421 protein-coding genes, 7 tRNA genes, 3 rRNA genes, 10 pseudogenes and 1 riboswitch (2 of these 442 running past the window's edge) are annotated in these 458,548 nt (G+C 58.8%); of the genes and pseudogenes, 187 read left to right on the top strand and 254 right to left on the bottom strand.

Annotation, left to right across the window (positions count from 1 at the left end; translation table 11 throughout):
* The 7 genes and pseudogenes from PSH65_RS24660 to aceK all read right to left on the bottom strand — a co-directional run.
* Positions 1-835 carry the 5' portion of a GNAT family N-acetyltransferase gene (locus tag PSH65_RS24660; protein WP_305422905.1) on the bottom strand. 290 nt of this gene lie to the left of the window's left edge, so the window shows 835 of its 1,125 coding nt (coding positions 1-835); it begins with the start codon at positions 833-835; the stop codon falls past the left edge of the window.
* Positions 836-984: 149 nt separating this feature from the next.
* On the bottom strand, positions 985-2,328 hold the full coding sequence (locus tag PSH65_RS24665; RefSeq protein WP_305422907.1) for an OprO/OprP family phosphate-selective porin: 1,344 nt from the start codon (positions 2,326-2,328) through the stop codon (positions 985-987).
* A gap of 232 nt (positions 2,329-2,560) precedes the next feature.
* Positions 2,561-2,798: pseudogene (locus tag PSH65_RS24670) on the bottom strand (anti-sigma factor).
* Positions 2,792-3,406, bottom strand: a complete 615-nt coding sequence (locus PSH65_RS24675; protein WP_305422908.1) for an RNA polymerase sigma factor — start codon at positions 3,404-3,406, stop codon at positions 2,792-2,794. Before PSH65_RS24675 ends, PSH65_RS24670 begins: the two are co-directional and overlap by 7 nt.
* A 205-nt stretch (positions 3,407-3,611) precedes the next feature.
* Positions 3,612-4,733 carry a beta-ketoacyl-ACP synthase III gene (locus PSH65_RS24680; protein ID WP_008009866.1) on the bottom strand — a complete coding sequence of 374 codons (1,122 nt, stop codon included), beginning with the start codon at positions 4,731-4,733 and terminating at the stop codon, positions 3,612-3,614.
* A 306-nt stretch (positions 4,734-5,039) separates the two neighbouring features.
* Positions 5,040-8,951, bottom strand: coding sequence for an ATP-dependent RNA helicase HrpA (gene hrpA / locus PSH65_RS24685; RefSeq protein ID WP_305422911.1), 3,912 nt, complete (start codon positions 8,949-8,951; stop codon positions 5,040-5,042).
* A 178-nt stretch (positions 8,952-9,129) separates the two neighbouring features.
* Positions 9,130-10,851: a bifunctional isocitrate dehydrogenase kinase/phosphatase gene (gene aceK / locus PSH65_RS24690; protein WP_305422913.1), complete on the bottom strand. Its 1,722-nt coding sequence runs from the start codon at positions 10,849-10,851 to the stop codon at positions 9,130-9,132.
* A gap of 129 nt (positions 10,852-10,980) precedes the next feature.
* On the opposite strand from aceK, the gene PSH65_RS24695 reads away from it, so the two are divergent.
* On the top strand, positions 10,981-11,889 hold the full coding sequence (locus tag PSH65_RS24695; RefSeq protein WP_305422915.1) for a DMT family transporter: 909 nt from the start codon (positions 10,981-10,983) through the stop codon (positions 11,887-11,889).
* A gap of 111 nt (positions 11,890-12,000) precedes the next feature.
* Here PSH65_RS24695 and PSH65_RS24700 read toward each other — a convergent pair whose 3' ends face one another.
* The 3 genes from PSH65_RS24700 to cysK all read right to left on the bottom strand — a co-directional run bounded on the left by PSH65_RS24700 (position 12,001) and on the right by cysK (position 15,721).
* Positions 12,001-12,864, bottom strand: coding sequence for a DMT family transporter (locus tag PSH65_RS24700; protein ID WP_305422916.1), 864 nt, complete (start codon positions 12,862-12,864; stop codon positions 12,001-12,003).
* Between the two features lie 567 nt (positions 12,865-13,431).
* Positions 13,432-14,370, bottom strand: a complete 939-nt coding sequence (locus tag PSH65_RS24705) for an aspartyl/asparaginyl beta-hydroxylase domain-containing protein (RefSeq protein ID WP_305422917.1) — start codon at positions 14,368-14,370, stop codon at positions 13,432-13,434.
* Between the two features lie 376 nt (positions 14,371-14,746).
* Positions 14,747-15,721: a cysteine synthase A gene (cysK, locus tag PSH65_RS24710; RefSeq protein WP_305422918.1), complete on the bottom strand. Its 975-nt coding sequence runs from the start codon at positions 15,719-15,721 to the stop codon at positions 14,747-14,749.
* 127 nt (positions 15,722-15,848) lie between these two features.
* Between cysK and PSH65_RS24715 the strand changes: the two genes are divergently transcribed.
* From PSH65_RS24715 to PSH65_RS24725, 3 genes are all read left to right on the top strand, one after another.
* Positions 15,849-16,925, top strand: coding sequence for a DUF748 domain-containing protein (locus PSH65_RS24715; protein ID WP_305422919.1), 1,077 nt, complete (start codon positions 15,849-15,851; stop codon positions 16,923-16,925).
* Between the two features lie 143 nt (positions 16,926-17,068).
* Positions 17,069-17,914 carry a MoxR family ATPase gene (locus PSH65_RS24720; RefSeq protein ID WP_007898718.1) on the top strand — a complete coding sequence of 282 codons (846 nt, stop codon included), beginning with the start codon at positions 17,069-17,071 and terminating at the stop codon, positions 17,912-17,914.
* A gap of 15 nt (positions 17,915-17,929) precedes the next feature.
* Positions 17,930-19,108, top strand: a complete 1,179-nt coding sequence (locus tag PSH65_RS24725; protein WP_030132618.1) for a VWA domain-containing protein — start codon at positions 17,930-17,932, stop codon at positions 19,106-19,108.
* Positions 19,109-19,223: 115 nt separating this feature from the next.
* Here PSH65_RS24725 and PSH65_RS24730 read toward each other — a convergent pair whose 3' ends face one another.
* The 4 genes from PSH65_RS24730 to PSH65_RS24745 form a co-directional block, all read right to left on the bottom strand.
* Positions 19,224-20,150 carry a biotin-dependent carboxyltransferase family protein gene (locus PSH65_RS24730; protein ID WP_305422921.1) on the bottom strand — a complete coding sequence of 309 codons (927 nt, stop codon included), beginning with the start codon at positions 20,148-20,150 and terminating at the stop codon, positions 19,224-19,226.
* The gene (gene pxpB, locus PSH65_RS24735) at positions 20,147-20,851 is read right to left on the bottom strand and encodes a 5-oxoprolinase subunit PxpB (RefSeq protein WP_305422922.1); all 705 of its coding nucleotides are present in this window, start codon (positions 20,849-20,851) and stop codon (positions 20,147-20,149) included. Before pxpB ends, PSH65_RS24730 begins: the two co-directional genes overlap by 4 nt.
* Positions 20,848-21,600: a 5-oxoprolinase subunit PxpA gene (locus tag PSH65_RS24740; protein ID WP_305422924.1), complete on the bottom strand. Its 753-nt coding sequence runs from the start codon at positions 21,598-21,600 to the stop codon at positions 20,848-20,850. The genes pxpB and PSH65_RS24740 overlap by 4 nt, the downstream gene beginning before the upstream one ends.
* A gap of 77 nt (positions 21,601-21,677) precedes the next feature.
* Positions 21,678-22,964 (bottom strand): MFS transporter, encoded by a 1,287-nt coding sequence (locus PSH65_RS24745; protein ID WP_305422925.1) that lies wholly within the window; start codon positions 22,962-22,964, stop codon positions 21,678-21,680.
* Between the two features lie 158 nt (positions 22,965-23,122).
* Here PSH65_RS24745 and PSH65_RS24750 point away from each other — a divergent pair, with 158 nt between their 5' ends.
* Positions 23,123-24,046, top strand: coding sequence for a LysR family transcriptional regulator (locus PSH65_RS24750; protein ID WP_305422926.1), 924 nt, complete (start codon positions 23,123-23,125; stop codon positions 24,044-24,046).
* Positions 24,047-24,161: 115 nt separating this feature from the next.
* On the opposite strand, the gene PSH65_RS24755 is transcribed toward PSH65_RS24750, so the two are convergent.
* The 3 genes from PSH65_RS24755 to PSH65_RS24765 are packed head-to-tail and all read right to left on the bottom strand — an operon-like array spanning position 24,162 to position 26,024.
* Positions 24,162-24,704 carry a DUF2937 family protein gene (locus PSH65_RS24755; protein WP_201059746.1) on the bottom strand — a complete coding sequence of 181 codons (543 nt, stop codon included), beginning with the start codon at positions 24,702-24,704 and terminating at the stop codon, positions 24,162-24,164.
* A 13-nt stretch (positions 24,705-24,717) separates the two neighbouring features.
* Positions 24,718-25,494, bottom strand: a complete 777-nt coding sequence (locus PSH65_RS24760; protein ID WP_123501094.1) for a class II glutamine amidotransferase — start codon at positions 25,492-25,494, stop codon at positions 24,718-24,720.
* 32 nt (positions 25,495-25,526) lie between these two features.
* The gene (locus PSH65_RS24765; protein ID WP_305422928.1) at positions 25,527-26,024 is read right to left on the bottom strand and encodes an MFS transporter; all 498 of its coding nucleotides are present in this window, start codon (positions 26,022-26,024) and stop codon (positions 25,527-25,529) included.
* 247 nt (positions 26,025-26,271) lie between these two features.
* Between PSH65_RS24765 and PSH65_RS31950 the strand changes: the two genes are divergently transcribed.
* The 3 genes from PSH65_RS31950 to PSH65_RS24775 all read left to right on the top strand — a co-directional run bounded on the left by PSH65_RS31950 (position 26,272) and on the right by PSH65_RS24775 (position 29,018).
* Positions 26,272-27,072, top strand: coding sequence for a hypothetical protein (locus tag PSH65_RS31950; RefSeq protein ID WP_370694667.1), 801 nt, complete (start codon positions 26,272-26,274; stop codon positions 27,070-27,072).
* A 14-nt stretch (positions 27,073-27,086) separates the two neighbouring features.
* Positions 27,087-28,328 carry a prolyl oligopeptidase family serine peptidase gene (locus PSH65_RS31955; protein WP_370694717.1) on the top strand — a complete coding sequence of 414 codons (1,242 nt, stop codon included), beginning with the start codon at positions 27,087-27,089 and terminating at the stop codon, positions 28,326-28,328.
* A 216-nt stretch (positions 28,329-28,544) separates the two neighbouring features.
* A complete protein-coding gene (locus PSH65_RS24775; RefSeq protein ID WP_305422930.1) occupies positions 28,545-29,018 on the top strand; it encodes a cyclic nucleotide-binding domain-containing protein in 474 nt (157 codons plus the stop codon).
* On the opposite strand, the gene PSH65_RS24780 is transcribed toward PSH65_RS24775, so the two are convergent.
* Positions 29,015-29,299, bottom strand: a complete 285-nt coding sequence (locus PSH65_RS24780; protein ID WP_305422932.1) for a hypothetical protein — start codon at positions 29,297-29,299, stop codon at positions 29,015-29,017. The two genes, PSH65_RS24775 and PSH65_RS24780, sit on opposite strands and share 4 nt — an antisense overlap.
* Positions 29,300-29,395: 96 nt before the next feature.
* Between PSH65_RS24780 and PSH65_RS24785 the strand changes: the two genes are divergently transcribed.
* From PSH65_RS24785 to PSH65_RS24800, 4 genes are all read left to right on the top strand, one after another.
* Complete coding sequence (locus PSH65_RS24785) at positions 29,396-30,082, top strand: spermidine synthase (protein ID WP_007898703.1); 687 nt, start codon at positions 29,396-29,398, stop codon at positions 30,080-30,082.
* A 48-nt stretch (positions 30,083-30,130) separates the two neighbouring features.
* Positions 30,131-30,502, top strand: a complete 372-nt coding sequence (locus PSH65_RS24790; RefSeq protein WP_007898702.1) for a YajD family HNH nuclease — start codon at positions 30,131-30,133, stop codon at positions 30,500-30,502.
* A 208-nt stretch (positions 30,503-30,710) separates the two neighbouring features.
* Entirely contained in the window at positions 30,711-31,181 is a 471-nt protein-coding gene (locus tag PSH65_RS24795) for an RNA methyltransferase (RefSeq protein WP_007942196.1), read from the top strand.
* A 92-nt stretch (positions 31,182-31,273) separates the two neighbouring features.
* Entirely contained in the window at positions 31,274-31,651 is a 378-nt protein-coding gene (locus PSH65_RS24800) for a DUF2892 domain-containing protein (protein WP_305422935.1), read from the top strand.
* A 126-nt stretch (positions 31,652-31,777) separates the two neighbouring features.
* Here the strand turns inward: PSH65_RS24800 and PSH65_RS24805 are convergent, their stop codons facing one another.
* A complete protein-coding gene (locus PSH65_RS24805; RefSeq protein WP_305422936.1) occupies positions 31,778-33,007 on the bottom strand; it encodes a hypothetical protein in 1,230 nt (409 codons plus the stop codon).
* Between the two features lie 122 nt (positions 33,008-33,129).
* Positions 33,130-33,579, bottom strand: coding sequence for a YcgN family cysteine cluster protein (locus PSH65_RS24810; RefSeq protein WP_052966452.1), 450 nt, complete (start codon positions 33,577-33,579; stop codon positions 33,130-33,132).
* 278 nt (positions 33,580-33,857) lie between these two features.
* On the opposite strand from PSH65_RS24810, the gene PSH65_RS24815 reads away from it, so the two are divergent.
* On the top strand, positions 33,858-34,451 hold the full coding sequence (locus PSH65_RS24815; RefSeq protein ID WP_123721925.1) for a nitroreductase family protein: 594 nt from the start codon (positions 33,858-33,860) through the stop codon (positions 34,449-34,451).
* A gap of 63 nt (positions 34,452-34,514) precedes the next feature.
* Here PSH65_RS24815 and PSH65_RS24820 read toward each other — a convergent pair whose 3' ends face one another.
* From PSH65_RS24820 to PSH65_RS24845, 6 genes are all read right to left on the bottom strand, one after another.
* Positions 34,515-35,447, bottom strand: a complete 933-nt coding sequence (locus PSH65_RS24820) for a D-2-hydroxyacid dehydrogenase (RefSeq protein ID WP_305422938.1) — start codon at positions 35,445-35,447, stop codon at positions 34,515-34,517.
* Between the two features lie 120 nt (positions 35,448-35,567).
* Entirely contained in the window at positions 35,568-35,861 is a 294-nt protein-coding gene (locus PSH65_RS24825) for a YcgL domain-containing protein (RefSeq protein WP_007898694.1), read from the bottom strand.
* Positions 35,858-36,991, bottom strand: a complete 1,134-nt coding sequence (gene rnd / locus PSH65_RS24830) for a ribonuclease D (RefSeq protein ID WP_305422943.1) — start codon at positions 36,989-36,991, stop codon at positions 35,858-35,860. Before rnd ends, PSH65_RS24825 begins: the two co-directional genes overlap by 4 nt.
* 123 nt (positions 36,992-37,114) lie before the next feature.
* Positions 37,115-37,777, bottom strand: coding sequence for a class I SAM-dependent methyltransferase (locus tag PSH65_RS24835; protein ID WP_305422944.1), 663 nt, complete (start codon positions 37,775-37,777; stop codon positions 37,115-37,117).
* A gap of 73 nt (positions 37,778-37,850) precedes the next feature.
* Positions 37,851-39,500, bottom strand: coding sequence for a phosphoethanolamine transferase (locus tag PSH65_RS24840; RefSeq protein WP_305422945.1), 1,650 nt, complete (start codon positions 39,498-39,500; stop codon positions 37,851-37,853).
* 168 nt (positions 39,501-39,668) lie between these two features.
* Positions 39,669-41,051: a glutamine synthetase family protein gene (locus tag PSH65_RS24845; RefSeq protein WP_305422946.1), complete on the bottom strand. Its 1,383-nt coding sequence runs from the start codon at positions 41,049-41,051 to the stop codon at positions 39,669-39,671.
* Positions 41,052-41,528: 477 nt separating this feature from the next.
* On the opposite strand from PSH65_RS24845, the gene PSH65_RS24850 reads away from it, so the two are divergent.
* Entirely contained in the window at positions 41,529-42,716 is a 1,188-nt protein-coding gene (locus PSH65_RS24850) for a cyanate transporter (protein WP_305422947.1), read from the top strand.
* Positions 42,717-42,906: 190 nt separating this feature from the next.
* Positions 42,907-43,818, top strand: coding sequence for a DMT family transporter (locus PSH65_RS24855; RefSeq protein WP_305422949.1), 912 nt, complete (start codon positions 42,907-42,909; stop codon positions 43,816-43,818).
* A 24-nt stretch (positions 43,819-43,842) separates the two neighbouring features.
* On the opposite strand, the gene PSH65_RS24860 is transcribed toward PSH65_RS24855, so the two are convergent.
* From PSH65_RS24860 to PSH65_RS24885, 6 genes are read right to left on the bottom strand one after another with little or no spacing between them, the layout of a single operon-like run.
* Positions 43,843-45,240, bottom strand: coding sequence for an amidase (locus PSH65_RS24860; RefSeq protein ID WP_305422950.1), 1,398 nt, complete (start codon positions 45,238-45,240; stop codon positions 43,843-43,845).
* A gap of 2 nt (positions 45,241-45,242) precedes the next feature.
* Positions 45,243-46,583, bottom strand: a complete 1,341-nt coding sequence (locus PSH65_RS24865; RefSeq protein WP_305422951.1) for an aspartate aminotransferase family protein — start codon at positions 46,581-46,583, stop codon at positions 45,243-45,245.
* Positions 46,561-47,688, bottom strand: coding sequence for an aminotransferase class III-fold pyridoxal phosphate-dependent enzyme (locus PSH65_RS24870; protein ID WP_305422952.1), 1,128 nt, complete (start codon positions 47,686-47,688; stop codon positions 46,561-46,563). Before PSH65_RS24870 ends, PSH65_RS24865 begins: the two co-directional genes overlap by 23 nt.
* Positions 47,689-47,697: 9 nt before the next feature.
* Positions 47,698-48,579: a TauD/TfdA family dioxygenase gene (locus PSH65_RS24875; protein ID WP_305422953.1), complete on the bottom strand. Its 882-nt coding sequence runs from the start codon at positions 48,577-48,579 to the stop codon at positions 47,698-47,700.
* Positions 48,554-50,122, bottom strand: a complete 1,569-nt coding sequence (locus PSH65_RS24880) for an AMP-binding protein (protein WP_305422954.1) — start codon at positions 50,120-50,122, stop codon at positions 48,554-48,556. The genes PSH65_RS24875 and PSH65_RS24880 overlap by 26 nt, the downstream gene beginning before the upstream one ends.
* Positions 50,119-50,736, bottom strand: coding sequence for a thermostable hemolysin (locus tag PSH65_RS24885; protein WP_305422955.1), 618 nt, complete (start codon positions 50,734-50,736; stop codon positions 50,119-50,121). Before PSH65_RS24885 ends, PSH65_RS24880 begins: the two co-directional genes overlap by 4 nt.
* A 174-nt stretch (positions 50,737-50,910) precedes the next feature.
* Here PSH65_RS24885 and PSH65_RS24890 point away from each other — a divergent pair, with 174 nt between their 5' ends.
* Together PSH65_RS24890 and PSH65_RS24895 are read left to right on the top strand one after the other, a co-directional pair.
* Positions 50,911-51,846 (top strand): LysR family transcriptional regulator, encoded by a 936-nt coding sequence (locus tag PSH65_RS24890; protein WP_305422957.1) that lies wholly within the window; start codon positions 50,911-50,913, stop codon positions 51,844-51,846.
* Between the two features lie 299 nt (positions 51,847-52,145).
* Positions 52,146-53,060, top strand: a complete 915-nt coding sequence (locus PSH65_RS24895; RefSeq protein ID WP_305427047.1) for a LysR family transcriptional regulator — start codon at positions 52,146-52,148, stop codon at positions 53,058-53,060.
* 3 nt (positions 53,061-53,063) lie between these two features.
* Here PSH65_RS24895 and PSH65_RS24900 read toward each other — a convergent pair whose 3' ends face one another.
* The 8 genes from PSH65_RS24900 to dapA form a co-directional block, all read right to left on the bottom strand.
* A complete protein-coding gene (locus PSH65_RS24900; protein WP_305422958.1) occupies positions 53,064-53,429 on the bottom strand; it encodes a 5-carboxymethyl-2-hydroxymuconate Delta-isomerase in 366 nt (121 codons plus the stop codon).
* A 57-nt stretch (positions 53,430-53,486) separates the two neighbouring features.
* Positions 53,487-54,413, bottom strand: a complete 927-nt coding sequence (locus PSH65_RS24905) for a LysR family transcriptional regulator (protein ID WP_305422959.1) — start codon at positions 54,411-54,413, stop codon at positions 53,487-53,489.
* A 150-nt stretch (positions 54,414-54,563) separates the two neighbouring features.
* Positions 54,564-54,755 carry a DUF1508 domain-containing protein gene (locus tag PSH65_RS24910; RefSeq protein ID WP_008074435.1) on the bottom strand — a complete coding sequence of 64 codons (192 nt, stop codon included), beginning with the start codon at positions 54,753-54,755 and terminating at the stop codon, positions 54,564-54,566.
* Between the two features lie 323 nt (positions 54,756-55,078).
* Positions 55,079-55,168: transfer RNA gene (locus PSH65_RS24915), tRNA-Ser, on the bottom strand.
* A gap of 83 nt (positions 55,169-55,251) precedes the next feature.
* Entirely contained in the window at positions 55,252-55,965 is a 714-nt protein-coding gene (purC, locus tag PSH65_RS24920; protein WP_095630959.1) for a phosphoribosylaminoimidazolesuccinocarboxamide synthase, read from the bottom strand.
* A 28-nt stretch (positions 55,966-55,993) separates the two neighbouring features.
* Positions 55,994-56,752, bottom strand: a complete 759-nt coding sequence (locus PSH65_RS24925) for an MBL fold metallo-hydrolase (RefSeq protein WP_305422960.1) — start codon at positions 56,750-56,752, stop codon at positions 55,994-55,996.
* Between the two features lie 4 nt (positions 56,753-56,756).
* Positions 56,757-57,872 carry an outer membrane protein assembly factor BamC gene (bamC, locus tag PSH65_RS24930; protein ID WP_305422962.1) on the bottom strand — a complete coding sequence of 372 codons (1,116 nt, stop codon included), beginning with the start codon at positions 57,870-57,872 and terminating at the stop codon, positions 56,757-56,759.
* Between the two features lie 17 nt (positions 57,873-57,889).
* Positions 57,890-58,768, bottom strand: a complete 879-nt coding sequence (dapA, locus tag PSH65_RS24935; RefSeq protein ID WP_048394063.1) for a 4-hydroxy-tetrahydrodipicolinate synthase — start codon at positions 58,766-58,768, stop codon at positions 57,890-57,892.
* Between the two features lie 326 nt (positions 58,769-59,094).
* On the opposite strand from dapA, the gene PSH65_RS24940 reads away from it, so the two are divergent.
* Both PSH65_RS24940 and PSH65_RS24945 read left to right on the top strand, forming a co-directional pair.
* A complete protein-coding gene (locus tag PSH65_RS24940) occupies positions 59,095-59,655 on the top strand; it encodes a glycine cleavage system protein R (RefSeq protein WP_030132651.1) in 561 nt (186 codons plus the stop codon).
* 10 nt (positions 59,656-59,665) lie between these two features.
* Positions 59,666-60,139 (top strand): peroxiredoxin, encoded by a 474-nt coding sequence (locus PSH65_RS24945; RefSeq protein WP_305422965.1) that lies wholly within the window; start codon positions 59,666-59,668, stop codon positions 60,137-60,139.
* A 118-nt stretch (positions 60,140-60,257) separates the two neighbouring features.
* Here PSH65_RS24945 and PSH65_RS24950 read toward each other — a convergent pair whose 3' ends face one another.
* Both PSH65_RS24950 and PSH65_RS24955 read right to left on the bottom strand, forming a co-directional pair.
* The gene (locus PSH65_RS24950) at positions 60,258-61,328 is read right to left on the bottom strand and encodes an AI-2E family transporter (protein WP_192344364.1); all 1,071 of its coding nucleotides are present in this window, start codon (positions 61,326-61,328) and stop codon (positions 60,258-60,260) included.
* A gap of 31 nt (positions 61,329-61,359) precedes the next feature.
* Complete coding sequence (locus tag PSH65_RS24955; RefSeq protein WP_007898654.1) at positions 61,360-61,599, bottom strand: sulfurtransferase TusA family protein; 240 nt, start codon at positions 61,597-61,599, stop codon at positions 61,360-61,362.
* 98 nt (positions 61,600-61,697) lie between these two features.
* Between PSH65_RS24955 and PSH65_RS24960 the strand changes: the two genes are divergently transcribed.
* Positions 61,698-63,131 (top strand): M48 family metalloprotease, encoded by a 1,434-nt coding sequence (locus tag PSH65_RS24960; protein WP_305422967.1) that lies wholly within the window; start codon positions 61,698-61,700, stop codon positions 63,129-63,131.
* A 103-nt stretch (positions 63,132-63,234) separates the two neighbouring features.
* Here the strand turns inward: PSH65_RS24960 and PSH65_RS24965 are convergent, their stop codons facing one another.
* The 4 genes from PSH65_RS24965 to rpoE all read right to left on the bottom strand — a co-directional run bounded on the left by PSH65_RS24965 (position 63,235) and on the right by rpoE (position 67,084).
* A complete protein-coding gene (locus tag PSH65_RS24965; RefSeq protein WP_305422968.1) occupies positions 63,235-64,665 on the bottom strand; it encodes a DegQ family serine endoprotease in 1,431 nt (476 codons plus the stop codon).
* A 248-nt stretch (positions 64,666-64,913) separates the two neighbouring features.
* On the bottom strand, positions 64,914-65,876 hold the full coding sequence (locus PSH65_RS24970) for a MucB/RseB C-terminal domain-containing protein (RefSeq protein WP_305422970.1): 963 nt from the start codon (positions 65,874-65,876) through the stop codon (positions 64,914-64,916).
* Positions 65,877-65,884: 8 nt separating this feature from the next.
* Positions 65,885-66,472 carry a sigma-E factor negative regulatory protein gene (locus PSH65_RS24975; protein ID WP_253551525.1) on the bottom strand — a complete coding sequence of 196 codons (588 nt, stop codon included), beginning with the start codon at positions 66,470-66,472 and terminating at the stop codon, positions 65,885-65,887.
* A gap of 30 nt (positions 66,473-66,502) precedes the next feature.
* Positions 66,503-67,084: an RNA polymerase sigma factor RpoE gene (rpoE, locus tag PSH65_RS24980; protein WP_003172477.1), complete on the bottom strand. Its 582-nt coding sequence runs from the start codon at positions 67,082-67,084 to the stop codon at positions 66,503-66,505.
* A gap of 556 nt (positions 67,085-67,640) precedes the next feature.
* On the opposite strand from rpoE, the gene nadB reads away from it, so the two are divergent.
* Positions 67,641-69,257, top strand: coding sequence for an L-aspartate oxidase (nadB, locus tag PSH65_RS24985; RefSeq protein ID WP_305422974.1), 1,617 nt, complete (start codon positions 67,641-67,643; stop codon positions 69,255-69,257).
* Here nadB and PSH65_RS24990 read toward each other — a convergent pair.
* Together PSH65_RS24990 and PSH65_RS24995 are read right to left on the bottom strand one after the other, a co-directional pair.
* Complete coding sequence (locus PSH65_RS24990) at positions 69,226-69,678, bottom strand: protein YgfX (RefSeq protein WP_305422976.1); 453 nt, start codon at positions 69,676-69,678, stop codon at positions 69,226-69,228. The two genes, nadB and PSH65_RS24990, sit on opposite strands and share 32 nt — an antisense overlap.
* Entirely contained in the window at positions 69,662-69,916 is a 255-nt protein-coding gene (locus tag PSH65_RS24995) for a succinate dehydrogenase assembly factor 2 (RefSeq protein ID WP_217856610.1), read from the bottom strand. The genes PSH65_RS24990 and PSH65_RS24995 overlap by 17 nt, the downstream gene beginning before the upstream one ends.
* A 148-nt stretch (positions 69,917-70,064) precedes the next feature.
* Here PSH65_RS24995 and PSH65_RS25000 point away from each other — a divergent pair, with 148 nt between their 5' ends.
* Together PSH65_RS25000 and PSH65_RS25005 are read left to right on the top strand one after the other, a co-directional pair.
* Positions 70,065-71,006 carry a folate-binding protein YgfZ gene (locus PSH65_RS25000; protein WP_305422978.1) on the top strand — a complete coding sequence of 314 codons (942 nt, stop codon included), beginning with the start codon at positions 70,065-70,067 and terminating at the stop codon, positions 71,004-71,006.
* A gap of 34 nt (positions 71,007-71,040) precedes the next feature.
* Entirely contained in the window at positions 71,041-71,862 is an 822-nt protein-coding gene (locus PSH65_RS25005) for an HDOD domain-containing protein (protein ID WP_305422980.1), read from the top strand.
* A gap of 119 nt (positions 71,863-71,981) precedes the next feature.
* On the opposite strand, the gene PSH65_RS25010 is transcribed toward PSH65_RS25005, so the two are convergent.
* Positions 71,982-73,370: a sensor histidine kinase gene (locus PSH65_RS25010; RefSeq protein WP_305422982.1), complete on the bottom strand. Its 1,389-nt coding sequence runs from the start codon at positions 73,368-73,370 to the stop codon at positions 71,982-71,984.
* Positions 73,363-74,034 (bottom strand): response regulator, encoded by a 672-nt coding sequence (locus tag PSH65_RS25015; RefSeq protein ID WP_007898613.1) that lies wholly within the window; start codon positions 74,032-74,034, stop codon positions 73,363-73,365. Before PSH65_RS25015 ends, PSH65_RS25010 begins: the two co-directional genes overlap by 8 nt.
* 234 nt (positions 74,035-74,268) lie before the next feature.
* Between PSH65_RS25015 and PSH65_RS25020 the strand changes: the two genes are divergently transcribed.
* The 5 genes from PSH65_RS25020 to PSH65_RS25040 are packed head-to-tail and all read left to right on the top strand — an operon-like array spanning position 74,269 to position 79,644.
* Positions 74,269-75,561, top strand: a complete 1,293-nt coding sequence (locus PSH65_RS25020; protein ID WP_305422983.1) for an OprD family porin — start codon at positions 74,269-74,271, stop codon at positions 75,559-75,561.
* Between the two features lie 39 nt (positions 75,562-75,600).
* A complete protein-coding gene (locus tag PSH65_RS25025; RefSeq protein WP_305422984.1) occupies positions 75,601-76,578 on the top strand; it encodes a tripartite tricarboxylate transporter substrate binding protein in 978 nt (325 codons plus the stop codon).
* Positions 76,579-76,636: 58 nt separating this feature from the next.
* Positions 76,637-77,095, top strand: a complete 459-nt coding sequence (locus tag PSH65_RS25030) for a tripartite tricarboxylate transporter TctB family protein (protein WP_305422985.1) — start codon at positions 76,637-76,639, stop codon at positions 77,093-77,095.
* A gap of 1 nt (position 77,096) precedes the next feature.
* Positions 77,097-78,611, top strand: coding sequence for a tripartite tricarboxylate transporter permease (locus PSH65_RS25035; RefSeq protein ID WP_019580849.1), 1,515 nt, complete (start codon positions 77,097-77,099; stop codon positions 78,609-78,611).
* Positions 78,604-79,644: an AbrB family transcriptional regulator gene (locus PSH65_RS25040; RefSeq protein ID WP_305422987.1), complete on the top strand. Its 1,041-nt coding sequence runs from the start codon at positions 78,604-78,606 to the stop codon at positions 79,642-79,644. The genes PSH65_RS25035 and PSH65_RS25040 overlap by 8 nt, the downstream gene beginning before the upstream one ends.
* Positions 79,645-79,825: 181 nt before the next feature.
* Here the strand turns inward: PSH65_RS25040 and PSH65_RS25045 are convergent, their stop codons facing one another.
* Together PSH65_RS25045 and ung are read right to left on the bottom strand one after the other, a co-directional pair.
* Positions 79,826-80,755: a transposase gene (locus PSH65_RS25045; protein ID WP_305421584.1), complete on the bottom strand. Its 930-nt coding sequence runs from the start codon at positions 80,753-80,755 to the stop codon at positions 79,826-79,828.
* Positions 80,756-81,005: 250 nt separating this feature from the next.
* On the bottom strand, positions 81,006-81,698 hold the full coding sequence (ung, locus tag PSH65_RS25050) for a uracil-DNA glycosylase (RefSeq protein ID WP_258620509.1): 693 nt from the start codon (positions 81,696-81,698) through the stop codon (positions 81,006-81,008).
* A gap of 132 nt (positions 81,699-81,830) precedes the next feature.
* On the opposite strand from ung, the gene PSH65_RS25055 reads away from it, so the two are divergent.
* A complete protein-coding gene (locus tag PSH65_RS25055) occupies positions 81,831-82,943 on the top strand; it encodes an enoyl-CoA hydratase/isomerase family protein (protein ID WP_305422988.1) in 1,113 nt (370 codons plus the stop codon).
* Positions 82,944-82,997: 54 nt separating this feature from the next.
* On the opposite strand, the gene PSH65_RS25060 is transcribed toward PSH65_RS25055, so the two are convergent.
* Together PSH65_RS25060 and PSH65_RS25065 are read right to left on the bottom strand one after the other, a co-directional pair.
* Positions 82,998-83,498: a hypothetical protein gene (locus PSH65_RS25060; RefSeq protein WP_305422989.1), complete on the bottom strand. Its 501-nt coding sequence runs from the start codon at positions 83,496-83,498 to the stop codon at positions 82,998-83,000.
* A 212-nt stretch (positions 83,499-83,710) separates the two neighbouring features.
* Positions 83,711-83,947 carry a hypothetical protein gene (locus tag PSH65_RS25065; protein ID WP_305422991.1) on the bottom strand — a complete coding sequence of 79 codons (237 nt, stop codon included), beginning with the start codon at positions 83,945-83,947 and terminating at the stop codon, positions 83,711-83,713.
* Positions 83,948-84,231: 284 nt separating this feature from the next.
* Positions 84,232-84,332: riboswitch (guanidine-I (ykkC/yxkD leader) on the top strand.
* 62 nt (positions 84,333-84,394) lie between these two features.
* Here PSH65_RS25065 and PSH65_RS25070 point away from each other — a divergent pair.
* The 12 genes from PSH65_RS25070 to PSH65_RS25125 all read left to right on the top strand — a co-directional run bounded on the left by PSH65_RS25070 (position 84,395) and on the right by PSH65_RS25125 (position 97,577).
* Positions 84,395-85,462, top strand: coding sequence for a putative urea ABC transporter substrate-binding protein (locus PSH65_RS25070; RefSeq protein ID WP_305422992.1), 1,068 nt, complete (start codon positions 84,395-84,397; stop codon positions 85,460-85,462).
* Between the two features lie 17 nt (positions 85,463-85,479).
* Positions 85,480-86,295: an ABC transporter permease gene (locus tag PSH65_RS25075; protein ID WP_305422993.1), complete on the top strand. Its 816-nt coding sequence runs from the start codon at positions 85,480-85,482 to the stop codon at positions 86,293-86,295.
* Positions 86,292-87,080 (top strand): ABC transporter ATP-binding protein, encoded by a 789-nt coding sequence (locus tag PSH65_RS25080; RefSeq protein ID WP_305422995.1) that lies wholly within the window; start codon positions 86,292-86,294, stop codon positions 87,078-87,080. Before PSH65_RS25075 ends, PSH65_RS25080 begins: the two co-directional genes overlap by 4 nt.
* 12 nt (positions 87,081-87,092) lie before the next feature.
* Positions 87,093-87,818, top strand: coding sequence for an urea amidolyase associated protein UAAP1 (locus PSH65_RS25085; protein WP_305422996.1), 726 nt, complete (start codon positions 87,093-87,095; stop codon positions 87,816-87,818).
* Between the two features lie 11 nt (positions 87,819-87,829).
* Entirely contained in the window at positions 87,830-88,471 is a 642-nt protein-coding gene (locus PSH65_RS25090; protein WP_305422998.1) for an urea amidolyase associated protein UAAP2, read from the top strand.
* A 306-nt stretch (positions 88,472-88,777) separates the two neighbouring features.
* The gene (gene uca, locus PSH65_RS25095) at positions 88,778-92,419 is read left to right on the top strand and encodes an urea carboxylase (protein WP_305422999.1); all 3,642 of its coding nucleotides are present in this window, start codon (positions 88,778-88,780) and stop codon (positions 92,417-92,419) included.
* Between the two features lie 15 nt (positions 92,420-92,434).
* The gene (gene atzF / locus PSH65_RS25100; protein WP_305423000.1) at positions 92,435-94,213 is read left to right on the top strand and encodes an allophanate hydrolase; all 1,779 of its coding nucleotides are present in this window, start codon (positions 92,435-92,437) and stop codon (positions 94,211-94,213) included.
* A 92-nt stretch (positions 94,214-94,305) separates the two neighbouring features.
* A complete protein-coding gene (locus tag PSH65_RS25105; RefSeq protein WP_305423002.1) occupies positions 94,306-94,524 on the top strand; it encodes a cysteine-rich CWC family protein in 219 nt (72 codons plus the stop codon).
* A gap of 45 nt (positions 94,525-94,569) precedes the next feature.
* On the top strand, positions 94,570-95,262 hold the full coding sequence (locus PSH65_RS25110; protein ID WP_305423004.1) for a pseudouridine synthase: 693 nt from the start codon (positions 94,570-94,572) through the stop codon (positions 95,260-95,262).
* Between the two features lie 316 nt (positions 95,263-95,578).
* Positions 95,579-96,463: an alpha/beta fold hydrolase gene (locus PSH65_RS25115; RefSeq protein ID WP_305423005.1), complete on the top strand. Its 885-nt coding sequence runs from the start codon at positions 95,579-95,581 to the stop codon at positions 96,461-96,463.
* Positions 96,464-96,644: 181 nt separating this feature from the next.
* Positions 96,645-96,718: transfer RNA gene (locus tag PSH65_RS25120), tRNA-Gly, on the top strand.
* Positions 96,719-97,016: 298 nt separating this feature from the next.
* Positions 97,017-97,577, top strand: coding sequence for a magnesium transporter (locus PSH65_RS25125; protein WP_305423006.1), 561 nt, complete (start codon positions 97,017-97,019; stop codon positions 97,575-97,577).
* 31 nt (positions 97,578-97,608) lie between these two features.
* Here PSH65_RS25125 and PSH65_RS25130 read toward each other — a convergent pair whose 3' ends face one another.
* The 5 genes and pseudogenes from PSH65_RS25130 to PSH65_RS25150 all read right to left on the bottom strand — a co-directional run bounded on the left by PSH65_RS25130 (position 97,609) and on the right by PSH65_RS25150 (position 102,641).
* Positions 97,609-97,926, bottom strand: a complete 318-nt coding sequence (locus PSH65_RS25130) for a cytochrome C oxidase subunit IV family protein (RefSeq protein WP_305423007.1) — start codon at positions 97,924-97,926, stop codon at positions 97,609-97,611.
* Positions 97,927-97,939: 13 nt separating this feature from the next.
* Positions 97,940-98,653: a heme-copper oxidase subunit III family protein gene (locus PSH65_RS25135; protein WP_305423009.1), complete on the bottom strand. Its 714-nt coding sequence runs from the start codon at positions 98,651-98,653 to the stop codon at positions 97,940-97,942.
* A 6-nt stretch (positions 98,654-98,659) separates the two neighbouring features.
* The gene (locus PSH65_RS25140; protein WP_305423010.1) at positions 98,660-99,352 is read right to left on the bottom strand and encodes a cytochrome c oxidase subunit 3; all 693 of its coding nucleotides are present in this window, start codon (positions 99,350-99,352) and stop codon (positions 98,660-98,662) included.
* Positions 99,349-101,125: pseudogene (gene ctaD / locus PSH65_RS25145) on the bottom strand (cytochrome c oxidase subunit I). Before ctaD ends, PSH65_RS25140 begins: the two are co-directional and overlap by 4 nt.
* Positions 101,126-101,174: 49 nt before the next feature.
* On the bottom strand, positions 101,175-102,641 hold the full coding sequence (locus PSH65_RS25150; protein WP_305427048.1) for a cytochrome c oxidase subunit II: 1,467 nt from the start codon (positions 102,639-102,641) through the stop codon (positions 101,175-101,177).
* Between the two features lie 311 nt (positions 102,642-102,952).
* Here PSH65_RS25150 and PSH65_RS25155 point away from each other — a divergent pair, with 311 nt between their 5' ends.
* The 3 genes from PSH65_RS25155 to PSH65_RS25165 all read left to right on the top strand — a co-directional run bounded on the left by PSH65_RS25155 (position 102,953) and on the right by PSH65_RS25165 (position 104,181).
* Complete coding sequence (locus tag PSH65_RS25155; RefSeq protein WP_305423011.1) at positions 102,953-103,288, top strand: hypothetical protein; 336 nt, start codon at positions 102,953-102,955, stop codon at positions 103,286-103,288.
* A 269-nt stretch (positions 103,289-103,557) separates the two neighbouring features.
* Positions 103,558-103,737 carry a type II toxin-antitoxin system HicA family toxin gene (locus tag PSH65_RS25160; protein ID WP_007984690.1) on the top strand — a complete coding sequence of 60 codons (180 nt, stop codon included), beginning with the start codon at positions 103,558-103,560 and terminating at the stop codon, positions 103,735-103,737.
* A gap of 36 nt (positions 103,738-103,773) precedes the next feature.
* A complete protein-coding gene (locus tag PSH65_RS25165) occupies positions 103,774-104,181 on the top strand; it encodes a type II toxin-antitoxin system HicB family antitoxin (protein WP_305423012.1) in 408 nt (135 codons plus the stop codon).
* Positions 104,182-104,236: 55 nt separating this feature from the next.
* Here the strand turns inward: PSH65_RS25165 and tam are convergent, their stop codons facing one another.
* Positions 104,237-105,007, bottom strand: a complete 771-nt coding sequence (gene tam, locus PSH65_RS25170; protein WP_305423013.1) for a trans-aconitate 2-methyltransferase — start codon at positions 105,005-105,007, stop codon at positions 104,237-104,239.
* Positions 105,008-105,405: 398 nt separating this feature from the next.
* Here tam and PSH65_RS25175 point away from each other — a divergent pair, with 398 nt between their 5' ends.
* On the top strand, positions 105,406-105,909 hold the full coding sequence (locus tag PSH65_RS25175) for an inclusion body family protein (protein WP_280163187.1): 504 nt from the start codon (positions 105,406-105,408) through the stop codon (positions 105,907-105,909).
* Between the two features lie 124 nt (positions 105,910-106,033).
* Entirely contained in the window at positions 106,034-106,570 is a 537-nt protein-coding gene (locus PSH65_RS25180) for an AidA/PixA family protein (RefSeq protein ID WP_305427049.1), read from the top strand.
* A gap of 70 nt (positions 106,571-106,640) precedes the next feature.
* Here the strand turns inward: PSH65_RS25180 and PSH65_RS25185 are convergent, their stop codons facing one another.
* Together PSH65_RS25185 and PSH65_RS25190 are read right to left on the bottom strand one after the other, a co-directional pair.
* Positions 106,641-107,726, bottom strand: a complete 1,086-nt coding sequence (locus tag PSH65_RS25185; RefSeq protein ID WP_123360466.1) for a type I restriction endonuclease — start codon at positions 107,724-107,726, stop codon at positions 106,641-106,643.
* Between the two features lie 175 nt (positions 107,727-107,901).
* Entirely contained in the window at positions 107,902-108,048 is a 147-nt protein-coding gene (locus PSH65_RS25190) for a hypothetical protein (RefSeq protein ID WP_174160262.1), read from the bottom strand.
* Positions 108,049-108,244: 196 nt separating this feature from the next.
* Here PSH65_RS25190 and PSH65_RS25195 point away from each other — a divergent pair, with 196 nt between their 5' ends.
* Positions 108,245-108,646, top strand: a complete 402-nt coding sequence (locus PSH65_RS25195) for a low affinity iron permease family protein (RefSeq protein WP_305423018.1) — start codon at positions 108,245-108,247, stop codon at positions 108,644-108,646.
* 50 nt (positions 108,647-108,696) lie between these two features.
* Here the strand turns inward: PSH65_RS25195 and PSH65_RS25200 are convergent, their stop codons facing one another.
* The 5 genes from PSH65_RS25200 to fos form a co-directional block, all read right to left on the bottom strand.
* The gene (locus PSH65_RS25200; RefSeq protein WP_305423020.1) at positions 108,697-109,200 is read right to left on the bottom strand and encodes a DUF4142 domain-containing protein; all 504 of its coding nucleotides are present in this window, start codon (positions 109,198-109,200) and stop codon (positions 108,697-108,699) included.
* A 73-nt stretch (positions 109,201-109,273) separates the two neighbouring features.
* Entirely contained in the window at positions 109,274-109,429 is a 156-nt protein-coding gene (locus PSH65_RS25205) for a KGG domain-containing protein (RefSeq protein ID WP_305423021.1), read from the bottom strand.
* Between the two features lie 116 nt (positions 109,430-109,545).
* Complete coding sequence (locus PSH65_RS25210; RefSeq protein ID WP_305423023.1) at positions 109,546-110,895, bottom strand: diguanylate cyclase domain-containing protein; 1,350 nt, start codon at positions 110,893-110,895, stop codon at positions 109,546-109,548.
* Between the two features lie 103 nt (positions 110,896-110,998).
* Entirely contained in the window at positions 110,999-111,637 is a 639-nt protein-coding gene (locus tag PSH65_RS25215) for a LysE family translocator (protein ID WP_305423024.1), read from the bottom strand.
* Between the two features lie 64 nt (positions 111,638-111,701).
* Positions 111,702-112,118 (bottom strand): fosfomycin resistance glutathione transferase, encoded by a 417-nt coding sequence (gene fos, locus PSH65_RS25220; protein ID WP_305423025.1) that lies wholly within the window; start codon positions 112,116-112,118, stop codon positions 111,702-111,704.
* Positions 112,119-112,507: 389 nt separating this feature from the next.
* Between fos and PSH65_RS25225 the strand changes: the two genes are divergently transcribed.
* On the top strand, positions 112,508-113,743 hold the full coding sequence (locus PSH65_RS25225) for an aminotransferase class I/II-fold pyridoxal phosphate-dependent enzyme (protein ID WP_305423026.1): 1,236 nt from the start codon (positions 112,508-112,510) through the stop codon (positions 113,741-113,743).
* A gap of 17 nt (positions 113,744-113,760) precedes the next feature.
* On the top strand, positions 113,761-114,927 hold the full coding sequence (locus PSH65_RS25230; RefSeq protein WP_305423027.1) for an MFS transporter: 1,167 nt from the start codon (positions 113,761-113,763) through the stop codon (positions 114,925-114,927).
* On the opposite strand, the gene yiaY is transcribed toward PSH65_RS25230, so the two are convergent.
* Positions 114,924-116,072, bottom strand: a complete 1,149-nt coding sequence (gene yiaY, locus PSH65_RS25235; RefSeq protein WP_019580882.1) for an L-threonine dehydrogenase — start codon at positions 116,070-116,072, stop codon at positions 114,924-114,926. The two genes, PSH65_RS25230 and yiaY, sit on opposite strands and share 4 nt — an antisense overlap.
* 156 nt (positions 116,073-116,228) lie before the next feature.
* Here yiaY and PSH65_RS25240 point away from each other — a divergent pair, with 156 nt between their 5' ends.
* Complete coding sequence (locus PSH65_RS25240; RefSeq protein WP_305423028.1) at positions 116,229-117,248, top strand: DUF4917 family protein; 1,020 nt, start codon at positions 116,229-116,231, stop codon at positions 117,246-117,248.
* Positions 117,249-117,349: 101 nt separating this feature from the next.
* On the opposite strand, the gene PSH65_RS25245 is transcribed toward PSH65_RS25240, so the two are convergent.
* Positions 117,350-117,892 (bottom strand): helix-turn-helix domain-containing protein, encoded by a 543-nt coding sequence (locus tag PSH65_RS25245; protein ID WP_305423029.1) that lies wholly within the window; start codon positions 117,890-117,892, stop codon positions 117,350-117,352.
* A 158-nt stretch (positions 117,893-118,050) separates the two neighbouring features.
* On the opposite strand from PSH65_RS25245, the gene PSH65_RS25250 reads away from it, so the two are divergent.
* Together PSH65_RS25250 and PSH65_RS25255 are read left to right on the top strand one after the other, a co-directional pair.
* Positions 118,051-118,833 carry an aldolase gene (locus tag PSH65_RS25250; RefSeq protein ID WP_305423030.1) on the top strand — a complete coding sequence of 261 codons (783 nt, stop codon included), beginning with the start codon at positions 118,051-118,053 and terminating at the stop codon, positions 118,831-118,833.
* Between the two features lie 29 nt (positions 118,834-118,862).
* On the top strand, positions 118,863-119,750 hold the full coding sequence (locus PSH65_RS25255) for a dihydrodipicolinate synthase family protein (protein ID WP_305423031.1): 888 nt from the start codon (positions 118,863-118,865) through the stop codon (positions 119,748-119,750).
* Between the two features lie 141 nt (positions 119,751-119,891).
* Here PSH65_RS25255 and PSH65_RS25260 read toward each other — a convergent pair whose 3' ends face one another.
* The 3 genes from PSH65_RS25260 to PSH65_RS25270 form a co-directional block, all read right to left on the bottom strand.
* Positions 119,892-120,236, bottom strand: coding sequence for a YegP family protein (locus PSH65_RS25260; RefSeq protein WP_305423032.1), 345 nt, complete (start codon positions 120,234-120,236; stop codon positions 119,892-119,894).
* A gap of 199 nt (positions 120,237-120,435) precedes the next feature.
* On the bottom strand, positions 120,436-120,741 hold the full coding sequence (locus PSH65_RS25265) for a ribbon-helix-helix domain-containing protein (RefSeq protein ID WP_007903755.1): 306 nt from the start codon (positions 120,739-120,741) through the stop codon (positions 120,436-120,438).
* A gap of 14 nt (positions 120,742-120,755) precedes the next feature.
* Positions 120,756-121,337 (bottom strand): DJ-1/PfpI family protein, encoded by a 582-nt coding sequence (locus PSH65_RS25270; RefSeq protein ID WP_305423034.1) that lies wholly within the window; start codon positions 121,335-121,337, stop codon positions 120,756-120,758.
* A 304-nt stretch (positions 121,338-121,641) separates the two neighbouring features.
* Between PSH65_RS25270 and PSH65_RS25275 the strand changes: the two genes are divergently transcribed.
* Positions 121,642-122,562, top strand: a complete 921-nt coding sequence (locus PSH65_RS25275) for a DMT family transporter (RefSeq protein WP_305423035.1) — start codon at positions 121,642-121,644, stop codon at positions 122,560-122,562.
* Positions 122,563-122,606: 44 nt separating this feature from the next.
* On the opposite strand, the gene PSH65_RS25280 is transcribed toward PSH65_RS25275, so the two are convergent.
* The 4 genes from PSH65_RS25280 to PSH65_RS25295 all read right to left on the bottom strand — a co-directional run bounded on the left by PSH65_RS25280 (position 122,607) and on the right by PSH65_RS25295 (position 126,054).
* The gene (locus PSH65_RS25280) at positions 122,607-123,821 is read right to left on the bottom strand and encodes an SAM-dependent methyltransferase (RefSeq protein WP_305423036.1); all 1,215 of its coding nucleotides are present in this window, start codon (positions 123,819-123,821) and stop codon (positions 122,607-122,609) included.
* A 171-nt stretch (positions 123,822-123,992) separates the two neighbouring features.
* The gene (locus PSH65_RS25285) at positions 123,993-124,610 is read right to left on the bottom strand and encodes a TPM domain-containing protein (RefSeq protein WP_305423037.1); all 618 of its coding nucleotides are present in this window, start codon (positions 124,608-124,610) and stop codon (positions 123,993-123,995) included.
* Positions 124,611-124,658: 48 nt separating this feature from the next.
* Positions 124,659-125,399 carry a YgcG family protein gene (locus PSH65_RS25290; protein WP_305423038.1) on the bottom strand — a complete coding sequence of 247 codons (741 nt, stop codon included), beginning with the start codon at positions 125,397-125,399 and terminating at the stop codon, positions 124,659-124,661.
* Positions 125,400-125,442: 43 nt separating this feature from the next.
* On the bottom strand, positions 125,443-126,054 hold the full coding sequence (locus tag PSH65_RS25295; RefSeq protein ID WP_305423039.1) for a LemA family protein: 612 nt from the start codon (positions 126,052-126,054) through the stop codon (positions 125,443-125,445).
* Positions 126,055-126,301: 247 nt separating this feature from the next.
* Here PSH65_RS25295 and bglX point away from each other — a divergent pair, with 247 nt between their 5' ends.
* Positions 126,302-128,593, top strand: a complete 2,292-nt coding sequence (gene bglX / locus PSH65_RS25300; RefSeq protein WP_305423040.1) for a beta-glucosidase BglX — start codon at positions 126,302-126,304, stop codon at positions 128,591-128,593.
* A gap of 131 nt (positions 128,594-128,724) precedes the next feature.
* On the opposite strand, the gene PSH65_RS25305 is transcribed toward bglX, so the two are convergent.
* From PSH65_RS25305 to PSH65_RS25325, 5 genes are all read right to left on the bottom strand, one after another.
* Positions 128,725-129,882, bottom strand: coding sequence for a phosphatidylserine/phosphatidylglycerophosphate/cardiolipin synthase family protein (locus PSH65_RS25305; protein ID WP_305423041.1), 1,158 nt, complete (start codon positions 129,880-129,882; stop codon positions 128,725-128,727).
* A 1-nt stretch (position 129,883) separates the two neighbouring features.
* A complete protein-coding gene (locus tag PSH65_RS25310; protein WP_201059816.1) occupies positions 129,884-130,474 on the bottom strand; it encodes a YceI family protein in 591 nt (196 codons plus the stop codon).
* Between the two features lie 232 nt (positions 130,475-130,706).
* Positions 130,707-131,036, bottom strand: a complete 330-nt coding sequence (locus PSH65_RS25315) for an amidase (RefSeq protein ID WP_305423042.1) — start codon at positions 131,034-131,036, stop codon at positions 130,707-130,709.
* Positions 131,033-132,127 (bottom strand): serine hydrolase, encoded by a 1,095-nt coding sequence (locus PSH65_RS25320; RefSeq protein ID WP_305423043.1) that lies wholly within the window; start codon positions 132,125-132,127, stop codon positions 131,033-131,035. The genes PSH65_RS25315 and PSH65_RS25320 overlap by 4 nt, the downstream gene beginning before the upstream one ends.
* Before the next feature lie 187 nt (positions 132,128-132,314).
* Positions 132,315-133,196, bottom strand: coding sequence for an acyl-CoA dehydrogenase (locus PSH65_RS25325; RefSeq protein WP_305423044.1), 882 nt, complete (start codon positions 133,194-133,196; stop codon positions 132,315-132,317).
* Between the two features lie 154 nt (positions 133,197-133,350).
* Here PSH65_RS25325 and olsB point away from each other — a divergent pair, with 154 nt between their 5' ends.
* Both olsB and PSH65_RS25335 read left to right on the top strand, forming a co-directional pair.
* The gene (olsB, locus tag PSH65_RS25330) at positions 133,351-134,106 is read left to right on the top strand and encodes an L-ornithine N(alpha)-acyltransferase (RefSeq protein ID WP_305423045.1); all 756 of its coding nucleotides are present in this window, start codon (positions 133,351-133,353) and stop codon (positions 134,104-134,106) included.
* Positions 134,106-134,897 (top strand): 1-acyl-sn-glycerol-3-phosphate acyltransferase, encoded by a 792-nt coding sequence (locus tag PSH65_RS25335; protein ID WP_305423047.1) that lies wholly within the window; start codon positions 134,106-134,108, stop codon positions 134,895-134,897. Before olsB ends, PSH65_RS25335 begins: the two co-directional genes overlap by 1 nt.
* A 106-nt stretch (positions 134,898-135,003) precedes the next feature.
* On the opposite strand, the gene PSH65_RS25340 is transcribed toward PSH65_RS25335, so the two are convergent.
* On the bottom strand, positions 135,004-135,582 hold the full coding sequence (locus tag PSH65_RS25340) for an ACP phosphodiesterase (protein ID WP_305423048.1): 579 nt from the start codon (positions 135,580-135,582) through the stop codon (positions 135,004-135,006).
* Positions 135,583-135,736: 154 nt separating this feature from the next.
* On the opposite strand from PSH65_RS25340, the gene PSH65_RS25345 reads away from it, so the two are divergent.
* Genes PSH65_RS25345 through PSH65_RS25355 form a run of 3 tightly spaced genes read left to right on the top strand, consistent with a single transcriptional unit; the run spans position 135,737 to position 138,297 of the window.
* Positions 135,737-136,057 carry a helix-turn-helix transcriptional regulator gene (locus PSH65_RS25345; protein WP_030132713.1) on the top strand — a complete coding sequence of 107 codons (321 nt, stop codon included), beginning with the start codon at positions 135,737-135,739 and terminating at the stop codon, positions 136,055-136,057.
* A gap of 2 nt (positions 136,058-136,059) precedes the next feature.
* Positions 136,060-137,226 (top strand): MFS transporter, encoded by a 1,167-nt coding sequence (locus PSH65_RS25350; RefSeq protein WP_007903798.1) that lies wholly within the window; start codon positions 136,060-136,062, stop codon positions 137,224-137,226.
* A gap of 21 nt (positions 137,227-137,247) precedes the next feature.
* Positions 137,248-138,297, top strand: coding sequence for an alkene reductase (locus PSH65_RS25355; protein ID WP_192344313.1), 1,050 nt, complete (start codon positions 137,248-137,250; stop codon positions 138,295-138,297).
* 97 nt (positions 138,298-138,394) lie between these two features.
* Here PSH65_RS25355 and PSH65_RS25360 read toward each other — a convergent pair whose 3' ends face one another.
* Positions 138,395-139,279, bottom strand: coding sequence for a DMT family transporter (locus PSH65_RS25360; RefSeq protein WP_305423050.1), 885 nt, complete (start codon positions 139,277-139,279; stop codon positions 138,395-138,397).
* Between the two features lie 162 nt (positions 139,280-139,441).
* Positions 139,442-140,074, bottom strand: a complete 633-nt coding sequence (gene emhR, locus PSH65_RS25365; RefSeq protein WP_038979269.1) for an efflux system transcriptional repressor EmhR — start codon at positions 140,072-140,074, stop codon at positions 139,442-139,444.
* 265 nt (positions 140,075-140,339) lie between these two features.
* Here emhR and emhA point away from each other — a divergent pair, with 265 nt between their 5' ends.
* From emhA to PSH65_RS25385, 4 genes are all read left to right on the top strand, one after another.
* Entirely contained in the window at positions 140,340-141,497 is a 1,158-nt protein-coding gene (gene emhA, locus PSH65_RS25370; protein ID WP_305423051.1) for an efflux RND transporter periplasmic adaptor subunit EmhA, read from the top strand.
* A gap of 3 nt (positions 141,498-141,500) precedes the next feature.
* Positions 141,501-144,665 carry an efflux RND transporter permease subunit EmhB gene (gene emhB, locus PSH65_RS25375; protein ID WP_305423053.1) on the top strand — a complete coding sequence of 1,055 codons (3,165 nt, stop codon included), beginning with the start codon at positions 141,501-141,503 and terminating at the stop codon, positions 144,663-144,665.
* Positions 144,665-146,125 (top strand): efflux RND transporter outer membrane subunit EmhC, encoded by a 1,461-nt coding sequence (gene emhC / locus PSH65_RS25380; protein ID WP_305423054.1) that lies wholly within the window; start codon positions 144,665-144,667, stop codon positions 146,123-146,125. The genes emhB and emhC overlap by 1 nt, the downstream gene beginning before the upstream one ends.
* A 304-nt stretch (positions 146,126-146,429) precedes the next feature.
* Entirely contained in the window at positions 146,430-147,686 is a 1,257-nt protein-coding gene (locus tag PSH65_RS25385; RefSeq protein WP_305423056.1) for an OprD family porin, read from the top strand.
* 119 nt (positions 147,687-147,805) lie between these two features.
* Here PSH65_RS25385 and pcaC read toward each other — a convergent pair whose 3' ends face one another.
* The 10 genes and pseudogenes from pcaC to pcaR form a co-directional block, all read right to left on the bottom strand.
* Positions 147,806-148,198 (bottom strand): 4-carboxymuconolactone decarboxylase, encoded by a 393-nt coding sequence (gene pcaC, locus PSH65_RS25390; RefSeq protein ID WP_205887454.1) that lies wholly within the window; start codon positions 148,196-148,198, stop codon positions 147,806-147,808.
* A gap of 10 nt (positions 148,199-148,208) precedes the next feature.
* Positions 148,209-149,015: a 3-oxoadipate enol-lactonase gene (gene pcaD, locus PSH65_RS25395; RefSeq protein WP_305423059.1), complete on the bottom strand. Its 807-nt coding sequence runs from the start codon at positions 149,013-149,015 to the stop codon at positions 148,209-148,211.
* A gap of 11 nt (positions 149,016-149,026) precedes the next feature.
* Positions 149,027-150,391, bottom strand: a complete 1,365-nt coding sequence (locus PSH65_RS25400) for a 3-carboxy-cis,cis-muconate cycloisomerase (RefSeq protein ID WP_305423060.1) — start codon at positions 150,389-150,391, stop codon at positions 149,027-149,029.
* Positions 150,392-150,711: 320 nt separating this feature from the next.
* Positions 150,712-151,278 (bottom strand): protocatechuate 3,4-dioxygenase subunit alpha, encoded by a 567-nt coding sequence (pcaG, locus tag PSH65_RS25405; protein ID WP_192344303.1) that lies wholly within the window; start codon positions 151,276-151,278, stop codon positions 150,712-150,714.
* Between the two features lies 1 nt (position 151,279).
* Positions 151,280-151,984 carry a protocatechuate 3,4-dioxygenase subunit beta gene (pcaH, locus tag PSH65_RS25410; RefSeq protein ID WP_305423062.1) on the bottom strand — a complete coding sequence of 235 codons (705 nt, stop codon included), beginning with the start codon at positions 151,982-151,984 and terminating at the stop codon, positions 151,280-151,282.
* A gap of 52 nt (positions 151,985-152,036) precedes the next feature.
* Positions 152,037-153,242: a 3-oxoadipyl-CoA thiolase gene (pcaF, locus tag PSH65_RS25415; protein WP_305427050.1), complete on the bottom strand. Its 1,206-nt coding sequence runs from the start codon at positions 153,240-153,242 to the stop codon at positions 152,037-152,039.
* On the bottom strand, positions 153,239-154,018 hold the full coding sequence (locus tag PSH65_RS25420; protein WP_305423063.1) for a CoA-transferase subunit beta: 780 nt from the start codon (positions 154,016-154,018) through the stop codon (positions 153,239-153,241). The genes pcaF and PSH65_RS25420 overlap by 4 nt, the downstream gene beginning before the upstream one ends.
* A pseudogene (locus PSH65_RS25425) lies at positions 154,018-154,876 on the bottom strand (CoA transferase subunit A). Before PSH65_RS25425 ends, PSH65_RS25420 begins: the two are co-directional and overlap by 1 nt.
* 217 nt (positions 154,877-155,093) lie before the next feature.
* Complete coding sequence (locus PSH65_RS25430; RefSeq protein ID WP_305423064.1) at positions 155,094-156,440, bottom strand: MFS transporter; 1,347 nt, start codon at positions 156,438-156,440, stop codon at positions 155,094-155,096.
* A 285-nt stretch (positions 156,441-156,725) separates the two neighbouring features.
* Positions 156,726-157,568: a pca regulon transcriptional regulator PcaR gene (gene pcaR / locus PSH65_RS25435; protein ID WP_007903845.1), complete on the bottom strand. Its 843-nt coding sequence runs from the start codon at positions 157,566-157,568 to the stop codon at positions 156,726-156,728.
* Between the two features lie 669 nt (positions 157,569-158,237).
* On the opposite strand from pcaR, the gene PSH65_RS25440 reads away from it, so the two are divergent.
* Entirely contained in the window at positions 158,238-158,438 is a 201-nt protein-coding gene (locus tag PSH65_RS25440) for a hypothetical protein (protein WP_007903846.1), read from the top strand.
* 378 nt (positions 158,439-158,816) lie between these two features.
* Positions 158,817-160,292 carry an inorganic phosphate transporter gene (locus tag PSH65_RS25445; protein WP_063342708.1) on the top strand — a complete coding sequence of 492 codons (1,476 nt, stop codon included), beginning with the start codon at positions 158,817-158,819 and terminating at the stop codon, positions 160,290-160,292.
* Positions 160,293-160,557: 265 nt separating this feature from the next.
* On the opposite strand, the gene ccoM is transcribed toward PSH65_RS25445, so the two are convergent.
* The 3 genes from ccoM to PSH65_RS25460 all read right to left on the bottom strand — a co-directional run bounded on the left by ccoM (position 160,558) and on the right by PSH65_RS25460 (position 161,427).
* Positions 160,558-160,674 (bottom strand): cytochrome c oxidase subunit CcoM, encoded by a 117-nt coding sequence (ccoM, locus tag PSH65_RS25450; protein WP_007906619.1) that lies wholly within the window; start codon positions 160,672-160,674, stop codon positions 160,558-160,560.
* A gap of 144 nt (positions 160,675-160,818) precedes the next feature.
* The gene (locus PSH65_RS25455; protein ID WP_007906621.1) at positions 160,819-160,980 is read right to left on the bottom strand and encodes a hypothetical protein; all 162 of its coding nucleotides are present in this window, start codon (positions 160,978-160,980) and stop codon (positions 160,819-160,821) included.
* 105 nt (positions 160,981-161,085) lie between these two features.
* Positions 161,086-161,427, bottom strand: a complete 342-nt coding sequence (locus PSH65_RS25460) for an aspartate-semialdehyde dehydrogenase (protein WP_305423068.1) — start codon at positions 161,425-161,427, stop codon at positions 161,086-161,088.
* A gap of 228 nt (positions 161,428-161,655) precedes the next feature.
* On the opposite strand from PSH65_RS25460, the gene rapA reads away from it, so the two are divergent.
* From rapA to PSH65_RS25475, 3 genes are all read left to right on the top strand, one after another.
* Positions 161,656-164,502: an RNA polymerase-associated protein RapA gene (gene rapA, locus PSH65_RS25465; protein ID WP_305423070.1), complete on the top strand. Its 2,847-nt coding sequence runs from the start codon at positions 161,656-161,658 to the stop codon at positions 164,500-164,502.
* Between the two features lie 336 nt (positions 164,503-164,838).
* Positions 164,839-169,356 carry an Ig-like domain repeat protein gene (locus tag PSH65_RS25470; RefSeq protein WP_305423071.1) on the top strand — a complete coding sequence of 1,506 codons (4,518 nt, stop codon included), beginning with the start codon at positions 164,839-164,841 and terminating at the stop codon, positions 169,354-169,356.
* 255 nt (positions 169,357-169,611) lie between these two features.
* Positions 169,612-173,643, top strand: coding sequence for a hypothetical protein (locus tag PSH65_RS25475; protein ID WP_305423072.1), 4,032 nt, complete (start codon positions 169,612-169,614; stop codon positions 173,641-173,643).
* Between the two features lie 197 nt (positions 173,644-173,840).
* Here the strand turns inward: PSH65_RS25475 and PSH65_RS25480 are convergent, their stop codons facing one another.
* Positions 173,841-175,190 (bottom strand): MFS transporter, encoded by a 1,350-nt coding sequence (locus PSH65_RS25480; protein WP_305423073.1) that lies wholly within the window; start codon positions 175,188-175,190, stop codon positions 173,841-173,843.
* 292 nt (positions 175,191-175,482) lie between these two features.
* Here PSH65_RS25480 and PSH65_RS25485 point away from each other — a divergent pair, with 292 nt between their 5' ends.
* Entirely contained in the window at positions 175,483-177,765 is a 2,283-nt protein-coding gene (locus PSH65_RS25485) for a bifunctional diguanylate cyclase/phosphodiesterase (protein WP_305427051.1), read from the top strand.
* Here PSH65_RS25485 and PSH65_RS25490 read toward each other — a convergent pair.
* Positions 177,656-178,552, bottom strand: coding sequence for an NAD(P)-dependent oxidoreductase (locus PSH65_RS25490; protein ID WP_305423075.1), 897 nt, complete (start codon positions 178,550-178,552; stop codon positions 177,656-177,658). The two genes, PSH65_RS25485 and PSH65_RS25490, sit on opposite strands and share 110 nt — an antisense overlap.
* Before the next feature lie 198 nt (positions 178,553-178,750).
* Here PSH65_RS25490 and PSH65_RS25495 point away from each other — a divergent pair, with 198 nt between their 5' ends.
* Positions 178,751-180,946, top strand: coding sequence for a hypothetical protein (locus tag PSH65_RS25495; protein ID WP_305423076.1), 2,196 nt, complete (start codon positions 178,751-178,753; stop codon positions 180,944-180,946).
* 296 nt (positions 180,947-181,242) lie between these two features.
* On the opposite strand, the gene PSH65_RS25500 is transcribed toward PSH65_RS25495, so the two are convergent.
* Positions 181,243-181,548 carry a DUF2288 domain-containing protein gene (locus tag PSH65_RS25500; RefSeq protein WP_305423077.1) on the bottom strand — a complete coding sequence of 102 codons (306 nt, stop codon included), beginning with the start codon at positions 181,546-181,548 and terminating at the stop codon, positions 181,243-181,245.
* A 351-nt stretch (positions 181,549-181,899) separates the two neighbouring features.
* Between PSH65_RS25500 and PSH65_RS25505 the strand changes: the two genes are divergently transcribed.
* From PSH65_RS25505 to PSH65_RS25545, 9 genes are all read left to right on the top strand, one after another.
* On the top strand, positions 181,900-183,027 hold the full coding sequence (locus PSH65_RS25505; protein ID WP_305423079.1) for a branched-chain amino acid ABC transporter substrate-binding protein: 1,128 nt from the start codon (positions 181,900-181,902) through the stop codon (positions 183,025-183,027).
* 233 nt (positions 183,028-183,260) lie between these two features.
* The gene (livH, locus tag PSH65_RS25510) at positions 183,261-184,184 is read left to right on the top strand and encodes a high-affinity branched-chain amino acid ABC transporter permease LivH (protein WP_305423080.1); all 924 of its coding nucleotides are present in this window, start codon (positions 183,261-183,263) and stop codon (positions 184,182-184,184) included.
* On the top strand, positions 184,181-185,437 hold the full coding sequence (locus PSH65_RS25515; protein WP_305423081.1) for a high-affinity branched-chain amino acid ABC transporter permease LivM: 1,257 nt from the start codon (positions 184,181-184,183) through the stop codon (positions 185,435-185,437). Before livH ends, PSH65_RS25515 begins: the two co-directional genes overlap by 4 nt.
* Complete coding sequence (gene livG, locus PSH65_RS25520) at positions 185,434-186,201, top strand: high-affinity branched-chain amino acid ABC transporter ATP-binding protein LivG (RefSeq protein ID WP_305423082.1); 768 nt, start codon at positions 185,434-185,436, stop codon at positions 186,199-186,201. Before PSH65_RS25515 ends, livG begins: the two co-directional genes overlap by 4 nt.
* Positions 186,202-186,903, top strand: a complete 702-nt coding sequence (locus tag PSH65_RS25525) for an ABC transporter ATP-binding protein (protein ID WP_007906649.1) — start codon at positions 186,202-186,204, stop codon at positions 186,901-186,903. It abuts the gene before it with no gap.
* 302 nt (positions 186,904-187,205) lie between these two features.
* On the top strand, positions 187,206-187,511 hold the full coding sequence (locus PSH65_RS25530; RefSeq protein ID WP_305423084.1) for a DUF2282 domain-containing protein: 306 nt from the start codon (positions 187,206-187,208) through the stop codon (positions 187,509-187,511).
* A 25-nt stretch (positions 187,512-187,536) separates the two neighbouring features.
* Entirely contained in the window at positions 187,537-188,391 is an 855-nt protein-coding gene (locus tag PSH65_RS25535; protein WP_305423086.1) for a DUF692 domain-containing protein, read from the top strand.
* The gene (locus PSH65_RS25540) at positions 188,388-189,146 is read left to right on the top strand and encodes a DUF2063 domain-containing protein (protein ID WP_305423087.1); all 759 of its coding nucleotides are present in this window, start codon (positions 188,388-188,390) and stop codon (positions 189,144-189,146) included. The genes PSH65_RS25535 and PSH65_RS25540 overlap by 4 nt, the downstream gene beginning before the upstream one ends.
* Positions 189,143-189,628 carry a DoxX family protein gene (locus PSH65_RS25545; protein WP_305423089.1) on the top strand — a complete coding sequence of 162 codons (486 nt, stop codon included), beginning with the start codon at positions 189,143-189,145 and terminating at the stop codon, positions 189,626-189,628. Before PSH65_RS25540 ends, PSH65_RS25545 begins: the two co-directional genes overlap by 4 nt.
* A 143-nt stretch (positions 189,629-189,771) precedes the next feature.
* On the opposite strand, the gene PSH65_RS25550 is transcribed toward PSH65_RS25545, so the two are convergent.
* Complete coding sequence (locus PSH65_RS25550; protein WP_305423090.1) at positions 189,772-190,680, bottom strand: LysR family transcriptional regulator; 909 nt, start codon at positions 190,678-190,680, stop codon at positions 189,772-189,774.
* Between the two features lie 106 nt (positions 190,681-190,786).
* Between PSH65_RS25550 and PSH65_RS25555 the strand changes: the two genes are divergently transcribed.
* The 3 genes from PSH65_RS25555 (at position 190,787) to PSH65_RS25565 (ending at position 193,854) form a co-directional block, all read left to right on the top strand.
* Positions 190,787-191,386, top strand: a complete 600-nt coding sequence (locus PSH65_RS25555) for a short chain dehydrogenase (RefSeq protein ID WP_305423091.1) — start codon at positions 190,787-190,789, stop codon at positions 191,384-191,386.
* A gap of 93 nt (positions 191,387-191,479) precedes the next feature.
* Positions 191,480-192,145 carry a COG3650 family protein gene (locus PSH65_RS25560; protein WP_305423092.1) on the top strand — a complete coding sequence of 222 codons (666 nt, stop codon included), beginning with the start codon at positions 191,480-191,482 and terminating at the stop codon, positions 192,143-192,145.
* A gap of 95 nt (positions 192,146-192,240) precedes the next feature.
* On the top strand, positions 192,241-193,854 hold the full coding sequence (locus tag PSH65_RS25565) for an NAD(P)/FAD-dependent oxidoreductase (protein ID WP_305423094.1): 1,614 nt from the start codon (positions 192,241-192,243) through the stop codon (positions 193,852-193,854).
* 144 nt (positions 193,855-193,998) lie between these two features.
* Here the strand turns inward: PSH65_RS25565 and PSH65_RS25570 are convergent, their stop codons facing one another.
* Complete coding sequence (locus PSH65_RS25570; RefSeq protein ID WP_305427052.1) at positions 193,999-195,096, bottom strand: PLP-dependent cysteine synthase family protein; 1,098 nt, start codon at positions 195,094-195,096, stop codon at positions 193,999-194,001.
* Positions 195,097-195,344: 248 nt separating this feature from the next.
* On the opposite strand from PSH65_RS25570, the gene nhaA reads away from it, so the two are divergent.
* The 3 genes from nhaA (at position 195,345) to PSH65_RS25585 (ending at position 198,143) form a co-directional block, all read left to right on the top strand.
* Positions 195,345-196,556, top strand: coding sequence for a Na+/H+ antiporter NhaA (gene nhaA, locus PSH65_RS25575; RefSeq protein WP_305423095.1), 1,212 nt, complete (start codon positions 195,345-195,347; stop codon positions 196,554-196,556).
* A 98-nt stretch (positions 196,557-196,654) separates the two neighbouring features.
* Positions 196,655-197,881 carry an S-type pyocin domain-containing protein gene (locus tag PSH65_RS25580; protein WP_305423096.1) on the top strand — a complete coding sequence of 409 codons (1,227 nt, stop codon included), beginning with the start codon at positions 196,655-196,657 and terminating at the stop codon, positions 197,879-197,881.
* The gene (locus tag PSH65_RS25585) at positions 197,850-198,143 is read left to right on the top strand and encodes a colicin E3-like toxin immunity protein (RefSeq protein ID WP_370694668.1); all 294 of its coding nucleotides are present in this window, start codon (positions 197,850-197,852) and stop codon (positions 198,141-198,143) included. The genes PSH65_RS25580 and PSH65_RS25585 overlap by 32 nt, the downstream gene beginning before the upstream one ends.
* Positions 198,144-198,407: 264 nt before the next feature.
* On the opposite strand, the gene PSH65_RS25590 is transcribed toward PSH65_RS25585, so the two are convergent.
* Positions 198,408-198,872, bottom strand: coding sequence for a glycine zipper 2TM domain-containing protein (locus PSH65_RS25590; protein WP_305423097.1), 465 nt, complete (start codon positions 198,870-198,872; stop codon positions 198,408-198,410).
* Between the two features lie 169 nt (positions 198,873-199,041).
* On the opposite strand from PSH65_RS25590, the gene PSH65_RS25595 reads away from it, so the two are divergent.
* The gene (locus tag PSH65_RS25595; RefSeq protein WP_305423099.1) at positions 199,042-199,278 is read left to right on the top strand and encodes a hypothetical protein; all 237 of its coding nucleotides are present in this window, start codon (positions 199,042-199,044) and stop codon (positions 199,276-199,278) included.
* A gap of 5 nt (positions 199,279-199,283) precedes the next feature.
* Here PSH65_RS25595 and pdxH read toward each other — a convergent pair whose 3' ends face one another.
* From pdxH to dinG, 5 genes are all read right to left on the bottom strand, one after another.
* Positions 199,284-199,931, bottom strand: coding sequence for a pyridoxamine 5'-phosphate oxidase (gene pdxH / locus PSH65_RS25600; protein ID WP_052966961.1), 648 nt, complete (start codon positions 199,929-199,931; stop codon positions 199,284-199,286).
* Positions 199,932-199,955: 24 nt separating this feature from the next.
* The gene (locus PSH65_RS25605; protein WP_305423102.1) at positions 199,956-201,053 is read right to left on the bottom strand and encodes an OmpA family protein; all 1,098 of its coding nucleotides are present in this window, start codon (positions 201,051-201,053) and stop codon (positions 199,956-199,958) included.
* Between the two features lie 112 nt (positions 201,054-201,165).
* Positions 201,166-202,311 carry an EstA family serine hydrolase gene (locus tag PSH65_RS25610; protein ID WP_030131288.1) on the bottom strand — a complete coding sequence of 382 codons (1,146 nt, stop codon included), beginning with the start codon at positions 202,309-202,311 and terminating at the stop codon, positions 201,166-201,168.
* Positions 202,312-202,582: 271 nt separating this feature from the next.
* Positions 202,583-205,066, bottom strand: coding sequence for a beta-galactosidase (locus PSH65_RS25615; RefSeq protein WP_305423104.1), 2,484 nt, complete (start codon positions 205,064-205,066; stop codon positions 202,583-202,585).
* Between the two features lie 96 nt (positions 205,067-205,162).
* The gene (gene dinG, locus PSH65_RS25620; protein ID WP_007906715.1) at positions 205,163-207,307 is read right to left on the bottom strand and encodes an ATP-dependent DNA helicase DinG; all 2,145 of its coding nucleotides are present in this window, start codon (positions 207,305-207,307) and stop codon (positions 205,163-205,165) included.
* Positions 207,308-207,393: 86 nt separating this feature from the next.
* Here dinG and PSH65_RS25625 point away from each other — a divergent pair, with 86 nt between their 5' ends.
* Complete coding sequence (locus PSH65_RS25625) at positions 207,394-207,852, top strand: CopD family protein (protein ID WP_305423105.1); 459 nt, start codon at positions 207,394-207,396, stop codon at positions 207,850-207,852.
* 110 nt (positions 207,853-207,962) lie between these two features.
* Here PSH65_RS25625 and PSH65_RS25630 read toward each other — a convergent pair whose 3' ends face one another.
* From PSH65_RS25630 to PSH65_RS25645, 4 genes are all read right to left on the bottom strand, one after another.
* Complete coding sequence (locus tag PSH65_RS25630; protein ID WP_305423106.1) at positions 207,963-208,721, bottom strand: collagen-like protein; 759 nt, start codon at positions 208,719-208,721, stop codon at positions 207,963-207,965.
* A complete protein-coding gene (locus tag PSH65_RS25635; RefSeq protein WP_305423108.1) occupies positions 208,714-208,992 on the bottom strand; it encodes a DUF1145 domain-containing protein in 279 nt (92 codons plus the stop codon). The genes PSH65_RS25630 and PSH65_RS25635 overlap by 8 nt, the downstream gene beginning before the upstream one ends.
* A 148-nt stretch (positions 208,993-209,140) precedes the next feature.
* The gene (locus PSH65_RS25640) at positions 209,141-209,854 is read right to left on the bottom strand and encodes an OmpA family protein (protein ID WP_305423109.1); all 714 of its coding nucleotides are present in this window, start codon (positions 209,852-209,854) and stop codon (positions 209,141-209,143) included.
* Between the two features lie 90 nt (positions 209,855-209,944).
* Positions 209,945-210,640 (bottom strand): OmpA family protein, encoded by a 696-nt coding sequence (locus PSH65_RS25645; protein ID WP_305423110.1) that lies wholly within the window; start codon positions 210,638-210,640, stop codon positions 209,945-209,947.
* Positions 210,641-210,841: 201 nt separating this feature from the next.
* Here PSH65_RS25645 and PSH65_RS25650 point away from each other — a divergent pair, with 201 nt between their 5' ends.
* The 4 genes from PSH65_RS25650 (at position 210,842) to PSH65_RS25665 (ending at position 212,608) form a co-directional block, all read left to right on the top strand.
* Complete coding sequence (locus PSH65_RS25650; RefSeq protein ID WP_305423111.1) at positions 210,842-211,339, top strand: DUF6231 family protein; 498 nt, start codon at positions 210,842-210,844, stop codon at positions 211,337-211,339.
* 4 nt (positions 211,340-211,343) lie between these two features.
* A complete protein-coding gene (locus PSH65_RS25655) occupies positions 211,344-211,820 on the top strand; it encodes a YchJ family protein (RefSeq protein WP_123719790.1) in 477 nt (158 codons plus the stop codon).
* 87 nt (positions 211,821-211,907) lie between these two features.
* Entirely contained in the window at positions 211,908-212,393 is a 486-nt protein-coding gene (locus tag PSH65_RS25660; protein WP_305423114.1) for an LEA type 2 family protein, read from the top strand.
* Positions 212,394-212,398: 5 nt separating this feature from the next.
* Positions 212,399-212,608 (top strand): SEC-C metal-binding domain-containing protein, encoded by a 210-nt coding sequence (locus PSH65_RS25665; protein ID WP_007906737.1) that lies wholly within the window; start codon positions 212,399-212,401, stop codon positions 212,606-212,608.
* Positions 212,609-212,809: 201 nt separating this feature from the next.
* Here PSH65_RS25665 and PSH65_RS25670 read toward each other — a convergent pair whose 3' ends face one another.
* Entirely contained in the window at positions 212,810-213,367 is a 558-nt protein-coding gene (locus tag PSH65_RS25670) for a cysteine hydrolase family protein (protein ID WP_305423116.1), read from the bottom strand.
* A 147-nt stretch (positions 213,368-213,514) separates the two neighbouring features.
* Here PSH65_RS25670 and PSH65_RS25675 point away from each other — a divergent pair, with 147 nt between their 5' ends.
* The 9 genes from PSH65_RS25675 to PSH65_RS25715 all read left to right on the top strand — a co-directional run bounded on the left by PSH65_RS25675 (position 213,515) and on the right by PSH65_RS25715 (position 224,439).
* Positions 213,515-214,159, top strand: a complete 645-nt coding sequence (locus PSH65_RS25675; protein WP_305423118.1) for a glutathione S-transferase N-terminal domain-containing protein — start codon at positions 213,515-213,517, stop codon at positions 214,157-214,159.
* Positions 214,160-214,378: 219 nt separating this feature from the next.
* Entirely contained in the window at positions 214,379-216,829 is a 2,451-nt protein-coding gene (locus tag PSH65_RS25680) for a penicillin acylase family protein (protein WP_305423120.1), read from the top strand.
* A 342-nt stretch (positions 216,830-217,171) separates the two neighbouring features.
* The gene (locus PSH65_RS25685) at positions 217,172-218,203 is read left to right on the top strand and encodes a ligase-associated DNA damage response exonuclease (RefSeq protein WP_305423122.1); all 1,032 of its coding nucleotides are present in this window, start codon (positions 217,172-217,174) and stop codon (positions 218,201-218,203) included.
* Entirely contained in the window at positions 218,200-219,888 is a 1,689-nt protein-coding gene (locus tag PSH65_RS25690; RefSeq protein WP_305423124.1) for an ATP-dependent DNA ligase, read from the top strand. The genes PSH65_RS25685 and PSH65_RS25690 overlap by 4 nt, the downstream gene beginning before the upstream one ends.
* Positions 219,889-220,255: 367 nt before the next feature.
* Positions 220,256-221,038: a transporter substrate-binding domain-containing protein gene (locus tag PSH65_RS25695; protein ID WP_007904668.1), complete on the top strand. Its 783-nt coding sequence runs from the start codon at positions 220,256-220,258 to the stop codon at positions 221,036-221,038.
* 56 nt (positions 221,039-221,094) lie between these two features.
* Entirely contained in the window at positions 221,095-221,823 is a 729-nt protein-coding gene (locus tag PSH65_RS25700; protein WP_305423126.1) for an ABC transporter permease, read from the top strand.
* On the top strand, positions 221,820-222,530 hold the full coding sequence (locus PSH65_RS25705) for an ABC transporter permease (RefSeq protein ID WP_305423128.1): 711 nt from the start codon (positions 221,820-221,822) through the stop codon (positions 222,528-222,530). Before PSH65_RS25700 ends, PSH65_RS25705 begins: the two co-directional genes overlap by 4 nt.
* 12 nt (positions 222,531-222,542) lie before the next feature.
* The gene (locus tag PSH65_RS25710; RefSeq protein ID WP_305423129.1) at positions 222,543-223,661 is read left to right on the top strand and encodes a succinylglutamate desuccinylase/aspartoacylase family protein; all 1,119 of its coding nucleotides are present in this window, start codon (positions 222,543-222,545) and stop codon (positions 223,659-223,661) included.
* A gap of 13 nt (positions 223,662-223,674) precedes the next feature.
* Positions 223,675-224,439, top strand: coding sequence for an ABC transporter ATP-binding protein (locus PSH65_RS25715; RefSeq protein ID WP_305423130.1), 765 nt, complete (start codon positions 223,675-223,677; stop codon positions 224,437-224,439).
* 137 nt (positions 224,440-224,576) lie between these two features.
* Here the strand turns inward: PSH65_RS25715 and PSH65_RS25720 are convergent, their stop codons facing one another.
* Positions 224,577-224,786 (bottom strand): hypothetical protein, encoded by a 210-nt coding sequence (locus PSH65_RS25720; RefSeq protein WP_019580966.1) that lies wholly within the window; start codon positions 224,784-224,786, stop codon positions 224,577-224,579.
* A 107-nt stretch (positions 224,787-224,893) separates the two neighbouring features.
* On the bottom strand, positions 224,894-225,460 hold the full coding sequence (gene dcd / locus PSH65_RS25725) for a dCTP deaminase (protein ID WP_305423132.1): 567 nt from the start codon (positions 225,458-225,460) through the stop codon (positions 224,894-224,896).
* Between the two features lie 354 nt (positions 225,461-225,814).
* Between dcd and PSH65_RS25730 the strand changes: the two genes are divergently transcribed.
* The gene (locus PSH65_RS25730) at positions 225,815-226,024 is read left to right on the top strand and encodes a cold-shock protein (RefSeq protein WP_002554837.1); all 210 of its coding nucleotides are present in this window, start codon (positions 225,815-225,817) and stop codon (positions 226,022-226,024) included.
* A gap of 109 nt (positions 226,025-226,133) precedes the next feature.
* Here PSH65_RS25730 and PSH65_RS25735 read toward each other — a convergent pair.
* Positions 226,134-227,143: pseudogene (locus tag PSH65_RS25735) on the bottom strand (DUF481 domain-containing protein).
* Between the two features lie 166 nt (positions 227,144-227,309).
* Here PSH65_RS25735 and PSH65_RS25740 point away from each other — a divergent pair.
* The 4 genes from PSH65_RS25740 to PSH65_RS25755 all read left to right on the top strand — a co-directional run bounded on the left by PSH65_RS25740 (position 227,310) and on the right by PSH65_RS25755 (position 232,092).
* Positions 227,310-227,663: an MGMT family protein gene (locus PSH65_RS25740; RefSeq protein ID WP_038979210.1), complete on the top strand. Its 354-nt coding sequence runs from the start codon at positions 227,310-227,312 to the stop codon at positions 227,661-227,663.
* Positions 227,664-227,707: 44 nt separating this feature from the next.
* Positions 227,708-229,261, top strand: coding sequence for an AmpG family muropeptide MFS transporter (locus tag PSH65_RS25745; protein WP_305423135.1), 1,554 nt, complete (start codon positions 227,708-227,710; stop codon positions 229,259-229,261).
* Between the two features lie 144 nt (positions 229,262-229,405).
* Positions 229,406-231,121 carry a proline--tRNA ligase gene (locus PSH65_RS25750; RefSeq protein WP_305423137.1) on the top strand — a complete coding sequence of 572 codons (1,716 nt, stop codon included), beginning with the start codon at positions 229,406-229,408 and terminating at the stop codon, positions 231,119-231,121.
* A gap of 17 nt (positions 231,122-231,138) precedes the next feature.
* Positions 231,139-232,092, top strand: coding sequence for a hypothetical protein (locus PSH65_RS25755; protein WP_305423138.1), 954 nt, complete (start codon positions 231,139-231,141; stop codon positions 232,090-232,092).
* Between the two features lie 131 nt (positions 232,093-232,223).
* Here the strand turns inward: PSH65_RS25755 and PSH65_RS25760 are convergent, their stop codons facing one another.
* Positions 232,224-233,483 carry an IS256 family transposase gene (locus PSH65_RS25760; RefSeq protein ID WP_305422598.1) on the bottom strand — a complete coding sequence of 420 codons (1,260 nt, stop codon included), beginning with the start codon at positions 233,481-233,483 and terminating at the stop codon, positions 232,224-232,226.
* Between the two features lie 90 nt (positions 233,484-233,573).
* Positions 233,574-234,635, bottom strand: a complete 1,062-nt coding sequence (gene dinB, locus PSH65_RS25765; RefSeq protein ID WP_305423140.1) for a DNA polymerase IV — start codon at positions 234,633-234,635, stop codon at positions 233,574-233,576.
* Between the two features lie 300 nt (positions 234,636-234,935).
* Here dinB and PSH65_RS25770 point away from each other — a divergent pair.
* The 4 genes from PSH65_RS25770 (at position 234,936) to PSH65_RS25785 (ending at position 239,524) form a co-directional block, all read left to right on the top strand.
* Positions 234,936-235,012, top strand: a tRNA-Met gene (locus PSH65_RS25770).
* A gap of 221 nt (positions 235,013-235,233) precedes the next feature.
* Positions 235,234-235,310: transfer RNA gene (locus PSH65_RS25775), tRNA-Met, on the top strand.
* A 276-nt stretch (positions 235,311-235,586) separates the two neighbouring features.
* A complete protein-coding gene (mprF, locus tag PSH65_RS25780; protein WP_305423142.1) occupies positions 235,587-238,229 on the top strand; it encodes a bifunctional lysylphosphatidylglycerol flippase/synthetase MprF in 2,643 nt (880 codons plus the stop codon).
* Positions 238,229-239,524, top strand: coding sequence for a virulence factor family protein (locus tag PSH65_RS25785; protein WP_305423143.1), 1,296 nt, complete (start codon positions 238,229-238,231; stop codon positions 239,522-239,524). Before mprF ends, PSH65_RS25785 begins: the two co-directional genes overlap by 1 nt.
* A 229-nt stretch (positions 239,525-239,753) precedes the next feature.
* Here the strand turns inward: PSH65_RS25785 and PSH65_RS25790 are convergent, their stop codons facing one another.
* The gene (locus PSH65_RS25790; protein ID WP_305423145.1) at positions 239,754-240,044 is read right to left on the bottom strand and encodes a type II toxin-antitoxin system Phd/YefM family antitoxin; all 291 of its coding nucleotides are present in this window, start codon (positions 240,042-240,044) and stop codon (positions 239,754-239,756) included.
* Positions 240,045-240,551: 507 nt separating this feature from the next.
* Here PSH65_RS25790 and PSH65_RS25795 point away from each other — a divergent pair.
* Complete coding sequence (locus PSH65_RS25795; protein ID WP_305423147.1) at positions 240,552-240,863, top strand: DUF3077 domain-containing protein; 312 nt, start codon at positions 240,552-240,554, stop codon at positions 240,861-240,863.
* 227 nt (positions 240,864-241,090) lie between these two features.
* Here PSH65_RS25795 and PSH65_RS25800 read toward each other — a convergent pair whose 3' ends face one another.
* Complete coding sequence (locus tag PSH65_RS25800) at positions 241,091-242,992, bottom strand: potassium transporter Kup (RefSeq protein ID WP_305423148.1); 1,902 nt, start codon at positions 242,990-242,992, stop codon at positions 241,091-241,093.
* Positions 242,993-243,280: 288 nt separating this feature from the next.
* Here PSH65_RS25800 and rimO point away from each other — a divergent pair, with 288 nt between their 5' ends.
* From rimO to tsaA, 6 genes are all read left to right on the top strand, one after another.
* A complete protein-coding gene (gene rimO / locus PSH65_RS25805; protein ID WP_123499342.1) occupies positions 243,281-244,618 on the top strand; it encodes a 30S ribosomal protein S12 methylthiotransferase RimO in 1,338 nt (445 codons plus the stop codon).
* 112 nt (positions 244,619-244,730) lie between these two features.
* Complete coding sequence (locus PSH65_RS25810; RefSeq protein WP_305423149.1) at positions 244,731-245,204, top strand: acetyltransferase; 474 nt, start codon at positions 244,731-244,733, stop codon at positions 245,202-245,204.
* A gap of 193 nt (positions 245,205-245,397) precedes the next feature.
* The gene (locus tag PSH65_RS25815) at positions 245,398-246,108 is read left to right on the top strand and encodes an rRNA pseudouridine synthase (protein ID WP_008072721.1); all 711 of its coding nucleotides are present in this window, start codon (positions 245,398-245,400) and stop codon (positions 246,106-246,108) included.
* Positions 246,109-246,183: 75 nt separating this feature from the next.
* Positions 246,184-246,654 (top strand): DUF1456 family protein, encoded by a 471-nt coding sequence (locus PSH65_RS25820; RefSeq protein ID WP_123719811.1) that lies wholly within the window; start codon positions 246,184-246,186, stop codon positions 246,652-246,654.
* 204 nt (positions 246,655-246,858) lie between these two features.
* On the top strand, positions 246,859-247,629 hold the full coding sequence (locus PSH65_RS25825) for an SDR family oxidoreductase (RefSeq protein WP_305423151.1): 771 nt from the start codon (positions 246,859-246,861) through the stop codon (positions 247,627-247,629).
* Between the two features lie 187 nt (positions 247,630-247,816).
* Complete coding sequence (gene tsaA, locus PSH65_RS25830) at positions 247,817-248,518, top strand: tRNA (N6-threonylcarbamoyladenosine(37)-N6)-methyltransferase TrmO (RefSeq protein ID WP_305423153.1); 702 nt, start codon at positions 247,817-247,819, stop codon at positions 248,516-248,518.
* Between the two features lie 114 nt (positions 248,519-248,632).
* On the opposite strand, the gene fpr is transcribed toward tsaA, so the two are convergent.
* Positions 248,633-249,412 carry a ferredoxin-NADP reductase gene (gene fpr, locus PSH65_RS25835; RefSeq protein WP_003443014.1) on the bottom strand — a complete coding sequence of 260 codons (780 nt, stop codon included), beginning with the start codon at positions 249,410-249,412 and terminating at the stop codon, positions 248,633-248,635.
* A gap of 121 nt (positions 249,413-249,533) precedes the next feature.
* On the opposite strand from fpr, the pseudogene PSH65_RS25840 reads away from it, so the two are divergent.
* Positions 249,534-250,465: pseudogene (locus PSH65_RS25840) on the top strand (LysR family transcriptional regulator).
* Here the strand turns inward: PSH65_RS25840 and PSH65_RS25845 are convergent.
* The 3 genes from PSH65_RS25845 to PSH65_RS25855 all read right to left on the bottom strand — a co-directional run bounded on the left by PSH65_RS25845 (position 250,462) and on the right by PSH65_RS25855 (position 252,533).
* Positions 250,462-250,824, bottom strand: coding sequence for a diacylglycerol kinase (locus PSH65_RS25845; RefSeq protein WP_019580981.1), 363 nt, complete (start codon positions 250,822-250,824; stop codon positions 250,462-250,464). The pseudogene PSH65_RS25840 and the gene PSH65_RS25845 sit on opposite strands and share 4 nt — an antisense overlap.
* Before the next feature lie 75 nt (positions 250,825-250,899).
* Entirely contained in the window at positions 250,900-251,550 is a 651-nt protein-coding gene (gene erdR / locus PSH65_RS25850; RefSeq protein WP_305423156.1) for a response regulator transcription factor ErdR, read from the bottom strand.
* Positions 251,551-251,789: 239 nt separating this feature from the next.
* Entirely contained in the window at positions 251,790-252,533 is a 744-nt protein-coding gene (locus PSH65_RS25855; RefSeq protein WP_305423158.1) for a tRNA-uridine aminocarboxypropyltransferase, read from the bottom strand.
* Between the two features lie 189 nt (positions 252,534-252,722).
* On the opposite strand from PSH65_RS25855, the gene PSH65_RS25860 reads away from it, so the two are divergent.
* Positions 252,723-253,148, top strand: coding sequence for a PA3611 family quorum-sensing-regulated virulence factor (locus PSH65_RS25860; RefSeq protein WP_305423159.1), 426 nt, complete (start codon positions 252,723-252,725; stop codon positions 253,146-253,148).
* Here PSH65_RS25860 and PSH65_RS25865 read toward each other — a convergent pair whose 3' ends face one another.
* On the bottom strand, positions 253,149-253,343 hold the full coding sequence (locus PSH65_RS25865; RefSeq protein WP_305423161.1) for a hypothetical protein: 195 nt from the start codon (positions 253,341-253,343) through the stop codon (positions 253,149-253,151). It abuts the gene before it with no gap.
* Positions 253,344-253,831: 488 nt separating this feature from the next.
* Between PSH65_RS25865 and PSH65_RS25870 the strand changes: the two genes are divergently transcribed.
* Positions 253,832-254,950, top strand: coding sequence for a TIGR00730 family Rossman fold protein (locus PSH65_RS25870; RefSeq protein ID WP_305423162.1), 1,119 nt, complete (start codon positions 253,832-253,834; stop codon positions 254,948-254,950).
* Between the two features lie 40 nt (positions 254,951-254,990).
* Here PSH65_RS25870 and recX read toward each other — a convergent pair whose 3' ends face one another.
* From recX to PSH65_RS25995, 25 genes and pseudogenes are all read right to left on the bottom strand, one after another.
* Entirely contained in the window at positions 254,991-255,458 is a 468-nt protein-coding gene (recX, locus tag PSH65_RS25875) for a recombination regulator RecX (RefSeq protein ID WP_305423164.1), read from the bottom strand.
* An 8-nt stretch (positions 255,459-255,466) separates the two neighbouring features.
* The gene (recA, locus tag PSH65_RS25880) at positions 255,467-256,519 is read right to left on the bottom strand and encodes a recombinase RecA (RefSeq protein WP_007907270.1); all 1,053 of its coding nucleotides are present in this window, start codon (positions 256,517-256,519) and stop codon (positions 255,467-255,469) included.
* 83 nt (positions 256,520-256,602) lie between these two features.
* Positions 256,603-257,103 (bottom strand): CinA family protein, encoded by a 501-nt coding sequence (locus PSH65_RS25885; RefSeq protein WP_305423166.1) that lies wholly within the window; start codon positions 257,101-257,103, stop codon positions 256,603-256,605.
* Between the two features lie 80 nt (positions 257,104-257,183).
* Positions 257,184-257,702: a lysis system i-spanin subunit Rz gene (locus PSH65_RS25890; protein ID WP_305423168.1), complete on the bottom strand. Its 519-nt coding sequence runs from the start codon at positions 257,700-257,702 to the stop codon at positions 257,184-257,186.
* Complete coding sequence (locus PSH65_RS25895; protein ID WP_305423169.1) at positions 257,684-258,244, bottom strand: glycoside hydrolase family 19 protein; 561 nt, start codon at positions 258,242-258,244, stop codon at positions 257,684-257,686. Before PSH65_RS25895 ends, PSH65_RS25890 begins: the two co-directional genes overlap by 19 nt.
* 18 nt (positions 258,245-258,262) lie before the next feature.
* Positions 258,263-258,709 (bottom strand): phage tail assembly chaperone, encoded by a 447-nt coding sequence (locus PSH65_RS25900; RefSeq protein WP_305423171.1) that lies wholly within the window; start codon positions 258,707-258,709, stop codon positions 258,263-258,265.
* Positions 258,710-259,609 carry a phage tail protein gene (locus tag PSH65_RS25905; protein ID WP_305423172.1) on the bottom strand — a complete coding sequence of 300 codons (900 nt, stop codon included), beginning with the start codon at positions 259,607-259,609 and terminating at the stop codon, positions 258,710-258,712.
* A 40-nt stretch (positions 259,610-259,649) separates the two neighbouring features.
* The gene (locus tag PSH65_RS25910; protein ID WP_305423173.1) at positions 259,650-260,213 is read right to left on the bottom strand and encodes a tail fiber assembly protein; all 564 of its coding nucleotides are present in this window, start codon (positions 260,211-260,213) and stop codon (positions 259,650-259,652) included.
* A 7-nt stretch (positions 260,214-260,220) separates the two neighbouring features.
* Positions 260,221-261,315 (bottom strand): phage tail protein, encoded by a 1,095-nt coding sequence (locus PSH65_RS25915; protein WP_305423174.1) that lies wholly within the window; start codon positions 261,313-261,315, stop codon positions 260,221-260,223.
* A gap of 35 nt (positions 261,316-261,350) precedes the next feature.
* Positions 261,351-261,773: a tail fiber assembly protein gene (locus tag PSH65_RS25920; protein ID WP_305423175.1), complete on the bottom strand. Its 423-nt coding sequence runs from the start codon at positions 261,771-261,773 to the stop codon at positions 261,351-261,353.
* 534 nt (positions 261,774-262,307) lie between these two features.
* Positions 262,308-262,506, bottom strand: a pseudogene (locus tag PSH65_RS25925) (hypothetical protein); the annotation flags it as partial.
* Positions 262,507-262,517: 11 nt separating this feature from the next.
* Complete coding sequence (locus PSH65_RS25930; protein WP_305423177.1) at positions 262,518-263,117, bottom strand: YmfQ family protein; 600 nt, start codon at positions 263,115-263,117, stop codon at positions 262,518-262,520.
* Positions 263,105-264,148 carry a baseplate J/gp47 family protein gene (locus PSH65_RS25935; RefSeq protein ID WP_305423178.1) on the bottom strand — a complete coding sequence of 348 codons (1,044 nt, stop codon included), beginning with the start codon at positions 264,146-264,148 and terminating at the stop codon, positions 263,105-263,107. The genes PSH65_RS25930 and PSH65_RS25935 overlap by 13 nt, the downstream gene beginning before the upstream one ends.
* The gene (locus PSH65_RS25940; protein WP_018926967.1) at positions 264,138-264,536 is read right to left on the bottom strand and encodes a phage GP46 family protein; all 399 of its coding nucleotides are present in this window, start codon (positions 264,534-264,536) and stop codon (positions 264,138-264,140) included. Before PSH65_RS25940 ends, PSH65_RS25935 begins: the two co-directional genes overlap by 11 nt.
* Positions 264,536-265,045, bottom strand: a complete 510-nt coding sequence (locus PSH65_RS25945; protein WP_305423179.1) for a phage baseplate assembly protein V — start codon at positions 265,043-265,045, stop codon at positions 264,536-264,538. Before PSH65_RS25945 ends, PSH65_RS25940 begins: the two co-directional genes overlap by 1 nt.
* Positions 265,046-265,179: 134 nt before the next feature.
* A complete protein-coding gene (locus PSH65_RS25950) occupies positions 265,180-266,223 on the bottom strand; it encodes a phage baseplate assembly protein (protein WP_305423180.1) in 1,044 nt (347 codons plus the stop codon).
* A gap of 3 nt (positions 266,224-266,226) precedes the next feature.
* The gene (locus PSH65_RS25955; RefSeq protein WP_305423181.1) at positions 266,227-267,462 is read right to left on the bottom strand and encodes a DNA circularization protein; all 1,236 of its coding nucleotides are present in this window, start codon (positions 267,460-267,462) and stop codon (positions 266,227-266,229) included.
* Positions 267,449-268,948 carry a phage tail protein gene (locus PSH65_RS25960; protein WP_305423182.1) on the bottom strand — a complete coding sequence of 500 codons (1,500 nt, stop codon included), beginning with the start codon at positions 268,946-268,948 and terminating at the stop codon, positions 267,449-267,451. The genes PSH65_RS25955 and PSH65_RS25960 overlap by 14 nt, the downstream gene beginning before the upstream one ends.
* 130 nt (positions 268,949-269,078) lie before the next feature.
* On the bottom strand, positions 269,079-269,375 hold the full coding sequence (locus PSH65_RS25965) for a phage tail assembly protein (protein WP_018926972.1): 297 nt from the start codon (positions 269,373-269,375) through the stop codon (positions 269,079-269,081).
* Positions 269,372-269,719, bottom strand: a complete 348-nt coding sequence (locus tag PSH65_RS25970; protein ID WP_007907215.1) for a phage tail tube protein — start codon at positions 269,717-269,719, stop codon at positions 269,372-269,374. The genes PSH65_RS25965 and PSH65_RS25970 overlap by 4 nt, the downstream gene beginning before the upstream one ends.
* 66 nt (positions 269,720-269,785) lie before the next feature.
* Complete coding sequence (locus PSH65_RS25975; RefSeq protein ID WP_305423183.1) at positions 269,786-271,282, bottom strand: phage tail sheath subtilisin-like domain-containing protein; 1,497 nt, start codon at positions 271,280-271,282, stop codon at positions 269,786-269,788.
* The gene (locus PSH65_RS25980) at positions 271,282-271,464 is read right to left on the bottom strand and encodes a DUF2635 domain-containing protein (RefSeq protein ID WP_007907211.1); all 183 of its coding nucleotides are present in this window, start codon (positions 271,462-271,464) and stop codon (positions 271,282-271,284) included. The genes PSH65_RS25975 and PSH65_RS25980 overlap by 1 nt, the downstream gene beginning before the upstream one ends.
* A complete protein-coding gene (locus PSH65_RS25985) occupies positions 271,461-272,045 on the bottom strand; it encodes a hypothetical protein (RefSeq protein WP_305423184.1) in 585 nt (194 codons plus the stop codon). The genes PSH65_RS25980 and PSH65_RS25985 overlap by 4 nt, the downstream gene beginning before the upstream one ends.
* 128 nt (positions 272,046-272,173) lie before the next feature.
* The gene (locus PSH65_RS25990) at positions 272,174-272,521 is read right to left on the bottom strand and encodes a phage holin family protein (RefSeq protein ID WP_038979169.1); all 348 of its coding nucleotides are present in this window, start codon (positions 272,519-272,521) and stop codon (positions 272,174-272,176) included.
* 519 nt (positions 272,522-273,040) lie between these two features.
* On the bottom strand, positions 273,041-273,775 hold the full coding sequence (locus PSH65_RS25995; RefSeq protein WP_305427054.1) for an XRE family transcriptional regulator: 735 nt from the start codon (positions 273,773-273,775) through the stop codon (positions 273,041-273,043).
* A gap of 200 nt (positions 273,776-273,975) precedes the next feature.
* Between PSH65_RS25995 and mutS the strand changes: the two genes are divergently transcribed.
* Both mutS and fdxA read left to right on the top strand, forming a co-directional pair.
* Entirely contained in the window at positions 273,976-276,555 is a 2,580-nt protein-coding gene (gene mutS / locus PSH65_RS26000; RefSeq protein ID WP_305423186.1) for a DNA mismatch repair protein MutS, read from the top strand.
* A gap of 147 nt (positions 276,556-276,702) precedes the next feature.
* Entirely contained in the window at positions 276,703-277,026 is a 324-nt protein-coding gene (fdxA, locus tag PSH65_RS26005; protein ID WP_305423187.1) for a ferredoxin FdxA, read from the top strand.
* Positions 277,027-277,513: 487 nt separating this feature from the next.
* On the opposite strand, the gene rpoS is transcribed toward fdxA, so the two are convergent.
* From rpoS to PSH65_RS26045, 8 genes are all read right to left on the bottom strand, one after another.
* Entirely contained in the window at positions 277,514-278,521 is a 1,008-nt protein-coding gene (rpoS, locus tag PSH65_RS26010; protein WP_007907200.1) for an RNA polymerase sigma factor RpoS, read from the bottom strand.
* A gap of 106 nt (positions 278,522-278,627) precedes the next feature.
* Entirely contained in the window at positions 278,628-279,485 is an 858-nt protein-coding gene (locus PSH65_RS26015; protein WP_305423188.1) for a peptidoglycan DD-metalloendopeptidase family protein, read from the bottom strand.
* Positions 279,486-279,696: 211 nt separating this feature from the next.
* Positions 279,697-280,332: a protein-L-isoaspartate(D-aspartate) O-methyltransferase gene (locus tag PSH65_RS26020; RefSeq protein ID WP_177318845.1), complete on the bottom strand. Its 636-nt coding sequence runs from the start codon at positions 280,330-280,332 to the stop codon at positions 279,697-279,699.
* Between the two features lie 41 nt (positions 280,333-280,373).
* Positions 280,374-281,123 (bottom strand): 5'/3'-nucleotidase SurE, encoded by a 750-nt coding sequence (gene surE / locus PSH65_RS26025; RefSeq protein WP_305423189.1) that lies wholly within the window; start codon positions 281,121-281,123, stop codon positions 280,374-280,376.
* Positions 281,111-282,169 carry a tRNA pseudouridine(13) synthase TruD gene (gene truD, locus PSH65_RS26030; RefSeq protein WP_305423190.1) on the bottom strand — a complete coding sequence of 353 codons (1,059 nt, stop codon included), beginning with the start codon at positions 282,167-282,169 and terminating at the stop codon, positions 281,111-281,113. Before truD ends, surE begins: the two co-directional genes overlap by 13 nt.
* Positions 282,166-282,639 (bottom strand): 2-C-methyl-D-erythritol 2,4-cyclodiphosphate synthase, encoded by a 474-nt coding sequence (gene ispF / locus PSH65_RS26035; protein WP_305423191.1) that lies wholly within the window; start codon positions 282,637-282,639, stop codon positions 282,166-282,168. The genes truD and ispF overlap by 4 nt, the downstream gene beginning before the upstream one ends.
* A 43-nt stretch (positions 282,640-282,682) precedes the next feature.
* On the bottom strand, positions 282,683-283,528 hold the full coding sequence (gene fghA, locus PSH65_RS26040) for an S-formylglutathione hydrolase (RefSeq protein ID WP_305423192.1): 846 nt from the start codon (positions 283,526-283,528) through the stop codon (positions 282,683-282,685).
* 8 nt (positions 283,529-283,536) lie between these two features.
* Positions 283,537-284,649: an S-(hydroxymethyl)glutathione dehydrogenase/class III alcohol dehydrogenase gene (locus tag PSH65_RS26045; RefSeq protein WP_305423193.1), complete on the bottom strand. Its 1,113-nt coding sequence runs from the start codon at positions 284,647-284,649 to the stop codon at positions 283,537-283,539.
* Between the two features lie 106 nt (positions 284,650-284,755).
* On the opposite strand from PSH65_RS26045, the gene PSH65_RS26050 reads away from it, so the two are divergent.
* Positions 284,756-285,652, top strand: a complete 897-nt coding sequence (locus PSH65_RS26050) for a LysR substrate-binding domain-containing protein (RefSeq protein ID WP_305423195.1) — start codon at positions 284,756-284,758, stop codon at positions 285,650-285,652.
* Positions 285,653-285,735: 83 nt separating this feature from the next.
* Here the strand turns inward: PSH65_RS26050 and ispD are convergent, their stop codons facing one another.
* The 23 genes from ispD to rpsB form a co-directional block, all read right to left on the bottom strand.
* The gene (gene ispD / locus PSH65_RS26055; RefSeq protein ID WP_305423196.1) at positions 285,736-286,443 is read right to left on the bottom strand and encodes a 2-C-methyl-D-erythritol 4-phosphate cytidylyltransferase; all 708 of its coding nucleotides are present in this window, start codon (positions 286,441-286,443) and stop codon (positions 285,736-285,738) included.
* The gene (gene ftsB, locus PSH65_RS26060; protein WP_007907178.1) at positions 286,440-286,718 is read right to left on the bottom strand and encodes a cell division protein FtsB; all 279 of its coding nucleotides are present in this window, start codon (positions 286,716-286,718) and stop codon (positions 286,440-286,442) included. Before ftsB ends, ispD begins: the two co-directional genes overlap by 4 nt.
* A gap of 172 nt (positions 286,719-286,890) precedes the next feature.
* Positions 286,891-288,180, bottom strand: coding sequence for a phosphopyruvate hydratase (gene eno, locus PSH65_RS26065; RefSeq protein ID WP_007907175.1), 1,290 nt, complete (start codon positions 288,178-288,180; stop codon positions 286,891-286,893).
* 157 nt (positions 288,181-288,337) lie between these two features.
* The gene (gene kdsA, locus PSH65_RS26070; protein WP_008072675.1) at positions 288,338-289,183 is read right to left on the bottom strand and encodes a 3-deoxy-8-phosphooctulonate synthase; all 846 of its coding nucleotides are present in this window, start codon (positions 289,181-289,183) and stop codon (positions 288,338-288,340) included.
* Between the two features lie 5 nt (positions 289,184-289,188).
* Positions 289,189-290,820 carry a CTP synthase gene (locus tag PSH65_RS26075; protein ID WP_305423197.1) on the bottom strand — a complete coding sequence of 544 codons (1,632 nt, stop codon included), beginning with the start codon at positions 290,818-290,820 and terminating at the stop codon, positions 289,189-289,191.
* Between the two features lie 274 nt (positions 290,821-291,094).
* Positions 291,095-292,423, bottom strand: a complete 1,329-nt coding sequence (gene tilS, locus PSH65_RS26080) for a tRNA lysidine(34) synthetase TilS (protein ID WP_305423198.1) — start codon at positions 292,421-292,423, stop codon at positions 291,095-291,097.
* Positions 292,424-292,571: 148 nt separating this feature from the next.
* A complete protein-coding gene (locus PSH65_RS26085) occupies positions 292,572-293,519 on the bottom strand; it encodes an acetyl-CoA carboxylase carboxyltransferase subunit alpha (protein WP_052966371.1) in 948 nt (315 codons plus the stop codon).
* Positions 293,520-293,670: 151 nt separating this feature from the next.
* Positions 293,671-297,192 carry a DNA polymerase III subunit alpha gene (gene dnaE / locus PSH65_RS26090; RefSeq protein WP_305423201.1) on the bottom strand — a complete coding sequence of 1,174 codons (3,522 nt, stop codon included), beginning with the start codon at positions 297,190-297,192 and terminating at the stop codon, positions 293,671-293,673.
* A gap of 82 nt (positions 297,193-297,274) precedes the next feature.
* Complete coding sequence (gene rnhB / locus PSH65_RS26095) at positions 297,275-297,916, bottom strand: ribonuclease HII (protein WP_305423202.1); 642 nt, start codon at positions 297,914-297,916, stop codon at positions 297,275-297,277.
* Positions 297,916-299,043, bottom strand: coding sequence for a lipid-A-disaccharide synthase (lpxB, locus tag PSH65_RS26100; protein ID WP_007907162.1), 1,128 nt, complete (start codon positions 299,041-299,043; stop codon positions 297,916-297,918). The genes rnhB and lpxB overlap by 1 nt, the downstream gene beginning before the upstream one ends.
* Positions 299,044-299,045: 2 nt before the next feature.
* On the bottom strand, positions 299,046-299,822 hold the full coding sequence (lpxA, locus tag PSH65_RS26105) for an acyl-ACP--UDP-N-acetylglucosamine O-acyltransferase (protein WP_095054155.1): 777 nt from the start codon (positions 299,820-299,822) through the stop codon (positions 299,046-299,048).
* Positions 299,819-300,259, bottom strand: coding sequence for a 3-hydroxyacyl-ACP dehydratase FabZ (gene fabZ, locus PSH65_RS26110; protein WP_007907157.1), 441 nt, complete (start codon positions 300,257-300,259; stop codon positions 299,819-299,821). The genes lpxA and fabZ overlap by 4 nt, the downstream gene beginning before the upstream one ends.
* 109 nt (positions 300,260-300,368) lie before the next feature.
* Complete coding sequence (gene lpxD / locus PSH65_RS26115; protein WP_305423204.1) at positions 300,369-301,424, bottom strand: UDP-3-O-(3-hydroxymyristoyl)glucosamine N-acyltransferase; 1,056 nt, start codon at positions 301,422-301,424, stop codon at positions 300,369-300,371.
* A gap of 3 nt (positions 301,425-301,427) precedes the next feature.
* Positions 301,428-301,931 (bottom strand): OmpH family outer membrane protein, encoded by a 504-nt coding sequence (locus PSH65_RS26120; RefSeq protein WP_007907155.1) that lies wholly within the window; start codon positions 301,929-301,931, stop codon positions 301,428-301,430.
* Between the two features lie 45 nt (positions 301,932-301,976).
* The gene (gene bamA / locus PSH65_RS26125; RefSeq protein WP_305423205.1) at positions 301,977-304,352 is read right to left on the bottom strand and encodes an outer membrane protein assembly factor BamA; all 2,376 of its coding nucleotides are present in this window, start codon (positions 304,350-304,352) and stop codon (positions 301,977-301,979) included.
* A 72-nt stretch (positions 304,353-304,424) separates the two neighbouring features.
* Complete coding sequence (gene rseP, locus PSH65_RS26130; protein ID WP_305423206.1) at positions 304,425-305,777, bottom strand: RIP metalloprotease RseP; 1,353 nt, start codon at positions 305,775-305,777, stop codon at positions 304,425-304,427.
* 52 nt (positions 305,778-305,829) lie between these two features.
* Complete coding sequence (ispC, locus tag PSH65_RS26135) at positions 305,830-307,020, bottom strand: 1-deoxy-D-xylulose-5-phosphate reductoisomerase (protein WP_305423207.1); 1,191 nt, start codon at positions 307,018-307,020, stop codon at positions 305,830-305,832.
* A complete protein-coding gene (locus PSH65_RS26140) occupies positions 307,017-307,820 on the bottom strand; it encodes a phosphatidate cytidylyltransferase (RefSeq protein WP_305423208.1) in 804 nt (267 codons plus the stop codon). The genes ispC and PSH65_RS26140 overlap by 4 nt, the downstream gene beginning before the upstream one ends.
* Positions 307,820-308,575: a polyprenyl diphosphate synthase gene (gene uppS, locus PSH65_RS26145; protein WP_008015050.1), complete on the bottom strand. Its 756-nt coding sequence runs from the start codon at positions 308,573-308,575 to the stop codon at positions 307,820-307,822. Before uppS ends, PSH65_RS26140 begins: the two co-directional genes overlap by 1 nt.
* 13 nt (positions 308,576-308,588) lie before the next feature.
* Entirely contained in the window at positions 308,589-309,146 is a 558-nt protein-coding gene (frr, locus tag PSH65_RS26150) for a ribosome recycling factor (protein WP_007907979.1), read from the bottom strand.
* On the bottom strand, positions 309,143-309,886 hold the full coding sequence (pyrH, locus tag PSH65_RS26155; RefSeq protein WP_003172271.1) for a UMP kinase: 744 nt from the start codon (positions 309,884-309,886) through the stop codon (positions 309,143-309,145). Before pyrH ends, frr begins: the two co-directional genes overlap by 4 nt.
* Positions 309,887-310,096: 210 nt before the next feature.
* Complete coding sequence (gene tsf / locus PSH65_RS26160) at positions 310,097-310,960, bottom strand: translation elongation factor Ts (protein WP_305423210.1); 864 nt, start codon at positions 310,958-310,960, stop codon at positions 310,097-310,099.
* A gap of 192 nt (positions 310,961-311,152) precedes the next feature.
* Positions 311,153-311,890 carry a 30S ribosomal protein S2 gene (gene rpsB, locus PSH65_RS26165; RefSeq protein ID WP_007907989.1) on the bottom strand — a complete coding sequence of 246 codons (738 nt, stop codon included), beginning with the start codon at positions 311,888-311,890 and terminating at the stop codon, positions 311,153-311,155.
* A gap of 373 nt (positions 311,891-312,263) precedes the next feature.
* On the opposite strand from rpsB, the gene map reads away from it, so the two are divergent.
* The 7 genes from map to PSH65_RS26200 all read left to right on the top strand — a co-directional run bounded on the left by map (position 312,264) and on the right by PSH65_RS26200 (position 320,564).
* Entirely contained in the window at positions 312,264-313,046 is a 783-nt protein-coding gene (gene map / locus PSH65_RS26170) for a type I methionyl aminopeptidase (protein ID WP_052966361.1), read from the top strand.
* Positions 313,047-313,091: 45 nt separating this feature from the next.
* The gene (locus PSH65_RS26175) at positions 313,092-315,794 is read left to right on the top strand and encodes a [protein-PII] uridylyltransferase (protein ID WP_305423212.1); all 2,703 of its coding nucleotides are present in this window, start codon (positions 313,092-313,094) and stop codon (positions 315,792-315,794) included.
* Between the two features lie 153 nt (positions 315,795-315,947).
* On the top strand, positions 315,948-317,147 hold the full coding sequence (gene dapC, locus PSH65_RS26180) for a succinyldiaminopimelate transaminase (RefSeq protein ID WP_305423213.1): 1,200 nt from the start codon (positions 315,948-315,950) through the stop codon (positions 317,145-317,147).
* Positions 317,148-317,418: 271 nt separating this feature from the next.
* On the top strand, positions 317,419-317,781 hold the full coding sequence (locus PSH65_RS26185) for an ArsC family reductase (protein WP_305423214.1): 363 nt from the start codon (positions 317,419-317,421) through the stop codon (positions 317,779-317,781).
* A 33-nt stretch (positions 317,782-317,814) separates the two neighbouring features.
* Positions 317,815-318,849 carry a 2,3,4,5-tetrahydropyridine-2,6-dicarboxylate N-succinyltransferase gene (dapD, locus tag PSH65_RS26190; RefSeq protein WP_305423216.1) on the top strand — a complete coding sequence of 345 codons (1,035 nt, stop codon included), beginning with the start codon at positions 317,815-317,817 and terminating at the stop codon, positions 318,847-318,849.
* A 108-nt stretch (positions 318,850-318,957) separates the two neighbouring features.
* Positions 318,958-320,163, top strand: a complete 1,206-nt coding sequence (locus PSH65_RS26195) for an aminotransferase class V-fold PLP-dependent enzyme (protein ID WP_305423217.1) — start codon at positions 318,958-318,960, stop codon at positions 320,161-320,163.
* Positions 320,160-320,564, top strand: coding sequence for a SufE family protein (locus PSH65_RS26200; protein ID WP_305423218.1), 405 nt, complete (start codon positions 320,160-320,162; stop codon positions 320,562-320,564). Before PSH65_RS26195 ends, PSH65_RS26200 begins: the two co-directional genes overlap by 4 nt.
* 130 nt (positions 320,565-320,694) lie before the next feature.
* Here PSH65_RS26200 and tcdA read toward each other — a convergent pair whose 3' ends face one another.
* A complete protein-coding gene (gene tcdA / locus PSH65_RS26205) occupies positions 320,695-321,507 on the bottom strand; it encodes a tRNA cyclic N6-threonylcarbamoyladenosine(37) synthase TcdA (protein WP_370694669.1) in 813 nt (270 codons plus the stop codon).
* Positions 321,508-321,794: 287 nt separating this feature from the next.
* Here tcdA and PSH65_RS26210 point away from each other — a divergent pair, with 287 nt between their 5' ends.
* The 4 genes from PSH65_RS26210 to PSH65_RS26225 all read left to right on the top strand — a co-directional run bounded on the left by PSH65_RS26210 (position 321,795) and on the right by PSH65_RS26225 (position 327,047).
* Positions 321,795-324,386: a glycosyltransferase gene (locus tag PSH65_RS26210; protein WP_305423222.1), complete on the top strand. Its 2,592-nt coding sequence runs from the start codon at positions 321,795-321,797 to the stop codon at positions 324,384-324,386.
* 240 nt (positions 324,387-324,626) lie between these two features.
* Complete coding sequence (dapE, locus tag PSH65_RS26215) at positions 324,627-325,778, top strand: succinyl-diaminopimelate desuccinylase (RefSeq protein WP_305423224.1); 1,152 nt, start codon at positions 324,627-324,629, stop codon at positions 325,776-325,778.
* Positions 325,778-326,587, top strand: coding sequence for a putative RNA methyltransferase (locus PSH65_RS26220; protein WP_305423225.1), 810 nt, complete (start codon positions 325,778-325,780; stop codon positions 326,585-326,587). Before dapE ends, PSH65_RS26220 begins: the two co-directional genes overlap by 1 nt.
* Before the next feature lie 82 nt (positions 326,588-326,669).
* Complete coding sequence (locus PSH65_RS26225; protein WP_038979139.1) at positions 326,670-327,047, top strand: hypothetical protein; 378 nt, start codon at positions 326,670-326,672, stop codon at positions 327,045-327,047.
* A 136-nt stretch (positions 327,048-327,183) separates the two neighbouring features.
* Here the strand turns inward: PSH65_RS26225 and PSH65_RS26230 are convergent, their stop codons facing one another.
* Positions 327,184-327,393: a cold-shock protein gene (locus PSH65_RS26230; protein WP_007964248.1), complete on the bottom strand. Its 210-nt coding sequence runs from the start codon at positions 327,391-327,393 to the stop codon at positions 327,184-327,186.
* 166 nt (positions 327,394-327,559) lie between these two features.
* Between PSH65_RS26230 and plsB the strand changes: the two genes are divergently transcribed.
* Genes plsB through PSH65_RS26245 form a run of 3 tightly spaced genes read left to right on the top strand, consistent with a single transcriptional unit; the run spans position 327,560 to position 331,231 of the window.
* A complete protein-coding gene (gene plsB / locus PSH65_RS26235) occupies positions 327,560-330,064 on the top strand; it encodes a glycerol-3-phosphate 1-O-acyltransferase PlsB (protein ID WP_305423227.1) in 2,505 nt (834 codons plus the stop codon).
* A 51-nt stretch (positions 330,065-330,115) separates the two neighbouring features.
* Entirely contained in the window at positions 330,116-330,514 is a 399-nt protein-coding gene (locus PSH65_RS26240) for a YbaY family lipoprotein (RefSeq protein WP_305423229.1), read from the top strand.
* Between the two features lie 27 nt (positions 330,515-330,541).
* Positions 330,542-331,231, top strand: a complete 690-nt coding sequence (locus PSH65_RS26245) for a DUF4197 domain-containing protein (protein ID WP_050682631.1) — start codon at positions 330,542-330,544, stop codon at positions 331,229-331,231.
* A 110-nt stretch (positions 331,232-331,341) separates the two neighbouring features.
* On the opposite strand, the gene PSH65_RS26250 is transcribed toward PSH65_RS26245, so the two are convergent.
* The 3 genes from PSH65_RS26250 to PSH65_RS26260 all read right to left on the bottom strand — a co-directional run bounded on the left by PSH65_RS26250 (position 331,342) and on the right by PSH65_RS26260 (position 337,145).
* Positions 331,342-332,688: a Fic family protein gene (locus PSH65_RS26250; RefSeq protein WP_305423232.1), complete on the bottom strand. Its 1,347-nt coding sequence runs from the start codon at positions 332,686-332,688 to the stop codon at positions 331,342-331,344.
* Between the two features lie 278 nt (positions 332,689-332,966).
* Complete coding sequence (locus tag PSH65_RS26255) at positions 332,967-336,038, bottom strand: efflux RND transporter permease subunit (RefSeq protein ID WP_305423233.1); 3,072 nt, start codon at positions 336,036-336,038, stop codon at positions 332,967-332,969.
* Positions 336,039-336,044: 6 nt separating this feature from the next.
* Positions 336,045-337,145, bottom strand: a complete 1,101-nt coding sequence (locus PSH65_RS26260) for an efflux RND transporter periplasmic adaptor subunit (protein ID WP_305423234.1) — start codon at positions 337,143-337,145, stop codon at positions 336,045-336,047.
* Between the two features lie 93 nt (positions 337,146-337,238).
* Here PSH65_RS26260 and PSH65_RS26265 point away from each other — a divergent pair.
* Positions 337,239-337,886, top strand: a pseudogene (locus PSH65_RS26265) (TetR/AcrR family transcriptional regulator).
* A gap of 132 nt (positions 337,887-338,018) precedes the next feature.
* Here the strand turns inward: PSH65_RS26265 and PSH65_RS26270 are convergent.
* Positions 338,019-338,801, bottom strand: a complete 783-nt coding sequence (locus tag PSH65_RS26270) for a class I SAM-dependent methyltransferase (RefSeq protein WP_370694670.1) — start codon at positions 338,799-338,801, stop codon at positions 338,019-338,021.
* 93 nt (positions 338,802-338,894) lie between these two features.
* Between PSH65_RS26270 and PSH65_RS26275 the strand changes: the two genes are divergently transcribed.
* On the top strand, positions 338,895-339,515 hold the full coding sequence (locus tag PSH65_RS26275) for an energy transducer TonB (RefSeq protein ID WP_305423236.1): 621 nt from the start codon (positions 338,895-338,897) through the stop codon (positions 339,513-339,515).
* Positions 339,516-339,518: 3 nt separating this feature from the next.
* Here the strand turns inward: PSH65_RS26275 and PSH65_RS26280 are convergent, their stop codons facing one another.
* The 7 genes from PSH65_RS26280 to ppc all read right to left on the bottom strand — a co-directional run bounded on the left by PSH65_RS26280 (position 339,519) and on the right by ppc (position 346,894).
* On the bottom strand, positions 339,519-340,214 hold the full coding sequence (locus PSH65_RS26280) for an extensin family protein (RefSeq protein WP_305423237.1): 696 nt from the start codon (positions 340,212-340,214) through the stop codon (positions 339,519-339,521).
* A gap of 2 nt (positions 340,215-340,216) precedes the next feature.
* The gene (locus tag PSH65_RS26285; RefSeq protein ID WP_305423238.1) at positions 340,217-341,038 is read right to left on the bottom strand and encodes an oxaloacetate decarboxylase; all 822 of its coding nucleotides are present in this window, start codon (positions 341,036-341,038) and stop codon (positions 340,217-340,219) included.
* Positions 341,039-341,071: 33 nt separating this feature from the next.
* The gene (locus PSH65_RS26290) at positions 341,072-341,932 is read right to left on the bottom strand and encodes a DUF72 domain-containing protein (protein ID WP_305423239.1); all 861 of its coding nucleotides are present in this window, start codon (positions 341,930-341,932) and stop codon (positions 341,072-341,074) included.
* Positions 341,932-342,237 (bottom strand): hypothetical protein, encoded by a 306-nt coding sequence (locus PSH65_RS26295; protein WP_123719873.1) that lies wholly within the window; start codon positions 342,235-342,237, stop codon positions 341,932-341,934. The genes PSH65_RS26290 and PSH65_RS26295 overlap by 1 nt, the downstream gene beginning before the upstream one ends.
* 308 nt (positions 342,238-342,545) lie before the next feature.
* The gene (gene tsaB / locus PSH65_RS26300; RefSeq protein ID WP_305423241.1) at positions 342,546-343,220 is read right to left on the bottom strand and encodes a tRNA (adenosine(37)-N6)-threonylcarbamoyltransferase complex dimerization subunit type 1 TsaB; all 675 of its coding nucleotides are present in this window, start codon (positions 343,218-343,220) and stop codon (positions 342,546-342,548) included.
* Positions 343,221-343,313: 93 nt separating this feature from the next.
* The gene (adk, locus tag PSH65_RS26305; protein ID WP_305423243.1) at positions 343,314-343,961 is read right to left on the bottom strand and encodes an adenylate kinase; all 648 of its coding nucleotides are present in this window, start codon (positions 343,959-343,961) and stop codon (positions 343,314-343,316) included.
* A gap of 302 nt (positions 343,962-344,263) precedes the next feature.
* Positions 344,264-346,894: a phosphoenolpyruvate carboxylase gene (ppc, locus tag PSH65_RS26310; protein WP_305423245.1), complete on the bottom strand. Its 2,631-nt coding sequence runs from the start codon at positions 346,892-346,894 to the stop codon at positions 344,264-344,266.
* 218 nt (positions 346,895-347,112) lie between these two features.
* On the opposite strand from ppc, the gene PSH65_RS26315 reads away from it, so the two are divergent.
* The 3 genes from PSH65_RS26315 to PSH65_RS26325 all read left to right on the top strand — a co-directional run bounded on the left by PSH65_RS26315 (position 347,113) and on the right by PSH65_RS26325 (position 349,089).
* On the top strand, positions 347,113-347,439 hold the full coding sequence (locus PSH65_RS26315) for a pilin assembly protein (RefSeq protein ID WP_305423247.1): 327 nt from the start codon (positions 347,113-347,115) through the stop codon (positions 347,437-347,439).
* Between the two features lie 391 nt (positions 347,440-347,830).
* Positions 347,831-348,244 (top strand): DUF4398 domain-containing protein, encoded by a 414-nt coding sequence (locus PSH65_RS26320; RefSeq protein ID WP_305423248.1) that lies wholly within the window; start codon positions 347,831-347,833, stop codon positions 348,242-348,244.
* 56 nt (positions 348,245-348,300) lie between these two features.
* On the top strand, positions 348,301-349,089 hold the full coding sequence (locus PSH65_RS26325; RefSeq protein WP_305423249.1) for an OmpA family protein: 789 nt from the start codon (positions 348,301-348,303) through the stop codon (positions 349,087-349,089).
* 113 nt (positions 349,090-349,202) lie between these two features.
* Here the strand turns inward: PSH65_RS26325 and PSH65_RS26330 are convergent, their stop codons facing one another.
* The 15 genes from PSH65_RS26330 to PSH65_RS26400 all read right to left on the bottom strand — a co-directional run bounded on the left by PSH65_RS26330 (position 349,203) and on the right by PSH65_RS26400 (position 365,807).
* Positions 349,203-349,532, bottom strand: a complete 330-nt coding sequence (locus PSH65_RS26330) for a hypothetical protein (RefSeq protein WP_008014068.1) — start codon at positions 349,530-349,532, stop codon at positions 349,203-349,205.
* Entirely contained in the window at positions 349,529-350,443 is a 915-nt protein-coding gene (locus PSH65_RS26335) for an alpha/beta hydrolase (RefSeq protein ID WP_305423251.1), read from the bottom strand. The genes PSH65_RS26330 and PSH65_RS26335 overlap by 4 nt, the downstream gene beginning before the upstream one ends.
* 160 nt (positions 350,444-350,603) lie before the next feature.
* Positions 350,604-351,854, bottom strand: a complete 1,251-nt coding sequence (locus PSH65_RS26340) for a flavohemoglobin expression-modulating QEGLA motif protein (RefSeq protein ID WP_305427056.1) — start codon at positions 351,852-351,854, stop codon at positions 350,604-350,606.
* 63 nt (positions 351,855-351,917) lie between these two features.
* On the bottom strand, positions 351,918-352,472 hold the full coding sequence (locus tag PSH65_RS26345; RefSeq protein WP_305423253.1) for a hypothetical protein: 555 nt from the start codon (positions 352,470-352,472) through the stop codon (positions 351,918-351,920).
* Positions 352,473-352,616: 144 nt separating this feature from the next.
* The gene (locus PSH65_RS26350; RefSeq protein ID WP_305423255.1) at positions 352,617-353,333 is read right to left on the bottom strand and encodes a TetR/AcrR family transcriptional regulator; all 717 of its coding nucleotides are present in this window, start codon (positions 353,331-353,333) and stop codon (positions 352,617-352,619) included.
* A gap of 103 nt (positions 353,334-353,436) precedes the next feature.
* The gene (lysS, locus tag PSH65_RS26355) at positions 353,437-354,939 is read right to left on the bottom strand and encodes a lysine--tRNA ligase (RefSeq protein WP_305423257.1); all 1,503 of its coding nucleotides are present in this window, start codon (positions 354,937-354,939) and stop codon (positions 353,437-353,439) included.
* A gap of 110 nt (positions 354,940-355,049) precedes the next feature.
* Positions 355,050-356,145 (bottom strand): peptide chain release factor 2 gene (gene prfB / locus PSH65_RS26360; protein ID WP_095920368.1). Its coding sequence is split into 2 segments (ribosomal slippage): positions 355,050-356,072 and positions 356,074-356,145, totalling 1,095 coding nucleotides; the frame shifts between segments, so codons are not numbered across the junction.
* Positions 356,146-356,429: 284 nt separating this feature from the next.
* Positions 356,430-357,431, bottom strand: a complete 1,002-nt coding sequence (locus PSH65_RS26365; protein WP_201059908.1) for a PleD family two-component system response regulator — start codon at positions 357,429-357,431, stop codon at positions 356,430-356,432.
* 48 nt (positions 357,432-357,479) lie between these two features.
* Positions 357,480-358,490, bottom strand: a complete 1,011-nt coding sequence (locus PSH65_RS26370) for a chemotaxis response regulator protein-glutamate methylesterase (protein ID WP_305423261.1) — start codon at positions 358,488-358,490, stop codon at positions 357,480-357,482.
* Positions 358,487-360,766, bottom strand: a complete 2,280-nt coding sequence (locus tag PSH65_RS26375; protein ID WP_305423263.1) for a hybrid sensor histidine kinase/response regulator — start codon at positions 360,764-360,766, stop codon at positions 358,487-358,489. Before PSH65_RS26375 ends, PSH65_RS26370 begins: the two co-directional genes overlap by 4 nt.
* Positions 360,763-361,446, bottom strand: a complete 684-nt coding sequence (locus PSH65_RS26380; RefSeq protein WP_305423264.1) for a chemotaxis protein CheW — start codon at positions 361,444-361,446, stop codon at positions 360,763-360,765. Before PSH65_RS26380 ends, PSH65_RS26375 begins: the two co-directional genes overlap by 4 nt.
* Positions 361,443-362,714 (bottom strand): protein-glutamate O-methyltransferase CheR, encoded by a 1,272-nt coding sequence (locus PSH65_RS26385; RefSeq protein WP_305423266.1) that lies wholly within the window; start codon positions 362,712-362,714, stop codon positions 361,443-361,445. Before PSH65_RS26385 ends, PSH65_RS26380 begins: the two co-directional genes overlap by 4 nt.
* A complete protein-coding gene (locus PSH65_RS26390) occupies positions 362,711-363,247 on the bottom strand; it encodes a chemotaxis protein CheW (protein ID WP_305423267.1) in 537 nt (178 codons plus the stop codon). The genes PSH65_RS26385 and PSH65_RS26390 overlap by 4 nt, the downstream gene beginning before the upstream one ends.
* Complete coding sequence (locus tag PSH65_RS26395) at positions 363,247-364,869, bottom strand: methyl-accepting chemotaxis protein (protein ID WP_305423269.1); 1,623 nt, start codon at positions 364,867-364,869, stop codon at positions 363,247-363,249. The genes PSH65_RS26390 and PSH65_RS26395 overlap by 1 nt, the downstream gene beginning before the upstream one ends.
* 215 nt (positions 364,870-365,084) lie before the next feature.
* Complete coding sequence (locus tag PSH65_RS26400; protein ID WP_305423271.1) at positions 365,085-365,807, bottom strand: tellurite resistance TerB family protein; 723 nt, start codon at positions 365,805-365,807, stop codon at positions 365,085-365,087.
* Between the two features lie 327 nt (positions 365,808-366,134).
* Here PSH65_RS26400 and ydcS point away from each other — a divergent pair, with 327 nt between their 5' ends.
* From ydcS to PSH65_RS26425, 5 genes are all read left to right on the top strand, one after another.
* Positions 366,135-367,286 (top strand): putative ABC transporter substrate-binding protein YdcS, encoded by a 1,152-nt coding sequence (ydcS, locus tag PSH65_RS26405; protein WP_305423272.1) that lies wholly within the window; start codon positions 366,135-366,137, stop codon positions 367,284-367,286.
* Between the two features lie 225 nt (positions 367,287-367,511).
* On the top strand, positions 367,512-368,549 hold the full coding sequence (locus tag PSH65_RS26410; protein WP_305423273.1) for an ABC transporter ATP-binding protein: 1,038 nt from the start codon (positions 367,512-367,514) through the stop codon (positions 368,547-368,549).
* Position 368,550: 1 nt separating this feature from the next.
* Positions 368,551-369,498, top strand: a complete 948-nt coding sequence (locus tag PSH65_RS26415) for an ABC transporter permease (RefSeq protein ID WP_305423274.1) — start codon at positions 368,551-368,553, stop codon at positions 369,496-369,498.
* Complete coding sequence (locus PSH65_RS26420) at positions 369,488-370,312, top strand: ABC transporter permease (protein WP_305423276.1); 825 nt, start codon at positions 369,488-369,490, stop codon at positions 370,310-370,312. Before PSH65_RS26415 ends, PSH65_RS26420 begins: the two co-directional genes overlap by 11 nt.
* A gap of 155 nt (positions 370,313-370,467) precedes the next feature.
* Positions 370,468-371,892, top strand: a complete 1,425-nt coding sequence (locus PSH65_RS26425) for a gamma-aminobutyraldehyde dehydrogenase (RefSeq protein WP_305423277.1) — start codon at positions 370,468-370,470, stop codon at positions 371,890-371,892.
* A 183-nt stretch (positions 371,893-372,075) separates the two neighbouring features.
* Here the strand turns inward: PSH65_RS26425 and PSH65_RS26430 are convergent, their stop codons facing one another.
* Both PSH65_RS26430 and PSH65_RS26435 read right to left on the bottom strand, forming a co-directional pair.
* Positions 372,076-372,702, bottom strand: coding sequence for an RloB family protein (locus PSH65_RS26430; protein WP_305423278.1), 627 nt, complete (start codon positions 372,700-372,702; stop codon positions 372,076-372,078).
* A 3-nt stretch (positions 372,703-372,705) separates the two neighbouring features.
* Positions 372,706-373,957, bottom strand: a pseudogene (locus PSH65_RS26435) (ATP/GTP-binding protein).
* 499 nt (positions 373,958-374,456) lie between these two features.
* On the opposite strand from PSH65_RS26435, the gene PSH65_RS26440 reads away from it, so the two are divergent.
* Positions 374,457-374,936 (top strand): Bro-N domain-containing protein, encoded by a 480-nt coding sequence (locus PSH65_RS26440; protein ID WP_305423279.1) that lies wholly within the window; start codon positions 374,457-374,459, stop codon positions 374,934-374,936.
* Positions 374,937-375,001: 65 nt separating this feature from the next.
* On the opposite strand, the gene PSH65_RS26445 is transcribed toward PSH65_RS26440, so the two are convergent.
* Positions 375,002-375,187, bottom strand: coding sequence for a hypothetical protein (locus PSH65_RS26445; RefSeq protein ID WP_038979098.1), 186 nt, complete (start codon positions 375,185-375,187; stop codon positions 375,002-375,004).
* 410 nt (positions 375,188-375,597) lie between these two features.
* Between PSH65_RS26445 and PSH65_RS26450 the strand changes: the two genes are divergently transcribed.
* On the top strand, positions 375,598-377,223 hold the full coding sequence (locus tag PSH65_RS26450) for a glucan biosynthesis protein D (RefSeq protein WP_305423280.1): 1,626 nt from the start codon (positions 375,598-375,600) through the stop codon (positions 377,221-377,223).
* Positions 377,224-377,429: 206 nt separating this feature from the next.
* Here PSH65_RS26450 and PSH65_RS26455 read toward each other — a convergent pair whose 3' ends face one another.
* The 3 genes from PSH65_RS26455 to PSH65_RS26465 form a co-directional block, all read right to left on the bottom strand.
* A complete protein-coding gene (locus PSH65_RS26455) occupies positions 377,430-378,536 on the bottom strand; it encodes an NADH:flavin oxidoreductase/NADH oxidase (protein WP_305423282.1) in 1,107 nt (368 codons plus the stop codon).
* A 269-nt stretch (positions 378,537-378,805) separates the two neighbouring features.
* Entirely contained in the window at positions 378,806-380,515 is a 1,710-nt protein-coding gene (gene recJ / locus PSH65_RS26460; RefSeq protein ID WP_305423283.1) for a single-stranded-DNA-specific exonuclease RecJ, read from the bottom strand.
* Between the two features lie 66 nt (positions 380,516-380,581).
* On the bottom strand, positions 380,582-381,124 hold the full coding sequence (locus tag PSH65_RS26465; RefSeq protein WP_007940622.1) for a YaeQ family protein: 543 nt from the start codon (positions 381,122-381,124) through the stop codon (positions 380,582-380,584).
* A gap of 147 nt (positions 381,125-381,271) precedes the next feature.
* On the opposite strand from PSH65_RS26465, the gene PSH65_RS26470 reads away from it, so the two are divergent.
* Both PSH65_RS26470 and PSH65_RS26475 read left to right on the top strand, forming a co-directional pair.
* Complete coding sequence (locus tag PSH65_RS26470; RefSeq protein WP_305423284.1) at positions 381,272-382,471, top strand: CaiB/BaiF CoA-transferase family protein; 1,200 nt, start codon at positions 381,272-381,274, stop codon at positions 382,469-382,471.
* Positions 382,452-383,378, top strand: a complete 927-nt coding sequence (locus PSH65_RS26475; RefSeq protein ID WP_305423285.1) for a TIGR02285 family protein — start codon at positions 382,452-382,454, stop codon at positions 383,376-383,378. Before PSH65_RS26470 ends, PSH65_RS26475 begins: the two co-directional genes overlap by 20 nt.
* 170 nt (positions 383,379-383,548) lie before the next feature.
* Here PSH65_RS26475 and PSH65_RS26480 read toward each other — a convergent pair whose 3' ends face one another.
* The 12 genes from PSH65_RS26480 to queA form a co-directional block, all read right to left on the bottom strand.
* On the bottom strand, positions 383,549-383,836 hold the full coding sequence (locus PSH65_RS26480) for a DUF3509 domain-containing protein (RefSeq protein WP_305423286.1): 288 nt from the start codon (positions 383,834-383,836) through the stop codon (positions 383,549-383,551).
* Between the two features lie 324 nt (positions 383,837-384,160).
* Positions 384,161-385,516 carry a transporter substrate-binding domain-containing protein gene (locus PSH65_RS26485; protein ID WP_305423288.1) on the bottom strand — a complete coding sequence of 452 codons (1,356 nt, stop codon included), beginning with the start codon at positions 385,514-385,516 and terminating at the stop codon, positions 384,161-384,163.
* Positions 385,517-385,649: 133 nt separating this feature from the next.
* Positions 385,650-387,059 (bottom strand): threonine synthase, encoded by a 1,410-nt coding sequence (thrC, locus tag PSH65_RS26490; RefSeq protein WP_305423290.1) that lies wholly within the window; start codon positions 387,057-387,059, stop codon positions 385,650-385,652.
* Positions 387,060-387,125: 66 nt separating this feature from the next.
* Positions 387,126-388,430, bottom strand: coding sequence for a homoserine dehydrogenase (locus PSH65_RS26495; protein ID WP_305423291.1), 1,305 nt, complete (start codon positions 388,428-388,430; stop codon positions 387,126-387,128).
* 132 nt (positions 388,431-388,562) lie between these two features.
* Positions 388,563-389,294, bottom strand: coding sequence for a bifunctional protein-disulfide isomerase/oxidoreductase DsbC (gene dsbC / locus PSH65_RS26500; protein WP_305423292.1), 732 nt, complete (start codon positions 389,292-389,294; stop codon positions 388,563-388,565).
* A gap of 202 nt (positions 389,295-389,496) precedes the next feature.
* Positions 389,497-390,393 (bottom strand): site-specific tyrosine recombinase XerD, encoded by an 897-nt coding sequence (gene xerD, locus PSH65_RS26505; RefSeq protein WP_019651849.1) that lies wholly within the window; start codon positions 390,391-390,393, stop codon positions 389,497-389,499.
* Between the two features lie 134 nt (positions 390,394-390,527).
* Positions 390,528-391,079, bottom strand: a complete 552-nt coding sequence (locus PSH65_RS26510) for a glycine zipper 2TM domain-containing protein (RefSeq protein WP_008072859.1) — start codon at positions 391,077-391,079, stop codon at positions 390,528-390,530.
* 120 nt (positions 391,080-391,199) lie between these two features.
* The gene (secF, locus tag PSH65_RS26515) at positions 391,200-392,114 is read right to left on the bottom strand and encodes a protein translocase subunit SecF (RefSeq protein WP_305423293.1); all 915 of its coding nucleotides are present in this window, start codon (positions 392,112-392,114) and stop codon (positions 391,200-391,202) included.
* A gap of 9 nt (positions 392,115-392,123) precedes the next feature.
* Entirely contained in the window at positions 392,124-393,992 is a 1,869-nt protein-coding gene (gene secD, locus PSH65_RS26520) for a protein translocase subunit SecD (RefSeq protein ID WP_305423294.1), read from the bottom strand.
* A gap of 63 nt (positions 393,993-394,055) precedes the next feature.
* The gene (yajC, locus tag PSH65_RS26525) at positions 394,056-394,391 is read right to left on the bottom strand and encodes a preprotein translocase subunit YajC (RefSeq protein ID WP_008014002.1); all 336 of its coding nucleotides are present in this window, start codon (positions 394,389-394,391) and stop codon (positions 394,056-394,058) included.
* Positions 394,392-394,434: 43 nt separating this feature from the next.
* Positions 394,435-395,550, bottom strand: coding sequence for a tRNA guanosine(34) transglycosylase Tgt (gene tgt / locus PSH65_RS26530; RefSeq protein WP_019651852.1), 1,116 nt, complete (start codon positions 395,548-395,550; stop codon positions 394,435-394,437).
* Between the two features lie 14 nt (positions 395,551-395,564).
* Entirely contained in the window at positions 395,565-396,614 is a 1,050-nt protein-coding gene (gene queA, locus PSH65_RS26535) for a tRNA preQ1(34) S-adenosylmethionine ribosyltransferase-isomerase QueA (protein WP_105344839.1), read from the bottom strand.
* 107 nt (positions 396,615-396,721) lie between these two features.
* On the opposite strand from queA, the gene PSH65_RS26540 reads away from it, so the two are divergent.
* From PSH65_RS26540 to PSH65_RS26600, 13 genes and pseudogenes are all read left to right on the top strand, one after another.
* Positions 396,722-396,806: transfer RNA gene (locus PSH65_RS26540), tRNA-Leu, on the top strand.
* A gap of 164 nt (positions 396,807-396,970) precedes the next feature.
* On the top strand, positions 396,971-398,212 hold the full coding sequence (locus tag PSH65_RS26545) for a tyrosine-type recombinase/integrase (protein WP_305423297.1): 1,242 nt from the start codon (positions 396,971-396,973) through the stop codon (positions 398,210-398,212).
* Positions 398,213-398,491: 279 nt separating this feature from the next.
* Positions 398,492-399,331: a hypothetical protein gene (locus tag PSH65_RS26550; protein ID WP_305423299.1), complete on the top strand. Its 840-nt coding sequence runs from the start codon at positions 398,492-398,494 to the stop codon at positions 399,329-399,331.
* Between the two features lie 90 nt (positions 399,332-399,421).
* Positions 399,422-399,703, top strand: a complete 282-nt coding sequence (locus PSH65_RS26555) for an AlpA family transcriptional regulator (RefSeq protein ID WP_305423300.1) — start codon at positions 399,422-399,424, stop codon at positions 399,701-399,703.
* Entirely contained in the window at positions 399,700-400,308 is a 609-nt protein-coding gene (locus PSH65_RS26560) for a hypothetical protein (protein ID WP_305423301.1), read from the top strand. The genes PSH65_RS26555 and PSH65_RS26560 overlap by 4 nt, the downstream gene beginning before the upstream one ends.
* Entirely contained in the window at positions 400,305-400,607 is a 303-nt protein-coding gene (locus PSH65_RS26565) for a hypothetical protein (RefSeq protein ID WP_305423302.1), read from the top strand. The genes PSH65_RS26560 and PSH65_RS26565 overlap by 4 nt, the downstream gene beginning before the upstream one ends.
* A gap of 373 nt (positions 400,608-400,980) precedes the next feature.
* A complete protein-coding gene (locus tag PSH65_RS26570; protein WP_305423303.1) occupies positions 400,981-401,139 on the top strand; it encodes a hypothetical protein in 159 nt (52 codons plus the stop codon).
* Positions 401,136-401,420: a hypothetical protein gene (locus PSH65_RS26575; RefSeq protein ID WP_305423304.1), complete on the top strand. Its 285-nt coding sequence runs from the start codon at positions 401,136-401,138 to the stop codon at positions 401,418-401,420. Before PSH65_RS26570 ends, PSH65_RS26575 begins: the two co-directional genes overlap by 4 nt.
* Complete coding sequence (locus tag PSH65_RS26580; RefSeq protein ID WP_305423306.1) at positions 401,417-401,689, top strand: DUF3077 domain-containing protein; 273 nt, start codon at positions 401,417-401,419, stop codon at positions 401,687-401,689. Before PSH65_RS26575 ends, PSH65_RS26580 begins: the two co-directional genes overlap by 4 nt.
* The gene (locus tag PSH65_RS26585) at positions 401,686-404,592 is read left to right on the top strand and encodes a DUF927 domain-containing protein (protein ID WP_305423308.1); all 2,907 of its coding nucleotides are present in this window, start codon (positions 401,686-401,688) and stop codon (positions 404,590-404,592) included. The genes PSH65_RS26580 and PSH65_RS26585 overlap by 4 nt, the downstream gene beginning before the upstream one ends.
* A gap of 92 nt (positions 404,593-404,684) precedes the next feature.
* Positions 404,685-405,665, top strand: coding sequence for a chromosome segregation protein SMC (locus PSH65_RS26590; RefSeq protein WP_348529742.1), 981 nt, complete (start codon positions 404,685-404,687; stop codon positions 405,663-405,665).
* Positions 405,666-405,730: 65 nt separating this feature from the next.
* Positions 405,731-405,919, top strand: coding sequence for a hypothetical protein (locus PSH65_RS26595; RefSeq protein WP_305423310.1), 189 nt, complete (start codon positions 405,731-405,733; stop codon positions 405,917-405,919).
* Positions 405,920-406,067: 148 nt separating this feature from the next.
* Positions 406,068-406,184: pseudogene (locus tag PSH65_RS26600) on the top strand (DNA binding protein); the annotation flags it as partial.
* 56 nt (positions 406,185-406,240) lie between these two features.
* Here the strand turns inward: PSH65_RS26600 and PSH65_RS26605 are convergent.
* Genes PSH65_RS26605 through PSH65_RS26615 form a run of 3 tightly spaced genes read right to left on the bottom strand, consistent with a single transcriptional unit; the run spans position 406,241 to position 407,786 of the window.
* Positions 406,241-406,528 carry a hypothetical protein gene (locus tag PSH65_RS26605; protein ID WP_305423312.1) on the bottom strand — a complete coding sequence of 96 codons (288 nt, stop codon included), beginning with the start codon at positions 406,526-406,528 and terminating at the stop codon, positions 406,241-406,243.
* Positions 406,525-407,247, bottom strand: a complete 723-nt coding sequence (locus PSH65_RS26610) for a peptidoglycan recognition family protein (protein WP_305423314.1) — start codon at positions 407,245-407,247, stop codon at positions 406,525-406,527. Before PSH65_RS26610 ends, PSH65_RS26605 begins: the two co-directional genes overlap by 4 nt.
* Positions 407,247-407,786 carry a PAAR domain-containing protein gene (locus tag PSH65_RS26615; protein WP_305423316.1) on the bottom strand — a complete coding sequence of 180 codons (540 nt, stop codon included), beginning with the start codon at positions 407,784-407,786 and terminating at the stop codon, positions 407,247-407,249. The genes PSH65_RS26610 and PSH65_RS26615 overlap by 1 nt, the downstream gene beginning before the upstream one ends.
* Positions 407,787-408,817: 1,031 nt before the next feature.
* Here PSH65_RS26615 and PSH65_RS26620 point away from each other — a divergent pair.
* The 4 genes from PSH65_RS26620 (at position 408,818) to PSH65_RS26635 (ending at position 412,242) form a co-directional block, all read left to right on the top strand.
* Positions 408,818-409,066, top strand: coding sequence for a hypothetical protein (locus tag PSH65_RS26620; protein ID WP_305423318.1), 249 nt, complete (start codon positions 408,818-408,820; stop codon positions 409,064-409,066).
* A gap of 144 nt (positions 409,067-409,210) precedes the next feature.
* Entirely contained in the window at positions 409,211-409,831 is a 621-nt protein-coding gene (locus PSH65_RS26625) for an SLATT domain-containing protein (protein WP_305423320.1), read from the top strand.
* Positions 409,828-411,111: a nucleotidyltransferase gene (locus tag PSH65_RS26630; RefSeq protein ID WP_305423323.1), complete on the top strand. Its 1,284-nt coding sequence runs from the start codon at positions 409,828-409,830 to the stop codon at positions 411,109-411,111. The genes PSH65_RS26625 and PSH65_RS26630 overlap by 4 nt, the downstream gene beginning before the upstream one ends.
* A gap of 81 nt (positions 411,112-411,192) precedes the next feature.
* Entirely contained in the window at positions 411,193-412,242 is a 1,050-nt protein-coding gene (locus tag PSH65_RS26635; RefSeq protein WP_305423325.1) for a hypothetical protein, read from the top strand.
* Positions 412,243-412,828: 586 nt separating this feature from the next.
* Here PSH65_RS26635 and PSH65_RS26640 read toward each other — a convergent pair.
* Complete coding sequence (locus tag PSH65_RS26640; protein WP_305423326.1) at positions 412,829-413,296, bottom strand: hypothetical protein; 468 nt, start codon at positions 413,294-413,296, stop codon at positions 412,829-412,831.
* A 966-nt stretch (positions 413,297-414,262) separates the two neighbouring features.
* Between PSH65_RS26640 and PSH65_RS26645 the strand changes: the two genes are divergently transcribed.
* Together PSH65_RS26645 and PSH65_RS26650 are read left to right on the top strand one after the other, a co-directional pair.
* On the top strand, positions 414,263-414,592 hold the full coding sequence (locus PSH65_RS26645) for a hypothetical protein (protein ID WP_305423327.1): 330 nt from the start codon (positions 414,263-414,265) through the stop codon (positions 414,590-414,592).
* A 655-nt stretch (positions 414,593-415,247) separates the two neighbouring features.
* Positions 415,248-415,529, top strand: coding sequence for a DUF3077 domain-containing protein (locus tag PSH65_RS26650; protein WP_305423329.1), 282 nt, complete (start codon positions 415,248-415,250; stop codon positions 415,527-415,529).
* A 164-nt stretch (positions 415,530-415,693) separates the two neighbouring features.
* On the opposite strand, the pseudogene PSH65_RS26655 reads toward PSH65_RS26650, so the two are convergent.
* Positions 415,694-415,807 (bottom strand): annotated as a pseudogene (locus PSH65_RS26655) (PH domain-containing protein); the annotation flags it as partial.
* A gap of 124 nt (positions 415,808-415,931) precedes the next feature.
* Between PSH65_RS26655 and PSH65_RS26660 the strand changes: the two are divergent.
* The 5 genes from PSH65_RS26660 (at position 415,932) to PSH65_RS26680 (ending at position 421,789) form a co-directional block, all read left to right on the top strand.
* Complete coding sequence (locus PSH65_RS26660; RefSeq protein WP_305423330.1) at positions 415,932-416,312, top strand: hypothetical protein; 381 nt, start codon at positions 415,932-415,934, stop codon at positions 416,310-416,312.
* A gap of 338 nt (positions 416,313-416,650) precedes the next feature.
* Positions 416,651-417,127 carry a formate dehydrogenase subunit gamma gene (locus PSH65_RS26665; protein WP_305423332.1) on the top strand — a complete coding sequence of 159 codons (477 nt, stop codon included), beginning with the start codon at positions 416,651-416,653 and terminating at the stop codon, positions 417,125-417,127.
* Positions 417,124-418,686, top strand: a complete 1,563-nt coding sequence (locus PSH65_RS26670; protein WP_305423333.1) for an NADH-quinone oxidoreductase subunit NuoF — start codon at positions 417,124-417,126, stop codon at positions 418,684-418,686. The genes PSH65_RS26665 and PSH65_RS26670 overlap by 4 nt, the downstream gene beginning before the upstream one ends.
* Positions 418,683-421,571, top strand: coding sequence for a formate dehydrogenase subunit alpha (gene fdhF, locus PSH65_RS26675; protein ID WP_305423334.1), 2,889 nt, complete (start codon positions 418,683-418,685; stop codon positions 421,569-421,571). The genes PSH65_RS26670 and fdhF overlap by 4 nt, the downstream gene beginning before the upstream one ends.
* Positions 421,568-421,789 carry a formate dehydrogenase subunit delta gene (locus tag PSH65_RS26680; protein WP_095054230.1) on the top strand — a complete coding sequence of 74 codons (222 nt, stop codon included), beginning with the start codon at positions 421,568-421,570 and terminating at the stop codon, positions 421,787-421,789. Before fdhF ends, PSH65_RS26680 begins: the two co-directional genes overlap by 4 nt.
* A 177-nt stretch (positions 421,790-421,966) precedes the next feature.
* Here PSH65_RS26680 and PSH65_RS26685 read toward each other — a convergent pair whose 3' ends face one another.
* Together PSH65_RS26685 and PSH65_RS26690 are read right to left on the bottom strand one after the other, a co-directional pair.
* The gene (locus tag PSH65_RS26685) at positions 421,967-423,319 is read right to left on the bottom strand and encodes an ATP-binding protein (protein WP_305423335.1); all 1,353 of its coding nucleotides are present in this window, start codon (positions 423,317-423,319) and stop codon (positions 421,967-421,969) included.
* Entirely contained in the window at positions 423,316-424,026 is a 711-nt protein-coding gene (locus PSH65_RS26690; protein ID WP_305423336.1) for a response regulator, read from the bottom strand. The genes PSH65_RS26685 and PSH65_RS26690 overlap by 4 nt, the downstream gene beginning before the upstream one ends.
* Before the next feature lie 166 nt (positions 424,027-424,192).
* On the opposite strand from PSH65_RS26690, the gene PSH65_RS26695 reads away from it, so the two are divergent.
* A complete protein-coding gene (locus PSH65_RS26695; protein WP_305423338.1) occupies positions 424,193-424,987 on the top strand; it encodes a VacJ family lipoprotein in 795 nt (264 codons plus the stop codon).
* A complete protein-coding gene (locus tag PSH65_RS26700) occupies positions 424,977-425,240 on the top strand; it encodes a hypothetical protein (protein ID WP_305423339.1) in 264 nt (87 codons plus the stop codon). Before PSH65_RS26695 ends, PSH65_RS26700 begins: the two co-directional genes overlap by 11 nt.
* Before the next feature lie 246 nt (positions 425,241-425,486).
* Here the strand turns inward: PSH65_RS26700 and rrf are convergent.
* The 5 genes from rrf to PSH65_RS26725 all read right to left on the bottom strand — a co-directional run bounded on the left by rrf (position 425,487) and on the right by PSH65_RS26725 (position 430,694).
* Positions 425,487-425,602: ribosomal RNA gene (gene rrf / locus PSH65_RS26705) — 5S ribosomal RNA — on the bottom strand.
* A gap of 156 nt (positions 425,603-425,758) precedes the next feature.
* Positions 425,759-428,652: ribosomal RNA gene (locus PSH65_RS26710) — 23S ribosomal RNA — on the bottom strand.
* Positions 428,653-428,887: 235 nt separating this feature from the next.
* Positions 428,888-428,963: transfer RNA gene (locus tag PSH65_RS26715), tRNA-Ala, on the bottom strand.
* 30 nt (positions 428,964-428,993) lie between these two features.
* Positions 428,994-429,070: transfer RNA gene (locus tag PSH65_RS26720), tRNA-Ile, on the bottom strand.
* A gap of 82 nt (positions 429,071-429,152) precedes the next feature.
* Positions 429,153-430,694: ribosomal RNA gene (locus PSH65_RS26725) — 16S ribosomal RNA — on the bottom strand.
* The 16S, 23S and 5S rRNA genes sit together here with 2 tRNA genes alongside, the layout of an rRNA operon.
* A 493-nt stretch (positions 430,695-431,187) precedes the next feature.
* Here PSH65_RS26725 and PSH65_RS26730 point away from each other — a divergent pair.
* Entirely contained in the window at positions 431,188-433,119 is a 1,932-nt protein-coding gene (locus PSH65_RS26730; protein WP_305423341.1) for an alkaline phosphatase D family protein, read from the top strand.
* Between the two features lie 16 nt (positions 433,120-433,135).
* On the top strand, positions 433,136-433,666 hold the full coding sequence (locus tag PSH65_RS26735) for an adenylate kinase (RefSeq protein ID WP_305423343.1): 531 nt from the start codon (positions 433,136-433,138) through the stop codon (positions 433,664-433,666).
* Positions 433,667-433,692: 26 nt separating this feature from the next.
* Here PSH65_RS26735 and PSH65_RS26740 read toward each other — a convergent pair whose 3' ends face one another.
* Positions 433,693-434,868: an aspartate aminotransferase family protein gene (locus tag PSH65_RS26740; RefSeq protein WP_305423344.1), complete on the bottom strand. Its 1,176-nt coding sequence runs from the start codon at positions 434,866-434,868 to the stop codon at positions 433,693-433,695.
* Between the two features lie 102 nt (positions 434,869-434,970).
* Between PSH65_RS26740 and PSH65_RS26745 the strand changes: the two genes are divergently transcribed.
* The 3 genes from PSH65_RS26745 (at position 434,971) to PSH65_RS26755 (ending at position 437,634) form a co-directional block, all read left to right on the top strand.
* Positions 434,971-435,876: a LysR family transcriptional regulator gene (locus tag PSH65_RS26745; RefSeq protein ID WP_305423345.1), complete on the top strand. Its 906-nt coding sequence runs from the start codon at positions 434,971-434,973 to the stop codon at positions 435,874-435,876.
* A 343-nt stretch (positions 435,877-436,219) separates the two neighbouring features.
* Positions 436,220-437,233 (top strand): sensor domain-containing diguanylate cyclase, encoded by a 1,014-nt coding sequence (locus PSH65_RS26750; protein ID WP_305423346.1) that lies wholly within the window; start codon positions 436,220-436,222, stop codon positions 437,231-437,233.
* Complete coding sequence (locus PSH65_RS26755; RefSeq protein WP_305423347.1) at positions 437,230-437,634, top strand: GNAT family N-acetyltransferase; 405 nt, start codon at positions 437,230-437,232, stop codon at positions 437,632-437,634. Before PSH65_RS26750 ends, PSH65_RS26755 begins: the two co-directional genes overlap by 4 nt.
* A gap of 8 nt (positions 437,635-437,642) precedes the next feature.
* On the opposite strand, the gene msrA is transcribed toward PSH65_RS26755, so the two are convergent.
* Genes msrA through msrB form a run of 3 tightly spaced genes read right to left on the bottom strand, consistent with a single transcriptional unit; the run spans position 437,643 to position 440,727 of the window.
* Complete coding sequence (gene msrA / locus PSH65_RS26760) at positions 437,643-438,350, bottom strand: peptide-methionine (S)-S-oxide reductase MsrA (RefSeq protein WP_305423348.1); 708 nt, start codon at positions 438,348-438,350, stop codon at positions 437,643-437,645.
* 27 nt (positions 438,351-438,377) lie between these two features.
* Positions 438,378-440,168, bottom strand: coding sequence for a cytochrome c biogenesis protein DipZ (locus PSH65_RS26765; RefSeq protein ID WP_305423349.1), 1,791 nt, complete (start codon positions 440,166-440,168; stop codon positions 438,378-438,380).
* Positions 440,169-440,211: 43 nt separating this feature from the next.
* Positions 440,212-440,727 (bottom strand): peptide-methionine (R)-S-oxide reductase MsrB, encoded by a 516-nt coding sequence (gene msrB / locus PSH65_RS26770; protein WP_305423351.1) that lies wholly within the window; start codon positions 440,725-440,727, stop codon positions 440,212-440,214.
* 153 nt (positions 440,728-440,880) lie between these two features.
* On the opposite strand from msrB, the gene PSH65_RS26775 reads away from it, so the two are divergent.
* The 3 genes from PSH65_RS26775 (at position 440,881) to PSH65_RS26785 (ending at position 443,932) form a co-directional block, all read left to right on the top strand.
* Positions 440,881-441,597, top strand: coding sequence for a response regulator transcription factor (locus tag PSH65_RS26775; protein ID WP_305423353.1), 717 nt, complete (start codon positions 440,881-440,883; stop codon positions 441,595-441,597).
* A complete protein-coding gene (locus tag PSH65_RS26780; protein ID WP_305423355.1) occupies positions 441,594-443,114 on the top strand; it encodes a HAMP domain-containing sensor histidine kinase in 1,521 nt (506 codons plus the stop codon). Before PSH65_RS26775 ends, PSH65_RS26780 begins: the two co-directional genes overlap by 4 nt.
* Positions 443,115-443,227: 113 nt before the next feature.
* Positions 443,228-443,932, top strand: coding sequence for a hypothetical protein (locus PSH65_RS26785; protein WP_305423357.1), 705 nt, complete (start codon positions 443,228-443,230; stop codon positions 443,930-443,932).
* A gap of 71 nt (positions 443,933-444,003) precedes the next feature.
* Here the strand turns inward: PSH65_RS26785 and cyoE are convergent, their stop codons facing one another.
* The 11 genes from cyoE to PSH65_RS26840 form a co-directional block, all read right to left on the bottom strand.
* A complete protein-coding gene (cyoE, locus tag PSH65_RS26790) occupies positions 444,004-444,891 on the bottom strand; it encodes a heme o synthase (protein ID WP_305423359.1) in 888 nt (295 codons plus the stop codon).
* A gap of 11 nt (positions 444,892-444,902) precedes the next feature.
* On the bottom strand, positions 444,903-445,238 hold the full coding sequence (gene cyoD, locus PSH65_RS26795) for a cytochrome o ubiquinol oxidase subunit IV (RefSeq protein WP_305423361.1): 336 nt from the start codon (positions 445,236-445,238) through the stop codon (positions 444,903-444,905).
* A complete protein-coding gene (locus tag PSH65_RS26800) occupies positions 445,239-445,865 on the bottom strand; it encodes a cytochrome o ubiquinol oxidase subunit III (RefSeq protein WP_305423363.1) in 627 nt (208 codons plus the stop codon).
* Positions 445,866-445,868: 3 nt separating this feature from the next.
* Positions 445,869-447,899, bottom strand: a complete 2,031-nt coding sequence (gene cyoB, locus PSH65_RS26805) for a cytochrome o ubiquinol oxidase subunit I (RefSeq protein WP_305423365.1) — start codon at positions 447,897-447,899, stop codon at positions 445,869-445,871.
* Positions 447,900-447,902: 3 nt separating this feature from the next.
* Positions 447,903-448,847: a ubiquinol oxidase subunit II gene (gene cyoA / locus PSH65_RS26810; RefSeq protein WP_305423367.1), complete on the bottom strand. Its 945-nt coding sequence runs from the start codon at positions 448,845-448,847 to the stop codon at positions 447,903-447,905.
* A gap of 828 nt (positions 448,848-449,675) precedes the next feature.
* The gene (locus PSH65_RS26815; protein WP_305423368.1) at positions 449,676-450,185 is read right to left on the bottom strand and encodes a disulfide bond formation protein B; all 510 of its coding nucleotides are present in this window, start codon (positions 450,183-450,185) and stop codon (positions 449,676-449,678) included.
* Positions 450,186-450,512: 327 nt separating this feature from the next.
* Positions 450,513-450,965 (bottom strand): molybdopterin synthase catalytic subunit MoaE, encoded by a 453-nt coding sequence (gene moaE, locus PSH65_RS26820; protein WP_305423370.1) that lies wholly within the window; start codon positions 450,963-450,965, stop codon positions 450,513-450,515.
* 3 nt (positions 450,966-450,968) lie between these two features.
* Positions 450,969-451,211 carry a molybdopterin converting factor subunit 1 gene (gene moaD / locus PSH65_RS26825; RefSeq protein WP_123719936.1) on the bottom strand — a complete coding sequence of 81 codons (243 nt, stop codon included), beginning with the start codon at positions 451,209-451,211 and terminating at the stop codon, positions 450,969-450,971.
* Positions 451,208-451,681 (bottom strand): cyclic pyranopterin monophosphate synthase MoaC, encoded by a 474-nt coding sequence (gene moaC / locus PSH65_RS26830; protein ID WP_033035928.1) that lies wholly within the window; start codon positions 451,679-451,681, stop codon positions 451,208-451,210. The genes moaD and moaC overlap by 4 nt, the downstream gene beginning before the upstream one ends.
* A 231-nt stretch (positions 451,682-451,912) precedes the next feature.
* Positions 451,913-453,307: a PhoH family protein gene (locus PSH65_RS26835; RefSeq protein ID WP_305423374.1), complete on the bottom strand. Its 1,395-nt coding sequence runs from the start codon at positions 453,305-453,307 to the stop codon at positions 451,913-451,915.
* Positions 453,308-453,644: 337 nt separating this feature from the next.
* A complete protein-coding gene (locus PSH65_RS26840; RefSeq protein ID WP_305423376.1) occupies positions 453,645-454,769 on the bottom strand; it encodes a polysaccharide deacetylase family protein in 1,125 nt (374 codons plus the stop codon).
* Between the two features lie 324 nt (positions 454,770-455,093).
* Here PSH65_RS26840 and yaaA point away from each other — a divergent pair, with 324 nt between their 5' ends.
* The 3 genes from yaaA to alg8 all read left to right on the top strand — a co-directional run.
* Positions 455,094-455,873: a peroxide stress protein YaaA gene (gene yaaA, locus PSH65_RS26845; protein WP_123501039.1), complete on the top strand. Its 780-nt coding sequence runs from the start codon at positions 455,094-455,096 to the stop codon at positions 455,871-455,873.
* An 819-nt stretch (positions 455,874-456,692) separates the two neighbouring features.
* Positions 456,693-458,009 carry a nucleotide sugar dehydrogenase gene (locus PSH65_RS26850; protein ID WP_305423378.1) on the top strand — a complete coding sequence of 439 codons (1,317 nt, stop codon included), beginning with the start codon at positions 456,693-456,695 and terminating at the stop codon, positions 458,007-458,009.
* Between the two features lie 181 nt (positions 458,010-458,190).
* A protein-coding gene (alg8, locus tag PSH65_RS26855; RefSeq protein WP_370694671.1) for a mannuronan synthase crosses the window boundary here: on the top strand, positions 458,191-458,548 show its 5' portion. The gene runs 1,124 nt beyond the window's last position; only the first 358 of its 1,482 coding nucleotides appear in the window; its start codon is at positions 458,191-458,193; its stop codon lies beyond the right edge, outside the window.

Consider the following 458,548-nt stretch of genomic DNA (forward strand, 5'->3'; position numbering starts at 1 on the left):
AGAAGCTGTCGCCCCCGACCAGACTGAAGGCCATGGCCACCGGTCGTGAGCCTTGTTTGGCCAGCACCACACGAATCGACTCCGGCATACGCTCGGCCAGCAGACTGAAAAATTCCCGCGTCAGATACGGCGCTTGCCGACGCACCGCGTAGGTATTGGCGTAGCAGGCATACACAAAGTCCCACTGCGCCTGGTCCAGTTGTCGTCCTTCCAGCCATTCGAAATCGATACCCTGCCCGGCCACTTGCTCACGCTCTTTGCGCATTTGCTTGCGCTTGCGCGAACTGAGGGCGTCGAGGAAGTCCTGAAAATCCCGATAGCCGCGGTTCTGCCAGTGGTACTGACAGCCAATGCGCTGCAACCAGCCTGGCTGCTGGGCCAGCGCGGCGTCGGTGAACGGATCGGTGAAGTTGATGTGAGCACTGGAAAGCTCTTCGATCTCCAGATAGCCCGGCAGGCTCTGCAGGAGTTCGAAACCATCCTCGATCGTCGCCGCCAGCAATCGTGGCCCGCTGACCGGGCTGAACGGCACCGCCGTCAACAGCTTGGGGTAGTAGTCGATGCCGGCACGCTCACAGGCTTCGGCCCAGGCATGGTCGAACACGTACTCGCCGTAGGAATGCCATTTGCGGTAACTGGGCAGCGCGGCGATCAGGCGATCGCCTTCAACATGCAGCAGATGCTCGGGCTGCCAGCCGGAATGCGGGCCGAGGCTGGCGCTGTCTTCCAGCGCACTCAAAAAGGCATGGCGCAGAAACGGCTGAGTTGCCGGCACCAGCGCGTCCCAGGTGTGCGGCGCGATTTCGGACAGACGTTCCAGACGTTGCAGCGGCATCAGTATCCCCGACCATCATTTTCTACAGATGGGACGAGTATCGCCTATCTGATTGCCTAATCCGAAACAAAAAAAACCCCGCCGAAGCGGGGTTAAACGAGCGGAGCTTTAACGGATGAAGAAAGAGCTCGTACAGGATTTACTGCGGTTTAGAACACGTATTGAGCGCGGACCACGAAACCGTCACCGCTGTCATCACCTGTACGACGTGCCGGGGTAGTACCGCTGGCAGCAGTGGCATTGGTCACGTTGTCAGTCTTGGCCTTGAGGTAGGCGCCAGTGATTTTCACCGCTTCGTTGGCGTACCAGTTGACACCCAGGGTGTGCACTTGGGCTTCGGCATCGCCGACATCGCGGGTCAGGCTGGCGGTGGTGATGTTGTCGTCTTCGACGGTCAGGCTGTCGTACCGATAGAACAGCTCCCAGGCACCGATCGACTTGTTGGCTGGCTTGATCGCATCGAACTTGCCGACTTTATAGCCACGGGCTTCGCCGGTGAGGGTGTAGGCACCCTGGACGTAGAAACCGTGACCCTTGATGTCTTCACGGCTGCTGTCATCGGCCTTGGTCTTGCGGGCGATGTATTCACCCTGGATCGAGGCAGGGCCCATGGCGAATGCAGCTTCCAGGCCGTAAGCGTCGTCACGGTCATAGGAGCCGGCAGGCGAAGTGGAACTGCCGCCCAGCACCGGACGGTTGCCGTTGGTGCCGGCATCGTTGCCGCCGAGGGTTTCGACGCCACGCATGCCCATGCGGGTGCGATAACGCGAATCGAAGGCGGTGTCGGAGACGTCACGGGAAGCCACGTTCACACCGAAGTGCAGCACGTTGCCGGCGTCATGCATCGGGGCGAATACAAAGCGACCGTTGACCTGTTTAACACTGTTGCCATCGGTATCGTCGGTGTCTTTGCTGAACACGCCGGCAGAAGCGTAGAACGAATCAGCGAAGGTGCTGGAGGCTTGCAGGCCCAGACCATTCTGGTGGCTGTTCGCCCAATCGACCATGTCGTACGCCATGTTGCGTTCTGGCGCAGTGACCCACTTGGAGCTGGTAGCTTTTTCCAGGCCGAAGTCCGGGTCGAAACGACCGACTTTGATCGAGACCGGTTTGAAGCCGTTGTAGGCCAACGACGCTTCGTCGAAGTAACCGTTGTCGGAGTCACCGCTGTTGTGGGAGAAATCGTAGTTGATGGTGTAAGCCCAATCCGTGTACAGCACACCCGACAGCTCCAGGAAGCCACGACGGATGTAGGCCGCGTCGGCGGTATCGCCGTTTCTGGTGTAGACGCCATCGAACTGGCTGTAGTCAGCCTGCAAGCGACCGCCGAGTTTGAAGCTGAATTCTTTATCGGTGGTGGCGACTTCAAGGCCGCCCTTGGTTTTGACTACGATATCGGCGCCGTCAGTGGTGACGGTGCCAGCGAAAGCCTGGGCGGTTACTGCCATGGCCAATGCGCTGGCGGCAAAACCGGCGAAGTGCTTACGGATCATCGAAGAGTTCCCCCTAATTGGTGGTCTGTAGCTTGGAAACACGCGGGTCTGGCCCGCTTGTGTTGGGAGGGAATCTTGGGGGCGGGGTATTTCAGCCGGGTTGCTGATAGATAAAGATTTTATGACAGGGGAACTTTTTTACTTCGAATCGAAATAACAGAAGAGCAGCCACAGGAGATGAGCTGCAAGCCGCAAGCTAGAGCGGCTGAAGGGGTGTAATACGGGCGGGAAACTACGATTTTTTCTTCAGATGCTCGTTGGCAAGCCGTTCAGCCAGCGCATCCAGATCAGCTACAGGCGGCTCGGGCATCACCTTCAGGGTGGCCTGCATCAAGCGCATCTGCCGAATGAACCGCCGGCAATTGGGGCAGAACATCAAAATGATGCCGCACCATCAATCGCTCACGAAAACTCAACTGCCCATCCAGATAATCACTGGAGCGCGCCACTTGTTCCTTGCAGGTCAACATTCGCCGGTTTCCTCAAAATGCTCCACGGTCGCAAAGACCTTCAACCGTGCCCGATGCAGCAGCACACGAACATTGGAGAGCGAGATCTCCAGAAGATTACAGATCTCCTCCAGCTCCAACCCCTGTCGCTCGCGTAACAGCAATACACTGCTTTGCAGTTCCGACAGGCTGAGCAACGTGTGCTCCAGGCATTCGCGCAGCTCGCTTTCGGTCAACAGGGCCTCTGGCGTGTCCTGATGCCAGGCGTACGGCGCCACCAGCCAATGACCATCACTCGATGAAAAACGATCGTCATCGAGCGTGCCGTGAGGCGATGGCAGGTCATCGAGCAGCACTTCCCGACGGTTTTGTTTGTAGCGGCTCTTGGCCGAGTTGGCGGTGATGGTCAGCAGCCAGGTCTTGAGGCTCGACCGCCCCTCGAACCCGCCGAGATTGCGCACCACCGACAGCCAGGCATCCTGCACCACTTCGTCGACGTGTCGGTTACCGACGATGGCATAGGCCACCGCGCGCATCGCGCTCTGGTAAGTGCTGACCAGTTCCTTGAAAGCCCTCTGCTCGCCCGCCAGCAGGCGTTCGAGCAATAGGGTGTCGTCAGCTGCGGCCATGCAAACCTCGTTTCAGAACCATCGGTATTGTGGCGTCGGACAACATTGTGGGAGCGGGCTTGCTCGCGAAGAGGGAGTGTCAGTCGACATGAATGTTGCCTGATACATCGCCTTCGCGAGCAAGTCGAATCGTCGCACCGCCGCTCCCACAGGTTCCGCGCCTTAACTGAGAATGGCATTGGGACAATGCCACCTCGCGACAGCTTCAGCGCTTGCGCAGAATCACGCTACCGATCGAATAGCCAGCGCCGAACGAGCTGAGTACGGCCAGCGAACCGCTGACCAGATCGTCCTGATTTTTGTGAAACGAAATCACCGAACCGGCAGAACTGGTGTTGGCATAGGTGTCGAGAATCACCGGGGCTTCTTCTTCGGTGGCTTCGCGGCCCAACAGCTTCTTGACGATCAGGTGGTTCATGCTGAGGTTGGCCTGGTGCAGCCAGAAGCGCTTCACGTCGCTGACGTTGAGCTGGTTTTCTTCCAGGTGCGTGGCGATCAGCTCGGCGACCATCGGGCAGACATCGCGGAACACCTTGCGGCCTTCCTGGACGAACAGTTTGTCGGGGGCACCGATGCCCTCTTCCGCGGCGCGGTTGAGGAAGCCGAAGTTGTTGCGGATGTTGTTGGAGAACTTGGTCAGCAGTTTGGTGCTGACCACGTCGAACTGGTACTTGGACGTCGCGAGATCCGCACGTTCGATGATCACCGCCGTGGCGGCGTCGCCGAAGATGAAGTGACTGTCGCGGTCACGGAAATTCAGGTGGCCGGTGCAGACTTCCGGGTTGACCATCAGGATCGCGCGGGCCTGGCCCAGTTGCACGCTGTTGGCCGCAGCCTGGATGCCGAAGGTCGCCGAGGAGCACGCCACGTTCATGTCGAAACCGAAACCCTGGATGCCCAGCGCTTCCTGAACTTCGATGGCGATGGCCGGGTAGGCGCGTTGCAGGTTGGAGCAGGCGACGATCACACCGTCGATGTCAGCGGCGGTCTTGCCAGCACGCTGCAAGGCTTGTTCGGCCGCGCCGATGGCCATCTGGCAAAGCACCGACCACTCGTCGTTGGAACGTTCTGGCAGGCGTGGCGCCATGCGCTGCGGGTCGAGGATGCCGTCCTTGTCCATGACAAAGCGGCTTTTGATGCCGGACGCTTTTTCGATAAACGCGGCGCTGGATTCGGTCAATGCCTGGATTTCGCCGCGCGCGATGGCTTCGGCGTTGTCGGCGTTGAACAGCGCGACGTAAGCGTTGAAAGACTGCACCAGCTCTTCATTGGAAATGCTGTTGGCCGGGGTGTACAGGCCGGTGCCGCTGATGACGACGTTATGCATGGTCGTTTCTCTAATCCGTTCAGGCAGAAAGCGCTGGCACCGACGTACCAACACACAAAGGGTCTATTCCAGGTCCGGACGCAAACCTGGCATCGCTTTATTCCGATCCGCCCGGCCCGTGAAGGCTCAAAACCGCGGGGCTGGCGTTTATAGGCGCGAAGTTTGCCATAAACGCTGGCTTTTGGCGCCTTTTGCAAGCGCAACAGCGTACCTGTGGGAGCGGGCTTGCCCGCGATGAGGCCATCACATCCAACATTTATATCGAATCGCAGGCCGCCATCGCGGGCAAGCCCGCTCCCACAGGGTTTAGGGCTCGACTTGTGTCCATTGCTTGTTCAGGCGCTTGTCGGAGATCGGCACCTTGGTCCCCAATTGCTGCGCGAACAGCGAGACCCGGTATTCCTCCAGCCACCAGCGATAGAGCTCCAGCTGCGGATCGCGCTTGCCCTCCTGGGCATGTTTGTTGGCGCGGGTCTGGTATTGCGTCCAGAGGCCGGACAATTCGCCGCTCCAGACCCGGTCCCTTTGCACCTGAGCGCCGATTTTCTCGAAACGCTGCTCGACGGCCTTGAGGTAACGCGGCAGTTCCTTGAGCCACGGCATCGGCGTTTCACGCACGAACCCCGGATACACCAGATGGCTGAGCTGCTGCTTGATGTCGTTCAAGGCCACGGCTTGCGCCAGGTCGATCTTGCCCTTGAAGCGTTTCTGCAGGCCGTGCCACAGCTTGAGAATCTCCAGGGTCAGCTTGGCCAACCGTTCAGCGTGCTCGGTCCAGCCGCCGCGTTTGCGTTCGGCCAGCGACGCCAGCCCGGCGCCATCGCGTGGCAATGGGTCTTCGCCGTCGAGAATGCAGCTGTCGAGACTGGCCAGCAGAATGTCTTCCACCAGACTGTCGATGCGCCCCAGTTCGCGGTACATCAGGCCCAACTCGGTCAGCCCCGGCAACTTGCCGCGCAGGAACTTCGCCGGTTCCGCCAACTGCTGCATCAGCAAACGCTGCAAGGCCCGGCGATGCTGGAACTCGGCTTCGGCCGGGGTCGAGAATCGACCTTCCTTGACGGTGCCGCTTTCTTCCACCAGCGCCGGATACACCGTCATCGATAGCCCGGCGATTTTTTGCTGGGTTTTTTCCGCCACGGCGGCAAAGACTTTCGGCTCCACCGGCTGTTGGCTCTTCGCCGTTTGCGGCACTGCCAACGCAGCCTGACTGGCCTCGGCAAAGCGTGCGGTCAGCTCGGCCAAGTCACGGCCTTCGCCGAGGAACTTGCCCTGGCCGTCTACGATTTCCAGGTTCATCCGCAAATGACTTTCGACCTGCTGCGAGGCTTCGGCCCAGGCTTCATCGCTGACCCGTGCCCCGGTCATGCGCAGCAACTCGCGCCCCAGGGCCAGAGGCAATGAGCCCTCGGCAAACGTGATGCGCTGCAAGGCGGCTTTGATGAAGTCCGGCACCGGCACGAAATTCTTGCGCAGGGCCTTGGGCAGGTTGCGCACCAACGCAATGCACTTGGCCTCGATTACGCCTGGCACCAGCCATTCCAGACGTTCCGGCGGCAGCATCGGCAACAGCGGTGCCGGCACACGCAAGGTCACGCCATCGCGTGGATGGTTGGGTTCGAAGTGATAACTCAGCGCCAGTTCCAGATCGCCGATGTGCAGGGTGTCCGGGTAATGCGCGGCGGTGACTTCGCTGGCTTCGCGGGCCAGCACGTCTTCTTCGCGCATGATCAGCAGCTGCGGATCTTTCTGGCTGTTGACCCGGTACCAACTGTCGAAGGTCGCGGTCTGGTGAATCTCTGCCGGCAGTCGCGCATCGTAGAAGGCGAACAGGGTTTCTTCGTCAGCGAGGATGTCGCGGCGGCGCGCCTTGGCTTCCAGTTCGTCGAGCTGTTCCAACAACTGTGAATTAGCAGACAAGCACTTGGCTTTGGATTGAATCTCACCACGCACCAAAGCTTCGCGGATAAACAACTCGCGGGACACCACCGGGTCGACCGGCCCGTAATGCACCGGCCGGCGTCCGACCACGATCAGCCCGAACAGGGTGATCTGTTCGAAAGCCACAACCTGACCGCGCTTCTTCTCCCAATGGGGTTCGAAGTGGTTTTTCTTGATCAGGTGCCCGGCCAGCGGCTCGATCCAGTCAGCGTCGATCTTGGCGACCATCCGCGCGTAAAGCTTGGTGGTTTCCACCAGTTCGGCGGTCATCAGCCATTGCGGACGCTTCTTGCCCAGGCCCGACGACGGGTGAATCCAGAAGCGTCGCTGACGGGCGCCGAGGTAATCGCCGTCTTCGGTTTTCTGGCCGATCTGGCTGAGCAAACCCGAGAGCACGGCTTTGTGCAGCTTAGGGTAATCCGCCGGCTCTTTGTTGAGGCTCAGCTGCATGTCGCGGCAGATCAGGCTCAACTGGCGATGGGAATCGCGCCACTCGCGCAGGCGCAGGTAATTGAGGAAATTCTTGCGGCACCAGTTGCGCAGCGGACTGGCCGTCAGGGCTTGGCGTTGTTCTTCAAAACCTCGCCACAGATTGACCAGCCCGGCGAAGTCCGAGTCCACGTCTTTCCACTGGGCGTGGGCCTGATCGGCGGCTTGCTGACGCTCCGGCGGACGCTCGCGCGGGTCCTGAATCGACATGGCACTGGCGACGATCAGTACTTCCTGCAAGCTGCCCAGTTTCGCCGCTTCCAGCAGCATGCGGCCCATGCGCGGGTCCACCGGCAGCCGCGCCAATTGCCGACCGAGTGGGGTCAGCTGACTGTTGCGGTCCACCGCCGAGAGTTCTTGCAGCAGGTTGAAACCGTCGCTGATGGCTTTGCCATCCGGCGGCTCGATAAACGGGAAATCGGTGATCTCGCCGAGGCGCAGATGAAGCATCTGCAAAATCACCGCCGCGAGGTTGGTCCGCAGGATTTCCGGGTCGGTGAATTCCGGGCGGCCGATGAAATCTTCTTCGCTGTAGAGGCGGATGCAAATGCCCGGTTCGACCCGCCCGCAACGGCCTTTACGCTGGTTGGCACTGGCCTGGGAAATCGCTTCGATGGGCAGGCGCTGAACCTTGGCGCGGTAGCTGTAACGGCTGATGCGCGCGGTGCCGCTGTCGATCACGTAACGAATGCCCGGCACCGTCAGCGAGGTTTCCGCGACGTTGGTTGCCAGTACGACTCGACGGCCTGGGTGCGACTGGAAAATCCGCTGCTGTTCGGCCGGCGACAGCCGCGCGTACAACGGCAGAATCTCGGTGTGTTTGAGCTGGGCCTTGCGCAGCATGTCGGCGGCGTCACGAATCTCGCGCTCGCCGGGCAGGAACACCAGGACGTCGCCGGGGCTCTTGCGCTCGCTGCGTTCGAACGCGGCAATTTCGTCGAGGGTGGCGAGAATCGCCTGATCCACGGTCAGGTCATCCTCGACACGGTTGCCCTCCTCATCCTGCTCCAGGGTCAGCGGGCGATACCAGGTTTCTACCGGGAAGGTGCGGCCGGAGACTTCGACGATTGGCGCATCGTCGAAGTGCTTGGAAAAACGCTCCAGGTCGATGGTCGCCGAGGTGATGATGACTTTCAGGTCCGGACGACGCGGCAGCAGGGTTTTTAGGTAACCGAGCAGGAAGTCGATGTTCAGGCTGCGCTCGTGGGCTTCGTCGACGATGATCGTGTCGTAGCGTTCGAGGTAGCGGTCGTTCTGGGTTTCCGCCAGCAGAATGCCGTCGGTCATCAGTTTGATCAGGGTGTTGGAATCGCTCTGATCCTCGAACCGCACCTGATAGCCGACCAGCGCGCCCAACGGCGTCGCCAATTCTTCAGCGACCCGGCTCGCCACGCTGCGTGCGGCGATTCGACGGGGCTGGGTGTGACCGATCAGGCCGTGTTGGCCGCGGCCGATTTCCAGGCAGATCTTCGGCAACTGGGTGGTTTTGCCCGACCCGGTTTCGCCGGCAATGATCAGCACCTGATGTTTTAGCAGCGCCGCTTTGATTTCGTCGCGCTTGGCGGCGATTGGCAGGCTGTCGTCGTAACGAATCACCGGCAGGCTGGCGCGCCGCGCCAACACCTGATCGCAGGACGCCTGCGTGCGCGTCACCCACTGAGCCAGTTTGGCCTCGTCAGGTTTTTTGCGCAGCTCAAGCAACTGCCGCCGCAGCCGGTGGCGGTCGGCGAGCATGGCGTGATCGAGGTTTTTCAGCAGTTTGTCGATGGAAGGCGATTCGTCAGTCATCAGGTACGCAAAAGTCGTCTAGTGGCGCAGGGGGCGGATTGTCGCAGATTTGCGCCCCCATGTGATCGTTCCCACGCTCTGCGTGGGAATGCAGCCCGGGACGCTCCGCGTCCCAAGAGCGGACGCAGAGCGTCCATTGAGGCATTCTCACGCAGAGCGTGGGAACGATCTCTTGAGGCTATTCGTTATCGAGGCCCTTGCGCCGATACGGAAACACATCAATCACCTTCCCCGCCCGAATCGCCTCCTGCAGCCCCTTCCAGTAATCAGCGTTGTACAACTCACCGTGCAACTGATCGAACAACTTTCGCTGCCCCGAATCGGCAAACAGAAACGGTGGAAATTCCTCGGGAAATACATCCAGTGGCCCGATCGAGTACCACGGTTCGGAGGCCATTTCGTCTTCCGGGGTGCGCGGTTGCGGGATGTGGCGGAAGTTGGCTTCGGTCAGGAAGCAAATCTCATCGTAGTCATAAAACACCACCCGACCGTGACGGGTGACGCCAAAATTCTTCAGCAACATGTCGCCGGGGAAAATGTTCGCTGCCGCCAGTTGCTTGATCGCCAGACCGTAATCCTCCAGCGCCTCGCGAACCTGCGCCTCGTTGGCGTGTTCCAGATAGAGGTTCAACGGCGTCATCCGGCGTTCGGTCCAGCAGTGGCGAATCAACACCGTGTCACCTTCCAGCGATACCGTGGACGCGGCCACCTCAAGCAATTCTTCCAGGCATGCCGGCTCGAACTTGCTCAACGGAAAACGGAAGTCGGCGAACTCCTGGGTATCGGCCATGCGCCCGACCCGGTCGACGCTTTTCACCAGGCGATACTTTTCGATCACCGTGGCGCGGTCGACGTTTTTCGACGGCGAGAAGCGGTCCTTGATGATCTTGAACACGGTGTTGAAGCCCGGCAGGGTAAACACGCTCATGACCATGCCGCGCACGCCGGGGGCCATGATGAACTGGTCGTCGGTGTTGGCCAGGTGATTGATCAGCGCCCGGTAGAACTCGGACTTGCCATGCTTGTAGAAGCCAATCGAGGTGTACAGCTCGGCGATGTGCTTGCCCGGCAGGATGCGTTTGAGAAAGCCGATAAATTCCGCCGGCACCGGCACATCGACCATGAAGTACGAACGGGTGAAGGAGAAAATGATCGACACCTCCGCCTCGTCGGTGATCAGCGCATCGATCTGGATGCCCCGGCCTTCGCGGTGCAGCAGCGGAATCACCAGTGGCCATTGATCGTCCTGGGTGTAAATGCGCCCCACCAGATAGGCGCCCTTATTGCGGTAAAGCACCGAGGAAAACAGCTCGACACTCAGTTCCGGGTCCTTGCAGACCCAATCCGGCAGGTTCTCGCGCAATTGTGCTTCGAGGCGGCGCAGGTCGCCGGACAAATCGGCGTAATCCTCGCTGAAGCGATAGTCGGAAAAAATGCTCGCAAGCATGCCGGACAACTGGCCATGGGGCTTGTAGGTGCGGGTTTGCGCCGCCCGGGCGCGGCGCAGGCTTGGCCGCGTGGTGTGGATGAACATGCAGCCGTCGCTGATCAGGTCGTGGCTGAACAGCCCGCAGAAAATCGAGTTGTACCAGGTCTCGGACAGTTCATCGTCGAAGCGCAGGTCGATCAGGCTGATATAGGCGCTTTTGACCAACGGCCAGCTGCTGACGTCCATCAGCACATCGGCGGCGAACGACTGATGCAGGCGCCCAACCGTTTCGCCGACTTTCTCTTCGTAGAGGTTGATCCGCGCCGCCGACGCGACTTGTGTCGTCTGCCACTGGGCCTGCTCGAAGCGGGCTCGAGCGCCGTCGGTGATCTGACGGAAATGCTCGCGGTAATCGTCAAAGCCATCGAGGATCATTCGGGCGATGTCGGCGGCTGGCCATTGCTGCGGCATAGGTAAAACCTCGGCGGCTGTTCTTGTCGTTGGAGCCTGAGCTTAGTGGCCCTGCGTGACGCAACGCAACCATTGCCTTGTGCCCTGACTGGCGCGACACTTGCGCGCCAATCAAGGAAGGAAAGTGCTGTGAACCCCGTCGATATCCTGCGTATGTTGTCACTTGCCGCCATCTGGGGGGCGAGCTTTCTGTTCATGCGCATTATTGCCCCAGTGATTGGCACAATCCCCACTGCTTTTTTCCGTGTATCGATTGCCGCTGTCGGGCTGCTGGTGATCGTCGGGCTGATGCGCATCAGCTGGGATTTCAAAGGCAAACTCAAGACGGTGATGCTGCTCGGGCTTATCAACTCCGGGATTCCAGCAACCCTCTATTCCGTGGCCGCCCAGGTGTTGCCGGCCGGTTACTCAGCGATTTTCAACGCCACCACGCCTTTGATGGGGGTGTTGATCGGAGGACTGTTCTTCCATGAAAAACTCACCGGCGCGAAGGTCTGCGGGGTGTTTCTCGGACTGTTCGGCGTCGGCATCCTCACCCGCGCAGGTCCGGTGGCGTTCGACATGGAACTGCTGATGGGCGCACTCGCGTGCCTGATGGCCACCACCTGCTATGGCTTTGCCGGGTTCCTCGCCCGACGCTGGCTCGACCATGCCGGCGGTCTCGACAGTCGCCTTTCGGCGTTGGGCAGCATGCTTGGCGCAACGTTGCTTTTGCTGCCGCTGTTCGGCTACAGCGTAATCAGCCAACCACCAGCGAGCTGGGGCGGCTGGAGCGTCTGGTTGTCGTTGCTGGGGTTGGGTTTGGGCTGCACCGCGTTTGCCTACATTATTTACTTCCGCCTGCTCAGCTCGATCGGCCCGGTGAAATCGATGACCGTGACCTTCATGATTCCGCCGTTCGGGGTGTTGTGGGGCGCGCTGTTGCTGAATGAGCCGCTGTCGATGGCGCACCTTTATGGCGGAGTATTGATTGCGGTGGCGTTGTGGCTGGTCTTGAAGCGGGCGGTGGTGAAACCGGTTGAAGTGGTTGCTCGGTAGTGCTGTTGGCAATGCCATCGCGAGCAAGCTCGGTCCCACAATGGATCGGTGTCACGACGAAGATCCAATGTGGGAACGGTGCCCGAAGCAATGCTTCGGGCCTTGTTTGACTCAAGCAGTTTTACGGAAGACGAACACCAGACCAATGATGATCAGCAGCATGCCGAGCATGCTCAATGCCGCCAGGCGGTTGCCAAAAATCAGGTAGTCCATCACCGCCGTCACCGCTGGCACCAGATAGAACAGACTGGTGACATTCACCAGATTGCCCCGGGCGATCAGTCGATACAGCAGCAGCGTCGCCAGCACTGATACCACCAACCCCATCCACAACACCGGCACGATGAACCCTGTGCTGTGTTCAACGTGAAAGGGCTGGAACGGTACGAAGATCCCGCAGAGCAACAGCCCCGCGAGGTACTGCACCGGCAGCGTGCCGAGGGGATTGTCGGTAATACGCTTCTGCATGATCGAGCCGAAGGTCATGCTCGCCAGCGCCAACAGACCGAAGAGCATTCCGGCCAACGACATACCGGCCAAACCGATGCCTTGGTAAACCACCATGATCAAACCGGCCAAACCTAGCGCCAGACCGAACATCCGGCTTATTGATCGGTGCCGCTCCATGATCACTACGGTGAGAATCGGTTGAACGCCCATGATGGTTGCCATCATTCCCGGCGTGACATTCAGGTTGAGGGCCAGCAGATAGAAAATCTGATAAGCCCCCAGCAACACCACGCCCGTGGCCATCGCATACAACATCGGCTTGCCGCCCTTGGGCAGTTTCAGCTTGAGCAACGGCATCAACAGCACCAGCCCGCACAAGGCGATGGCGAAACGAACCAGCAAAAAGGCAAAGGGAGACGCGTGGGCCAGGCCCCATTTAGAGAAGATCGCCCCGCTGCTCCACAGCAAAACGAACAGGCTCGTGGACGCCGCCGCGAGCGCGGATTTTTTCGAAAGGACAAACATGAATACCACCTGTAGTCAGGCAAAAAGCCAACTCAGCCGAAGCTGAAATTCAGTAGTTTTTTCAGGCGCTTTTCAGATGGGCACGGGAACAGCAGAAAAAAGCTGATCAGCCCGAAAAGCCAACGCCTGGCGGTGATACGACTGCGCACACCGGCGTGCTACTGACAGGTGGGGGGTAATGACTGATCTGCGCAGGCTGCTGATTCCCGCACGGCACGACGCCAGCGTTGACCGCTGAATCGACTACCGCATTGATGGGGGAAGCTGGCATGGGCTGATCTTTTTTGATGGGTGAAAGGGTGGTTCAGGAAACCACCGAGGGCCGACTATAACCAGCGTGTGACATGTATTGCAATGACTTGGACAAAGGGCCAGTAGCAGCTGTCGAGCTCCCGCGAGGCTGCGTTCGGCTGCGAAGCAGTCGTCAATCCGATCACCTTGATTTACCTGAAAAACCGCATTGGCTGATTTACGACTGCTTCGCAGCCGAACGCAGGCTTCGCCAGCTGCTACAGATCGCATTACGGCTTAACTGACTGGGGATGGCTTTTTGTGCAGAAACCGGTCTCAACCAAACAGCCAATACCCCAACAACGTCAACACCACCACCGCCAGCACCGGTCGCAATACGCGGTAAGCCTTGGGGTTACGACGCTTCCACTGTTTGACCATACCGCTGAATTTGTCGCTGAAGTTCTTGCTCCAGGCATAGGCCTGATTGATCCCGCCAACGCGTTCATCGTCAAGGTTCTGGGGTGCAGTGGCGCGCCCCAGCAAGCCGCTGATCCAGCGGTTGATACGGGTCATGAGGCGGTTGCTCATCGGTCGCTCGATGTCGCAAAACAGGATGACCCGGGTTTGCTCGGTTTCGTTCTTGACCCAGTGCACGTAGGTTTCATCGAACATCACGTCTTCCCCATCACGCCAGGCATAAACCTGACCATCGACGAAGATGCGGCAATGATCGGAATTCGGTGTCGACAGACCCAAGTGATAACGCAAAGAACCGGCGAACGGGTCGCGATGCGGGTTGAGGTGACTGCCACCGGGTAGCAGCGCAAACATGGCGCCTTTGATGTTGGGAATACTGCTGACCAACGCCACGGTTTTCGGGCACAAGGTTTCGGCCGACGGCAGGGGTTTGTCATACCACTTGAGGTAGAAACGCTTCCAGCCCTTCTTGAAGAATGAACCGAAACCGGCGTCGTTGTTCCTTTCGGCGGCGCGAATATAGCCCTCGTCGAACAAGTGCATGGCTTCATCGCGGATAACTTCCCAGTTGTCCCTGAGCACATCCAGTTCGGGGAACTTGCTGCGGTCCAGGTAGGGCTTGGATGGCACGCTGGAGAACAGGTACATCAGGGCGTTATAGGGTGCAAACAGGGCCGAGTGATTGACGAACTGACGCAGAACCGGCAAACGCGCCTTGCCACGCAAGTGCACATAGAGTGTGCTGCCGAGGAACAGCAACAACACCGACGCCTTCGCGACAAAGGGAAAGTTCATCTACAACTCCTTGATAGTAGGTAACTTTGCACAACGCCATTTACCCGACGTGGCAGTCGGCCATGATAAACACTACCGGCCTCGGGAAAAACCCGCATAACGCAACATTCAGTGTTAAGGATTACGCAATAAACACTTATTAACACAGGGTTCCTGAATGGGGGCTGACCCGAATCAACCCCTATGATAAGGAGGCTTGCCCCAATTCCTGTGGGAGCGTGGCTTGCCCGCGAAGAACGATGACGCGTAATACCTGACAAACCGCGGTGCATTCTTCGCGGGCAAGCCACGCTCCCACAGGATTTTCGTCGTTCACATTTCTTGACTTACCGGCACTGGGACTTGCTCCCGTTCGCCTGCAAAGCAATCGTAAATGTTATTGCTGATTCTCCTGTTCGGTAAACAGATCACTGAACAGCATGCTCGACAGGTAGCGTTCGCCAGAGTCGGGCAGGATCACCACGATGGTCTTGCCCTGCATTTCCGGGGTTTCGGCCAGCCGCACAGCCACTGCCATGGCAGCGCCGCATGAGATACCGCTCAAAATCCCTTCTTCCTGCATCAGCCGCAGGGCCATCGCCTTGGACTCATCGTCGCTGACCAGCTCCACCCGATCGACCATCGACAGATCCAGGTTCTTCGGCACAAAACCAGCGCCGATGCCCTGGATTTTATGAGGGCTCGGCTTGATCTCTTCCCCGGCCATCGCCTGGGTGATCACAGGAGATACCAGCGGCTCCACCGCCACCGAGATAATCGGCTTGCCCTGGGTATTCTTGATATACCGCGAAACCCCGGTAATGGTTCCACCCGTTCCGACGCCCGCTACCAGCACATCAACCGCGCCGTCGGTGTCGTTCCAGATCTCCGGCCCGGTGGTTTTTTCGTGGATGGCCGGGTTGGCCGGGTTTTCGAACTGCGCCGGCATGAAGTAGGTGGATGGATCACTGGCGAGGATTTCGGCGGCCTTCTCGATCGCGCCTTTCATGCCTTTGGCCGGTTCCGTCAACACCAGTTCGGCACCAAGGGCTTTGAGCACCTTGCGTCGTTCGATGCTCATGGACGCCGGCATGGTCAATACCAGTCGATAACCGCGGGCGGCGGCAACGAACGCCAGGCCGATGCCGGTATTGCCCGAAGTCGGTTCGATGATGGTCATGCCGGGCTTGAGTTTACCGCTGCTTTCGGCCTCCCAGATCATGTTCGCGCCGATCCGGCACTTGACCGAATAACCGGGGTTGCGCCCTTCGATCTTGGCCAGGATGGTGACACCGCGCGGGGCGATACGGTTGATCTGCACCAGCGGCGTATTGCCAATGGAATGGGCGTTGTCAGCATAAATACGGCTCATGGCTGGGTCCTTATACAGCGTTGAATTAACTGTCCAAGGTATGCCTGTTACCCGTGGTCGTCCAGTCAGTCGAACGTCCGCTTACCCCCGCAGTCAATCGCTTTATACCGCCCAGAGATTTGCTGCCATGAAGCGTCGATACAGTTGGCCCCTGTGGACCCTCGCCGGCATCGTTCTGCTGCTGGTTGCCCTGCACATTGCCCTGCCCTACGTGGTGCGCGATTACCTCAACGAAAGATTGGCGAACATGGGTGACTACCGCGGGCAGATTACCGACGTAGACCTGGCCCTGTGGCGCGGCGCCTACAAAATCAATGGACTGAAAATCGTCAAGGTCAATGGCAAGGTTCCCGTGCCTTTCGTCAACGCGCCATTAATTGACCTCTCCGTCAGCTGGCACTCGCTCTGGTACGACCATGCCGTGGTGGGCGAGGCCCAGTTCGACAAACCCGAGGTGAACTTCGTCGACGGCGGTGCCAACAAAAAAAACTCCCAGACCGGTCAGGGCACCGACTGGCGGGCACAATTGGAAAAACTGCTGCCGATCACCCTGAATGAAGTTCGGATCAACGATGGCCGGATCACCTTTCGAAACTTCAATTCAAAACCGCCCGTAAACATGAATGCCACCCAGGTCAATGCGAGCATTTACAACCTGACCAATGTGGTCGACACCGAAGGGAAACGCGACGCCCGATTCGATGGCAAGGCACTGCTACTGGGACATGCTCCGCTGGAAACAACGGCAACCTTCGATCCGCTGAGCGACTTTCAGAGTTTCGAATTCCGCCTGCGCGCCAAGAACCTGGAACTCAAACGCCTGAACGACTTCGCCGCGGCCTACGGCAAATTCGACTTCAACGCCGGCCACGGTGATCTGGTCATCGAAGCCGAAGCCAACAAGGGGCAACTCACCGGCTACATCAAACCGCTATTGCGCGACGTCGATGTGTTCAATTGGCAACAGGACGTGGAAAACAAAAACAAAGGGATTTTCCGTTCCATCTGGGAAGCGCTCGTCGGCGGCACCGAGAACGTGCTGAAGAATCAGCCAAAAAACCAGTTCGCCACGCGGGTTCAGCTCAGGGGCAACGTGCATCAGCGGGATATCAGCGCATTCGAGGCGTTTTTGCAGATTTTGCGTAATGGTTTTATCGAGGCCTTCAATGCCCAGTACGAACGGCCCAAGCCGGATACGGACTGAGTCAAGATGTGACGCCCCATTCAGAGACTGAATAAGCCGTCTGCGTTCACAGTCGACCGGGCAGCGCGTTATAGTCGGGTACTACAATTATTGCGCCCCGCCCTGCCTCGTTCAGGTCGGCGTTACCGTTCGAGGATTAGCAGATGAAGTTCGAAGGCACCCAGGCCTACGTCGCCACCGATGACCTGAAGCTGGCGGTCAACGCCGCCATCACTCTGGAACGGCCACTGCTGGTCAAGGGCGAGCCAGGCACCGGCAAGACCATGCTCGCCGAGCAACTGGCCGAGTCCTTCGGCGCCAAGTTGATTACCTGGCACATCAAGTCCACCACCAAGGCGCATCAAGGTTTGTACGAGTACGACGCGGTCAGTCGCCTGCGGGACTCGCAGTTGGGTACGGAGAAGGTCCACGACGTTCGCAACTACCTGAAAAAGGGCAAGCTCTGGGAAGCGTTCGAGTCCGAAGAGCGGGTGATTCTGCTGATCGACGAAATCGACAAGGCCGACATCGAGTTCCCTAACGACCTGCTACAAGAACTCGACAAGATGGAGTTCTACGTTTACGAGATCGACGAGACCATCAAGGCTAAAAAGCGTCCGATCATCATCATTACCTCCAACAACGAGAAAGAGCTGCCGGATGCCTTCCTGCGCCGCTGCTTCTTCCACTACATCGCCTTCCCGGATCGCGTCACGATGCAACGGATCGTCGACGTGCATTATCCGAACATCAAGAAAGACCTGGTCAGCGAAGCGCTGGACGTGTTCTTCGACGTGCGCAAGGTGCCGGGCCTGAAGAAGAAGCCCTCGACCTCCGAACTGGTGGACTGGCTGAAACTGTTGATGGCCGACAACATCGGCGAAGCAGTACTGCGCGAGCGCGATCCGACCAAGGCCATTCCGCCACTGGCAGGTGCGTTGGTGAAGAATGAACAAGACGTGCAATTGCTCGAGCGTCTGGCGTTCATGAGCCGTCGCGGTACTCGCTAACAAAGGGCAATCGCCATGCTGCTCAACCTGTTCAATGAAATGCGCGCCGCCAAGGTGCCGGTCTCGGTGCGGGAACTGCTGGACCTGATCAACGCGCTGAAACAGCGCGTGACCTTCGCCGACATGGACGAGTTCTATTACTTGTCACGGGCGATTCTGGTGAAGGACGAAAAGCATTTCGACAAGTTCGACCGGGCGTTCGGTGCCTACTTCAATGGGCTGGAAAAGCTCGACGATCACCTCCAGGCGTTGATTCCGGAAGACTGGCTGCGCAAGGAATTCGAGCGTTCCCTGACCGATGAAGAGCGGGCCGCGATCCAGTCCCTCGGCGGCCTGGACAAGCTGATCGAAGAGTTCAAGAAGCGCCTGGAAGAACAGAAAGAACGCCATGCCGGTGGCAACAAATGGATCGGCACCGGCGGCACCAGCCCGTTCGGCTCCGGTGGCTTCAACCCGGAAGGCATTCGGGTCGGCGATGCCGGCAAGCGTCAGGGCAAAGCGGTGAAAGTCTGGGATCAGCGCGAATACAAGAACCTCGACGATTCGGTAGAACTGGGCACGCGCAACATCAAGGTCGCCCTGCGTCGCTTGCGTAAATTTGCCCGTCAGGGCGCAGCGGAAGAACTGGACATCGATGGCACCATCGACCATACCGCGCGCGATGCCGGGTTACTGAACATCCAGATGCGTCCGGAGCGCCGCAACACCGTCAAGTTGCTGCTGCTGTTCGACATCGGCGGTTCGATGGACGCCCACGTGAAGATCTGCGAAGAGCTGTTCTCGGCCTGCAAGACCGAGTTCAAACATCTGGAGTACTTCTACTTCCACAACTTCATTTATGAATCGGTGTGGAAGAACAACATGCGCCGTACCTCCGAGCGCACCGCCACCCAGGACCTGCTGCACAAGTACGGCGCTGACTACAAAGTGATCTTCATCGGCGACGCCGCCATGGCGCCCTATGAAATCACCCAGGCCGGTGGCAGCGTCGAACACTGGAACGAAGAAGCCGGTTACGTGTGGATGCAGCGCTTCAAGGAAAAGTACAAGAAGCTCATCTGGATCAACCCGTACCCGAAAGACACCTGGGGCTATACCTCATCGACCAATATCGTGCGGGATTTGATTGATGATCAGATGTATCCGCTGACGTTGCGGGGGTTGGAGGAAGGGATGCGGTTTTTGTCCAAATAATCTCTGTTGTCTGGACTGACGCCATCGCGGGCAAGCCCGCTCCCACAAGGATTAGCATTGTTCACACATTTGTGAGCACCACGTACCCTGTGAGAGCGGGCTTGCCCGCGAGCTTTTAGCGGCCTGAAAACCGCCGCAAATACTCGACATGTTCGCGATGCGCCACATCCTGCACCACCGGCTTCAACCGCACCTTAGCCCCCGGCAAACACTGCGCCAACCGCGCCAATGCCAACGGCGTCAACGCCCCCAGTCGCGGATAACCGCCTATGGTCTGCCGATCATTGAGCAGCACAATCGGCTGCCCGTCCGGTGGCACCTGAACCGCGCCCAGCGGGATGCCTTCGGAAATCATCGGCTTGCCCTGATACTGCAACGCCGTTCCCAACAGGCGAATGCCCATGCGGTCAGCGCGGCTGTCGAGGGTCCAGGTGCTGTTGAACGCGTCGAACAAACTCTGTCCACTGAACTCGCCAATCTGTGCACCTAGCACCAGCTCCAGCGGCGCATTGAGTTTGAAATCCGGCACTTGTTCAGGCGCCAACTCCCGCAGCAGTAGCAACGAGCTCCCCGAGTAGCTCAACTGCGCATCTTTGGCCAACGCCCGACCCATGCCATCCAGCCCACCGAGTTCCTCACGGACCACCGTTGCGCTACTGCCCAACACCTTTGGCGCATCAAATCCGCCCGGGACCGCCAAATAAGCCCGAGCGCCAAGCAGCGGCTGAGTGAATTGCAATTGCTGACCTTTGTTTAGCCTGAAACTGCGCCACGGTGCCAATGCCTCGCCATCCACCTGCGCCCCCAGATCTGCCCCGGCCAACGCCAGCACGCAATCTTCCTGGGCAATGACCGTAAACCCGCCGAGGGTGATTTCGACCACCGATGCATCCAGCCCATTGCCCAGCAGCCAATTGGCCCACGACATCGATCGCCAATCCGCCGCGCCGCCCTGGGTCACGCCCAGATGCCGCACGCCAAACCGCCCGGCGTCCTGCAACAGGCACAGCGGTGTACTTGCTGCAATCGTCAGTCGGCTCATGCCAGGGCCTCCAACGGCGTGTCATCACCGCCCAGATTGATGAACTCGGCATGGCTGATCGCTTCGAAGCGCACGGTGTCGCCTGGTTGCATCAGGCTGTAGCCGTCGCGCTCGCGGTCGAACAATTTGGCCGGGGTACGGCCGATCAGGTTCCAGCCGCCGGGGGACACCACCGGATAGGCCGCGGTCTGGCGTTCGGCGATGCCGACACTGCCGGCCGCCACTTTTTTGCGCGGAGTATTCAGACGCGGTGCAGCCAATATTTCGTCCACCAATCCCATGAAAGCGAACCCCGGTGCGAAGCCCAATGCGAACACCTGATACTCGTGTTCGCTGTGGCAGCGGATCACCTCTTCCACCGTTAATCCGCTGCGCTGAGACAGTAACGTCAGTTCCGGGCCGACACTCAGGTCATACCAGACCGGCAACACATGGCATTTACCGCTGGCCCGAGCGTTGGGCGACAGATCGATCAAGGCTTCAGCGATCAATTCCCGCGCCTGGGCCGGATTCAGTGCCAGCAAATCATAATGCACCATCAACGTCGTGTAAGACGGCACCAGATCGATCAAATGGCGGGCGAACGCTGCTCGCAGACGCTCGCTGGCCGCGAGCATCCAGGGCATGTTGGCCTCGCTGATTTCATCGAACAGACGCACCATCAGGCAATCCAGCGCCACCACTTCTACCCGTGGGTTCATGATGCGCTCTGCTGATTCAAGGCTTCGCGAATGCGCTGCACGGCAGCCACCGAACTGGCGTTGTCGCCGTGTACGCAAAGGGTGTTGGCCTGCAAATGCAAGGCACTGCCATCGCTGGCCGTAAGATTGTCACCGCGGGCAATGATCAATGCCTGTTCGATGATTTTCTCGGGGTCGTGATGCACGGCGCCCGGCAGTTGCCGCGAGACTAGCCTGCCTGCGCTGTCGTAAGCGCGATCGGCGAAGGCTTCGAACCACAACGTCACGCCATATTCATCGCCGAGTTGCTGCGCGGCGCTGTTGTCGCGGGTCGCCATCAGCATCAACGGCAATGTCCGGTCGTAGGCTGCCACGGCCTGAATCACCGCGCGCAGTTGCGCCGGGTTGGCCATCATGTCGTTGTACATCGCGCCGTGGGGTTTGACGTAACTCACCCGCCCACCCTGCGCCCGGCAGATGCCGTCAAGGGCGCCGATCTGGTAATGCAACAGGTCCTGCAGTTCCTGGGCGGTATAAGCCATGGATCGGCGACCGAACCCCACCAGATCCTGATAGGCCGGGTGCGCGCCAATCTGCACGCCGTGGCTCAGGGCCAGGCTGACGGTCTTGCGCATGATGCTCGGGTCGCCGGCATGGAAGCCACAGGCGATGTTGGCGCAGTCGATGAAGGGCATGACCTCGGCGTCCAGACCCATGGTCCAGTTACCGAAACTCTCGCCGATGTCGCAGTTCAATAGCAGGCGGTTCACGGTGAACACTCCTGTAGGCTTTTATCTTCTTAACTGAAGGACATTGCCCCTCAGATTATCAGTTAGCGGATGTTCGGTTATTGAGCGTCGAGTTGCCTGCCACGGGTTTCCGGCAGGCTCAGGGCCGCCAGGATCACTACCCCGTAGGACACCGCCGCGAAGGCCCCGATTCCCACGCTCAGTGGCACCTTCTGGCTGAGCAAGCCGATCAGCAGCGGAAACAATGCCGCCAGCGCCCGACCGATGTTGTAGCAAAAACCCTGGCCCGAGCCGCGAATCCGTGTCGGAAACAGCTCGGTCAAAAACGCGCCCATGCCGCTGAAGATCCCCGAAGCGAAGAAGCCCAAGGGGAAACCCAGCCAGAGCATCACACCATTGCTGACTGGTAACTGGGTGTACAGCAGAACAATGGTGAACGAGCCGACGGCGAACAGAATGAAGTTCTTTTTACGACCAAGGATGTCAGTCAAATACGCACTGATCACGTATCCGACGTAGGACCCGACGATCACCATCGCCAGATAACCGCCCGTGCCGAGTACGCTCAAGCCCCGTTCGTTTTTCAGAAACGTCGGCAGCCAGGAAGTGATCGCGTAGTAACCGCCGAGCGCGCCGGTGGTCAGGATCGACGCGCGGATCGTGGTGAAAAGGATGCCGGGGGCGAAGATTTCGTAGAATTTGGCGGGGTTGCTTGGCTCTTGTTTGGCCTTGGCTTCACGATAGATTTCCGGGTCTTTCACCAAGCGACGGACGAAGATCACGAAAATCGCCGGCACGATGCCGAGGATGAACAATGCCCGCCAGGCGTCTTCCGGTGGCAACACCGAAAACAGCAGCGCATACAGAATCGCCGTCAGTCCCCAACCCAAAGCCCAACCCGATTGCACCATGCCGACGGCTTTGCCACGGTCCTTGGCGCGGATCACTTCGCCGATCAGCACCGCGCCAGCGGTCCATTCACCGCCGAAGCCGAAGCCCATCAAGGTGCGTGCAATCAGCAGTTGTTCGTAGTTCTGGGCGAAGCCACAGAGGAACGTGAAGAAGGCGAACCAGAGCACCGTCAGTTGCAGCGTGCGCACCCGACCGATGCGGTCGGAGAGAATCCCCGCCACCCATCCACCGATGGCCGAGGCGATCAGGGTGCTGGTGTGGATCAGCCCGGCCTGGCCGGTGGTGATGCCCCACATGGCAATCAGGGTCGGCACCACGAAGCTGAGCATCTGGGTGTCCATGCCGTCCAGGCCATAGCCGATCTTGCAGCTCCAGAACGTGCGACGCTCCTGTTTATTGATGTTGCGATACCAGTCGAAAGGTCCCGGGCGAGCCGTGGTCTTGGGGATATCGAGGGTGTCGGGCGCACTCATGGCAAATCTCCGCGCAATTTTATTGGTATTGTTCTGAGCCCCGACGACGCCTATCGTGGGAACCGGATGGCCTGATTTTTGGGCGGTTGGCCCTGCTGCGTCCAACTAATAAAAACCCGCCCTAGACATAAGAAAAACTTTATCCACGAGCCGCCCCCATGAACCTGAAGTTTCTCGAGACCTTTGTCTGGGTCGCCCGTCTCAAGAGTTTTCGCCTGACGGCCGACAAGCTCTTCACCACACAGGCATCGATTTCCAGCCGTATCGCCGTGCTCGAAGGCGAGCTCGGGGTGAAGCTGTTCCTGCGCGATTCTCGCGGCGTGAGCCTGACGCCCGAAGGCCTGAAAGTGCTCGAATATGCCGAGCAGATGATGGACACGATGCAGGCGCTCAAGCATTCGATCGAGACGCGCTCAAGCAAGGCCGGGCGGGTCCGGATCGGCGTCATGGACACCGTGATCCACACCTGGCTCAGCCCGTTGGTGGCGCAAATGATGGATCACTACCCACTGGTGGAAATCGAACTGGTGGCCGATACCGCGCTCAACCTCTGCGATCAGCTGCAAAAAGGCTTTCTCGATCTGATCCTGCAAACCGACCTGCTGCGCCAGGAAAGCGTGCGCAGCCTGGAGCTCGCCAGTCATCCGATGGGCTGGATCGTGGCCAGTAATTCCATCTACAACCGCGAGTATTCAGGTGTCGCCGATCTGGCGCGGGAGCGGATCATCACCTATTCGAAAAACTCCCATCCTCACCAGGACATCTTGAGCCTGATGCAGGCCAACGGGATCATGGCACCACGGCTGAACTGTGTGAATTCAGTGTCGGCGATTACCCGATTGCTGAGGGACGGCTTCGGCATTGGCGCGTTACCGCCGGTGTTGGTCGCCGAGGAGTTGGCGCGGGGGGAATTGACCTTGCTGGCCATAGATCAACGACCGCCGAACTTGCAGGTGGTGGTGTCGTGGCGGGTTGGCGTGGAGTGGGTCGAAGAAATCGTGGCGCTGTGTCAGCAAGTCGTGGAGCGCTATGCGCATAAAGTGGGCGAGCAGTACATCGTCTTGAGCAAGCCTTCGGTTTGATCGTTCCCACGCTCCGCGTGGGAATGCAGCCCGGGACGCTCCGGGTCCCATTTAAAGCCGAACGCAGAGCGTCCGTTGAGGCATTCCCACGCAGAGCGTGGGAACGATCATCGACTCAAAGACCGCGCAAATCGCGCTCTTCGATCGGCCGGCTCTGGCGCAAACGCTTGCCGCCCAGCACCACCCAGTCAATCAGTCGGAACAGGCATTCAATGCCGAACGACAGCAGCAACGCGCCGCTCATGCCCCAGATCATCGCTTCCGGTGTCAGCAGGATCTGATAGCTGTAGCCGTTCCAGGTTTCCTTGCGAATATCCGGGTCGGCGGCCAGGGCCACTTGCAGGACGCGGATGTACCACGGGCCCTGCATGGCCTGGAATTGCTTGTCGAGGGCCAGTTGACGGGTGAGCAAGGTGCTCAGGCTGTCGGCATCGCTGCGAAAGATCGGGTCTTCGCTGGCACGGTAATGGGCCACGAGCGCCTGCATATCACCCTTGAAAAATTGATTGGCGGTGCCCTGAAAACCGCTCAAACCGGTCTGCGCCTCGATCAGATGCGCCTCGACCCGCTTGGCATAATCACTGATGAATCCAGGCACCTGGACACCGATCAACAAGCCCGCCGCGAACAACACCAGCCGAAGATAACTGAGCAACATGGGGGAGAGATCCTTATTCGGTCTTGCCCTGGCTGACGCATTCACCGCGTCGCCAGAGGCTCCATTGGCCCGGTTCGTAGCGGGTCCAGGTTTCGTTTTCGGTCAAGGGTTCGGTAGCAATTACCGTGACCACATCATTGGGTGTGGTTTCGGCCTGGAAGTCGACGATCACATCGACGTCCTTCAAACGCGCCGGGCCGAACGGTGCACGGCGGGTGATCTGCGCCAGTTTGCTCGAGCAGTAGCAGAACAGCCAGTCACCATCGCTGAGCAAGCAGTTGAACACGCCTTTGCTGCGGTACTCGGCGCAGGCGGCCACCAAGTCTGGCAACAGCGCTTCGATGTCTACCGGCTCGGGGAACGCAGCGCGTACCCGATTGAGCAAATCGCAAAACGCCGCTTCGCTGTCGGTATCGCCAACGGGGCGGTAAAAACTGGCGGTCGGATTGAAATCGGCCAATTGGCCGTTGTGGGCGAAACACCAGTTGCGCCCCCACAACTCGCGCACAAACGGGTGAGTGTTGGACAGGCAGACCTTACCGACGTTGGCCTGGCGAATGTGCCCGATCACCACTTCGCTTTTGATCGGATAGCGCTGCACCAGGTTCGCCACTTCCGACTCGCTGCTCGCCGCCGGGTCCTGGAACAGCCGCAGGCCACGGCCTTCATAAAAAGCGATGCCCCAACCGTCACGGTGCGGCCCGGTGCGACCGCCGCGCTGCATCAGCCCGGTGAAGCTGAACACGATATCGGTCGGGACATTGGCGCTCATGCCCAATAACTCACACATGCTCGGACTCTCGATTCAGTACAGGGGCACGATTACAGACGTGGTTCGACCCGCAAACGCTGCGGGTTGCTCGGCACCGGTGGCCGACCGTAACGATCATCGCCGGCACCGCCGAAAGGCTGATCGTCGTCAGGCTCGTCGGCCCGCGCCGCTGCCTTGGCGGCAGCCGCCTGTTCCTTGCGAGCTTTGGAGGCGCGCTCGATGGGAAAACGGATGGCCACGAACACCAGGTATATGCCGAAGACAATCATGCCGTACATGAACAGATCGGAAACCGCGCGCCAGGCGTTGTTGCCGACCTTGAACAGCAAGTCGAGGGCAGTAATAGCGATGGACGGGGCGACCTTTTCTTTCACCGGGTCGATGATGGTCGGGCTGAACAGCAACACCGCCACCAGCAGCCGCAGCGGCTCACGCAGCCAACGCCACATCCAGCGGGTGATGCGCATCCACACCAACAGGCAGCCTAAAGCGGCAAAGGCGTAGAGGCCCCAAGCGATCAGATAGTCGTTCTCGGTCATGGTGTCCATGGCAAGGCAGGCAAAGAGGCGCTTATAGTAACGACTTTTCGCACGTCAGGCTTGTCCCAATACCAGTCGGGCAAGACACAGACCCTGTGGGAGCGAGCTTGCTCGCGATGAGGTCAGTACATTCAACATCAATGTTGTCTGGCAGTCCGCCATCGCGAGCAAGCTCGCTCCCACAGGGTCTGCAGAGGCATCAAGATTTGCATGTCGCCTGCAAAACCCTATTCCGTACATTGTTCGAGAGCCATTCATGCCCCTATCCGCCAACGTCAACAGCGCTCCGATTGCCCACAAGACCGACGGTTGCGACCCGTATGCCTGGCTGCAGGAGCGCGACACCGACGCGGTGCTCGATTACCTGAAAGCTGAAAACCGCTATCAAGAGGCGCAAACCGCCGATCAGGCCGGGCTGCGCGAAACCCTGTTCGACGAGATCAAGGCGCGGATTCTCGAAACCGATCTGTCGCTGCCCTCGCCCTGGGGCCCGTACCTGTATTACACCCGCACCACTGCCGGCGACGAATACGCCCGTCACTACCGCTGCCCGCGTCCGGCCGATGGCAGCCTGCAGATTGACGAAAGCCAGGAACAACTGCTGCTTGATCCGAACGTACTGGCCAAGGGTGGCTTCTTTTCCCTGGGCGCGTTCAGCATCAGCCCGGACCACCAGCGTCTGGCCTACAGCATCGACTCCAGCGGCGAAGAGATTTACACGCTGTTCGTGAAGGAATTATCCAGCGGCCGCGTCAGCGAACTGGAGTTCCAGGACTGCGACGGCAGCATGACCTGGGCCAACGACAGCCTGACGCTGTTCTTCGGCGAACTCGACGACACCCATCGCCCGCACAAACTGTTCCGCTATCGGCTGGACGGCACCGCGGCCGAAGAAGTGTTCCATGAGCCAGACGGCCGATTCTTCCTGCATTGCTACCGCTCAAGCTCAGAACGGCAACTGCTGTTGTCGCTGGGCAGCAAGACCACCAGCGAAGTCTGGGTGCTCGATGCTTCGCTGCCGCATCAGGCCTTTACCTGCCTGGCGCCGAGGGGTTGAAGAGCATGAGTACGATGTCGACCACGGTAAACTCGATTGGCGAGTGGACGTGGCTGATCCGCACCAACCGCGACGGCATCAACTTCGCCCTCTACCAGGCCGCCGATACTGGCATCGTGCCGACCGAAGCCGACTGGCAGAACCTGATTCCCCACAACGACACCGTGATGCTTGAAGGCATGAGCCTGAACGCCGAGGCCATGACCCTGAGCCTGCGTGAAGGTGGCCTGCCGATCATCGAAGTCCGCCCACGGGACTTGGTGCCCTATCGCGTGCAATTGCCGGACGCGGCCTACAGCCTGCATGTGCAGAACAGCCTGGAATTTGTCAGCGACCGGATCCGTCTGCGCTACGAAGCCTTGAACCGTCCAGCGCAGATCCGCCAACTGATTCTGACCACCGGCGAGCAGAAAGTCCTCAAGGAAACCCCGGTGCTCGGCCCGTTCGACGCCGATGCGTACGTCAGCCAGCGGCTTTGGGCGACGGCACCGGACGGTACGCAAGTGCCGATCAGCCTTGTGGTCAAACGCGAGTTCCTCGGCAAGCCGACGCCGCTTTATTTGTACGGCTACGGCGCCTACGGCGAAAGCCTCGACCCGTGGTTCTCCCACGCGCGCCTGAGCCTGCTGGATCGCGGCATGGCGTTTGCCATCGCGCATGTACGCGGTGGCGGTGAGCTGGGCGAAGCCTGGTACCGCGCCGGCAAGCAGGAACACAAGCACAACACTTTCAGTGATTTCATCGCTTGCGCCGAACACCTGATCGCCAACGGCTTCACCACCCCATCACAGCTGGCGATCAGTGGTGGCAGCGCCGGTGGCTTGCTGATCGGCGCGGTACTCAATCAGCGGCCGGAGCTGTTCGGTGCGGCGATTGCCGAAGTGCCGTTCGTCGATGTGCTCAATACCATGCTCGACCCGGAACTGCCGCTGACCGTCACGGAGTACGACGAGTGGGGCAACCCGCAAGAGCCGGACGTCTATGATCGGATCAAGGCCTACGCCCCGTACGAAAACGTCACCGCGCAAGCTTATCCGGCAACGCTGGTAATCGCCGGCTACAACGACAGTCGCGTGCAGTACTGGGAAGCGGCCAAGTGGGTGGCGAAATTGCGCGCGACCAAAACCGACACCAACGCCCTGTTGCTCAAGACTGAATTGGGTGCCGGGCATGGCGGGATGAGCGGTCGTTATCAGGGATTACGTGACGTAGCCCTCGAATACGCATTTGTTTTCAAGGTTTTGGGCATCGCCTGAGGAACTTGGCCCGGCGTCCCGGTCTTAACACCAGACACCGGGGCCCCGAAACCACACACATTTCCTGTGGGAGCGGGCTTGCCCGCGATGACGATGTCACAGCCAATGTTGATATTGAATGTGATGGCCTCATCGCGGGCAAGCCCGCTCCCACAGGGGATGATGGGTGACTGAAGCCCGGAACAGACACAGACACAAGAAAAAGACCGTGACGACATGTCAGAACCGACCTTACTGAACAAAGAAATTCGCGACTGGCTGATGGACTGCGGCCTGTTCGATCAACTGCTGCCGGCAGACTTCGTGGCGGCTTCGGGCTACTTCAGCATCAGCACCATTGCCGAAGGCGAAGAGATTTTCCATGAGGGCGATGCCGGCAGTTTCATGTGCATCATCCACACCGGCCAGGTCGCGGTGCAGAAGACCAACAGCGACGGGCAACGGGTGACCATGGCCACCTTGCGCAGCGGTCGGGCGTTCGGCGAAATGGCCGTGCTCGATGGCGAGCGGCGCTCAGCCAGTTGCGTGGCCGCGAGCAATTGCCAGTTGCTCAACCTGGGCAAGGACTCCCTGGAAAAGATGCTCAACGACGCGCCAAAGATCGCCGCGAAGATCATCCGCGCCCTCGCCGTCTCCCTCTCCAAACGCTTGCGCATGGCCGATGGGCAACTGCTCTCGCAACAAGTTTAGCCACCCGGCGTTTTGATTTTCGTCGTGCTCGGCTCAAGGCCCGGCAAGGTCTGGTCCTTGGGTGGATTGGGCATTTCGATTGGCGGTAACAGCGGTGGCCCGCCGCTACCGGTTTTGGGCACGCTGGTCGGGGTGATCTGCGGATACGGCGTCGGAGTGGCGGTGCCGGGTGAACCGGGCATCGGCGCGGGGCTGGTGGGGATGGTTTGCAGCTCTTGGGCCTGCACTGCAGTTATCGAGAGCGCGGCCAAGGCAATGACCGTTAGAATGGTGCGCTTCATCAATGGCTCCGTTGGCCTTGTTGTCTTTTTGCAGGCTACTCCCAACTGCGCGTGTTTGCCTTCCTCCGTATGTCAATTTCTGCTCAAGAGAGCCCCATGAAACGTTTCGTTCTGCTCGACACCACCCCCATCCCTGAAAACGGCGGTGCCCTGTGCCTGTTCGAATACGGCGAGGACTTCGTCATCAAGATTCAGGGCGGTGATGGCGGGCAGTTGATGAACACCCGCATGCACGGTTCTGAAGATGCGCTGGCCGAAATCCCCTGCCGCAAGGTCGCCGGTCGGCCGAATTCGCGGGTATTGATCGGTGGCCTGGGCATGGGCTTCACCCTCGCCTCGGCGCTCAAGCACTTGGGTAAAACGGCTGAAGTGGTGGTCGCCGAACTGGTACCCGGCGTGGTGGAGTGGAACCGCGGGCCACTGGGCGAGAAAGCCGGCAACCCACTGCTCGACCCGCGCACGGTGATCCGTATGGAAGATGTGGCCAAAGTGCTACAAGCCGAGCCGCAAGGTTTCGATGCGATCATGCTTGACGTCGACAACGGTCCCGAAGGCCTGACCCAGAAGGCCAACAGCTGGCTCTATTCCGCAGGAGGCCTGAGCGCCTGCGCCAAGGCCCTGCGACCAAAAGGCGTACTGGCGGTGTGGTCGGCCAGCGCCGACCGGCAGTTTTCCGACAAGCTGAAAAAAGCCGGTTTCAAGGCCGAGGAAGTGCAAGTCTTCGCCCACGGCAACAAGGGTACCCGCCACACCATCTGGATTGCCGAAAAGCTCAAGGGCTGAGCTAAACTCACGTCATAACCGTCATTAGTCTTTTACAAAGGTGAACCCATGAGTTCGTCCACCCCAACCAATACGTCGAAGCTGGACCGCATCCTTGCCGACAACCAGCGTGACAAGGAAATGGGTTACCGCGATAAGGCCCTGAAGATGTACCCGCACGTGTGCGGCCGCTGCGCCCGTGAGTTCTCCGGCAAGCGCCTGAGCGAACTGACCGTGCACCACCGCGACCACAACCACGACAACAACCCTCAGGACGGCTCGAACTGGGAGCTGTTGTGCCTGTATTGCCACGACAACGAACACTCGCGGTATACCGATCAGCAGTATTTCGACGAAGGCTCGCTGAGTACGCCGAAGATCGCCAAGGCGACGCACAACCCGTTTGCGGCGTTGGCCGGGTTGATGAAGAAAGAAGACTGAAGATCTTCAGTGCCTGAACCGGCCCCATCGCGGGCAAGCCCGCTCCCACAGTGATTGGCGGTGAGCACAGATGTTGTGTACGCCGCAGCCCCCTGTGGGAGCGGGCTTGCCCGCGATTGCATTTGTCCGGGCACCACCAATCTCAAACTGAACACCCCTCCCCCAATCCCCGTATAATCGCCGTTTTTTCCCCGAAGGCACCCCGCTCGTGGCAGACAAACGGTACAGCTGCATTGGTTTGTATAACCCCAAATCACCGGAAAACGTCGGTTCGGTGATGCGCGCCGCCGGCTGCTATGGCGTGGCGTCGGTTTTCTACACCGGCAAACGTTATGAACGCGCCGCCGATTTCGTCACCGACACCAAGAAAGTCCACTACGACATTCCGCTGATCGGCATCGACGACCTGAAGAAAATCCTGCCCCTGGGCTGTGTGCCGGTCGCGGTCGAACTGGTCGACGGCGCCCGCTCGCTGCCGGAATACACGCACCCGGATCGCGCCCTCTACATCTTCGGCCCCGAAGACGGTTCGCTGGATAAAGAAATCCGCGACTGGTGCGAAGACGTGGTCTACATCCCGACCACCGGCTGCATGAACCTGGCGGCTACCGTCAACGTCGTGCTGTACGACCGCATGGCCAAGGGCAACAACACCCGCTCCGGGCCGAAATTCCGCTGAATTGCCGCATATTCGATGGAACAAGCCGCTCGCCCAGACAGTCAGCTAAATATCTATTGCTGAAGCAACCCTTCCCTGCCTGGAGACAGATCATGCGCGAGTTCAATCCTGTAGAACGTATCGAAACCACCCCGTTCCAGAGCCTTTCCGAACAGAACGTTCATGGTTGGGAACGCGCCGGCTCCCTGGCGGGTGGCGTGGTCATGCTGAGCAAGGGCCTGCGACGCGGCGGCGTGTTCGGATTGATTGAAATAGCCATCGGCGGCATGGCCCTGGCCCGGGGCATCACCGGGCATTGTTCGGCGAAACGCCTGTTGGAAAAGAACCGTCAGGACATGAAAAACGCACGCGCAAGGATCGAGCGCGCCGGGGATGAGCTGGCCCGCATGAAAGCCAATGCTGAAGCGGCGACCAGCACGGCGACCGTGACGGGTAATGATTCGTTGAACTCGCCGAAGGCTGGGGTCTGATCCGGAATCGATGCTGAGGCTTAGGGCCTCTTCGCGGGCAAGCCCGCTCCCACAGTAATTGGCGGTGTTCACACTGTTGTGTACGCCACAAATCCTGTGGGAGCGGGCTTGCCCGCGATGGCGGTGCTACTGAAGCAACCCGGTCTCGAGCACCCTGGAAGACTCGCCAATAACGCTTTCCGCGAGCTGAATGAATGCCTTGGTATCCACACTTTCCAAATGCATCGCCCCACGCAACACATCATCCAGCGAGCGCTTGTTGCGGGTTTTCAGGCGAATCTCGCGGTCCAGTTCCTGTAGCAACACCACCGCTTTGGCCACCTGTGCCGGGTTGATCTGCTCACCGCGCAACGTGCTGACCTTCTGGCTGTCCTTGGTCAACTTGCTGTGCAGGCTTTCATACCGCTCATCACTCATGCCGCCTGCGCGGCGCACCAGTTCGATGGCGTAATACTCGGCAAACCCTTCGCTGATCCAGTCGCTGCGCTGGTTGTCGTTGATCCGCCCGAACACTTGAGCCAATTCACGCACCAGCGCACTGGTGCCGCTTTCGCTGACCAGCGGCAGCCGCGTGTTCAGGTAGATCGATTCACGCGCGGCCAGACTGCCGCGCCACATTGGGTCGTTGCCGCCGACAATCAGCAGCTTGTTGGGATGACGCGGAAAAACTGCCTGCACTTGCGGCCAGACAAAGGTCAGCAACGTCAGCACGTCCATGCGGCGCATGCCCTGCCCCTGAGGCGAGGTGACGGTGACTTCGGTTTCTCCCAGTCGCGTGCGACGGCTGCCGAGGTGGCCGGCGAGCATCCAGCCAGTGGGACGGTCGAACAGGCGCGAGACGTTGTCGATCCGGAACGTGTTCTTGCCGATCCGCGGCCAGGCGGTTTCGACGCTTTTCCAACCGGCGGGCAATTCGAATTCAAGGCGTGAAACCAGTTCGATGCCGTCCTGCTGATCGAGCTTGGCCGCGGGCACCAGGTCATCACCGCGCATCAGCGCCCAGCTCGGGGTCATGCGGGAGTCGAAGCTGCCGTTTTTGCGTCCATGACTGATGCGCACTCGGTAGGTCAGGCTGGCCTTGTCGGCGGTCGGGCGCCAGACGCCACGGGCCTGTTTGCCGGGTGTGAGTTGCCATTGGCCATCGGCCTTGAAATCACTGTAGTGACTGCCGTCGCCCAAGTCGAAATCCAGACTGCGCACCGCCGAGCCCTGGGCCAGGGTCAGGCGCACTTCGGCCTGATCGCTTTGCGGCAACAGGCGCACGTGATAATCCAGATCGACTTTCTTTGCCGCCCACACGGGCGAACTCAGGGCCAAAAGTCCAAAGGCCAACGCCCGCCGCACTCCCACAGCCATACCCACTCCTATTGCTCGCGCTGGGCTGCGTAGCGGCCCCAAATTCTTGTAATCACTGCCTATTTTGTGAGTGCTACGCACTTAAGCGCGAGCAAGCGCCCTCGTCACATAAGCAATAGGAATTAACCCGCGCGAAAAATCAGATGATCTTCCCAATCGTCTTCGGCCACGCTGCCCTCGGCAAGCATGCGCCCGGACTGGGAAATACGTTCGTGATGCACCGCCTCGCGATCACCGCACACCAGGTGATGCCAGAGCGGCAAATCCTTGCCTTCGCTGACCAGTCGATAACCGCAGGTCGGCGGCAGCCATTTGAACTCATCGGCCTTGCCCGGCGTGAGCTGGATGCAATCGGGCACAAAGTCGCGGCGGTTGGGGTAATCGGTGCACTGACAGGTTTTGAGGTCGAGCAATTTGCAGGCGATGCGCGTGTAGTAGACGGCGTTGTCGTCTTCGTCCTCGAGTTTTTGCAGGCAGCACAGGCCACAGCCGTCGCACAGCGATTCCCATTCCTCTTGATCGAGTTGATCGAGGGTTTTGCGTATCCAGAACGGTTCGACTTTGGCGGCCATGGCTCAAGCATCAACATCAGGTGGTGAAAAGGCCGCCAGTCTAGTGCCAAGGCACCGGCGGGCCAAGCATTGGCGACTGCCGGTACACGGCACTTGTGAGTTTTTGCGCCGCCCGGTAGCGTTACCAGTCGCAAAGAGCCCTACCCACGTGCCATTAACGCTCAACCGCGTTGTTTTCGGGTGAACGGCCCAGGCTCTCGGAAAACCCCATCGCCCAGCTCAACTGCGCCCGCCGTTTTTTAGACGACCCTCACTTTCAAACGTAAAGGAATCTCTTGATGAGTGCTAACCCACGCGTTGCCGATTACGCCATTCACCCTCAGTTCACCGATCGCTGGTCGCCTCGCGCGTTCACCGGCGAAACCATTGCCGAAGAGACGCTGCTGAGCTTCTTCGAAGCCGCACGTTGGGCACCATCGGCGTACAACTCGCAGCCTTGGCGGTTTCTCTATGCGCGTCGCGACACGCCGAATTGGGAACGCTATCTGGGACTGCTGAACGAGTTCAACCGCAGCTGGGCACAGCATGCCTCGGCGCTGGTGATCGTGGTCTCGAAAACCACTTTTGCGATACCTGGCGCCACCGAAGAAACACCGGCGCTGTCGCACACGTTCGACACCGGTTCGGCCTGGGGGCATCTGGCGCTGCAAGCGAGCATCAGCGGCTGGCACACCCACGGCATGGCCGGTTTCGATCAGGAACTGACCCGCAAAGAGCTGAATATTCCTGAGGGCTATGCGCTGCACGCGGCGGTGGCGATCGGCAAGCTGGGCGACAAGGCGACGCTGGCCGAGTACCTGCAAGCGCGTGAAGAGCCAAGCCCGCGTCGTCCGCTGAGCGAGTTGGCGGCTGAAGGTGATTTCACCCTCTAACCAACGATGAAGTTCAAATGTGGGAGCGGGCTTGCTCGCTCCCACATTTGATGAGTGGTGGGTTTAATACCCGCGCGAGAAATCCACTTCCCCACGCAACGCTTCGCCCGCCTGATACGCCCGCAGGTTTTCGACGAACAACTTCACCATCATCGGTGGCGAAGTCGGTGCCGAACTGTGCCCGGTCAGCAGCAGGCCCCACGCGGTCCAGAATGGATGGCGTTGCGGCAACGGCTCCTGACGGCAGACGTCGATCACGGCCCCGGCCAGATGCCCTTCTTTCAAGGCTTCCACCAGATCCGCATCGACCACCGCGACACCGCGCCCGACGTTGATGAACAACCCCGTCGGCTTGAACTGCTTGAACAGTGCGGCGTCGTACAGGTCGTGAGTATTCGGGGTGTTTGGCAGCAGATTGATCACGTAATCCACTTCGCCGACCAGACGCGGCAGATCAGCCAGGCTTCCAACCTCGACAAACGGCGTCTGCTCGCGGGCTTCGCTGGCGATGCCATACAACTCGACGCCAAACGGCAGCAGAAACTGCGCCACCGTCTGGCCGATGTCACCGGTACCGACGATCAATACCTTGCGTCCAGCCAGGCTTTGACCCTGGCGGTTGTCCCACTTTCGCTCGACCTGGCTGACCAGCCGCGGCAGCACTTCGCGCTCGTGACCGAGCATGTAGGTCAGCACGTATTCGGCCATGACCTGACCGAAAATCCCTACCGCGCGTGTCAGGCGATAGTGCCGTGGCAGGCCGTCGGCCAGCAGCGGCGTGATGCCGGCCCAGGTCGACTGCAGCCATTGTGGTTCGTGGCCCTGACGCAGCAAGGTCGCCAGCAGGTCCGGCTGACCGAGCCAGACCTGGCATTCAGCGGCCTGACGGGCCAGTTCGGCGGAGTCGCCGCTGGTCAGAACTTCCAGATCAGGCGCTGCCTGACGCAACAGTTGGGCGTACACAGGGTGGTCGTGTTCAGCAATCAGAACGCGCATGGTTCAAACCTTTCAAAAACAGTGCAGACAGCCGCCGACGGAGTGTCACTCCATCGCCCTGGCCATCGCCAAAATCATTCCAGTGTTTCATAAAGGCTCTGAACAGAGCCTGTGTGCCGACTACATCGGGTCGTTACGTCGCAGCAATTCTTCCGGCAGATGCTCGATGTATTCGTCTTCGGCCGGCGGCATTTGCAGGTGGTAGCCCTGTTTCTCGAGATTTTCCAGCACCACCGTGATGTCTTCGCGTGACAGCTTGCGCTCGGGCGTGAGCACCAGATCGAAAGCGTGGTGCGGTTTGCCGAAGGCCGCCATCAGGCTTTCCGGAACGCGCTCCAGTGCATCACTTTTGAGCACATAGAGGTACATCTCGTTTTTCTTCAGGCTTCGATAGATGGAGCAAATACGTTTCAAGGCTGTTCTCCGGCGGTGGCCAGGCTGTCGAGCAGCGTCTGGCCCATCAATTCGCGGCGCCAGCCACGCAGCGAATCAGGCAATTGGTAAGGACCATTGGGGAAGCCGCTCTTGAGCAGCGCTTCCAGGGTTTTCTTGCGCAGCATCAGTTCTGGCGCGATGTTCAAGCGCTCGGCTTCGGCCTGGCCGATGGCGCGCAGCTGTTTGACCAGCGCAGCGGCGTCCACCGGCAACGGCTCCGGCACCGCCGGTGGCCATTGATCAGGCGACACACTGCCAGAGCGCTTGATCAGATCAAGCAGAAATTCGCCGTCCTGACGCACGGTACGCGGGTGCATGTCTTCGATTTTCGCCAGCGCGCCAAGGTTGTCCGGTTGCGTGCGCGCCAACGGCCACAGGGAATGTTCTCGAATGATGCGGTTGCGCGGCAGATCACGGGCACGGGCCTGCGTCTCACGCCAGGCGCAAAGTTCACGCAACACGGCGAGTTGGGCACGGGACAGTTTCCAGGCCAGTTTGGCGTCGCGATAGACCTCATACGGGTCGACCTCGCGACGCAGATTGGCCACCAGCTCGGCACCGTCTTCCAGGACCCAGGCGTATTTTTCGTCAGATAGTTTTGGACGCAGCTGTACGAAAACTTCCGCCAGGTGCAAGGCATCTTCGGCGGCGTAGCTGATCTGGGTATCGGACAGCGGACGTTGCAGCCAGTCGGAACGGGTTTCGCCCTTGGGCAGGTCGATGCCGAGCACTTCCTGCACCAGTCGCGAATAGCCCATGGAAAAACCGAGGTTCAGGTAAGCGGCGGCCAGTTGGGTGTCGAACAGTGGCGCCGGCAGGCTGCCGGTCAGGCGCAGCAGGACTTCGAGGTCTTCGCTGCACGCATGCACGACTTTGACCACGGCCGGGTTTTCCAGCAATGCGGCCAGCGGTTGCCAATTGTCGATGGTCAGTGGGTCAATCAGGTAAGCGCGTACGCCATCGCCGATCTGCAGCAGGCCTGCGATCGGGTAAAAGGTGTCGACCCGCATGAATTCGGTGTCGAGGGCAACGAATGGCAGCTGCTGCCACTCGGCACAAAACTGACCGAGGCTATCGTTGTCGCGAATCCAGTGAATATCGATGGCCACACGGCTCTCCCTTGAAGAATGGCGCGCAGTATATATCGCCCCCGGCGATTTCCGCGCATCCACTGAACAAGAGCTTTAGCGAAAATACCTGCTGGACCGCAAGAATAGTCTGACAGGTGGAGACTAGCTGCCCTTACGCAGCACGTAGACCCGCATCCGCGCGCACCCCGGCAAGAAGTCCTGATGGCTGAGCACGTGGAAACCCGCCTGCCTGAACTCGGCCTCAAGCTCGGCCTTGCTCGCCTGTGGCTGGGCCTGTGCGCCTTCCACACCGGATCGGCGCAGTTTGAAATGCGCATCAACCCGCACCGCCACAATCACCGTATCGCGACTGACCCGATGGAACTCAACCAGCATGGCCAACCGATGCTCAGGACTGGTGATGTGTTGAAACAGTTGCATGCAAAAAATGCAGTCAACCGCGTTCGCCGGCAAACCGATGGTGAAGGCTGAACTCTGAAAGGTCTTGACCCGTTCCAGCAGGTGCTGCGGATGGTGGGTGCGGGCATGATCGAGCATGTCCTGAGACGGATCGGTCGCAAGAATCACCCGATTCGCATGCTCGGCCAGTATCGACCAGAAGCGCCCGACACCGCAGGCTACATCAAGAATCAATCCCGGTTCGCCAGCGACCTGAAGCGCGTTACGCACCAGTTGCTCGTCGCGCCAGAACGTCAAACGCCCCGCCAGACCACGCGGTCGCGACTGCAGACAGACGCGGGCGTGTTCCTGATCGTAGCGCCGGGCGAACTCAAGTTCGATGGCGGATGGGGGCAGCGCGGACATGTGCAAGGGCTCTTGTTGGAATATCGACTGATGGCAGGTTAACGACTGGCGCGTGAAAAAAAGGTCGACGGACTCATTCTTTGGCCAACACACCGTCAATCACCGCGCCGCGGCAGCCGGCAAACATGTCCAGCCCCGGGTCGTAGACCTTGCTGTTGACCTCCAGCAGGCCAAGCATGGAATGGAACAGGTTGTCCTGGCTCAAGGGCTTTTCGCGACTCAATTGCAGGCAATGGGTGTCCACCGAGAACGACTTTTGGTAGCTGTCGGAGAACCATGCCAGCATCGCTACATGCTTCTGTTGTTCCGGCGCCAGCATGTAAGGCGTGCCATGCAGGAACAGGTTGTATTCGCCCAGCGATTCGCCGTGGTCCGACAGATAGAGCATGGCGGTATCGACTTTGTCCTGATTACTGCGCAACAGGTCGATCAGGGTCGACAGCACATGGTCGGTGTACACCAACGTGTTGTCGTAGCCATTGACGATACTTTCTCGGCTGCAATTGTTCAGTGCATTGCTTTCACACACCGGGGTGAAGTGTTCGTACTCTTTCGGGTAGCGCTTGAAGTATTCGGGCCCGTGACTGCCCATCTGGTGCAGTACCAGCACGGTGTCTTTATCCAGCGTGTCGATGAAGTGCTGCAAACCTTGCAGGAGAATTTCATCGCGGCACTCGCTATTGGCACACAACACCGGGTCTTTCAGATTACTCACGTCGTCGACAGTGACCCGATCGCAGGTGCCTTTGCAGCCCGACTGGTTATCGCGCCAGATCACCTCGAGACCGGCGTGTTTGAGTACGTCCAGCAGACCTTCCTCGTTCTTTGCCTTGCTGGCGTTGTAATCCTTGCGGCCCATGTTGGAGAACATGCAGGGCACCGACACGGCCGTTTCCGTGCCGCAAGAATGCACATCGGTGAAGGCAATCAGGCCGGCCTCTTTATCCAGTTTGGGTGTGGTGTCACGGTCATAACCCAGGATGCCGAAGTTCTCGGCCCGGGCACTTTCGCCCACCACCAGTACCGTCAGGGATTTACGGCCGTGGGTCTGCCAGACCGGGTTTTTCCGAGCGTCTTCACCGATGTTGATGAAGGGCTGCCGGGCAGACACTACTTGCTCGCGCAGATAGCCGAGCGAGGCACCGATGTAGTTGCTTGGCACCACCATCAGGCGCAACTCATGGTGATTGCGAAACAACGATGACAGGCCTTGATAGTTGACCAGGGCGACACCACCGATCACCGCAACCGATGCGACACTCACCAGCACTTTACTTAATAACTCACGGTGCCAGCGACGATAATTAACCGGCGTTTTCCACAACAACCACGACGGTAAAATTCCGAGCAATACAATATAAACAAACAACTTCACGGACAGTAAGTCGCGCACTTCCGTGGCATTGGTTTCTGCGAAGTTACGAAACATACCCGCGTCGATCAACACACCGTATTGGCTCATGAAATAGGCCACGCCGGCACTGACCAATAAGATCAGCGTCAACACGGGCTTCATCACAGGCCGGAACGCCAGCAAGGTCAGCACAATATTGAAAACCGCCAGGATCATCACCCCGAACGCGACACGCATGGCGATGCCTTGACCGTCGGCAGCGGTGATATCGAACAGGTGTTGCCAGAGAACTGAATTGAACCCTGCCAATAAAAAGGCGCTGGCAATCAACGTCACCCATTCAGGGCGCACGGCTTTTAACTTCAACATGATGATTGGCTGTTCCTGAAAGAAGTGCCCACGGTAGATGTGAAAATTTCATTTACCGCGACAACACAAATCTTAAGGAGCCAACCATCAATTTTTCGTGAAAAAGAAGCCAACGATTAGTTGGCTCATGGCATTAGGCCCAAACTTTCAACGGGTTTGAGATTAGTTTCAGGCCTGATGCAGATACCAGCGCCAGTCCTGCTCACCGACCTCGCCCATGAACTGCCGGTATTCGGCACGTTTCACCGCCAGATACACGCCAAGAAACTCACTGCCGAATGCCTCCCGCGCCCAGCTCGAAGCCTCCAGCGCTCGCAATGTGGTCAACCAGTCGGTCGGCAACAATTGCGTGGCCTGGGCATACCCGTTGCCCTCCACCGGAGCGCCCGGGTCAAGCTGCTCGCGGATGCCACGATGAATACCAGCCAGGATCGCCGCAGCCGCCAGGTACGGGTTGGCGTCGGCACCACAGATGCGGTGCTCGATATGCCGGGAGAATGCCGGCCCGCCGGGCACCCGCAAACTCACGGTGCGGTTGTCCACGCCCCAGGTGGCCGCCAGGGGTGCGTAGCTGTTGGTCTGGAAACGACGGTACGAGTTGGCGTTCGGACAGAACAGCAGCAATGAATCGAGCAACGTACCGAGCATTCCTCCGACCGCTTGTTTGAGCAGTGGCGTGCCGTCCGGGGCTTCGCTGGCGAACAGGTTATTGCCGTCCTTGTCCGCCAGGCTGACGTGCATGTGCATGCCGGTGCCGGCCAGGTCATCGAAAGGCTTGGCCATGAAACAGGCGCTCATCCCATGCTTGTGGGCCACGCCCTTGACCAGCCGTTTGTAGCGCACCGCTTCGTCCATCGCCTGCAAAGCATCGGTGCGGTGTTCGAGGGTGATTTCCACCTGCCCCGGCGCGTATTCGGAGATCGCCGTGCGCGCCGGAATACCCTGAAGTTTGCAGGCGTTGTAGAGGTCGGCCAGAAAGGGCTCGATCTGCTCCAGCTCACGTAAGCCATAGACCTGAGTCCCACGTGGCCGCCCGCCATCGACATCCCGCGCCGGCTGCGGCCGACCGTTGCTGTCGCGCTGCTGATCCAGCAAATAGAACTCCAGCTCCGCCGCCATCACCGGGTAATAACCGTCGGCCTGCAAGCCCTCGATGACCTTGGCCAGTAGATGCCGTGGGTCGGCGATGGTCGCGGGCATGCCCTCTTTTGGATGCATGCTGACCTGCACCGCCGCCGTGGGAATCAATCGCCACGGCATACGCTGCAAACTGCCGCTGATCGGGTAGGCCCGGCAATCGATATCACCGACGTCCCAGACCAGCCCGGAATTTTCCACGTCATCGCCATTGATGGTCAGGCCCAGAATGGTGCTCGGCAGCGGCCGGCCGCTTTCGTACACCGCCAGCAGTTCATCGCGATGCAGCAACTTGCCCCGTGGCACACCGTTGTTGTCGAGGATGAACAGCTCGAACATCTCGATATCCGGATTGTGGTCCAGGAAGGACAGGGCTTCTTCTTTCGTGGCGAAGGATGTCGTGGCACAGCTCATGGGAATTCTCGTCTATCCGCGTCAGGCAAACGCACAGGCGCCGCCGGTTTGATCCCGGCGCACAGCGCGGGACCTGTCAGAACAATCAACGGGACATGCAGGAATCCGGCGGGCGGGCGTGGCGGCAGTGCCACAGTGCCCAGAAGGCCAGTTCAGAAGGGAGTGCAGACAGGCTTGGCGCGCTGGCAGGCCTGTATAGACGACGTGGCTGAAGGCTTGAAGTGGCACCAGACGCCCCCTCGTGTTTGATTCCGATCAGCCAGACGTCCATGGAAAAGACCGCAGTAAACAGATGCAAAGCAGCGTCACACGGGCAGATAAGCCGTTAAATCCAGACTTGATGAACCTTGGTTGCAGATTGGCTAAACATTCCCCCCGGTAACCAACCTAATTTCTCGATAGTGCCAGCGACATTTCAGTTTGCCCCTGCAGGCTTGGAGCGGCCTAATCACGGCCTTGTACATCTGGGGTTCCTTTATGGAAAACGTTCGCACTTCAAGTTCCTATGCCGGATGGCTGATGGTCAGCGTGGTATTGGTGGCACTGAACCTGAGGCCTTCGATGGCCGCTGTCGGGCCGTTGTTGTCGGCCATTCGCGGGGATGTCCCGTTAAGTTTCAGTACCGCCGCGCTGTTGACCATGCTGCCCGTCATGGCGATGGGACTGGCGATGTTCCTGGGAATGCGCATCGCGCAACGGGTCGGCGATCACCGCACCATCATCCTGTCCTTGCTGATCATCGGTGTGGCCACGGTCTCGCGGCTGTACCTGGACAGCAGCCTTGAGCTGATCCTGAGCGCGGTACTGGCCGGGCTCGGGATCGCCCTCATTCAGGCGGTGATGCCGGCGCTGATCAAGTCACGCTTCAGCGACAACGTTTCGCTGTTCATGGGTTTGTATGTCACCTCGATCATGGGCGGAGCGGCGATTGCCGCATCGTTCTCGCCTTTCGTCCTGGCGCAAACCGGCAGTTGGCGGATGGGCCTGGCAATCTGGGCGCTACTGACGCTGGTTGCCCTGGTCTTCTGGCTTGCCCAGCGCTCGGCAATCGCGCCATTGCCGGCGGCGCCAATGGGGCGCCAGGAGTCCTTCGTCGGTAACTCACGGGCCTGGTTGCTGGCGATTTTCTTCGGCTTGGGCACGGCCTCCTACACCTGTGTGCTGGCCTGGCTAGCCCCGTATTACGTGGAAAAAGGCTGGAGCGAACAGAATGCCGGCTTACTGCTGGGGTTTCTCACCGCCATGGAAGTCGTGTCTGGGCTGATAACACCCGCGATTGCCAACCGCAGCCAGGACAAGCGTCTGGTACTGGTCGTTCTGCTGGCCTTGATCATGGCCGGCTTCTGCGGCCTGATCCTCAGCCCGGAACGCTTTAGCCTGCTATGGCCGTGCCTGTTGGGCCTGGGCATTGGCGGCCTGTTCCCGATGAGCCTGATCGTGTCCCTTGATCACTTGGATAACCCGCGTCGTGCCGGTGGCCTGACGGCCTTTGTACAAGGCATCGGTTACCTGATCGCGGGGCTCTCGCCGCTGATTGCCGGGATGATTCGCGACCAATTGGGCAGCTTCGAATGGGCCTGGTGGTCACTCACAGCGGTGATGGCGGTGATGATTGTGATGGTGCTGCGCTTCAACCCAAGGCAATACGCGCAGCATATCCAATAGTCTTCGAAGGTCCTTTCAAGCCCCCATCGATCAACGCACCGATTGTGCCAAATGGCGGTCAGTTTAAACGAGTGAACCGCTTTTCGTAGGAGCCAGCGGTGCGGCAAGTCGGATCGCCGCACCGCTGGCTCCTACAGGCATTACCGACTGCGCCCGCTAAATCTATTTTCAAACGCAGGGAAAGGAACTCATGAAGCAAGTCGGTTTTGCAGAAGCTCATTGGGGCATGCTGATCTGGGCGATGCTGATCGCATCGTCTTTCTTTGCGGCAGCAGAGGTCAGCCAATCGATAGATCCAATTCTGTTGACCGGCCTGCGCTTGTTGCTGTCAGCCTTGATGTTCTTGCCGCTGCTGTTACTGAAAAACACTTCACCAATCTCGGCCAAAGGCCTGCTGGCCCATGCGGTTCTTGGGCTGCTGCTGGCGACGTATTTTGGTTCGCTGTTTGAAGCACTGCGCTACACCACGGCGGTCAATACCGCGACGCTGTACACGCTGGTGCCGCTGATGACGTTGTTCTTTGAGGTATTCCTGCTGCCGAGTACGAGCCTGAAGACTCGATTGTTGCCAATGTCGATTGCGGCAATCGGCGCCCTGCTGCTGACGCTTAAAGGCGCGGCTCCGGGTGAGCTGCCCGCGTTGTACCCGGTAATGGTCTTCGGCGTCGGCTGCCTGGCGATGGCACTCTATTCGCCACTGAGCCAGCGGTTCAAGGCCAAGAGTTTGAAGGGGCGTGACCCGGTGGCGATGACCTTCTGGAACATGCTTTTCGGCTCGCTGTTTCTGTTTGCGTTCTGTCTGTTTAACGGCGGTTGGCGCAGCGGCGCGCAGTTGTCGTCGAGCGATATGTTCTGGTTGGTGTACCTGGCGCTGTTTGGCACCCTGGGGACATTCTGGCTGCTGCATCGGGCAATCGGGGTGATTTCGCCGTCGACAGTGGTTTCCTATGTCTACCTGAACACCCTGTTTGTCACATTGTTTCACTGGTTCTGGCTCAGACAGCAACCGGTGTTGATAGAAGTCACCGGTGCTGTGCTGGTGGGTGTCGGCATGCTGGCTTTGGTGATCAACAGCCGTCACGCCAAAACCGTTACGGCTTGAGATCCTTCAAAGAGTGACTGCGTCCTACGGTGCGACCGGACTCCAGCGCTCCAGTTCGCGCTCAAGGAAACTGGCTACAGCCAGCAACTGCTCTTCCTGCCAATGCGGGCCGACTATCTGGATGCCGATCGGCATCCCGTTGGCCGGATCATGTCCGGCGCGAATGACCACCGCCGGTGAACCGGAGAGGCTGAACGGAAACACAAAGGCATAGCGATCACGGTCCTGCAAAGACTCGCCATGAGCGAACGCCACATCCGGGAATACCGGACAAATGAATAGATCGTGCTGATTGAAGAACTTCGCCAGGTGGTAGCGAAACGTGTCGATGAGGATCCAGTCACGCTTCATTTCATCCACGCTCAACTCGACCTCTTCGCTCAAGCGGATCAACCCTGTGGTGGCGGGTGTATAGGTCTGTTTGTCCATGGACTGGAACAAACGCTTCCAGCCACGCCCGGCATCCGCACCCGTGATAAAAACCCGCCATAGCACATCGCAGGCTTCGTCGAGCATCTGCGGAGCCGTCGGTGTAACTTGCGCCACCACACTGCTCAGGCAACTCTCGACCCGCTGCAAAACCTGCTTCACTGCCGGGCTTACCCGGGTTCTGGTGGACTCCCAGGACAGTGCGACACGCAATTGGTCCAGCGGCTTGCTGTCGGCGAACGGCACATCGACGGTGTCCGGGTCGTAACCGTCAGCGCCGCTGATCAATTGCCCAAGTAATGCCAGATCGTCGACGTAACGCCCCATCACACCAAACGCCGACGTCAGATGGAACAACCCGGAGCGATCATTGGGAAACTGGCCGGTCAACGGCACACGCCCCTGAGTCAGTTTCATGCCGCAGATACCGTTGAAATGCGCCGGAATCCGCACACTGCCACAAGCATCCGAGGCCAGCCCGGCCGGCGAGCAACCGGCCGCGATGGCTGCCGCTTCCCCGCCACTGCTGCCACCGGCGGAGCGCTGCCCGTCATAGGGATTGAGTGTGCGGCCGTACAGCAGGTTCTCGGTTTCAAAGGCCATGCACAACTCGGGAACATTGGTGATCCCAAGGATGATCGCCCCCGCCTGCCGAAGCCGGGCGACGACCGTGGCATCCTGCTGACTGGCGTCGCCCAGCAACTCCCCCAACCCCCGCGACATGCGGAAGCCGCGCACATGACAGACGTCCTTGATGGTCATGGGAATCCCGTGCAAAGGCCCATGAATCTTCCCGACACGGACCATCTCATCAGCCTCCCGGGCCTGCCGACGCAGTTCGTCGACAGATTCCAGTTGAATCAGGGCATTGATCTGCGGATTGCGTTCGCCAATGCGCTGGAGATAGAACTCCAGCAAATTGACGCTGGTCAGCACACCGCGACGCAGCAGGCCGGCCATTTCGCGCAGGGTCAACGTATCGGGATTGAACATACTCAGGGCTTCCCGTTGCTGCGCAGTAGCTTGTTGGGGATGTGGTACATGTTTCTGACCACCACAGAAAACGCCTTGACCGCCAGCTTCGGACGCCGGGCGATCGCCTCCAGGGCTTCCTCGGTCATCGTCAGGACATGCCGAAGCGCGTCGGGGGTGATGTTCAACGGCGGGTAAAACCGCAGAACCGGGTGCTTGGCCTTTTCATTCATGGAATGCCCGGCATGCACGCCACGCTTGCCCAATTCCATGCTCATCAGCGCTTCGTAGACCGAGCCGCGCAAGCGCAAACCGGTCATCAAGCCCACACCGGGCACATCCTCGACAATCTGCGGATAACGCTGGGCCAACCGTTGCAGGCCATGGCGCAGCAAGCCGCCATTGATCCGCGATTGCTCGACCAGGTTGTTCTGCTCGATGTAATCGATCGCGGCCAGCGCCGAGGCGCACGCCACCGGATGCCCGCCATTGGTCCGTTGGTCAGGCTCGGTCTCGCTCAGCGGGTATTGCGTGGCCAGTCGCTGGCTGTACATCGCGCAGGCAAACGAGGTGTAGCCGCCCGTCAGGCCTTTGGAGAGGATCATGATGTCTGGCACGACGTCGTCGTACTGCACGGCGAACCACTTGCCACAGCGGCCGAAACCTGTCTGGATTTCGTCGGCCACCAACAAGGTCTCGGTGGCATCGCACAGCGCGCGGATATTGGCCATGTAACCCACGGGCGGAACCTGCAAGTGAGCGCCCCCCAGAATCGGCTCGACATACACCGCACGCACACCCTCGCCAACCGCTCTCTGCAAGGCGGCGAAGTCACCGTACGGCACATAAGTCACTTCCGAGGCTGCGGTGCCATAGCTGCGATGGTGCTGTTTCTGCCCCAGAATGCTCATCGCCGCCAGCGTTTTGCCATGATAGGAATCGTTCATGACCACGATTCCGCGCCGGTGCTGCTGCACCTTGAGCACATAACGCATGCTCTGCTCGATGGCTTCGGCGCCCGAGACCATGAACTGCACATCCCCCCAATCACCCGGCACCAGATCCCGAAGACGCTCGGACAATGCGCCTTGCAGCGGATGCACCCGACCTTCCGGGACCCAGGCCATCTGGTTCAACTGGGTCTGCACCTGCTCACGCACCATCGGATTGCGATGACCGACGATAAACACCCCATAGCTGCATGCGCAGTCGATAAAGCGCTTGCCGGCATGGTCGGTGACATAGATGCCATCGGTTTCCTTTTCGACGCTGGTTTTACCCAAGCGATAGAGCTTGGCCGCCGAGGCACTCCAATGCCGCTGGCAATCATCCAGCAGTTGTTCATGCGATAGGGATAAGGACATGGATTAAAGTCTCCTTGATGATCCGGGATGCGTGCTGGATGTGTTCGGCTCGTGCGGTGATCGGGCAACGCAGAATCAACTCGCGGCCACGGGGTGCACTGACATAGACGCCACGCTGATAAAGCTCCTCGCACAATTCGGCGGGATTGAGGTCGGCTGGCAGCGGCAGGCTGACCCAGGCACCGCAGGCGACAGCACCGAATGAGGCGAGCTCCTGCGCCAGGATCTTGCCGTTAGTGAGGCACTGTGTGGGCAAGTCGTGTGCCTGCACATAATCAAGTGCCGCCATGGCGGCCACACAGGCCATCGGGTTGCCGGCGGTGGTGCTGCCATGTTTCGCCGGGCTGCTGCGACCATAGACCTGATACGCCATCTGTTCGCTGCAGGTATAGGTGCCGATGGGAATCGCGCTGCCGCCCAGCGGCCCGCCCAACACCACAATGTCCGGGGTATTGCGAAAACGCTGGAAACCGAACAGCGTGCCGAGGCTCCCCAGACAACTTTGCACATCGACCGCGATGACCGGCGCCGACTCCTTGGCCGCTGCGGCATACAAGTGATCGAGTAGCACCTGTTCTATCAGGCGCAGGCGACCGTTTTCATCCATCACGGTGCTGGTGTGGCAAACCGCGAAGCAATCATTCCAGTCCACCTTGTCCAGGTCACGGACATGCCTGATCGCCACAAGCTCGAAGCCCAGAAAGCGCTGCATCTCCAGATAGCTTTGCGGCGCGCTGAGGCAACGTCCGTAACTCAGCGAGCCAAAGTCGCCGCCCTCAACAACCACAATGGTCCTGCCCTTGGGCTTGAGGCCTTTGCACAGTTTCAAGGCGCCTTCGAATGCTTCATCGCCGGAGCTGCACACATAAGAGCTGACCAGCGGCTGCGGTAGCAACTCGGCCAAACGACGACACAAAGCGATCAGTGGGTCGGACATCAGCACCCGATTGGACAGCCCCATGATCTGCGCCTGAAGGTTGACCGCCTCGATCACCGCCGGCACCTGAAAACCAAACCCGCCGGCCAGATCGACTATCTGGCGACCGTCACCGTCGATATACGTCTCGTACTGACCAGAAATGATCTGTTTGTTATTGGTCTTCATAAATAGGTCTCAGCGGTAGCTCAGGGCGTTGAAGATACGGCGGCGCTCGTCAACGATGGCCTCACGGCCATGCATTACCCGACGGTTGTCGATCATCACCATGTCATGGTCACGCCAGCCGACGGGGTAGGTGTATTGCGCGGAAACCTCGGCGATTTCGTGCAGGAATTCGCCGGGAATGGGCAGCCCGGACGATGTATCGATCACTGGCACTTCATAGTTGAAGGACGGCCCGAGAATACTGTTGGCAAACGCCGGACGCTGGCTGAATTCGGAGACCAGAATCGCCGGGGTACTGAAGGCGTAGTGAATCGAATCATCAAGCGGATTGAAGGAGATCTGTGTCTGCGGATCGTCGCCGATGATTTGCATCAGATCTTCGATCCCGACCGCCGCCGGGTCCGAGAGCGCCGGCGAATAATGGCAGACCAGCCGACGCCATTTGTCGCCGACAACGGTGCGGCTGTAACGAATCGGGTTGTCTTCGAAAAATGTGCGGCAGGCGGATGAGAGCTTCGCCAGTACTTTCTCACCGTCGCACAGGGTGGTTTGCGAGCCAGTGTGCGGCGCTTCCTGGCAATAGAACCAGGTGATGTCCGGCCAGAACGGTGAGTTACCATTCTCGCAATGCAGACCAATCGCCTGACGGCCCGCATCCACCAACTGCGCGGCGCCGCCGACCATGACCCGAGCCGGGTCGAGGCTCAGCCGCGAACTGTTCTGCTTCACATAGGCGCTGAAATCCTCGGCATTGTGGATGCAGTTACGCAACAGGACGACGCCGTAATGCCCCAGCAACTCGTACAGCTCGGCCTTGCCCAGGCTGGCGAAATGGCGCGGTTCAATAATGGATACGTCGGGGTTTTCACAGTGATAGGCAGGTGTGTTCATCAGATGCATTCCCTTGCAGATTGGCGAAAACAGTAGCGATGTCGGCGCGTTTTGGACGGCCGGTGACGGTGTAGAGTTGCTCGAGCAATGGATCGTCCTTGGTCAGCAACCACAGGCGACTCGGGCGCTCGATGTCGGAAAAGCGCCGCGCTGACCAGCTGGCCAGCTCATCGCGATCCGGTGCCGATTCAACACACAACAACGCCACCAGACCCTGGGCCTCATCGAAAAACACAGCGGCATCGCGCACACCGGGGAATTCGCGGTATTCCAACTCGACCTGTTCCGGGCTGACGTTGCGGCCATTGGGCAGGCAGATCACATTTTTCTTGCGACCGCGAACATAGAGATAGCCATCAGCATCCAGCTCTCCCAGATCCCCGGTGTCCATCCAGCCATCGTCGGACATCGAACAGGCGCTCGGGTCCTTGCCCGAGTAGCCGCTGAACAACGAGCTGCTCTTGACCTCAATAGTCTGGTCGGCCCCGATGCGCACCTGAACATGCGGCAACGGCCTGCCCACGCTACCCAAGCGTTGGTGCTGCAAGGTATTCATACTGACGACCGAGGCGTTCTCGGAGAGCCCGTAACCCTGGAACACCGGGATACCCTCCTCGGCGAGGGCATGCAGAATATCGATGCTGACGGCCGCGCCGCCGCAGGTGATATGCACCCCCGAATGCAGGTAACGAGACAGGCGCTCGCCCTGCGCGCCGCCTTGGGTCAATAGTTCGTGAAAGCGATTGAGCATCACCGGTGGCACCGTCAAGGCTGTCGGTTCGACCCGTAGGATCCACTCGATCAAACGCTGCGGCGACATCCCCGGTTCCCCCAGCAGTGCTTCGCCTTCAGGCAGGAAATGCACAATCCCGCCCGCCAGCAGCGGCAAATACGCGGCGGTCACTTGCTCCAGCAGCAGGCTCAATGGCACCAGTGACAGGTAGCTGCGATGGGCATCGACCGGCATCCATTGGCGCAGGGAAGCCAATACCGCCCCCACTGCCGCCGTGCTCAGACGCACGCCCTTGGGCCGGCTGGTCGTCCCCGAGGTGTGAATGATTTTGCAGATCCATGCGCTATCGCCGTCCGGCTCTCGCAACAACGGCTGCTCCAGGGCAGGTTCGCCGATACGTCTGAGGCGGTTGTCGGGAAAGTCGAGCATCCACCGCTCGGCCAGCGTCCGCTCGCCTGCGGCATCCACCAGAAACCCGTCACAACGCTCGGCAAGGTGCTCGGCCTGGGACTGACTGAACGCCAGCGGCAAAGGCAGTGCGGTAATTCCGGCAAACAGACAAGCCAGATCGGCAATCAACCAGTCGCTGCTGTTACGCGTCGCAATTCCCAGCACCACGTGGTCGCCATGAGCCGCCGTGTCGAAACGTCGCTGCAGTTCCGCTGCCAGATTCAGCGCGCGGGACTCCAGCTCGCCATAGGTCATGACAGCGGCGTGTTCCAGGCCGGTCGGAGCACAATCGATCGCGCAGACCTTCTGACGATTGACCTGCAACGCAAGCCGTAGGTCCGCAATGAATCGACCGCTCATGACTGCGCCCTCGCCGGCAAATTGTTCGGCAGCTGGGTGAACAAAGTACCGAGGGTCATAGCGGCGAATCGCGAACGTTTCGGGTCCACGCGGATAAAACCGGTGACGGGTAATTTCGAGTAGTAGGTACCCCAGTTCTTGCCACCATCGTCGGCCAGACGCTGAGGGTCCGCCGTAAGTAGTGGTTCGAAATCGATCTGGCAGCTTTCCATCATTTTCCGGACCCGGGGCGTAACGGTGCAGAGTAAATATTGAGCCCCCATGCACCAGGCCAACAACGGAACCATGTTGACCATGATCATTCCGGCCGTCAGATGATGAGAAATCAAACTGCCTATTTCGGCAATAACTGACCGATCAATCATCTTTTCAAAACGCTGGGACAGAATCGTTTCTATCGGTTGCGACAGGTATTGCTCCGAGAACAGTGTGCGGTCATCCGCAAAAGTTATACCGGCGCAAGAAAGAATCCGTTCCTCGCTGTCCTGGGTGACCGCAAAATACTGCGGGCTCGGTTCTACGGATGCCTTATAAGATCTGCGAAACTTTTCTTTCACAACTTCAGTCGCCTGCATCCATAACGGCGTTTGGCTTTCCGTGACTCGTACCAACACTTCGCCCTCCTATCCCTGCTCAGGGTTCTCTCTAAAGTGGAACGAGAATATATTGAGGAAATTTCCGACAGACTATTTAAAAAACCAATTGCGTGCACTAATATATAAATAAACAACCCTGTCACAAAACATGACGTACTGTGACACACATGGATTTTCACCGAGACGGACTTTATGCTTAATAGCAATCTGCTACGAAAACTGGATATGCAGGACCTTATGGTTTTCGTGGCTGTGTATGAACAAAGAAGCGTCACCGAGGTCTCCGAAACCCTTTGCGTCAGCCAGTCCACGGTGAGTTACTGCTTGAAAAAACTGCGCACGAGTTTCGACGACGAACTCTTCATCAATACCCGCAACGGGATGTGGCCAACACACAAAGCTGCCACGATGTACAGTCATGTTCTCAAGATCTTGAAAACCATAAACATATGCCACTCCGGACTGCACTCCTTCGACCCCGCACAAAAAGAGATAACCTTTAACATTTGCGCACCCGAATACTTTGAACTTCTTATCCTCCCTAACTTGCTAAAGCGTTTTATCGGCAGTAGCTTTCCGGTTATTGTAAACATCCAGAAATTCCACAGAGACATCCCGAACGATGAACTTATAGACGGCCGTTTTGATCTGGTCATTTGTTTCGGCCCAAACTTCCATCGCAGCGCTAAAAACTTGAAATCACAAGTACTGCTGGAAGATGACCTGGTCTGCGTCGTCGATAAAGACTTCGCGCCGCCAGAGGGCGAGTTCAGCCTGGACACCTTTGTCGCGCGCCAGCACATCTTTCCGACTCCCTGGACTTCAGACACCAATATGGTGGATGGCTGGCTCAGCAAATGGGACTACACCCGCCAAATTGTTGCACGGGCCAATAGTTACGTTGCAGCACTCAACATGATCCCCGGGACCGACTTTGTTCTCACTCTGCCTCGACGCATTCAGATGCTGATCAGTAATGAAGCCAGGTTCAGCCATTGCAAACCGCCAACGGGTTTACCGAACTTCACACTGGACATGTTGTGGAACGAGAAACCAGGTCAAGACAGCGCCAACAACTGGTTTCGCGAACAGATAGTCAGCGTGTGTGCACAAGACGGCTTACTGTAATCAGACTTATTAACCTATAACCTCACACCGACCACAGCCAAGTGTCTGGGCGTAACTTCAGCGCTTGGCCCGCGGGCAGTCCGCGCTGATCCAGAAATTCCCGGAAAGCCCCTCCAGACCCGAACGCGCCGGGCGATATCGCAGGCGATTGAATGCACAGGTCGTGTTACCTACACGTTGTGTCCCACATCTGACAATGAAGCTTCCTACAAGGCATTCTCCTGGCACTATCGTTCCGTTATCCTTCTATGGATAGGTTGTGCTCAAAACAGGACAGGGAGTTCGTCGAGATGGGTCAGATGCTTAACAGCAATTTACTTAGAAAGCTCGATATGCAGGACCTCATGGTGTTCGTCGCCGTGTATGAACAAAGCAGCGTCACCGCCGTCTCCGAAACCCTCGGGGTCAGCCAGTCCACCGTCAGCTATTCGCTGAAAAAGCTGCGTACCGGCTTCAAAGATGATTTGTTCATCAATACCCGATCAGGAATGCGTCCGACCTACAAAGCCACCACCATGCACGAGCATGTGCTGAAGATTCTGGAAGGCATCAACTTCTGCCATTCCGGAGCTCAAACCTTTGATCCGACTCTAAAAGCCGTCACCTTCAACATTGGCGCGTCGGAATACTTCGAACTGCTGGTACTGCCGCGGCTGCTGAGGAACTTCGACTTTGCCAACCTGCCGGTGATCATCAATGTGCAAAAACTCGATACCGCCCTACCCGTCGATGAATTGCGCGATGGCAGTCTCGATCTGGTGATCTGCTTCGGTCCCGACTTTCAGCACAGCCACGCGAACTTCAAATCCCGGAGGCTGATTGAAGATGAAATGGTTTACGTCTTCGATAAACGCGCAACCCCGCCGCAATCGCGCCCAAGTTTGCGATCGTTCGTTGAACATCGTCACGTGCTCCCCCCACACAGGACCTTCGACCCCCACACGGTCGATCACAAACGACAACTTATCGCCCGATCCAACAGCTACAGGGCAGCCCTCAAGATGATCACCGGCACCGACCTCATCCTGACGCTACCGCGGCGCATTCAAAGGCTGCTGGCCAATGACGCGGTATTCAGTCATTGCGAAGCACCGAATGGCTTGCCAGGATTTACCCTCGACATGCAATGGAGCGAAGCCTGCGATCAGGACAGCGCCAATACCTGGCTTCGCGAGCAAGTGGTCAAAGCCTGCGTCAAGCAGGAAATGGCCTGAAACTCAGTGGCCAATGGCAGTCTTGGTGTAGGACTCTCGATCGATATCGAGGATTTCAACACACAGCTGGACCTCAACCCCCGCCGGCCACTCACACACATCCTGCACCACGGCCAGCAGGCTTTCAGACAACTGCTTTTTGATCTCCGGCGAACGACCGCTCAACAGCGCCAGCTTCACATGCACGAACGCCCGCTCGCCCAGTGCCGTGCCCACCCTGAAAGTCTCGACCTTCACTGCACGAGCCTTGATATCGAACTCAGCACCAAACTGGCCGGACGCCACCAACGCGTTGTTGAGTCGCATCAACGCCACATCGGCATTCAATTCGGGCAAATTGGCGGTGTATTCCATGTGCAGGTGGGGCATGACAGGGCTCCTGATGATTGGCAGAAAGGTCGTACATATAACACAGCGCCGCCCTACTCACTGGGACGGCGGAAGAATCGCACGCTCACTCATGAACGCCTCCAGACGCGAACGCAGCCAGCGTTCGGCCGGATCGCTGTCGACATGACTGAGCCAGACCATGGACAAGTCCAGGGTTGGCGTCTTGAACGGAAACGGCTCCTTGAACAGTTGGCCGGACGCGGCCATCGCTTCGGCCGTGTAATCCGGCAGGCTGGCGATCAGATCGGTGCCGGCGAGCAAGGCCGGCAATGAGCTGTATTGCGGCACCGAGAGCACCACTTGACGAGTGCGGCCGATTTCCGCCAGCCACTCATCGGCGTAGCCACTGACATTGGCGGTGTGAGACACCAGCACGTGCGGCCGCGAGCAATATTCATCGAGGGTCAGCGGTGTGTCCGATGCGTCTGCACGCAAAATACTGGGCTGGATGTGTCGCAGCAATTTGCGCTTGGCGTTGGCTGGCAGGCCGCGGGTCTGGCTGATACCAACGGTGATATCGCCGGATGCCAGCAGGTCGGGAATCCGCCAGTAGTCAACATGCTGGACCACGAACACCACCTTCGGAGCTTCCTGACGCAAGGCGCGCAGCAACGGTGGTAACAGGCCGAACTCGACATCGTCCGACAGCCCGATGCGAAACGTCATGGTGCTGCTGAGCGGATCGAAATCATGGGTCAGGCTCAAAGCCACCGACAGCGAATCCAGCGCCGGTGACAGGTGCTGAATAATCTCCTCGGCCCGCGCCGTCGGCTCCATGCGATGGCCGACCCGAATGAACAGCGGATCATTGAACATCGTCCGCAAGCGGTTCAGCGCCGCACTGATGGTCGGCTGACCGAGGAACAGCTTCTCCGCCACCCGTGTGACGTTGCGTTCGAGCATCAATGTCTCGAACACCACCATCAGATTGATGTCGGCCTTGCGCAGTTCGTTGCGATTCATCCCTTGCACCCCGGTCCCCAAGACTGGGCGACAGTTTAGGGAGGTGTCGTAATCGGCGTCTATGCAGGCTGGCAAATGACCTGATCCATAAAAACAGGGAGCCTGAAAAAACGAAGCTGCTCTGACTGAGCAGCTTCACCGCCCTGGAGCTTATATTTCCTTGACCGGGGTCTGATCATGAGTCCCTTTGATCAAGCTGATGGCGTGCACGCAATCAGACTTGTTGACGTAAGCCTCCCCACTGGCAATCGTTTCATGATTCCCCGCCCGCAAACGCCAGCGCCATTGGCCCTTGCCGGTTTGTGCGATACCACGGGTTTGCCTGTAAATCTCAAAATACATTGATCGCTCCTTGCGACTGCTGATTACGACAGATCAGTGACCTGCGAAACCAGAGTAGATGAGGAATTTTTGAGGCAATGTCTTTCAATGTGAACGGATATTTCGAAGAAAGAACCTTGATTCGCGGCAGGACCAATGGATACGGGAGGCGGTAATTAAAGAGACTCGGCGGAGTCAGTTTTCCCGTAAATATGCATATTTTTCTTACGCTGTTGGCCTGATTTATCTGACACCAAAAACTTGGGGCAAATGGCCCAACGGAAAAAGCTGCGCAAACGAAAAAGCCCCGTAGCTTATTCAGCTACGGGGCTTTTTCTATGTAATGGCGGAGAGATAGGGATTCGAACCCTAGGTACCGGTGAAGGTACAACGGATTTCGAATCCGTCCCATTCGGCCACTCTGGCATCTCTCCAACGGCGCGCATCATAACAACACTTTTGCCGGAAGCGAACCCCCTAAGCGAAATTTTTCCGTGCTATCAGATGCTTGCGTCGATTACAGCGGTACGCCCAGACGATTGGCGACTTCTTCGTAGGCTTCGATGACGTCACCGAGGCCCTGACGGAAGCGGTCCTTGTCCATTTTCTTGCCGGTGGCCTTGTCCCACAGACGGCAGCCGTCCGGGCTGAATTCGTCGCCCAGGACGATGGTGCCGTCGGAGAAAACGCCGAATTCGAGCTTGAAGTCGACCAGCAGCAGGCCGGCGTCGTCGAACAGTTTGCTCAGGACTTCATTGACCTTGAGCGACAGTTCTTTCATGCGAACCAGTTGCTCGGCAGTGCCCCAACCGAATGCCACGACGTGGGATTCGTTGATGAACGGGTCGCCCTTGGCGTCGTCCTTCAGGAACAGTTCGAAGGTGTAAGGGTTGAGCTTCATACCCTCTTCCACGCCCAGGCGCTTGACCAGGCTGCCGGCGGCGTAGTTACGCACGACGCACTCGACCGGGATCATGTCGAGTTTCTTCACCAGGCATTCGTTGTCGCCCAGCAGTTTGTCGAATTGAGTCGGCACGCCGGCTGCTTCGAGCTTCTGCATGATGAAGGCGTTGAACTTGTTGTTCACCATGCCTTTGCGGTCGAGCTGCTCAATGCGCTTGCCGTCGAACGCCGAAGTGTCGTTGCGAAACAGCAGGATCAAGCGGTCAGCGTCGTCGGTCTTGTAAACCGATTTGGCTTTGCCGCGGTAGAGTTCTTCACGTTTTTCCATGATGGGCTCCGCTTGCTAAGTAGGTGGGCTAGGCGATGTGTCGCCAGTCGAGCCCTGAATCTTGATCGGCCAGTTGCAGCCAGTCCGGGTCGCACCCGAGGGTGTCGACAAAACATTGCCGGGCCAGCTGCGGCAGGTTGTTCTTGCTGCTCAGATGGGCCAGGACCAGATGTTGCAGGCCTTGCCAGCCCAACTCGGCCACCAGGAATGCCGCCTGATGGTTGTTCAAATGTCCCAATTCGCCGCCCACCCGTTGCTTGAGAAAGTACGGGTAGTGACCGCGAGCCAGCATGTCACGGCAATGGTTAGCCTCGATCATCAACGCATCGAGGTCCCGATAGCCGTCCAGCACCTTGTTGCAGTATGAGCCCAGGTCGGTCAACAGGCCGAAACGCCGCTGACCGTCGCTGAAGACATACTGCGTCGGCTCCTGCGCATCATGGGCCACGGCAATGACGCCGATGCTCAGAGGGCCGATTTGCAGTTGCTCGCCGCCAGCCAGAAGGCCTGCGGGTTCAATCGGTTTGCGCATCCCGCGCAGGGTCCCGCGACTGAGGTAGACAGGCAGATTGTAACGCCGAGACAGCAAACCCACGCCATGCACGTGATCGGCATGTTCGTGGGTCACGAGTATCGCGCTCAGCTGCGAAGGGCTTACACCCAGTCGCAGCAGGCGTTTTTCGGTTTCCCGCAGGGAGAAACCACAATCCACCAGTACATACGTGTCATCGCTGGCTATCAGCGTGCCGTTCCCTTGGCTACCGCTGCCGAGAACGGCAAAACGCATGTGATCAGCCCAGGTTGTCCTGAATCACGCTCAACACTTTACGTGCCACGTCTGCGGGCGCCACGGTGTTGATGTTTTTCTCGACGGTGACTTGGACGTTCTCGCCAACCTTGCTCAGGCGAACCTGATAACGCTCGGCACGGGCTTCAACTTCTTCCTTGTCCGGCTTGCTGCCGAACAGACCGCTGAAGAAACCTGGCTTCTCGTCCTTTTTCTCGGCTTTTTCGGCGAGGTTGATGTAGTACAGGCCCAGGCTGCGGTTGATGTCTTCAACACGCCATTCGCCCTGTTCCAGCGCACGACCGACACTCGACCAGGCACGATCCAGGTCAGAACCGACGTTGAGCACCGGGTTACCACTACCGTCTTCGGTCAGGCTGACACGACTTGGCGTATCGAAATCACGAGAGGCCAGCATGGAGACCGAACCGCCCTTCTCCGAGGTGCGGCTCATGCTCGCGAGCATGTCGTCGACCAGTGCTGCGTCCAGGCTGGTGTTGACCGAACGATTGGTGAAATCCACATTGGCGGTGCTGCCGGCAGGACGCTCGGCGCTGACCACATAGACTTCACTGGTGTTGCGCTGCACGCCTGGTTCGATACGCACCCGCACACGGCTTTCACTGTCGGCGCCGACACCGGCTGCGCTCAGGCGCTTGGCCATTGCTGCGGACAGTTCGTCGGAATGCTGCCAGGTGGTGGTGAATTCGCCAGTTTGCGGGCGTTGCTCGTCCAGACGGAAACCGTTGTCCTGGAAAAACTGCACGGCCACGGGCCAGACTTCAGCCGGTGGGTGCTGGGCCATGACCCAACGCGAGTCGCCGCTCTTCTGCAGTGTATAGTCGCTGGCATCAGCCGCTGCCGACAGCGGCTGCGGACGAGGCACGATGTATTCGCCCTTGGCAGTGTCATCGGCCACGTTGCGCGGGATCGGCAACAGCGGATCCAGACGCTTGGCGGTGCTGACGTCCGGTGGCAGTTGCATCGGTGCAGTCTGTTGCGCTTCCAGGTAGTCACTACCACGGTCACGGAAATAACCTTCCGGGCCCCAGATCCATCCGCAGCCACTGGTGCTGGAGATAATCAAGGCAAGTGCGGAAAGTCCGGCCAATCGCTTCATGCGTAGTACTTCCTCAATTAAACCAGGACGCCGGACTGGCGCATGGCCTGCCGCAGCGGTTCGTGACAGGCAGCACTGAGCCAGGTGAGCGGCAGACGGATACCGTCCGGCATCAAGCCCATTTCATGCAGTGCCCATTTCACGGGGATAGGGTTGGATTCGATAAACAGGGTTTTATTGAGCGGCATCAGCTTTTCGTGGATCGCCCGGGCTTTGACGGCATCACCGGCCATGGCCGCGGCACACAACTCGCTCATGGCGCGCGGAGCGACGTTGGCGGTCACCGAAATATTACCCTTGCCGCCGAGCAGCATCAGCTCGACCGCGGTCGCATCGTCACCGGAATACACCAGGAAGTCGCTGCTCACGCCGGCCAGGATGTCCTTGGCGCGCTGCAGGTCGCCCGTGGCTTCCTTGATGCCGATGATGTTCTTCACGGTCGACAGACGGATTACGGTCTCGGCCAGCATGTCGCATGCGGTACGGCCCGGCACGTTGTAGAGAATCTGCGGGATGTCGACGGCTTCGGCGATTGCCTTGAAGTGCTGGTACAGGCCTTCTTGCGTCGGCTTGTTGTAATAGGGGGTTACCAGCAGGCACGCGTCGGCGCCGGCGTTCTTTGCATTGGTTGTCAGTTCGATCGCTTCGCGCGTCGAATTGGCGCCCGTACCGGCGATCACCGGAATACGCCCTGCAACCTGGGCAACCACGCGACGAATCACTTCGATGTGCTCGTTCACGTCAAGCGTGGCCGACTCACCTGTAGTGCCGACCGCCACGATGGCGTTGGTGCCCTCTTGCAGGTGGAAGTCCACCAGTTTGCTCAGGCTGTCCCAGTCGAGACGACCCTGTGCATCCATGGGTGTGACCAGTGCCACCATACTGCCCGCAATCATGCAACCGCTCCTGCCGGAAAAAGAGAGCGGTAATGGTACTGGCGCCAAGATGCTTGTACAAGCGAAGTACTGCGCTGCTGCCATTCCCCTTGGCGCTGCTTTTCGCTACCCTTCAGACTTTGATCGGTACTGATAAGCTCGTACGCCGCGTTCCAGCCTCCATTTTCGGCATCACAAGCCCCGATCCAGCGTTGCTACCCCTCGCTCTTGCCATACTGGAGCACGTTGCAACCTTCGGCCGGGTTTTCTGAATTCGCATCCGCAGGCTCGTCCCGGCAAAAAAAGCCCATAAAAGTATCGACCGCTCATCGCTTTAGGAATGCTGCATGTCCACCCCCACAGTTCGCGAACAATTCCTTGTAATCAGTGCCCTCGGCGCCAACCCCATGGAGCTGACTAACGTCCTGTGCCGCGCCAGCCATGAAAACCGCTGCGCCGTGGTCACCTCTCGCCTGACGCGTCACGGCGAATGCAGTGCGCTGATCCTCGAGATCTCCGGCAGCTGGGACGCCCTGGCGCGTCTCGAAGGCAGCCTGCCAGTGCTGGCCAAACGGCACGCCTTCACCGTTAACGTGATCCGCAGCGCTGCCCTGGAGAACCGCCCCCAGGCCCTGCCGTACGTTGCCTATGTCAGCTCGGCCTACCGCCCGGACATCATCAACGAGCTGTGCCAGTTCTTCATGGATCACAACGTCGAGCTGGAGAACCTGACCTGCGACACCTATCAGGCCCCGCAGACCGGCGGCACCATGCTTAACGCCACGTTCACCGTGACCTTGCCGGCCGGCACTCAGATCAGCTGGTTGCGTGACCAGTTCCTGGATTTCGCCGACGCCATGAACCTGGACGCACTGATTGAACCGTGGCGCCCACAAAACCCAATGTAAGGAAGCTTTCATGGCCGTAGCCATCGACCAACCGGTTGCCGACTTCGAAGCACCCGCCACCAGCGGGCAATCCGTCAGCCTCGCGGGCCTCAAAGGCAAGCAAGTGGTGATTTACTTCTATCCGAAGGACAGCACGCCGGGCTGCACCACCCAAGGTCAGGGTTTTCGTGATCAGCTTGACGCCTTTAAGGCCGCCAACACGGAAGTCTTCGGCGTGTCTCGCGACAGCCTGAAATCCCACGAAAACTTCAAGGCCAAGCAGGAGTTCACCTTCGAGTTGATCAGTGACAAAGAAGAAGCGCTGTGCCAGCTATTCGACGTGATCAAACTGAAAAAGCTCTACGGCAAGGAATATATGGGCGTTGATCGCAGCACGTTCCTGATCGACAAGAACGGCGTGTTGCGTCAGGAATGGCGCGGCGTGAAGGTACCGGGGCATGTGGATGCGGTTTTGGCTGCTGCTCAGGCGCTGAACAAGGCCTGATTATTTGGGCGTCTGTTCGGACGCCTTCGCGGGCAAGCCTCGCGCCTACAGGCCAGCGGCGTTCCACAAGACCTGTAGGATCGAGGCTTGCCCGCGAAGAGGCCCTCAAGGCTGACAATTAAAGCAGCGGCGCCACCATTGGCTCTTTGCGCGGCCAGGCATCCAGCACGGCCTTGAACAGCGTCGCCAGTGGAATCGCAAAGAACACGCCCCAAAAGCCCCACAACCCGCCAAACAACAGCACCGCGCAAATGATCGCCACCGGGTGCAGGTTGACCGCTTCCGAGAACAGCAGCGGCACCAGCACGTTGCCGTCCAGTGTCTGGATGATCCCGTAGACCGCCATCAAATAGATGAACTGATCGCTCCAACCCCATTGGAACAGTGCGATCAGCAGCACCGGCACGGTCACCACCACCGCCCCGACGTACGGCACCACCACCGACACACCCACCAGCAACGCCAGCAACGCTGAATAGTTAAGCCCCAGCGCCACAAATGCGATGTAAGTCACGCCACCGCAAATGAAAATTTCGATGACCTTGCCGCGAATATAATTGGCGATCTGCCGGTTCATTTCCTGAGCGACCCGGGTGATCAGCGCCCGCTCGCGCGGCAGATAACCGCGCACCCACTGGCCGATCATCTCCCGATCCTTGAGAAAGAAGAACACCAGGATCGGCACCAACACCAGGTAGATCATGATGTTCACCAGCAACGGCAGACTCGACAGCGAGAATGTCAGCGCCCACTGACCGAACTTGCCGATCTCCCCCCGCGCCACTTCGATCGCCTGCAGCACTTGCTCATCCGACACCAGGTGCGGATAGCGCTCGGGCAGCAGCAACAGCAGCGACTGCCACTTGGCGAGCATGCCGGGCAATTCGTTGAACAACGTGATCAGTTGATGCCAGAGCAGTGGTACCACGATGATGATAAAGACCAGCAACAACCCCATGAATAACGCGAAAACCAGCCCCACCGCCGCGCCACCCGGCACGCGCAGGCGCTCGAGAGTCACCACCAGCCCCTGCATCAGATACGCCAGCACCATACCGGCCAATACTGGCGCGAGCATTCCCCCCAGGGTGAGCACCGCGGTAAATGCCAGAAACAGCAGCACCGCCAGCACCACGGCTTCTTCGTCCGAGAAATAGCGCTGAATCCAGTCGCGTAACACTTTGAACATCAATAATCCTTAGAAATGAACGCAGCAGATTTCAGGCTTTTTTCAACCAATAGCGGTAAACGCCCGCCTCATCTTCTTCACGAAGCAGCGTATGACCGGCCAATCGGGCAAAGGTGCGGAAGTCGCGCTGGGAACCTGCATCGGTAGCGATCACCTTGAGTACCGCTCCGCTGGCCAGTCGGTTGAGTTCCAGTTTGGCTTTGAGCAAGGGCAACGGGCAATTCAGACCGCTGGCGTCCAGTTCGGCGTCGTGGGTTACAGCGTCAGTCATCGAATCACTCCGGGGCAGGGGGTTAAGCCGCTTAGAATATCTGGTCCCAAGCGTAGTGTCCGGCTACAGTAAGGTCTTTGTCGACTAAGGCTTTGTGCATGACTTTTTTGCGCCCTACCCTGCTGACGCTCGCTTGCCTGCTCGCCTCACCGGGCTTCGCCGACGACTTGCCGTCACTCGGTGACGCCAGTTCTGCCATCGTCTCGCCGCAACAGGAACACCAACTGGGCCGTGCATGGCTGGCACTGTTGCGCAGCCAGGTGTCGCAGCTCAACGATCCGCAACTCAAGGATTACGTCGAGTCCAGCGTCTACCGACTGGTGGAAACCAGCCAGGTCAATGACCGGCGCCTGGAGTTCATCCTGATCAACAGTCCGCAGCTCAACGCCTTTGCCGCGCCGGGCGGGATCGTCGGCGTCAACGGTGGCTTGTTCCTCAATGCCCAGACCGAGGGCGAGTATGCCTCGGTACTGGCCCACGAACTGGCTCACTTGTCGCAGCGTCACTTTGCCCGCGGTGTCGAAGCGTCGCAACGCATGCAAGTGCCCATGATGGCAGCCCTGCTGGCCGGGATCGTAATTGCCGCGGCCGGGGCAGGCGATGCCGGGATTGCGGCCATTGCCGGTACTCAGGCAGCGGCGATTCAGGAACAACGACGCTTCTCGCGCCAGAACGAACAGGAAGCCGACCGTATCGGCATCATGAATCTGGAAAAGGCCGGTTACGATCCACGCTCGATGCCGTCCATGTTCGAACGGCTGATGCGCCAGTACCGCTTCGATGCCAAGCCACCGGAGTTCCTGCTGACTCACCCGGTAACCGAATCGCGGATCGCCGACACCCGCAACCGCGCCGAACAGGCCAAACCGGGCGGCATCGAAGACAGCATGCGTTACCAGCTGATTCGGGCACGCGTGCAGTTGATCTATGAAGAAACCCCTGGCCTGGGCGCCAAGCGCTTTCGGGCTCAACTCGATGAAAACCCGAAAAACGACGTGGCGCGCTACGGCCTGGCGATCGCCCAGATCAAAGGCGGCCAGCTGAATGAGGCTCGCGAGAACCTCAAGCTGCTGCTGGCCAAATCGCCGAACGAGATCATCTACAACCTGGCGCAAGTCGATCTGGACATCACCAATAATCGTCTGCCCGATGCTCAATCAAGGGTCGACCGGATGCTCACTCAATATCCCGGCAACTACCCGCTGAATCAGGTGCGTGTCGACCTGCTGCTCAAGCAGAATCGAGCAGCCGATGCGGAAAAAGCGCTGGAGAACCTGCTCAAGAGCCGCCCTGATGATCCGGACGTCTGGTATATGGTGGCCGAGACTCGTGGCCTGTCGGGCAACATCATCGGCCTGCATCAGGCTCGCGCGGAGTACTTTGCGCTGGTCGGCGACTATCGCCAGGCGATCCAGCAACTGGACTTCGCCAAGCGCAAGGCTGGCAGCAACTTCCCGTTGTCATCGCGGATCGATGCGCGGCAACGTGAGCTGATGGAGCAGGAGCGCATGGTCAAGGACATGATGGGCTGACCGTTTCAGAACAAAAGCTCAGAAACAAAGCTCAGAAACAAAAAAACCAGGTACAAAAAAACCGCCTCTTTCGAGGCGGTTTTTTATTCAGCCGACAACCGGTTTATTCAGCCAGTTTGAAGGTGATGAAGCTGGCGCGACCTTGACGTAGAACCCGCATCGACACCGAGCGGTTCTTCGGCAGCGCCTTGGCAATGTCCGTGAACTCCTTGGAAGAGCCGATCGCCTGGTTGTTCAGGTGAGTGATCACATCGCCCGGCTGCAAACCGATCAGGGCAGCAGGACCGTCCTGAACTTCCTTGATCACCACACCACCTTTGAGGTCGTAGGCTTTCTTCTGTTCATCCGTCAATTCCGCCACGGAAACGCCCAGGCGATTGCTGCTGCGCTCGACACTGGATTTAGGCAGGGCTTCCAGCTCTTTGCCTTCTTCAGGGATAGCGCCGACGGTCAGCTCGACGTTCTTGCGTTTGCCTTCGCGGATCACTTCTAGATCGGCTTTCGAGCCAGCCTTCAACGCGCCCACCAGGTGCGGCAGATCGGCGGACATGACGATTGGTTGACCGTTCATGCTCAGGATCACGTCGCCCACTTGCAGGCCACCCTTGGCAGCCGGACCGTCATCCTGGATCTGAGCCACCAGCGCACCGGCCGGCTTCTCGAGACCGAACGACTCGGCCAGATCCTTGCTCACCTCCTGGATCACCACACCCAACCAGCCACGACTGACCTTACCGCCGCTTTTCAGCTGATTGGAAACATCCAACGCGACATCGATAGGGATTGCGAACGACACGCCCATGAAACCGCCGGAGCGAGTGTAGATCTGCGAGTTGATGCCGACCACTTCACCGGCCAGGTTGAACAGCGGACCACCAGAGTTACCCGGGTTGATCGCCACGTCGGTCTGGATGAATGGCACATAATTTTCGTTCGGCAGACTTCGACCGATGGCACTGACGATGCCTTGAGTCACGGTGTGATCAAAGCCGAACGGCGAGCCGATGGCCACAACCCACTGACCGGGTTTCAGATCTCGCGATTTGCCAAGTTTCAGGACCGGCAGATCCTTGCCTTCAATTTTCAGCAAGGCGACGTCGGAACGCTGATCGGTACCGATCAGCTTGGCTTTCAACTCACTGCGATCGGCGAGGCGCACGAGAATCTCGTCGGCGTCGGCAATCACATGGTTGTTGGTCAGGATGTAGCCGTCAGACGAAATGATGAAACCCGAACCCAGGGATTGCGCTTCGCGCTGGCGATCGCCACGAGGCGAGCGTGGCTGTTGCGGCATGCCACGCTCGAAGAACTCGCGCAGCATCGGCGGCAAGCCTTCAAGGTCTGGCATTTGCTCACTGGACACTTTGCGGTCCGGCAACTTTTGGGTGGTACTGATGTTCACCACCGCGGGCGAGGCCTGCTCGACCAGTTGCGTGAAGTCAGGCAACTCGACCGCTTGCGCAGTGACCGCCTGACCGAGCACCAGCACGGTGGCAAAAACAGAGAGGTAAGACTTCAAGCGTGGTATCGACATACGGCTCCCGTTACGACGAGCATGGTTAAGCGATATGGAGCAAGGAACACCGGAAACGATACGCCGGTATTTTTGTTCCGGGAACAACAAACAAGGCCAGAGCCGAGGGAGCTCTGACCTATAAAAAAATTTCCGGATATTTGCAAATGAAAATGCTCGGCAAAACATTTCGAGACCTCAACGACTGGGCAGCCATCGCCGATCTCCCTCACCCTCCAGCCCCCGATTGATGAGCATGGCTAATCAGCTCACTGCTTGCTGGTAGCCGCGGCATCGTTGCGCATGGACAGCGCAATCCGTTCGGCGGTACCAATCGGTATTTCACCGACCACGGTCACCATTATTTCGCCTTGCGGAGTGGTCAAGCGACGGGAGACAGCGACTGTTGGCCCAAGCTGGGTACGCGTGTCGGTGACTGTTGCCCCGTTCAATGGCTCCAGGAACACCGAGAATCGGGCCAGACCGTCGTCGAACATCAGACTGTTGACCTGGACTTTGGTATCCGGATCCTTGTGAGAGCTACTGCTGGTCAGTTCGAAACCTGGCGGCAACCAGTCCGAATGCCAGACCTGCGCGGTCTTGACGGCGGACGCCTTGTCACTGTCGAGGTTAACGGGCTTGCAGTCAGAACCTGCCTGCAAATCGCTGTCGGAAGGCACCTCGGCAGTATCCAGCCGGGTGAACTGGAACCGCTCCAGCAGTTGCCCTTTGTCATTGAGCAACAATGACTTCAACGGCAAACCGGTTTCCTTGTCCAAATGCAGCTCAAAACCGTAGCGATGCTGATCGCGAGGCTTCAACGACACGATCACCGCCGAACGCCCGGCCACACGCGACTTGCCGATGACGGCAAGGTCGTACCAATTCTTTAGCTTTTGTGGATCGAGTGCACGAGCGGTGGAGTTGGGTGAGTCCCCCAGCCCTGCTATCAGGGTGCCGCTAACGCATTGAGTATGCCCATCAATGCGCACGACTTCCTGTGCCGAACCGTCGAGCTGGAGTAAACGCTCGCGGACCTTGCCATCCTGGACGCGATGCCAGATGTTATGGGTAGAGAAACTACCGTTACGCTCGTAGACGAAAGTACCGTGAAAGCTCTGCGTTTGCTCGGCCTGTCCCAGACGCTTCAGCCAGTCCTGGGCTTCATCGGCGTGGGCTGGAACAACAAACCAGCCACTGAGCAGAAGCGTAAGTAGAGGTATGGCGCGCATGATCCTCCTTAGCGGTTTTCCAGGCTTGCTGCACGAGCGTAAGGCAGAGCGCTCTCAGTACCTTTCAATGCAGCCTGTTGAGCATGTTGGCGCAAGTAACCTGGCAGACGCTGATCGTGCCAGCCTGGTTGGCCTTGCAATACGCCGTTGGCCATAGGGCCAGTGGCTTCCGAACTCTCATTGTAGCCTGCCAATACAGCGGGGCCCTTGACCTGAGGAGCGGTCAGACCCGGTTGGCTGGATTGCTGGGCCAACTCGACACCGGCGATCTCGTCTTGGTTGTACAGACGAACACCTGCCAGCACGGCAACGGTCACCGAAGCAGCGACTGCCAGACGACCCAGGCTGCGCCATGGACCGCGAGAGGCTTTTGCCGGTACGGCTTCGTCAGCCAGCGCAGCAGAGACTGCCGCAGCGATGTCCAGACGAGGAAGCAACAGGTCCTTGTGCATAACTGCCCGAGCGATCTGGTAACGAGCCCAGGTTTCGCGAGTTTCAACATCGTCGAAGGCATTCAACACCCGACGCAATTCCAATTCGTCCGCTTCGTTATCCATCACTGCGGACAGCGATTCCTGCAGGGCTTCACGACTCATGGCGTTCCTCTCTTGGCTGTCGCCGCTGTCTCAGTTTTCCTGCAACAACGGCTGCAGGGCTTTATCGATGGCCTCCCGGGCGCGGAAAATCCGGGAGCGCACGGTACCCACCGGACACTGCATGACGCTGGCAATGTCCTCGTAACTCAGACCATCGAATTCACGTAAAGTTAAAGCCGTACGCAAATCTTCTGGCAGTTGCTGAATGGTTCGATGGACGGTGCCTTCGATCTCATCCCGCAGCAATGCACGTTCTGGCGACTCGAGATCCTTGAGGCCATGATCGCCATCGTAGAACTCTGCATCCTCGGAACTGACATCGCTATCCGGCGGCCGACGGCCGCGTGAAACCAGATAGTTTTTCGCCGTGTTGATGGCGATACGGTAAAGCCACGTATAAAACGCGCTGTCTCCGCGAAAATTACCAAGTGCACGGTACGCCTTGATAAAGGCTTCCTGTGCGACATCCTGGGCTTCATGGGTGTCGTGCACGAAACGCACGATCAACCCGAGAATTTTGTGCTGGTATTTCAGCACTAGCAGATCGAAAGCTCGCTTGTCGCCGCGTTGAACGCGCTCGACCAGCTGCTGATCCTCTTCCTGGGTTAGCATGAACACTCCTCGATAAGCTCGAAGGAGGCTTGCATTACTGAACGACCAGACTTGCAAACATAGACTCGGGCTTTTCGCAAAAGTTCTCCCCCTCCAAGCAAGTTTCCTGCGGGCTCTGATTTGGCACGCACGAAAAGCGCAGCGCGGGATAACCCGGCTGCGCGAATAATCTTGTCACCGGATTCGCCAGCAAGGACCCAACCGCAAGTCCCGCACCGAAACCGACACTGTCCCTTGTTTCAGGCAACCGTCTATTGATCTTGAGCCTTTGGCAAAAGTTCCATATTTATAGCTGCCCGAAACCGACATTGTGCAACTGTGAAGAGAAAAAGACTGTTAAATCCACGATACAGTCGCCTTGTCGCCGACGCCCTCAAAAAACTTCCGACGAAGCGTCCAGCCTTTTCCGTCACAGTAGTTTCACAATGCCATGTGAGCCCGGCTATTGTGCCGCTCCCCCCCTCTATATACTAGTGGGCTGTGTGGCTGTCTTGACTCGCCAATCCAGCTGTCTTGCGCCAACCCCGTCCCGGGTCGCTTTGAGCGGAATCCTGAAATGAGCCAACAGTTTCAACACGATGTTCTGGTAATTGGCAGCGGTGCTGCCGGCTTGAGCCTTGCGCTGACCTTGCCCGGTCATTTGCGCATCGCCGTATTGAGCAAAGGCGACCTCGCCAATGGCTCAACCTTCTGGGCCCAGGGCGGTGTCGCCGCCGTTCTGGATGACACCGATACTGTCGAATCCCACGTCGAGGACACCCTCAACGCTGGCGGTGGCCTGTGCCATGAAGACGCCGTGCGCTTTACCGTCGAGCACAGCAGAGAAGCGATTCAATGGCTGATCGATCAAGGCGTACCCTTTACCCGCGATGAACAGTCTGGCACCGAAGACGGTGGTTTCGAGTTTCACCTGACCCGCGAAGGCGGTCACAGCCATCGGCGCATCATCCACGCTGCCGATGCGACGGGCGCGGCGATCTTCAGAACCCTGCTCGATCAGGCCAAGCAGCGTCCCAACATCGAACTGCTGGAGCAGCGAGTCGCGGTCGACCTGATCACCCAAAAGCGCCTGGGCCTTGAAGGCGATCGTTGCCTTGGCGCCTATGTGCTCAACCGCGGCACCGGTGAAGTCGATACCTATGGCGCGCGCTTCGTGATCCTTGCTTCGGGTGGCGCGGCAAAAGTCTACCTCTATACCAGCAACCCCGACGGTGCCTGCGGTGATGGCATCGCCATGGCCTGGCGTTCGGGCTGCCGGGTGGCGAATCTGGAGTTCAACCAGTTCCATCCCACCTGCCTTTATCACCCGCAAGCCAAGAGTTTCCTGATCACCGAAGCCCTGCGTGGCGAAGGCGGACACCTGAAGCTGCCCAACGGTGAACGCTTCATGCAGCGCTTCGACCCACGGGCGGAGTTGGCACCACGGGACATCGTCGCCCGCGCCATCGACCATGAGATGAAGCGTCTGGGTATCGACTGCGTCTATCTGGACATCAGCCACAAGCCCGAAGATTTCATCAAGACGCACTTCCCGACGGTCTATGAGCGCTGCCTGGAATTCTCCATCGACATCACTAAACAACCGATCCCGGTGGTGCCGGCGGCGCACTACACCTGCGGCGGCGTGATGGTCGACCAGCGAGGCCGCACTGACGTGCCGGGCCTGTATGCGATTGGCGAAACGAGCTTCACCGGCCTGCATGGCGCCAACCGCATGGCCAGCAATTCCCTGCTGGAATGTTTCGTTTACGCCCGCTCGGCGGCGACGGACATTCTTGAGCAGCTGCCAGAAGTGTCGATTCCGACCGCCCTGCCCGTTTGGGATGCGAGTCAGGTCACCGATTCTGACGAAGACGTGATCATTGCGCACAACTGGGACGAACTGCGGCGATTCATGTGGGACTACGTCGGCATCGTGCGCACCAACAAGCGCCTGCAACGGGCTCAGCACCGGGTGCGTCTGCTGTTGGACGAAATCGACGAGTTCTACAGCAACTACAAGGTCAGCCGGGATTTGATCGAATTGCGCAACCTGGCGCAGGTCGCCGAGCTGATGATCCAGTCAGCCATGGAACGCAAGGAAAGTCGCGGCCTGCACTACACCCTCGACTACCCGAACATGCTGCCGGTCGCCCTGGACACTATTCTGGTGCCGCCCACCTACGCCGACTGAACTTGAGCCGGACCCGCAGGCGTCGGTGCACATCCGCCGCCTGCGAATCCCGCGGCACACAGATCGCCCTGACCCGTCGCTCATCGCGCAGACGAAAACGCAGTACCACAATCAATGGCAACGCCAGGCTGTCCGGCCGTAGCTGTACGGGTTGCCAACCTTGCGCCTGACTCCACAACTGCCAGCCATCGGCATCGCGACGCAAGCCGCGAAAGGCCTGTGGGTGTGTCAGCAGAATCTGTCGCGGCAATACCCAAATGCTGTGAGCCACGCACAACATAACGCCGAGCAAGCTGGCCCAGAGCGGTATCGAGAGAAGAAACAGCGAGCCCAACGCGAACAGCTGGGCGAGAAGATAGGCCGCCAGCAACTGCCGTGAGGCATGCCAGCGGCATTCGAACGCGTTACTTGGGCTGGACACGATCCAGGATCATGCGAACCATGCGCTGCAGCTCCGGATCTTCCGATTCGGCGCGTTCCATGAACCAGCCGAACATGTCCTGATCCTCACACGTCAGCAGACGGACGTATAAATCGCGATCCACCTGATTGAGGTGCGGATAAACCTCTTTCACAAACGGCACCAGCAACACGTCAAGCTCAAGCATGCCGCGGCGACTGTGCCAGTAGAGGCGATTCAGTTCAACTTGTTCGACCATGGAGCGCTCCTCAAATAGGCGGCAAGTATACAGCCCCGGGCCTGCTCGAACAGTCGGCTTTGGTCGCCCTCCACGAACCTTTGTGAACTACCCATTTCAAGGGCGCCCCCTTATGATGTCCTTCGGACTCTTTACCCTGCGATGACCCATGGCCGATTCTGCTTTTTTTTGCACCCTGTCTCACGAAGGCGTTCTCGCGGTACGCGGCGCGGATGCCAGCAAATTCCTGCAAGGCCAATTGACTTGCAACCTTAATTACCTGAGCGACACCCAGGCCAGCCTTGGCGCGCGCTGCACGCAGAAAGGCCGGATGCAGTCGAGTTTCCGCATTCTGCTGGAAGGCGACGGTGTACTCATGGCGATGGCCAGCGAACTGCTGGAGCCGCAACTGGCGGACCTGAAAAAGTACGCGGTGTTCTCCAAATCGAAACTGACCGATGAAAGTGCCGGCTGGGTTCGTTTTGGCCTTGAGCAGGGCGATGCAGCACTGGTCAGCCTGGGCCTGGCACTGCCGGCCGACACTGATAGCGTCGTGCGCAACGAAGGCCTGATCGCCCTTCGCGTCTCGTCTGACCGCGCTGAACTCTGGGTGGGCGCCGATCAAGCCGACACCGTCAAGGGCAAGCTGTCCGCCCTGTTGGCCGAAGGCGATCTGAATCAATGGCTGCTGGGCCAGATCCGCGCCGGGATCGGTCAGGTCATGCCGAGCACCCGCGAGCTGTTCATCCCGCAGATGCTCAATCTGCAAGCCGTCGGTGGCGTGAGCTTCAAGAAAGGCTGCTACACCGGCCAGGAAATCGTCGCACGCATGCAGTACCTGGGCAAACTCAAGCGCCGGTTGTATCGCCTGCAACTGGAGGCTGGCGAATTACCGGAGCCCGGTACCCAATTGTTCTCCCCGACCCACGGCAGCTCTATCGGTGAAGTGGTGCTAGCCGCCCGCGCCGAGCAAAACATTGAACTCCTTGCCGTGCTGCAAGCCGAAGCTGCAGAAGATGGCAACCTGCACCTTGGCGCACTCGAAGGTCCGGGCCTGCATCTGCTCGACCTGCCTTACCAACTGGATCGCGATCGCGAAATCCAGCGTTAATAGCAGCACTTGTCGCAACACCTAGAGAAAAGAAATGAGCGAGCTGGCGGATAAGGTCCAACAGGATTTGGTTGAGGCCATCGATAACGATGACCTGGTTCTGCCAACGTTACCGGAAGTGGCCCTGCAGATTCGCAAGGCCGCCGAAGACCCGGAAATCAGTGTCAGCACACTGAGTAAAGTGATTGGCCGCGATACCGCGCTGTCGGCGCGCCTGATCAAAGTGGTCAATAGCCCGTTGCTGCGCGCGACCCAGGAAGTGACTGACTTGCACACGGCCATCACCCGGCTGGGTGTCAATTACAGCAGCAACCTGGCCATCGGCCTGGTGATGGAACAGATCTTCAACGCCCGTTCCGAAGTGGTGGAACAGAAAATGCGCGAGGTCTGGCGCAAAAGCCTGGAAATCGCCGGCGTCAGTTACGCGTTGTGCCGCAGCTATACGCAGCTCAAGCCTGATCAGGCGGCGCTCGGCGGGCTCGTGCATCAGATTGGCGTGCTGCCGATCCTGACCTACGCCGAAGATCACTATGAATTGTTATCGGACCCGGTCAGCCTCAACCATGTGATCGACCGGATTCATCCGCTGCTCGGCGATAAATTGCTCAGGGTCTGGGAGTTTCCGGAAATGCTGGTGCAATTGCCGGGGCTGTATCTGGATTTCAAGCGGCAATCGGAGCGGGTCGACTATGTCGATCTGGTGCAAGTGGCCAGCCTGTACTGTCACAAGGACACCGATCATCCACTGGCTCGTATCGACCCCTTCAGTGTGCCGGCCTTCAAGAAGCTGGGGATCGATCCGGAGAACGAGGCGATGTGCAAGGATCTGGAAGGTTCGCGGTCGATGTTTTACTGATTTCTGTGGCGAGGGAGCTTGCTCCCGCTGGGCTGCGAAGCGGCCCCACTCTCTACCTAAAAAGAAAGGGACTGCTGCGCAGTCCAACGGGAGCAAGCCCCCTCGCCACAGGGCGGTGCTCACTCACCTGCAATAAAACTCACCCGCACCTTCAGCCCCGCCCGCTCGCCATCGTGCAGGCTGATCTGCGCCAGATGGGCGCGGCAGATTTCACCGACAATCGCCAGGCCCAACCCTGAGCCAGCCACCTGCTGGTTGCGCCGGTAAAAACGCTCGAACACCCGATCCCGCTCTTCAAGAGGAATTCCCGGGCCATCGTCTTCGACCTCCAGCACCGCCGGTGCCATGACCCGCAGGATCACATTGCCGCCCGGTGGCGTGTGGGCCAGCGCGTTGTCCACCAGGTTGCTCAACAGTTCATTCAACAACGTCGGTTCGCCGCGCAGCCACACCGGTTCGTCGGCTTCCAGCGCCAGCGCCACGCCACGTGCATGGGCCAACGGCGCCATGGCCATGCCCAGTTCACGGGCCAGCTGACTGAGGTCGAGCAACTGCGCACCGCCCTCGGCGATGGCTCGGGCACCATTCTCGACCCGTGCCAGCGAGAGCAATTGATTCGCCAGGTGGGTCAGGCGATCCGTACCCTGGGCGGCCGTTTCCAGGGTGCTGCGCCAGATTTCGGGTTCGCTCGAGCGTAAGCCCAGTTCGAGACGTGCCTTGAGCGCCGCCAGCGGCGTGCGCAGTTCATGGGCGGCATCGGCGATGAATTGCGCCTGGCGCTCGAACTGCCCGCGCAAACGCTCGGTAAAGTGATTGAGCGCGCGCACCAGCGGCCCCAGCTCGTGCTGCACTTCCACCAGCGGCAAGGGCCGCAAGTCATCGGGTTGACGCTCTTCCACCGCGGTGCGCAAGCGCTCCAGTGGACGCAGCGCCGCACTGACCGCAAACCACACCAGCAGCAACGCACCGATTGCCAGCATGCCCAGACGCAACAACGTATCGGCCATCAGGCTGCGAGCCATACGGACCCGTGCCTCATCGGTTTCCGCCACGCGGATTTCCGCCATGCCGTTCATGTTCGGTTCGCTGACCGCTTTGAGCAGGCTGACCACCCGCACGTTTTGCCCTTGATAAGTGGCGTTATAAAAACGCGCCAGCGCTGGATAGTCATCGGTGCGCGGTGTTCCCGGCGGCGGTGCCGGCAGGTTTTCGTAGCCCGAGATCAACTTCTGATTGATGTCATTGACCAGGTAAAAAATTCGCCCGGCGCTGTCGTAGGCGAACGTGTCCAGGGCCACGTAGGGCACGTTGGCGCTGAGGCTGCCGTCGCGCTGGGACAAGCCGGCGGCGATGGTCCGGGCGGAGGCCAGCAAGGTCCTGTCATAAGCGGTGTCGGCGGCTTCGCGACCATTCCAATAGGCGCTCAAACCACTGGCGAGCATCAACACCACCAGCAGCAGCGCGAGGTTCCACAGCAACCGCCACCGCAGGCTGCTGAGCTTATGCATCGCGGCTTTCCAGCAGATAGCCAAGGCCGCGAAAGGTCACGATGGCCACCGGTTGGCCGTCGAGTTTCTTGCGCAAGCGGTGGACGTAGATTTCGATGGCATCGGGACTGGCCTCCTCGTCCAGGCCGAAGACCTGGGCGGCCAGTTGCTCCTTGCTCATCACTCGACCGGGACGGGCGATCAGGGCCTCGAGCACCGCCTGTTCGCGAGAGGTCAGGGTCAGCAATTCTTCGCCGAGGGTGAAGCGCCGTGTGTCCAGGTCGTAGGCCAGCACGCCACAACGCTGCTGGCGTTCACCGCCGAGCACACTGCGGCGCAGCAAGGCTTTTACCCGGGCTTCGAGCTCGGTCAGCTCGAAAGGTTTGGCCAGGTAATCGTCAGCCCCAAGGTTCAGGCCGTGAACCCGATCCTTGACGTCGCTGCGGGCGGTCAGCATCAGCACCGGCAGGTTCTTGCCCCGGGCCCGCAGGCGCGCCAGCACTTCGAAGCCATCCATGCGCGGCAGGCCGACATCGAGGATCGCCACGGCGTATTCCTCGCTGCTCAAGGCCAGGTCGGCCGCCACACCGTCGTGCAACACATCCACGGTCAGCCCGGTGCTCTTGAGCGCCTGAGCGACACTTTCGGCAAGCTGCAGATGGTCTTCAACGAGCAGAACACGCATGGATCTTTACCTCATTCAGGGATGGTCGACGCCATTCTTTGGCGCGGAGTTTACAGCCGCATCCGTCGCTGTGAAGCGCGAAAACAGTGAAAGTCAGCTGAAAGGTTAGCGAAAGGTTGGCCGGTTAGAGTCCAGCCACGGACAGTTTCGACTGCCGTTGCCAGTGCCCATAGCAGTACGAGAAACGCCTCGAAGCGTTTTCGCCAATAAGAACAATAAACGGAGTACGTCACCATGCTGTCCATGCAGCTTCAGGCTCACCCGCCTGCTCGTTTTTCCCGTCTCAGCCAGACCGCCCTTGTCAGCGCCGCCGCCCTCGCCGGCTTTTCGCCGTTGAGCCAGGCTGCCTTCTTCGAAGACAGTACGGCAACCTTCGAAACCCGCAACATGTATTTCAACCGCGACTTTCGCGACGGCACCAGCGCCCAGCAATCCAAGCGGGACGAATGGGCCCAGGGGTTCATGCTCAATCTGCAATCGGGTTACACCGACGGCACTGTGGGGTTCGGTGTCGATGCGCTGGGTATGCTGGGGGTAAAACTCGATTCGAGTCCGGATCGCACCGGCACCGGCCTGCTGCCGACCCATGACGACGGGCGCGCGGCGGACGAGTATTCCAAGCTCGGCCTGACCGGCAAAGTGAAGATCTCCGTCACGGAACTGAAAATCGGCAGCCTGATTCCGGAACTGCCGATCCTCAAGCCCAACGACGGGCGCATTCTGCCGCAGACCTTTGAAGGCGGTTTGCTGACCTCCAAAGAGATCAAGAACCTGACCTTCACCGGCGGGCGTCTGGAGAAAGCCAAGGACCGCGACAGTACCGACTTCGAGGACATCGCCCTCAACAACAAGAACAGCCGCTTCGCCGGCACCGTGGCCGGCAAGCATTTTGACTTTGGCGGCGTGGACTACAAGTTCGCCGACAAGATCACCGGCAGCTACCACTTCGCCCAACTCGATGAAGTCTACAACCAGCACTTCCTCGGCGTTGTCGCGTCGCAACCGTTCGGCCCCGGCACGTTCGGCACCGATCTGCGATTGGCCATCAGTGACGACGAAGGCGCAGCACGGGGCGGCAAGATCGACAACAAATCCCTGAACGGGATGGTGAGCTATGCCTTGAGCGGGCATAAATTCAGCGCCGGTTATCAGCACATGTCGGGGGACAGTGCCTTCCCCTACGTCGATGGCAGCGATCCGTACCTGGTCAACTTCGTGCAGATCAATGACTTTGCCGGTGCCGAAGAACGTTCCTGGCAGGCACGTTACGACTATGACTTCGCCAAACTCGGCATTCCGGGCCTGAGCTTCATGAGCCGTTACCTGAGCGGTGACAACATCAAGCTCAAGAACGGCGACGAAGGCAAAGAGTGGGAACGCAACACCGAGATCAAATACGTCGTACAAAGCGGCACCCTGAAAGACGTCGCCGTACGCCTGCGCAATGCCACCTACCGTTCCAACTACTCCGCTCGCGATGCCGATGAAGTGCGTCTGCTGGTGAGCTATAGCGTTGCCCTTTGGTAAACATCACGTCCAATAACAATAATGCCCGTGGAGACTCAAATGAACTTATCACTGCGTAAAGTTGCTCTAGCCGCCAGCTGTGTGCTGTTTGCCAGCCAATTGATGGCCGAACCCAAGCGCCCGGAATGCATCGCCCCGGCCTCGCCAGGCGGCGGTTTCGACCTGACCTGTAAACTGGCGCAAAGCGCGCTGGTGAACGAAAAACTGTTGACCAAACCGATGCGCGTGACCTACATGCCCGGCGGTGTCGGCGCGGTGGCGTACAACGCAGTGGTCGCCCAGCGTCCGGCCGACGCCGGCACGCTGGTGGCGTGGTCCAGCGGTTCGCTGCTGAACCTGGCGCAAGGCAAATTCGGTCGTTTCGATGAAACCAACGTCCGCTGGCTCGCCGCCGTCGGCACCAGTTATGGCGCCATCGCGGTGAAAAGCGATTCGCCTTACAAGACCCTGGACGATCTGGTTCAGGCCCTGAAGAAAGATCCGAGCAAAGTGGTGATCGGTTCCGGCGGCACCGTCGGCAGCCAGGACTGGATGCAGACCGCATTGATCGCCAAGGCGGCCGGGATCAATCCCCGTGACCTGCGTTACGTCGCTCTCGAAGGCGGTGGTGAAATTGCCACCGCCCTGCTCGGTGGCCACATCCAGGTCGGCAGCACCGACATCTCCGACTCCATGCCACACATTCAGAGTGGCGACATGCGTCTGCTGGCGGTGTTCTCCGAGAAGCGTCTGGACGAGCCGGAAATGAAAGACATTCCGACGGCTAAAGAGCAAGGCTACGACATCGTCTGGCCGGTGGTTCGCGGTTTCTACCTCGGGCCAAAAGTCAGCGACGAAGACTACGCCTGGTGGAAAGACGCCTTCGACAAACTGCTGGCTTCCGAGGATTTCGCCAAACTGCGCGACCAGCGTGAACTGTTCCCGTTCGCCATGACCGGCCAAGAGCTGGACACCTACGTGAAGAAGCAGGTCGCGGACTACAAAGTGCTGGCCAAAGAGTTCGGCCTGATCCAGTGATCGCCTCTGTCTAGCGGCTGCGGCCCCGGTTCTCGGGGTCGTGGCCCAGGAGTTCCTCATGCTCATACAACGCATTTTTGCTTCGGTGCTGTTGCTGGCCTGTGTCGGCCTGGCGCTGATGGCGTGGCCGTATCAAGCGGCTTTTTCCTACGAACCGGTCGGCCCTCGCGCCTTCCCTCTGCTGATGCTCGGCCTGATGGGCCTGGCCTTGCTGTACATGGTATTTCGGCCGGCGCCGATCGTGCACAGCGATGACGACCCGAAACTGGACCGCGAAACCCTGATCAAAATCGGCATCTGCGTGCTGCTGTTGCTGGTGTTCGCCGGGGCCTTCGAACCCCTTGGTTTCATCGTCGCCAGCATTCTGATCGGGGTCCCGATGGCACGCCTGTATGGCGGCCGCTGGCTGCCCAGCGCGGTGATCATCAGCCTGATGGCCATCGGTCTTTATCTGCTGTTCGACAAGTTGATGGACGTGCCACTGCCGTTGGGCGTGCTCGACGTTCTGGAGAACTGATATGGATACTCTTGGCTATTTGGGTCAGGGCTTCGGCGTCGCGCTGAGCCCGTACAACCTGGTGACCGCATTGTGCGGCACCTTGATCGGCACCGTCGTCGGGCTGTTGCCGGGACTGGGGCCGATCAACGGCGTGGCGTTGCTGATTCCCATCGCGTTCGCCCTCGGCCTGCCACCGGAGTCGGCGCTGATCCTGCTGGCGGCGGTGTACCTGGGTTGCGAATACGGCGGCCGGATCAGCTCGATCCTGCTGAACATTCCGGGCGAAGCCTCCACCGTCATGACCACCCTCGACGGTTACCCGATGGCCCGCAAGGGTCTGGCCGGTGTAGCGCTGTCACTGTCGGCGTGGAGTTCGTTCATCGGTGCCTTCATCGCGACTTGCGGCATGGTGCTGTTCGCCCCGCTGCTGGCGAAATGGGCGATTGCCTTCGGTCCGGCGGAGTATTTCGTGCTGATGGTGTTTGCGATCGTCTGTCTCGGCGGCATGGCCGGCGACCGACCGCTCAAGACCTTCATTGCAGCGCTGATCGGTCTGTTTCTGTCGAGCGTCGGGATCGACGCCAACAGCGGCGTATACCGTTTCACCGGGGATAACATTCATCTGACGGACGGCATTCAGTTCGTCGTGCTGGTGTTGGGCCTGTTCTCCATCAGCGAAATCCTCCTGCTGCTGGAAAAAACCCACCGGGGCCAGGAAGCGGTGAAAGCCACCGGGCGCATGATGTTCAACTTCAAGGAAGCCTCGGCGGTGTTCGTGGTGAACGTCCGTTGCGGTTTGCTGGGCTTTATCATGGGTGTGTTGCCGGGTGCCGGCGCGACGCTGGCCAGCGCGGTGGCCTACATGACCGAAAAACGTATCGCCGGTGCCAAGGGCACTTTCGGACAAGGCGATATGCGCGGCCTCGCGGCTCCAGAAACCGCTATCGGCGGCGCAGCCTGCGGTGCCCTGGTGCCGATGCTGACCCTCGGTGTTCCAGGTTCGGGTACCACGGCGGTGATGATCGGCGCATTGTCGCTGTACAACATCACCCCGGGTCCGCTGCTGTTCCAGCAACAACCGGACATCGTCTGGGGCCTGATCGCGTCGTTGTTCGTTGCCAACGTGATGCTGGTGATCCTCAACATCCCGATGATCCGCATCTTTACCCGCATCCTCGCCGTGCCAAACTGGGCGCTGGTGCCGGTGATTGCGATCATCACCGGGATCGGTGTCTACGCGGTTCACGCCACAACCTTCGACCTGTTCCTGATGATCGGCATCGGCATCTTCGGCTACATCCTGCGCAAGCTAGACTTCCCGTTGTCGCCAGTGCTGCTGGGCTTCATTCTCGGTGGGTTGATGGAACAGAATCTGCGTCGCGCCCTGTCGATTTCCAACGGTGCACTGGAAATCCTCTGGTCGAGCCCGATCACGTTCGGTTGCTGGGTGCTGACTGCAATCATGCTGCTGATGCCGCTGCTGCGCATCTGGCGCAAACGTTCGGTCGCCCGACGCGCTATCGCCGATGTCTGATCGGCCCCCCTTCAAAAGCTGGTGGGGAACACCGCTGGTCGGTCTGCTGGGCGGTTACCTCGCCAGCCAGATCGGCTGGCCACTGCCGTGGATGGTTGGCTCGTTGCTGGCGATCATCCTGGTGCGCTGTCTGACTCCCTGGCAATTGGCGGAAATCCCTGGCGGCCGCAAGTGCGGCCAGTGGGTTGTCGGCATCGGCATCGGCCTGCACTTCACCCCGGTGGTGATGGAGCAGGTGCTGAGCCACTTCGGTTTGATCTTCTTCGGTGCACTGGTCACCAGCCTGTCCGCGGTGGTCGGGGTCTGGTTGATGCGGCGCACCGGGGAAGATCGCGCCACGGCGTTCTTTTCCAGCATGCCCGGCGGCTCCGGGGAGATGGTCAACCTCGGCGCGCGCAACGGCGCGGTGCTCAGCCGTGTCGCGGCGGGGCAGAGTTTGCGAGTATTGGTGGTGGTGCTGTGTGTGCCGGCGGCGTTCAAGTACCTGTTGGGCGACGGTGCGCCGGTCTTGCATCCAACGACCGTCAACGGGTGGTGGCTGGCCATTCTGTTCCCGGCCGGCGCCCTTGCCGCCTGGATCTGGCAGCGCCTGCGTCAACCCAACCCCTGGCTGTTCGGGCCGTTGTTGGTGACTGCGACGGTGAGCATTGCCTGGGACCTGCACATCGGTCTGCCCAACGGCGGCAGTCAGATTGGCCAGTGGTTGATTGGCAGTGGGTTGGGGTGTCACTTCAATCGGCAGTTCTTCCGGCGGGCACCGTCGTTCATGGGCCGAACCCTGCTGGGCACGGTGTTGACCATGTTGATCGCCACTTTGGCGGCATTGGGGTTGAGTGCGCTGACCCATCTGGATCTGCGCTCGCTGACCTTGGGCATGATGCCCGGCGGGATTGCTGAGATGAGCCTGACGGCGGAGACCCTGCAACTGTCGGTGCCATTGGTGACGGCGATGCAGGTGATGCGGTTGTTGTTTGTATTGTTTCTGGCGGAACCGTTGTTTCGGTATTGGAACCGGGAGCCGGATTCTCCCTGATAGACCGAGTCGCCCTCTTCGCGAGCAAGCCCGCTCCCACATTAGACCGTGTATGCCTGGACAACTCGGTCTAATGTGGGAGCAACTGTCTTGATGTCTTTTATTTTGAAGTTTGATCAAAGGGCAGCCGAACTTCCACAGTCTCAAACCATGTGATTTCCCAAATGAGCAAGCAGTCTGTTTAGGCTGCCTGCTCTCTCCACTCAGTTTGGTCACGGATCATCGCGTTCAGCCTTATCAACAACACCCGCATGCAGGCGATCAGCGCCACTTTCGCGCATTTACCTCTCAGGCGAAGCGCGTCATATCGGGCTTTGAACTCGGGTTGTCGCAAAATCACAGCCCAACTGGCCATGTACATCGCACGTCGCACGGCAAATCGGCCACCGCTTATATGACGAGGCCCTTCGTGGTTGCCGCTGTCGTCGTTGTAAGGGGCGATCCCTGCCAGTGCTGCGATCTCGTGCCGTCCAACCTCTCCCAGCTCAGGCAGGTAGGCCATGATGCTGGCTGCGGTCACGAGCCCTAGTCCCTTAACCGAGCGCAAGCGGGCAATTTTTTCACTGTCCAGGTCTTTGGCGCTTTGGCAGATCAGCTGTTCTATCGACTTTATTGCCTGATCTAAATAGTCGATATGGCTTTGCAACAAGGGTTTTATCGAGTCGACAGAAGCCGTTTTGATACGCCGCCTGTCGTCACTTTGCTGCTGAACAAAGTTTTCGCGTTGCTGTACCAGCGCACGCAAATTGTCCTGTTCGGCGCTGGTGATACGGCTATCGGCGTCCTTTATAATCGTTGCAAATTCGGCGAGAAGCCGCGCATCTATCGCGTCTGTTTTAGCGCGATAACCCATTGCCTTGGCAAAATCTTTCGCCCGACGAGGATTGATTCGTAAGACGTCAAAGCCGCCCCTTTGAAGCACCTTCATGGGCCCCCGCTCGTAGCCACCGGTGGCTTCCAGTAACACGCGGGTGACTTCGAAGCCTTTTAACCAATCAATCAGCACCGGGAAACCACTGGCGCTGTTCGGAAAACTCGCACCAATGCCTTGCGAATTAATCCAGACTTCCAGACTGTCTTTGGAAACATCAATGCCTGCGCAGGAAAACATGGCTAAACCCTCTTACACTCATAAATGAGAGCGCTCTGGTTGGGCTCCACGCTTGTAATGTTCGAGGTCGGCTCGTTCAACTGTTCGGGCTCAATAACCAGAGTGGAGAGGTGAATGGCAGCATGGGCTCCCACACGTGCTGCTAGCACTCCGGGCGTTCAGCTTGCCACTCACCGCTCTCATCTTCAGTCTAAGTCCTGCGCAAGACACAAGCGGGCTTGCTCGCGAAGGGGCCCTCCCGGCCAACACATCAGACCGCCGGCAACCGCCACTCGATCGGCGTCTCGCCATTCTGCTCCAGAAACTTGTTCGCCCGACTGAAGTGCCCGCATCCGAGGAAGCCGCGATAGGCGGACAGCGGCGACGGATGGACCGAAGTCAGCACCAGGTGTTTGGTGGCGTCGATGAGTTTCTGCTTGCTCTGGGCATGCGCGCCCCATAGCAGGAACACCAGATGTGGCTGATGTTCACTGACCACTTCGATAATGCGGTCGGTAAAATATTGCCAGCCCTTGCCCGCATGGGCGTTGGCATTCGCGCGTTCCACGGTCATGGTGGTGTTGAGCATCAACACGCCCTGCTCTGCCCAACTCTGCAGGTAGCCATGGTTGGGAATGTCGATGTTCAGGTCGCGTTTCAATTCTTTATAGATGTTCACCAGCGACGGCGGTGCCGGCACGCCCGGTTGCACCGAGAAGCACAACCCATGGGCCTGACCCGGGCCGTGGTAAGGGTCTTGACCGAGAATGACCACTTTGACCTTGTCCAGCGGCGTGGAATTGAGCGCGTTGAAAATCATCGGTCCGGGTGGATAGATCTCCTTGCCCGCCGCGCGTTCCTGTTGCAGGAATGTGCGCAACTCTGCCATGTAAGGCTGGTCGAATTCGGCACGCAGTGCCTCCTTCCAGCTCGGTTCGAGTTTGATACGGTCGTCAGCAGTCATGGTTACATCCGGCAAAAACAATGGGGCGAACCCTAGGAAAGCCCATCACGCTTGTCAATTGATCTGACGCAGATCCGGCACTTTCCTATAGAGCGATCATACTGAACGCTCAAATTCCCGATCGAGGTCACGATGAATCTGCACTTCGAAGAACTCACCGGCACCGACGGCGCACGCATCGGCATCGCCAGCCTGGATGCCGAAAAGTCTCTCAACGCCCTCTCCTTGCCGATGATAAACGCCCTGCGCGATCAACTGGACGCCTGGGCCAAGGAGCCACAGATCGTTTGCGTGCTGCTGCGCGGCAATGGCGCCAAGGCTTTTTGTGCCGGCGGCGAAGTACGCAGCCTGGTGGAGGCGTGTCGCGCCCATCCCGGCGAAGTGCCGCCCTTGGCTGCGCACTTCTTTGCAGCAGAATATCGCCTCGACTTCAACCTGCACACCTACCCGAAACCGCTGATCTGCTGGGGTCATGGGTACGTACTGGGCGGTGGCATGGGGCTGCTACAAGGGGCGAGCATTCGGATTGTCACGCCGAGCAGCCGGTTGGCGATGCCGGAGATCGGCATCGGCTTGTACCCGGACGTCGGCGCCAGCTGGTTTCTGTCGCGGTTGCCCGGCAAGCTCGGATTGTTTCTCGGCCTGACCGGCGCCCAGATGAACGGTCGTGATGCGATCGATCTGGACCTCGCCGACCGCTTCCTGCGCGATGATCAACAGCATGAGCTGCTCGAAGGTTTGCTGCAATTGAACTGGCAGGAACAAACAGCCATGCAGCTCAACAGCCTGCTCAAGGCCTTGCAGCAGGAAGCGATTGCGCAGCTGCCCGAAGCCCAGTGGTTGCCTCGACGCGAGCAGATCGACGAACTGCTCGATGTCAGCGACGTTCGATGCGCCTGGAAGGCCATCAGTGCGCTGCGCGATCACCCCGATCTGCTGCTCAGTCGTGCCGCCAAAACCATGACTGAAGGCTCGCCCCTGACCGCTCATCTGGTGTGGGAACAGATCGATCGCGCCCGGCATCTATCGTTGGCTCAAGTTTTTCAGATGGAATACACCATGAGCCTCAACTGCTGCCGTCATCCGGAGTTCAGCGAAGGCGTGCGAGCGCGGTTGATCGACAAGGACCAGAAACCTCACTGGCACTGGCCGGACATCAACAATGTGCCAGAGGCGGCGGTGGAGGCGCATTTCCATAAGGTCTGGGAAGGCCGGCATCCTTTGGCTGACCTGTCGGAGTACTGAGTTTCGGGACACAAAAAAAGCGGCGTTTCATGCGCCGCTTTTTTATTGAGTGGTTTACCGGTGGTTGTCTCGGCCACCCCGATCGCCATCACGGTGATCGCCCCGACCGCCACGATAATCCGACCTGTTGTGGCCTCGATGGTCATCGCCTCGGCCGCCGCGGTGACGGCCATCCCAGCCGCCACGGTCACGACGGTCATGACGGTCCCATCCACGATTCTGATAGACCCGGTAGTCTGCTCGTGGCGCCGACTGGTAATAGCGCGGGGCCGGTTGATAATAACGCGGGGACGGTTGATAAACCCGCGGCTGGTGGTAATAACGCGGCGATGGCTGGTAATACCGTGCAGGCGGTGAGTAATACCTGCGCGGGGCCGAGTAGTAACGACCGTCAGAGTAATAAGACCCGCCACCGGAGTAATACGGCGCTGGGGACGTATAGACCTCGGAACGGTAGTAGCTGGATCCTCCATCGGAATAGGGCACGCACGCACCAAGAGACAATCCCGATAAAACAATCAGCAGAATTTGGCGGAGCTTTTTTTGACAGAGCATGGCGGCCTCCTGGACCGCGAGTGAGCCACACCAGCGACGCTGGCAGGCGACAGTCAATGGTTCGGCGACTGTCGAAATATCAGACAGTGAATTCGGAATCTGGTGCGCTCCCGCAACACGTTGAAACAAGTAGCCGATGAAAGGTTTTTCATCCAGCCTTAAGAAAACGGCGCGTCCGTGAGGCCGGACACGCCGTTGTATCGATGAGCGGATTAACGGTGCCCGCGATGGTGCCCACCATGGTAATGACGGGGCCCACTGAAATAATAATAACGATAACCCCCGTAAAAACGCGGGCCGCCGTAGTAGTAAGGTGAGTAGTAATAACCGGGGTAGTAATAAGGTGTCGGATAGAAATCGCCAGAGCCTGCGTAGTAGTAACAGCCGGACAGACCCAAACCGATAAACACACTGAACAGTAAGCGACGGAGCATTTTTTGACAGAGCATGGAGGCCTCCTGAAAGACCCGCAAACAGCAGTCGACTGACATTTGTTTTGACTTTCAAACCGGCCCCGAGTGCCAGACGGCGTTGACCTTCAGATCAGCGGGCAACCGTCCTTCTACGGTGCATACCCATGCGCCAACGCACCATGAGAAGGCAAGGCGCGCGCCTCCGTTCATCTCCCCCTTCCCCTCCATGCCCCCAGCCAGAGGGCTCAAACCGACTTGGCACGGCTCTCGCTTTATCAAAGACGTGCAGGAGTCATCACAGGTTCGCGGCACCACAATTTGCAATGGCTGACTAGGGTTCCGGCTCGCTTAGGCGAGTGGCTGGTCCGAGAGTTGGCGACCTCCAGTTGAGGTTACACGGCGGGACAAAAGCCCGGGAGACAAGCCACCGTTCGCGGTGCCGCTGCCTTCCTGTCCGCCCTTGATCAACTGGAGAACCACACCATGTCCCGACTTCGTTTACCCGCCCTGCTCGCCGCTGCTTTTGCAGCCCTCGTGAGCGTCTCGTCCCAGGCCGCACAAAAAGACCATTTCAGCGTCTGCTGGACTATTTATGCCGGCTGGATGCCCTGGGAATATGCCGGCAGCCAAGGCATCGTCGACAAATGGGCGAAAAAGTACGGCATCAAAATCGATGTGGTGCAGCTCAACGATTACGTCGAATCCATCAACCAATACACCGCCGGCCAGTTCGACGGCTGCACCATGACCAACATGGATGCGCTGACCATTCCGGCTGCCGGTGGCGTCGATAGCACAGCGCTGATCGTCAGCGACTTCTCCAATGGCAACGACGGCATCGTGCTCAAAGGCGAAGGCAAGAAAGTCGCCGACCTCAAGGGCATGGACGTCAATTTGGTGGAGCTCTCGGTGTCCCACTATCTATTGGCCCGGGCACTCGATTCGGTGGACCTTACCGAGAAAGACCTGAAAGTGGTCAACACCTCCGACGCCGACATCTCGGCCGCCTTCAACACCGACCAGGTCAACGCCGTCACCACCTGGAACCCGATGCTCTCGGACATCAAGGCCAAGCCCGGCGTGACCGAAGTCTTCAACTCCAGCCAGGTTCCCGGCGAAATCATGGACATGATGGTGGTCAACAGCGTCACCCTCAAAGACAACCCGGCCTTGGGCAAAGCCCTGACCGGTGCCTGGTTCGAAGTGGTGGAGTTGATGAACGCCAAAAACGCCGCCAGCAAAGCCGCCCTCGAACACATGGCCAAAGCTTCGGGCACCGACCTGGCCGGTTTCCAGGCGCAACTCGACACCACCAAACTGTTCGCCACACCGAAAGAAGCGCTGGAATTCTCCACCAGCAAGCAACTGCCCGACACCATGCGCAAGGTCGCCGAGTTTTCCTTTCAGCACGGCTTGCTGGGTGAAGGCGCCAAGGACACCAGCGCCATCGGCATGGCCTTCGCCAATGGCGTGACCAGCGGCGACAAGACCAACCTCAAGCTGCGCTTCGACCCCAGCTACGTGCAGATGGCTGCCGACTCCAAGTTGTAATAACGGAGGACTAGGCCATGCGCCTGATCAATCGCCACCCGGATCGCCCAAGTCGCCTGCTATTGGTGATCCTGCCGTTCGCCCTGGTGTTGTTCGCCTACTTCATGGGCTCGGCCGATCGGCTGATGGACAACCCCAACGACAAACTGCTGCCCAGTGCCGTGCAGATGAGCGACGCAGTGAAACGCCTGGCCTTCACGGCCGACACCCGCACCGGTGAATACCTGCTCTGGCAAGACAGCGCCGCCAGCCTGCGACGGCTGGCCATCGGCCTCGGCATCAGTGCGTTGGCCGGGCTGTGCCTGGGCATCGCCGCCGGGACCCTGCCGCTGTTTGGCGCACCGTTGTCGCCGGTACTCACCGTGCTGTCGATGGTGCCGCCGCTGGCGATCCTGCCGATTCTGTTCATCGTGTTCGGGCTGGGGGAGTTGTCGAAAGTGATGCTGATCGTGATTGGTATAACCCCGTGCCTGGCCCGCGATCTGGAGCAGCGCGCCCGGGAAATCCCGGTCGAGTTGCTGATCAAGGCGCAGACGCTTGGCGCGTCGACCTGGACCTTGATGCTGCGCGTGGTGCTGCCGCAATTGTTGCCGCGTCTGTTGATCTCGCTGCGGCTGATGCTGGGTTCGGCGTGGTTGTTCCTGATCGCTGCCGAAGCCATCGCCTCCACCGATGGTCTCGGCTATCGGATTTTCCTGGTGCGCCGCTACCTGGCGATGGACGTGATCCTGCCCTATGTCGTCTGGATCACCCTGCTTGCCTGGCTGATGGATTGGGGCCTGAAACGCCTGACCCAACGGGCGTTCCCTTGGTATGAGGGGGCCCGCGCATGAGCTTCATCACAGTAAAAAACGTCTGGCAGCAATACGCCGATCAGGTCGTGCTCGAGGGTCTGAACCTGAACGTCAACGAAGGTGAGTTCTGCACACTCGTTGGTGCTTCAGGTTGCGGTAAATCGACTTTCCTGCGGCTACTGCTGGGCCAGGAACGGGCCAGTCGCGGTGAGATTCTGTTGGACGGCCAGGCCTTGGCCAGCGAACCGGATGCCAGCCGTGGCGTGGTATTCCAGCGCTACTCGGTGTTCCCGCACCTGAGCGTGCTGGACAACGTCGCCCTCGGCCTCGAACTGCCGCGCTCGCCCCTGCTGGGACGGTTGTTCGGCAGCGCCAAACACGAGGCGCGGGAACAGGCTTCGGTGCTGCTGCACAAAGTCGGTCTCGGTCACTCGCTGGACAAGTACCCGGCCCAGCTCTCCGGCGGTATGCAACAACGGCTGGCAATCGCCCAGGCGCTGATCATGAAGCCGCGCGTGCTGCTGCTCGACGAACCCTTCGGCGCGCTCGATCCGGGCATCCGCAAGGACATGCACGGCTTGCTGCTGGAACTGTGGCGCGAGACACAGCTGACGGTGTTCATGGTCACCCACGACCTCTCCGAAGGTTTCAGCCTCGGCACCCGTTTGCTGGTATTCGACAAGGTCCGCGTCGATCCGCACGCCCCCGGCGCCTATGGCGCACGCATCACCTACGACATCCCTTTGAACAGCGACCGCCGCGCCAATCGCGCCGCCGTCGACGCCCTGCCGGCTCCGTTGGCAGATTCGCTTCGCATCGCTTAGAGGAATCTACACATGACTGATTCGACCCAACTGTTTGCGCCCTTCGCCGAAGAAATGCTCCCCGGCGGCGGCCATCGTTCCTTCGTTCTGAAACGCGGCCAATTGCTGCGCCTGACCGACCTGCGAGGCGGTGCCAACGTCAGCCTGACGCTGCTCAACGCCCATGAAAAAACCGAACGCCTGAACCTGCCCGACAGCCTCAAATGCCAACACACCGCCAAACTCACCACCGGTCATTGCCTGTACTCGGACATGGGCCGCGTATTGGCGGCAATCACTGCCGATACTTGCGGCTGGAGCGACAGCCTCGGCGGCGTGCTGTGCGCTGAAGAGGTCGCGGAAAAATACGGTGCGGGCCGCTATCAGGAACTGCGCAACGGCTTCTTCCGCAACGGCACCGACAACCTGTTGGTGGAGTTGGGCAAGTGGGGGTTGGGCCTGTCCGATCTGTTGATGACCCTCAACCTGTTCAGCCGTGTGAACGTCGATGAGGCCGGGCGTTTCCACTTTGTCGAAGGCCATTCCAAGGCAGGTGACTACATCGAGTTGTACGCACCGATGGACACCCTGGTGGTGCTCACCGCGCTGCAACATCCGATGGACCCGGCGCCTGAGTACGCACCCAAACCGCTGAAGCTCAGCTGGATGAACGCCGATGCGAGTGTTGCCGAACACTGCCGCACCTCGCGCCCGGAAAACGAGCGCGGCTTCATCAACACCGACCGTCTGTTCGCCTGAGGATCGCTGCCATGTCACTCGCTATCGCCACCACTCAACAACTGCCTGAAACCGCGGTGTACCGCGCCACCATCCCCGCCGGCGAACCCTGGCTGATGGAGGTCAAGGCCGGCCAGACCTTGCGCATCCTCGACCTGGAAGGCAATCAGGCCGTGGACACCTTGTTCTACAGCCTGGCCAATCCCAAGGAGCGCTATGACGTACAGCGCACGTTGCGTCGGCAGAACAGCGTCTACCTGAGCACCGGCAGCGTGCTCTATTCCAACCTCGGCAAACCGATGCTGACCATCGTCGCCGACACTTGCGGGCGTCACGACACCCTCGGCGGTGCCTGCGCCCAGGAGAGCAACACCGTGCGTTATGCGCTGGAGAAACGCTACATGCACAGCTGTCGCGACAACTACCTGCGCGCCTGTGTCCACGATGGTCGGCTGGGCAAGGGCGACATCGGGCCGAACATCAACTTCTTCATGAACGTGCCGGTGACGGCCGACGGTGGCTTGACCTTCGAAGACGGGATTTCGGCACCGGGCAAATACGTCGACCTGCGGGCCGAGATGGACGTGATCGTGCTGATCTCCAACTGCCCGCAACTGAACAACCCATGCAACGCCTACAACCCGACTCCTGCGCAGGTGCTGGTATGGAACTGAAATTTCCACGTTTGCGGCGGTGGTTGTTTGCCTTGTGCCAAGCCCGTTCCGGCCAGTGCCTCAAAAAGTAAAAACACCACTAAACCCTGTGGGAGCGGGCTTGCCCGCGATAGCAGTGTGTCAGTCGACATCATTGTTGAGTGTGCTGGCCCCATCGCGAGCAAGCCCGCTCCTGCAGGGGGGCAGCGGTGGTTTCAAGTTTAATAACTCTGCCGCCGAGGACGACCTCGACGCTTATCGAAAAACTGCGGGACGGCCCGCATCCCAGGTCGAGGCTGATGCGTTATCGCCTCCGGGGGTTATGCCATGTTCGAAAAAGTCCTTATTGCCAACCGCGGCGCCATTGCCTGCCGCATCTTGCGTACCTTGGGTGAATTGCAGGTCAAGGGCGTTGCCGTTTACTCCGAAGCCGATGCCGCCAGCCTGCATATCCTGCAAGCCTTTGAGTCCCACAGCCTCGGCGAAGGCGCTGCCGCTGGCACTTATCTGGCCGTGGATAAAATTCTCGCCATCGCAAAAGCCACCGGCGCCACTGCGATTCATCCCGGCTATGGCTTTCTCTCGGAAAACGCTGCATTCGCCCAAGCCTGCGAAGCGGCCGACATCGCTTTCGTCGGCCCCACACCGGAGCAACTGCGGGTGTTCGGCCTCAAGCACACCGCCCGCGCACTGGCCAAGCAACACGGCGTGCCAATGCTCGAAGGTACCGAGCTGCTCGATAGCCTCGATGCAGCGTTGATAGCGGGCGAACAGGTCGGCTACCCGGTGATGCTCAAAAGTACCGCCGGCGGTGGCGGCATCGGCATGCGCGTGTGCCGCAGCGCCTGCGAATTGAGCGAGTCATTCGACGCCGTCAAACGCCTTGGTCAGAATAATTTCAGCGACGCCGGCGTGTTCATCGAAAAGTACATCCAACGCGCCCGGCATCTGGAAGTGCAGGTATTCGGCGACGGCCAGGGCGAGGTGCTTGCCCTCGGCGTACGCGACTGCTCAGTGCAGCGACGCAACCAGAAAGTCCTCGAAGAAACCCCGGCACCGAACCTGCCCGAGGGCATGGCCGAGGAACTCTGTGCAGCAGCAATCAAACTGGCCAAAGCGGTGAATTACCGCAGCGCGGGCACTGTGGAATTCGTCTTCGACAGCGATGCCCAGCGTTTTTATTTTCTGGAAGTGAACACCCGTTTGCAGGTGGAGCACGGTGTCACCGAACAAGTGTGGGGCGTGGACCTGGTGCGCTGGATGGTGGAATTGGCGGCCGGTGATTTGCCGCCGCTGCGCGAGTTGAGTCAGGGATTGAAAGCCAACGGTCATGCGATTCAGGCACGACTCTATGCTGAAGATCCGGGTCGGGATTTCCAGCCGAGTCCAGGTCTGCTCACTGCCGTCAATTTCCCGGTTACCGATGGCAAACACCTGCGCATCGACACTTGGGTCGAGGCCGGTTGCGAGATCCCGCCATACTTCGATCCGATGATCGCCAAGGTCATCAGCTGGGCACCGACTCGCGAAGCCGCGCGCGTCGATCTGCATCAAGCTCTGGGCGACAGCCTGCTGTACGGGGTGGAAACCAACCGCGATTACTTGCGGCAAATTCTGCTCGATACGCCCTTTGCCAGCGGCCAGCCGTGGACCCGTTGCCTGGAAGGTCTAGTCTATCAAGCCAACACCTTCGAAGTGCTCAGCGCCGGCACGCAGACCAGCGTTCAGGACTCTCCGGGACGCCTCGGTTACTGGGCGGTGGGCGTGCCGCCGTCGGGGCCGATGGACAGCCGGGCGCTGCGTCTGGGCAATCGCTTGCTGGGTAACGATCAAGGTGCAGCGGCGCTGGAAGTGACCATGAGCGGGCCGCTGCTGCGTTTCAATTGTGAGGCGGTGGTGGCCGTTACGGGTGCGGTGATTGCGTTGATGTTGAACGGTGAAGCGGTGCCGATGAATACCGCATTATTGATTCCCGCCGGTGCCACTTTGAGCCTCGGCACCATTGGCGGTGCAGGTGCGCGCAGCTATCTGTGCCTGCGCGGCGGCGTGCAAGTGCCGGACTATCTGGGCAGCAAAAGTACCTTTACCCTCGGCCAGTTTGGCGGCCATGCCGGTCGTGCATTGCGCGCAGGGGACGTATTGCATATTCCGGCCTTGAGCGACCGCAGCGCCGGGCAAAACCTGGCGACACAACACGTTACCGAGTTGCCCGCCGTGCGGCAGATTCGGGTGATCTACGGCCCTCATGGCGCCCCGGAATATTTCACCGAAAACTACATTGGCACCTTCTTCTCCACGCAGTGGGAAGTGCACTTCAACTCCAGCCGCACCGGAGTGCGGCTGATCGGGCCGAAGCCTGAATGGGTGCGGGCCGACGGTGGCGAGGCCGGGCTGCATCCGTCGAATATTCACGACAATCCGTACGCCATCGGTGCGGTGGATTTCACCGGTGACATGCCAGTGATTCTGGGGCCGGATGGCCCGAGCTTGGGCGGGTTTGTCTGCCCGGTGACGGTGATCGAGGCGGACCTTTGGCAGCTAGGGCAGCTCAAGGCTGGGGACAAGGTTCAGTTTTTGCCGGTCGATCTCAAGACTGCGCGCAATCTCGCCTTGAAATGGGACTCCTGTGGGAGCTGGCTTGCCTGCGATGAGGCCCGACCAGACACCGCATCAACTTCATCGCAGGCAAGCCAGCTCCCACAGGGGATTGTGTCGCCTGTGGTGCTGGATATTGGTCAGGGGGATACGCGGCTGGTTGCACGTCTGTCAGGCGACACGCATTTGTTATTGGAAATCGGTGCGCCCGAACTGGATTTGGTCCTGCGCTTTCGCGCTCACGCGTTGATGCAGGCATTGGAAAGCAAACACCTGCACGGCGTGATCGATCTGACGCCGGGCATCCGCTCACTGCAAGTGCACTACCAACCCGAACAACTGCCGCTGGCCGATCTGCTGGGTATTGTCGCCGGTGAATGGGACGCCGTGTGCGCCGCCAAGGACCTGCAAGTGCCCTCGCGCATCGTCCATCTGCCCCTGTCCTGGGATGACCCGGCCTGCCAGTTGGCGATCGAGAAATACATGACCACCGTACGCAAGGAAGCGCCCTGGTGCCCGAGCAATCTGGAATTCATCCGCCGCATCAACGACCTGCCGAACCTCGACGAAGTGCAGCGCACAGTGTTCGACGCCAGCTATCTGGTAATGGGCCTGGGCGACGTCTACCTCGGTGCACCGGTCGCCACCCCGCTCGATCCTCGGCATCGCCTGGTGACCACCAAGTACAACCCGGCCCGCACCTGGACCGCGGAAAACTCGGTCGGCATCGGCGGCGCCTACCTGTGCGTGTACGGCATGGAAGGCCCCGGTGGTTATCAGTTCGTCGGTCGCACGCTGCAGATGTGGAATCGCTACCGCGAAGTCGCCGCGTTCGACGGCAAGCCGTGGCTGCTGCGCTTCTTCGACCAGATCCGGTTCTACCCGGTGAGCGCCGATGAACTGCTGCGCATTCGTCGGGACTTCCCGCTTGGGCGCTTTGATCTGAACATCGAACACAGTCAGCTGAATCTGGCGGATTACCAGGCGTTTTTGGCGAAAGAAGCCCCGAGCATCGCGGCATTTCGGGATCAACAAAAAAGCGCGTTCAACGCCGAACGCGAACGCTGGATCGCCAGCGGCCAGGCGCATTTCGACAGCGAAGAGCTGGCCCCGGAAGTTACCGAGGACACACCGTTAGCCGACGGTCAGCGGAGCGTCGACAGCCACATCGCCGGCAACCTCTGGCAGGTTCAAGTGCAGGCTGGCAGCCGGGTCGCGGCGGGGGATGTGCTGGTGATTCTGGAGTCGATGAAGATGGAAATCCCGCTGCTCGCGCCCATGGCGGGCGTGGTGCGCGAGATTCGCGTGCAACCGGGTTCGGCGGTACGCGCCGGGCAGCGTGTGGTGGTGCTGGAACTCGACTCAAGCCATTAAAAAAGGATTAACGCCATGAACATCAATCTGCAACTCGACGCCCTGCGCAACGCTTACCGTGACGGCAGCACTACGCCTCGGCAACTGCTGCTGAGCCTGCGGGAAAAAGCCGCGGCACTGAATCCGGACTATCACCTGTTCATCCATTTGCTCAGTGTCGAGGAACTGGAACCGTACCTCGCCGCACTCGACGCTCGTGACCCAGGCAGCCTGCCGCTGTACGGCGTGCCGTTCGCGATCAAGGACAACATCGACCTGGCGGGCATTCCCACCACGGCAGCGTGCCCGGCGTTTGCCTATGTGCCGGAACGCTCGGCAACCATCGTCGAGCAACTGCTGGCGCTGGGTGCGATTCCGTTGGGCAAGACCAATCTCGACCAGTTCGCCACTGGCCTCAATGGCAGCCGCTCGCCGTATGGCGCTTGCCCGAACAGCGTGTTGCCGGAGTATCCGTCGGGCGGTTCCAGCGCCGGGTCGTCACTGGCGGTGGCGCTCGGCGTGGCGAGCTTTTCCCTGGGCACGGACACGGCAGGTTCCGGTCGCGTGCCCGCGGCATTGAATAATCTGGTCGGTTTGAAAGCCAGCAAAGGGCTGATCTCCACGGCCGGTGTGGTTGCGGCCTGCCGAACGCTCGATTGCGTCACGACCTTCACGGCCACGGCCCGTGAGGCCAGTCAGTTGCTCGCGCTCACCGCTCATCTCGATCCACGGGACGAATACAGCCGCAGTAATCCGCTGTGGAATGACGGTTCGGCATTCGGCACACCGCGTCCATTCCGTTTCGGCGTACCCCGCGCGCAGGATCTGGCGTTCTTCGGCTGTCCTGAAGGGCCGTTGCTGTTCGGCGACGCCATCGACCAGCTCAAAGCCATGGGCGGCGAGGCGGTCGAACTGGATTTGTCGCCGTTTCTCGAAGCGGCGCGGTTGCTCTACGAAGGGCCGTGGGTGGCGGAACGTTACAGCGTGGCCGGCGAGTTGATGGAGCAACACCCTCAAGCCGTGCTGCCGGTGATTCGCGCCGTATTGGCCAAGGCCCCAGCGGTGACCGGCGTGCAAACCTTCCGTGCCCAATACCGTCTGCAGGCCTTGAAAGCACTGTGCGACAAGGCTCTGGAAGGCCTTGATTGCGTGGTCACGCCCACCCTCGGCCGCCCGGTGACACGGACGGAGCTTGCGGCCGAACCGGTGCTGCGCAACTCGGAGCTGGGCTACTACACCAACTTCATGAACCTGCTCGATTACGCCGCCGTCGCCGTGCCCAGCGGATTCATGGGCAATGGTTTGCCATGGGGCGTGACGTTGTTCGGCCGGGCGTTTACCGATCAGTATCTGTTGAGCGTGGCGGATGCCTTGCAACGCCAGCAAGGCTTGGCCGAGCCTGCGCCGACGAACATTGCGCGCAATGATCGGGCACGGCTGGTAGTGTGCGGCGCGCATCTGGATGGGCTCGCGCTGAACTGGCAACTGAAGCAGCGTGGAGCCCGTTTGCTCGAAGCCACTCACAGTTCCCCCGACTATCAACTATATGCCCTGGCCGGCGACCCACCCTATCGCCCTGGCATGGTCCGAGTGAAGGAAGGTGGCGCGGCGATTGCGGTGGAAGTATGGGAGTTGCCAAGCAGTGAGTTGGGTTCGTTCCTGACCGCGATTCCGGCACCGCTGGGGTTGGGCAAGGTACAACTGGCGGATGGGCGGTGGGAGAGCGGGTTTATCTGTGAGCCCTATGGGCTGGAGGGCGCGGTGGATATCAGTCATTTGGGCGGGTGGCGTGCGTATTTGAACGATCGGCGTTGATTTCCAGGATCGCCGGCTTGCGCAGGAGTGCTTGCCGACCGATCATGCGCGGTCTCGGGCCAAGCAAACCGGCCGTAATCGAATGCTCCTTCATGAACAAACCTGACCTCTGCCCGGCTTGCGGCGCCTCCAACGACTGCAGCCTGGCTGACCCGCGAACCGTCGATCGTGCCTGCTGGTGCTACGGCGTCAGCATCGATCCGGCGGTGCTCCAGGCGTTGCCCGCCGAGCTGCGCGACAAGTCCTGCCTGTGCCCGGCCTGCGCTCAGGTCGAGGCACAGTTGCAAGCAGCCGCCTGGCCGATCACGTAAGATACGCGGCGCCCTCTCACCAAATCCTCCCACCGATCCCTAGCCATGCGTGTTGACCGCTTCCTCAGCAACCTGCCCCGCTTCAACCGTAAGCAGGTACGCCTATTGCTGGTGGAAAAACGCGTCAGGGTCGACGGAGAAGTCGTCAGCGACCCTCACGCCGAGGTGCTCGAGTTCAGCCGCGTGGAAGTCGACGACGAGGTGCTGCAAGCTGGCAAGCCGGCCCGCTACTTCATGCTGCACAAACCGCCCGGTTGCGTCAGTGCCACCCGCGACCCGCAACACCCGACGGTACTCGACCTGATCGATGAACCGGGCAAGGATGACTTGCACATCGCCGGCCGCCTGGACTTCAACACCACCGGACTGATGCTGATCACCAACGATGGCAGCTGGTCGCGACGCCTGACCCAACCGCAGACCAAACTACCCAAGGTGTACTACGTCGAGACCGAGCAGGAGATCACTGCCGAATACGCGATCACCTTCGCCAAAGGGCTGTATTTCGCCTTCGAAGACCTCACCACACAACCTGCCGAACTGGTCTTGCTCGGGCCAAAATCGGCGCGCTTGAGCATCGTCGAAGGCCGCTATCATCAGGTAAAACGGATGTTCGGCCACTTCGACAACAAGGTGGTGCGCCTGCACCGCGAATGCATGGGACCGCTGGTACTCGACGCTGTGTTGAAGCCCGGCGAGTACCGGCCGTTGAGTCGTGAAGAGATCCGAATGATCTAAGCAGACGACCGCTCAGCAGATGTTGTCGAACAATTTACGAAAGATACTTGCGCGATGACGTGACCCCTGCTTGAATCAGGACGTCGGCGCGAAACGTGACCGACGAGTCACCAAAACTACTCTAAGAAACTTTTTGCCGGCAGAGAACCCTCAGGTTCCGCCTTCCCCCGGCAAACTGCCCGCTTATAACAATACCCGTCGACCAGCGTGCAATGGATCGACATGGGCCTTCAAAAATTCCAGGCGTATGCCTACCTGTCACAAAGCTCGTGCAATCTGATTTGCGCGCATACCCGCTTGCCAGGAGTCTTATGTCATGAGGCCAGAAATCGCTGTGCTGGATATACAGGGTCAGTACCGGGTTTACACGGAGTTCTATCGCGCAGACGCCGCAGAAAAGACCATCATTCTGGTCAACGGCTCGATGTCCACGACTGCGTCGTTTGCACAGACCGTGAAAAACCTTTACCCAGAGTTCAATGTGGTGTGCTACGACCAGCCCTACGCGGGCAAGTCCAAGGCCCACAATCTGCATGAGAAGATGCTTACAAAGGAAATCGAAGGGCAGATCCTCCTTGAGCTGATCGACCACTTCGCCGCCGAGCATGTGCTGTCGTTTTCCTTTGGTGGCGCCGCCACGCTCGTCGCCCTCGCCCAACAGCCACGGCGCATCGAAAAGGCTGTGATCAGCTCGTTCTCGCCGGTGGTCAACGAGCACATGCTCGACTACCTTGAGCGCGGTGTCGATTATCTCGGCAGCCGTGACGGGAACCGGGTCGGTGACTTGGTGAACAGCACCATCGGCAAACACCTGCCCTCGCTGTTCAAGCGCTTCAACTACCGTCACGTCAGTTCGTTGGCCGAACATGAATACGGGCAGATGCATTTTCACATCAGCGACGTGCTCAACAGCGACCGCCAGTGCTACCTGAACGCGGCAAAGAAAATCAACGTGCCGGTGCTGTTCATGAACGGCGAATGGGACGAGTACACCGCCGCCGCCGATGCCAAGCTGTTCGCCGGCCATGTGCAGCACAGCACCTTCAGCACCCTTCAGGCCACCGGCCACTTTCTCGACATGGAGCACAAAGCTGCCTGCCGAGACAGCCGCAACGCACTGCTGGGCTTCCTGAAACCGGCGCAACACGAAAGCCGACCGCGTTACCAGTACGTCCAGGACCACCATGCATTGGCAATTTGAAACAGAGTCATCGCGAGCAAGCTCAGCCCTGCAGCGTTAAACGCATTCCTGTAGGAGCGAGGCTTGCCCGCGAATGACCGCTACGTGGTCGATGCTTTCGTTTCACCCGCGCTAAAGCCATCGCGCGCAAAGAAAAACTTCATTTTCACGCGCACATCTGGTACAAAGTCAGCCGCTCTGAGCGGGTGTCGTATAATGGCATTACTCCAGCTTCCCAAGCTGATAACGAGGGTTCGATTCCCTTCACCCGCTCCACTCAGATTTTCAGTCTTACGTCGTTTTTTGACGGGAGATGCAGGAACAGAAATAACCGGCCTCGATGGCCGGTTTTTTTGTGTCTGGGGTTTGGTGGAATCGGGCTGGGGGCGCTTGGCCCTAATGCTGCTTTCCAGCCCTTGACGCCTCCCGTCCCGCATGCTAGCGAATGCTATACTTCCTACGAATTGCATGAAGTGTGCAACGTTCCCCCATGGGTACAGATACCGACTGCAAATCTCAGTTAGCGGCTACAGACAGAGGAGGTCTACAGCCAACACGAGATGGGAGGTGTGGCATGAATCGGCACTATTACATCAGTGACAATCTCGACGAACTCGAGGCCGTTGAAAATGAACTGGAAGCCAACGGCATCAATACCGAACAAATTCATGTGCTCAGTGAACAAGTGGCGGATGTTGAAGAACATCACCTCCACGAGGTTAACTCGTTAATGAAACAGGATGTTGTTCACTCTGGCGAGATTGGTGCTGTGGTCGGTGTGCCACTCGCGGCGCTGATCCTTGCCGGCGCCTATTGGCTGGGCTGGACCGAAACCGCCGCAGGCTGGATGCCGTTTATCTTCCTGGCCATTATCATATTTGGCTTCTGCATCTGGGAAGGCGGCTTTTTTGGTATCCAGGTGCCGAACGCTCACTTCCGCAATTTTAAACAGATGGTAGAAGAGGGAAAACACATCTTCTTCGTGGATGTTGAACCGAATCAGGAATCTATATTGGACCGGGTAATCGAACATCATCCAACGCTGACGGTCGCCGGCACGGGAACGGCAGCCCCCCACTGGACAGTGGCCTGGCAGCACAAATGGCATCAGTTCAAGCGAGTGATATCAGGTTAGCCCTGGAGGCTCATGGCCATCCGGAAGCTGCTTATTGGCCGAAGGAAATAACCCGGCTGAGGAAAACATAGTCTGCCTCGGTGGCCATCAGTCCGACGAGCACCAGTAAACACAACGGTGGCAATAATATGGCGTAGACCATGGCCAACCGTTCCCAAGCCATGTGCATGAAGATGGAGACAATCAAACCTGCCTTCAACAACATGAACGTGATAATCAGGGCCCACCGAAGGTAGCCATGGAAGTGGAAATAGTCGACAAGGTACGACAGCGTGCTGAGGACGAATAACAGCCCCCAAATTTTAAGGTACAAGCTGATTGGATGTTGCTGACCCTGAACATGTGCCATCACCCGTGCTCCTCTACCATAAATAGAAGAAAGCAAAAATAAACACCCACACCAAATCCACGAAGTGCCAGTAGAGCCCGGCTATCTCGACGTTCTGATAGTTTCCGGAGCGCTCATAATCTCCCCGCAATACTTTCATCGCCACAATGCCGAGGTAGAGGGCGCCAATAGACACATGCAGTCCGTGGAAACCGGTAATCATGAAAAAGCTGGCACCAAATTGCGCCGCCCCCATGGGGTTTCCCCAGGGGCGCACCCCTTCTGCAATCAGCTTGCTCCATTCAAATGCCTGCATGCCGACGAAGGTCACCCCCAAGGCAGCGGTCGCCAGCATCAGGGCAGCGGTTTTCGCGCGATTACGGCGATAGGCGAAATTAACGGCCATGGCCATAGTGCCGCTGCTGCTGATCAGCACAAAGGTCATGATCGCGATCAGAATAAGCGGGATTTCTCTACCGCCAATCGTCAATGCGAACACTTCACTGGGGTTCGGCCAAGCGGTGGTGATGGTCATGCGTACCGACATGTAGCCGGTTAAAAAACAGGTGAATATAAAAGTATCGCTGAGCAGGAATATCCACATCATCGCCTTGCCCCAGGGGACCTGCTTGAAGACCTCTCTATCCGAGGCCCAGTCGCTGGCGATGCCCTGCCATCCCGGTGCAGGCGGCGAGTCTGGCGGATTGGATGAACTGGATTCGCCTGGGGCAAGTGGATGCGATGCCATGGTTTTTCACCTCAGGCCGCAGAATCTGGCGATGGCTTCATAGGTTTGCGGCGTGCTGGCCAGCAGCGCGAATAGCACGAACCAAAGACCCAGTAAGTAATGCCAATAGGTGGTACAGAGCTCTACGCTGACGCTGAGTTGCGGCAACGGCACGCGATGCAGGAATTTAGCGACGATTATGCTCCAGGCTATCAGCCCGCCCAGCAGGTGGAGCCCATGCAGACCGGTCAACAAGTAGAAGAAACTGTTGGCCGGATTGCTGGCGACAAAGTAGCCCCACGCGACAAACTGCTGCCAGACCCAGAGTTGCCCCACCAGAAAGGCAATGGCAAATACGCCCCCTAATACAAAACCAATGACTGTTGCGTCCAGTCGAGCCTGTCGGGCGGCCATACGCGACCACTGCAGCGCGATGCAACTGACTACCAGAAAAGCCGAATTCAGCCATAGCTGCCATAGATTGGCTAACGGCGCCAAGGGGCCTGTCAGGGGGAGCCAGTCGGCCATTTGTGAACGGGCAATAAAGGCGAACAGGAAGAGAAAGAATAACGAACTCACCACCACCAGAAACAAGCGCAGGCCTACTCTTGCGATTTGGCTTCTATCGGCACCCTCGGGGGCCTGAATACCCTCAGGATCGCGATTCCAACTGCCGCCGGGGTCAGCGCCATCGGCGTTTCTCAATAGCAGCCTGCTCATGTTTTAACGTCCACTATCTTGGTTCCGGCACTCAGTTGCCGCATCTGCTCCAGCTCCTCGGCGGAAACCGTTTGCGCAACGAAATCCTGCTCTATCCCCGGCACACTGTAGTCATAGGCCCAGCGATGCACGACCGGCAGCTTCGCTCCCCAGTTACCGTGAATCGGTGGGGTGTTCGGCGTTTGCCATTCCAGACTGGCCGCCCCCCACGGATTACTGCCTGCGGGTTTGCCCTTGAATGCACTCCAGGCCAGGTTGAACAGGAACAGCAACTGGGAAACGCCGACGATCAATGCGATCACCGTAATGAAGGCATTCAGCTCTTGCGCCGACTGCGGAATGAACGCGTAGTTTTCATAGGCGTAGTAACGGCGTGGCATGCCCTGGAAACCCAGGTAGTGCATGGGGAAGAAGATGGCGTAGGTGCCCAGAAAGGTAATCCAGAAATGCAGCTTGCCCAGGGTGTCGTTCAACATGCGCCCGGTGACTTTCGGGAACCAGTGATAAATGCCACCGAACACCACCAGTACCGGCGCGACCCCCATGACCATATGAAAATGGGCGACGACGAAATAGGTGTCCGAGAGCGGAATATCCACGATCACATTGCCGAGAAACAACCCGGTCAGACCGCCGACCAGGAAGGTGACAATAAAGGCCAGGGCAAACAGCATCGGCACGGTCAGATGGATGTCGCCCCGCCACAGAGTCAGCACCCAGTTATAGACTTTCAGTGCGGTCGGCACTGCAATGATCAAGGTGGTGACGGCGAAGAAAAAGCCAAAGTAGGGGTTCATTCCGCTGACATACATATGGTGCGCCCAGACCACGAAGCTGAGTACGCCAATCGCAATAATGGGCCCACACCATCATTCGGTAGCCGAAGATATTTTTACGCGCATGCGTGCTGATCAAGTCGGAGACCAGACCAAACGCAGGCAGAGCAACGATGTAGACCTCCGGGTGGCCGAAGAACCAGAACAGGTGCTGGAACAAGATCGGGCTACCACCCTGGTGCTCGAGCTGCTGCCCAAGTGAAACCATCGCCGGCATAAAGAAGCTGGTGCCCAACAGCTTGTCAAACAGCATCATGACCGCACTGACGAACAACGCCGGGAAGGCCAGCAAGGCCATGATCGAGGCCATGAAGATTCCCCATACGGAGAGCGGCATGCGAAACAATGTCATGCCGTGCGTGCGCGCCTGCAACACCGTGGTGACGTAGTTCAACCCGCCCATGGTGGCTGCCACAATAAAAATCGCCAGTGAGACGAGCATCAGGACGATGCCCCACTCGACCCCCGGTGTTCCCTGAGAAATGGACTGTGGTGGATAGAGCGTCCAGCCCGAACCGGTGGGGCCGCCGGGGACAAAGAAACTGGAGAGCAACACCACTACCGCCAGCAGGTAGAACCAGTAACTCAGCATGTTGACATAGGGGAAGACCATGTCGCGGGCGCCCACCATCAGCGGGATCAGATAGTTACCGAAGCCACCCAGAAACAAGGCCGTCAGCAAGTAAATGACCATGATCATGCCGTGCATGGTCATCGCCTGATAGTAAGCACTGGCGTCCATGAACTCCAAAGTGCCGGGGAAGCCAAGCTGTATGCGCATCAAGCCGGACAACACCACGGCGATAACGCCCACGAAAATAGCCGTCAAGGAGTATTGAATGGCTATGACCTTGTGATCCTGACTCCAGATATATTTGGTCAGGAAGCTTTTGGGTTCGTGCAGTGCTTCTGTTTCGGCTTGCTCCGCATAGGCCATCACGTCATCCTCCTGTCGAAGTTTCGGTGCATTCCTGGCTGCTTTACGGCTACTTCCCTGGCTCCGCCTTGCTCGCATCAGCGTCGGCATTCGCTTTGGATTTGATAAAAGCGATCAGTGCGTTCAACTCCTGATCACTCGGAGCCAAGGCCGGCATGACGGCTGCATAGCCTTTGACGATTTTGGCGTTGGGATTAAGGATCGAATCCTTTATATAACCCTCATCGACCTCGATACTCGTACCGTCGGCAAGGGGTTCTGTCTTGCCATACAGGCCCTGCCAGCTGGGGCCGACCCCCTTGCTGCCGTCGACACTGTGGCAGGTCAGACAGCCGAGCGACTCTGCCAGTCGCTGCCCCTGCGTCGCCAAGTCGTCACCTCTGTCCAACTTTTCGCTGGCAGAAGGTTCTTGCGGCGCGGCACCCAGTGATTTTATCAGGGCGACGACAGCACCCAGTTCATCTTCAGTGAGAGTATAGGCCACCATGACTGGCGGGTAGCCCTGTACCAGTCGGGCCTTCGGATCGAGGATCGACTCTTTCAGGTAGGCCTCATCGACCAGCACACTGGTGCCATCGGCAAGCTGTTCAGTGCGGCCGTACAGCCCCATCCATCCCGGGCCGAGACGGGTACTGCCATCCTGGCTATGGCAGGCACCGCAGCCGTATTGTTCGACCAACTGGCGACCTTTTTCCAGCACGCTGTCCTGACTGGGTTTGGCAGCTGTCGTTAATGTTTGCGCAAAAGTCGGTTGGCTGTTCAGCCATTGATCGAAGGCGCCCCGCTCTTCCACGATCATCTGGCCGCGCATGTTGTAATGACCTAAACCACAATACTCAGCGCAAAGGATTTCATATTTCCCGGTTTTAGTCGGCGTAAACCAAAAGTACGACACCATCCCCGGCACCATGTCCATCTTGCTGCGAATTTGCGGGATATAGAAATTGTGCAGTACATCTTTAGAACGCAGTAAAACTTTCACTGGCTGATCGAGCGGAAGGCGAACTTCATTGCTTTTTATAAGCACATCGTCCTGCCCAACAGGATCCTTGGGATCAAGGCCGAGGGGATTGGTGAAATCAACAAACTTAATATCCGATTTACCCAGCTTCCCGTCCTGGCCGGGAAAACGAAAGGCCCACTGCCACTGCTGGGCGACCACTTCAAGTTCATAAGCATTTTTCGGCACGCGGATGAAATCACTGTAAACCACCAGGCCTGGCGCCAACATCGCGGCAATACCTACCGAGGTCACGATAATCAACCATGTTTCCAGTTTTTTATTTTCTGGCTGATAGTGCGCCCTGGCACCCTCCTTATGACGATAACGCATCACGGCGACCGCCATAAACACCGTGATGGCGATGAAAAAAATTCCGCTAATGATCAGGGTGATGAACAGGGTGGTGTCTATTGATCCCCAGTTAGAGGCTGCCGGTGTCGCATGCCAAGGCGCTAGTAGATGGAAGAGTACCGATGCAATAACGATTAGTATCAAGATAATTGCTATTGCCATGTTCTCTTCATCCTGTTCCTGTTGCTCATTGGTTATGCCAAAGCATCGCCACTGACGTCCAAGCAGGGCAGACAATGACCGCCCGTCCGGGCGGCAAAGTCAGTAAGAAGTATAGAACCATCGGGCTGTACCGTGAGGTTGGCAAGCGAGGCCCGGCTGCCAGCTATACTCAATTTCAGAGGACGGACGGCAGAGATCGGCTGGAAGCGGCCCAACAGACGAACCCTGCCTATGCGCGCCGCCAGGTAAGTGATGGCATTGAGAAGAGACAAGAGCCACCAAGTCCAGCAGTCCACGACGGAGGTTTCGTCATGAGTGCCCTGACGATCGAAGGCTGGTGCAAGCCCAGCCCCGACCAGAAGTCCATCCCGATCGGTGAGATCCATTTTGACGTCGATGACCCCCTTCATCTGCGTCTGGAGCAAGCTGAAGAACGTCTACAAAAGACCCATGAGCCCGAAGCCATGGTCGATGTCGACATGAGCACAATGGATTTGGTCTTGCCAGAGGGATATGGCCCCTTGTCCGACTGCCAGATGCGCGTCTATTTGCACTACGACCGCGGTCAGTTCCATTTGGTCGGGCATCGAGCGAGCGATGGAAGCTTGGTCTATTCTAACGCGGTTTTGATTGATCAGCTGCCGTAGAAGCTACGGCGTGATTCTCGGGGGAACACAATAACCGGCCCGAAGTGGCCGGTTTTTTGTACCCGAAATTTGAGCGGCCCTTACCGTTCAGCGTCGCGGCAAAACCCTGCAATACAGAAAACAGGCTCTCCCCAAACCAACGCGACATGCCCTCCTAGGCTCGTTTCATGCCGTTCTTCCATCCGTATTCAGGATGCATGGGTGGTTATAGTGTTGATTAGCGATTTTCAGTAGGTATAGTAACCACAAGCACACCACAGGGAGGTGATGTGAATAGCCGGTTTTTGATAAGCCAAATCGTTGCAGACGGCTGGTATCTGGTACGAATCAGGGGGAGCCATCACCATTTCAAGCATCCGACCAAGCCAGGACTGGTAACGGTTCCTCATCCGAAAAAGGATCTGCTCAAAAAAACGGCCATCAGTATTTTGCAACAGGCGCTGCTCTGACGAGCCGATGGACAGCGCCTTCGGAGGATGACGAACATGCTTTACCCAATAGCAATTTCCATGGGCGATGACGAACACGCCTGGGGTGTAGAAGTACCGGATATTCCAGGTTGTTTCTCCGCTGGGGAAGATCTGGATGACGCCATGGCCATGGCTCGCGAAGCCATCGAAGGCCATTTCGAAATATTGGCCGAAGACGGATCACCGATTCCGTCCGCCAACAAAGTGACCCTGCATGCGGCCAATCCGCAGTACGCAGGGTGTACGTGGGCCGTGGTGGACATCGATGTCACCAAGTACCTGGGCAAGGCCCAGAAACTCAACATCACCCTGCCCGGCTACTTGCTCAACCGCATCGACGAATACGTACTGCATCATCCGGAAGAAAAAAGTCGCTCCGGATTTCTGGCCTCGGCGGCGCTCAAGGTTTTGCAGCAGGGCTGATGGTTCGAAGGTGGGAGCCCAAAGGGACAAACGACCAGGCGCGTCCCTTTGCAGGTCAGCGCATTGCCACCATGAACAACCGCGGAAACGGCAACAACACTGAACCATCGCTCAGCGCCGGATAGGCCTGCTCGATCGCCGCCTGATACTGATTGAGATACTGAACCCGCTCCGCTTCATTCAGCAGCTCAAGAAAAGGCCGTAAACCGCTGCCCTTGAACCACTCGACCACGCCCGATGCGCCGTCCGCGAGCGGATGATAGTAAGTGGTGCGCCATACATCGACCCGGGTGCAATGGGCACGCAGCATCGAGTAATAACCGCCCGCATCCTCCATTTCCGTTCGCAGGCCAGCGACCCTTGCCAGTTTGTCAGCCCAAGGGCCATTCGCTGCGACCTCGCGCATCAACCTGTGCGACGGTTCGTTGAGGTTGTCGGGCATCTGAATCGCCAGGCTACCGCCGGGCGCAAGCCTGGTCACCAACGACGGCAACAACCGGGCGTGATCGGGCAGCCACTGCAATACTGCGTTGGCGAAAATCACGTCGAACGGGCCGGTCTCGTTCCAGGTATCAATGTCAGCAGTGTCGAAACGCAGATGGGGCAAGCGCTTGCGAGCGGCCTCGATCATATCGGGTGAACTGTCCACCCCTCGCACTGCGGCATTGGGAAAGCGCTGTACCAGCAACTCGGTGGAATTACCGGGGCCGCATCCGATGTCGATTGCCGATTGGACGTCCACTGCGGGGATGGCAGCCAGCAAATCACGCGCCGGGCGCGTTCGCTCATCTTCAAAAGCTACGTATTGTTTGGCGGACCAACTCATATCGCTCTCCTGTCGGTGCATGGTTGTAGTCAGAGGCCGACAACCGGTTCGCTAACGATACATCGACCAGTGTGCTCTGCCCTATCCGGATTTTTGGAGAACATAGGGATCTGAGTGAGTTTTTTCTTATCGCCAAATCATTGAAAGTCATAACCAAAAGAACCGTTCGTCGACCAAAGATCAAAGCGATTTTGACAGCATAGAATTGGCATCTATAGTCCTAACGCGGCCTGCTGGAAGGAACCCAACCCGTCATTTCAAGGCAAGGAGCAAGGCCAGCTCGTACCCCGTGATCGAGTGGGTTCCCCAGTAGTGTGTTCGCAACGGCCGCAAGGCAAACAAGCGTTGTCGTGCCTGGCAGGTAGCCAGGTAATCACTCTGTTCAAAGGAGCTTTACTATGTCTCGAGTCACGGATGTACTTGTTTCGATCGACACCGAAACCATTCTGAAAAACTACCCGAACATCAGCAAAAACCCTGCTGCGCCGACGCTGATCGACGTCAATCATGTGTACATGGTGACCAATCAGAACAACGTGGTGAGTGGCCAGGCCGGTGGCGAGCTCAACCTGAAAGCCCAGGTAGGCGATCTGATTCGCTGGCGTGAAACCAGCCTGTCGCAGAGCTTCGAGACTGCTGTGATTTTCTACAAGTTCATCGGTAACGTAGGCAATGATCTGATCTCTACACCCACGCCGCGCAAGGCTACCGCCTGCGTTGCCGTCCCTAACACCAGCAACCCATCGGTGCCCAGCTGCCAGAAAGTCGATAACCATTACTGGTCTTCGGAAACCCTTTCGTGCGGTAGCGTGACTTATCACTTCCACTTCCTGATCGTGGATCGCGAGTGCAAAATCGTCGGCTGCTGCTCGTGGGATCCGTTCATTACCATTCGTAACTGATGATGGGCCGGGCCCCTTGGCAACGAGGGGCCTACCGAGCTCGTTGCCGCCTCGGCTGGAATGGATTTCTTGCTTGAACTGAAGCGGCTATCGATATGCGTCAACATCATGAAAGGAATCCATGATGACTTCCGAACCGATTACCTCCCCTTCGGCGAGCGTCGTGACAGCCAATAATGTGCTGCTGATCGTCGACGCCGAATCGCTGTTTTCCCGTTATCCGCAACCCAGCCTTGAACCGCAAAAACCGACGGTGATTGAAGACGGCTTCATCTTCGTCATCAGCGGTACAGAAACAACACAAAATACTAAAAATGACAGCAAAGCGCTAACAGCCAGCAACGGACAAATTTTCCATGTCCGCGGCAGAACCGTCAGCTTGCTGGCCGAACACAGCGTTGTATTTCACAACATTTCGGTGAGCGATACCGGAATCCTTTCGCCGCCCAAACTGGTCGTCCACGGCGAGCAGACAGTCCCCGCGCCCGACCCCGCCAACCCGACTCAACCGGGTAGCCACAAGGCCGATGACCATTATTGGGAGTGCTCGTTACTGACCCCGGGCGTGGCAACCTGCGAACTGAGCTTCATGCTGATCAACCCCCGCTGTGAAGCGTTGGGGTACTTCAGTTGGAAGACTGAGGTGACGCTGTCGGCGTGAATAGATACGCGCAAAAAAAAGAACCGGCCTCAAGAGGCCGGTTCTTTTTTTTGCCGTTTACCCAACACGGCTAGTCGTAGTATCCAACTGTCTTCTTCAAGTGATCCGAATAATCGTAAATCTCATCAACAGAGCCAATCGGATGCCGGGTTTCATTCTTTTCTTCGTCAAAAATCCCAATGTACTTTTGTGAACGATTGAAATGAAGGCGACAAATCGGCTTGCGATTGTTGTCATCGAGCAAGATCCCAAAATAGCTTTGCGTATCGCGCTGTACTATCCGTTTAGCGTCCACAACCGAACGAACCACCGCACGGACAATGTGATAACCCTCCAATTCTTCCAGGGTCGTCAGCACCTTATCCTCTGATTCGTCACGCTGATCTGTCGGATCACTGCCGCCGGCAGGAACCGATCTCGATGCCAGCGCAGGCTGAATGGCACCACTCATAGCTGATTTGAGTCGGTCATTGATCTGATCATTGAGAAACTGCACGACTGCTTTTCTCGTCAGTTCGTGGAACTGCTCGCGGACTTTCTGAGTTATGACCCCGTCGTACACTCGGGAGGCGAAGACTTTTACGAAGTCGTCATCAGGTTTGATGACCTGCGAGGCGATAACCTTTTTGATCTGACTGACGTATTTCAGTTCACCTGCAGCATTGATAATCGAATCCACGTCGAATGCAGACTTGGTGAGCTTGATCAGTTCGGGGACGGAGTACTCATCGATATCCAGAAGATCGAGTTCAAGAAACGGTTTCTCATCCATCTTGTTGGGCGCATCCAGGTCGGTGAAGAATTTATAAACCTGGCCATTGGTGAGGATAGAGATTCGAGCGCTGGTGACATGGAAATAGCGAAACAGCTGGGAGGCATGATTGATGTGCAGCGACTCGCCTATTTTTTTGCATTCGATGAGGATCTGTACCTCTCCTTCCTTCATGATCGCGTAGTCAATTTTTTCTCCTTTTTTCGTTCCGATATCGCAAACGAATTCTGGAGTCACCTCACTCGGATCAAAGACATCGTAGCCCAGCACCGTACTGATGAAGGGCATAACGAAAGCATTCTTGGTCGCCTCCTCCGTCTGAATTGCAGCGCTTTGCAAACGAACCTTGGCGGCTAGGCTTGCTAACTTCTCAAAGAATTCCATGAGTGACCTCTTACTTGGTTTCGATCCGTGTGTTTGCATGCTGGCAAATTGACTGCCATTTGATACTAGACACAAACCGGCACAAAGAAAGATTCCAATCAAAGATTCCAGACGCACCAAGGCATAAGCCACATTCCTATGAAGTGCGCGAGCGATTAACTCACAGGCCAGTCATTCACTGCTTATCCGCCCCCTTCTCCTGCATCTGCACCGAAGACTTGGTCCCATCGGTGTTGTCTTTAGTCTCGTTATCCGAGTTATCGAAGCAGCCCTGCAACGCAAGCAGGCAGCAACAAAGGTAAAACGTGCGGGCGAGGTTCATGCTGTTCTCCAGTTTCAGGGGCTTGAAGTAGTGACCCATGTCGGTGGAAATGGTTGCGACTTTCTCGACCCCGAGCGATGAGCACTGACAGAGGGTTCAGCGCACTGGCGTTTCATCCCGCAGGCAATATTCAGCAGAATTTTCGTTATGCCCGTGCTGTCTGAAAATCAGGCGCATCCCTATAAGGAACACGGCAATGAAATTCGCAGAAATTGCACAGAAACTCTCCCTGTGGGCCGGCCAGCCCCGGACATTTCTGGGGGCGATCGTTCTGATTATCCTGTGGGGTTTGAGCGGGCCGATTTTCCATTTCAACGATACCTGGCAACTGATCATCAACACCTCGACCACCATCATCACCTTCCTGATGGTGTTCCTGATCCAGAACACCCAGAACCGCGACACGGACATTTTGCACTTGAAGATCGATGAGTTATTGCGAGTAACGAAAGAAGCGCAGAACGCGATGCTGGGGCTCGAATCGCTCGATCTCAAACAGTTGGAAGAATTGAGAAAGAAATATCGCCACCTCGGCGAGGGCGAAACGATTCCCCTGGACGGCACTGTCGTCCCGGAAACAAAAAAACAGGATGAATGAATTGATCCATGCCCCGCGGGTGACCGGTGACGTCACCCGCGCCATGGGTGCTAACGACTGGCTTGCAGCTCTCTGGCCATTTGCAGATGGTTTTGCAGTTTGGGCAAGGTTTCTTCGGCGAACGCTTTGATTTGCGGCACGTCCGTGGTCTGCGCTTGTTGTTGAAGCTGCTCGATGGTCTCTTGGGTGGTTTTCACCTGACTGGCGGCGTACGCCTGATCGAACGACGCATCCTCCTTCACTTCCGGAATCAAGGCTTTGGCCTTGTCCATCACCTCTTCGCGGGGTGCGACCGGTAAATCGAGTTGCTTGGCAATTTTCGCCAGATGCTGATTGGCGGTGGTGAGGTCGTTAATCACCACGATGGTGTAATCCTTGACCTCTTTGGACTCGGTTTTCTGGTGCGCCAGGCGACTGGCTTCGATGTCGGCCATGCCTTTGGCCGACGCTTCGTTGATGAATTCGGCGGCTGACTGGGCAAAGGCACTGCTGGCAAACAGCCCCAGTAACGTGACAAAACTGGCATTGCGTAAACGGGTGGCCATCCGGCTCATGGTCGCGCCCTCCTTCTTTGAAAATTCAAACGGGAGCTTGCGCCCCCGTCTTTTAATAAAACCACCTTCACTCTTACCGGGATTTCTGACCACCTTTGCGGCCCATGCCGCCTTTCGCGGAGTCTTTATCAACGGTCGTCGTGGTGGTTTTCCCACCTTTGCGACCGGCTTCAGACGCCTTCGTTCGATCATGGGCACTTCCCGAACTCGGATTTTTTGAAGTAGGCATGGTTTTCATCCTCTTGATGATGAGAGCAGCGAGCAGCCGCCCGCATAGAATAAGAATTTCCATCATCAAAAAGGTTTAAAAAACCTGGCAACGCTGCGACGAACGGTGACGGGCTTTCAGGCCCCAAGACGCAGATGATGCTGGCGCTTGGCGCGGTACATCGCCTCATCGGCATGCCTGAACAGCTGGTTTTCTTCAGTGCCATGCTCGGGGTATCGCGCGACACCGATACTCGGTTGGATGCTCAGGTTATGCCCGTCCAGACGCAGGGGCTGAGCCAGTACCTGTCGGATCTTTCCCGCCACACTCTCGGCATCCTCCGCGGCGTGGATACTGTGCAACAACACGACAAATTCATCACCGCCGATACGCGCTACGGTGTCGGTTTCGCGCACGCAGCCTTTGAGCCGATTGGCGACCGCTTGCAACAGCATGTCGCCAACCGCATGACCGAGGGTGTCGTTGACTTGCTTGAAGCGGTCGAGGTCGACGTAGAGCAACGCCATTCGACCGGAATCTGTTCGGGCCAGCGCCAGCGAGGCTTTGAGGCGTTCGCGCAGCAATTCGCGATTGGGTAACTGAGTCAATTGGTCGTACTGGGCCATGCGCTGGAGCCGGGCATGCAATTGCTTGCGCTCGATAGCGGTCGCGACCTGCGCGCAAACATACTGCAGCAATTCCTTGTCTTGCTCGGTGTAACGCTCGCCGCCGGGTACGCTTTTGACGATCAGCGCACCAATGGTGCCGTTCTGCGAACTCAATGGCACGCCCAGCCAGCAGGGTGAATCCTGGCCCGCGACCAGTGCCGCAAACCCCGCCGGCGGATTGTCCTGATCCGGCGTCAGCAGAATCGGCAAGCCGCTGCGAATGACTTCACTGCAAAGACGCCCAGTCACAGTCCCGGGCTCCTCGGGTTGCAGTTCAAGGTCGTCGACGTGATAGGGAAAGTTCAGCTGCGCGCAGTGCTCGTCATACAGCGCCACGGAGAAATTCAACGCCGGGAGCCATTCGCCGATGATCGAATGGATGCATTTGAACAGCGCCAGCAGATCTTCCGCCGCGTGGGCCGCCTCGGAGATTGCATACAGCGCCGCCTGCCGAGACTCGGCCTGTTTGCGCTCGGTGATGTCGTGGGCCACGGCAATGCGCAATTGGTCGACTTCCGACCAGCGCGCAGACCAGAGAATGTGCGCTACCCGGCCGTCCTTGCGCAGGTAACGATTTTCAAAGTTGAGCTTGGGCTCGCCCCCCATGATTTCCCGCGCGGCGTCGAGGGTGCGCTGTCGGTCGGCGGGGTGTACCAGATCTATCATCGGCAGGCCGATCAGCTCGTCGGGGGTGTAACCGAAAATGCGCTCGCAGGCAGCGCTGACAAATACGAAACGACCTTGTTTGTCCACCGCACAGACGGCGTCCAGCAAGAGGTCGATGTAGCTCGCCAGTGGCGCGGAATTACTACTTTCCATGATGCCGAGAGCGTGTCCGGACAATGCAACATTGAACAACCTTCCCTGACCGGTCATACGCCCGAGCGATGACTGTGCAGCCGACGCTTCCTTGCGATCAGCCTCAAGCCTTGTTCGTCACCAGCCCCGGCAGCGCATGCACCAGGGCGTTGATGGCAAAACCGATGAACATTACGCCGCACAAACGAGTGATCGCCAGTTCATGACGCTGATACAACGTGCGCACCTGACGCGCACCGACGATGCCAATGAGAATAGCGTAGGCCAAAAGGCCACCAATGAAGCTCAAGATGATCAACCAGGGCAACATTGACCATTGCAGCAACTCTGCACGGCTGGACAAGAGTGCAGTAAAGGTCGCCACCGCCACCGGATAAGCCTTGGGGTTGGTCAGGCCGAACAGGATGCCGTGCCAGAACGGCTGCCGCGTCGGGCCTTGAGGTGCTTCGGCACTGCCGCGACGAGCCCGCACCGCGCGCAGGCCCAGCCAGAACAGGTAGAGGCCACTGAATACGCCCAGCACATCGAACGCCGTGCTGCCGATTTCCCGCGCACCGACAATCGCGATCAGCGCCGTACTGCACCAGACCACGTCGCCCAGCAAATGCCCGCACAAAAACCCCGCTCCCGCCCGCCGCCCACGCGATGCGCCGATGCCAAACACCGCCAGCACACCCGGTCCCGGCGTAATGCCATAAATGAAGCCCGAGGCGAGAACGGCCATTAGCAGCGATGGGGTCATGGGAATTCCTGTTGAAACGCCGGATGAATGGACGCAAGTCTATCTCAGGACCCCGAGCATCGACTCACTGATCGTCGAAGAACTTCATCCCCGCATACGGCCGTTGCCGACATGCCGCCAACCGCGACGCCAGATCCCCGACATGCACCTCAAGCTTGTGCCCGTCCGGGTCCAGAAAATAGAACGATGCGCCTTCGCTGCGGTTGTCCCGCCATTCCTGCACGTTGGCGGATCGCAGATGTTCGACGAACACTGGGAAATCCGCAGCATCGAGGCTAAAGGCGTAATGGGTATAGTCGGCGGCGGGTGAAGATTCGCGCAGTGGATCGAGAGAAAGGCATAGCCAAAGGCCGGGTAGCGAGAGATAGGCGCCGGTGTCCCAAGTGGCTTCAAGCTGAAGCTGCAGCAGATCGCGATAGAACGCCACGCTGCGGTTCAGGTCGGTGACGGCGAGGGTCAGGTGGTTGAGGCCGGTTAGCATCGATCCAGTAACCTTGAGTTGCTCTGGGCGGGGTGCGAACGGAGAGTACAGCTTAAACATCCTTGAGCATAAAGCCACTGGGGCGTTGTTGGGCTGCGAGTCAGTCTTCGCGAGCAAGCCCGCTCCCACAGTAACTATTTTTGCACCATGGCTGGGCTCGATGATTTCGGTTCGACTGAGTCGGCAGGGTAGCCCGGATTCGATTCGTGCCCGCCATCCAATGACCCACAACACTCCGGGGCATCGCCCTACAACTCATTCTCTTACAACTCGCAGTACTACCGGAAACAGCCGATTCAAAGCCCATCGGGTCTCTCTGTAAAGTCTGGCAACACACACAAACTGCAACAAACCCACGGATAGATTCACTCAAGGAATGTCACTCGCACATGAACCAGATACCGTACACGGCGCACACCTTCACCAACTACCGCAAACTCGTTTCATTGGCTGATCATGATTGGGAGACCGCCGAAACCGGAAAAATCGCGGGGCTCAACGTTGAGATAAAAAGTGCCAACCGCATGCTCGATCAGTACGGGCGAGCATTTCATCATTTCTGTACGACGTCATACCTGGGTCTGGATCACCATCCCGATATTCTCGACGGCGCCATGACCACGCTGTGGGAAACCGGCACACTTCGCATCGCCAATTCCAAGAATCGCTGCAAGCTGGCGATTCTGGACCAATACGAAACCGAACTGTCCGAGTTGTTCGGCGCCAGTTGCCTGAGCACTCTGTCGTGCAGTGCGGCGAGTGCCGGGATCCTGCCGCTGCTGGCCAGCGGCGTATTTACGGAAAATCGCCCTCCAGTGATGGCTTTCGACCGATTGGCGCACTACTCGATGAATCACCTCAAAGCCGCCTGTGCCGATGAAACGAAGGTCGTGACGTGCCCGCATAACGACATGGATTTTCTCGAGACGCTGTGTCAACGGCACACCAGGGTCGCGTATATCGCCGATGGCGCCTACAGCATGGGCGGGGTTGCGGACATGGACAGCCTTTTGTATCTGAAGGACCGCTATGGGCTGTTTCTCTATCTGGACGACTCCCACGCACTTTCCGCTGTAGGAACATTCGGCGCCGGTCTTGTGCGTCCCAGGCTGCATACCCTGGATGATGACTGCCTCATCGTCGCCTCGCTGGCCAAGTCGTTCGGCGCCAGCGGCGGTCTGGTGATGCTGGGCAGCGAACGGCAGAAGAAGCTCATTGCGCGTTACGGTGGCCCCAGCAACTGGTCGCAAAGCCTGAACAGTGCAGCCATTGGCGCGGGCCGGGCATCCATCCAGTTACACCACACCCTGGAATTCGCCGCGTTGCAGGAAAAGCTTCAGGTTAATATCCGCCTCTTCGACAGCCTCATACGAACCGGACAACACAACAGCAACATGGCGATTCGACTGGTCAATTGCGGTGAGGCATCGCTGGCCAACAACATCGCCATTGAACTGGCCAATCACGGATTCTTCACCTCGGCAGTCTTTTCCCCGGTGGTTGCACAAGGCAAGGCAGCCATCAGAATCACCCTGCGCGCCGACATGGGGACGACGCTGATCCGCCATTTCTGTGGACTCATCACCGAGCTTTTACGTGCTCACGGCCGGGACATCGGCGGCTGAAAAACAGGGAAGATTAAATGAAGAGCAGCACCACCCTCCTGATCACCTGCTGTACGGTTTTTCTCGCCCAATTGGGCATGAGCATTTATCTGTCGGCGCTGCCGGATATTGCCCGGGATCTGTCCGCAGATGCCTCACAGGTTTCATGGGGGTTGGCGGTATATCTGATCGGCATGGCGCTGCCGATGCTGTTCTGGGGCAGCCTGGGCCAGCGCATTGGCCGCAAGCCGGTGTTGCTCGCGGCGCTCGGCCTCTATGGGCTGGGCAACCTGGCCCTGCCCCTGGGTCATACGCTTGAATCGTTCCTGGTTTTTCGCCTGGTTCAGGGGATTGGCGCCAGCGGGATTTCAGTCATGGCCCGGGTGCTGATCCGCGACAGTTTTCGCGGCGATCTGCTGGCCAAGGCGTTGTCCTGGATATCGATTTCCTTTGTGGTGGCGCTGGGTATCGGTCAATACATAGGGTCGATCATCCAGGTGACACTGGGCTGGTCAGCGATTTTCTACTTATTGGGTGGTGTGAGCCTGTTGATGGCGCTGGTGGTGGCGCGGGTCACGTTCCCGATGCTGGCAGAAGAGAACACACCATCATCCGCCTGGACGAGCTACGGGCACATTCTGCGTCATCGGGCCTTCCTGTTACCGGCCCTCGCCGGTGGCTTGGGGTATGGGGTGATTGTCGCGTTCAACACCGCTGCGCCGCTGATTCTGCAAGGCGCCTTCAAGTGGTCGGCAGTGGAATACGGCTTGTTGGGCTGGCCCATCAGCGCGGCGTACTTTCTCGGGGCCGTGGCGGTCAATCGCTTCGTACTGCATACCGGTCAGCAATGGCTGATGACGGCGGGCGTCGGGCTGATACTGGCCGGCAGCACAGTCATGTTGCTGGGTAGCCTCGCAGGCACGTCTATCACGCTGCTGTTCTGGTTGCCCTATTGTTTTGCAGTATTCGGCCAATCGCTTATTTACCCGATCAGCTTGTCCCTGGCCAACCACGGTTCGCCGGTCGGCGGTGCTTATGCGATGGCGTTGAGCGGTTTCATTCATCAACTGATGGCCGCCGTTATCGGCGGTATCGCCAGCCTGATCGCCAGCCAGCAGGCATGGCCTTTGTCGCTGTTATGCACCTTACTGGCCTTGGGCGCGTTGCTTTGCGTAGTGCTCGCGCCCGGCCGTCGAACCGCTTAGAACGCGCTGCGGAAAATCTCCTCGATCTGCCGCTGATCCGCCGCCCGCGGATTGGTCAGTCCGCAGGCGTCTTTCAGCGCATTGCTGGCCAGAACCGGAATGTCATTGAGCCTGGCACCGAGCTCACGCAAACCGGCAGGAATGTCCACATCCCTTGCCAGGCTGCGGATCGCCGCGATCGCCGCCTGCGCGCCCTCTTCCGGACTGAGCCCGCGAATGTCAGCCCCCATCGCGTGGGCAACGTCGGTCAGGCGAGGGGCGCACACCAGCGCGTTGAAGCTCTGCACGTGAGGTAGCAGCACCGCGTTACACACACCATGGGGCAAGTCGTAGAACCCGCCTAACTGATGGGCCATCGCGTGAACGTAGCCCAGGGACGCATTGTTGAACGCCATGCCCGCCATAAATTGCGCGTAGGCCATGTTTTCCCGCGCGATCATGTCACTGCCGTCCTGCACGGCTTGGCGCAGGTTGTCGCTGATCAATGTGATGGCTTTCAGCGCACAGGCATCGGTAATCGGGTTGGCTGCCGTGGAGACGTAGGCTTCGACGGCATGGGTCAATGCGTCCATGCCGGTGGCGGCGGTCAGGCCCTTGGGCATGGCGACCATCAGTTCCGGGTCGTTGACTGACAGCAGCGGCGTAACATTGCGGTCGACGATGGCCATTTTTACGTGGCGCGATTCATCCGTGATGATGCAAAAACGGGTCATCTCGCTGGCAGTGCCGGCGGTGGTGTTGATCGCGATCAACGGTAGCTGGGGTTTGGCTGACCGATCGACACCTTCGTAGTCACGGATCGTCCCACCGTTTGTGGCGCACAAGGCGATACCCTTGGCGCAGTCGTGAGGCGAACCGCCGCCCAGAGACACCACGAAATCACAGCGACTTTCCTTGAGCAGGCCCAGGCCGTGCTCGACGTTGGCGATGCTCGGATTCGGCTTGGCGCCGTCGAAGATCACCGAGTCGATGTCCTGCAACGCCAGTTTCTCGGCAATCCTCGATGCCACGCCAGCCTTGGCCAGCCCGGCGTCAGTGACAATCAGCGCCTTGCGAAAACCATACTTGCCAATGGCGTCCATGGCTTCGTCGAGGCAACCGGTGCCCATGATGTTCACGGCGGGGATGAAAAACGTACTGCTCATGCGCGAGTCTCCTGGCTGAAACCGAATCGGCAATGCCGATTCGGCGGGTGCGCACAGGGTCGACCGATCAGTCACGCGGTATGTTGATCTGGCTCAACGCCCGGGCGTGATAAAGTCGCCGTCCATCAGACCTTTTGCTTCGAGACGACAAACGCAATGACCGATTTCCAGGATGTCGATGCCCAACTTGAAGACTGGAACGCCTTGCGCACCACCGCCTCGTTCGGCGGCCTGCTGGTGGGTAACGGCGCCAGCCGCGCCGTGTGGGACGACTTCGGCTACGACTCGCTGTTCGAAAATGCCCGCACCGTCGAAGAAAAACCGCTGAGCCAGTCCGAGCTGAGCGTGTTCGACGCGATGCAGACGCGCAGTTTCGAGCAGGTTCTCGGCGCGCTGAAAACCACCAGCCGAGTCAACAAAGCCCTGGCTGTCAGCTCCGCAGCACCGCGCAATCGTTACTACGCGATCAAGGAAGCGCTGATCAACACCGTGCACGCGGTGCACATCCCGTGGCGGCTGGTGAAGCCTTCGACGCTGGCGACGATCAATCAGGAACTGGGCAGCTATCGGACGGTGTTCACCACCAACTACGACTTGCTCAGCTACTGGGCGATCCAGCATCGGCCGGACGTCGTTACCGACCTGTTCCAGGGTGCCGAACCCGGCTTCGATCTGAGCGCCAGCGCCACCGACAAACCGCGTTTGCTGTACCTGCACGGCGGCCTGCATCTGGTGCGCAATCAGGACGGCACGGCACGAAAATTGATGTCGACCGAAGGGACGTTGCTCGGCAACTTCGCTATCAACAATACGATCAAGACCCTCGACGACGTGCCGCTGTTCGTCAACGAAGGCCCGGCGCAGGACAAACTCAAGACCATTCGCAGTTCGGATTACCTGTCGTTCTGCTACGACCAGTTACTGGGCCATGGCGACGGGTTGTGCATCTTCGGGCATGCCCTTGGCGAGCAGGACAGTCACATCGCTCATGCGTTGCGCCAGGCAAAGCCAAAAGTCGTAGCGATCTCGATTTACCCGCGCAGCAAGGCGTTCATCCAGCATCAGAAGCGGCATTACGCGAAGGTGTTCGAAGGGACGGGTGTGGCGTTGCGGTTTTTTGATTCGAAGACCCATGCGCTTGGTAGTCCCAAGCTGACCGTACCGGTCGAGGTATAGCAGAGAAGCGACTGACGCCATCGCGGGCAAGCCCGCTCCCACAGGGATTACGCTGAACCTGTGGGAGCGGGCTTGCCCGCGATGGCGTCAGTCCAGCCGACTCATTCCTCGCTGCTATGCACCACCACCAACAACTGCGCCTGCACCTCACCCACTGACCGGAGGCGATGCGGTTTCTGTGCATTGAAGTGCAGCGCATCCCCACGGTTGAGCAGCACGCGCTCGTTCATGAAGTCCACTTCCACCTGCCCCTCGTGGACGAACAAAAACTCTTCCCCCACGTGTTCCTTGAAGGTTTTGTCGGTGAACTCTGCCGGCGGGTAGATGATGAACGGCAACAGGTTGCGTTCACTGACCTGATGGGCCAGCACCGCATAACCCGGGCTCTGGTCGCTGGCAGCCAGGGACTGGCGTTCGTCGCTGCGCACCAGGCTGTAGCTGTCGAGGCTGACGTTGTCTTCGGAAAACAATTCCTCGACCTTCACGTTCAACGCCTTGGCCAGTTTCAGGGCGGCGGCGATCGACGGGGTGTTCAACCCGCGCTCGACTTTCGACAGATAGCTCTTGGTCATGCCGGACTTTTCGGCCAGGGCCTCCAGCGTCACGCCGAGCTTTTTTCTAAGTAATTTCAAACGGATAGACATGTAGAGCGATTAATCCATCAAGGGAGTAACGGTTTTTTCTTGCGAATGACACAAAGTGTCATATAGCATCTTCTGTGTCATTTGCAGTCACCCATGACCTTGCGAGCAACGAGTGAACAGCAAACCCGACGTCCATTGAACAACCAAAGGACACCGACATGGCCAAGACATTAGCACTACCCAAAGAGCAACTGGTCAAGCAAGCGCTGACACAGATGCAAAATACCCTGGCGGATAATACGTGGACCGACCGGCAAAAGCTGGCCCTGACCTGCCGCATTCTCTTCGAAAACGGCCACGATTCAGGCCTGGCCGGGCAAATCACCGCTCGCGGCCCGCAACCGGGAACCTATTACACTCAGCAACTGGGCCTGGGTTTCGACGAGATCACGGCAGGCAATCTGTTGCTGGTCAACGAAGACCTGGAAGTACTGGAAGGCCACGGCATGCCCAACCCGGCCAACCGTTTCCATAGCTGGGTGTACCGCGCCCGGCCGGACGTGAACTGCATCATTCACACGCATCCGACTCACGTCGCGGCGCTGTCGATGCTCGAAGTGCCGCTACAGATTTCCCACATGGACCTCTGCCCGCTCTACGACGACTGTGCGTTTCTCCAAGGCTGGCCGGGTGTTCCGGTGGGCAATGAAGAAGGCGAACTGATTGCCGCAGCCTTGGGCGACAAGCGGGCGATTCTGCTTTCCCACCATGGTCAGTTGTCCACCGGCGCGACCATTGAAGAGGCCTGTGTCATTGCGCAACTGATCGAACGCGCGGCGAAGTTGCAGTTGCTGGCCATGGCCGCGGGGGTGATCAAACCGATTCTCCCCGAGCTGGGTCGCGAAGCCCATGACTGGATTTCAAAACCCAAGCGTCACGCCGCCGCGTTCAACTACTACGCACGGCAGAACCTGCGCCAACACGCCGATTGCCTGAACTGACCCCACTCATTCTTCAAAGGAGAGACGCTATGTCGACCCCAAACATTCACGGCATCATCGGCTACACCATCACCCCCTTCACCGCCAATGGCGAAGGCGTTGATCTCGACGCCCTCGGGCGTTCCATCGATCGCCTGATCGACAGCGGCGTCCACGCCATCGCCCCGTTGGGCAGCACCGGTGAAGGTGCTTACCTGAACGACGCAGAATGGGATCAGGTCAGCGAATTCAGCCTCGCGCGCGTCGCCAAACGCGTCCCGACCATCGTCAGTGTGTCCGACCTGACCACCGCCAAAGCCGTGCGCCGCGCGCGTTTCGCCGAAGCTCACGGCGCCGACGTGGTGATGGTGCTGCCCGCGTCCTACTGGAAACTCAGCGAGGCAGAAATCCTGACCCATTACCGCGCCATTGGCGAGAGCATCGGCGTGCCGATCATGCTCTACAACAACCCGGCCACCAGCGGCACCGACATGTCGGTGGAGCTGATCCTGCGGATTTTCAACGCCGTCGACAACGTCACCATGGTCAAGGAAAGCACCGGTGATATTCAGCGCATGCACAAACTGCAACTGCTGGGCGAAGGTCAGGTGCCCTTCTATAACGGCTGCAATCCGTTGGCGCTGGAAGCGTTTGCGGCAGGCGCGAAAGGCTGGTGCACGGCGGCGCCGAACCTGATCCCGCAGCTCAATCTCCACTTGTACGAAGCCGTATTGGCCAACGACCTGAGCAGGGCTCGCGAACTGTTCTATCGCCAGTTGCCGCTGCTGGACTTCATCCTCAAGGGTGGTCTGCCGGCGACCATCAAGGCCGGTTTGCGCATGACCGGGCTGGAAGTGGGCGATCCGCGGTTACCGGTGTTTCCGTTGGGCGAGACCGGTCGCAGTCAGCTTCAAGGGTTGCTGAAAGCATTGCACTAATCGTCAGGTACACACATACCCTGTGGGAGCGGGCTTGCCCGCGAAGGGGACTTAACATTCAACGAAGATATTGAATGTCAGACCGCTTTCGCGGGCAATCCCGTTCCCACAGGGGATTTACATAGGACTTGGATATTGTGATCAGAGCACCGGCAAGGTCTTGTCCTTGATCACCGTGGTCGGACCATTGGCCTTGACGCTGGCGATGCCTTTATCCCTCGCGGCATCGGATGAGTAGGATTCGCTGCTGCCGATGATCTCGTGGTTACCGGCCTTCAGGTTGAAGTAAGGATGACCATCCTTGGTGGTTTTTTTCTCGTAGCGTTCGTCCAGCAGGCTGTTGGCCTGAACCGAGGCGATACCGCCATCGGCCGCACCGCGCGTGGTGTACAGCTCGCTGGTCAGAATGGTTTCGGCATTGGCCGCTTTCAATACAAACTTGAATTGACCGTTGCCGGTTTTGCTCACTTCGTACCATCCAGACATGCTTTTACTCCTTGGCGATTGAGAGGTTTCGCGCTTCAGAGTAAAGACCAAGTCAGGATTTCTGTCGCCTGTACAGGCCCCTTCGCGGGCAAGCCTCGCTCCTACAGGGATTCGGTTGACCGCAAATTTGCGTCCGACACAAAACCTGTGGGAGCGAGGCTTGCCCGCGAAGGCGTCCTCAAGGTTGGTACAAACCGCTCTATTTCACCGCAGCCCGCACCACCGATAACTCGGGTGTCTGCACCCGGCGCTGACTCAGGTAACGCATGCAGCTGACCCGCAAGAACGAGGCGAAATTCACTACTTCGCCGCGGTAGTCCATCACCTCTTCATACAGCTTGGCGATCAACTGATTGGTGGTCATGCCGTCGACCTCGGCGATTTCGCTGAGGATGTCCCAGAACTGATTCTCCAGCCGCAGGGTGGTGACCACCCCGCAGATGCGCAGCGAGCGGGAGCGCGACTCGTAGAGAATCGGATCGGCCTTGACGTAGAGCTCGCACATGGACAGGTCCCTCGTTACAGCGTGATTTTGGTGCCCAGCAACCCGAGGAAACCGGCCAGCCAACTCGGGTGCGCCGGCCAGGCCGGTGCAGTGGCCAGATTGCCTTGAACGTGACCTTCCGTCACCGGGATATCGATGAACGTGCCGCCAGCCAGGCGCACTTCCGGGGCACACGCCGGGTAGGCGCTGCACTCGCGACCTTCAAGAATGCCCGCCGCGGCCAACAGTTGCGCGCCGTGACACACGGCGGCGATCGGTTTACCGGCCTTGTCGAACGCTCGCACCAGCCCCAGGACTTTTTCGTTCAGGCGCAGGTACTCCGGCGCACGACCGCCCGGCACCAGCAGCGCGTCGTAGTCCGCCGCGTCTACCTTGGCGAAATCGAAGTTCAGGGCAAACAGGTGACCGGGTTTTTCGCTGTAGGTCTGGTCGCCTTCGAAGTCATGGATCGCTGTGCGCACGGTCTGGCCGGCGGTTTTGTCCGGGCAAACGGCATGCACCGTATGGCCGACCATCAGCAACGCCTGGAATGGCACCATCACTTCGTAGTCTTCGACGTAATCGCCAACCAGCATCAGAATTTTTTTAGCCGCCATGGGGAGGACTCCTCTGGAAAATGCGTAGGCCTGCAGGAGTATTCAAGGTAGTCCTTATCCGCTGGGGTGGGTAATAACCTGCTACTACCTGAAGGACCGCGTTATCGTTCATCGCGGGCAAGCCACGCTCCCACAGGTCCTGTATCGATCTTGCGGTCAGTGCAAAACCTGTGGGAGCGCGGCTTGCCCGCGAAGGCGTCCGCAAACTGTACGGATAACTCTGCGCCTAGCTGTAACAGAGCAGCGTCTGCGGTTTATGGCTAGATAAAGAAACTTTCCGCCACCTGAATTCTGGTCACCCATCATGTCCTCGCGCGAAAACACCGGCATGGCCCTCGGCCTGCTCGGCGTCGTTATCTTCAGCCTGACCCTGCCCTTCACACGGATCGTCGTGCAGGAACTTCATCCCCTGCTCAACGGCCTCGGCCGTGCGCTGTTCGCGGCGATTCCGGCAGCGCTGCTGTTGTTGTGGCACCGTGAAAAATGGCCCACGTGGAAGCAGGTCAAAGGCCTGACGCTGGTGATCGCCGGGGTCATCCTTGGTTTCCCGGTGCTGTCGGCCTGGGCCATGCAGACGTTGCCCGCCTCTCACGGCGCACTGGTCAACGGTTTGCAACCGCTGTGTGTGGCGCTGTATGCCGCGTGGCTGTCCCATGAGCGTCCGTCAAAAGCCTTCTGGGCCTGCGCCGCGTTGGGCAGTGCGCTGGTGCTCGGTTATGCGCTGATCAGCGGCGCCGGCAGCATTCAGGCCGGTGATTTGCTGATGCTCGGCGCGATTGCCGTGGGTGGGTTGGGTTATGCCGAAGGCGGCCGGTTGGCCAAAGAGATGGGCGGCTGGCAGGTGATTTGCTGGGCGCTGGTGTTGTCGACGCCGCTGCTGATCGGGCCGGTGGTGTACCTGGCGCTGCAACACCAGGGCGAGATTTCGGCCAAAACCTGGTGGGCGTTTGGTTACGTCTCGCTGTTTTCACAATTCATCGGGTTCTTTGCCTGGTACGCGGGGCTGGCCATGGGTGGCATTGCCCGGGTCAGCCAGATCCAGTTGCTGCAGATCTTCTTCACCATCGCGTTTTCGGCGCTGTTCTTCGGTGAGCACGTCGAGCCGATTACCTGGCTGTTTGCGGTCGGGGTGATTGTGACAGTGATGTTGGGGCGCAAGACGGCGGTGAAGCCCCCTGTGTGTGCGGGCTTGCTCGCGAAGGCGTCATCACATTCAACATCTTAGTTGGCTGCCAGTCCGCCTTTGCGAGCAAGCCCGCTCCCACAGGATCAGAGGTACCCGTCAGCCCGCAGCAATGTTTCCAGACAATGCTCGCTGATGTGGTAGAAATCCTTCAGTTCCTGAATCTTCACCAACAGCTGAGCCGGGTCCACCGGCTCAGCGCGTTTGACCGCCAGGATCATCTTGTTCTTGTTGGTGTGGTCCAGTGAGATGAACTCGAAGACCTTGGTCTCATAACCGCAAGCTTCCAGAAACAGTGCACGTAAACTGTCAGTAACCATTTCCGCCTGTTGGCCCAGGTGCAGGCCGTATTGCAACATCGGCTTGAGCAGCGCCGGGCTCTGGATCTGCAGGCGGATCTGCTTGTGGCAGCACGGCGAGCACATGATGATCGAAGCGCCGGAACGAATGCCGGTGTGAATCGCATAGTCGGTGGCGATGTCACAGGCATGCAACGCGATCATCACGTCCAGCTCGCTCGGCGCGACGCTGCGCACGTCACCGCATTTGAACACCAGCCCCGGATGCTCCAGCTTCGCAGCGGCGGTGTTACACAGATTGACCATGTCTTCGCGCAGCTCGACGCCGGTCACCTCGCCTTCAGCTTTCAAGGTGTTGCGCAGATAGTCATGGATTGCGAACGTCAGGTAGCCCTTGCCCGAACCGAAATCCGCCACCCGCACGGGTTTGTCCAGCGCCAGCGGCGAGGAGGTCAGCGCATGACTGAAGACTTCGATGAACTTGTTGATCTGCTTCCACTTGCGCGACATCGCCGGGATCAGTTCATGCTGGGCGTTGGTCACGCCGAGGTCTTTGAGAAACGGCCGACTCAGGTCGAGAAAACGGTTCTTCTCACGGTTGTGCTCAGCGGACGGCACTTCGCGCAATTGCTGGGGTTTGCTCTTGAACAGCGAGGATTTGCCCTTTTTGCTGTATTCGAGCTGGGCTTCGTCGGTCAATGACAGCAAATGCGCATTTTTGAACGATGTCGGCAACAGCGCGGCAATGGTCGCCACGCCTTCGGCAACCGGCAGGTTTTTGGTGATGTCGCGGGTCTTGTAGCGATAGACGAAGGACAGACACGGCTGATCCTTGACCGTCAGCTGCTTGATGATCAGCCGCTGCAAATCCGCTTCACCACCGACGTACTTGGCCAGCACCAGTTTGATGAAGGCGTTGGCGTCGAGGCTGGTTTGCAGCAGGTCGATGAACTGGGCGTGATGATCCGGCGCGAGGCTGGCGGGAGTGGCGGTGACAGACATGGAAAAAACGGCCTCGGGCGGTGCGAATCGGGGAATGACGGGTATTTTAGGGGGGATGCGGTTCAGGAACACTGTTATTTGCCAAACGGCAAAGATTCTGTGGCGAGGGAGCAAGCTCCCTCGCCACAAAAGCTGCCGAAGGCTCGGGCCGCGTTCGGACGATTTTTTGATTCAGCTCAACACCACCAACCGATTCGGCAACTCATTGCGCACATGGGTCACCGGCACATGCACCTTGAGCAACTCGCCGCACGCCTCGATGCACGTCACAAAGCCTTGCAACGTCTGCCCCTGCTTCACCTGCTGGGTGAACGCCGCCACGATGGCGTCCCAGTTCTTGTTGTCCAGCCGCTTGGAGATCCCTTCATCCACCAGGATTTCCACATAACGCTCGGCCTCAGAGACGAAAATCAGCATGCCGGTGCTGCCCACGGTGTGGTGCAGGTTTTGCTCCAGGAACTGCCGACGCGCCAGGTTCGACGCGCGCCAGTGACGCACCGAGCGCGGGATCAGGCGCGTGGTGACTTTCGGAATCCGGAACACCAGGCACAGCACAATGAAACTGAACCATTGCACCAGCAACAGGCTGTGCATGGTCAGCCAGCCCGTCAGGTAATGCACGATACCCGGCACCACCAGCGCCAGCAGGCTGGCCCACAGCAGCGGGATGTACGCGTAATCGTCGGCGCGGGCCGCGAGCACCGTCACCAGTTCGGCGTCGGTGTCGCACTCGACCCGGGCAATCGCCTCGGCAACTTTGCGTTGTTCGTGTTCAGTCAGTAATGCCATGTTTATGAGTGCCTGCTCGCTATTGTTGTTATGTTTCCTGCCGTGTCATCACCAGCCGCCCGACGAACCGCCGCCGCCGAAACTGCCCCCACCGCCACTGAAGCCCCCGCCACCGCCGCCAAAACCTCCACCACCGAAACCGCCACGGCCTCTACCCCCTCCACTTGGCAGAATACCGAACATCTGGCCGACGAAGATTGTCAGGATAAACAGCAACACCAGAAACACGAATAACCCCGGATGCCGCGCAACGAAATCGCTCTCCTGATTGCCACGCGACTCATACACCGTCGACGGCTCGTCCAGCGGATTGCCCCCCAGCACCACCAACATCGCCGAAACGCCATCGCTGATGCCCTTGCTGAAATTGCCGGCCTTGAACGCAGGCGTGATCACCTGGTTGATAATCACCGAACTCTGCGCATCGGTCAGGCGATCTTCCAGGCCATAACCGACTTCGATCCGCAATTTTCGCTCGGCACGCGCGACAATCAGCAACGCGCCGTTGTTCTTGTCCTTCTGGCCAATACCCCAGTAGCGTCCCAGTTGATAGCCGAAATCCGCGATGTCGGCGCCCTGCAGGTCCGGCAACGTGACCACCACCAACTGCTCGCCGGTGGATTTCTCGTGGGCATTAAGCTGCTGAACAAGCTGCTCGCGCACCGCTGGCTCGATCATTTGGGCGTTGTCCACCACCCGTCCGGTCAGTTCCGGGAACTTCAACTCGGCCTGGGCCGCCAGGGCAAACACCCAAAACAACAGCACCAGGCCCACTTTCAACACGCGCATTGGCAACCTCATCCGTGGTGGCACGTCGAACTCTGTCCGGCGCTTACTGGAACTTCACTTCAGGCGCTTTCTCGGCTCCGGGGCTGGTGGCCTCGAAGGTTTCGCGGATCGGCAAATCGCTGTACATCACGGTGTGCCACAGGCGACCGGGGAAGGTGCGAAGTTCGGTGTTGTATTTTTGCACGGCGAGGATGAAGTCGCGACGCGCCACGGCGATGCGGTTCTCGGTGCCTTCAAGTTGCGATTGCAGCGCCAGGAAGTTCTGGTTGGCCTTGAGGTCCGGATAACGCTCGGACACCACCATCAACCGGCTCAGCGCGCCGGTCAGCTGATCCTGCGCCTGCTGGTACTGTTTGAGTTTTTCCGGATTGTCCAGCGTGCTGGCATCCACCTGGATCGACGTCGCCTTGGCCCGGGCTTCAATCACCGCCGTCAGGGTTTCCTGTTCGTGCTGGGCATAGCCCTTGACGGTTTCCACCAAATTAGGGATCAAGTCGGCGCGGCGCTGGTACTGGTTCTGCACCTGGCCCCAGGCAGCCTTGGCCTGTTCGTCGAGGGTCGGGATCGTGTTGATGCCGCAACCGGCCAGCAGTGTGGTCAACAACATCAAGGCTGCAACCTGCAGGCTCGACCGATAGGGGTGTCGTACATTCATCTGGTTGATGCTCCCTTGCACATTGCGTTGATAAAACAACCGGCGAACTCTGGGCCCGGCTCTTGGGGCATAATCTGCGCCGCTACTGGATTGCAGCGAGCCAATGGGCTAAAAGATGCCCAGCGAAAAAACAGTAAGAAGTGTGCTGCATTTTTCTGCACAACACCTGAACAACAATAGTCGCTCCCAACATTTTGGCTGACCGGCGCGTATTCATTGCCGCTTGGGCCTTTTGAGAAAACCATTCATGAAGAAGCTGTGTTTGCTGGGCCTGTTCGTCAGCCTGGCCAGTCATACCGCATTGGCCGCCACGACGCCCGCACCGATAGAGAACAAGGACGCCTTCATCAGCCACCTGATGAAGCAGATGACCCTCGATGAAAAGATCGGCCAGTTGCGCCTGATCAGCATCGGCCCGGAAATGCCTCGGGAGATGATCCGCAAGGAAATCGCCGCCGGTAATATCGGTGGCACCTTCAACTCGATCACCCGCGCAGAAAACCGTCCGATGCAGGACGCAGCCATGCGCAGCCGGTTGAAGATCCCGATGTTCTTCGCCTATGACGTGATCCACGGCCACCGCACCATTTTCCCGATCCCCCTGGCCCTGGCCTCGAGCTGGGACATGGATGCCATCGGCCTGTCGGGGCGCATCGCCGCCAAGGAAGCCGCAGCTGACAGCCTCGACATCACTTTCGCGCCGATGGTCGACATCTCCCGCGACCCACGCTGGGGGCGCACCTCCGAAGGCTTCGGCGAAGACACCTACCTGGTGTCGCGGATCGCCGGCGTAATGGTCAGGGCCTTGCAGGGCAGCGGTGCGAACGCGGCCGACAGCATCATGGCCAGCGTCAAGCATTTTGCCTTGTACGGCGCGGTCGAGGGCGGTCGCGACTACAACGTCGTCGACATGAGCCCGGTCAAGATGTACCAGGATTACCTGCCGCCGTACCGCGCCGCCATCGACGCCGGTGCCGGCGGGGTGATGGTTGCGCTGAACTCGATCAACGGCGTACCGGCCACTGCCAACACCTGGCTGATGAACGACCTGCTGCGCAAGGAATGGGGCTTCAAGGGCCTGGCGGTCAGCGACCACGGGGCGATTTTCGAGCTGATCAAGCACGGCGTCGCCCGTGACGGTCGAGAAGCGGCGAAGCTGGCAATCAAGGCCGGCATCGACATGAGCATGAACGACACCCTCTACGGCAAAGAGCTGCCGGGGCTGCTCAAATCCGGCGAGATCGAACAGAAAGACATCGACAACGCCGTGCGTGAAGTGCTCGCCGCCAAGTACGACATGGGCCTGTTCAAGGACCCGTACCTGCGCATCGGCAAGGCCGAGGATGACCCGGCCGACACCTACGCCGAAAGCCGCCTGCACCGTGCCGAGGCCCGTGATGTGGCGCGCCGCAGCCTGGTGCTGCTGAAAAACCAGGGCGATACCCTGCCCCTGAAGAAAACCGCGAAAATCGCCCTGGTCGGTCCACTGGCCAAGGCGCCGATCGACATGATGGGCAGCTGGGCCGCCGCCGGCCGTCCCGCGCAATCGGTCACCCTGTTCGACGGCATGACCCATGCACTCGGCGCGCAGTCGACGCTGATCTACGCCCGTGGCGCGAACATCACCAGCGACAAGAAAATCCTCGATTACCTGAACTTCCTCAACTTCGACGCGCCGGAAGTGGTGGATGATCCGCGCCCGGCCAACGTGTTGATCGACGAAGCGGTAAAAGCCGCCAAGGATGCTGATGTGGTGGTGGCCGCGGTGGGCGAATCCCGTGGCATGTCCCACGAATCGTCGAGCCGCACCGACCTGAACATCCCGGCCAACCAGCGCGAGCTGATCAGGGCGTTGAAAGCCACCGGCAAACCGCTGGTGCTGGTATTGATGAATGGCCGTCCGCTGTCGATTCTCGAAGAGAACGAGCAGGCTGACGCGATTCTGGAAACCTGGTTCAGCGGCACCGAAGGCGGCAACGCCATTGCTGACGTGCTGTTCGGCGACTACAACCCGTCGGGCAAACTGCCGATCACCATCCCGCGTTCGGTGGGTCAGATTCCGACCTACTACAACCACCTGAGCATTGGCCGGCCGTTCACTCCGGGCAAACCAGGCAACTACACCTCGCAGTATTTCGAAGACACCACCGGGCCGCTGTTCCCATTCGGCTTCGGCCTGAGCTACACCCAGTTCAGCCTGACCGACATGGCACTGTCGTCGACCACACTGAACAAGACCGGCAAACTTGACGCCAGCGTCGTGGTGAAAAACACCGGCAAGCGTGATGGCGAAACCGTGGTGCAGCTGTACATCCAGGACGTGACCGGTTCGATGATCCGCCCGGTCAAGGAACTGAAGAACTTCCAGAAAGTACTGGTCAAGGCCGGCGAACAGAAAGTCGTGCACTTCACCATCACCGAGGATGACCTGAAGTTCTACAACGCCCAGCTCAAGTACGCCGCGGAACCGGGCAAGTTCAACGTGCAGATCGGCCTGGACTCCCAGGACGTGACGCAGCAGAGCTTTGAGTTGCTGTAACCGTTCAAACACTGCAAAAACCTGTGGGAGCGGGCTTGCCCGCGATGAGGCCATCACATTCAACATCATTGTTGACTGTCAGGCCGCCATCGCGGGCAAGCCCGCTCCCACAGTGTTTTTTAGTGTGACAACTATCCGCGCCGATCCAGCAGATTCACCACCAGCCGATCCACCCAACCCCACACCCTCTGCTTGACCCGCCGCCACAACGGTCGGCGCTTCCACGCCTCGAGACTGACTTCCTGGCTCAAGGCAAAGTCATTCTCGAAACTCGCCGCCACCGCTCGAGTCAGCCCAGGGTCCAGTGCCTCAAGATTGGCCTCCAGATTGAAGCGCAGATTCCAGTGATCGAAATTACATGAGCCGATGCTCACCCAGTCATCGATCAACACCATTTTCAGGTGCAGGAAACACGGCTGGTATTCGAAGATCTTCACCCCGGCCCTGAGCAGACGCGGGTAGTAACGATGCCCGGCGTAGCGCACCGACGGGTGATCGGTGCGCGGCCCGGTCAGCAGCAGACGCACATCGACACCACGAGCCGCCGCCCGGCGCAGTGAGCGGCGGACTTTCCACGTCGGCAGGAAATACGGCGTGGCCAGCCAGATTCGCCGCTGGCCGCTGTTCAGCGCGCGAACCAGTGATTGCAGAATATCGCGGTGCTGGCGGGCGTCGGCATAGGCGACTCGGCCCATGCCCCCGCCCATGGCCGGCACTCGCGGCAAGCGCGGCAAACCGAAGTGCGCAGCGGGTTTCCAGGCGCGGCGATAGCGGTTGGCGATCCATTGGCGGTCGAACAGCAACTGCCAGTCGATCACCAACGGGCCGACGATTTCCACCATCACTTCGTGCCATTCGCTGGTGTCTTCGCCTGGCGTCCAGAACTCATCGGTGACACCGGTGCCGCCGACTACCGCCAGGCATTGATCCACCAGCAGCAGCTTGCGGTGATCGCGATAGAAGTTACCCACCCAACGGCGCCAGCTCAGGCGATTGTAGAAACGCAACTCGACACCGGCGGCCGTCAGGCGCTGACGCAAGGTCAGGGTAAAGGCCAGGCTGCCATAGTCATCGAACAGGCAACGCACCCGCACGCCGCGTTCGGCCGCCTGGACCAGCGCCTGGACCATGGCCTCGGCGCAAGCCCCCGCTTCCACCAGATACAGCTCCAGTTCGACTTGTTCTTCGGCGCGGGCAATCGCCACCAGCATTCGCGGAAAAAACTGCGGACCATCGATCAGCAGTTCAAAGCGGTTGCCTTCGCGCCACGGGAAAATTGCGCCACGCATCTCAGCGCGCCGTGAAAATCAGCACCGCACCCACCGGCACCGACAGACTGATGGCCGACAAACCGGCAACCTTGCGCAAGCTTTCCAGGCCCGGAGCCAGGTCGAAATCTTCAGCGCTGATCACCAAAGGCTCAAGGGTCACCACTTGAAAGCGCCGGTCATCGAGACGGGTCGCCAACAGTTCGGCGTTGTATTGGTGTTGTTTGCCATGCAGGTTGACGGTCAGCGGCAGGCGCAGCTCCAGTTGCGCACCCGGCGCCAGGTCGTTGATCGGCCGCAGATCGATCTGCGTGGTAATCAGCGCTTCAGGGAACGTCTGGATCTCGAACAGTTCCTTGCGCATGCGTTCGTCGCGCAGCGGTATGCCGCTGTTGACCGACTCCAGCTCAACCTCTACCTGCGCCAGGCCTTTGGGATCGACCTTGCCGTGCAGCACCAGAAAGCGCTGCACTTCGGAGATGTTGGCGTTTTTAGTGCTGATGAACGACAGCCGCGAAGACTCGCCATCCAGATACCAATTGGCCTGGGCCGACACGGTGACACCGGCCAGCAGCAGGAAGGCGAGGGTTTTGCAGACAAAGCGGTTGAACATAGAGACTCATGGGCAGATAAACCTGAGCGAACCTTAACCGCCCTGAGACAGGTTGCAAACTTTCTGTTACTCCAACCCGACCTTGGTGGCGAGGGAGCTTGCTCCCGCTGGAGTGCGAAGCGCTCCCAAAATCAGACAATGAGTTCTTCCAGTCAGACCTCGGCCGCTGGCATTACGACTGCTGCGCAGCCGAGCGGGAGCAAGCTCCCTCGCCACAAAAAACTGACCACTGTCAGGGTTGCAGGCGGCAGCCTTGGCGCTCGCCGATCCACTGTGCGCTATTGCTGCGCCCCATCCCGTCGACCGTCACCTGCTTGCTGGCGGCGTCATCGACGAAACCGCTGGTGGGCAAATACTGCTTCACATAACCCTGGCAATACTCGGCCGAATTATTCATCACATAACGGCACGAGCAGTATTCCTTGGCGGTGTAGGCGCTGATGATGTCGGGGAAGGCCCACAGCGCCACACGTTCCTGCCAGACCCAGCCGAGCAAGGCGATCAGCAGCACCAGCAACAGCGTGCTGAACGGCCGACGACGAATAAAACTGCGGCGGCTCATGGCTGCACCTTCACGGCAAATGCCTTGAGCGCGAGGTTGAGCAATTCGTTGTGCCGATAACTTCCATCGCGATCATCGCCGTAGCGCACGATCACCAGCTTTTCGCTGGGAATCACGTACATCGCCTGGCCCCAATGGCCCAGCGCGGCGAAGGTGTCGGCGGGGGCGGCGGGCCAGGGTTGGGTTGCGCCCTCCACCGCACGATTGAGCCACCAATGCCCGCCGGGCACCGCTTCATCCTGGTTGGCTTGATAGCGGGCGAAAGGCTCGCGGCTGAAGTCGACCCAATCTTTGGGCAGCAATTGCCGCTCACGCCAACGACCATCGCGCGCCATCAACAGGCCGACCCGCGCCAGATCCCGGGCAGTGAGATAGACGTAGGACGATGCGACAAACGTGCCCGTGGCATCCGCTTCCCACACCGCACTGCGAATCCCCAAAGGTTCGAACAGCGCGGTCCATGGATAATCCGGATAACGGGCCGGGCCAACGATGGTTTTCAGCGCGGCGGACAGCAGGTTGCTGTCGCCGCTGGAGTAACGGAATGCCTGACCGGGTTTGGCGTACTCGTCGTGCTCGGCAGTGAATGCGGCCATGTCGCGGTGTCCACGGGTGTAGAGCATGGCTACCACCGAGGACTTCAATGGGGCGTATTCGTAGTCTTCCTGCCAGTCCAGGCCGGAGGCCCAGTGCAGCAGGTCGGCCATGGTCATGGCGGGGTGTTTTTCCAGCGGTGGATAGAATTTCTGCACCGGATCCTGGAGTTTGAACAGCCCTTCGCCATAGGCCACGCCGAGCACCGCGGCCATCAGGCTTTTGCTGATCGACCAGGTCAGGTGCGGCGTTTCAGCAGTGGTCGGGCCGGCGTAGCGTTCGTAGACGAGTTGGCCGTCGCGGATTACCAGCAAGGCATCGGTGCGAATGCCTTGGTGAGTGGCATCGTCGCGGGGCGGGAAGGCGTAGTTTTCCAGGGTTTGAAGTGCCGGGCCGGTGACTTTCGGGCCGGGCGACCATTGCTCGGCCGGCCAGTTTTCGGCGTGGGCCGCGAGGCTGAGCAGCAGCATAAAAATCAGGGACAAGCCTTTGAACATGAGGGGCGCTCGGAGGGATGAACCTGCAGAGCCTAGTCGAGGTTGATGACAGTTCCGGGATTTGTGTCGCCAATAAGGCCGCCATCGCGGGCAAGCCTCGCTCCCACAAGGATCTCTGGTGTGCAAAATATTGTGTACGGCGCAGATCATGTGGGAGCGGGCTTGCCCGCGAAGGGTCCCTTCAGCCTTACGACAATCCCGCCAACGCCTTGGCCAACCGTTTCCCCCGCGCCCCGGCCGCTAAATCCATCACGCTCTGATCGCGCTGCCACATCGCCGCCCATTCTGGCGGGCCATCGGCCAGGGCCTGATTCACTTCAGCCTTGAGCCCATCGAACTGCGCAAACAACCCGCCCAGCAACACATGCCCAGCCGGATTGTTCGGCGCCTGGCGGCTGACTTCCGCGCACCCGGCCAGCAGCGCCAGCAAGCGCAGTTGCAAGGTTTGCGGCCAGTCGCTGTCCTGGCCAACGCCGAACAGCCACGCAGTCATGGCGCTCAGCACATAGATGTCTTCCAGGGTTCGGAACGGTTTGACGTAAGCATCCCAACCATCCCCCGCCAGCAATTCACACAGTGCGTTGTCGAGAAACAACCGGCCGTGGCCTATGTCCGGCATCAGTGGCATCGGCGCGAGCTTTTCCAGACGTACACCCGGTTCGCCGGGGTAAACCACCGCAAGGTTCAAGCGCGGCACTTCGCCGGGTTCTTCACTGCGAGCAGCCACCAGCAACCAGTCGGCGGCATCGCCGGCGGTGACGAAATCCTTGCGCCCGCTCAGGCGCAGATCGCGCAACCTGGTCTGCATGTCCGCCACCCGCAAACTGCGCTGTTCGGTCGCACACAACGCGCCGAGGCTCAGCGGCGCGCTCGGCCAGAGCATGCGCAAAGCCGCCTGATAACCCACCAGAAACGCCAGCCCCGGTGTCGCCATCAGCCGTCCACCGACCACCGCCAGTTCGAACGGCGTCACCGCGCCCAACTGTTGCAACAAGGTTGCAAAGCCTTCGCCCAGGTCCGGGTTGGCGGGCAGACGATCGCGGCGGTTCAACAGAGATTGCCAGGGCATAAGAGGCTCCTCGTGGGCTGTCATATAAGCATCACCAAAGCTTCATGGCGATGACACCGGGGCTACATAGCCTGACTTTGCACAACACGGCTGCATAAAGAAAGTCGATCGGCTGCAACCCTAGACGGGTGGCCAGCCCGTACGGAGACTCACAATGACTCAGATCGCCCGCATCAGCGACACCGGCAATGAACGCCGCCTGCAAGCCGAACGCCTGGTGGGCACCGAGGCGTTGCAGGAAGCCCAGGCCTTGCGCTTCAACGTGTTCAGCGGCGAATTCAACGCCAAGCTGAAAGGCGCGGAGCTGGGTCTGGACATGGATGACTATGATGTTCACTGCGCCCACATCGGCGTACGTGACTTGAACACCGGGCGCCTGGTGGCGACCACTCGTTTGCTCGACCACACGGCCGCCAGCAGCCTGGGCAAGTTCTACAGTGAAGAAGAATTCAGCCTGCATGGCCTGGTCCATTTGAAAGGCCCGATCCTGGAAATCGGTCGCACCTGCGTCGACCCGGCCTACCGCAACGGCGGCACTATCGCCGTGCTCTGGGGTGAGCTGGCGGAAGTGCTGAACCAGGGCGGCTACAGCTATTTGATGGGGTGCGCGAGCATACCGATGCAGGACGGCGGCATTCAGGCCCACGCGATCATGCAACGCTTGCGCGAACGTTACCTGTGCACCGAACACCTGCGGGCCGAGCCGAAGAAACCATTGCCGACGCTGGCAATTCCATCGAACGTCATCGCCGAAATGCCGCCACTGCTCAAGGCCTACATGCGCCTGGGGGCGAAAATCTGCGGCGAACCATGCTGGGACGAAGACTTCCAGGTGGCCGACGTGTTCATCCTGCTCAAGCGCGACGAGCTCTGCCCGCGCTACGCCAAGCACTTCAAGGCGGCTGTGTAATGAGCCGCTTGCGGGTGTACGCGCGAGTTGCGCGAGTGCTTTTGGTGGTGACGCTGGGCTTGAGCATGGCCAGTGTGTTCGGTTTGTTCGAGCGACTGGGGATTGCCCATTCGATGGTCCGTCGCCAGCGCTGGTCGCGGTTTTTCATGGCGCGGCTGAGCAATGCCCTGCCCTTTCGCGTGACCGTGCATGGTGAGTTGCCGAAGGCGCCGATGCTCTGGGTCAGTAATCACGTGTCCTGGACCGACATCCCATTGCTGGGCATGCTCACGCCGCTGTCGTTCCTGTCCAAGGCCGAAGTGCGCACCTGGCCGGTGGCGGGCTGGTTGGCGGCCAAGGCGGGCAGCCTGTTCATTCGCCGTGGTTCAGGCGACAGTCAGCTGATCCGCAAACAAATGACCCGTCATCTGGAGCAGGAACATCCGCTGCTGATGTTCCCCGAAGGCACCACCACCGATGGCCGTTCGCTGCGCACGTTTCATGGTCGTTTGCTGTCCGCGGCGATCGATTCCGAAGTGGCGCTGCAACCGGTGGCGATTCGTTATCTGCGCGATGGCGAACTCGATACCCTGGCACCGTTCATTGGCGATGATGATTTGCTCTCGCACCTGATGCGCTTGTTCGCCAATGATCGGGGTGAAGTGGAGATTCACCTGCTCAAACCGATCGAGTGCCAGGACCGGGAGCGTGCGGCGCTGGCGTTCGAAGCGCAGCAGGCGGTGCAAAGGGCGTTGTTTGGGGCGATTCCGGAAACGCAGCAAATCCCGATGCGCCCGGCTATTGCTGCTTAATCACAACTCCCTGTGGGAGCGGGCTTACCCGCGATGGCGGCTAAACATTCAACGATGATGTTGAATGACATACCGCAATCGCGGGCAAGCCCGCTCCCACGGTTATTTATGTAGTTGGATAGTTTTGGGCAAAGTCCTGCAACTGCGGATAGAACAACCGGAAATCCTCGCTCAACGGCTCATACAATACCCGTAATTCCTGCATCGCCCGCGCCAACTCCTCCGGCCGGGTCAACCTGCGCGAAATCCCGCGCAACACCTGCTCAAGCACTTCGAACTCCTGATAAGCCCCCAACCAGTCATTGGCCACCATGTGCGGCGCAATCTTCGCCAGGCGCTCCGGCAACTGCGGCTCGGCCAACAGCACCCGGTAAACATCCGAGGTGAACTGCCCCAGCGGACGGTCGGCATACAACTCCCAGTCCCGCGCCAGGCAGTGGTCGAAAAACACATCGAGCACGATCCCGGCGTAACGCCGGCGCGTGATGGAAAACCGCGACAAGGCGATGTCCACCAGCGGATGGCGATCGGTAAACACGTCGATGCTGCGATGCAACTGAATGGCCGTCTCGATCTCCGGATCGAACTGCCCTTGCAGCCGCCCTTTGACGAAATCGCCATACAGACTGCCGAGCATTTGACCGGGGCGCTGGCCACCGAGGTGCAGATGTGCGAGATAGTTCATGCGCGCAGCTTAACACCGTGCCATCCATATCGTTATAACCCGATATACAGATTCATGCGGTCATCAGACCAAAATCATATTGGTATATCGCGAAGTACCGATTTAAAGTTCGCCTCATCGCGATATAGCGTTTTACTCATCACGAGCCCCAATCATGACCATCGACCTCGACGAAATAATAAAAGCGCTGGCACACCCAGTACGCCGAGACATCCTCATCTGGCTGAAAGACCCCAAGGTCCAGTTCCCGGAACAACTCCACAACCATGAGTACGGCATCTGCGCCGGACAGATCGATCAACGCTGCGGCCTGTCGCAGTCGACCGTGTCCGCCCATTTGGCGACCTTGCAACGGGCGGGATTGATCAGCAGCCAGAAGGCCGGTCAATGGCATTTTTTCAAACGCAACGAGGACGTGATTCAGGCGTTCCTCGATGCCATCGTCAAGGAGCTCAGCGCTCCGACAAGGAACTGACAATGCCCCTCTCGCTACTCATTCTGGCCTTGAGCGCCTTCGCCATCGGCACCACCGAGTTCGTCATCATGGGCCTGTTGCCCGAGGTGGCGGCTGATCTTGGTGTGTCGATCCCAGGCGCCGGCTGGCTGGTGACCGGTTACGCCCTAGGCGTGGCCATCGGCGCACCGTTCATGGCACTGGCCACCGCCAGACTGCCGCGCAAGGCCGCATTGGTAGCGTTGATGGGCATCTTCATCATCGGCAACCTGCTCTGCGCCCTGGCCAGTGACTACAACGTTTTGATGTTTGCCCGTGTGGTCACCGCGCTGTGTCACGGCGCCTTCTTCGGCATCGGTTCGGTGGTGGCGGCCGGTTTGGTGCCGGCCAACAAACGTGCGTCAGCCGTGGCCTTGATGTTCACCGGCCTGACCCTGGCCAACGTCCTTGGCGTGCCGCTGGGCACCGCGCTCGGTCAGGAAGCTGGCTGGCGTTCGACCTTCTGGGCGGTGACGGTGATCGGTGTGATTGCGCTGATCGGCCTGATCCGCTTCCTGCCGGCCAAACGCGACGAAGAGAAACTCGACATGCGCGCCGAACTGCGCGCCCTCAAAGGCGCCGGCATCTGGTTGTCGTTGAGCATGACTGCATTGTTCGCCGCCTCGGTCTTCACCTTGTTCACCTATGTCGCCCCTCTGTTGGGCGAGGTCACCGGTGTCTCGCCACGCGGCGTGACCTGGACCTTGATGCTCATCGGCCTGGGCCTGACGGTCGGCAACATCATTGGCGGCAAGCTGGCTGACAAAAGCCTGGCTGCGACGCTGATCGGTGTGTTCATCACCATGGCGGTCGTGTCCACCGTGCTGACCTGGACCAGCATTGCCGTGATCCCCACCGAAATCACCCTGTTCCTTTGGGCCACCGCTTGCTTTGCCGCCGTACCCGCCCTGCAAGTGAACGTGGTGACCTACGGCAAGGCGGCACCGAACCTGGTGTCGACCCTGAACATCGGCGCTTTCAACGTTGGCAACGCGCTGGGTGCCTGGGTCGGCGGCAGCGTCATCGCCCACGGTTTCGGCCTGACCCGCGTGCCACTTGCGGCCGCCGCACTGGCGGTGCTCGCCCTGCTGGTGACCCTGATTACTTTCCGTCAGAGCGGCGATGCCGAGCTGGCCCCCGCTACTAACTGATCGCTAAAAGAGAGCTACTTCATGACGACTATTTTCGATCCGATCAAACTGGGCGACCTCGAGTTGGCCAACCGCATCATCATGGCACCGCTGACCCGCTGCCGCGCCGACGAAGGCCGTGTGCCGAACGCGCTGATGGCCGAGTACTACGTGCAACGTGCCTCTGCCGGCCTGATCCTCAGCGAGGCCACGTCGGTCACGCCGATAGGCGTGGGCTACCCGGACACTCCCGGTATCTGGTCCAACGACCAGGTGCGCGGCTGGAGCAACGTGACCAAAGCGATCCACGGTGCTGGCGGCAAAATCTTCCTGCAACTGTGGCACGTGGGCCGGATTTCCCACCCCTTGTACCTGAACGGCGAAGCACCGGTCGCACCGAGTGCCATCCAGCCTAAGGGTCATGTCAGCCTGGTTCGTCCATTGGCCGACTTCCCAACCCCGCGCGCACTGGAAACCGCTGAAATCGCCGACATCATCGACGCTTACCGCGTGGGTGCCGAAAACGCCAAGGCCGCTGGTTTCGACGGCGTGGAAATCCATGGCGCCAACGGTTACCTGCTCGACCAGTTCCTGCAAAGCAGCACCAACCAGCGCACCGACAACTACGGCGGCTCCCTGGAAAACCGTGCGCGCCTGTTGCTGGAAGTGACCGATGCCGCCATCGAAATCTGGGGCGCGGGCCGCGTGGGTGTGCACCTGTCACCACGTGCCGACCTCCATGACATGGGCGATGACAACCTGTCCGAGACCTTCACCTACGTCGCTCGCGAACTGGGCAAGCGTGGCATTGCCTTCATTTGCTCGCGCGAGAAAGAAGCCGGCGACAGTCTCGGCCCACAACTGAAAGAAGCCTTCGGCGGCCCGTACATCGCCAACGAACGCTTCACCAAGGACAGCGCCAACGAGTGGCTGGCCAGCGGCAAGGCTGATGCGGTCGCCTTCGGCGTGCCGTTTATCGCCAACCCGGACCTGCCGGCGCGCTTGAAGGCCGATGCGCCGTTGAACGAGGCGCGTCCGGAGCTGTTCTATGCGAAGGGTCCAGTCGGTTACATCGACTACCCGGTGTTGTAACGTGCGCCATTGAAATGCAAAAGCCCCGACTCGAAAGAGCCGGGGCTTTTGCGTATGGAATGGAAGATCAAAGGATTGTCCGAAGGCTGCGCTCTTGTCAGCGCTTGCGCTGCCCCCAGGCGACCGCAAGACCGCTGAGGCAAATCACCGCGATACCGATCACGCCAAAGCTGTCCGGGGTATGGTCGAAGATCAAATACCCGTATATCCCGGCAAACAGAATCTGCCCGTAACTGAACGGTGCCAGCATCGCCGGTGCCGCATGGCGGAAGGCTTGGGTCAGCAGCATGTGACCGAGCATGCCGCAAGTGCCCAACCCGATCATGAACAGGCTATGCAGCAGCGTCGGCGTGCTCCAGAAGAACGGCAACAGCGCAGTCATGATCAGGCTATTGAGAATGCCGGTGAGAAAGTTGCTGGTGGTCGGGCTGTCGATACCGCTGAGCAGGCGGGTGAGCAATTGATAGAAGCCAAAACACAAGGCCGAGCACAGTGGCAACAAGATCGCCGGGGTGAACAGCGCACCGCCGGGCCGCACGACGATCAACACGCCGACAAATCCACCCACCACCGCCAGCCACTGATTGCGGGTTACCCGCTCATGCAGCAACGGTACGGACAACGCGGTCACTAATAAAGGAGCAAGAAAAGTGACGGCGGTGGCTTCAGCCAAGGGGATGTAACGCAGGCCGGTAGTGAAAAACAGGCTCGTGCCGATGAGGCACAGGGCGCGTAACAATTGCAAACCCGGACGCTTGGTGCGCACTACCACCGAGAAACCACTGCGTGGCACGAAAATCACCAGCATCAACAAGGTGTGCACCACGTAGCGTGCCCACACCACCATCACGATCGGATAAAACCCGGACAGGTACTTGGACAACGTGTCGTGACTGGCGAACAACAAAACCGCCAGGCAGATCAGCGCGATACCCTTTATCGGCTGCTCGGCGCCCTTGTAGCCCGGGTTGTTAACATTCATTCACACACTCGACACAAAATCCCTACAAAATACGTAGCTCGCTACCTATCAACCTGGCAACCGTACGTATATAAAAGCACCCCATCACAGAAAGGCGAGTGAAGCAGGGACATTTCCCCGCCCCAAGTCTTGACACAAATGGATCCAATTACGCATTTTGTTTCAATTGCGCAGGCTGGGACTCAAGCGCAGCATATCCAACCCTGTATCGACACAGCGCTCGGCTTCGGTGTGCAGTTGAAAACTGTCGGGAGCCAATAGCCACTGATACAGAATGCCATCGATGTACGCATGCAGGCTGATGGCCGCGCGGGCAGTGTCGAGGTTTTCCGGCAACTGCCCGCGATTCACCGCATTACTCAGGGCCAGAGCGATCCGCACATTGCAATCGAGACTGGCCGTCCGGCGCTGCTGGCGCAGATCGCACATTTCATCGGTGAATTCGCACTTATGAAACAGAATCTCGTTGATGCGTCGGGTTTTCGGGTCCAGGGCAACTTGATGAAACAAATGAATCAGCAGTTTGCGCATGCAACCCAGCGGATCGAGTTCATCTTCGCTTTCACTGGCCTTGGCCATTTCATCCAGGGGCTCATGCAAGGTATCGAGCATCGCCTGCACCAGATCCGCCTTGTTACTGAAATGCCAGTAGATCGCCCCGCGTGTCACGCCGGCCAGAGTAGCGATATCCGCCAGCGTCGTGCGCGCCACGCCCCGCTCGTAAAAGGCCTTTTCTGCCGCTTCGAGTATCTGGCTTCGGGTTTCTTGAGCTTCCTCTTTGGTACGACGGACCATGGCAGTAAAACCTCAATCAGGGGTGCTTCAGCGATGTCTGAATATCAGCTGAATAAAAGTGGGGCGAGCGCTCTTGGGCGTCTCATCAGGCCTACAATTCAAACCTTTGAACGGCTTTTGTAACCATGTAGGTACACCGCCAAGGCCTTTACAAACAACCATGAACGTAAGTATATTCCTTAGCAAGCTACTTATCCACCCGGTAGAAATTTTTTAACCTTCCACCTTTCTTGTGCGCAATTGCGCGCCTGACCCGAGGATCTTCATGCAATTCAAGCCAGCTGTTACCGCTCTGGTTACTGCCGTCGCCCTGGCATCGCTGCTCAGCGGATGTAAAAAGGAAGAGGCGGCACCAGCCGCACCAGCCCCTCAGGTCGGCGTCGTAACCCTGCAACCTCAAGCCTTCACCCTGACGTCCGAACTTCCGGGGCGCACCAGTGCGTTCCGCATTGCCGAAGTTCGCCCACAGGTCAACGGCATCATTCTCAAGCGACTGTTCAAGGAAGGCGGCGACGTCAAGGCCGGTCAGCAGCTCTATCAGATCGACCCGTCGGTCTATGACGCGACCCTGAAAAGCGCCGAAGCCAACCTGCGTTCGACCAAGTCGATCTCCGACCGCTACAAGCAACTGGTCGACGAACAGGCTGTCAGCCGTCAGGAATACGACACCGCGCTGGCCAACCGCCTGCAATCGGAAGCGTCCCTGCAGACCGCGCAGATCAACGTGCGCTACACCAAGGTTTACGCACCGATCTCTGGTCGCATCGGCCGTTCTTCGGTGACTGAAGGCGCACTGGTCAGCAGCGGCCAGACCGACGCCATGGCCGTCATTCAGCAACTGGACCCGATCTACGTCGACGTCACCCAGTCTTCGGTGGAGCTGCTTGAGCTGCGCCGCGAACTGGAAAGCGGTCGCCTGCAAAAGGCTGGCGATAATGCCGCCGCGGTCAAGCTGACTCTCGAAGACGGCAGCCAGTACACGCTGGACGGCAAGCTCGAGTTCTCCGAAGTTTCGGTTGACCAGACCACCGGCTCCGTGACCCTGCGTGCCGTGTTCCCGAATCCTGATCACACCTTGCTGCCGGGTATGTTCGTTCACGCCCAGCTGCAGGCCGGTGTGGACAGCGCGGCGATTCTGGCCCCGCAACAAGGCGTGACCCGCGACCTCAAAGGCTCTCCGACCGCGCTGGTCGTCGGTCCGGACAACAAGGTCGAACTGCGTCAGCTCAAGGCCAGCCGCACCGTCGGTAACCAATGGCTGATTGAAGACGGTCTGAAGGCCGGCGATCGCGTGATCACCGAAGGGCTGCAATTCGTCAGACCTGGCGTTGAAGTCAAGGCCACTGAAGCCACTAACGTTGGCGCAAAGAGCCCGGCCCCCGCACAGGCAGCTAACACAGCTGTCGGCGGCAAAGGGGAGTAAACCATGTCGAAATTTTTTATCGACCGTCCGATTTTCGCCTGGGTGATTGCCTTGGTGATTATGCTGGTCGGGGCTCTATCGATTCTCAAACTGCCGATCAACCAATACCCGAGCATTGCGCCTCCGGCCATTGCCATCTCGGTGACCTACCCGGGCGCATCTGCACAAACCGTGCAGGACACCGTGGTGCAGGTGATCGAGCAACAGCTCAACGGTATCGACAACCTGCGTTATGTCTCGTCGGAAAGTAACTCCGACGGCAACATGACCATTACCGCGACCTTCGAGCAGGGCACCAACTCCGATACCGCGCAGGTTCAGGTCCAGAACAAGCTGAACCTGGCCACCCCGCTGTTGCCGCAAGAAGTGCAGCAACAGGGCATCCGCGTGACCAAGTCGGTGAAAAACTTCCTGATGGTCATCGGCGTGGTGTCGCGTGACGGCAGCATGACCAAGGACGACTTGTCCAACTACATCGTGTCGAACATGCAGGACCCGATTTCGCGCACGGCCGGTGTCGGTGACTTCCAGGTCTTCGGTGCCCAGTACGCGATGCGGATCTGGCTCGACCCGGCCAAGTTGAACAACTTCAACCTGACCCCGGTGGACGTAAAAACCGCCATCGCGGCACAGAACGTCCAGGTCTCGTCCGGTCAACTCGGCGGTTTGCCTGCCCTGCCCGGCCAACAGCTGAACGCGACGATCATCGGCAAGACTCGTCTGCAGACCGCCGAGCAGTTCAAGGCGATCCTGCTGAAGGTCAACAAGGACGGCTCGCAAGTGCGTGTCGGCGACGTTGCGGAAGTCGGTCTGGGTGGCGAAAACTACTCGATCAGCGCCCAGTTCAACGGCGCTCCGGCCTCCGGTCTGGCGGTGAAACTGGCCAACGGCGCCAACGCCCTCGACACCGCAAAAGCCCTGCGCAATACCATTGACACCCTCAAGCCGTTCTTCCCGGAAGGGATGGAAGTGGTGTTCCCGTACGACACCACCCCGGTGGTGACCGAGTCGATCAAGGGTGTGGTTGAAACCCTGGTCGAAGCGATCGTGCTGGTGTTCCTGGTGATGTTCCTGTTCCTGCAAAACTTCCGCGCCACCGTCATCACCACGATGACCGTGCCGGTGGTATTGCTGGGTACATTCGGGATCCTCGCGGCGTTCGGTTTCAGCATCAACACCCTGACCATGTTCGGTATGGTGTTGGCCATCGGCTTGCTGGTGGACGACGCCATCGTCGTGGTGGAAAACGTCGAACGGGTCATGAGCGAAGAAGGATTGTCACCCAAGGAGGCCACCAAGAAATCCATGGGGCAGATCCAGGGTGCCCTGGTCGGTATTGCCCTGGTTCTGTCGGCGGTACTGTTGCCGATGGCGTTCTTCAGTGGCTCCACCGGTGTGATCTACAAGCAGTTCTCGATCACCATTGTTTCGGCCATGGCCCTGTCGGTACTGGTAGCGTTGATCTTCACCCCGGCACTCTGCGCCACCATGCTCAAGGCGATTCCGAAAGGTGAGCACGGCACGCCGAAACGCGGCTTCTTCGGCTGGTTCAACCGCAGCTTCGACCGTGGCGTCAAAAGCTACGAGCGCGGCGTGGGCAACATGCTCGCGCACAAGGCTCCGTATCTGCTGGCGTACCTGATCATCGTAGTTGGCATGATCTGGCTGTTCACTCGTATTCCAACGGCGTTCCTGCCGGAAGAAGACCAGGGCGTACTGTTTGCACAGGTGCAGACACCGGCTGGTTCCAGCTCCCAGCGCACGCAAGTGGTCGTGGACGAAATGCGCGAATTCCTGCTGCGTCCGAGCAAGGATGGCGGCGAAGGCGATGCGGTGGCCTCGGTGTTTACCGTGACCGGCTTCAACTTCGCCGGCCGTGGTCAGAGTTCGGGTATGGCGTTCATCATGCTCAAACCATGGGAAGAACGTAACGCCGACAACAGCGTGTTCAAACTGGCGGCCCGTGCTCAACAGCACTTCTTTACCTTCCGCGACGCCATGGTGTTTGCCTTCGCGCCACCGGCGGTACTGGAACTGGGTAACGCCACCGGTTTCGACGTATTCCTTCAGGACCGCGCCGGTATCGGTCACGAAAAGCTGATGGAGGCACGTAACCAGTTCCTCGGCATGGCGGCGCAAAGCAAGGTCCTGTCGCAAGTCCGTCCTAACGGCCTGAACGACGAGCCGCAATACCAGCTGGAAATCGACGATGAGAAGGCCAGCGCCCTGGGCGTGACCCTCACCGACATCAACAACACCCTGTCGATTGCCCTGGGCAGTAGCTATGTGAACGACTTCATCGACCGCGGTCGTGTGAAGAAAGTTTACATACAAGGCCTGCCTGGCGCTCGCATGAGCCCTGAGGACCTGAAGAAGTGGTACGTGCGCAACAGCGCCGGCACCATGGTTCCGTTCTCGGCGTTCGCCAAGGGTGAGTGGATCTACGGTTCGCCGAAACTGGCCCGTTACAACGGCGTAGAAGCGATGGAAATCCTCGGTGCCCCGGCGCCAGGCTATTCCACCGGTGAAGCGATGGCCGAAGTCGAAGCCCTGGCCAAGAAACTGCCGGCCGGTGTCGGTATTTCCTGGACCGGCCTGTCGTACGAGGAACGTCTGTCCGGCTCGCAAGCGCCAGCGTTGTACGCCTTGTCGCTGCTGATGGTGTTCCTGTGTCTGGCGGCGTTGTATGAAAGCTGGTCGATCCCGATCGCGGTGATGCTGGTGGTACCGCTGGGGATCATCGGGGCACTGATGGCGACCAGCCTGCGCGGCCTGTCCAACGACGTGTACTTCCAGGTGGGGCTGTTGACCACGATCGGTCTGGCGGCGAAAAACGCCATTCTGATCGTCGAGTTCGCCAAGGAACTGCATGAGCAAGGACGTAGCTTGCGCGATGCCGCGATCGAAGCCTGCCGCATGCGTCTGCGACCGATCATCATGACCTCGCTCGCGTTCGTGCTCGGCGTGGTACCACTGGCCATTTCCACGGGCGCCGGTTCGGGTAGCCAGCATGCGATCGGTACCGGGGTGATTGGCGGTATGATCACGGCCACTGTGCTGGCGATCTTCTGGGTCCCATTGTTCTTTGTCACCGTGTCGTCCATGGGTCAGCGCAAAATCGCCGACCAAGATGACGACGCTATTGAACCTTCTAAAGAGGCTGGCTAATGAGCAAGTCGCTACTCTCCATCGCAGTCGCCGCCTTCGTGCTGAGCGGCTGCTCGCTGATACCCGATTATCAGCAACCTGAAGCACCGGTGGCGGGCCAATACCCGCAAGGCCCGGCGTATTCGCCGGCCCAGGCGCCCAACCAGGCTGCCGCCGAACAGGGCTGGAAGCAGTTTTTCCACGACCCGGCGCTGCAACAGCTGATTCAGACCGCACTGGAGAACAACCGTGACCTGCGCGTCGCGGCACTGAACATCGACGCTTATGCGGCTCAATACCGCATCCAGCGCGCCGACCTGTTCCCGGCTGTTTCGGCTACCGGCAGCGGCAGCCGTCAGCGGGTTCCGGCACGGGCCTCGCAAACTGGCGAAGCGAACATCAGCAGCTCCTACTCGGCCACTGTCGGCATCAGCGCCTATGAGCTCGACCTGTTCGGTCGTGTGCGCAGCCTGAGCGAAGAAGCCCTGCAGAAGTACTTCGCCACCGAAGAAGCACGCCGCAGCACGCAGATCAGTCTGGTGGCCAGCGTGGCCAATGCCTACCTGACCTGGCAGGCTGACAAAGAGCTGCTGAAACTCACCCAGGAAACCCTCGGCGCCTATGAGGAGAGCTACAAGCTCACCTCGCGCAGCAACGAAGTGGGTGTAGCCTCGGCGCTGGATCTGGCCCAGTCGCGCACCTCGGTGGAAAACGCCCGTGCACAACTGGCCAAATACACCCGTCAGGTCGCCCAGGATGAAAACAGCCTAGTATTGCTGCTCGGCACCGGTATCCCGGCCAATCTGCAAGCGGCCAAGCCACTGTCGGACGACCTGCTGAGCGAAGTGCCGGCCGGCCTGCCGTCGGACTTGCTGCAACGCCGTCCAGACATCCTTCAGGCCGAGTACAACCTCAAGGCTGCCAACGCCAACATCGGCGCGGCACGGGCTGCGTTCTTCCCGAGCATCAGCCTGACCGCCAATGCCGGCTCCCTGAGCCCGGACCTGTCCGGTCTGTTCAAGGGCGGTTCGGGCACCTGGTTGTTCCAGCCGCAGATCAACCTGCCGATCTTCAACGCCGGCAGCCTGCGCGCCAGCCTGGATTACTCCAAGATCCAGAAAGACATCGGCGTGGCGAACTACGAGAAGTCCATTCAAACGGCCTTCCAGGAAGTCGCCGATGGCCTGGCCGCACGCCAGACCTACACCGAGCAGTTGCAGGCTCAGCGTGACTTCGTCAGCGCCAACCAGGACTACTACCGTCTGGCCGAGCGTCGCTACCGCATTGGTGTCGACAGCAACCTGACCTTCCTCGACGCCCAGCGCCAGCTGTTCAGTGCCCAACAAGCGCTGATCACCGACCGTCTGGCGCAGCTGACCAGCGCAGTCAATCTGTACAAGGCGTTGGGTGGTGGCTGGAATGAACAGACGGCGAAGAACGAGCCGCTGAAAGAAGAAGCGCCGAAGATGAAGTTGTTCTGATAGCGCGGTAAACACGAAGCCCACCGATTGGTGGGCTTTTTGTTGGCTGCGATCTTTAGATCTTTAGATTTTTTGCTGTTCGATAATCGCCCAGAACCCGCCCTCCCCCAATTGAACCATTTAGTCCGTTTCCCTCACCATCTGTCGTACAAAACCAATAACAACAGGTTCGACACCATGTCCCCGCGCCCTGCCCTGTCCGGCTGACTTCGCCCCGCTTTTCTGAATTCGAATCTTTTGTCTGCAACCCCAGCGTTGCGGCACCGCCCTGTTTCACCTCCAAGAATTAGAGAGACCCGAGCCCATGACGACTTCCACGCAGTATTTCTTTCCCAGCCTGATCGCCATCGCACTGGCCGGTGCGGCCCTGCCCGCCATGGCCGAGGAAGCCGGTTTTGCCGAAGGTGCCAAGGTCAATCTGAACCTGCGCAACTTCTACATCAACCGTAACTTCACCAACCCGACCAAGGCTCAAGGCAAGGCCGAAGAGTGGACGCAAAGTTTCATCCTCGATGCCAAGTCCGGGTTCACCCAGGGCACCATCGGGTTCGGCATGGACGTGCTGGGGTTGTATTCGGTCAAGCTCGACGGCGGCAAAGGCACCGGCGGTACGCAGTTGTTGCCGCTGGACCACGACGGTCGCCCGGCGGACAATTTCGGTCGTACCAATGTGGCGTTCAAGGCCAAGCTGTCTCAGACCGAAGTGAAGGTCGGCGAATGGATGCCGGTATTGCCGATCCTGCGTTCAGACGATGGTCGCTCGCTGCCGCAAACTTTCCGTGGCGGCCAGATCACCTCGAAGGAAATCGACGGCTTGACGCTTTACGGCGGCCAGTTCCGCGCCAACAGCCCGCGCGACGACAGCAGCATGAATGACATGTCGATGACCGGCAAAGCAGCATTCACGTCAGATCGCTTCAACTTCCAGGGCGGCGAATATGCCTTCAACGACAAGCGCACTCAGATCGGCCTGTGGAACGCGCAACTCAAGGACATCTACAGCCAGCAATACGTCAACCTGATCCACACCCAACCGCTGGGCGACTGGACATTCGGCGCCAATTTGGGGTTCTTCTACGGCAAGGATGACGGCAGCGCCCGGGCTGGCGAGCTGGACAACAAGACCTGGTCGGGCCTGTTCTCGGCCAAATACGGTGGCAACACCTTCTACGTCGGCCTGCAAAAACTCACCGGGGACAGCGCCTGGATGCGGGTCAACGGCACCAGCGGCGGCACCCTGGCCAACGACAGTTACAATGCCAGCTATGACAACGCCAAGGAAAAATCCTGGCAAGTGCGCCACGACTACAACTTCGCCGCCCTTGGCGTGCCGGGCCTGACGTTGATGAACCGCTACATCAGCGGCGACAACGTACACACCGCAACCACCAGCGACGGCAAGGAATGGGGCCGCGAAAGCGAACTGGGCTATACGGTTCAGAGCGGCACGCTGAAAAACCTCAACGTCAAATGGCGCAACTCGACCATCCGCCGCGACTTCAGCAACAACGAGTTCGACGAGAATCGGTTGATCGTCAGCTATCCGATCAGTCTGCTGTAAACACAGACCCAATGTGGGAGCGGGCTTGCTCGCGAAAGCGGTTTAACATTCAGCATTGATGCAAGCTGATTCACCGCATTCACGAGCAAGCCCGCTCCCACAGGGTTTGTGGTGGACAGTCACTCCCGCGATTCAACCCCCAACTCATCCCAAACCGACTCGGCCAGGTGGAAGGTCGCGTTGGCCGCCGGGATGCCGCAATAGATCGCGCTCTGCATGATCACTTCCTTGATCTCGCCGCGGGTCACGCCGTTGTTGGCGGCGGCGCGCAGGTGCAGTTTGAGTTCTTCGTTGCGGTTCATGCCGATCAGCATGGCGATGGTGATCAGGCTCCGAGTGTGGCGCGGCAAGCCCGGGCGGGTCCAGATGTCGCCCCAGGCGTGGCGGGTGATCATCTCCTGGAACTCCGAGTTGAACTCGGTCAGCGTGCTCAGGCTGCGGTCGACGTGGGCGTCACCGAGCACTGCGCGACGGACTTTCATGCCCTCGTCGTAACGTTGTTTCTCGTCCACAACAATCCCCTCAATGAGCTGACAAAAACGCCAGTACCCGGTCGCTGAACGCAGCGCCGGCCTGGACGTTGGACAGGTGCGCGGCGTAGAACTCCGCGTACTCGGCGCCCCGCACATGTTCCTGAATGAAATGCCCGCCCGACGGCGGCGTGACCGCGTCTTCAGTGCCGGCGATCACCAGCAGCGGCGCCTTGATCGAAGACAACTGATCGCGGAAATCGGCGTCACGTACCGCCGCGCAATTGGCCGCGTAACCTTCAGGCGAGGTGGCCGCGAGCATGTCGGTAATCTGCTTCGCCGCGGCCGGATTGGCCGAGGAAAAGTCCGGGGTGAACCAGCGCGCAATCGACGCATCGCGCAGGGCGACCATCGCCGCCGCGCCATCGCGCAGCACGGTTTCGATCCGTGGATTCCACACTGATGGATCGCCGATTTTCGCCGCGGTGTTGCACACGATCAGTTTGTTCAAACGCTGGCCGGCATTGATCCCCAGCCATTGACCGATCAACCCGCCCATGGACAAGCCACAGAAATGCGCGCGTTCGATGTGCAAGGCATCCAGCAGCGCCAGCACGTCGCGGCCCAACTGATCGATGCTGTACGGCCCCGGCGTCACCAACGATTTGCCGTGACCCCGGGTATCAAAACGCAGCACCCGGAAATGCTCGGTGAACGCCGGGATCTGCGCGTCCCACATGTGCAGGTCGGTGCCCAGTGAGTTGGACAGCACCAGCACCGGCGCATCCGCCGGTCCATCGAGTTGCGGCCCTTGAATTTGGTAGTGCAGTTCGCCCTCGGCGAGTTGTACGAATGCCACAGCAGTCTCCTTCAGGCAGTCAACGCAAAATGTTCAGCCACCGCTCGCTCGACCCAGGTATGGGCCTGACCGAGGTAATGGGCGGGGTCCAGTAGACGATCGAGTTCAGCGTCCGACAGCTCGGCAGTCACCTGCGGCTCGTCGCCGAGTACCGCGCGCAGATGACGTTGCTCGGCCACGGCGCGCTTGCAGCATTGCTCCAGCAGATGATGCGCGGTGTCGCGACCGACCCGTTGCGCCAGCACGATGCTCACGGCTTCGGCCAGCACCAGGCCCTGGGTCAGGTCGAGGTTGCGCTTCATTCGGTCGGCATCCACTTCCAGGCCGTCGGCCACCAACAGCGCTTGCTGCAAGCTGCCTGACACCAAGCAGCAGATCTCCGGCAGGGTTTCCCATTCGGCATGCCACAAGCCCAGGCTGCGCTCGTGTTCCTGCGGCATCGCGCTGAACAAGGTCGAGAGCAAACCCGGCACCCGCGTTGCCGCACTGATCAACACCGCCGCACCCACCGGGTTGCGTTTGTGTGGCATGGTCGAGGAACCGCCCTTGCCTGGTGCCGAAGGTTCGAACACTTCGCCGGCCTCGGTCTGCATCAACAGGCTGATGTCGCGGCCGAGTTTGCCGAGGCTGCCGGCGATCAACCCAAGCACCGCGCCAAACTCCACCAGACGATCACGCTGGGTGTGCCAGGGTTGATCCGGCAAGGTCAGTTGCAGTTCTGCGGCCAAGGCTTCGGCAATCGGCATCGCCTGCTCGCCGAGGGCCGCGAGGGTGCCGGAAGCACCGCCGAATTGCAGCACCAGCAGGCGCGGTTTGAGTTCCAGCAGACGCTGACGGCTGCGCGTCACCGCCCCCAACCAACCGGCGATTTTCATGCCGAGGGTGACGGGCGTCGCGTGTTGCAACCAGGTGCGTCCGGCCAATGGGGTGGCGACGTAACGCCAGGCCTGGGTCGCGAGGGTTTCCCCCAACTGCATCAGATCAGCTTCGATCAATTCCAGCGCACGGCGCAGTTGCAGCACCAGACCGGTGTCCATTACATCCTGGCTGGTCGCGCCCAGATGCATGTAACGCTCGGCTTCGGCATCGTCCTTGGCGATCTGCTTGCCCAATGCCTTGACCAGCGGAATTGCCGAATTGCCCGCCGTGGCAATCGCCTCACCAAGCGCGGCGAAGTCGTAATGCTCGGCCCGACATGCCGCTTCGATAGACGCGACAGCCGTCTGCGGAATCAGGCCAACCCGCGCCTCGGCCCGGGCCAGTGCCGCTTCGAAATCAAGCATGGCCTGAACCCGGCCCTGATCGCAGAACACGTCACGCATGTCGAGTGCCGTGAAGTAGGCATCGAACAATTGATTGCCCGGTCGCTGGTTCATAAACAGTCCTTGCAGGCGTGGGCCGGTCAGGCCCCCGCGTAAAGATCAAAGGTCGTTTTGCAAATACTTCGCCTGTTTCGGCAGACGCAGGCTGAACAGGAACGCCACCGCCATCATCACCGTCACGTACCAGTGAACAATTTCGAGTCTAGGCACACTTTGCAACAAACCCATTCCACAATTGGGCAATGCTATCCCTGTGGGAGCGGGCTTGCCCGCGATGACTGAGTCACATCCAGCATTAATGGTGACTGACCCAACGCTATCGCGGGCAAGTCGGATCGCCGCACCGCCGCTCCCACAGGTTTTGTGGCGTTCAATCAATAATCAAAAAATACCGTCTCGGCATCCGTCCCCTGCAGAATCACATTCCACTGATAAACACCCGCCGCATCCTTTTTCGCCAGCAAGGTGCTGCGACGTTCGGCAGGCACGCATTCCAGCAGCGGATCCGCCACGTTAGCCGGTTCGCCATCAAAGTAAATCCGCGTCAGCAAGTGCTTCACCAACCCACGAGCAAACACCAGCACCACCAAATGCGGCGCCTGGGTCGTGCCCTTCAGGCCTTCCACTGTGCCCGGCTTGATCGTGGTAAAGCGGAAGCGCCCTTCTGCATCCACCGGCACCCGGCCAAACCCTTCGAAGTTCGGGTCCAGGGGTTTGTCCTGATCGTCTTCGGGATGGTCGTACTTGCCGGCGGCGTTGGCCTGCCAGACTTCGAGCATCGCATCGTTGACGAAGTCGCCGTTGCCATCGACGACTTGCCCGGTGATTGCCACGCGCTCGCCGAGGGTCTGTGCGACGGTCAGGTCTTCGCGGTTCAGCCAGGTCAGGCCAATGTGGTAATACGGCCCGACGGTGTGGGACGTGGTCGCGTTCAGCGTCATCTTATTTCTCCATCGGCGTGGCATCGCGGCCGCGCAAGACGATGTCCCAGCGATAACCGAGGGCGTAGGAAGGGATGGTTTTTTCCAGATCGAAACTGGCGATCAGACGCTCTTTGGCGCTGGTATCGGGCACGCAGTTGTAGATCGGGTCGTAGGCCAGCAATGGGTCGCCCGGGAAATACATCTGGGTCACCAGGCGCGTGAGAATACTCGGCCCGAACAGTGAGAAATGGATGTGCGCCGGGCGCCAGGCGTTGTGGTGGTTACCCCACGGATAGGCGCCAGGCTTGATGGTCTGGAACTGATACCAGCCATCGGCGTCGGTCACCGTACGGCCGGTGCCGGTGAAGTTCGGGTCCAGCGGTGCGTCGTGCAGGTCGCGCGCATGGGCGTAGCGACCGGCAGAGTTGGCCTGCCAGATTTCCACCAGAATGCCCGGTACCGGCAGACCGTTTTCATCCAGCACACGGCCGTGAATGATGATCCGCTCACCCAGTGGTTCGCCCGAGTGCTGGGCAGTCAGGTCGTTGTCCTGCTCCTGGATGCGCTCGGCGCCAATGGTCGGGCCGGTGATTTCCGACAGCGAATGAGGCAAAAACACCAACGGCTTGGACGGCGAGCGAAGGTTGGTGGATTGATAAGGAGGGTGCAGGTATTCCGGCTGAGTGCCCGCCTGCGGGCGACGGTAACCAGGTTTGTCAGTCATTGCGCTTTCCTCAGTTCTTATTAGTCGACGCTTTTAATTCACAGTCAGCGTGTCAGACCCGTTCGATCGCCAAGGCCAGACCCTGGCCGACACCGACGCACATGGTCGCCAGGCCTTTCTTGCCACCGGTTTTTTCCAGATGATGCAGCGCGGTCAGTACCAGGCGTGCACCGCTCATGCCCAGCGGATGGCCCAAGGCAATGGCGCCACCGTTCGGGTTGACCTGGGCCGCGTCATCCGCCAATCCCAGTTCACGCAGCACGGCCAAGCCCTGGCTGGCGAAGGCTTCGTTGAGTTCGATTACGTCGAAATCGCTGACCGCCAAACCCAGGCGCTCAGTCAATTTGCGCACCGCTGGCACCGGGCCGATGCCCATCACCCTGGGTGCGACACCGGCACTCGACATGCCCAACACGCGAGCGCGGGCAGTCAGGCCATGTTTCTTCACCGCGTCGCCGGAGGCCAGAATCAACGCCGCCGCACCGTCGTTCACGCCGGAAGCGTTGCCGGCGGTGACGGTTTTGTCCGGGCCGTTGACCGGTTTGAGTTTGGCCAGGGTTTCCAGTGTCGTATCAGCGCGAGGATGCTCGTCCTGCGTGACGACGCTTTCACCCTTCTTGTGGGCAATGCGCACTTCGACGATTTCTTCGGCGAAAAATCCTGCGGCTTGCGCGGCGGCCGTGCGTTGCTGACTGCGCAGGGCGAACGCATCCTGATCGGCGCGGGACACCTGGTAGTCGTCGGCCACGTTATCGGCGGTCTGCGGCATCGCATCCACGCCGTATTGGGCTTTCATCAACGGGTTGATGAAGCGCCAGCCGATGGTGGTGTCTTCCAGCTTCATGTTGCGCGAGAACGCCGCATCAGCCTTGCCCATCACGAACGGTGCGCGAGACATGGACTCGACGCCGCCGGCGATCGCCAGCTCCATCTCGCCACTGGCGATGGCCCGGAATGCTGTGCCGATTGCGTCCATGCCCGAAGCGCACAGGCGATTGAGGGTCACACCTGGAATGGTTTCCGGCAGGCCTGCCAGCAGCAACGCCATGCGTGCCACGTTGCGGTTGTCTTCGCCGGCCTGGTTTGCGCAGCCGAGGAACACCTCGTCCACCGCGTTCCAGTCCACCGACGGGTTGCGTTCCATCAACGCCTTGATCGGCACGGCGGCAAGGTCATCGGCGCGAACCGCCGACAAGCCACCGCCGAAACGGCCGATGGGGGTGCGAATGGCGTCGCAGATATAAACGTCACGCATCAGGCTTCTCCAGGTGCTTGGCCGTGGGCCGCCGCGGTGCGGGCTTCTAGATCGCGCAGCGCGGTTAGTTCGACCTCGGTTGGCTCGGCGGTATTTTCCACCTGATCGGCAAAACGAATTGCCCAACCGGTGGCAGCAATCACTTGCTCGCGGGTCACGCCTGGATGCAGCGCGGTCACCACGAATTCATGGGTGCCGGCTTCAGGCTCCATGATGCACAGGTCGGTAATAATGCCAACAGGACCGGCGCCCGGCAGGCCGAGACGCTTGCGTGAATCCCCACCCTCACCATGGCCGACCGAGGTAATGAAGTCGAGTTTGTCGACAAAGGAACGCGCCGACTGCTTGAGGATGATCAGCACGCTCTTGGCGGAACCGGCGATCTCCGGCGCGCCACCGGCACCCGGCAGGCGAACTTTCGGCTGATGGTAGTCACCCACCACCGTGGTGTTGATGTTGCCGAAGCGGTCGACTTGCGCGGCGCCGAGAAAACCGACGTCAATGCGCCCGCCCTGCAACCAGTAGCGAAAAATCTCACCGGTCGGGACGACGGTGTCGGCGGTTTCCGCCAGCTCACCGTCACCGATCGACAGTGGCAATACGCTCGGCTTGGCACCGATCGGACCCGATTCGTAGATCAGGACAACGTCTGGCGAGGAAGTCAGACGTGCCAGGTTGGCGGCTTTCGACGGCAGGCCGATACCGACGAAGCACACCGAACCGTTTTTCAGACGGCGGGCGGCGGCAACAGTCATCATTTCATTGGTGGTGTAAGTCATTACTTGGCCTCCGAAGCAGCGGCCAGCTTGGCCTGGAACTCACTGAAGTCAGCGCAACCGTGGATGTACTCATTGATCCACGCGGTGAAGGTTTCACGGTCGCGGGCAATCGGGTCCCAGGCCTGGTAGAAGCGGTTGTCGCGCTCGGTGTAACCGTGGGCGTAGGACGGATGCGCGCCGCCTGGTACGTGGCAGACCGCGCTCAAGGCCCAGGTCGGCAGCACGCAAGCGTTCATCGGCGCATTGAGGTCGTCGACGATTTCTTCGACGGTGACGATGCAGCGTTTGGCGGCCAGCGCGGCTTCTTTCTCGCACGCCGAGAATGCCCCACAGCAGCACATTGCCTTGACGGTCAGCTTTCTGCGCGTGAATCACGGTAATGTCGGGGCGCACCGAAGGCACCGCCGCCAGCACTTCGCCGGTGAATGGGCACGTGACGGTTTTGATCAGCGGGTTGACCTTTGGCAGGTCGGAACCAGCGTAGGCACGCAGCACCGCGAACGGTAAGCCCGAAGCGCCCGCGACGTAGGCATTGGCCAGGTCGGCGTGGCTGTGTTCTTCAATTTCCAGCGCATGCGGCCACTGCCTTTCGACCGCGTCACGCAGACGGTGCAGCGAGCCCACGCCCGGGTTACCGCCCCAGGAGAAGATCAGCTTGCGAGCACAACCGGCACCGATCAACTGGTCGTAGATCAAGTCGGGCGTCATCCGCACCAGGGTCAGATCTTTCTTGCCCTGCCGGATGATTTCGTGACCGGCCGCCGTAGGAATCAGGTGAGTAAAGCCTTCGAGCGCGACGGTATCGCCGTCGTTGACGAACTGCTTTACCGCGTCATGCAGCGAAAGGATTTCAGCCATGGGGCAGGCTCCCGTTTTGTTATGAACCGACAGTGGTAGAAAAAGGCGCGAGATTCAGCGCCGGAATGACTGAAGAGTAAGCCCCTGGAAAACGCCAAACAATCCGATAATCGACTGAGTGTTCGTTTATCGAACAGATTGTTATCTCCCTACCGATCTCCTGCGCCGATCGTTTCCCACGCTCCGCGTGGGAACGATCACATCTCGGAAATTGCCCTCAGGTCGCATCCGCATGGCTGACCATGCCTTTGATCACCACCGCTGTGGTCGCCAACGCGGCTGGAATCACCAGCGCCGTCAGCACCTGTTCGAAATTCCAGCCCAGGCCCAGCAACGTTGCTCCCATCCATGCACCGAGAATCGCGCCGAAACGGCCAATCCCGAGCATCCACGACACACCGGTCGCCCGCCCTTGAGTCGGGTAAAACCGCGCCGCGAGCGACGGCATCGCCGATTGCGCACCGTTGACGCACATCCCGGCCACCAGCACCAGGGTTGCCAGCAATGTGATGCTGCCCAGGCTCTGCCCTACCGCGTAGGCAAACACCCCGGCGAATAAGTAGAAAATGCCGATGACCTTGTGTGGATTGAACCGGTCCATCGCCCAGCCCACGCCCACTGCGCTCAACACTCCACCGAACTGGAACAGCGCACCAATGAATGCGGCCTGCTCCATGCTCGCGCCGCTGTCACGCATCAGTGTCGGCAACCAACTGGTCAGCAGGTAAACGATCACCAGGCCCATGAAGTACGTCAGCCACAGCAACAACGTGCCTGTGCTGTAGGTGCCGGAGAAGATCACCGCAAACACATTGCGGGCCTTCACGGTTTTCTGTTCCGGCACCCTGAAGCTCGAAGCTTGGGCCACCAGCGTCGGGTCGATGGGTGCCAGGGCCTTGCGCACTTTGTCCGTGCCACGATTGCGCACCACCAGATAGCGCGCCGATTCCGGCAACCAGAACAGCAAGACGACGGCGAGAATCAGCGGCAGAATCCCACCGATCATCAACAGGCTGTGCCAGCCGAAGGCCGGGATCAGTTTGGCCGAGATGAACCCGCCACCGGCCATGCCAAGGTTGAAGCCACAGAACATGCTGGTCACCAGCAGGGACTTTTTGCGCTCCGGGGTGTATTCGGACAGCAGTGTGGTGGCGTTCGGCATGCCGGCGCCCAGGCCCAGGCCGGTGAGGAAACGCAGCACCAGCAGCTGATCGACGTTGGTGCTGTAGGCCGAGGCCAGGCTGAACGCGCCGAACAACAGTACCGCGCCCACCAGTACGACTTTTCGCCCAAAGCGGTCAGCCAACGGGCCGGAACCCAAGGCGCCGAAGACCATCCCGATCAACGCCGCACTCATCACCGGGCCGAGACTGGCGCGATCGATGCCCCAGTCCAGGGACAGTGCCGGCGCGATAAAACCCATGGCCGCGGTGTCGAGGCCATCGAGGAAGACAATCAGGAAACACAGGATCACCACCCGCCATTGGTAGCGCGAAATGGGTTGAGCGTTGATGAAGGACTGCACGTCGAGGCAGTTTCCTACAGCAGACTGAGGCTGGTTCATTATTTTTATTCCACGCAAAGAACGCAGTCGAACAGGTGTCAGCGGGGGCTGACGCTGTCACAAGAAAAGGAGGTCGGGATCAGGCAATTCGGTTTCGGCAGCTAAACCGGTGGGAACGGCGACAGTCGGGAAACGTGCGCATGACGATGCCTCTTCTCATTATTATTGGGGCGTGATCCGGCGGCTGAAGGCCAACGAGTGCCGGATGACGCTGCCGCGACATTAATGATCCAAGGGAAAGAGCGTCAATTCGATAAACGCGACTCTGTGCGTTTATCGAACAGCTTAGGCAAAGAGTTGCGCGCTCAGATCACGACTGGCGCTTAGCAGGCCGGGCAGGAAACGCTGTTCCAGCTCGCTGCGACTGACCCGGCCGGCATGGGTGCTGACGTTTAACGCCGCCACCACTTGCCCGGAAGCGTCGTACACCGGAACGGCAATCGAGCGCAGGCCCTGCTCCAGTTCCTGATCAACGATGCACCAGCCTTGTTGCCTTACCTCTTGCAGGCATTCGAGCAACGCCTCGGGGGTATGCAAGGTGCGACTGGTCTTGGCTTGCAGCTCGGCATGGTCGAGGTACTCGCGCAGCGACGTATCGTCCAGCGCGGCGAGAAGAATCCTGCCCATGGATGTGCAATAGGCCGGCAGTCGCCCGCCCACCGAGAGGTCGACGGAAATCAGCCGCTGGGTGGTCGCCGAGCGCGCAATGTACAAAATGTCATCACCTTCCAGCGTGGCCATGTTGCAGGCCTCGTGCAGTTGCTCGCTCATGCGGTCCAGATACGGCTGGGCAGACACCGCCAATGGCGTCGACGACAAATAGGCATGGCCCAGGGTCAGTACTTTGGGCAGCAGCGAATAAGTACGCCCATCGGTGGTGGCGTAGCCGAGCTTGATCAGCGTATGCAGGCAACGTCGCACTGCGGCGCGGGGAATTTCCGTGCGATGGCTGATCTGCGCAATCGTCAGGTGCCGCTTGCGCTCCTGGAACGCCTGCACCACCGCCAAACCACGGGCCAGGGAGGTCATGAAATCCGGGTCACCGGTCAGGGCCTGGATTCGCTTGGCGGGCGAGGCAACGATCGGCGGTGCCACTGAAGCGAAGGAATTGCGCATTTGATCGTTCATATCAGGTTGTTTCCCACACGGATCAGCGACTATTACAAGCGGCCCCCGGTCTGACACACAAGCCATCGGCCACCAAGATTGGGCGATTATCGAACCATAGGCCGATAATCGCAATCAATGGCTGCTTATGGTGAGCCATACTGCTTTCAGTCCCTATGCAATACGTTTGTTATTTTCGGTCATGATTTAAAGAAGCACAGGTGTACTAATTTGTTCGGCTTAATGGCGCCAGAAAGTCACCGCTGTAACTGGCATCACGGCACTGTAGTTACCGGTAAAAGTTTGCGAGTAACAAAACAATCACACACGAGGAACTACTTTTAACTCTCAAGAGATAGTGTTCTTCGGATCGACCGCTATAATACATCTCAGTGGCGACCGGTTTTTTACGTGCCGATTCCGCCAACCGGCAGCGCAATATCCATTGTCGCTGTCCGCAGCAAGCGCCTGACGCTCATTTCATATGCTCCGCCAACGCGCTCGCTGAAACAGGAGACTGATGCTACGTCAGCTGTTTTTCTCTGGTGCCGTGGCCGCCTGCAACAAAGGACGAATTGATTGCTCCGAGGGAACGATGCCGTGTCAGGTATTGTCCCTTCAACGAGCGTGGTCAATGAATCAATGCAGCGCGTTTCACCAGAATTAATCTCAACTCAATCAGGTAGCACTGTGACGAAAGACGAACTGCGCGCGGAACTTGAGCGCCAGGAACAACGTTACAAGGAAGTTTACGGCGGGGAAGTCACCACCTACGCCGCTCAGCCCGAACCCGAACGCAAACCCTGGCGTAAACGCGCCACCGTTCAGGACCAGGCCTTCTCCCAGGAATTGCAGAAGATGGAAAAGGAACTCAAAGCCGAAGAGCCATGACCGCCTCGGCTTGAATCCTTTCAAGAGCCTGCGTCTGCACCCGTTAAAAGCGGGTTGTATGGATGTTGCTTTTCGCGCCCGCTACAAGCGGGCAGCGGTCCCCCTCATCCGTTGGATGAGGCAAATGGCTCCTGTCTGGCGCTCTTCCAAGATATTTCACACAAGCGTTCAAGTCTCTCGCTCCGTCGGGAGAAACCCTTGTGGCTACGGCCTTTCCAAGTAAATTCAACGACTTGTAAAACCCTGAAAAAACCCGCCCCCTGGGGGATTGCCACAAATTAATTCGTTGAAGAATGTTACCGATGAGCAGCAAGTGCATCGATTAGCAGTCTTTTCTGGCATAATCGCGCCCCCTTACGACCGGGTCAGAAAACCTTCATGATCGATTTATTCAGCGGACTGGATGCTTGGGTGCTTGTGAGCCTCTTGCTCGCCCTGGCCTTTGTCCTCGCCTTCGAGTTCATCAACGGCTTTCATGACACCGCAAACGCGGTGGCCACTGTTATCTACACCAAAGCCATGCCGCCTCATCTGGCGGTGTTCTTTTCCGGTGTGTTCAACTTCCTCGGCGTGCTGCTGGGCGGTGTGGGCGTGGCGTATGCCATTGTCCATTTGCTGCCGGTAGAACTGCTGATCAATGTGAACACCGGTCACGGACTGGCCATGGTGTTCTCGTTGCTCGCCGCCGCCATCACCTGGAACCTGGGTACCTGGTACTTCGGTATCCCGGCCTCCAGCTCCCACACGCTGATCGGTTCGATCCTCGGTGTCGGTCTGGCCAACGCCCTGATCAACGACATTCCGTTGGCCGATGGCGTGAACTGGCAGAAGGCGATCGATATCGGTGCGTCCCTGGTGTTCTCGCCGATGGCCGGTTTCCTGATCGCAGCCCTGGTGCTGATCAGTCTTAAGTGGTGGCGTCCGCTGTCCAAGATGCACAAGACACCGGAACAGCGCCGCAAGATCGACGATAAGAAACACCCGCCGTTCTGGAACCGTCTGGTGCTGGTGATTTCGGCGATGGCAGTCAGCTTCGTGCATGGCTCGAACGATGGCCAGAAAGGTATCGGCCTGATCATGCTGGTGCTGATCGGTATTGTGCCGGCGCAGTTCGTTCTCGACCTGAACAGCACCACCTACCAGATCGAACGGACTCGCGATGCGACCCTGCACCTGAGTCAGTTCTACGAGCGTAACCGCGAATCCCTGGGTGAGTTCCTGGCACTGGGCAAAAGCGTGAAAGGCGATCTGCCGGAGAAATTCCGTTGCAACCCGCAACAGACCGAACCGACCATTTCAGCGCTGCTTGGCACCCTTAAAGGTGTAGCCGACTACCATTCGTTGCCGTCGGAAAGCCGCATCGAAGTACGTCGCTACCTGCTCTGCCTGGACGACACCGCGAAGAAAGTCGCCAAGCTGCCTGGTCTCGCTGCTCGTGAAAAAGCTGACTTGGACAAACTGCGCAAAGACCTGACCACCACCACCGAATACGCCCCGTTCTGGGTGATTCTGGCGGTCGCACTGGCTCTCGGCCTGGGTACCATGGTTGGCTGGAAACGCGTGGTACTGACCATTGGCGAGAAGATCGGCAAGCAAGGCATGACTTACGCCCAAGGCATGTCGGCGCAGATCACCACCGCGTGCATGATCGGCGCGGCAAACATCTTCAGCCTCCCGGTTTCCACCACCCACGTGCTGTCTTCAGGCGTGGCCGGTACCATGGTCGCCAACAAAAGCGGTCTGCAAGGCGGTACCGTCAGAACCATCCTGCTGGCCTGGGTCCTGACCCTGCCAGCCACCGTGGCCCTGTCGGCCGGCCTGTTCTGGCTGGCGTCGAAGGCACTGGGTAGCTGATACACCGCTACTGAAAAAGGCGCGTTCCGTGAGGTTCGCGCCTTTTTTATTGCTGCAATTTTCGCTACACCAGCGATCCCTGTGGGAGCGGGCTTGCCCGCGATGACGGTGGCAGATCAGACATTGATGTAACAGACATACCGCTATCGCGGGCAAGCCCGCTCCCACAGTGGTTCGGTGTACACCTGATAGATTTTCGCGCACAAAAAAAAAGGGCGACCGAAGTCGCCCAAAATGCCTTGCGTGCTCATTGCTCCAGAAAGACCTACGGTTTTTTCCGCTTGTGCGAATCCTTCCAGATAAAAAATCCAAACCCTGCAAAAAACAGAACCATGAGGCCGACAGTCAGCACCCCGGCGATCACCACGTTGTCGAAAAACATGACTGGCCTCCTGCACTTGCCCTGTTGCGATGGGGCTAAGTTAACCAATCAGGCAGGAGAGAAAATTGACCGGGATCAATGCCGCCCGAGACAGGCGTAAAAGGAAGGGAAATAACTGACCTGCATCAACCGATGCAGGGTGTTTCAACGCTTTTTCGGTTTGTTCTTCGGCTTTTTCTTCGCTTTGCCCAGCGGCATCGCCTGCTCGAATGCCTGGCGTACTTCGTTCAGACGCTTTTCATTTAGGTCATGAACCCGCTTGGCGCGTTCGGTGTTGAGGTCAATCAGCTTGTCATCTTGGCTCATGGCGTTCAGTGCATCGCTTGGAAATGAATTCAACTGCCGGCTAAAGGCGACAGGATTACGCCAATAATGCGGTCTGGCGCGGACGCTGACCAGTGATCCAACACTTCAGATCTCGATATCCACCCACAACCCCTGACGGGGCTGATCTTCCATCAACGGCACCACCGGTACGGTGTTGTCGGCATTGAGCTCATTACCGGGAATCGCCAGGTGCTCTTCAGGATCTTCATCGGCCTCACGACGGCGCCGCTCCCGTTCCTGCTGCCGACGCTGTTCCTCGCGCAGCTGCAGGCCCGCCTCTTCCGGGTCGCGCTTTTGCAGGTCGATGGTGCTTTCGTTGGAGCTTTCCTGCACCGCCACCACGGGCGGAATATCCGGGCGCTGGCGAATCGGATCCTGCTGTGACGTGATCGGCACGGCGCTCAAGGGGAGCATCGGTGGCAGCATATTATTAGTCTCCTGTCAGCAGGCTGTCGGCTGCGGGAATGGCGACTTGAGCCATCGGTCGAAAACTTGTGACCGACCTGGCATCGTAGGAGCTGGCGCAGCCTGCGATCTTTTGATCTTCATCTCCCGAAAAGTTCGCATCCTCCATCAACGGCGCATGTAATCCTTTGGCCCTGAAGGCTCATTCCGTTAAGATAGCCCGCTTTTTCAAGGTGGGAGTCAGGCAGCATGGCGCAGCAGTATCAACCGGGGCAACGCTGGATCAGTGACAGCGAAGCCGAGCTGGGTTTGGGCACCGTTCTGGCACAGGACGGCCGCTTGTTGACCGTGCTCTACCCGGCCACTGGCGAGACTCGCCAGTACGCGCTACGGAATGCGCCCCTTACCCGCGTGCGGTTTTCGCCGGGTGACAGCATCACTCACTTCGAAGGCTGGAAACTGACCGTCCAGGAAGTCGACGACGTCGATGGCCTGCTGGTCTACCACGGCCTCAATGCGCAGAACGAAGTGGTCACGCTGCCGGAAACCCAGCTGTCGAACTTCATTCAGTTCCGTCTGGCCAGCGACCGTTTGTTCGCCGGACAGATCGACCCGCTGGCCTGGTTCTCCCTGCGATACAACACCTTGGAACACACCAGCCGCCAGTTGCAGTCCTCGCTCTGGGGTCTGGGCGGCGTGCGTGCGCAACCGATCGCGCACCAGCTGCACATTGCCCGTGAAGTCGCCGACCGCATCGCGCCGCGCGTTCTGCTGGCAGACGAAGTGGGCCTGGGCAAGACCATCGAAGCCGGTCTGGTGATCCATCGCCAACTGCTCTCGGGCCGCGCTAATCGCGTGTTAATCCTGGTGCCGGAAAACCTCCAGCACCAATGGCTGGTGGAGATGCGCCGCCGCTTCAACCTGCAAGTCGCGCTGTTCGACGAAGAACGCTTCATCGAAAGCGATGCCGCCAACCCGTTCGAAGACACTCAGCTTGCATTGGTTGCTCTTGAATGGCTGGTGGACGATGAGAAGGCCCAGGACGCGCTGTTCGCGGCCGGCTGGGATTTGCTGGTGGTCGACGAAGCGCACCACCTGGTGTGGCACGAAGACCAGGTCAGCCCTCAGTACTCGCTGGTGGAACAACTGGCCGAAGTCATTCCCGGCGTCTTGCTGCTGACCGCGACCCCGGAACAACTCGGTCAGGACAGTCACTTCGCCCGTCTGCGCCTGCTCGACCCGAACCGTTTCCATGACCTGCACGCCTTCCGCGCCGAGAGCGAAAACTATCGCCCGGTGGCCGAAGCCGTTCAGGAGCTGCTGGACAAGGGGCGCCTGTCGCCTGAAGCGCACAAGACCATCCACGGCTTCCTCGGTAACGAAGGCGAAGCGCTGCTGACCGCCGTTAACGATGGCGATACCGAAGCCAGCGCCCGTCTGGTGCGCGAACTGCTGGACCGTCACGGCACTGGCCGCGTGCTGTTCCGTAATACCCGCGCCGCCGTGCAGGGTTTCCCGGAGCGCAAACTGCACCCGTACCCGCTGCCGTGCCCGGCCGAATACCTCGAACTGCCATTGGGCGATCACATCGAGCTGTACCCGGAAGTCAGCTTCCAGGCCCAGCCGGATGCCAACGAAGAAGAGCGCTGGTGGAAATTCGACCCGCGTGTCGAGTGGCTGATCGACACCCTGAAAATGCTCAAGCGCACCAAAGTGCTGGTGATTTGCGCCCACGCCGAAACTGCCATGGACCTGGAAGACGCCCTGCGCGTGCGTTCCGGCATTCCGGCCACGGTGTTCCACGAAGGCATGAACATCCTTGAGCGTGACCGCGCCGCCGCCTACTTCGCCGACGAAGAATTCGGCGCTCAGGTGCTGATCTGCTCGGAAATCGGCAGTGAAGGTCGCAACTTCCAGTTCTCGCACCATCTGGTGCTGTTCGACCTGCCGTCGCACCCGGACCTGCTGGAGCAGCGTATCGGTCGTCTCGACCGGATCGGCCAGAAGCACGTCATCGAACTGCACGTGCCGTACCTGGAAACCAGCCCGCAAGAGCGGCTGTTCCAGTGGTACCACGAAGCGCTGAACGCCTTCCTCAACACCTGCCCGACCGGCAACGCCTTGCAGCATCAGTTCGGCCCGCGCCTGCTGCCGCTGCTGGAAGAGACCGACGATGGCGAGTGGAAAGCGCTGATCGACGAGGCCCGCGCCGAGCGTGAGCGTCTGGAAGACGAACTGCACACCGGTCGCGACCGCTTGCTGGAGCTCAACTCTGGCGGCGCGGGTGAAGGTGATGCGCTGGTCGAAGCGATTCTCGAACAGGACGATCAGTTCGCCCTGCCGATCTACATGGAAACCCTGTTCGACGCCTTCGGCATCGACAGCGAAGACCATTCGGAAAACGCGCTGATCCTCAAGCCAAGCGAGAAGATGCTCGATGCCAGCTTCCCGCTGGGCGACGACGAAGGCGTGACCATCACCTACGACCGCAACCAGGCACTGTCGCGCGAAGACATGCAGTTCATCACCTGGGAACACCCGATGGTTCAGGGCGGCATGGACCTGGTGCTGTCCGGCTCGATGGGTAACACCGCCGTGGCACTGATCAAGAACAAGGCGCTGAAACCGGGCACCGTGTTGCTGGAACTGCTCTATGTCAGCGAAGTGGTTGCCCCGCGCTCGCTGCAACTGGGCCGCTACCTGCCACCGGCCGCCCTGCGCTGCCTGCTCGACGCCAACGGCAATGACCTGTCGGCCCGGGTGTCGTTCGAAACCTTGAACGATCAACTGGAAAGCGTGCCCCGCGCCAGCGCCAACAAGTTCATCCAGGCCCAGCGCGACCAGCTGACGCCACGGATCAACGCCGGCGAAGAGAAAATCACCCCGCGTCACGCCGAGCGCGTGGCCGAGGCGCAGCGTCGTCTGGCGGCCGATACCGACGAAGAACTGGCGCGCCTGACCGCCTTGCAAGCAGTCAACCCGACCGTGCGCGACAGCGAACTGGTTGCCCTGCGCAAGCAACGTGAGCAAGGCCTGGCCATGCTCGACAAAGCAGCGCTGCGACTGGAAGCGATTCGGGTGTTGGTGGCGGGTTAACACCCCTCCTCCACCGCTATAAAAAAGAAGGCCCGCAGTGATGCGGGCCTTTTTTGTTTTCTGAAGATCTGTGGTGAAACAACGGATGCCAGGATCGCAGCATTCGGCAGTTTCTACCCCGCGTGCTGGGTGCCACCCGCCCGGTCATCAGGGCCATCATTGGCGTATCTCTGGTGGCTTTCACCGCCCGACGCAGTCCCGCCACCCATTGCCACTCGTCGAAAAACCATCCACACCTGTTAGTTCTGACAGTAGCCAGATCAGTCCGCTTGGCGCCCAATCCTTTCCATTGTTCTGTACTTGAAACGTTGCGTCGAATTGGACGAGGATCTGCTCATGACCATGTTTCGCCCCTACCTGTTTCCCCTTTTTGAAGAGGTTGTCGGCTTGCTTTCACTGCACCCTCTGATGATCGCAGGCATGGTTGCACCGATCCTGGATGGCGATGGCGGCATCAGCATTGCTGTGGTCGAAGACCACGATCAGGGCGTGCTGTGTGTCATCGATCCGTGGACATCGATGCAGGAAGGCGACGCCATTGACATTTGGCTGGACACGCAGAAGGTACTCCACCTTGTGGTCACAACGGAGGACGTTAACCTGCGTTTTTTCTTTTACTTGCCGGCGGCGCTGTTCGTGCCCGGCTGGATCGAAGAGTGCTATTTCGTATTGCTGCGCAAAGGTGAAGTGACGCCAGACGACCCATCAGTGCCGCGACGTCTGCTGGTCAAGCTTGACCGGCCTGGTGGTCCCGACAAGGAACCACACAAACCCGGGCACTCGGAACTCAAGGCTGTACAGTTGCCCCAAGAGGTCATCGATAACGGTGTCGATGCCGGGTGGGCTGCGAAAGGGGTGCCGATGACGATTTCGCGCTACCCCAATATCGCTGTGCACGATACCCTCCAGGGAAAATGGGGTAGTGTCTTTCTCGAACCCTTCGTGCTGACGCAAGCGCACGTTGACGGGATAGACCCCATCGTGATCATCGCCAAGCAGGCCGATATTCTGGCCGGTGGCGACAGTCCGGCTCTGCTGGTGCAGTACGAGGTGTATGACCAGGTTTGGAACTTTTCGGAAAAGTGGTCACAAACCACCACTGTGAAGGTCGAAGCGGGCGCCTGGCGCCTGGAGCCGCCAATCATCAAGGAAGCGGACAATGGCGTCATTGACCTCAAGGCATTGAACCAACAGAACGTCACTGTGCAGATTCATATCCGGGAGGGAGAATTCGAGGTCGATGATACGATCAGGATGACCTGGATCGGCACGCCGCAAATCGGTAAACCGTTAATTCACATTTTGTCGCAGCTCATCACGAAAGTACCCAGCATCCTTGAATTCAGTGTCCCTTATGCTGAAGTCCGTGCCATCGCTATGGGCTCGGCCGATGCCTCGTACGTGCTAATCAAAAAAAACGGCGATCCTCCTCTCTCCTCCAAGCGGACTTTCGCCAGCGTGATCGGCGATGTCTATGCACACCCCGCGCCCGAGCTTCGCGAAGTGGTCGGCGAGATTCTGGAACCCGACACGAAGTTCGCCACTGTGTACGTCGCGTACCCGGGTATGGCCGAAGGTGACTTCATCGTACTGATCTGGGCGGGTACGCGATCCAACGGTACGCCGTATGTGCATCAGGAGCAGTATACCGTCAGCAGGAATGACGCCGAGAACAAACAGATCACGTTTTACATTTCAGGTGAACATATCAGCGTGTTGGTCAACGGTCTCCTCGATCTCTGGTACCGAGTGTCCAATGATAAGGCTTCGATCTATGGAGTGAGCGAATCCGAACACCTGCTGGTCAAGGTTCAGGCGATTCCTGCGACGTTGCCGGCGCCCAAGGTGCCGGAGGCGAATGACGACGTGCTCGATCCATCGAAGGTGTTCGATAAGGTCACCGTGCTGGTCGACTACCTGGGAGCCAAGAAGGGCGAAATTCTGACCATCCATTGGATCAGCCCCAATCCCTTCGCCAGTACCAGTGACTGGTTACCCATCACCACGGTGACTGAAGGCAAACCGGTTCCGTTCCGAGTGGATGCCGACTTTGTTACAGCCAGCATCGGGCTGTATGTCAAGGTGCGTTACACCCTCAAACACACCACGGGCTTGTACAGCTATTCGGACACATTGAATCTGATGATTGGCTATCTGGTAGGTGAACTGCCCCCACCGGACGTGATTCAAGCGGAGGGTGAACCATCGAACGCCACGCTTGACCCGATGAAAGCGCTCGCCGGTGTCGACATCAAGGTCGGCTATGCCAGCATGGACCCGCTACTGGATATCATCGGTCTTTATTGGCGGGGCGTCCCGGGGTCAGGCACTTCCGAAGATCTGGAACTGCCGGGGCATGACAGTAAAAGTGTGCTGTTCCAGCTGGCCGCCTGGTTCGTTGGCGCCAATATCAACAAGATGGTGAGCGTCAGTTATGGCGTGAAACGTTATGGTTACTCGACTCATTCAGAGACGACGAGCTTGAGGATCCTGGCTTTTCAGGATCCCGAAAATGAGCTGCCGCGCCCGCAAGTGCCACAAGCAACCGCGGGTGTTCTTGACCTGATGACCTTTACCGGGAACCCCGACGTCAAGGTCAAGGCATGGCCGCACATCGCGCTCAAGCAGCGTGTGTGGCTGTGGCTGGAAGGCAAGACCGGCTCAGGGGCGTCATACCCCATCAATTTGCTTGAAGGCGTAGAGATCACTCAAATACACCTCGACAACGGCCTCAATGAAACCGTGCTCAGAACCGAGCTGCTGAAACTGGGTCACGCCTCGCCAGCGACTGTGGTGTGCCAGGTGACATTCGATGGCAGTGTTGAGCAACATACTGCGATCAACTTCCCGGCATTGCCCCTGACCATCAGAACCCGATACGACTACCTCACGCCCATCATCGACAAGGTAATCGATGCCCGCGCCGAAGTGCCTGAAGGCGGAACGACCCGGGATAAGGAGGTTACGCTGGAAGGTACGGCGACACGCGAACAGACCGTCGAGCTTTTCGAAGAGCCGTCCCTGTCCCTGGGAACCGCGCTGGTTGGTACCGACGGGGTCTGGAGGAAAAAGGTCAGCAATCTGACGGAGAAACGCTATCGCATCACCGCCAAAGCACTGTATGACGCGGTCCCTGTTTCCAGCGAGCCCCGAACATTCACCGTCGACTTTGCCGTTACGCCGGACATCACGTCCATCACGGACTCCAAGGGTGAGGTCGAACCGGGAAAAATCACCTATGACAACAGCGTATTGATAGAAGGTGGCGCGACACCTGGCGAACAGGTTCGGCTGCTGGACGGCACGACCCCCGTCATTACTCTGGATGTTGACGATAAAGGCAACTGGAATCACCGGTTCAATAACTTGAGTGTAAAAACCTACAGCCTGAGCATCGAAGCGCTGTACGACGTGGAGCCCACGACAAGCCCGCCACGCACCTTCATTGTGGCTCAAGCCGTTACACCGACCATTTCCTCGGTCACCGACATCAGAGGCGATATCGCCAATAACGGCACGACCTATTACCGGTCCGTTACCCTGAGCGGTAAAGCCAGTGCCAACGAGCAAATCGAACTGCGAGATGGGGACACCCCATTAAAAACCATCCAGGTCGGGGCCGATGGCATCTGGACCGATGTATTCGACAACCTGACACTGAAAGGCTACAGCCTGACTGTCAAAGCGTTGTATGGCAGCGGGCCAGTGTCGAGCCCCGCTCGAGTATTTACCGTGGCCGCGCATATCTCGCCGACCATCACCAGTGTCACCGATGCCGCAGGTGCGTCGGTGGCCGACGGTGCCACCACTTACGCCTCCCGAGTCACCGTGAGCGGCAAGGCCACCCCACGTGAGGAAGTTGATCTTTATGATGGCGCCAACAGAATAAGATCCGTGACAGTCAAGCCCAGTGGTGAGTGGGAACTGCTTCTGGACGTGATAATCAAGTTTTATAGCATTACAGCTCGTGCCCGGTATGAGGTCAGCCCGATATCGAGTCCGGCTCGAACCTTTGTGGTGGCCGCGCACATCGGACCGACACTGACGTCGGTCAAGGCATCCGGTGTAGAACTGCCGGATGGGGATAGCACGATTGCGACTTCGGTCGCATTGACAGGCCAGGTATCGCCCAATCATGAAGTGCAAATCCGCGATAACGGCAGCCCCAGGCATACGGTGCGCGCCAATGGCACCACCTGGAGTACGACGCTTTCCGTGGGGGTTGGCGGGCACAGGATTACGGCCTACGCGATCGCTACCGGGCGGGAATCGAACAGTCGTGGTTTTACTGTTCGTTCACCGATACCGCCGCTGACCATCAATACCAGCCATGTCTCGTTGTCTGCGTGGATATTCCGCATGGAAGTCACACCGCCGAATCCACCTGCAGGCGCCTTTGTCGACAGAGGTGCCAGCGGTGGTGTTCCACCCTATCGATATGCCTCAAGTAATCCTGCGGTCGCCGAGGTAAACAGTTCCACCGGGAGGGTCATTTCCAAAGGTAATGGCAGTGCTCAAATCACTGTATGGGACAGTGTGAATCAAACGGCCTCCTACTCGGTATCGACTTCAAATGTGTACCGTATTTTTGGTACTGGCATATTTGGTTCCTATCCCAGCTGCAGTCAGAGGGCTGCGCAGATGGGCGGTCGGATTCCCTCGTTGGCAGAGTGGCAATCTTACGTAAATATTTACCGAGGTATTGAGACTGAGCGCAGATGGTGTTGGGCTGCCGATCGCGCCGGCCTGAAAACGCAGTGGGCTTTCTACCCGGCAACAGGCGCAGCTCAGCCAATTTGGGATTGGGCTTTCAACAGGCAGAGTGCTGATGGTTTTGGCATCAGAGCCGGTTAGGGAAGTACGTAAAACGAGTAAACCCTGTAAGGGGCTTTACTCGTTTTACGTGAGAGTTAGTTCGAACCTGGCAGTCCAGGAGGGGATTCCTGTTTCAGGCGGTCGACAGTCTCCAGGCCACTGACGTTGACCCACCGAAACTAAAACCGTTCGTCAGAAAACCACCAGAACCTGCCATTTCTGACAGTAGTCAGCCCCCCCCCTCTCAGCTCATAAATGACTCCGTCGCCCATTCCTTCGACAGGAGTCTCTGCCATGCTCATGCAACCCCTGAGAAACCTCGCCCCCTTGGCCCTGCTCGACCCGGAAATCCCTGGGCGGACTGAGCCGCCGCTGGCCTCCGGGGAATGGGGGATCAACCTCGCCGCCGCGAAGGGCAACTTTCCCGAGGGGCTGAAAGTCCATATTCCGGCCTGGACGAACATGAGCAGAGGCGACACGGTCAGATTGCTGCTCAACGGCAGTGTGGTGGATCAGCACACCCTCGCCGAGGACACAGAAGTCGGTGAGCGCGTCACCTTGTGGATCGCCCACGGCCGCCTGCACACGGGTTCTTATACCCTGAGTTATGACGTCAAGCGCCTCAGCCAGGCGCTCGAACCCTACCTGCAGCTGCTCAAGCTCCGCGTCAAACTCGAACGGCCTGGCGGTCAGGACCTGGATCCGGATGCTGGCGAACATTCCGAGCTCTACCTGCACACTGACCCGGCGATCATTGCCGACGGCGTGGACAAGGACACCGCCAAGGACGGCGTGGACATCATCATTCAGGCCAAGCCGGGCAGCCCCACCACACAGCCGTACCCGAACATTGCCGTGGGTGACAAGATCATAGTGAGCTGGGGCGGCGAGCTGGTGCTGTCCGATCCGGTCACCCAGGCGCAGATCGACGACCCGGACAACCATCCCATCGTCGTCCACATCAGCGAATCGGTCATCCTGAGCGCGGGGGATTCGGGCCCCGAGGGCCTGGCCGTGACCTTCATGATCCATGACCTGGTCAACAACGCGTCCGAAGACTGGTGCCTGGAAACGCGCATCGTGGTCGACACCGGCAACTCGCGGCAGGATGCGCCGATCCTCGAGCAGGCCGACGGCAATGTGCTCGATCTGGACATGCTCGGCGATGCCGCGATGAAGCTTCTGGTCTGGGCCGCCTCCGTAGACTTCAAGCTGCACGATGTCATCATCATGCACATCAAAGGCACCACTCTCGACGACAAACCCATCGACATCGAGGTTCGTCAGTCCATCGATAAAACCCCGCCCCTGGTGGTCGAGGTATTACTGCCCAACAGCGCCGCCCGTGCATTGGCCAAGACCCAGGCGGTGTTTTTCTTCGAACTGGAACGCCCCGGCGCGGTCATCCCGCGTTCGAAGGGCCGCTTCATCAACATCATCGGCGAGGCCCGGCGCCTGGCGGCGCCTATTGCCGAGGACGCACAGAACGGTGCCCTTGATCCTGATCTGCCGAGCATCCGTGTGCGCATTCCCTTTGACGAAATCTTCCAGGTCGGCATGGCGATCGAACTCAAGTGGTTCGGCCGCCGCGCCGACCTGAGCACCTACGAGCCGGAACTGGACTGGTACTTTCCGAGCCAAGGCGAAATCGACGACAAGGAAGACTTCTTCATCACGGTGGAGGGCCGGCACCTCAAGACCCTTGAGGGCGGCACGCTGGAACTGTCGTACAACCTGCTCAGTGAAGAAAACGGCGAAATCGTCAAGCGCGGATCATTGTCCGCCGCGCTGCTGAACGTCGGTGAAGCGAAATTTGAACTGGTCAAACCCATCGTCCTCGGGGAAAAGGACGGTGCGCTGGAACCCAAGGATCTGCCCAACGGCACCGGCAAACTGACCGCGCCCAGGCCGACCGTCAACCCGACCCAATCCGGGGACGTGGTGACCTACACCTGGCTCGGCGAGGTCAGTGGCAAGCAGGAAGACTCGATCACCCTCAATGCGCTGTCCAAGGACAAGGACGTGGTTTTTACCCTCAATCTCATGTTCGTCGCCGCACACATCGAGCCGAACCGCGGCAGAAAGGTGACGGTCAAGTACAGCATCTGGCGTTTCGCGACGGGCGAGACCAGTTATTCGAACCCGTTGGAATTCACTGTGGGCGAAGTGTTTGACCTGGAACCGGCACCGCCGCGCATCCAGCAGGCCGAGGCCGATGGCACCACCCTGCTGCCCATCAAGGCTGTGGACGCGCTGACGGCCCTCATTCCTGCGGACGGATGGTTGCCGACTGACAAGTTGAGCGTGACCTGGAGCGGCGCATCGGGCACTGCGGCGGGCGGTTCGCACACCACTGATCCGAAGCCGATCAGTGAAACCGGGCTGAGCATCGCGCTGTTGGTCTCGGTGCTGGCGTTCAACCTGGGCCGGGCGGTGACGGTGACCTACACCATTACCCGGGATGGCAAGTCTATCACTTCGCAGCCGTTGATTTTGAACGTCGGCACCTTGCCGGCTTCGGCACTGAACTCACCGCTGATTCAGGAAGCCGACGCCAATAACGTGCTGGACGTCGGCGCACTGGGTGGAAAAAACGTCACGATTCGTGCGCTGAGTTGGGCGCTGATCGCGGTGGGTCAGCAGGTGTGGATGACCCTGGAGGGCCAGAAAGCCGATGGTTCTGCGCATAACCTGACGGTTTGGGCAGGGGGCAGCGCCCACTACGTCAACGATACCTGGTTCAGCCAGGGCTATTGGCTGCGCAGTGTCGCCAACAGCCACTTCACAGCGCTGGGCGATGACAGCCGCTTGAGGATCAAATTCTGGGTGGCGCTGGATCAGAGTAACAAGGTGGAGAATGCGGTGGCGTTTGTGGATCGGGTTTACACGATCAGGGCCTTTGAAGTCGTGACACCGACCATCACCCGGGCCGAAGACTCCAAGGGGGCTGAGATTCCTCCAGCCGGGTTCACCGTCGACACCACCGTGACACTCACGGGGACCGCCAGTAAGGGTCAGAAGGTCCAGGTCCTGGACGGCGACACGATCAAGGGGGAGGCGACCGCCGATCTCATCAGCGGCATTTGGACCCTTGTCATGACCGCCCTGAGTTTGGCCGCCCACAGTTTCACCGCCAAAGCGCTGTACGGCGCTGGGGCTTCATCGGCCGCCAGGGTAGTACATGTGGTGGCGGCCACGGACCCCACCATTACCTCGGTGAAGGATGCCAGCAATTGGGATATCCCCGATATGGGCTACACCGTCCACAACCGCGTCACCGTCACCGGCAGCGCGCCCCGCGGTCATAAGGTGGAAGTCTTCGTCGGAACCGTCTCCATGGGCAAAGTCGAGGCCGGTAGCAACTCGCTCTGGACAATCACACTGAACGGGTTGGCGCTTAACGTGCAGCACAGCATCCAAGCCATGGGCCAGTACGCAAGCAAGCCACCGTCGAACGTGTGGCGCCTTACATCAGTACAAGGCCAGGTGCCGGACATCACCGCCATGGATGATTCCAAAGGTGGGGCGATTGCCAATGGGGGAACCACTTACGATACCAGCGTGCGTCTGAGGGGGACGGCCAATGCGTTTCTTGCGGTCGAGATTTTTAATGGATCGATCTCCAAGGGCAAAAGCAGAGTCGACGCTAGTGGCAACTGGACTTTGACGGTCACGGCGCTGCCCCTTGCAACACATGAGTTCACGGCCAAAGCATGGTATGGATCAAGCACAGTGTCGACAGCCTGGAAAGTGACCGTGGCACCGTTGATTATTGTCGACCCATCACGACTTACTCTGTCTGGCGCCAACTTGTTTACGCGATCGACTGCATTCGTGCTAAGCGGATTCGACCCCGTGGGAACCGCTGCCGAACGCCGGGGAACCGGCGGGACACCTCCCTACACCTATTCATCGTCGAACTCTGCCATAGCCACAGTCGATAGCACAGGCATGGTCAGAAGCCAAGGAAACGGGAGCGCAGCCATCACGGTTCGGGACAGTCAGGGACGCACCGGGACGTTCGAAGTGGTATGTTCGGGGGTCGAGGAAATGGTACTGGACCCTCGTATTTTGACGGCAGGCGTGACTGCGTACATACAAAGCCAAGGTGGACGCACTTTCCCGCGAGACCCCGAGCCGCGGATGGCAAAATACCGGCGCACGGCACCCGACTCTCGATATATGTACCTCATAGGTTACGAACTGACCGGCAACACGTGGCACCCGTGCGAAGCTTACCAGCAGACGTCCTCAGGCAGATGGCACACGAAAACCACCAATCGCGAATACTCGAGTTTTCACGTAGGGACGATATACCTAAGATAATGCAAATACCGGCCTCTCAGCGCGTATAGGCCGCTATAAAAAGAAGGCCCGCAGCGAATGCGGGCCTTTTTTTGTCTGCTTGATTGTTGTGGTGTTGCTGATGGCCCCTTCGCGAGCAAGCCCACTCCCACATTTGACCGAATCCTTTCAGGAGAAATACGGTCGGAATGTGGGAGCGGGCTTGCTCGCGAAGGCGATCATGCAGGCGCCACAGAAACCCCAGGCTCAACCACCGCCACCAACCCTTCCTTCATCCGCCTGGCATCCCTGACAAAACACCGCGACGCCAAAAACAGAAACACCATGGTAAAGAACAGCGCCACCGGAATCAGGTACATCGCGTCATGCAAACCGACAGCTTTGAACGCTTCTGTCATCTGCTCGGCACCCGCCGAGAGCATCGCGCTATGGGCGAAGTGATCCGACAAACCGCCGACCACCACCGGCCCCAATCCCCCACCCAACAGATACAACCCGGCAAAGAACAACGCCATCGCCGTGGCTCGCAGGCGCGGTTCGACCACGTCCTGGATCGCCGTGTACACGCAGGTATAGAAGTTGTAGGCGAACAACCACCCCAGGCTGAACACCGCGACAAATACCCCGATCTCGATCCGTCCGGCGTGCAGCGCCCAGGCGGTGCACAGGGTCGAAATGATCAGACTGAATCCCGCGAACAGTAGCCGTCCATTGGCCACGCGCTGGTGAATCTTGTCAGCGATCCAGCCGCCAAGCGTCAGGCCGAACAGTCCGGTCACCCCGACGATCACCCCAGTCGCCACCGCGGCGTCCTGCAACGGCATCAGGAAATAACGTTGCAGCATCGGCACCAGAAACGAGTTGCAGGCATAGGTGGCGAAGTTGAAGCACAGCCCCGCCATCACCAGCCACAGAAAGGTCGGCACCGCCAGTACTCGACGGATAGGCCGGTCTACGCGCTCCTGAGACACTTGCACGCTTTCCGCCGCGCCGCGTTTCGGCTCTTTGATGAAGAACATAAACACCGCCAGGATCAGCCCCGGCACTGCCGCAATAAAGAACGGCGCGCGCCAGCTGTCAAATGCCTTGACCATCCAGCCGATGGTGAAAAACGCCAGCAGTAACCCCAACGGCAGGCCAAGCATGAAAATGCCCATGGCCCGCGCCCGACGGTGAGCCGGGAACAAATCGCCGATCAGCGAATTGGCGGCCGGTGCGTAACTGGCTTCACCGATGCCGATGCCCATGCGCACGACCAGGAAACTCCAGAAACTGCCCACCAGCCCGTTGACCGCGGTCAGCCCGCTCCATGCCGCCAGGCCCCAGCCCATCAACTTGCTGCGCGAACCGGTATCGGCCAATCGCCCCAGAGGCAGGCCGGCAATGGCGTAGACGATGGTGAATGCGGTCCCGATGATCCCCAGTTGAAAATCGCTGAGATGCCACTCCATGCGGATCGGCTCGATGATGATGGCCGGAATGGTGCGATCGAAGAAGTTGAACAGGTTGGCCAGGAACAGCAGGAACAGAATGCGCCAGGCATTCGCCGCTTGGGTCGAGTTCTGCATGGGTCCGTCTCTTTATTGTTATTGGGGCTTCACTGTCAACGCATTCGAGCCCGGAACCGTCAATCTAGTCAGGCCCGCCAGCGCTGTCTGTAATTATTCGTAATCCTGATACCCCTCCATGGCCACCCATGAGGGCCAGAAAACAATTTATTTCCAATCGTTCTAAAAGCCATTCCAAAAACATTGGCATTAATATGCCACCACCTCTTGCGCTCCATGCAAGGCCTCTATACTGCAAGCATTCGCCAGCGCGCATTGCGCCGGCCAGGATGGTTCAGAGATGGGGCATGCTATGGAGTGGCTTGGTTTGCATTTCATGACCGGGCTACCGGAGGGCGGGCAGGTCATACTCGATTGCACCCATAACCCTTTTCTGGTGTTACTGGCCTATCTAGTGGCCTGCGTGGCCGGTTTCGCCACACTGGACATGACCGAACGGGTCGGCCATGTGGAAAAATCCGCCTCCCAACGACTCTGGCGCTGGGTCGGTGCCGGGTGTCTGGCAGGCGGTATCTGGGCCATGCACTTCATCAGCATGCTGGCGTTCCAGGTGCCGATCGAAATCCGTTACCACCTGCCCACTACCCTGCTCTCGCTGTTGTTCGCCCTGACCGCCTCATGGCTGGCCATGTACACCCTCAGCCATCCTCAGCCGAGTTTCCCGCGATACCTGCGAGCCGCAGTCTGGATCGGCCTGGGCATCGCGACCATGCACTACGTGGGTATGGCCGCCCTGCGATCGAATGCGCTGATCTATTACCAACCTGTCCTGTTCGCCCTCTCCATCGTGATCGCCATCGGTGCCAGCCTGGCCGCCCTGCTGATGTCCAGTCACCTGCGCGATGGCGCTGGCGTCTTTCATCAATTGCTCAAATACATTGCCAGCCTGGTGCTCGGGGCCGGCATTGTCAGCATGCATTTCACCGGCATGGCGGCACTTAGCCTGGCGCTGCCCGCTGGCGGCCTTCAATCGCTGCCCGACGATAACAATCACCTGCAACTGGGGCTGACGGTGGCGGTTATGACGCTGCTGATCATCGGCAGCGGCATCAGCGCTGCATGGGCGGACAAAAAACTGCAACACAAGGAGCGTGACCTGCAGCGGGTCAACGCCCTGCTCAGTCAACTGGATCAGGCGCGCATGTCGCTGCAACAAGTGGCGCACTACGACCCCTTGACCAACCTGATCAACCGCCGAGGCTTCAACCAGATCTTCGCCGAGAAACTCATCGAGAAAACCAACGAAGGCGGCATGCTGGCGGTGATGTTCCTCGACATCGACCACTTCAAGCGGATCAATGACAGCCTCGGCCATGATGCCGGCGACGAATTGCTTAAAGTCCTGGCCAGCCACATCAAGTCCTCGGTACGCAGTCACGAAGACGTGGTGGCGCGCTTCGGAGGCGACGAGTTCTGCATCCTCATCACCCTGTACGACCGTGAAGAAGCGCGGCAAATGGCCCAGCGCATCATGCTGAAAATGAAGGAGCCCATCGAGTTGTCCGGACGGCGCATGGTCATGACCACCAGCATCGGCATCAGCCTGTTTCCAGAAGACGGCAAGACCTGTGAAGAACTGCTGAAAAACGCCGACCTGGCGCTGTACCAGTCCAAGGATTGCGGTCGTAACGCCCTGCATTTTTTCAGTTCAAACCTGAAAACCCGCGCCACCCTGGAGTTGCAGCTTGAAGAGGAACTGCGTCACGCCCTGCGCGAAAACACCGGGTTGATGCTGTATTACCAACCGATCTATGACCTGAGAATTGGCCAGGTCACCAAACTTGAAGCGCTGATTCGCTGGCAACATCCGGTTCACGGATTACTCACGCCGGATCGGTTCATCACCATTGCCGAAGCCAACGGTCTGATCGCCGAGCTGGACAACTGGGTGCTGCGCAAGGCCTGCGAGGACTTGGGCGAGCTGTCCCGACACGATTGCGAAGAACTCAAAATCGCGGTGAATTGCTCGCCCCTGAACCTTGTGCGAGAGGAACTGGCCAATGAGATCGAACACGCCCTGCACGCCTTTGGAGTCGCGCCACACCGACTGGAACTGGAAGTCACCGAGAATGCGCTGATGGGCAATATCACCAACACCTTGGTGTTGCTGCGGCAGATCCGTGCCCTCGGGGTCTCGTTGTCGATCGATGACTTCGGCACCGGCTATTCATCCCTGGCCTACCTCAGGCGCCTGCCATTAAATACGTTGAAGATCGACCGCTCGTTCATTCAGGACATCCCCAAGGCCACCCAGGACATGGAAATCGTCCAGGCCATTATCGTCATGGCCCATACCCTGCATTTGCAGGTCGTCACCGAAGGTGTCGAAACCTTCGAGCAATACGATTTTCTCGAACGCCATGGCTGCGATTTCGTTCAGGGCTACCTGCTCAGCCGTCCGGTGCCGCTGGCCGAGTTGCGCCCAGTGCTGGCCGAAATCAATCAGCGCAAGCACATGCACACCGTCAATCCTTTGAGTCTGGCTCGCGGTACAACTGCACTAGCGTCGATGGATCCTTTTCCAGGAACCCCTGCCCCCCATGGAGGCGCATCAGTTGTGCGGCCAATCCGCTGATCGGCGTGGCCGAGCCTTGTTCGCGGGAGAATTTCACGGCGCTGTCGAGGTCCTTGAGCAGCGTGCGCACGTGCCATTTCACCGGCTCGAAACGGCTTTCTGCCATTTGCGGCGCGAGAATCTGCAACGGTTTTGAATCGGCGAAACCACCGGCCAGCGCCTCGGCGATCAGGCGCGCGTCGACCCCGGAACGCTCGGCCAGCGCCACCACTTCGGCAATGACCAAGGCATTGCAGGCGACGATCATCTGATTGCAAGCCTTGGTCACCTGCCCCGCACCAACGGCACCCATATGGGTCACGCGCTGGCCAAGGGTCAACAACACCGCACGCGCGCGCGCAAGGTCTGCCGCTTCGCCCCCGACCATAATCGCCAGGCTGCCGGCCTCGGCACCGACCACCCCGCCGGACACGGGCGCATCGAGCCAACTCATACCGGTTATACGGGCCAATTCGGTCGCCATTTCTCGCGTCGCGGTGGGTTCCAGGCTGGAAAAATCCACCAGCAACTGTCCGCTTTTCCCACCCTCGGCAACGCCTGCCGCGCCAAACACCACTTCACGAACAACAGCGGTATCGGCCAGACACAGCATCACCAACTCCGCGTGCTGACACAGCTCGGCCGGTGTCGCCACTTGCCGTGCGCCGGCCTCGACCAGCGCTACGCACTTGTCGGGGTTGCGGTTCCACACCGTCAGCGGATAACCCGCCGCCAACAGGCGCTGGCACATTGGCAAGCCCATCAGGCCGATTCCGGCAAACCCCAGCGCAGGTAACGTTGCCATCATTTAGCCTCCCTTTGATTAAAGATCATCGAATATTGGCCGATTCATCATGATTAAGGAAAGGATTCCCCCGAGCGATGCTCAGGCCCAGGCCCTGACGCTTGGGCCACATTCGCGCTGCAAAAAAGACGCGAGATCCCATTCCGTGATGACTCGATGACACTTGTCGCCGAGCCAACTAGTCCAGGTATATGGCGCACAATGACTTCTAAAAATAATCCGGCCACCGCGGTATCCGACCTGACCCTGAGCCCCGCGGCGAACAGCCCCTCATCGTCGAAGCCATTGAGCCCGTCGCGTCCGCTGGCGACTCAGCAATACCTGTACTTCACCGAAACCAATACCGATCGCATCCTCGACAACCTCGACGGCCTGCGCGACCTGGTGTTCCCGCGCCCACCACACCTGGAAGGCGACAACGAACAGCACAGCGATCAGGAATTCCCGTCGGTGTGCCTGATTGGCCTGGGCCGTTGTGGTTCGAACATCGCGCTGGACGTGGCGGAGCTGGTGTACAACGCCCGTAAGTTCTACCTCAACGAATTCAACAACGAAGACCGTCTGTCGCCGGACAAGCGCTACGCCGAAAAGGGCTACAGCCCGGCGCAGTGGATTCGCAATAATCTGCGCCTGGGGCCGAACAAGGCCAGCAAACCGGTGTTTCTGGTCGAGCCGCTGGTGATGCTCGGCGACCTGGACAAGGACATCGCCGGTCGCATCCGCTTCTCGCGCAAGGGCGAAAAAAGCGGCTTTTTGCGCGACTACAGCAAAATGAAAATCATGGACTTGTCGGAAGTCCACGCCGGAGGCGCCGGTAACGCGCCGATCCTCGGTCAGTACCTGGCCAAGATCATCCTGAACAAGGACACCCAACGGTTCTCCAGCCCTGACTGGAAGATGATTCACTCGTACCTGATCGACAGCTGCGGGATCAAGGCCAACCAGTCGCGCCTGTATTTCTCGATCTTCAGTGCCGGCGGCGGTACCGGTTCGGGCATGGCCTCGGAGTTCGGTCTGGCTCAGCAGCACTCGTACATGAACAAGACGTTCGACACCAAGCCGATGGACGAGCACGACAGCAAGAGCGGCCATTCCTTCGTCTTCGAGCCGATCTTCACCAGCGGCATTTGCGTACTGCCGAACATTTCCGATCACCGCAGCGAAATGTCCGAGGCGCTGCACATCAACGCCGGTCGCCTGCTGTGCAAGTACCTGTCGGAAGAGTGGGACTTCTCCTACAACTTCGCCAACGAAGACAGCAGCGAAGCCAGCGTCATGGGCCGTATCCGCCCATGGAACGCGATGATGCTGATCTCCAACGACATCATGCGTTATGCCGAAGAAAGCGATGACGGCAACATCCAGAACATTGATGTCAATGCGATGGAAAAGCACGCCAACCAATACATCTCGCAGCAGATCTTCAACATTCTGACAGCGCAGGCGGTGACCACCGACTACGACCAGAACTATTTCCGTCGCGCCGGTATCGACATCGGCGAAACCATTCGCCTGGACGCCAACGACCTGTTCATGAGCCTGGCCGGCCCGGTGGCGATTGCCTACGCCGAGTCCGTGGTGCCGGAAACCCCGCCGCCGAGCAGTGACAAATTCAAGGTGTTCGAGAAAGAGCCGCAGCGCCTGAACATTGATGACCTGTTCTTCCGCTCCATCGACCTGCCGCACTTCAACAAGGTTACCCAGGCGATCGAAGGCATCAGCCTGCTGCCGATCGAGTCCAAGCGCTATCGCGCCTCGCTGGAACAGTACAAGAATTCAGGTTATGACGCGGCCGCGTTGCACGACCTGCACTTCTTCAAGAACTGCTCGTCGGTGGTGTCGATTGTGTCCTTGCCCAAAGACTACAAGCTGTCCTACATGGACCTGAACCGGTTGAAGACCCACCTCAACAGCCTGTTCCCCAACACCACGCTCAAGCGTTATGCGTTGGTGATCGGCGCCTCGGCCAACCTGTCGCTGACCACCCTGATCGCCAAGAGCCCGTGCCTGTCGGACGACTTCCTGACCCTGATCGTGGCCTTCATCAAGCGCTGCTTTGCGAAAAACCCGTACCGCTTCGACGAGACGCTGGACAACTCGATCCTGGACTTCATCATCAATGAAGACTTCGACGAAGACCGCATCGATGAACTGCTCAACGAATTCGAAAACCCGGCGAAGATCCTCGATACCAACTGGTACGCGATCAAACCGATGTATGAGAAGAAGTACCGCGAGCTGATCAACGACAAAGACAAGTTTGTCTCGATCAATGACATTCGTTTGTCCCGGGACTGCGTGAAAAAGTCGATCAAGTATCTGCGCGAGATTTACCGTCACCGGATTGGCAAGACCAAGGTTATTTCTTTGAATAACCATACGGGCAAGACCGCTTAAACCCAGCTGACCCCAATCGCGGGCAAGCCCGCTCCCACAAGGACCGCGTTCTCTTTTGAAAAACGCTGTACCTGTGGGAGCGGGCTTGCCCGCGATGGCGGCATAAGCATCACCACAAATCCCAACATCCAGAAACAATTAAGCAGCCCATCGGCTGCTCAACAAACTGTTCCCGTTACGTTTACGTCACCGTTATACCGGCCTTTCTGTGGCCTTTCTCCACGGCCACCTGCCATCACGCTACTCGGCTACACACTTTTGCCCGACAAAACAAAGCACCAAATCAGTGCAAGCCTTCAAGCCTTCGCCCTTTCCTGGATCATAATCCACGGCGAAACCACCACCGCCCACAGCTCCGGATCGCGCTCGAAAAGATCCAGCGCCCGCGTTTCAGACAGCTTGGCGACCTTGTCGGCGGCCAGCCAGGCAGCGACTTTCTCGCCTTCATCGGTTGCCACCGCTTCTGCTGCAGCGATCAAATCCAGGCCTGAATCGACCCACAATAGGGCACCCTTGGCAAAGAACGGCTCCAACTCTTTCCAGGTAATAGATGCGGTTTCACCAAGCAGCTTGGCATAGAGGGTGCTAGGTTCTTGAATCATGGGTTTCTGTCCGCAAAGAAAATCGACGTGAATGATAACGTCGGTAGTGCGCCAGAAAAACCCGGGTGCAATTGCGTGACCGATCGAGAAATGCAGAAAAGCCAGGGAATGCTGCTGAATCCAAGTATTAGCCAGCTAACATCCCGCCTTGATTCTGTCTTTTTCTTTCAATAAAGCGACACCCTCAGGTTTTGCCCCCTGGCGCCAGCTTCCCAGGCTAACAATCGGCGCTCTACACTGTACCGGTACAGTTGCCGGGGGCATTTTCCGGAGGATATCAACGATATCTGACCCGGTTCTGCTGCTACGGCGCCAGGACTATAAAAACTACAACAGTAAGAGTGGAGCACTATGACTAAGGCTACTAAGCAGATTTCAAAACTGTTTGCCGCTATGGTTCTGGCCGGGGTTGCCAGCCATTCGTTCGCCGCTGACACCATCAAGATCGGCATCGCCGGCCCTAAAACCGGCCCTGTAGCCCAATACGGCGACATGCAGTTCAGTGGTTCCAAAATGGCCATCGAACAAATCAACGCCAAGGGCGGCGTCGACGGCAAGAAGCTCGTTGCTGTTGAATACGACGATGCTTGCGATCCAAAACAAGCGGTTGCTGTTGCGAACAAAGTCGTCAACGACGGCGTCAAGTTCGTGGTCGGTCACCTGTGCTCCAGCTCCACTCAGCCGGCGTCCGACATCTACGAAGACGAAGGCGTGATCATGATCACCCCGGCTGCCACCAGCCCGGACATCACCACTCGCGGCTACAAGATGATCTTCCGCACCATCGGCCTGGACAGCGCCCAGGGCCCTGCTGCCGGTAACTACATCGCCGATTTCGTCAAACCGAAAATCGTTGCTGTGCTGCACGACAAACAGCAATACGGTGAAGGCATTGCCAGCGCCGTTAAACAGACCCTCGAGAAGAAAGGCGTCAAGGTTGCCGTGTTCGAAGGCATCAACGCCGGCGACAAAGACTTCTCTTCGATGGTCTCCAAGCTCAAGCAAGCCAACGTCGACTTCGTCTACTACGGCGGCTACCACCCGGAGCTGGGTCTGATCCTGCGTCAATCCCAGGAAAAAGGCCTGAAAGCCAAGTTCATGGGTCCGGAAGGCGTGGGTAACGACTCCATTTCGCAGATCGCCAAGGAAGCTTCCGAAGGCCTGCTGGTGACCCTGCCGAAATCCTTCGACCAGGATCCGGCCAACATCGCCCTGGCTGATGCGTTCAAAGCCAAGAAAGAAGACCCGAGCGGTCCGTTCGTGTTCCCGGCCTACTCGGCTGTGCAAGTCATCGCCGAAGGCATCAAGGCCGCCAAGAGCGAAGACACCACCAAAGTGGCTGAAGCTATCCACAAGGGCACGTTCAAAACCCCGACCGGCGACCTGTCTTTCGACGACAAGGGCGACCTGAAGGACTTCAAATTCGTGGTTTACCAGTGGCACTTCGGCAAACCTAAAACCGAAGTTTCGCCTCAGTAAGGCCTTGGCCTGACTGACTGCCAATAAAGCCCACGGCGTGCCGTGGGCTTTGTTTTACGAACGTATTGGGCCGCGCTGGCGTGATCCGCCAGTCTCCCCACCTGAAAATCTCAAAACCGTCATCAGCGGTTCGCTGGCAAACCTCGAATTCGAAGTGGGTGCAGATCCACGGGGCTCGAGCGGGAAAATGACTCCACCAGTGAAATGCGTATCAGGTTTTTAGGAGCGCTGTAATGCCTGACATCTATCACTTCTTCCAACAGCTGGTTAACGGTCTGACCGTTGGCAGCACGTATGCCCTGATCGCCATCGGCTATACGATGGTTTACGGCATCATTGGAATGATCAACTTCGCCCACGGCGAGGTGTACATGATCGGCTCTTACGTGGCGTTCATCGCCATCGCCGGGCTGGCCATGATGGGACTCGACAGTGTCCCGCTGTTGATGACCGCAGCTTTCATCGCGACCATCGTCGTTACCAGCGCCTACGGTTACAGCATCGAACGGATCGCCTACCGCCCCCTGCGCGGCAGCAACCGTCTGATCCCGCTGATCTCCGCCATCGGCATGTCGATCTTCCTGCAGAACACGGTTCTGCTTTCGCAAGACTCCAAGGACAAATCCATCTCCAACCTGATCCCTGGCAACTTCGCCATCGGGCCGGGTGGCGCACATGAAGTGCTGATTTCCTACATGCAAATCGTGGTGTTCGTGGTGACCCTGGTCGCCATGCTCGGCCTGACGCTGTTCATCTCCCGCTCTCGCCTGGGTCGCGCCTGCCGCGCCTGTGCCGAAGACATCAAGATGGCCAACCTCTTGGGTATCAACACCAACAACATCATCGCCCTGACCTTCGTCATCGGTGCCGCACTGGCGGCCATCGCGGCCGTGCTGCTGAGCATGCAATACGGCGTGATCAACCCGAACGCCGGTTTCCTGGTCGGCCTCAAGGCCTTCACCGCCGCAGTATTGGGTGGTATCGGCAGCATCCCCGGCGCGATGCTCGGCGGGCTGGTGCTTGGGGTGGCGGAAGCCTTCGGTGCCGATATCTTCGGCGACCAGTACAAGGACGTCGTGGCGTTCGGTCTATTGGTTCTGGTGTTGTTGTTCCGGCCAACCGGCCTGTTGGGCCGTCCGGAGGTTGAGAAAGTATGACTAGGAATCTTAAACAGGCGTTGTTCAGCGCCTTGCTGGTGTGGGCTGTTGCCTACCCGGTACTGGGTCTGAAACTGACCATTGTCGGCATCAACCTCGAAGTCCATGGCACCAGCACTGCAACGCTGATCACCATCGCCGTGTGCTCGGTGCTGATGTTCCTGCGGGTGCTGTTCGACCAGCAGATCAGTTCGGCCTGGAAAGCCTCGCCCAACCTGCCGGTGATGCCAGCCAAGGCCAGTCACTTCCTGACCCTGCCGACGACTCAACGCTGGATCATCATTGCGTTGATCATCGGTTCTCTGGTTTGGCCGTTCTTCGGCTCCCGCGGGGCGGTGGACATCGCCACCCTGGTGCTGATCTACGTGATGCTCGGCCTGGGCCTGAACATCGTGGTCGGCCTGGCCGGCCTGCTCGACCTCGGTTACGTCGGCTTCTACGCCGTGGGCGCCTACAGCTATGCGCTGCTGTCGCACTACTATGGCCTGAGCTTCTGGATCTGCCTGCCAATCGCCGGGATGATGGCGGCCACGTTTGGCTTCCTGCTCGGTTTCCCGGTGCTGCGTTTGCGCGGTGACTACCTGGCAATCGTGACCCTGGGTTTCGGTGAAATCATCCGTCTGTTCCTGCGTAACCTGACCGACCTCACCGGCGGCCCGAACGGCATCAGCAACATCGAGAAACCGACGTTCTTCGGCCTGACCTTCGAACGCAAAGCCGCCGAAGGCCTGCAGACGTTCCACGAGTACTTCGGCCTGGAGTACAACTCGATCAACAAGGTGATTTTCCTTTACCTGGTGGCGTTGTTCCTGGCGTTGTTCGCGTTGTTCGTCATCAACCGCTTGTTGCGCATGCCCCTGGGCCGTGCCTGGGAAGCGCTGCGTGAAGACGAAATCGCCTGCCGTGCGCTGGGTCTCAATCCTACGGTCATCAAGCTGTCGGCCTTCACCCTGGGTGCCTGCTTCGCCGGTTTCGCCGGTAGCTTCTTCGCCGCGCGCCAAGGCCTGGTGACACCGGAGTCCTTCACCTTCATCGAGTCGGCGACCATCCTCGCCATCGTGGTGCTGGGCGGCATGGGCTCGCAACTGGGCGTCGTCCTCGCCGCCACGGTGATGATCCTGTTGCCGGAAATGATGCGTGAGTTCAGTGAATACCGCATGTTGATGTTCGGCGCCTTGATGGTGCTGATGATGATCTGGCGTCCTCAAGGTCTGCTGCCGATGCAACGCCCCCACATGGAGCTGCGCAAATGAGCCGTGAGATCCTGAATGTAAGCGGCCTGAGCATGCGCTTCGGCGGCCTGTTGGCGGTCAACAGCGTGGCCCTGACCGTCAAAGAGAAACAAGTAGTATCGATGATCGGCCCCAACGGTGCCGGCAAGACCACCGTGTTCAACTGCCTGACCGGTTTCTACCAGCCAACCGCTGGCAGCATCGTGCTGGACGGCGAGCCGATCCAGGGCCTGCCGGGCCACAAGATCGCCCTAAAAGGCGTGGTGCGCACCTTCCAGAACGTGCGGCTGTTCAAGGACATGACGGCGGTCGAGAACCTCTTGATCGCGCAACACCGTCACCTGAACACCAACTTCCTGGCCGGCCTGTTCAAGACCCCGGCGTTCCGCAGAAGCGAACGCGAGGCCATGGAGTACGCCGAGTACTGGCTGGAAAAGGTCAACCTCAAGGAGTTCGCCAACCGTCCGGCCGGCACCCTGGCCTACGGTCAGCAACGTCGTCTGGAAATCGCTCGCTGCATGATGACCCGTCCGCGGATCCTCATGCTCGACGAACCGGCCGCCGGCCTCAACCCACGGGAAACCGAAGACCTCAAGGCACTGATCGGCACCCTGCGTGAAGAACATGATGTAACCGTGCTGCTGATCGAACACGACATGAAACTGGTCATGAGCATTTCCGACCACATCTTCGTGATCAACCAGGGCACGCCTCTGGCCGATGGCACGCCGGAACAGATCCGCGATAATCCTGAAGTGATCAAAGCCTACCTGGGGGAAGCGTAAATGCTGCAGTTCGAAAACGTTTCCACCTTCTACGGCAAGATCCAGGCGCTGCACAGCGTCAACGTCGAAGTCCGCCAGGGCGAGATCGTGACCCTGATCGGCGCCAACGGTGCCGGCAAGTCGACCCTGCTGATGACCCTCTGCGGTTCGCCGCAAGCCCACAGCGGCAGCATCCGCTACATGGGCGAGGAGCTCGTCGGCCAGGACTCGTCGCACATCATGCGTAAAAGCATCGCCGTGGTCCCGGAAGGTCGTCGGGTGTTTGCCCGTCTGACCGTGGAAGAGAATCTCGCCATGGGCGGATTCTTCACCGACAAGGGCGATTATCAGGAACAGATGGACAAGGTCCTCGGACTTTTCCCACGCCTGAAAGAACGCTTCGCCCAACGCGGCGGCACCATGTCTGGTGGCGAACAGCAAATGCTCGCCATCGGTCGCGCGCTGATGAGCAAGCCCAAGCTGTTGCTGCTCGACGAGCCATCGCTGGGCCTGGCACCGATCATCATCCAGCAGATCTTCGACATCATCGAACAACTGCGCAAGGACGGTGTGACGGTGTTTCTGGTTGAGCAGAACGCCAACCAGGCCCTGAAAATCGCGGACCGTGCGTACGTTCTGGAGAACGGCCGGGTGGTGATGACAGGGACCGGTGAAGCGCTGCTGACCGACCCGAAAGTGCGCGAAGCGTACCTCGGCGGCTAAGCCTTGGCGGTAAACAAAAAAAAACGGCCTTCGCGGCCGTTTTTTTAATGCCTGCCACAACATCAATAACAATGAAGATCCCTGTGGGAGCGGGCTTGCCCGCGAAAGCGGTGGATCAGTCACCGCAATGTTGAATGTCAGATTGCATTCGCGAGCAAGCCCGCTCCCACAGGGAATTCGTGTGCTGTGAGGATTTCTGAAAAAGTTTTGGAGTGAGCTGTAACGCACCGCCCTGTCGTTTCTCTAGAGCAGTAAGCAAGCACAAACGCTTGCCAATCCAAGCTCAATTTCGGAGAAACATCATGACTGCTACCACCCGCACCCTGTCCGCCACCGCCCTGGTTCTGGCCCTCGGTTCTGCCCTGAGCATCGCCGCTGTCTCCACTGCCCACGCCGCTGACGACAACATGGAAAAATGCTTCGGCGTGGCCATGAAAGGCAAAAACGATTGCGCCGCGGGCGCTGGCACCACCTGCGCCGGTACCGCCAAAATGGATCATCAGGCCAATGCCTGGAAACTCGTCCCTAAAGGCACCTGCACCACCACGATGAGCAAAACCTCGCCAACCGGTTTCGGCCAGCTGGAAGCCTACAAAGCCAAGTCGTAATCAGAACCCAGCCTGAGTGTCGACCATGAACCCTTCATCTTCCGGGCTCCCGCCCCGCTCCGGGCTGGGGCTCAAGACCGAGCACTTTCGTGAAGTGCTCGGTGCACAACCGGACATCGGTTTCTTCGAAGTCCACGCCGAAAACTACATGGTGGCCGGCGGCCCGTTTCATCATTTTCTGGGGTTGATCCGCGAGCAGTATCCGCTGTCGCTGCACGGCGTTGGCCTGTCCATTGGCGCCGAAGGTCCGCTGGATAGTCAGCACCTGCAAAGGCTTGCCGAGCTGATCGAGCGCTATCAACCCCAGTCCTTTTCCGAACACCTGGCCTGGTCCAGCCATGGCCCGGTGTTCCTCAATGACCTGCTGCCCCTGGCCTATGATGCGCCGACGCTGAACCGTGTCTGCGAGCACATCGATCAGGTGCAGAACGCCCTCAAACGCCCAATGCTGCTCGAGAACCCGGCGACGTATCTGGCGTTCCAGCGCTCGACAATCGATGAAGCCGACTTCATCAGCGAGGTCATTCATCGCACTGGCTGCGGCCTGCTGCTGGACGTCAACAACGTCTACGTTTCCTGCATCAATCACCAAAGAAATCCGCTGGCCTACATCGACGCGCTGCCGCTGCATGCGGCGGGAGAGATTCATCTGGCCGGGTTTGCCGAAGACACCGACAGCCTCGGCGACCGTTTGCTGATCGACGATCACGGTGCGCCCATCGATAACGCGGTGTGGGCGCTTTACACGCAAGTGCTGGAGCGAGTCGGCCCGATCGCCACGCTGATCGAGCGCGACAACCAGTTGCCGGCCTTCAGCGTGCTGCATGCCGAAGCCCGTCAGGCTGATGAGTTACTGCATTGCGCGGGGGGCCGATCATGAGCACTCAAGCCGCGTTTGCCGCCGCCCTGCTCGATCCGCAACAGTCCTGCCCCGAGGGTTTGTTCAGCGCCAATGGTTCCGATCCCGCCAGCCGTTTCGCGGTGTATCGCAACAATGTGCAGAGTTCGCTGATCAACGCCCTGGCCGACAGTTACCCGGTGGTTTCGCAGTTGGTGGGCGACGAGTTCTTTCGGGCAATGGCGGGGCTGTATGTACAGAGTTACCCGCCTCAAGGCCCACTCATCAACGATTACGGCAAGGACTTCGCCGGGTTCATCGACCGCTTTGAACCGGCAGCCAGCGTGCCGTATCTGGGAGATATGGCGCGGCTGGAGCGCCTGCGCGTTCAGGCCTATCACGCCGCCGATGCGCAGCCCTTGCGCCATGAACAGATTGCCGCCGCGCTGTCGGACCCGCAGGCGCTGAGCGCGCTGACGGTCGGGTTTCATCCCTCTCTGAATCTGCTGACTTCAGCTTTTGCCGTGGTTGCGATCTGGGCCGCGCATCAACAGGACGCGACGCTGGCCGGGATCGACCTTGGCCACGGGCAAAACGCGCTGGTGTTGCGCAATGGTCTGGAGGTTGAGGTTTTCGCCATCGACCACGGCGCCAGCACCTTCATTCAGAACCTGCGAAATGGCCAATCCCTGGCCCAAGCGTTAGAGACAGCGCCCGCCTTCGACCTCAGCCAAACCCTGGCGCTGCTGATCAGCCACAACGCCATTACCCGTTTACACCACAAGGTATCGCCATGAACACCCATCAGAACCCCATCGTCCGCGCCATCAAGCGGCTGGAAAAAATCCCCCATAGCCTGATCGCCTTTATCGCGCGTTTTTCCATTGCCGCGGTGTTCTGGAAGTCCGGGCAAACCAAGGTGGAAGGCCTGGCCATCGACTTGATCGACGGCACGTTTCAACTCGGCGTACCAAGGCTGGCGGACTCGACCATCCCGTTGTTCCAGAGCGAATATCACCTGCCATTGCTCTCTCCGGAACTGGCGGCGCACCTGGCAGCCTTTGCCGAGCATTTCTTTCCGATGCTGATCCTGATTGGCTTCGCTACACGTTTTTCGGCGCTGGCACTGCTGGGTATGACGCTGACTATTCAGTTGTTCGTGTACCCCGATGCCTATCCGACTCACGGCACTTGGGCTGCGGTGTTGCTCTACTTGATGGCGACCGGGCCGGGCAAGCTGTCGATTGATCATCTGATTGCCCGGCGTTACGCCCGCTGATGCCGACCTCAGACCTCCAGACAAATGAAGATCCAAATGTGCGAGCGGGCTTGCTCGCGAAAGCGGTGGGTCAGCCACCATCAATGTTGAATGTCAGATTGCATTCGCGGGCAAGCCCGCTCCCACAGGATTTGTGTGGTTGGCTAAAGCCGATCCAGCGCCTCGCCACTACGCTTGAACCAACCCATCAAATAATCCGCCAGCACTTGGGTACGCTTCGGCAAACCACCCTGATACGGGTGCACCAGGTACATCGGCATGCTGCGGGTCTGATAATTGCGCAGGAGCCAGCGCAAACGCCCGTCAGCCAATTCCTCTTGCAGCAGATAGGACGGCAAACGCGCAATGCCGGCACCGGTCAATGCAGCCTTTTTCAGCAGGTTGTAATGGTTGCTGGCGAACGGCCCCGACACGCGCACCCGCGTTAACTCGTGCTGTTGGTGATAAAGCCATTCTTCGCGGCCGCTGTAGTGACTGTTGAGCAGGCAGCGGTGCTCGGCCAAGGCCTGAGGCGTCAGTGGTTCACCGAATCGCTCAAGGTACGCAGGGCTGGCGCAGGTCATTTCGTGCCAGGCCAGTAGCGGTCGGGCGACCAGGCGTTCGTCGTTGGCCACTTCCGAGCGGATCGCCAGGTCGAAACCGTCCCGGGACAAGTCGCGGTAGTGGTTGTTGAGCTCCAGTTCGATCTGCACCTCGGGGTATTGCCGGGAAAATTCCAGCAGCGCGCCGTCAAAGAACGTTTCCCCCAATGAAACCGGCACTGTCATCCGCACCGGGCCGGCCATGTCGTCTTTCAGTCGTGCCAACGCCTGACGCGCACGCTCCACTTGTACCACCAGCGCCTGGGCTTGCGGCAACAACGCCGCACCCGCCGCCGTCAGGCTCAAGCGGCGCGTGGTGCGTTGCAGCAACACCACGCAAAACCGCGTTTCCAGCAGGCTGATGCGCTTGGAGAGTTGCCCTTTACTGCACCCCAGTTGCTGCGCGGCGAGGGTGAAACTGCCCGCCTCGATCAACACCGCGAACGCCGCCAGATCGTCCATTTCGCTCATGGATTGTTTCCATTTGAAAACCAAAGGTTGCCCATTAGCACGCTTATTAATAAAAAAAACCACACTAGACTTAAATTTAAATCCAACCCATTTAAGGAACAGCACGATGAAAATTCTTTTGATTGGCGCCTCTGGCACCGTCGGTTCAGCCATTGACCATGAACTGTCCCAACGCCACAAAATCATTCGTATCGGCCGCAAGAGCGGTGATTTCCAGGTCGACATCAGTGACAGCGCCTCAATCCGCAAACTGTTCGCACAGACCGGCAATTTCGATGCGCTGATCTGCGCCGCCGGCAGCGTCAACTTCGTGCCGCTGGCCACCATGACCGCCCAAGACTTCGAGCTCGGCTTGCGGGACAAGCTGATGGGTCAGGTCAACCTGTTGCTGATCGGTCGGGAATTCGCCAATGACGGTGCGTCATTCACCTTCACCACCGGCATCCTCAGCCACGATCCGATTCGTACCGGCAGCTCGGCCTCCCTGGTCAACGGCGCCCTGGACAGTTTCGTCCGCGCCGCGGCGATCGAACTGCCGCGCGGTTTGCGCATCAACTCGGTCAGCCCGAACGTGCTGGTCGAAGCCATGGGTAGCTACGCCCCCTACTTCCGTGGTTTCAAACCGGTTCCCGCCGCCGAAGTGGCGTTGGCCTACGCCAAAAGCGTGGAAGGCTTACAGACCGGCCAGACCTACCGCGTCGGCTAAAACGAACACGAGCCGTAGGAAAGCGAGGGCATGCAGGGTTGTGATGAACGGTCAGGCTGAGTAACGTGGCGGCACTTGTCAGGAGACTCAAAGATGCGTGCTGCCCGTTCCTTAATACTCGTTGCCCTGCTTCCGCTGTTCGCCGCCTGCCAGTTTCTTGATGCCCCGCGCGAAAGTGCTTCCCATGTGGGCCAGACCCGCATGCAGGGCCAGTTGACGGCGGCCGACGGCAAGTTGCTGTTCCAGCCGTGCAATGAGCAGCGCAGTTATGTGGTCAACGACACCGGCGGCACCAGCGTCCTGCAAGAGGCCGCGACCCTGGCCGATGATCAGGGCAAGTTGTTTGCTGACGTGCGAGGCCGGATCGTTGCCAGTGGTGCCGAGAGTCGGCTCGATCTGGCGCAGCTGTACCGCGTCGAGCGCTCGGGCACGGCGTGTGACGATCCCAATTTCAAACAGCTGATCCTGCGCGCCGCCGGCCATGGCCCTGAATGGAACGTCAAAGTCAGTGGCAAAGGCATGGTCATCGACCGCGCCGGCCAGCCGCCCTTGGCCCTGCCGTACGTTGAAGAGCAACTGGGCGATGGCCGCTTCAACCTCAGCAGCGAAGCCAATAATCAACGCATCGAACTCTGGGTCGCCCCGCAACGTTGCGTCGATAGCAGCACCGGCAGCGTGCAGCACATGAGCGCCGAGCTGCGCATCGACGGCCAGGTGCAACGCGGCTGTGGGTATTTCGGCGGATCGCGTAACGACTGATCGTTTTAGCCTCACTGGAATCATCCTTTGAGGCTTATAATCGCGGGCTTCAAACGCCCTGGCGCAGTTGTGCGCCCCGCGAACCGGATCCCGCCATGTTACGAATCACCGAACTCAAGTTGCCGATCGACCATCCCGAAGAAGACCTTCGCCCTGCCATCGTGCAGCGCCTGGGCATCGCCAGTGATGACCTGCTCGATTTCACCTTGTTCAAGCGCAGCTACGATGCGCGCAAAAAGTCCTCCGAACTGTGCTTCATCTACACCATCGACCTCAACGTTCGCGATGAGGCGTCGGTGCTGCACACATTCGCCGATGACCGTAACGTCAACGTGGCGCCGGATGTCAGCTATAAAGTGGTCGGCCAGGCGCCGGCCGACCTGAGCCAGCGCCCGATCGTGGTCGGGTTCGGCCCGTGCGGGATCTTCGCCGGGCTGCTGCTGGCGCAAATGGGCTTCAAGCCGATCATCCTCGAACGTGGCACCGAAGTGCGTCAGCGCACCAAGGACACCTGGGGCCTGTGGCGCAAAAGCGTGCTTAACCCCGAGTCCAACGTTCAGTTCGGCGAAGGCGGCGCGGGTACGTTCTCCGACGGCAAGCTCTACAGCCAGATCAAGGACCCGAAATTCATCGGTCGCAAAGTCTTGCACGAGTTCGTCAAGGCCGGCGCGCCGGAAGAAATCCTCTACGTCAGCAAACCGCACATCGGTACGTTCCGTCTGACCGGTGTAGTCGAAAACATGCGCGAGCAGATTCGCGCCATGGGCGGCGAAGTGCGCTTCCAGCAGCGCGTCACCGATGTGTTGATCGACGATGGCCAACTGGTTGGCGTCGAGCTCAATGGCGGCGAGCAGATCCATTCGAAACACGTGATTCTGGCCCTCGGCCACAGCGCCCGGGACACCTTCCGCATGCTCCACGGTCGTGGCGTGTACATGGAAGCCAAGCCGTTCTCGGTGGGTTTCCGCATTGAGCACCCACAATCGCTGATCGACCGCGCGCGCCTGGGCAAATACGCCGGACACCCGAAACTCGGTGCTGCCGACTACAAACTGGTGCACCACGCCAGTAACGGTCGTTCGGTCTACAGCTTCTGCATGTGCCCGGGCGGCACCGTGGTGGCGGCGACCTCCGAGCCGAATCGCGTGGTCACCAACGGCATGAGTCAGTACTCGCGTAACGAGCGCAACGCCAACTCCGGGATCGTCGTCGGCATCACCCCGGAAGTCGATTACCCGGGCGGCCCGCTGGCCGGCATCGAGTTGCAGGAACGCCTGGAATCCCACGCCTTTGTGCTGGGCGGCAGCAATTACGAAGCGCCAGCGCAATTGGTCGGTGACTTCATTGCAGGCAAGCCATCCACTGAATTGGGCAGCGTCGAACCGTCCTACAAGCCGGGCGTTGCCTTGGGTGATTTGGCCCTGGCCTTGCCGGCGTTTGCCATCGAAGCCATTCGCGAAGCCCTGCCGGCGTTCGAGAAGCAGATTCGTGGCTACTCGCTGCACGACGCCGTATTGACTGGGATCGAGACGCGCACGTCATCGCCGCTGCGGATTACCCGTAACGAGTCGATGCAGAGCCTGAACGTGAAGGGCTTGTTCCCGGCCGGTGAAGGCGCGGGTTATGCGGGCGGGATTCTGTCGGCGGGTGTCGATGGTATTCGGATTGCCGAAGCGGTGGCCCGTGACATTCTTGGCCTCGAGGCCTGACACGCAGATCACCGAACAACACAAAACCTGTGGGAGCCGGGCTTGCCCGCGATAGCGGTGGATCAGTCAACATTTCTGTTGAATTTGAATCCGTCATCGCGGGCAAGCCCGGCTCCCACAAGGGTCTTCAGCGTCTGAAAGATCTTAGATATTGGCGCGCAACACGCTGGCCGGCAGCGGCTCGCCGCGCTCGACACTCGCCGCCACGGCATCCATCAAACCGCTCAACTCATACCCCTGGGCCTTGAGCCAGGCCTGATCGTAATAGGTATCGGCATAGCGCTCGCCGCCGTCGCACAGAATCGCCACGATCGACCCCGACTCCCCCGCCGCCAGCATCTGGTGGGCTGCCATCAAGGCACCGATCAGGTTGGTGCCGCTCGATCCGCCGACTCGTCGCCCCAAACGCTGCGCCAGGTAATGCATGGCCGCCAGCGACAACGCGTCCGGCACTTTGACCATCGCATCGATCACCTTGGGCAGGAACGACGCTTCCACCCGCGGCCGGCCAATGCCTTCAATCCGTGAACCGCAATCCAGGCGCAGGCTGGCATCGCCGGTCTGGTAATAATCGAAGAACACCGAACGCTCGGCATCGGCGCACAGCACGCGGGTGCAATGCTGGCGATAGCGCACGTAGCGGCCGAGCGTCGCGGTAGTGCCGCCGGTGCCGGGGCTGGAAATCAGCCAGCTCGGTTCCGGGTGCTGCTCGAAGCGCATCTGCTGGAAGATCGATTCGGCGATGTTGTTGTTCGCCCGCCAGTCGGTGGCACGCTCGGCGTAGGTGAACTGGTCGATGAAGTGCCCGTCGTGTTCGCGAGCCAGGCGTTCGGATTCGGCGTAGATCTGCGTCGGATCGTCCACCAGATGGCTCTTGCCACCATAGAAAGCGATCTGCGCGATCTTTTCCTTGGACGTGGTCGCAGGCATCACCGCAATGAACGGCAACCCCAGCAGGCGGGCGAAGTACGCCTCGGAAATCGCCGTCGAACCGCTGGAGGCTTCGATCACCGGCGCACCGGGTTTGAGCCAGCCGTTACACAGGGCGTAGAGGAACAACGAACGCGCCAACCGGTGTTTCAGGCTGCCGGTGGGATGGCTCGACTCATCCTTGAAATACAACTCGATGCCCGGCAACCCCGGCAGCGGCAAGGGGATCAGGTGGGTGTCGGCGCTGCGCTGGAAGTCGGCTTCGATGATCCGGATGGCTTCGCGGGCCCACTGTCGGTTGTCGCTCATGATGGTTTTCTCGTTGAATCAGGCAAAGAGTCGGCCTTGTCGCAAGGCTCAGCCCACAAGCTTAGGAAAGAACCTACATCATGCACAGATACAGCTGAGGTCCAATACGTCCGGCAACTGCTAGGCTCAGGCCTTTGCTGACCGTCCGCGTTGTCACGACATATAACAAAAAAGAATATAACTTTTGTTTTAACAACTAACGGTACGGGTTAGGGTGTGCCACCTTTTGAATTCATCGATGGAGAGCGACCTTGCCTCTGCGTAGCACGTTCACGCGTTTCTTTCAGTTGGAAGCTGCCAGCGGTCTGTTATTGATCGCCGCGGCGGCCCTCGCCCTGATCATCAACAATTCCTCGCTGTCGTGGCTCTATAGCGGGCTGCTGGACACCCCCGTGGTGGCTCAAATCGGCGCACTGAAAATCGCCAAGCCGCTGCTGCTGTGGATCAACGACGGCCTGATGGCCCTGTTCTTCCTGCTGATCGGCCTGGAAGTGAAACGCGAAGTCCTCGACGGCCAACTGTCTAAACCGTCGCAAATCGTCCTGCCCGGCGCGGCGGCGATTGGCGGCATGGTGGTGCCGGCGCTGATCTACTGGTTCCTCAACCGCGACAACCCGTCCGCCTTGGGGGGCTGGGCGATCCCGACCGCCACCGATATTGCCTTCGCCCTTGGCGTACTGGCCTTGCTGGGTAAACGCGTGCCGGTGTCGCTGAAACTGTTCCTCATGACCCTGGCGATCATCGATGACCTGGGCGCGATCATCATCATCGCGATCTTCTATTCCGGCGCGCTGTCGACCTTGTCCCTGGCATTGGCTGCGACCTGCATCGCGGCCTTGATCGGGATGAACCGACTTGGCGTGGTTAAACTCGGGCCGTACATGATCATCGGGCTGATCCTCTGGGTCTGCGTGCTCAAGAGCGGCGTGCACGCCACGCTGGCCGGCGTGACCCTGGCCTTCTGCATTCCCCTGCGCACGAAAAACGCCGAGCCTTCGCCGCTGCTGACCCTGGAACATGCCCTGCATCCGTGGGTGGCCTACGGCATCCTGCCGCTGTTCGCCTTCGCCAACGCCGGCCTGTCCCTGAGCGGCGTGACCGTCGAAAGCTTCACCCATCACGTACCGATGGGTATCGCCGTCGGCCTGCTGCTGGGCAAGACCATCGGTGTCTACGGCCTGACCTGGCTGGCGGTGAAAATCGGCATCGCCACCCTGCCCCAAGGCGCCAACTGGGGTCAGGTGCTGGGCGTGGCGATCCTCTGCGGCATCGGTTTCACCATGAGCCTGTTCGTCGGTTCCCTGGCCTTCGTGCCCGGCACCAGTGAATACGCCGGGATGGATCGCATGGGGATTCTGACCGGTTCGATTCTGGCGGCATTGATCGGTTATGCGGTGACGGCGGCGGCGAGTCGCAAGAGCGCTGCGCTGCCGGCCCTGAAACCCGGAGAACAATCCCTGTAATCTTCAGGATTCGTCCTACAGCCACGATTCGTCACGTTCGTTAACGTCGTGCAGCCCCTCTTTCGGGGGTTGCCGATGGACGAATGAAAGGACAATCAGTGGCTGGCAACAAGGACATCCCAAGGGTGCAAAACCCGCCGTCGGGCGATGGGCATCACGTCACTCATCGCTATATGACGGCCACCGAATTGGCCCAGCGTGACGCCAGACAAAACGCCTACGACGCCATGCTGGCCAGGCAGCTGGCCTTCGAAGACAGCCTTCACGTCACAGCGAAAAAGGACGATGTTGTCCGCGCGGGATGCGTGTTCGCCAAGTCCTGCAAACTGCCCGATGCAATCATCGACTACACGAATCCTTCCGGCGTTGTTCCGACTGACAGCCTGAAAGACTATGGCGAGCTGGTTCTGCTGGGTGCTCGCGAGGTCGATGAAAGCGGTGGTATCCCGCTCAAGAAAATCAGTGGCACTGCCATTCCGGCAGGTTTCGGCAGCTTCGCCCTGGGTGGCTCAGCGTTTGCCGCACTGCCCGCCGTCGCCGCCAGCACCGCTGCAGCCACCTTGGCAGGTCTGGTGGGCTTGGTCATACCGTCGAGTCTTGGCGACAGCTCGCTCTACACCGAAGATCAACTGCGATCCCTCAAACAGGCACGCACTCGCGTGCGCCTCAGAGTCGAGCAGCAGGCTGACGGCAGTCTCAAGGGATACGGTTTCTACACCGGTAAAAACCGTGACTGGGAGATGGTCGATGTCGTGCAATTCACCTTGCGCGGCAATCAGCAGGTGGCTGATCTTGGGGACGGCATCGAGCTGATCTGGACACCGGTCGAGGACGGTTCAAACGTCCTCGGCATCCCCGCTTTGGAAGCCGCACCGCAAGCACCGCATATCTGGGTTTATCCGCCGACTAAGGCAGCTGACAGCATCATCGTGAATCCGGTGTACCCGCCTGAGTACAAGGATTTCATTCTTGTGTTTCCGGCGGATTCGGGGGTTGGGCCGTTATACATCGTAGTTAACACTTCACGTAAAGGCCTACCATCAGCGGGGCATAGCTATCATAAACCTCCGAAAACAGAACAAATCACCGCGTTTCCCGGCCTGAAAAAAGCAAAAAAAATGAATCCTATACAAGGAGGTGGTGGGCTTCGAGAACGTTGGACAGATGCCAAGGGCAGGAGAATTTACGAGTGGGATTCGATGCACGGAGAATTGGAGGTATACCGCGCAAGTGATGGAGCCCACTTAGGAGCGTTTGACCCCATTACAGGTGAACGGCGCGAAGACCCGAAAGATGAAAGAAGCATCAAGAAAAAATATTTGTGAGGTAATGATGGGATTAAAACTGAGACTGGAGTGGTACGACAAACAAACCCAACTCTGCCAAGGCGAGGAATCGTCCAAAGACTTAGGCGATGATGAGTCAGTATTGAATGCCTTGGGTATCCCGGTGGAAAACAACATCAATAATGGCGGTTTCAATGTAATTGAAAAATGGGTCGCTACAATTCAGCCTTTTTTTCAACACGACATCGTCTTGACCACTTACGACTATCAAATTGCGTTTGATTACAGTGAAGCCTGGTAACAAGCCCCCCTATGATCTACAAAATTGAAGCCTTTGATAAAAAAACTGAGTTTATTGATCGTCCCCACGCTCCGCGTGGGAATGCCGCCGGGGACGCTCTGCGTTCCGCTGGCGACGCTAGACTCGAGTCCTGCGCACTGGTGACGCGGAGCGTCACGAGATGCATTCCCACGCGGAGCGTGGGAATGATCAGAAACCCCACAGCCAAAAAGAAAACCCCGACCAGTCACCTGATCGGGGTTTTCTTTCACCTTACATTCCCACTCAGTGCGAAACGCGGCTAGTCCCATCCACAGTGGCAATCCGCACCCGCTCACCCACACGGAATACTTCGTTCGGCTGAACTTGCTGCACGTAGGCGCGCATGCTGCCATCGTCTTCGCGCACGGTGATTTCGACGCCTTGAGTACGGGTCAGGCCTTCTTCGGCAGCCGAGCCCACCAGGCCGCCGGCGACGGCGCCGATGACCGCTGCGACGATGCTGCCGCGACCGCCGCCGATGGCGCTACCGCCGACACCGCCCACGACTGCACCGGCGGCGCTGCCGATCGGGGTTTTGGTGCCTTCGATTTTCACCGGACGCAGGGCTTCGATGGTACCCATGCGAATCGTCTGCACACGACGCGCTTCGTCACGGGAGTAGGAGTCACCGGTCAGGCTCGATTGGCAACCGGAGAGCAACATCGCCATCGTGGAAAAGGAAGCAACCAGCAGAACAGACTTACGCATAGCATCAAACTCCATAGGACAGGTATCCATTAAACTCCGCAGCTTGACGCCTGTCACGGCATTGCCCGGATAAAATTGGTTTCATTCAGGCCCGATACAGGCGCTTTTTCGAACTCAGCACACAGTAGCGTCAAATTACAAAATCTGCGCCGCTGACCCAAGGATTTTCATGGATTACTTCATCATTGTCGTCACGACCGTCGCCGGCTTGTACTTCCATGGGTGGCTGTACGTGCGGATCAAACGCTGGATGGACCGCGACCTGGCGTTGTCACTGGCGGGTAAAGACGAACAGAAAAGAGCCTTTATGCTCCAGCAACTGGCAAACGCTCAAACGCAGAAGATCAAGCGGCGGGACCTGCCTCAGTGGCTTGAGGCCGCTGCGGCAGGGTATCCCGATCGGTAGGCTGTTTACGGCGCCAGGCGTTCACGAACCCAGTCGGCGCCCTGCAAGCGGTAGTTGAGGCGATCGTGCAGACGGCTCGGACGGCCCTGCCAGAATTCGATGCGCTCGGGTAGCAAGCGATAACCGCCCCAGTGCTCGGGGCAGTGAGGCTGGGTGTCGCTGAAACGTTGCTCGGTGTTCTTGAGCAGCGCTTCCAGTTCGCCGCGATCGGCGATCACCCGGCTCTGGGGCGAGGCCCAGGCACCGAGACGGCTGCCCAGAGGACGAACCTGATAATAAGCGTCGGACTCTTCAGGCGTGACCTTCACCACCCGCCCTTCGATGCGTACCTGGCGCTCCAGGGCCGGCCAGAAGAACGTCATGGCCGCAAATGGATTGGCTGCCAGTTGCTGCCCCTTGTCGCTTTCATAGTTGGTGAAGAAGGTGAAGCCCTGCTCGTCCAGGCCCTTGAGCAGCAGGATGCGGCAATGCGGCCGACCGTCCTGATCGACGGTGGCCAGCGTCATGGCATTCGCCTCCACCGGCACCTGCTCGGTATTCACCGCATCGGCAAACCACTGATGGAACAGCGCGAACGGCTCGGCCGGGGCTTGCGCCTCGGTCAGGCCATCTCGGGTGTAGTCGCGACGCATATCTGCCAAGGGCCGGGTCATGGCGCATTCCTTTTGGTTAACGAATCACTGCTTTGTGGCGTCGGCGGCGACGACTTTCTTGGTGTCGGCGGCAGCTTTAGCTGGCGCAGTCTTTTTCACTATTGCTTTTTTGGCTGGAGCCTTGGCAGCCGCTTTCTTGGCCGGTGCCTTTTTCGTCGCCGGCACAGCCGCTTTCTTCGCAGCAGGTGCCGGGGTCACAGGCTTGGCCACAGGCTTGATGTCTTGCGCAGCGACCATCGTTTTCACTGGTGCCGGAGCCGGCATGTTGTACTTGCTCAGCAACGCGACCATGGTATTTGCCGGCGTCACCAACAGCTCGACGCGACGGTTCAAGGCACGACCTTCAGAACTGTCGTTGGCGGCACGCGGAGCCTCACCACCCATGCCGCGCAGCATCAGGCGATCACGCTGCAGACCGCTGAGACGGAAGATCGCCGCCACTGCCTGGGCACGTTCCTGGCTCAGCTTCACGTTGGCCGGAGCGGCGCCCGAGGTATCACTGTGACCGAGTACCAGCACGGCAGTCTTTGGATCGACTTCGAGGATTTTCGCGACTCGGGTGAACGGGCCGAGGGTCACCGGCAGCAGCATGGCCGGACGATCAGGGTTGAACGAGCCGTCTACCGGTGCCGTGACGACCAGCACGTTTTCGCGGCGCTCAAGTTTCAGGTTGCTGTCCTTGATCGCCTCACGCAGGCGCGGTTCGTAGTCGTCGAGCCAGGCTTGAGTGACTTTCGGATCGGGCATCGGCACGGCTTTGGCGGTGCTCTGCTCCTTGCCGCCGAACGGCCACCACCAATTGCCACCGGCATCGGCTTCAGCCTTGGCTGCAACGACCGGCTTGGCTTCAGGTTTAACTTCCGGTTTCACGTCCAGTTTGGCCACTTTGTCGGCAGCGTCATCAGAACCGAACGGCCAGTACCAAGGGGATGCACTGTCAGCCTTGGCGACGGGGGCTGTTGCAGCAGGTTTCAGCGGGGCCGGGGCCGGCTCTTTGGTCCCCACCTTGTCGGAAGAGCCGAACGGCCACCAGCTGCCGCCGTCTGCGTCATTTTGTGGGGTTTGTGCGCAACCGGTGATAGCGAAGCACAGGGCCAGGGCGAGAGTTTTATTGGACGACATTGGATATCCACAAAATGAAGTAATGAAGAATCAGACCGGGTTAGCCCGGATAAACAGCGCTTTGAAACCACAAAGACTTTCGGGTTCCGGCCCTGGCCCCCTTAAGTGTGATTTACAGACAAGTGGCCAGTACTCGCACAAGCTGTTGGGCTCGTGGATCCATCAAGACGTACGGCCCCAGGGTATTTGTCACAAAGCCGAAGGCCACATCGTATTCCGGGTCAGCAAAACCGATGGAGCCGCCGGCGCCCGGGTGACCGAACGCCCGTGGGCCGAGGCCGTAGGTGGCGTTGGGTACGTCCGGTTGATCGAGCATGCAACCCAGGCCGAAGCGGGTCCGGGTCAATAAAGTCTTGTCTTCGCCGACGCTGTGCTCGCGGGTCAGCTCGTCGAGCATTTCGCTTTCCAGCAGGCTGCCGTCGAGCAGACCGGCGTAGAACCCGGCCAGGCTGCGGGCATTGCCATGGCCATTGGCAGCGGGCTGCTGCATGCGTCGCCATTCCGGTTTGTTGGTGCTGGTCATTATAGACGGCGGGTTGGTGAAGGCCCGGGTGCTCATGGCCGTCGGTTCGCGCATGGTCACTTGCAGCAAGCGCTGGGCCGCGGCATCGCCGAGGTTGCCCTTGCCACGGGCGATGTGCGCCACGCGATGGAACTCTTTGTCGGCGAGGCCGACGTGGAAGTCCAGCCCCAAAGGCTTCGCGACCCGTGCCACGATGGATTCGCCGGGCCCACGACCGTCGGCGCGACGCAGCAACTCACCGACCAGCCAGCCATAGGTGATCGCCGCATAACCGTGACCTTCACCCGGCGTCCACCATGGCGCTTCGGCAGCCAGGGCATCGACCATGGTCTGCCAGTCATAAAGTGCTTCAGGGGCCAGCAACTCGCGCAGCGCAGGCAGCCCGGCCTGATGGCAGAGCAAGTGGCGCAGGGTCACGGATTCTTTGCCGGCGGCAGCGAACTCGGGCCAGTAGCGGGCGACCGGGGCATCCAGTTGCAGTTTGCCTTCGGCCACCAGTTGCAGCGCGGTCACGGCGGTGAAAGTCTTGGTGCAGGAAAACAGGTTGGCAATGGTGTCGCTGTGCCAGGCTTCGGTGCCGTCCTTATCGGCGGTACCGCCCCAGAGGTCGAGAACGGTTTCACCGCCAATCCGGATGCACAACGCCGCGCCACGCTCCTGAGGATCGTCGAACAGCGCGGCAAAAGCTTCGCGCACCGCTTCGAACTTAAGCTCGTAATGACCCTGAATCTGCACCCGCAACTCTCCCGGATAAACGCTCTACAAAGTGGCCCGCATTGTTCCAGCCCTTGAGGGTTTTGGGAACAGGGTCGGGCCGGGCGGTCGCCCGGCCCTGAGAATGCCGCAGACATCGATGGTGCGATCCCTGTGGCGAGGGGGCTTGCCCCCGTTGGGTCGCGAAGCGGCCCCCATGTCTCTACAGATAAACCGCAAATTCAGGCTTTGCGACCGCTTCGCAGTCGAACGGGGCAAGCCCCCTCGCCACAGGGTTTGTGGTGTATCAGACTCAATGACCATTACCTGAATGCCCGCCCGCATGACCAGCGCCTTGCTTGCCACCCCCGCCCTCATGGATCTCGGCGGGTTTTACCGCCTCAGCCCTGGCCTTCTCGGCCTCTTTGCCGAGTTGATCGACAGTCTGCAAGTTGCTTTTGCGCACAGTGTCGACAAAACCCTGGAACGGCAGGTCAGTAATACCCACCAGCCCGAAGTGACCGTTCTCGCCATCCAGCAGGCGACCGGTCACCGGTTGATCGAGGTACTGGAACCAATGCACCCCGACAATCGACGGTTCGCTCATCGCCTGTTTGAGGAAGTTGGCGTAGGCCGGGCCGCGGTCTTCTTCTTTCGCCAGTTGTGTCACGCCGCCCCAGAACGGGCCGCGATCCTTTGATCCGAAATTGAATTCGGTGATCAGCACCGGCTTGTCCAGGTTGCGCAGTCTGATGAAGTCGTAACCATCCTGCGGTTGCAGGGTGTACATATTGAAGCTCAACACATCGCAGTATTGCGCGCAGGACTCGACGGCTTCCGGGGTGCTGACGGCAAAACGGCCACCCAACAACAACTGGTTCGGCGCATGCCATTTGAGCGAGTCGGAGACGGTTTTGAAGTAGGTGTCGGCAAAGACCTTCTGGAAGTATTTGAAGTCGGCTTCGATTTCCGGGTATTCGGCACTCGGCTGCGGTGGCACGAAGCCCGGGTCTTCCATCAATTCCCAGGCCGGCAGATCAATGCCCCATGCCTTGGAAAGGCCCGCCTGGTTGCGGTACTTGTCACGCAGCTGTTTGAGAAAGGCACGTTTGGCCGGCACATCGGTGGTCATTTTCAAAGTGCCGTAGGCCAGCGCGTAACGGGCCTTCGGGTCATCGCCGGGACCGGCCCAGGCCAGTTCGTTGTCGGCGAAGTAACCGATCAGCCAGGGATCGTCGCGATGGTCGCGGGCGGCGATGGCCACGGCGCGTTCGGTGGCCATGGCGAATCGCGGATCGAACGGGTCGGGCATGCCGCCCCACCAATCGGTGCCGGTGCTGATGCTGGCGTAATCGCCGACGATCGACAGCGGCAAGGTATACGGTACCCGGTCAGTGTTGCCAAACACCGGTGCGCTCCAATTGCCAATGGTATTGAAACCCCAGGCTTGCAGGCGATCGAGGGTATGACTGGCCCAGCGTTTTTCGTCGAAAACCACTTTGCAGGGTTCGGCGGCCGTTTTTTCGACCGATGCTTCAACCGCGCCGGTCTTGGCTGCTTCGGCAACACCAGCGGTGGATTCGGTAGCCGCAGGAATGACCGATTGCCCGGCGTTCTTATCAGCCGTCGCCTCAACCGCGTCAGCCTTGGCCGCTTCGGCGACACCGGCCTTGGTGTCGCTGCCCGGTGCGCAAGGCTCGCCATAAAGACGCTGCAGATTGGCCCCATAGAAGTCGTACCAGCGACCGGCGTTGTAGGCTCGGCCCTGATCGGCGCCATTGCCGCCACGGTTGTCGTCTTCGCCATAATAGCTGGCAAGGGGCTCGTCGGGTTTGGGCAGGGATTCGAACATCCACTCACGACCGGCGACGTAGGTCTGGTTGACACTCGGAGTCACGGTGTTGACGCCGAGGGAATAGAACGGATGCCCTTCCGGGGTCACCAGGTACCAGCGGCCGTCACGCTTTTCGGTGCGGAAAAAGCCGCTGGCCTTGAACGCCGGGCCTTTGGTCCAGCCGCCGAACTTGTCCAGCGAGGCCTTCTCGCGCTCGGCCAACCAGGTTTTCAATTGTTGCTGTTCTTTGGCCGCGGCGGATTTCAGTTGTTCGTCGTTGCTGACCTTCTCCGGCCATTTGGCCCGGGTCGATTGACCGTAGGCATCCACCAGACCGCCATAAGCCGCCTTGGTGACAGCCTCGCCGTCCTGCACGCCGAAGCGTTCGAGCAGGATACTTTGAGCGACTTTCGGCTGATCCATCGACAAGGTCACCGACACCACTTGGCTGCGGTCCAGCTCACCGGTGCTGCTGGTCAGCAATACACGCTGGCCTTCGAAATTGATCGGCATCGGCGGGCCGGCTTTCATGCCCTGGCTCAAAGGTGTACTCGGCTGCAGTGGCACCAACAGGGTTTGCGCAGGGCCGGCCGGCAGATCGACACGGCTGACCAAGGTCTTGCCGTCGTTGCTCTGAATTTTCACGTACAAGGTCACGGCCCAGTTCATCGCGCTCTGGATCCGCAAGCTCATGACACCCGACTGCGACCAGTCCCAGGCACCGGTCTGCGGCGTCAGGCGCAAGGTCGGCTGGGCGACCGGGTTGAAGGTCACGCGGCGCAGCACTTCGCCTTCGGCTGTTTGCTCCGCGTTGGATTGCGGGAGGCTGGCGTCCTGGGTCGCCACCTGAACCACGTCGGCGGGACGCACAAAGTTGAACAGCGTCTGCTGGCCGGCAGGGGCCGCCAGCAAAGGAGCTGCGAACATCAAGGCAAAAACAGCGGGCAACGAACGGCGAATCATAGGAACGTGGTTCTCCCTAACGACCATCAATGGGCCAGTGGAAAGGCAGTGGCAGTGAGGTAGACAACGCGGTGGGCAAATTTGCCCACCGGTGCATCAGGAAATTTCACGACGAAATGGCGGCAACGCATTGAGAATAGCTTTGCCGTATCGCTGCGTGACCAAACGACGGTCGAGCAAAGTGATGGTGCCGCGGTCTTCTTCGGTTCGCAGCAAGCGACCGCAGGCCTGGACCAGTTTCAGCGAGGCGTCGGGCACGGAAATCTCCATGAACGGATTACCGCCGCGGGCCTCGATCCATTCCGCCAGAGCCGCTTCGACCGGATCGTCGGGCACCGAGAACGGAATCTTGGCGATCACCACGTGTTCGCAGTAGGCACCAGGCAAATCCACGCCTTCGGCGAAACTCGCCAGGCCGAACAGCACGCTCGAATCCCCGCCATCAACCCGCGCCTTGTGCTTGTTCAGGGTTTCCTGCTTCGACAGGTTGCCTTGAATGAACACTTGCTTGCGCCAGTCGCGATCCAGGCCGTCGAACACGTCCTGCATCTGTTTACGTGAGGAGAACAGCACCAGGGTGCCACGTGAACCTTCTACCAGTTGCGGCAGGTCGCGGATGATCGCCGCGGTGTGGGCCGGCGCGTCACGCGGGTCGGCTTTCAGGTCCGGCACCCGCAGCACGCCGGCGTCGGCGTGATGGAACGGGCTCGGGACCACCGCGGTCACGGCTGTTTTAGGCAGGCCGGCACGCATGCGGAAACGGTCGAAAGTGCCGAGAGCGGTCAGGGTCGCCGATGTCACCAGCGCCCCGTAAGCCACGTTCCACAAGTTGCGCCGGAGCATGTCCGCCGCGAGGATCGGGCTGGCATTGACCTCGATGTCGAACAGCGAACCGCTTTCGGCCAGGGTCAGCCAACGGGCCATGGGCGGGTTGTCTTCCGGGTCTTCGACGGTGAAGGCGGTCCACAGCTCCCAATTGCCCGAAGAACGCGACAACAGGCTGCCGAACAGCGGATACCACTCTTCGGCCTGGTTGCTGGCGATGCCGATATTGACCTCGCCGTCCATGCCTTCCTTGAGCAGATCGGTGAGCCGGGTGAACAGGTCGGTCAGGCGGGCAAAGCCCTTCTTCAGCTCGATGCCCATTTCGCGCATGTGCTCGGGAATCACCCCGCCGACGAAACGGTGACGTGGGCGCTCGCGACCTTCAACGTCTTCGCCGGGCTTGAAGTCGGCGGCTTGCTCGCAGGCGCTGAACATGAACTGCTGCTGGGTCTTGATTTCCCGGGCCAGCTCCGGCACTTGCTCGATCAACTTGCCCAGATCGCCCGGCAGCGGGTGCTGGGCCAGCAGTTTGGTGAGGTTCTTGGCGGTGGTTTCCAGCCAGTCGGCGGTGGACCGCAGACGCGTGTAATGGGCGAAATGGCCGATGGCCTTGTCCGGCAGGTGGTGGCCTTCGTCGAACACATAGATGGTGTCGCGCGGATCTGGTAGTACCGCGCCGCCGCCCAGGGCCAGGTCGGCCAGCACCATGTCGTGGTTGGTGACGATCACGTCGACCTTGCCCATGCCTTCGCGGGCCTTGTAGAAGGCGCACTGGCCGAAGTTCGGGCAATGACGGTTGGTGCACTGGCTGTGATCGGTGGTCAGGCGCGCCCAGTCAGCGTCTTCCAGCGCCGTCGACCAACTGTCGCGGTCGCCGTCCCACTTATTGCCGGCGAGCTTCTCGATCATGCTGGTGAACAGCTTCTGGCTGGCCTCATCGACCTCGATCTTGAAGCCTTCTTCTTCGAACAGCTGTGCCGTGGCAGTCTGCGCGTGACCTTCCTGGAGCAACATATCCAGCTTGGACAGGCACATGTAGCGCCCCCGGCCCTTGGCCAGGGCGAAGCTGAAATTCAGCCCGCTGTTGCGCATCAGGTCGGGCAAATCCTTGTAGACGATCTGCTCTTGCAGGGCGACGGTGGCCGTGGCAATCACCAGACGCTTGCCGGCGGCCTTCGCGGTCGGGATGGCCGCCAGGCTGTAGGCCACGGTTTTGCCGGTACCAGTGCCGGCTTCCACCGCGACAATCGCGGGGTCGCCACTGCGCCGGCCTTCGTCGTCGGTGTCGATGTCACCGAGGACCTTGGCAATTTCGGCGATCATCAGGCGTTGGCCGTAGCGCGGCTTGAGGCTCTTGGCTTCGAGAAAACGCGAATAGGCGCCCTGGATCGTGGTTTTGAGTTCAGTGCTGATCATCAAAAAAGGCTGGATAAATTTTCAGTGGTTCGGATCGGCCGCTATCATACCCCGCTAATCAATCCCGCGCAGAACGGAGTACCTCAATGACACCTTTTGGCATCGTTTATACCCTGCATGTCCTGGCCGCCCTGGTGTGGGTCGGCGGCATGTTTTTCGCCTGGATGGTCTTGCGGCCCGCGGCGATGAAGGCGCTGGAAGGCCCTGCCCGGTTGACGCTGTGGGTGGAAGTGTTTCAGGTTTTTTTCCGCTGGGTCTGGATCGCGGTGGTGCTTTTGCCGATCAGCGGCGTGGGCATGATTCATCTGCAGTTCGCCGGATTTGAAGCGGCGCCGCGGTATGTGCAAGTGATGATGGGATTGTATGTAGTGATGACGGCGCTGTTTATCCGGATTCAGGCGTTGCTGCTGCCGGAACTGCGCACGGCGGTGGCGGCTCAGGACTGGCCGACGGGCGCGGCGGTGCTGGGTAAGATTCGTCGGTTGGTGGGGATTAACCTGATGGTCGGGTTGGTGCTGGTGGCGATTGCTGCGGCTCGGCCGTGATCGTTCCCACGCTCTGCGTGGGAATGCCTCAAGGGACGCTCTGCGTCCAGTGACGCGGAGCGTCACGGGCTGCGTTCCCACGCAGAGCGTGGGAACGATCGCTTGAGGGCTTACAACCGCTGAATCGTCACCGAACCCGCCACTCCCGCAGGCCCTGGCTGGCCGTCGACACCGGGGCGGCCGCTCTTGCCGCCATCGGCTTTATAGACGACGCAGCCCTTGGCCTTGCCGCCCGCTCCAGGTTTACCCCCCGGCCCTGCCGCGCCACCAACCCCGCCCGCAACCTCGACCTTGATCTGCTCCGTCGGGTAATCACGCGGCACTTCCAGCCGCACCAGCGCCCCAGGTGCGCCCGGCTGGCCGTCGCTGCCATTGCTGCCATCGGCGCCGCGACCGGCCTGGCCCCAGGTACAACCCGGTGCTTGACCATTAGCCCCATCAAGGCCGACAAAACCTGGAGCACCTGCGCCACCGCGAGCGTCGACCGACAATTGCGGCGCGTTCAACACTTTGATCTGCAAATCCAGATTGCGCCCGGAGCGAGCGGCCTTGAGGTATGTCCCCGGCGCGCCCCGTGCAGTGATCTGGCTGCCTTCAGCCAACTCGGCCCGGCTGACCTTCAATGCCAGAGCCTGTTCGCCCGGCACAATGGCAATCCGCGCATCGCGTCCCAGGTGCAGCTCACCGACCGTCACTTCGGTCACGTTCGAGGGAATCAGCAAGGTGCCATAATCGGCGACTTCCAGCCGCTCCAGTTGCAAGGTACTGGCGGTGTTGGGCAAGCGCATCAGCGAGTTGGTTTCGACGCTCACCACCTGCGCGCAGGCCAATGGGCTGATAAGTGCAGCGAGCAGACAGAGTTTACGCATGGGAGGCCTTCGAAGCGGCCGGGGCCGGAATGGTTTGCAGGTGGAAAACGCCGAAAAAGACAATCTTCAGACGATCACGCCAAGGGTGGGCTCGACCTTTGAGGCTACGGTTGCAGAACACCAACTCCAAAAGATGGAGCCCTGCCAACACACTGCCTGCAAAATTGATCAGCAGGTGAAAGGGATGAACAAACGGTATGAGCAGATTGACCAGCGCCACCAACCAGAACAGCAGGGTCAACAACTTCCCCAGCCCCCAAAACACCTTCATACGCTGCCTCGTTGAGAATTATTCTTTGCGCGCACAGTAACGGCTTACACGCGGGATAAGCCAGAGTGCAACAAAAAATTCTTCCCGAAGGTCGCGAATTGGCCGTCGGACCAACCTGAATCGATATCCGACGGCTCTATCACAGGGCTCAGCGATTGATGTGCAATTCCACACGACGGTTTTGTGCCCGCCCTTCTTCCGTGTCGTTATCGGCCACCGGCTGGCTTTCGCCCCGGCCTTCGCTGGTGAGTTTGTTCGGCGCCAGCCCCTGACTCAGCAGGTAGGCCGCCACGCTGCTGGCACGACGTTCCGACAGTTTCTGGTTATAGGCGTCCGAACCCTGGCTGTCGGTATGACCGATGACTTTAATGCTCACCACATCGGTGTTCTGCAATTTGACCATCAGCGAATCCAATTCACTGCGCGCTTCGGGCATCAGCTCGGATTGGTTGTAAGCGAACAGCACGTTGCCGTTCAGGGTGATGACTTCGGATACCGGAGGTTCAACAGGCTTCACGCTGGCCGGGTATTGCGGCAGTGGGCAACCGTGATGTTCGACTGGCGTATCGGCTGGCGTATCAGGGCAGCGATCACGTCGATCGAAGACGCCATCATCGTCTTCATCGCCATCCTGGGCATAACAGATCAGGCCACCGGTCAGAATCCCGAGCGCCGCGCCACCCGCTGCCCAGGCACTACTTTCCATTGCCCCCAAACCGCCGCCGACCAGTCCGCCAATGACGCTGCAGATCGGCCAGGTACGTTGATTGAGGGGGGCGGTGCCATCGCTGTGAGTCGCACAACCGGTCAGAAGACTGCCAAGCAGCAGAACCGGCAAAACGGTCCTTGTGAGAACGCTCATTGTGAATGCTCCTGTGTCACCGGCCCATACCGGTCACACAGGAGTAAAGACCCGCATCCGCGACTGTACAAGCCGCGGAATGCGAGAGGGCTAGCGGTTGATTTTGATTTCCGTGCGACGGTTCAACGCACGGCCGTCAGCGGTTTTGTTATCAGCCACCGGCTGGCTTTCACCGGCACCGGTCACGGACACGAAGCTGCTGCGTGGCACGCCTTGGGATATCAGGTATTCCACCACTGAATGGGCGCGTCTATCCGACAGTTTCTGATTGTAGGCATCACTGCCGACACTGTCGGTATGCCCGGTCACGGTCAGTTGGGCGCTGGAGGATTCCTGTTTCAGGCGCGTGGCAATGGTGTTGAGTACGTCTTTATCGGCCGGGGTGAGCTTGGCCGAGTCGAACTGGAAGTGCACATCACGGATAACGATGACTTCTTCCTTGACCACCGCCGTCTCCTCGACCACCGGCGCAGGCGCTGGTGGAGGGCAACCGTCGGCATCGACCCGCACGCCTTTAGGTGTACCCGGGCACTTGTCGCGGCTGTCCGGCACGCCATCGCCGTCTTCATCGCCATCGCCATGCACCCAGCAATAGGCCGCTGCCGTGCCGCCGACCAGCAGCGCGCCATACCCCGCCCATGCCGAGCTTTCGGTCGCGCCGAGCCCTGCACCGATGACACCGCCGACACCCGCACAGGTCGGCCAGTCGGTTTTCTGTAAACCTGCGCAACCAGTCAACACACTGGTTAGCAGAACCAAGGGTAATGCTGTCCGAATTATGCTCATCTAGTTCTTCTCCTGAGGGATCGGCTTAAAACCGATTCTAGGGAGTAAAGACCCGTCTTTTAATCTCCGCCAGCAATAGGCCATTGCTGTTTTGCCCCGTGTTCACGGAAGATCGGCGCTTTTTGGCTAAACCCGCGAGACGGAACGCTAGGCCCGGACGTTGGGGCAAGCTAGTCTTGGCGCTCTGATTGAGGATCTTCGATGATTGCAGGTATTTCTTCGCGCACGCCCCAGCAGGCGTTGGCCGCTTTGCTTGATCGTTACGCCCCGGTGCGTCTGTTGCTGATTGGCGCCAGCGAATTCCCCGCGCTTGAGGCATTCAAGCTCGCGCACCCGGACAGCCTCGTCGCTTTTGCTGCGCCCGGGCCACTGCCCGCCGAACTGGCAGCACAGCGGTTTGATCTGGCGCTGATGCTCGATTGCCTCGAACACTTGCCCAAGCGCGACGGCCTGAATCTGCTTGGCGGGATACGCAACCTCAATGCCAGTCGCATTGCGGTGCTGGCCGACTTGCCGGCGTGCGGTTGGCAGGAGACGGACTTTTTCTCCCTGGCGCTGCAAGCCAGCGAACGCTTCCAGCGCGACGATCAAGTGCTGACCCTGTTTACCTACGATCTGCTTGACTATAAACAGGTGCCCGACTGGCTGAACTCACGCTTCTGGGCCAATCCGGAAAACTTCGGGAAATATTGGTGGTAACGCAATGAGTACATCCATTTGCCCTTGCGGTAGCGGCACACTACTCGATGCCTGCTGTGGCCATTACCACGCCGGCCACCCCGCCCCCAGCGCCGAAGTCTTGATGCGTTCGCGCTACAGCGCCTATGTACTGGGGCTGATCGACTATCTGGTGGCGACCACCCTGCCCGCACAACAGGCCGGCCTGGACCGCCAGTCGATCAGCGACTGGAGCGCCCAAAGCACCTGGCTGGGCCTGGAGGTGGAAAGCGCCGAGGTCTTCGGCGGACAGCCGGAGCACGCTTTCGTCACCTTCACCGCTCGCTGGCACGACAGCAGCGGCGAACACAGCCACCGCGAACGTTCGTCATTCGTACAGAACGCCGGCCATTGGTATTTCATCGACCCCACCGTATTACTCAAGGCCGGGCGTAACGATGCGTGCCCGTGCGCCAGCGGGCAGAAGTTCAAGAAGTGCTGCGCAAGTTACTTTGGCGCTTGAGTTGATCCCTGTAGCAGCTGCCAAAGGCTGCGTTCGGCCGTAGCAGCTGTAGCAGCTGTAGCAGCTGCTACAAGGGAGAACACGACCATGAACACCCGGCGGCGCGCATTACAGCTGCTCACCCTGCTCCTGTTTCTGGGGCTCGGCGGCTGTGCGTCGTGGTTCAGCGACGATCTGCCGGAGCCGCAGGTTCATCTAGTCAAGGTCGAGGTGGTCCGGGCCAAACTACTGGAACAGAAGTTCCTGCTGCACTTTCGCGTCGACAATCCCAATGACCAGGACCTGACGGTGCGTGCCCTGGAATATCGCATTCACCTCGGGGACATACTGCTGACCGAAGGCGAGCACGAACACTGGTTCACGGTCGGTCCCAATCGCAGCGCTTATTTAAAAGTGCCGATCCGCACCAACCTGTGGCCGAAAGTCCGGGACCTGGTGAAACTGCTGAAAAAACCCGACCAACCGATCCCCTATCGTCTGGAAGGTGAGCTGGAAACCGGTTTATTCATCGCGCACTACGTGCACCTGGCGCGCAATGGCGTGATAATCGCCGCCGATTTAATTCCGGAGTGACCCCGATGACTCAGCAACCTCATGTCCATGGCCCTGACTGCAACCACGATCATGACCATCACGACCACCATGATCACGACCATGGCCATGTCCACGGCCCGAACTGCGGCCACGCCCACCAGGAACCGGTGCGCAACGCCCTGAAAGACGTCGGCCGCAACGATCCTTGCCCATGCGGCAATGGCAAGAAATTCAAGAAGTGCCACGGCGCTTGAGGCTTCGGGCGGATATCTTTTTCGCCTGTTGAATCGCTATCGCGGGCAAGCCCGCTCCCACAAGGTTATCGTCGTGCATAGATTGCGCGTACGACACAAATCTACTGTGGGAGCGGGCTTGCCCGCGATGGCGGCGGCACATTCAACATCCCCGATGTCTGACACACCGCTATCGCGGGCAAGCCCGCTCCCACAGGTTTTTTAGTCGGCCTGCAGAATTTTTGCGGTACTGATGACAGTTGCATACTCACCCTGCAAATTACCCAGCGACATCGCATGCACTTCCTCGGCTGAATGGGCGTTACCAAAAAAATCCGCCTTGTCGAAGGTAAAGCACGCATCCTCAGCAACCCACGCTTCAAACCCCAGGTTGCCGGCCGTTCGCGCCGTGGACTCCACCGAGTTGTGGGTCGCCACGCCGACGATGATCAACTGATCGATCCCCGCCTCCCGTAAACGCGCCTCCAGCCCCGTCGAACAAAAGGCATCCGGCACGTGTTTCTGAATCACTTGCTCGCCGGTCATGGGTTGAAAACGCTCCTGAAATTCCACCCCCGATTGCTGCGGCCAGAACACTGAATCCTCTGAGCGGGACAGGTGCTGCACATGAATCACCGGCCGCCCGGTTCGGCGCCAATGCCCCAGCAATTCCAGGATGCGCTCTTCGGCCTGAGGGTTGTTTCGGCGGCCCAACTTGGGATGCAGGATGCCTTTTTGTTGATCGATGATGATCAGCGCCGCGTTTGTCTTGAGCTCCATGCCGACTTTTCTCCTGCCGGGGCATTGAATTCCCCGCACTTCAGCATCACCTCTTGCTACTGGCAAGCCATCAAACGCAAACAGGACGACCTGATGCCGACGGTCGCTGTCCGTACCTGACGATGTCTCTTGATAATGGAGTACTTCATGATCGACCTGTATTACTGGACCACCCCCAACGGCCACAAGATTTCGATATTCCTGGAAGAAGCAGGCCTGCCGTACAACGTTTACCCGATTAACATCAGCCAGAACGACCAGTTCAAACCCGAATTCCTGAAGATCTCGCCAAACAACAAAATCCCGGCCATCGTCGATCATGAGCCGGTCGATGGCGGTGAACCGTTGGCATTGTTCGAGTCGGGGGCGATTCTGCTGTACCTGGCGGAGAAAACCGGCAAGCTTTTGCCCAAGGATCTGCGCGGGCGCCAGCAAGCGCTGCAATGGCTGTTTTGGCAGATGGGCGGCCTGGGGCCGATGGCCGGGCAGAATCATCACTTCAGCCAGTTCGCGCCAGAAAAAATCCCCTACGCGATCAAACGCTACATCGACGAAACCGCCCGCCTTTATGGAGTACTGGATAAGCAACTGGCGAACAATGAATTTGTCGCCGGCAGCGAATACAGCATTGCCGACATGGCGATCTACCCGTGGATCGTTTCTCACAAGTGGCAGAGCCAGAACCTGGAAGACTTCCCCAACGTGCTGCGCTGGTTCAACCACATCCAGAACCGCCCGGCGACGGTGAAGGCGTATGCGCTGGTGGCCAAGGTCAACCCGCCTAAATCCTGAGGCACCGCACTCTGATCGTTCCCATGCTCCGCGTGGGAATGCCTCAACGGACGCTCCGCGTTCGGCTCTAGATGTGACGCAGAGCGTCACGGGCTGCATTCACACGCAGAGCGTGGGAACGATCACCATAAAGAAATAAACCGCCGCCGCTTGCGCGGCCATCTCCTGCTCACTAACGTAGCGCCTTTATTGCGCCTCTACCCCCGCAGGAGCTTTGCCATGGCCTCGCCAGCCCTCACACATTTTCTTCCCCGGTTCGGCGTTGCCGCTGCAGTGGCCGGTGTTTTAAGCCTGACCGGTTGTCAGACCTGGAACGCTCAAGACACCCTCCCGCCGACCTCCGGCGTGCAACCGCTCAAGGGCCTGGCGCAGAACGTTTCAATTCGCCGCAACGCCATGGGCATGCCGCTGATCGAGAGCAATAGCTTCCACGATGCGCTGTTCACCCTCGGCTACGTGCACGCCAGCGACCGCATCAGCCAAATGGTCACCCTGCGTTTGCTGGCCCAGGGCCGTCTGGCGGAGATGTCCGGTGCGGACCTGCTCGATGCCGACCGCTACATGCGTGCAGTCAATCTGAAGAAAAGCGCGGGTGAGCTGTACAAGGCCTCTTCGCCGCGTCTCAAACGTTTCTTTGAAGTCTATGCCCGTGGGGTCAACGCCTACCTGTTCCGCTACCGCGACAAACTGCCTGCCGATCTCGCGGCCACTGGCTACAAGCCCGAATACTGGAAACCGGAAGATTCGGCGCTGATTTTCTGCCTGCTGAATTTCAGTCAATCGGCGAACCTGCCGGAAGAAATTTCCTCATTGATGCTGGCCCAGACGGTCAGTACCGACAAGCTGGCGTGGCTTGCGCCGTCCGCCCCTGACGAAAAACTGCCGGTCGCTGAAGCCGAAAAACTCCAGGGCATCAAACTCAACGGGCAAATCCCGGGGCTGAGCGAAATCAGCAAAGCCACCGGCCAACTGTCCGACCTGAACCTGCTGGGCGCCACGTCTTCGAACAACTGGGCGATCGCCCCGCAACGCAGCCGCAGCGGCAAAAGCCTGCTGGCCAGCGACAGTCATGGGCCGCTGGGCGTGCCGGCGCTGTTCAGTTACGTGCAGATTCGCGCGCCGAAATACCAGGCGTCCGGCGTGACCATTGCCGGGTTACCGATGGTGCTCGGTGGTTTCAACGGCAAAGTGGCGTGGAGCATGACCACGGTCATGGGCGACAACCAGGATCTGTTCCTGGAAAAAATCAAACGTCAGGGCAATGGCCTTTCCTACGAAGTGGGCGGCAAATGGCAGCCGGCGATCGTGCGTAACGAAACCTACTTCGTCAAAGGCCAGAAGCCGATTCGCGAAGCGGTGTACGAAACCCGCCACGGGCCGTTGCTCAACAGTGCCCAAGGCACCGCGTTGGCCAATGGTTTCGGCCTGGCCTTGCAGACGCCGAACTTCACCGACGACAAAACCCTGGATGCCTTTTTCGACCTGTCCCGAGCGCAGAGCGTCGAGAAAGCCTCGGACGCCAGCCGTGAAATACGCGCCATTGCGCTGAATCTGGTGTTTGCCGATGCCAGCAACATCGGTTGGCAAGTCACCGGTCGCTACCCGAACCGTCGCGAAGGCGAAGGCTTGCTGCCATCGCCGGGTTGGGAAGGTCGCTACGACTGGGACGGTTACGCCGACCCGATGCTCCATCCGTATGACCAGGACCCGGCTCAAGGCTGGCTCGGCACCGCCAACCAGCGGGTCATTCCCCATGGCTACGGCATGCAACTGTCCAATTCCTGGTCGGCGCCGGAGCGCGGCGAACGCATGGCCGAACTGGCGGGCGTGGGCAAACACGACACACGCAGCCTGATCGCCATGCAATACGACCAGACCACCACCTTTGCCGCCAAACTGAAGAAGATGTTTGAAGCGCCAGGCATGTCCCAGCCACTCAAGCAAGCCATCGAAGCGCTGCCAGTTGGCGATCGTGGCAAGGCTCGCGAGGCCTACACGCGCTTGATGGCTTTCGACGGCAAACTCAGCGCGACCTCCGCCGACGCGGCGATCTACGAGCTGTTCCTGCAGGAAAGCACCAAGCAGATTTTCCTCGACGAACTGGGCCCGGAAAGCAGCCCGGCGTGGAAAGCCTTTATCGGCAACGGCAAGTTGTCTTACGCGGCGCAGGCCGATCATCTGCTGGGCCGTGAGGACAGTCCGTTCTGGGACGACCTGCGCACCCCGCAGAAAGAAGACAAAACGACGATTCTCGCCCGCAGCCTGGCGGCCGCGATCAGCGCGGGTGACAGCCAGTTGGGTGGCGATCACAAAGCCTGGCAGTGGGGCAAACTGCATCGCTACGAGTGGAAGAACGCCAGTGGCCAGACCGTACGCGGTCCACTGGCGGCCGGCGGCGACCACACCACGCTCAACACCGCCGCGTTCACCTGGGGCCAGGACTTCAACACCACGCTGGCGCCAGCCATGCGCTTTATCGTCGATTTCGGCCAGGCCGAACCGCTGATGGGCCAGAACGGTACCGGTCAATCCGGCAACCCGGCCAGCCCGCACTATCTCGACAGCGTCGATCCATGGCTCAAGGGGCAATACATGAGCCTGCCGATGCAGCCGCAGAACTTTGACAAGGTGTATGGCAAGACGCGGCTGACGCTGACGCCTGGCAAGTAACCTCAAGTGGGACCGGGCTTGCTCGCGAAAGCATGCTGCCGGTCCCATTGATGCTGAAAATCCATTGTGGCGAGGGAGCTTGCTCCCGCTCGGCTGCGAAGCAGTCGCAAAACAGACGCCTGTGTTCTAACTGGATCTGCGCGGTGGCAGATTCGGGGCCGCTACGCGCCCCAGCGGGAGCAAGCTCCCTCGCCACAGGTGCGATGTTTCGTTCTAGAAACCTTAACTGGCTTGCTCGCGAAAGCGGCCTGATTAACGCGTCCATTCTTCCTTGAAAATAAATAGAACTTCTCGTCTCGCGCAAACCTCCTAGCTAGCAGGCCACTCCATTTGGGTAACAATATGGACCTTGTTATCGCGCGTCCTGAAGGTTTGTACTGCCCGCTCGGGGATTTCTATATCGATCCATGGCAGGCGGTAGAACGGTCAGTCATCACCCACGCCCATGGCGACCATGCTCGCCGTGGCAATCAACATTATCTGGCGGCGGCACCGGGTGCGGGCATTCTGCGCGCGCGCCTGGGCCAAGACATCAACCTGCAAACGCTGCCCTATGGCGAGCCATTGCTGCACCGCGGCGTAAAGCTGAGTTTGCACCCTGCAGGCCACGTGCTCGGCTCAGCCCAAGTGCGTCTGGAATACGAGGGGCAAGTCTGGGTCGCCTCGGGGGATTACAAAACCGAGCCCGACGGCACCTGTGCGCCGTTCGAACCGGTGCGCTGCCACACGTTCATCACCGAATCGACGTTCGGTCTGCCGATTTACCGTTGGCAACCCCAGACGCAAATCTTTGCCGAAATCAATCAATGGTGGCGAGCCAATGCTGCAGCCGACAAGGCCAGCGTGCTGTTCTGCTATTCCTTCGGCAAGGCTCAGCGGATTCTCCACGGCATCGATGCCAGCCTCGGCCCCATTCTGGTACACGGCGCGGTTGAACCCATCAATCGGATTTATCGCGAGAGCGGCATTTATTTACCGCCAACGATCTATTCCGGCGAAGTGAAAAAACATGACCCGATGATGCGCAAAGCCTTGGTCCTCGCGCCGCCCTCGGCGGGTGCCAGCCCTTGGGTACGGCGTTTCGGTGACTACAGCGATGGCTTCGCCAGTGGCTGGATGCGCTTGCGCGGCACACGACGCCGGCGCGGCGTGGACCGCGGCTTCGTGCTGTCCGATCACGCCGACTGGCCCGGCCTGCTCTGGGCCATCGAACAAACCGGAGCCGAACGCGTGATCGTCACCCATGGTTCGATCGGGGTACTGGTGCGTCAACTGCGCGAACAAGGCCTTGATGCCATGAGTTTCAGCACCGAATACGGCGATGATGAAGACGCCACCGTTCTCGAACCCGAGAGCGCCGAGGTGCTGGCATGAAAGCCTTCGCCGACTTGTATGCCGAACTCGATGCCACCACCTCGAGCAACGCCAAACTGACGGCGATGCAGAACTATTTCGCCCAAGCCGCGCCTGAAGATGCCGCCTGGGCGGTGTACTTTCTGTCCGGTGGACGACCTCGGCAATTGGTGCCGGTACGAATGCTGCGGGAAATGGCAACCGCGTTTTCCGGGCTCTCGCCCTGGTTGTTCGAAGAAAGTTATCAGGCCGTCGGTGATCTGGCGGAAACCATTTCACTGGTGCTGCCCGAAACGCTCCACACCTCTACCGACGGGCTGGCGGTGTGGATCGAAAACAAACTGCTGCCGCTGCGTAACGCCGCCCCGCAGACCCTCGCCGAATGCTTGCCGGCCCTGTGGGCGCAACTGGATCGCCAGAGTCTGATGCTGTGCATCAAATTGATCACTGGCAGTTTCCGTGTCGGAGTTTCGAAATTGCTGGTCACCCGCGCCTTGGCGGCCATGGCCGGGCTCGACAGCAAACGCGTGGCCCAGCGGCTGGTGGGTTACACCGATCTGTCTAACCGCCCAAGCGCCGCCAGTTACCTGAAGCTGATCGCTCCCGAATCACCCAATGAGCATGCCCAACGGGGTGGCCAACCGTACCCGTTTTTCCTCGCCCATGCGTTGTCGCACCCGGTCGAGCAGTTTGAAGCCCTGCTCGGAGCGGCCAGTCAGTGGCAAGTGGAATGGAAGTGGGACGGCATCCGCGCTCAAGTGGTCAAGCGCGAGGGGCGCTTGTGGATCTGGTCACGAGGTGAAGAGCTGGTAAGCGAACGCTTCCCCGAATTGGACAGCCTGGTTCACGGTTTGCCCGATGGCACGGTGATCGACGGTGAAATCGTCGCCTGGAAAGCTGCACAACCGGGCATCAACGACACCTTCGACCCGCAATCGCCATCGTCACCCGCCGTACAACCCTTCGCCCTGTTGCAACAGCGGATCGGCCGTAGAACGCTGAGCAAGAAAATCCTCGATGAAGTGCCCGTGGTCATCCTGGCCTATGACCTGCTGGAGTGGCAGGGTGAGGATTGGCGTAACCAGACTCAGGCCACGCGCCGCACTCAGCTGGAGCAACTCATCCTCACCTGCGCAAACCCAGTGTTACTGAGCTCGCCCGTGCTGACCGGTGAAGACTGGTTTGACCTCGCCCGCCAACGAGAAGCCTCCCGCAGACTGGGCGTCGAAGGCATGATGCTCAAGGCCCGCGATGCGCTGTATGGCGTCGGGCGGACCAAGGACATGGGCGTGTGGTGGAAATGGAAAGTCGACCCGTTCAGCGTCGATGCGGTGCTGATCTATGCCCAGCAGGGCCATGGGCGCCGGGCCAGTCTCTACACTGATTACACCTTCGCTGTGTGGGACGGCCCACCCTCTGCCCGCGAGCGAACACTGGTGCCTTTCGCCAAGGCTTACTCCGGGTTGACTGACGAAGAAATACGGCAGGTCGACAGCATCGTACGCAAGACCACTGTGGAAAAATTCGGACCGGTGAGTAGTGTGAAGCCGACCCTGGTGTTTGAACTGGGGTTCGAGGGCATTGCCCTGTCGAAGCGGCACAAGAGCGGGATTGCGGTGCGGTTTCCGAGGATGCTGCGTTGGCGGCAGGACAAGTCGGTGGAGGACGCTGACAGCTTGGCGACGTTGCAGGATTTGCTCGCCTGATCCGATTCCTGTGGCTAATGCCAGTAAGTTAAGGCGCAGAACCTGTGGGAGCGTGGCTTGCCCGCGAAGAACGATAACGCGAAATACCTGAAAAACCGCGGGGCATTCTTCGCGGGCAAGCCACGCTCCCACAGGATTTTCGTCGCATTAGGGCAAGCTTCCTCACCACACTGCGCACCATCCAGGCGCGGGAATCTGACGATGCCCATTTTCGTGCACAGATCGCGCTTTGCCACTTCTTGTATTACCTTTTAAACGCTTGTTCGGGACTCTGGTTCGGAAATTGCTACTTTGAATAGGTCTGACGCTTTCCAGTAACAGTACTTCTGCGCCACAAGCGCTCATATTGGTTCTTAGGGATTGAATAATGAAAAAAGCATTGCTGACCCTTTCTGCACTGGCGTTGTGCATGGCTGCCGGCTCCGCGCTGGCCAAGGAATACAAAGAATTGCGTTTTGGCGTTGACCCTTCTTACGCGCCGTTCGAATCCAAAGCAGCCGACGGCAGCCTGGTAGGCTTCGACATCGATCTGGGCAATGCGATCTGCGCCGAGCTGAAGGTCAAGTGCAAATGGGTCGAAAGCGATTTCGACGGCATGATTCCGGGCCTCAAGGCCAATAAATTCGACGGTGTGATCTCTTCGATGACCGTCACCCCGGCCCGCGAAAAAGTCATCGACTTCTCCGACGAGCTGTTCTCCGGCCCAACCGCTTATGTGTTCAAGAAAGGTTCCGGTCTGAGCGAAGATGTTGCGTCGCTGAAGGGCAAAACCGTCGGCTACGAGCAAGGCACCATCCAGGAAGCCTACGCCAAGGCCGTGCTGGACAAGGCGGGCGTGAAAACCCAGGCCTATCAGAACCAGGATCAGGTGTATTCCGACCTGACTTCCGGCCGTCTCGACGCGGCAATCCAGGACATGCTGCAAGCCGAACTGGGCTTCTTGAAGTCGCCAAAAGGCGAAGGCTACGAAGTCAGCAAGCCGGTCGACAGTGAATTGCTGCCGTCGAAAACAGCTATCGGTATCTCTAAAGGTAACAAAGACCTCAAAGAGCTTTTGAATAAAGGTATCAAAGCGTTACACGACGATGGCACCTACGCCACCATTCAGAAGAAACACTTTGGCGATCTGAATCTGTACAGCGGCAAATAATGCCCGGCGCCCATCTCGCGATGGGCGCTTTTTTCACCCGATCAGGTTGCTGATTTATGTTTGAAAACCTATTACAAAATCTGGGGCTCTCAGCCTTCAGCCTCCAGGGCTTCGGTCCGTTGCTGATGGAAGGCACCTGGATGACCATCAAATTATCGGTGTTGTCGCTGCTGGTGGCTGTGTTGCTCGGCCTGCTGGGCGCCAGTGCCAAGCTGTCAAAAGTCAAACTGCTGCGGATATTGGCCCAGTGCTATACCACACTGATTCGCGGGGTGCCCGACCTGGTGCTGATGCTGCTGATCTTCTACAGCCTGCAAACCTGGCTGACCTCGTTTACCGATTTCATGGAATGGGAATACATCGAGATCAACCCGTTCAGCGCCGGGGTCATTACCCTGGGCTTCATTTATGGCGCCTACTTCACCGAAACGTTCCGCGGGGCGATTCTCGCCGTGCCACGGGGTCAGGTCGAAGCCGCTATCGCCTACGGCCTCAAACGTGGCCAGCGGTTCTGGATCGTGGTGTTCCCGCAAATGATGCGCTTCGCCCTGCCGGGCATCGGTAACAACTGGATGGTGATGCTCAAGGCCACTGCGCTGGTCTCGATCATCGGCCTCGCCGACCTGGTCAAGGCCGCGCAGGACGCCGGTAAAAGTACTTATCAACTGTTCTACTTCCTGGTGCTGGCCGCATTGATTTACCTGGTGATCACCAGTGCCTCCAACGTCGTCCTGCGCTGGCTCGAACGCCGCTACGCCGCCGGTTCCCGGGAGGCCGTACGATGATCGAACTCTTGCAGGAATATTGGAGACCCTTCCTTTATACCGACGGCTACAACATCACTGGCCTGGCCATGACCATGTGGCTGCTCAGCGCGTCGATCTTCATCGGTTTTGTGGTGTCGATCCCGCTGTCCATCGCCAGGGTTTCGCCCAAGGTCTACATCCGCTGGCCGGTGCAGTTTTACACCTACCTGTTCCGGGGCACGCCGCTGTATATCCAGCTGCTGATTTGCTACACCGGCATCTACAGCCTGGCGGCCGTGCGTGCCCAGCCAGTCCTCGATGCGTTCTTTCGCGATGCGATGAACTGCACGATCCTGGCCTTCGCCCTGAACACCTGCGCCTACACCACGGAGATCTTCGCCGGGGCGATTCGCAGCATGGCGCACGGTGAAGTCGAAGCCGCCAAGGCTTACGGTCTGTCAGGCTGGAAGCTCTACGCCTACGTGATCATGCCGTCGGCCCTGCGTCGCTCGTTGCCTTATTACAGCAACGAAGTGATTCTGATGCTGCACTCGACCACCGTAGCGTTTACCGCGACCATCCCGGATGTATTGAAAGTCGCTCGCGACGCGAACTCTGCGACCTTCCTGACATTCCAGTCGTTCGGCATCGCCGCGCTGATCTACCTGACCGTTACCTTTGCGCTGGTCGGCCTGTTCCGCCTCGCCGAACGCCGATGGCTGGCCTTCCTCGGGCCGACTCATTAGGACAACTCGTACATGCGCCACCAGATTCATGACCTGCTGGCCCCGCTGCCGGGGACCGTGCGACAGATTCACAGCTTCCACTTCGGCTCGCCGTCGGCCAAAGGCAAGATTTACATCCAGTCCTCCCTGCATGCCGACGAATTGCCCGGCATGTTGGTAGCCTGGCACCTCAAGCAACGTCTGGCGGAGCTGGAAGCCGTCGGCCGGCTGCGCAGTGAAATCGTGCTGGTGCCCGTGGCCAACCCGGTCGGCCTGGAACAAGTGTTGATGGACGTTCCACTGGGCCGCTACGAGCTGGAAAGCGGGCAGAACTTCAATCGCTGGTTCGTCGACTTGAGTGAAGAAGTCGGCTACGAGATCGAAGGCCTGCTCGGCGACGATCCGCAACGCAACCTCGAACTGATCCGCGACAGCCTGCGCAAGGCTTTGGCGCGGCAGACCGCAGGCACTCAACTGCAATCCCAGCGCCTGACCCTGCAACGGCTGGCCTGCGATGCAGACATGGTGCTGGACCTGCATTGCGATTTCGAAGCCGTGGCGCACCTTTACACCACGCCCGAGGCTTGGCCGCAGGTCGAGCCGCTGGCGCGCTACATTGGTTCCGAAGCCAGCCTGCTGGCCACCGACTCTGGCGGCCAGTCGTTCGATGAATGCTTCACCCTGCTGTGGTGGCAGTTGAAAGAGCGCTTCGGCGAGCAGTTCGAGATTCCGCTGGGCAGTTTTTCAGTCACCGTCGAATTGCGCGGCCAGGGTGACGTCAATCACCCATTGGCCAGCCTCGACTGCCAGGCGCTGATCGATTATCTGATTCATTTCGGCGCAATTGTCGGTGAGCCGGCGCCATTACCGGATCTGCCCTACCCGGCCACACCGCTGGCCGGCGTCGAACCGGTGGCGACACCGGTGGGCGGGCTGCTGGTGTTCACGGCCCTGCCCGGGGAATACCTGGAGGCCGGGCAACTGATCGCCGAAATCATCGACCCGATCAATGATCGTGTCACCCCTGTTCATTGCACCGCCGCCGGGCTGATGTACGCCCGTTCGCTGCGGCGCATGGCAACTGCCGGTATGGTGATCGCCCACGTCGCGGGCACCGAAGCCTATCGCAGCGGCTACCTACTTTCGCCTTGAGGACGCATGCCCCATGTACAAACTGACCATTGAAGGCCTGCATAAAAGCTATGGCGATCATCAGGTGCTCAAAGGCGTTTCGCTCAAGGCCAAAACCGGCGACGTCATCAGCCTGATCGGCGCCAGCGGCTCGGGCAAAAGCACCTTTTTGCGCTGCATCAACTTTCTCGAACAACCCAACGACGGCGCCATGAGCCTGGACGGCCAGAACATCCGCATGATCAAGGATCGCCACGGCATGCACGTGGCCGACGCCGATGAGCTGCAACGGATCCGCACCCGCTTGGCCATGGTGTTCCAGCACTTCAACCTGTGGAGCCACATGACGGTGCTGGAAAACATCACCATGGCCCCGCGCCGGGTACTCGGTTGCAGCAAGAAAGAGGCCGAAGACCGTGCCCGACGTTACCTCGACAAGGTTGGCCTGGCGCCACGCGTGGCGGATCAGTACCCGGCCTTCCTTTCGGGCGGCCAGCAACAACGGGTAGCCATTGCCCGCGCACTGGCCATGGAACCGGAAGTCATGCTGTTCGACGAACCGACCTCGGCGCTAGACCCGGAACTGGTCGGCGAAGTGCTCAAAGTCATCCAGGGCCTGGCCGAAGAAGGCCGGACCATGATCATGGTCACCCACGAAATGAGCTTCGCTCGCAAGGTATCGAGCCAGGTGCTGTTCCTGCACCAGGGGCTGGTGGAGGAAGAAGGTGCGCCGGAAGACGTACTGGGCAATCCGAAGAGTGAGCGACTGAAGCAGTTCCTCAGTGGCAACCTCAAGTAACCCACCATCCTGTTGGAGCGAGGCTTGCCCGCGAAGAACGATAACGCGGTCATCCTATAGACCGAGTTGCCTTCATCGCGGGCAAGTCGGATCGCCGCACCGCTCGCTCCTACAAAAACGGATTTCGCTAACAGATATCAGACCACAGGCGCGGGAGGCGGCTCATCCGGCAGGGTGGGCTCACCGGGCTCTGTCGGATCTTCGTTGGGGGTGTCGGGGTCAGGCTGATGGGGGATGCCCCCTGCCATGCTGACTGGCGGATGTGCCAACAAGGACCAGGCCAGCACGCCAACCTGATTGGGCTCAAGCCTTGCCAGTTCGGCACTTATTCGCGGATCGATCTTCATGAAGCACTCCTGAGCGATGGCCCTATCCGCCTTGCGCGAATCAGAGCAGTACATTCCATAGAGTGTACGCCCGCTCAGGAATTCCAACGGTTTGTCAGACGGCTGACTCAGGTACGCGGCAGGGTTACGCCACGCTGGCCCTGGTACTTGCCGCCACGGTCCTTGTAGGAGACTTCGCACGCTTCGTCCGACTCAAGGAACAACATCTGCGCCACGCCTTCGTTCGCGTAGATTTTCGCCGGCAGATTGGTGGTGTTGGAGAACTCCAGGGTCACATGACCTTCCCACTCAGGCTCGAGCGGCGTGACGTTGACGATGATGCCGCAACGCGCGTAGGTGCTTTTACCCAGGCAAATGGTCAATACGTTACGCGGGATGCGGAAGTATTCGACGGTGCTGGCCAGAGCGAAGGAGTTCGGCGGAATGATGCACACGTCGCTGTGGATGTCGACGAAGCTGCCAGCATCGAAGTTTTTCGGGTCGACGATCGCCGAATTGATGTTGGTAAACACCTTGAAGTGATTGGTGCAACGCACATCGTAGCCGTAGCTGGACACGCCGTAGGAGATCACACGGCTATCGTCTCTGCCGCGCACCTGGCGCTCGACGAAAGGCTCGATCATGCCGTGTTCCTGCGCCATGCGGCGAATCCACTTGTCCGATTTGATGCTCATGGCGGGTGTCCTGAATAGCGAGGTGGAAAAATTCTGTCCGGCATCTTACCGGGCAGGCGCGCCGGGTTCAAAGTCCGGGAGACAATTCTCGACGATCCCCCGTGAATTCCGGGTCTTCAGCGCCATTCGATGCACCGTCAGTCATGAAAACAGAGAAACCTTCGCAGGAAGCATTGGCACGTTCCGGAAAAAGGGTTAAGGTGGCGCCACTGTGCTGCTTGTGTCACTGAGAATCTCTACACGATATGTTGAATTTCGATCCAACCATCTACAAGAATTTTTCCTGCTCTTTGCACTCAGTCTCGGCCAGGGTTCTTCCTGCGTCGCAGTTATCTTTGTTCAAGGAGTTACACCATGTCTAATCGCCAAACTGGTACCGTTAAGTGGTTCAACGATGAAAAAGGCTTCGGCTTCATCACTCCACAATCCGGTGACGACCTGTTCGTTCACTTCAAAGCTATCCAATCCGACGGCTTCAAAAGCCTGAAAGAAGGCCAACAGGTTTCTTTCATCGCTACCCGCGGTCAGAAAGGCATGCAAGCTGAAGAAGTTCAAGTTATCTAACTTGTACTTGCTTTAGTAAAAAGCCCCGCCCTCAAAAGCGGGGCTTTTTTGTGCCTGTCTGTTTTGCAGGCAAAAAAAATCGCAGCCCATGGCTGCGATTTTTTGCGTCTTACCAGGCCACGCCAAACCCAGCGGTGTAGCGGGTCTTGTCCAAATCAGCATCGTCGGTGCCGCTAATAATGTCTCTCTCGGCCTTCAGGTTAAGCGATGCCCATTCGGTCACCTTGTAGCGCAAGCCCATCTCGGCATCGAGCGCGTAGTCGGCCACGCCCGACAACGGCTTGCCCACTTCGCCATTGGTGAAGAACTCCACCCTCTTGCCGATCAGGTAGCGGTTGTAATCCCACTTCATCGCCAGGGAGTAGAAGTTTTCCTTGCTGCCATCGCTGAACTCATAGTCCGTGCGGTTGACCAGCGAGCCCAGCGAGAATGCGCCCAGCTCGTCGTCCCAGAATTGGTAACCGGGGCCGGTACCGACTGTGCGCTGGCGGGCGAGCTCTTCGACCTTGTCGCGCTTATAGACTGCGCGCCCCCTGCCAGAACCATTTTTCGGTCAGGAAACGGTCGAGCGAGTATTCGCCCCGCCAGTTGTCGGTAGTGACCACGTCATCCTGAAATTCGCGGTTGTACTCACCTTCTGCGGTGTGTCGCCATCTGCCATGGCGCGCAGTGGTCTTGAAGTCGATATCGTAATCGTCGGTGTCTTTCTCGGCCCGCTGATAATCCAGCGCTGCATCGATATTACCCTTCCACACCAAATCCTCGACGACAGGCTTAGGCTTGAGCATCTGCTGGATACTGGCCAGCTCCACGGTCTTGGGGCCATCGCCGTTGGCCAGGGGTGACCTTGCCGTCTTCTGCCGCGTGTAGCGCCTTGGCCTTCTCCCCGGTGTAGGCATCCTGTTTGACCAACAGTTGCTGATCACTCTCCAGGGTTTTGACCTGCTTCCAGTCGATCGGGACTGAGCCAGCATACTCGGTCTGAATCAGCAGTTTGCCACCATCGAACACGGTGATTTTGCCGCTCAACTTGTCACCGTTCTTCAACCAGACGGTATCGGCGAGCAAGGGAGTGGAAGCACTGACGACAGCGAGGCACAGCAAGGTTCTAGACAACATAAGCGAATCGAAGGCTCAACTTTGCGAAAAAAAGTCGGCATTATCCATAGGAATAAGGCCCTAGCAAGGACTGACCCGACTTTTTCTATTGAGTTCATTTCTCAATGGGCGATCCAGGATTTACTCTACAGACGGTCAATGCGCATTTTTTCAGGAAGCCCGGGACGTGACCGACTCAAACGCTGAAACCGAAAGCGCGGCGCAAATCCGACGCACGGCGCTCTACCTGACCTTGGCACAAGTGCCCGAAGGCAAAGTCGTGAGCTATGGCCAGCTCGCCGAACTCGCGGGACTGGGTCGTGCTGCCCGCTGGGTCGGGCGAACACTCAGCCAATTGCCCGGCGACACTAAATTGCCCTGGCACCGTGTGCTAGGTGCCGGCGGTCGGATCAGTCTGCCCGTGGGCAGCCCTTCGGGGGATGAACAACGGGCCCGATTGCGCATGGAAGGCATCAGTATCCTGAACAATCGTGTTGATATTCAGCGCCATGGGTGGCGCCCGGTAGAGCACAGCGGTTAGAGTGCGCGCTTTGTTTCCGTAATTCTTGAGGCAGACTCCAGCCCATGCCCCGTAAAACCTGGCGCGCCGCGCTCGCCGCCTATGCCAGCCCCTCGACCCTCGTGCTGTTGCTGCTTGGTTTCGCCGCCGGCCTGCCTTACATGCTGGTGTTTTCGACGCTTTCAGTCTGGCTGCGCGAGGCCGGTGTTGCCCGCGAAACCATTGGCTACGCAAGCCTGATCGGTCTGGCCTATGCCTTTAAATGGGTCTGGTCCCCGTTGCTCGACCAATGGCGCCTGCCACTGCTCGGCAAGCTCGGTCGACGACGCTCCTGGCTGGTACTGGCCCAGGCGCTGGTGATCCTCGGCCTGATCGGCATGGGATTCTGCGACCCGCAAAAGCACCTGTCCTGGCTGATCGCCATTGCCGTGGTCGTCGCCTTCGCCTCGGCGACGCAAGACATCGCTGTCGATGCTTATCGCCTGGAAATCGCCGACGAAACCCGCCAAGCCGCGCTGGCGGCCAGCTACATGGCCGGTTATCGGGTCGCAGCCCTGCTGGCGACGGCCGGCGCACTGTTCTTCGCCGAAGGCTTCGGCTCCACCGGTTTCAACTACAAGCATGCGGCGTGGACCGGCACCTACGTGCTGTTCGGCGTCTTGATGGTCCCGGCGTTGCTGACCACCCTGTTCATGCGCGAACCGCCGGTGCCCCTGCGTACTCAATTGCAGGCCGGACGCTATAGCTTTGTGCACCAATTGGCGTCGGTGTTCGTGCTGATCGTGCTGCTGGTGTCCGTACCGGCCATGTTCACCCAGCTCTACAACACTGACTTCGCCAGCGTACTGTTCGAAGGCGCCAGCGTGCTCGACCTGCTGCTCGAAGACCGCGCGTTCCTGCGGGCGATCCTCTATATCACGCTGACCGGCCTGTGCTTGTCGGCCATGGGTCGCCGTGGCTTGGCCCCGGTGCTGACGCCGGTCAACGACTTCATCCTGCGTTACCGCTGGCAAGCCCTGCTGCTGCTCGGGCTGATCGCCACCTATCGGATGTCCGATACGGTGATGGGCGTGATGGCCAACGTGTTCTACATCGACCAAGGGTTCACCAAGGATCAGATTGCCAGCGTCAGCAAGATATTCGGCCTGATCATGACGCTGGTCGGTGCCGGCATGGGCGGCCTGCTGATCGTGCGCTTCGGCATCCTGCCTATCCTGTTCATTGGCGGCGTTGCATCGGCCGGTACCAACCTGCTGTTCCTGATGCTCACGGATATGGGTGCCGATCTGCAGATGCTGATCGCCACCATCTCACTGGATAACTTCAGTTCGGGCCTGGCGACTTCGGCATTTGTCGCTTACCTGTCGAGCCTGACCAATCTCAAATTCTCCGCCACCCAGTACGCCCTGCTCAGCTCGATCATGCTCTTGCTGCCTCGCCTGATCGGAGGCTACTCAGGGGTCATGGTGGAGAAATTCGGTTATCACAACTTCTTCCTGATCACCGCCCTGCTGGGCGTTCCGACCTTGTTGTTGATCGCCTTGCACTGGTTCCAGGAAAACCGCCGAGCCGGTCCGACACCGGAACCGGTTCCGACCCAGGTTGCGGAAGAATCGTAGGCTCTTTACGCAGGAAGCATCGCGGGAGGGCGAGCAGATTTTCGCCCTCCCGCCAGACAGCCGGCCGCACTCCTGTACGCCAGCAGATCTCGCCCGTACAATGTTCCGTCATTTCTCGTCATCAGCAACCGACAACGGCCAACCATGCGCACCAGTCAATTTTTGCTCGCCACACAGAAAGAAACGCCTTCCGACGCGGTCGTCATCAGCCATCAGCTGATGCTGCGCGCCGGCATGATCCGCAAACTCGCCTCGGGCCTGTACACCTGGCTGCCCATGGGCTTGCGAGTGATGCGCAAGGTTGAAGCCATCGTGCGTGAAGAAATGAACGCCGCCGGCTCTCTCGAAGTGTTGATGCCGAGCACCCAACCGGCTGAGCTGTGGCAGGAATCCGGTCGCTGGGAAGAGTACGGCCCTGAATTGCTGCGCTTCAAGGATCGCCACGGTCGCGACTTCTGTGCCGGCCCGACTCACGAAGAAGTCATCACCGACCTGATGCGTAACGAGCTGAGCAGCTACAAACAGCTGCCGATCAACCTGTATCAGATCCAGACCAAATTCCGTGACGAAATCCGCCCACGCTTCGGTTTGATGCGCGGCCGCGAGTTCATCATGAAGGACGCCTATTCGTTCCACGCTGATCAGCCTTCGCTGCAGATCACCTACGACCGCATGCACCAGGCGTACTGCAATGTGTTCACTCGCCTGGGCCTGAAGTTCCGTCCGGTTGAAGCCGACAACGGCTCGATCGGTGGTGCCGGCTCCCACGAGTTCCACGTACTGGCCGAATCCGGCGAAGATGACATCGTCTTCAGCAACGGTTCCGACTACGCTGCGAATATCGAAAAGGCCGAAGCCGTACCGCGCGAAACCTCTCGTGCCGCACCTGCCGAAGAACTGCGCCTGGTCGACACGCCGAACGCCAAGACCATTGCGCAACTGGTCGAAGGCTTCAACCTGCCAATCGAAAAAACCATCAAGACCCTGGTGGTGCACGCTGAAGAGAAAGGCAAGCTGATTGCCCTGATCATCCGTGGCGACCACGAGCTGAACGAAATCAAGGCCGCCAACCAGCCTGGCGTTGCCAGCCCGCTGGTCATGGCTTCCGAAGCCGAACTGCGCGACGCCATTGGCGCCGGCGCCGGCTCCCTTGGCCCGTTGAACCTGCCACTGCCGATCATCATCGACCGTTCCGTCGAGCTGATGAGCGACTTCGGCATTGGTGCCAACATCGACGACAAGCACTACTTCGGTGTGAACTGGGAGCGTGATCTGCCGGTTCCGACGGTTGCCGACCTGCGCAACGTCGTGGCGGGCGATCCAAGCCCTGACGGTAAAGGCACCCTGGAAATCAAGCGCGGCATCGAAGTCGGGCACATCTTCCAGCTGGGCAACAAGTACAGCAAAGCGATGAAGTGCGAAGTGCTGGGCGAGAACGGCAAGCCGGTCACCCTGGAAATGGGCTGCTATGGCATTGGCGTGTCCCGCGTGGTGGCTGCCGCCATCGAACAGAACAACGACGAGAACGGGATTATCTGGAGCGATGCTCTGGCCCCGTTCCAGATTGCCCTGGTACCGCTGCGCTACGAAACCGAACAGGTTCGCGAAGCCACCGACAAGCTCTACGCAGAACTGACTGCCGCCGGCTTCGACGTGCTGCTGGACGACCGCGACAAGAAAACCAGCCCGGGCATCAAGTTCGCGGACATGGAGCTGATTGGCATTCCACACCGGATCGTGGTCAGTGACCGCGGCCTCGCCGACGGCAATCTGGAATACAAGAGCCGCACAGAGGCCGAGGCGCAAGCGCTGCCGGTCGCTGACGTGTTGTCTTTCCTCCAGGCCCGCATCCGCCGCTGACACCAGATAGAGACGTCATGTTCAAGCGAAACACCTTAGGCCTCGGTGGCGCCGCCCTGTGCGGCGCGCTGCTGGTCAGCGGCTGTGCCAATCAGATGTCACAACGCAGCGAGCACGAGGAACGGGTCGAGCGCAAACTGCTCGATCACAGCCTGCAGATCGATGTCGGCGAGCCTAAGGTGCTTGAGCTGCCGCAACGTCGGGTGAAAATCCACGAGCAGAAGACCTTCGAAGTCACCGAGTTCGAAGTCACGCGCCGCTATGATCGCTATACGCCTTACCAACCCTGGAGGGAGGTCTACGAGATCCCGCTGGGCGCGGTGGCCGTGGTGGCCGGTGTCGGTGCGAACGTCGTCAACGTGTTCACCCTCGGCAATCTGCCGGACAGCGTGACGAAGGACTGGCTCGGCTATGGTTTCGCCGGGCTCAACCCGTTCATGAACGTGCAGTCTCACGGTCGCGCACAGCAGAACCTGGCGGGCATCGACGAAGTCCAGCGCGACAAGCGCACGGAATATTCGAGCCTGCCATGGAGCGAACGTCCGGTGCAGGTCAAGGCCGGCAAGAACACGTTTGATCTGAGCACCGATCGTAACGGCGTGTTGCGCCTGAATCTGCTGGATAGCCCGTTCGCCGAGCATGACCTCAATCATCTGGGTAAGCTGCAGATCAGTGTCGAAGACAACAAGGACGATGTGCACACTGACTCGTCCCTGGCGATCAGCAGCAACTTGCGCGGCAAGCTGCTCGAAGCTCACGGGCTGATTTACGACGATCTCGAAGATGACGAAGTGAGCCAGTGGGTACACCGGGTCAAGCGCCTGTCGGAATTGGGTCTGGAAGAAGAAGCCAGCGAGTTGGAACAGAGCTTGATCGAACTGACCCGCAACGATCCTGAGTTGCAGACCGAATTCCTCAAGTCATTGACCAAGGATGCCGGGCGACTGGTGGCGGATCCAGGACCGAATTAAAAGCCTAAAAGTTTCGCGAGCAAGCCCGCTCCCACAAGGACGATGCAGTACCTGTGGGAGCGGGCTTGCCGGGAGTGTCAGATTTTTTGTGTGCGGGCCGGTAACGGCCTGCCATAAGGCAAGCCCTCATTTCACCAGTTTGACCTGGTAAATCGATCGCCATAAAGAATCGCAAACTGATTCATTGCGCTCTTCCAGTCGTGCGCTGCGCTGCCCCAATTGGCCGTGATGTTTTGCAGTGCCAGCCAGATCAGCTTCGTCGCTGCATCATCAGTCGGGAAGTGGCCTCTTGTCTTGATGATCTTGCGCAACTGAGCATTGATGCTCTCGATGGCGTTAGTGGTGTAGATCACTTTTCGGATGGCAGGCGGGAAGACAAAAAACGGGATGACTCGATCCCAGGCACGTCTCCAAGCGGCTACGACTGTTGGGTATTGTTTGCCCCAAGGCCCCGTTTCAAATGCGTCCAGAGCTTGCTCGGCAGCTTCAACGTTAAGCGCCTGATAAACCGGCTTGAGGGCTTTGGCCAACTCGCGGCGCTTGTCCCAGGAGGCGTAATCAAGACTGTTACGGATCAGGTGCACGATGCAGGTCTGCAAGGTCGTCGTCGGAAACACCGCACTCAAGGCTTCTGGCATGCCTTTAAGGCCGTCAGTTACCGCGATCAATACATCCTCAACGCCACGGGTCTTGAGGTCGTTGAAGACCTTCATCCAGAACTTGGCCCCCTCAGTGGTCTCAATCCAGATGCCCAAAATGTCTCGGGTGCCGTCCGGCAGCACGCCCAGAGCCAGGTAGATGGCCTTGTTGCGAACCAGTCCTTCCTCACGGATTTTGACCCGCAGCGCATCGAAGAAAATCACCGGATACATCGGCTCAAGCGGGCGTTGTTGCCAGGCAGTCACTTCCTCCAACACTGCGTCAGTGACCGAGCTGATGAAATCATGGGAAACATCGGTCCCGTACTGCTCCGAAAGGAATGCCCGGATCTCTCGGACGGTCATGCCACGGGCGTACATGGCAATGATTTTGTCGTCGAAGCCCGTGAACCGACGCTCATGCTTGGGGATCAGCATTGGCGCGAAGCTGCCATCGCGATCCCGAGGAATGTCCAGACGCAGCGGGCCATCATCGGTCAGCACGGTCTTGCTGCTTTTGCCGTTGCGCTGGTTACTCGACTCCTCAGGGCGCTCCGCGCCCTGAGGGTAGCCAAGGTGGTGACCCAGCTCCGCGCCAAGGGCTCGCTCGATAAGCGCCTTTTTGAACGCCATGGATGCGTCCTGAATCGCCTCGGCGCTCATTGGGCCTTTAACGAACTGATCGATCAGCTCCTTCGGAATCGAAGGAAGCTGGGTTTTGGCCTCCGAGGCCGGTTTCTTTTTGGTCGGCATACATGCTCCTTTTCAACATGTTATGCCCGAACACAAAATTTCTGACAGTCCCGGCTTGCCCGCGATGACGCCATTACATTCACTGCAAAACTACCGCTCAAACAACTCCATCTGCTCAAACCCGCCCCGCAAATCCTCCAACCTCACCCCGATCCCCAATAACCGCACCGGTTTCCCACCACGGTTAAACGCCTGGGTCAGCAACAACTGATAACTCCCCAGATCCCGCCCTGCCCCGGCCTGCTCCAACGTAGTCTGGGTAAAATCATGGAATTTCACTTTGACGAACGGCTTTCCCGGTCGATAGCTGCTGTCGATCCGCGCCATGCGGCCATTCAGCGACTCCAGCAACTCGGGCAATTTATCCAGACAACTCACCAGATCCGGCAGGTCCGCGTCGTAAGTGTTTTCGACGCTGATCGACTGCCGGCGACTGTCGTTGTGCACCAACCGCTCATCGATCCCACGGGCCAGGCTCCAGAGCCGCTCGCCGAAGCTGCCGAATTCACGCACCAGTGCCAATTTGTCCCATTCACGCAAATGCGAGCAATCGACGATGCCGAGCTTGCCCAGCTTGTCGGCGGTCACTTTGCCAACCCCGTGCAGCTTGCTCACTGGCAAACCACTGACAAAGTCTTCCACCTGATCCGGGGTGATCACGAATAAGCCGTTAGGCTTCTTCCAGTCGCTGGCGATTTTGGCGAGAAACTTGTTCGGCGCCACACCAGCCGACACAGTGATGTGCAACTGATTGGAGACCCGGCGGCGAATGTCCTGGGCGATTCGCGTGGCGCTGCCGCCGAAATGCGCGCTGTCCGACACGTCGAGGTAGGCCTCATCCAGGGAAAGCGGCTCGATCAGGTCGGTGTAATCACGAAAGATCGTATGAATTTCCTTCGATGCTTCTCGATAGGCATCCATGCGCGGTTTGACGATGGTCAGGTCCGGACAGAGTTTCAAGGCATGTCCGGAAGACATGGCCGAGCGTACGCCATAAGCCCGTGCTTCATAGTTACAGGTGGCAATCACCCCACGCCGATCGGCCGAGCCGCCCACCGCCAATGGCTTACCGGCCAGGCGCGGGTCGTCACGCATCTCGATGGCGGCGTAGAAACAGTCACAATCGACGTGGATGATTTTTCGCTGCGTCATATAAAAGCAGTGTTCATGGCGAAGAAACGATGTGTGGGTGAGTCGTACCGGCAGTATCTCACTGACACCTGTATATAGCACCAGTACTCTGAATGTTCTTTTTCCTATGTAGGAAAAGCACGCATGAATTTATTTTCTCAATCGAAAGCCCCCTCTCGATAGAGCCAAAAGCCTTGCCCTGCCTGCGTTTCAGACCGATTTGCCACTCCTTTTTTCACCTAAGCGCTTGAACAGGAACAGGTTTTACCGAGATTGAAGGTTGACAGCCCTGCGATCCTCTGTAGAATGCCGACACACAGACGCGGGATGGAGCAGTCTGGTAGCTCGTCGGGCTCATAACCCGAAGGTCGTCGGTTCAAATCCGGCTCCCGCAACCAAACATCAAAAAAGGCTACTCGAAAGAGTGGCCTTTTTTGTGCGCGCCTGTTTTATAAAAAATCAGCGATTTCTGCCTAACCGCACAGAAACAAGAAATCGTTCTGATTCCGAAACTTAGGTCTCCCCTGCCACCGCTCGCCCTCGTTTTACACTTATTTGAGCCATACTGGGATTAACGGTTGACACTCCGGCGTTCGCCTGTAGAATGCCGCCACACAGACGCGGGATGGAGCAGTCTGGTAGCTCGTCGGGCTCATAACCCGAAGGTCGTCGGTTCAAATCCGGCTCCCGCAACCAAACATCAAAAAAGGCTACTCGAAAGAGTGGCCTTTTTTGTATCTGTTGAAAAAGTCCTTTCGCAACAATGATCTGTCACTGTGCAGCGAGCCGTTCGGGGGTCGTCAGACTGTGAGTTCAGCGCAGGCTGAACCGCAGACGGAACCCTCTGCGACTGATGACGCGCCATCGCCCATCCGGTGAGAGGCGTTAATATTTGTGATTATTTTTTTCTACAGGGATTGGTAACTTGGCTGGATACCCCCATCCTGTCGCGCACAATCCAAGAGGTGATTGATGCGCGCCAACTCGTCTGATCCACAAGACACCGTCACAGCGACACAACCGATCAAAGCCGAGCGTCTGCGCTTGCTGGATCGAATCAGCAAATACCGTCACCCCATCGGTCTGGCGGTCACTTTGCTGTTGTTCGCCATCGCGCTGATTGCTTGCCGTCGCCTGCTGAGCGAACTCGATCTGTACGCACTGCACGACTCGATTCTGGACGTGCCGAAACCGGCCTTGCTGGGTGCGCTCGGCGCGACCGTCATCGGCTTCGTCATTCTGCTGGGTTACGAATGGTCGGCCAGCCGTTATGCCGGCGTGACGCTGGCACCGCGAATGTTGGCATTGGGCGGCTTCACCGCATTTGCCATTGGCAATGCCATCGGCCTTTCGCTGCTGTCAGGCGGCTCGGTTCGCTACCGTTTATATGCACGTCATGGTGTGGGGGCTTCGGAAGTCGCGCACATGACCTTGTTCGCCAGCCTCTCGCTCGGCTGCGCCCTTCCGCCACTGGCCGCCCTCGCCACCCTCAGCAACCTGCCCGCCGCCTCGGTGGCCCTGGGCTTCTCCGAAACATTGCTGGGTGCGATTGCAGTGGCCGTGCTGCTGCTCTCCACGGTGCTGGCCATCGGCATCTACCGTCGTCGCTTGCCGGAACAGCCTTACCCCGACAACCTGCTGGTCAAGGTCGGCCGCCGCACCTTGCGCCTGCCGGGTCGCCGCCTGACGTTCCTGCAACTGGTCATCACCGCCCTGGACGTGGCCGCCGCCGCGACCGTGCTCTATCTGTTGCTGCCGGAAGCGCCGCCCTTCGGTGCGTTCCTGCTGGTCTATCTATTGGCCCTGGCCGCTGGCGTGCTCAGCCATGTGCCGGGCGGTGTCGGGGTGTTCGAGGCGATTTTGCTCGCCGCCTTCGCCGACAAACTCGGTGCCGCGCCACTGGCCGCCGCCCTGCTGCTCTACCGTCTGATCTACGTGGTGTTGCCGCTGCTGGTGGCGTGCGTACTGCTGCTGGTCAACGAAGGCCAGCGCCTGTTTCAATCGCGCCAGTCCTTGCGTGCTGCCTCTGGCATGGCCGCGCCGATTCTGGCGGTGCTGGTGTTCCTGTCCGGCGTGGTGCTGCTGTTTTCCGGCGTGACGCCAGAGATCGATACCCGCCTTGAACACATCGGTTTTCTGATTCCCCATCGATTGGTCGACGCCTCGCACTTCGGCGCCAGCCTGGTGGGCGTGCTCTGCCTGTTGCTGGCTCAGGGGCTGCGTCGCCGCCTGTCAGCTGCGTGGATGCTGACCACCATTCTGTTGTTGGTCGGCGCCCTGCTCTCTCTGCTTAAAGGCTTCGACTGGGAAGAGGCTTGCCTGATGACCCTGACGGCGAGTTTGCTGGGGGTTTTCCGGCGCTCGTTCTATCGCCCCAGTCGCCTGACCGAAGTGCCATTTTCGCCGCTGTATCTGGTGGCCAGCCTTTGCGTACTGGGCGCGTCGATCTGGTTGCTGCTGTTCGCCTATCAGGACGTTCCCTACAGCCATCAACTCTGGTGGCAGTTCACCCTCGACGCCGATGCCCCGCGTGGCCTGCGCTCGCTGCTCGGCGCCGCGGTCCTGCTGGTGGTGGTGTCCCTGACCTGGCTGCTGCGCACCGCGCGCCCGGTGATCCATCTGCCAACGCCCGATGAACTGGACCGCGCGGTAAAGATTCTCATGGCCTCGTCCCAACCGGATGGTGGCTTGGCCCTGACCGGTGACAAGGCGCTGCTGTTTCATCCCAACGACGAGGCGTTTCTGATGTACGCCCGCCGTGGTCGCAGCCTGGTGGCGTTGTATGACCCGATCGGCCCGACCCAGCAACGGGCGGAAATGATTTGGCAGTTCCGCGATCTGTGCGATATCCACCACGCCCGCCCTGTGTTTTATCAAGTGCGTGCCGAAAACCTTCCGTACTACATGGACATCGGCCTGACCGCGATCAAGCTCGGCGAAGAAGCCCGGGTCGATCTGCACCGCTTTGATCTCGAAGCCAAGGGCAAAGAGATGAAGGACCTGCGCTACACCTGGAACCGTGGCACCCGTGACGGGCTGTCGCTGGAGATCCATGAGCCGGGGCAAGCGCCGATGGACGAGCTCAAGGTGATTTCCGATGCCTGGCTGAGCGGCAAGAATGTGCGCGAGAAAGGCTTCTCGCTCGGGCGTTTCAGCGATGACTACCTCAAGCACTTCCGCGTCGCGGTGATTCGTTTCGAAGGGCGCCCGGTGGCGTTCGCCAACCTGCTCGAGACCTACGGCCATGAACTGGCCAGCCTCGACCTGATGCGCGCACACCCCGACGCCCCCAAGCTGACCATGGAGTTCATGATGGTCGGCTTGATTCAACATTATAAAAATCATGGATACGCGCGTTTCAGCCTGGGCATGGTGCCGTTGTCGGGGTTACAACCCCGGCGCGGTGCACCACTGACCCAGCGCCTGGGCTCGATGGTATTCCGCCGTGGTGAGCAGCTGTACAACTTCCAAGGTTTGCGCCGCTTCAAAGACAAGTTCCAGCCCGACTGGGAACCCCGTTATATGGCCGTGCCCGCCGGACTCGATCCGCTAGTTGCGCTGGCCGACACTGCCGCCCTGATTGCGGGCGGCTTGACTGGATTGGTGAAACGCTGATGATTCAACGCTCCCTGCGGTACGTACTGGCCACACTGGTAGTGCTGGCCCTGATGGTCGGTGGCGGTTACTGGTACCTCAAACGCCCGGCACCGGAACCGACCCTCGAACTGCTGACGCCGGCCGACGGCGCCGCGATGACCCGCGTCATCCCCGGCACCACGCCACGCGCCCAGGTGCTGGTGGCGGTCAATGAAGACCAGAAGCTCAGCGACAAGCAATTGATGACCCTGAGCCGCAGCGGCTCGGCGCAGATCGTCCAGGTGATCCTGCCCAAGGACTGCATCCAGCAAGGTCGCGCCCTGCAAGCCGGCCTCAGGCAACTCAATGGCCCAGCCACCCTGGTCAGCGGCATCGGCCCTGGCGCGGTGCTGGCGTGGCGCTGGCTGGCGGAGCAGAAGGACGACAAGGCCCAGGCCATTTCCGTTGACCTTGCCCTGGAAAAACCCGGCTGCACTCACCTGCTGCCGAAAACTTCCGCCCACGGTCACTGGCTAGTGGCCTGGAACGACAACCCGGACGACACCAGCGCCGGCTTCGTGCGCGACCAGCCCAACGCCGAAACCAGCATCAGCGACTACGACATCAACCTGCCGCAAGTGCTGAACAACGAACTGCGCAAAATCCTCGTCGGTGGCGATAAAGCCGCTGGCGGCCTGCAGATCCCGGTGGTCGAAGTCCCGGCCGGTCAAGCCAAGGACACCGTCACCCTGTTCCTCTCCGGCGACGGCGGCTGGCGCGACCTGGACCGAGACGTGGCCGGCGAGATGGCGAAGATCGGCTACCCGGTGGTCGGCATCGACACCCTGCGCTACTACTGGCAGCACAAGAGCCCGGAACAAAGCGCCCTGGACCTGACCGAACTGATGCAGCACTACCGTCAGAAATGGGGCACCAAACGCTTCATCCTGACCGGCTACTCGTTCGGCGCCGACGTATTGCCCGCCATCTACAACCGCCTGCCGGAAGCGGAACAGCAGCGCGTCGACGCAATCATCCTGCTGGCCTTCGCCCGCACCGGCAGCTTCGAAATCGAAGTCGAAGGCTGGCTCGGCAACGCCGGCAAAGAAGCCGCCACCGGCCCGGAAATGGCCAAGCTGCCGCCTGCAAAAGTGGTATGCATCTACGGCGAGGAAGAAGTCGACGAGAGCGGCTGCACCGACAAGACCGCCGTGGGCGAAGCGATGAAACTGCCTGGCGGCCATCACTTTGATGAGAACTACCCGGCGCTGGCAAAGCGATTGGTGGATGTGATCGAGAAGCGTCAAGCGAAAGAGACGGCGGCTCAGGAGTGATCTGAGCCGCGCTCACAAAAAAGCCCCCGCTGCCTTATGGTTGCAGGGGCTTTTTTCATGTGAGTGCAATTTAACCGAACACCGCAGATCCCCTGTGGGAGCGGGCTTGCTCGCGAAAGCGGTATGTCAGTCGACGTCAATGTTGAGTGTTAGTCCGTCTTCGCGAGCAAGCCCGCTCCCACAGGATCCGCGTATCGCCTATGCGGATGCGTCTACCGCCCGCGAGCTCTTAGTCTTTCCTGGCGTACCGTGCCCGCATATCGTCGTGACTAACTGCCCTGGCCTGATCAAAACAAATCAATCGCTCCCCAGCTGCTGCTTCAACACGAAGATCCTTAAGCTCGTCGAGCATTTCCTGATACACATCGACATTGATGATGACCGCTGCTGGCCGATTATCTTTGAAAATGACCAGGCGCTCAGTGGCACGGCTGGAAATCTCCTTGAGTCTCGCGCTGAAGCCCCTGACTATCGCAGGCATCGATATCGCTTGGTCAGCACGCTCTAATGATGCCGTCATACCTATCTCTCTTCACAATCATGCAACTTTGAAGACACAGCTCCACGCAGAGCATTGCGTCGAACTCGACATACAGCAAGCTGCAAACAACGCGAATTTACCAAGCTGCGTTTTTCAAGCTCACCGGGCATGTTTAGTTTCGTTTACTAAAAGATCTCGCAATATCAGATGACGCCCGCAGACCTTGTAGGCAAACTCCTAATCTTGCCAATTGGGTGCGTTTGGGCACTTTGATGCCTTGCTGCGCTTTTCTTCGACGGGATACTCTCCGGACGTCGCTGACCATTCAGCGATCGGGCTTGGTAACCCGGTGGAATAAGGCGCAACAGCGCACCCGACACGATTGCAGGCGTTTTTTGGCCTGTAATCCTGCAATATGGCAGCTGTGCGTGGGACGCTTTCGAGCGTGCCGGTTTCCTTGATTCCCCGGTTTACCAACCTGCGCACAGCTGCCACCCATTCGCTTGGTATCGGATGCGGCAGCTCTCAAAATCAAGGAAGTTGACCATGAACAATCAATCAGAACTAAAAACCATCGGCCTCACCCCACTCATCTACTGCTCGGATCAAGCGTTGTTCAACGTCCGCGCCGGCGTCCCCATCGTTGATGCATTGTCACAAGCCTCCGACCTGCTGTTCCTCGTCAAATCATTTACCGAGGATGCAGCCTACGCAAAAGACACCGACCGCCACGCTTGGGCCGCGCATTACTTGACGGCTATGTCCAAGGCAGTGATTGATGATGTGGTGAAGGTGCTGACGCCGCGACCTGCCCGGACAAAGACCGAATCTGAAGAAGAGCTGCCTGAAAGCCAGTAAAGACACAGGGACGGAAAAACCACGTTCCAGCAGACACTCAAATACCTGTGGGAGCGGGCTTGCCCGCGATAGCGGTATGTCTGCCACATCAATGTTGGATCTGCTGCCGTCATCGCGGGCAAGCCCGCTCCCACAGGGTTCTTCGTTGGATTCGGGGATTGGGATCAAATGGCAGTCAATAAAAAGCCCCCGCTACCTTCACGGCAACGGGGGCTTTTTCATGGGGCTTACATCTCGACTTGCGTACCCAACTCAATCACCCGGTTCAGCGGCAAATTGAAGAACCGCAGGTTGCCGTTGGCATTCTTCAACATGAAGGCGAACAACGCCTCGCGCCAGCGGGCCATGCCTTCGAGTTTGGAGGCGATGACCGTCTCGCGGCTGAGGAAGTAGGTCGTGCGCATCGGGCTGAAATTCAGGTCATCCAGATGGCACAGTTTCAAGGCCTCAGGCACGTCCGGCTCGTCGGTGAAGCCGAAGTGCAGGATCACCCGGAAGAACCCTTCACCGTAGGAATCGACGTCGAAACGCCGTTGTGGCGGGACGCGCGGGATGTCTTCGTACACGACTGTCAGCAACACTACTTGCTCGTGCAGCACCTGGTTATGCAGCAGGTTGTGCAACAGCGCGTGGGGCACGGCGTCCGGGCGGGCGGTCAGGAACACGGCGGTGCCCTGGACCCGATGCGGCGGTTGCACGCGGATACTGCTGATGAAGATCGGCAGCGGCAGCCCACCCTCGTCCAGGCGATCCACCAGCAGTTGCTTGCCGCGTTTCCAGGTGGTCATCAACACGAACAACGCGATACCGGCGATCACCGGGAACGCACCGCCCTGAATGATTTTCGGCACGTTGGCGGCGAAGTAAAGACCATCCACCAACAGGAAGCCGAGCAACACCGGAACAGCAAGAACCGGTGGCCATTTCCACAACAGCAACATCACCGCCGACACCAGGATGGTGGTCATCAGCATGGTCCCGGTCACCGCCACGCCATAGGCCGAGGCCAACGCGCCGGAGGATTCGAAGCCCAGCACCAGCAGGATCACGCCAACCATCAGCGCCCAGTTCACCGCGCCGATATAGATCTGGCCTTGCTCGGCACTGGACGTGTGCTGGATGTGCATGCGCGGAATGTAGCCGAGCTGGATCGCCTGACGAGTCAGGGAGAACGCACCGGAGATGACCGCTTGCGAGGCAATTACCGTGGCCATCGTCGACAATCCCACCAACGGAATCAACGCCCAGCTTGGAGCCAACAAATAGAACGGGTTACGGGCGGCTTCCGGATCACCGAGCAGCAACGCACCTTGCCCGAAGTAGTTCAGCACCAGCGCCGGCAGCACCAGAATGAACCAGGCACGGGCGATCGGCTTGCGACCGAAGTGGCCCATGTCGGCGTACAGCGCCTCGGCACCAGTCAATGCCAGCACCACAGCGCCCAGAATCGCGATCCCCATGCCCGGATGGACCATGAAGAAGCGTACGCCCCACACCGGGTTTATCGCCTGCAACACTTCCGGATGCTGGCTGATGCCATACACACCCAGTGCGCCCAGCACCAGAAACCAGGTGACCATGATCGGCCCGAACAGAATGCCGATCCGCGCCGTACCGTGGCGCTGAATCAGGAACAACGCCACCAGCACGATCGACGACAGCGGCACCACCCAATGGTCGATACCCTCGAATGCCAGCCCCAGGCCTTCAATCGCCGAGAGAACGGAAATCGCCGGCGTGATCATGCTGTCGCCATAGAACAGCGCCGCGCCGATCAGCCCGCAGACCACCAGCAACGTACGCAATTTTGGATGCCCCGCCGCTGCCCGTCGGGCCAGGGCGGTCAAGGCCATGATCCCGCCTTCGCCCTGGTTGTCGGCACGCAGCACGAACATCATGTATTTGATTGAGACGACCCAGATCAGCGACCAGAAGATCAGCGCCAGAATGCCCAGCACGCCGTCATGGTTGACGGGCACGCCATAGCCACCGGAAAACACTTCTTTGAGGGTATACAACGGGCTCGTGCCGATATCGCCATAAACCACCCCGACCGCCGCGACCAGCATGCCGATCGGCTTCGCCGCCGAATGCTCGGCACCCGCCGCCTGACTACTTGCCTGACCCATCCACCACTCCTGTTACCAGACCCGGACTTCTTGGAAGAAGCACTATGCTTTGCCGTGCAGCATGCGCTGTTTTACTTATTGTTACAGACGTTTTATTGACTGTAGAAAATCGGTAAAGCCTAAAGGCGCGAAGCATAGCGCAGCACTTGTCGTATTTCCCTGCATAAAGCTGGTCAAGTGCCGCTGCCATCGCTAGAATTGCGCACTTTTTGATCAGAGGCGTACCAAACGCCCGTCTGTCGCCTTGCCGTTCTCGGCTGGAGGCGTCCCAAAACACCGAGGTTAGACATGTCCACCACTCCTGCGCCGGCCAATCCAAAGGTTGGCTTCGTATCCCTGGGTTGCCCGAAAGCACTGGTCGACTCCGAGCGCATCCTTACCCAGCTGCGCATGGAAGGCTATGACGTTGTGTCCACCTATCAGGACGCCGACGTCGTGGTGGTCAACACTTGCGGCTTCATCGACTCGGCCAAGGCTGAGTCCCTTGAAGTGATCGGCGAAGCCATCAAGGAAAACGGCAAGGTCATCGTGACCGGCTGCATGGGCGTCGAAGAAGGCAACATCCGCAACGTACACCCGAGCGTGCTGGCCGTGACCGGTCCGCAGCAGTACGAGCAAGTGGTCAACGCCGTGCACGACGCCGTGCCGCCGCGTCAGGATCACAACCCGCTGATCGACCTGGTGCCACCGCAAGGGATCAAACTGACCCCGCGCCACTACGCCTACCTGAAGATTTCCGAAGGCTGCAACCACAGCTGCAGCTTCTGCATCATCCCGTCGATGCGCGGCAAGCTGGTCAGCCGCCCGGTCGGTGACGTGCTCGATGAGGCCCAGCGCCTGGTCAAGGCCGGCGTCAAAGAGCTGTTGGTGATTTCCCAGGACACCAGCGCCTACGGCGTCGACGTGAAATACCGCACCGGTTTCTGGAATGGCGCGCCGGTGAAAACCCGCATGACCGAACTCTGCGAAGCCCTGAGCACCCTCGGCGTCTGGGTTCGCCTGCACTACGTTTACCCGTACCCGCACGTCGACGAGCTGATCCCGCTGATGGCCGCCGGAAAGATCCTGCCGTACCTGGACATCCCGTTCCAGCACGCCAGCCCGAAAGTCCTGAAAGCCATGAAACGCCCGGCCTTCGAAGACAAGACCCTGGCGCGGATCAAGAACTGGCGCGAGATCTGCCCGGACCTGATCATCCGTTCGACCTTCATCGTCGGCTTCCCTGGCGAAACCGAAGAAGACTTCCAGTACCTGCTGAACTGGCTGACCGAAGCCCAGCTGGACCGCGTTGGCTGCTTCCAGTACTCGCCGGTCGAAGGCGCACCGGCCAACCTGCTGGACGCGGCCATCGTGCCGGACGACGTCAAGCAAGACCGTTGGGACCGCTTCATGGCGCACCAGCAGGCCATCAGCTCGGCGCGCCTGCAAATGCGCATCGGCCGTGAAATCGAAGTGCTGGTCGATGAAGTCGACGAGCAAGGCGCCGTTGGCCGCTGCTTCTTCGATGCCCCGGAAATCGACGGCAACGTGTTCATCGACAACGGCAGCAACTTGAAGCCGGGCGACAAAGTCTGGTGCAAAGTGACCGACGCCGACGAATACGACCTGTGGGCTGAACAGATCTAAACGCAAAAAATACAAAAAGCCCCGCTCTCTTGACGAGATGCGGGGCTTTTTTACGTCTATCGTTTTGTGAGAGAAAGAACTCGCGTCATCCACGGAAGAGGGGCAAGCGGGCATGCGCCAACACTCGGTCATTCACACACCGAAACAGAGCGACTACGAAGAACTCACCCAAGTGTGGGAAGCCTCGGTGCGCGCCACCCATGACTTTCTGCCCGACAGCTACATCGACCTGCTGAAGAATCTGGTGCTGACCCGCTACCTCGACGCGGTGATGCTGATCTGCACCAAAGACTCGCGCCAGCGCATCACCGGATTCGCCGGCGTGGCGGCGGGCAAGATCGAAATGCTGTTCATCGACCCGGACCATCGCGGCAAAGGCCTGGGCAAGCAATTGCTGCGCTATGCCCTGGAACACCTGAACGCCGATGAGCTGGACGTCAACGAACAGAACCCGCAGGCCTTGGGGTTTTATTTCAAGCAGGGGTTTGAGGTGATCGGTCGCTCCGAGCACGACGGCATGGGCCAGCCCTATCCGTTGTTGCACATGCGTTTGCGTCAGTCTCAACAACTGACGCGTAATGGTTAATGGCTGACCCGACATAGAGCAATGTGGGAGCTGGCTTGCCTGCGATGCAGACGACGCGGTCTGTCTGTCAGGTCGCAGCGATGCCATCGCAGGCAAGCCAGCTCCCACAAAAAGCCACACGGTGCAAATGGAGCCGGGATTAACCGGCGCCCAGCAGGTACAATGCCCACCCCTTTTTTGTTACGGCCCTGTCATGACTGACCCGATTCGTCTCTCCAAACGCCTCATCGAACTCGTCGGCTGTTCCCGTCGGGAGGCTGAGCTGTTCATCGAGGGCGGCTGGGTCACCGTGGACGGCGAAGTCATCGATGAGCCGCAGTTCAAGGTCGACACCCAAAAAGTCGAGCTCGACCCCGAAGCCAAGGCCACAGCGCCGGAGCCAGTGACCATCCTGTTCAATGTGCCTGCGGGCATGGACGCGGAAACGGCCATGGCGACCATCAGCGCCGAGACCCTGAGCGAAGAACACCGCTACGGCAAACGTCCGCTCAAGGGCCACTTCCTGCGCCTGACCGCCAGTACCGATCTGCAGGCCAACGCCAGCGGTCTGCTGGTGTTCACCCAGGACTGGAAGATCCTGCGCAAACTCACCGCAGACTCCGCCAAGATCGAGCAAGAGTATGTGGTCGAAGTTGAAGGCGACATGGTGGCTCACGGCCTCAACCGCTTGAACCACGGCCTCACCTACAAAGGTAAGGAACTGCCGCCGGTCAAGGCCAGCTGGCAGAACGAGAACCGCCTGCGCTTTGCGATGAAGAACCCGCAACCGGGCGTGATCGCCCTGTTTTGCCAGGCCGTTGGCCTGAAGGTCGTCGCCATCCGCCGCATCCGCATCGGCGGCGTGTCCATCGGCAAAGTGCCGTTGGGGCAATGGCGTTACCTGTCCGGCAAAGAGAAGTTCTAAGACTTTTCACGCCGCCACACATTTTGGCGCCGCTGTTTATGCGGCGCCCACTGCTGAATATCAGGACTGCACACCATGATTCATAACGACGTACTGCGCAGCGTGCGCTACATGCTCGACATCAGCGACAAGAAAGTCATCGAAATCATCAAGATCGGTGGCATGGACGTGTCCCTGGAAGACTTGCTGACCTACCTCGACAAGAAAGAGGAAGACGAGGAAGGCTTCGTACGCTGCCCGGACGAGGTCATGGCGCATTTCCTCGATGGCCTGGTGATCTTCAAGCGTGGCAAGGACGAAAGCCGTCCGCCGCAGCCGATCGAAGTGCCCGTGACCAACAACATCATCCTGAAGAAGCTGCGTGTGGCCTTCGAGCTGAAAGAGGACGACATGCACGCCATCCTCAAGGCTGCCGAGTTCCCGGTATCCAAGCCTGAGCTGAGCGCGCTGTTCCGCAAGTTCGGCCACACCAACTACCGCACTTGCGGCGACCAGTTGCTTCGCAACTTCCTCAAAGGCCTGACCCTGCGCGTTCGCCCGCAGTAAATCGCCCACGAACGCCACGGTCCCAAGGAGCGAGGCTTGCCCGCGAAGGCGATCTTCAAAACGCCTTCGCCAGCAAGCTGTGCCCCTACACGGGCCGTGGCCGCTCAAGGCTATATAGACCCTCATTCCTCGCAAAAATAGTGGCTCCGCTTCTGGCGGCTGACGACTAGGGTGTAGTGACCCTCAGCTCTCAGGACTCGCCCCATGCACCCTTACTTTTCTCTCGCAGGTCGCACCGCTCTGGTGACCGGCGGCACCCGCGGTATCGGCAAAATGATCGCCAAGGCTTATGTCGAGGCTGGCGCCACTGTGTATGTGTGTGCCCGCGATGCCGACGCCTGTCAGCAAACCGCCGATGAACTGAGCGCTTTCGGGACTTGTCACGCGGTAGCTGCCAACCTGGCCCAAGAAGAAGGTGTCCAGCAATTGGCTGCGCACCTGAGTGAACAGATCGGTCAGCTGGATATTCTGGTGAACAATGCCGGCACCACCTGGGGCGCGCCGCTGGAGAGTTACCCGGTCAAGGGCTGGGAAAAGGTCATGCAGCTCAACGTGACCTCGGTGTTCAACTGCATTCAGCAATTTCTGCCGTTGCTGCGCAAGGCTGGCTCGCCGGCGAATCCGGCACGGATCATCAACATTGGTTCGGTGGCCGGGATTTCTTCCTTTGGCGAACAGGCGTATGCCTACGGCCCGAGCAAGGCTGCCCTGCATCAACTGTCGCGGATTCTGGCGCGGGAGCTGGTGAGCCAGCACATCAACGTCAATGTGATTGCACCGGGACGTTTTCCGAGCAAGATGACTCAGCATATTGGGAATGATGAGCAGGCGTTGGCGGAGGATACGGCGTTGATTCCGATGAAGCGTTGGGGGCGGGAGGAGGAAATGGCGGCGTTGGCAATCAGTTTGGCGAGTACGGCTGGGGCGTATATGACTGGGAATATTATTCCTTTGGATGGCGGATTTAGTCTCTGAGATTGGCGGTGCGGCTATCGCGGGCAAGCCACGCTCCCACAGGTTTTATGCCGTACACAAAATTTGTGTTCACTCGAGAACCCTGTGGGAGCGTGGCTTGCCCGCGATGAGGCCGGCTCTGCCACCACCAGACTTGAGGCTCATCGGGTTATCATGCCCGCCCACACCCCTCCTCGATCCCCAAACCATGACCTACAGCGTTTCCCCCATCGGCTTCGTGCGCTCCTGCTTCAAGGAGAAGTTCGCCATTCCGCGCCAGCCGCAGCTGGCCCCGGCCGCTCGGGGCGTACTGGAGCTGGTGGCGCCGTTCGATCAGGGTGATGCGGTGCAGGGGCTGGAGCAGGTCAGCCATGTGTGGCTGTTGTTCCTGTTCCATCAAGCGCTGGAAGAAAAGCCACGCCTCAAAGTCCGCCCGCCGCGTCTGGGCGGTAACAAATCCATGGGCGTGTTCGCCACTCGGGCGACGCACCGGCCCAATGGCATCGGTCAATCGGTGGTCAAACTGGACAAAGTCGAAGCCAATCGGCTGTGGATCTCCGGCATCGACCTACTCGACGGGACGCCGGTTCTCGACATCAAACCCTACGTGCCCTACGCCGATATCATCGACACAGCGTCCAACAGCATCGCCAGCGCCCCGCCATCGCTGATTCCCGTGCAGTGGACAGACTCAGCACTGCAACAGGCTCATGGCCACGCTCAGCGGCTTGATGAGCCCTTGGTCGAGCTGATCGAGCAATGCCTGGCACAAGACCCACGCCCGGCGTACCAGATTCCTGCACCGGAAAGGGAATACGGCGCGCAGTTCTGGGATGTGGATGTGCGCTGGCATTACCCTACGCCTGGCCTTATCCGCGTCCTCGAAGTCATTCCCGTATCCAACCGGTAGGAGCTGTCGAGTATAAAAAAGCCCCCATTGCCTGCACAGGCAATGGGGGCTGATCGTTCCCACGCTCCGCGTGGGAATGCATCCAGTGACGCTCTGCGTCACCCAAACAACGTCTTACTTCTCGACGAACGCACGCTCGATCAGGTAATCACCCGGCTCGCGCATCCGCGGCGAAACTTTCAGGCCGAAGCTGTTCAACACTTCGCTGGTCTCGTCGAGCATGCTCGGGCTACCGCACAGCATAGCGCGGTCGTCCTGCGGGTTGATCGGTGGCAGACCGATGTCGCTGAACAGCTTGCCGCTGCGCATCAGGTCGGTCAGGCGGCCTTCGTTTTCGAACGGCTCGCGGGTCACGGTCGGGTAGTAGATCAACTTGTCACGCAGGGCCTCGCCGAAGAACTCGTTCTGCGGCAGGTGCTCGGTGATGAACTCGCGGTAAGCGACTTCATTGACGTAACGCACGCCGTGGCACAGGATCACTTTTTCGAAACGCTCGTAGGTTTCCGGGTCCTGGATGACGCTCATGAACGGCGCCAGACCGGTACCGGTGCTGAGCAGGTACAAATGTTTGCCAGGCTTCAAGTCATCCAGCACCAGGGTGCCGGTAGGCTTTTTGCTGATGATGATCTCGTCGCCTTCCTTCAGATGCTGCAACTGGGAAGTCAGCGGGCCATCAGGCACCTTGATGCTGAAGAACTCGAGATGCTCTTCCCAGTTCGGGCTGGCAATCGAGTAAGCACGCATAAGCGGGCGGCCGTTAGGCTGTTGCAGGCCGATCATCACGAACTGACCGTTCTCGAAGCGCAGGCCCGGATCGCGGGTGCACTTGAAGCTGAACAGAGTGTCGTTCCAGTGGTGAACACTGAGGACACGCTCGTGGTTCATGTTGCTCATGTACGTGGGACTCCTGGAGATTTGCCTGCGCCGATGATGTGCGCAATTGCATCGCATTCTAATGGCAGCGACAATATCTGTTAAATGGATTATTAAGATAAGGGTTATCGGTTATATCGATATGCGATTTACTCTCCGTCAACTTCAAGTATTCGTCGCCGTCGCCCAGCAGGAAAGCGTATCCCGTGCTGCCCTGACGCTCAACCTTTCGCAATCGGCGGCGAGCACCTCGATCACCGAGCTAGAGCGTCAGTGCAGCTGCCAGCTGTTCGATCGCGCCGGCAAACGGCTGAGCCTCAACGCCCTCGGCAAACAACTGTTGCCGCAGGCGGGCGGTGGCCCTGCTCGACCAGGCCAAGGAGATCGAAGACTTGCTCAACGGCAAGTCCGGTTTCGGCTCCCTGGCGGTCGGCGCGACCCTGACCATCGGCAATTACCTGGCAACCCTGCTGATCGGCAGCTTCATGCAGCGCCATCCGGAAAGCCAGGGTGAAGCTGCATGTGCAGAACACTGCCAACATCGTGCAACAGGTCGCGCACTATGAAATTGATCTGGGTCTAATCGAAGGCGACTGCAGTCATCCGGACATCGAAGTACAGAGCTGGGTCGAAGATGAGCTGGTGGTGTTCTGTGCGCCCCAGCATCCGCTGGCCAAACGTGGCATCGCGACCATGGAGGAGCTGAGTCATGAGGCGTGGATTCTCCGCGAGCAAGGCTCGGGCACACGGCTGACGTTCGACCAGGCCATGCGACACCATCGCAGCGCGCTGAACATTCGCCTGGAGCTGGAACACACCGAAGCGATCAAGCGCGCGGTGGAGTCGGGGTTGGGGATTGGCTGCATTTCGCGCCTGGCGCTGCGCGATGCATTCCGCCGCGGCAGTCTGGTGCCCGTGGAAACACCGGATCTGGATCTGGCGCGGCAGTTCTATTTCATCTGGCACAAACAGAAATATCAGACATCGGCCATGCGCGAATTCCTTGACCTGTGCCGCGCATTCACCGCCGGGGTTCAGCGCAGCGACGAGATCGTCCTGCCCACCATCGCTTAAAGCAGAATCACCGCCCACACCAGCGCGATCATGCTCAAGGCCACCAATTGAGCGGCGCTGCCCATGTCCTTGGCATTCTTGGACAGCGGGTGCAATTCAAGGGAAATGCGGTCGATGGCCGCTTCCACCGCCGAGTTGAGCAATTCGACGATCAACGCCAACAGACAGACTGCAATCAACAGCGCCTGCTCGACACGACTGACGTTCAGGAAGAACGACAGTGGAATCAGGATGGCATTAAGCAGCACCAATTGCCGGAAGGCCGCTTCACCGGTGAAGGCCGCGCGCAGGCCGTCCAGAGAGTAACCAGAGGCGTTGAGGATGCGTTTGAGGCCGGTCTGGCCTTTGAAAGGTGACATAAAGTTGGCAACTGACCAAAAAGGAGTGGGAAAGCTAAATTAAGCAAAGTCAAAAAAGCGTGAACATGTAGCCCCTTAGCTGCTCGAAATTGACTCAAGTTGTTGCAAGAGCAGCGCTGCCTGAGTCCGGGTCCGTACATTCAGCTTACGGAAAATGGCCGTGACATGGGCCTTAATCGTGGCTTCGGAAACGCTCAACTCGTAAGCAATCTGCTTGTTCAGCAAACCTTCACAAACCATGGTCAACACACGGAACTGCTGGGGTGTCAGGCTGGCAAGGCCTTCGCTGGCGGCCTTGGCTTCGTCGGAAACACTAACCGCTTCGAAAGCCTGGGGCGGCCAGAAAACGTCGCCATCCAACACCGCGCGTACGGCTTTCTGAATGACGCTCAAATCACTGGACTTGGGAATGAAACCGCTGGCGCCAAATTCACGGGACTTGACCATGATCGACGCTTCTTCCTGAGCCGACACCATTACCACCGGAATCTGCGGATACTGCCCACGCAACAGCACCAACCCGGAAAAACCGTAAGCCCCCGGCATGTTCAGGTCCAGCAATACCAGATCCCAGTCGGCCTTTTCGGTCAGACGGCTTTCCAGCTCGGCAATGCTCGCCACTTCCACCAGACGGACATCCGGGCCCAGGCCCAGGGTCAACGCTTGATGCAGGGCGCTACGAAAAAGAGGGTGGTCATCGGCAATCAGGATTTCGTATGTGGCCATTTTTCAAATGATCCTGTTTTTTTATGGGACGCCTGATGCATTTCAGGCCTCGCCAAAACAACTCGAGGTGCAGCCACGCAGCGGCACCAACAGGGCACGTTCAACGCCAATTACGTAAAAAAAGCAGCGTTTCAAACTTTGGCCGCGCCCTAATCGGCGCCAAGCATGCCCAGCGAAACCGGGGTGGTCAAGTTGCATGGCTCTGCCAGCGACCTGGTTCTTAGCAGTATGGGCGATGCTCAGCAGATGACAGGCGCCGCGTGTTGTACAAAGGGCATCAACTCGGCATGGGCCGGTGTTGCAACATTCATATCCAGCTGATGTTTAGCGTCCAGGTAATGCTGGCTGAATACATCAAAATAAGCGTCCAGCGCCAAAGCAGCGTCTGTATCACCCGCAAGATCAAGGCACAGCGCCGCCACTTCGGCCGTGCACAGGTGCTCGCTGCGAGTGGATCTGCGCAATCGATACCGTGAAAGCTTCTCAGGAAGCAGGCTCAGAATCGGAAACGCATCAAAATAGGGACTTTTGCGGAAAATCTTCCGGGCTTCGGTCCAGGTGGCGTCCAGCAGAATGAACAGCGGCCGTTTGGTGCTATCGACCTCGACGCTGTGGGTAACTCGCTCGGGCTCGACGTACTCGCCTGGAAACACCAGGTACGGTTGCCATTGCGGGTCGGCCAACAGCGCCAGCAGTTGTTCATCGATTTCCGTGCGTGACCAGATGAACGCATGGTTGTCGCGCACCACATCGGCAATCAGCCAACCGGTATTGCTTGGTTTGAACACTTCTTTATTGGTCATGATCAGGCACACGCCGCTACGGGTGTCGACCCGCGGACGCCAGGCGCATAGGCAGTGGCTCTCGATCACACGGCAGGCACGGCAACGGGTTGCTCGCCAACCACGGGCCTGAATCGGCTTGATGCCCTCTTCCTCTCGCTGATCACGCAAGCGGGCTACGGCGTTGGGGGCGTGGTTCATCGTGAGCAACACCGGCAGACAGGAAAACTCGACACAAACGGCACTCGGCAAGGCAATAAAGGCCAGCAGTTTACCAGAGCGACCGGCGCAAGCCTGTACCGACCAGGCCACCTCCCCTATAATTCGCCGCCACTGAACGCACAGTCACGTGGCTGGTCGAACCACCAGTCACTGAACCAGGAGAGTTTCATGCTGCGCCTTATCGTTCCCACCGCTGCCGTTTTGCTGGCGTCGTCCTTCAGTGCTCAGGCTGCGTCCTTGAGTGAGCAGAATCTCAACAGAGAGCTGCGAAACGTCGCCGTACAAAGCAGCGTCGGCACGCCACGGGCGATCAACGAAGACATTCAGGATCAGGGTTATACCGTCGAAGGCAAACAGCTGATCAACCATCTGAGCGTTCAAAGCAGCCACGCCGACAAGATGCGCGCCGATCCGAAAGCCGTGTACTTCCAGCTTGGCGCCTCCGTCTGCAGAAACGACGGGTTCCGCAAGCTGATGGCCAAAGGCGCGATCATGCGTTACGACTTTACCGAAGTGAAGACCAACCGCCCGGTCGGCTCCGCAAGCTTCCAGGAATCGGATTGCCCGAAAGCGACCCCGACGAAGAAGAAGTAACTATCGGGAAGTAGCGCGCCGCTGTTCATCCTCGGCGCGCAGTTCTGCCAACAGCGCCTGCAAGTAGCGCGAACGTCGCTCCCCGCCCTCCAGACGTCGGCAACACTCCTCTTCGAGACTCAAATGATTGGTCTCGGCTGATAACTTCAGCAATCGATACAGTTGCGCATCGATTTCCAGAGTGACTCTGGGCATGGTTTCCCGCCTCCTTGCACGCATTGATCGCTGTTGATCACGCGAAAAATCCCTGAACTGCTTGAACGTTGCGTCATGCCATTGACGCAAAGTTGTCGTGTCACGCCTGTAACTTAGTAAATCAGAGCGCAGGACATACGGCTTGCGTTCAGACGAGCGGTGAAAGCACCTTGCAAATCGTCAATAAGCGGTTGCCAGGAAAGACTTTGCGGCGCAATGATCAAGCAGCGCAAATCGTTGCGAGGGTCTAAATTCATAGTGTTCACGTTGATTTTTTCAGGGCAGAAAAGGGGCTGCCCATTGCGTGTCTTATTGTGCAAACGTTTCTTTCATTCAAGGGATAAGCAGAGCCCGTATGGATGGCTCGATTGCAAACGAGTCAGGTGGAGCGCCCAGGCAAGGGCTTGGGCAGACAGCGACACAAGGGGTGTCGCGGCGCCGACGACTGTTTTGTCGGGCCAAGGGTTCTGTGCAGAAGGAGAAGTTGAATGCCTTACCAACCGAATGACCTCCTGAGCCGTCATTTTCAAGAAAGCGGCCACGACCTCACCAGCAAGGTCGAAGAACAACTCAACCTGGTTTCACCCAACAGCCCCAACATCCCGATTTACCGCGACATGATCCTGACTGTGCTGCGCATGGCCCAGGAAGATCACAACCGCTGGAATGCCAAGATCACCCTGCAAGCCCTGCGCGAACTCGAGCATGCCTTCCGTGTGCTGGAGCAATTCAAGGGGCGACGCAAAGTCACCGTTTTCGGCTCGGCCCGCACGCCGATAGAACACCCACTGTACGGTTTGGCCCGGGAGCTTGGCGCCGCCCTGGCGCGCTCGGACATGATGGTCATCACCGGTGCCGGCGGCGGCATCATGGCGGCGGCCCATGAAGGTGCCGGCCTGGAACACAGCTTGGGATTCAACATCACCCTGCCCTTCGAGCAGCATGCCAATCCCACGGTCAATGGCACCGGGAATCTACTGCCCTTCCACTTTTTCTTTACCCGCAAGCTGTTCTTCGTCAAGGAAGCCGATGCGCTGGTCCTGTGCCCGGGCGGTTTCGGTACGCTGGATGAAGCGCTGGAAGTGCTGACCCTGATTCAGACTGGCAAAAGCCCATTGGTGCCTGTGGTGCTACTGGATGCGCCGGGCGGCAAGTTCTGGCAAGGTGCGCTGGACTTCATTCATCATCAACTGGAGGAAAACCGCTACATCCTGCCAACCGACATGAAGCTGTTGAGTCTGGTCTACAGTGCCGAAGAGGCAGTGGAGCAGATCAATCAGTTCTACAGCAACTTCCACTCCAGCCGCTGGCTCAAGCATCAGTTCGTGATTCGCATGAACCACAAACTCAGCGACCGGGCGCTTGAACACATGCAGGAGGCATTCGCCGACCTGTGCCTGAGCGATCATTTCCATCAGCACGCCTACAGCGGTGAGGAGCACGACGAACCGCAGTTCAGCCATTTGGCGCGACTTTCGTTCACCTTCAACGCCCGTGATCATGGTCGTCTGCGGGAGTTGGTGGATTACATTAACCTGCCGGAAAACTGGGCCCAGTCCAAACCCCAGGCGCAACAACGCACGCGTGAGCCGTTCAAGGTGACGTGAAGCAAAAAAAGCCCGTTATCGAAATAGCGGGCCGTTTTATTTAATCGTCCATCCCTCGGCCGCTGAACAAGCGGCTGATCATTTCCATGGAGTACCCCCGATAACTCAGGAACCTGCCCTGTTTGGCACGTTCCCGGGCGTCTATCGGTAGGTGTCCAGCAAATTTGCGCCGCCAGGTGTCCTCCAGTTGTTCCTGCCAGTTGATACCGCTCTCGCGTAACGCCAATTCGACGTCGGTACGTTGCAGGCCGCGCTGGCTCAACTCTTCGCGAATTCGCAAAGGGCCATAACCGGAACGGGCACGGTAGGAAACAAAGCTTTCGAGGTAACGGGATTCGGACAACAGGCCCTCTTCCGTCAAGCGGTCAAGTGCTGTGTCGATCATTTCAGGGAGGGCGCCGCGCTGACGCAGTTTACGCGTCAGCTCGACTCGACCGTGCTCGCGTCGCGCGAGCAGGTCCATTGCGGTTCGCCGCACCGCGACGAGTGTATCGAGTACGGCGGTCATCGGATCAATCAGATATCAGCGTCAGCCAGGTCATCAGCCGTCTCTTTGACTGGCGATGCTTTGACGTCCGGTGCTGGGGTCAGCAACTTGTCGCGCAGTTGCTTCTCAAGTTTCGCGGCGATCTCCGGATTGTCCGCCAGGAACTTGGCCGAGTTGGCCTTGCCCTGACCGATCTTGGTGCCTTCGTAGGCATACCATGCACCGGATTTCTCGACGAAGCCGTGCAGAACACCCAGGTCGATCATCTCACCGTTGAGGTAGATGCCCTTGCCGTAAAGAATCTGGAACTCGGCCTGACGGAACGGCGAAGCCACCTTGTTCTTCACAACCTTGACGCGGGTTTCGCTACCGACGACTTCATCACCTTCTTTCACCGCGCCAGTACGGCGGATGTCCAGACGAACCGATGCGTAGAACTTCAACGCGTTACCACCGGTGGTGGTTTCCGGGCTGCCGAACATCACGCCGATTTTCATACGGATCTGGTTGATGAAGATCACCAGGCAGTTGGCGTTCTTGATGTTACCGGTGATTTTACGCAGCGCCTGAGACATCAGACGGGCTTGCAGGCCCACGTGCATGTCACCCATTTCGCCTTCGATTTCAGCCTTCGGCACCAGAGCAGCCACGGAGTCGACGATGATCACGTCAACCGCGTTGGAACGCACCAGCATGTCGGTGATTTCCAGGGCCTGCTCGCCGGTGTCCGGCTGGGAAACCAGCAGGTCGTCGACGTTGACGCCCAGTTTGCCGGCGTACTCAGGGTCGAGGGCGTGTTCGGCGTCGACGAATGCGCAGGTCGCGCCGGCTTTTTGAGCCTGGGCGATCACCGACAGTGTCAGGGTGGTTTTACCGGAGGATTCAGGACCGTAGATCTCAACGATACGGCCTTTTGGCAGACCGCCAATGCCGAGCGCGATGTCCAGACCCAGAGAGCCAGTGGAAATAGCCGGGATCGCCTGACGGTCCTGATCGCCCATACGCATTACGGCACCCTTGCCGAATTGACGTTCGATCTGACCCAGGGCCGCAGCCAAGGCTTTCTTCTTGTTGTCGTCCATTAAAGTCCTCACGTAATCAATAAGGCCTGACGGCCAACACCTGTATAAGTAGCCAGTATTATTCCACAGCGTTTCAGGATCGCCTACCCCTGATTTGAGATTTCTCCAGCGGCATGCCGCAGCAGCCCCTCTAGCGCGGCCTTCACCGTTTGTCGGCGGACCTCGTCACGGTTACCGGGAAAGTGCTGTACCTCGCTGAACACCTGCTCACCGACGCCCCAGGCCAGCCACACCGTGCCCACGGGCTTGCTCGGCGAGCCGCCGTCCGGCCCTGCCACACCGCTGACCGCCACGGCAAAACGCGCCCGGCTTTTTTCCTGCGCGCCGCGAACCATGGCCTCGACCACTTCGCGACTGACCGCCCCCACCGTCTCGAACAACTCGGCCGGGACATTCAATTGCTGGGTTTTCTGGCGGTTTGAGTAGGTGACATAACCGGCTTCGAACCACGCCGAACTTCCCGGAATGCGGGTTATCGCCTCGGAAATCCCGCCTCCGGTGCAGGACTCGGCAGCGGTGACGTGGGCATTGAGAACCTGCAGGCGCCTGCCAAGTTCAGCGGCCAGCTGAGTGATATCTTTCACGGCTCTCTCCTGAACGAGCGGAATGAGGCCTACCGTACACGAGCCGATCACGCTTGCAAGGTTCAGGATCGATCAAAATGTTAGCGAGCGAGGGCTCTGACATAGGCCTGACACGCCTGCAGGGCAATCAGTCCGCTATCGCCTGCGTCGGTGATGGCGATAATTCGTTGAGCATGCGCCGGGGCAAGTCGGGCTCGCGGGGCGCCATGATCCACGCCGCCGGTGCTGGAGGCGGCTGGCATTGCACCGGTTGAGGCAGTGTCATGGGCATCGAGGAGGACTGACAAGCGCACATCAGCAGTGGCAAGACGATCGCGCAGGCGACCTTGATCACGTTCGGCATCGCTAAGCGCTCGGTAATGGGTTTGTTCACTGACCGAAAGCCGCTGCTCCAGCGCCAGGTGCTTGTCCTGCTCGGCCTGTTGCTGGGTGGCGGCGGCCAGAGTCAGTTGATTAAGGGTTTCGGCGTGCAGCCTGGCCTGTTCCGACAGTTGCCGGCTGTAGCGCCAATCCTGAAACTGCCAGGCCAGTGCCGCCGAACAACCGACCAGCACCAGCAAACCGCTCAGTCGCCAGCCGATCAGACCGAAGGTTGGCATAACACCGCCCTCGCCCGCGCCCAGAGTTCCAGACGATCCTGCAACCCGTTCAACCCGCCGTTGATACGGCGGGTGATGCTGTTGAACTGGTCGCGGTCGGCCAATTCATTCAGGCCATTCTGCTCCCAGAACCATGCAGCTGACTCGGTCGCCCACTGCGGCTGCTCCAGTAGTTCAGGCAGGGCCAACAAACGCTCATCGCCGAACAGGCCGAGGCTGCATTGACGGTAGTTGTTGCGGCCGGTGATCTGGATCAGGCCTCGGCCACGGTATTTTTGACCATCGCCGTCGGGTTCCGGAGTGTTGCCCAAACGGGCGGCCAGGGTGCCGGTGTCGTATTTGCTCAGGTATTGAGTGCTGCCCAGTTCGCGTACGTACTGCAACTGCCCCGATTCGTGACCGACTTGCGCGAGGAAGGCGGCGATGCGTTTGGGGGTGTTGATGTTGCGGTGAGACATGGCGGTGTTCAGGGCGGAAATGAAAACGCCCGCTTGGGAGCGGGCGTTGGGCATGATGCTTTGTAGTTGTTGCGTGACAATCATAATTTCCCCGAAAAGGCGTTAAAGTTGCTCTGCCAACCAAAGCGGCGCACTGGGTCGATGTTCGGTGAACGGGAAGAAAGATCCTTGTGGCCAATCTCGCAGTGCACGACGATAGGCCTGCAGTTGGGCGTATTGATCAGCGGTCAAAGTAGTGCCCCCGCCATCCTCCAGTTCATCTCTATCGCGAGCAACTATGCTGTCCGTGGCCGATAGCTGTGCATCACGCCAGAAACGCTCGGCATTCGCAGCTTCTTCCGGTGAAAGGGGTGGTGTATCGACAAGAACGGGATACCCGTTATCGGCACGAACGGAAATCATCTTCGCGGTGACGGCCAACTCTTGAAGTAGTGACACCCAGTACGTCTGAGGGATCTCTATGACATCGGAAGGAATATCCGATGTATTGATCCCGGGTACATACACACCACAAGTACTTGCGCTAAACAAAAAATTGAACTCGTTCATTCAATACCCCTTGGCAAAATAGGTAATCCCCCACCCGGGCCTGACAGAACCGCCCATATCCCGAACCTTCAATCGGCAGCCCTGTTTCGTGGCAGTACCGGCCAACATGATGACCATCGCCCCGTCACCGCCAACATGAGTGGCAACGACAGAAACAAAAGCGGTAGGAAACGAAATCGGAAAGGTGACAAAAACCTCTCCATTAGCATCCGTCGTGCCGTAACCCCATTGATCAATGTTGCCGCTGGAGTACTTCTGGTAACCGGGGTTGCCCGTCATGCCGGAGAACAACGAGGTGTATTTCAAGCTGACGGTGCCGCCCACCAACCGCCATTGACTCTCTAGCTTGAGGAACTCAGCGATTTCCCCTACACCTAGAACAACGGAACCGACCATACCGTTTGAAGCCTTGATGGTGTCCGCCCCAGGCGCTGCCGAGACCGTCAACGCGCCTGCCCCGGCATTGACGATGTTCATCGTGGACGCATGGGCGATACCGGTGGTGGCAGGTAGCGTCGCTGTAATCGGTGTATTGCTGGTGAAACTGCTGACACCACCAATGTTGGACGCTGTGAGTACGGCACTGTCGGCATAAGATGTGAAGCCAGAAAATTGCAGACCATTACGAGTAACAAATGCAGTCGTTGCGACGCTATTGTCATTATCGAATTGCGGGGCAGTGACGAATAGGCCATTGCTACGCAACGCTGTCAGAAGCTGATTATTCAAACCCTCTACCGGATTAATTCCGGCGCTGCGAATGACATTCAGTAACTCCTGAGTAACGCCATTGCCCCAACTCGCCGGGATCAAGGATCCAGGTGCACCGGTCAGCGGACTTTCATCGACAAACTTCCCGTCAACCAACCCGGCACTGGGCACGCTATTTGGATAATCCATATTTTTCTTAATTCCTTAACAAGGTGGGTAGCATTACTCGCTAACTTGCAACTGTTCCAGGTACGAGAGGCCAAATGACGTCAGTGGAAAAGTTCGCTCGCTGCTCGATACGATTGAGTTCAACGCTATAGAGTTTCCATTCCAACAGGGCCAATTGCTCATCATGAGTCGCCTCTCCAATATCTTCGGCATATTGAAGAGGGGCAATACGCAGGACAGCCTCCCGAAGCAAGACATCACGCTTGGCCAAGACCTGATCCTTGAGATCAGACAGACGAGCCGCATCGTCAAACTTCCAGGCGTTATCACTCCAGACGTAGTAGTCACCCGGCCACGGCTCGGTGGTAAAGTTTTCTGGCAACTCTCCGAGTTCACTCCAAACCTGCTGAGCCCCGCCATCCTTGCGATAAACCAAACCGCGACGATCAATCACTTCCCGAGGAACATTGTTCACCAATGCCCAGGTACGGCCGCTTTCCGCAGACGGTAGTTCAAATGAAAGTTCAACGGCATTACTGGGTAATTGAATACCGATACCCGGAGTGACGGAAAACTCTACGGGCCCCGACAATGCGCTCGAGTTATCTAATAGATAATAAAACATGGACACCTCAGATAAGTTTTATACGACCGGGATAGGCGATGTTGCGCGGTCGGGACTTGAAGGAGTGGAGCAAGGTACTGGCTGCATCCATCTGGAAACTGGTTCCTGCGGGAAAAATGGGACCGCCATTGCTCAGCCCCGATACATACTGAGATTCCTCACGGGTATCGGCGCCAAATGCAGTAAGGCTATCGGACCATCGCGAGCCCACCGCGCCAGCACCGTTAGCTCCCATCGCGTAGGAATGAATGGTGCCAGGTTGGAAGGCGCCCATTACCCGTCCGGCGTCCACCGAACGCCCTTCGTCCAAAACCCTCAAAAATTCCCCTCGTCCTTCAGGGCCACGAAAAGTCAGCGCACCATCACCGGCGGTCCACTTGCCTTCATTACCTGCCCGAGTAGCCTCAGTGCCGAGCATTCCTGACTGCTGCGCGTGATCCCAAAGCCAGGGCCACTCGGCACGTTTCATTACCGTGCCATTGAGCGCCCCATAGCCACCCGGGCTCAGCAGCGTGGTCGTCTCAAAAAACGGACGCCCCAGCGGGGTGTTATCGAATCGCCCGACCGGCCACCAACTGCCGGCACCATCGCTGCGCAGATGCCACCAATCCCCACTGCCCAACAACACCAGAAACGGATAACCGACTGCCGATAGATGCGTATGAAATCGGATTCGGTCAGTGCCGACAGCCTGAATAACGAGGCGATTGCCGCTGTTATCAACACGTCGAACGATGACGTCACGAACACCCAACGCGACATTGGCTGGCGGCAGACTGATGGTGGCGGCACCTGAACTGGCATCAATCAGTACGAGACCAAGTTCTTCGACGGTCAGAACTTTTGATGCCGCTAGCCGTGTGATCACCGAATACATCGGATTGATCTTGCCAATGATCGCCAGGATAGCCTTGAGAAGTTGATTGTTGTCGGCTTCGGAGGGTGCCAGACCGCCCCCGGTGATCACGCCCAAAACCTCTTGCGTGACGCTGTTTCCCCATACAGCCGGAATCAACGATCCCGGCGTCCCGGCGACGGGATTTTCATCGACAAACTGGCCATTCACCAATCCAACGCTGGGTACACTTTTTGGATAATCCATATTTCAATCCTTTACCTGGAACATTCGATATCCGTTCAGTCAGCCAACCAGGCAGGCCTTTTCGGTCGAGAACGTTTCGAAGGAAACTTCTTCGCCTGAGGCCACTTGCGCAGCGCTTGCAAATAAACAAGAAGCTCTTGATATTCACTGTCAGAAAGCGTGGTGGCCTTCATCAGTTCCACCTCATCACGATGTCGGTCGCGTAGCCAGACCACGCGGTCAAACGTTTGATCACGCCACGCCTTTGCTTCCTGTGAAAGTTCTTCATCCGACAAGGGGGCAAGTTCAACCAGAACCGGCAATCCTTCATCATCATGAGCTCTCGCGGTTCCCGCTTTTGGATTGGCGATTACGGCGTCATAACGCTCGTCATCAATTTCAACGGCATCCTCGGGAAGGCTAATGTGATAACCCGCCAGGTAGGTATTGCCGGTCGTGCGGCTGTAAAATCTCTTCATCTCAGTTACCCACGCTCAAGACACTGACCCAGCCAGTGCCACCGGAATTACTCATGACCTGAACTTGACTGGCGTCGAGGTAAGTCACCAAGGGCGGAGTGGTGATATCGAGGAACGGCGCATTACCTGATGACGAATAACCGGCCCAAGCGCCACGACATTGATTTTTAAAGGCCAGCGGCCACGGTTTGGATACATAACCGTTATTGACGGCGACATAGACCATGACCCACTGAATCATGAAACCACCCAACCAACTCGGAAACGCGATGTAGCCGTTTTCTGCAAAGCTGTAGGAAACCCCGAACGCCAGTTTTTTCGGGGTAACAATCGTAGTGTCATCAACAGCGGCATTGACTTGGGCCTGAGTCGAAATACGTGCCCAGCCGAACATCGACTCGGTGGCCTGAAGCAACTTCTTCTCTATCGCTTGAAAGACACGAATGGGCGTCATCAGTTTGTTGGCGCTTACACCGGATTCGGCCTCTTCCTTGCTCGCCAGAGATTCATTTTTGTTCCTCTCGACAATCGCTGAAATCGCCGCTTTCAGCTGAGTGCTATCGCTTTCGTCCGGGACAATGCCAGCGTCGACAATCGCATTCACAATTTCATCCGTGACGCTGTTGCCCCACCTCGCCGGAATCAACGACCCCGGCGTCCCGGTCAACGGGTTCTCATCCACAAACTTCCCATTCACCAACCCGGCGCTGGGCACACTCTTCGGATAATCCATCCCTCTACTCCCTAGTCATAATTGATGTGCACCTTGGTATGCGCCGGTGCGCTGCGGTGGATCAAACACTCCAGTGCCGAGCCCGGATTCACGCCGAAGCGCTCGCCCCAGTAACTGGCGCCAAAACGTCGTCCCAGCAGCAATCGCCCACCGGTATTCAGCGTCCACATGAATTGCGCTTCCCAAGTGCCCCAGTGCGCCGCGCCGAAACGCGAACGCCCCATACGTGGGGCTTCCAGTTCGGTGATGGTGGCGTTCGGGTAACCCTGGCTTTTGGCGATTTCGAGGTAGTAGCCGACGGCCTGGCTGCCGACCGCGAGCAGGCGGCGGCGTACCGCGAGACGGCGGTCGTCGAACAGTGGCGTGGCGCCCAGGCATGGGTCGGGAAGGTTCATTACCCGCTCCCAATCGGGTACCAGTTCGCTGACCCCAGCCGGGTCCATTTCGTTGAGCAGGTCGGCGGCACGGGCGTCGAGGCGGGCCAGCTCCAGGGCGACGCCTTCGAGCACTTCTTCGAGTTCAGGAACTTGTTCGGGGTCCCAGGCCGGCCCGCTAGGCAGCAGGCTGCGCAGTTGGGCGTGGTATTGCGCGGCGGTTCTTATGTCCCCCATACGCAACCTCCGAATGTCAGCAATTCGCTTTGATTGGCGGGGACATCGGCGACAGGCGAGGTGAGTGAGTGGTCGTATTCACCACTGGCGCTGCTGATGGCTTCACGGATGTGACTGATCAACAACTTCTGGCCGAGGTCGGCTTCACGGTTATGCAGGTCTCGCAGCTGCGCTTCGACGGCGGCGCGTATGGCGGTGGTGTCGGGGGTCAGCGTCAGGTGATAGACCACCGGTACCTGAACCGGCCGCTGCACATGCACCTCGGCGGTGACCGGGCGCAGCGGCTCGATGTAGGCCTGGACTTCGGCCAGTTGTTCGTCATTCGGCACCGGTTGCGGGTCGTCGTCACGCATGATGAACAGGCTGACCGTGCCCGGTCCCAACAAACCGCCACGACACCAGGCGCGGGTCACGCCGGGGCACTCCAGTGCCCAGGTTTCATAGTCCTGGGCCGAACCGCCGTGAGGGATGATGCGGTAGGAGCGGATCACCCGCGAGCGCAGCGACTCCAGGCTTTCCCGCGCAACACCGCCGCTGAGCCCCGGCGTCAGCACGGTGAAGCTATTGCCGACGATACCCGCAATCGGTTGCACCGGAATCAGCGCCAGACCGGCCTCGGCATTGCCCAGGCTACCGGCCTCGAGCGCGGCGATGGTGGTGCTGTTGAGGCCATTGCTGGTGGTGCGTGCGGCGGTCACTTTGTAGGTGCGACCGTCGCTTGATTGCAGCAGGGTGTCGACGTCCAGCACCGCACCGGCGCTGGCGGTAAAACTGACACTGCCGCTGGCCGCTTGTGCGGCTTTGCGCGGCTGGTTCAGGCGCAGTGCGGCGATCCGTTCCAGGGTCGATTCATCGGCCTTGTCCGGGAGGATCTGCTCGGCGATCCAGTCCAGGTAACCATACAGGCCGTAGGCGGCGCCACCGAGGGTGCGGGCCAGCACTTGCGCATCGGACTGGCGCAGCGAATCGCTGGCCAGGTCGCTTTGGGTGCGTTTGATCAGCACCGGCAGCGAAGGGGTTTCAAACGGCATAGATCACCTGCCAACTGTTATCGGGGTTGATGTCCAGGCGTTCGCCGTCGGCCAGGGTCAGGACCGTGCGCAGGTTCAGGCGCTGGGCGTCGAGGCGTTCGCTGATGATGTCGATGGCGCTGCAATGGCCATCGTCGATCAGCCATTGGAGGGCTTCGCGGGCGTAGAACTCGGCGTCCATCTGGGTCTGGCGGGTCAGCTTGACCCGGCGCAGCAGCCACAGCCGCGAACCGATGCGGTCGTCGGCCACTGTAGGAAAGCTATCGCCCCACCAGCCGAAACGCTCTTCATCGTCGAGGGCATCGTCATCGGCGGCGCGGCGCCAGGTGAACAGGCTGATCAGCACCGAGCGGGTCAGTGCGGCGTGGAGGTTTTGGCTGATCAACATCACTGCCCTCCCGCCGGTACGCCGGTCTGGCCGTTGCCCGCTTGCACGCCGACGTGCACGTGTTTGATCTGGCTGATTGCGCCGGCAACTTGATCGCCGGTGGACACGATTTTTCCAGTCTGATTGATCACGGGTGTGTCGAAGTTGACTGCACTGCTGGCGCGGATATTCAGGGTGGCGGTTTCGATGTCGATGATCCGCCCGCGCTTGAAGTGGATCTTGTCGCCTTCGTCGGTGTAGATCGCCACTTCGCCAGGGGTCAGGGACTGGAGGCGATAGCGGCGGTCGGCAACTACCAGCACGATGGCGTGGGAGCGATCACCGCCCAGAAACGTGGCGACACCTTCGGCGCCGGCCAGTGGGTTGCTGGTGAAACCGTAGGGTTCGAAGTGTTCCATGTCATCGTTCACTTCGCCGGCGGTGAGGCGCATTTGCAGCGATTGAAGCTTGGTGGCCGAGTTGGCGAGCACGACAGTGCCGCGCGCCAGGAGGCGTGTCAGTAGGCTCATTGGATTTTCCTTGAAGGCGACCGCCGCTCTTGTGGGAGCTGGCTTGCCTGCGAAAACGGCGGATCAGTCACCTTGATGTTGAATGTGCCGCCGCCATCGCGGGCAAGCCCGCTCCCACAGGGTCGAGTGTGGGGTCAGGTTTTCTTCGGAGGCTCTGGATTGGCGTCGAAGGTATGCGGCGGTGCGACTTGCAGGGTGGTGACCGAACCTTGTGCCGACAGCGAATAGGTCACCTTCGAGATCAGCATGTCGTCATCGAACCCCAGCACCGGATCCTTGACCCGCACCAGTGTGTTATGACGCCACAGATCGCCGTTGGATTGCCGCCAGCCCTGCACCTGATAGGTAGTAGCTTTGGCCTTGCCCACGCGAGTGGCGCTTTCCCAATTGGCCCGTTGCAAGGCGAGATCGGGATTGATCTGCATGCCTTCGTTGATCACCGTGACCCGCCGACGCTTGTAGCTCAGGTCGGCGGACACCGATTCAACCTCGCTGACCGCCGCCCCGCTCTTCTTGTCCGTACCCTTTTGCTGACCGATGACCCGGTATTCGGAGAACACCTGGCTGTAATCCATCGGCGCGTTGGCCGAGAGAATATTCTTGCCCAACTCCAGCGCATCGCTGGCCCGCCCACCACTGCCAGGCCGGGCCAGCACCAATCGGCCCTGGGCATCATCGGTGGAAAACACCCGAAACAATGTCAGCAAGCGGTCGATGGATTGAAACACCGTTTCCCCCGGCACGATGGTGTGACTGCTGAGCCGGGCGGTCTCGGGAATTTCACTGACCACAAAGACCTTGTAGGTGATCGCCAGCGCTTCGACGATGCTCAACAGCGATTGCTCATGCCATTGATTCGGGCGGTTGGTCGCGGCGCAATCCACCAGGTCCTGGGTGCAGGAACTGCCTTCGATGTTCAGGCTGATCTGCCGCCCGTCATAACTGATCGGCGCCTTGAACACATACCCGGTCAGCACCAGATCCTGGCCGATGCGCACTTCACAGGCGTCACCGGGCTGGATTCGCTGGTCCACGGTCTGCCCCGGCCATTGCCAGGTGATGTTGAGTTTAAAAGTGCGGAACTGACGCTCCAGATCCGCCGTGATTTCCACGCTTTTCCAGCCACCGTATTCCAGGCCGCCGACGGTCAATGTGACGCGGTTATCCATGTCGTTCATGGCTCACTCCCCGGAGACTTTCACATCGTTCGGCGCGTACCCCGGATGGGCAATCCCGTTGCGCTGAGTCACTTCGGTGACTCGCGTGGCATCGGCAAATTGCCGGTAGGCCACGACGACGGCTGGCAAGCTCTCCTGAAAGGATTTGCTGACCAGCCGCACACCGGACGACGCCACCGCCTTGAGGTGCGCATTCAACGCCTGCTTCACATCATTGATGGCCTGGTAGTGCGCGGGACTGGCCTTGTTCAATGCCAACTGGATCGCTTCGTTCAGCTCCTTTTGCAACAACTGCAAATCGTCGGTGACCGGCACTTCCTGACGGATGACCGGCTGCACGGTCTGCTGATCCAGCGACGGCGTCGACGACAGTTTCACCGGGGTCGACGCCACCGGCATCGAGGCGACCCATTGCGCCACTTTGACCAGCAACGTGTCCTGCACCAGATCGGCCATGGCTTGAGCCGCGGCCGTGGTGTCCTTGCCGGTGGTGAGCTTCGGCGCATCGGCCTTGCGGATGGCTTCGAGCTGTTGGGACACGTCGGCAATCACGCCACGATAGCCCTCCTTCGCGAAGTCCTTGAGCGATTTGATATCGCCGAGCAAGCCCTTGAATTCCGCCGCCACTTCCTTGGGTAATTCCTTGACCGCTTTGACCAGCTCGGTGATTTGCCGGTACTCCTCGATCAACGGTTTGAGCTGTTCCTGGATCACTTCATAGACCCCGGTCAGGCTGTTGCGCAGATTGGCGATGCCGATCCGCGCAGCCTTGATCAGGGTCATGGCCTGTTCGAAACGGGCCACTGCCGAGCCCAGCAGGGTGTCGGCCTTGGCCAGCAGCACCTTCTGCGTGCTGACCGTGGCCGTCGGAAACGGCAGCGGTTCATCGGGGTAAAACTTCAGCGCAAAGGTCACCAGCCCGCCGTCCTGGCGGGTGTGGGTCATGTCGCACTCGCCGACCTTGACCTGCAAGCGTCCCAGCCACGGATGCACCAGTTCGCCACTGCCCTGCTCCAGCGCCTTGAGCAGTTTGTCGCGCTGCTCCAGGCAATCGGGGCCGACGATGAACGCCGTCAGATCATGGATCTTCGCCTGCTGGCCAAGGCCCTCGAAAAACGGCAGATCCCGCTGCGGATACTCGTGCAACTGGCCCTTTTTACCGACCGGGGTTTTCGCCTGATCGACCCAAAAACCGACACCGCGAAAGGATGCCGGCAACAAACGGTCACGCCAGTTCATTGGAACCTCCCAGCGACAGCGAGCGATAGCCGATGCGCGAATTGAGCGACAGCCCCGGTTGATTGGTTTGCGGTTGATCGGTGCGCAGCCCGGCCGGCGCGTTTTCGAAGCGAACCGTCAGGCCGCCTTCGAGTTGCGTGCGGTTGTTGGCGGCGGTTTGCTGGATCAGGGCGCTGGAGTTTTGTGTCAGGGAATCGGGCTGCATCGGCGACCTGATCGGCAAGCTGCCGGGAGCCGTCAGCGCGCTCGAGGCTGGCTCGGAAGCGTCACCAAAGAACGCCGCTGCTGGCGCAAATTCACCCTTGCCTTCGGCATTGGTTTTCTTTTGCACCTCGGTGAAGCCTTCGACCTTGCCGGTAATTTTGGCGATAAAACCACCAAAACTACCGCCCAGCATCTCCTGGATCGGCGCCAGAATGGCCCGGAGCTTTTCCGCTTTTTCACTGAAAAACTGAACCACAGATGCCCATGTTTCGCTCAGTGCGTCCAAGGGCGACCAAGTGAACAACCCGCCGAGGTAGGAAAAGAACGCCTGCGCTCCAAGTTTGATCGACTCCCAGTAGCCCGAGAACATGGCAGGCACCTGATCCCAAGCCGCGGCAATAGCGTCCAGCGGCACCCAGTCGAACAGGCTGCGCAGTTTCTCCTTCACCGGCACAGTCAGTGCCACGAGCAGATCCCAGATCGCCGCAAACAAACCGACAACGGCCCCCCAGTTGTTCAGGATCATTCCGTAGGGCGTCCAGGCAAACCACGCCTTGAGGAAATCGAATCCCGCACTCACGACTGCTTTCACTCGATCAAAAATATCCGAGAAAACTCCGCTGATCGGCGCCCAATAACTGACAACCTTTTGCCAGAGCCCGGCGAAAAACGTCGAAATCGGCTCCCAGTTGGCAATGATCAAACCGGCCGCCAGGGCGATACCCATGGCAATCAGCATGATCGGATTGGTCTTGAGCACCATGCTCATCAGCTCGAACACTTGCGTCGCGCCGGTCACGGCGGTTTGCATCGCCGAGAACGCAATGGCCCCTGCCGCCAGACCTTCGACCAGTTTCGGGTTGTCATCGAGCAGACTGCCAAACCCAACCAACAACGGTTGAAGACCTGCCGTTACCGTAGCGACGGCAGGCTGCAAGGCCGTGTTGGCCGCGACCGACACCTGCTCCATCGAGCGGCTGAACACATTCATGTTTTGCGTGGCACTCGCTGGCGCTTTGGGCAAATCAACGCCTTCGGCCGATTCGCTGACCTCAGTCAATTTGCCCTTGAAGGCGTCGGATGCTTTGATCCCCTCCACGAACGGCGTGATCACGCTGCCGCCCTTGAACAGACCGCTGATGTCCAGTTTGCCGAGGCCGGTCTGCTCCAGGTTGTTCTTGAAGCGCTCGACTTTTGCCCGAAGGGCGCCGAGCTTGGGTGACAGTTCATCGATGCCGGTGAGCAGCACCGAGGTTTTCTCTTGTGTTTGTGTGTCTGCCATCACTGCACCTGCTGCATCGCATTGATCCGTTGCGCGTGCTCCAGCGATTCGCGGAGCACATCCAGTGGCCTGGCCATCATCTGTTCGGGGTCAACCTTCCAGAACCAGGCCAGGTCATAGGCGACTGCGATCAGGTCGGTGATGGCTCCGACGCCGCACTCATGAAAAAACTCGCGACGGCCCAACTCAGCGTATTGAGGTCAGCCAGATCCAGCTGGTTGACCGACGACGGCGGGATGCCGGCGCACACCGCGATGTATTTGGCCGCGACGTCCATGTCGAGGCTGACCTCTTCGCTCTTGTCGATCTTGTACGGCAGCGCCTTGATCGCCCGCACTTCCTGCACCGTCGGACGGCGCAGGTTGAGTTCGGTCAAGGGCTCGCCGTGGGCTTCGATCGCAACTTGAAGCTTCACGGCGTTGCTCATTGCCAGGTCCCCTTGATGCCTTCGAATTTCAGTTCGATGGTGGCGTCGTCGCCTTTGGATACCGGCTCTTCCACCAGGTAGGCGCCGGCCAGCACGTAGACTTTGCCGTTGCTGAATTCGCAGGTGACGGTCATGTCAGTGCCTGCGATCAGTTGCTTGAGCGGGAAGTCTGCGGTGTGCAGCGCCGTCACTTTGAACGACGGCGCGATGTCGGTTTCCTTGTAGAAGCCCGGCACGACGGTTTCCCGTTTAACGGCCATCAATGGTGCTTCGCAGCCGCCGTTGATGGTCAGTTGAGCGCCGTCCACTTTGACGTAGCAGGTGCCCGCAATCAGTTGACCCATGGTGTTTCTCCCTTCAAATAAAAAGCCCACGCGAGGTGGGCTGAATTCACACAGTCAGCGCAGCGATCAGGCTGCGTCGTCGTACTGCAGACGGAACTGGTTGAGCAGCGCGAACACGCGCAGGCCGTTGATGTAATCCGGCGGGAACAGCACGTTGACCCGGCTCGGGTCTTGAACATCGCGCTCGACGATCAGGTGTTCGGCGAACAGCTCGGCGTTTTCCACGTGGCCTTCCAGTTCGAGCTTGGCGTACTGGGCAATTAGCTCACCGCGAATGGTGCTCGGGGTGACGATGGGCTGGCCGGCGCCGAAACGGGTGCCGTCGGAGGCCAGTTTGTGGCGACCGTATTTGCTGGTGATCACGCTTTGCAGACGACGCACGATGAACGCCGACTGGTGCATGGTTTCGCTGTCCAGATAGGAGTTATCTGCCTGGCCGTAGGCGTTCTTCTGATAGGTGGTGATCGAACGCTGAATGCGCACGTAGCCGCCTTCGTAGTACGCGGTGGCAATGCCGTAGTTGAGCAGCGACTGACGCTCGGTCAGGGTGAAACGCTCGCTCGCCGGTGCCGGGTCGAGACCTGGCAGGCTGCCGCTTTGGGTCGGACGGCTGGCGTCGGCAGAGATAAACACCGAGGTGCGCGCAGCCAGTGCCGCGGCCTGCACCCAGAACGGTTGCGGTACGCCCGGTTCCAGCGCCTGGATGGTCATGTGCTGGTCGTTACGCGCCTGACCGGCCGCCACCAGCGTACCGATGGTGCCGCGCTTGGCGCTGTAGACGTGACCGAACAATTGCTTGGCCCAGGACCAACGACCGGTGCTGTCATCCATGACGGCTTGCCAGGTGTTGAGGGTCGACAGATCCGACCACGGCATGCAGATGAACTCGAACGGTTCATCGCCCAGCGCCGCCACGGCGGCGACTTGATCCGGTACACCGGCGCCGCCAGTCATGGCGGTGATGGCCGAGGTCAGGCCGGCCGGGGTTTCTTCGCCGTTGCTCTTGCCCAGGCGATTGAATTGCAGGCTGATGTCGTTGCCGCTGTCGCCGGTCCATTTGGCGCTCAGGGTGACGATACCGTCGACCGCTGCAGCACTGACCGGCAGATCGGCGGATGCATTGATTTTCAGTGCCAAGGCCGTGGCCGCTTGGGCCGCAGTGGCACCGTTGACGATGGCCGCTTGAACACGAACGCCGCCGACGTACAGGTTAAGCACGCCGCTCTGGGTCGCGGCACCGGTCAGGGTCAGCACACCTTTGGCGATGCTGCCTTCAGTGTTGTGCAGCGGCAGGCACCAGATCTCGCCGATCGGATCGGTCTTGCGCCAGGTTTCGTACATCGAGGCGAGCATCGAGCCTTGGCCGCCAATGCTTTTGGCCAGCGCCACGCTGGACACCAACACCAGTTTGCCGACGTCGGCTGGTACGATGTTGTCGTTGACCTGAGCGACGATCAGGCGGCGCATGGCCGACGACGCGCTATTGGCGGCCGAGTTATCCATTTCGGCATAGAACAGCGGAACACGAATGTCCGCGGGGATGTTGCTGAATCCGATCGCCATTATTTGGCTCCCTGTGGTTTCGCCGCTTTCACGGCTTTGGTAGTGATATCGCCATCGGCCAGACGTCGACGCCACCAGGCGTTGTCCGGCACTTCACGGCCCTCGAGGGGCAACAGATCGCCCGCTTCCGGGTCCGGCACGACACGGCCCGGGGCCGGCAGCACGGTGATGCGTTTGCTCATGGGGTTACGTCTCCAGAGAAAGTCAGTTCCAGGCGCCCGTCGGGGCCTGGGCGTTGCAGATTGGGGTCCGCCGGATCGATAGCATCGACCCGCACGGTGACCCCGGTAAAGGACGACAAACCGTCCAGTTCACGCTCGTGCCAGCTCTCCGCCGGCTGACCCGGCAAATTGCGACCGAGCTGGAATTCGGCAAAAAAGCGCAGTCGATACAGCACGCGGCTGCTGTTGATGGAAACCAGTTCGCCGCCGTCGTACTCGATGGCGTCGTAGTCGCTGCCGGGCTTGAAACCCACCAGAGCGCGCCAGAGTTCGGCGCGCAGGTCATGCAACAGATCCAGCGCTTTTGTAGCGTCCGTGGTGTCGAGTACCAGGGTTACTTCGAAGCGGTCGCGGATGGGTTGCAGCATCAGGTTTTGCGCGACGCTCTTGCTCGCCAGATCGGCAATCGGCACCACATAGGCGCAGGGGGTTTGCAGCGGGGTGTTGGCTTGCAGCGTGGCGAGGTCGATGCCGGCGGCCACGCGATTGGCCAGGGTTGGGCATTGATCGCGCAGTTGTGTGATCAGGGCTGTGATCTTCATAGTTCTTCACCGGGCAATAAAAAACCCGCCGCGGCGGGTTTGAGTGAACGGTACTGGCCGTGGGAAACCCGCGTCCTTGCGGGTCAGTGCGGTATGCACTCTGGACGACGCTCCTTCGGATTGAGAGATCAATGATCCTGAGACGTATCGCGCGGTGGAACCTCACAAACACCAATCCGCTTGGCGGCCCAACGTTCGTAAAGCCCTATGGCCACGTCCGCACCGGCCATCGCCGTCAGGCAGCCAAAGGCACCGGCGGCCCAGATCGACACGCCGGCGGCGTACAGCAGCATGATTGCCGAGACCCCGCAGATCATGCAGGCCCCGGAACGCAGCGCCAGACGCCGCAGCAGCGACCAGCCACGGGCGCCCTCCTTGTCGGCGCGCCACATTTCGCCGGACACCCCGCCCACCAGGGCGAGAACGATGACCAGCCAGATCGGCATGTCCAGCAACGCTTGTTGCTCGTTTGTCATGTCACGCCTCCTGGGGGTGATTGATGAGTGATATGTGTTGAGTTCAAACGATGTCTCTTGAGGTAGGCATTCCAAAAAGCCCGGCATTGGCCGGGCTTTTCAGTAATGCGGTCCTTCGCCTTCCTTGGCCAATGGCCTGAAGGGAGTTGATCTTTCGGCGCTACTGGCGCGGTACGGATCCATTCAAATTGTTTTTCCGACCGCGGTCCCTGCCCGCCGGATAACTGCTTCTGGTGCTTTACGCTGCACACCCGGGTCAGTTGCCAACCCTCTGAACCGTTGAGGCCGGTTCATCGCTGCCTTTGTGGTGGAACTAAAAAGCTTCGTTTCGAGCCGCTTTGTTGAGTGGCTTGAGACAAAGAATATGCATGGATGCATATACAGTCAATGCATAAATGCATTTATTTATGCATCACCAATGCATAGACGCATGAAAGCCCCGCAGGCAAAGGCGTTGGCGGTTTTGGACAGGCGAAAAAAAACCCGTCGGGCGACGGGTTTTATCTGACAGTGGTGAGGTTAGCGGGCGTACATGCCCCACCAGAAGACGTGACCAAGGATGACGATTTGCTCTTCCTGGATTTCCTGGAAGCTGTAGTCCTCGTCCGGATGCTCATCGCGATTGAAGCTGCGCAGGCGAATGCCTGTCGGTAGGCGATAAAGCTGCTTCACCCGCAACTGGCCGTTGTGGTTGATGGCGTACAGGTCGCCGTCGACGATGTCGCCAATCCCGCATTTACCGGCATTCACCCCGACCGTGGCGCCATCGCGCAGCACCGGTAACATGCTGTTGCCGCGCACGGTCACGCATTTAGCCTGGTCGAACTGCACGCCGTTGTGGCGCAAGCTACGCTTGCCGAAGCGCAGGCTAGAGCGCTCGCTCTCTTCGATGACGAATCTTCCTGATCCAGCGGCCAATTCAACCTCGCGAAGAAAGGGGACCGACACCTCGTCATCATCGACGGGCGTATCGTCGTCCCACAGGCTTATGTCCTTGAGTTCCGAGTGCGACTCATCGCGCCCGGCGCTGGCGGCGCGCGCGACATCCGCACGGCCACGCAACTGATCGGTGCTCACGGAGAAGTATTCGGCAATCTTCGAAATATGTTTATCCGAAGGATCGACGATCTTCCCGCTGAGGATCCGCGAGAGAGTGGATTGAGGCACGCCGGTGCGACGGTGAAGCTCCGTGGGGGAGATCCCGTGCTGATCGAGCAGCGCTCTTAAGACGGTAGAAACATTGCGTTTTTGCATAACGCGCATAGTGCTTGATCTTTTTTCGGAAGACAAATGCTGATTTGCATAGATCGTGCATAGTCGGCAGAAATGTACCGGGAGGCTTTCATGCCTGCGTCAGGCAGACCGCCCATGGTAATCTTGCGCCCATCGCGGAAAAGCCGGGCCGATGCCCCTCCTTTGCCCTACACCTTTCAACGAGTTTTCCTGAATTTCCGATGAATAAAGCCCTCTCCGATCTGTCTTCCCACACCCCGATGATGCAGCAGTACTGGCGCCTGAAGAACCAGCACCCTGACCAGCTGATGTTCTACCGCATGGGCGACTTCTACGAGATCTTCTATGAAGACGCGAAGAAGGCCGCCAAATTGCTGGACATCACCCTGACGGCTCGTGGGCAATCGGCGGGGCAGGCCATTCCGATGTGTGGGATTCCTTACCACGCCGCGGAAGGTTACCTGGCGAAACTGGTGAAGCTCGGCGAGTCGGTGGTGATTTGTGAGCAGGTCGGCGACCCGGCCACCAGCAAAGGCCCGGTGGATCGTCAGGTGGTGCGGATTATCACCCCCGGCACGGTCAGCGATGAAGCGCTGCTGGATGAACGTCGGGACAACCTGATCGCGGCGGTACTGGGTGACGAGCGTCTGTTCGGTCTGGCGGTGCTGGACATCACCAGCGGCAACTTCACCGTGCTGGAGATCAAGGGCTGGGAAAACCTGCTGGCGGAACTGGAGCGGGTCAACCCGGTTGAGCTGATGATCCCGGACGACTGGCCGAAAGACTTGCCGGCGGAGAAACGTCGTGGGGTTCGTCGCCGTGCGCCGTGGGATTTCGAACGTGATTCGGCGCTGAAAAGTCTTTGCCAGCAGTTTTCCACCCAGGACCTGAAAGGTTTCGGCTGCGAGAACCTGACCTTGGCTATCGGCGCTGCTGGCTGCCTGCTCAGCTATGCCAAGGAAACCCAGCGCACCGCCCTGCCCCACTTGCGCAGCCTGCGTCATGAACGCCTGGACGACACCGTGGTGCTGGACGGCGCGAGCCGTCGCAACCTGGAGCTGGACACCAACCTGGCCGGCGGTCGTGACAACACTTTGCAATCGGTGGTCGATCGCTGCCAGACCGCCATGGGCAGCCGTCTGCTGACCCGCTGGCTGAACCGTCCGCTTCGGGATCTGACCGTATTGCTGGCGCGACAGAGCTCGATCACTTGCCTGCTCGACGGTTACCGCTTCGAAAAACTACAACCGCAGCTCAAGGAAATCGGTGACATCGAGCGGATACTGGCGCGGATCGGCCTGCGCAATGCCCGTCCTCGTGACTTGGCGCGCCTGCGCGATGCCCTCGGTGCATTGCCAGAGTTGCAGCTAGCGATGGCCGAGCTTGAAGCCCCGCACATCATGCAACTGGCGACGACCACCAGCACCTATCCGGAACTGGCGGCGCTGCTGGAGAAAGCCATCATCGACAACCCGCCGGCGGTGATCCGTGACGGCGGCGTGTTGAAAACCGGTTACGACAGCGAACTCGACGAGTTGCAATCGCTCAGCGAAAATGCCGGGCAGTTCCTGATCGATCTCGAAGCCCGGGAAAAGGCCCGTACCGGCCTGGCTAACCTCAAGGTCGGCTACAACCGCATTCACGGCTACTTTATTGAACTGCCGAGCAAGCAAGCCGAGTCGGCACCGGCGGACTATATCCGTCGCCAGACGCTCAAGGGTGCCGAGCGCTTCATCACCCCAGAACTGAAAGCGTTCGAAGACAAGGCGCTGTCGGCCAAGAGCCGCGCCCTGGCGCGCGAGAAGATGCTCTACGAAGCGCTGCTCGAAGACCTGATCGCCCAATTGCCGCCCTTGCAGGACACCGCCGCCGCACTGGCCGAGCTGGACGTGCTGAGCAACCTCGCCGAGCGTGCACTGAATCTGGACCTGAACTGCCCACGTTTCGTCAGCGAGCCGTGCATGCGCATCACCCAAGGTCGGCACCCGGTGGTCGAACAAGTACTCACTACGCCGTTCGTGGCCAACGACCTGAGCCTTGACGACAACACACGCATGCTAGTGATCACTGGCCCGAACATGGGCGGTAAATCCACGTACATGCGTCAGACCGCATTGATCGTACTGTTGGCGCATATCGGCAGTTTCGTGCCGGCGGCCAGTTGCGAATTGTCCTTGGTCGACCGAATCTTCACCCGGATCGGCTCCAGCGATGACCTGGCAGGTGGACGCTCGACCTTCATGGTCGAAATGAGCGAAACCGCGAACATTCTGCACAACGCCACCGAACGCAGCCTGGTACTGATGGACGAAGTCGGTCGCGGCACCAGCACCTTCGACGGTCTGTCCCTGGCCTGGGCCGCGGCTGAGCGTCTGGCGCATCTACGGGCCTATACCCTGTTCGCCACCCACTATTTCGAGCTGACAGTGCTGCCGGAAGCCCAACCGCTGGTGGCCAACGTGCACCTCAATGCCACCGAACACAACGAACGCATCGTGTTCCTGCACCACGTGTTGCCTGGGCCTGCCAATCAGAGCTATGGCCTGGCGGTTGCGCAGTTGGCCGGTGTGCCGAGTGAAGTGATCGTGCGTGCTCGTGAACATCTGAGCCGACTGGAATCCACAGCGCTGCCTCATGAGGTTCCGAAGCCGGCCAAAGGCAAACCGGTCACGCCGCAGCAGAGCGACATGTTCGCCAGCCTGCCGCACCCGGTGCTGGATGAACTGGCCAAACTTGATCTGGACGACATAACACCGCGTCGTGCACTCGAAATGCTCTATACACTAAAGACACGGATCTAACGCACTTGCCTGCAAGCTGTTAGAATCTCGCGCGGTTTGGGATGCTGCAGGCTAATAGCCTGGCCTGCAGACTATACTATCGCTCTCAAACCTGGCGACCCCAACGTGAAGGGGCTCCGCTGCCGCCGCCTGAGGAGAAAATTAGAAATGACCTTCGTCGTCACCGACAACTGCATCAAGTGCAAGTACACCGACTGCGTAGAAGTCTGTCCGGTGGACTGCTTTTACGAAGGCCCGAACTTCCTGGTGATTCACCCGGATGAGTGCATCGACTGCGCACTGTGCGAACCAGAATGCCCTGCCGTGGCCATCTTCTCCGAAGATGAAGTGCCGGCCGGCATGGAAAACTTCATTCAGCTGAACATGGAATTGGCCGAGGTATGGCCGAACATCACTGAACGCAAAGATCCATTGCCCGATTCCGCTGAATGGGATGGCAAGCCAAACAAAATCGAACACCTCGAACGCTGATTTCCCTCGCGTTCTCGAAAAGGCCCCCTTGTGGGCCTTTTTGCTTTTCTGCAGGCAAAAAAAAGGGGCGGTTTGACCCGCCCACATTTTTTCCCTATTCCTTGTGTTCCTTTTCATCGTCCTGATGAACCGCTTCCTGCGATGTCCGTTCCCCTCTTCCTTGAAGGGCGTGTCTATCCGTCGACACAGTTCAAATACTAGAGAATTCCCCACTAAGAGCAATCGGCCTCCGTCGCTGAAATCGACTGTCACATGCCGTTAATCTAAAAAAATAATCATATAAATCAATAAGATAAACAAACACAACAGATTAAATAGACAACTACCAGGGTGTAAAAATAACGAACACTTACGAAAGAGTAAGCAAAGTCTTACAACACGAGACTACAAACCTGAGGCGGTGCAAAAAACAACGCACTTCTCATATTCCCGGAAACAAAAAGCCCCAAACCAAGTCGGGGCTTTTTGTACCGGCAGAACGAGTTGCTTATTGGAACAGCGACTCACTCGACAGGCCGTTTTTCTCGAGAATCTCCCGAAGACGCTTGAGGCCTTCAACCTGGATTTGCCTGACCCGCTCCCGGGTCAAGCCGATTTCCAGGCCTACGTCTTCAAGTGTGCTGCTCTCGTGACCTCGCAAGCCGAAGCGGCGTACGACCACCTCGCGTTGCTTGTCGGTCAGCTCCGAGAGCCACTGATCAATGCTCTGTGACAGGTCGTCGTCCTGCAACAGTTCACATGGATCGGTCGGGCGGTCGTCGGTCAGGGTGTCCAGCAGGGTTTTATCCGAATCCGGACCCAGCGAGACGTCGACCGAAGAAACCCGCTCGTTCAGGCCGAGCATGCGCTTGACCTCGCCTACCGGTTTCTCCAGCAGGTTGGCGATTTCTTCGGGTGAGGGTTCGTGATCGAGCTTTTGAGTCAGCTCCCGTGCAGCTCGTAAGTACACGTTGAGCTCTTTGACCACATGGATCGGCAACCGGATGGTCCGGGTCTGATTCATGATCGCGCGCTCGATGGTCTGACGAATCCACCAGGTGGCGTAGGTCGAAAAGCGGAATCCGCGTTCGGGATCGAACTTTTCTACTGCCCGGATCAGGCCGAGGTTGCCCTCTTCGATCAGGTCCAGCAGCGACAGCCCACGATTGACGTAACGCCGGGCGATTTTCACCACCAGCCGCAGGTTGCTTTCAATCATGCGCTTGCGTCCGGCCGGATCGCCACTTTGCGACAAGCGCGCAAAATGAACTTCTTCTTCCGGGGAGAGCAATGGGGAAAAGCCGATTTCGTTGAGGTACAGCTGCGTGGCATCGAGTGCCCGTGTGTAGTCGATGTACTTGTGTTGCTTAAGCGAAGCGGAGTGTTTGGATTTGGCACGAACGGAAGGTGGTGCATCCCCTTCATCATTCGACATCGAATCCGTGGCGATGCCGGTCTCCATCAGGAGAACCTCATCGTCGATGTCAAACTCCGGCACTTCTTTACTGAGAGCCATTGTTATAGTCCTTTGGTGAGTTCGACCTCAAGCTCAAGCGGCGCCTTGATCCCTGGCAACGCTGGAGCCTGTTCCCTCTACGTGACGGAACAGGCTGGCTAACAAATCAACGACGTGGCAGGAATTGCAGCGGATCTACAGGTTTACCTTGTCGGCGAATCTCAAAATGCAGTTTCACCCGGTCTGTACCCGTTGACCCCATTTCGGCAATTGTCTGTCCGACTTTGACCTGCTGCCCCTCCCGAACCAACAGCCTGCGGTTATGTCCGTAGGCACTGACGTAGGTGTCGCTGTGTTTGATGATGACTAATTCGCCGTAGCCCCTTAAGCCACTCCCGGCGTATACCACCGTCCCATCAGACGCAGCTAAAACAGGCTGTCCCAAATCTCCGGCGATATCAATTCCTTTATTCAAACTACCGTTTGAAGAGAATTTACCAATCAGAATGCCATTAGAAGGCCACCCCCAGCCCGTCGGGGCCGGACCGGCAGGAGGTAGTGGAGCAGGTGCCGGCTTGTTGGCGACGGACGGTGCAAGCACTGTTGTGCTGGTCGTCGCGCCATTTGCCTGACGCCGAATTACAGTGGTTTTACTCGACGACGAAGGCGAGGAACTGGACGAACTCACTACCGCCGTCGGTGTTGAACCACTGCGACCGTCGAAGCGAATTGTCTGACCCGGATGGATCGTATAAGGCGTAGGAATATTGTTCCGTGCCGCGAGGGCTTTGTAGTCCCAACCGTAGCGAAAAGCGATGGAGAACAAAGTGTCCTTGGGTCGGACAATGTACTGGCCGGTGGTCACGGCCGGACGCTGGGCGACCGCGTTGTTGCGATCGACGACGCTCGCACTCCCTGATTTGGTGCTGGAACATCCGACCAGCAAGGTACTCAAGACAAGGCCAGTCACCAGACGCTGAAAGCTCGTTATACCCATTCGCTGCGCAATGACTGTGAGACTCACCCGCCGCTCCCTTTTTGGTGGCTGATAATGTGGATTGCCGTGCTCCGGCACGAAATGTCGAAAGTATAACGGGCCGAACAGGCTTTACCTTTAATGAAGCGAACTCGCTTCACGCACACGTTTGCTGCCTGACGATGAATTCCGTTTAACCAATCGATGCCGCTGTAAGACCCAGGCAATCGAAGAGAATTCAGCGTGCTTAAACAAATGCTCAGGCCAACGGCCCATTGAGCAATGGCACAAAGCGCACCGCCCCCAGAACACGTCTTGAAAAGCCCTGTTCTTCACGGATGATCAACATCAATTGTTGAACTTCACCGGAGCCGACCGGAATGACCAGTCGCCCACCCGGTGCCAACTGATCGAGCAGTGCCTGAGGCACGTCGGTGGCCACGGCGGTGACAATGATGCCGTTGTAAGGCGCCAGCGCCGGCCAGCCTTCCCAGCCATCGCCCCAGCGAAACACCACGTTGCGCAGGTTCAGCTCCACCAGGCGCTCCTTGGCCCGGTCTTGCAGAACCTTGATGCGCTCCACGGAAAAAACCCGCTCGACCAATTGCGACAGCACCGCCGTCTGGTAACCCGAACCGGTGCCGATTTCCATCACCTTGTCCAACGGACCGGCTTCCAGCAGCAGCTCGCTCATGCGAGCCACCATATAAGGCTGGGAAATGGTCTGGTTATGCCCGATCGGCAGCGCCGTATCTTCATAGGCGCGATGAGCCAACGCCTCATCGACGAACAGATGACGCGGGGTGCGGCGGATGACTTCCAGCACCTTGGCGTTGGATATTCCCTCTTCATAGAGGCGCTGAATCAGACGCTCACGGGTTCGTTGAGAGGTCATCCCGATACCGCGATGCAGAATATGGTCTTGTTCACGAGCCATTAACGCAGACCCTCCAGCCAGCCATCGAGACTTCTGAAGGCATCATTAAAGGTGCGATCCAGTTGCAGTGGCGTGATTGAAACATAGCCTTGCATCACCGCATGGAAATCGGTACCCGGGCCGCCATCTTCAGCATCCCCCGCCGCGGCGATCCAGTAACCGGATTTACCGCGCGGGTCGACCACTTTCATCGGTGCCGCGGCGCGGGCGCGATGGCCGAGGCGGGTCAGCTGAATTCCGCGGATGTGCTCCAGAGGCAAGTTGGGAATGTTCACGTTCAGTACCGTGCGCGGTGGCAGTTCAAGGTCCGCGTGAGCCTCTACCAGTTTGCGCGCAAAATAAGCGGCTGTGGGGAGGTTCTCTACTTGCCGTGAGACGAACGAAAAGGCAAACGAAGGACGCCCAAGGAAACGTCCCTCGAGGGCCGCCGCCACGGTGCCGGAATACAGCACGTCATCTCCCAGGTTGGCCCCCAGGTTGATGCCGGAAACCACCATGTCCGGCTCGAGTTCCAGCAAGCCGTTAAGGCCCAGGTGCACGCAGTCGGTGGGTGTGCCGTTGAGGCTGATAAAGCCATTGGCCAAGGTATGCGGGTGCAACGGACGGTCGAGCGTCAGCGAGCTGCTGGCGCCGCTTTTGTCCTGGTCCGGGGCGATAACCACGCATTCGGTGTAATCCGCCAGCGCAGCATAAAGCGCGGCGAGACCGGGTGCGGTTACCCCATCGTCGTTAGAAATCAGAATACGCATGGGCTGTCCGTCTGCCCCACCGGCACCAGATCGACGAGTTCACGCACCAATACGGTGGCGAAGCATCCGGCCGGCAGGACGAATTCCAGTTGCAGAATGTCAGGCTCGGGATAATGCCACGTCAACCCGCCAATGGGCAGCCGCAGGATGCGACGTTCGTGGCTCATTCCGGCGTTAATCAACCAATCGCGCAGATCCGCTTCGCGCGCGGCGATTACCTGCTCCAGTTCATGGACAGCGCCTGACGTCGGCGAGTCACCTTCGCCCCACTGCGGGCCGGTCGGGTGCAGGTCGAGAATCGCCAGGCGAGGGTCACTGCATTCGGCCTCTCCGGCCGGGAAAAAACTGCGGCTGTCGGTGAACGCCAGCAGATCACCCACCTGAGCGCGCTGCCAGGTGCCATCGACGACACGCGCCGCCAACACTTGATTGAACAGAAAACTGCGCGCAGTGGAGAGCAGCCGCGAACGTACGTTGCGTTGTTCCGGCAGGGCCTTGCGCGCTGCCCAGGCACGGGCGTCGACGACGTTGCCGCCGTCATGCCCGAACCGCTGGGCGCCAAAATAATTGGGAATACCTTGCTTGGCGATCAGCTGCAGACGCTCTTCAATCGCTGCCTTGTCACCGGCGAACTGGGTCAAGCGCAAGGTGAAGCCATTGGCCGAGTGGGCACCGCGTTGCAGTTTGCGTTTATGCCGACCGGTCTTGAGGATTTTCAGCGTGTCGTTTTCCGCCGCCGACAGATCAGGATCAGCCTTGCCCGGCAGTTGCACGCTGAACCACTGGCGAGTCAGCGCCTGTCGGTCCTTGAGGCCGGCATAGCTGACAGTACGCAACGGCACACCCGCCGCCTTGGCGATGCGCCGTGCCGCTTCTTCGGTATTCAGACCGCGCTTTTCCACCCAGATCCACAGGTGTTCACCTTCGCCGCTGAAGGGAATATCGAGGACTTCGTCAACCTGGAAATCTTCCGCCGTGGCTTTCAATACCGCACTGCCGAGGGCTTGACCATAGGCCCGAGGGCCGAGCAATTGCAGTTCGTTCATGCGCGCAGCAACAGAGCAACGGAGTGCACGGCAATGCCTTCTTCGCGCCCCACAAAGCCAAGCTTTTCGGTGGTGGTAGCTTTTACGTTCACTTGATCCAACTCAACTTGAAGATCCGCGGCAATCAGCGCGCGCATCGATTCGATATGCGGGGCCATTTTCGGGGCCTGGGCGACGATGGTGTTATCGACGTTGCCGACTTTCCAACCCTTGGCATGGATCAGCGCGACAACGTGACGCAACAGCACACGGCTGTCGGCGCCCTTGAATTGCGGGTCGGTGTCAGGGAAGTGCTTGCCGATATCACCCAGCGCAGCTGCGCCGAGCAAGGCATCGCTCAAGGCGTGCAGCAGGACATCACCGTCGGAATGGGCGAGCAGCCCGAAGCTGTGTGCAATCCGCACGCCGCCCAGTGTGATGAAATCGCCTTCACCGAAACGGTGCACATCGTAGCCGTGGCCAATACGCATAAAAAAACGCCCCGATTTTTGTCAGGGCGTGATTCTACCTGCATTAGACGCCTAGGGCGCGTGCATGATGTTGCAAGTGGTCGTCAATGAAGCTGGCGATGAAGAAATAACTGTGGTCGTAGCCCGGCTGAAGACGCAACGTCAGCGGATGACCCGCCAGTTTAGCGGCCTGTTGCAGGGCTTCAGGCTTGAGCTGGGTGGCCAGGAAATCATCGCGATCACCCTGATCGACCAGCAGCGGCAGCTTCTCGTAAGCCTCGGCAATCAATGCACAGGCATCCCATTCACGCCACTTCGAACGGTCTTCTCCCAAGTAACGGGAAAAGGCTTTCTGGCCCCAAGGGCAATCAATCGGATTGTTGATCGGCGAGAACGCCGACACCGACAGATAACGCCCCGGATTGCGCAAGGCGCAGACCAACGCGCCGTGCCCCCCCATGGAGTGACCGCTGATGCCACGCTTGTCCGATGTCGGGAAATGCGCTTCGACCAATGCCGGCAATTCCTGCACGACATAGTCATGCATCCGATAGTGCCGCGACCACGGTTCCTGCGTGGCATTCAGATAAAACCCGGCACCGAGACCGAAGTCCCAGGCACCGTCCGGATCACCCGGCACATCAGGGCCGCGCGGGCTGGTATCCGGTGCGACGATGATCAGCCCCAGCTCGGCGGCCATGCGCATGGCACCGGCCTTTTGCATGAAGTTCTCATCAGTGCAGGTCAGGCCGGACAACCAGTACAGCACCGGCAGTTTACCGCCCTGCTCCGCTTGCGGTGGCAGGTATACGGCGAACACCATGTCGCAACCGAGCACTTCCGAACGATGCCGATAGCGTTTGTGCCAGCCGCCGAAGCTTTTCTGGCAGGAGATATTTTCCAGGCTCATTACCGACCTCAGAAATGGATGACGCTACGGATGCTTTTGCCTTCATGCATCAGGTCAAACGCCTTGTTGATATCTTCCAGGCCCATCGTGTGGGTGATGAAGGTATCCAGCGGAATCTCGCCGGTCTGGGCCATTTCGACATAGCTTGGCAACTCGGTACGCCCGCGCACACCGCCGAACGCAGAACCGCGCCAGACGCGACCGGTCACCAGTTGGAACGGACGGGTTGAGATTTCCTGACCGGCACCGGCCACGCCGATGATCACCGACTCACCCCAGCCTTTGTGGCAGCACTCAAGTGCAGCACGCATCAACTGGACGTTGCCGATGCATTCGAAGGAAAAGTCGACGCCGCCATCGGTCATGTCGACGATCACTTCCTGAATCGGACGATCGAAGTCTTTCGGGTTTACACAATCGGTCGCGCCCAATTGCCTGGCGATCTCGAACTTGGCCGGGTTGATGTCGATGGCGATGATCCGCCCTGCCTTGGCTTTGACCGCGCCAATCACAGCCGACAGACCAATGCCACCCAGACCGAAGATGGCGACGGTGTCACCTGGTTTGACCTTGGCAGTGTTGATTACCGCGCCGATGCCAGTGGTGACGCCACAACCCAGCAGGCAGACTTTTTCCAGGGGTGCTTCTTTTTGAATCTTGGCGACGGAGATTTCCGGCAGCACGGTGTACTCGGAAAACGTCGAGGTGCCCATGTAGTGGAAAATCGTTTCGCCCTTGTAGGAAAAACGCGAAGTGCCATCCGGCATCAAGCCTTTACCCTGGGTCGCACGAATCGCCTGGCAGAGGTTGGTTTTGCCCGACAGGCAGAACTTACACTTGCCACATTCCGGGGTGTACAGCGGGATCACATGGTCGCCGACCGCGACCGAAGTCACGCCCTCGCCGATCGCTTCGACCACCGCGCCACCCTCATGACCCAGGATCGACGGGAAGATACCTTCCGGGTCCGCCCCCGAGAGGGTGTAGGCATCAGTATGACAGACACCGGAGGCGACGACGCGCAGCAGGACTTCACCCGCCTTGGGCATGGCGACATCGACTTCAACGATCTCGAGGGGTTTCTTGGCCTCGAAGGCAACGGCGGCGCGCGACTTGATCATGTTGACTCTCCAGTGAATAAAAACGAGACAAGAAGTGTAATACAGCGACATCCGATGAATAATCAGGGTAAAAGCAAAACATTATTGCCATACAGGGATAATCCTGATGTCCGAAAACCGCTGGGAAGGCATCGATGAGTTCGTCGCCGTGGCCGAGTGCAGCCAATTCACCGCTGCGGCTGAACGCCTTGGGGTTTCTTCCTCTCACATCAGTCGCCAAATCGTACGACTGGAAGAGCGCCTGCAAACCCGTTTGCTCTATCGCAGCACCCGCAGAGTCACGCTGACCGAGGCCGGGCAAACCTTTTTGCAGCATTGCCAGCGTTTGCAGGACGGTCGCGAAGAAGCACTGCGCGCTGTCGGCGATCTGACCAGCGAACCCAAGGGCATGCTGCGCATGACCTGTGCCGTGGCCTACGGCGAACGATTCATTGTGCCTCTGGTGACTCGCTTCATGGGGTTGTATCCGCAACTGCGCGTCGACATCGAGCTGAGCAATCGACCGCTCGATCTGGTGCATGAAGGGCTGGACCTGGCCATCCGCCTCGGCCGCCTGCAGGATTCAAGATTGGTCGCCACACGCCTGGCACCACGGCGCATGTACCTGTGCGCCTCGCCGTCCTACCTGGAACGGTATGGTCGCCCACACAGCTTGTCGGAGCTGAGTCGCCATAATTGCCTCATCGGCAGCTCGGATATCTGGCAACTGGAACAGAACGGGCGGGAATTTTCCCAGCGCGTACAGGGAAACTGGCGCTGCAACAGTGGGCAGGCGGTGTTGGATGCCGCGCTACAAGGGGTTGGGTTGTGTCAGTTACCGGATTACTACGTCCTGGAATACCTGAAAAACGGAGAATTGATTTCGCTGCTGGAAGCCCATCAGCCGCCAAACACAGCGGTTTGGGCGCTTTATCCGCAGCAACGGCATCTGTCGCCGAAGGTGCGCAAGTTGGTGGATTACTTGAAGGAAGGGTTGGCCGAACGGCCGGAGTACCGGAGTTAGCTCTATCCGTGAGTGTCAATGACAGGTTCATTGCCTCAGCTACCGCTTTCGCGAGGCGGAGGCCCGCCTGAACACGAAAAGACTTAGCGGCGGTTAGTCCAACGCTGCCGCAACCATTCAAGGTCTTCGGGGCGAGTGACCTTGATGTTATCGGATCGCCCTTCAATCAGACGCGGCGCCTGACCCGACCACTCCATGGCCGAGGCTTCATCGGTGACAACAACGTCCGCCACCAGACTGTCCGCCAACGCCCGATGCAACGCGCCAAGGCGAAACATTTGAGGCGTATAGGCCTGCCAGATCACACTGCGATCCACCGTTTCCAGAACGCGCCCATGCTTGTCGACCCGCTTGAGGGTATCGCGCGCAGGCACCGCCAATAAACCGCCTACCGGATCGTCGGCCAGCTCACTGAGCAATTTATCGAGATCATCACGCGCCAGATTCGGTCGTGCGGCATCGTGAACCAACACCCAATCCTCATCATCAGCGCCTTGTGCATGCAGATGCAGCAAGGCATTGAGCACCGACCCGGAACGCTCGGCGCCACCTTCGACCCGCTGAATACGCGGATCAGTAGCACACGCCAGGTTCGGCCAGTAAGGATCATCAATTGCAAGACTGACCACCAACCCTTTCAGGGCAGGGTGATCGAGGAAACAGCCGAGGCTGTGTTCGAGAATAGTGCGCCCGCCCAGTTGCAAGTATTGCTTGGGGCGGTCCGCGGCCATACGGGCACCGACGCCCGCGGCAGGAATCACGGCCCAGAAGGCCGGTAACGAATTAATCATTGGGCCAACTGGTAAAGGGTTTCACCGTCCTTGACCATGCCCAACTCATGACGAGCCCGTTCTTCAACGGTCTCCATGCCCTTCTTCAATTCGCTGACTTCGGCGTCCATCACCCGATTACGCTCCAGCAACGCCTCGTTCTCGGCGTGTTGATCCGCAATCTGCTGCTTCAGCTCGGCCACTTGCGCCAGACTGCCATTACCCACCCACAGGCGGTACTGCAGGCCAGCCAGCAGCAAGAGCAGGACGAGGAACAACCAATTGGGACTGCGCATCGAATATCAGGTATCCAGTGAAAAAAGACAGCCATGCCAAAACTTTGAAGCTTCTGATAGCACGAAGCCTGGAAGAACCAGGCTTGTGCTCTTAAGGCATCAGATTAGTGGCAAATCCGTCGCTGTCGCGATTTTTCCGACACAATCCGGTGTCTTTTTTACCGTTTAGCAATCAGCCGCGGAACTCGCTGCGACCGTTGTACTTGGCTTTGCCATTCAACTGCTCTTCGATACGCAGCAGTTGGTTGTACTTGGAAACACGGTCGGAACGGCACAGGGAGCCGGTCTTGATCTGGCCAGCCGCAGTGCCCACAGCCAGGTCGGCAATGGTCGAATCTTCGGTTTCGCCGGAACGGTGCGAGATTACGGCGGTGTAACCAGCGGCCTTGGCCATCTGGATGGCTTCCAGGGTTTCGGTCAGGGTGCCGATCTGGTTGAACTTGATCAGGATCGAGTTGGCGATCTTTTTATCGATGCCTTCTTTCAGGATCTTGGTGTTGGTCACGAACAGGTCGTCACCCACCAGCTGAGTCTTCTCGCCGATCTTGTCGGTGAGGATTTTCCAGCCAGCCCAGTCGGACTCGTCCAGACCGTCTTCGATGGAGATGATCGGGTAACGCTCGGTCAGACCTTTCAGGTAATCGGCGAAACCTTCAGCGGTGAACACCTGGCCTTCGCCGGACAGGTTGTACTTGCCGTCTTCGTAGAATTCGCTAGCTGCGCAGTCCAGAGCCAGGGTCACGTCGGTGCCCAGCTTGTAACCGGCGTTGGCCACGGCTTCGGAGATCACTTTCAAAGCGTCTTCGTTGGAGGCAAGGTTCGGCGCGAAACCACCTTCGTCACCGACGGCAGTGCTCAGACCACGGGCCTTCAGTACAGCTTTGAGGTGATGGAAAATCTCGGTGCCCATGCGCAGACCTTCCGAGAAAGACTTGGCGCCTACCGGCTGAACCATGAATTCCTGAATGTCGACGTTGTTATCAGCGTGCTCGCCACCGTTGATGATGTTCATCATCGGAACCGGCATCGAGTAAACACCCGGGGTGCCGTTCAGGTTAGCAATGTGCGCGTACAGCGGCAGGTCCTGGTCCTGTGCTGCTGCCTTGGCCGCGGCCAGGGAAACGGCGAGGATCGCGTTGGCGCCCAGGGTCGCTTTGTTTTCGGTGCCGTCCAGCTTGATCATCGCGTGATCCAGCGCTTTCTGGTCGCTTGGGTCTGCACCCAGCAACAGATCGCGGATCGGACCGTTGATGTTGGCGACGGCTTTCAGAACGCCTTTGCCCAGGTAACGGCTCTTGTCGCCATCACGCAGCTCGAGTGCTTCACGCGAGCCAGTGGAAGCACCGGATGGCGCGCAAGCGCTGCCGATGATGCCGTTATCGAGAAGCACGTCTGCTTCCACAGTGGGATTGCCACGGGAGTCGAGAACTTCACGACCTTTGATGTCGACGATTTTTGCCATTGTTGTAAACACTCCAAAGTTGACGAAAACGACGCAGCTGAAGGAAATCTTTTATCGTCGGCAAGTGACAGACAGCGGGCAGGCTTGCCGGACGATAAGGCTCAAGCCCGAGGGCTTGAGCATTAAATCGTGCGGTACTTTACCGGAGAATTGAGGTTTACGCGGTTTCTACCGTCGGAAAACTCTTCACCAGTTCGTCCAGTGCTTTGAGTTGGGCCAGGAAGGGTTCCAGTTTGTCCAGACGCAAGGCGCAAGGGCCGTCGCATTTGGCGTTGTCCGGATCCGGGTGTGCTTCGAGGAACAGACCGGCCAGCGACTGGCTCATGCCGGCCTTGGCCAGGTCGGTGACCTGGGCACGACGACCACCAGCGGAATCGGAGCGACCGCCGGGCATTTGCAGCGCGTGGGTCACGTCGAAGAACACCGGGTATTCGAACTGCTTCATGATGCCGAAGCCAAGCATATCGACGACCAGGTTGTTGTAGCCGAAGCTCGAACCACGCTCGCAGAGGATCAACTGATCGTTACCCGCTTCTACGCACTTGTTCAGGATGTGTTTCATTTCCTGAGGCGCAAGGAACTGGGCTTTCTTGATGTTGATCACCGCGCCGGTCTTGGCCATCGCGACCACGAGGTCGGTCTGGCGCGACAGGAAGGCCGGCAACTGGATGATGTCGCAGACTTCCGCGACGACCGCGGCCTGATCAGGCTCGTGGACGTCGGTGATGACCGGCACGCCAAAGGCTTGCTTGATGTCCTGGAAAATCCGCATGCCCTCTTCCAGGCCGGGGCCACGGTAAGAGGTCACAGAAGAACGGTTCGCCTTGTCGAAACTGGCCTTGAACACGTAAGGGATACCGAGTTTCTCGGTGACCTTTACGTACTCTTCGCAGACCTGCATCGCCATGTCGCGGCTTTCCAGCACGTTCATGCCGCCGAACAGCACCATTGGCTTGTCGTTGGCAATCTCGATGTTGCCTACGCGGATGATTTTCTGCGCCATCAGGTTTACGCCTTCTTCTGGTGTTGGGCCAAAGCGGCTTTGACGAAGCCGCTGAACAATGGGTGACCATCGCGTGGTGTCGAGGTGAACTCAGGGTGGAACTGGCAAGCGACGAACCATGGATGATCCGGCGCTTCGACCACTTCAACCAGCGCGCCATCACCGGAGCGACCGGAGATTTTCAGACCGGCCTCGATGATTTGTGGCAGCAGGTTGTTGTTCACTTCGTAGCGATGACGGTGACGCTCGACGATCACATCCTTGGCGTAGCAATCGTGCACCAGGGAACCTGGCTCAAGCAGGCAATCCTGAGCGCCAAGGCGCATGGTGCCGCCCAGATCGGAGGTTTCGGTGCGGGTTTCGACTGCGCCGGTGGCATCTTCCCACTCGGTGATCAGACCCACGACCGGGTGACCGCTGGCGCGATCGAACTCGGTGGAGTTGGCGTCTTTCCAGCCCATGACGTTACGAGCGAACTCGATAACGGCCACTTGCATGCCCAGGCAGATGCCCAGGTACGGAACCTTGTTTTCGCGAGCGTATTGAACGGCAGTGATCTTGCCTTCAACACCACGCAGACCAAAGCCGCCCGGTACCAGAATCGCGTCGACGCCTTCCAGCAGCGCGGTGCCCTGGTTTTCGATGTCTTCGGAATCGATGTAGCGCAGGTTGACCTTGGTGCGGTTGCTGATGCCGGCGTGACTCATCGCTTCGATCAGCGACTTGTAGGCGTCCAGCAGCTCCATGTACTTGCCGACCATGGCGATGGTGACTTCGTGTTCCGGGTTCAGCTTGGCATCCACCACCGCTTCCCACTCGGACAGATCGGCGCTGTCGCATTGCAGGCCGAAACGCTCGACAACGAAATCATCCAGGCCCTGGGAGTGCAGAATGCCCGGGATCTTGTAGATGGTGTCGGCGTCTTCCAGCGCGATCACCGCACGTTCTTCAACGTTGGTGAACTGCGCGATCTTGCGACGCGAAGAGATGTCGATCGGGTGATCGGAGCGGCACACCAGCACGTCTGGCTGCAAGCCGATGGAACGCAGTTCCTTGACCGAGTGCTGAGTTGGTTTGGTTTTGGTTTCGCCGGCCGTGGCGATGTACGGCACCAGCGTCAGGTGCATCAGCATCGCGCGCTTGGCGCCGACTTCGAAACGCAATTGACGGATCGCTTCGAGGAACGGTTGCGACTCGATGTCACCCACGGTGCCACCGATCTCGACCATGGCCACGTCGGCATCGCCGGCGCCCTTGATGATCCGGCGCTTGATTTCGTCGGTGATGTGCGGGATCACCTGAATGGTTGCGCCCAGGTAATCACCACGACGCTCTTTGCGCAGGACGTGTTCATAGACACGGCCGGTGGTGAAGTTGTTGTTCTGGGTCATGGTCGTGCGGATGAACCGCTCGTAGTGGCCCAGGTCCAGGTCGGTCTCGGCGCCGTCGTGGGTGACGAACACTTCACCGTGCTGGAACGGGCTCATGGTGCCCGGGTCAACGTTGATGTACGGGTCCAGCTTCAGCATGGTGACCTTAAGTCCCCGCGCCTCCAGGATGGCCGCCAATGAAGCCGAGGCAATGCCTTTCCCCAATGAAGAAACAACACCGCCCGTGACGAATATGTAGCGCGTCATGAAAAACCCTAGAAGTCTGCGTTAAAGCGGTCCGAGCCGCCGGGGAAAGCGAAGGAAGGCCGAAGCCCCCGATCACCTGCATTAATCACAGTGCATCTTTCAAAAAAACCGCCGCGTTGGGACAGACCGGTAGATGAAACACCGGTAGGTTGCTCGCTACACATTTTTTGGAATCGCCCAGCAAAGACTGCTTGGTAATCGGCAACTCCTGCGATTCAGGCGAATCCACAGAAGTTGTATCAAGAAGGGAGCGTAGTCTACCGGAAAGCCCCTTTCAGCTCAAACCTTGATCTTCGATCGCAGGCTGCCAATGCAAATACCAGCCAACTTGCTCACCACCATTTAGCCCCCGCAGGTTCGCCACCGCCAGCAATTGCTCGCCTCTGTAGACCAGCGGCAATCTGCCACGGGCGAAGCTCGGGATGCCGCTTTCATTGAGTAAACGCTTCAAGTCACGATGGCCGCGATCGGGCAGGTTCATGACCTCGCCCCCCTCACGATAGCGGATCTGCAGCGGGCCAACGGGGATCTGACCGGTGAACATGAGTACGCCGTTATCCGGCAACGCCAGTGATACCGAGGGATCAGCCCAAGACACCGGCGATGGCTGAGTGCGCAGCCAGCCGCCAGACAACCACCAGAGACGCCCGCCCGCGCGATGCAATTCACCCGCCGCCAGCCGCCAGACCGGACGCGCATCGCCGGTCGCATCGCGCAAATTTTCCCAACCCGACCAATGGTCACTGTCCGGCAAAGTCGTCAGCGATTTGAGCCAATGACTTAACGCATTGCGCTGGCGCGCATCAGACAGTTTTTCCAGGGGTGCCAGCTCCAGCGACGGCAAACCCAACCAATCGAAATCACTGACCGTGGTAGCGTGGGCCAGATCGATTTGCGCCAATTCATCGAGCAACCCCTGCGCTTCACTCAGATGCGCAGCGCTACGAGCCATGGTCGCCACCGCTTGCGGCCAGCGCGCGGTCAACACGGGGAACACCTGATGACGCAGATAATTGCGCGAGAACTGACGGTCCTGGTTCGACGGATCCTCGATCCAGCTCAACTGATATTCAGTCGCGTAGGCCTCAAGCTCGGCGCGAGTGACGTCGAGCAAGGGGCGCAGCAGATGCCCCCGGCCCAAAGGACGCTCGCTCGGCATCCCCGACAACCCTCTCACCCCAGCCCCACGCATCAGCCGAAACAACAGGGTTTCCGCCTGATCGTCACGGTGTTGCCCAGTGAGCAGCACTTCACCGGTATGAGTCGCCGCAATGAAGGCGCCATAACGCGCATCCCGCGCCGCACGCTCAAGGCTGGCGCCAGGTTCAACCTGAACACGCACGACCTCTAGCGGCACTCCCAACGCATCACAGACTGACTGACAATGTTCCGGCCATGCATCAGCCGCAGCCTGAAGGCCATGGTGGACATGAATGGCGGTCAACGCCGGTAAGGATTGGTTTTTTGCGAGGTGTGCGAGAAGGTGCAGCAGGACAGTGGAATCGAGACCACCGGAGAAGGCAATGCGCCAGGCTGTAGCGGTGCGCCAAGGTGCAAGATTCAGCAGGAGCCTGGTTGGCAAATCAATCGTAGGCTGGCTCATATCGGTCACTTCGCACAAATCAAATGTGGGAGCGGGCTTGCTCGCGAAAGCGGCTTAACATTCAACACATCGGTTGTCAGTTATACCGCTTTCGCGAGCAAGCCCGCTCCCACATTGGTTATCCAGCACTTGCCGAAGCAGCGTCAGATCAGAGACCGTAGCTCATCAGACGCTCGTAACGACGGGCCAACAGCGCCTCGTTATCGAACTTCTTCAACATCGCCAGTTGCGAGCTCAGTTCGGCGCGGATCGAGGCAGCCGCAGCGGCCGGGTCACGATGAGCGCCGCCCAATGGCTCGCCGATCACTTTATCGACAATGCCCAGGCCCTTCAGACGCTCGGCAGTGATGCCCATCGCCTCAGCGGCATCTGGAGCTTTCTCGGAAGTTTTCCACAGAATCGAGGCGCAACCTTCCGGAGAAATCACCGCGTAGGTCGAATATTGCAGCATGTTCAGCTGATCGCAGACGCCGATTGCCAGCGCACCACCGGAACCACCCTCACCGATCACGGTGGCGATGATTGGGGTTTTCAGGCGAGCCATGACGCGCAGGTTCCAGGCAATTGCTTCGCTCTGGTTACGCTCTTCAGCGTCGATGCCTGGGTAAGCACCCGGGGTGTCGATGAAGGTCAGGATCGGCATTTTGAAACGCTCGGCCATTTCCATCAGGCGGCACGCTTTGCGGTAGCCTTCCGGACGCGGCATGCCGAAGTTACGGCGAACCTTCTCGCGCACTTCGCGGCCTTTCTGGTGACCGATGATCATCACCGGTTGATCGTCCAGACGGGCAACACCGCCGACAATGGCAGCGTCGTCGGAGAAGTGACGGTCGCCGTGCAGTTCGTCGAACTCGGTGAAGATGTGTTCGATGTAGTCCAGGGTATAAGGACGTTTCGGGTGACGCGCCAGACGTGCGATCTGCCAGCTGGTCAGCTTGCCGAAGATGTCTTCGGTCAGCGTGCTGCTCTTGTCCTGCAGGCGGGAGATCTCATCGCCGATATTCAGCGAATTGTCATTACCGACCAAGCGCAACTCTTCGATCTTGGCTTGCAGGTCGGCGATCGGCTGTTCGAAATCTAGAAAATTCGGGTTCATAGGCGTCCGTCTTGGGTCGACCTCCAAGAGAGCTTGGGCCGGCCGGTTGTCTATTCGCGCCCTACCTTAAGGGACAGGCGCGTTCAGGTCGAGATTAAAAATTCGGGTCGGGATCAGGCGCGTTCCAATGGTAAGGAATGGCACCTGACCGTCAACGGTATTGGAGGAAGACGTTGTCTCGCCCGAACTGGTCACGCAGGGCTTGAATCAAGGCATCCGCCGGATCGATCCGCCAAGTCTCGCCGAACTGCAACAAGGCCTTCGCATCGGGACTGGTGTACTCCATGGTGATCGGGCACGCGCCGCGGTGGCGCTTGAACAACTCACCCAGCCAGCGTAGCTGATCGCCCTTCAAATCCTTGGTGTGCAATTTCAGGCGCAGGCTTTCGGCCAGGTTGGTGCGCGCATCTTCCATGCTCATCACCCGCTTGACCCGCAGCCGCAGGCCGCCAGAGAAGTCGTCATTGCTGACTTCGCCTTCGACCACCACCATCGCGTCGGTCTGCAACAGCGACTGCGCGGAATGGAAGGCGTCGGCGAACAGCGAGGCTTCGATCCGCCCGGAGCGGTCGTCGAGGGTGATGAAACCCATCTTGTCGCCCTTTTTGTTCTTCATCACTCGCAGGGCGATGATCATGCCCGCGACCGTCTGGGTATCGCGAGCCGGCTTCAGGTCGATGATGCGCTGACGGGCGAAGCGACGAATCTCGCCTTCGTATTCGTCGATCGGGTGACCGGTCAGGTACAGGCCCAGGGTGTCTTTCTCCCCTTTCAGGCGTTCCTTGAGGGTCAGTTCCTTGGCCTTGCGGTGGTTGACATAAACATCGGCGTCTTCCTCGACGAACAGGCCGCCAAACAGATCGGCATGACCACTGTCGTGGGTGCGAGCGGTTTGTTCGGCAGCCTTGATCGCCCCTTCCATGGCGTTCAGCAAGACCGCCCGGTTGCGGTCGATGTTGGCCTGATAGGCTTTCGGCTCATCGTGGAAGTACGGACCAAGACGATCCAGCGCGCCACTGCGGATCAAACCATCCAGGGTGCGCTTGTTAATGCGCTTGAGATCAACCCGGGCGCAGAAATCAAAGAGATCCTTGAACGGGCCTTCCTGACGCGCCTCGGTGATCGCTTCGACCGGGCCCTCGCCAACACCCTTGATCGCGCCCAATCCGTAAATAATCCGGCCTTCGTCGTTCACCGTGAACTTGAACTCCGAGGTGTTCACGTCCGGTGCGTCGAGGCGCAGCTTCATGGTCCGCACTTCTTCGATCAAGGTCACGACCTTGTCGGTATTGTGCATATCCGCCGACAGTACCGCAGCCATGAACGGCGCCGGGTAGTGGGCTTTCAGCCACGCGGTCTGGTACGACACCAGACCGTACGCGGCGGAGTGGGATTTGTTGAAGCCGTAACCGGCGAATTTTTCTACCAGGTCGAAGATGTTACCGGCCAGGTCGGCGTCGATATTGTTGGTGGCGCAACCTTCAATGAAACCGCCACGTTGCTTGGCCATTTCTTCGGGCTTTTTCTTACCCATGGCTCGACGCAGCATGTCTGCACCGCCAAGGGTGTAGCCTGCCATGACCTGGGCAATCTGCATCACCTGTTCCTGATACAGGATGATGCCGTAAGTCGGCGCCAGGACTGGCTTGAGGCCTTCGTACTGGTAATCCGAGTGCGGGTACGCGAGTTCCGCGCGACCGTGCTTACGGTTGATGAAGTCGTCCACCATGCCCGATTGCAACGGGCCCGGACGGAACAGGGCCACCAGTGCGATCAAGTCTTCCAGGCAGTCGGGCTTGAGCTTTTTGATCAGCTCTTTCATGCCGCGCGACTCGAGCTGGAACACCGCGGTGGTTTCGGCTTTTTGCAGCAGCGTGTAAGTCGGTTTGTCGTCCAGCGGGATAAAGGCGATATCCAGCGGCGGCTCGTTGACCTTGGCGCGGTCGCGGTTGATGGTTTTCAGCGCCCAGTCGATGATCGTCAGGGTCCGCAGACCAAGGAAGTCGAACTTCACCAGACCGGCAGCCTCGACGTCGTCCTTGTCGAACTGGGTTACCAGGCCATCGCCCGCTTCATCGCAATAAATCGGCGAGAAGTCGGTCAGCTTGGTCGGCGCGATCACCACACCACCGGCGTGCTTGCCGACGTTACGCACAACACCTTCAAGCTTGCGCGCCATTTCCCAGATTTCCGCGGCTTCTTCATCGACCTTGATGAAGTCGCGCAGGATTTCTTCCTGCTCGTAGGCTTTTTCCAGGGTCATGCCGACTTCGAACGGAATCATCTTCGACAGACGATCCGCCAGGCCGTAAGACTTGCCCTGCACCCGCGCCACGTCACGGACCACCGCTTTCGCCGCCATGGAACCGAAGGTGATGATCTGGCTTACCGCGTTGCGACCGTATTTCTCGGCTACGTAATCGATGACCCGGTCACGGCCGTCCATGCAGAAGTCGACGTCGAAGTCGGGCATGGAAACCCGTTCCGGGTTAAGGAAACGTTCGAACAGCAGGTCATATTCCAACGGGTCGAGGTCGGTGATCTTCTGCACATAGGCCACCAACGACCCGGCACCCGACCCACGCCCCGGACCTACCGGCACGCCGTTATTCTTGGCCCACTGGATAAAGTCCATCACGATCAGGAAGTAACCGGGGAAGCCCATCTGGATGATGATATCCAGCTCGAAATTCAACCGGTCGACGTAGACCTGGCGCTTGGCTTCGTAGTCTTCAGTGGTGTCCTTGGGCAGCAGAACGGTGAGGCGCTCTTCCAGACCGTCGAAGGAAACCTTGCGAAAGTACTCGTCGATGGTCATGCCATCGGGAATCGGGAAGTTGGGCAGGAAGTGCTTGCCCAGTTTCACGTCGATGTTGCAGCGCTTGGCGATCTCGACGGTGTTTTCCAGCGCCTCGGGCAGGTCGCTGAACAGCTCGGCCATTTCCTCGGCGCTTTTGAGGTATTGCTGATCGCTGTAATTCTTCGAACGCCGCGGATCGTCGAGGGCGCGGCCTTCACCGATGCAAACGCGGGTTTCGTGGGCCTCGAAGTCTTCCTGCTTGATGAAGCGCACGTCGTTGGTCGCCACCAGCGGCGCGCCGATTTTCGCCGCCAGGGCCACGGCACCGTGCAGTTGCTCTTCGTCATTGGGGCGGCTGGTGCGCTGGACTTCCAGATAGAAACGATCCGGGAACACCGCCATCCATTCGCGCGCCAGGGTTTCGGCTTCGTCCGGGTTGCCGCTGAGCATGGCCAGACCGATTTCGCCCTCTTTCGCCGCCGACAGCATGATCAAGCCTTCGCTGGCTTCGGCCACCCACTCGCGCTCGATGATGACCGAGCCATTGCGCTGGCCGTCGATGAAACCGCGGGAGATCAGTTCGGTGAGGTTGCGATAACCCACGGCGTTCATCGCCAGCAGACTGATCCGGCTCAAGGGGTTGTCCGGATCCTTGTTCGACAGCCACAGGTCGGCGCCGCAGATCGGCTTGATCCCCGCGCCCATGGCGGCTTTATAGAATTTGACCAGGGAACACATGTTGTTCTGGTCGGTGACCGCCACGGCAGGCATGTTCATGCCGACCAGGGTCTTGACCAGCGGCTTGATCCGCACCAGACCGTCGACCAGGGAATATTCAGTGTGCAGGCGTAGATGAACGAATGAAGCCGGCATAGTGATCCTGTCTAGAAACTAGAAACGTGAAGACAACAAGGCCCGGATTGTACCGGGCCTTGAGTAAAACATCAGCCTGCGACTAACTCTCGATCAGGTTTTCCCGCGCTTCATACGCCAAGCGTACCGGGGCGAACGAGCGGCGATGGATTGGGGTCGGCCCCAAGCGGGCCAGCGCTTCCAGATGAACGGGTGTCGGGTAGCCTTTATGGCCGCCGATCCCGTAACCCGGATAAATCAGTTCGAATGCCGCCATTTCTCGATCACGACTGACCTTGGCCAGAATTGAAGCGGCAGCAATGGCCGGTACCTTGCCATCGCCCTGGATCACCGCTTCCGCACGCATCGAGAGCTTCGGGCAACGGTTGCCGTCGATCATCGCCAGTTTCGGCTGAATGTGCAGCCCTTCGACGGCACGCTGCATGGCCAGCATGGTGGCGTGAAGAATGTTCAGTTCGTCGATTTCTTCTACTTCAGCGCGAGCGACATACCAACTCAGGGCCTTTTCGCAGATTTCGTCGTAAAGCGCATCACGGCGAGCTTCGGTGAGCTTCTTCGAGTCGTTGAGGCCCAGGATGGGGCGGCTCGGATCGAGGATCACTGCCGCCGTCACCACGGCGCCACACAGCGGGCCGCGACCGACTTCATCGACACCTGCCACCAGATCTTCAAGTTCATCGACCAGCATAAAATCCAGGCCCAGCTGTTTGCTTGCTTTGCTCATTATGCTCTGCCAATCAGGTTCAGTACCGCATCCGCTGCCTGATTGGAGGCGTCCAAGCGCAGGGTTCGGTGGATTTCGTCAAAGCCTCGGGTCTGTTCCTGGCCACCTTCGATCAGTGGCGACAGGGTCTGGGCCAAGGCTTCAACCGTCGCATCGTCCTGCAACAACTCCGGCACCAGCAAACGCTGGGCCAGAAGATTCGGCAAGGAGACGTAGGGACTCTTCACCATCCGTTTAAGAATCCAGAACGTCAGCGGTGCCAAGCGATAAGCGACCACCATCGGTCGCTTGTACAACAATGCTTCCAGCGTAGCCGTGCCCGAAGCGATCAACACCGCGTCGCAAGCAGCCAGGGCCAGATGGGATTTGCCGTCGAGCAAGGTCAGCGGCAGATCGCGACCGGCCAGCAGCTCTTCAAGCTGCGCCCGGCGCTGTGGGCTCGCGCATGGCATGACGAACCGTACGCCCGGACGCATGGCCCGCAAGCGCTGGGCGGTGTCGAGGAACAGCGCACCAAGGCGCCCGACCTCACCGCCACGGCTGCCCGGCATCAGGGCGACCAGCGGCCCGTCCGGCAAACCAAGTTCGGCCCGCGCTGCGGCGCGATCAGCCTCAAGCGGAATCGCATCGGCCAGGGAATGGCCGACAAACCGCACCGGCACACCCTTCTCTTCATAAAATTTAGCTTCGAACGGGAACAGCGTCAGCATCAGGTCGCAACCTTCGCGAATCTTCAGCACCCGCTTCTGTCGCCAGGCCCAGACCGACGGGCTGACGTAATGCACGGTCTTGATCCCGGCCTGACGCAGCTTGAGTTCGATATTGAGGTTGAAGTCCGGGGCATCGATACCGATGAACACGTCCGGCTTCTCGGCGATCAGGTCCGCGACCAGTTTCTTGCGACGCGCCAACAGCTCACGCAAACGGCCCAGCACTTCCACCAAGCCCATGACAGACAGGCGTTCCATCGGGAAATACGAGGTCAGGCCTTCGGCCTGCATCAGCGGACCGCCGACACCGATGAACTCGACTGCTGGATGCCGAGCCTTCAGCGCGCGCATGAGACCCGCACCCAGAATGTCACCGGAAGCCTCTCCCGCCACCAGCGCAATACGCAAATTGGCCATGGTTAACGGGTGATGCCGCGGGTCGAAGACTGGATAGAGTCACGGAACACCGCGACTTCCGGGAACTGAAGCGAGGGTTCCGCCAGCTCGGCCAGCGCCTGTTCGACCGTCAGGCCCTGGCGGTAAACCACCTTGTAGGCACGACGCAGCGCGTGGATTGCATCTTCGCTGAAACCGCGACGGCGCATGCCTTCGAAATTCATGCTGCGGGCTTCGGCCGGGTTGCCGAATACCGTGACGTAGGCTGGAACGTCCTTGCCAATGGCAGTGCCCATGCCGGAAAAGCTGTGGGCGCCAATGTGGCAATACTGGTGAACCAGGGTAAAACCGGACAGGATCGCCCAGTCTTCAACGTGCACATGGCCCGCCAACGCGGTGTTGTTGACCAGAATACAGTGGTTACCGATAACGCTGTCGTGACCGATGTGGGCATAGGCCATGATCAGGTTGTGATCGCCCAGGGTCGTTTCCGAACGATCCTGAACGGTCCCGCGGTGAATCGTCACGCCTTCGCGAATGACGTTATGGTCACCGATGACCAGACGGGTTTCTTCGCCTTTGTATTTCAGATCGGGCGTGTCCTCGCCTACCGAAGAAAACTGGTAGATGCGGTTGTGCTTACCGATTCGGGTCGGGCCCTTGAGAATCACATGCGGCCCGATCACTGTCCCCTCGCCGATTTCCACACCTGCGCCGATGATCGACCAAGGGCCGACTTCGACGTCGTCGGCCAGAACGGCCGTCGGATCGATGATTGCGCGAGGGTCAATCAAACTCATAGTTTGCGTTCCGCGCAGATGATTTCAGCGGAGCAGACTGGCTTGCCATCGACCGAAGCCTGGCACTCGAACTTCCAGATCTGACGCTTGCAGCTCAGGAACTTGGCTTCCAAGATCAGCTGGTCGCCTGGCAGCACGGGCTGGCGGAAGCGCAGCTTGTCAGAGCCGACGAAGTAATACAGCGTGCCGTCGGCAGGCTTCACGTCGAGCATTTTGAAACCAAGGATCCCGGCAGCCTGAGCCATCGCTTCGATGATCAATACGCCCGGCATGATTGGATGCGCAGGAAAGTGACCATTGAAGAATGGCTCGTTGATGCTGACATTCTTGTAGGCGCGGATGCGCTTGCCTTCCACATCCAGATCCACGACCCGGTCCACCAGCAGGAACGGGTAACGGTGAGGCAGGTATTCGCGAATCTCGTTGATGTCCATCATTTCGGGGGGGAAGCCTATGTAAAGATTGGGAGCGCGCGACTGACGCGCACTCCTCTAGCAAATCAAGGAGGCAGTCTAGCGGCTGTGCACACTTGATATGGAAATGGTATCAGCCATCTGATGAAGCATTACCGTCAGGGGTCACGTCCCCTACACGCTTTTCCAGCTGTCGCAGACGTCGCGCGATGTCATCGAGCTGACGGATACGTGCCGCGCTTTTGCGCCATTCGGCTGCCGGTTGCATCGCCGTTCCGGAAGAATAGGAACCCGGCTCGGTAATCGAGTGGGTCACCATGGTCATCCCGGTCAGGAAAACGTTGTCGCAAATCTCGATATGCCCCACCAACCCTACGCCACCGGCGAGCATGCAATGCTTGCCGATTTTGGTGCTGCCGGAGATCCCCACACAGGCGGCCATGGCGGTGTGGTCACCGACCTGGACGTTGTGAGCAATCTGAATCTGGTTGTCGAGCTTCACACCATTGCCGATAACGGTATCGGCCAGTGCGCCGCGATCGATAGCCGTATTTACGCCTATTTCCACGTCATCGCCGATCGAAACACCACCAATCTGGGCGATTTTCTGCCAGACGCCTTTCTCGTTGGCAAAACCGAAGCCTTCACCGCCGAGCACGGCACCAGACTGAATCACCACCCGTTTGCCGATGCGCACATCGTGATACAGCGTGACACGCGGGGCCAACCAGCCGCCCTCGCCGATTTCGCAACGCGCACCGATGAAGCAATGAGCCCCAACGGTCACACCTGCGCCAATACGCGCTGCACTTTCGATCACCGCAAAAGCACCGATGCTCGCCGCCGGGTCGACCACTGCATCCACTGCCACCACCGCTGTCGGATGAATACCGGCAAGCGCCTTGGGCTTGGGATCGAACAGATGGGAAACGCGCGCGTAGGCCAGGTATGGATCCGGCACCACCAATGCATCACCGGCAAAACCTTCAGCGTCAGCGGCCTTCAGCAAAACAGCTGCGGCCTGGCTGTCAGCCAGGTATTTACGGTATTGAGGATTTGCCAGAAAGCTCAACTGAGCTGGGCCAGCCTCTTGCAAAGTGGCTAGCCCAGTAATTTCTTTCTTCGGGTCGCCACGTAAGGTGGCGCCGAGGAACTCTGCCAACTGGCCGAGCTTTATAGTCGCTGTCATGGGTTACTTCAGCTGATTCATGCGCTCGATAACCTGGCGAGTGATGTCGTACTGAGGCTTGACATCAATCACTGCGCCACGCTCGAAGACCAGGTCAAAAGCACCTTTCTTGATGACTTCTTCCACAGCGCTGTCCAGTTTCGGCTTGAGCTGTTTCAGCATTTCACGGTCGGCAACGGCCTTGGCTTCGTTCAGTTCCTTGGACTGGAACTGGAAATCACGGGCCTTTTGCTTGAATTCGAGTTCCAGACGTTCACGCTCGCCTTGCTGCATTTTGTCGCCACCAGCCATCAGACGGTCCTGGATACCCTTGGCGCTGCTTTCCAGGCTTTTGAGCTTGGTCAGTTGCGGGCCGAACTTTTTCTCGGCATCCACGGCGTATTTCTTCGCCGCATCGGATTCCAGCAGGGCCATCTGATAGTTCAGAACGGCGATTTTCATGTCGGCAAAAGCCGGGCCTGCTACCAGTACGGTCGCCAGGAGAACCAATTGAGTCAACTTACGCACGATGCACTCCTACAAAATCCATTGTCGTTATCTTGGGTCAGACGCTTAGAACGTCTGGCCGAGGGAGAATTGGAACACTTGAGTCTCAGCGTCATCCGGTTTCTTGACCGGCATCGCCAATGCGAAGCTCAAAGGACCGAGCGCGGTAACCCATGTCACGCCGATACCAACGGAACTGGCCATGTTGCTCAGGCTAATGTCGTTGCACTGCGTATTGGACTTCGAACCGTCAGCGTTCCTGGTTTCTTTGCACGTCGAGTCGAACACGTTACCTACGTCCCAGAATACCGAAGTACGCAGGGAACGCTGATCCTTGACGAACGGCAGAGGGAACAGAACCTCAACACCGCCCTGGATCAGGACATTACCACCGAATGGCAGTGGATCCTGGTCCGGGTCTCTTAGAGTACCCGGGTTAGTGCCCTGGCTTGGTGTACTGCGAGGACCAAGGGTACTGTCCTTGAAGCCACGAACCGAGTTGAAACCACCAGCATAGTAGTTCTCATAGAACGGAAGGCCGTCGGTAGAACCGTAACCATCGCCGTAACCCAGTTCAGTGTGCAGGCGCATTGTGTAGTTTTCAGACAATGGCTGGAACAACTGGCCACGGTAATCGAGTTTGAAGAACGACAAGTCACTGCCAGGGGTGGTGGCTTCCAGAGTCAGGCTCTGGGAACGACCACGGGTTGCCAATACACCTTTGTTCAGCGTGGACTCGGACCAACCGGCCGAGGCCTTGAAGTTCAGGTAGTTGTCGCCTTCCTGGTTAACGAAGTCGAAAATCTCATCAACGGTGTAGCGACCCGTCTTGATCTTGTCTTGTTGCGCGGTCAGGCCGAAGGTCAGACGCGAAGTCTCGCTGATCGGGTAGCCGACGCTCACGCCCGCACCCAGGCTGTCAACGGCATAGCTGGCCACGTCGACATCGAGGTCGTCGTAGTCGGTGGTGCGATAGAACGCGTTGTAACCCAGGCTCACACCGTCAGCAGTCCAGTAGGGGTCGACATAACCGAAGTTATAGCGGCTCTGGTATTCACTGCGGGTCAAGCCGACGCTGACTCGGTTACCGGTACCGAGGAAGTTGTTCTGGGTGATCGAACCACCGAGGATCAAACCGGCACTCTGGGCGAAACCGACGCTGGCGGTAATCGAACCGGACGCCTGTTCTTCAACGCTGTAGTTCACATCAACCTGATCGTCGACACCGGGTACGGCCGGCGTTTCGACGTTGACTTCCTTGAAGAAGCCCAGACGTTCCAGACGCGTCTTGGATTGATCGATCAGGTAAGTCGAAGCCCAACCACCTTCCATCTGACGCATTTCACGGCGCAGCACTTCGTCTTCGGACTTGGTGTTGCCACGGAAGTTGATGCGGTTCACGTAAGCACGCTTGCCCGGATCGACAGCGAACGTGATGTCGACCGTGTGGTCTTCATCGTGAGGCTGAGGCACGCCGTTGACGTTGGCGAAGGTGTAACCCTCGTTACCCAGGCGACGGGTGATCAGTTCGGACGTGGTGGTCATCAGCTTGCGCGAGAACACCTGGCCTTTTTGAACCAGCAGCAGGGACTTGACCTGGTCTTCAGGCACTTTCAGGTCGCCGCTGAGCTTGACGTCACGAACGGTGTACTTCTCGCCTTCGTTGACGTTGACAGTGATGTAGACGTGTTTCTTGTCCGGGGTGATGGACACCTGGGTCGAAGCAATATCCATATTGATATAGCCGCGATCCAGATAGTAGGAACGCAGACGCTCCAGGTCACCGGAGAGTTTTTCACGAGCGTACTTGTCATCGTTCTTGAAGAACGACAGCCAGTTGCTGGTCTTGAGTTCGAACAGGTCGATCAGGTCTTCATCAGGGAAGACCGTGTTACCCACCACGTTGATGTGCTGGATAGCCGCAACGGTGCCTTCGTTGATGTTGACCTTCAGGCCCACGCGGTTACGCGGCTGCGGCACCACTTCGGTATCGACGGTGGCCGAGTAACGGCCCTGAGCGACGTATTGACGCTGCAGCTCGTTACGCACACCTTCAAGGGTGGCGCGCTGGAAGATCTCGCCTTCGGCCAGACCGGATTGTTTGAGGCCCTTCATCAGGTCTTCAGTGGAGATCGCCTTGTTGCCTTCGATCTCGATACTGGCGACCGACGGACGCTCGACTACAGTGATGACGAGGACGTTGCCATCGCGACCCAGCTGGATATCCTGAAAGAAACCGGTTTTGAACAACGCACGAGTGGATTCCACCAGGCGACGATCATCCGCCTGTTCGCCGACGTTCAACGGCAAGGCACCAAAGACGCTACCCGCGGAGACCCGCTGGAGGCCATTGACGCGAATATCAGAGATAGTGAAGGACTCGGCGTGAACTTCGGCGATCATCAATACGGTGAGAACCGCAGTTAGCAGCAGACGTTTCATGAAGTCCTTTCTTATTCCAACTGGCAATAAAAACTGCCGCAAAATGCGGCAGATTCGCAATTCAGCGAAGCGTTACAGTCGACCCAGATCATTGACCAGAGCAAGTAACATCACCCCGACCACCAAACTGATACCGATCTGTATCCCCCAACCTTGCACCCGATCCGACAAGGGACGACCACGCGCCCACTCGATCAGATAAAACAACAAATGTCCCCCATCCAGTACAGGAATGGGCAACAAATTCAGAACCCCCAGGCTAATACTCAGATAAGCAAGGAAATTCAGGAAATCAGCGACGCCCGACTGGGCAGAAGCGCCCGCCACTTTAGCAATGGTTATCGGTCCACTCAAGTTTTTTACCGAGAGCTCACCGAACAACATTTTCTTGAGCGAATCGAGGGTCAGTACACTCATGGTCCAGGTGCGTCGGGCACCCTCGCCAATCGCAGCCACCGGACCGTAACTGACTTCGCGAATCATCTCTGGCGGCCATTCGACCGCTTTCACCCCGGCACCCAGATAACCATTGGGTGACTTGCTCTCGCCGCGTGCGGCCAACGTCACAGGGACGTCGATTTGAGCACCATCGCGCTCCACGCGCAGCATGATTTTGGTATCCGGATGCATACGGACGATGTCGACTACCTGCTGCCAGTCGTCCAGCGCCTTGCCATCAAGGGCCAACAAGCGGTCACCCGGCTTCAGGCCCGCAGCCTTCGCCGGCCCTTTCGGATCAAACTCGGCCAGGACTGGAGGCAACGCCGGACGCCAAGGACGAATACCCAGCGAGCGAATCGGATCTGGCTCCTCGGCCCCCTTGAGCCACTTGTCCAGCACCAACTCACGGGGAGAGTCCACCGTGGAGCCCTGTTCGCGGACCAGCAATTGAAGGGAACCGCTCTCACCCAGACGGCGGATCAGTTGCAGGTTCACCGCGGCCCAGCCGGAGGTTGGCTCGCCATCGATGGCCATAATTTCCTGGCCAGGGCTCAAACCTGCCTTGGAGGCAATACTGCCGGACTCGACCGCACCGATAACCGGCCGCACCTGCTCGCTGCCCAGCATGGCCAACGCCCAGAAAAACACCAAGGCCAATAGAAAGTTGGCGATCGGGCCGGCCGCGACGATGGCGATGCGTTGACGGACAGATTTGCGATTGAAGGATTGATCGACCTGATCGGCCGGGACCTCGCCTTCGCGCTCATCGAGCATCTTCACGTAGCCACCCAACGGGATGGCCGCGACCACGAATTCAGTGCCTTTACTGTCGTGCCAGCGCAGCAGCGGCATGCCGAAGCCCACGGAGAAACGCAGCACTTTGACCCCACAGCGACGCGCGACCCAGAAATGGCCGAATTCGTGGAAGGTGACCAGCACACCCAGCGCTACCAGGGTGCCGACAATCATATAGAGCGCGCTCATGTACTTTCTCCGCAATCCTATCAGTGCTGCATGGGGCAACGTATTGCAGCACTTATCGCCCGTGACGGCTCAACCATTGCCCGGCCAGTACCCGTGCTTTCGCATCAGCCGTAAACACTGCCTCGAGATCATCTACCGCAACCACAGGCTCGAGGTTCAACACTTCCTCGATAATACTCGCGATTTCCAGGTAGCGAACCCGTCCGTCGAGAAACGCCGCCACAGCCACCTCATTCGCGGCATTGAGCATGGCCGGCGCACTGTTGCCAGCCTCGGCGGCTTGACGCGCAAGGCGCAGGCAAGGGAAACGCTCCTCATCGGGCGCCTGGAAATCCAGGCGAGCGATGGCAAACAGGTCCAGCGGCGCAACGCCCGAGTCGATTCGCTCTGGCCAGGCCAGGGCATTGGCGATCGGCGTGCGCATGTCCGGATTGCCCAACTGCGCCAATACCGAACCATCGATGTAGTCGACCAGCGAATGAATCACGCTCTGCGGGTGAATCACCACTTCGACCTGGGACGGCGTGGCGTCGAACAGCCAGCAGGCTTCGATCAGCTCGAGCCCTTTGTTCATCATGCTGGCCGAATCCACCGAAATCTTGCGCCCCATGGTCCAATTCGGGTGCGCACACGCTTGCTCGGGAGAAACATGCGCCAGTTCGGCCATGGGTGTCTGCCGGAACGGTCCGCCAGAGGCTGTCAGTAAAATCCGACGCACACCGACCGCACCAAGTCCACGAGCGAAATCCTGTGGCATGCACTGGAAAATCGCGTTGTGCTCGCTGTCGATCGGCAGCAGCACCGAACCGCTTTTGCGCACGGCCTGCATGAACAGCGCACCGGACATCACCAGCGCTTCTTTATTGGCCAGAAGAATCTTCTTGCCGGCCTCGACCGCCGCCAGGGTCGGACGCAAGCCCGCCGCACCGACGATGGCCGCCATCACCGCATCGACTTCCGGATCGGAGGCGACCTGACACAAGCCCTCCTCCCCTACCAGAACGCGGGTCGACAGACCGGCTGCGCGCAAATCGTCCTGCAACCTTGAGGCAGCGCCAGATTCCGGCACGACGGCGAAGCGCGGCGAATGACGCGCACACAGTGCCAGCAACTCACTCAAACGAGTGAAACCGCTCAAGGCGAAAACCTGATAACGCTCGGGATGACGGGCAATGACGTCGAGGGTGCTCAGGCCAATCGAACCGGTCGCTCCCAGCACGGTAATCTGTTGTGGGCGGCTCATGCTGCCATCCACAGCAGCACTGCGAATACCGGAATCGCTGCCGTCAGGCTGTCGATGCGGTCCAGCACGCCGCCGTGGCCGGGCAGCAGATTACTGCTGTCCTTGATCCCCGACTGGCGCTTGAACATGCTTTCGGTGAGGTCGCCGACCACTGAAATGAATACGATAATTGCGGCACCGAACAGGCCCATCAGCATCTGAGCGAAACTCCAGTCCCGCACAAAACCGACGATTGCGGTAATCACCAGACTCACCAGCAAGCCGCCGTATACGCCTTCCCAGCTCTTGCCAGGGCTGACCTGGGGCGCCAACTTGCGTTTGCCGAAGGCCCGACCGGAAAAGTACGCACCAATATCGGCACCCCAGACCAGCACCATTACGGCCATGATCAGCCAGTTACCCAAGGGTTCCTGCTTGATCAGAACCAGGCCTTGCCAGGCCGGCAACAGAATCAACAAACCGATCACCAGTTTGCAGGCAGCACTGGCCCAATGTTGACTGGACTGTGGATAGGTCAGCACCAGATACGTGGCCACGCCCCACCAGAGCACTGCAGCACCCAACACCCAAGGCGCGAGCCCCGGCAGGATGTGCATGAAAAACAGCATCAACGCGACCACAGCGGCATAGGCAAGGCGAATCGACTGAGCAGCGAAACCTGCCAACCGCGCCCACTCCCACGCCCCGAGCGTCACCACCAGCCCGATGAACAGCGCAAAACCGGACCCTTCGAGCAGGAAAAACCCGCACAGGGCAATCGGCAGCAGAATCAGCGCCGTGATGATTCGTTGTTTAAGCATTAAACCCGGGCTCCAGCCTCGACCTGCTCGCTCGTTTTACCGAAGCGACGCTGGCGAGAAGCGAAATCGGCTAGCGCATTGCGCATGGCGTCGTGTTTGAAGTCCGGCCAGAACAGGTCGGAGAAGTACAACTCGGCGTAAGCCAGCTGCCACAGCAGGAAGTTACTGATGCGATGCTCGCCACCGGTACGGATACACAAGTCTGGCAGCGGCAGATCGCCGGTCGCCAGACAGGTTTGTAACAGCTCTGGGGTAATGTCCTCCGGACGCAGATGCCCGGCCTGAACTTCGCGAGCCAGACGCTGCGCGGCTTGCGCGATATCCCACTGACCGCCATAGTTGGCGGCGATCTGCAGGACAAAGCGGTTGGCACCGACAGTCATCGCCTCGGCTTCGCGCATGGCGGCCTGAAGCTCCGGGTGAAAACGCGAACGATCGCCAATGATGCGCAAACTGATGTTGTTGTCGTTGAGGCGCTTGGCCTCGCGACGCAACGCCTTGAAGAACAGATCCATCAAGGCACTGACCTCATCGGCCGGGCGCTGCCAGTTCTCGCTGGAGAAGGCGAACAGGGTCAGTACTTCAACCTTGGCCTCGGCACACACCTCGATGACCGCACGCACCGCATCCACGCCTGCTTTATGCCCGGCGACACCCGGCATAAAGCGTTTTTTCGCCCAGCGATTATTACCATCCATGATGATCGCGACATGGCGCGGCACCGCGGACGGCGCAGTCTGCTTTGTCTTATCCATTAAAACGTGACCCTTATACGGCCATCAGGTCTTTTTCTTTCTGCGCCAAATTCGCGTCGATTTCAGCCACGTATTTTTTGGTCAGATCATCAATTTCGCCAGTAGCGCGACGCTCTTCGTCTTCGCTGATTTCCTTTTCCTTGACCAGGTCCTTGAGCTGGCTGTTCGCGTCACGACGGATGTTGCGCACCGCAACACGGGCATCTTCAGCGACATCGCGAGCCTGCTTGGTGAAGCCCTTGCGGGTTTCTTCAGTCAGGGCCGGCATGGAGATCAGCAACAACTCACCGAGGTTGGTCGGGTTGAGGTTCAGACCCGCGCTACCGATGGCTTTGTCGACGGCACCCAGCATGTTGCGCTCAAAGGCAACTACTTGCAGGGTACGGGCGTCTTTAACGGTGATGTTCGCCACCTGTTTGATCGGAGTGTCGGAGCCGTAGTACGGAACCATCACACCTTCCAGAATGCTTGGGTGGGCCTGACCCGTACGAATACGACCGAAGTTGTGAGCCAGCGACTCGACGGATTTTTTCATGCGCTCTTGAGCGTCTTTCTTGATTTCGTTGATCATTGTTGGCCTTCCTCGATCAGGGTCCCTTCAGCGCCGCCATGTACGATGTTCAGCAGGGCGCCGGGCTTGTTCATGTTAAATACGCGCAACGGCATCTTGTGGTCGCGGCACAGGCAAATGGCCGTCAGATCCATCACGCCCAGCTTGCGATCCAGTACTTCATCATAAGTCAGATGATCGAACTTCTCGGCATGCGGGTCTTTGAATGGATCAGCCGTGTAAACGCCATCGACCTTGGTTGCCTTGAGCACGACGTCAGCGTCGATTTCGATTGCACGCAAACAGGCTGCCGAATCCGTGGTGAAGAACGGATTACCGGTACCGGCCGCGAAAATCACGACTTCCTTGGCGTTCAGGTGACGCATGGCTTTGCGGCGATCATAGTGATCGGTCACGCCAACCATGGAAATGGCCGACATCACGATGGCCGAGATATTGGCACGTTCCAGCGCATCGCGCATCGCCAGGGCGTTCATCACAGTGGCCAGCATGCCCATGTGGTCGCCAGTAACCCGATCCATGCCCGCCGCGCTGAGCGCCGCGCCGCGGAACAGGTTGCCACCACCGATCACCAGACCGACCTGAACACCGATGCCGACCAGTTGGCCAACTTCCAGAGCCATGCGATCCAGAACTTTGGGGTCGATCCCGAACTCTTCCGAGCCCATCAGGGCCTCGCCGCTAAGCTTGAGTAGAATGCGTTTATAGCGAGCCTGATAACCACTGCCCTGCTGAGCCATTGCGAATCTCTCCTGCGGCGTATTTTAAAAATTCTTTGCGAGCTGTTTACAGCTGGCGTTCACTCTAGCTTGGCACTGCTTCAGCGCCATCGGAACATGGCTTTGTAAGCCAGTTCCAAAAGGAAACCAATTAAAATTGGCAACCCCATCTGAAAAGAGGCTGCGCGCGTGAGCGGGCAGCCTCTTCAGGGCGACAGTTAAAAAACCGTCTTATTGCTTGGCGGCAGCCAGCTGGGCAGCAACTTCTTCAGCGAAGTTGTCGACCGGCTTCTCGATGCCTTCGCCTACTTTGAAGTAGGTAAAAGAAACGATTTCAGCACCGGCTTTCTTGGCCAGTTCGCCGACCTTGATTTCAGGGTTCTTGACGAACGCCTGCTCAACCAGGCTCGCTTCAGCCAGGAACTTGCTGATACGACCTTTGACCATGTTTTCAACGATGTTTTCTGGCTTGCCAGCGATCTTGTCAGCGTTGAGGGTCAGGAACACGCCTTTCTCGCGCTCGATCGCTTCAGCGGAAACTTCCGATGGCAGCAGGAATTCAGGGTTGGTGGCCGCTACGTGCATAGCGATGTCCTTGGCCAGCTCAACGTTGCCGCCCTTGAGAACAACCGCGACACCGATCTTGTTGCCGTGCAGGTAACCACCAACAACATCACCTTCAACGCGAGCCAGGCGACGGATGTTGACGTTTTCGCCAACCTTGCCGACCAGAACCAGGCGATCGGCTTCTTGAGCTTCGACCAGCGGAGCGACATCAGTCAGCTTGTCAGCGAATGCCTTTTCTACGCTGGAAGCAACAAATGCCTTGAAGTCGTCTTGCAGGGCCAGGAAGTCGGTCTGCGAGTTCACTTCCAGCAGAACGGCGGATTTACCGTCTTCTTTAAGAGCGATCGCGCCTTCAGCGGCAACGTTGCCAGCTTTTTTGGCAGCCTTGATGGCGCCCGAAGCACGCATGTCATCAATGGCTTTTTCGATGTCGCCGCCGGCCTTGGTCAAGGCCTTTTTGCAATCCATCATGCCTTCGCCGGTACGCTCGCGCAGTTCTTTGACCAACGCTGCAGTAATCTCTGCCATTTTCAAATTCCTCTTGGATAGGTTTTCAACCATTCCACCCGATCGAACGGGCGTTCAATTCTTCCCGAACCACCCTTGTTAGCCGCTGCACGTTACAGATGCTGTAGCTGCGCTGCTCACAAATGGTTTTCGAGGTGGCAAAAAGGGGGCCAAGCCCCCTTTTTGCTTACTGAGTCAACGCCAGGGCGTCAATTACTCAGCTGCAGCTGCCGGAGCTTCTTCAACGAACTGCTCGGTGCCGCCAGCAACGTGGTTGCGACCGCGGATTACAGCGTCAGCCATCGAACCCATGTACAGCTGGATAGCGCGGATTGCGTCATCGTTGCCTGGGATAATGTAGTCAACGCCTTCCGGGCTGCTGTTGGTATCGACTACGCCGATAACCGGGATGCCCAGCTTGTTGGCTTCGGTGATCGCGATGCGCTCGTGATCAACGTCGATAACGAACAGAGCGTCTGGCAGACCGCCCATGTCCTTGATACCACCCAGGGAACGATCCAGCTTCTCAAGATCGCGAGTGCGCATCAGCGCTTCTTTCTTGGTCAGCTTGGCGAAAGTACCGTCTTCGGCTTGTACTTCAAGGTCACGCAGACGCTTGATGGAAGCACGGATGGTTTTGAAGTTGGTCAGCATGCCGCCCAACCAGCGGTGATCGACGTACGGCGAACCGCAACGTGCTGCTTCTTCAGCAACGATCTTGCCAGCGGAACGCTTGGTGCCGACGAACAGAATCTTGTTTTTGCCCTGGGCCAGACGCTCTACGAAAGTCAGAGCTTCGTTGAACATTGGCAGGGTTTTTTCAAGGTTGATAATGTGAATCTTGTTACGCGCGCCGAAAATGTACTTACCCATTTTCGGGTTCCAGTAACGGGTCTGGTGACCGAAGTGCACACCGGCCTTCAGCATATCGCGCATGTTGACTTGGGACATGATAGTTCCTTAATAAGTCGGGTTTGGCCTCCACGTATCCCAATGACCAACCAGCAGCTTCAGCTGAAGGCACCCAGGTCATCGTGTCGACACGTGTGTGGATTTAAGCTTTTCAGGGTATCCCCGGAAAGCGGCGCATTTTATATCACAAGGCAGAAAAAAACGGAACCCGGATTCTGAAAACCTGGGGAATGCTTTTGGCCCCCGCCTTGGAATCCCCTCAGAATGCGCCATCCTATAGAGGGAAGCGATGCACAGAGGCTCAGATTTGCGCTGATCGTCTGATAGAATCGTGTTTTTCAGGGCCGCGACAATTGTTCGCGCAACGCCCATTTCGTTTTAGAAGGCGCCATTGAGCGCAGAGAGAGCCTGTATGACCGTCACCCTCAAAACCCCAGAGGACATCGCAAAAATGCGGATCGCCGGCAAATTGGCCGCCGACGTGCTGGAAATGATTGCTGATTATGTCAAACCGGGTGTCACCACCGAAGAGCTGGACCGCATCTGCCACGACTACATCGTCAATGAGCAGAAAGCCATCCCTGCCCCGCTCAACTACAAGGGCTTTCCGAAGTCAATCTGCACCTCGATCAACCACGTGGTCTGCCACGGCATCCCGAACGAGAAACCGTTAAAGGATGGTGACACGCTGAACATCGACGTCACTGTGATCAAGGACGGCTACCACGGCGACACCAGCCGCATGTTCCACGTCGGTTCCGTTCCGGTCTGGGCCGAGCGTCTGTCCCAGGTGACTCAGGAATGCATGTACAAGGCCATCGAACTGGTCAAACCCGGCTGCCGCCTGGGCGATATCGGTGAAGTGATCCAGAAGCACGCGGAAAAGAACGGCTTCTCGGTGGTTCGCGAGTTCTGCGGCCACGGCATCGGCAAGGTGTTCCACGAAGAACCGCAGATCCTGCACTACGGCCGCGCCGGCACCGGCATGGAACTGAAAGCCGGCATGACCTTCACCATCGAGCCGATGATCAACCAGGGCAAGGCCGACACCAAGGTGCTGGGCGATGGCTGGACCGCCATCACCAAGGATCGCAAGCTGTCGGCTCAGTGGGAACACACCCTGCTGGTGACCGAAACCGGCTACGAGATCTTCACCCTGCGCAGCGACGATACGATCCCGCGCGTTTCGGCCTGATCCCGCCCGCACCGTTCCCAGCCTTACAGAAAGGAAAGCCAATCGATGCCGCAGGTGGATCCCGAACTCTTCGACCGCGGCCAGTTCCAGGCTGAACTGGCCCTGAAAGCAAGCCCTATTGCTGCTTTCAAGAAGGCGATCCGTCAGGCCCGCGAAGTGCTCGACGAGCGGTTTCGCAGTGGCCGGGATATTCGCCGGCTGATCGAGGATCGCGCCTGGTTTATCGACAATATCCTGCAACAGGCCTGGGAACAGTTTAACTGGAGCGAAGACGCCGATATCGCCCTCGTGGCGGTCGGTGGCTACGGTCGCGGCGAGCTGCACCCCTATTCCGACATCGATCTGCTGATTTTGCTGGACAGCGCCGATCACGAAATTTTTCGGGATTCCATCGAACGCTTTCTGACGTTGCTGTGGGACATCGGCCTGGAAGTCGGCCAGAGCGTTCGTTCGGTGGACGAATGCGCCGTCGAGGCCCGTGCCGACCTGACGGTCGTCACCAATCTGATGGAAAGCCGCACCATTTGCGGCCCCGAGCGGTTGCGCCAGCGCATGCTGGATGTCACCAGCACCGCGCACATGTGGCCGAGCAAGGAATTCTTCCTGGCCAAACGCGCCGAGCAAAAGGCCCGTCACCACAAATACAATGACACTGAATACAACCTGGAACCCAACGTCAAAGGCTCGCCCGGTGGCCTTCGGGATATTCAGACGATTCTGTGGGTGGCCCGTCGTGAATACGGCACCCTGAACCTGCGGGCTCTGGCGGGCGAAGGTTTCCTGGTGGAGAGCGAAAACGCCCTGCTGGCCTCGTCCCAGGAGTTTCTGTGGAAGGTACGTTACGCCCTGCACATGCTCGCCGGCCGCTCCGAAGACCGCCTGCTGTTCGATCACCAGCGCTCGATTGCGGGATTGCTGGGTTTCGCAGGCAATGACGCCAAGCAAGCCATCGAAAACTTCATGCAGCAGTACTACCGGGTGGTCATGAGCATTGCCCAGCTCAGCGACCTGATCATCCAGCACTTCGAAGAAGTGATCCTGGCCCCCGAAGACGAAGCGCCACCACAACCGATCAACTCGCGGTTCCAGCTGCACGACGGCTACATCGAGGCGCGTAACGACAACGTGTTCCGCCGTACGCCATTCGCCATGCTCGAGATCTTTGTGCTGATGGCCCAGCAACCGGAGATCAAAGGCGTACGCGCCGATACCATCCGCCTGCTGCGGGAAAATCGTCATCTTATCGACGACGATTTTCGCAACGACATTCGTAATACCAGCCTGTTCATCGAGCTGTTCAAGTGCAAGATCGGCATCCACCGCAATCTGCGGCGGATGAACCGTTACGGCATCCTTGGGCGCTATCTGCCAGAGTTCGGCTTCATTGTCGGGCAGATGCAGCATGACCTGTTTCATATCTATACGGTCGATGCCCATACCCTGAATCTGATCAAGCACTTGCGTAAGCTGCAGTACACCCAGGTGTCGGAAAAATTCCCGTTGGCCAGCAAGCTCATGGCCAAACTGCCCAAACCCGAACTGATTTACCTGGCCGGCCTGTACCACGACATCGGCAAAGGCCGGCATGGCGATCATTCGGAAATCGGCGCCGTGGATGCCGAAGCCTTTTGCCAGCGCCACCAATTGCCGATCTGGGACAGCCGCCTGATCGTGTGGCTGGTGCAGAACCATCTGGTGATGTCGACCACGGCCCAGCGCAAGGACCTTTCCGACCCGCACGTGATCCACGATTTCGCGCAGACCGTCGGCGATGAAACCCGCCTCGATTATCTGTATGTGCTGACCGTTGCAGACATCAACGCAACCAACCCGACGCTGTGGAATTCCTGGCGCGCGAGCCTGTTGCGCCAGCTTTACACCGAGACCAAGCGCGCCTTGCGTCGCGGCCTGGAAAACCCGGTGGACCGCGAAGAGCAGATCCGCCAGACCCAGAGCGCGGCACTGGACATCCTGGTACGCGGCGGCAACGATCCGGACGATGTCGAGCAGCTCTGGGCGCAATTGGGTGATGACTATTTCCTGCGCCACACCGCTGGCGACGTGGCCTGGCACACCGACGCGATCCTGCAGCAGCCGGCCGACGGCGGCCCGCTGGTACTGATCAAGGAAACCACCCAGCGCGAGTTCGAGGGCGGTACGCAGATCTTCATCTATGCACCGGATCAACACGACTTCTTCGCCGTGACCGTGGCGGCGATGGACCAGCTCAATCTGAACATTCACGACGCCCGGGTCATCACTTCCAGCAGCCAGTTCACCCTCGACACCTATATCGTGCTCGACACCGATGGCGACTCGATCGGCGACAACCCGGCACGGGTCAAGCAGATCCGCGAAGGCCTGACCGAAGCCCTGCGCAATCCGGACAACTACCCGACCATCATCCAGCGTCGGGTACCGCGCCAGCTCAAGCATTTCGCGTTTGCGCCACAGGTGACGATCCACAACGACGCCCAGCGTCCGGTGACGGTGCTGGAGCTCAGTGCGCCCGACCGCCCTGGGCTGCTGGCACGGATCGGGACGATTTTCCTAGAGTTCGATCTGTCGCTGCAAAACGCCAAGATCGCCACCTTGGGCGAGCGCGTGGAAGACGTGTTCTTCATCACCGACGCGAACAATCAGCCGCTATCCGACCCGTTGCTGTGCAGCCGTTTGCAGGATGCAATCGTCGAACAGCTGAGCGTCAGCCAGGAACCCGATATCAAACTTTCGCGCATTAGTATCTGAATTTACAAACTTCCCCCTGTGGGAGCGAGCCTATGTGGGAGCTGGCTTGCCTGCGATAGCATCACCTCGGTGCATCTGACGCACCGAGGCGCCTGAATCGCGGGCAAGCCCGGCTCCCACACAAAGCCCGCCTCCACATTAAAAGAGGCCCCCATGAACAACGCTCTGAACCAGTTGCAGCCCTACCCGTTCGAAAAGCTCCGCGCCCTGCTCGGCAGCGTCACGCCAAACCCGGACAAACGCGCCATTGCGCTGTCCATCGGCGAGCCGAAACACCGTTCGCCGAGCTTCGTCGCCGAAGCGCTGGCGAGCAATCTGGATCAGATGGCCGTATATCCGACCACGCTCGGCATTCCGGCCCTGCGTGAAGCCATTGCCGCCTGGTGCGAACGTCGCTTCAGCGTCCCGAACGACTGGCTCGACCCGGCGCGCAACGTACTGCCGGTCAACGGCACCCGTGAAGCGCTGTTCGCCTTCACCCAGACCGTGGTCAACCGTGGCGACGATGCCTTGGTAGTCAGCCCGAACCCGTTCTATCAGATCTATGAAGGCGCCGCGTTCCTGGCCGGGGCCAAGCCGCATTACCTGCCATGCCTGGATGAAAACGGCTTCAACCCGGATTTCGACGCCGTTTCGCCAGACATCTGGAAGCGCTGCCAAATCCTGTTCCTGTGCTCGCCGGGCAATCCGACCGGCGCGTTGATTCCGGTCGACACCCTGAAGAAGCTGATCGCCCTGGCCGACGAATACGACTTCGTGATCGCCGCCGACGAATGCTATAGCGAACTGTACTTCGACGAACAAACCCCACCGCCGGGCCTGCTCAGCGCCTGCGTGGAACTGGGCCGCAAGGACTTCAAGCGTTGCGTGGTGTTCCACAGCCTGTCCAAGCGCTCCAACCTGCCGGGCCTGCGTTCGGGCTTTGTGGCCGGTGATGCCGACATCCTCAAGGGCTTCCTGCTCTATCGCACCTACCACGGCTGCGCGATGCCGGTTCAGACCCAACTGGCCAGCGTTGCTGCATGGAATGATGAAGTGCATGTGCGCGCCAACCGCGCGCTGTACCGCGAGAAATACGATGCGGTGCTGGAGATTCTCAGCCCGGTGATGGATGTGCAGCGCCCGGATGGCGGTTTCTATCTGTGGCCGAACGTGCAAGGCGACGACGCGGCATTCTGCCGGGATCTGTTTGCCGAGGAACACGTGACCGTGGTGCCGGGCTCTTACCTGTCCCGTGAAGCGGATGGCGTCAACCCGGGCGCCGGGCGTGTACGGATGGCGCTGGTTGCACCGCTGGCGGAGTGCGTGGAAGCCGCCGAACGAATTCGTAACTTCGTACAGCGCCGCAAATAACCTCGCGCCGGCATAAACTCCAGGCGCTGCGCCCGCAGCGCCTTCAAACACAAATGCCGCTCCGGCAAATCCCCGAACGTTTGTGCTTAGGCCGGCCATTGAAGTGCCACATTCGCCGCTTAGAATGCAGGCCGACTGCTGCACCTAGGCTGCATGGAACAGCCCATGGCCAAGTCAAAAAGACAAACCCGACCACAGCCGACGCGAAACCGTCCGGTCATGGCATAATCCGTCACCTTTTATTTTCAGTACCAGCAAAGGGGGCAATTCCTTGACCGTTTCAAGCAAAACGTTGCACCTTTTCGGCATCAAAGCCTGCGACACCATGAAAAAGGCGCGCACCTGGCTCGATGAACACGCTGTCAGCTATGACTTCCATGATTACAAAACGGTCGGAATCGACCGTGAACACCTGAGCCGATGGTGCGATGAGCACGGCTGGCAAGTGGTGTTGAACCGTGCAGGTACGACCTTTCGCAAGCTCGACGACGAACGCAAAGCCGATCTCGACCAGCCGAAAGCCATCGAACTGATGCTCGCACAACCCTCGATGATCAAGCGCCCGGTGCTCGATCTCGGTGACCGAACCCTGATTGGCTTCAAGCCAGATATCTACGCGGCCGCACTCAAGTAAGGCAGCCCGTTCCATTTTGTTAGAGGTATCAACATGTCCACTACCCTGTTCAGCCTGGCCTTTGGTGTCGGCACTCAAAACCGTCAAGGCGCATGGCTGGAAGTGTTTTACGCGCAGCCACTGCTCAACCCGTCGGCCGAACTGGTCGCTGCCATCGCGCCTGTTCTGGGCTACACCGAAGGCAATCAGGCCATCGCCTTCAGCACCGCTCAGGCGTCCCAACTGGCTGAAGCGCTGAAAGGCGTCGATGCTGCCCAGGCTGCGCTGCTGACCCGTCTGGCCGAGAGTCACAAGCCGCTGGTCGCGACTATTTTGGCCGAAGACGCGCAACTGAGCTCCACGCCTGAGGCTTACCTCAAGTTGCATTTACTGTCCCATCGTCTGGTCAAGCCGCATGGCCTGAACCTGGCCGGGATCTTCCCGTTGCTGCCGAACGTGGCCTGGACCAGCCAGGGCGCGATCGACCTGGCCGAACTGGCCGAGCATCAACTGGAAGCCCGTCTGCGCGGCGAGCTGCTGGAAGTGTTCTCGGTGGACAAGTTCCCGAAGATGACCGACTACGTGGTACCGGCCGGCGTGCGTATCGCTGACGCGGCGCGTATCCGTCTGGGCGCTTACGTGGGCGAAGGTACCACCGTGATGCACGAAGGTTTCGTCAACTTCAACGCCGGCACTGAAGGCCCGGGCATGATCGAAGGTCGTGTGTCGGCGGGCGTGTTCGTCGGCAAGGGTTCGGACCTGGGCGGCGGTTGCTCGACCATGGGCACCCTGTCGGGTGGCGGCAACATCGTGATCAAGGTCGGTGAAGGCTGCCTGATCGGCGCCAACGCCGGTATCGGTATCCCGTTGGGCGACCGCAACACCGTTGAATCGGGCCTGTACGTGACGGCCGGCACCAAGGTGGCGCTGCTGGACGAGCACAACAAACTGGTCAAAGTCGTTAAAGCCCGTGAACTGGCTGGTCAACCTGACCTGCTGTTCCGTCGCAATTCGGAGACCGGTGCCGTGGAGTGCAAAACTCACAAATCGGCCATCGAACTGAACGAAGCGCTGCACGCTCACAACTAAGCAGCCACACGATTACCTGTGGGAGTGGGCTTGCTCACGAAGCTTTTCGGCGATCTCAAGAACGCCTTCGCGAGCAAGCCCGCTCCCACAGGGTCAGGCGTATGACACATGATGATTCCCTCTCCCTGGCGCGCCGACTTCCCAGCCATCGCCGCATTGCAACGGCAAGACCAGACTTATCTGGACAACGCCGCCACCACACAAAAACCTCAAGCCCTGCTGGATGCCCTGGCGCATTACTACGCCAACGGCGCGGCCAACGTGCATCGGGCGCAACACTTGCCCGGCGCCCATGCCACCCAAGCGTTCGAGGACAGCCGCAGAAAAGTTGCGCATTGGCTCAATGCCGGCGATTGCGGACAGATCATCTTTACCCACGGCGCGACGTCCGCGCTGAACCTCCTGGCCTATGGCCTGGAACACGTATTCAATCCGGGCGATGAAATTGTCATCAGCGCTCTGGAACATCACGCCAACCTGTTGCCGTGGCAGCAACTGGCCCACCGTCGCGACTTGAAACTGGTCATTCTGCCGCTCAATGCCGACGGTTTGATTGACCTTGAGGCCGCCGCTCGCCTGATCGGCCCGCGTACCCGCCTAATGGCGGTCAGCCAGCTGTCCAACGTGCTCGGCGCCTGGCAGCCGTTGCCCGCGTTACTGGCGATGGCCAAGGCGCACAACGCGCTGACCGTGGTCGACGGCGCTCAAGGCGTGGTGCATGGCCGGCATGACGTGCAGGCGCTGGGCTGCGACTTCTATGTGTTTTCCAGCCACAAGCTCTACGGCCCGGATGGCCTGGGTGCGCTGTTCGGTCGTCATGAAGCGCTCGAGCAACTGCGCCCGTGGCAGTTCGGTGGCGAAATGGTGCTGGATGCCAACTACCACGACGCACGCTTTCGTCCTGCGCCACTGGGGTTCGAGGCGGGTACGCCGCCGATTTCCAGCGTGATTGGCCTGGGAGCAACCCTGGACTATCTGGCCGCGCTGGATCAGGACGCCGTGTCCGCCCACGAAGCGGCGCTGCACGACTATTTGCTCAAAGGCCTTGAATCGCGCAACGGCATTCGTCTGCTGGGTAAGCCACAATTGGCACTGGCCAGTTTTGTCGTCGAGGGTGTGCATAACTCTGATCTGGCGCATTTACTGACCGAACAGGGAATCGCCGTACGCGCCGGTCATCATTGCGCCATGCCGTTGCTCAAAAGCTTTGAACTGGCCGGGGCGATTCGGGTGTCGTTGGCGTTGTACAACGATTCGGAAGACCTAGAGCGCTTTTTTGAAGCGCTGGATCAGGCCCTGGAGTTGCTGCGATGACCTTGCCCGCCGATGCCGTCATGGCGCTGGACACTTTTCAGAAGACTGCGAGCTGGGAGCAGCGGGCGCGGTTGCTGATGCAATGGGGCGACCGCCTGCCTGCGTTGAGCGATGTGGATAAAGTCGAAGCCAACCGCGTGCATGGCTGTGAAAGCCAGGTCTGGCTGGTCGGTGCGCTGCAGGACGGTCATTGGCAGTTCAGCGCCAGCAGCGATGCGCGCTTGATTCGCGGGCTGGTGGCGCTGCTGCTGGCACGGGTCAATGGGTTGTCGGCAGCTGAACTGCAGCAGGTGGATTTGCCGGATTGGTTTAATCAGCTAGGCCTGTCGCGGCAGTTGTCGTCGTCACGCAGTAATGGCCTCAATGCCGTGCTCCAGCGGATGAATGAGTTGGCTCAGTAAAAGGGCTGCTTCGCAGCCTATCGCGGGCAAGCCCGCTCCCACAGGGATTTGCGGTGAACCCAAATTTAACATCCAACCCGGATTAATGTGGGAGCGGGCTTGCCCGCGATGGGGCCATAAGCAACAACAATCAATCCTGAGGCTTGACCCGATCCGCCGGGCGCCGCACTCCAGCCACAATCTTATCCACAGCCTTGGTCGCCGCGACCATGCCGAATGTCGCCGTCACCATCATCACCGCGCCAAAGCCCCCGGCGCAGTCAAGCTTCACGCCATCACCGACAAAACTCTTCTGCAAGCAAATGCTGCCATCCGGTTTCGGGTAGCGCAGTTGCTCGGTGGAAAACACGCACGGGACGCTGTAGTGGCGGGTCACGGTGCGGGAGAAGCCGTAGTCGCGGCGCAACGTGGAGCGCACTTTCGACGCCAACGGATCATTGAACGTGCGGTTCAGGTCGCAGACCTGGATCAGTGTCGGGTCGATCTGCCCGCCCGCGCCGCCGGTGGTGATGATCTGGATCTTGCGACGCTTGCACCAGGCGATCAGCGCCGCTTTGGCGTTGACGCTGTCGATGCAGTCGATCACGCAGTCGATGTTCGGCGTGATGTACTCGGCCATGGTTTCACGGGTGACGAAGTCCGCCACCGCATGCACCGTGCAGTCCGGATTGATCCCGCGCAGGCGCTCGGCCATCACCTCGACCTTGGGCGTGCCGACGGTGCTGTCCAGCGCATGCAGTTGACGGTTGACGTTGCTGACGCAGACGTCGTCCAGGTCGAACAGCGAAATCTCGCCCACGCCACACCGGGCGACAGCTTCCGCCGCCCAGGAGCCAACGCCACCGACGCCGACGATCGCCACATGGGCCGCGCGCAAACGCTCCAGGCCTTCGATGCCATACAAGCGGGCGATGCCAGCAAACCGCGGATCTTCTGTACTCATGACCATTACCCCAAAAACCGGCGCGCATTATAGGGCCGTCGGCGGTCAAGAGCACCTTTGGGCTATGGACGGCAGTCTTGACGGCTTCAATTGACTACAAATTTATTGGAATTGGGCTATACCGCCCCGGTCAAAGAACTTAAGTCGACTTGGATTGCCCAACGTCCGGCATTTCCCTGTCCGCTGTACGGTCAGTGAACGCCCAGTGTAGGATGCGCGCCCCCGCCCCTTGGCAGCCGGCCGCCGACCGTTCCTTCGTTCAGCAGCTCCTGGAACCTGAAATAGCTATGTCATCGCGTAAATTTGGACTCAACCTGGTCGTGGTTCTTGCAATCGCCGCCTTGTTCACCGGTTTCTGGGCGTTGGTCAATCGCCCGGTCACCGCCCCCAACTGGCCTGAACAGATCTCCGGCTTTTCGTACTCGCCGTTTCAGCAAGGCCAGTACCCGCAAAAAGCCCAGTGGCCGACCGACGATGAAATGCGTCGCGACCTGGAGATCATGAGCAAGCTGACGGACAACATCCGGACCTACTCGGTCGACGGCACCCTGGAGAACATTCCCAAACTGGCGGAAGAATTCGGCCTGCGGGTGACCCTGGGGATCTGGATCAGCCCGGACGAAGAGCGCAACGAGCGCGAGATCACCCGCGCCATCGAAATCGCCAACACCTCGCGCAGCGTGGTTCGTGTGATTGTCGGTAACGAGGCGATCTTCCGTAAGGAAATCACTGCAGCAGAGCTGAGCCTGATCCTGGATCGCGTCCGCGCGGCCGTAAAGGTTCCGGTCACCACTTCTGAACAGTGGCACGTCTGGGAAGAAAACCCGAGCCTGGCCAAGCACGTCGACCTGATCGCCGCTCACATTCTGCCCTACTGGGAGTTCGTTCCGGTGGACAAGGCCGGTCAGTTCGTCCTCGACCGCGCCCGTGACCTGAAAAAGATGTTCCCGAAAAAACCGCTGCTGCTCTCCGAGGTCGGCTGGCCGAGCAACGGCCGCATGCGCGGTGGCGCCGATGCGTCGCCGGCGGACCAGGCGATCTACCTGCGCACGTTGGTCAACAAGCTCAACCGCCAAGGCTTCAACTACTTCGTGATCGAAGCGTTTGACCAACCGTGGAAAGCCAGTGACGAAGGTTCGGTGGGCGCGTACTGGGGCGTGTTCAACGCCGCGCGTCAGCAGAAGTTCAACTTCGAAGGCCCGGTCGTCGCGATCCCGCAATGGCGCGTATTGGCTATCGGCTCCGTAGTGCTGGCACTGCTGTCCCTGACCCTGCTGATGATCGACGGCTCCGCCCTGCGTCAACGCGGCCGCACCTTCCTGACCTTTATCGCATTCCTGTGCGGTTCGGTATTGGTGTGGATCGGTTACGACTACAGCCAGCAATACAGCACCTGGTTCAGCCTGACGGTGGGCTTCCTGCTCGCCCTCGGTGCACTCGGGGTGTTTATCGTTCTGCTGACCGAGGCCCATGAACTGGCCGAGGCGGTATGGACCCACAAACGCCGGCGTGAATTCCTGCCGGTAGAGGGTGATTCGGACTACCGACCGAAAGTGTCGATTCACGTACCGTGCTACAACGAGCCGCCGGAGATGGTCAAACAGACCCTCAACGCCCTGGCCAACCTCGACTATCCGGACTTCGAAGTCCTGATCATCGACAACAACACCAAGGACCCGGCGGTCTGGGAGCCGGTACGCGATTATTGCGAAACCCTCGGCCCGCGCTTCAAGTTCTTCCACGTGGCACCGTTGGCCGGTTTCAAAGGTGGCGCGCTGAATTACCTGATTCCGCACACCGCCAAGGATGCCGAAGTGATTGCGGTGATCGACTCGGACTACTGTGTCGACCCGAACTGGCTCAAGCACATGGTGCCGCACTTCGCGGACCCGAAAATCGCTGTGGTGCAGTCGCCACAGGATTACCGCGACCAGAACGAAAGCACCTTCAAGAAACTCTGCTACGCGGAATACAAAGGCTTCTTCCACATCGGCATGGTCACCCGCAACGACCGTGACGCGATCATCCAGCACGGCACCATGACCATGACCCGGCGCTCGGTGCTCGAGGAACTGGGCTGGGCCGACTGGTGCATCTGTGAAGACGCCGAACTGGGTCTGCGCGTGTTCGAAAAAGGTCTGTCGGCGGCGTATTACCACACCAGCTACGGCAAAGGCCTGATGCCCGATACCTTTATCGACTTCAAGAAACAGCGTTTCCGCTGGGCCTACGGGGCGATTCAGATCATCAAGCGTCATACCGCCAGCCTGCTGCGCGGCAAGGACACCGAACTGACCCGTGGCCAGCGTTACCACTTCCTCGCGGGCTGGTTACCGTGGGTGGCAGACGGCATGAACATCTTCTTCACCGTCGGCGCATTGTTGTGGTCGGCGGCGATGATCATCGTGCCGCAACGGGTCGATCCACCGCTGCTGATTTTCGCGATCCCGCCGTTGGCGCTGTTCGTGTTCAAGGTCGGCAAGATCATCTTCCTCTACCGTCGCGCGGTCGGGGTCAACCTCAAGGATGCGTTCTGCGCGGCATTGGCAGGGCTGGCGTTGTCGCACACCATTGCCAAAGCGGTGTTGTACGGTTTCTTCACCAGCAGCATTCCGTTCTTCCGCACCCCGAAAAACGCCGATAACCACGGCTTCTGGGTGGCGATTTCGGAGGCCCGCGAAGAGGTGTTCATCATGCTGCTGTTGTGGGGCGCGGCGCTGGGGATCTTCCTGGTGAACGGTTTGCCGAGCAACGACATGCGCTTCTGGGTGACCATGTTGCTGGTGCAGTCGCTACCGTACCTGGCGGCGCTGATCATGGCGTTCCTGTCTTCGCTGCCCAAACCGGTAGCCGAAGCCACGACCGCACCGGCTGTCTAAATCAGTACAGATGCACTAAACGGCGGCCAATGGCCGCCGTTTTGCTTTAAGATAACCGCCATTTTGCAGGCCTTGGCGTGATATACGGTCTTGTCAACTGAACTCAATCCCTGTGGGAGCGGGCTTGCCCGCGATGAGGCCGGAACATTCAAGATCCATATTGACTGTGCCGACGCCTTCGCGGGCAAGCCCGCTCCCACATTTGGCCCGCGCCCATATTTCATGTTTTCGGAGCTTTCCATGACGGCCCACGCCGACCTTTCGCCGACCCTTCAACTCGCCATCGACCTGATCCGCCGTCCGTCCGTGACGCCGGTCGACGCCGATTGCCAGAAGCAGATGATGCAGCGCCTGGGCGATGCCGGTTTCAAACTGGAACCGATGCGCATCGAAGATGTGGATAACTTCTGGGCGACTCACGGTAAACACGAAGGCCCGGTGCTGTGCTTCGCCGGCCATACCGACGTAGTCCCGACCGGTCCGGTAACCGCCTGGCAGATCGATCCGTTCAACGCGGTGATCGACGAGCACGGCATGCTCTGCGGTCGTGGCGCGGCAGACATGAAAGGCAGCCTCGCGGCCATGACCGTAGCCGCTGAGCGCTTCGTCGCCGACTACCCGGACCACAAGGGCAAGGTCGCTTTCCTGATCACCAGCGACGAGGAAGGCCCGGCGCATCACGGCACCAAAGCCGTAGTCGAACGCCTCGCCGCCCGTAAAGAACGTCTGGACTGGTGCATCGTCGGTGAACCGTCGAGCACTACACTGGTGGGTGACGTGGTCAAGAACGGCCGTCGCGGCTCCCTCGGCGCCAAATTGACCGTGCGCGGTGTGCAGGGTCACGTGGCGTATCCGCACCTGGCGAAGAACCCGATCCACCTCGCTGCCCCGGCGCTGGCCGAGCTCGCCGCCGAGCACTGGGACCACGGCAACGATTTCTTCCCGCCAACCAGTTTCCAGATTTCCAACGTCAATTCCGGCACCGGCGCGACCAACGTGATTCCGGGTGATCTGGTGGCGGTGTTCAACTTCCGCTTCTCCACCGAATCCACCGTCGAAGGCCTGCAAAAACGCGTCGCCGATATTCTCGATAAGCATGCTCTGGACTGGCACATCGACTGGGCGCTGTCCGGCCTGCCATTCCTCACCGAACCGGGCGCCCTGCTCGACGCGGTATCGGCGAGCATCAAGGACATCACCGGTCGCGAGACCAAGGCGTCCACCAGCGGCGGTACTTCCGACGGGCGCTTCATCGCGACCATGGGCACTCAGGTTGTCGAGCTGGGCCCGGTCAACGCGACGATCCACCAGGTCAACGAGCGTGTACTGGCGGCCGACCTCGATGTGCTGACCGAGATCTACTACCAGACCCTGATCAAGTTGCTCGCCTGATGCTTGCGTGTCCGATCTGCAGCGAACCGCTGAACGCGGTGGACAACGGCGTGGCTTGCCCCGCCGGGCATCGTTTCGACCGTGCGCGGCAGGGTTACCTGAACCTGTTGCCGGTGCAGCATAAAAACAGCCGCGACCCTGGGGATAACCTGGCGATGGTCGAAGCCCGTCGCGACTTTTTGAACGCTGGCCATTACGCGCCGGTGGCCAAGCGCCTGGCGGAACTGGCGGCGCACTACGCGCCCCAGCGCTGGCTGGACATCGGTTGTGGCGAGGGTTACTACACCGCGCAAATCGCCGAAGCCTTGCCCAACGCCGATGGCTATGCGCTGGACATTTCCCGGGAAGCGGTCAAACGCGCCTGCAAACGCAACCCTGCGCTGACCTGGTTGATCGCCAGCATGGCCCGGGTGCCGTTGGCCTCAGGCAGCTGCCAGTTTCTCGCCAGTGTTTTCAGCCCGCTGGACTGGGAAGAAGCCCAACGCCTGCTCAGCCCCGGCGGCGGCTTGATGAAAGTCGGGCCGACCAGCGGCCATCTGATGGAATTGCGCGAGCGGCTGTACGACGAAGTGCGCGAGTACACCGATGACAAGCACTTGGCATTGGTGCCAGAAGGCATGGCGCTGCAACACAGCGAAACCCTGGAGTTCAAACTGACGTTGGTCAGTGGTCAGGATCGCGCGAACCTGTTGGCCATGACACCCCATGGCTGGCGTGCCAGTGCCGAACGCCGGGCGGCGGTCATCGAACAAGTCGAACCGTTCGAGGTCACTGTGTCGATGCGCTACGATTATTTCGTACTTCAATAACTCTTAATTTTTGGTCTTGAGCAACGGCTCGAGGCCGGCTAAATCCGCGAATGGATTTTTCAGACCCGCAGTGAGGACATCCATGCGCCAACCCGATATCGAGATTTACCTCAAAGACGCCGACGTCGACTACAAGGCCATCGCGGCCTGGCTCGGCGCGGCTTTAGGCCCGTGCACCGATTGGGTCCAGAAAGGCCAGACCTACAAGTGCAAGGCCGGCAACGTGCCAGTTACCTGGCTGCCAAAAGCTGTCGGCAAATGGAACAGCCTTTACCTGGAAAGCGACCAGACCCCATGGGAAGACGACATCGCCTGCGCCCGCGCAGCCTTTGCCGCGCTGAACGTCGAAGTGCGTTGCGCGCCGGGCAGCTGGGTCGAGGAAGAAGGTGAAGAGACGGCCGATCGCTGGATGCGGATCAGCGTTGATGGTGAAGAAGAGATCACCTGGAAAACCGCGTAAAAGCCGTACAACGGACCTGTGGGAGCGGGCTTGCCCGCGATTGCGGTTTGTCAGTCACATCATTGTTGGATGTGCCGCCGTCATCGCGGGCAAGCCACGCTCCCACAGGGTATTGTGTGATTTTGAAGGGTTGTGTTTACAGACCCACCACATCCTCAGCCTGCAAGCCCTTCTCCCCGGTCACCACCGCATACTCAACCTGCTGACCTTCAGTCAGCGAGCGATGCCCTTCGCCGCGGATCGCGCGGTAGTGCACGAACACGTCCACCCCGTCCTCGCGCTGAATGAAGCCATAGCCCTTGGCGTCGTTGAACCACTTCACATTGCCGGTTTCGCGCGTAGCCATATCTAGTTACCCCCTTGTTTTTATTTTGAACGGCCGAGTATATGACAGCCGCGCAAACTCTCAACTCAAGTTTACTTAGCCGCTTTTTTGCCGATTTTCGGCGAATACGGCACACTATCGGCCGCCCGAGCATTTGCTCGGTTTTATCCACTCACGCAGAAGCCGTATGACCCGCTCCCCGTTCCGCCGTCTTGTGTTTGGCACCCTGCGCCGACTGCTGTACCTCTGGGTTCGCTCGGAGACGATCAACCAGTCGTCGTTCACCCTTAACCTCGACCGCAGCCGGCCGGTGTTCTACGTCCTGCAAAATCCTTCACTGACCGACCTCGCCGTGGTCGATACCGAATGCAGCAAGGCCGGCCTGCCGCGCCCGGTGTTGCCGGTGTCGGTGGGTGCGTTGGTGGAGCCCGCCGCGTTCTTTTACCTGACGCCGGAGCCCGACTGGCTCGGCCGTCAGGACAAACGTGGCGCACCACCGACCCTGACCCGTCTGGTCAGCGCCCTGAGCCAGAACGCCGCCGAAGACGCGCAGATCATTCCGGTCAGCGTGTTCTGGGGCCAGTCGCCGGACAGCGAATCGAGCCCGTGGAAACTGCTGTTCGCCGACAGCTGGGCCGTTACCGGGCGTTTGCGGCGGCTGCTGAGCATCATTGTGCTCGGGCGCAAGACCCGGGTGCAGTTCTCGGCGCCGATTCATCTGCGAGAGCTGATCGATCACAACAAAGGCCACGAGCGCACTGTGCGCATGGCCCAGCGGATTCTGCGGGTGCACTTTCGCAACCTGAAAGCCGCGGTGATCGGCCCGGACATTTCCCACCGCCGCAACCTGGTCAAAGGCCTGCTCAATCAGCCCTCGGTCAAACAGGCGATCCTCGACGAAGCCGAGCGCGAGAATATTTCTCCGGAAAAAGCCAAGGCCCAGGCCCTGCGTTACGGCAATGAGATCGCCTCGGACTACACCTACACCGCGATCCGCTTTCTGGAAGTGGTGCTGAGCTGGTTCTGGAACAAAATCTACGACGGGATCAAGGTCAACCACATCGAAGGTGTGCAGAAAGTCGCCCAGGGTCACGAAGTGATCTACGTGCCGTGCCACCGCAGCCACATCGACTACTTGTTGCTCTCGTATCTGCTGTTCCGCAACGGCCTGACTCCGCCGCACATTGCCGCCGGGATCAACCTCAACATGCCGGTGATCGGTAGCCTGCTACGGCGTGGCGGCGCGTTCTTCATGCGCCGCACCTTCAAGGGCAACCCCCTTTACACCTCGGTGTTCAACGAGTACCTGCACACCCTGTTCACCAAAGGCTTCCCGGTCGAGTACTTCGTCGAGGGCGGCCGTTCGCGCACCGGGCGCATGCTGCAACCGAAAACCGGGATGCTCGCGATCACCCTGCGCAGCTTCCTGCGTTCGTCGCGCATGCCGATCGTGTTCGTGCCGGTGTACATCGGTTACGAGCGCGTGCTGGAAGGCCGCACTTACCTCGGCGAATTGCGTGGTGCGAGCAAGAAGAAAGAATCGATCTTCGACATTTTCAAAGTCATCGGCGCGCTCAAACAGCGTTTCGGTCAGGTCGCGGTCAACTTCGGTGAACCGATCAAACTGGCGGAATTCCTCGACAGCGAACAGCCAGACTGGCGCCAACAGGCACACGGCCCGCAATTCAAACCGGCCTGGCTCAACGAAACCACCAACCGCCTCGGCGAGAAAGTCGCGCAGCATCTAAACGAAGCGGCGGCGATCAACCCAGTGAATCTGGTAGCCCTGGCGTTGCTGTCCACCAGCCGCCTGGCGCTGGACGACCGCGCCATGGCGCGGGTGCTGGATTTATATCTGGCGCTGCTGCGCAAGGTTCCCTACTCGCCACACACCACCCTGCCGGACGGTGACGGTCGCGCGTTGATCGAGCACGTGAAGGACATGGACCTGCTGTCCGAGCAAAGCGATGCGCTGGGCAAGATTCTGTACCTGGACGAACAAAACGCCGTCCTGATGACCTACTACCGCAATAACGTGCTGCACATCTTCGCGTTGCCGTCGTTACTGGCGAGTTTCTTCCAGAGCACCTCGCGCATGAGCCGCGAGCAGATCCTGCGCTACACCCGCGCACTGTATCCGTACCTGCAATCGGAGCTGTTCATTCGCTGGTCGCTGGACGAACTTGACGGCGTAATCGATCAATGGCTCGAAGCCTTCGTCGAGCAAGGCCTGCTGCGTTTCGAGAAAGACGTGTACCTGCGTCCGGCACCGAGCTCGCGGCATTTCGTGTTGCTGACGCTGCTGTCAAAAAGCATCGCCCAGACCTTGCAGCGCTTCTACATGACCGTTTCCCTGCTGCTCAACAGCGGCCAGAACAGCATCAGCGCCGAAGAGCTCGAAGACCTGTGCACCGTCATGGCCCAGCGCCTGTCGATCCTCCACGGCCTGAACGCCCCTGAGTTCTTCGACAAGAGCCTGTTCCGTCACTTCATCCAGACGATGCTGGACCTCGACGTGCTGCGCCGCGATGAAGCCGGCAAGCTGAGCTATCACGAACTGTTAGGCGAACTGGCCGAAGGCGCGGCCAAACGGGTATTGCCGGCGGAGATTCGTTTGTCGATCCGTCAGGTGGCGCTGCATCGCAGTGAAGACGCGGCAGACCAAGTCGCGACTCCAGCGCAGACCGTCTAAATTCCTACAAGCGCCAGGCTTCTTCTGGCGCCTTCGATATGGAGATCTTCGATGAAAAAACTCTCACTCGTCCTGCTGACTACCCTGCTCGGTGCCTGTCAGTCGACCCAACCGACCGCCAACGCCGACCTCGACGGCGAAGTGTTCTACCTGCAACGCATCGCCCTGCCACCGAGCGCAACCTTAAGCGTCAGCTTGCAAGATGTGTCCCTGGCCGACGCACCGGCGGTAGTACTCGCCGAGCAGAAAGGCCCGGTCAAAGGCCAGGTGCCGTTGCCGTTCCATTTGAGCTACGATCCGGCGCAGGTCAAACCCGGCCATCGCTATTCGGTCAGCGCCCGCATCGAAGTCAATGGCGAGCTGATGTTCATCACCACTGAAAATCACGCGGTGAAACTGGACGGCAAAGATCCGCAGCCACTGAAAATCCGCGTCGACGCAGCCCGCTAACTCTCTTTTATGAACAAGGAAGCCGCCATGCTCCGCCCTACCCTTCGCTTCGCCGGCCTGTGCGCAGGCTTGATGATCTGCGCCAACGCCCTGGCAGGGTCTCTCAGTGACCTGTCGCAACAAGACGCCACCGGCGGTCTCAAGGACGCCCTGACCCAAGGCGCGCAACTGGCCGTTAAACAACTCGGCACACCCGGCGGCTTCAGCAACAACCCGGATGTGAAGATCGAACTGCCGGGCAAGCTGGGTAAAGTCGCCAAGAAAATGAAACAGTTCGGCATGGGTGATCAAGTCGATCAACTGGAAACCAGTATGAACAAAGCGGCTGAAACGGCCGTGACGCAAGCCCAGCCGATTCTGGTGGATGCGGTGAAGAAGATGACCGTGGAAGATGCCAAGGGCATCCTCAGCGGCGGCAAGGACTCGGCCACTCAGTACCTGAGCAAAACCAGCCGCGAGCAGATCCGCACCAAGTTCCTGCCGATCGTCAAACAAGCCACCGACCAGGTCGGTTTGGCCCAGCAGTACAACGCCTTCGCCGGACAAGCCGCGACCCTGGGCGCGCTGGATGCGAAAAATGCCAACATCGAAAGCTACGTGACCGAGCAGGCGTTGAACGGTTTGTTCGAGATGATTGGCAAGCAGGAAGAAACCATTCGCCAGAACCCCGCGGCGGCGGCGACCAGTTTGGCGAAGAAGGTGTTTGGTACGCTCTAAACCTGACATGGAACCCTGTGGGAGCGGGCTTGCTCGCGAAAGCGATCAGACAGTCACATCAGTGTTGGATGGACCGCCGCTTGAGCGAGCAAGCCCGCTCCCACAAAGGATCAGGTCGCCGACGCTGCCCGCAGGAAGAACACCCACTCGCGCCCCATCCTCCTTTTCTCGAACACCATCAACTCGACCAACCCGTTCAGGGTGGCCGACGCGGTGTTGTAAGAGCAGTTCAGATTCTCCTTCACATTGACCGCCGTGAACTCCTTGGCCATTCCACTCTTGGCCACTTGGTATACGGCTCGCTGTTTCTCGGTGAGCTGATCGAAAAAACCCGACTCCAGCAGCCAACGATCAAAGCTTTCGGTATAGGCCAGGCTTTTTCGATAAGCCTCGGTAAAAGCGCTGACTGCCCTGGAGATGACTGAACACTGGAAGTCGATGAAATAGGTCAGATCCAGATCATCGGCCTCGGTATTCAGATACGAGCGCCCGTATTTCACCGGCGCATTGCGCAGCAACAAGCTGATCGCGATGTAGCGAAAGGCCGAGAAGTCATTCTTGAACATGAACCAGTAAAACAGAGCCCGCGCGACCCGACCGTTGCCGTCGCGAAAAGGATGCTCATAGCCCAGGGCAAAATGCAGCGCGATACCTTTGATCAATGGATGAAGGTAATCCACTTGACCGGGATCGTCGTGAGACTGGTTGATCCACTTCGACAGCACCTGCAATCGCGACGCGAGCCCCGCTACGGGTGGCGGCGTATGCACGATATTACCTTCGCCATCCTGCACTACCACGTCATCGTTGATCCTGAAGGCACCCGGTGAATATTGCGGGTCATCGATACCTTCGACGCCGACACGATGCATCGCCGCGATCAGCTCGACGCTCAAGGGCTCGTAACGCTTTTCCCAGGCGAAGTTCATCATTTTGTAGTTACCATTGACCATCCGCTCATCCGGTGTGCGCGGCAGGCGTTTGCGTTTGAGCATGTCCTTGGCCACTCGGGTTGTGGTCGCCGCACCTTCGAGCTGGCTGCTGCTGATGGCTTCATCTTCGATCAGATCGTTGAGCAGATAGCTGAAATGCGCGCGCTCGCCGATCTGTCCGGTCATGTATTCCAGCGCTGCCGTCGTCGCTTGTCGATCAACGGCCGAAACAGCTTTCTGGGCCAACGGGGTCAGCACAAATTGGCCCCATTGAATGGGCTCGCCCAATGGCAAAAGGCTGGAATACTGCGCGGTCCGGGCTTTCTTGACCAAGGCCCAGCACAGATTCGGATCCAGCCCCGGCGCCCAGCGGTAGCGCAACTCATCGAATGGAAGGTAACGCCCCTGATCGTCCAGAGGCTTGAGCAGTGCGAGATAGTCCGAGAGGCGTTCCTTGTGGGGCGATTGCCCCAACAGATCGAACACCGGGTCGGATCGGCCCTTCAGCATGGGCGGCTTTTTCATTATCGGTGTCTCAAAAACTCACGAAATTGAGTCTTGAGTACAACAGCGCACCTGGGTTGACTCAATATCAGACGGATCTGAAATATGTGTAGGAGCCGGGACTGCCTTCGCGGGCAAGCCTCGCTCCTTGTAAATGGGTCGGCGTATGTCTGAGGGAAATTGGTCGGCTGTCAGGCCGCCTTCGCGAGCAAGCCCGCTCCCACAGTGGAGCGGCGTACACCCGCCCCTCTCCACCAACCAACAGCATGGTCGGCCCGAAGGCCGCCAAGATCAAAGGATCACACAACCTCTTTCTTGACCCTGAACCAAGCCGCATACAACGCCGGCAAAAACAGCAACGTCAACGCCGTCGCCACAATCAGCCCGCCCATGATCGCCACCGCCATCGGCCCAAAAAACACACTGCGTGACAACGGAATCATCGCCAGCACCGCCGCCAGCGCCGTCAGCACAATCGGTCGGAACCGCCGCACCGTCGCCTCGATAATCGCCTGCCAAGGCTTAAGCCCGGCAGCGATATCCTGCTCGATCTGATCCACCAGAATCACCGAGTTACGCATGATCATCCCGGACAAGGCGATGGTCCCGAGCATCGCCACAAAACCGAACGGCTGGCGGAACACCATCAGAAACAGCGTCACACCGATCAGCCCCAACGGCGCCGTCAGAAACACCATGACGGTGCGTGAGAAACTGCGCAGTTGCAGCATCAGCAACGTCAGCACTACCACGATAAACAGCGGCACACCGGCCTTCACCGAGTTCTGCCCGCGAGCCGAGTCTTCTACCGTACCGCCGACGTCCAGCAGATAGCCGTCTGGCAGTTCGGCACGAATTGGATCGAGGGTCGGCATGATTTGCTGCACCAGCGTCGCCGGTTGCTCCTTGCCGTAGATATCGGCGCGAACCGTCACGTTGGGCAGGCGGTTACGGTGCCAGATGATGCCTTCTTCAAAGCCGTATTCCAGCGTGGCAATCTGCGACAGCGCCACGCTGCGCCCATTGTCGGTCGGCACGGCCAGGCTTGGCAGCAACGCCAATTCGGTGCGCTCATGCACGGTGCCGCGCAGCAGGATCTCGATCAACTCGTTGTCTTCGCGGTACTGGCTGACACTGGCACCGGTCAGCGAGCCTCGCAGGAAAGTCGAGAGGTTCGCCGTGCTCACGCCCAGTGCTCGTGCGCGGTCCTGATCGACGTTCAGGTAAACGACTTTGCTCGGCTCTTCCCAGTCCAGATGCACGTTGGCCACGTGTGGGTTCTCGCGAACCTTGGCCGCGACTTTACGGGCCAATGCGCGGACTTCCTCGATGTGCTCACCGGTGACCCGGAACTGCACCGGATAGCCAACCGGCGGGCCGTTCTCCAGCCGAGTGACCCGCGAGCGCAAGGCAGGGAATTGTTCGTTGAGGGTTTCAATCAGCCAGGTGCGCAGGGTTTCGCGATCCTCGATGGTTTTGGCCAAGACGACAAACTGGGCGAAGCTCGCTGCTGGAAGTTGCTGATCCAGCGGCAGATAGAACCGCGGCGAACCTGTGCCGACGTAAGCCACGTAGTTGTCGATCCCGGCGCGATCCTTGAGCAGGCCTTCGAGGCGTTTGACCTCCTCGGCGGTGTTGCTCAAAGAGGCCCCTTCGGCCAGTTTCAGATCGACCATCAACTCCAGCCGCCCCGAAGCCGGGAAGAACTGCTGCGGCACGAAACGGAACAGCACCACTGACGCGATGAACATCACGATGGTCAGGACGATCACCGTTTTGCGCCGACGCACGCACCACTCCACCAGCCGTCTGACACGCTGATAGAACGGCGTGCCATAAGGGTCGGGTTGGCCGTCGCCGGTGCCGTGTTTGGCGGCGTGAATTTTCGCCAGGTCTGGCAGGAGTTTTTCCCCCAGATAAGGCACAAACACCACGGCGGCAATCCACGACGCCACCAGTGCAATGGTTACCACCTGGAAGATCGAGCGGGTGTATTCACCGGTGCCCGATTGCGCGGTGGCAATCGGCAGGAAACCGGCAGCGGTGATCAACGTACCGGTGAGCATCGGGAACGCGGTGCTGGTCCAGGCATAGCTGGCGGCCTTGACCCGGTCGAAGCCCTGCTCCATTTTGATCGCCATCATTTCCACGGCGATGATCGCGTCGTCCACCAGCAACCCCAGCGCCAGCACCAGTGCGCCGAGGGAAATCTTGTGCAGCCCGATGCCGAGGTAATACATACAGGCGAAGGTCATCGCCAACACCAGCGGAATCGCCAGGGCTACGACCATGCCGGTGCGCACACCGAGGGAGAAGAAGCTCACCAGCAACACAATCGCCAGCGCCTCTACCAGCACCTGAACAAACTCGCCGACACCGGTTTTCACCGCGGCGGGTTGATCGGACACCTTGCGCAACTGCATGCCGGCCGGGAGGTTTTTCTGGATCCGGGCGAATTCGACTTCCAGCGCTTTGCCCAGAATCAGAATGTCGCCGCCATCCTTCATGGCCACGGCCAGGCCGATGGCGTCTTCAGCCATGAAGCGCATGCGCGGCGCCGGTGGATCGTTGAAGCCACGACGAACGTTCGCCACATCACCGATGCGGAACGTGCGATCACCGACGCGGATCGGGAAGTTCTTGATCTCGTCGACTGTCTGAAAATTCCCCGAAACCCGTAGCTGCAAACGCTCACTGGTGGTTTCGAAGAACCCTGCGGTGGACATCGCGTTCTGCTCTTCAAGCGCCTGCTGCACCACCGCCAACGGCAACCCGAGGGTGGCCAGTTTGACGTTGGAGAGTTCGATCCAGATCTTCTCGTCCTGCAACCCGAGCAGGTCGACCTTGCCCACATCCTTGACCCGCTGCAGCTGAATCTGGATGCGATCGGCGTAGTCCTTGAGCACCGCGTAATCAAATCCTTCGCCAGTCAGGGCGTAGATATTGCCGAAGGTGGTACCGAATTCATCGTTGAAGAAGGGCCCCTGGATGCCCGGCGGCAGGGTGTGGCGAATGTCGCTGATCTTCTTGCGGACCTGATACCAGAGGTCCGGAATTTCCACCGAGTGCATGGAGTCCCGGGCCATGAATGTCACTTGGGACTCACCCGGGCGGGAGAACGAAGCGATCCGTTCATACTCGCCGGTTTCCATCAGTTTCTTTTCAATACGCTCGGTAACCTGCCGCGATACTTCCTCAGCCGTGGCGCCCGGCCAGTTGGTACGAATCACCATGGCCTTGAAGGTGAACGGCGGGTCTTCGCTTTGGCCGAGCTTGGTGTAGGACAACGCGCCGACGACGGCCAGCAAGAGCATCAGGAACAGTACGATCTGGCGGTTACGCAGCGCCCATTCGGAAAGATTGAAACCCATCGGGGATTACTCCTTGTGCGCCAGATTGACCACGCGGTTGGAGCGATCCACCGGGCGTACTTGCTGCCCGTCGTGAAGCACATGAACACCGGCCGCCACCACCCAGTCGCTGGCGTTCAGGCCTTCAAGCACCGGCACGGTTTTCTCGCCGAATGCACCGACCCGCACCGGGGCTTTCTTCAAGGTGTTGTTGGCGCCAACCACCCACACGTAAGTGGCACCGTTTTCTGCGGTGAGGGCCGACAATGGCACCGACAACGACACCACTTCGCCGCTCTGGATGAACACCCGGGCGCTCTGGCCGAGTTCGGCGGGAACCTTGCCGGCGGTAAATGCAATGCGGGCGGCGAAGGTGCGGGATTTCGGATCGGCCGCAGGCGACAGTTCACGGATGCGTCCGGGGAAACGTTGATCGGGTTGGGTCCAGAGTTCCACCGAGACCGGTTGACCGACCTTGAAGCGACCGAAGCTCTGCTCCGGCAGGCTGATCAACACTTCGCGCTCGCCATCGGTGGCGAGGGTAAACACGGTTTGCCCGGCCGCGACCACTTGACCGACCTCAACCGCACGTTTGGCCACTACGCCATCCTGCGGCGCACGCAGCACCGCGTAACTGGCCTGATTGGTCGAGACGTTGAATTCGGCTTTGATTTGCTTGAGGCGTGCCTCACCGGAACGGTAGAGGTTTTCCGCGTTGTCGTACTGCGAACGGCTGACCATCTGCCGCTCCATCAGCGTCTTGTAGCGATCACGCTCGGCGCGCACCAGGCTCAGGTTGGCTTCGGCGGCCGCGACCTGGGCGCGGGTGGCTTCCAGTTGCAGGCGCACGTCCTGAGGATCGAGTTCTGCCAAGGGTTGGTCAGCCTTGACCCGCTGCCCTTCTTCGACCAGTCGTCGGCTGACTTTGCCGCCAATACGGAAGGCCAGATCTGGCTCATAGCGCGCGCGGACTTCACCGGGATAACTTTCCATGGCCTGAGCCGAGGGCTCTGGCTGTACGACCATGGCCGGGCGGATGGTGACTTGAGGCGCCTCTTCATGGCCACACGCAGACAATAAAAGAGCCAGGCTGACCGGCAATGCGAGGGGCAAGGCAAAGCGGAACATGGTGAAGGACCTTTCGCTAATGGTGCTTGGAATAATTATACTGACCAGTATGTTATTAATAGCAAACTCACCAGTCCAGTATTAAAGCGAAGAATGTCTAACAATCTTTCAACACCCCAGTGGTCCGGGTCGCCCCAAGGATCTGGCCAAGCGCCAGGGGCAATCCTCGATGCGGCGAAAATTCTGTTTCTGAGTAAGGGATACGCCAACACCAGCATGGATGCCGTGGCAGCTGAGGCCGGTGTGTCGAAGCTGACGGTCTACAGCCATTTCAATGACAAAGAGACGCTGTTTGCCGCCGCGGTGATGGCCAAGTGTGAAGAGCAACTGCCAACGCTGTTTTTTGAATTGCCGGACGGCATTGCCGTGGAAACCGTGCTGCTGAACATCGCGCGCGGTTTTCATCAGCTTATCAACAGCGACGAATCGGTGAACCTGCATCGGTTGATGGCGACGCTGGGCAGCCAGGATCCGAAACTCTCGCTGATCTTCTTCGAAGCCGGACCAGAGCGCATGTTGCACGGCATGGAACGGTTGTTGATCAAGGTCCATCAGAGCGGCGCGTTGAGCATCGATAAACCGCGCAATGCGGCAGAGCATTTCTTTTGCCTGCTCAAGGGCGCGGGGAATTTCCGGTTGCTGTATGGCTGCGGCGAGCCGGTGACCGGGGATGCGGCTGAAGCCCATGTGCGGGAAGTGGTGGGGTTGTTTATGCGGGCTTATCGGCCGGAGTCGGTCTGATCGATTTGTGGTGTTTGGGCCGACGCTATCGCGGGCAAGCCCGCTCCCACAGGTTCCGAGGTGTTCTCGGATATTGTGCCTAACACAAAACCTGTGGGAGCGAGGCTTGCCCGCGATGGGAGCGACGCGGTCTCAAGGCTTGAGCGCCTTCTTCGGATAAATGTCATACCGGCTGGATTTGCCGTCCAGCGCATGACTCGGCTTCGGCCCCTCGATGCACGGCGCCTTGCGCGGGCGTTTGACCACCACCCGGTGGCTGGCCAGGGCTAACGCCGCTTCGAGCAATGCCGGCGCATCCGGGTCATCGCCTACCAGCGGCCGGAACAGGCGCATTTCCTTCTTCACCAACGCGGTTTTCTCACGATGGGGAAACATCGGGTCGAGGTAGATCACCTGCGGCGGCTCGCCTTCCCAGTTGCGCATCACCTCGATCGAATTGCCCTTGAGCAAACGCATCCGCGCCACGATCGGCGCCACGTCGAAATCTTCCGCGCCGCGCGCCAGGCCATCTTCAAGCAAGGCACCGATCAACGGCTGGCGCTCGATCAGGCTCATCTCGCAGCCCAGGCTGGCCAGCACGAACGCGTCCTTGCCCAGCCCCGCCGTGGCGTCCAGCACGCGTGGGCGCACGCCTTGGGCGATGCCGACCGCCTTGGCGATCATCTGACCACTGCCGCCGCCATACAACCGACGATGGGCTGCACCGCCCTCGACAAAGTCCACCCGCACCGGCCCCGGTGCGTCCGGTCCCAGCTGTTGCAGCTGCAACCCTTGCTCGCCCACCTGCAAGGCGAACTCGCCATCACCCACCTGCAACGGCAACCCCAGGCGCTCGGCCCATTGCTCGGCCTGTGGCTGGAAAGTCGCGCCCAAGGCCTCGACATGGATGCGGCAGGCCGCAGGTTGCTCAATCATGGGAAAACACGCTCAAAAAATTAATGATCGGCAAAAACGGCCGATAACCCAACTATCGAGCATTTTGCCAGAGCTGAGCGTCGACCGAGAGAAATGTCAGACATTCAACGCACATCGATAGGTTACATCTCGCCCCACGGCGATTTTGGCCTGCGAAATTCCCAAGCACTGAGCGGCGTCAGTCACCTGTGGCAGGATTTTTTTGCCCAGGCCCTGGCCGATCAGTCGGGCGATGTCGTGCCGGCGTCTCTCAACTTTCCGCCGGTCGATCTCGACAGCCCGGTCGAACCGACCGTCGGCAGCGAGCTGCTGGCCCACATCATTTCCCAGCGCGAATGTGATGTGATGGAAACACCAGTCCGTCCACCCGAGCCCCTGTTCCTGCCGATTGCCGAGTTCGAAATGGACCTGGCCGACAAACCGTTCCCGCCGTTCCCGCCAGAAGAAATCGTCGCGCAACAGAAACAACAGGACTTCGACAGCGGCTGGGTACGCCCGATCGTGCTCACCGCCGGTCAACCGCTGCCAGAGCCTGGCACCGCACCGCAACCACGTCCGCTGCACTTGCCGATCGCCGAGTTCGAACTCGACCTGCTGGACAAGCCATTCCCGCCGTTCTCGCCCGAAGAGCTGGTGGAGCAGCAGAAACAATTCGATTTCGATAACGGCTGGGCACGCCCGATCGTTCTGCAGAACCTGCGCATCGCCGCCTAACCCTCAGCGACATCGCCACCACGGCCCGACATCCACATGAAAGTGATTGCGATGGGCGGCGTTGTAGTCCGGGCTCAATACCACACTGAACATGTCGCACGCACCGTCGCGGACCTGATGGAGAAATCGCGCGCCCTGGTTATCCTTCGGCCAATCCTTGAGCACGCTGATGAATCGGCCGTCCGCCAGCCGGAATCCGCTGATATCCAGTGCATCAGCCGTGGCATGCTGGCTGCGTCTGCCGTTTTCGCGGTTGTAGACGTTGCGACAGGCAAAGCTGCCGAGATGGTCGACCCGTTTCACCGCCTGCCCGTAGACAGCCTGAGCCGCCGGTTGCAGGGCGTGGCGCTCGAACAGGGCGAACGCCACTGCCAGACGGCAACTGGCGAGGAAACCGCTGCTCAGCGCCACCTCGCCACCTTGCACACGCAAGGTGTTGGTCAACGGGCAAGTCGCGTCCGGGCTGTCGGCCTGACGGGCCACCCGCAAACCTGAGCTGCTCAGCACCTGGTCGCATAACTGCGGATTATCGCGCAGACGCATCAGTTTGTAGCGGGTCAGCAGGTTCGGTTCAGCCTTTACGTCCAGCGGCGCCCATGGGTTCCATTGCGGGGGAATGGAAACCCAGCCCCGCCAGATGCTCAACCCGGCAGCGCCGATGATCAACAGCACCAGCAACAGCCCCCACCGAAACCGCATCGTCAGCCTTTGAACAATTGATTGGCCTTCTGGAACGGCATCGAGCGGGAGGTGAAGCCGAAGGTCCCGTGTTGCTGGATTTCCTCGGCTGCTCGGAAGAACTCGCCATACGCCGCCAACGCCAGGGCCGAACCGACGCTGATGCGTTTGACGCCCATTTCACTCAACTGCTCGACCGTCAGTTTGAGCCCGCCGGACATCAACACATTGACCGGTTTCGGCGCCACGGCGCGAACCACCGCCAAGACCTCTTCAGCGCTGCGCAGACCCGGTGCATAAAGCACGTCGGCCCCCGCCTCGGCGAATGCCTGCAAGCGGCGAATGGTGTCGTCGAGGTCAGGATTGCCGTGCAGAAAGTTCTCGGCGCGCGCCGTCAGCACGAAGGGAAAAGGCAAACTGCGGGCCGCCGCGACGGCCGCTTCGATACGCGCCACGGCATGCTCGAAGCAGTAGATCGGACCGTCCTCACGCCCCGTGGCATCTTCGATCGAACCGCCTACGGCACCGGCCTCGGCGGCCCGCAGAATACTTTGGGCGCACTCCGCGGGGTCGTCAGCGAAACCGTTTTCGAGATCTACCGCGACCGGCAGATCAGTAGCCGCGACAATCGCCCGAACGTTCGCCAGGGTATCGTCGAGCGTCAACCCACCGTCGGGGCGGCCCTGGGAAAAGGCATAACCGGCGCTGGTGGTCGCCAGTGCCTCGAAGCCAAGGCTGGCGAGCATTTTCGCCGAGCCGGCGTCCCAGGGGTTGGGAATGACAAAAGCGCCCTCGCGTTCGTGCAGTGCTTTGAACGCCTGGGCTCGAAGGGTTTGCGCATCCATTGGCAGGTTCCTGAAAAGGGGGAAAAACCCGCTTCAGAGCAAGCCAAGTTGCTCGGCGGCGGGTTCTCTGTATAGCTCAGGCAGCGGCGGCAAGCCAGGCAAACGCAGCATCAGTTGTGCGTGGAAACGTTGTGCCAGTTTCGCTGCCAGCAGGTTATCGGCGGTGTGCAGGAAGATATAGGGCGTGCGGCCCTCCTCGATCCAGACAGCGATTTTCTCGACCCATGGCACCAGGAATGGATCGTTGGCTTCAAGCACAGGATGGCCGATGAAGCGCACCTGTGGGAATTGAGTAAACGCAGCAGGACGAGGCGGCACCCTGGGCTTTTTCGATTGGGCGTGGAGCACCGAAGGATCGGTCGAGGTGCAGCAGAACAGCGCTCGCGGATCAAGACAGATGCGCTCGACACCGCGGTCCAGCAGCAAACGATTGAGCATCCGCTCGGCATCGCCCTTGGCGAAAAACTCATCGTGTCGCACTTCGACCGCCAAGGGCCGGTCCACCGCATCGATAAAACCGGCCAGCTCGGACAAGCGTTGAGGGGTGAAGCTTTTGGACAATTGCAGCCAGAAGGGAGAAACCCGTTCACCCAGAGGGCTGAGCAATTGCAGGAAGGTTTCGGCAGCGGTCAGTTGCTCGCGCAGGTCGCTGCTGTGGCTGATGTCGCCGGGGAACTTGGCGGTGAAGCGAAAGTGTTCGGGCATGGTCTCTGCCCAGCGCTGTACGGTGGCGGCAGAAGGGCTCGCGTAGAAGGTCGTATTGCCTTCCACGGCGTTGAACACTTGGGAATAAAGATTGAGAAACTCGGCGGGCCTGGCGTCTTGCGGATACAAGTACTCGCGCCAGGCATTTTCACTCCAGGACGGGCAGCCGAGGTAGTAAGGCAGCAACATCAGATGTACAGGTCGAGACCCAGTACATCCGCATCCCAATCGACAAAAGTGGCGGTGCTCAGGTAACTGGCCAGTGCCATCGCCACGCTTTTGCTCATGGCGCGGTGATAAATCATGTCTTGTTGACGCGCGGGGAGATTGCTCAGGCGTTGCGCGGAGGCTTTGGCAGCGCGGGCGGCCAATTGCTCTTCGGTAGGGAATTCCAGCTCGCCGTCGATATCGACGTAGTCGTCATCCGCTACAGGGCCTTTGCGGGGCTTGCGCTTGATGGGGTAGGACTGGGAGGAAACGCCGTCTATACGCATAAGTGCATGCTCGGTATCAATGATGGCAGCTTAGTGGCACATAGCCCACTTCGCAAACTGCCGAGTGATAACTAGAACACAGAAAAGCGAAAAGGTTTAAAAGCGGCGGGTAGAAAACTGACGATTGGCTAAATCCGACACATTATTGTGGCGAGGGGGCTCGCCCCCGTTCGGCTGCGAAGCAGTCGCAAGTCAGCCGATGCGGTGCTTCACGGGAATGTGGTGGTTGTTTTTGGGGCCGCTTTGCGACCCAACGGGGGCAAGCCCCCTCGCCACAGAGGGCCCTGTTGCCACAAGGACAACCGGAATTACCGCGTTTTCGGGGTCGCGACTTTATCGCGCAAATACACCGGCTGCGCCTCATCGGCCACGATCGCTTCACCGCGTTCCCAGGCAAACCGCGCCAGGGTCAGCAGGTCTTCGGCGTGGGGCAGCATGCCCGCGTCCTGCCCGCTCAGGTTGACGGCAATGCGCTCGGCATATCCCCAACCGGTGCCCGCGCCGAACCACTCGCCGCTGGCATCGGCCGGCAACGCAGCGGCTTCCGGTGGCAATACCGCTTCCTTGCCCACCAGCCGCATCTCCCCCGCCGTTTCGCGGTAGCAACCCCAATACACCTCATCCATGCGCGCATCGATGGCCGCCGCGACCTGGCTGACGCCGTGTTCGCGATAGGCCCGCTGGGCGAGTACGGCGAGATTGGAGACCGGCAACACCGGGCGATCCAGCGCAAACGCCAGACCTTGCACCACGCCGATGGCAATCCGCACACCGGTGAACGCGCCCGGTCCACGGCCGAAGGCAATGGCATCGACCGCTTGCAGCGTGGTCCCGGCATCGGCCAGCAGTTGCTGGATCATCGGCAGCAGCTTCTGCGCATGCAGGCGCGGGATCACCTCGTAATGACTCGTGACTTTGCCGTCATGCAGCAAGGCAACGGAGCAAGCTTCAGTCGCGGTGTCCAGGGCCAGCAAGGTGCTCATCGATGTTTCCGTAAGAGAGGTCAGAAAAAGTGCGCCAGTATAAACAACTACGGCCCGCAAGCGGGCCGTAGAAGATGAAGCCGATCAGACTTTTCAGCTCAGTGCTTCAAGCACCTTGCCGGTGATCACTTCAACCGAGCCAACACCCGGAATATGGCTGTATTTCGGCTTACCCTGAGTAGAGGCCAGACCCTGGTAGAACTCCACCAGTGGTTTGGTCTGGGAATGGTAGACCGACAGGCGATGACGCACGGTTTCTTCGGTGTCGTCCTTGCGCTGCACCAGCTCTTCACCGGTGATGTCGTCTTTGCCGGCGATTTTCGGCGGGTTGTAGACGGTGTGGTACACGCGGCCGCTGGCCTCGTGAACGCGACGACCGGCGATACGCTGAACGATTTCTTCGTCATCGACGGCGATTTCGACCACGTTGTCCAGTTCCACACCCGCTTCTACCAGCGCTTCGGCTTGCGGAATGGTGCGCGGGAAACCGTCGAACAGGAAACCGTTGGCACAGTCAGGCTGCGCGATACGGTCCTTGACCAGAGCGATGATCAGATCGTCGGAGACCAGACCACCGGCATCCATGATGCCTTTGGCTTTGACACCCAGCTCGGTACCGGCTTTTACAGCAGCACGCAGCATGTCGCCGGTAGAGATTTGCGGAATGCCGAATTTCTCGGTGATGAACTTAGCCTGAGTACCTTTACCGGCCCCGGGAGCTCCCAGCAGAATGACGCGCATTAGATGTGCTCCTCAATTTTTTATTTAGAATTACTTAAACAAAACAATGGATTCGCCACGAGGGGCCAATCTCAGAAATAGGGTCGTGACCGCCCAAACGGTCAAAGGCTGATCAAGATACACAGCAGGCCCGGCCCACACAAGCCGCCGAAAGTCGGAGAAACCCGCGCCGGATGAGACCTTGCGAAGGGGTAACCCAAGTCGCAACCCCATCATTAACTGTCGCGTGACAGACCTTTTCGACCGCTCGCCAGCAGGCACTCGACGCTCGCGCCGGGTGCCTGTCCCCCACGATGAAAACCTTAGCCGGTATTTCGCAAACCGGCGGCAATCCCCGCCACAGACACCAGTAACGCCTGTTCTACCGGGCTGCCTTGGGCCACATCCTGTTGCCGCGAACGGGCCAACAGTTCGGCCTGCAATAGATGCAGCGGGTCGAGGTAAGTGTTGCGCAGGCGGATGAATTCAAGGGTGGCTGGGCTATGTGCCAGTAGCTGCGACTGACCGGTCAACCCCAGGACCACCGCACAGGCCTGCGACAATAGGTCGCGTAAATGCGCACCCAAAGGAAGCAGATCCGGCTCGACCAAGCGCTCATCGTAAGACTGGGCGATATCGGCGTCGGCCTTGGCCAGCACCATTTCCAGCATATCGATGCGGGTACGGAAGAACGGCCACTGCTCGCGCATCTGCCCCAGCAACTCACCCTCGCCGCGCTCCAGCGCCTTGCTCAATGCCGCTTCCCAGCCAAGCCAGGCCGGCAGCATCAGGCGCGTCTGGGTCCAGCCGAAGATCCATGGAATCGCGCGCAGGCTTTCAATCCCGCCAGCGCGGCGCTTGGCCGGGCGGCTGCCCAAAGGCAAACGCCCCAACTCCTGCTCCGGGGTCGACTGGCGGAAATACTCGACAAACTGCGGATTTTCCCGCACCACGGCGCGGTAAGCCTTGACGCCATCGGCAGCCAATTCGTCCATCAAATGGCGCCAGGCAGGCTCAGGCGGAGGCGGCGGGAGCAAGGTCGCCTCCAGCACCGCCGCCAGGTACAGATTGAGGTTTTGCTCGGCGATGTCCGGTAGGCCGAATTTGAAACGAATCATTTCCCCCTGCTCAGTGGTGCGGAAACGCCCCGCCACCGACCCCGGCGGCTGCGACAGAATCGCCGCGTGCGCCGGACCGCCGCCACGGCCCACGGTGCCACCGCGACCGTGGAACAACAGCAGCTCAACTTGCTGCTCGCGACAGATGTCGACCAAACGTTCCTGCGCCCGATACTGCGCCCAGGCCGCTGCGGTGGTGCCAGCGTCCTTGGCCGAGTCGGAATACCCGATCATCACTTCCTGCGGCCCTTGCAGGCGCGAGCGATAGCCCGGCAGCAGCAAGAGTTTTTCGATCACCGGGCCGGCGTTATCGAGGTCGGCGAGGGTTTCAAACAGCGGCACCACGCGCATCGGCCGCAATACGCCGGACTCTTTGAGCAGCAATTGCACGGCCAGCACATCGGAAGCAGCGCCGGCCATGGAAATCACATACGAACCGAGGGAAGCCCCCGGTGCCGCGGCGATTTCCCGGCACGTCGCCAGCACTTCGGCGGTGTCGGCAGACGGCTTGAAGTACGCCGGCAGCAATGGCCGTCGATTGTTCAGTTCACGCATCAGGAAGGCGATGCGCTCCTCTTCGCTCCAGTCCTCATAACGGCCCAGGCCGAGGTAATCGGTGATTTCGGTCATGGCCGCCGTGTGGCGGGACGAGTCCTGGCGCACATCGAGGCGCACCAGAAACAGCCCGAACGTCACCGCGCGGCGCAGGCAATCGAGCAACGGGCCATCGGCGATGACGCCCATGCCGCATTCATGCAGCGAGTGGTAGCACAGCTCCAGCGGGTCCAGCAGGTCACGATTGTTTTGCAGCACATCGGCCGACGCTGGCGTGGTTGCCGTCAGGGATGCGTGGGCCCAACTACGGGTTGCGCGCAGGCGTTCACGCAATTGTTTGAGCACTGCGCGGTAAGGCTCGGCACTGTCGCCGGCCTTGGCTTTCAACTCGTCGCTGGCCTGCTGCATCGACAACTCGGCGGCGAGGTGATCAACATCGCGCAGGTACAAATCGGCGGCCATCCAGCGCGCCAGCAGCAACACTTCGCGGGTCACGGCGGCGGTGACGTTGGGGTTGCCGTCGCGGTCGCCGCCCATCCATGAGGCAAAGCGAATCGGTGCGGCCTCCAGTGGCAGGTGCAGGCCGGTGGCGGCATGCAAGGCCTGATCGGCCTTGCGCAAATAGTTGGGAATCGCCTGCCACAGTGAATGTTCGATCACCGCGAAGCCCCACTTGGCTTCGTCCACCGGTGTCGGACGGGTACGGCGGATTTCTTCGGTATGCCAGGCTTCGGCGATCAGGCGCTGTAACTTCGTCTTGATCTGCTCGCGCTCGGCGCTGGTCAGGTCACGATGGTCCTGGGCGGCCAGTTGCGCGGCGATCGCGTCGTACTTCTGAATCAGCGTGCGACGCGCCACTTCGGTGGGGTGCGCCGTCAATACCAGCTCGATTTCCAGCCGCCCCAATTGCCGCGCCAAGGACTCGGCATCATGGCCCGCAGTCAGCAGGCGAGCGAGCAGTTCCGGCAACACCCGGGCCTCGAACGGCGCGGGCTGCGACTCTTCGCGGCGATGAATCAGCTGATATTGCTCGGCGATATTGGCCAGGTTGAGGAACTGGTTGAACGCCCGCGCCACCGGCAGTAACTCGTCTTCGCTCAACTGGTTGAGGCTGGCGCTGAGTTCAGCGTCCATCGAACCGCGACGGTCGGCCTTGGCGCCTTTGCGGATTTGCTCGATCTTGTCGAGAAAGTCGTCCCCGTACTGTTCACGAATGGTGTTGCCCAACAGTTCACCCAACAGGTGAACGTCCTCGCGCAAGCGTGCATCAATATCGGTCATCAGCAGTTCTCCAGCGAATATCCGGGCGGCTATGCTTTGGTATAAGAGGCTTTGAATAGAGAGTGCCGTCGTAAAGCGGTTCTTACAAGCAGACGACGAAGGGACTTCAAACACAGGGCGTTGCAACTAGTCTCAACAATAAGCCGTACAACGGCTTGCCGCCGATACCGGCGGACACTCACCCGGCCTGCCACGAGCAGGTGCGCAATGAGGTCATTATGAAAATCCGTGAGCTCGCCCAGCATTGGGAAGAAAACGCCAAGGGTCGCCTGACCGACACCGGCTACACGATTCGTCTGGACGTGGAAGCGGCCGCACGGCTGGCGGCGATTATCGAGATGTACCCTAAACGACACCCCGAAGAACTGCTCGGCGAGCTGATCGGCGCCGCCCTGGAAGAACTCGAAGAGAGCTTTCCATATGTGAAAGGGTCAACGGTGGTTGCCACCGACGAAGAAGGTGATCCGCTGTACGAAGACGTCGGTCCGACCCCACGTTTTCTCGCTTTGTCTCGGCGTCATTTGCACGACTTATCGACTGATTGACAAGCAAAGACACTGAGTTTGCCGCCGAACGCGTGGGAGCGGGCTTGCTCGCGAAGGCGGTGTGTCAGACAACAGAAATGTTGAATGTTAAACCGCTTTCGCGAGCAAGCCCGCTCCCACACTGGCTTGCATATTCCTTCGATAATTGTGTATTCCCGGGGTCGAAACGGCCGGGAATACCCCCACGCCACCCGAAAGTTCCCGACTTAGAGCCTTGTCCACTCGGTCAAAGTTTTTTCCGGCGATAGGCCATCTTCTCTGAACTTTTGAAAAACACTTCGGGTCAACCCAGTAACCACGCCTGGGACGGCCGTTTCAAAAAGCACTCTGGAAATTGTAGGTTGCGGCTCCTTGCCCAGGATGGATTCAGATGTTTTTCAGGAGTTATCCAATGGAGTTGAAGACCATGAAGACCAGCACTGCACCATCCTCGCTCACCCACCTGCGCGGTCTCAAACTGGCGGCCCTGGCCATCGGCAGCAGCTTCGTTCTGGCCGGTTGCGCCGGTAACCCGCCGAGCGAGCAATACGCGGTGACCCAATCCGCCGTGAACAGCGCTGTCAGCGCTGGCGGTACCGAATTCGCCGCCGTGGAAATGAAGGCCGCTCAGGACAAGCTCAAACAAGCCGAAATCGCCCTGCACGACAAGAAGTATGACGAAGCCAGAATGCTGGCCGAGCAAGCCGAGTGGGACGCCCGTGTCGCCGAGCGCAAGGCCCAGGCGATGAAAGCCGAACAAACTGTGAAGGACTCCCAGAAAGGTGTTCAGGAACTGCGTCAGGAAAGTCAGCGCACCGTGCAGTAAGCGCGCATCCCGATTTCCAGACCTGAAACTCTTATCGATAGAAAGGACGAACCATTATGCGCAAACAATTGATGATCCCCGCCCTCCTGGCCGCAAGTGTTGCACTGGCTGCCTGCTCCACACCGCCCAACGCGAACCTGGAGCAAGCCCGTACCAACTACACCGGCCTGCAAGCCAACCCGCAAGCGAGCAAAGTCGCGGCGCTGGAAACCAAAGACGCCAGCGAATACCTGGACAAGGCCGACAAGGCATACCTGGACCGGGAAGACCAGGCCAAGGTCGACCAACTGGCTTACCTGACCAATCAGCGTGTTGAAGTGGCCAAGCAGACCATCGCCCTGCGCACCGCTGAAAACAATCTGAAAAATGCAGCGGCACAACGGGCGCAGGCTCGTCTGGATGCCCGCGACCAGCAGATCAAACAGCTGCAAGACAGCCTGAACGCCAAACAGACCGATCGCGGCACACTGGTGACGTTTGGCGATGTGCTGTTCGCCACCGACAAGGCGGACCTGAAGTCCAACGGTTTGGTGAATATCAACAAACTGGCGCAGTTCCTTCAGGAAAACCCGGACCGCAAAGTGATTGTCGAAGGCTACACCGACAGCACTGGCTCGGCGTCGTACAACCAGTCGCTGTCCGAACGTCGCGCAACCTCGGTGCAAGTGGCCCTGATCAAGATGGGTGTCGACCCGGCGCGGATCGTGGCCCAGGGTTATGGCAAGGAATACCCGGTTGCGGAGAACGCCAGTGTGTCGGGCCGCGCGATGAACCGTCGGGTGGAAGTGACCATTTCCAATGACAACCAGCCGGTCATTCCGCGTTCGGCGATCAGCGCCAAATAAACTGGCCACGCTGATACTTGAAAGCCCCGTCTGAATCGATCAGGCGGGGCTTTTTTATTTGACGATCACTGAACATGGATCTTCGGTGAACACAGTATTTGTGTACGACCGGGTTACTGTTCGAGTTTTTGCGGGGTTTCCTGGCCCATGCAGCGCACGGCTTTTTTCTTGCTGTTGATCAGCACGCCGGTCAGGCCTTTCTGGTCGGTGTCGAACAGCACCAGCACGCCATCGATGCACTGGGCCACTTGTGGGGCCGGTTCCAGGGAGACCTTGTAGTCTTCGCCCGGCACGGTCTTGAGCATGGTGAAGTCGCTGAGCAGTAGCGCATCTTCGGGTTTGGCGAAGTGCAGGTAGCCGTACCACCACAGGGCGCCAACGGTGCCGAGGATGCTGCAAATACCGGTGATGATCAGCGGGATAGCGTTACGTTCTTCACTCATTGCGGACTCTCTGGTGGTTCATCTTCAGAATTCGGGGGTGTCGGGTAATTCGGGACTTCACCCAGGCGGCGCAGACCGTTGAAATGCTGGGGGTCTTCGAGGTAGCGCAGCATGACCTTTTGCCAGACCGGGTCGGCAAAGGTTTGCACATGACCGCCCCGGGTCAGTTGCAGCACGCGCGGCGGCGGCGCAGCTTGATACAGTCGGATGCCGTTGGAAAGGGGCACCAGTTGATCATCGATACTGTGATAGATCAGTTTCGGTACGCCGTTGAGCTTCTTCATGGAATGGATCGCGCTGTCGCCGTCCGGCACCAACCAGGACAACGGCACCTGGAACGGCCAGGTCATCCATGACGTGCTCAGGGCGAAACGCCCGACATCGCGGTAGCTGGCAGGCACACCATCAAGCACGAAAGCCTTGAGTTGCCGCTGGCGCTCGGGATGCTGGGCCAGGAAATGCACGGCCATCGAGCCGCCAAGGCTCTGGCCAAGAAGGATCAGCGGCTTGCCCTTGACCTCCGGGGCTTGGTCGAGCCATTTGAAGGCGGCGTCGATGTCCTGATAGATCGCCGGCAACGCCGGTTTACCTTCGGACCAACCGTACCCGCGATAGTCCACCAGCAACACTTGATAGCCCTGCTCCGGCAACCACCAACTCCCACCCAAATGCCACGCAAGGTTGCCGCCATTGCCGTGCAAATGCAGCACGGTGCCTTTGACCTCGACACCTTTTTTCGCCGGCAGCCACCAGCCATGCAGCTTGAGGCCGTCAGCGGTGGTCAGGGTGACGTCGCGGAATTCGAGTTTGGCTTTTTCCGGGGTGAACGGCTGGCCGGACTCGGGGTAGAACAGCAGAGAGTCGCAACCGCCGAGGGCCAGGAGCAGGCAAAAGATGCCGAGGATTCTCATCCGGTGAAGCCTCGCAAAGAAGGGTTGAAATACGACCCTGTGGACAATGATCTACCTGTGGGAACGGGCTCGCCCGCGATGACGGCTTTGCATTCAACATTGATGTTGGCTGATCCACCGCTATCGCGGGCAAGCCCGCTCCCACAGGGGGATTCGTTGCTCACAAAATGTTGGAGTAATCCGCCTCGATCCGATCCAGGCTCAGGTGGTTGAGGAAGTTGGAGAAGCACATCCAGGCCGATAGCGCGTTCATGTCGCGGAATTGGTCGGGCAGGTACTTGGGCGGTACCACCAAGCCTTCGTCCACCAATTGGCGCAAGGTCCGCATGTCTTCCAGCGTGGTCTTGCCGCAAAACAATAGCGGTATCTGCTCCAGCTTGCCTTTACGCACGGCCAACTGAATGTAGTTGTAAACCATGATAAAGCCCTTGAGGTAGGACAAGTCTTTGGTAAATGGCAGACCGGTCGGCACCGAGCCGCGGAAAACCCGACTGGCGTTGCCGTAGCTTTCGGCCATTTCGAAGCCTTGCTCACAGAAGAAATCGTAGATCTGCAAGAAGTCCGCGCCCTCCTCCACCATATGAATGGCGCGGGTGCGGTTGGTCAGTTTGCGCAGGCGGCTGGGGTAGGAGGCGAAGGTGATGATTTCCATCAGGATCGCCAGGCCTTCCTGAGTCACGGTGGACGATGGCGGGCCCTTGGACAGGAAGGTGCAGATCGGCTGATTCAGGCCGTTGAGCGTGGTGCCCACATGCACCAGCCCTTCGTGGACTTCCAGTGCACGCACGTCGCGGTTGTTGAACATCGCGTCGGTGCGGATCTTGATGTAGTCGGCGCCGGCCGCCGCGTCGGCGACGATACCATCGGATTCAAACACCCGAATGGTTTCCTCGTTTTCGCCAAACACCTTGTTCAACCGATGTTGCAGCAGGTCGACGGCTTCCTTGGCGGTGAGGACTTTCGGTTCGTCCTTGAGGTCGCCACGGCCGGCGATGTTGTTCAGGTAATCGGAGAGCATCAGCCCCAGGTCAGCCAAGGTCGGATCGCCGGCGTGGAACGCATCGGACGCCGCGCCGTACAACTCCTGGGAAATCAGCCCGAAATCCTCGGTGCCACGCGCTTCGAGCATGCGGATCACCATGCGGTATTCCTTGCACATACGACGCATGATCTGGCCGACCGGGTTGAACTGGCCGAGCTGGCGGGTGATGTCACGCTCGATGTTCTGGAATTCCAGCTTCACTTTGCTGGAGTCAAATGCCAGCGGTCGATTGAGGTAGTAGTCGCGGTCCACGGCCGGCATTTCCTTGCCCTTGCCCTTGAGGAACCCCTTGCGAATGCTGTCATCCCACTTGACCGCATCCAGAACGCGAATCGGCGTCTGCGCCAGCACTATGCGATCGGACAGCATGCGTATCGTCTGCTGGTATTCGTCCACCCGAAACTCCTGTAGTAAAACCGTTACGTGCTGGGTTTAATTGGTTTTGGCCAGGCGCTGGTAACGCACCGCTTCGACGAAAACATCGGAATTGGCCGGGTCATCAAGGTAGGCAAACACCTGATCCAGGCTGTTGTTGATCAACACCCCGTCGCCGTCGTCGGTCCGGAAGCCTTGGCCACTGAGGGCTTCTTGGCCCATGGCCTGTTTAATCTGCTCGAGGTCGAGGCTGTAGACCACCAGTTCGTGCTTATCGTTGAGCTCGAAACCGGTGATGGTGAAATGCCCTCCGAACTGCGCCGGCACCTTCGCCGACAGGTACCAGCGATTGCCATGGCGCGACACGGTGAAGGGATAGGCTTCACGCTCATGGGGCCTGGCCTTGAAGTAGCTGACCGCCTGGTAGCGATTGTCGCCGATACGCGTCAGTTCCAGGTTCATCGGCTCGCCCCAGGCATTGGTGCTGGTCCATTTGCCGAGCAGCCCTTTGGGCGCGGGCTCGCTGGCGGGCAGCGGCTCCTTGAAGGTCACCAGACAGCCACTGAGCAGCAGGATCGACAAGGCGATCGCAATGACGCGCCAGGCTTTCATTCAACACTCCCTATCGACATATGACGCCTTTAATGTGGGAGCGGGCTTGCTCGCGAAAGCGGTTTAACATTCAACATATTCGTTGTCTGACCCACCGCCTTCGCGAGCAAGCCCGCTCCCACAAGGTTGCATTCCCACAAGGGGTTACACCGACGCCAGCACCAAATGCATGTAGCGGTTGAGGATGCCGAGCATTTCCTCTTCGGCCACAGGCTCAGCGTCGTTGAGCAGGCCCTGATATTCCATCCGTCCGATAATCGCCGTCAACACTTTGGCATCCTGTTGTGGCTCACGGGAACCTAATACTTCGAAAAGCTGGCAGGTGCCCTGCAAGAGAATTTGCTGGTGGGAGCGCACCAACAACGCCAGACGCGGGTTGAGCAAGGCTTCCTGGCGGAAGGCTTGCTCGGCCATCAAGTGCTCGCGGCGATTGATCAATTGCCGATGGACATAGTCAGCCATCAGCCGTGCGATATCGTCCGCCAGCTGTGAGCGGGACTCGCTGGTGCCATCGCCGCTGACAACCATCTCGCGCAACAGGCCTTCGTTACTGGCCCACAACCGGGCCATGAACGCGGCGCTGCGTTCCACGTATTGGGCAAAGGTATCGGTGAGCAGGTCATCGATGTCCTTGAAGTAGTAGGTGGTGGCCGACAGCGGCACACCCGCTTCAGCGGCCACCGCACGGTGCCGCACGGCCCGCACGCCATCGCGCACGACAATACGCATCGCCGCGTCGAGAATGTCCTGTCGACGCTGTTCGCTGCCCTGTCGGCTGGCCTTGCGGCCCTGGTACTGAACGCTTTCAGCGACCGCAGTGGCGATACCCGCTGCACCTTCTTGAGCAATTGCACGATTCACGACAGGTATTCCTCTCTAAACGCCAAAAGTAACCAATTGATACGTTTGTACCAGACAGGCAATAAAAAGCCGCCTGTTATAGGCGGCTTTTTAATTGAAACATTTACGCTTGTGGCCGCATGTGCGGGAACAGGATGACATCGCGGATCGACGGTGAGTTGGTCAGCAACATCACCAGACGGTCGATACCGATTCCTTCACCGGCGGTTGGCGGCATGCCGTACTCCAGCGCGCGAACGAAGTCGGCGTCGTAGTGCATGGCTTCGTCGTCGCCGGCGTCCTTGTCGGCCACCTGCGCCATGAAGCGCTCAGCCTGGTCTTCCGCATCGTTCAACTCCGAGTAGGCGTTGGCGATTTCACGGCCGCCGATGAACAGCTCGAAACGGTCGGTGACGTTCGGGTTCTCGTCGTTACGACGGGCCAGCGGCGACACTTCGAACGGGTACTGAGTGATGAAGTGCGGCTGCTCCAGCTTGTGCTCGACCAGCTCTTCGAAAATCATCACCTGCAGCTTACCCAGACCTTCAAAGCCGAGCACCTTGGCGCCGGCCTTCTTGGCGATGGCGCGGGCCTTGTCGATGTCAGTCAGGTCGTCAGCGGTCAGCTCAGGGTTGTACTTGAGGATCGAGTCGAACACCGACAGACGCACGAACGGCTCGCCGAAGTGGAACACCTTGTCACCGTAAGGCACGTCGGTGCTGCCCAGAACCAGCTGAGCCAGCTCGCGGAACAGTTCTTCGGTCAGGTCCATGTTGTCTTCGTAGTCGGCGTAAGCCTGGTAGAACTCCAACATGGTGAATTCAGGGTTGTGACGAGTCGAAACGCCCTCGTTACGGAAGTTGCGGTTGATCTCGAAGACTTTCTCGAAACCACCGACTACCAAGCGCTTGAGGTACAGCTCCGGCGCGATACGCAGGAACATTTCCATGTCCAGCGCGTTGTGGTGAGTCTCGAACGGCTTGGCCGCCGCACCGCCTGGAATGGTTTGCAGCATCGGCGTTTCCACTTCCAGGAAGTCACGCTTCATCAGGAAGCTACGGATGTGCGCAATCACTTGCGAACGAACGCGGAAGGTCTGGCGCACCTCTTCGTTGACGATCAGGTCAACGTAACGCTGACGGTAGCGCTGTTCGGTGTCGGTCAGGCCGTGGTGCTTGTCCGGCAGCGGGCGCAGGGATTTGGTCAGCAGGCGCACGCTGGTCATTTCGACGTACAGGTCGCCTTTGCCGGAACGCGCCAGGGTGCCAACGGCTGCAATGATGTCGCCCATGTCCCAGGTTTTCACCGCGGCCAGGGTGTCTTCGGACAGGGTTTTACGGTTGACGTAAACCTGAATCCGCCCAGTCATGTCCTGAATCACCATGAACGAGCCACGGTTGAGCATGATGCGACCCGCCACCTTGACCGGGATCGCAGCCTCTGCCAGCTCTTCCTTGGTTTTGTCCGCGTACTGTTTCTGCAAATCTGCGCAGTAATTGTCGCGGCGGAAGTCGTTGGGGAAGGCATTGCCCTTGGCGCGCTCGGCAGCAAGCTTTTCCTTGCGCAGGGCGATCAGGGAGTTTTCTTCCTGTTGCAGGGCTTGCGGGTCGAGTTGTAGGTCGCTCATGTCTTTAAATATTCCATCAGGTTCGTTGCCCCCAGCCTGCGGCTGGGGATCGCTGGCAAGCCAGCTCCCACAAGGATCGCGCTGTGTCAGCCGATCTTGTATCGCATGTCTTACAGGCCTTGTTTCAAGCTGGCCACCAGGTATTCGTCGATGTCGCCGTCGAGCACCTTGTCGCAGTCGCTGCGTTCGATGTTGGTACGCAGATCCTTGATGCGCGAGGCATCGAGCACGTACGAACGGATCTGGTGACCCCAACCGATATCCGACTTGGTGTCTTCCAGAGCCTGGGACGCGGCGTTGCGTTTCTGCACTTCCTGCTCGTACAAGCGCGCCCGCAACATTTTCATCGCGGTGTCTTTGTTCGCATGCTGGGAACGTTCGTTCTGGCAGCTGACCACGGTGTTGGTCGGTACGTGGGTAATCCGTACGGCCGAGTCGGTGGTGTTAACGTGCTGACCACCGGCACCAGAGGAACGGTAGGTGTCGATGCGCAAGTCCGACGGGTTGATGTCGATTTCGATGTTGTCATCGATTTCCGGCGACACGAACACGGCCGAGAACGAGGTGTGACGACGGTTGCCGGAGTCGAACGGGCTCTTGCGCACCAGACGGTGCACGCCGATTTCGGTACGCAGCCAGCCAAAGGCGTATTCGCCCTTGATGTGCACGGTAGCGCCTTTGATACCGGCGACTTCACCGGCCGACAGCTCCATGATGGTCGCGTCGAAACCGCGTTTATCCGCCCAGCGCAGGTACATGCGCAGCAGGATGTTGGCCCAGTCCTGAGCCTCGGTACCGCCGGAGCCGGCCTGGATGTCCAGGTAGGCGTTGTTGGCGTCCATCTCACCGCTGAACATGCGACGGAATTCGAGTTTTTCCAGGGACTCGCGCAGGCGCTCGACTTCGGCGGCGACATCATCGACGGCGGCCTGGTCTTCTTCTTCGGCGGACATCAGCAGCAGGTCTTTGGCGTCGGCCAGGCCACTGTGCATTTCGTCGAGGGTTTCGACGATCTGAGCCAGCAGCGACCGCTCGCGGCCCAGTTCCTGAGCGTACGACGGGTTGTTCCAGACAGACGGATCTTCAAGCTCGCGATTGACTTCAGTCAGACGCTCATGCTTTTGATCGTAGTCAAAGATACCCCCGAATAGTTTCGGAGCGCTCGGACAGGTCCTTGATACTGTTAAGGATCGGGTTGATTTCCATGGCGGGCAGCACTCGTTGGCGAACTTTTGAAAGCCGGCGAGTATAACGTAATCAAGCTGTCACGGCAGCCCGCCTGGCGGCTTTAGGCGCTAATGGTTTTGGCGCAAATCGGGTCACTGACCGCCCGTCAACTGGCGCCACTGACTCACAGCCCTTGTGGCGAGGGAGCTTGCTCCCTCTGGGCTGCGAAGCGGCCCCCAAAATCTTGTGAGCGCTGCGCACTCAAGCGGAGCAAGCTCCCTCGCCACAGGGTCTTTTGGTGGGGCTAAATATCTACCCGTCCGTCATTCAATCCCCACCTGATTACGCCCATTGTTCTTCGCCAGGTACAGCCCCTTGTCCGCCGCCGAGATCAATTGCCGGCAATCGCTGCCCGGCTGCGGGATCAAGGTCGACAGGCCGATGCTGATGGTCAGGCTCGAACCTTCGGTCGGGAAAATGTGCGGGATCTTCAACCCGGCCACGGTCTGGCGCAGTTTTTCCGCCACCAGCCGCGCACCGCCCGGCGAGGTGTTGGGCAGGACCAGGACGAACTCTTCGCCACCGTAACGGGCCGGCAAGTCCGAAGGTCTGGAGCTGGCGTCGCGAATCGCCGTGGCAACTTTGCGCAGCGCCTCATCGCCTTCGAGGTGACCAAAGCTGTCGTTGTAGGACTTGAAGTAATCGACATCGATCATCAACAACGACAGTTGAGTCTGGTCACGCAACGAACGCCGCCACTCCAGCTCCAGGTATTCGTCGAAATGCCGGCGGTTCGACAGCCCGGTCAGGCCGTCGGAGTTCATCAAGCGTTGCAGCACCAGGTTGGTGTCGAGCAACTGCTGCTGGCTGACCCGCAGCGCGCGATACGCCGCGTCACGTTGCAGCAGGGTCATGTAGGAGCGCGAGTGATAGCGGATGCGCGCCACCAGTTCGATGTTGTCCGGCAGTTTGACCAGGTAATCGTTGGCGCCAGCGGCAAATGCTGCGCTCTTGATCAGTGGGTCTTCCTTGGTCGACAGGACAATGATTGGAATGTCCTTGGTCGCCGGGTGATTACGGTATTCGCGCACCAGGCTCAGGCCGTCGAGGCCGGGCATGACCAGATCCTGCAGGATCACCGTCGGCTTGATGCGAATTGCCTGGGCAATGGCCTGGTGCGGGTCGGCACAGAAATGGAAGTCGATGTTTTCTTCGTTCGACAAACCACGCCGCACCGCCTCGCCGATCATCGCCTGATCGTCCACCAACAACACCATGGCGGCGTTTTCGTCGGTTTTGAAGTCGTCGAGCTGCAAATCATTCATGTGCGGTCACCTGAGTACTGCTTTGGCCACAATTGCTGCTAATGATAGTCATTTTGAGAAGATTTCCAGCAATCGTGGCGCTATCTTGTCCAGTGGGCGAACTTCCACAGCCGCGTCGATGGCCGCGGCCGCCTTCGGCATGCCGTACACCGCACTGCTTTGTTGATCCTGAGCGATGGTCAGGTAGCCCTGTTGGCGCATGAGTTTAAGCCCTTGCGCGCCGTCGCGGCCCATACCAGTCAGCAAAACGCCCACGGCGTCACCGCTCCAGTAACTGGCCACACTCTCGAAAAACACATCGATCGAAGGCCGATAGATCTCATTGACCGGTTCGGCGGTGTAGGCCAGCGTACCGTTTTTCAGCAAGCGGATATGATGATTTGTCCCGGCCAGCAGGACCGTGCCGCTTTGCGGCGGTTCGCCTTCCTCGGCCAGGCGCACGTCCAGGCCACTGGCACTGGCAAGCCATTCGGCCATGCCGGCGGCGAACACCTGATCCACATGCTGGACCAGCACGATGGCCGCCGAAAAATCTCGAGGCAGGCCCTTGAGCAGCACTTCCAGTGCCGCCGGGCCACCGGCGGATGAACCGATGGCCACCAAATGCTGGCGCGAGGACGAGTGACGGTGAGAGCTGGGTGCCGATCGCACCCGATTGCTCTTATCGCCGATCAGCCAGCCAATGTTCATGATCTTGCGCAACAGCGGTGCGGCGGCTTCCTGAGGATTGCCGCCCCCGATAGCCGGGGTATCGACCACGTCCAGCGCGCCGTAACCCATGGCTTCGAACACCCGGTGCACGTTCTGCTCGCGGTCGACAGTGACAATGACAATCGCGCACGGGGTCTCGGCCATGATTCGCCGGGTCGCTTCCACGCCGTCCATCAACGGCATGATCAAATCCATCAGGATCAGATCCGGGGTGTATTCGGTGCAACGTTGCACCGCCTCGGCGCCGTTGCTGGCGACCCAGACCACCTCGTGCGCCGGTTCGAATGCCAGTGCGCGGCGCAACGCCTCTACGGCCATGGGCATGTCGTTGACGATAGCTATTTTCATGCCCGCGCGCCTCCAATGAGCTCAACCACTGCATCCAGCAAAGCGTCATCATGAAAACTCGCTTTGGCTAGATAATAGTCGGCTCCGGCGTCCAGTCCACGGCGACGGTCTTCTTCGCGATCCTTGTAGGACACCACCATCACCGGCAGCGATTGCAGGCGGTTATCGCGACGCAATAAAGACACCAGCTCGATGCCATCCATACGCGGCATGTCGATGTCGGTGATCAGCAGATCGAAATTCTCCGAACGCAGGGCGTTCCAGCCATCCATACCGTCCACCGCCACGGCGACGTCGTAACCGCGATTGAGCAGCAACTTGCGCTGCAACTCACGAACGGTCAGCGAGTCGTCGACCACCAGAATCCGTTTCCGCGCCGCTTCGACGGCCTGATTGGCATGCCGGGCAATGCGCTCCAGACGCCCGGTATTGAGCAGTTTGTCCACCGAACGCAGCATGTCTTCGACGTCGACGATCAGCACCACCGAGCCGTCGTCGAGCAAGGCCCCGGCGGAAATGTCCTGCACCTTGCCCAGGCGCTCGTCCAGCGGCAGCACCACTAGCGTTCGCTCGCCAATAAACCGCTCGACCGCCACCCCGTAGATCGCCTCGCGCTCGCGGATGACCACGACTTTGAGGGTCTGCGCGTTGTTCTGGCTCGCCGGACGATGCAACAGCTGACTGGCGGCGACCAGCCCGACATGCCGACCTTCGTACCAGAAGTGCTGCCGGCCTTCGACCTGCACGATGTCCTCCGGCGCCAGGTCGCACATGCGCTCGATGTGCGCCAGCGGGAAGGCATACGCCTCGTCACCGACCTCCACCACCAGGCTGCGCACCACCGACAGCGTCAGCGGCACTTGCAGATGGAAACGACTGCCCGCGCCCGCCGTTTGCTCCAGCACCACGGCGCCGCGCAATTGGCGAACCATGTGCTGAACCGCATCCAGCCCGACGCCGCGCCCGGAGACTTCGGAGACCGTGTCGCGCAGGCTGAAACCCGGCAGAAACAGGAACGTCAGCAACTCCTCTTCGCTCAACTGGGCAGCGGTCTCGGCTGGGGATAACTGCCGCTCGACGATGTTGCGACGGAGTTTTTCCAGATCGACGCCATTGCCGTCGTCGCTGAGCTCCAACACCAGCAGACCGGCCTGATGGGAGGCTCGCAAACGGATCACGCCTTCTTCCGGCTTGCCGGCCAACCGCCGCTGTTCCGGGGTTTCGATGCCGTGATCCACCGCATTGCGCAGCAAGTGCGTCAGCGGCGCTTCGAGTTTTTCCAGAACGTCGCGATCGACTTGAGTCTTGTCGCCCTCGATCTCCAGCCGCACCTGTTTGCCAAGGTTGCGGCCCAGATCGCGGACCATGCGCACTTGCCCGCTCAGCACGTCGGCGAATGGCCGCATGCGACAGGCCAGTGCCGTGTCATACAACACCTGCGCGCGCTGGCTGGCATGCCAGGCGAACTCATCCAGTTCGGCGTTCTTTTCCGCCAGCAATTGCTGGGACTCCGCCAATAACCGACGGGCATCGCCCAAGGCTTCCCGGGCTTCGAGGCTCAGGGCATGGTCTTTGAGATGGACGTTAAGGTTTTCCAGCGCCCGAAGGCCGTTGCTCTGCATGCGCTTAAGGCGCTGCATAGTGGCCAGATGCGGCTTGAGCCGCTGGGTTTCCACCAGGGATTTACTCGATAGATCGAGCAGGCTGTTCAAGCGCTCGGCCGTGACGCGCAATACGCGTTCGCCACTTTCGGTGGTGCGTTTAGCCGTGGGCGCTGGCTCGGCGGGGGCAGCTTCGGTGGTGGCCGGCATGGGCGGCTCAACCTTGGGCGTCGGCGGTTCCAGCTGAAGTTCTGCCATCGGCGGCGCGATGGGGGCAGTGGCCGCCATATGATCAAGCAGCCGTCCCATCAAGATGACGTAAGCGTCGATATCCGCAGGCGCCGGAGCGTTGCCCGGTGTCGCAATCCGCATCAGCAGATCTGTGCCTTGCAACAGTGCATCAATGTGTTCGGGCCGCAGGTACAGGCGCCCTTCCTGGGCGCTGACCAGGTAATCTTCCATCACATGGGCGACGCTGACCCCGGCATCGACACCGACAATCCGCGCAGCGCCCTTGAGCGAGTGGGCGGCGCGCATGCACGACTCGAGGTAATCGGCCTGGGTCGGATCGCGCTCAAGCGCCAAAAGACCTGCGCTCAGCACCAGGGTCTGGGCCTCGGCTTCCAGGCTGAACAGCTCCAGCAAGGAGGCGTCACGCATTTGGTCGGGGGTCATGTGAGGCTCCGGGTCACGGCGGACAACAGCTGCTCTTCATCCAGCCAACGCAGGCTGCGACCTTTGAATTGCAAGACGCCACGGGTGTATTTGGCGCTGGCTTGGGCACCGGACTGAGAGGCGACATCGAGAATGCGCTCGTCGATGGCATGAATCCCGTCCACTTCGTCCACCGGCACCACCACTGGCCCGCCGTGAGCGGCAATGATCAGCATCCGCGGCATCACCCGCGCGCCGGACGCCACGCCACTGGTGCCGTCGAGCCCCAGCAGTTCCACCAGCGACAGGCACGCCACCAAGGCACCCCGCACATTCGCCACGCCAAGCAACGCCCGGGAGCGCTGATGCGGCAAGGAGTGAATTGCCTGCAGCGGGGCTACTTCGACCAGACTGCGGGTGGCCAGGCCCAGCCATTCTTCGCCGAGGCGAAACATCAGCAGCGAGCGGGTTTTCACATCGCTCCCGGCCACTGTGGAGACTTGCTCGCGGTCGTCCTGCTGCAACGCATAGCGGTCGAGCAAGCGTGTGGCGGCAGCCGAATACACCGCGCAATTGCGGCAATGAATGTGCTCGCTCAGCAATGGGCAGGACTTGTCGCCGTGGATACCGATGCGGTTCCAGCAGTCGTCGATGGCCAGGGCATCTTCATGGGTGACGTTCAAGGTGTCGGCGGCGCTCATCGTTTACGCTCACTGTCTGCGGCGCGCTCGCTGCGGGCGGCGCGGGCCTGCAATCGTCTGGCACCGGCCGTGTCGCCCTGGGACTGCAGCAAGGCGGCGAGGTGCATCAATGCGTCGGGGTGTTGCGGTTCGAGGTACAACGCCTTGCGATAAAAACCCTGGGCCTCGAGGGCGCTGCCGGCGACATCACTGAGCAGCCCCAGCCAATAGAACACCTGGGCCACCGGCTCGTGACTGCGCAAAAAACTTTCGCACGCGACGCGGGCCTCGGCGCTTTTGCCTTCGTTGGCCAGCGCGGCGATGTTCGCCAGCAGCGTGGCGGCGTCCGAAGGGGGAGCTTTGGGAGCTTGAGGCATCGGCACGACCGTCGCGAAAGGCCGAGTGCGCACTGGCGGCGGTGTCACGTTGCGCAGCGGTTGTTGCACCGGAAGCGGCGTCGGCGTCGGCACGAAGGACGCAAGCGGTTCGGGCGCGCTTTGTCGACTGAAGGCAAACGACTGCGGGATGCCAATCGAACGCATGCCGAAACGCCCCAGCAGGCTGCCCTCCGCCGGGCCGATAAACAGCACGCCATCGACGTGGGTCAGGCGCTTGAGTACTTCGAACACTTGCTGCTGGGTCGGCTGGTCGAAATAAATCAGCAGGTTGCGACAGAACACGAAGTCATAGGGCGGCTCGTTGGCCAGCAACGCCGGATCCAGCAGATTACCGACCTGCAAACGCACCTGTTCAAGCACGCGCCCGCTGAGGCGATAGTTGTCATTTTCAGCCGTGAAATGCCGATCGCGGAAGTCGATGTCCTGACCACGAAACGAATTCTTGCCATACAGCGCGAGCCTGGCCTTTTCCACCGACAGCGGGCTGACATCCATGCCGTCGACCTTGAACTGGTGCGGTGCCAGCCCGGCATCGAGCAATGCCATGGCGATGGAGTACGGTTCTTCGCCGGTGGAACACGGCAGGCTGAGGATCCGCAGAGCGCGCATGTTATTGATCGCCGCCAGCCGTTTGGCTGCCAGTTTCGCCAGTGTGGCGAAGGATTCCGGGTAACGGAAAAACCAGGTCTCGGGGACGATGACCGCTTCGATCAGCGCCTGTTGTTCGTCGCGCGAGCCCAGCAGGATGTGCCAGTACTCATCGGCCGTCAGCGCCCGAGCCGCCGTGCAGCGCTGGCGCACCGCGCGTTCGATGATCGCCGGGCCGACCGACCCCACATCCAGGCCGATGCGTTCTTTGAGGAAATCGAAAAACCTCTGATCGCTGCTCATCCCTGCTCCTCAAACTGCGCCAGGTCCAACGGCGGCGAGGGAAACAACAAGGCGCGGACTTGTTCGTCCAGCAAATCGGCAACCCGCACCCGTTGCAGTAAACCCTGGGCATCTTCGCGCACTGGCCCGAGGTACGGCGCTTGGCGATTATCCAGGCCATAAGGCTGAAAATCCGCCGGGTTGCAGCGCAACGTGTCGGTGGCCTGTTCCAGAATCAGCCCGAGCAATTGCGCAGGCGTCGCCTCATCCGGCCGATAGTGCACCAGCACCAGCCGCGTGCTGGTGCGGGCCTGGGCCGGTTGGCCGAACGTCAGGGCGCTGAGGTCGATCACCGGCACCACCGCGCCGCGCCAGGCGAACACCCCCGCCACCCAGTCCGGCGCCCGGGGAATGGGTTTCAACGGCAGTTGCGGCAGCACTTCGGCCACCTCGATGGCCTGCAAGGCGTAACGCTCGTTGCCGATGCGGAACACCAGAAACAACGATTGTTTCACCGGCATCACCGCGCCGCGTTTGACCGCGAGCTCGCTCATCAGACTTTGAATCGCGAGACGCCGCCACGCAGCCCCACGGCCACCTGGCTCAGTTCATCGATGGCGAAACTGGCCTGACGCAGGGACTCGACGGTCTGGCTGCTGGCATCGCCCAACTGCACCAACGCGTGGTTGATCTGCTCGGCGCCGGTGGCCTGGGCCTGCATGCCTTCGTTGACCATCAACACCCGTGGTGCCAGCGCCTGCACCTGATGGATGATCTGCGACAGCTGCTCGCCCACCGACTGCACTTCGGACATGCCACGACGCACTTCTTCGGAAAACTTGTCCATGCCCATGACCCCGGCCGACACCGCCGACTGGATCTCGCGCACCATCTGCTCGATGTCGTAGGTGGCCACAGCGGTTTGGTCCGCCAGACGCCGCACTTCGGTGGCGACCACGGCAAACCCGCGACCGTATTCACCGGCCTTCTCGGCTTCGATCGCGGCGTTCAGGGACAACAGGTTGGTCTGGTCGGCGACTTTGACGATGGTCACCACCACCTGATTGATGTTGCCGGCCTTCTCGTTGAGGATCGCCAGTTTGGCGTTGACCAGATCCGCCGCGCCCATCACCGAGTGCATGGTGTCTTCCATGCGCGCCAGGCCTTGCTGACCGGAACCGGCCAGCACCGATGCCTGATCGGCGGCGGTGGAGACTTCGGTCATGGTGCGCACCAGATCCCGCGAGGTGGCGGCAATTTCCCGCGATGTCGCACCGATTTCGGTGGTGGTGGCAGCGGTTTCGGTGGCCGTGGCCTGCTGCTGCTTGGATGTCGCGGCGATTTCCGTGACCGACGTGGTGACCTGCACCGAGGAGCGCTGGGCCTGGGACACCAGCGAGGTGAGCTCGGTCATCATGTCGTTGAAGCCGGTTTCCACCGCGCCGAACTCGTCCTTGCGATCAAGATCCAGACGACTGCTGAGATCGCCGGTGCGCATGATTTCGAGGATATCCACAATGCGATTCATCGGCGCCATGATCGCGCGCATCAGCAGCAGGCCACAGAGGCCGGCGACGATGATTGCCACCAGCAAAGAGACGCCCATGCTGATTTTGGCGGCCGTTACCGCTTCACCAATGGCCAGCGTGGCTTCTTCCGCCAGATCGTGATTGCGCTCGATGAGGCTATTCAACTGCTTGCGTCCATTGACCCAGGCCGGTGTGAGCTTTTGCTCCAGAGCAAGACGCGCCTGCTCGTATTCCTTGCGCTGATAGAGGTCGAGGACGTTCGTCATTTCTTTATTGAAAGTCTGATGACGCGCTTCGAACTCGTCGAAGATGGCCTGATCGTCCACCTGAAAAATGGTCTTGCGGTAGTTGGCCATTTGCTCGTTCAAGCGCTCTTCGAAGCTCTTGTACATGGCGTGGTCGGCGGCGGTTAATTCACGACGTCCGGAAAGACCGACAATCTGCTGAGTCAGGTTATAACTGTCGACCCAGGCGCCGCGCATCATCGAACTGAAATACACCCCGGGAACCGCATCGGTACGGACCCTTTCTTCGCTGGCCTCGATCTTCATCAACCGGGAAAAAGACACCACGACCATCAACAGCATGATCGCGATAATCACCGCAAAGCTCGCCAAAATGCGTTGGCGCAACGTCCAGTTCTTCACAGTCAGTCCTCGGTGCGGTTCAAATTGCGGGGGAGTATAGCCGAGGGCCTGTGGGAGCGGGCTCGCTTGCGAAGAACGATTATTGGGTTATGCGGTATCGCTGAAGACGCCTTCGCGGGCAAGCCTCGCTCCTACGGGTTAGCGTCCGAACAACGATGGTGTGTTCGACAATTCACTGTAGGAGCGAGGCTTGCCCGCGAAGGCGGTCTGAAGACTTACACCGAAGCCTGACGCACCTGTTTCTCCAGCTCTGCCTTCAACCCCGGCTCCAGCTTCAACTGCCGCGCCAGCTCATCAAGGTAGGACTTCTCCATGAAGTTCTCCTCATTTACCAGCATCACACTGGCGATGTACATTTCGGCGGCCATTTCCGGCGTACTGGCGGCGCGGGCGACATCGGCCGGGTCCAGCGGTTTGTTGAGTTCGGCGTGCAGCCAGTGTTGCAGCTCCTGATCATTGTCGAGCTTGCTGAACTCGCCTTCGATCAATTGACGTTCACGCTCATCGACATGACCGTCAGCCTTGGCCGCGGCGACCAACGCCTTGAGGATCGCCTGGCTGTGCTGCTCAACCTGAGCCGCCGGCAAGCGGTCGATCGTTTGCGGCTCGGTTGTGGTTGCGGTGCCCTGCTGGGCCTGCCAGTTGCCATACGCCTTGTAGGCAATCACGCCCAATGCCGCGAGACCGCCGTAGATAGCCACTTTGCCGCCGACCTTGCGCACCTTCTTGTTGCCGAGCAACAGGCCCATGGCGCCAGCCGCCAGAGCACCGCCGCCGGCACCTGAGAGCAAACTGCCGAGACCGCCGGAACTACCGCTGCCGCCGAGCAAACCGCCCAAACCACCGGTGGACGCTTTGTTCTGGGCGCCGCCGGCCTTGTTCTGCAACAGATCCTGACCGGATTTGAGTAGTTGATCGAGCAATCCACGAGTGTTCATTTTGCTGCCTCCACGAATTCGGGTTAACCGGATCTTTAAGGCCACCAGCCTAGATCGAAAGTGCCCGACGTCTCTCGATGAGAGTGCTTCCAGATGTTGCTCACGTTTAGGCAAACAGGCTGGAACGCCCTCCAGGAATCTATTTCATCGAATGCAGCCTTTGAGATTTGTCGACCGTGGAACCGCGCACTAGGCTGGATAAATCCATAAGACAGCCCGGTCTCAATCTGCCTCTCACAAAGCGCACTAAGCTAATAACAAGCCACTCACGGCGCATCACCCCGTTCAACACTGCCCCGACCATAATTTAAAGAAGAGGGTTCACCCATGCTTGTGCACAAGACCGCACTGCTCAGTGCAATCACCACAGCACTGCTGGCCAGCGCCAGCCTGCAGGCCGCCGAGCCGCTGAAAGCCGTCGGCGCCGGCGAAGGTCAGTTGGATATCGTGGCCTGGCCCGGCTATATCGAACGGGGCGAGACCGACAAGGCCTACGACTGGGTCAGCGGTTTCGAGAAGGAAACCGGCTGCAAGGTCAACGTCAAGACCGCCGGCACGTCCGATGAAATGGTCACCCTGATGGCCAAGGGCGGTTACGACCTGGTGACGGCGTCCGGCGACGCCTCCCTGCGCCTGATCGCCGGCAAACGTGTGCAGCCGATCAATACCGCACTGATCCCCAACTGGAAGAATCTCGACCCGCGCCTGAAGGATGCACCGTGGTATGTGGTCAACAAGCAGACCTACGGCACCCCCTATCAGTGGGGCCCGAACGTGCTGATGTACAACACCAACGTGTTCAAACAGCCGCCCACCAGTTGGGGCGTGCTGTTCGAGGAGCAGAAGCTGTCCGACGGCAAGTCCAACAAGGGCCGCGTGCAAGCGTATGACGGCCCGATCTACATCGCGGACGCAGCGCTTTACCTGAAAACCGCCAAGCCGGAACTGGGTATCACGGATCCTTACCTGCTCGACGAAAAACAGTACAAGGCCGTTCTCGACCTGCTGCGCGCCCAGCAAAAGTTGATCCATCGCTACTGGCACGACACCACTGTGCAAATGAGTGACTTCAAGAACGAAGGTGTGGTGGCGTCCAGCTCCTGGCCCTATCAGGTTAATGGCCTGATGAACGAGAAACAGCCAGTCGCCTCGACCATCCCCAAAGAAGGCGCCACCGGATGGGCCGACACCACCATGCTGCACGCCGAGGCCAAGCACCCGAACTGCGCTTACAAGTGGATGGACTGGTCGCTCACGCCGAAGGTCCAGGGTGATGTGTCTGCCTGGTTCGGCTCGCTGCCGGCGGTCCCGGCGGCGTGTAAGGCAAGCGAACTGCTGGGAGCCGAGGGTTGCAAGACCAACGGTTTCGACCAGTTCGAAAAGATCGCCTTCTGGAAAACCCCGCAGGCTGAGGGCGGCAAGTTCGTGCCTTATAGCCGCTGGACCCAGGATTACATTGCGATTATGGGAGGCAGGTAACACACCGGCCCCTGTGGCGAGGGAGCTTGCTCCCGCTGGGTGGCGAAGCCGCCCCAAAACCAACCAATGCGGTCTATCAGGCAAACCGCATTTACCCTTTTTGGGAGTGCTACGCACTCCAGCGGGAGCAAGCTCCCTCGCCACAAAAGCACACCGATTCAGATTTTTCAGAAGTCCAGGCTGGGGCCGCTGTGAGAACTCTCGCCTTTTTGGAGCACCACACCCATGACGCTTGCAGTCCAGTTCACCAACGTTTCCCGTCAGTTCGGCGAGGTGAAGGCCGTTGACCGGGTTTCTATCGATATCCAGGACGGCGAGTTCTTTTCCCTGCTGGGCCCCTCCGGCTCGGGTAAAACCACTTGCCTGCGCCTGATCGCCGGTTTCGAACAACCGAGCGCCGGCTCCATCCGTATTCATGGCGCCGAAGCCGCCGGACTGCCGCCGTATCAGCGTGACGTGAACACCGTGTTCCAGGATTACGCACTGTTCCCGCACATGAACGTACTCGACAACGTCGCCTACGGGTTGAAAGTCAAAGGTGTCGGCAAGTCCGAACGCCAAAAACGCGCCGAAGAAGCCCTCGATATGGTCGCCCTCGGCGGCTACGGCGAGCGCAAACCGGTGCAACTCTCCGGCGGCCAGCGTCAGCGTGTGGCCCTGGCCCGCGCGTTGGTCAATCGCCCTCGCGTGTTGTTGCTCGACGAACCTTTGGGCGCCCTTGATCTGAAACTGCGCGAGCAAATGCAAGGCGAGCTGAAGAAGCTGCAACGCCAGCTCGGCATCACGTTTATCTTCGTCACTCACGATCAGACCGAAGCGCTGTCGATGTCCGACCGCGTGGCGGTGTTCAACAAGGGCCGCATCGAACAAGTCGACACGCCGCGCCATCTCTACATGAAACCTGCGACCACCTTTGTCGCCGAATTCGTCGGCACGTCCAATGTGATTCGCGGCGATCTGGCCCGGCAGTTGAGCGGAAATCCACAGCCGTTCTCGATCCGCCCGGAACACGTGCGCTTCGCCGAAGGCCCGCTGGCCAGTCATGAAATCGAAGTCAGCGGCCTGCTGCACGACATCCAGTACCAGGGCAGTGCCACCCGCTATGAACTGAAACTGGAAAACGGCCAGACGCTGAACATCAGCCAGGCCAATGTCCAGTGGCTGGACGTCAGCGCGCAACACCAGACTGGGCAACGCGTCAGCGCTCGTTGGGCGCGTGAAGCGATGATCCCGCTGCACGACAATGTTGTGGCCGGGGTGTGAGATGAACAGCGTGGCGCCCCCTCGAACCCCGACAAGCGGCTCGCCGTTGCGCCGGTTTTCGAACTTGCTGTACCGCCGGCCGAACCTGTATCTGTCGCTGCTGCTGGTGCCGCCGTTGCTGTGGTTCGGTGCAATCTACCTCGGCTCGCTGTTGACGTTGTTGTGGCAAGGCTTCTACACCTTCGATGACTTCACCATGGCGGTCACGCCCGACCTGACCCTGGCGAATTTCACCGCGCTGTTCCAGCCGTCGAACTTCGACATCATCCTGCGTACCCTGAGCATGGCCATCGTCGTGTCGATCGCCAGTGCAATCGTGGCGTTCCCGATCGCCTATTACATGGCGCGCTACACCAGCGGCAAGACCAAGGCATTTTTCTACATCGCGGTGATGATGCCGATGTGGGCCAGTTACATCGTCAAGGCCTACGCCTGGACCTTGCTGCTGGCCAAGGGCGGCGTGGCCCAGTGGTTCGTTCAGCACCTGGGGCTGGAGCCGGTGTTGCAGTTCGTGCTCGGGATTCCGGGTGTCGGTGGCAGTACCCTGTCGACCTCGCATCTGGGGCGGTTCATGGTGTTCGTCTACATCTGGCTGCCGTTCATGATCCTGCCGATTCAGGCTTCGCTGGAACGTCTGCCGCCGTCGCTTCTGCAAGCCTCGGCGGACCTCGGCGCCAAGCCGCGTCAGACTTTCATGCAAGTGATTCTGCCGCTGTCGATTCCGGGGATCGCCGCCGGTTCAATCTTCACCTTTTCGTTGACCCTGGGTGACTTCATCGTGCCGCAACTGGTGGGCCCGCCGGGTTACTTCATCGGCAGCATGGTCTACGCCCAGCAAGGAGCGATCGGCAATATGCCGATGGCCGCGGCCTTCACGCTGGTGCCGATCGTGCTGATCGCCATTTACCTGTCCATCGTCAAACGTCTGGGGGCTTTCGATGCGCTCTGATGCTTCATCTCAAGATCGGGCATCCCTGGGCCTGCGCATCGCCGCCTGGGGCGGGTTGATGTTCTTGCACTTCCCGATCCTGATCATCTTCCTCTACGCCTTCAACACCGAAGACGCGGCGTTCAGCTTTCCGCCCAAGGGCTTCACCCTGAAGTGGATCGGCGTGGCGTTCTCCCGGCCGGACGTGCTGGAAGCGATCAAGCTGTCGTTGCAAATCGCCGCCGTCGCTACATTGATTGCGCTGATCCTAGGCACCCTCGCGTCTGCGGCGTTGTACCGGCGGGATTTCTTCGGCAAGCAAGGCATCTCGCTGATGCTGATCCTGCCGATTGCCCTGCCGGGGATCATCACCGGGATCGCGCTGCTGGCAACCTTCAAGACCTTGGGGATTGAGCCGGGGATGTTCACCATCATCGTCGGTCACGCGACCTTCTGTGTGGTGATTGTCTACAACAACGTCATCGCCCGCTTGCGCCGCACTTCATACAGTTTGATCGAAGCCTCGATGGACCTCGGCGCCGACGGTTGGCAGACCTTCCGCTACATCGTCCTGCCAAACCTCGGCTCGGCGTTGCTGGCTGGCGGCATGCTGGCGTTCGCCTTGTCGTTCGACGAAATCATCGTCACCACCTTCACCGCCGGCCATGAACGCACCTTGCCGCTGTGGCTGCTCAACCAGCTCAGCCGCCCACGGGACGTGCCGGTGACCAACGTCGTGGCGATGCTGGTGATGATGGTGACCATGCTGCCGATCCTCGGGGCCTATTACCTGACCCGGGGTGGCGAAAGTGTTGCGGGCAGTGGCGGGAAATAACGGACAACTCATTTCCCAATGTGGAAACCGGACCCTGTGGAGCGAGGCTTGCCCGCGAAGCTTTTGACATTCTTGAGGCCGCCTTCGCGGGCAAGCCTCGCTCCTACAAAGGCCGGTTCCGACAAAAAAACAACAGCTTCGATGAGGACATAGCCATGCAAACCAAACTCTTGATCAACGGCCAACTCGTCAACGGTGACGGGCCCGCCCAAGCCGTGTTCAACCCGGCCCTCGGTCGTGTGCTGGTCGAAATTAATGAAGCCAGCGAAGCCCAGATCGACGCCGCCGTGCGGGCCGCCGACAACGCCTTCGAAGCCTGGTCGCAAACCACACCGAAAGAACGCTCATTGCTGCTGCTCAAACTCGCCGACCTCATCGAAGCCCATGGCGAAGAGCTGGCCAAACTGGAGTCGGACAACTGCGGCAAACCCTACAGCGCTGCGCTGAACGATGAGATCCCGGCGATTGCCGACGTATTCCGTTTCTTCGCCGGCGCCAACCGCTGCATGAGCGGTGCGCTGGGAGGGGAATACCTGCCCGGCCACACCTCGATGATCCGCCGCGACCCGGTGGGCGTGATCGCCTCCATCGCGCCGTGGAACTACCCGCTGATGATGGTTGCCTGGAAAATCGCCCCGGCCCTGGCCGCCGGTAATACCGTGGTGCTCAAACCGTCGGAACAAACCCCGCTGACCGCCCTGCGCCTGGCAGAACTGGCGTCGGAAATTTTCCCGGCGGGTGTGCTTAACCTGGTATTCGGTCGTGGTCCTACGGTTGGCAGCCCACTGGTCACACATCCGAAAGTGCGCATGGTGTCGCTGACCGGCTCGATCGCCACTGGCTCGAACATCATTTCCAGCACCGCCGGCAACGTCAAACGCATGCACATGGAACTGGGCGGCAAGGCGCCGGTGATCATCTTCGACGATGCCGACATCGATGCCGCCGTTGAAGGCATTCGCACCTTCGGTTTCTACAACGCCGGCCAGGACTGCACCGCCGCCTGCCGCATTTACGCGCAAGCAGGTATCTACGACCAGTTCGTCAAAAAACTCGGTGCGGCAGTCAGCAGTATCAAATACGGCTTGCAGGACGATCCATCGACAGAGCTTGGCCCGCTGATCAGCGCACAACATCGCGACCGCGTGACGGGGTTGGTCGAGCGTGCAATGGCGCAGCCGCATATTCGTTTGATCACTGGCGGCAAAGCGGTGGAAGGCAATGGTTTCTTCTTTGAACCGACGGTGCTGGCCGACGTGCAACAGGACGACGAGATCGTGCGCCGCGAAGTCTTCGGGCCGGTAGTGTCGGTCACCAAGTTCACCGATGAGGTGCAAGTACTGGCCTGGGCCAACGACTCGGACTACGGCCTGGCGTCATCGGTCTGGACCACGGACGTCGGCCGCGCGCATCGGCTGTCTGCACGTTTGCAGTACGGCTGCACCTGGGTAAATACCCACTTCATGCTGGTCAGCGAAATGCCGCATGGCGGTCAGAAATTGTCCGGCTATGGGAAAGACATGTCGATGTATGGGCTGGAGGATTACACCGTTGTGCGGCATGTGATGTTCAAGCATTAAAAGCTTCGCGGGCAAGCCTTGCTCCTACAGGGATCGCGTCGTTTCATTGATCGACACAAAGCCTGTAGACGCGAGCGGTGCGGCGATCCGACTTGCCCGCGAATGGCGTCACCACGAATTCAAGAAGGACACCGGCAACGCGCACCGCCAGACCCCACGCAAAAAACCACCCATTGAGCCGATCTAGATCGTCTGAGGCTTGGAGAGGGTTTCGAATTCATCCATCAGCAGATGGATTTCGGTGCTGGGATTGGGTTCGCCGCTGATGGCGACGTCCTCAAGGATCTTGGGGGCCAAAGCTCTGGCTTTCTGAAAAGGCTCACCCAATAGCTGAGCAAAATAGTTAATGCCTTTGCCCTTCTGGTACTTATCCATGTTCGGCTTTTCTCTGAGGCTCTTGGCCACCAAGTCACCCGGAGAGTTTTTCCCAACAGCTCTAAATGGCTTTCGATTGAAGCCGAAGTGCAAAAGAAGCCAAAACTCAAAACAGGGAAACGATGCTATGACTTTGATTTTCGGATGGGGTTTCGCCAGATCTATCGCTCTCTCAAAACATTGATGCGTATCGCGATCCAATGCACAAAACACTCTGTCGAAACGTTTCTGACGGGCAATGGCTCTTTCTACTATTCCGCTCGGGTGCGTGACACCGCAGTGGGCAATTTCTACCTGAGCTTTGGCGCGAAAATGAAAGGCGGCTTCCTCCAGATACCGTTTTCCTGACTTGCTATCTTCACAGAGAACCAGCACTTGGGGCTGAGGCTTGAATCTTGATTTCTTCCGATCAAATGATTTTGTCGAGTGCACCATTGGTCACCCCCGCCTGATCAGCGGCAAACCGCGGTAACGGCCTTCAAAGTAGCGCTTCTCGACATCCTCACCCTCTCGCCCTTCAAAATCCTGAATGGAAAAAACACTGGTTGCACCATTGGCATCGCGCTCAGTGATCCAGAACTGATCACGCCGCAGAATTTTTGCATTCATTAGATGAGTATCGTGTGTGGTAAATATCAGCTGAGTATCCAATCCGCTATCGAGATGTTTCCCGATCAGATCAGCAACGATTTCAGGATGGAGGCTGCTGTCCAACTCATCGACAGACAGTATTCCGCTTCCATCTGCGCGATTGATCATGAACCAGGGCAGCCAAAAGCCAATCAGGTTTTTTGTGCCTCCGGACTCCTCTGAAAAATCAAACTCTGCTGTTCCCAAAAGACTTGTATGTGTCAGGGTTACTTTGTCTTTTTGGGCCGCCGCGAAGAATTCTTTAAGCGTGAGCTTTTTCTTAGTCGGAACAGCATCTGCATCCTCAGTATTGAGTTGAATAGCAGACACTGGAATATCCACGGCCCTTAAGAACTCCTTTAAATCGACTGTGTAATCCGAGGCAATCTGCAAAAACCTGATGGAGGCAGCAGACAGCCCCATCATATTGTTCTGCTCAATGACAAGAAGACCGGTTTGAAACCAGGTAAACGGCGCTCGCAACTGAGTCAGTTCTTCGCTGCTGTTCGCAACGGCCTGCGAAATAAATAACACCTTCGGGCTCGTCAGACGCCGCCAGGCGTTGTGGACATCTTTCCCCCCCTCAAGACTTGAACCAAAAACATACTGCTCCCTCATCACCAAAACGACGTTCATACAGCAGTGTTTCTTTCCCTTTGGGATAGGAGACCAGTTGTTCCTTGACTATCCGTTGCGAAGTAATGCGCAGGACAAACCGATATCGGAGCCCTTTTTGAATGAAGTTGTACTCAAAAAAACTGGGCTCGTTCTTGAGCTGCGGATCAAAACGAAACGGTGAAACCGGCAGCGGTTCATCATTTGAGGATGGGGTCGTTGCGAGAAGGAGTCCCATGATCCCCATCGCCTGGATGAGGGAAGACTTACCGGACGCGTTTGGCCCGTAAATCGCCGCTACCTTCAACAAGTCCGGTAGTTTTTCGCCACTCACGGAAGGTTTGAATACATTGCGCTTTTTACTCAGGCGTGGGGTCGCAACCATGGACAGGGTTTGCGCCTCACGGAAGGAGCGATAATTGGAAACCGAAAATTCGATCAACATGTAGAAATCCTGCACTTAATTCCGGAAAGCAGAATAAATATAGGAAAAACCATTCATTTGGCGCTGTCTCCCTGCACCTCGTGCAAAAACAGGAAATTCCTACAGATGGGGCCTTCAAGTAAAGGCAACGATTCCTACAACAAGCGTCGCCAGAGTAGACTTGGCGCCGCGAGCACCTGAACGATAGTCTTCATCCCGTCGCTGCAAAATCAGCGACCCGGGGTCGAAGCCGGAACAATCAAAACGGTGCTTACACGCCCCCATAGAACTATGGCTATTTCATGCCTTCAGTTCTGCTTTATGGCGGGCCGTGTGGCGCGGGCCTTCCGGCTTCCGTTTTGATTGGAAGTGTCCCGACTTCGAACGCCACTCGGTTCGCCACCCAATCTGTCGAAGGGTTGGTGGCGACTTTCCCAATCAAAACGGAAGTCACCTTAATGTCTAAGCAGGCTCGAAATTCGTCCAGAACAGCCTTATGCCGTCTTCTGGGAGGCAGGTCATGACCCATCCTCATTTCATCCCTACCGTCTTCACCCGTCACAACCGATTCCTCCACGCCATCATGCAAGCTAACCAAGCCTGGTTCTGCGTCCAAGACCTTGGTCGCTTAATGGGCCGACCGCTGGACCAACGACTCACCCTGAAGCTCGATCCTGATCAACGCCAATATGTCTGGCTGCTGAAGAACGGCAAAACGGTCGAATCACTGATGGTCAGCGAATCAGGGATGTACGCCCTGCTCGTTCACCATTTCGTCCCGGAAAACCGAAACCTGCGCCAGTGGCTGAGCAATGAGGTCATGCCAATGTTGCGTGATTCGAACGCGGTATCGGTGGGAAACATCCCGAGCCTGAGTTCGTTGCAGTGGGCTGGGATCTCTGTGCCGCTTCTGCATTGGCAGCATCAAGCCTGGATCAAATGGCGGGACATGCCTGACCTGATGCAGGCACAACGGCCATTCACGATTTGTAGCCGTTGACCTGATGCACAAAGGGACGGACTTCTACAGTCCGTCCCTTTGGTTTTCCACTCAATCTCCTACCGTTAAAACCGCGAAACACTCCGCATCGCATCCACCAGATATCGCATTGCAATCCGGTCACTCTCCGACAGCTCACGATACCGCTCCACCAACTTTAACTCCTCCGAACTGAGCCGACGCCTTCGCCGACCGGTGGCCAGGCAGGGGAAGATTCCTAATATTTCAGTGATGCCTTGTACTTTCGACATGGACGATGTCCTTCTATATGTCAGAGAAAACTTCAAAACCGCATCGCCCTATCACTTTCAGCGGCCGCCTTGTGGCTGCTGAACCCACCGGCCTGAAGGGCCGAAACCGGTCATGCCTCATAGAATAGAAATTAAATCGGCGCTGAAAAGCGTTTTTAGAGTAATTAGTCGAAAAAAGCAGATATGCCCTATAAATCAGAAAGTGCTGTGAGAAACGTTACCTGAAATGTCTTGTTTCATTGCCGCACTATCGCTGTGCCATCAATCATTTTTGCTCTGCAACCGAACGGTTTAAGCTATTTGGCATCTCTTTAAGGTCCGTTGCGTTTGGCCAAGGCATGTCCGAACCGTTATTTCTGATCCAGCACGTGCCAGGAACGGCGCGGGATTGTTCACGACAGGTTGTACTTATGCACCGCAGGAATTTGCTCAAAGCCTCCATGGCCATCGCGGCTTACACTGGTCTCTCGGCCACCGGTCTGTTGGCCGCGAACGCCTGGGCTGGTAGCGGCGCCGCCGATGGAGACGCCGTGGCGTTCGACTTCGAAGCGCTGAAGAGCCAGGCCAAACAGCTCGCCGGCAAGCCTTATCAGGACACCAAACAGGTGCTGCCGCCGACGCTGGCGACCATGTCGCCGCAGAACTTCAACGCGATCCGCTACGACGGTAATCACTCGCTGTGGAAGGACTTGAAAGGCCAACTGGACGTGCAGTTTTTCCACGTCGGCATGGGTTTCAAGCAACCGGTGCGCATGTACAGCGTCGATCCCAAGACTCGACTGGCGCGCGAGGTGCATTTCCGCCCGTCGCTGTTCAACTATGAAAAAACCACCGTCGACACTAAACAGCTCAAAGGCGATCTGGGTTTCTCCGGATTCAAGCTGTTCAAGGCTCCGGAGCTGGATCGGCATGACGTATTGTCCTTCCTCGGCGCCAGCTATTTCCGCGCGGTAGATGCCACCGGCCAATACGGTTTGTCGGCCCGCGGATTGGCGATCGATACGTATGCCAAGAAGCGCGAAGAATTCCCGGACTTCACCAAGTTCTGGTTCGAGACCCCGGACAAGGACAGCACCCGTTTCTTGGTGTACGCCCTGCTCGATTCACCGAGCGCCACCGGCGCCTACCGTTTTGATATCGATTGCCAGGCCGAGCGTGTGGTGATGGAAGTTGACGCCCACGTCAATGCCCGCACCGCCATCGAGCAACTGGGCATCGCGCCGATGACCAGCATGTTCAGCTGCGGCACCCATGAACGGCGCATGTGCGACACCATTCACCCGCAAATCCACGACTCCGATCGCCTGGCGATGTGGCGCGGCAATGGCGAATGGATCTGCCGCCCGCTGAATAACCCGGCCACCCTGCAATTCAATGCCTTTGCCGACACCGACCCGAAAGGATTTGGTCTGGTGCAGACCGATCACGAGTTCGCCAGTTATCAGGACACCGTCGACTGGTACAGCAAGCGCCCGAGCCTGTGGGTAGAACCTACAACCGCATGGGGCGAAGGCTCTATCGATTTGCTGGAAATTCCTACAACCGGCGAAACGCTGGATAACATCGTCGCCTTCTGGACGCCGAAAAAACCGGTCGCGGCCGGGGACTCCCTCAACTACGGCTACAAGCTCTATTGGAGCGCTCTGCCACCGGTGAGCACGCCGCTGGCGCGGGTCCACGCGACCCGTTCGGGCATGGGTGGCTTCATTGAAGGCTGGGCCCCGGGCGAGCATTACCCAGAGGTCTGGGCGCGACGCTTTGCCGTGGACTTCACGGGCGGCGGTCTGGACCGCTTGCCCGAAGGCGCGGGGATCGAGCCGGTGGTGACCTGCTCTAACGGCCAGGTGAAGGACTTCAACGTATTGGTGCTCGATGACATCAAGGGCTACCGCATTACTTTTGACTGGTACCCGACCAATGACAGCGTGGCTCCGGTGGAGCTGCGGTTGTTCATTCGCACCAATGACCGGACGTTGAGTGAAACCTGGTTGTACCAGTATTTCCCGCCTGCGCCTGATAAGCGTAAGTACACCTGACGGTAAGTGGGCGCCTGAACCGGCCCCTTCGCGGGCAAGCCCGCTCCCACAGTGATGGGGTTGTTCACAAAATTTGTGTACGCCGCCGATCCTTGTGGGAGCGGGCTTGCCCGCGAAGGCGGCAGGACAGCCGACAAACCTCTCGACACAAAAATGCAAAAGCCCCGGTCAACACGACCGGGGCTTTTTTGGTTTTACAGCCGCATTCAATCACGCAAATCCGATTCATGAATCGGCTGGTCACGATGGGTAGCCCGATGATATTGCGCCGGCCAAATAGCTTTGTGCCCGCCCAGATCGTCATCGGCATGCAGCGGCCAGTACGGATCACGCAACAACTCCCGGGCGAGGAAGATGATGTCGGCCTGACAGGTACGCAGAATGTGTTCGGCCTGAGCCGGTTCGGTGATCATTCCTACGGTGCCGGTGGCAATACCTGACTCCTTGCGTACACGCTCGGCAAAACGGGTCTGGTAACCGGGGCCTGTAGGAATCTCGGCGTTTACCGCCGTACCGCCCGATGAGACATCGATCAGGTCCACGCCCAGGTCTTTGAGGCGCCGCGCCAACTCTACAGTTTCATCCGGGTTCCAGCCGTCCTCCACCCAATCGGTGGCCGACACCCGCACAAACACCGGTAATTCTTCAGGCCACACCGCACGCACCGCTTCGGTGACTTGCAGCACCAGCCGAATCCGATTCTCGAACGAACCGCCGTACTGATCGCGCCGCTGATTGCTCAGAGGCGAAAGAAATTGGTGCAACAGGTAACCATGGGCGGCGTGTACTTCGACCACTTTGAAACCGGCGGTCAGTGCCCGTTGGGCCGAATCGACGAAGGCCTGGATAATGTCAGCGATTTCGCCTTCATCGAGCTGCTTCGGTGGTGTGTGCTGAGGGTCGAAAGCAATCGGCGAAGGGCCAACCGGGATCCAGCCGCCATCTTCCGGCTTGATGCTGCCATGCTTGCCGAGCCACGGCCGATGCGTGCTGGCCTTACGCCCGGCGTGGGCCAACTGGATGCCGGCAACGGCGCCTTGGGCAGCAATAAAGCGCGTAATACGCTGCAAGGATTCGATCTGTTGATCATTCCAAAGGCCGAGGTCCTGGGCAGTGATGCGCCCATCGGCGGTGACCGCCGTGGCTTCGGTGAATACCAGTCCAGCGCCGCCGATGGCGCGGCTACCGAGATGGACCAGATGCCAGTCATTGGCCAGCCCATCGACGCTGGAGTACTGGCACATCGGTGACACCGCAATGCGGTTAAGCAGGGTCAATTGACGAAGGGTATAGGGTTCAAGCAGCAGACTCATGGGGCACCTCTCGAATCAGTGGGCAGGCTCCAGGGTTCTGTTTGAATAGTCGACGAGTGACAGGAAAAAGGTGCAGCACCCGCCCCCGCGGGCAAAAAATTCGACAAAACGTCACAAGGATAATCAAGCAGTGCTTAGAGCCTAGTCGACATCGGCAGATCAGGGAGGGTTCCGAGAGATTCGGTGTGAGGGAAATCGCTTTCGCGGGCAAGCCCGCTCCCACAGGGTTGGCGCAAATCCTGTGGGAGCGAGGCTTGCCCGCGAAGGCCTTAACGCGGTTCGATGTGGGCAATCATCAACTGAACGGTCTCGTTCCCACGGAACTCATTGAGGTCGAGCTTGTAAGCCAATTCAACCCACTTGATGGTCGGATTCGGCCAGATATCACGGTCGATACCGAAGGCAATGCCGTCCAGTTTCACCGAACCGCATTCACTTCTCAGCACCACTTTGAGGTGCCGCTCACCCACGACGCGCTGCTCAACCAACTGGAACACCCCGTGAAACAGCGGCTCCGGGAAGTGTTGCCCCCAAGGCCCGGCATGGCGCAGGGCGCGAGCCAGTTCCAGGTGAAACTCTTCGACCGCCAAAGTGCCGTCCGACAACAGGCGCCCGGTCAGGTCTTCTTCACGCAATTGCCTGCGTACTTCAGCGTCAAAGGCCTCGGCAAACAACGGAAAATTCGCTTCCGGCAACGTCAGGCCGGCCGCCATGGCGTGGCCGCCATATTTGCTGATCAGGTTCGGATGCTGCGCCGCGACCACGCTCAAGGCATCGCGAATATGAAAGCCCTGGATCGAACGCCCCGAGCCCTTGAGCAGCCCATCGCCGGCATCGGCAAAGGCAATGGTCGGACGGAAATAGCGCTCTTTCATACGCGAGGCGAGGATACCGATGACACCCTGGTGCCACTCGGGATCGAACAGGCACAGGCCGAACGGCATCGATTCCAGCGGTAAATCCTTGAGCTGGGCCAGCGCCTCACGCTGCATGCCCTGCTCGATGGATTTGCGGTCCTGGTTCATGCCATCCAGCTGAGCGGCCATTTCACGGGCAGCGCCCGCGTCTTCGGTGAGCAGGCATTCGATGCCCAGGCTCATGTCATCTAGACGCCCCGCCGCGTTCAAACGCGGGCCAAGGATGAAGCCCAGGTCGGTGGAGGTGATGCGCGAAGGGTCACGCTTGGCCACTTCAAGAATCGCCTTGAGCCCCGGCCGCGCTCGCCCGGCGCGAATCCGCTCCAGGCCCTGATGCACCAGAATCCGGTTGTTGGCATCCAGCGGAACCACGTCGGCGACGCTGCCCAGCGCCACCAGGTCCAGCAGTTCGCCAATATTCGGCTGCGGCTTGCTCTCGTACCAGCCCAGGCTGCGCAAGCGCGCGCGCAGGGCCATCAGCACATAGAAAATCACCCCGACACCGGCCAGGGCTTTGCTCGGGAATTCGCAACCCGGCTGGTTCGGATTGACGATGGCATCGGCCAACGGCAGCTCATCGCCGGGCAAGTGGTGATCGGTGACCAACACCTTGAGTCCGGCCTTTTTCGCCGCGGCCACGCCTTCGACGCTGGAAATGCCGTTGTCCACGGTGATCAGCAGTTGCGGCTCGCGGGTCAGCGCCACTTCGACGATTTCCGGGGTCAGGCCGTAGCCGTACTCGAAGCGGTTCGGCACCAGATAGTCGACATGCGCCGCGCCCAACAGGCGCAACCCCAGCATGCCCACAGTACTGGCCGTCGCACCATCGGCGTCAAAGTCGCCGACGATCAGAATCCGCTGACGTTGCTCCAGGGCCGTCACCAGCAAATCCACCGCCGCCTCGATGCCTTTGAGCTGCTGATACGGAATCAGCCGCACCAGGCTTTTGTCCAGTTCAGCCTCCGATTGCACGCCCCGCGCCGCGTAAAGACGGGTCAGCAGCGGTGGAATATCACCGAGAAATGGCAGGGTGTCGGGCAACAGGCGAGGTTCGATGCGCATGGGGTGACAGGTGCTTCTCTTGAATACGTAGGATAAAACCGGGTAACGCGGCCAAGCGGCGAATAATCAGCCGCGTTCGCCGGCCAGCCATTGCAACTGGACTTCGTGCTGACCACGGTCGTCGGTGACGAAAATCGTGCCTTCGCTGATCATCACGTCCCACTTGATAACGCGCGGCATGTCCTTGGCCAGGGTTTCCAGCACTTCCTGGGGCACGGCGGCGATATTGACGTTTTTCAGGGTTTTGATCGCCGGGATCACTTTGCCTTCCCAGACACGCAGGCTGCCGTAGGCCAGCAGGCTGGTGCGTTCGGTGCGGCGCGAGCACCAGGTCAGGCGATCGGCGTCTGGCTGGCCGACTTCAATCCAGTGCAGGACACGATCATCCAGGCTCTTTTCCCACAGCGCTGGCTCATCCACGTCTGACAGACCGCGACCGAAGGACAACTGCTCGTTGTACCAGAAGGCGTAGGCCAGCAGCCGCACGGTCATGCGTTCTTCGGTTTCCGAAGGGTGACGGGCGATGGTCTGCTTCACGTTCTCGTAAACGCTGCGGTCGAGGTCGGTGAGGTTCAGTTCAAACTTGTAGGTGGTGGACGGCTGGGCCATGAACGGGCTTCTTGATACGAGGAAAGGCGGCAAGTCTAACCGATGCAACCGGCAATCAACGAATTGAAGGCGATCAACTTTGGGCTATGAGCGTCGGCCTATGTTAAAACTCTGCATCCGCTCAGCCTTTGTCCTACAGGATTTCGCATGCCGTTCTCCAACAAACCGCTCTCAGGTCTGAAAGTCATCGAATTGGGTACGTTAATTGCCGGGCCGTTTGCCTCGCGTATTTGCGGCGAGTTCGGCGCCGAAGTGATCAAGATCGAGTCCCCGGACGGCGGTGATCCATTGCGCAAATGGCGCAAGTTGTATGAAGGCACCTCGCTGTGGTGGTTCGTTCAGGCGCGCAACAAGAAGTCTCTGACCCTGAACCTGAAACACCCGGATGGCCTGGCGATTCTGAAGCAGCTGCTCAGCGAAGCAGACATCCTGATCGAGAATTTTCGCCCCGGCGTGCTGGAAAAACTCGGTCTGGGCTGGGAAGTCTTGCACGCGTTGAACCCAAAACTGGTGATGGTACGGCTCTCGGGCTTTGGCCAGACCGGGCCGATGAAAGATCAGCCAGGCTTCGGTGCGGTGGGTGAATCCATGGGCGGCCTGCGCTACATCACCGGGTTCGAGGACCGACCGCCGGTGCGCACCGGGATTTCCATCGGTGATTCGATTGCTGCGCTCTGGGGCGTGATCGGCGCACTGATGGCCTTGCGTCATCGCGAGGTCAACGGCGGCTTGGGCCAAGTGGTGGATGTGGCGCTGTACGAAGCGATCTTCGCCATGATGGAAAGCATGGTCCCGGAGTTTGACGTGTTCGGCTTCATCCGCGAACGCACCGGCAACATCATGCCGGGCATCACGCCCTCCTCCATTCACACCAGCGCCGACGGCAAACACGTGCAGATCGGCGCCAACGGCGATGCGATCTTCAAGCGTTTCATGCTGATCATCGGTCGCGAAGACCTGGCTAACGACCCTGTGCTGGCCAGTAACGACGGACGCGACAGCCGTCGCGATGAGATTTACGGGGTGATCGATCGCTGGGTCAACTCACTGCCGCTGGACGCGGTGATCGAGCAACTGAACCAGGCTGACGTTCCCGCCAGCCGAATCTTCAGTGCCGAAGACATGTTCAGTGATCCGCAGTACCTGGCCCGGGAAATGTTCTTGCAAGCCAAGCTGCCCGACGGCAAGGACTTCAAGATGCCCGGTATTGTGCCAAAACTCTCTGAGACGCCCGGCAGCTCCGAATGGGTCGGGCCGCAGCTGGGTGAACACACTGCGCAAGTACTCCACGACCTTGGCTACGACCCGGCACAGATCATACGGTTGCGTGAAGACGGGGCCATTTAAGCTGAAGCGCCTGCTTTCATCCGCAATCGATTACGTCGGCGTCGGGCGTGTGCTGGCGGTGCTCGGGTTGTTGGCGGGGCTGATGTCCCCGGCCCTGGCGCAACCTAAAGAGCATTTGCTCTGGCTGCTGCGCGATCTGCCGCCCGTGACGATCTTCGAAGGCCCGAAAAAAGGCCAGGGGGTTATCGATCAACTGATGCCGCTGTTGATCGCCGGCATGCCGCAATACGAACACACCCTGATGCGGGTCAATCGCGCCCGTGGCATGCAAATGCTCCATGAAAAATCTTTTACCTGCGACCCTTCGCTGATCTGGAGCGAGGAGCGCGAACAATGGATAGCCTTTTCCATTCCGGCTTTCCGGGCGGTCAGCAATGGGCTGGTGATTCGACGTGAAGATCGGTCGGTGCTGGAGCCCTTTCTCATTGGCGATGAAGTCGATTTGGCAGCACTGCTGGCCAGCCGTCGAGAGAAGGTCGGTGTGGTCGCCGAGCGCCGCTACGGTCAGTTCCTCGACACGCTGCTGCAACAGGCGCCGCCCGGCGTGCTGACGCCTCACTACGGCAACAACGCCCTCGGCAGTCTGTTGCAGATGCAGCGCCTGGGTCGTTTGCAGGTGGTCCTGGGTTACTGGCCGGAAATCCGCTATCAGGCTCGTCAGGAAAATATTACCGATGAGCAGTTGGAATTCTATTCGGTCAAAGGCACGGGCAAGTACCTGTCCGGGCACATCGGTTGCTCGAATACGCCCCAGGGGCGACAGGCAATCAGTGAAATCAATCAGCTATTGCGTGCCCTGCCCCGCGAGCGCCTGGACCCGCTGTACGCCGATTGGCTCGATCCGCAAAGACGCAAGGACTACCTGGAAGAAACCAGGGCCTTTTTCGAGCGTCAGGCCGCACAATGACAAATCGCAGGCAAAAAGAAACCCCGAGAAGTGGGGAGACGACTCGGGGTTAAACGTGGCCTATATAAAGACCAGTAACAACAAGCTACAAGCACCGGAGCACAATGCTTGATCCTGCTGTTACATGGTCTGACTGACCTTGGCGCAGGAAGGTTCCCACAAAGAACAATTCAATTTCGGCTGGCCAGGATCTTGTCCTGAGCAGCATTGCGCAACGCCGCGATGACACAGGGTTCCAGACGTCCCTCAGCGATCAGCACGTCGCGGTGCAGCCCGTCGACGACATCCGTCAGCAGACGTTTATCGGTTAACTGGGTCTGATTGAACGTCCGTTCGACGACGATAGCGCCGCTCGTACTCTTCAATGTCACCAGGCATTCGCCATGGGCACCCGATGGGGTCAACTTGACCTGATACGGGCTCAGAGCCTCACCGAGCAATAGACTGATACTTTCCATCTCGATCACCACTCAATAGTCCGAAAACAAAGTGCCTGAGGCGTGTCCACAGTAAATGACCACAGGCCCGAGAAGAAAGTTCTGGATTCCAACGGCAGGCGCACCGGCGCCTCTGGTAGTTAGAGCATGCACGGTAAAGATGACAGTAAAAAAACAGCTGATTCACGCTTAATGCGCTCAGTTAACGATTTGAAACATCCCTGTGGGAGCGAGCCTGCTCGCGATAGCGGCGGATCACCCAACATTGATACTGGAATGTACCGCCGTCATCGCGAGCAAGCCCGCTCCCTCAGGTTCTACGCCTGACTGACAGGCATTGCCGCTTCATACCTGCCTTGTACGCTTGCCGATATCGCTCCATCCGCCCAGCAGTCCCCGCAATTGACCGTCAGCACTGTAGAACGGCACCGTCCACTGGTAGATATCCCTGACGCCGTCCTTGAACATCAACTGACGTTCGCTGAAGCGAGTCTTGCGAGTACCGAGCTGGGCCATGAACTCGGCGTGCAGCTGTTCGGCGGTCTCTTTGGGCAAGACATCGAGTTCGATCAATTGTCGCCCCTGAACCTGGTTGAAACGGGTCGACAAGCGCTCCTCATAACTTTTGTTGCACATGATCAAACGCCCTTCCAGATCACGCACGAACATCGGATCGGGCATGGCGTCTATCAAGGCGTGCTGGAATGCGAGCTGGTCATTGAGGTCTTTCTCGGCGTCCCGACGTTGCTTGATCAGTGCAGCGAGCCGACGGTTCCAAAGCAATGAAAGCAGGCCGAACAGGCTAACGATGAATAGGCTCCAACAGCCCCACTGGGTTATACGCTGCCAGGCCGAAGGCGCGTGTACCGGCGCAATTCCGTTCAACCACTTCAGGCGCATGGCGCGTAACTCGACGGGGGGAAATGCCTCGAGCGCCTTGTTGAGGATGCTCAATAACTGCGGCTGTCCTTTGCGGACTGCCAAATGATCAGCCTCCCATTTGCCTTCGACCGCATGCCCTACCTTGAGCCGGCCCAAGGGATAGAGCTGCGCTCCGATTTCGTTTTCAATGGTGGCGTAGGCCTCGCCACTTTCCACCAGTGCCCGAGCTTCAGCGTAGGTTTTGACCGAGCGCAGCTCGATCGCCGGGTAGTCCCGACGAATTACACCCTCCAGGGCGTGCCGGGTCGGTAGCACCAGGACTCTTTTCGAAAGCTGTTCCAGCGACTGTAACGCTGGCGTACCTGCCAGTCCCACGAGCACCCAGCCCGCCCCGCCGAACGCATGGCTGAAATCCAGAAACACCTTGCGCTCGTCATTCATTGCCAGCGTCGTGCTCATGTCCGCCGCACCGCTTTCCAGCCGCTCCAGAAGTTGGTCGGTGGAAAACGACTCTTCATGGACGAACCGCAACCCTGTCATGGCGCTGATGCGGTTGAGCACATCGTTGTTCAAACCGCTCCAGTGACCGTGCTCATCCTTGAACAGATACAGCGGGTACTGCGCCGATGCGACGATAACCATCGGATGTTCAGCGATCCATTGCCGCTCCTGAGCATCCAGCTCAATGCGTGCGACGGTGGCTGGCTCCCGGGATTCATGTGTCGCCAATTGTGCGGCCTTTACCCCTTGCCCAAAGCCCAGGGCGCCCAGCAAAAATATCCAGCACACGGCTGGTTTAAACCCTCTGAAAAACAGCATTGCCACTTCCTTGGTGATCGTCTCGCCCGTCCTTCATGGGCGGCTCTTCATTTACGAAACCCGACAAGTGTGGCATGCAGAAATGAGAAAGCCCGTCAGGAGACGGGCTTCAAAATGTGACAGCTTTTGCCGGTTACAATGGCTTACCGCGGTTGCCATGCTGACTGACAAAGGCCTGCACGGCTTTCAGATCGTTCGGCAACACGGTGCAACGTTCATCTCGCTCAAACAAATCAGAAAGATGTGCAGGTAGTTCGAGCGCTTTTCCTACACCGGCTTTTTCCACTGCTTCCGGGAATTTGACCGGATGAGCGGTGCCCAGGATCACCATCGGGATGTCCAGGCTGCGGCGGCATTCACGCGCGGCCTTCACGCCGATGGCGGTGTGCGGGTCCAACAGCTCACCGGTTTGCTCAAAGACTTCGGCAATGGTTTCGCACGTTTGGGCGTCGTCCACCGCCAGCGAATCGAACAGCTTGCGTGCTTCGGTCCAGCGTTCCTGTTCGACGCTGAAACCGCCACCCTGCTTGAATGTGTCCATCAAACCGGCAATCGCTGCGCCGTTGCGACCGTGCAGGTCGAACAGCAGGCGTTCGAAGTTCGACGAGACCATGATGTCCATCGACGGCGACAGCGTGGCGTGCAGGGTTTCCTTGACGTACTGATTGCCGCTCATGAAGCGGTGCAGGATGTCGTTGCGGTTGGTGGCGACGATCAACTGGTTGATCGGCAAACCCATGTTGCGCGCCAGGTAACCGGCGAAGATATCGCCGAAGTTGCCGGTCGGCACCGAGAACGATACCGAACGCGCCGGGCCGCCCAACTGCAGGGCTGCGTGGAAGTAGTAAACGATCTGGGCCATGATCCGCGCCCAGTTGATCGAGTTCACCGCCACCAGGCGCGTGCCCTTGAGGAAGCTCTGGTCGGCGAAGCTGGCCTTGACCATTTCCTGGCAGTCATCGAAGTTGCCTTCGATGGCGATGTTATGGATGTTCTCGCCGAAGATGGTGGTCATCTGGCGACGCTGCACTTCGGACACACGGTTGTGCGGGTGCAGGATGAAGATGTCGACGTTTTCGCAGTGCTTGCAACCTTCGATCGCCGCCGAACCGGTGTCGCCGGAGGTAGCGCCGACGATCACCACACGCTCGCCACGCTTTTCCAGCACGTAGTCGAGCAGACGACCCAGCAGTTGCAGGGCGAAGTCCTTGAATGCCAGGGTCGGGCCGTGGAACAGCTCCAGCACCCATTCGTTGCTGTTCAGCTGACGCAACGGCGCCACGGCGTTGTGGGAAAACACGCCATAGGTTTCTTCAAGAATCTTTTTGAAATCGGCATCGGGGATGCTACCGGTGACGAACGGACGCATCACCCGGAAGGCCAGCTCGTGATATGGCAGGCCGGCCCAGGAAGCGATTTCTTCCTGGGTGAAACGTGGCAGGTTTTCCGGGACGTACAGACCACCGTCGGTGGCGAGACCGGCCAGCAGGACGTCTTCGAAATTCAGGGCCGGTGCCTGGCCGCGGGTACTGATATAACGCATGACTGGCTCCAATAGACAGTGTTCGCAATGCCGGGCGCGCGTGCGAGCCCGGTGAACGATAACGGCTTAGTTCAGGTGCTCGACGCGGATCCGTACGACTGGGCCGACCACGCCCTCCAAGGCTTCCAGGGCGGTGATCGCGTCGTTCATGTGCTGTTCCAGCACACGGTGCGTCAGCAGGATCATTGGCACCAGACCGTCGTGTTCCTCGACTTCTTTCTGCATGATCGATTCGATGTTGATGCCGCGCTCCGACAGGATACTCGCCACCTGAGCCAGTACGCCCGGATGGTCCTTGGCCTGAATGCGCAGGTAGTAAGCGCTTTCGCAGGCTTCGATCGGCAGGATCGGGTGGGCCGACAGCGAATCCGGCTGGAAGGCCAGGTGCGGTACGCGGTTTTCCGGGTCGGACGTCATGGCGCGAACCACGTCCACCAGGTCGGCGATCACCGACGAAGCGGTCGGTTCCATGCCGGCGCCAGCGCCGTAGAACAGGGTCGAACCGGCAGCATCACCGTTGACCATCACGGCGTTCATCACGCCGTTGACGTTGGCGAGCAAGCGATCAGCCGGGATCAACGTCGGGTGCACACGCAGCTCGATACCGGCCGCGGTGCTGCGCGCCACGCCCAGGTGCTTGATGCGATAGCCCAGCGCTTCGGCGTAGTTCACGTCAGCGGTGGTCAGCTTGGTGATGCCTTCGGTGTAAGCCTTGTCGAATTGCAGCGGAATGCCGAACGCGATGGACGCCAGGATCGTCAGCTTGTGGGCCGCATCGATGCCTTCGACGTCAAAGGTCGGGTCGGCTTCGGCGTAACCCAGGGCTTGCGCCTCGGCGAGTACGTCTTCGAAGGTCCGGCCCTTCTCACGCATTTCGGTGAGGATGAAGTTGCCGGTGCCGTTGATGATCCCGGCCACCCAGTTGATGCGGTTGGCGGACAAACCTTCACGGATCGCCTTGATCACCGGGATGCCGCCGGCCACGGCCGCTTCGAACGCAACGATCACGCCCTTCTCGCGAGCCTTGGCGAAAATTTCATTACCGTGAACGGCAATCAGTGCCTTGTTCGCGGTGACCACATGCTTGCCATTCTCGATGGCCTTGAGTACCAGCTCGCGGGCAACGGTGTAGCCGCCCACCAGCTCTATAACGATGTCGATCTCAGGGTTCGTGGCCACTTCGAACACATCGTTGGTAATCGCAATACCGGTCGTCTGGAACTGAGGCTTTGGCGTGCGCATGGCAATTTGTGCCACTTCGATTCCACGCCCGGCACGACGAGCAATTTCCTCGGCGTTGCGCTGAAGTACGTTGAAGGTACCGCCACCGACGGTCCCTAACCCACAGATGCCTACTTTGACCGGTTTCACTGTGAACTCCCCATAAAACGGCCGACTCAAGGCCGGCCGTGAAAACAACCGCATACTCGCGGCTCTCTATTAATGGCCTGACAATGTTGCCGCCAGACCATGATCGTCAAGGCTGACCGTGACGATGCGAAACTATTTCGCGCCCAATGCCAGTTTGGCGACTTGTGGCGCAGGCTGGTAGCCCGGAATGACCTGACCGTCGGCCAAAACGATGGCCGGTGTACCGTTCACGCCGATCGACTGACCGAGGGCGAACTGTTTGGAAACCGGGTTCTCGCACTTGGCGGCCTTGATTTCCTTGCCATCGACCATTTTGTCCATGGCCGCTTTCTTGTCCTTGGAGCACCACACGGCTTGCAGTTGTTCGTCACCCGGCGAGCCCAGGCCCTGGCGCGGGAATGCAACATAACGCACTTCGATACCCAGTTTGTTCAGCTCCGGCACTTCGGCGTGCAGCTTGTGGCAGTACGGGCAGGTGGTGTCAGTGAAGACAGTGATGTGCGACTTGGTTTCGCCGATGGCCGGGTAGACCACGGTTTCAGCCACTGGAATGCCATTGATCAGTTTGGCAATGCCCAGGCGTTCGGTCTTCTCGGTCAGGTTGACCGGTTTACCGTCCTTGAGCTGGAACAGGTAGCCCTGCACGACGTATTGGCCGTCGGCACTGGCGTAAAGCACGCGGCTGCCCTTGAGTTTGACTTCGTACAGGCCTGGCAGCGGGCTGGCAGTGATGGTTTCGACCGGCACCTCGAGCTGGAGGTTTTCCAGGCTTTTACGAATGGCTTTGTCGGCCGCGTCATCGGCGACGGCAAAGGTGCTGACCAACGCAATGGCTGCGGCGGCGAAAATCTGGGTCAGACGCATGAGAACTCCTGAAGGCGGACAAATGGGACGATCAGAACGCCCGTGCCGAAACACCGGGTCATAACCGCCCATCGTGCAAACCGACAAAGCCTACCACATAAGGCCCCTGTGGCCGAATGCGGGTGACGCGAGACACCCCGCGATGCATGACTGGCCATAATTCCGTGGCGAGGGAGCTTGCTCCCTCGCCACAGGGTTTGCGCTAGCCTCTGGGATGATGCTTGGCATGCAGATCCTGCAAACGCGCCCGGGCGACGTGGGTATAGATCTGGGTGGTCGAGAGATCGCTGTGGCCGAGCAGCATTTGCACCACTCGAAGGTCGGCACCGTGGTTGAGCAAGTGCGTGGCAAAGGCATGACGCAGGGTGTGCGGCGACAGCGACTTGCCGATCCCGGCGACCTTGGCCTGGTGCTTGATGCGATGCCAGAAGGTCTGGCGGGTCATCTGTTCGCCGCGAAGGCTGGGGAACAGCACATCGCTGGGACGCCCGCCCAGCAGCTCGCCACGGGCATCGCGCATGTAACGCTCGACCCAGACAATCGCCTCCTCCCCCATCGGCACCAGCCGCTCCTTGCTGCCCTTGCCCATCACCCGCAGCACGCCTTGGCGCAGGTTGACCTGTTCCAGCGTCAGGCTGATCAGCTCCGTGACCCGCAAGCCACACGCATAAAGCACCTCAAGCATGGCGCGATCACGCTGACCGATGGCCTCGCTCAGGTCCGGCGCGGCCAGTAGCGCTTCCACATCGGCTTCCGACAAGGATTTAGGCAACGGCCTACCCAGTTGCGGCATATCGACGCGCAAGGTCGGATCGACAGCGATCAGCTTTTCCCGCAGCAAATAGCGATAAAAGCCACGCACACCGGAAAGAAACCGTGCCGTAGAACGGGGCTTGTAGTTTTGCTCCAGGCGCCAGGCCAAGTGATCAAGAATCAACTCACGACCGGCGTTGATCAGCTCCAGGCCTTTCTCCTGCAACCAGCCGTTAAACAAGGCCAGGTCACTGCGATAGGCATCGCGGGTGTTATCGGAAAGGCCTTTTTCCAGCCACAGGGCGTCGAGGAACTGGTCTATCAGGGGATGATCGATGGCAGGCATGGAGTCTCAGACAGGCAGGCGTAAGGCTGCGAAAAATGAAGAGTCTTTCATAGCACGCTGGCGGTGAACATAAAATTCAGGCACAAAAAAAGCATCCCTCTCGGGATGCTTCTTTTTTGCGTGAGGCGCTCGACTTATTGTTGAGCCGGCTCGTTCTGCCCCAGGATCAACTTGCCTTCCTTGTCGACCGGAATCTGGTTGCCCGGATCGCGATCCATCCGCACTTTGCCTTCCTTGCCATCCAGTGAATAACGAACGTCGTAGCCTACAACCTTGTCGCTGATGTCATTCACAGTGTTACAGCGGGTTTGAGTGGTGGTGTAGGTATCACGCTCCTGCATGCCTTCCTGCACCTTGTTACCCGCATAACCACCGCCGACCGCACCGGCCACTGTGGCGATTTTCTTGCCTGTACCGCCGCCGATCTGGTTGCCCAACAGGCCACCCGCCAGCGCGCCGACCACCGTACCGGCGATCTGATGTTGATCTTTTACCGGCGCTTGCCGGGTAACCGTAACGTCCTTGCACACTTCACGTGGAGTCTTGATTTGTGTCTTGACCGGTTCAACGGCCAACACTTGCGCATACTCAGGGCCGCTTTTAACTAGCTTGTAGGTGGCAACAGCACCCCCGGCAGTGACACCGACAGCACCCAATACCGCACCAACCAGCAACGACTTGTTCACATGAACCTCCTGACCATCACAGACGGGACAAACCCGCGCTTCTCCCAGCCTTGGAGCATAAAAAAAGGCGCGAGTTCAATACTCGCGCCTTCTCGGGCTACAGCTGAAAAGCGCTAACCGTTATGGACGGTCGTCGACTTCCGTCTCGGCCACCGCAGCAGGAATCAGGTCCTCGCTGCTCAGGTTCAGCCAGATCAGCACCACGTTCGCGATGTAGATCGACGAGTAAGTACCTGCCAGAACACCGATGAACAGGGCAATGGAGAAGCCGAACAGGTTGTCGCCACCGAAGAACAACAGGGCCGCGATCGCCAGCAAAGTGGAGATCGACGTCGCCATGGTCCGCAGCAGGGTTTGCGTGGTCGAGATGTTGATGTTCTCGATCAGGCTGGCCTTGCGCAGCACCCGGAAGTTCTCACGAACCCGGTCGAATACCACGATGGTGTCGTTGAGCGAGTAACCGATGATCGCCAGCACCGCCGCCAGTACCGTCAGGTCGAAGGTGATCTGGAAGAACGACAGGATGCCGATGGTCACGATCACGTCGTGGATCAGCGAAACGATCGCACCGACCGCAAACTTCCACTGAAAGCGGAAAGCCAGGTAGATCAAAATGCCGCCCAGCGCCATCAGCATGCCGAGGCCGCCCTGGTCGCGCAGTTCTTCACCGACCTGAGGGCCGACGAATTCGACGCGCTTGACCACCGCCGGGTTGTCGCCACCGACCTTCTGCAAGGCCTCGGCCACCTGGTGACCCAGCTGCGGGTCTTCACCTGGCATACGCACCAGCAAATCGGTAGTCGCACCGAAGCTCTGAACGATCGCCTCGTGATAACCCGACGTAACCAGCTGCTCACGCACCTTGGTGACGTCAGCCGGACGCTCGTAGGTCAGCTCGATGAGCGTACCGCCGGTGAAGTCCAGCCCCCAGTTCATGCCCTTGGTGGCGACACTGAACAGAGCCAGAACCGTAAGGAACAATGTGACGCCGAACGCAACGTTGCGAACGCCCATGAAGTTGATTGTACGTAACATGGCAGCCCCTTAAATCCACAACTTCTTGAAGTCACGACCGCCGAAGATCAGGTTGACCATCGCGCGGGTCACCATGATGGCCGTGAACATCGAGGTAAAGATCCCGAGGGACATGGTCACTGCGAAGCCTTTGACCGGGCCGGTGCCCATGGCAAAGAGAATCCCGCCGACCAACAAGGTTGTCAGGTTGGCGTCGAGAATCGCGGTGAATGCCCGGCCGAAGCCTTCGTTGATTGCCCGCTGCACAGTCATGCCAGCCGCAATCTCTTCACGTATCCGCGAGAAGATCAGTACGTTGGCGTCGACCGCCATACCCATGGTCAACACGATACCGGCGATACCCGGCAGGGTCAGCGTTGCACCCAGCAGCGACATCAAGGCCAGCAGCATCACCATGTTCACCGTCAGCGCGACAGTGGCGATAAGGCCGAAGAAGCGGTAGATGGCCATGATGAACAGCGAGACAAACAGCATGCCCCACAGCGATGCATCGATACCTTTGGTGATGTTGTCAGCACCCAGGCTTGGGCCGATGGTACGTTCTTCAGCGAAGTACATCGGTGCCGCCAGACCACCGGCACGCAGCAGCAGCGCCAGTTCGGACGATTCGCCCTGGCCGTTCAGGCCAGTGATGCGGAACTGGGCACCCAGCGGCGACTGGATGGTCGCCAGGCTGATAATCTTCTTCTCTTCTTTAAACGTCTGAACCGGTACGTCTTTCTCGACGCCGTTGACCACTTGCTTGACGTAAGTGGTGACCGGACGCTGTTCGATGAAGATCACCGCCATGCTGCGACCGACGTTGTTGCGAGTCGCACGACTCATCAGCTCGCCACCGTGACCATCCAGACGGATGTTCACTTCTGGCGTGCCTTGCTCGCCGAAGCCAGCCTTGGCGTCAGTCACCTGGTCACCGGTGATGATCAGGCCACGCTCGATCAGCGCCGGAGGACGATTGCCCTCACGGAACTCGAACGACTCGGAAGTGGCTTTCGAAGCGCCAGGTTCAGCCGCCAGACGGAACTCAAGGTTGGCCGTCTTGCCGAGGATACGCTTGGCTTCTGCGGTGTCTTGCACGCCCGGCAGCTCAACCACGATGCGGTTGGCGCCTTGACGCTGAACGATAGGTTCGGCAACACCCAGCTCGTTGACGCGGTTACGTACCGTGGTCAAGTTCTGCTTGATGGAGTATTCGCGGATTTCCGCCAGCTTGGCCGGGGTCATCGCCAGACGCAGTACCGGTTGGCCATTGAGGTCGGCCGGAACAATGTCGAAATCGTTGAAGTTCTTGCGAATCAGCGCACGCGCCTCTTCACGGGCTGCTTCATCAGTGAAACCCAGCTGAATGGCACCGCCCAGTTGCGGCAGGCTGCGATAGCGCAGACGCTCTTTACGCAACAGGCTCTTGACGTCGCCTTCGTAGACTTTCAGGCGTGCGTCGAGGGCTTTGTCCATGTCCACTTCCAGCAGGAAGTGCACACCACCGGACAAGTCCAGCCCCAGCTTCATCGGGTGCGCGCCAAGGTTGCGCAGCCATTGCGGGGTGGTTTGTGCCAGGTTCAGTGCAACGACGTAGTCATCACCCAATGCCTTGCGCACGACGTCTTTGGCTGGCAGCTGATCTCCAGCCTTGGTCAGACGGATCAGACCGCCCTTGCCGCCCGCAGCCAGGGTGGCCGCCTTGACGTTGATCCCGGATTCCTTGAGCGCGGTGCTCACACGATCCAGATCAGCCTGAGTAACCTGCAGTGCAGTGCTTGCACCGCTGACCTGAATGGCCGGGTCATCAGGGTATAGATTGGGAGCGGAATAAATCAGACCGATCGCCAGCACCGCCAGGATCAGAATGTATTTCCACAGAGGGTATTTGTTCAGCATCACGCCGCCCGCTTATGACGCGGGGCGCCTTGCGCGCCCCGTCGATTGAGTAGAAGTTGAAACTTAGATCGCTTTGAGCGTGCCTTTTGGCAGCGTGGCGGCGATGGCGCCTTTCTGGAATTTCATTTCGACGGTGTCGGAGACTTCCAGAACAACGAAGTCGTCGGACACTTTGGTGATCTTGCCGGCGATACCACCGGTGGTCACAACTTCGTCACCTTTTTGCAGGCTGCCCAGCAGGTTCTTCTGCTCTTTGGCGCGCTTGGCCTGTGGACGCCAGATCATCAGGTAGAAGATGACCAGGAAACCGACCAGGAAAATCCACTCAAAGCCGCCGCCCATTGGGCCAGCAGCAGGTGCAGCGGCGTCAGCCATGGCGTTAGAGATAAAAAAGCTCATTTAGCACTCCAGTTGCAAATGTTGAATCTTGGGGTCAGAAAACTCAGTCCAAAGGCGGAACAGGTAATCCGCGTTTGGCGTAGAAGGCATCGACAAAGGCGGCCAATGTACCCTGTTGAATAGCCTCGCGCAAACCAGCCATAAGCACCTGGTAATGGCGCAAATTGTGGATGGTATTCAACATGCTACCCAGCATTTCGCCGCACTTGTCCAGATGGTGCAGATAAGCACGGGAGAAGTTCTGGCAGGTATAGCAATCGCAGGTCGGATCCAGCGGCGAATCATCATGGCGATGGAACGCGTTACGGATCTTCAGCACGCCTGTATCAATGAACAGATGCCCATTGCGGGCATTACGGGTTGGCATCACGCAATCGAACATGTCCACACCGCGGCGCACACCCTCAACCAGATCTTCCGGTTTGCCAACGCCCATAAGGTAACGAGGTTTGTCAGCCGGCATCTGGCCCGGCAGGTAATCCAGTACCTTGATCATCTCGTGCTTGGGCTCGCCCACCGACAGACCGCCGATGGCCAGGCCATCGAAGCCGATCTTGTCGAGGCCTTCCAGGGAGCGCATGCGCAAATCCTGGTGCATGCCGCCCTGAACGATGCCGAACAACGCCGCCGTGTTGTCGCCATGGGCGTTTTTCGAACGCTGGGCCCAGCGCAACGACAGCTCCATCGATACGCGAGCGACATCTTCATCGGCCGGGTACGGGGTGCATTCGTCAAAGATCATCACGATGTCCGAGCCCAGATCACGCTGGACCTGCATCGACTCTTCCGGGCCCATGAACACTTTGGCGCCGTCGACAGGAGAAGCGAAGGTCACGCCCTCCTCCTTGATCTTGCGCATGGCGCCCAGGCTGAACACCTGAAAACCGCCGGAGTCGGTCAGAATCGGGCCTTTCCACTGCATGAAATCGTGCAGGTCGCCGTGCTTCTTGATCACTTCGGTGCCAGGACGCAGCCACAAGTGGAAGGTGTTACCCAGAATGATTTCTGCGCCGGTGGCGACGATATCCCGCGGCAGCATGCCCTTGACCGTGCCATACGTGCCCACTGGCATGAACGCCGGGGTCTCGACGGTACCGCGCGGGAAGGTCAAACGACCGCGACGCGCCTTGCCGTCAGTAGCAAGCAACTCAAACGACATACGACTTTGGCGACTCATTCTTTGTCCTCAGGGCCACGTGGTGCGGGATTACGGGTGATAAACATCGCATCACCGTAGCTGAAAAAGCGGTATTCGTTGTCGACGGCGGCTTTATAAGCGGCCATGGTCTCCGGATAACCGGCAAACGCCGAAACCAGCATCAACAGCGTGGATTCGGGCAAATGGAAATTGGTGACCAGGGCATCGACCACATGAAACGGCCGGCCTGGGTAGATAAAGATGTCGGTATCGCCACTGAACGGCTTGAGCACGCCATCGCGCGCGGCACTTTCCAGGGAACGCACGCTGGTGGTCCCCACTGCCACCACGCGACCACCGCGAGCACGGCAGGCTGCGACGGCATCGACCACGTCCTGACCGACTTCCAGCCACTCACTGTGCATGTGGTGATCTTCAATCTTCTCCACGCGCACCGGCTGGAAGGTGCCGGCGCCGACGTGCAAGGTCACGAACGCAGTCTCGATGCCCTTGGCGGCAATCGCCTCCATCAGCGGCTGATCGAAATGCAGCCCCGCCGTCGGCGCCGCCACCGCGCCCAGGCGCTCGGCGTACACCGTCTGATAACGCTCGCGGTCCGAGCCTTCATCCGGGCGGTCTATATAAGGTGGCAGCGGCATATGCCCGACACGGTCGAGCAGCGGCAACACCTCTTCGGCAAACCCCAGTTCGAACAACGCATCGTGACGCGCCAGCATCTCGGCTTCGCCACCGCCGTCGATCAGGATCTTCGACCCCGGCTTGGGCGACTTGCTGGAACGCACATGCGCCAGCACGCGATGACTGTCGAGCACCCGCTCCACCAGAATCTCCAGCTTGCCGCCGGAAGCCTTCTGGCCAAACAGCCGCGCCGGAATCACCCGGGTATTGTTGAACACCATCAAATCGCCCGGGCGCAAATGCTCAAGCAAATCAGTGAATTGACGGTGTGCCAGGGCGCCGCTGACCCCGTCCAGGGTCAACAGGCGACTACCGCGACGCTCGGCCAAAGGGTGGCGAGCAATCAGCGAATCAGGGAGCTCAAAAGTAAAGTCAGCAACGCGCATGATGGGGTTCGTCTAGCAGGGCCGGGAAGTCTAGCGGAAATATCAAAAATTCTCCATGTACCTGATTGACCGACGGTTATCTCATCTCTATACTTCGCCGCCATTGAGCCCTGATGGCGGAATTGGTAGACGCGGCGGATTCAAAATCCGTTTTCGAAAGGAGTGGGAGTTCGAGTCTCCCTCGGGGCACCACATAGCAGTATCTGAGAGTCTCTACCAGCCTCTCAGACCCAGAGAAACCGGCCACTTGGCCGGTTTTTTTGTGCCTGTCTGTCTACCCCTGTCTCCCCTTATCCGTTGTATCCCTGTATCCCTGCTTGTATCCTGAGAAAAATACCGAACTTTGGGATACAAGGATGAAGCGCGCAGACATCAAGCGCCGCCCTCTCGCTGACACGACACTTGCGGGATTGGAGCCGGAATCAAAGGAATACCGGGAGCTGGACGGAAACGGCCTCTACTTCAGGGTCAAACCTGATGGTGGTAAATCCTGGCAGCTTCGCTACAAACGTCCGGCGGGCAATTGGGCTTGGATGGGGCTCGGGGGTTACCCGGAAGTAAGTGGGGCGTTGGCACGGGACAAAGCTGCCGAACTACGCAAGATAGTTAGCAGTGGCGCCGACCCTCTTGAACAGAAGCGCTCTGCCAAAGCAGCCATTGATGCTGCCAGGACTCGGACCTTTCGAGCGGCGGCTGAAGCTTGGCTCAAGGCCAAAGAAGAAAAGGGCCTCGCCCCTTCCACTCTTAACAAAATCCGCACTTACCTCGATAAAGACATACTCCCGGCGCTGGGGGATAAGCCCCTCGACGAAATTACCCGTACCGACTGCGCAGAACTCCAGGCATCCCTTGAAGCCCGAGATGCACACAACGTGGCGGAAAAATGCCGCACTTGGATCAATCAGATCTTCGGCCGAGCAATCGGTTTAGGTCTCACCGAAAACGACCCGGGCAGCCGCCTGCGCGATATTGCAGCTCAAGCCCCGAAGACTCAGCAGCATCCACATTTGCTGGAGCCTGAGCTGGCAGAGTTCCTCCAGGCACTCAAAAACACCCCCAGCAGGTTAACGGCCCGGACTGCAGCATGGCTCTGCATTTGGACCGCATCTCGACCGGGCATGGTTCGCTTAGCTGAATGGAAAGAGTTCGACCTTGATAAAGCGATTTGGACGACACCTGCCGCCAAGATGAAGATGCGTAGAGATTTTGTGTGTCCGCTCCCTAAGCAAGCGCTTGCCGCTCTCAAAGAGCTCCATTGCCTAACCGGGCGCAGTAGATGGCTTTTTCCCGGAGTTGGCTCTAAGAATCCAACCATTAGCGAAAACACCATCAACAAAGTCTTCGCGACGATTGGCTACAAAGGTCGCTTGGTCGGCCATGGCACTCGCCATACTGCTAGCACTCTCCTTAGAGAACACGACTGGCCTAAGGAGCATGTCGAAGCGCAGCTGGCTCATAAAGAAGAGGGAATCTCTGGGATTTACAACAAGGCTCAATACCTTGAGCACAGGGTGAAAATGATGCAGTGGTATGCAGATCACCTTGATGCGTTAGCAAGTGAAAAAGTGATCAATGGCAAGTTCGGGAAAGCGGTATGACTGCGCATATCCGTATCCCCTTCAAAATCCATGTTACCGGTGTTACTCGTGTAACGACCTCCCCAAAACGCCAGAATTCATTGGCTTTCGCGCCCGTTACACCCCTGCGCGATCTTCCGTACACTCGATGTAACGCACCTCTGATGTGTAACGCCAGTCCAAGCCCCTCACTTGCTGCGGGCCGACGCTCGGCACACTTGGCGAGAGCGCAAATATCGCTGGCTACGCATGCACGACCCAGGGCGCGGGATAAAGCGTTACACGTTGAGAGCCATTGGTATGATTGATAATCACCCGATCTTGCACTCGGCGCTAACCGCTGGCCTGATCCAGTATCTCTCAGGGCAACCGCTCTACGAGTTCTGCAATGAACAGCTCACTGACGTGTGCGAGCTGATCAATCAGTGTTGTGTGCGCATTCAGACCGGCGACATCGACAGCGATCTCAGCAGTATGTGCATCCACACAACGATGCACGAAGAGACAATTTTTCAATACGCCTCAACTGACAACAGAGCCCGTCTTGCACATTGGGTTCGCCAGTACAGTAAGTGCCACTCGGCATCGGAACGCGAGGCGCATGCTGCCTATATCATGGCCTGCGCAGTGAAGGCGCTGGGAGCTTTGGCCGACTGGATGCGTGACACCGATAAGGCGGCTTGGTCGCATGTTGCTGAACCTCCGACCGACTGGCCATGGGATCTCTATTGTCAGTTTGTGGAGATGCAGGTCGATCCCAACGAACGTATCCAGGCACTAGACCAGTATGTTCTTTATCTGGAGCCCATCACTTCCCTGCCTTGCTTGATCAACGATGAGCTGCTCCCCATCGCGGACAGCGCAATCAAGAACGCCATCCGTTGCAAAGGGGGAATCATCAGCGGTATGGAGCGCAATAAAGACATCGTTGCCCGCGACGCTGCAATCATTCATCAGGGGCGGCACTACTTGGCGAGCGGAATGCCTGAGAGGAACATTGCCACAGCGGTGCATGCCTGGCTAAAACGGGAAGTGGCTAAACCGCCCAAGCAGCGCCTTGGTTGGATCACACTCGAAACAGAAAAGGCGCTATCGCGTAAATCCGTTGACACCATCCTCAAACGAAATCTCGTGCTGTAAACCAAAATTTCAATTGGAAGTGAACTGCTCACCGCCGACCAATCTCTAGACCATTGCTCTCGTTGTCCAAATCAATCGAGAGCAATACCTATGAACACCTCTGTCACCGATTTTTCCCGCAAAACACCCGCCAACTCCACTTCACTTTTTGATGCCGCTTCGACCTTGATCCGCATGCGCGAGGTGGAGGGCATCGTGGGCATGAAGCGCTCGACCATCTATAAACTGATGCAGCGCACCGAATGCGGCTTCCCGCAGCCCGTCAAACTGAGTAACAGCAATGCCCGTGGCGCTCCTGTTGCCTGGGTTCTTTCTGAGGTTCAAGCGTGGGCACGCAGCCGCATCGAGGCGCGTGATCAGGTGGCCGCATGAAGCGCAATTACAATCCGTTCAAAGGCCCTTTTCACGACACCTACGCCATCGGGTTCCGTCTCTATCTCCCCGGCGCGATCAACTGGCGGCACCGCACCATCGCCGGCGTGAGCTGGAACGGAAATGATCAGGAAGCGTTCTTTTTCAGTCCTGACGGCCTCGCCCTACCGCTGAAAGCCAATCCGTGGGAACTGCCAGAGCTGATTCGCCTAAACGCAGTACGCAGAGAGTTTTCCAGCATTCATGGCACCGGTCATTTCGCCATGAAAGCGGGTCGCCTGACCTCGCTGAAGTCCCTTGGCATGAGCGACTGGGTCACCTATTGGTTGGTTGATCAGTCGTGCGGATACGCAAACGATCCGGCAGTGTGGCAGCGCATTACCGAACAAGATCTCGCAATGGAAAAGACGGCTAGCGAGCGCGCTCACCACGACATGCGCTTGACCTCCGATCTGACCTGCTATGTGGATGAGTGCTTGGCACAACGCCGCGAGCAGATGGCCGTAGAGCACCGTCGTCGGTGTGCCGAGGACAGCAAGATCTTGGCTTGGCTCAAAGGTGAAACACCACCGCCGCTGTTTGCCCACGTGCAGGAGGCCGCATGAGCCGTCAGATCGCCAATAACGCCTTGATGCATCCCTTTTCCGTGCTGCGCCGGATCGGCTTTTCGCCGCGCCTCATGCAACGCCTTGAGCGCTACCGCAGCCAGCAGGACAAACAGGGGCGCGTGGTCAGTGTACTCAGTTGGGCCGATGGCACCTGGTGCGCCCTCTCCCTCCACTGCGAAAGGACCGGTGCCGTGATCGTCGAAGGCCAGCAAACGCACGCCTACGAAGACGCCCGCTCCATGCTCAGCGGTGGATTCCTGCCCCTCCTTTCCCTGCGCTGGGAAGCCCATGCCTGAAACGAAAACGCCTCCGGGGGCGATCCGGAGGCGTTGAGGTCAATCTAAATGCACGAACAATTTATGCCGCACCTGAAAAATCCGCAAGCCATCAGCGCAGTTGCACTTTCGAATAACGGACGTTACTCTCTGGACGTCGCTGCAAATTCAGCGTCCGGACTTGGCCGTCCGAACCGCAAAAGGCGCACAAGCGCCCTCCATCCGAACGCAGGCGCTTTTTTTGTGCCCGTCGTATCGTGTTATGGCGGCTGTGCGTGGGACACCTTCGGGTGTGCCGGGTCCCTTTTGCCCCGGTCGGCCAACCCGCGTACAGCTGTCACCATTCCTTGCTTGGCCGCAAGCGGTGGCAGCTCCTCAGCAAAAGGAGCTCTACATGCACGCCATCAATCCGTCCAAAATTCGCGCCGCTGCACACCGTGCAATGGCTCTCGCCGCTTTACACGCCAACTCCAGCCTCGCAACACGTCTCTCCCGTTACAACGCTCACATGACCAAAGCCCGCGCGCTCGAAACCGCAGGCGGTGCCCAATGAACAACACCCTGAGTTTCTCGCTGCCTGAAGACCTGCTTTGCGTAAATCCAAAAGCAGAAGCCGGCGTGCCTATCGACGCCATCACCTGCGCCATTGACCGTGCCGACTCGGTACTGACGCTGCTTGAGGATCACTTCGAAAACGAATCCTCGCGCCTCGCCAATCACGTCATTGCCGCCGTCCTCTGGGACGTGCGCGGCACCCTCGGCCTGATCAAAACGCTCGCCATGCACGGTGATACCACCTCAACGCCTGCGGTGCATAAAGGCGGTGCACTATGACCGCTTCTACCACACTGGGCCACGCCACTTTCTCCCGCGTTAACGCGACCGACCTGAAGCTGTTCCGGGTCAACGCTGGTGTTCCAGTCGAGGATGCGCTGGAGATGGTGTCGCTGCTACAGCATCACGCGAACCAGCTCAACCTCGACGCCGCCATGAGCGACCACGGCGAGCGTTTCAGTTGGCCCGCTCTGTACCTGGGCGAGATGGCCAAAGCCCTGATCGATGACATCAACGACGCACTGTTTTTGCCGAGGGCTGACGCATGAGCCAACGCCCGAACAGCACCGCAAAACGACCAAGCTTTGCCGACGTAAAAGCCGCCGCGTTAAAAGACATTGATCGCGTCCTGTCGCATTGGCTGCCCAACGGCAAGCGCGTGGACGGCGGCAAGGAATACACCGCCCCGAATCCAACCCGCAGTGATAAGCGCGCCGGTTCGCTCAAGGTCAATTTGAGCAAGGGCACCTGGGCCGACTTCGCCACCGGTGACAAGGGCGGCGATCTGATCGATCTGGTGCGCTATTTGGACGGCGGCACCGATGTCGAGGCCTGCGCCAAACTGGCGGACCTGCTCAACGTCTCGCCCGGCGCCGCCCAGTCGCCCCCCCTCCCCGGCAAGGCAAAAGCGCCGGAGTGGATCGCCATACAGCCGATCCCGGCCGAGGCCATGAACAAGTGCCCGACCAAGCATCGACAGCACGGCGTGCCGTCCAAAGTGTGGATCTATCGTGATGCGCAAGGCCAGCCACTTATGGCGCTCTACCGCTTCGACCTCGGCCTGGATGAAGACGGCAAGCCTAAGAAGGTCTTTGCGCCACTGACATGGTGTCAGCGCGCCGATGGCCAAACTAAGCAGTGGCGGTGGCAAGGTCTGCCGGATCCGCGCCCATTGCTGCGCCTTGATGAACTGAACCAGCGCGCTGACGCGCCAGTTGCCCTGTGCGAAGGCGAAAAAGCTGCGGATGCCGCCGCCGAACTATTGCCCGGCTACGTGGCCACCTGCTGGCCGAACGGCTCCAACTCCTGGCACAAAGCCGACCTGACTCCGCTCAAAGGTCGCGACGTGCTGTTGTGGCCAGACAACGACGATAGCGGCAAAGTCTGCATGGACGCCGTCGCCGAAAAGCTGAGCGAAATCGGCGCCGCCTCGGTTCGAGTCATCGCACTGGATGTGTTCAATCGCAAGCCCACATTGAAGGGCGAATGCGCCGCCTTCGCCAAAGGTGGTCAGTGGAGCGACGGCGACGATGCAGCCGATGCACTCACCAAGGGCTGGACAGCCGCCCATTTCGTCGAACTGGAAAGCAGCGGTGAACTGTCCGGTTTGCCTGTGGAAAAGTCGGTCACGGAACAGGCTGACACCAAGCCGGAACCGAAGACAAAAACAGCGACCAAGCGCCCGGCAAAATCGAAAAATGACTTGATGCCCGGTGGCTTCCGCTTAACCCCCGAAGGCGTGTTTTATGCGGGCGACGACGGCGAGGCACGCCCGGTGTGTTCACCTCTGGCGATCCTCGCCCGTACCCGTGACGAGAAGGGCCACAACTGGGGACTGCTGGTCGAATTCGACGACCCAGACGGCACCAAGAAGCGCTGGAACATCCCGGCGCGCACCATGACCGGCGACTTTGGTAAAGACGTTCTTGGGCCTCTGGTGGACATGGGTTTACGTCTTGCAGGGAGTCGTTCGGGGCGTAATGCACGCAACGACCTGCAGAGTTACCTCGGCGGCTTCGACAGTGCGCAACGGGCGCGGCTGGTTACCCGCTTAGGTTGGCACGACAGCGCCTTTCTACTGCCCGAGCAGCAGGTCGGCGCGCACAGCGAACACCTGCACTTCTACGAGGCCGGTGCGCAACTTCCACCGATCAGCGAAGCGGGCACGCTGGAGCAATGGCAACAGCAGATCGGCGCTTTGTGTGTTGGCAACCATCGCTTGGCGTTTGTCGTCGGCGTGGCCTTTGCGGGTCCACTACTGCACATGCTCGGCCATGAGTCGGGCGGCTTTCACCTGTACGGCGACAGTTCAGGCGGCAAGACCACTCACCTGCAAGTCGCCGCCTCGATCTACGGCGGCCCACGTCTGGTGCGTTCGTGGCGCTCCACCGATAACGCGCTGGAATCCATCGCCGCCGCGCATTCCGACGGCCTCCTGGTGCTGGACGAAATCGGCATGTGCGATGCGCGCATCATCGGCGAGACGGTGTACATGCTCGGCAACGGTACCGGCAAAGCCCGCGCCAATGACCGGGGCCAAGCAGGCCGACAGGTACAGGAATGGCGGCTGCTGTTCCTTTCCACCGGCGAGAAGACCTTGGCCCAGCACATGGCAGAGGCCAACAAGGAGCTGAAAGCGGGCATGGAGGTGCGCATGCTCGCCGTCCCGGCCGATGCCAGCAAAGGCCTCGGCATGTTCGACACGCTCAATGGTTTTGAAGACGCCGCAGCACTGTCCGACGCGCTCAAGGCACGGGTGGCGAACTACTACGGCACACCACTCACTGCCTTCCTGACGGCGCTGTGCGAACCCGGCAAGCGTCACGGCTGGTCGTCCATCCTGCGCCGCACGCTGGAAGGTTTTATCGCCAAGTCGCTCCCGGCATCAGCCAGTGGACAGGCACATCGTGCGGCCGCTCGTTTCGGCCTTGCGGCAGCAGCGGGCGAGCTGGCCACCGCCATGGGCATCACCGGCTGGCCGGATGGGACCGCAACTACTGCGGCCCGAGTGTGTTTGAACGCCTGGTTAAACGAGCGTGGCGGCGCCGGTAACTTTGAGGGGGATGCGATCTTGGCGCGGCTGCGCCAGGTCATCGAGCGCTTTGGCGAAAGTCGCTTCACCCGCTGGGAATCGGCGGCGGCAAAAATCGACGAACACGGCCCGCGCACCATCGACCGGCTTGGCTTTCGCAAAGCGCTGGAGCATGGGATGGGCGACACAATGCACACCACAAACACTTATTACGTGCTCCCTGAGATGTGGCGCTCAGAAATCTTCCGGGGCATGAACATCAACGCAGTGAACAAGGAACTGTTGCAGCGCGGCGTGCTGGAGCCGGGCAGCGACGGTAAGGCGTCGAGTCTGGTCCGGTTGCCCGGCCTCGGTCCGCAACGCTGCTACATCGTGAAGACGATTCCGGGAACGGATGAGAGCGAGGCTCGGGCTGCCTGAGGGCATCTCTGCTGATCGAGGTAGCGCCGGCTCATTCCCGGCCTCGCCAGCCGCTCATTCAACCCAAATCAAATTTCAAAGGAACAAGACAGATGAACGAATTTCAAGCACCGACAGAGCAACGCGAACCGCTGACCAATGAACTGGAAGGCCTTGAAGTCGCAGGACTTTCAGAGGTTGTGCCGGACGGCAGTGAAACGATCGGCCATTGCGAAAAGAAACAGCAGCTGCTGCACGAAATCGAAAGATTGAAAGTCGTGCGGGATAAATACCTGAGTGAAGCCGAACAACTGCATACCGAAATAGCTCCGCTGGAAGCGCTATTGGAGGGCGACGAGGTCATGGATGCTGATCGAGCATATGAAATACGGAAACAGTACAACACCCTGAAAATCCCTTACGACTCTCGAATGCATCACGCCAGCATCATGGGCAATAAGATTGCTCGACGCGAGAGTCTCGCCAATCACGAAACCTTGATGGCCGGTTTCACCGACTCGATGGCGAATTGGAAAGCGGACGAGCAAGAACTCAACGAAAAGCGGGATAGCCTCAGTGCCCGCTTGGAACAGATCCGACAGCAAGCAACCGAAGACTTGGCGAAAGCACGGCAAGCCGAAACCGATGCAGCAACCGCTTATGCACAGGCGGTGGCATGGGGCGACACCGAGGGCGAAAAGAACGCCAACGCAGAAGCGCAGAAGGCTGCGAAAAACCTCGCGTCTGCGACCGAGCACAATCGTCGACAACACCTGATCATGACCGCGCTAGAGCACGAGCTGGCCACAGTCGACCAATACATTGCCGAGGCTCAGAAGGAACATAAAGCCATCGAAAGAAAAGCACTGTACCTGGCGCGGACGGTTTTAGAGGAACAGTGGAACGAAAAAGCTCAAGCATTGCTGGACATGGGAGGAAAGCTCTGGGCGGCCATTAACCTAGTTGGTGGCGATCAAGTTAGTCTGATGAAGTTGGTGCTTCCTGAGGAGGGTGAAAGATTCGGTAACTGGACTAGCAGTGACTTGTCGGAGCGTTCCTACAAATACACCGTACAGGACGTCCTCTCGTTGTAACACGCCGCGACACCTGAAAGAGCCCGCGCTGTCGGGCTCTTTAAAGACCTGCCAGGATAAAGATCATGATCACCCAAATACGAAGCAGCGCAAGCTGGACCGACACCTTGAAGGCGCGCAAAAACCATTTGACCGCCTTGCTGAAAATCGTTGATATCAAAACCGGAAAAGCCACGAAGGTTCAGACACTCACTGTCGACTTGATAAAGGCTGAAATGAGCCACCTCGAAAGCAAGTTAAACGGCCGACAATAACGCTGAACTTGTATGCAGTAATACTATTCAAATAGATACCTTCAAAACACATAGTAGGAAACGCCAATGTCCAAACTTGCCGAATACCGTCAGCTGGAAAAACACTTGGCCGAGCAGCTCCAGGCTCTGGAAGCCCTGAAGGGCGATTTACAAAAACCCTCACACCGGCGAAGTCGTAGAGACCAAAGGCGGTAATCACAAGACGTTGAAAGAGTGGAAAGCCGAGCACGGTTCCGATGTAGTCGAAAGCTGGCTGAGCAAATAAAGCCAGACCTGATAAAAAGGCCTCTAGAGAGGCCTTTTTCTTTTTAACGCCTAGCGCTATTTCGTCCTACAGATCTCAACGTCATTTTGCGTCTTGACCTTAGTGTCGAATCCAAGCCGATACTTGCAGTAATCGATAATCTTGTTGCGCTCATCGTCAGTGAGCCTTTCGACTTTCCTGATCTCACCATCGTTCGCGTGGATGTTATAAAACTTCATCTGGAACGTCGGATGTTTCTTGATGAACAGGATGGTTTCGACATCGCCGTCTTCAAGGGCCTCGTAGTAACCAACATAGAGCGCGGCCACTAACGTCAAGACCGCCACGATTAATAGCTTCTTCATTCTTGTGGTGCCGGTGGAGGCAACAACTGTGTCTTGGTTCTGAGGTTTCTTACCAGCTCCATTCCTATATTGCCGGGACAGATTTTCCCTTCGGACGCCTGTCCCGGATACTCCCTGTGACCACCGAAATGTTTGATCACGAACACGCTTTTAAGTGATTCGATCAAATGCATCAGCGCGGTAATCTGAGCAGCCGGAATCACGTTTGTAGTGCTGTAGCCGATGCTGTCGAGAGCGACGCGTCCCTTCGCGACCCAGTCGCCGCCCTCCTCCGGTGTCGTCAGGTTCTCAAGCAGTACAATCCCGATTAAACCTGTGTTGAACTTCAACACGCTCGATCCCTGAAAACGGATGTCACGCCCCTCGAATATCTGGCCGGTGCAATCAATCCCATAGTGGTAGCCGATATCGTCGTAGGCCTGGCCCATATGACCTTTTTGAATTTCCTGCATTTGCCCACCACCTGGCGTACAGCTATGGCTTCGCCCAGCATGGTGGAGGGCAATCATGCTGTAGTCCCAATCCATCACCATACCCGGCTTGCCTTTCGCAGCGCCCCATGAGGAGCGTTCTACGAACGTGGCGTTCAGCGAGCGTGCTTTTTTGATGATCGCCTCTCGCGTTGCGGCGCGGTCGTTCACGGTAATCGGAATCGGGCACATGAACTCGCCAGGCTTGATTTCCTGGGCGATGGCTTGTGTTAAGAACGGAGCAGGCATTAGCGTCCCTCCGCCAGTTCATGAAGCGTCCTAGCCGGTGCACTGAACATGATATGAAGTGAGATCTTGGCATCTGGCGTTGGGGTTTTGACATGAGCTATGCCGTTGGCATCTGTAACACCGGTAGTTTCTACACCGTTGATCATTGCGACGTAGTCACGGAAGGCTAAAGGAGCACCTGTTTCACTGTCAGTGATGTTGAACGACTGCCCGTAGGTTTTCTGAATTGAGAGCGGTATCGGAGGTATGAACGGCGCAGGGGTATGCGAATCGCCGATGATGACCGTGCTGGAGCCTGCGACCACTACATCTCCATGAGTACCCACCGTATCAACAAGTGCTGCGTTTTTTCCATTAATGAATACGGTGGCTGATACGCCTGAAACCAACGCGCTTCCGCAGGTACACGTGTCACCCATACGGGCTGCAGCAAGTCCGTCGAAGAACACGTCAGACGAACCTGAGGCGATGGCTTCGGCACCATGTCCTGGCATTGGGCAATTAGTCGGATCGGTTATGCGTGCGGCGGGCTTTGCCATGCGCGACTCCCTGTCAGCGTTATGTGATAAACGGCGACTTTATCAGCATCGCCCAATAAAAAAGGATTTTCGTCTCCTGAAAATCGCTAGGCCGAATTCCCGCACGACGTTATTGAATCACGAACCTGGGTCGATCCAATGGTCATAACTGAGCAATTCAGTAACGCGTCAAATCAATCGGAAGTGAAAACGTGACACGTCACAATTGAAAATGAATGAAAACGTGACAGTCACGGTAAGGCACCTAGAATCCCGCATGACGGGCTATAGCGAGAACCTGCTAGGTAGCACTACAAAAAACATAAAAACGCTATTGAATGCCCCACAGGAGCTTTTAGTTGATTTTCTGGGAATACATACAGTACGATGCTAAGCATTGGATCCACGCATCACCGAGTGCCATTGCTGAAACGTTTATTTGACTATTTGTTCACGAATTGACGGTCCAGCACAGAATCAACACTACATGATGTGTTGGCGAACGAAGAAAAACACTACATGTGGTATTTTTTCGACTATTATGCTTTCATAGGTAGGAGTCCCTTAGGCAAAAACCTAACGGATGATAGATAGAAAGGAATTTAGGGGCTGATTGCCCAAAGAATTGTGCAGAGAAATGTCTCTGCAAAAGAAAAAGCCCCACCTGCTCAGCGAGCAGACAGGGCTTTCAGCGCGCACCAAGGGGAAGTTTTCTCAGGGCCTACCCAAGGGCGCATCAACCACAGTCCAGAAAGGAAAGCGGTTAGGGGAACGAATAGTATGGATTCGCTCGTGGTCACACAACTACTTTTTAGGTCTCCGCGACCGAAGGGTCAAGTTCGTGAGCGAAAAATACTGAACGTCCCCTCATCTCCTTCTGAATTTGGGCTGAAAACACCTTTTATATGGTGACTTATGCAACCCCCAGAGTCAGACGATTACGAATACATTTACTGCCGTTTCCGTCGCTGCGGAAAAAAGCTGCTTGATGCCCGAGCATATGGGCTTCAAGCCTGGCGCCTACGTGTACGTCGAAAAAAAGGAGATCAGCAATGAGCAAAAACTCAAAGAAATCCTCCCCTAGGGTTTCTTCTCTAGCGTCTAAAGTCTTACGGGACAAGGAATCATCGGCGATTGCCAAGAGCTTGGCAGCATCGGTGATTTCTCAAGCCGGCTCCGACAAACAGTCAGGCGCGAAGATGGAAACGAAAGCTAGCCAAGCGCTACAAGACAAACGCTTGTCTAAAACGACTCGAACGCTGGCGGCTTCTGTTGTATCGCAGTCGTCTAACGAAAGGTGAGGTGAATTAAAGCCCGGTCGATTGGCCGGGCTTTTTACCACTCGCTACCTCAGCTTTTCAACCATCACCCGAATACTCGACATTCGTTGCCGCCAGTCGTCACATTGCACCTGAAGTGATGGTAGCGAGCTTCTATGGGGTTTTATGAAAAAAGAGCTAGCACAACGCTTGATTGCAGAAAAGGCTTATGACGTTGGATACAGCGCCAAATTGCATTTTTCCACCTATGAGATTGTGGAGAAAGGTCCTGGATGGATTGGTTTTGTATCGATATGCGTTGGTATCTTGTCACTCATTATTTCTTGGCTTGCAGAAAAACAGATGTCCGCTGCAGTAACAATATTAGGCATCACTGGTATGTACATTGCCTACTACTCCGAGAAAAAAGATGACTATTACGCTGTGGGACAAAAGCTGACTGCGCTTTTCAATAAACTGAAAAAACTGAGCATGACCTGCGAGTCAAGCGAAAAGGTTTCAGCTGAGCACTTAAGTGAGCTAGAGAATATTGAACATGAGTTTAACTCTCTCTGCTTGAGCAAACATATATTTGGGGCTAGCTGGCTTGCTCACAAGAAATTCTTTTGGGAGCAGCAGATAGGATGGATTGACGAACACCTTCATTTCAATTTTTTTAGAGACAAAATCCCTTTGTCTTTATACATCACGATTTTCGGTAGCTTGGTCGTTGTTCTGGCTGTTCTGGCATTTAACTTAGATCTGACAGATTTAATAGATCACATACAAAGGATCTGCACAAAATGACAAAAGAACTATTTGAGCAATTCAGAAAAAATCTAGCAGTAAAAAATTCTGATGCCATTTCAAAAAGTTACAGACAAACAACGAGCAAGCTAAACGAAAAATATTACGAACTAGACTCTGAAATTTCAAACTGTCGGCAAGTTGGTTCTTATGGACGCCGCACTGCAGTACATGGGGTAAGCGACTTAGACATGGCTTTCATCTTACCCTGGGAAGTCTACGACCGATTCAATAAATATGAAAACAACAAACAGTCGGCCTTACTCGCTGAAATAAGGTTAATTCTAAAAGAAAAATTCCCAAATCGAGACGTAAAAGCGCAACAACAAGTGGTGTCAATTGACTTCACTGATTACATCGTTGAAGTGCTACCTGCCTTTCTGAATGAAGATGGAAGCTATACCTATCCAGATGCAAATGATGGTGGCCAGTGGAGGACCTGTAATCCAATTTCAGAAATTGATGAAACGAACTCACTAAATCAGCTTAAAAACCACAACCTTAAGAGGCTGTGTAAAATGATTCGCGCATGGAAGAACGATCATGGCGTGCCTATGAAAGGCATGCTTATTGACACTCTATGCTATCAATTCTTAAAAGGTACAACTGACTACGACACGAAATCCTACTCAGCTTACGGGGAAATGACTAAAGATTTTTTTGCTTACCTCGTCGATATTGATCAAGAGAAAGAGCAGTGGAGAGCTCCTGGTAGTGGTTCAATTGTTACAAAAAGTGGAAATTTCCACCCTAAAGCAAAAAAAGCACTGCGAAGACTCCAAGAGGCATTAGATGACCCGGAGGTTGCCCATGAACGATGGAGTGCTGTATTTGGAGAAAACTTCCCCGAATATGTGGAAGAAGAAAAGCGCCAAGCCATTGCGCGAAATGAAATAAAAAACCTAGAGCAATTTATTGGTCAAAAATTTAGCTTAGACATTCACTACAACTTAGAAATTGACTGCACCGTTAAAAACGAAGGAGACCAACTCAGAAATCTGATGTCACGTATTGGCCTCTACAAAATACCTAAACAACGAGAACTTACGTTTTACGTTAAGCATATAAATGTCCCCCCTCCCTTTAAGCTCTATTGGAAGGTTAGAAATGTAGGACCGGAAGCAATTCGGCGAAATATGTTAAGAGGGCAAATTCAGATGGACAGTGGCTATCATCAGATCACCGAGCACTCAGATTTTCAGGGAGAACACTACGTCGAATGCTTTGCGGTAAAAGAAAATATCTGCGTGGCTCGTGGCCGCATCGTCGTTCCAATCTGATACTTACCCAGTAGGTAGACCATAGTGCATTCCTCAATGATTATTTCAATATAATTCAACAAACACCCGGAGGATTATAAATTGGAAAGACTACTGGAAAGTAACACTGTGCTGCCAAATGAGTTTCATGCCGCATATAAGCTATGCTTCACTATACATGACGTAGCCGCCCAACTCCTTGTTTCCGGGATCAAACAAGGAGTCTTCATTACAAGCATTGCCTTCAATGGCGAGCACGAAAAATCTGCGCTTGAGCAAGCAGATGACCTGCTTGATTGGTTAAAAAAAAGCGGACGCCTGAATGATGAAGCTGACGTATTAGTCACCATGGCTTTTCCAGCAGTACTGTCAGATATTCTGCATTGTATCTTCGAAGCACTTGAAGCATCTAGAAAAGGGAAGCTCGCTATTGCGTATATGCTGTTAAGAAAACCATTTCAAGAGAGCCTGTACCTACTTGAATCAGTGATTGCCGACAAAGAAAGCTTTTCCAAAATGATTGCGGATGATCCTTCGAGATTACGTCCGCAGAACGCAGGTGGTATTGACGGCCATATCAGGCGCATTCAAAAAGTGCTGAAAACCATTGGTGAAACGTCAAGATTCAATGCTAGCTACATAGCCAAACTGCGCTACGACAAGACCGAAAACGATAGCTTTGACGGTATATGCAACAAAGCCATGCACTTATTCACAGATCACAAATCGATAAAGACCGAGAAATATAATATCAATTTTATTTTTTCAGGAATGACTCAAGCAATGACTCAATGGGCATTCCTTTACTCTCGCCTACCTTACCTGCTGTTATATTTACTATCACTGATCGAATTTATAGCTGAACGATTCTCACAGACACTTCCTTCTTATAAGGTGGATATGGATCGCCGAATAGCATCTTCATTATTGATGGCAGATCCTTATATAGATACAAAATATCGAACTGAGCCACTTACCCACTTGACACTAATGACACGCCAATGGCTTTCTGAACACTGCATGAAAAATGGCTTTCTGGCACCAGAAGCCGAGCACCTAGAAAGAATGGCTGTATCCGGTGCATTCCCAATGGAGAGTGACGATGAGGTACACGCCCGACATCTCTTATATGAGCAACTAGTAAGCGCATGATAGCGTCATCAGTCCCTGATGGAGTTTATTCGTTTTGGTTTACCCTACGAGCTTGCTAGGAACGGGGATTCTTACAATTGCCACACGCTTGTGGCCAAAAGCGGCCCTCTGAATTCAACGACTAATACCGCTTCCTATGTAACACCAATACGCGTAGTAACACGTCTGTTAGTAGATTGATGAACGAGTGTTACTGGCACGAAAGCCCCGATATCAAAGGACATAGATAGTTTCGTAACACACGTAACACCTGTAACAAGGGCTCGAAGGGTGTTGCTTTCCCCGCTCCCCATAAGCGTCAACACCATCAGCGAAAAAACCGAGTATGGGGGTGCTCATCTGAGCGTCCGGGGGACCCTGTGACAACACTCCACACACGGGGTCGGAAACCCGCGGGACTGTGCTAGCGAAAAGGTACCCACCTTAGTGAACAGGTGAACCGGGTGAACTCACAGTTCACCAGTGCAATTGGGTAATTACACAGACTTGCCCACCCATTTGCATTCGACCTGACCAGTCATTTGCATCGGATTTGACCAGTACGAGCCGTCGACATGACCGGCAGAGAACGACCCTTAGCTGCCGCTCATGAAGTCGTGTCCCAATAGAAATGGATGTACTCGTCTTCATACTCCGCGAACAGCGAAACGATGAACTCTGTCTTCATTGAGTACATCAATAGCGCTCCGACGAAACCGGTCGACTCATGCAGCGGTTGTTTGAGCGGAGCGATCAATTCAAACGCCTGATCCGCAACCATCTGATTGAAAACAGCTTCCGAGATTTCCTCAAACTGAGCGTCAGAAACGTAGCCTGGGAAATAACTTTCTCCTCCAGGCCGCCAATCCATCCATTCCGCGTGAAGCCAGAAGTTTAATCCGTTTTCGCCTTGCCGTTTGGGGGCGCGAGTTATCCTGATGATCTGCTGAGAGGCAGGGCATCGAAAGGCGATTCCTGGATAAGTGACGTAATAGAGACCGGGACAATCATTGTGTGCTCTCCAAAAAGTCAGTTGCTCACTGGAGAGTTGATCAAAGTCGCTTCTGTCGAACATGGAAGAACCTAAGGTTTACGTCGCGCTAATGGGCAAGAGCGCCCGATAGTAGCAAATTGCTTTCAATGATGTTTTTCGGGAGCCGTCCGCTTCTGGCCGTTCTCTGCCGATCAGCAACACAAAGGGGCATCTTTACCATCGCGGTAACGATGCCACTTTTTCGTCAGGATCCTTTCAATTTCAACGTTGAAATTTCAGTAAGGTGGGATGTCTGTCGCTAGCAAGATGTCGCGGGTTTCCGACCCCGTGTCCTTCAAATAATCCCAGGGTCCCCGGCGGCTTCTGGCGACTGATTGCTTTATGCCATCCTCCAGCTAACCTCTATTTCTGCTGGTCAATACGCTTTTCAGCCAGCACCACGGATACTGCCGAAACATTGAGTCGTTACCGATCCGACACACGGAAGCGAGGACTATCAAATGCCATCATTTATCGTAAACCAGAACGTACAAGCCAACGGCGACTACGAGGTGCATAACACTACAACTGGCTGTAGGTTCATGCCGCTGCCACAGAACCAGGTATCACTCGGAACTCATTCCACCTGCACTGGTGCCGTCTCCGCAGCTCGAACATCATGGCCCAATGCGCAAGTCAATGGTTGCTACTATTGCTGCAACCCTTGCCACACCAGCTAAATTTTTGGATACGCGGGGGTGGGTCTACGGGAAGCTTATGACTCGATCTACGATTGTGCGATCATAGGCCCAAGCAAGCTGTATCCCCGTGTGTATCCCTATGCATCTAATCCGGCTACAAGCCACGGATTATATGGAAGACTCCGGTCTCCCTCGGGCACCAAAATTAAGAAAGGTCTTGCTTTGCAAGGCCTTTTTTTTCGCCTGTAGAAAAGTGATCTCGCCCCACCGCTACCGTGTAGAAGCTGCCGAAGGCTGCGATCTTTTGATCTTGCCACTTCGGTGCGACAGCCCAAAACCGCTCGCTAACGAATCAAGGATTCACACAATGGAATTGCCACTGGACACCGTTGCCCTTTTCGCCTTCAAGCTGGCTTATGAGACGGAAGGTGAAAGTCCGATTCTGCGGGATGATCCGATCATGAGTGATTATGAGCGGGAGGTGTTTGGGTTGTTGGTGCGTAGGGGGGATATCGAGGGTATCCAGTTTAGAGTGGCGCATTGTGTGGGTTTAGCGCTGGACGCTATAGGCGGCGTAGATACGCCGCTAGGGCGCGAACTACATAGATTGTCGGCTGATTTGCGCGGCGCGCAGACCCTGGAGCAACTTGATGCACCGTTGATCGCACTCAAGGACTACTTGAAAGATATTCAGTGAGTGGAGCCCAAACCCACGCTGGACAACAATGCCCTTCAGCAGTGGTGGCAGCCTGAAAAGTGTCCAGACGCAGAGGCTTGCCCGTGACCGGGCAGACGTCTTGCCGCAGGCCGTTCATTTTGAACTCACGCGCCGGATACCAGTAACCGCTGAGGCGGTAATACCCTAACTGCGCGAGCTTGCGTTCTGCACGAGACGGGTCATGGATTTGCATACTCCTGCTGGTCAGCAACGCAACCAAATCAGGGTATGTACGGAACGGCTTCGGAGGGGCAGGGCTAGACAACTTCCATGTTCCAGAAACAAGAAGGCCCGAACGTAATGCCGGACTAAGCCAGCACCAGAGGATCGGGCGCGATTGGAATTAACGCTGCCGTAGCCTGATGACCCTGTCAATGCGTACGTCACAGAAAACGCAGTAAACACTAGGGTTTATGCAGTTTGCGACGATCTGTTGCAGACGATGGCGCGCGCTTGTGAGCAGCCTAAAACAGAGCGCTGCGGATTGTTGTCAGGCCATTCCGAGATAGCGGTAGGGATATTCTCTGCGTGCCTGATGCTAGTGATTGTTAGGGAGAGCGCTGAGCAAAGGGCTTTCGAAAGTTGCAGGAACGGGGTCCCTCTCCCACCGCCTCTCCGTCATCGGAGGTGGCAAATGACCGATCAACCAGAACTCAAAACCATCGGACTAACACCTGCCATTTACTGCTCCGATCAACCGCTTTTCCATGTCACTCGCGGCGTTCCGCTCGGCGATGCGTTAGCCATGGCTTCTGATTTCCTGTTTCTCGCCAAAAAGCTGACCGAAGATGCTGCTTACGACAGGGACACCGACCGCCACGCTTGGGCCGCGCATTATTTGACGGCGATGAGTAAGGCGGTGGTTGATGATGCGGTGAAGGTGCTTAGGCGGGATGGTTCTGATGCCAGTCGGTAAGGCATAAGACCTGCGGGAGCCAACTGCTTGCGATGGCGGCAGTGCATTCAGCATTGATGTTGGCTGACCTGACGCTTTCGCGGGCAAGCCCGCTCCCACAGGGACTGCGCTTAACGGACAGGCATTATTAGCCCCGAGATTGTCGGGGCTTTCGATCACTCAGCTCACAGTAAATGCTGATAAATCAGCGTCGAAATCTCCACAATCGAAGTCCTGCCGGTGAATTCAAACTTCACCTTCCCCAACGATGAAAAACAAATCTCCAACTCGGAATCCAACCCACATCAAACCAACGCCCTTCAGCACAGAGCTATCAGTTTGATATCGTGCCTCCATCGCCTCATCTCATCAAAGATGACCAAAGGCGGTTTCAGGGGAATTGTTAACAAGGAAAAGGATTGAATGCAGCTAATCGGCGTGTTGGTGTTTTTCACTGCGACAGTGGGAATGTGGATTGGGGTGGTGAGGAACCGTGGCACCCTGCTGAATCTGTGGCTCGCTAACCTGACGGGTGCCGTGGGTAGTTTTATTGTCGGAATTGCCGTGCTGATTCTGTTCAACAGATGGTTTGTCCCCGGAGGAAACTCGGTACGGGGCGTTGTATTCATTTTCTATACGATGATGGCGGTTTTAGGGGCCTTTGTCGGAACCTGGCTTCTGGTGATCGCCAGGTTCAATCAGTCTGAATCCCCCGTCGTCCGTCATTTGATCGCCGGAGCGTGCGGTGTGTTGGCGGCACTGACCACGGCGGTGTTGTGGGTGATGATCCTTTTCGCCAAGTGAGTGTTTTGACACTCCGCTCATCGCGCTCAAGGATTCCCTGAAAGATACTCAGTGAGCGAACGCCTTTGGCTGCGCTCTTCTAGACTTAATAGGTAGTCGTAGACAGAATCGAACACGTCGCTTTGGTGCAGATGAATCAAAGGCAGCATGGCAAGCTGCCTGTTATGCCCTGAAGAGGTGCGGCAAAGATCGCACCGGGCCCAACAAGATGCCCGCTCAGGGTGCCTGGCCAACGGCCTGAAAATGCCACGATACCGTGACGTGGTGTGACTGCCGCAGCCGACACTTTCGGACAACTGACAACCGCTTGGTTTGTCCGTGATCGTGAGGAATGCTGTATGCCTGATGAGATGTTGCACCTGCCTATGGTCAACAGCCTGTTGGAGCGCCACAAACGCTCCCCCGGCGCACTGTTGCCGATCCTTCATGAGATTCAGGAGGGCATCGGTTACATCCCCGATGCCGCCATTCCCGAGATTGCTCACGCCCTCAACCTGAGTCAGGCCGAGGTTCGCGGGGTGATCAGTTTCTACCATGACTTCCGCACCGCGCCTCCGGCCCGGCATATCCTGCGTCTGTGCCGGGCCGAGTCCTGCCAGAGCCGCGGCGCCGAGCAGCTCGCGGCGCAATTGCGCGAACGTCTGCAAGTGGACGACCACGGCAGCAGTGCCGACGGCAACATCAGTCTGCGCCCGGTGTATTGCCTCGGCGCCTGCGCCTGCTCGCCAGCCCTGGAGCTGGATGGCCAGGTGCATGCGCGGCTCAGCGCCGAGCGTCTGGATGCATTGCTCGATACTTGCCGGGAGGACGCATGATGCCGGCTTTCTATCTGCCCCGTGATTCGCTGGCCCGTGCCGTGGGTGCCGAAGAGGTTGCGGTGGCCCTGATCACCCATGCCCGGGGACGCTTTGCGCCTCTGGAGTTGCAACGCACCAGTTCTCGCGGCCTGTACTGGCTGGAACCGCTGCTGGAAGTGGACAGCCCACAAGGCCGTATCGGCTTCGGTCCGCTGACCGCGGCCGATGTGCCGTCGGTGCTCGATGCGCTGCAAGGCGAGTCGTCCGACCATCCGCTGGCCTTGGGGCTGGTGGAAGAGTTGCCTTATCTAAAGACTCAACAACGCCTGCTGTTTGCCCGCGCCGGCATTACCCAGCCGCTGTCCCTGGAGGATTACCGGGCTCACGGCGGCTTTGAGGGCTTGACCCAGGCCATCGCCCTGGGCGGCGAGCAGACCGCGACTGCAGTATTCGATTCGGGCCTGCGTGGCCGTGGCGGCGCGGCGTTCCCGGCCGGGATCAAATGGCGCACGGTGCGCGGCACTCAGGCTGCACAGAAATACATCGTGTGCAACGCCGACGAAGGCGACTCCGGCACCTTCGCCGACCGCATGTTGATGGAAGGCGACCCCTTCCTGCTGATCGAAGGCATGGCCATTGCCGGCATCACCGTCGGCGCCAGCTACGGCTACATCTATGTGCGCTCGGAATATCCACAGGCCGTGACCACCCTACGTGCGGCGCTGGAGATTGCCCGGTCAAACGGTTACCTCGGTGCCAATGTCGGCGGCAGCGGTCTGGCCTTCGATATGGAAGTGCGAGTCGGTGCCGGTGCTTACATCTGCGGCGAGGAAACCGCGCTGCTGGACTCGCTCGAAGGCAAGCGCGGGATTGTCCGCGCCAAGCCGCCGATCCCGGCCTTGCAGGGCCTGTTCGGCCTGCCGACCCTGGTGCACAACGTGCTGACGCTGGCCTCGGTGCCAATGATTATGGCCAAGGGCGCGCAGTTCTATCGCGATTACGGCATGGGCCGCTCCCTGGGCACCATGCCCTTCCAACTGGCGGGTAATATTCGTCACGGCGGTCTGGTGGAACGGGCCTTTGGCTTGACCCTGCGGGAACTGGTGGAAGACTACGGCGGCGGGACCGCCAGCGGCCGACCGCTGAAGGCCGCCCAGGTTGGCGGCCCTCTCGGCGCCTGGGTGCCACCGTCGCAATTCGACACGCCGTTGGATTACGAAGCGTTCGCCGCCATCGGCGCAATGCTCGGTCACGGTGGTGTGGTGGTGGCTGATGACACGTTGGATATGGCCCACATGGCGCGCTTCGCCATGCAGTTTTGTGCCGAGGAATCCTGTGGCAAATGCACGCCGTGCCGCATCGGCTCGACCCGGGGCGTGGAGGTGATTGACCGCCTGCTGGCCGCGCCTGACCAGAACGGTCGCGATGAGCAGGTGATCATCCTCAAGGACCTGTGCGACACGCTGCAATACGGTTCGCTGTGCGCATTGGGCGGCATGACTTCCTATCCGGTCGTCAGCGCCCTCAAGCACTTCCCCGCCGACTTCGGTCTGCAAGCCTCGGAGGCCGACCAATGATCACCCTCTTCGACCCGAAAACCGACATCGATCTCGGCACTCCAGCCCGCGACAGCCAGGTGCAGATCACCCTGAACATCGACGGCCAAAGCATCACCGTGCCCGAAGGCACCTCAGTGATGCGCGCCGCCGCGCTGCTGGGCACCACCATTCCCAAACTATGTGCCACCGACAGCCTGGAAGCCTTCGGCTCCTGCCGCATGTGTCTGGTGGAGATCGACGGCATGCGTGGCTATCCGGCGTCCTGCACTACGCCGGTCACTGAAGGCATGACCGTGCACACCCAGACACCGAAGCTCGCGACCTTGCGCCGCAACGTCATGGAGCTGTACATCTCCGATCACCCGCTGGATTGCCTGACCTGTTCGGCCAACGGCAACTGCGAGCTGCAAACCGTCGCCGGCCAGGTTGGCCTGCGGGAAGTGCGTTACGGCTATGAAGGCGACAACCATCTGGCCGACGTGAAGGACACGTCCAACCCCTACTTCGACTACGACCCGAGCAAGTGCATCGTCTGCAACCGCTGCGTGCGTGCCTGCGAAGAAACACAGGGCACCTTTGCTCTGACCATTACCGGGCGCGGTTTCGAATCCCGGGTTGCCGCCGCCGGTGGCGATAACTTCCTCGACTCCGAATGCGTGTCCTGCGGCGCCTGTGTGCAAGCGTGCCCGACCGCGACGCTGATGGAAAAAAGTGTGGTGGAACTGGGTCAACCCGAACACAGCGTGATCACTACCTGTGCCTATTGCGGCGTGGGCTGCTCGTTCCGCGCCGAGATGAAAGGCGACCAGGTCGTACGCATGGTTCCAGACAAGAACGGCCAGGCCAACCACGGCCACTCTTGCGTCAAAGGGCGCTTTGCCTGGGGCTACGCGACCCACCCGGATCGCATCACCAAGCCGATGATCCGCCAGCACATCAACGACCCTTGGCAGGAAGTCAGCTGGGATGAAGCGGTGACCTACGCTGCCAGCGAATTCCGTCGGCTGCAGCAAAAATACGGCCGCGACTCCATTGGTGGCATTACCTCCAGCCGCTGCACCAACGAAGAAACCTACCTGGTGCAAAAACTGGTGCGCGCGGCGTTCGGCAACAACAACGTCGACACCTGTGCGCGGGTCTGCCACTCACCGACCGGTTATGGCCTGAAACAAACATTGGGCGAGTCCGCCGGCACCCAGAGTTTCGACTCGGTGATGCAGGCCGACGTGATCCTGGTGATGGGCGCCAACCCCAGCGACGCGCACCCGGTGTTTGCCTCGCAACTCAAACGCCGTTTGCGTGAAGGTGCGCGGCTGATCGTCATCGACCCGCGCCGCATTGATCTGGTGGACTCGGTGCACGCCCGCGCCGAGTATCACCTGGCGCTGCGCCCCGGCACTAACGTCGCCATGCTCAACGCCTTGGCCCACACGATCATCACCGAAGGCCTGCAAGACCAAGCCTTCATCGACGCGCGTTGCGAGGGCAGCGATTTTGCGCGCTGGAGCGAATTTGTCAGCCGCGCGGAGAACTCGCCGGAAGCCCTTGGCCCTGTCTGCGGCGTCGAACCTGCCGATATCCGTGCCGCCGCTCGTTTGTATGCGACCGGCGGCAACGCCGCGATCTACTACGGCCTGGGCGTCACCGAACACAGCCAGGGCAGTACCGCCGTCATGGGCATCGCCAACCTGGCCATGGCCACCGGCAACATCGGTCGCGAAGGTGTGGGGGTGAACCCGTTGCGTGGGCAGAACAACGTTCAGGGCTCCTGCGACATGGGCTCCTTTCCCCACGAACTGCCCGGTTACCGACACGTCTCCAACGAGGCGGTACGGACTCAGTTCGAACAGGCCTGGAACGTCACACTGCAACCCGATCCGGGCCTGCGCATTCCCAACATGTTCGAGTCGGCACTGGCCGGCAGCTTCAAGGGTCTGTATTGCCAGGGCGAGGACATCGCCCAGAGCGATCCGAATACCCAACACGTCACTGCTGCTCTGTCAGCCATGGAATGCGTGGTGGTGCAGGACATCTTCCTCAACGAGACGGCGAAGTTCGCCCACGTGTTCCTGCCGGGCAGTTCGTTCCTGGAAAAAGACGGCACCTTCACCAACGCCGAGCGACGCATCTCGCGGGTACGCAAGGTCATGGAGCCGTTGGGCGGCAAGGCCGACTGGGAAGGCACCGTGGCCCTGGCCAACGCCTTGGGCTATCCGATGAACTATAAGCATCCGTCGGAAATCATGGATGAAATCGCCAGCCTGACGCCGACGTTCACCAACGTCAGCTACGCCGAACTGGAGCGCCACGGCAGCCTGCAATGGCCGTGTAACGCCGCGGCACCGGACGGCACGCCGACCATGCACATCGAGGAGTTCGTGCGCGGCAAGGGGCGCTTTATGCTCACCGGCTACGTGCCCACCGAGGAAAAGGTCAACAGTCGCTATCCGCTGCTGCTGACCACCGGGCGCATCCTCAGCCAGTACAACGTCGGCGCCCAGACCCGACGTACTGAAAACGTCGCTTGGCACGATGAGGACCGACTGGAAATCCACCCGACCGACGCCGAGAGCCGTGGCATCAACGAAGGTGACTGGGTCGGCATTGGCAGCCGCGCCGGGCAGACCGTACTGCGTGCGCGGATCACCGAACGGGTAGCCCCAGGCGTGGTGTACACCACCTTCCACTTCCCTGAATCGGGGGCCAACGTCATTACCACCGACAACTCCGACTGGGCCACCAACTGTCCGGAGTACAAGGTCACCGCTGTGGAAGTCAGCCGCGTCTACCACCCTTCCGAGTGGCAAAAACGCTATCAGGCATTTAGCGACGAACAACAACGCCTGCTCGACGAACGCCGCCACGCACGCACCGCCGGAACAAAAGCCGAGGTACGCCGATGAGCACTGACAACCTGATCAAAATGGCCAACCAGATCGCCCAATACTTCGCCAGCGAGCCGGATCAGCAACAGGCAGTGCTCGGCGTGCGTAATCATCTGCAGATGTACTGGACTCCCGGCATGCGAAAGGAGTTGCTGGCCTGGCAGACGGCGCATCAGGGGGCAGACTTGCACCCATTGGCACAGGCGGCGGTCAGTGGGGCGGGCTGGGAGGCTTAGGTTTACACGATCCTTGGGGGAGGATTGCTCCTTGGCCTGTTGGCGTAAAACTGTGGCGAGGGAGCTTGCTCCCGTTGGACTGCGCAGCAGTCCTTTCTTTGGGGCCGCTTCGCGACCCAGCGGGAGCAAGCTCCCTCGCCACAGGTTTTTGATCGTTTCGAGGCAAGTCTTTCGGGACTAATGCACGGGCAACACCACCAACGCCTCCAACCCGCCCATCGACCGATTACGCAGTGTCAGCTCGCCTCCGTGTTCCAGCACAATCGCCCGCGCCGCCGACAACCCCAAACCCACACCCCCAGTGCTTTTGTTCCGCGAGCCTTCCATCCGGAAGAACGGCACAAACACTTGTCCAAGGCAGGCATCTGGAATGCCCGGCCCACGATCCAGTATTTTGATCCGCACCTGCCCTGCACCGGGGATCAGTTCAATCCCCGGCTCGCTACCGTACTTGATGGCGTTATCGAGCAAGTTAGTCATCACCCGCTTGAGTCCCAGCGGTCGACCGAAATACACCAGCCGCAACGGCCCACTAAAGGCAACCTCGACTCCCTGATCCCGGTAATCATCAAGCAACGTTTGCAGCAATTCCGCCAAATCAAACTGGGTGGCCGGTTCAAGCCGCGCATCATCACGAAAGAACTCCAGCGCCGAGTTAATCATCGCCTGCATTTCATCCACGTCACGAAACAGCCGTTGCTGTTGCTCGCTGTCTTCGATGAATTCGCCTCGCAAGCGCATCCGCGTCAGGGGAGCGCGCAGGTCGTGGGAGATGGCGGCGAGCATTTGCGTACGGTCGCGGATGAAGTGCTGTAACTGGGCCTGCATGGCGTTGAACGCGAGAATGGCCTGGCGGATTTCGTGGGGACCGAGCGGTTCGATCGGCGGTGCGCGGAAGTCCACGCCGAAACGGCGGGCGCCTTCGGCAAAGCACTGCAAAGGTGTGGCGAGGCGTCGGGTGGCGATCAGCGCGACCAGTGCGGTGGAGATCAGCACCAGAAGAATCACGATCAGGTAGCGTGGCGCTTCGTCCAGGCCCCAGCTGCGCGAAGGCGCGGAGAACATCAGCCATGATGAATCCGATAACTCGATCAGCAGCGCATAGTGCGCGTCCGCCGTGTGCTCCGTCCAGTCGGCCGGTTCATAAGCTTCGATTCGCCGGTCAGGGGCTCTGAGCATCGGCTGCAAGATAGTCGAGCCGATGTCGGACTTCGGATCGTCCACTGCCGGCAGATTGAGATCTTGCCGATCAGGGTGCCAAGTGACAGTGAAGCCGTTCTCGTTGGCGGCTTGTGCCAATGGGTTGCGCAGTGGCGCGGGGGCTGCCTCGATGATGCGGGCGATGGCCGCGGCTTTTTCCAGCAAGCCGATTTCGGTCAGTGGTGGGCGGGCCCAAACCCCGGCCAGTTGGATAAACAACCCGTTGAGCGCCAGTGAAATGAGCATGGCCAGGATGATCGTCAACGCGATCCAGCGCGCAACCGTATCTTGCGGCCAGTCTCGGGCGCGAATCCTCTTCAGCCAGCTCACCGCCGCGTCACGCTGGGTGTGAACAGGTAACCGCCGTTGCGCACGGTGCGAATCATCGCCGGCCGCTTGGTGTCGGACTCGAGTTTGCGTCGCAGGCGGCTGACCTGAACGTCGATGCTGCGATCGAACGCGTCATGGCAATGTCCGCGCGCCAGGTCCAGCAATTGCTCGCGGGTGAGAATGCGCTGCGGGTGTTCGACGAAGACCAGCAGCAGGTCAAACTCACCGGCTGACAGCGGGATCATCACGTTGTCCGGCGAGCGAAGTTCACGGCGGGTGACGTCCAGGTGCCAGTCGGCGAAGTCGATCAACGGCCGTGGCCGTTCCTGCGACACCGGACGACGCTCTTCCACGCGACGCAACACAGCGCGCACTCGGGCCAGCAGTTCACGGGCGTCGAAGGGTTTGGTCAGATAATCGTCGGCGCCCAGTTCCAGGCCGACCACCCGGTCACTGAGTTCACCCATGGCGGTCAGCATGATCACCGGTATTGCGTGTCGAATCCGCAGTTGCTGACAAAGGATCAACCCGCTGTCGCCGGGCAACATCACGTCAAGAATGATCAGGTCTGGCGGCTGGTGCTCGATGGCTGCCCACAGCGATGCGCCGTCTGTGGCGACCTCGACGCTGTAGCCGTGTTGCACGAAGAATTTTTTCAGTAGATCGAGGACTTCAAGGTCGTCGTCCACAATTAAAAGGCTGTTCACCGAAGGTCACTTAAGGCGCGAATGGAACCGCCATCTAAAACCATTCATGGCCGCGCGTCATATATTTCAATCGTGCAACAAAACGTCATCGCCGCAATAAACCAGACATCTTTGCGCAAGGCACGGGGCTCAGCATCTCGGCGAATTCCTCCCGAGACTTGCATCCATGTTGCCTTTCAAGTGTGCTCCCTGGCTGGCCCGCAACACCTCAATTGCCGTGTTGGCCGCAGGGCTAACGGGTTGCAGCAGCCAGCCGCCGCCCAACACCGACGTGGCCTGCGTCGACATCTCCTATTCGGTGTACGACCCCGCGGAACCGTTCAATCGCGCAGTCTTCGCTTTTAACCGGACGGTCGACGACTACGCCCTGGCGCCGGTCGCTCGCGGCTACCGCTACTTGCCAGATTTTTTCCAAACCGGTGTGCATAACTTTGTGGCGAACTTCGGCGAGCCGAAGGTGTTTATCAATGACCTGCTGCAAGGCAACCCGATGCGCTCGGTCAATACCCTGGGGCGTTTCGCGCTCAACACCACGGTCGGGGTAGTGGGTTTGATCGACGTCTCCGGCATGGCCGGTATTGCGCGCCACGACGCGGACTTCGGCCAGACTTTCGGCGTGTGGGGCATCGGCAATGGTCCAATCGTCGAGCTGCCATTGTTCGGGACCTCCAACAGTCGCGACGCCGCCGGGCGCGTGCTCGGCTTTGTGGTCGATCCGTTCGGCAGCAATAGCGATACCGTGGAGATGCTGTCCACTATCAACACTGTTGGCGGCATCGTCGATGGCCGGGCAGAAGCATTACCGCTGACCGATAGCCTGCAAAAACTGCCGGACTATTACAGCGCGTTGCGCAATGTGGTGGCCGAGCATCGCGCTGCTTACGTGGCCGATGGCAAACAAGGCTCGCCAGAAAACACCACCCCCCCTCAATGCACAGGAGCACCGGCTGATGGTTTCTGAAAACAATAGCCTGACTTTGCAGCAACGAGTGATCCGGGAAGACCCGGCCAATCTGCGCTGTCGGGAAATTACCCTGCGCCTGTCAGCGGACTGTCGCCAACTGGTGCTCACCCGCTACACAGAACACTACGGCCCGGCGCTGGTGCGCTGGATAGAACGCAGCCATACGGTGTCGGTGGCCGAGCTGTTTCGTTGGCTCGTGGCCAATGGTGAGGCGGGGGTCATGAGAGCGAGCAGCCAGCCGCGGTCTTGATTTCAGGGGGATGATACGGAGGAATGGAAGTCTTCCGGTCGTCATCCCGCCGTTTATGCCAGGCCAAGTGCAACGCAAACCCCTCCATCGCAATCGGTGGTTCCACGGTATGCCGCGCCTTGGCAATAAACACTGACGGGACAGCAGCGCAACCAGACCGGAGCGGTCCGATGATGCTGTACGAACTTTCCTGCGGGCAAAACAAAACCCCTACCTGCATACGCAGATAGGGGTTTTGGAATTTAATCTTGACGATGACCTACTCTCACATGGGGAAACCCCACACTACCATCGGCGATGCATCGTTTCACTGCTGAGTTCGGGATGGGATCAGGTGGTTCCAATGCTCTATGGTCGTCAAGAAATTCGGTAGCCAGCTCGTGTTCTCTTGCGAGGTCACGCTCCAGCGAATGGGTATGCGATAGTTTGTGTGTTTGTTTCTCGAACTTTCGGTTCGTTTCGTCTTCACACACCGCAATCTGGTGCCTCTTCAGGTCAGCAAATTGCTTGGGTGTTATATGGTCAAGCCTCACGGGCAATTAGTATTGGTTAGCTCAACGCCTCACAGCGCTTACACACCCAACCTATCAACGTCGTAGTCTTCGACGGCCCTTCAGGGGACTCAAGGTCCCAGTGAGATCTCATCTTGAGGCTAGTTTCCCGCTTAGATGCTTTCAGCGGTTATCTATTCCGAACATAGCTACCCGGCAATGCCACTGGCGTGACAACCGGAACACCAGAGGTTCGTCCACTCCGGTCCTCTCGTACTAGGAGCAGCCCCTCTCAAATCTCAAACGTCCACGGCAGATAGGGACCGAACTGTCTCACGACGACGTTCTAAACCCAGCTCGCGTACCACTTTAAATGGCGAACAGCCATACCCTTGGGACCGGCTTCAGCCCCAGGATGTGATGAGCCGACATCGAGGTGCCAAACACCGCCGTCGATATGAACTCTTGGGCGGTATCAGCCTGTTATCCCCGGAGTACCTTTTATCCGTTGAGCGATGGCCCTTCCATACAGAACCACCGGATCACTAAGACCTACTTTCGTACCTGCTCGACGTGTCTGTCTCGCAGTCAAGCGCGCTTTTGCCTTTATACTCTACGACCGATTTCCGACCGGTCTGAGCGCACCTTCGTACTCCTCCGTTACTCTTTAGGAGGAGACCGCCCCAGTCAAACTACCCACCATACACTGTCCTCGATCCGGATAACGGACCTGAGTTAGAACCTCAAAGTTGCCAGGGTGGTATTTCAAGGTTGGCTCCACGCGAACTGGCGTCCACGCTTCAAAGCCTCCCACCTATCCTACACAAGCAAATTCAAAGTCCAGTGCAAAGCTATAGTAAAGGTTCACGGGGTCTTTCCGTCTAGCCGCGGATACACTGCATCTTCACAGCGATTTCAATTTCACTGAGTCTCGGGTGGAGACAGCGCCGCCATCGTTACGCCATTCGTGCAGGTCGGAACTTACCCGACAAGGAATTTCGCTACCTTAGGACCGTTATAGTTACGGCCGCCGTTTACCGGGGCTTCGATCAAGAGCTTCGCGTTAGCTAACCCCATCAATTAACCTTCCGGCACCGGGCAGGCGTCACACCCTATACGTCCACTTTCGTGTTTGCAGAGTGCTGTGTTTTTAATAACAGTCGCAGCGGCCTGGTATCTTCGACCGGCGTGGGCTTACGCAGTAAATGCTTCACCCTCACCGGCGCACCTTCTCCCGAAGTTACGGTGCCATTTTGCCTAGTTCCTTCACCCGAGTTCTCTCAAGCGCCTTGGTATTCTCTACCCAACCACCTGTGTCGGTTTGGGGTACGGTTCCTGGTTACCTGAAGCTTAGAAGCTTTTCTTGGAAGCATGGCATCAACCACTTCGTGTTCTAAAAGAACACTCGTCATCAGCTCTCGGCCTTAGAATCCCGGATTTACCTAAGATTCCAGCCTACCACCTTAAACTTGGACAACCAACGCCAAGCTGGCCTAGCCTTCTCCGTCCCTCCATCGCAATAACCAGAAGTACAGGAATATTAACCTGTTTTCCATCGACTACGCTTTTCAGCCTCGCCTTAGGGACCGACTAACCCTGCGTCGATTAACGTTGCGCAGGAAACCTTGGTCTTTCGGCGTGGGTGTTTTTCACACCCATTGTCGTTACTCATGTCAGCATTCGCACTTCTGATACCTCCAGCAAGCTTCTCAACTCACCTTCACAGGCTTACAGAACGCTCCTCTACCGCATCACCTAAGTGATACCCGTAGCTTCGGTGTATGGTTTGAGCCCCGTTACATCTTCCGCGCAGGCCGACTCGACTAGTGAGCTATTACGCTTTCTTTAAAGGGTGGCTGCTTCTAAGCCAACCTCCTAGCTGTCTAAGCCTTCCCACATCGTTTCCCACTTAACCATAACTTTGGGACCTTAGCTGACGGTCTGGGTTGTTTCCCTTTTCACGACGGACGTTAGCACCCGCCGTGTGTCTCCCATGCTCGGCACTTGTAGGTATTCGGAGTTTGCATCGGTTTGGTAAGTCGGGATGACCCCCTAGCCGAAACAGTGCTCTACCCCCTACAGTGATACATGAGGCGCTACCTAAATAGCTTTCGAGGAGAACCAGCTATCTCCGAGCTTGATTAGCCTTTCACTCCGATCCACAGGTCATCCGCTAACTTTTCAACGGTAGTCGGTTCGGTCCTCCAGTTAGTGTTACCCAACCTTCAACCTGCCCATGGATAGATCGCCCGGTTTCGGGTCTATTCCCAGCGACTAGACGCCCTATTAAGACTCGCTTTCGCTACGCCTCCCCTATTCGGTTAAGCTCGCCACTGAAAATAAGTCGCTGACCCATTATACAAAAGGTACGCAGTCACCCAACAATGTGGGCTCCCACTGCTTGTACGCATACGGTTTCAGGATCTATTTCACTCCCCTCTCCGGGGTTCTTTTCGCCTTTCCCTCACGGTACTAGTTCACTATCGGTCAGTCAGTAGTATTTAGCCTTGGAGGATGGTCCCCCCATATTCAGACAAAGTTTCTCGTGCTCCGTCCTACTCGATTTCATGGCCAAGAGATTTTCGCGTACAGGGCTATCACCCACTATGGCCGCACTTTCCAGAGCGTTCCGCTAATCTCAAAGCCACTTAAGGGCTAGTCCCCGTTCGCTCGCCACTACTAAGGGAATCTCGGTTGATTTCTTTTCCTCAGGGTACTTAGATGTTTCAGTTCCCCTGGTTCGCTTCTTAAGCCTATGTATTCAGCTTAAGATACCTAACTTATGTTAGGTGGGTTCCCCCATTCAGACATCTCCGGATCAAAGTCTGTTTGCCGACTCCCCGAAGCTTTTCGCAGGCTACCACGTCTTTCATCGCCTCTGACTGCCAAGGCATCCACCGTATGCGCTTCTTCACTTGACCATATAACCCCAAGCAATCTGGTTATACTGTGAAGACGACATTCGCCGAAAATTCGCGATTAAACTCACAAATTTTACCTTAGCCTGATCACCACCAGTGAAAGTGGCCATCAGTCTATCTTTCTATCACATACCCAAATTTTTAAAGAACGATCTAATCAAAGACTAGAAATCAACATTCACCATCGTCACGATGGAATGCTCATTTCTAAGCTTTCAACAAACAGAAGCAGTAGTGGTGGAGCCAAACGGGATCGAACCGTTGACCTCCTGCGTGCAAGGCAGGCGCTCTCCCAGCTGAGCTATGGCCCCGTATTTCTACAGGCGTTTCCCACACAAAATTGGTGGGTCTGGGCAGATTCGAACTGCCGACCTCACCCTTATCAGGGGTGCGCTCTAACCAACTGAGCTACAGACCCAATTTCGGGCTGCTTCTTATCGTCTTCTTCAATGAATCAAGCAATTCGTGTGGGAACTTATGGAGCAGCTGATGTCGTCGATTAAGGAGGTGATCCAGCCGCAGGTTCCCCTACGGCTACCTTGTTACGACTTCACCCCAGTCATGAATCACACCGTGGTAACCGTCCTCCCGAAGGTTAGACTAGCTACTTCTGGTGCAACCCACTCCCATGGTGTGACGGGCGGTGTGTACAAGGCCCGGGAACGTATTCACCGCGACATTCTGATTCGCGATTACTAGCGATTCCGACTTCACGCAGTCGAGTTGCAGACTGCGATCCGGACTACGATCGGTTTTATGGGATTAGCTCCACCTCGCGGCTTGGCAACCCTCTGTACCGACCATTGTAGCACGTGTGTAGCCCAGGCCGTAAGGGCCATGATGACTTGACGTCATCCCCACCTTCCTCCGGTTTGTCACCGGCAGTCTCCTTAGAGTGCCCACCATTACGTGCTGGTAACTAAGGACAAGGGTTGCGCTCGTTACGGGACTTAACCCAACATCTCACGACACGAGCTGACGACAGCCATGCAGCAGCACCTGTCTCAATGTTCCCGAAGGCACCAATCCATCTCTGGAAAGTTCATTGGATGTCAAGGCCTGGTAAGGTTCTTCGCGTTGCTTCGAATTAAACCACATGCTCCACCGCTTGTGCGGGCCCCCGTCAATTCATTTGAGTTTTAACCTTGCGGCCGTACTCCCCAGGCGGTCAACTTAATGCGTTAGCTGCGCCACTAAGAGCTCAAGGCTCCCAACGGCTAGTTGACATCGTTTACGGCGTGGACTACCAGGGTATCTAATCCTGTTTGCTCCCCACGCTTTCGCACCTCAGTGTCAGTATCAGTCCAGGTGGTCGCCTTCGCCACTGGTGTTCCTTCCTATATCTACGCATTTCACCGCTACACAGGAAATTCCACCACCCTCTACCATACTCTAGCTCGTCAGTTTTGAATGCAGTTCCCAGGTTGAGCCCGGGGATTTCACATCCAACTTAACGAACCACCTACGCGCGCTTTACGCCCAGTAATTCCGATTAACGCTTGCACCCTCTGTATTACCGCGGCTGCTGGCACAGAGTTAGCCGGTGCTTATTCTGTCGGTAACGTCAAAACAATTACGTATTAGGTAACTGCCCTTCCTCCCAACTTAAAGTGCTTTACAATCCGAAGACCTTCTTCACACACGCGGCATGGCTGGATCAGGCTTTCGCCCATTGTCCAATATTCCCCACTGCTGCCTCCCGTAGGAGTCTGGACCGTGTCTCAGTTCCAGTGTGACTGATCATCCTCTCAGACCAGTTACGGATCGTCGCCTTGGTGAGCCATTACCTCACCAACTAGCTAATCCGACCTAGGCTCATCTGATAGCGCAAGGCCCGAAGGTCCCCTGCTTTCTCCCGTAGGACGTATGCGGTATTAGCGTCCGTTTCCGAGCGTTATCCCCCACTACCAGGCAGATTCCTAGGCATTACTCACCCGTCCGCCGCTCGCCACCAGGTACAAGTACCCGTGCTGCCGCTCGACTTGCATGTGTTAGGCCTGCCGCCAGCGTTCAATCTGAGCCATGATCAAACTCTTCAGTTCAAACATCTTTGGGTTTTTAAGAAACCCTAAACTTGGCTCAGCAATCGTTGGTTACATCTTTGATTTCTCGCGGAGTAACTTGTGATGCTGATAATCTTGTTGACTATCAGTCTGACTCCACAAGCACCCACACGAATTGCTTGATTCAGTTGTTAAAGAGCGGTTGGTTAAGATCTTTCGTCTCAACCGAGGCGCGCATTCTACAGCAGCCTCTGTTGCTGTCAAGCACTAAATTTCAAATTTTCTTCATGAAATTCAACTACTTGCCGCCAACTCAGTTTCAAAGTCCTCGTTAGCGGGAGGCGAATAATACAGTGTTTTATTTGATGGTCAACCACCCGCTGTAATTATTTTTCCCGTACCCATGCGGCTCGGGCCGAGTACCGATTTCTGCCTCTCGCGCAGTCCGGGCTTTCGTCGACAAACCCGCCCTCTTCTCCAGCTGCGCTATGATCGCGCGCACTTCTGCACCAAGAGTTTGAACTGGATTTCCATGTCTTTGCCATTAACTGACGATCATCAATCATTGCCACCCGTCCTTGTCGGCCCACTATTGCGGCGCCTGGAACCCACGCGGCTGGTGCTATGGCTGGTGGGCTCGCGGGCGCTGACGCCAATGCTGCGCCTGCAAGGAATCGATATCCGCCTCAGCGTGGATCAATGCACGATCATTCCCGTCGGCACTCATGCCTTCGTTCATTTAATAGATGTACCACTGAACACCGCCCTGCCCTGCGACACATTGATCGAATACGACCTGCTGATCACTGAAGCGAATGGCGCGCAGTCGGGCATCGCCGAGTGGGCACCCCACCTACTATATGGCGGAGCACGTTGCCCGAATTTCGTGTTGCGCTCGCGGATCGATCAGTTGCTGCATGGCTCCTGCCGTAAACCTCACCATCCAGCGGCCGACGGCCTGCTGTGCGTCGACCGGTTGCTGGAATCCGAGCCGGACGCTTGCAAGCGCCCCGCACTATTAATGATGAGCGGCGATCAGGTGTATGCGGATGATGTTGCGGGTCCGATGTTGCGGGCAATTCATGCCTTGATCGAGCGTCTGGGGCTGTTCGACGAACACCTCGACGGCGCAGTGGTCAGCGACAGCGCCAAACTCTATGAACACCCGGCCAGTTACTACCATCGTGCGGATTTGTTACCGGCGCTTGAGAGCAACGAAACCCTGCGCGAACGATTTTTCGGTGGAGCGCGTAAGCCGATTTTTACCAGTAGCAGCGCCGACAACCATCTAGTGACCTTCGCCGAGGTCATGGCCATGTACCTATTAGTATGGTCACCAACATCCTGGACACTGATCGCGCCTCAACCACCGGCACTGACGCCCGAACGACGCAAGCGCTATGCCCTGGAGCAGACGCGCATCGATGAGTTCAAGAAAGGGTTGGGTGGTGTTGGGCGAGCGATGGCACATCTGCCGTGCCTGATGATTTTCGACGACCACGATATTACCGATGACTGGAATCTTTCCGCGCAATGGGAGGAAACGGCCTACGGCCACCCGTTCTCCAAGCGCATCATCGGTAACGCGCTGCTCGCTTATATGTTGTGTCAGGGTTGGGGCAACAACCCGGACGCATTTGCCGGCATGCTGGAAAAAACCCGTTTATTGAGCGCCACGGGGCAAGACCATTACCTCGACAGCGACGTCCAGGATGGCTTGATCGATGAGCTGCTGAGCTTTCAGAAGTGGCATTACGTGCTGCCCACCCGCCCGGCGCTGGTGGTGCTCGACACCCGCACCCGGCGCTGGCGCAGCGAGATGAACCTCAAGCAACCGTCGGGTCTGCTGGACTGGGAAGCGCTCAGCGAGCTGCAACAGGATTTGCTCGATCATCCCTCGGCGATCATCGTTTCGCCGGCGCCGATTTTCGGCGTCAAACTGATCGAAACCGTGCAACGGGTGTTTAGCTGGTGCGGCTATCCGCTGCTGGTGGACGCCGAAAACTGGATGGCCCATCGCGGCGCGGCCCAAGTGATCCTGAACATTTTCCGACACTCCCGCACACCCGGTAACTACGTGGTGCTGTCCGGTGATGTGCATTATTCCTTTGTCTACGAAGTATTGATCCGACACCGCAAGGCCGGCCCACGAATCTGGCAGATCACCAGCAGCGGCATCAAAAACGAATTCCCGCCCGCCCTGCTCGAATGGTTCGACCGTCTCAACCGCTGGCTCTACTCGCCCCGCTCGCCGCTGAACTCGCTGACCAAGCGCCGGCGCATGCGCATTGTTCCGCACATTCCCGAACACGCCGAAGCGGGTGAACGGCTGTGGAACTCGGCAGGGATCGGCCAAGTGTTCTTCAATGAAAAGGGCCAGCCGCAGGATATTTATCAATTCAATGCGGATGGATCGCCGAAGACGCGGATGATTGCGCCTGAAATTTCCGAAACGGTTGAATGACTTTGCCCGAGTTACCATGAGCCATTATTGCCTGCACACCATGAACCTCACCCGAACCCTGATCATCGGCAATTCCGGCTCGGGCAAGAGTTGGCTGGCCAAACGACTGGCCGACCGCCTACAAGCGCCCTGGATCGATCTCGACCTGATTCACTGGGTATCTGATGAACACAGCATCGCCCGTCCCCGCGCCGAAGCCTTGGGCATGGCTCGGGTGGCGGCGAGCAAGGAGCACTGGGTTATCGAGGGTGTTTACGACTGGATAGTCAGCGAACTTGTTGAGCAGGCCACAGCACTGATCTGGCTGTGTCTGGAGGACGACGACTGCGTGAACAACATTCGCCAGCGAGAAGCGAAGCGGAACGAGGATGAGTTGCTGATGGCGTTACTGGAATGGGCCGGTAGCTATCGAACTCGTGAAGGTTCCAGTGGATTTGCCGCGCATCAGCGTTTGTTTGATGAGTTTAGCGGTTCAAAACTTCAACTGATGAGCCAGGCTGAAGTCACGGCTTTCGTTACTCCACTCAGGGAGACGCCGATTCTGTAGGGGAAACGGCGACTATCCAGAAGATGTCAGGCGGCTTTCACCGTCCGCCCCACCCCTCTGACAATCATTTCCACCTCCCGCTCATCAATAGTCAACGGCGGCAGCAGGCGAATGGTCTTGCCCCGCGTCACGTTGATCAGCAAGCCGTGATCACGGGCTGCAATCAGGGTCAGGTCGCGAATCGGCTGCTTGAGTTCGATGCCGATCATCAAGCCCTGGCCACGAATCGCCAGGACGTTGGGGTCATCGGCCAATTCGATGCGCAATCTGGCGAGCAAGCGTTCGCCCTGAAGTCTGGCGTTTTCCAGTAGGTCTTGTTCTTCAATAATCTCCAGCACAGTGCACCCCACCCGGCACGCCAGTGGATTGCCGCCGAACGTGCTGCCGTGGCTGCCGGGGGTAAACAGGTCGGCTGCTTTGCCCCGGGCCAGACAGGCACCAATTGGAATTCCATTGCCCAGGCCTTTGGCCAGGGTCATGACGTCCGGGATGATGCCTTCGTGCTGGAACGCAAACCATTGGCCGGTACGGCCGATGCCAGTCTGGATCTCGTCGAGCACCAGCAGCCAGGCTCGCCGGTTGCACAGTTCGCGCACCGCTTTGAGATATCCGTGCGGCGCCACTTGCACACCGCTTTCGCCCTGAATCGGCTCCATCAGAATCGCCACGATGCGCGGGCCGTGGGCTTCTTGCACCGCCTCCAGCGCCGCGAGGTCGCCGAACGGCACTTTAATGAAATTCCCCGGCAATTCGTTAAACCCCAACCTCACCGCCGGGCCGTCACTGGCGGACAAGGTGCCAAGAGTACGGCCGTGAAAGGCGTTTTCCATGACCACCACCAGCGGTTGCTCGATGCCTTTGTGCCAGCCGTAAAGCCGCGCGAGTTTCAGCGCTGTTTCGTTGGCTTCGGCACCGGAGTTGTTGAAGAACGCCCGATCCATGCCCGACAGCCGAACCAGTTTCTGCGCCAGTCGCTGTTGCCAGTCGATGCTGTATAGGTTGGATGTATGCAACAGCAGCCCAGCCTGCTCGCTGATGGCCGCCACAATTCGCGGATGGGAATGGCCGACGTTGGTCACCGCCACGCCCGCCACCGCGTCCAGATATTCGCGACCGGCCTGGTCCCACAAGCGCGTGCCCAGGCCTTTGTTGAAACTCAGGGCCAAGGGTTGGTAAGTGCTCATCAGGCAGGCGGCGGTCATGACATCAAACTCCATTAATAGTCGGTGTTTTTGCAGTATGGTTAGCCACCTGAGCTGGATAAACATTGCAACACTTCAATCATTTTAAAGCAGAGCTTGATAATGGATCTGTTCCAGGCAATGACCGTTTACGTAAGAGTGGTGGAAGCCGGCAGCATGACCGCCGCCGCTCTGCAGTGCGAAATGTCGACGACCATGGTCGGCAATCATCTTCGGGCCCTGGAGCAACGCCTGGGTGTGCGCCTGCTCAACCGTACGACACGACGCCAGCGGCTGACAGAATTCGGCACGGCGTACTATCAACGTTGTCTCGAGGTATTGGGGTTGGTGGCCGACTCCGAACGCCTGGCCGAACAGACCCTCGACGAGCCGAGCGGCACCCTGCGCATCACTGCACCGCTGACCTTCGGCACCGAACGGCTGGCGCCGGCCCTGAGCGAATTCGCCCTGCGTTGTCCGCAGGTCAAACTCGACGTCGTCTTGACCAACCAGCGCCTGGATCTGCTCGACAACGGTTTCGACGTAGCGATTCGCTTGGGCACTACCGAGCTGTCCAACATGATCGCCCGCCCGCTCATCGACTACACGATGACCCTGTGCGCATCGAAGGACTATCTGGCACGTCGAGGCACTCCGCAAAAACCCACCGACCTGCAACACCATGACTGCCTGGCCTTCGCCTACCCGGCCGGAGATGACTGGCACTCGGTAGCCAAACAATGGCGCCTGAGGGGGCCCGAAGGCGAGGTCATGGTGGCGGTCAGTGGACCAATGCTGATCAACAGCTCGGCAGGGCTGCATCAAGCGGCGCGAACCGGTATGGGCATCGTGATGGTGCCCGATGCATTGGTGGAGCAAGACCTTCAGGATGGAAAACTGGTGGCCTTGATGCAGGACTACCAATTGCCGAGTCGGCCAATGAACCTGGTGTACGCCCAGGACCGCTACCGCTTGCCGAAATTGCGCAGCTTCGTCGACTTTGCGCTGCAGAGGTGGGGCAAGCATTAGGGGGCGTTCTCAATTAGTTTCCCCACCGCGCCGGGTCTGCTGTTGTGTAGGGCAAGGCGCGAGAAGCGTGGTTTGGTCATTCCAAATAAGCTTCGAGCAACGCAGCCCTGCACAACAGCAGGCCCGGCCCTTCGGGTTGTGCCTTAAAGCGGGCCAAGCTGCGTTGCAGGCCTTGGAAAGGGAACAACCATTCCCAGCGGCCTGCGCCTTGCCTGGCCCGCTTTAAGGCGACAACGCGGCGGGGAAACTAATTGAGAACGCCCCCTAGCAGGCGCAACACCCCATGAACTAATCTCCTCGACTGGCGAGTCACGTTGATATCAGTTCGGCAGGGAGACCGATGATGGGTGAGGCATCGAATATCGAGCCGTTGAAGTTCAATCTGTCAGATTTTAACGAAGACATGCTGCACACCATTCTGGAACTGGTCAGCGATGGCATCTGGGACTGGAACGCCAACACCGGGTTCGTCTACCGCAACCCAGGGTGGTACGAGATGCTCGGCTATCCGCCTCACTCCCTGGATAACAACGTACTGACCTGGGAAAACGTGATCCACCCCGACGATTATTCACAGGTCATGGCGCTGTTTGATGACTACCTGAATCAGCGCGCACCCGGTTATCAAGCCGAGTATCGCTGCCGCATGCGGGATGGCACTTATACCTGGATCGAAGATCGCGGCTATGTGCTGGCACGCAATACGGACGGCTCAGTGGCACGAATGGTCGGCGCGCACCGCAGTATCGAAGACAAAAAACGCCTGTTCGAAGAAATGGAACGGCGTAATCAATCCCTCGAAGCCATCGTCGAAGAACGCACCCGTGAGTTGTCTCGGGTCAATCAGCAGTTGCAGATTCAACTCGAAGAGAATCGCAAACTGGCAGAAACCGATGTGCTGACCTCCATCGCCAATCGCTATCGACTGGAAAAAGCCCTGCCCCAGGAATGCGACCGCGCCCAACGCTTTCGCCAGCCGCTCTCGCTGATCGCCATGGACATCGATGACTTCAAGAACATAAACGATCACTACGGCCACGCCCTGGGTGATGCGGCGTTGGTACAGGTGATCGAGAGCGTGAAGCACTGCGTGCGCGAAGGCGATCTGTTGGCGCGTTGGGGCGGTGACGAGTTCATCATGATCCTGCCCAATACTTCGTTGGCCGACGCCAGGTCACTCGCTGAAAAAATCCGTCATGGCCTGTCGAATCTTCTGCCGGTCGGGGACTATCAAGTCACCATGAGTTTTGGCGTGGTGCAACGTTTTGAAGAAGAACAACAAACCGGCTTGCTGGCCAGGGCCGATCAGGCGCTGTATCGGGCCAAGATCGCAGGCAAGAATGTGATTTCGGGATGAGTACACCCGTGCTTATCCGTGATGTTCGGCCCTCGGACGTGGAATCCGTGCGACTTTTTCTTGGCGAGAATGGCTGGGCTCACCGCACCGGTTCATCTGAGCATTTCGCGCAGTTGATCGCTAATTCCCAACGTACAGCGCTTGCGATAAAGGACTCCCACATCGTCGGGTTTGCCCGTGGTATCACCGACGATTTGTCCAATGGTTATCTGTCGATGGTTGTCGTGTGCGGACAAACTCGACGTGAAGGCATCGGTCGCCTGCTGGTTGAGCACGTCATGGGCGACAACACCGCCATTACCTGGGTTCTGCGAGCTGGCCGTGAAGGCGCTTCGGATTTCTTTTCAAAGCTGGGCTTTGAAACGTCGACCATTGCGATGGAACGCTCACGCTTGAAGTAGCCAATGCACTATTGGCCAGCCTTCACCAATACCGGCTTCTCCTGATACCGATCCGGATACAGCTGCTTCAACTGCGCCACCTTCGGCAGGTCATTGATCACGATGTAGGGATACGTCGGATGCTCGGTCAGGAAGTCCTGATGCTCCTCTTCCGCCGGATAGAAGCCGTTGTAGGTTTCCAGTTTAGTGACGATGGGTTTGTTGAACGAATGGGCGGCGTCGAGTTGCGCGATATAGGCCTGGGCGACACGTTGCTGTTCAGCGCTTTTCAGGAAAAGCGCCGATCGATACTGGGTGCCGCGGTCCGGCCCCTGGCGGTTGAGTTCGGTGGGGTTGTGGGCCACCGAGAAATAGATCTGCAACAGGCTGCCATAACTGATTTGAGTAGGATCGAAGGTGACTTCGACGGCCTCCGCATGACCGGTATCGCCATTGCTGACCCGCTCATACTGAGCGGTGTCAGCGGTGCCGCCCGCATAACCGGAGACGGCATTCTTCACCCCTTTGACGTGTTGAAATACCCCTTGGACGCCCCAGAAGCAACCGCCCGCAAAAATAGCCGTTTCACTGCGCGCTTGAGTGTTCTCGTCGAGGGTTGGTGGCGGAATGATGACCGCCTCTTCGGTGCCTCCGAAAGAGAACGCTGCGCACTGACCGATAACACTGGCGGCGACCAATCCCAGCAGGGTGCGACGCCAGTTGAATGAGGTTTTCATGGGCTGTCTCCTGAATGAATGAGGCTATCAACCGAACGTGAACGCATATGCCGACACACCGGGATCGAGAAACTCAATGCTAAATGTCCGGTCCTTTACGCCTGCGGTCTGGCGTACCAGTTGATACAACCGCTGCTCGGTGACGCTGCCGCTGCCATCGGGCGCCACGTCGACACCGTGGGCATCACCTGGGGGCTTGCCGTCAATCAACACTTTGAAACGCACCGGTTTGCCATCAGCACCTGGGCCCAATACCAAATGCAGATCGCGAGCGTGGAAGCGGTAGACGATACGACTGGCCGGGGCGTTCGAAACGGCCCGCTCCGGACCGACAGTCCACTGCCCATCCAGGCTCCAGCTATTGAGGGCCAGTTGTGATGGTGGGCTATAGGCCGCCAATTTGTCTGGCGCCAGATCGGTTTCAGCAACGAAATGCTCCGCCCGTCGGTAACCGACATAGGTTTCCGGCGATTGCACTTCATTCATGTCCGGGGCGAGCTGGACACCCTCGGCACGAGCATTGATCAGCCCGTCCGCGACCTTCGTGGCGCCCGCTTCACGCAGTAGTTGCTGAATCACTCGCTCCGATTCGGCGTATTTGCCTTCACCAAAGTGGTGATAACGAATGCGCCCCTGAGCATCGGCAAAATAGTGGGCTGGCCAGTATTGGTTGTTGAAAGCACGCCAGACCTTATAGTCGTTATCGATTGCCACCGGATAAGTGATGCCCAGATCTTTCATGGCTTTGGTGACGTTGCCTACATCACGTTCGAAGGCAAACTCGGGTGTATGGACGCCGATCACCACCAAGCCCTGATCGCGATACTTCTCGGCCCAGGCCTTCACATACGGAAGGGTGCGCAGGCAGTTGATGCAGGAGTAAGTCCAGAAATCCACCAGCACAACCTTGCCCTTCAAGGCCTGGGCAGTGAGAGGGGGTGAACTGAGCCATTGCACCGCGCCGTCCAGCGATGGAAGGTTGCCTTCAATCGGCAGTTCGCCCGGTATCTTGGCGGTCATCCTCATGCTGCCGGCGGGTTGATCCCCTCCCCGTGGAATCTGCGACATCATCGCCCCACTGTCGGAGGGCAACTTGTTACCGGCCAATCGGTTTACCAGCGCCTGCTCGATATCGCCAGTGGATGCCGTCGAGACCCGCGCCAGAATCCCGGTATCCAGCCCCAAGACGATCGCCACTACACCGGCCAGCATCGCGCCCCCCAAGCCTCGACGCAGCCACTCGCCTGCGCCTATCGAGCGCTTCATCGCGGCGAAGACTTTACCGCCCAGTAGCAGTGCCGCGGCGAGAGAGGTGGCAGCACCGGCCGCGTAAGCCAGTAGCAACAGGGTGGTGGCGATGTTTGCTCCTTGCAGCGCCGCGCCAGTCAGCAGCAGCCCCAGAATCGGCCCGGCGCAGGGCGCCCAGAGCAGGCCCGTGGCGACACCGATTAGCAACGATGCGCCGGGACGCGGCCGGGTATCGGCGCCCGCGGCTTCCGACAACCGACCACCGGCCGCCACCAATGGACGCGTCAGCCGCTCGGCCAACCGGGGCAGCAACAGCGTCAGCCCGAACAGTGCAACGAACAGCAACGCGAGCCAGCGACCGTACTGATTGACTTGCACCACCCAGCCGCCGCCCACCGCCGCCAACGAGGCGACGAGTGCGAAGGTCAGCGCCATCCCCGCCAGCAGCGGCAAGCCACTTTTCATAAACGGCTGCCCGGTGCGAGCGAAGACAAAGGGCAATACCGGCAGAATGCACGGGCTGACGATCGTCAGCACACCACCGAGATAAGCGAGGACCAGAAGCCACATAACGTCGACCTGCGTGAAGTGAGTGAAAGGAAGTGCCCATGGATTACGCCTGTGGCTTGAAAGTCAGCGCCAGGCCGTTCATGCAGTAGCGCAGACCGGTGGGCTTTGGTCCGTCTTCGAAAACATGACCCAAGTGACCGCCGCAGCGACGGCAGTGGACCTCTTCGCGCAGCACGCCGAAGGAACGGTCCTGACGGGTCGCCACCGCGTTATCCAGTGGTGCCCAGAAGCTCGGCCATCCAGTGCGACTGTCGAACTTGGTGTCGGAAGAAAACAACGGCAGATCACAACCGGCGCAGGCAAAAACGCCCTCCCGATGCTCGTTGTTCAGCGGGCTGCTGTAGGCCCGTTCGGTGCCCTCTTCACGCAGGATCTCGTACTGCTCGGCGCTGAGCATGGCGCGCCATTCGCCGTCGCTGTGGGTCACCTCGAAAACCTCCGCCGCACGGGCCTCATCGATCAGCGCGCCGCTTGCGGAAAATTTTGGCAATACACCGATCACCAGGGCTGCAGCCCCCAGCCCGCCGCTTGCTACGAGAAACTGTCGCCGTGAAAACATGGGCCTTCTCCAAAATTCCAGATGCCTTGCATGGAACACAGCCTAGGCTTGAGTTGATCGCCAAATCCTCACGAGGAGTTAAACAATTCGTGATAACTCAGCCTCAGGAAAACCCGCACAATGTGTTCATTGCGTCACAAAGGATTGAGCTCCATGGAACAGACCAAACGCGTCCTGGTGGTCGAGGACGACCTGCATATCGCCGACCTTATCTGCCTGCATCTTCGCGATGAGCAGTTCGAGGTGGTGCACTGCGCCGACGGCGATGAGGGCATGCGACTGCTGCAGCAAGGAAGCTGGGACGCACTGATCCTCGACCTGATGCTGCCCGGCGTCGACGGCCTCGAAATCTGCCGCCGCGCCCGGGCCATGGCCCGCTACACACCGATCATCATCACCAGCGCGCGCTCCAGCGAAGTGCATCGGATTCTGGGGCTGGAACTCGGCGCCGATGACTATCTGGCCAAACCGTTTTCCATGCTTGAGCTGGTGGCGCGGGTCAAGGCACTGCTGCGACGGGTCGACGCCATGGCCCGCAATCTGAAAATGGACGCCGGAAGCCTGATCATGGACGGCCTTTCCATCGACCCGATCACCCGTGAAGTTACCCTCGATGGCCGTCGCCTCGACCTCACACCACGGGAGTTCGACCTGCTGCACTTCTTCGCCCGCCAGCCTGGCAAAGTCTTCTCGCGCATGGACCTGCTCAATGCGGTGTGGGGCTACAGCCATGAAGGCTACGAACACACGGTCAACACCCACATCAACCGCCTGCGCGCCAAGATCGAAGCCGATCCGGCGCAGCCGGCGCGCATCCTCACGGTGTGGGGCCGTGGCTACAAATTCGCAGCAAGCGGAGAACAGCCATGAGGTTGACCCTGACCCAACGCCTGTCTCTGGTGTTCGCCGTGCTGTTGCTGGTGTGCAGCGGCACCTCGGTATGGATGCAGGTTCGCTCCAACCAGATGCATGAACTGGAAGTGGTGCAAGGCTTGTCGCGGGATCTGGCGCAACACATCGCCCACGACACCGTGCTGATGGACCGCAATGGCCCGATGCCCAATGCCGTGCGTGAACTGTTCAGCCAGCTGATGCTGGTCAATCCCAGTGTCGAGGTCTATCTGCTGGACACCGGCGGCCGAATTGTCGGCAGCGCCGCGCCCGAGGGCCGGATACGCCGGGAGCAGGTCGATCTGGTGCCTATCCAGCGTTTGCTCAAAGGCGAGGCATTGCCGATTCTCGGCGACGATCCGCGCAGCGTCGATGGTCGCAAGGTGTTCAGCGCCGCACCTTTGCGGGTCAACGGTCAGCCGGCCGGTTATCTCTACGTGGTGTTGCTCAGCGAGGAACACGACCGCTTCGCCGAGCGCGGCGCCACCAGCGCGGCGCTCAATACCGCGTTGTGGTCCATCGGGCTGGTGGCGTTGCTGTGCCTGATTGCCGGCCTCACGGCATTTGCCCTGATCACCCGACCATTGCGTCGTTTGACCGAGAAAGTCAGTCAGTTCGATATCAACGGCGTTCCGACCGCTTCGCCCGAACCTGAGCCTGCGCCCGTTGAAAAGGCCGCCAGTCACGATGAAATTGCCGTACTCGACGCGGCCTTTCGGCAGATGCAAGCGCGCCTCGGCGAGCAATGGCGCTCGCTGACCCGCCAGGATCAGGAGCGTCGCGAACTGGTGGCCAACATCTCCCACGACCTGCGCACACCACTGGCCTCGCTGCACGGTTACCTGGAAACCCTGTCGCTCAAGGACGCCACCTTGTCCCCCGCCGACCGCCGCCGCTATCTGGGGATCGCCCTGGATCAGAGCCGCAAGGTTGGCGGTCTGGCGCAATCGTTGCTGGAACTGGTGCGGCTGGAACACGGTTTCGTGCAACCGGTGCTGGAGCGCTTCTCCCTGACCGATCTGGTGCAGGACATTTTTCAGAAATTCGAACTCAATGCCGAAGCACGCCAGATTGAGCTCAAGGCAACCTTCGCGCCCAATGTCGCGGTGGCCTGCGCCGATCTGGGGCTGATCGAACGGGTGCTGACCAACCTGTTCGACAACGCCCTGCGCCATACGCCTCAAGGTGGAGAGATCGAACTCAGCCTACGCTCTCAGGGGGCTTTTATCGAAGTGACCGTCAGCGACACCGGCCCCGGCATCGCCCCCGAGTTGCGCGAAGGTCTGTTCCTGCGTCCGTTCAACATTGGCGGTGCGCGACGCGATGGCGGACTGGGGCTGCGGATCGTGCACCGGATCCTGCAATTGCACGGTCGCGAGATTGAGCTGATCGATGTACCCGGACGCGGCGCGACCTTTCGTTTCTCCTTGCCGGTGGACGAGCAAACGGCGGAGCAATGGATGGCGCGGTCTAAAACCTCTCACCAAAAATACTGACCAGCCACCTGTTCATCCGTGACAACGCAGCGCAGGTCCAATAGATTAGGCGGCCTGAAAAGGCCTCGTGCTTTCTCGCCTCAATCCAAGTTAAAAGAAGTAGTGAAATTTCAATGTCCGATTCCAATACCGCTGAATCCGTAGTCACCTTGTCGTCCAAAGCGGAATACGAAAACTCCATCAATCTTTCACAGCACGTGCCACAGGCCAAGACCATCAGCGAGATGGTCCTGGACGCTTTTCAATCCACCCGGGAAAGCGACCAGATCCGCGAACTGCGCGCCGCGATTCGCCAGGCTCACGACAGCTTCGATGACGATAAAGCCTACGAATTGATGGGCGAACTCAAGCAATTGAAAGACGCCGAAGCGGCCGACATTGCCGCCCTGGAAGACCTGAGCAGCAAATTCCCGATCAGCCGCATTCTGTCCAGCTTCAAGGACGACCCGGCGTTTCAGGAAATCGTTTATGGCTTGGCGCTGAAAGTGCTGAACCAGACTCACCAGGCGATCAGCAACCCGAGCAGCGGCAAGAGCAAAGCGGCTCGCGCCAAAAAAGAAGTCGAAGTGTTCACCATCAGCAAGGATGGCATCAGCGTCACCCTGCCCCTGCGCACCCCGCGCTCGCGCCTGAACGTTGACCGTGAAGCGCTGGAGTTCCTGGGCTTCACTTTCGTCGGCGAAGGCGATGAAGCCGAGCTGGAAAGCGAAACGTTCCTGGACAATGCCGGGGCCGAGCAAGCGGTCAACCGCAAGAACATCATCACCGCGCTTCAGCAACAAACCGCGTTCGACGGCTACAGCATCGCCGCGCAGTAACGCTAAACGCTGCACATAAAAATCCCCGCCATTCTCTCGAAGGGCGGGGCTTTCTTTACAGCATTCGAAGCTTAAGGCGCGTAAGTCAGCAACAGCTCACTCGGCACTTTAAAATCCAGCGACATCATCACGCTCAACGCAGTAATGGTGAAGATCGAGAACACGAACAGCTTGCGTGCCCAGACCGTGTCATCCACTGCCTTGTAACCGGTCCAGGCCATGTACAGCCAGTACATGCCCATGGCCGCGGCGACGGCGAGGTAGCTCATGCCGGCGTAGCCGCTGAAGGTCAGCATCAAGGTCGCTACGAGGAACGCCAGGATGTAGAGCAGGATGTGCTTCTTGGCCACTTGAATCCCGCGCTTCACCGGCAACACCGGAATCGATGCGGCCAGGTAATCGTTGAAGCGGAAGATCGCGATAGCGTAGGAATGCGGCATCTGCCACAGGCTGAACATCACCAGCAGCGTCAGTGCGGCCATGTCGAAGCTGTTAGTCACAGCCACATAGCCAATCACCGGCGGCATCGCCCCCGACAGACTGCCCACCAGCGTGCCGTGAACCGACTTGCGCTTGAGGTACAGGCTGTAGAAGCCGACGTAGATGACAAAGCCGATCACCGCGAACAAAGCGGCCAAAGGGTTGGCCACTTTGTACAACAATGCAACGCCGAGAACACCCAGGACGGTCGCAAAAGCCAGGGCCAGTTTCAGGGAGATCAAGCCCTGGACCAGCACCCGGTTCTTGGTGCGTTCCATCTTCAGGTCGATGTCGCGGTCGATGCAGTTGTTGAACACGCAACCGGAAGCCACCACCAGGGACGTGCCGATCATCGCAGCCAGGAAGATGGCCAGATCGACATGCCCTTTGGAGGCCAGGAAAAATCCGCCTGCCACAGAAAGCACGTTACCGAAAATGATCCCCGGTTTGGTGATTTGGATAAAGTGCTTAAAGGACATCCGGACTTTCCTCAGTGCGCCATCATGTTGGTGTGGATGCTGAACATGATCCACAGCGACAGGCCGACCAACAGGACGATTACCAGTGCAGCGAAGACCAACGCGATCACGTTGTTACGCTGGGCGGCGGAGCGGTCCAGGTGGAGGAAGTAAACCAGGTGGACGAACACCTGGATCACAGCGAAGGCCAGAACGATCCACAGGGTCATGGCTTTTGGCAGCGATGGGTACATCACCAGGCCAAAAGGAATGACGGTCAGGATCACCGACAGAATGAAACCGATAGCGTAGGACTTGACGCTGCCGTGGCCGGCGTCGTGGCTATCGTGGGAATGAGCGTTAGCCATTTACATAGTCCCCATCAGATAAACAACGGTGAATACGCAGATCCACACCACGTCCAGGAAGTGCCAGAACAGGCTCAGGCAGCTCAGACGGGTCTTGTTGGTCGCCGTCAGGCCGTTTTTCTGCACCTGATACATCATGATCGCCATCCAGATCAGACCGCTGGTCACGTGCAGACCGTGGGTGCCGACCAGGGTAAAGAACCCGGACAGGAAGCCGCTGCGGCTAGGGCCGTAGCCTTCGGCGATCAGGATGTGGAACTCGTTGATCTCCATGGCGATAAAGCCGGCGCCCAACAGGAAGGTCATGGCCAACCAGCCCAGTACCTGGGTTTTCTTGCCCCTGAACAACGCCAGCATGGCGAAGCCGTAGGTGATCGAGCTGAACAGCAGCAGAGCGGTTTCGCCCAGTACGTATGGCAGCTCGAAGATGTCGTGGCCCGACGGGCCACCCGCTACGTTGTTAACCAGTACCGCGTACACCGCGAAGATCGACGCAAACAGAATGCAGTCGGTCATCAGGTAGAGCCAGAAACCGTATACGGTCATCTCGCCCGAGTCGTGGTGATGGTCATCATGCCCATGTCCATCGACATGGGTGTGTCCAGCATTGGTCACTAAGTTCGACATGGTTTAAGCCTGTTCCAACGAGGTTTCAACACGGGTGGCGGTGGCTGGAACTTTCCCGGCCGCTACCAGACGCTTGTGCTGCTCGGCTTCGATGCGCTCGATCACGTCGACCGGCACCATATAGCCTTGATCATCACGCGCAGCGTGGATCACGAAGTACACCACGGTGCCGACCAGACCGACGATGGCCAACCACCAGATGTGCCAGATCATCGCGAAACCGAACACGGTCAACAGAGCACCCATGACCACACCGGTCGCGGTGTTGTTTGGCATGTGGATCGGCTCGTACCGGCTAGGCGCCTGGTACGCGGTGCCGTTTTCCTTGGCTTCGGTGAACGGGTCGATGGTTTCTGCTTTTGGCAGCACGGCAAAGTTGTAGAACGGTGGTGGCGACGAAGTCGACCATTCCAGGGTGTGGGCATTCCACGGGTCGCCGTGTTCGCACATGTTCTCTGGCTTGTTGCGATCGCGCACACTGACGTACAGCTGGATCAGTTGGCAGGCGATACCGACGGCAATCATCACCGCACCGAACATGGCAACGTACAGGTACGGCACCCACTCAGGGTTGGTGGTGGCGTTCAGACGACGGGTCATGCCCATGAAGCCCAGTGCATAGAGCGGCATGAACGCGACGAAGAAGCCCGAGATCCAGAACCAGAACGCTGCCTTGCCCCAACCTTCGTGCAGCTTGAAGCCGAACGCTTTCGGGAAGTAGAAGGCAAAGCCTGCGATGTAACCGAATACCGCACCGCCGATGATCACGTTGTGGAAGTGAGCGATCACGAACAGGCTGTTGTGCAGGACGAAGTCAGCACCCGGAATGGCCAGCAGTACGCCGGTCATGCCGCCGATGGCGAAGGTCACCATGAAGCCCAGGGTCCAGAGAACCTGGCTGGTGAAACGCAGACGGCCTTGATAAATGGTGAACAGCCAGTTGAATAGCTTCACACCCGTCGGGATCGAAATCAGCATCGTCGCCAGACCGAAGAAGGCGTTGACGCTGGCACCCGAACCCATGGTGAAGAAGTGGTGCAGCCAGACCATGAAGCCCAGGATCGAGATCGCGCCGCTGGCGTAGATCATCGAGTGGTGGCCGAACAGTTTCTTGCCGGAGAAGGTCGAGATGACTTCGGAGAAGATCCCGAATGCCGGCAGAATCAGGATGTAAACCTCAGGGTGACCCCAAGCCCAGAACAGGTTGACGTACATCATTGGATTACCACCAAGTTCATTGGTGAAAATGTGGAAATCCATGTAACGGTCAAGCGTCAGCAGTGCCAGGGTAGCGGTCAGGATCGGGAACGAAGCCACGATCAGGACGTTGGCCCAGGTGCAAGTCCAGGTGAAGATCGGCATGTCCATCAGCTTCATGCCCGGGGTACGCATTTTCAGCACGGTGGCCAGGAAGTTGACCCCCGTCAGCGTCGTACCTAGCCCGGATAGCTGTAGCGCCCAAATGTAGTAATCCATCCCCACGCCCGGACTGTATTGCAGGCCCGACAGCGGCGGATAGGCAACCCAGCCGGTCTTGGCGAATTCGCCAACGCCCAGGGACAGGTTGATCAGCACCACGCCGGAAACCAGCAGCCAGAAGCTCAGGGAGTTCAGGAACGGGTAGGCAACGTCACGCGCACCGATCTGCAGCGGCACTGCAAGGTTCATCAGGCCGGTGAAGAATGGCATCGCCATGAAGATGATCATGATCACACCGTGAGCGGTGAAGATCTGGTCATAGTGTTCAGGTGGCAGGTAGCCAGGCGAACCCTCGGTGGCCATGGCCAACTGGGTACGCATCATGATGGCGTCGGCAAAACCGCGCAGCAGCATGACCATGGCGACGATGATGTACATCACGCCGATTTTCTTGTGGTCGACCGAGGTCAGCCACTCGGTCCACAAATAGGTCCACTTCTTGAAGTAGGTGATTGCAGCGAACAGTGCCAGACCACCGAGCGCGATCATGGCGATGGTCACCATCACGATCGGCTCGTGGAACGGGACCGCTTCCCAACTTAATTTACCAAACATCGTTTACTCCTCTGCCCCGGCAGCTGAATGCGAGTTCATGTCCATTCCTTGCGTAGCGGCCACTTCTTTCTCTTTCTTCTCGTGCTTCACCTTCGGACCCGGTTTCATGCCTTCGTACTTGTCGACGATGATCTGGAACAGGTTCGGCGTGACCGAGGAGTAGAGCTCGACTGGGTTGTTCTGGCTTGGCTTGGAAAGGGCTTCGTATTCAGCTTTTTCAAGCTGTTTAGGTGCCTTTTTGACTTCGCTTACCCAGGCGTCGAAATCTTCCTGAGAGGTGGCGATCGCTTTGAACTTCATGCCGGTGAAACCCGCGCCGCTGTAGTTGGCGGAGATTCCGTCCATTTCAGCGTTCTGGTTGGCGATCAGGTGCAGTTTGGTCTGCATGCCGGCCATCGCGTAAATCTGGCCGCCCAGGGCCGGGATGAAGAACGAGTTCATCACGGAGTCGGACGTCACCTTGAAGTTGATCGGCGTGTGGGCCGGGAACACGATCTTGTTGACCGTGGCGATGCCTTGCTCCGGATAGATGAACATCCACTTCCAGTCCAGCGCGACCACTTCAATGGTGATCGGCTTGACGTCGGATTCCAGCGGCTTGTAAGGGTCCAAAGCGTGGGTCGACTTGTAGGTGATGTAACCCAGGGCAATGATGATCAGTACCGGGATCGTCCACACTGCGATTTCGATCTTGGTGGAGTGCGACCACTTCGGCGTGTACACGGCGTCGGTGTTGGACGCGCGGTATTTCCAGGCGAACAGGAAGGTCATGACGATGACCGGCACGACGACCAACAGCATCAGCAGCGTTGCGGTGATGATCAGGTTTCGCTCATCCAGGCCGACCTGGCCCTTGGGATCGAGCAAGGTCATGTTGCAGCCTCCCAGCAACAACGTGCCGAGCAGCGGCAATAAGCCTAGTAGTCTGGGGTACCTGTTTTTACTCATCTCACGACCTCTAAAGCAGCTTGCGCAATGCAGTTGGGTTTTGATCGCCAACACTTCACCCTGCCAAGGGTTGGCATTTTTCTTGGATTGAATAAGGGCCTGCCCGTCGCGCGTCAGACGCTGTTCGACAATTGCTGGGCCTGCGGTGAGTTCTTATTCGAATTCGTGGTCAAGGGCCTTGTTACAGACCAATTCCATTTGGTGCGGATAGTCGGAAGGCACCGACACCTGGGAGTCGCATGAAGCCATCAGGCCTCTCGACACCCTAATTCTGCTCATGCACCTGAGTAAGGGAGAGCAGTGCCGGGAATTCAGTGCGGGCGATTGTAGATACGTAACGATTCATAAACCATGTCTCATCCCGAAATAATTTTTATCCGATCCAGCAACAATCATTAACGGCTTTTGCAAAAGTGCGCCATGGTATCGAAATTAATTCTCAACAAAAACACCAAAAATTGTAGGTCTACCACGCGAAGTTCAGACAGCTTCCAAGGCTCTGCGCTCGCCTTCGAGCCTGCTCTACACCCTATGCGACAAGGGCTTTGGCAATTTGCCAGGCCCTGTTAAAACTGCCTGTTTCGACTGACGAGCATCGAAACCGGGAGCGCTTGGAAGAGCAGGTTTTTGGTGCGAAGCGATGCCCTGAATCAGCGATTTGAAATGCCTTGCGACACTCAAGCTGTGACAACATGTCGCATACGTGTCGCACCCTTCCTTGTCGAGCATCAAGGTCTTTTTACCTGGCCTGCGAATATGCAAAACGCCCCGGCCTCTCAACGAGAACCGGGGCGTTTTTTGTTTCCTGCAACGGTATGGCGAACAGCCTTAGCGCAGCGCTTTGCGGTTACGCGAAATGAGCAGCGGCACCAGCACCACGATCAGCACGAACGCCAGCAGCGCCCATTGTGCCAGGGACAAGCCGAGGATCGGCGGGTACGGCGTCGAGCAGAAGCCATCGACCTGGAAGCCCAGCGGGAAGATCTTCGCCAGCGGCAGACCGTCGACGATCGGTTGCAGCACATCGATGCCGCAACTGACCGCGGGATAAAACTGGGTGTAGACGTGATGCCCGGCCACCCCGGCGCCCGCAATGGCGCAGATCACCACCAACGCTTCGAACAGCGTGATGCTGCGGCGGGTACGCGTCGCTGCGCCGATAAAGGCGAACAGCGCAATCAGCAACAGCGCGTAGCGTTGCAGGATGCACAGGGGGCACGGTGCCTCGCCCAGAGCCACTTGCATGTACAGCGCGCCACCGATCAGCGCCAGGCAGATAATGCCCAGCAACACCAGATAGCGCCGTTCACGTCCCAACCGCATCGTTTCCTCGCTCATCGCGTTTCCCTTTTGTGTCCGTGGATCAGCTCGTCGGCGGCCGCGCTTGCAGCAGCTGTATCAGGCTGATGTTGTCTTCGATATGCCCACTGGCGGCAATGCGACCGTTGTCGATCGGATATCGATTGCCCGGAAGTCTACACGCTGACCTGATCTTTGAGAGCCTTGAACGCCCCCTGAACCCGGCCTTCGGGCGGCAATGCCTGTGGCGAGGGAGCTTGCTCGCTCGCCACAAAGCAATGTCGGAAATAAACGATAAACCGGTTAAGAACGGATTAACTTTCAAGTGCTTTTCAAGAATCGAGCCCGTGAAGACGGATCGATTGCTTACTGCTTCCAGCGATCTGCCGCCGCGTGATCGCTGTCACGCCCTTCCACCCAACGCGGCCCATCACGGGTGTTTTCTTTCTTCCAGAACGGCGCGCGGGTTTTCAGGTAGTCCATGACAAAGGCACAGGCATCGAACGCCGCCTGACGGTGAGCGCTGGCGGCGCCGACGAAGACGATCGGTTCGCCCGGCTCCAGCGCGCCGATGCGGTGCAACACTTCCAGCTTTAACAGCGGCCAGCGCTGCTCGGCCTCCAGGGCAATCTTGCCCAAGGCTTTTTCGGTCATGCCGGGGTAGTGCTCAAGGAACATCCCGGCGACGTCGAGGCCGTCATTGAAGTCGCGCACGTAGCCGACAAAACTGACCACCGCACCGACGCCCACATTGGCAGCGTGCATGGCGTTGACTTCAGCACCCGGGTCGAACGGTGTGGACTGCACGCGAATCGCCATGGCTCAGCCCCCGGTCACGGTCGGAAAAAACGCCACTTCATCGCCATCGCTCACCGGTTCGTCGAGCTGACAAAGGTCTTCGTTGCGGGCGCACATCAGGTTCTGTTCGCTCAGCACTTCGGCGCCGTCACGTTGGGCCAGCAGCGCGCGCACATCGTCGACCGTGGAAAAATCACCTTCGACCTTCACCGAGTCCACGCCGAGCGCTTCACGGTAACGGGCGAAAAACTTCACAGTAACGTTCATGGCTGATCCGCCCGGAAATGGCCGCTCTTGCCGCCGAGTTTCTCCAGCAGCCGCACACTCTCGATGGTCATGCCACGGTCCACGGCCTTGCACATGTCATAGATAGTCAGCGCCGCGACGCTGGCGGCGGTCAGCGCTTCCATTTCGACACCGGTCTGCCCGGACAACTTGCAGCACGCCACGATACGCACGGTGTCGTCGCCTTCGGCACTGAGTTCGACTTTGACGCCGGTGAGCATCAACGGGTGGCACAGAGGAATCAGATCGCTGGTTTTCTTCGCCGCCTGGATGCCGGCAATTCGCGCCACGGCGAACACGTCCCCCTTGGGATGGCCGCCACTGACGATCATCTGCAGGGTTTCGGGCAGCATGCGCACCAGCGCTTGGGCCGTCGCTTCACGGAACGTCACGGTTTTTTCAGTGACGTCGACCATATTGGCGCGACCTTGGGAATCGAGATGAGTCAGCACAGGGATACTCCTGATCAGGAGCATCGATTGTAAACCTGTGGGTCAATTTTCCGCACGTTTGATTATGCGTTTACACCGAACCCTGTGGGAGCGTGGCTTGCCCGCGATGCAGGCGCTGCGGTTCAACAGGGACACCTCGGTGATGCCATCGCGGGCAAGCCCGCTCCCACAGGGTTATTCGTCAGGCATAAAAAAACCGGGCGGCTTTGGGCCGCCCGGTTCTGGTGAGGGTTACAGATGCGATTCGGCGTATTCGGCCAGAATCGAGCGTGGCACCCCTTGCAGGGTGATATGCACACCGTTGGGGAAATCCTTGAAGCGCTCGGTCAGATAAGTCAGCCCGGAGCTGGTCGCGGACAGGTAAGGGGTATCGATCTGCGCCAGGTTGCCCAGGCACACCACTTTGGAACCGGCGCCCGCACGGGTGATGATGGTTTTCATCTGGTGCGGCGTGAGGTTCTGGCACTCATCGATCAGGATCAGACTCTGCTGGAAGCTGCGGCCTCGAATGTAGTTGAGGGATTTGAACTGCAACGGCACTTTGCTGAGGATGTAGTCGACACTGCCATGGGTGTTTTCGTCATCCATGTGCAAGGCTTCGAGGTTGTCGGTGATGGCGCCGAGCCAAGGCTCCATTTTTTCCGCTTCGGTGCCGGGCAGGAAGCCGATTTCCTGGTCCAGCCCCTGCACGCTGCGGGTGGCGATGATGCGCCGGTAGCGTTTGCTGACCATGGTCTGCTCGATGGCCGCCGCCAGGGCCAGGATGGTTTTACCGGAACCGGCCGCGCCGGACAGGTTGACCAGGTGAATATCCGGATCGAGCAAGGCGTACAGCGCCAGGCTTTGATAGATGTCACGCGGTTTCAGGCCCCAGGCTTCCTGGTGCAACAGAGGTTCCTGATGCAGATCGAGGATCAGCAACTTGTCGACCTGGATTTCCTTGATCCAGCCGACAAAGCCCTGTTCGTCGATGATGAACTCGTTGACGTGTACCGCGGGCAGGTTGTCGATCAACTGCACTTGATGCCAGGTGCGGCCATGATCCTGCCGGGTTTCGACTTTGCTCACCCGATCCCAGAACGAACCGGTCATGGTGTGATAACCGTTGGGCAGCAACGAAACGTCGTCGACCAGTTGGTCGGTGCTGTAGTCCTCGGCCGCAATCCCGCAAGCCCGGGCCTTGAGGCGCATGTTGATGTCTTTTGTGACCAGCACCACGGGCAGTTTTGCATCGCGCGCGCGCAGGTCGATCAACTGGTTGATGATGATGTTGTCGTTCAGATGCTCGGGCAGAATGATGTTCGGTTCAGTGCGCTTGCTCATCAGAATTGACAGCAAACCCTTGGGCCCACTCTTGCCGCGCTGGATCGGTACGCCGAGTTCGACGTCTTCGGGGCTGGCATCGCCCAGCGTCTTGTCGATCAGGCGAATCGCCTGGCGGCATTCCGCGGCAACGCTGTGATGCCCGCTCTTGAGCTTGTCCAGCTCTTCAAGCACGGTCATCGGGATGGCGACGTGGTGTTCTTCGAAATTAAGCAGGGCGTTTGGATCGTGAATCAATACGTTGGTATCGAGTACATAAAGGATTGGCTGGTTGGAAGAAGGGCTACGTCCGTGATCATCCATACTCGGTCACCTTTGTGGGAGCCAGTCGACGCAATACCATGACAGTGCTGCGCCTCGAAGTGGCCGCCGAATTCACCTGCGAGGAGTCAAGTGAACTGCACACAAACTGGGGTCTTGGGAGACGCCACCTGTGTTGCAGGTTTCGGCGGTCTGTCTTCGTAATACTCCAAAACATGTGACAGAAAAAAGCACTTTGACGTTTTTTTGAAGTTTATTTTTCAGAGTGACGAATAGCCCTTGGCGTGCAGGCAATGTGCCGTTAAAGTCGGAAGTCCGCCTGCACCGATTTCTCTCCAGAAATCGCCCCTCCCCCAATGTTTACGGCCTGTCGCAGTTTTCAGCGAAACGCGTCCTGACAGTCTGCCCAACCGATCCCGCTTGGCGCCGTTTGCGTAATGAGCCAAGGCATCGCCGTTTTCAGCGCATCCTGCTTCACATTGAAATTGATCACCCCGTGCCGCCACAGCAGCATCAGGGTCAACACCCGTTGTGCGCTCTGGCTGCCCTTGAGCTTGCCGGCGCCATCCTGGGCATCGATATCCCACAATGCCACCTGCAAGCCCTGAGACGTGAAGAAGCCTTCAGCATCGGATCGACGTTGACCATCGGGCGGGCGAAACAACGGGACGTAATTCTCCGGCAGCTTGCCTTTGACCAGCTCGGTGCTGCGTCGCACCGAGTCCTGCCAGTCCTGCCAGTGGCTGTGGGAGCGAAACTCCCAGCCTTGCACGCCAACGCATTGCTGCGAATAAGTCCCTTGCAGGCTGGCCACAGAACGCTCGGCCAGACGGGCCTGCATGTCCTTGCCGAGGACGAAGAACGTAGCGCTCATGTTGGATTTGCGCAGGTACTCGGTGACCCAGGCCGTGTTATCTGGCGTGGCATTGGCGGCGCTGTCGAAGGTCAGCAGGAACAGCCGGTCATTCATGGCATCGCCATTACGCTCATAGTCGCCAAAACGATCGACTTCGCTGCTGGTCTGCGGGAATAGCGCGGCCTTGCGTAACTGCTCGTCCAGGTACTGGGCGTGGAACAACCGGCTCGGCTCGGCCCACTTTATGTAATAGCTGTCGTCGCTCACCTGAAACTTGGCCGCTTGCTCACGCAAGGTGGCCATGTCCTCGACCAGGAAACAGAAGGAAGCATCCTGATCGCAACTCTGTTGGGCGAAGTTGTAATTGCTCAGCAAACGCTGCCACATGCGTTGGCGCAGCTGGTTGACCGAGTCCAGATTGAGGGTGCGCAGGCCCAGGCGTTGAGCCAGGCTCGCTTCATCCAGCGACTCACTGGCCAGCAGAACCCGGGCAAACATGAGGATTTCGGCCCGCGAGGCGACGTCGAACAGCGTCGGGTTACTGAGCTGTTCAGGCCAGGTGCTGCGATCAAGCGTCGCCACATCGCCCGGCGCTGCCATGGCGCCGAAGCTCAAGAGCCAGGCCGAGAATAGAAAAACGATACGCAATGGGATGTCTCCATAACAAAACCCGCGCGGCACTATAGCCGATCGCCTTCACATTACCGCAGCAGCACCGAACTCATTGTGGCGAGGGAGCTTGCTCCCGTTGGGCTGCGAAGCAGCCCTCAAACCGACAAATACATTCCCTTAGAAAAACACATGCGCCTGTATTGCGACCGCTTCGCGCTCGAGCGGGAGCAAGCTCCCTCGCCACAGGATCTCCCTCTGCTACAAAACCTGGTTACACCACCGATCACCTATGGACTTGATAGCTGGAGTCAACGCAGACAACCCCCTAGAATCGCCGCCACGATTAAAGGAGACGACTTCATGCTGATGGTGATTTCCCCCGCCAAGACCCTCGATTACGAAACACCGCCGGCGACCCAGCGCTTCACTCAGCCGCAATACCTCGACCATTCCCAGGAACTGATCCTGCAACTGCGCGACCTGACACCGGCGCAGATCAGCGAGCTGATGCACGTCTCCGACAAGATCGGTGGCCTCAATGCCGCGCGTTTCGGTAGCTGGACCCCAGCCTTCACCCCAGCCAACGCCAAGCAGGCCTTGCTGGCATTCAAGGGCGACGTGTACACCGGCCTGAATGCACAAACCTTCAGCGAAGCCGACTTCGATTACGCCCAACAACACTTGCGCATGCTCTCCGGCCTGTACGGCCTGCTGCGTCCTCTGGACCTGATGCAGCCCTATCGGCTGGAGATGGGCACCAAACTGGCCAATGCCCGTGGCAAGGACTTGTACGCCTTCTGGGGGACGCGGATCAGCGAATGGCTGAACGAAGCCTTGGCCGATCAAGGCGATGACGTGCTGCTGAACCTGGCCTCCAACGAGTACTTCTCGGCGGTCAAACGCAGTGCCCTGAACGCGCGCATCATCAACACCGAGTTCAAGGATCTGAAGAACGGCCAGTACAAAATCATCAGCTTCTACGCGAAAAAGGCCCGCGGGATGATGAGCCGCTTCGTCATCGAAGAACGCATCAATGACCCGGTCGCCCTCAAGCAGTTCGACGTTCAGGGTTATCGCTACAGCGCCGAACAGTCTAAACCGGACAATCTGGTGTTCCTGCGCGATCACGCACCGGAGTAATAGAGCCTGCACTAAGTCAGCGCACGACACCCATTACTTCGTCGTGCGCGTTCCCTTTGATCGTCGAACAATCCCTTCCTTTTCGCCGCTTTATTGGCGCCAATATTCAAGCACTCCATTTTCTAACTTTAGTTTCACTCGACATTGAACATTTTTTTCAGTAGTGGCACTGAAAAATTTTACGCGTAGTGGCAAAAAAATATCCAAACCAACAATCACCCCATATATCAAGGCCCAAACGGCAAGTGCTATCAATATGAGAGCAGTGCCATCTTTTTCAATATTGCAAGAAATTTCAGAATTCGCGATGGGTGGACAGGAACTATGTCCAAATGCGCCGCTCATACCACCGGTAACGATTCTCTCGGTGATTGTGCGAGATAACTTACACAGACAAGGGATCCATGTAGCGAAGTTGTCATACTTACTTGGGCTTACTGATCACTTATTTGGGCAACACATGAAGGACAGGAGATAACGCACCATTACTATCCCCTACAAGGCCACGGCTGCGCCCCTATAAACGTGCTCACCTGAGCACCCAACCGCTTGATTTACGGGCTTTCGGGCCTGGCATTGAGCGCGCAAAACCTTTGCACCGAAGTCTTCGGAAAAGAGGATCGGCTGCATAACAGGGCAAGTCATAACAATAAGGCCTGGTTGCGCACACCTTGAGTGCACTTATTTAGACACTCGGAACTTAGTATGCCTGCACACGGCATTGTGGCGCCTTTAAGTCGCACTTGCGAGTGCACTATGACCGCTGAACACCATTAACTCCGGCCATGTAATGGCTTGATAAACACAGAGGTAATTGCGATGCGCATCAGCATATTTGGTTTGGGTTACGTCGGCGCAGTATGTGCCGGTTGCCTGTCTGCACGGGGCCATGACGTCGTTGGCGTCGATGTTGCCAAAGACAAAATCGATATGATCAACGCCGGCAAATCGCCGATCGTTGAACCGGGTTTGGGCGAACTTCTGCACAAGGGTATCGAGACGGGCAAATTGCGCGGCACGACCAACTTCGCCGAGGCGATTCGCGACACCGACCTGTCGATGATCTGCGTCGGTACGCCGAGCAAGAAGAACGGCGATCTGGAACTGAACTACATCGAAGCCGTGTGCCGCGAGATCGGTTTTGTCCTGCGTGACAAGACCACCCGCCACACCATCGTGGTTCGCAGCACCGTACTGCCGGGCACCGTGGCAAACGTGGTGATCCCGATCCTCGAAGACTGCTCCGGCAAGAAAGCCGGTGTCGATTTCGGCGTTGCAGTGAACCCTGAGTTCCTGCGTGAAAGCACCGCGATCGCCGACTACGACCTGCCACCAATGACCGTTATCGGCGAGTTCGACAAGGCCTCGGGTGACGTTCTGCAATCGCTGTACGAAGAACTCGACGCACCGATCATCCGCAAGGACATCGCCGTTGCCGAGATGATCAAGTACACCTGCAACGTATGGCACGCCACCAAGGTGACCTTCGCCAACGAGATCGGCAACATCGCCAAAGCCGTCGGTGTCGACGGTCGCGAAGTGATGGAAGTGGTCTGCCAGGACAAGACACTGAACCTGTCCCAGTACTACATGCGCCCAGGCTTTGCGTTCGGCGGCTCTTGCCTGCCAAAAGACGTCCGCGCCCTGACCTACCGCGCCGGTTCCCTGGACGTGGAAGCACCGCTGCTCAACTCGCTGATGCGCAGTAACGTGTCCCAGGTGCAGAACGCCTTCGACATCGTCTCCAGCCATGACAAACGCAAAGTCGCCCTGCTGGGTCTGAGCTTCAAGGCCGGCACCGACGACCTGCGCGAAAGTCCACTGGTTGATCTGGCGGAAATGCTGATCGGCAAGGGCTACGACCTGAGCATCTACGACAGCAACGTCGAGTACGCCCGCGTTCATGGTGCGAACAAGGATTACATCGAGTCGAAGATCCCTCACGTCTCGTCCTTGCTCAACTCCAACTTCGACGACGTGATCGCCAACTCTGACGTGATCATCCTCGGCAACCGTGACGAGAAATTCCGCGCCCTGGCGCTGGAAGCTCCACACGGCAAGCAAGTGGTCGACCTGGTTGGCTTCATGTCCAAAGCCACCAGCGTGAGTGGCCGGACCGAAGGCATCTGCTGGTAACACCTTCCCCGTAGGAGCCAGGCTTGCCGGCGAACCAGGCGACGTGATGTGTCAGGTCCGCCGCCTTCGCGGGCAAGCCTCGCTCCTGCAGGTCTGATGAGATCGACTTGGCTTTCTACGCCTGCCTTAACCCCATCGGGCCACCCCACAGGCTCGCCCGAGATCGAGACGGATGCAGATTATGCACAGGCTAAAGCACGGCCTACTTCAGGCCGCCGGTTGGCTGTTTTACCTAAGTTTACTGATGGGCATCGCCATGGCGCTGCCTGCGTCCACGTTCGACTCCGAGTCGAAGGACTTCATCTTTCTGATCGGTATCGTCGGTATCTGGCGCTACTCGATGGGTGCCACGCACTTTCTGCGCGGCATGCTGTTTCTGTACGTGGTCTACCCGCACCTGCGGCGCAAAGTGCGCAAGCTGGGCAAAGCGGCAGACCCGTCCCATGTATTTCTGATGGTCACCAGCTTCCGTATCGACGCGCTGACCACCGCTCAGGTCTACAGCTCGGTAATCCGCGAGGCCATCGACTGCGAACTGC

It is taken from the genome of Pseudomonas sp. FP603 (genome assembly GCF_030687415.1).
Classification (GTDB): domain Bacteria; phylum Pseudomonadota; class Gammaproteobacteria; order Pseudomonadales; family Pseudomonadaceae; genus Aquipseudomonas; species Aquipseudomonas wuhanensis.

Excerpts from the sequence above, each read along its gene's own strand:
- fdxA (WP_305423187.1), top strand. The coding sequence starts at position 276,703 with ATGACCTTCGTCGTCACCGACAACTGCATCAAGTGCAAGTACACCGAC.
- PSH65_RS25445 (WP_063342708.1), top strand. The coding sequence starts at position 158,817 with ATGATCGATTTATTCAGCGGACTGGATGCTTGGGTGCTTGTGAGCCTC.
- PSH65_RS26745 (WP_305423345.1), top strand. The coding sequence starts at position 434,971 with ATGGATCTGTTCCAGGCAATGACCGTTTACGTAAGAGTGGTGGAAGCC.
- PSH65_RS26730 (WP_305423341.1), top strand. The coding sequence starts at position 431,188 with ATGTCTTTGCCATTAACTGACGATCATCAATCATTGCCACCCGTCCTT.
- PSH65_RS25900 (WP_305423171.1), bottom strand. The coding sequence starts at position 258,709 with ATGAACGAGTTCAATTTTTTGTTTAGCGCAAGTACTTGTGGTGTGTAT.
- PSH65_RS25560 (WP_305423092.1), top strand. The coding sequence starts at position 191,480 with ATGCGTGCTGCCCGTTCCTTAATACTCGTTGCCCTGCTTCCGCTGTTC.
- PSH65_RS26210 (WP_305423222.1), top strand. The coding sequence starts at position 321,795 with ATGTCATCGCGTAAATTTGGACTCAACCTGGTCGTGGTTCTTGCAATC.
- PSH65_RS26640 (WP_305423326.1), bottom strand. The coding sequence starts at position 413,296 with ATGTTCGACAGAAGCGACTTTGATCAACTCTCCAGTGAGCAACTGACT.
- ispF (WP_305423191.1), bottom strand. The coding sequence starts at position 282,639 with ATGCGTATTGGCCACGGCTACGATGTGCACCGTTTCGGTGAAGGCGAT.
- PSH65_RS24895 (WP_305427047.1), top strand. The coding sequence starts at position 52,146 with ATGCTTAACAGCAATTTACTTAGAAAGCTCGATATGCAGGACCTCATG.
- PSH65_RS26295 (WP_123719873.1), bottom strand. The coding sequence starts at position 342,237 with ATGCGTATAGACGGCGTTTCCTCCCAGTCCTACCCCATCAAGCGCAAG.
- PSH65_RS26625 (WP_305423320.1), top strand. The coding sequence starts at position 409,211 with ATGAAAAAAGAGCTAGCACAACGCTTGATTGCAGAAAAGGCTTATGAC.
- ydcS (WP_305423272.1), top strand. The coding sequence starts at position 366,135 with ATGCTTGTGCACAAGACCGCACTGCTCAGTGCAATCACCACAGCACTG.
- PSH65_RS24965 (WP_305422968.1), bottom strand. The coding sequence starts at position 64,665 with ATGTCGATACCACGCTTGAAGTCTTACCTCTCTGTTTTTGCCACCGTG.
- PSH65_RS24665 (WP_305422907.1), bottom strand. The coding sequence starts at position 2,328 with ATGATCCGTAAGCACTTCGCCGGTTTTGCCGCCAGCGCATTGGCCATG.
- uca (WP_305422999.1), top strand. The coding sequence starts at position 88,778 with ATGTTCGAAAAAGTCCTTATTGCCAACCGCGGCGCCATTGCCTGCCGC.
- aceK (WP_305422913.1), bottom strand. The coding sequence starts at position 10,851 with ATGCCGCAGCAATGGCCAGCCGCCGACATCGCCCGAATGATCCTCGAT.
- PSH65_RS26740 (WP_305423344.1), bottom strand. The coding sequence starts at position 434,868 with ATGACCGCCGCCTGCCTGATGAGCACTTACCAACCCTTGGCCCTGAGT.
- emhR (WP_038979269.1), bottom strand. The coding sequence starts at position 140,074 with ATGGTCCGTCGTACCAAAGAGGAAGCTCAAGAAACCCGAAGCCAGATA.
- PSH65_RS26195 (WP_305423217.1), top strand. The coding sequence starts at position 318,958 with ATGATGATTCCCTCTCCCTGGCGCGCCGACTTCCCAGCCATCGCCGCA.
- PSH65_RS25165 (WP_305423012.1), top strand. The coding sequence starts at position 103,774 with ATGCTTTACCCAATAGCAATTTCCATGGGCGATGACGAACACGCCTGG.
- PSH65_RS25985 (WP_305423184.1), bottom strand. The coding sequence starts at position 272,045 with ATGAAGATCACAGCCCTGATCACACAACTGCGCGATCAATGCCCAACC.
- PSH65_RS26425 (WP_305423277.1), top strand. The coding sequence starts at position 370,468 with ATGCAAACCAAACTCTTGATCAACGGCCAACTCGTCAACGGTGACGGG.
- PSH65_RS24960 (WP_305422967.1), top strand. The coding sequence starts at position 61,698 with ATGACTTTTTTGCGCCCTACCCTGCTGACGCTCGCTTGCCTGCTCGCC.
- secF (WP_305423293.1), bottom strand. The coding sequence starts at position 392,114 with ATGTTACGTACAATCAACTTCATGGGCGTTCGCAACGTTGCGTTCGGC.
- tcdA (WP_370694669.1), bottom strand. The coding sequence starts at position 321,507 with ATGAGTACAGAAGATCCGCGGTTTGCTGGCATCGCCCGCTTGTATGGC.
- dapC (WP_305423213.1), top strand. The coding sequence starts at position 315,948 with ATGAACAACGCTCTGAACCAGTTGCAGCCCTACCCGTTCGAAAAGCTC.
- PSH65_RS26465 (WP_007940622.1), bottom strand. The coding sequence starts at position 381,124 with ATGGCCCAGCCGTCCACCACCTACAAGTTTGAACTGAACCTCACCGAC.
- PSH65_RS25530 (WP_305423084.1), top strand. The coding sequence starts at position 187,206 with ATGACTGCTACCACCCGCACCCTGTCCGCCACCGCCCTGGTTCTGGCC.
- PSH65_RS26480 (WP_305423286.1), bottom strand. The coding sequence starts at position 383,836 with ATGGAAAGTATCAGTCTATTGCTCGGTGAGGCTCTGAGCCCGTATCAG.
- PSH65_RS26440 (WP_305423279.1), top strand. The coding sequence starts at position 374,457 with ATGACCCATCCTCATTTCATCCCTACCGTCTTCACCCGTCACAACCGA.
- ung (WP_258620509.1), bottom strand. The coding sequence starts at position 81,698 with ATGACTGCTGACGACCGTATCAAACTCGAACCGAGCTGGAAGGAGGCA.
- PSH65_RS25280 (WP_305423036.1), bottom strand. The coding sequence starts at position 123,821 with ATGTCTGTCACCGCCACTCCCGCCAGCCTCGCGCCGGATCATCACGCC.
- PSH65_RS26450 (WP_305423280.1), top strand. The coding sequence starts at position 375,598 with ATGCACCGCAGGAATTTGCTCAAAGCCTCCATGGCCATCGCGGCTTAC.
- PSH65_RS26605 (WP_305423312.1), bottom strand. The coding sequence starts at position 406,528 with ATGAAGAAGCTATTAATCGTGGCGGTCTTGACGTTAGTGGCCGCGCTC.
- PSH65_RS25105 (WP_305423002.1), top strand. The coding sequence starts at position 94,306 with ATGAACAAACCTGACCTCTGCCCGGCTTGCGGCGCCTCCAACGACTGC.
- PSH65_RS24780 (WP_305422932.1), bottom strand. The coding sequence starts at position 29,299 with ATGAAGCGCACCATTCTAACGGTCATTGCCTTGGCCGCGCTCTCGATA.
- PSH65_RS26420 (WP_305423276.1), top strand. The coding sequence starts at position 369,488 with ATGCGCTCTGATGCTTCATCTCAAGATCGGGCATCCCTGGGCCTGCGC.
- frr (WP_007907979.1), bottom strand. The coding sequence starts at position 309,146 with ATGATCAACGAAATCAAGAAAGACGCTCAAGAGCGCATGAAAAAATCC.
- PSH65_RS25125 (WP_305423006.1), top strand. The coding sequence starts at position 97,017 with ATGAATCGGCACTATTACATCAGTGACAATCTCGACGAACTCGAGGCC.
- pcaR (WP_007903845.1), bottom strand. The coding sequence starts at position 157,568 with ATGAACGATCAAATGCGCAATTCCTTCGCTTCAGTGGCACCGCCGATC.
- PSH65_RS26385 (WP_305423266.1), bottom strand. The coding sequence starts at position 362,714 with ATGAGCAGCGATCAGAGGTTTTTCGATTTCCTCAAAGAACGCATCGGC.
- PSH65_RS25715 (WP_305423130.1), top strand. The coding sequence starts at position 223,675 with ATGTACAAACTGACCATTGAAGGCCTGCATAAAAGCTATGGCGATCAT.
- PSH65_RS25285 (WP_305423037.1), bottom strand. The coding sequence starts at position 124,610 with ATGGCATTACTGACTGAACACGAACAACGCAAAGTTGCCGAGGCGATT.
- tsaB (WP_305423241.1), bottom strand. The coding sequence starts at position 343,220 with ATGAGCACCTTGCTGGCCCTGGACACCGCGACTGAAGCTTGCTCCGTT.
- PSH65_RS25225 (WP_305423026.1), top strand. The coding sequence starts at position 112,508 with ATGAACCAGATACCGTACACGGCGCACACCTTCACCAACTACCGCAAA.
- PSH65_RS25045 (WP_305421584.1), bottom strand. The coding sequence starts at position 80,755 with ATGTTTTCCTGCGCAGGCATTGATGTTTCCAAAGACAGTCTGGAAGTC.
- PSH65_RS26140 (WP_305423208.1), bottom strand. The coding sequence starts at position 307,820 with ATGCTTAAACAACGAATCATCACGGCGCTGATTCTGCTGCCGATTGCC.
- dinB (WP_305423140.1), bottom strand. The coding sequence starts at position 234,635 with ATGACGCAGCGAAAAATCATCCACGTCGATTGTGACTGTTTCTACGCC.
- moaE (WP_305423370.1), bottom strand. The coding sequence starts at position 450,965 with ATGGCGATTCGCGTGCAGTCCACACCGTTCGACCCGGGTGCTGAAGTC.
- ftsB (WP_007907178.1), bottom strand. The coding sequence starts at position 286,718 with ATGCGCAGTCCCAATTGGTTGTTCCTCGTCCTGCTCTTGCTGCTGGCT.
- PSH65_RS25460 (WP_305423068.1), bottom strand. The coding sequence starts at position 161,427 with ATGCTGCCACCGATGCTCCCCTTGAGCGCCGTGCCGATCACGTCACAG.
- PSH65_RS25015 (WP_007898613.1), bottom strand. The coding sequence starts at position 74,034 with ATGCGTGTTCTGCTCGTTGAAGACCATCTGCAGCTTGCCGAAAGTGTC.
- rnhB (WP_305423202.1), bottom strand. The coding sequence starts at position 297,916 with ATGAGCAAAGCAAGCAAACAGCTGGGCCTGGATTTTATGCTGGTCGAT.
- PSH65_RS24955 (WP_007898654.1), bottom strand. The coding sequence starts at position 61,599 with ATGACTGACGCTGTAACCCACGACGCCGAACTGGACGCCAGCGGTCTG.
- PSH65_RS26555 (WP_305423300.1), top strand. The coding sequence starts at position 399,422 with ATGAACACCTCTGTCACCGATTTTTCCCGCAAAACACCCGCCAACTCC.
- pdxH (WP_052966961.1), bottom strand. The coding sequence starts at position 199,931 with ATGACCCGGCCCTTGGCAGATATGCGTCGCGACTACACCCGAGATGGC.
- surE (WP_305423189.1), bottom strand. The coding sequence starts at position 281,123 with ATGCGTATTCTGATTTCTAACGACGATGGGGTAACCGCACCCGGTCTC.
- PSH65_RS24745 (WP_305422925.1), bottom strand. The coding sequence starts at position 22,964 with ATGAGTGCGCCCGACACCCTCGATATCCCCAAGACCACGGCTCGCCCG.
- msrA (WP_305423348.1), bottom strand. The coding sequence starts at position 438,350 with ATGAAAACCTCATTCAACTGGCGTCGCACCCTGCTGGGATTGGTCGCC.
- PSH65_RS24810 (WP_052966452.1), bottom strand. The coding sequence starts at position 33,579 with ATGGCCGCCAAAGTCGAACCGTTCTGGATACGCAAAACCCTCGATCAA.
- dsbC (WP_305423292.1), bottom strand. The coding sequence starts at position 389,294 with ATGCGTCTGACCCAGATTTTCGCCGCCGCAGCCATTGCGTTGGTCAGC.
- PSH65_RS25335 (WP_305423047.1), top strand. The coding sequence starts at position 134,106 with ATGAGCCGCTTGCGGGTGTACGCGCGAGTTGCGCGAGTGCTTTTGGTG.
- PSH65_RS25400 (WP_305423060.1), bottom strand. The coding sequence starts at position 150,391 with ATGAACCAGCGACCGGGCAATCAATTGTTCGATGCCTACTTCACGGCA.
- PSH65_RS25505 (WP_305423079.1), top strand. The coding sequence starts at position 181,900 with ATGACTAAGGCTACTAAGCAGATTTCAAAACTGTTTGCCGCTATGGTT.
- rpoE (WP_003172477.1), bottom strand. The coding sequence starts at position 67,084 with ATGCTAACCCAGGAAGAGGATCAGCAGCTGGTCGAGCGCGTTCAACGC.
- PSH65_RS24775 (WP_305422930.1), top strand. The coding sequence starts at position 28,545 with ATGTCAGAACCGACCTTACTGAACAAAGAAATTCGCGACTGGCTGATG.
- PSH65_RS25085 (WP_305422996.1), top strand. The coding sequence starts at position 87,093 with ATGACTGATTCGACCCAACTGTTTGCGCCCTTCGCCGAAGAAATGCTC.
- PSH65_RS25215 (WP_305423024.1), bottom strand. The coding sequence starts at position 111,637 with ATGACCCCATCGCTGCTAATGGCCGTTCTCGCCTCGGGCTTCATTTAT.
- PSH65_RS31950 (WP_370694667.1), top strand. The coding sequence starts at position 26,272 with ATGCCCCTATCCGCCAACGTCAACAGCGCTCCGATTGCCCACAAGACC.
- rpoS (WP_007907200.1), bottom strand. The coding sequence starts at position 278,521 with ATGGCTCTCAGTAAAGAAGTGCCGGAGTTTGACATCGACGATGAGGTT.
- recA (WP_007907270.1), bottom strand. The coding sequence starts at position 256,519 with ATGGACGACAACAAGAAGAAAGCCTTGGCTGCGGCCCTGGGTCAGATC.
- kdsA (WP_008072675.1), bottom strand. The coding sequence starts at position 289,183 with ATGGCGCAGAAAATCATCCGCGTAGGCAACATCGAGATTGCCAACGAC.
- PSH65_RS24905 (WP_305422959.1), bottom strand. The coding sequence starts at position 54,413 with ATGAATCGCAACGAACTGCGCAAGGCCGACATCAATCTGATGGTGGTG.
- PSH65_RS25625 (WP_305423105.1), top strand. The coding sequence starts at position 207,394 with ATGACACCTTTTGGCATCGTTTATACCCTGCATGTCCTGGCCGCCCTG.
- dnaE (WP_305423201.1), bottom strand. The coding sequence starts at position 297,192 with ATGCCGGCTTCATTCGTTCATCTACGCCTGCACACTGAATATTCCCTG.
- PSH65_RS25970 (WP_007907215.1), bottom strand. The coding sequence starts at position 269,719 with ATGGGTCAACTGATTGCGGGCACCTGCTACGTCAAAGTGGACGGCGCT.
- PSH65_RS25305 (WP_305423041.1), bottom strand. The coding sequence starts at position 129,882 with ATGCGTGGCGCAATTTTCCCGTGGCGCGAAGGCAACCGCTTTGAACTG.
- PSH65_RS25890 (WP_305423168.1), bottom strand. The coding sequence starts at position 257,702 with ATGCCAACCTTCGGTCTGATCGGCTGGCGACTGAGCGGTTTGCTGGTG.
- PSH65_RS25555 (WP_305423091.1), top strand. The coding sequence starts at position 190,787 with ATGAAAATTCTTTTGATTGGCGCCTCTGGCACCGTCGGTTCAGCCATT.
- PSH65_RS25595 (WP_305423099.1), top strand. The coding sequence starts at position 199,042 with ATGGATTACTTCATCATTGTCGTCACGACCGTCGCCGGCTTGTACTTC.
- PSH65_RS26075 (WP_305423197.1), bottom strand. The coding sequence starts at position 290,820 with ATGACGCGCTACATATTCGTCACGGGCGGTGTTGTTTCTTCATTGGGG.
- emhC (WP_305423054.1), top strand. The coding sequence starts at position 144,665 with ATGAGCAAGTCGCTACTCTCCATCGCAGTCGCCGCCTTCGTGCTGAGC.
- ispD (WP_305423196.1), bottom strand. The coding sequence starts at position 286,443 with ATGATTAATTCGTTACCGGCCTTCTGGGCCGTGATTCCTGCCGCGGGC.
- PSH65_RS25340 (WP_305423048.1), bottom strand. The coding sequence starts at position 135,582 with ATGAACTATCTCGCACATCTGCACCTCGGTGGCCAGCGCCCCGGTCAA.
- PSH65_RS26255 (WP_305423233.1), bottom strand. The coding sequence starts at position 336,038 with ATGGGTTTCAATCTTTCCGAATGGGCGCTGCGTAACCGCCAGATCGTA.
- PSH65_RS26330 (WP_008014068.1), bottom strand. The coding sequence starts at position 349,532 with ATGAGTGAAGAACGTAACGCTATCCCGCTGATCATCACCGGTATTTGC.
- PSH65_RS26560 (WP_305423301.1), top strand. The coding sequence starts at position 399,700 with ATGAAGCGCAATTACAATCCGTTCAAAGGCCCTTTTCACGACACCTAC.
- PSH65_RS25155 (WP_305423011.1), top strand. The coding sequence starts at position 102,953 with ATGAGTGCCCTGACGATCGAAGGCTGGTGCAAGCCCAGCCCCGACCAG.
- cyoB (WP_305423365.1), bottom strand. The coding sequence starts at position 447,899 with ATGTTTGGTAAATTAAGTTGGGAAGCGGTCCCGTTCCACGAGCCGATC.
- PSH65_RS25080 (WP_305422995.1), top strand. The coding sequence starts at position 86,292 with ATGAGCTTCATCACAGTAAAAAACGTCTGGCAGCAATACGCCGATCAG.
- PSH65_RS25525 (WP_007906649.1), top strand. The coding sequence starts at position 186,202 with ATGCTGCAGTTCGAAAACGTTTCCACCTTCTACGGCAAGATCCAGGCG.
- PSH65_RS26780 (WP_305423355.1), top strand. The coding sequence starts at position 441,594 with ATGAGGTTGACCCTGACCCAACGCCTGTCTCTGGTGTTCGCCGTGCTG.
- tilS (WP_305423198.1), bottom strand. The coding sequence starts at position 292,423 with ATGAGCCAGCCTACGATTGATTTGCCAACCAGGCTCCTGCTGAATCTT.
- recJ (WP_305423283.1), bottom strand. The coding sequence starts at position 380,515 with ATGCGCATCGAACCTCGCCTGTTGCCCGACACCCTGCCATTTCTCGGT.
- PSH65_RS25360 (WP_305423050.1), bottom strand. The coding sequence starts at position 139,279 with ATGAATGTTAACAACCCGGGCTACAAGGGCGCCGAGCAGCCGATAAAG.
- PSH65_RS26045 (WP_305423193.1), bottom strand. The coding sequence starts at position 284,649 with ATGATCAAGTCGCGCGCCGCCGTTGCCTTCGAGGCCAAGAAACCCCTC.
- PSH65_RS25315 (WP_305423042.1), bottom strand. The coding sequence starts at position 131,036 with ATGAGCCGCCGCAGTTTTATTCGTCGTCGGCCGTTCAGCACGCTGTTG.
- PSH65_RS25905 (WP_305423172.1), bottom strand. The coding sequence starts at position 259,609 with ATGGATTATCCAAATAGCGTGCCCAGTGCCGGGTTGGTTGACGGGAAG.
- PSH65_RS24900 (WP_305422958.1), bottom strand. The coding sequence starts at position 53,429 with ATGCCCCACCTGCACATGGAATACACCGCCAATTTGCCCGAATTGAAT.
- PSH65_RS25995 (WP_305427054.1), bottom strand. The coding sequence starts at position 273,775 with ATGCAAAAACGCAATGTTTCTACCGTCTTAAGAGCGCTGCTCGATCAG.
- PSH65_RS25990 (WP_038979169.1), bottom strand. The coding sequence starts at position 272,521 with ATGACAAACGAGCAACAAGCGTTGCTGGACATGCCGATCTGGCTGGTC.
- PSH65_RS26280 (WP_305423237.1), bottom strand. The coding sequence starts at position 340,214 with ATGCGGTTTCGGTGGGGGCTGTTGCTGGTGCTGTTGATCATCGGCGCT.
- PSH65_RS25945 (WP_305423179.1), bottom strand. The coding sequence starts at position 265,045 with ATGAGCCTACTGACACGCCTCCTGGCGCGCGGCACTGTCGTGCTCGCC.
- nadB (WP_305422974.1), top strand. The coding sequence starts at position 67,641 with ATGAGCCAACAGTTTCAACACGATGTTCTGGTAATTGGCAGCGGTGCT.
- PSH65_RS25230 (WP_305423027.1), top strand. The coding sequence starts at position 113,761 with ATGAAGAGCAGCACCACCCTCCTGATCACCTGCTGTACGGTTTTTCTC.
- PSH65_RS25700 (WP_305423126.1), top strand. The coding sequence starts at position 221,095 with ATGTTTGAAAACCTATTACAAAATCTGGGGCTCTCAGCCTTCAGCCTC.
- PSH65_RS25140 (WP_305423010.1), bottom strand. The coding sequence starts at position 99,352 with ATGAGCAGGCTGCTATTGAGAAACGCCGATGGCGCTGACCCCGGCGGC.
- PSH65_RS25940 (WP_018926967.1), bottom strand. The coding sequence starts at position 264,536 with ATGTTGATCAGCCAAAACCTCCACGCCGCACTGACCCGCTCGGTGCTG.
- PSH65_RS24860 (WP_305422950.1), bottom strand. The coding sequence starts at position 45,240 with ATGTTCAATCCCGATACGTTGACCCTGCGCGAAATGGCCGGCCTGCTG.
- PSH65_RS26365 (WP_201059908.1), bottom strand. The coding sequence starts at position 357,431 with ATGAATGATTTGCAGCTCGACGACTTCAAAACCGACGAAAACGCCGCC.
- PSH65_RS24850 (WP_305422947.1), top strand. The coding sequence starts at position 41,529 with ATGGAAAACGTTCGCACTTCAAGTTCCTATGCCGGATGGCTGATGGTC.
- PSH65_RS26665 (WP_305423332.1), top strand. The coding sequence starts at position 416,651 with ATGCCTGATGAGATGTTGCACCTGCCTATGGTCAACAGCCTGTTGGAG.
- mprF (WP_305423142.1), top strand. The coding sequence starts at position 235,587 with ATGCGCGCCAACTCGTCTGATCCACAAGACACCGTCACAGCGACACAA.
- PSH65_RS25895 (WP_305423169.1), bottom strand. The coding sequence starts at position 258,244 with ATGATTGTCACGCAACAACTACAAAGCATCATGCCCAACGCCCGCTCC.
- PSH65_RS25480 (WP_305423073.1), bottom strand. The coding sequence starts at position 175,190 with ATGCAGAACTCGACCCAAGCGGCGAATGCCTGGCGCATTCTGTTCCTG.
- PSH65_RS26595 (WP_305423310.1), top strand. The coding sequence starts at position 405,731 with ATGATCACCCAAATACGAAGCAGCGCAAGCTGGACCGACACCTTGAAG.
- PSH65_RS26085 (WP_052966371.1), bottom strand. The coding sequence starts at position 293,519 with ATGAACCCGAATTTTCTAGATTTCGAACAGCCGATCGCCGACCTGCAA.
- PSH65_RS25535 (WP_305423086.1), top strand. The coding sequence starts at position 187,537 with ATGAACCCTTCATCTTCCGGGCTCCCGCCCCGCTCCGGGCTGGGGCTC.
- PSH65_RS25345 (WP_030132713.1), top strand. The coding sequence starts at position 135,737 with ATGACCATCGACCTCGACGAAATAATAAAAGCGCTGGCACACCCAGTA.
- bamA (WP_305423205.1), bottom strand. The coding sequence starts at position 304,352 with ATGAAACGTCTGCTGCTAACTGCGGTTCTCACCGTATTGATGATCGCC.
- fghA (WP_305423192.1), bottom strand. The coding sequence starts at position 283,528 with ATGAGCCTGGAAAATATCTCCTGCCAGAAAAGCTTCGGCGGCTGGCAC.
- PSH65_RS25430 (WP_305423064.1), bottom strand. The coding sequence starts at position 156,440 with ATGAACCAGCCTCAGTCTGCTGTAGGAAACTGCCTCGACGTGCAGTCC.
- PSH65_RS26275 (WP_305423236.1), top strand. The coding sequence starts at position 338,895 with ATGTCAGACATTCAACGCACATCGATAGGTTACATCTCGCCCCACGGC.
- PSH65_RS25065 (WP_305422991.1), bottom strand. The coding sequence starts at position 83,947 with ATGCTCTGTCAAAAAATGCTCCGTCGCTTACTGTTCAGTGTGTTTATC.
- PSH65_RS24855 (WP_305422949.1), top strand. The coding sequence starts at position 42,907 with ATGAAGCAAGTCGGTTTTGCAGAAGCTCATTGGGGCATGCTGATCTGG.
- PSH65_RS26220 (WP_305423225.1), top strand. The coding sequence starts at position 325,778 with ATGCTTGCGTGTCCGATCTGCAGCGAACCGCTGAACGCGGTGGACAAC.
- PSH65_RS26650 (WP_305423329.1), top strand. The coding sequence starts at position 415,248 with ATGACCGATCAACCAGAACTCAAAACCATCGGACTAACACCTGCCATT.
- yajC (WP_008014002.1), bottom strand. The coding sequence starts at position 394,391 with ATGAGCTTTTTTATCTCTAACGCCATGGCTGACGCCGCTGCACCTGCT.
- PSH65_RS25975 (WP_305423183.1), bottom strand. The coding sequence starts at position 271,282 with ATGGCGATCGGATTCAGCAACATCCCCGCGGACATTCGTGTTCCGCTG.
- fpr (WP_003443014.1), bottom strand. The coding sequence starts at position 249,412 with ATGAGCAACATGAACCACGAGCGTGTCCTCAGTGTTCACCACTGGAAC.
- PSH65_RS25060 (WP_305422989.1), bottom strand. The coding sequence starts at position 83,498 with ATGCTCTGTCAAAAAAAGCTCCGCCAAATTCTGCTGATTGTTTTATCG.
- PSH65_RS25745 (WP_305423135.1), top strand. The coding sequence starts at position 227,708 with ATGCCCCGTAAAACCTGGCGCGCCGCGCTCGCCGCCTATGCCAGCCCC.
- fos (WP_305423025.1), bottom strand. The coding sequence starts at position 112,118 with ATGCTAACCGGCCTCAACCACCTGACCCTCGCCGTCACCGACCTGAAC.
- PSH65_RS25755 (WP_305423138.1), top strand. The coding sequence starts at position 231,139 with ATGTTCAAGCGAAACACCTTAGGCCTCGGTGGCGCCGCCCTGTGCGGC.
- PSH65_RS25935 (WP_305423178.1), bottom strand. The coding sequence starts at position 264,148 with ATGCCGTTTGAAACCCCTTCGCTGCCGGTGCTGATCAAACGCACCCAA.
- PSH65_RS26680 (WP_095054230.1), top strand. The coding sequence starts at position 421,568 with ATGAGCACTGACAACCTGATCAAAATGGCCAACCAGATCGCCCAATAC.
- thrC (WP_305423290.1), bottom strand. The coding sequence starts at position 387,059 with ATGCGTTATATCAGTACCCGCGGCCAGGCACCGGCCCTGAATTTCGAA.
- PSH65_RS25965 (WP_018926972.1), bottom strand. The coding sequence starts at position 269,375 with ATGAGCAACGCCGTGAAGCTTCAAGTTGCGATCGAAGCCCACGGCGAG.
- emhA (WP_305423051.1), top strand. The coding sequence starts at position 140,340 with ATGCAATTCAAGCCAGCTGTTACCGCTCTGGTTACTGCCGTCGCCCTG.
- PSH65_RS25110 (WP_305423004.1), top strand. The coding sequence starts at position 94,570 with ATGCGTGTTGACCGCTTCCTCAGCAACCTGCCCCGCTTCAACCGTAAG.
- PSH65_RS26320 (WP_305423248.1), top strand. The coding sequence starts at position 347,831 with ATGGAGTTGAAGACCATGAAGACCAGCACTGCACCATCCTCGCTCACC.
- PSH65_RS26615 (WP_305423316.1), bottom strand. The coding sequence starts at position 407,786 with ATGGCAAAGCCCGCCGCACGCATAACCGATCCGACTAATTGCCCAATG.
- PSH65_RS26290 (WP_305423239.1), bottom strand. The coding sequence starts at position 341,932 with ATGTTGCTGCCTTACTACCTCGGCTGCCCGTCCTGGAGTGAAAATGCC.
- PSH65_RS25035 (WP_019580849.1), top strand. The coding sequence starts at position 77,097 with ATGGATACTCTTGGCTATTTGGGTCAGGGCTTCGGCGTCGCGCTGAGC.
- lpxB (WP_007907162.1), bottom strand. The coding sequence starts at position 299,043 with ATGGCCAATTTGCGTATTGCGCTGGTGGCGGGAGAGGCTTCCGGTGAC.
- PSH65_RS24875 (WP_305422953.1), bottom strand. The coding sequence starts at position 48,579 with ATGAACACACCTGCCTATCACTGTGAAAACCCCGACGTATCCATTATT.
- PSH65_RS25455 (WP_007906621.1), bottom strand. The coding sequence starts at position 160,980 with ATGAGCCAAGATGACAAGCTGATTGACCTCAACACCGAACGCGCCAAG.
- PSH65_RS25470 (WP_305423071.1), top strand. The coding sequence starts at position 164,839 with ATGACCATGTTTCGCCCCTACCTGTTTCCCCTTTTTGAAGAGGTTGTC.
- PSH65_RS26390 (WP_305423267.1), bottom strand. The coding sequence starts at position 363,247 with ATGAGCGAGCTCGCGGTCAAACGCGGCGCGGTGATGCCGGTGAAACAA.
- PSH65_RS25795 (WP_305423147.1), top strand. The coding sequence starts at position 240,552 with ATGAACAATCAATCAGAACTAAAAACCATCGGCCTCACCCCACTCATC.
- PSH65_RS25690 (WP_305423124.1), top strand. The coding sequence starts at position 218,200 with ATGAAAGCCTTCGCCGACTTGTATGCCGAACTCGATGCCACCACCTCG.
- PSH65_RS24865 (WP_305422951.1), bottom strand. The coding sequence starts at position 46,583 with ATGTCCTTATCCCTATCGCATGAACAACTGCTGGATGATTGCCAGCGG.
- PSH65_RS26415 (WP_305423274.1), top strand. The coding sequence starts at position 368,551 with ATGAACAGCGTGGCGCCCCCTCGAACCCCGACAAGCGGCTCGCCGTTG.
- PSH65_RS26445 (WP_038979098.1), bottom strand. The coding sequence starts at position 375,187 with ATGTCGAAAGTACAAGGCATCACTGAAATATTAGGAATCTTCCCCTGC.
- PSH65_RS25475 (WP_305423072.1), top strand. The coding sequence starts at position 169,612 with ATGCTCATGCAACCCCTGAGAAACCTCGCCCCCTTGGCCCTGCTCGAC.
- PSH65_RS26200 (WP_305423218.1), top strand. The coding sequence starts at position 320,160 with ATGACCTTGCCCGCCGATGCCGTCATGGCGCTGGACACTTTTCAGAAG.
- PSH65_RS26225 (WP_038979139.1), top strand. The coding sequence starts at position 326,670 with ATGCGCCAACCCGATATCGAGATTTACCTCAAAGACGCCGACGTCGAC.
- PSH65_RS24845 (WP_305422946.1), bottom strand. The coding sequence starts at position 41,051 with ATGAGCTGTGCCACGACATCCTTCGCCACGAAAGAAGAAGCCCTGTCC.
- PSH65_RS25950 (WP_305423180.1), bottom strand. The coding sequence starts at position 266,223 with ATGAACGACATGGATAACCGCGTCACATTGACCGTCGGCGGCCTGGAA.
- plsB (WP_305423227.1), top strand. The coding sequence starts at position 327,560 with ATGACCCGCTCCCCGTTCCGCCGTCTTGTGTTTGGCACCCTGCGCCGA.
- PSH65_RS26270 (WP_370694670.1), bottom strand. The coding sequence starts at position 338,801 with ATGATTGAGCAACCTGCGGCCTGCCGCATCCATGTCGAGGCCTTGGGC.
- PSH65_RS25515 (WP_305423081.1), top strand. The coding sequence starts at position 184,181 with ATGACTAGGAATCTTAAACAGGCGTTGTTCAGCGCCTTGCTGGTGTGG.
- PSH65_RS26550 (WP_305423299.1), top strand. The coding sequence starts at position 398,492 with ATGATTGATAATCACCCGATCTTGCACTCGGCGCTAACCGCTGGCCTG.
- PSH65_RS25325 (WP_305423044.1), bottom strand. The coding sequence starts at position 133,196 with ATGCCCTGGCAATCTCTGTTGAACCGCCGCGATCGTCTGCCCGCCAAC.
- PSH65_RS24730 (WP_305422921.1), bottom strand. The coding sequence starts at position 20,150 with ATGAGCCGACTGACGATTGCAGCAAGTACACCGCTGTGCCTGTTGCAG.
- PSH65_RS26230 (WP_007964248.1), bottom strand. The coding sequence starts at position 327,393 with ATGGCTACGCGCGAAACCGGCAATGTGAAGTGGTTCAACGACGCCAAG.
- PSH65_RS24720 (WP_007898718.1), top strand. The coding sequence starts at position 17,069 with ATGAAGTTCGAAGGCACCCAGGCCTACGTCGCCACCGATGACCTGAAG.
- PSH65_RS25205 (WP_305423021.1), bottom strand. The coding sequence starts at position 109,429 with ATGCCTACTTCAAAAAATCCGAGTTCGGGAAGTGCCCATGATCGAACG.
- PSH65_RS25025 (WP_305422984.1), top strand. The coding sequence starts at position 75,601 with ATGAACTTATCACTGCGTAAAGTTGCTCTAGCCGCCAGCTGTGTGCTG.
- PSH65_RS26610 (WP_305423314.1), bottom strand. The coding sequence starts at position 407,247 with ATGCCTGCTCCGTTCTTAACACAAGCCATCGCCCAGGAAATCAAGCCT.
- tgt (WP_019651852.1), bottom strand. The coding sequence starts at position 395,550 with ATGTCGTTTGAGTTGCTTGCTACTGACGGCAAGGCGCGTCGCGGTCGT.
- livG (WP_305423082.1), top strand. The coding sequence starts at position 185,434 with ATGAGCCGTGAGATCCTGAATGTAAGCGGCCTGAGCATGCGCTTCGGC.
- PSH65_RS25730 (WP_002554837.1), top strand. The coding sequence starts at position 225,815 with ATGTCTAATCGCCAAACTGGTACCGTTAAGTGGTTCAACGATGAAAAA.
- PSH65_RS25550 (WP_305423090.1), bottom strand. The coding sequence starts at position 190,680 with ATGAGCGAAATGGACGATCTGGCGGCGTTCGCGGTGTTGATCGAGGCG.
- PSH65_RS25615 (WP_305423104.1), bottom strand. The coding sequence starts at position 205,066 with ATGATTCGCCGTTCGTTGCCCGCTGTTTTTGCCTTGATGTTCGCAGCT.
- PSH65_RS26430 (WP_305423278.1), bottom strand. The coding sequence starts at position 372,702 with ATGGTGCACTCGACAAAATCATTTGATCGGAAGAAATCAAGATTCAAG.
- PSH65_RS24925 (WP_305422960.1), bottom strand. The coding sequence starts at position 56,752 with ATGCGTTTTGCCGTTCTCGGCAGCGGTAGCCAAGGGAACGGCACGCTG.
- PSH65_RS26325 (WP_305423249.1), top strand. The coding sequence starts at position 348,301 with ATGCGCAAACAATTGATGATCCCCGCCCTCCTGGCCGCAAGTGTTGCA.
- PSH65_RS26565 (WP_305423302.1), top strand. The coding sequence starts at position 400,305 with ATGAGCCGTCAGATCGCCAATAACGCCTTGATGCATCCCTTTTCCGTG.
- PSH65_RS25720 (WP_019580966.1), bottom strand. The coding sequence starts at position 224,786 with ATGAAGATCGATCCGCGAATAAGTGCCGAACTGGCAAGGCTTGAGCCC.
- PSH65_RS25845 (WP_019580981.1), bottom strand. The coding sequence starts at position 250,824 with ATGTCACCTTTCAAAGGCCAGACCGGCCTCAAACGCATCCTCAACGCC.
- PSH65_RS26765 (WP_305423349.1), bottom strand. The coding sequence starts at position 440,168 with ATGTGGCTTCTGGTCCTCGCTTATCTCGGTGGTGTGCTGACGATCGTC.
- PSH65_RS24675 (WP_305422908.1), bottom strand. The coding sequence starts at position 3,406 with ATGGCCGCAGCTGACGACACCCTATTGCTCGAACGCCTGCTGGCGGGC.
- PSH65_RS25820 (WP_123719811.1), top strand. The coding sequence starts at position 246,184 with ATGATTCATAACGACGTACTGCGCAGCGTGCGCTACATGCTCGACATC.
- xerD (WP_019651849.1), bottom strand. The coding sequence starts at position 390,393 with ATGCCTGCCATCGATCATCCCCTGATAGACCAGTTCCTCGACGCCCTG.
- dapD (WP_305423216.1), top strand. The coding sequence starts at position 317,815 with ATGTCCACTACCCTGTTCAGCCTGGCCTTTGGTGTCGGCACTCAAAAC.
- PSH65_RS25630 (WP_305423106.1), bottom strand. The coding sequence starts at position 208,721 with ATGCGTAAACTCTGTCTGCTCGCTGCACTTATCAGCCCATTGGCCTGC.
- PSH65_RS26050 (WP_305423195.1), top strand. The coding sequence starts at position 284,756 with ATGTCCGAAAACCGCTGGGAAGGCATCGATGAGTTCGTCGCCGTGGCC.
- lpxA (WP_095054155.1), bottom strand. The coding sequence starts at position 299,822 with ATGAGTTTGATTGACCCTCGCGCAATCATCGATCCGACGGCCGTTCTG.
- PSH65_RS26410 (WP_305423273.1), top strand. The coding sequence starts at position 367,512 with ATGACGCTTGCAGTCCAGTTCACCAACGTTTCCCGTCAGTTCGGCGAG.
- PSH65_RS25685 (WP_305423122.1), top strand. The coding sequence starts at position 217,172 with ATGGACCTTGTTATCGCGCGTCCTGAAGGTTTGTACTGCCCGCTCGGG.
- cyoE (WP_305423359.1), bottom strand. The coding sequence starts at position 444,891 with ATGTCCTTTAAGCACTTTATCCAAATCACCAAACCGGGGATCATTTTC.
- PSH65_RS24890 (WP_305422957.1), top strand. The coding sequence starts at position 50,911 with ATGCTTAATAGCAATCTGCTACGAAAACTGGATATGCAGGACCTTATG.
- PSH65_RS25705 (WP_305423128.1), top strand. The coding sequence starts at position 221,820 with ATGATCGAACTCTTGCAGGAATATTGGAGACCCTTCCTTTATACCGAC.
- PSH65_RS25240 (WP_305423028.1), top strand. The coding sequence starts at position 116,229 with ATGACCGATTTCCAGGATGTCGATGCCCAACTTGAAGACTGGAACGCC.
- erdR (WP_305423156.1), bottom strand. The coding sequence starts at position 251,550 with ATGGCCACATACGAAATCCTGATTGCCGATGACCACCCTCTTTTTCGT.
- PSH65_RS26585 (WP_305423308.1), top strand. The coding sequence starts at position 401,686 with ATGAGCCAACGCCCGAACAGCACCGCAAAACGACCAAGCTTTGCCGAC.
- PSH65_RS25270 (WP_305423034.1), bottom strand. The coding sequence starts at position 121,337 with ATGGCGGCTAAAAAAATTCTGATGCTGGTTGGCGATTACGTCGAAGAC.
- PSH65_RS25955 (WP_305423181.1), bottom strand. The coding sequence starts at position 267,462 with ATGAACTGGCGTGACCGTTTGTTGCCGGCATCCTTTCGCGGTGTCGGT.
- PSH65_RS25960 (WP_305423182.1), bottom strand. The coding sequence starts at position 268,948 with ATGGCAGACACACAAACACAAGAGAAAACCTCGGTGCTGCTCACCGGC.
- PSH65_RS25590 (WP_305423097.1), bottom strand. The coding sequence starts at position 198,872 with ATGCGTAAGTCTGTTCTGCTGGTTGCTTCCTTTTCCACGATGGCGATG.
- PSH65_RS26260 (WP_305423234.1), bottom strand. The coding sequence starts at position 337,145 with ATGTTCCGCTTTGCCTTGCCCCTCGCATTGCCGGTCAGCCTGGCTCTT.
- truD (WP_305423190.1), bottom strand. The coding sequence starts at position 282,169 with ATGAACGAACTGCAATTGCTCGGCCCTCGGGCCTATGGTCAAGCCCTC.
- bglX (WP_305423040.1), top strand. The coding sequence starts at position 126,302 with ATGAAGAAGCTGTGTTTGCTGGGCCTGTTCGTCAGCCTGGCCAGTCAT.
- fdhF (WP_305423334.1), top strand. The coding sequence starts at position 418,683 with ATGATCACCCTCTTCGACCCGAAAACCGACATCGATCTCGGCACTCCA.
- PSH65_RS24970 (WP_305422970.1), bottom strand. The coding sequence starts at position 65,876 with ATGCGCGCCATACCTCTACTTACGCTTCTGCTCAGTGGCTGGTTTGTT.
- PSH65_RS25865 (WP_305423161.1), bottom strand. The coding sequence starts at position 253,343 with ATGCCCAGAGTCACTCTGGAAATCGATGCGCAACTGTATCGATTGCTG.
- PSH65_RS25070 (WP_305422992.1), top strand. The coding sequence starts at position 84,395 with ATGTCCCGACTTCGTTTACCCGCCCTGCTCGCCGCTGCTTTTGCAGCC.
- PSH65_RS25010 (WP_305422982.1), bottom strand. The coding sequence starts at position 73,370 with ATGCATAAGCTCAGCAGCCTGCGGTGGCGGTTGCTGTGGAACCTCGCG.
- PSH65_RS24785 (WP_007898703.1), top strand. The coding sequence starts at position 29,396 with ATGAAACGTTTCGTTCTGCTCGACACCACCCCCATCCCTGAAAACGGC.
- PSH65_RS26175 (WP_305423212.1), top strand. The coding sequence starts at position 313,092 with ATGCCGCAGGTGGATCCCGAACTCTTCGACCGCGGCCAGTTCCAGGCT.
- PSH65_RS25385 (WP_305423056.1), top strand. The coding sequence starts at position 146,430 with ATGACGACTTCCACGCAGTATTTCTTTCCCAGCCTGATCGCCATCGCA.
- tam (WP_305423013.1), bottom strand. The coding sequence starts at position 105,007 with ATGAGTTGGTCCGCCAAACAATACGTAGCTTTTGAAGATGAGCGAACG.
- pcaG (WP_192344303.1), bottom strand. The coding sequence starts at position 151,278 with ATGACGCTGAACGCGACCACGTCCCACACCGTCGGGCCGTATTACCAC.
- PSH65_RS26785 (WP_305423357.1), top strand. The coding sequence starts at position 443,228 with ATGTCCGATTCCAATACCGCTGAATCCGTAGTCACCTTGTCGTCCAAA.
- PSH65_RS25185 (WP_123360466.1), bottom strand. The coding sequence starts at position 107,726 with ATGGAATTCTTTGAGAAGTTAGCAAGCCTAGCCGCCAAGGTTCGTTTG.
- PSH65_RS24870 (WP_305422952.1), bottom strand. The coding sequence starts at position 47,688 with ATGAAGACCAATAACAAACAGATCATTTCTGGTCAGTACGAGACGTAT.
- yaaA (WP_123501039.1), top strand. The coding sequence starts at position 455,094 with ATGCTGATGGTGATTTCCCCCGCCAAGACCCTCGATTACGAAACACCG.
- PSH65_RS25910 (WP_305423173.1), bottom strand. The coding sequence starts at position 260,213 with ATGTTTTATTATCTATTAGATAACTCGAGCGCATTGTCGGGGCCCGTA.
- tsaA (WP_305423153.1), top strand. The coding sequence starts at position 247,817 with ATGACCTACAGCGTTTCCCCCATCGGCTTCGTGCGCTCCTGCTTCAAG.
- moaD (WP_123719936.1), bottom strand. The coding sequence starts at position 451,211 with ATGAACGTTACTGTGAAGTTTTTCGCCCGTTACCGTGAAGCGCTCGGC.
- PSH65_RS24715 (WP_305422919.1), top strand. The coding sequence starts at position 15,849 with ATGAAGCGTCGATACAGTTGGCCCCTGTGGACCCTCGCCGGCATCGTT.
- PSH65_RS26590 (WP_348529742.1), top strand. The coding sequence starts at position 404,685 with ATGAACGAATTTCAAGCACCGACAGAGCAACGCGAACCGCTGACCAAT.
- PSH65_RS24880 (WP_305422954.1), bottom strand. The coding sequence starts at position 50,122 with ATGAGCGGTCGATTCATTGCGGACCTACGGCTTGCGTTGCAGGTCAAT.
- PSH65_RS25500 (WP_305423077.1), bottom strand. The coding sequence starts at position 181,548 with ATGATTCAAGAACCTAGCACCCTCTATGCCAAGCTGCTTGGTGAAACC.
- PSH65_RS24815 (WP_123721925.1), top strand. The coding sequence starts at position 33,858 with ATGAGTGCTAACCCACGCGTTGCCGATTACGCCATTCACCCTCAGTTC.
- pyrH (WP_003172271.1), bottom strand. The coding sequence starts at position 309,886 with ATGGCTCAGCAGGGCAGTGGTTATCAGGCTCGCTATAAACGCATTCTA.
- PSH65_RS26375 (WP_305423263.1), bottom strand. The coding sequence starts at position 360,766 with ATGACCCCCGACCAAATGCGTGACGCCTCCTTGCTGGAGCTGTTCAGC.
- PSH65_RS24800 (WP_305422935.1), top strand. The coding sequence starts at position 31,274 with ATGCGCGAGTTCAATCCTGTAGAACGTATCGAAACCACCCCGTTCCAG.
- PSH65_RS25485 (WP_305427051.1), top strand. The coding sequence starts at position 175,483 with ATGGAGTGGCTTGGTTTGCATTTCATGACCGGGCTACCGGAGGGCGGG.
- PSH65_RS24705 (WP_305422917.1), bottom strand. The coding sequence starts at position 14,370 with ATGAACTTTCCCTTTGTCGCGAAGGCGTCGGTGTTGTTGCTGTTCCTC.
- PSH65_RS25930 (WP_305423177.1), bottom strand. The coding sequence starts at position 263,117 with ATGGGGGACATAAGAACCGCCGCGCAATACCACGCCCAACTGCGCAGC.
- PSH65_RS24805 (WP_305422936.1), bottom strand. The coding sequence starts at position 33,007 with ATGGCTGTGGGAGTGCGGCGGGCGTTGGCCTTTGGACTTTTGGCCCTG.
- PSH65_RS24945 (WP_305422965.1), top strand. The coding sequence starts at position 59,666 with ATGGCCGTAGCCATCGACCAACCGGTTGCCGACTTCGAAGCACCCGCC.
- PSH65_RS25695 (WP_007904668.1), top strand. The coding sequence starts at position 220,256 with ATGAAAAAAGCATTGCTGACCCTTTCTGCACTGGCGTTGTGCATGGCT.
- PSH65_RS25915 (WP_305423174.1), bottom strand. The coding sequence starts at position 261,315 with ATGGATTATCCAAAAAGTGTACCCAGCGTTGGATTGGTGAATGGCCAG.
- PSH65_RS26700 (WP_305423339.1), top strand. The coding sequence starts at position 424,977 with ATGGTTTCTGAAAACAATAGCCTGACTTTGCAGCAACGAGTGATCCGG.
- PSH65_RS25250 (WP_305423030.1), top strand. The coding sequence starts at position 118,051 with ATGGCCAAGACATTAGCACTACCCAAAGAGCAACTGGTCAAGCAAGCG.
- livH (WP_305423080.1), top strand. The coding sequence starts at position 183,261 with ATGCCTGACATCTATCACTTCTTCCAACAGCTGGTTAACGGTCTGACC.
- lpxD (WP_305423204.1), bottom strand. The coding sequence starts at position 301,424 with ATGACAGCGACTATAAAGCTCGGCCAGTTGGCAGAGTTCCTCGGCGCC.
- dapE (WP_305423224.1), top strand. The coding sequence starts at position 324,627 with ATGACGGCCCACGCCGACCTTTCGCCGACCCTTCAACTCGCCATCGAC.
- PSH65_RS24950 (WP_192344364.1), bottom strand. The coding sequence starts at position 61,328 with ATGTTCAAAGTGTTACGCGACTGGATTCAGCGCTATTTCTCGGACGAA.
- PSH65_RS26695 (WP_305423338.1), top strand. The coding sequence starts at position 424,193 with ATGTTGCCTTTCAAGTGTGCTCCCTGGCTGGCCCGCAACACCTCAATT.
- PSH65_RS25265 (WP_007903755.1), bottom strand. The coding sequence starts at position 120,741 with ATGTGCGAGCTCTACGTCAAGGCCGATCCGATTCTCTACGAGTCGCGC.
- PSH65_RS25495 (WP_305423076.1), top strand. The coding sequence starts at position 178,751 with ATGACTTCTAAAAATAATCCGGCCACCGCGGTATCCGACCTGACCCTG.
- atzF (WP_305423000.1), top strand. The coding sequence starts at position 92,435 with ATGAACATCAATCTGCAACTCGACGCCCTGCGCAACGCTTACCGTGAC.
- PSH65_RS26800 (WP_305423363.1), bottom strand. The coding sequence starts at position 445,865 with ATGTCGAACTTAGTGACCAATGCTGGACACACCCATGTCGATGGACAT.
- rimO (WP_123499342.1), top strand. The coding sequence starts at position 243,281 with ATGTCCACCACTCCTGCGCCGGCCAATCCAAAGGTTGGCTTCGTATCC.
- PSH65_RS25810 (WP_305423149.1), top strand. The coding sequence starts at position 244,731 with ATGCGCCAACACTCGGTCATTCACACACCGAAACAGAGCGACTACGAA.
- PSH65_RS25980 (WP_007907211.1), bottom strand. The coding sequence starts at position 271,464 with ATGAGCAAACGCATCACCGTGCTGCCGGCCCCGGGCCGTGTCGTGCCG.
- PSH65_RS26250 (WP_305423232.1), bottom strand. The coding sequence starts at position 332,688 with ATGAAAAAGCCGCCCATGCTGAAGGGCCGATCCGACCCGGTGTTCGAT.
- PSH65_RS25870 (WP_305423162.1), top strand. The coding sequence starts at position 253,832 with ATGCCTTACCAACCGAATGACCTCCTGAGCCGTCATTTTCAAGAAAGC.
- PSH65_RS26020 (WP_177318845.1), bottom strand. The coding sequence starts at position 280,332 with ATGACCTCTCAACGAACCCGTGAGCGTCTGATTCAGCGCCTCTATGAA.
- PSH65_RS25640 (WP_305423109.1), bottom strand. The coding sequence starts at position 209,854 with ATGAGCGTTCTCACAAGGACCGTTTTGCCGGTTCTGCTGCTTGGCAGT.
- PSH65_RS24750 (WP_305422926.1), top strand. The coding sequence starts at position 23,123 with ATGAACCTGAAGTTTCTCGAGACCTTTGTCTGGGTCGCCCGTCTCAAG.
- PSH65_RS24755 (WP_201059746.1), bottom strand. The coding sequence starts at position 24,704 with ATGTTGCTCAGTTATCTTCGGCTGGTGTTGTTCGCGGCGGGCTTGTTG.
- PSH65_RS25420 (WP_305423063.1), bottom strand. The coding sequence starts at position 154,018 with ATGACTTACACCACCAATGAAATGATGACTGTTGCCGCCGCCCGCCGT.
- PSH65_RS25710 (WP_305423129.1), top strand. The coding sequence starts at position 222,543 with ATGCGCCACCAGATTCATGACCTGCTGGCCCCGCTGCCGGGGACCGTG.
- PSH65_RS25075 (WP_305422993.1), top strand. The coding sequence starts at position 85,480 with ATGCGCCTGATCAATCGCCACCCGGATCGCCCAAGTCGCCTGCTATTG.
- hrpA (WP_305422911.1), bottom strand. The coding sequence starts at position 8,951 with ATGACTGACGAATCGCCTTCCATCGACAAACTGCTGAAAAACCTCGAT.
- olsB (WP_305423045.1), top strand. The coding sequence starts at position 133,351 with ATGACTCAGATCGCCCGCATCAGCGACACCGGCAATGAACGCCGCCTG.
- PSH65_RS26815 (WP_305423368.1), bottom strand. The coding sequence starts at position 450,185 with ATGAGCGAGGAAACGATGCGGTTGGGACGTGAACGGCGCTATCTGGTG.
- PSH65_RS24765 (WP_305422928.1), bottom strand. The coding sequence starts at position 26,024 with ATGGACACCATGACCGAGAACGACTATCTGATCGCTTGGGGCCTCTAC.
- PSH65_RS25210 (WP_305423023.1), bottom strand. The coding sequence starts at position 110,895 with ATGGAAAGTAGTAATTCCGCGCCACTGGCGAGCTACATCGACCTCTTG.
- bamC (WP_305422962.1), bottom strand. The coding sequence starts at position 57,872 with ATGAAGCGATTGGCCGGACTTTCCGCACTTGCCTTGATTATCTCCAGC.
- dcd (WP_305423132.1), bottom strand. The coding sequence starts at position 225,460 with ATGAGCATCAAATCGGACAAGTGGATTCGCCGCATGGCGCAGGAACAC.
- PSH65_RS26370 (WP_305423261.1), bottom strand. The coding sequence starts at position 358,490 with ATGAAAATAGCTATCGTCAACGACATGCCCATGGCCGTAGAGGCGTTG.
- eno (WP_007907175.1), bottom strand. The coding sequence starts at position 288,180 with ATGGCAAAAATCGTCGACATCAAAGGTCGTGAAGTTCTCGACTCCCGT.
- dinG (WP_007906715.1), bottom strand. The coding sequence starts at position 207,307 with ATGATCAGCACTGAACTCAAAACCACGATCCAGGGCGCCTATTCGCGT.
- PSH65_RS25115 (WP_305423005.1), top strand. The coding sequence starts at position 95,579 with ATGAGGCCAGAAATCGCTGTGCTGGATATACAGGGTCAGTACCGGGTT.
- PSH65_RS26485 (WP_305423288.1), bottom strand. The coding sequence starts at position 385,516 with ATGCTGTTTTTCAGAGGGTTTAAACCAGCCGTGTGCTGGATATTTTTG.
- PSH65_RS25260 (WP_305423032.1), bottom strand. The coding sequence starts at position 120,236 with ATGTCTGGATGGTACGAAGTGAGCAAAACCGGCAACGGTCAATTCAAG.
- pcaH (WP_305423062.1), bottom strand. The coding sequence starts at position 151,984 with ATGACTGACAAACCTGGTTACCGTCGCCCGCAGGCGGGCACTCAGCCG.
- PSH65_RS26570 (WP_305423303.1), top strand. The coding sequence starts at position 400,981 with ATGCACGCCATCAATCCGTCCAAAATTCGCGCCGCTGCACACCGTGCA.
- PSH65_RS25200 (WP_305423020.1), bottom strand. The coding sequence starts at position 109,200 with ATGAGCCGGATGGCCACCCGTTTACGCAATGCCAGTTTTGTCACGTTA.
- PSH65_RS25130 (WP_305423007.1), bottom strand. The coding sequence starts at position 97,926 with ATGGCACATGTTCAGGGTCAGCAACATCCAATCAGCTTGTACCTTAAA.
- PSH65_RS25675 (WP_305423118.1), top strand. The coding sequence starts at position 213,515 with ATGATCGACCTGTATTACTGGACCACCCCCAACGGCCACAAGATTTCG.
- PSH65_RS24840 (WP_305422945.1), bottom strand. The coding sequence starts at position 39,500 with ATGTTGAAGTTAAAAGCCGTGCGCCCTGAATGGGTGACGTTGATTGCC.
- PSH65_RS25355 (WP_192344313.1), top strand. The coding sequence starts at position 137,248 with ATGACGACTATTTTCGATCCGATCAAACTGGGCGACCTCGAGTTGGCC.
- ispC (WP_305423207.1), bottom strand. The coding sequence starts at position 307,020 with ATGAGCCGCCCACAACAGATTACCGTGCTGGGAGCGACCGGTTCGATT.
- rpsB (WP_007907989.1), bottom strand. The coding sequence starts at position 311,890 with ATGTCCCAAGTCAACATGCGCGATATGCTGAAGGCCGGTGTGCACTTC.
- map (WP_052966361.1), top strand. The coding sequence starts at position 312,264 with ATGACCGTCACCCTCAAAACCCCAGAGGACATCGCAAAAATGCGGATC.
- PSH65_RS25645 (WP_305423110.1), bottom strand. The coding sequence starts at position 210,640 with ATGAGCATAATTCGGACAGCATTACCCTTGGTTCTGCTAACCAGTGTG.
- queA (WP_105344839.1), bottom strand. The coding sequence starts at position 396,614 with ATGCGCGTTGCTGACTTTACTTTTGAGCTCCCTGATTCGCTGATTGCT.
- mutS (WP_305423186.1), top strand. The coding sequence starts at position 273,976 with ATGAATAAAGCCCTCTCCGATCTGTCTTCCCACACCCCGATGATGCAG.
- PSH65_RS25000 (WP_305422978.1), top strand. The coding sequence starts at position 70,065 with ATGGCCGATTCTGCTTTTTTTTGCACCCTGTCTCACGAAGGCGTTCTC.
- PSH65_RS25310 (WP_201059816.1), bottom strand. The coding sequence starts at position 130,474 with ATGTTCAACCGCTTTGTCTGCAAAACCCTCGCCTTCCTGCTGCTGGCC.
- PSH65_RS26240 (WP_305423229.1), top strand. The coding sequence starts at position 330,116 with ATGAAAAAACTCTCACTCGTCCTGCTGACTACCCTGCTCGGTGCCTGT.
- PSH65_RS25005 (WP_305422980.1), top strand. The coding sequence starts at position 71,041 with ATGAGCGAGCTGGCGGATAAGGTCCAACAGGATTTGGTTGAGGCCATC.
- PSH65_RS25135 (WP_305423009.1), bottom strand. The coding sequence starts at position 98,653 with ATGGCATCGCATCCACTTGCCCCAGGCGAATCCAGTTCATCCAATCCG.
- PSH65_RS26850 (WP_305423378.1), top strand. The coding sequence starts at position 456,693 with ATGCGCATCAGCATATTTGGTTTGGGTTACGTCGGCGCAGTATGTGCC.
- cysK (WP_305422918.1), bottom strand. The coding sequence starts at position 15,721 with ATGAGCCGTATTTATGCTGACAACGCCCATTCCATTGGCAATACGCCG.
- PSH65_RS26380 (WP_305423264.1), bottom strand. The coding sequence starts at position 361,446 with ATGAGCGCCGCCGACACCTTGAACGTCACCCATGAAGATGCCCTGGCC.
- PSH65_RS24940 (WP_030132651.1), top strand. The coding sequence starts at position 59,095 with ATGTCCACCCCCACAGTTCGCGAACAATTCCTTGTAATCAGTGCCCTC.
- PSH65_RS26245 (WP_050682631.1), top strand. The coding sequence starts at position 330,542 with ATGCTCCGCCCTACCCTTCGCTTCGCCGGCCTGTGCGCAGGCTTGATG.
- purC (WP_095630959.1), bottom strand. The coding sequence starts at position 55,965 with ATGGAAAAACGTGAAGAACTCTACCGCGGCAAAGCCAAATCGGTTTAC.
- PSH65_RS26335 (WP_305423251.1), bottom strand. The coding sequence starts at position 350,443 with ATGAGAATCCTCGGCATCTTTTGCCTGCTCCTGGCCCTCGGCGGTTGC.
- PSH65_RS26660 (WP_305423330.1), top strand. The coding sequence starts at position 415,932 with ATGCAGCTAATCGGCGTGTTGGTGTTTTTCACTGCGACAGTGGGAATG.
- PSH65_RS24975 (WP_253551525.1), bottom strand. The coding sequence starts at position 66,472 with ATGAGTCGTGAAGCCCTGCAGGAATCGCTGTCCGCAGTGATGGATAAC.
- PSH65_RS25815 (WP_008072721.1), top strand. The coding sequence starts at position 245,398 with ATGACTGACCCGATTCGTCTCTCCAAACGCCTCATCGAACTCGTCGGC.
- PSH65_RS26755 (WP_305423347.1), top strand. The coding sequence starts at position 437,230 with ATGAGTACACCCGTGCTTATCCGTGATGTTCGGCCCTCGGACGTGGAA.
- PSH65_RS26835 (WP_305423374.1), bottom strand. The coding sequence starts at position 453,307 with ATGGATGATCACGGACGTAGCCCTTCTTCCAACCAGCCAATCCTTTAT.
- PSH65_RS25855 (WP_305423158.1), bottom strand. The coding sequence starts at position 252,533 with ATGAACCACGCCCCCAACGCCGTAGCCCGCTTGCGTGATCAGCGAGAG.
- adk (WP_305423243.1), bottom strand. The coding sequence starts at position 343,961 with ATGCGCGTCATTCTGCTGGGAGCTCCCGGGGCCGGTAAAGGTACTCAG.
- PSH65_RS26315 (WP_305423247.1), top strand. The coding sequence starts at position 347,113 with ATGAAAATCCGTGAGCTCGCCCAGCATTGGGAAGAAAACGCCAAGGGT.
- fabZ (WP_007907157.1), bottom strand. The coding sequence starts at position 300,259 with ATGATGGACATCAACGAGATTCGCGAATACCTGCCTCACCGTTACCCG.
- PSH65_RS25150 (WP_305427048.1), bottom strand. The coding sequence starts at position 102,641 with ATGGCAATAGCAATTATCTTGATACTAATCGTTATTGCATCGGTACTC.
- PSH65_RS25785 (WP_305423143.1), top strand. The coding sequence starts at position 238,229 with ATGATTCAACGCTCCCTGCGGTACGTACTGGCCACACTGGTAGTGCTG.
- PSH65_RS24700 (WP_305422916.1), bottom strand. The coding sequence starts at position 12,864 with ATGTTTGTCCTTTCGAAAAAATCCGCGCTCGCGGCGGCGTCCACGAGC.
- PSH65_RS24680 (WP_008009866.1), bottom strand. The coding sequence starts at position 4,733 with ATGCATAACGTCGTCATCAGCGGCACCGGCCTGTACACCCCGGCCAAC.
- PSH65_RS25680 (WP_305423120.1), top strand. The coding sequence starts at position 214,379 with ATGGCCTCGCCAGCCCTCACACATTTTCTTCCCCGGTTCGGCGTTGCC.
- PSH65_RS24790 (WP_007898702.1), top strand. The coding sequence starts at position 30,131 with ATGAGTTCGTCCACCCCAACCAATACGTCGAAGCTGGACCGCATCCTT.
- rapA (WP_305423070.1), top strand. The coding sequence starts at position 161,656 with ATGGCGCAGCAGTATCAACCGGGGCAACGCTGGATCAGTGACAGCGAA.
- PSH65_RS26580 (WP_305423306.1), top strand. The coding sequence starts at position 401,417 with ATGACCGCTTCTACCACACTGGGCCACGCCACTTTCTCCCGCGTTAAC.
- PSH65_RS25860 (WP_305423159.1), top strand. The coding sequence starts at position 252,723 with ATGCTGCGCCTTATCGTTCCCACCGCTGCCGTTTTGCTGGCGTCGTCC.
- PSH65_RS26285 (WP_305423238.1), bottom strand. The coding sequence starts at position 341,038 with ATGGATGCGCAAACCCTTCGAGCCCAGGCGTTCAAAGCACTGCACGAA.
- PSH65_RS26345 (WP_305423253.1), bottom strand. The coding sequence starts at position 352,472 with ATGAAAGCCTGGCGCGTCATTGCGATCGCCTTGTCGATCCTGCTGCTC.
- PSH65_RS25245 (WP_305423029.1), bottom strand. The coding sequence starts at position 117,892 with ATGTCTATCCGTTTGAAATTACTTAGAAAAAAGCTCGGCGTGACGCTG.
- pxpB (WP_305422922.1), bottom strand. The coding sequence starts at position 20,851 with ATGAACCCACGGGTAGAAGTGGTGGCGCTGGATTGCCTGATGGTGCGT.
- PSH65_RS24725 (WP_030132618.1), top strand. The coding sequence starts at position 17,930 with ATGCTGCTCAACCTGTTCAATGAAATGCGCGCCGCCAAGGTGCCGGTC.
- dapA (WP_048394063.1), bottom strand. The coding sequence starts at position 58,768 with ATGATTGCGGGCAGTATGGTGGCACTGGTCACACCCATGGATGCACAG.
- PSH65_RS25565 (WP_305423094.1), top strand. The coding sequence starts at position 192,241 with ATGTTACGAATCACCGAACTCAAGTTGCCGATCGACCATCCCGAAGAA.
- PSH65_RS26670 (WP_305423333.1), top strand. The coding sequence starts at position 417,124 with ATGATGCCGGCTTTCTATCTGCCCCGTGATTCGCTGGCCCGTGCCGTG.
- PSH65_RS25030 (WP_305422985.1), top strand. The coding sequence starts at position 76,637 with ATGCTCATACAACGCATTTTTGCTTCGGTGCTGTTGCTGGCCTGTGTC.
- PSH65_RS25275 (WP_305423035.1), top strand. The coding sequence starts at position 121,642 with ATGTCCTCGCGCGAAAACACCGGCATGGCCCTCGGCCTGCTCGGCGTC.
- PSH65_RS26775 (WP_305423353.1), top strand. The coding sequence starts at position 440,881 with ATGGAACAGACCAAACGCGTCCTGGTGGTCGAGGACGACCTGCATATC.
- PSH65_RS25585 (WP_370694668.1), top strand. The coding sequence starts at position 197,850 with ATGAAAGAAGCATCAAGAAAAAATATTTGTGAGGTAATGATGGGATTA.
- PSH65_RS25180 (WP_305427049.1), top strand. The coding sequence starts at position 106,034 with ATGACTTCCGAACCGATTACCTCCCCTTCGGCGAGCGTCGTGACAGCC.
- emhB (WP_305423053.1), top strand. The coding sequence starts at position 141,501 with ATGTCGAAATTTTTTATCGACCGTCCGATTTTCGCCTGGGTGATTGCC.
- PSH65_RS25290 (WP_305423038.1), bottom strand. The coding sequence starts at position 125,399 with ATGCGCGTGTTGAAAGTGGGCCTGGTGCTGTTGTTTTGGGTGTTTGCC.
- cyoD (WP_305423361.1), bottom strand. The coding sequence starts at position 445,238 with ATGGCTAACGCTCATTCCCACGATAGCCACGACGCCGGCCACGGCAGC.
- PSH65_RS25605 (WP_305423102.1), bottom strand. The coding sequence starts at position 201,053 with ATGTCGTCCAATAAAACTCTCGCCCTGGCCCTGTGCTTCGCTATCACC.
- PSH65_RS26575 (WP_305423304.1), top strand. The coding sequence starts at position 401,136 with ATGAACAACACCCTGAGTTTCTCGCTGCCTGAAGACCTGCTTTGCGTA.
- tsf (WP_305423210.1), bottom strand. The coding sequence starts at position 310,960 with ATGGCAGAGATTACTGCAGCGTTGGTCAAAGAACTGCGCGAGCGTACC.
- PSH65_RS25660 (WP_305423114.1), top strand. The coding sequence starts at position 211,908 with ATGAACACCCGGCGGCGCGCATTACAGCTGCTCACCCTGCTCCTGTTT.
- PSH65_RS25190 (WP_174160262.1), bottom strand. The coding sequence starts at position 108,048 with ATGAACCTCGCCCGCACGTTTTACCTTTGTTGCTGCCTGCTTGCGTTG.
- secD (WP_305423294.1), bottom strand. The coding sequence starts at position 393,992 with ATGCTGAACAAATACCCTCTGTGGAAATACATTCTGATCCTGGCGGTG.
- PSH65_RS26630 (WP_305423323.1), top strand. The coding sequence starts at position 409,828 with ATGACAAAAGAACTATTTGAGCAATTCAGAAAAAATCTAGCAGTAAAA.
- cyoA (WP_305423367.1), bottom strand. The coding sequence starts at position 448,847 with ATGAGTAAAAACAGGTACCCCAGACTACTAGGCTTATTGCCGCTGCTC.
- PSH65_RS25670 (WP_305423116.1), bottom strand. The coding sequence starts at position 213,367 with ATGGAGCTCAAGACAAACGCGGCGCTGATCATCATCGATCAACAAAAA.
- PSH65_RS26750 (WP_305423346.1), top strand. The coding sequence starts at position 436,220 with ATGGGTGAGGCATCGAATATCGAGCCGTTGAAGTTCAATCTGTCAGAT.
- PSH65_RS25760 (WP_305422598.1), bottom strand. The coding sequence starts at position 233,483 with ATGCCGACCAAAAAGAAACCGGCCTCGGAGGCCAAAACCCAGCTTCCT.
- uppS (WP_008015050.1), bottom strand. The coding sequence starts at position 308,575 with ATGGATAAGACAAAGCAGACTGCGCCGTCCGCGGTGCCGCGCCATGTC.
- rseP (WP_305423206.1), bottom strand. The coding sequence starts at position 305,777 with ATGAGCGCGCTCTATATGATTGTCGGCACCCTGGTAGCGCTGGGTGTG.
- PSH65_RS25635 (WP_305423108.1), bottom strand. The coding sequence starts at position 208,992 with ATGAAGGTGTTTTGGGGGCTGGGGAAGTTGTTGACCCTGCTGTTCTGG.
- PSH65_RS25800 (WP_305423148.1), bottom strand. The coding sequence starts at position 242,992 with ATGGGTCAGGCAAGTAGTCAGGCGGCGGGTGCCGAGCATTCGGCGGCG.
- PSH65_RS26735 (WP_305423343.1), top strand. The coding sequence starts at position 433,136 with ATGAGCCATTATTGCCTGCACACCATGAACCTCACCCGAACCCTGATC.
- PSH65_RS25825 (WP_305423151.1), top strand. The coding sequence starts at position 246,859 with ATGCACCCTTACTTTTCTCTCGCAGGTCGCACCGCTCTGGTGACCGGC.
- PSH65_RS26470 (WP_305423284.1), top strand. The coding sequence starts at position 381,272 with ATGCCGTTCTCCAACAAACCGCTCTCAGGTCTGAAAGTCATCGAATTG.
- PSH65_RS25350 (WP_007903798.1), top strand. The coding sequence starts at position 136,060 with ATGCCCCTCTCGCTACTCATTCTGGCCTTGAGCGCCTTCGCCATCGGC.
- PSH65_RS26545 (WP_305423297.1), top strand. The coding sequence starts at position 396,971 with ATGAAGCGCGCAGACATCAAGCGCCGCCCTCTCGCTGACACGACACTT.
- PSH65_RS24835 (WP_305422944.1), bottom strand. The coding sequence starts at position 37,777 with ATGTCCGCGCTGCCCCCATCCGCCATCGAACTTGAGTTCGCCCGGCGC.
- PSH65_RS24995 (WP_217856610.1), bottom strand. The coding sequence starts at position 69,916 with ATGGTCGAACAAGTTGAACTGAATCGCCTCTACTGGCACAGTCGCCGC.
- PSH65_RS24820 (WP_305422938.1), bottom strand. The coding sequence starts at position 35,447 with ATGCGCGTTCTGATTGCTGAACACGACCACCCTGTGTACGCCCAACTG.
- PSH65_RS25295 (WP_305423039.1), bottom strand. The coding sequence starts at position 126,054 with ATGAATGTACGACACCCCTATCGGTCGAGCCTGCAGGTTGCAGCCTTG.
- PSH65_RS31955 (WP_370694717.1), top strand. The coding sequence starts at position 27,087 with ATGTCGACCACGGTAAACTCGATTGGCGAGTGGACGTGGCTGATCCGC.
- recX (WP_305423164.1), bottom strand. The coding sequence starts at position 255,458 with ATGACCGCCGTACTCGATACACTCGTCGCGGTGCGGCGAACCGCAATG.
- PSH65_RS25790 (WP_305423145.1), bottom strand. The coding sequence starts at position 240,044 with ATGACGGCATCATTAGAGCGTGCTGACCAAGCGATATCGATGCCTGCG.
- PSH65_RS26340 (WP_305427056.1), bottom strand. The coding sequence starts at position 351,854 with ATGCTGTCCGATCGCATAGTGCTGGCGCAGACGCCGATTCGCGTTCTG.
- PSH65_RS25665 (WP_007906737.1), top strand. The coding sequence starts at position 212,399 with ATGACTCAGCAACCTCATGTCCATGGCCCTGACTGCAACCACGATCAT.
- PSH65_RS25255 (WP_305423031.1), top strand. The coding sequence starts at position 118,863 with ATGTCGACCCCAAACATTCACGGCATCATCGGCTACACCATCACCCCC.
- PSH65_RS26620 (WP_305423318.1), top strand. The coding sequence starts at position 408,818 with ATGAGCAAAAACTCAAAGAAATCCTCCCCTAGGGTTTCTTCTCTAGCG.
- yiaY (WP_019580882.1), bottom strand. The coding sequence starts at position 116,072 with ATGAGCAGTACGTTTTTCATCCCCGCCGTGAACATCATGGGCACCGGT.
- PSH65_RS25750 (WP_305423137.1), top strand. The coding sequence starts at position 229,406 with ATGCGCACCAGTCAATTTTTGCTCGCCACACAGAAAGAAACGCCTTCC.
- ccoM (WP_007906619.1), bottom strand. The coding sequence starts at position 160,674 with ATGTTTTTCGACAACGTGGTGATCGCCGGGGTGCTGACTGTCGGCCTC.
- PSH65_RS26645 (WP_305423327.1), top strand. The coding sequence starts at position 414,263 with ATGGAATTGCCACTGGACACCGTTGCCCTTTTCGCCTTCAAGCTGGCT.
- PSH65_RS25175 (WP_280163187.1), top strand. The coding sequence starts at position 105,406 with ATGTCTCGAGTCACGGATGTACTTGTTTCGATCGACACCGAAACCATT.
- PSH65_RS25545 (WP_305423089.1), top strand. The coding sequence starts at position 189,143 with ATGAACACCCATCAGAACCCCATCGTCCGCGCCATCAAGCGGCTGGAA.
- PSH65_RS26455 (WP_305423282.1), bottom strand. The coding sequence starts at position 378,536 with ATGAGTCTGCTGCTTGAACCCTATACCCTTCGTCAATTGACCCTGCTT.
- lysS (WP_305423257.1), bottom strand. The coding sequence starts at position 354,939 with ATGAGCGACCTACAACTCGACCCGCAAGCCCTGCAACAGGAAGAAAAC.
- PSH65_RS24910 (WP_008074435.1), bottom strand. The coding sequence starts at position 54,755 with ATGTATTTTGAGATTTACAGGCAAACCCGTGGTATCGCACAAACCGGC.
- msrB (WP_305423351.1), bottom strand. The coding sequence starts at position 440,727 with ATGTTTTCACGGCGACAGTTTCTCGTAGCAAGCGGCGGGCTGGGGGCT.
- PSH65_RS25490 (WP_305423075.1), bottom strand. The coding sequence starts at position 178,552 with ATGATGGCAACGTTACCTGCGCTGGGGTTTGCCGGAATCGGCCTGATG.
- PSH65_RS25055 (WP_305422988.1), top strand. The coding sequence starts at position 81,831 with ATGAATCTGCACTTCGAAGAACTCACCGGCACCGACGGCGCACGCATC.
- PSH65_RS25655 (WP_123719790.1), top strand. The coding sequence starts at position 211,344 with ATGAGTACATCCATTTGCCCTTGCGGTAGCGGCACACTACTCGATGCC.
- PSH65_RS25540 (WP_305423087.1), top strand. The coding sequence starts at position 188,388 with ATGAGCACTCAAGCCGCGTTTGCCGCCGCCCTGCTCGATCCGCAACAG.
- PSH65_RS25040 (WP_305422987.1), top strand. The coding sequence starts at position 78,604 with ATGTCTGATCGGCCCCCCTTCAAAAGCTGGTGGGGAACACCGCTGGTC.
- PSH65_RS25195 (WP_305423018.1), top strand. The coding sequence starts at position 108,245 with ATGAAATTCGCAGAAATTGCACAGAAACTCTCCCTGTGGGCCGGCCAG.
- PSH65_RS24760 (WP_123501094.1), bottom strand. The coding sequence starts at position 25,494 with ATGTGTGAGTTATTGGGCATGAGCGCCAATGTCCCGACCGATATCGTG.
- ppc (WP_305423245.1), bottom strand. The coding sequence starts at position 346,894 with ATGACCGATATTGATGCACGCTTGCGCGAGGACGTTCACCTGTTGGGT.
- PSH65_RS26400 (WP_305423271.1), bottom strand. The coding sequence starts at position 365,807 with ATGAACACTCGTGGATTGCTCGATCAACTACTCAAATCCGGTCAGGAT.
- PSH65_RS25920 (WP_305423175.1), bottom strand. The coding sequence starts at position 261,773 with ATGAAGAGATTTTACAGCCGCACGACCGGCAATACCTACCTGGCGGGT.
- PSH65_RS25650 (WP_305423111.1), top strand. The coding sequence starts at position 210,842 with ATGATTGCAGGTATTTCTTCGCGCACGCCCCAGCAGGCGTTGGCCGCT.
- PSH65_RS25090 (WP_305422998.1), top strand. The coding sequence starts at position 87,830 with ATGTCACTCGCTATCGCCACCACTCAACAACTGCCTGAAACCGCGGTG.
- PSH65_RS25020 (WP_305422983.1), top strand. The coding sequence starts at position 74,269 with ATGCTGTCCATGCAGCTTCAGGCTCACCCGCCTGCTCGTTTTTCCCGT.
- PSH65_RS25320 (WP_305423043.1), bottom strand. The coding sequence starts at position 132,127 with ATGTTCAAAGGCTTGTCCCTGATTTTTATGCTGCTGCTCAGCCTCGCG.